This is a genomic window from Myxococcus guangdongensis (assembly GCF_024198255.1).
Classification (GTDB): domain Bacteria; phylum Myxococcota; class Myxococcia; order Myxococcales; family Myxococcaceae; genus Myxococcus; species Myxococcus guangdongensis.
The window spans coordinates 346,027-672,412 of sequence record NZ_JAJVKW010000006.1 but is presented as its reverse complement, the minus strand read 5'-3'; the positions used below and the strand labels follow the sequence as shown (position 1 = coordinate 672,412).

Genomic DNA, 326,386 nt, shown 5'->3' with positions numbered 1-326,386 from the left:
CATCCTCCCCGTCCCTCGCACCGGGCCGCTCCCGCTCTCCTTCGCCCAGCAGCGCCTCTGGTTCATCGACCAGCTCCAGCCCGGCTCCGCCACCTACAACATGCCTTCCTTCGTGCGCCTCTCCGGCCTGCTCGATGCGAAGGCCCTCCAGCTCAGCTTCGACGCCCTCGTCTCCCGTCACGAGGCGCTGCGCACGACCTTCTTCGAGCACGACGGTCAGCCCTTCCAGCGCGTCAGTCCGAATGGAGAGCTACCGCTGACACAGGTCGACCTGCGCGGACTCGACGAAGAGTCCTCGCGCACGGAGATCCAGCGGAGGTTGCGCGAGGAGTACCAGCGGCCCTTCGACCTCTCCACGGGTCCGCTCATCCGCGCTCAGCTCCTGGAGCTCAGCGACACCGAGCACGTCCTCGCCCTCAACATGCACCACATCGTCTCCGACGGTTGGTCCATGGGGGTCCTCATCCAGGAGGTCGCTGCCCTCTACGACGCCTTCTCACACGGCAGGCCGTCCCCCCTCGCCCCTCTCTCCATCCAGTACGCCGACTTCTCCGTCTGGCAGCGCTCCTGGCTCCAGGGCCCTGTCCTCGACGCTCAAATCGACTACTGGCGCCGCCAGCTCACGGGCATCCAGCCCCTGGCGATGCCCATCGACAAGGCCCGGCCTCCGCTCCAGACCTTCCGAGGCACCACGCTCCCGGTCTTCATTCCGCAGGCCGTCACCGCGAAGCTCAAGGCGCTCTGCCAGCGTGAAGGCTCCACGCCCTTCATGGCGCTGCTCGCGGCGTGGCAGTTGCTGCTCTCGCGGCACAGCGGACAGGACGACATCGCCGTCGGCTCACCCATCGCCGGTCGTCATCGCTCCGAGGTCGAAGGCCTCATCGGCTTCTTCGTCAACACGCTCGTCTTCCGTGCCCGCATCGCTCCGCGCGCTTCCTTCGTCGAGCTGTTGCGTCAGGTGCGTGAAACCGCGCTCGGCGCCTACGCGCACCAGGACATCCCCTTCGAGCGGCTCGTCGAGGAGCTGCATCCCGCGCGCGATTTGAGCCGCAGCCCCCTGTTCCAGGCCCTCTTCGTCCTCCAGAACACCCCCGAGTCCTCCATCCAGAAGACCGAGCTGACGCTGAGCCCTGTCGACGTGGGCTCCGTGGTCGCCACCGCCAAGTTCGAGCTCCAGCTGAACCTGACGGAGACCCCGGACGGCGTCTTCGGAGGACTCGGCTACAACACGGACCTGTTCGAGCGCGCCACCATCGAGCGACTGGCCCGGCACTTCGAGCAGCTCGTCGAAGCCATCACCCAGAGCCCCGAGACCGCGCTCTCCGAGCACGTCATGCTCACGGAGGACGAGCGCCGCGACGTCCTCGGCACCTGGGCCCTGGCGCCCGCGCGAGTGTCCACGGACTCCACGCTCCCGGAGGTCTTCGCCCGCGTCGTGGCACGGACTCCCGACGCCGCCGCGCTCATCCACGGCGACACGAGCCTCACCTACCGACAGCTCGACGAGCGCTCGAACCAGCTCGCCCGACACCTGCGCTCGCTCGGAATCTCCACGGACTCCCGCGTCGCGCTCGCCCTCGAGCGTTCGCCCGAGCTCGTCATCACCCTGGTCGCCATCCTCAAGGCCGGCGCCGCCTACGTCCCGCTCGACACGTCCTATCCGCGTGAGCGCCTGGTCTCCATGCTCGAGGACTCGCGGCCCGGAGTCCTCGTCACCACAAAGACGCTGCTCTCCCACCTGCCGATGGAGGGCCTCACCACGGTCCTCCTGGATGAGGTCTCGCTGGCGGCCCAGTCCACCGAGCCCGTGCCACACGCCGCCCTCCCGGAGTCGCTCGCGTACGTCGACTTCACCTCCGGCTCCACGGGCAGGCCCAAGGGCGTCGGCAGCACCCATCGCAACGTCATCCGCACGCTCATCGGCACCGACTACACGCGGTTCGGTCCCGAGCAGACACACCTGCTGCTCGCCCCCATCTCCTTCGACGCCTCGACGTTCGAAATCTGGGGCGCGCTCCTCCACGGCGCGCGACTGGTCATCCTCCCGCCACAGGCGCCCTCGCTCGACGAGCTCTTCCAGACCATCGCTCGCCACGGCGTCACGACGCTCTGGGCCACCAGCGGTCTGTTCTCGCAGCTCGTTGAGGCCCGCCTGCCCGCGCCCGCGTCGCTCCAGCGCGTCCTCACGGGCGGCGACGTCGTCTCGCCCCTCCACGTCCGCCGCGCGCTGACGGAGTGGGGCGTGCCCGTGGGCCACGCCTACGGCCCCACGGAGACGACGGTCTTCGCCACCGTGTTCACCGTCCAGGGTGTGGGGGACATCGGGTCCACGTTGCCCATCGGCCGCCCCATCGCCGGCACACACGTCCGGGTCCTGGATGCGACCCTCCAGCCTGTCCCCGTCGGTGTCACGGGCGAGCTGTTCATCGGCGGTGACGGCCTCGCTCGGGGCTACGTCGGCCAGCCTTCGCTCACCGCGGAGCGCTTCATCCCCGACCCGTTCTCTTCCGAGCCCGGCGCGCGCCTCTACCGCACCGGCGACCTCGTCCGCTGGCGGCACGACGGCCTGCTGGACTTCGTCGGCCGCGCGGATGCGCAGGTCAAGGTCCGAGGCTTCCGCATCGAGCTGTCCGAGGTCGAGTCCGCGCTGCTCGCGCATCCCGCCATTCGGGAGGCCGTGGCCATCGCCCGCGAGGACGTCCCTGGTGACAAGCGCCTCGTCGGCTACTTCGTCGGCGATGACGTGGACACGACGTCGCTGCGCGCATTCCTCAAGCAGCGGCTGCCCGAGTTCATGGTGCCGTCGTCCCTGCTGCGGCTCGACGCGCTCCCGCTCACCGCGAACGCGAAGCTGGACCGCAAGGCGCTGCCGGCTCCCGAGTCCGTCCTCGGCGCTCCGTCCGAGACGTACGTCGCGCCGCGCACGCCCACCGAGGAGCTGCTCGCGTCCATCTGGGCGGACGTCCTCCGAGTCCCCCAGGTCGGCATCTCGGATGACTTCTTCGAGCTGGGTGGTCACTCCCTGCTCGCCATCCGCCTGATGGCGCGGATTCGCGAGCGGACGGGCATCGCGCTTCCCGTCACGGCGCTCTTCCAGGGCTCCAGCATCGAGCGACTGGCCTCCGTGCTCGAGCAGCAGCAGGCCGGCGTGCGCGCCCTGCCGAACCTCGTGCGACTCGACGCGGGCACGTCCACCGAGCGCCCCCTGTTCCTCGTCCACGGCGGCGGCGGCAGCGCGCTGGGCTACACGGAGCTGGTGCGCAGGCTCACGCCGAGCCGTCCCATCCATGGCTTCTCCGCCAGCGGGCTCGACGGCGGAGAGCTGCCTCCGGCCTCGGTCGAGGTCCTCGCGCGCGACTACCTGTCGCAGCTTCGCGTCGTGCAGCCCAAGGGGCCGTACCTGCTCGCGGGCTGGTCCTTCGGCGGGCTCGTCGCGCACGAGATGGCGCGGCGACTCCAGGCGCAGGGTGAGCAGGTGGAGATGTTGGTCCTGGTCGACAGCCACGCGCCTCGGCCGGAGCCGCGCCCCGCACCCGAGGCGCTCACGCAGCTGGTCTCCTTCGCGCACATCCTGGGACTGCCGTGGCGGGAGCTGTCCGTGGACTGGGAGCGGCTGACGCGGCTCGAGGGGCGTGAGCGACTGGCGTACCTGCTGGAGCAGGCGCGCATCGTGGCACCGGGCCTGGACCTGGACGTCGACACGGCGGAGCGGCTCTTCGCCCTCTATCAGCGGATGAGCGCCGCGCAGCGGGCCTACGTCCCCACGGGCGCGCCGTACGAAGGGCCCAGCGTGCTCATCCGGGCCAGCACGCCGCCCGAGGGCGTCACGGCGACACCGGACCTCGGCTGGGGTGCGTGGCTCGCGACGGCGCCCACGGTGCACGAAGTCCCAGGAGACCACTACACGATGCTGCGCGCGCCGCATGTCGACACGCTCGCCGCGTTGTTCGCGCAGCTGCTCGCCGCGCTGAAGCGGGACGCGGCCTGACGTCTCCGGTCAGGGATGACACGGCGGAATAAGCGCGGCGTATCTGGGTTTCCAGGTCCGCCGCGCGAACACACCCGCCACCCTGTCACGGAGCCCGCGTGAAGCTGTCTCTCCTGCTGCTCTCCTGTCTCGTGTCCCTGTCCGCCTTCGCGCAAGCAACGGCCAAGGACACCACCGCTGCCCGTCAGCAGATCACCGCCGTGGTCGACGACTTCCGCGACGCCATCCTCCAGAAGGACAAGAAGAAGTTCCTCGGCTTGTTCCTGCGCGAGGACATCACCTGGCAGTCCGTCGACGGCGACGAGCTCATGAAGCGCCGTCTCCAGAAGAACCCCAAGGCGACCCGAATCAATCCGACGGAACGCGAGACTCCGACGCAGTTCATCAACGGAATCGTGGCGAACAAGGGGCGGAGCGAGGAGAAGTTCATGAACGTCCGCATCGATACGGACGGCACCATCGCCTCGGTCACCTTCGAGTTCACCTTCCACTCCGATGACCGCGTCATCAACCGAGGCCAGGAGAGCTGGCACCTGGTGAACACGGACTCGGGCTGGAAGATCGCCTCCGTCATCTGGTCCAACAACTAGGATGGCGGACACACCCTATGTCGCCTGAGCCTGGAGACACCCAACCCTGCATCCTCTGCGAGAGCATGGACGCACTCCGCCCGTCCGTGATGATGAGCCAATTGCCGTTCCCTTATCCCAAGGAGGGAGAGTTCACGCGCTTCCGCGAAGCGCGCATGCACCTCGACTGTCTGGAGCGATGGGAGGACCGAGTTCACTTCTCGCGAGCCTGCTATGACCTCGCCCAAGTGGGAACCCGGGGCATTACTCGCCTCCGGCTGATGGAGGGTGGAGACTGGCTCATCCACCCCTACTTCTGTCGGCGGCAGAAGACCTTCTTCGTCGTGATGCAGCTCGCGGACTGGCCGATACATCGACGCTATCCATGGGGCACCTGGCCCGAGGAGCTCATCCACGATACGTGGCAGGATTTCGAGGGTGAAGCAGGTGTCACGCTGAAGCGGGTGATCGCCGAGGTCCTCCACCGAGCGCCCGACCTGAAGGCTTTGGAGGAGATCCAGCGCGAAGTTGCTCGACGTTTTGTCGTGGACGGCTGCTACCAGGTGGCTCGAGACCTTCGAAACGACGAGCGATACCCCTTCCTGACAGCCCTCTCCGAGGACGAGCAGCACATCCTGGATGAGTATCTCGCCTTGCGGCTTGCCCGCGGACGCGCTCACTCGGTCGAGCTTCTGCTGGTGAGCTGGATGCGATTCTCGGCAACCATTGGCAGCACCCGGTGCATCCCCGAAGAATTCGCCGAGTACCTGTACCGGCGCGACGCATTGGAAGAAGCCGTGCAAGAGCTCCCTTCGCCCCTCGCGAAGAAACTCGAGACCGTCCTCTCGGAAGCAGACGAGCAGTACCGGAGCGCCACCATCGATGATGGAGGACGCACCTTCAACAAGTCGGGCCTCGTGGACGCCGATTGGTGGTGGCGACGGCGCCCTACCTCAGGCCCCCTCAGTGACATGATCGACAAGAGGCTCCGACATCAGGAAGCCCCTGAAGAGCAAGAGTGACAGGAAGCCTCCCGGCAGCGGCACCTCACCACGTCCAACGCGTCCTCCCGCCTCGGGGCTGCTATCCTCTCGCACGTCGTCGGATTCGCGGGAGCCCGCATCGTGAATGTCAGCATCGAGGACCTGCGTCAGCGCGCGCGGCGGCGGCTGCCCCGGACCGTCTTCGACTACGTCGAGGGCGCCTCGGACGACGGCTTCACCGCCGACGCGAATCGACGGAGCTTCGAGCGCTACCTCTTCCGCGCGCGCTCGCTCGTGGACGTGAGCGTCATCGACCACTCCGTCTCGCTCCTGGGAGAGCGGCTCGCCACACCCATCATCCTCGGCCCCACGGGGCTCGCGGGCCTGCTCGCGCCACGAGGAGAAGAGCTGGCCGCCCGGGCCGCCGCGAGCAGAGGCGCCGTCTTCACGCTCAGCACCATGTCCATCGGGACGATTGAAGAGGTCGCCGCCGCGTCCTCCGCGCCCCTCTGGTTCCAGCTCTATGTCTGGAAGGACCGGGGCGTCACCCGCGCCCTCGTGGACCGCGCGAAGGCCGCGGGCTACCGCGCGCTGTGCCTCACCGTGGACGTGCCCGTCATGGGCAACCGCGAGCAGGACCGCCGCAACGGCTTCACCGTCCCTCCGCGCCTGCACTTCTCCAACGTGATGGACGTGCTGCGCCACTTGGGCTGGGTGCTGCGCATGACGTCCAGCCCGCGCGCCACCTTCGGCAACTTCGTGGACCACCCCGCGCTCACCCAGGCGAACGCCGTGGGCGTCGCGCGCTTCACCAACAGCCAGTTCGACCCCGCGGTGACGTGGAAGGACGTCGAGTGGCTGCGCTCCATCTGGCCCGGCCCCCTGGTGCTCAAGGGCATCTCGTGCGCGGAGGACGCGCGCAAGGCCGTGTCGCACGGAGTCGAGGCGCTCGTCGTGTCGAACCACGGCGGACGACAGCTCGACTTCCTCCCCGCCGCCATCGACGTACTGCCCGAAGTGGTGGACGCCGTGGAGGGGCGCTCCGAGGTCATCCTCGATGGCGGCATCCGCCGGGGCTCGGACATCGTGAAGGCCGTCGCCCTGGGGGCACGCGCCTGCATGGTGGGCCGCCCCTTCCTCTACGGCCTGGCCGCGAAGGGACAAGCCGGCGTGGAGCAGGCGTTGGACATCCTCACCTCCGAGGTCGACCGCACGCTCGCGCTGCTGGGTCGCCCGCAGCTCTCGGAGCTGGACCGCTCGGCGCTGCGACTCGATGCCCCCGCGTCCCTGGAACGCGCAACGACGTCCCCCCACCTGGGGCCACATGCCCTCCCGCGACGCGCGGGCGGGGCTCACGAGTCGTGAGTCGGACCACGGGTTGACGGCTCGCGGTATCAACCGTTAGCTTGCGCTTCGTGCTGATGCCTTCCACCTCGATGGCCGCGCCGTTCCGCCGCTGCTGTCAGGGGTGTGCCTGTCGTGCCCGCTCGGGCCTGGGCTGTTGAAGCGCGCGCCGGACGCTCCCTGAGTCCCCGCCGTGCCTCGCCCAGCGCCACCTCGTCTCCGAGGTCCGACGCTCTCTCGCTCCGCTCACCGCCCCACCCTCTTCGTCGCTCCTCCATGCGCCTCGCCTTCCTCCAGTCCCTCGCGATGCCGCCGGCCCTCCATCGGGCCCCTGCATGCGCGGGCGCTGACGTGAAGGCCGCCTGTCGCTGTCTGGCGTGTGCGTGCGTGGTGTGTCCGCCTCCGGGCGGCCCACGAGCCTCGAGGAGTGGATAGCCGTTCCATCCCCCTCACCTGCTCGCGCGGCCCGCCCTCGAAAGAGGCGCGGGCCTTTTGTTTTCTCCCCTGGAGTCCACCGTGTCTTCCGTGCAGTCCACCTCACCCGAAGTCCCCACGCTGCTCTCGGAGGCGACCGCCCTCGAGGCCGCCTCCGCGCAGACGCTGCTCGAATGGGTGGAGCAGCGGCTCGGCTCCCGCGCCGCCATCGCCTCCAGCTTCGGCGCCGAGGACATGGTCCTCATCGACCTGGCGCGCAGGCACGCGCCGGGTGTGCGCGTCTTCACGCTCGACACCGGGCGGCTTCCTCCCGAGACGTACGAGCTCATCGAGGTCGTCCGCAAGCGCTACGGCCTCCAGGTGGAGACGTACTTCCCCGAGCGCGCCCAGGTGGAGGCGCTCGAGTCCGCGCGCGGCTACTTCTCCTTCCGCCAGGACCTCGCCGCGCGCAAGGAGTGCTGCGCCATCCGCAAGGTCGCGCCCCTGCGTCGCGCGCTGGATGGCCGGGCGGCGTGGTTGACGGGGCTGCGCCGGGAGCAATCCCTCAACCGCACGGAGGTCTCCGTCGTCGAGTTCGACGCGACGCACGGCGGACTGCTCAAGCTCAACCCCCTGGCGGCGTGGAGCCGGCAGCAGGTCTGGGCCTACATCCAGGCGAACGGCGTTCCCTACAACGCGCTCCATGACCGGGGCTACCCCTCCATCGGCTGCGCGCCCTGCACCCGCGCCGTGAAGCCGTACGAAGACGAGCGCGCGGGCCGCTGGTGGTGGGAGGCGCGCGAGCACAGCGAATGCGGCCTCCACCCCGTCCGATGAACCGAGGCCACACCATGACGACCGCCATCCCTGTCGACTATCCCATCTGCCTCCGCTTGGAGGGCCGCCGCGTCCTGCTCGTCGGAGGTGGCCCCGTCGCCGAGGGCCGCGCCCTGGCCCTCCTCGATGCAGGCGCACACCTCCAGCTCATCGCCCCCACCCTCACGGACACGCTCGCGAAGCTGGCCAAGGAAGGCCGGCTGGACTGGGTGTCTCGCGCCTATCAAGACGGAGACACCCAGGGCCACGTGCTGGTGCTGACGGCCACCGATGACGCCTCGGTGAACCAGCGCATCGCCACCGAGGCGCGAGCGCGAGGGCTCTGGGTCAACACCGCGGACGAGCCGGAGCTGTGTGACTTCACGCTGCCCTCGGTGGAGCGCCGCGGCCCCATCACCGTGGCCGTCTCCACCGCGGGTCAGGCCCCCGCGCTGGCGAGGCACCTGCGCCGCGCGCTCGCCTCGCACATCGCGCCCCACCACGTGTTGCTCGCGAGGCTGAGCGGGTGGCTGAGGCGACAGCTGCCCAGGGGTCCTCGTCGCCAGCGGTTGCTCAAGCGACTGGCGGAGGGCGACCTGGGCGTGTTGCTCGCGCGGGGTGAGCAGGCGAGGGCCTTCGCCCGGCTGCGCACGGAATTGGAGTACTGGAAGTCCTCGGGGGAACCCACATGAAAGAGTCGTCGAGAGGTCGCGTGTACCTGGTGGGCGCGGGCCCAGGAGACCCGGAGCTGCTCACGCTGCGTGCCGCGCGCCTGCTGCGGGAGGCGGACACGGTGGTGCATGACCGGCTCATCCACCCGGGCGTCCTGGAGCACGCGCGGCCACATGCGCGGCTCATCTACGTGGGCAAGGAGGGCGGAGGCGACTCCGTCCAACAGGAGGACATCCACGCGGTGCTCATCGCACAGGCCCGGCTGGGTCGCACCGTGGTGCGGCTCAAGGGCGGAGACCCGTTCGTCTTCGGGCGAGGCGCGGAGGAGGCGCTCGCGCTAGAGGCCGCGGGCATCCCCTACGAGGTGGTGCCCGGCCTCTCCGCGGGCATCGCCGTCCCCGCCTCCGCGGCCATCCCCGTCACCCATCGGGACCTGTCCGGGGAGGTGACGTTCGCCACCGCCTTCCGCGCGGGGGGGGCTCCGGATTGGTCCTTCCTCGCGCGGGCCCAGACGCTGGTGCTGTTCATGGCCGGGCAGCGCGTGGAGGAGACGACGGCGGCGCTCATCTCCGCGGGGCGCGCGGCGACGACTCCCGCCGCGATGGTGGAGGCAGGCACCTGGGAGCACCAGCGCGTGGTGGAGGGCACGCTGGGTGACGTGGGCCGACAGGCTCGGCAAGCGGGCCTCGGCTCCCCGGCGCTCCTGGTCGTGGGCGAGGTGGTGTCGCTGCGCGCGCGGCTGGCCTCGCTCACCGCGCGCCGGGATTCGACACCAGAGCAGCCCCTTCCTCGTAGAGCGGAGGCCGGACATGACTGACACGACACACGCTCGCGCCACACACCTGGAGGAGCTGGAGGCCGAGAGCATCCACATCCTCCGGGAGACGGTGGCCGAGTTCGCCAACCCGGTGATGCTCTACAGCATCGGCAAGGACTCGCAGGTGTTGCTGCACCTGGCGCGCAAGGCCTTCCATCCCGCGCCCCTGCCCTTCCCCCTGCTGCACGTGGACACCACGTGGAAGTTCCGGGACATGTACACGTTCCGGGACAGCTTCGTGGCGCGGCACGGGCTGAAGCTCCTGGTGCACCAGAACCGCAAGGCGCTCGCCGAGGGCATCAACCCGTTCGACCACGGCAGTCAGAAGTACACGCACGCGATGAAGACGCAGGCGCTGCTGGAGGCGCTCGCGCAGCACGGCTTCGATGCGGCCTTCGGTGGAGCGCGCCGCGACGAGGAGAAGTCCCGCGCCAAGGAGCGCGTGTTCTCGTTCCGGGACAAGCATGGCCAGTGGGACCCGCGCCGTCAGCGGCCGGAGCTGTGGAACCTCTTCAACGGCCGCGTCGACGCGGGCGAGAGCATGCGCGTCTTCCCCCTGTCCAACTGGACGGAGCTGGACGTGTGGCACTACGTCCTGCGCGAGCGGATCCCCGTGGTGCCGCTCTACTTCGCCGCCGAGCGGCCCGTCATCGAGCGCAACGGCACCCTGCTGATGGTGGACGACGAGCGCATGCGCCTGCGTCCCGGCGAGAAGCCCACGCCGCGCAAGGTGCGCTTCAGGACGCTCGGTTGCTACCCGCTCAGCGGCGCCATCGAGTCCTCCGCCACCACCGTGGAGGCCGTCATCCACGAGATGGTCCACGCCCGACAGTCCGAGCGCCAGGGCCGGCTCATCGACCACGACGAAGAAGGCTCCATGGAGCTGAAGAAGCGCGAGGGGTACTTCTGATGGACACCGCACTCCAGGCTCCACTCCAACCCGACCTCCAGCGTCTGCTCGACGAGCACGCCCACCGTTCCCTGCTGCGACTCGCGGTGGTGGGCTCGGTGGATGATGGGAAGTCCACGCTCATCGGCCGGCTCTTGTATGAGTGCGATGGGCTGTTCGAGGACCAGATCTCCGCCGTGCGCAAGGCCAGCGCGAAGCGGGCCGCGGCCGCGCGCACCGAGGCTTTGGCCCAGGGTCTCAAGGCCGCCGCCGGCGGGGGCGAGGAGGAGGAGCTGGACTTCTCCCTCTTCACCGATGGCCTGCGCGCCGAGCGTGAGCAGGGCATCACCATCGACGTCGCCTACCGCTACCTGTCCACGGCGCGTCGGAAGATCATCATTGCGGACACGCCGGGACACCTGCAGTACACGCGCAACATGGCCACGGGGGCCTCCACCGCGGACGCGGGGGTCATCCTGGTGGACGCGCGCCTGGGCGTGCTGCCGCAGACGCGGCGTCATGCGTACATCGCCTCGCTCCTGGGCATCCCCTACCTCGCGGTGGCGGTGAACAAGATGGACCTGGTGGGCTACGAGCGCGCCACCTTCGAGCGCATCGGCAGCGAGCTGGCGGACTTCGCGCGCACGCTGGGTTTCGAGGGGGTAAGACTGTTCCCCGTCAGCGCGAGCCGGGGCGACAACATCACCCGCCCCAGCGCGCACACGCCCTGGCACGAGGGCGGCACGCTGCTGAGCTGGCTGGAGTCCCTGCCCCATCAGCGCCGGTTGGATGGCGCGCCGTTCCGCTTCCCCGTGCAGTACGTGATTCGACCGCACCAGGACTATCGGGGGCTGGCGGGTCAGGTCGCCTCGGGCACGGTGCGCGTGGGCGACGAGGTGCAGGTGCTCCCCTCGGGGCGCAGGACACGGGTGGAGGCCATCGACACGTTCGATGGTCCACGGGCGGAAGCCTCTGCGACCGCGTCCATCACGCTGCGCCTCTCGGACGACGTGGACGCGAGCCGGGGTGACGTGCTCTCCCACGTGGACCAGCCGCCGCTCTCCCTGCAGCACCTGGACGCCATGCTGGTGTGGTTCGGCGAGCAGCCGCTGGATGCGACGCGCCGCTACCTGGTGAAGCAGGGCACCCGCACCACGCCCGTGCAGGTCGAGCGCGTGCTGTGGCGCAAGGAGTTGGAGGACCTGTCGGAGGCCCCCGCGGAGACGCTCGCGCTCAACGACATCGGCCGCGTGCGACTGGTGTGCCGCCGCCCGCTCCTGTGCGACGCGTACCAGGAGAACCGCCGCACGGGCGCCTTCATCGTCATCGACGCCCTCACCCACGACACGGTGGGCGCGGGGATGGTGCTGGGACGGGCCGAGTCCGCGTCTCGCACGGACACGTCGCTCGTGTCCCAAGGCGAGCGTGAACAGCGACTGGGGCAGGCTGGCGCCATCGTCCTGCTCCCCGCGACACCGGCGGCCGTCGAGCGCGCCTTCGCGCTGGAGCGCAGGCTGTTCGACCTCGGGCGCGTGGTGGCGACCGTCGCGGGTGACGTGGAGGTCGCGCTCGCCCTGTCACGCGCGGGGCTGGTGGCGCTGGTCCACGCGGACGCGCCCCTGCTTCGCCGTGCGCTGCGCGAGGAGGCCCTGGAGGCACGGACCCGGTGGTGGGAGTTGGACGACACCGAGACACTGGAGCAATGGGTGGCGAACCTGACGTCGGAGGCCGGGACATGAGCGTCTCGTCTCCAGAGAGCCTGACTTCGACACCGCCCTTCCTCGACGCGCTGCTCGGCGCGGAGCGGGGCACGCAGCTGCTCCAGCTGGTGGAGGGCCTGGATGCCTCGGCCCTTCATTGGTTGAGTGGTTACGCGGCGGGGCTCGCGACACGTGCGGCCAGCGTGCAGCCCGTGACATCCGTGGCGCCGCCGGCGGAGACCTCCGCCACACCGCTCACCATCGTCTATGGGACGCAGACGGGGAACAGCCGCCTGCTCGCCGAGCGCTTCAAGCAGCAGACAGAGCGCGCCGGGTTGCCGGTGCGGCTCGTGAGAGCCAGCGAGTATCCGGTGCGAGAGCTCGCCCGCGAGAAGTGGCTCGTCGTGGTCATCAGCACGCAAGGCGACGGAGATCCGCCCGACGACGCGCGTGGATTCTGCGAGCACCTGCTGGGCAAGCGGGCGCCCCGGCTGGAAGGGCTGCGCTACGCGGTGCTCGGGCTGGGTGACTCCAGCTACCCGAAGTTCTGCGAGGTGGGGCGACAGCTCGACGAGCGACTGGCGGAGCTGGGCGCATCACGACTGGTGGCGCGCGCGGACTGCGACCTGGACTTCGAGCCCGTGGCCTCCGGCTGGCTGGACCAGACCCTGGAACGCGCGCGGGAAGCGCTGGAGCCCCGTACGCCCGTCGTCGCCACCATCGTCCCCTTGCGAGGTGTGCCGACCGCCCCCGTCGTCGTCAGCAAGCAGACCCCGTTCACCGCGCCGGTGCTGGCCAACCAGCGAATCACGGGGAGTGGCGCGCTCAAGGACGTCCGCCACGTGGAGCTGTCACTGGAGGGCTCGGGGCTCGAGTACACACCGGGCGACGCGCTCGGCGTGTGGGCCGCCAATCCTCCCGAGTTGGTGGAGACGGTGCTGTCCACGCTGCGCCTCGACGCCTCCGAGCCGGTGACGCGTGACGGGAAGACCCAGCCGCTCGGCCACTGGCTGACGGAGGAGCTGGAGCTGACGCGGCTGAGCCGTCCGTTCCTGGAGCGGCAGGCCGCCCTCGGTGGCAGCGAGGGGCTCATCGCAGTGTTGTCCCCGGGAGGCGCGGAGTCCTTCCGCGCGCTGCTCCGCTCGCACCAGGTCATCGATGTGCTCCGTCAGCACCCCGCCCCCTGGAGCGCGACGGAGCTGGTGCTCGCGCTGAGGAAGCAGACGCCCCGGCTCTACTCGATTGCGTCGAGTCCCAAGCGCGTGGGCGCGGAGGCGCACCTGACGGTGGCGGTGGTCGACTACACGGCCTTCGGCTCGCGGCATCTCGGCACCGCGTCCCACCATCTGGCCACGCGTGTGGCCGGGACGGACTCGGTCCGCGTCTTCGTCGAGCGCAACGAGCGCTTCCGGCTCCCGGAGGACGGTGCGCGGGATGTGGTGATGATTGGCCCGGGCACGGGGGTGGCGCCGTTCCGGGGCTTCGTGCAGGAGCGCGCGGAGACCGGCGCGAAGGGCCGCAACTGGCTCTTCTTCGGCGAGCAGCACTTCCGCACCCAGTTCCTGTACCAGACGGAGTGGCTGGAGGCGTTGAAGAAGAAGACGCTGCACCGGTTGTCCGTCGCCTTCTCGCGTGACACCACGGAGAAGGTCTACGTGCAACAGCGCCTGCGCGAGTCGGGCAAGGAGCTCTACGCCTGGCTGGAGGGAGGCGCGGCCCTCTACGTGTGCGGCGATGCCCAGCGCATGGCGCCGGATGTCCATCAGGCGCTCGTGGACATCGTCGTCGAGCACGGCGCTCGCAGCCGCGAGGACGCCGAGGATTGGTTGAAAACCCTGCGGGACGAGCGGCGCTACCTGCGTGACGTCTACTGAAACCCGATTGCGAGCGAAGACATGAGCCCTCAGCCCAAGCCCCTCTCCGAGGTGGAGCACATCAAGGCGAGCAGCCGTCTGTTGCGCGGCACGCTGGCGGAGAGCCTGGCCGACCCGGTGACGGGCGCCATCGCCCCCGCCGACACCAGCCTCATCAAGTTCCACGGCAGCTACCAGCAGGACGACCGGGACGCTCGGGAGGAGCGTCGGCAGCAGAAGCTGGAGCCGGACTACAGCTTCATGTTGCGCACCCGGCTGCCCGGCGGCGTGTGCACGGCCGCGCAGTGGTTGGTGATGGACGGGCTCGCCCGTGAGCACGCCAACGGGACGCTGCGCATCACCACCCGGCAGGCCTTCCAACTACACGGCATCCTCAAGGGAGACCTCAAGCCGACCATCGCGCGCATCAACGCGGCCCTCATCGACACGCTGGCCGCTTGTGGCGACGTCAACCGCAACGTGCTGTGCAATCCCAACCCGGTGGACACCCGGGTGCACGCGGTCGTCTACGACTGGGCGGTGCGCCTGTCCGAGCACCTGCTGCCCAGGACGCGCGCGTACTACGAGCTCTGGTTGGGTGAGGAGAAGGTGGCCGGTGGCGAGGAGGAGCCGCTCTACGGCGCGACGTATCTGCCGAGGAAGTTCAAGGCGGCCGTGGCGGTGCCCCCGGAGAACGACGTGGACCTCTTCGCCCACGACCTGGGCTACATCGCCATCCTCGAGGATGGCGTCCTGAAGGGCTTCAACGTCACGGTGGGCGGAGGGTTGGGGGCCACGCATGGAGACGCGAGCACCTTCCCTCGGCTCGCGGATGTCATTGGCTTCGTGGCGCCGGAGCAGATGCTGCTCGTGGCCGAGGAGGTGCTGAAGATCCACCGAGACTTCGGGGACCGGGGCAATCGCAAGCGCGCGCGGCTCAAGTACGTACTGGAGGACAAGGGCGTCGCGTGGTTCACGCAGGAGCTGGAGCGCAGGCTGGGATTCACGCTGGAGCCCGCGCGGCCCTTCACCTTCGAGCACAACGGAGATCGCTTCGGCTGGCGCGAGGGCCATGATGGGCGCTGGCACCTGACGCTTCATCTGGACAGCGGGCGCGTGGCGGACAGACCCGGGGCGCCGCACCTCACGGGTCTGCGGGAGATCGCGCGCATCCACGCGGGGGACTTCCGGCTGACGCCGAACCAGAACCTCATCATCGCGGGCATTCCCCCGGAGTCACGGGAGCGCATCGAAGCGCTCGTGCGGGCACATGGGCTGGAGAGCTTCCGGACGGCGAGCCCGCTGAGACGCAACGCGCTCGCGTGCGTGGCGCTGCCCACGTGTGGCCTGGCGATGGCGGAGGCCGAGCGCTACCTGCCGACGTTCGTGGAGCGGGTGGAGGAGCGGTTGAAGACGCACGGCCTCCAGGACGCGAACATCCTGCTGCGAATCACGGGCTGCCCGAACGGTTGCGCGCGGCCGTATCTCGCGGAGGTGGGGCTCGTGGGGAAGGCACCGGGTCGGTACAACCTGCACCTGGGTGGAGACAGTCGAGGGCAGCGGCTCAATCGGCTGTACCGGGAGAACATCGACGAGGCGACCATCCTCGACACGCTCGAACCGCTGTTCGCCGCGTATGCGCGCGAGCGGCGGTCCGGAGAGGGCTTCGGAGACTACGTGGTGCGGGCGGGACATGTGCCCGCACCCACGCCGCCGCGCGCCCCGCCCGGGTGAGGATGCCTCAGGCGCCGAACAAGCCGCGCTGGCGCGCATCCTCCAGCCGGCCTTCCAGGTAGCTCCACAGGGCGGGACACCCCGCCTGGATGGGCGGTGCGATGCGGGCCACCACGCGGGCATGACTGATGCCGTTCTCCCGCCAGCTCTGTCCTTCGTTGGACAGGTTGAGCAACACCGGCATGGCCCGGTCCACCGCGTTCGCGAAGCGGGCCGCCAGCGTCTCCCCCTGCTCGAACTCGCGCCACAGCGCGAGGAAGCGAGCACCCTGGGGCTCGGGAAGCAGGCCGAAGATCCTCTCCACGGCCCGCAACTCCGCCGCCTTGCGCTCCTTCCACCCGCCCTCCACGAAAGCGAGGGTGTCACCGGTATCGATTTCACCCACATCGTGCACGAGCAGCATCCGCACGACGTGGTCCATTTCGATTCCCGCCGGTGCGTAGGCAGACAGCGAGAGCGCCAACAAGGCCAATTGCCAACTGTGCTCCGCTGAGTTCTCGTAACGCGACAGTCCCAGCGGTTTGATCTTGCGAGTCACCCCCTTGAGCTTGTCCAGCTCCAGGATGAAGTCGATGACTCGCTGCAAGTCACCGGTTGGTGATGTCACGGAATTGTCGCTCACCCTCAATCCTCCCATGTATTCGGGGCGCTCCGAGCGCTCCACTATGTCAGCCAGATTCGCCCCCCCGCAAGCAACAGTTCCAGCGGGGACGCATCCGCTCGAAGCCCGATTGAACCCAGACATGCACGACTCCGCCACGCCTGGAATCCATGGCGAGGAGCCGAGCGTGCCCGCCCGCTCCAGGACCGTCGGAGCGCCTCGCTCGGCCGCCCCCCATTCCCTCCTGGTCCCCGAGGCTCCACCTTCGTGCGCAATCCAACGCATCCACACCCGCTCCCGCACCGTAGCTTTCCGCTATCACAACCACACCCGCATCACCTCCACGACAAAACAGACACAAACAAGCAAACACGCCCACCTCCACTTGTGAACCCGCACGAGAACCCGCCACACCCCGCAAAACAAACACAATACGAATTGACGCACCATGCCGCGCCTGTTAACCAAGACATCCCGCATTCAGCACCCGGGACCCTCCCGAGAGGACTCAATCACTACCAGTCACAAGGTCTCCCCTCGCGCCTCGCACGCGGGGACGCCACGCGCGGGCCAGGCTCGCGACATCCTTGAAAGAGAACGATGATGAGCGACATCACGATCCGACTGCCTCGCGCCCACGATGTGGCGCGGGCGCAGGCAGCGCTGCGACTCCTGGAAGGAGAGGGGCGACTGCCCACCCAGGGCGACGGCAAGGCCTCTCACGCGTGGGTGCCCCTCCCCTCGCGAGCGCAGACCTCCACCGAGGGCAACGGAGGTCTGGACGCATCCGCCGAAACCTCCCTGATCGCGCTGCTCGAGGGCCTGGACGCGCCCACCCGGGCAGTCCGGCTGCTGACGTTGTTCCCGGGAGGGCCCTCGGTCCTTCCCGCCGACGAAGCACTGGAAGAGGGCTGGCTCCGGCTGCATCTGCCCTTGCGCGTACCGCCGGGGGCGGACGTGCTCATCGACGGTCTGCGCTGCGACTGGAAGGAGGGAGCGCTGTGCCATGGAGGGCCAGCACGGCCACTCGTCTCCCATCACCAGGGGAGCGTCCCGCGTGTGCACCTGGTGTTCGAGGTGCGCGCCGAGACCGCGCTCGCGCCAAGGGTGGAGGAAGAGGCGTGCCTGCCGGATCTCCTGCTGGAGCAGGCGCGCCACCAGCCCGACGACGCCGTCGCGGTGGTGTACGGACACGAGCAGCTCACCTTCCAGGCCCTGGTGGAGCGCGCGACCGGGCTGGCGGCGCGCCTCGGCCACGCTGGCGTGGGGCCGGATGACTGCGTGGGGCTGTTCGTGGAGCCCTCGGTCGAGCTGATGGTGGGCGCGTGGGGAATCCTGTTCGCGGGCGCGGCGTATCTGCCGCTCGCCCCCGAGTATCCCGAGGAGCGGCTGCGCTTCATGCTGGAGCACAGCCGCGCCCAGGTCGTCTTCACCCAGCCACACCTCACCGCCCGGCTCGCCGAGCTGGCGCCACACGGCACCCGCATCCTCACCCTCCAGCAGGGCGCGGAGGCGCCCACACCGCGCGCCGGGCCCTCGACCAGCGCGGTGCGCCCTCCTGGGCTTGGGCCCCACCACCTGGCCTACGTCATCTACACGTCGGGCAGCACGGGAAGACCCAAGGGCGTGATGATCGAACAGCGCAGCATCGTCAGCCAGATGCGCTGGCTGTCGAGCGCGCATGGGCTGGGCGCCGACAAGGTCGTCCTCCAGAAGACCCCCATGAGCTTCGACGCTGCCCAATGGGAGCTGCTCGCCCCCTGCCGCGGCGCGCGGGTGGTCATGGGCGGGCCCGGCGTGTACCGGGAGCCCGAGCGGCTGCTGGAGCTCATCTCCACCCACCAGGTGACGACGCTCCAGTGCGTGCCCACGCTGCTGCAGGCCCTCATCGACACGGAGGGGCTCCACCGCTGCGCATCCCTCACACAGGTGTTCAGCGGCGGGGAGGCGCTCTCCAAGGGGCTGGCGCACCAGTGCCTCACCGCGCTCCCCCGATGCACGCTCGTCAACCTGTACGGCCCCACCGAGTGCACGATCAACTCATCGTCCTTCACCGTCGACCCGGCGACGCTCCAGGCGGGGCCCAACACGCTCAGCATCGGCGCGCCCGTGCACGGCACGCGCTACCACATCCTCGACGCGGGGCTTTCGCCGGTGGGCCCAGGCGAGCAGGGCGAGCTCTACATCGGCGGCATCCAGCTGGCCCGAGGCTACCTCCACCAGCCGGACCTCACCGCCCAGCGCTTCGTCGACGACCCCTTCCCTTCCGAGGAGGGCCGGGCGCGGCTCTACCGCACCGGCGACCTGGCCACCTGGAACCCGGATGGCACCGTCCAGTTCGCCGGGCGCGCGGACAACCAGGTGAAGCTCCGCGGCTTCCGCGTGGAGCTGGACGAGATCCGCCTGGCCATCGAGACCCACGACTGGGTCAAGCACGCGGCCGTCATCATCAAGGACAACCCGCACACCGGCTTCCAGAACCTCATCGCGTACCTCGAGCTCAACCCGAAGGAGGCCGCGCTGATGGACCAGGGCAACCACGGCGCCCACCATCAGTCCAAGCAGAGCAAGCTCCAGGTCAAGGCCCAGCTGTCGAACCCGGGCTGCCGTGAGCCCCGGGAGTTGTTGGGCAGACCCGTCGTCGAGCTGCCCGGCCGGGAGCCCACCGAGCGTCAGCGGCGGGAGGTCTTCGCGCGCAAGACCTACCGCTTCTTCGAGGGCGGCGCGGTCAGCGAGGCGGATGTCCTGCGGCTGCTCGGCGGGCGCGCGCCCCCGGCGCCGTCACGCGCCGTCGAGTCGCTGGACCTGCGGGCGCTGGGGGAGCTGCTGCGGTACTTCGGCCAGTTCCCCAGCGAGGAGCGGCTGCTGCCGAAGTATGCCTATGCCTCGCCCGGCGCCCTGTACGCGACCCAGCTCTACCTGGAGCTGTCTGGCTTCGGAGAGCTGCCCCCCGGCTGCTACTACTACCACCCGCTGCACCACCAGCTCGTCCTCGTCCGGCAGCGGCCCGCGTCCGACGCGCCGCGGGTGTCGCTGCACTGGCTGGGGAAGCAGCGCGCCATCGAGCCGACGTACAAGAACAACATCCAGGAGGTGCTCGAAATCGAGGCGGGCCACATGGTGGGCCTGCTCGAGGAGGTCCTCCCCCGCCACGGCCTGGGGCTGCGGGAGCTGCCCTTCACGCCAGGGACGCGCACCCTGCTCGACTGCGCCGACTCGGATGTCTACCTGGGGAGCTTCGAGCTGGTCAGCGCCGCGGACGGAGGACTCGAGGAGGCGGTCGACCTCTACGTGCAGCCGCACCCGGGCAAGGTGATGGGGCTGCCGCCAGGGCAGTACCACTACCAGCAGGGGATGCTGAAGAAGGTCTCCGACGAGCTCATCCAGAAGCGTCACGTCATCGCCATCAACCAGCAGGTGTACGAGCGGGCGAGCCTGGGCATCACCGTCGTGAGCCGGACCCAGCGGACCTGGCGTCAGTACATCGACCTGGGGCGCAAGCTGCACCAGCTGCAGGCCAACGAGCATCACCTGGGCTTCATGTCGTCGGGCTACAGCTCCCACAGCGGCCACGACCTGCCCTCCGCCCGGAGGATGGACGCACTGCTGCGCGGGCTGGGACACCCGACGGGGCCGTCGTACTTCTTCGTCGGCGGCCGGGTCAGCGAGGAGCAGCGGCTCAGCGAGGGCATGAAGGAGGACGTCGTCCACATGCAGGGGCCGGCGGAGATGATTCGCGAGGACCTGCTGCGCACCCTTCCCGACTACATGATGCCCAACCGGGTCATCGTGCTGGACGCGCTGCCGCTCACCGCCAACGGGAAGCTGGACCTCAAGGCCCTGGAGCGACGCGACGTGGAGCTCGTCGAGCGGCCCTTCGTGGCGCCCCGCACGCCGACGGAGGAGCGCGTCGCCGGGCTCTGGCGCCAGGAGATGAAGCGGGAGGCCATCTCCGTCCAGGACGACTTCTTCGAGCTGGGCGGCAACTCCCTGCTGGCCGTGGGCATCATCAACAAGCTCAACCGGCTGTTCCAGACGACGCTGCCGCTCCAGGTCCTCTTCGAGGCCTCCACCGTGGAGCAGCTCGCGCGCAAGGTCGAGGCGCGCGACGCCCAGCCCGCGTCCCGGCTGGTCCACCTGCGCGAGCGGCGCCAGCGCCGCCCCATCTACTGCTGGCCGGGGCTGGGCGGCTACACCATGAACCTCCAGCTGCTCGCCAGCCGCATGGGCACGGAGCGGCTCTTCTACGGCGTGCAGGCCCACGGCATCAACCCGGGCGAGACGCCCTACGCCACGCTCGCGCGCATGGCGCAGGAGGACCTCACCGCCATCCGCCGCATCCAGCCCCGCGGGCCCTACACGCTCTGGGGATACTCCTTCGGCGCGCGCGTCGCCTTCGAGGCGGCCTGGCAACTGGAGCAGGCCGGGGAGCAGGTGGAGCACCTGTTCCTCATCGCCCCAGGCTCCCCCAGGGTCCGCGCCAGGGACACCGCCGCCCACGGCAGCGAGCCGGGCTTCGCCAACCCCGCCTACGTGAGCATCCTGTTCTCCGTGTTCGCCGGGAGCATCACCGACCCCGCGTTGACCGAATGCCTGGAGGTCTCCCGGGACGAGGACTCCTTCGTGGGCTTCATCTGCGGCAGGCTCACCCGACTGGAGCCGGACCTGGTGCGGAGAATCATCCGCATCGTGCAGCAGACCTTCGAATTCCAGTACAGCTTCCGCGAGCTGCTGGACCGCAAGCTCCAGGCCGCCGTCACCCTCTTCAAGGCGCAGGGGGATGACTACTCCTTCATCGAGAACAGCAGCGGCTACTCCGCGCGCCCGCCCACCGTCGTCCAGTTGGAGGCGGACCACTACAGCCTGCTGCGCGAGCCGGACATCGACGAGCTGGTGCGCAGGCTCCACCACCGCCTGTGGCTCGACGAGCAGTTGGAGCACCACGCCGCCTGACGTCCACCCGCTTCCGCACGGAGCCACCATGCCTCACGTCAACATCAAGCACTTCCCCATCCCCCTCGGTCCGGCGCGCGAGGCCGAGCTGGTGGCCGCCATCACCCTGGCGGTCCAGGCCGCCTTCCGCTGCGAGCCGGGCGTCATCTCCATCGCCTTGGAGCCGGTGGAGAGGGACGTCTGGAACGAGCGCGTCTACGTCCCCGAAATCGTCCAGCGCAAGGAGCTCTTGCGCAAGGCCCCCAACTACTGACGCGGAGTCCACCATGTCATCCCTTGTCCCCAGGTCGGAGGTCCCCCTGCGCGTCAGCGAGGAGGTGCGGACCGCGCTCGAAGAAGGCCGCGCCGTGGTCGCCCTGGAATCGAACGTCATCACCCACGGGCTCGAGTACCCGCACAACGTGGCCACCGCCCATCAGGTGGAGGACGCCGTCCGGGAGGGCGGCGCCGTCCCCGCGACGATAGGCGTCGAGGACGGGCAGCTCCTGGTGGGCATGTCGGCGGCGGACATCGAGCGGTTCGGCACCACGCCCGGCATCCCCAAGGTCAGCAGCCGCGACCTGCCCATCATCCTGGCGCACGGCGGCCGGGGCGCGACCACCGTGGCGTCCTCGCTGGTGGCCGCGGAGCTCGCCGGCCTGCGCTTCTTCGCCTCGGCGGGAATCGGCGGCGTGCACCGGGGCGCGGAGAGCTCCATGGACATCTCCTCGGACCTCATCCAGTTCACCCGCTCGAAGGTCGCCGTCGTCTGCGCGGGAGCCAAGAGCATCCTCGACCTGCCCCTGACGCTCGAGTTCCTGGAGACCCACTGCGTCCCGGTCATCTCCTTCAGGTCCGACGACTTCCCCGCCTTCTATTGTGTCTCCAGCGGGCTGCCGAGCCCCCACCGCATGGACGACGAGGCGACGATTGCCCGCGCCATCGAACAGCACTGGGCGCTGGGCGGTCCGGGAGGGCTGCTCGTCACCCAGCCCATCCGCGCCGAGGACGCCATCGACGCGCGCGAGGTGGACGCGGTGGTGACGCGCGCGATGCTCGGCGCACAGAAGGAAGGCATCCGGGGCAACGCGCTCACCAAGTACCTGATGCGCGCGGTGGACAAGGCGACCGAGGGGCGCTCGGCGAAGGCGAACATGTCCGTGCTCATCGGCACGGCGCGGCTGGCGGGGCGCCTGGCCACGGCGCACGCCCGCCACCGTCGCGAGCGCATCCCCCACTGAAGGAGCCATGATGACATCCCTTGCCATCTTCGACCTGGATGGGACGCTCGTCGACACGCCGCGCGCCATCGTGGAGACCTTTTGCGAGGCCTTCGCCGCCCTGGGGCTCGCCCCCCGGGACACAGCGCGCATCCGGGCCACCATCGGCCTGCCGCTCGAGCAGGCTTTCAGCAGACTGATGGAGGTGCCGCTCGACGACGCGCTCGTCGCGCGCGCAATCCGCCAGTACCAGGGCGCGTTCAGGGAGCAGGTCCTCCCGCGCGCCGAACAGCTGCTCTTCCCCGACGTGGAACGAGGGCTCGCCGCGCTGCGGGCCCGAGGAGTGCGGCTGGCGGTGGCGACGAGCAAGTTCCACTCCAGCGCCGACGCGCTGCTCACCGCCGCCACGCTGAGGGGCTTCTTCGACGTCGTCGTCGGCGCGGACCAGGTGACGCGGCCCAAGCCCGCGCCGGAGATGGGGCTGCGCATCCTGCGCGAGCTGTCGGTGGCCCCCGAGCACGCGGTGATGGTGGGAGACACGACGCATGACCTGCACATGGCGCGGGCCGCGGGGCTGCGCTCCATCGCGGTGACCTACGGTGTGCACGGATTGGACGAGCTGAAGACAGCCGAGCCCACCTGGATTGCCCATTCCTTCAGGGAGGTGCTGGACTATCTTTCGACGGGACCCCGACAGGACTGACAGGCGGCGACGCTCATGACTGGACGTTCCACGGACTGGCTTCTGGCAATCGCGGGGGGAGCGCTGCTCGCCCTGATGATCCACTTCAACAGCCTGCTGGCCCGACACACGACCCCCGTCGTGGCGTCCTGGGTGGCGCATGGCCTGGGCGCGGCGGCGGCCCTGCTGCTCGTGGCCGTCTATTCCAGACGCGCGACGCCCGCGCTGACCGGCGCCCGCTCGGCGGACAGGCCGCCCTGGTGGTTCTACCTGGGGGGCGTGCCCGGGACCTTCACGGTCATCCTCGCCGCCATCACCGTCAACAGCCGTCTGTCATTGGCGGGGACCATCGCCTTCATGCTGGTGGGGCAGGTGCTCTTCGGCATCGTGTCGGACCACTTCGGCCTGTTCCGCACGCCGAAGCGGCGCATCGCCCTGGCCGACTTCGGCGTCGCCCTGATGGTGCTGACGGGCAGCGCGCTCATCATCTTCGACCGGGTGTGAACATGGCGCCCTACATCCTCCTCGCGCTGCTGAATGGGCTGTTCATCGGGACCAGTCGCGCCATCAATGGCAAGCTCAGCACCCGGCTGGGGCCGTTCAAGGCCTCGCTGTGGAACCACGGGGTCGGCTTCCTGTTCCTCACGCTGCTGCTCGTCGCGATGGGGGGCTGGAGGCTGGACGGCGCGTCCACGCCCCCCTGGTCCGCGTACCTCGGCGGGTTCTTCGGCGCGCTCTTCGTCGCGGTCAACAGCCATGTCTTCACCCGACTGGGAGCAATGAACGCGGTGCTCCTGGTCATCGGCGGGCAGATGATCGCCGCCGTCCTGCTCGATGCCCAGCGCCTGCAGCTCGCCCCCTCGCCCGTGCGGTGCCTGGGGGTGGGAATCGTCCTGCTGGGAATCCACCTGACCCGGGTGTCCAACGCACCCCGAACCCAGGCCAAGACGCATGACACTCCCCCGATGGGTCGATGAGCTGCTGGATGACCGGCGTTATCACATCGAGTTCAATGGCCACCTCACCAACCACGTCAAACACGCCGTGGTGGCGCTCGTGGGGCTGGGCGCCTCCGAGCAGCGCGTGCGCGCCTACTACGAGCAGTACGCCCGGCTGACTCCGTATGGGTATGGGCTGGAGCCGCCCCGGGCGCCCCGCCACGTCATCACCGAGGCCAGCTGGGCGGAGCACCTGGGCCGGCGCACCAGCTATGCGTCCTATTGCGAGCTGATGGAGCGGCTCATCCAGGAGCGAGGGATGGACGCGGTGCTGGCCCGGTACCTGCCGCGGTTGCTGCCCGGCTGGGTGGGCGCGTTCACCCACGCCACCATCCACCTGGGCTGGGCGCTGGACATCGACCATCCGTGGATGGCGGTGGAGGGCTTGGCGTACATGGCCTTCTCCTTCGTGTCCTGCCATCCGGAGCGAATCGCCCCGCCACCGCCGGAGCGCCCCCGTGAGGGGCGGGCCCTGGATTCGTTGCTGCGCATCGCCGGCCGCTGGGAAGACCCCGGCGTGGGGCTGCGGCGCTGGGTGGAGGAGGCCATCGGAGACCCCGAGACGTGGGTGGCGACGGGCACCCACCCGGAGCTGGCGCGCTCGGGCCTCCAGTATCGGATTGCCCGGATGCTCGAGGTGGGTCACCCCTTGATGTACGAGACCCCGGCGTGGCTGGACACCGACGAGCTCCCCGCGGTCTGGGAGCAGCTCTACCACGCCGTCACCCTGCTCTACCTGGCGCAGCCGGGGGACTTCGTGTTGCTGCACCTCATCACGTCCCTGCACGCGATGGAGCAGATCGCCCAGAGGCTGCCACCCGAGCAGCACCGGTCCGTCGCGCGGCTCTTCTGGCTGGGCATGCTGGGCATCGTCTTCTCGCGCGCGGACTTCCCCCAGCGCGCCACGCTCGCCGCGCTGGGCGACAGCTTCCAGGACGCCGTCGACATCGGCGGCCCGCCGCGACAGGGCCAGGATTGGGAGCACATCGTCGCGCGCGCCTTCGAGGAGGCCGAGGAGCACAACCCGAAGCTGGTCTACGTGCTGCATCGGGTCTGGAAGCGCAGCGGCTGCCGCGCCCTCTACCGCGTGGCGGCCGGGTGTTTCACGTCGACGCCGGAGCTCCCGAAGAGCTTCGAGCACCCACCCACCGAAGAATAACCCGAGCGCTGGGAGTCATCCGCCATGTCCACCGCCACGCCCCTGTCGCCCCAGGCGACGTATCCCGACACCCTCCACCTCCTGCCGCAGACGAACCAGCTGCGCGCGCTGCACACGCTCATCCGCGACCGGACCGCCAGCCGGGAGGACTTCGTCTTCTACTCCGGACGCATCATCCGCATGCTCATCGAGGCGGGGCTGGATTTGCTGCCCTTCGAGCGCCACGACGTGCAGACCCCCGTGGGCCGGACCTACCCCGGGCTGCGCTTCGCCTCGGAGATCTGCGGCGTCTCCATCGCCCGGGCGGGAGAGAGCATGGAGGCGGCCCTGCGCGCCGTGTGCACGTCGATTCGCATCGGGAAGATCCTCATCCAGCGTGACAAGGTCACCAAGCTGCCGCACCTGTACTACTCGGCGCTCCCTCCCGACATCGCGAAGCGGCACGTGCTGCTGCTCGACCCGATGCTGGCCACGGGAGGGACGGCGCTCGCCGCCATCCAGGTGCTACTCGACAAGGGCGTGGCGGAGGAGAACATCATCTTCATCACGCTCATCACCGTGCCACACGGCATCGCCGCCGTCACCCAGCGCTACCCGCGCGTGAAGCTCGTCACCTCCTCCATCGAGGAGCGGCTCAACGAGCACGCGTACATGATGCCGGGCATCGGCGACTTCGGAGACCGCTACTTCGGCACGGACAGGTAGCGGCCCTGCCTTCAGGGGATGACCCTGGCGCGCCGAAGCTCGTCGAAGAGGCGGAAGAACATGGCCTCGGTGTCGACGAACTCGTGGAAGCCGAAGCGGCGCGCCTTCGTCCCGTCGGCGAACATGTCGTAGTCCCACGAGAAGACGAAGTCACCGAAACGCCACGACGACACGTCCTGGTACGAGTGCCCCGCCAGTCCGTGCTTCGCCGTCATCGCGTCCCAGAGCGGCCCCTTGTCCGCCATCACCCCGTCCAGTGACATGGGCAGCCCTGGCGCCACCTCCAACCCGAAGTAGCGCGCGATGCGCGGCCACAGCTCGCTCCACCGGAACAGGTCTCCGTTGTTGATGTTGAACGCCTGATTCGCACACCCCGGCTCCGTCGCCGCCCACACCGTGGCCTTCGCGAGCAGCCCGGCGTCCGTCATCTCCAACAGCGCATGGTACGCCCCCGGCTTCCCAGGAAACCTCAAGGGCAGCCCCAGCTCCTTCGAGATGGACGCATACACCGCGATGACCAACGCCAGGTTCATCGGGTTGCCCAGCGCCACGCCCCCCACCACCGACGGGCGGATGGCGGACCATGTCCACGCCTTGCCTCGCTGTCGCTGCTCCAGGAAGCGCTGCTGGTCCACGTTGAACTCCGGAGGCATGTGCTCCGGGTCCGTCTCCCGCGCCGGCGTCTTGAACGGCCCCAGGTGCGCGCCATACACCTTGTAGCCCTGCATCAGGCTGACATGACGCAGCCCCCGAGCCACGGGTTCAATCGCCTCCACCACGTTCACGAGCATCGCCAGGTTCGGCGCCACCAGCTCCGCCCACGTCGGCCGGTCCTGGTACGCGGCGTAGAAAATGTGCGTCACCCGCCCCAGGCCCGCCAGCTTCGCCCGGCAGTCCTCCGCGTCGAGCAGGTCCACCTTCACGTGCCGCACCCGCCCCGCCGACTCGCCTCCTCGGCGCGACAGGCCGATGACCTCCCAGTCGCCCAGCGACGCCAGGTGCTCGATGAGGTTCTTCCCGATGACGCCCTGCGCTCCCACCACGAGCGCGACCTTGTCCTGTGCATTCATGGCAGGCTCCCGTGCAGCGTTCGAGGTGACGCCGCGCCGGAACGCGGCTCACGCGACTCCAACCACAGCGCCACGAGCACGACGAGGATGGCAGACACCGGCACCAGCGCTGACACCCAGGTGATGGAACCCAACCCCGGTCCATCGTCGATGACGACCCCTCCGAACCACGCCCCCAGCGCATTGCCCAGATTGAACGCGCCGATGTTGAGGCTCGACGCGAGGCTCTGCCCCGCCCCCTGCGCCTTCTCCAGCACCCACATCTGAAGCGGTGGCACCGTGGCGAACGCCGCCGCGCCGAACAGCCCCACCCCGACGACGGTGAGGACCCGGTCCCGCCAGATGTACGTCATCGCGAACAGCACCACCGCCTGCACCGCGAGCGTGCCCACGATGGCTGGCACCAACCGCCGGTCCGCCAGCTTCCCGCCCACCAGATTCCCCACCACCAACCCGCCCCCGAAGACCAACAGGATGGGCGACACCGCCGACGCGGAGAAGCCGCTCAGCCGCGTCAGCAACGGCGCGATGAAGGTGAACACGGCGAACACCCCGGCGAAGCCGAGCACCGTCGTCAACAACCCCAGCAACACCGGCCGCCGCCCCAAGGCTCGCAGGTCCGCGCGCCAATCCCCCTGCTCCTCCGGCGCGCCATCCCGTGGCACGAACACCGCAATCACCGCCACCGCGACGAGCCCGATGAGCGCCACCGCCCAGAACGTCGCGCGCCAGCCATACGACTGCCCCAGCCACGTCCCCAGCGGCACCCCGAGGATGTTCGCCACCGTCAGGCCCGTGAACATGATGGCGATGGCCGACGCGCGCCGGTCCACCGGCACCAAGCCCGTCGCCACGACGGAGCCCACGCCGAAGAACGTCCCATGCGACAGCGCCGTCAGCACCCGGGCCAGCATCAGCGTTCCGTACGTGGGCGCCAGCGCGCAGAGCACGTTGCCCACCGTGAAGATGACCATCAACCCCAGCAGCACGCGCTTGCGGGACCAGCGCCCCGTCAGCACCGTGAGCACGGGAGCCCCCGCCACGACGCCCAGCGCGTAGCCGGAGATGAGCAGACCCGCCGTGGAGATGGAGACGCCCAGGTCGGCGCCCACCTCCATCAACAAGCCCATGATGACGAACTCCGTGACGCCGATTCCAAAGGCGCCCGCGGTCAATGCGAACAAGGCCAGCGGCATGGCTTCGTGGCCCTCCGTTGAAGAAGATGGATGGGCCCTTGTATGGACGGCACGAATTCCGTGCGGTAGAGCGCCGTGCGGAACAGGACTTGTGACTTCGGCTCACCATGGCTCGACTCGACGTCAATCGCTTCGGAGAGATGGAGGTCTTCGTGAAGGTGGTGGAGCTCGGCGGCTTCTCCGCCGCGGCCCGCGCCTTCCGGATGACGCCCTCGGCGGTGAGCAAGCTGGTGGCCCGGCTGGAGCAGCGACTGGGAGCCCGGCTGGTCAACCGCTCCACCCGCGCGCTCCAGCTCACCCCGGAGGGCTGCGGCTTCTACGAGCGCAGCGTGCGCATCCTCGCCGAGCTGGACGAAGCCGAGCGCGGCGCCGCCACGGGCGACGAGCCCCGGGGCCGCCTGCGCGTCAACACCAACGCCGCCTTCGGCCGTGTGCTGCTCATCCCCCTGCTGCCGGGGTTCCTCGCCCGTCACCCCGGCGTGTCGGTGGAGTTGATCCTGACGGACCTGCTCATCGACCTGCTCGACGAGCGCACCGACGTGGCCATCCGCCATGGCCAGCTCAAGAGCTCCCAGCTCACCTCCCGCCGCCTGGGCGAGACGCGGATGGTCATCGTCGCCTCACCGGACTACGTGAAGCGTCACGGCCTGCCCCGGTCGCCCGAGGAGCTCGGCGCCCACAACCGGCTGGGCTTCAGCTACGCGCGCGCCATCGAGGGTTGGCCCCTTGACCAGGCGGACACACAGCTCGCCGTGCCTCCCATCGGCAACGTCCAGGCGAGTGACGGCGAGGCGCTGCGACAGCTCGCGCTGGCCGGCGTCGGACTCGCGCGGCTGGCGCGCTTCCAGGTGAAGGAGGATTTGGACAAGGGACACCTCGTGCCCGTGCTCGAGGAGCACAACCCCGGTGACACCGAGGCCATCCACGTCCTCTTCATGAGCCAGGGAGGCCACCTGCCCTCGCGCGTGCGCGCCTTCGTGGACTACCTCACCGCCCACGTGCGCATCCCCTGACGCGCGACTCAGGCCCGCGTCAGTCGCCGGGCGAGCCGGGGCAACACGTCCCCCGCGCTCGCCTCGACACACAGGTCCGCCAGCTCCACGCCACGACACTCACCCAGGTTGAGGATGGCGATGGGCACCTGTCGCTCCGAGGCGCGCACGAGGAAGCGATAGCCGGAGTAGATGGCCAGCGACGAGCCCACCACCAGCAGCGCGTCCCCCTCTTCCAGCAGCGAGAAGGCGTCCGCCACCGTGGGCGCGGGCACGTTGTCTCCGAAGAACACCACGTCCGGCTTCAGCGTCCCGCCACAGCCCAGGCACGCGGGAACCTGGAAGGACTGGAGTGCCTCCGAGCTCAGCTCCGCGTCACCGTCCGGCCGCAGCTCCAGCACCTGGTGGGTGAAGTCCGGGTTGAGCGACAAGAGGCGCTCCTGCAGGCCGCCGCGCGCCTCCTGCGCGCCGCAGTCCAGACAGCGCACGCGGGCCAGGGCCCCGTGCAGTTCGATGATGCGTGAGCTTCCCGCCGCGTGGTGCAGCCGGTCCACGTTCTGCGTGATGAGCCCTCGGACATGGCCGCCCTGCTCCAGCGCGGCCAGCGCCTGGTGCGCGGCGTTGGGGCGGGCGGCGGCGAAGCGGGGCCAGCCGAGCAGGCTGCGCGCCCAGTAGCGGGCTCGCACCTCGGGGCGCTGGAGGAACTCGCGGTGCTGGATGGGGTTGCGCGCGCGGGCGCGAGTCCCTGGGCCACGATAGTCGGGGATGCCCGACTCGGTGCTGCACCCGGCGCCGGTGAGCACCACCGTGCGCCGTCCTCGCAGCAACGAGGCCAGCGCCTCCACGTCCTCGGCGGCTCCTGGCACGGGTGACGTCAGCGGCGATGGGCTCATGGCGGCCTACGTATAATGGCCACCCCGCCAACTTGCCCAGCCTCCCTGTCCGCCCTCCCCTCCCCAGGAGCGCGACAGCGCCCCGTGGGACAGGCTGGCGAGCGGGCCGTCGCCCGGCAACGTCCGGTCGTACACACGGCCAAACTCCGCTCCACGGGAGCCAGCCGTGATAGACGCCCGCCCATGCCCAGCTGGCAATGGAAGGCGTTCGCGGAGCTGACGCTCGAGGAGCTGTACGCGGTGCTCGCGCTGCGACAGGAGGTCTTCGTGGTGGAGCAGCGCTCCATCTACCAGGACGTCGATGGCCTGGACCCGAGCTCCCTGCACCTGCTGGCCCACGAGGGCGAGGGCCCGGAGCGCTTCCTCTCCGCGTACCTGCGCATCCTCCCGCCCGACCTGAAGTTCCCCGGCGCCGCGAGCCTGGGCCGCGTGGTCACCTCGCCTCGCGCCCGAGGACGCGGACTGGGGAGGGAGCTGACCGAGCGCGGCATCGCCCGGCTCGAGGCCCTGTACCCCGACGCCCCCCTCCGCATCTCCGCGCAGGACTACCTGCGGGCCTTCTACACGAGCCTCGGCTTCGTCGCGGAGGGTGAGGTCTACGACGAGGACGGCATCCCGCACATCGAGATGACCCGCCGTCCCCGTCGCTGAGCCCCGCGCGGGCTAGTTGTTGAAGTACGGCGAGGTCGCCTGGCGAAGCAGCGCGGCCAGGTCCTCCGCCTCGAGCAGCTGCCTGCCGGAGAGGCCGGGCAGCTGCGCCTCCACCGCGAGCCGCGCCTCCCGGAGGATGGCGTAGGCCTCGAAGGTCTGCAGCTGCTTGAGAATCCGCACCATCACCTTCCGCGTGGCGAAGGTGCGCACGCCATCCACGTCGAGCAGGTTGGCGCGCAGCTGCGCGAGAATCAGGGGCGTCAGCACCGCATCCGGGCGGGGGTCGCTCCTCAGCAGGCCACGCAGCGACGGCGCGTCCAGGTAGAGGCGCTGGAACACGACGCGGGTCATGACGTCCGCCCTCGCGCCGTAGCCCGGGGTCGCCGCCAGCACCTCCGGAGCGATGGGCGCCTCCAGCCCCTGCATGACGAAGTCCCAGGCCCGGACGCGCTGCGCGGAGGTGCGCGCCGCCCGCAGGTACTGCAGGACGCCATTGAGCTGGGTGTCACCGGGACGCGGGCTGGCGGTGGCCAGGTGCTCCACCAGTGCCTGTCGATAGGCGGGGCCGAAGAAGAGCTCCAGCGGCGCGGGCGTCGCGTCGAACCGGGTGCAGTCCGGGTCCGTGAAAGAGTCCGAGTCCATGCAGAACGGCTCCGTGGGCGGAGCGGAGGACAGCCCATACAGGTAGCGGACGGCGGCGACGTCATAGGGGCCGACCGCGCCGCCCTGCAGCTCCTGCTCCGGCGCGTACGTGTACTCCATCACCGAGTTGGACGGCTTCGCGAACGAGCCCTTGAAGTTGTGCCGCAGCCCCAGCGTGTGCCCCACCTCGTGCATCACCACGACGGTGAAGAAGCGCTCCACCCGCTTCTCCAGCGAGAGCACGGGGAGCTCGTCGCGCGAGGGGACCCGCGCCTGGAGGGAGTCGGAGAAGCTCGCCGCCACGTCCGACAGGTGCATCTCGCACAGGTGGGAGGCCGTCATTCCGTTCCAGGAGAGCTGGAGGGCCTGCTGCGGACGGGGCGCCACGGCCACCGCGGGCGCGGCCCCGGTCTGCAACGAGCCGATGACCTCGATGGCGTAGTCCAGCCACGAGATGCTGAGGTACACGCTGGCCCCCAGCGTCTCGCCTGTATTCGGATTCGTGCGCCAGTCCGCGAACGCCCCCGAGTAGGACGGGTCCGGGTCGAAGAGGATGAAGTTCTTGTCGTCGTCCCCGAAGGACTCCCCGGGCTCCGCCAGCCGGGCCGTGAACACGGTGAAGCCGAAGGCCTGGTTCCACTGCTCCACGCCCTTCTTCACCGCGCCGATGATGTCGTAGGCCTGGTAGCGGGGGTCCGCCTGGGTCGTGCGCAGCGTGTCGCTCAGCACCCAGGTGATGGGCTTCATGCCGGGGCGGATGTTCCACTTGCCCACCAGCTCCTCGGAGAGCCCTCTGGAGTTCGGGACGATGCGGGAGGCGCTGCCGAAGAAGTGCTCCGGCGTCGGGGGCATCCGCATGGGGGTGAAGCCCTGGCCTTCCTGGTAGCGACGCAGCGCGACGCCCACCGTCGCGGTGACGCGGAACGCGTCGTCGGGAATCCCCTCGATGCCGAAGGCGAAGTTCGCATGGCCGGTGATGACCTTCTGGAAGGAGACCCCATCCTTCAGCGCACGGAAGCGCTGCGCGAACGCCAGCTCCACCGCGAACTGCGGCCCGTAGTACGTGCGGGTGAACGCATCCATGCCCATCACCCGGTCCAGCCCCGCGGCCGGGTCGAAGAGCACGTACTGCTCCGAGCCGCGCAGGCGCGAGAAGCCCGGGTGGTCCTCGATGACGGGCCACGCCTCGACGATCTCCTCGGGCTTGAAGAGCGTGCTGCGCACCTGGGTGTCATCCGCGTCGAACGCATACAGCTTGCCGTTCTGCTCCTTGAAGGACACCACGCGCACGCCCACGGATTTGGCGCTGGAGCCCAAGAGGCTCTCCGGGGCGTGCTGCTCCAGATAGACAGACATGAACCAGCGCTTGCCCAGCTCACTTTTGCGCAGCGCCAGGTAGAACGTGCCGGGCGAGTCGTCCTGAAGGCCCGTGGCCGCCGAGCCCAGCCCCGAGCGAAGCCGCTCGATGGAGCCGGGCTCCAGCGTCCTCGGAATGGCGACGATGGGCCCTTCCAACGCCACCTGGGGCACCTCGGGGTGGACCGCATCGGAGCATCCGGACGACACCATCCAGAGCGCGCACACCCAACCCATCAGCCCGCGGCCGCGGACCTGTGTTCGAGTCGTCATGTCGCCTTCCTTTTCGGGAGACCTTCGAGGAAACGCGGGCAATCCCCACGCATATCGAAGCGCGCTACGCTGTCGGGACTTCAACCTCAGTCCGACGAGTGTGTGTCTTCGTGTACGAGCGCTTGAGATGGACCCTGCTGATGCTGGCGCTGTGGCTCGGCGCACCGGGCTGCGTCATCGGCCCGCGCTTCACGCGTTGCCCCGGCGAGGGCGGGCGCGGCTGGGTGGAGTTGGACAGTGAGCACTACACGCTGCGAACGGACCTGCCGCCCGAGCAGGCCCGCGAGGCGATGGGGGAGCTGGAGCGCACGCGGATGGTGCTGCTCGCGGGCATGTGGCCCTCCGCGCTCCGACAGCCGATGGCGAAGTTGTCCGTCTACGTCCTCTCGGACTGGACGGAGTTCAAGGGCCTCTACCCGCGCCGCGTGCAGGCGCTCTACCACCGCTCCGAGACCGAGGCGCTCATCGTCCTGTCCGGACCGCCCTCGGCGTGGTCGCGTCGCTACTCCGCCTTCACCCCCGACGCCTCCTCGCGGCTCAACCACGAGCTCACGCACTACCTGAGCTCCTACGTCCTGCTGCGCCAGCCGCTCTGGCTCTCGGAGGGGCTCGCCGAGTATCTGGAGACCGCGCAGCTCACGCAGGACGGCAGGAGCGCCGTGCTGGGCGTCCCCAACAATGAAGCCATCTACATCGCGGCCCGGCTGCTGCACGACTCGGTGAACAGCGTGCGGGGCGGCGGGGTGATTCCCGGCGTCCTCGCCTGGGAGCCGGGGCTGAACTTCGAGGAGCAGGACCGCGAGCTGTCCTCCATGTACGCGGTGAGCTGGGTGCTGGTGCACTGGCTCATCCACGAGCGCGCCGAGCCGTTCGCCGAGTTCCAGGCGCTGGTGTCCCAGGGGATGGCGCCCGACGAGGCCCTCCGGAGGGCGCTCCCGGAACTGGAGCGGGGCAAGATGGACGCGACGCTCTGGGAATACGTCCGGGAGCGCTCTCCTCCGCCGCGACAGGTGGTGGTGCCGCCCACGGACCTGGCCTTCGTCGAGAGACCGCTCGAGGACGCGGAGGTGCACGCCACGCGCGCGAAGCTGGCGGCGCTGGGGGCGTCCATGGCCCGCCAGCAAGCGCTCGTGAAGAATCGACAGGTGCTGGCCCGGAAGGAGCTGGACGAGGCCCTGCGCCTCGACCCCGAGGGGCTCCCGGCCCTGACGGTGAAGTCCACCGAGGCCTCACGCGAGGAGAAGCTCACGCTCGCGAGGACAGCGGTGCGGGCCCACCCCGATGACAGTGACGCCTGGCGGCTCCTGGGCGCGGCGCTGGAGTCGGACGAGGCGGCCCAGGAGGAGCGCGAGGCCGCCTACAAGAAGGCCCTCTCGCTGGAGCCGAAGAACATCCCCGCCACGAAGGGGCTGGCGTGGCTGTACGTCACCCAGGGACGCTTCGCGGAGGCGCTGCCCCTGGCCCAGTGGGCCGTGTCGCTGGCGCCGTGGAGCCCCTCCGCGCTGGACACCCTGGCGCTGGCGCTCGCGGGACAGGGGCGCTGCGAGGAGGCCATCCAGCTGGAGCACCGCGCGCTGGGACACCTGCGCGAGCAGCGCAGCACGGAGCAGGAGCACGTGTTGCGCGAGCGCCTGGGGAAGCTCGCCGACGGCTCGCTGTGCAAGCCCGTGGCGCCGTGAGGGCTACAGCTTGCGCAGCCGCACGCGCTTGACCTTGTGGTCCGGCCCCTTGAGCAGGATGAGCCGGGCCCGCGAGCGCGTGGGCGCGATGTTCTGCGCCAGGTTGGGGCCGTTGATGTCGCCCCAGATGTTCTCCGCCATGGCCGTCGCCTGCTCGGGCGTCAGGTCCGAGAAGCGCCGGAAGTAGCTGCGCTCGTCGCGGAAGGCCGTCTGCTGCAGGCGCAGGAAGCGGTCCACGTACCAGCGGCGGATGTCCTGCTCGCTGGCGTCCACGTAGATGGAGAAGTCGAAGAAGTCCGACAGGAAGGTGTGGGGGATGCGCTGCCCGGTGGCCCCGGACTGCAGGACGTTGAGGCCCTCCAGGATGAGGATGTCGGGCTGGCGGATGACCTTCGCCTCGTCGGGCACCACGTCGTAGACGAGGTGCGAGTACACCGGCGCGGACACCTCCGCGCGCCCCGCCTTGAGCTCCGCGAGCAGCCGCACCAGCGCGCGCCGGTCATAGCTCTCCGGGAAGCCCTTGCGCGTCATCAGCCCGCGCTCGGTGAGGATGCGGTTGGGGAAGAGGAAGCCGTCCGTGGTGACGAGCTCCACGCGGGGGTGGTCCGGCCAGCGCGCGAGCAGCGCCTGGAGGATGCGGGCCGTGGTGCTCTTGCCCACCGCGACGCTGCCGGCGATGGCGATGATGAACGGCACCTTGCGCGTGGTGCCGCCCAGGAAGGCCTGCTGCTCGGCCCACAGCCGCTGCGCGGCCAGCACCTGGAGGTTGAGCAGCCGGGACAGGGGCAGGTAGACGTCCGCCACCTCTTCCAGGTCCAGGTGCTCGCCCAGCCCTCGCAGCCCGTCCAGGTCCTCCGTCGTGAGCGTCAGCGGCGTGGAGGCGCGCAATGCACGCCACGCCTCGCGCTCCAGCTCGACGAACATGGACACCGAGGGCACGGCGGCTGCGGTCATGGAGAGGCTCTTTTCCGGAGGCTGCTGGATACCGCGCCTACCACAGCGCGGTGCTCGGTGCGCGGGCTCAAGTGCCGGAGGCGGGATCCCACCCGTAGAAACGCTTCAGCTCTTCATACAGGTCAGGGGTCTTCTGGCGCATCCGCTCGGGGCGCTCGAAGAAGTTCTCGCTGGCGACGGCGAAGAACTCCGCCTCGTTGAGGGCGCCGTAGTCATCCAGCACCTGGCGCTCCCGGGAGCGGCCCTGCTGGAGCGCGTGGAAGTGCTCGCTCATCACCGCGGCCCAGGTGCGGTAGTGCGAATAGCTGCGCAGCTTCGGCGTGCCGTCGAAGGCCCCGTCGGCGCGATCCAACACGTGGGCGAACTCGTGGGTGGCGGTGTCGTGGCCGTCGTCGGGGTTGCGCAGCCCGCCGAGCACCGCGGCCCAGGAGAGGATGACCGAGCCCCAGTTCTTCGCCTCGCCCAGCACCACGCCGGTGCGGTCCGGCAGCAGGAAGGCGTCCGGGTACACGATGACTTCGCGCAGCCGGTCGTAATACGACAGGTCCAGGTGCACCACGAGCTGCACGGCGGTGGCGGCCACGACGACGCGAATCTCGTCGGTGATGTCCAGGCCCCCCGCGCCGATGAACTCCTTCTCCCAGACGAAGACCTTCAGCTTCGCGAGGAAGTCCTCGCGCAAGGCGGGCGACAGTCGGGAGAAGAACGGGACATGGGCCTCCAGGTGGCCCAGCCACTCGGAGGGGAACGGCCGCCGCAGCAGACGTCGGCGTCGGAGCTGGCGAAACAGACCGGTCATCGGGACACGACCCCGGGGACGTCCCGGAGCTTCCTGGGGGGCAGGCATAGCAAATGTTTCACTGTCGTGCCTTCCCGTCACTCTCAATCCCGATGGACCGGCGGTGGCGGTAGGGTGGGGTCCGGAGGGCCCAGGCCGGTAGCCCCGACGCAGTCATGGATGTGCGACGAGTCATGAGCGGACGAGCGGTGAAGTGGTGCGCGGTGCTGGGACTCGCCCTCGGGGCGGGGCGGGCGGGCGCGCAGGAGCCGGGACAGGTGGTGGACGAGGTGGTGGTGCGCGGGCCGGAGAAGACGCGCCCGGAGACGGTGCAGGCGTACTCGCGCATCGACGCGGGGGACGAAATCTCCTTCGAGCAGCTGGACAAGGTGGAGCGACGGCTGCTCGCCACCGGACTGTTCCAGGAGGTGAAGGTGAGCACCGAGCCCACGGGCGCGGGCCGCGTCCGCCTCATCCTGGAGGTGGAGGAGAAGGCCTCGTGGGTGGTGGCGCCCACCTTCGCGCTGTCCTCGGACAACGTGGGCGGCGGCGTGCTGTACGCGGAGAACAACCTGTGGGGCCGCAGCAAGAAGTTCGCGACCGCCGCGCAGGTGAGCACCGCGGAGAGCGGCCTGTTCGTCGGCTACCTGGACCAGAACCTCTTTGGACTGCCGCAGCTGCGCTTCAGTCTGGAGGGCCAGCTGCGAAGCGACCGCATGGACGAGTACAAGCCCGGCGCGGGCCAGGAGGACCCGGAGGTGGTGCGTCGCACGCGCCTCAACTCGGCCTCGCTCGCCGGTGAGTTCGGCGTGATGCTCTTCGAGCGCGTGCGCGCCGCGGTGAAGTACCGGCTGATGAGCATCGACGCGAAGTCGCCGGACGCGAAGGAGGAGGTCACCACGCCCGCGTTCTCCACGGGGCCCGCGCAGCAGGACGCGTCGGTGCGGCTGATGGTGGGAATCGACACGCGGCAGAACCTCCACGCGGTGATGGAGGGCATCAACCTGGAGGCCTCCTACGAGGTGTCCAATCCCGAGGTGGGCAGCGACTTCCGCTACCGGCGCTTCGGGCTGTTGTACCGCCACGGCCTGCGCCTGTTCGAGGAGCACAACGTGGTGCTGCGCGGCGAGGCGGCCGCGGGCGTGGACCTGCCCTTCCACCAGGAGCTGGTGATGGGCGGCAACTCGCTGCGGGGCTTCGTGCACCGGCAGTTCCGCGGCGACACGCGCCTGTCCTTCACCGCCGAGTACCACTTCCCGCTCTTCACCATCCGGCAGCTGTCCTTCCGGGGCGTGGGCTTCTCCGACACGGGGCTGATGGTGTGGCGGGACCTGCCCGCGGACGGCGAGCTGCGGGACGTGAAGGGGCGCGTGGTGCGCGGCTACCTGCCCGACAGCAAGAGCGGGCTGAAGGGCTCCACCTTCGCGCAGGGCGTGGGCGCGGGCCTGCGGCTGTACCTGCGCAACATCGTCCTGCCGCTGGTGGGCGTGGACGCGGCCTACGGCGTCAACTCGGGCGAGTTCCGCTTCTACCTGGTGGCGGGCGTCAGTCCGTCCTGAAGCGGACTGTCAGCCGGGTGAGGCCCGCGTCGTCCGGTGCGGCGCGCGGGACGTCCCCCATGGAGCGGTCCGCACGACTACGCTCGAGGGAAGCCAGCGGCTCGCCGTCCTTCCTCTTCTCCCCGTGGGTGCTCACCATGTCCCAGGAACGCTTCACGACGAGCCGAGAGGTGTACCACCGCATCCGGTGGGACCCTCGACTGGAGGCCCGTGAGTTCGTCATCGGCTACGACACCCACGGCGAGCGCATGGAGGAGATGCCGTTCGAGGCCTTCGTGCCAGACGGCGAAATCCCCTGGCACCGCGTCTGGTACTTCAAGCGCGGACGCGAGGTGGTGTGGGACCGCAAGGAGCGCATCGACCGGCTGAATCACCTCGTCGAGCCGTCCGACGAGCCCCCCGCCCCCACTCCACCCCGTCCTCGCGAGGTCCCCGGCTTCGCGCGCCTGCACGTCCATCGCTACGACGCGCGGGCCGGGGATTGGATGAAGGCGCCATCCTCTCCGCCGGGTGACACACGCCCGGCGCCGGAGCGACTCACCCTCGCCACCTTCAACGTCCTCTTCGACCTGTATGACAGGGAGAAGCTCGCCACCGAGCACCGGACGCCCGCCGCCCTGGCGCTGCTGCGCGAGACGGACGCGGACGTCATCGTCCTCCAGGAAGTCACCGCGCCCTTCCTTCGCGCCCTGCTCGCCGAGAGCTGGGTGCGCGAGCACTACCAGGTGTCGGACGGTCCCGAGGCGAACACCGTCGTCCCCTACGGACAGGTGCTCTTGTCTCGCGAACCCCTCGCGTCGGTGTGGCAGCGGGTCTTCTCGCGCGACAAGCGCCTCATCGTGGGCGAGCTGCGGCTGCCAGGCGGGCCGCTGTGGGTGGCCACGCCGCACCTGACGAGCAACCGCGAGGCCACCGGCGCCGCGGCCCGGGCGGTCCAGGTCCAAGCGCTGCTGGAGGGACTTCCCTCGCTCACCGCCGCCGAGGACGCGGGCGTGCCCGACGTCGTGCTGGCCGGTGACTTCAACTTCGGTGACGGCGACGCAGGGGCCGAGTCCTTCAGTCGCGCGGGCTTCGTGGATGCATGGCCCACGCTGCGTCCGTCCGAACAGGGCGAGACGTACAATCCGCGCCTCAACTCGCTCGCCGCCATCACCACCGTGTCCGGACGGCTCCAGCGGTTGGACCGGGTGCTGGTGGCCTCGCCCTCGGGTCGACTCTCGCCGGAGTCCATCGAGCTCTTCGGTGAGGCTCCGCTGCGCGGCGTGCGCGCGCCCTCCGGAGAGCCCCTGTTCGCGTCGGACCACTTCGGCGTGCGCTGCGTCCTGCGCCGCGACACCCGCGCGGTCTCCGTGACGGGAGCGGCGGCGGCGAGGCTCGTCCATCACACGGCGGTGGTGCTCATCCCCCCCGAGTCCGTGTGGCCGCCCATCCAGGCGCTTCGCAAGAAGCACGACGCGAAGTTCGAGCGGTGGATGCCCCACGTCACCCTGCTCTACCCCTTCCTCCCCGAGGAGGACTTCGACACGGTGGCGGCGCTGCTCTCCGAGTCCGCGCGGAGCATCGAGCCCTTCCAGGTGACGCTCTCCGACTTCGACCACTTCGACCACCGCGCCAGCGCGACGGCCTGGTTGAGGCCCGAGGACGCGCCCCCGGGAGCCCTGACGCGACTGCACGCGAAGCTCGTCTCGGTGGTGCCCGAGTGCGCGCCCCCGGCCCATGGGTTCCATCCGCATCTGTCCGTGGGACAGGTGCCCCACTCGGACGACGTGGACGTGGAGCGCACCGTCGCCACGTGGGCGCGCGGCTGGCGTCCGCTGAGCTTCGAGGTCCGCGAGGTCTGCATCATCCGCCGGCAGGGCAACACGCCGTTCGAGGTCGTCCGACGCATCCCGCTCGGCGGTCCTGGAGTCGTTCGCGCGGAGGCCCCGGCGTCGGGCTCGGGTGACGACGCGCTGCGCTCCGCGCTCGAGAACATGGGCGCCGTCGAGATGGCTCCCGAGACCCGGGCGAAGCGCGATGAGGCCGTGGAGCGGCTGCGGGTGCTGTGCGCTCGCGTGGGCGCCACGCTTCACCCGTATGGCTCCTATCTGCTCGGGGCCGATGGCGCGGGCAGTGACGTGGACGCGGTGGCGCTCGGCGCCCCGGGCCCGTCACGAGAGGACTTCGCACGGGCGCTCTTGGGCGAGCTGGAGAAGTCGGAGCCCGAGAGCCGCGCGGCCTCGCGCTTCGTCGCCGATGCGGCCATCCCACTGGTGAAGGTGGTGCTGGGCGGCGTGAGCTTCGAGGTGTCCCATGCGAGTCGGCCCGAGGGCACCGAAGCCGTCGAGCCCCTGGAGCTGCTCGCGCGACACGCGGACGCGTTCGACCCCGCGGGCCTGCGCTCGGTGCTGGGGCTCGCGGACATGATGGGCGTGCTGGACGCGCTCGGTCCGGACGAGGGCACGCGCGCGAGGTTCCGTCGACTGCTGCGCGCCGTGAAGGCCTGGGCCCGAGCACGAGGGCTCTACTCACATGCACTCGGCTATCTCGGAGGCCTGTCGTGGACGGTGCTCGCGGCCTGGGCCACCACGCGCGCGGCGCCCGAGGCGGTGAAGTCCGACTTGGACCTGCTCGCGCACTTCTTCGACACCTTCGCCCACTGGCCCTGGCCCCAACCGGTGGCCCTGACGATGGAGACCGCGAGGTACCGGCCGGATGGCAAGCGGGACCTGTTGCCCATCATCGCCCCCGTGGCGCCGCTGAGGAACACCGCGCGCAACGTGTCCCGCTCCACGTCCCGCATCCTCCGCGAGGAGTGGGCGCGCGCCCGGGAGCTCGTGGCCCAGGCGCGCGGGACCGGGACGCCCGGAGCGTGGTCCCTGTTGTTCGAGCCGCTCGATTCGACCCAACCACCGTCGACCCGACTGCGGCTGAGCGCCGACGCGAAGACCCCCGAGGGGCGCGAGGTCGCCCAGGGGTGGCTGCTCGGACACATCACGGCCCTGGCGTACCGCCTGGAGAGTGATCGCCGCCTGACGGTGCGCCCCCTCCAGTCGCCGGGCGCCGGGGGCTCCCTGCTCATCGGACTGGAAGCCCGGGATACGAGCGCGCTCGCGTGGCGGCCAGGCACGCCGCTCGTCGAGGCGGTGGAGTCCTTCCGGGCGTCGTTCCTGGAATGGGCCCACCGTCCCGAAGGGGCCACCCTCCAGGTCGAGCTGTCACGCGCCAGCGCCTCGGGCCTCCCCGGAGAAACAGACCCGTAAGGACAGACACGCCGCGCCAGCCCTCCAGCGTCCCATGAAATATCCTCCGACAGTGAGATAGACTTCACGCAAAGTCATCCACTTCGGAGGCCGCACCGTGCCCGAGACCTATCGCGTCGCGAAGCTCCCCATCCGTATGCGGGGCTTCGTCCAGCCCGACACCCAGTCCCAGTTCGAGGGCTACGTCGAGGCGGGCACCTACTTCGTGCTCGACGAGAAGCCAGGCAGCCCGACGCCGGACACGGACTTCGTGCGCTTGGAGGTCCCCACGATGGGCGCGCTGGACACCTGGGTCTGCACGCGCTGGCGCACGCAGCACTACGTGAGCGTGACGAACCAGGCCAAGCCTCCGCCCGCCGTGCGGCTGCCCTTCGATGATGATCCGCTGGCCATCGCCGAGAGCCAGTTCGTCACCCTGCTCCAGGGGATGAAGGACTTCCGTTACGACTTGGACCAGGCGTACTACCCCTGGGACCTCCCAGGCATCCGCGTCCCTCGCGCGCCGCCCTCGTTCAACAACTGCTGCACCTTCGTCGAGGCGCTCACGGTGAAGGCCTTCGCGGACGCCCACGGCGCGAGCTTCGAGTGGGACTCCCGGCGCCACCGGCAGATGATGATTGCCTCCACGGAGGACTTCTTCTCCCCCGTCACCGCCGCGGTCGAGAGCGGCATGGCCATCCCCGCGCCCTCGGCCGATGCCCACCCGCACCCGTGGACGCTCATCCAGGGCTGGCGCAACCAGTGGCGCTCCGGCCACACCTTCCTCGTGGTGGACCACCACCCCGCCACCGACAAGGTCCTGGTGCTGGAGTCCAACTGCGCCAACGGGCTCGACGGCGTCGGCTACCGGGGTATCGGCAACCTGAGGGGCGTGGGCCTCAAGCCGCCGGATGGATGGTGGAAGCTGCCGGACGTGTGGACGTGGCGGAAGCTCTGCTCCACGTACCTCTTCCGCCAGCAGGCCTGGCTCAAGGTCAAGGACCGCTCCTTGTCCCGGCTGTCCTCGACCTCGCCCTGAACCAGCGGCTCAGAAGCGCCGGCGCCGCAGCTCCAGCATCCAGGCCTCCAGCGCGTCCACGGCCTTGGAGGGCGGCGCCTCGGGCAGCACCGACGCCGCCAGCGCCGCGTCGAGCACCTCGAACGAGCGGGCCACCCGGACGCGCCACGCTTCACTCAGCGCCTCCGGCAGCTCGCTCTTCTCCCCGCGCCGCTTCTGCTCCACCAGCTCACGGGCCTCGGGGAAGCCGTGGGCGTCCAGCAGCTCCGTGACGTCCGTCTCCACGACGCCGGTGCGCAGCAGGTGCGTGCCCGTCAGCGTGGTGCGCAGCACGTAGAGCAGCTTCTTCGCGGAGCGAAAGCCGCTCTTCTCCCACTCGCGGAGCTGGCCGTGGGCAAAGCCGTTGTAGTGACGGAACACCCGCCGCGACAGCACCTCGCGCGCCAGCGGCTGGAGCGACTCCAGGTCCGGCGAGGCCCGCAGGGTGATGGCGCCCAGGATGCGCTCCAGGTAGTTGCCATTGCCCTGCAACAGTCCCTGGAGAACGGATGCGAGCTCGTTGGACGAGTAGTCCACCTCCACGCCGTCCACGACTTCCAGTCGCTCGGCGTTGAGCTGCCGAGGGCTGAGCCCCAGGAGCATGCCCGTGGGCGCCACGTGGATGGACTTCAGGTCCAGGTCGCTGTCGGGCGAGGGGAACCCGTAGGCATGCGCCCCCGTCAGCGACACCACCAGGTGCTCGCGCCGCGCGGACTCCTCGTCGAGCACGCGGTCCGCCACCGTCTTCTCGTGCGCTGTCAGCGTGCCCTTCATTCCGAATCCCTCCACTCCATCCGCGGGGCCTCGGGCGCCTCGCGTCCCCAGGGCCCCGCCACCTTCGTCACCCAGCGCTGGGCCACTTCATCCCCCACCCGCCGCAACAGCCGGTCCGCGCGCGCGTAGTCGGGCTGCTCCGGCAGGCGGCTCTCCTGTCGCGCCGCCTCCAGCTCCGGCGCCATCGCCTCGGCGTCGCGCAGCACGTCCTCCAGCGGGACCTGCCCCGCCTTGATGTCCAACAGCCGCGCCTTCAGGGTCCCCGTCGCCTCGAAGACGGGCTCGCCGTGGCGCAGCCAGCCCGTGGCCGTGGCAATCAACCGCAGCAGGTTGTACGCGTTCTTCGGCCGCAGCTCCCGCGCCGACGGTGGACGCTGGCCGCCTCCGCGCGCATAGGCGGTGAGCGCCGCGAAGTCGTTGGCCGCCAGCAGGCCCTGGTCCCACAGCGAGCGATAGAGCTGCTTCACGTAGGTCTTCGCCGCCAGCAGCGCGTCCTCCTGGGTGGGCGCGCCGCGCGGGGAGATGTCCGCCAAGCGACGGGCCACCTCGTCCAGGCCCGGCGTGGGCTCCTCGCACAGCCACTCCAGCAGCAAGTCCCGGTGCTCGGCGAGCCGCTGGCTGCGCGTGAGCTTGTCGAGCTGGCTCATCGCATAGCGACCGAAGCTGCCGAAGATGGACTGCGAGACGAAGGCCTCGCGCTCCGCGAGGAACCACTCCCCCAGCTCATCCAGCGCCCGGGCGCCCGGGACGAACAGCGTCTCCAGCGTGTTCGGGTCCGCGCGCAGGGCCTGCTCCACCGTCTTGCGCGCCTCCCAGTAGGTCGTGCTGCCGTCGGCGCTCACCAGGTCCTGGGGCGCTTCCACCAGGCCGAAGGTCCACGAGAGCGGCAGCGCGAACACCCCTCGCACGTCCACGTCCGACTGCGCGTTCGCCAGGCCCCACGCATGGCTGCCCACGCGCGTCTCCAGCACCACGCACGGCCCCAGCGCGTTCCAGGCGGCCTCGCGCCGCTGGGCGAACTGGACCTGTCCCGGACGCCGGGGCACCAGCTCGTCGCGCGCGAACCACACCTCGCCCACGCCCACAATCTGGATGTCGAGCCCGCCATCCTTGGCCCGCACGACGCGCCCCACCACGCCCTGGGGGATGCGCCGCCCGCCGGAGGTCAGCCGCTCCACGCGCGTCGTCACCTCGGTGCCATGTGGCAGCGGCACCGAGAGGCGGTCCACCTGCTCCAGGCCCCGGATGCGCGCGGCGCCCGGGTGGGAGGAATCCTTGGGAGAGTCACTCATCGTTCACCTCGAAGTCCGCGGCCGCGCGAGGGACGCCCCAGCCCCCGGAGGGCTGACCGGGACTTCAGCCGCGCGCCGTCGGCAGGGCGATGCTCTCACGAAGGCGGGACAGCAGTCCGCGCGTCGTGGAGAGCTCCGCCCGGCACCGGTCCAGCCGCTCGCGCAGGGAGTCGACGTCATCGCCCGCGTCCGCGCGCAGCTCCAGCTCCCGGCTCAGCGTCTCCAGCGCCGACGCGCCGAACCAGGCCGCGTTGGACTTGAGCGTGTGCGCCGCGCGGCTGAGGTCGTCGAGCAGCCCCTGCCCCAGCGCCGTGTACGCGTCGTCGAGCAGCGCGGGCATGCTCTGCAGCGCGGTGTCGATGAGCTCCGGGAGGATGTTCACCGCCTGCGAGCCCAGCTCCCGCCACAGCCGCGCCAGCGCCGCGGGCTGCAGGCCAGGGATGCGCGCGGCCTCGGGCACCAGGTCCTCGGAGAGCCCCTGCTCCGCGATGACGACGCGCTCCGGACGCGTGCGGGTCCCCCCGACGGGACGCGGCGTCTGGCAGCGCACCAGCGCGGCGGTGAGCGCCTCCACGCGGATGGGCTTGGACAGGAAGTCGTCCATCCCGGCCTCGAAGCACTGCTCCCGGTCGGAGTCCATCGCGTTGGCCGTCATCGCGATGACCCATGGCTGCACCGTGGGCGGCAGCTCCTGGCGGATGCGCCGCGTGGCCTCCAGGCCGTCCATCTCCGGCATCTGCAGGTCCATGAAGACGACGTCGAAGCGCTGGCGCATGGACCACTCCAGCGCCTCGCGCCCGTTGGACGCCGCCTGCACCTGATAGCCGAGCCGGTCCAACATCAGGCTGGCCAGCCGCTGGTTGGTGGGGTTGTCCTCCACCAGCAGGATGCGCAAGGGGACGCGGTCTCCGGGCCTGTCACGGGGCGGGGGCGCACCCGTCGGCGCGGGCTCCACGCGCACCCGGGGCACGTCCTTGGAGAAGCAGGACATCAGCGTGTCGTGGAGCTGGGAGGCCTTCATCGGGCGCGACAGCACTCCGGAGAACAGGCCCGGCGGAGGCGCGGCGCGACGTCCGGGCGAGGTCAGCAGGAACAGCGGCAGCGCCCGCAGGTCGACGCGCTCGCGAATCCGCGCCGCCAGCGAGGGGCCATCCAGCCCTGGCATCTGGTGGTCGATGAGCGCCAGGTCGAACCCCGAGCCGCCCGGCTGGAGCTTCGAGAGCGCCTCCATGCCGGAGCCCGCCTCCACCGGCTCGGCGCCCCACGCCTGGAGCTGCCGTCCCAGGAGGCGACGGTTGATGGCGTTGTCGTCGACGATGAGCACGCGCCGGCCGCGCAAGAGCGGCTCGTCCGAGCGCAGGTAGCCCGCCGTCGTCTGCGGCGCGGCCTGCACGGTGAGCGCGAAGAAGAACGTGGTGCCGCGGCCGGGCACACCCTCGCTCTCCACCCAGATGCGCCCGCCCATCGCCTCCACCAGGCGCTTGGAGATGGCGAGCCCCAGGCCCGTGCCGCCGAAGCGCCGCGCCACCGACACGTCGAGCTGGTTGAACGGTTGGAACAGCCCCTGCCGCTTCTCCTCGGGGATGCCCGGCCCCGTGTCCTGCACGGAGAAGGTGAGCTCCCACGGGGCGTCGGTCGCCTCGGCGCGGCGGGCACCATCCACGGACACGACGGCGCCACCGGACTCGGTGAACTTCAGCGCGTTGCCCACCAGGTTGAGCAGCACCTGACGCAGCCGCGACGCGTCCCCCATCACCACCTGGGGCACGTCCGGCGAGATGTCCGCGCCCAAGTCCAGGCCCTTCTCGCTGGCGCGCACCGCGAGCAGGTCCAACACCGACTCCACGCACTGACGCAGGTCGAACGGGTGGCGGTCCGTCTCGAAGCGGCCGGCTTCGATCTTGGAGAAGTCCAGCACGTCGTTGAGCAGCGTGAGCAGCGCCTCGCTGCTCTGGCGGATGGTGGAGATGAACTCGCGCTGCTCGCCGCTCAGGTGCGTGTCCAGCATCAGCCCCGTCATGCCGATGATGGCGTTCATCGGCGTGCGAATCTCGTGGCTCATCGTCGCCAGGAACAGGCTCTTGGCCTGGTTGGCGGACTCGGCCGCCTGGCGCGCGCGCTGGAGGTCGGTGATGTCGTGGTAGATGGCGATGAAGCCCAGCTGCCGGCCACCCACCGACACCGGCAGCGCCAACAGCTCCACATCCACCATCGTGTGGTCCTTGCGCAGCCGCCGCGTGACGGAGTGCACGCGCCCGCGCTGGGTGACGTCGCGCTGCGCCTTCTTCGCCTCGGGCAGGACGCTGTCCTCGGTGGCGACCAGGTCGAAGATGTGTTTGCCCAGCGCCTCCTGCGGCGTGTACCCGAAGAGCCGCTCGGCGGCGGGGTTCCACGACAGGACGATGAACTGGCGGGTGATGGTGACGATGGCGACGGGGCTGTTGCGCACCACCGCCTCGAAGAACTCCTTCTGCTGACGGATGGAGGCCTCGACCTCCAGGCTGCCGCGCATGTCCTGGAGCTGGAGCACCCAGCCCAGCGCGTTTCCGGCCGCGTCGACCTGCGCCAGCGTCTGCACGCGCAGGTAGTACGCGGGCCCGGCGCCGCCCGGCCGCTGTCCGGCCAGCTCCGTCTCGTGCGGCGTCTCCGGCGAGCCGCGCCCGTCCGGCGGACGCCACCCCGACAGCAGGCGCGTCACCGCCATGCCCACCAGCTCACCCCGCGGGCCGAAGATGCGTTCGGCGGCGCGATTGACCTCCTGGATGATTTGGGCAGCGTCGAGCACGAGCACCGCGTCGCGCGCGTGCTCGAAGACGGTGGTATGGGCTCTGGACGCCAGGTCGGACACCACTCCCCCTACCCTCCCGAGTGTAGGTCAGCTCGGCCCCCGCTCCTATTTTCGAGGCGGCGCGAGCAGACCCGGGCCCAGGCGCCCGCCCACGACTGGGACGGGCCCATGCTCAGCGTGCTGGTGGCGCGCCTTTCAGCGGCTGCGCCACCACGCCTTGAACGCCATCCAGGAAATCTTCCCCGTGCGGTCCGCGTCGACGATGTCGACGGCGATCTCCAGCTCTTCGTCCGTGACGTCCTGCCCCAGCGCCTCCAGGAGCCGCGCGAACTCGGCGCGCTCGATGGCGCCGGTGCGGTTGCGGTCATAGCGCTGGAAGATGTCGAGCAGCTCGTTGCCGGAGCTGGTGAGCTCGTCCACCGCCGCGTGCTCGGGCGCCAGCGGGAGGATGCCGGCGGACGACGTCTCCACCTGCTCCACGAAGGCGAGCCCTGGAGCGGTGGGCTCCTCCAGGACGGCGGGGGGCGGCGTCTGGGCCACGTCCCGGGAGACGACCAGCCGCGGAGACAGGGGCGCGGTGGCCGGCGCGGACTTCCTGCCCCCACTCGGGGCCTTCCGGGTCGCCGCCTTCCTGGCGGCGCTCTTCTTCGTGGCCGCCTTCTTCGCGGCGCGCTTCTTCGTGGCAGCCTTCTTCGCGGTGCTCTTTCGAGCCGCGCCCTTCTTCGCGGCGCTCTTCTTCGCGGTGGCCTTCCGGGCCGTGGGCTTCTTCGTCGCGGCCTTCTTCGTCGTGGAGGCGCGCCGGGATGACTTCTTCGCAGCACTCGACTTGCGCTTCTTCGTCGCCATGGGTGAGCCCCTCCTGGGCGGCGCGCATCGTAGCGCTCTCTGGGTGCGGGTCGGCAGTCCCCTGGGTGCCGGTCCGAGCCCGGCACCTCTCCGGTGGAGCTGGCCAGTGGCCCCTCCGCTCGCCCGCACGCCGAGTGTCGACTCGCCGGTCCTCGGTCCCTTTTCAGCCCTCCAGTCCAGCGCTCGCCTGGATGCTCGGAGGCCGGTGGTCCGTCATCCGGACTTTTCCCCAGGGATTCCAAGGTCTTGGTCAACTTTGACCCAGCCGAGGAGAGCGCATCGATGGCCTGGAACCCTGGCGGACAAACTGTTAGCAGGCCGGGCGTTGGTTCACCTGATTGCTCCTGGCGTCATGCTGGTAGCAAGAGGGGCCCGCGAGATGTTCACATGCCGCCGCGCGCTGCGAGCAGGGCCGCCCCGCGCATTGGAAAGCACCCGCCCGAACCCCATTGGACTTCCGCCTCTGAATGAATGACTCGCTAGAGACCCTCCTCGCCGATGGAATCATCGAGGCCGTTCTCGGCCAACTGAAGACGGGCAAGGAGGCGGAGGTGTGGCTGGTCCAGCACGCCGGGCAGGTGGTGGCGGCCAAGCTGTACAAGGAGCGCCACGAGCGTAACTTCCGCAACAACGTGGGCTACCGGGAGGGGCGTGAGGTGCGCAATTCGCGCACGCGTCGCGCCATGGAGAAGGGCAGCAAGTTCGGACAGGCCGCCGCCGAGGAGGCCTGGAAGAGCGCGGAGTCGGACTCGCTCTACAAGCTGCACGCGCAGGGCGTCCGAGTGCCCACGCCGGTGTTGTTCTACGAGGGCATCCTCCTGATGGAGGTGGTCATCGACGCGCAGGGTCATCCGGCCCCGCGACTGGTCGAGGCGCCGCCGGCCACGCCGGAGGAGGCGCTGGCGATGTACCTGGACCTGCGGGCCCAGGTCATCAGCATGCTGTGCGCGGACCTCATCCACGGCGACCTGTCGCCGTACAACATCCTGATGGGCTACGCGGGGCCGGTCATCATCGACTTCCCGCAGACCATCGCCGCGGCGCGCAACAACCGCGCGGAGTTCTACTTCCGGCGCGACCTGGACAACGTGCGCGAGTTCCTCGCGACGTACGGTCCGGCGATGTACGGCATGGCGGGGGACACGGGCGAAATCTGGAGCGCCTATGTGCGGCGCGAGCTCACGCCGGACTTCGTTCCTTCGGGAGGCTCCCGTGAGGGGGCTCGCCGTGGGGGCCAGGGCAAGGGCCGTCCGGACGCGCGGTTCGCGGGCGGCAATCCCCGCCTGGAGCAGCGGACGCCGCAGGTCGAGGTCGCGCCCGCTCCGCCCAAGCCGGCGATGACGCCCGAGGAGGCCGCCGAGGCGGAGCTGCTCGAGTTGGAGGCGCTGGTGCTGCGGCAGGGAGGTGGCGAGCGAGGCAAGCCGCCCGCCGCCCCGGCGCAGCGTGGAGGCCGCAGGGGTCCGGGGCGAGGACCGCCGCGCTCGGGCAACAATCGTCCGAGTTCGCCCGCGTCGCAGCAGGCGCGTCCGTCGGGAGGTGGTGGTGCTCGTCCGCCGCAGGCGAATGGGGCGCGGCCTCCGCAGGCGGAGCAGCGCAATGGAGGTCCGCGGGGCGTCCAGGGCGGCGCGCACAACGGAAACAGCGAGGCACCGCGTCACGGTGACTCACGCAACGGCGCACACCGGCCGCAGGGCGGCGCGGGAGACTCGCGCGGGGGGCCTGGTGGCTTCCAGGGCGAAGCAGCTCGAGGCGCTGGGGACTCGCGTGGCGGTCCTCGCGGCGTCCCGGGTGAGCGCCGCAACGGCAATGCGGCGCAAGGCGCGGGAGATTCGCGCGGGGGTCCGCGTGGATTCCAGGGCGAGCGGCGCAACGGCGATGCGGCCCAAGGCGCCGGAGCCTCGCGTGGCGGTCCTCGTGGCTTCTCGGGCGAGGGTGCGCAGGGCGCGGGAGATTCGCGCGGGGGTCCTCGCGTCTTCCAGGGCGAGCGTCGCGACGCGGCGGCACAGGGCTCCGGCGACTCACGTGGCCGTGGCCCTCGCGGGGCCCCGGGCGAGCGTCGCAATGGAGGCCCCAGGGGCTTCCAGGGTGAGGCTCGCAACGGCCAGGACGCGCATGCGTCCGATTCCCCTGGGTTCCAGGGCGAGGCTCGCAACGGTGAGGACTCGCGTGGCGCGGACGCTTCGCGCAACGGGGGGCCGCGCGGCTCGGGCGACTTCCGCAACGGCAACCGCCGAGGCGAACCCTCCGAGCCTCGCAACGGCCACGCCAACTCGCGTCCCCCGATGAACGGACGCGGCAACCGCGACGAGCGCCAGCCCGTGGTCGAGCACCGGGGTCAGGGCAACGAGGTCCAGGCCGGCGCGAGCAACACCTTCGCCGGCAATGACTCGCGGCCTCCACGTGGCGAGCGTCGCGGAGGCCCCAACCGGCCCTCGCAGCCCACCGTGGAGACCCGTCCGCCCACCAGCCCGGGTGGCAACACGCTCCGCGAGCCCCGCCAGCAGCGCCCCAACTCGAACCGGGGCAACGCACCTCGCGGTCCACGAGGCGGTCCCCAGGTGAGCTACGTCGCGCGGAACAACAACCCGTCCGACTCGGGCCCCACCGAAACCGGCTCCTGAGCCCCCAGGGCCCGGTGGACGCCAGTCGTCACCGGGCCCGTCCCCCACCTCGGTGAGTCGTCACGTCATCCCACGCGGATGACGACCTTGCCGAAGTGGGCCCCGCTCTTCAGGTGATGGAACGCCGCCACCGCCTCGTCGAAGGGGAACACGCGGTCCACCACCGGGCGGACGGCATGCTGCGAGAACGCACGCAGCAGCGCCTCGAAGCTCTGCCGATGTCCGACGAGGATGCCCTGTACCCGCAGGTTCTGCATCAGGATGGACGTCAGCGGCACCGCCCCCGCGACGCCGCTCAGCACGCCGATGACGGACACCGTGCCGCCAGGCCGCACCGCGCGCAGCGACTTCTCGAACGTCCCCGCCCCGCCCACCTCCACCACATGGTCCACGCCCGCGTTGCCCGTGAGCGCACGCGCCGCCTTGTCCCAGTCCGGAGTCGTCACGTAGTTGATGCCCTCGTGCGCCCCCAGCCCCCGCGCTCGCTCCAGCTTCTCGTCGCGGCTGGAGGTGATGATGACGCGCGCGCCCATCAACCGCGCGATCTGCAGCGCGAAGAGGGAGACGCCTCCCGTACCCTGCAGCAACACCACGTCCCCCGCCTTGAGCGCGCCATGCGTCACCAACGCGCTCCACGCCGTGAGCGCCGCGCACGGCAGCGTGGCGGCCTCCTCGTCGGAGAGATGATCCGGCGTGGGCACCACCCCGTCCTCGCGCAGCACCATCGTGTCCGCGAGCGCGCCATCCAGCGGCCCGCCCAACGTGGACTGCTGGACCAGACGCGTCGGCTCCCCGGCGGACCACGCCTGCGCGAAGAGACCGATGACCCGGTCCCCCACCTTCACCCGCGTGACACCCGGCCCCACCGCGTCCACCACCCCCGCGCCATCCGAGTTGGGCACCAGCGGTAGCTTCTGCCTCGGGTTGTAGCGCCCCTCCACCATCATCAGGTCGCGGTAGTTCAGGCTCGTCGCCTTCACCCGCACGCGCACCTGGAACGGGCCCGGCGTGGGGTCCGGCCGCTCGCACGACACCAGCTTCTCCAACCCGAATCCGTCCCGAATCTCGTAGGCCTTCATGGGTCCGGTTCTACCGCTCCCGCCGGCCCGGGGGGAGGTGCGGCCGCGAGTCCCATGCGAATACACTCCGCGTTGAACAGTGAACGCGCTCCTCCTCCTCACCTGCTCGCTCCTCGCCTCCGCGCCGAGTGCCCGCTTCCCGCAGGGAACCGCGCGCATGGAGGTGGGTCCCGCGCCGCACGGCCTGCCGGACTGGAGCATCCAGCGCTGCGCCGAGTGCCACGCGCCCGAGGTCGACGCGTGGAGGAACAGCGGCCATGCCTCGGCGCGCACGGATGACGTCTTCCAGGTCGCCATCACCGAGGACCGTCCGGGCTGGTGCGTCCAATGCCACGCGCCCCTCGCGCGCAACCTGGAGCGCGGCCCGCTGCCCGCGAACAGTCCTCCCGAGGAGCACGGCGTCACCTGCGCGGCCTGTCACGCGCGCATCGACAAGGCCCAGGCCACGACGCCGGGCATGCCCTGCGCGGGCTGTCACCAGTTCGGCTTCCCGGTCCTGAACACCGACGGCCAGCGCGTCCGCCTCTCCAAGACGGAGTGGCAACAGGACACGGTGGGCGAGTGGACCCTCTGGCGCAAAGCCACCGGAGACACGCGCCACTGCACCGACTGCCACATGCCTCGGGGTGACCACGGACTGGGCGGCACCCGGCGCACCGAGGCGCTCAAGGCGGCGCTCGTCGTGGAGCCGCACGATGGAGCGCTCGTGCTGTCCACGCGCGAGGTCGGCCATGGCTTCCCCTCCGGCGACGTCATGCGCTGGGTGAGCGTGGAGGTCGCCGACAATCCCCTCTTCGAGTCCGCCACCACCGTGGCCACGCTGGGCCGCCGCCTGGAGGTGCGCCAGTGGGCCCCGGAGCCGCTGGCCCACCTGGGCGCCATCGAGGACACCCGCCTCGTCCCAGGCCGTCCCCTGCGCGTCCGGCTCCCCACCACGGCCCGCTACGCGCGCGTCGTCTACCACCTGGTGTCCCGCGAGCAGGAAGACTCGGGACTCTATCCCGCGGGCCTCTCACGACTGGTGCTGTGGGCCGCCCCCCTTCCGCCACCCCGCCACACCCCGGAGCGCAAGCCATGATCCTCCTGTCGCTCATCCTCGCCGCCGCCCCACCCATCCTGCTCGAGCCTGACGCGGGCAGCGCGCACCGACTGCATCCGCGCCGCGTGACGGCGTCCACCTTCCTGGAGAACGGTTGGAACAAACACGCGCAGAACTATCTGCCGCTCTATGTCGCGGACGACGACCCGGCCACCGCGTGGGTGGAGGGCGCGAAGGGACGCGGCGAGGGCGAGGCCCTGGAGTGGTGGGGGCCGTCCCTCACGCGCGCCAAGGTGTTCCGCGTCTTCGTGCGCAACGGCTACCAGAAGTCCGAGAAGCTCTACCGCGCGAACGCGCGCCCCCGGAAGGTGAAGCTGGAGCCGCTGGTCCAGGGCGAGACGGGCCCGCAGACGACGGGCACGCCGGTGGAGGCGGAGCTGCGCGACGTGCTCGGCTGGCAGGAGGTCCGCGTGCCCGTGCCGGCGCGCGTGGGCGGCGTGCGACTCACCCTCGTGACCACCTATCCGGGCGCGACGTATGACGACACGTGCCTGAGCGACCTGCGCGTGTACGTGGAGGGCGAGGACCCGTACAAGGCCGAGGCGGAGACGGCGGCGTTCGAGCAGGTGCGCACCTACGCGTACGAGCGGAAGATGGCGGCCGCGCGCAACGACACGAAGGCGAAGGTGGAGTGGGCGCCGCGCTACAAGGTGGAGACCCTGTTCGAGAAGGAGTTCACGGAGGATGAGATGCTCGCGCGTCCCGGTGGACCCGACGGCACGCGGGCCGTGGACTTCATGGCCACCGTCCCGGAGAAGCCCGCGTACAAGGCGGCGCTCGCCCGCGCCCGGGAGCTGGCCGAGGCGTTCGACCGCGTCGACCTGAACCGCACGGGCACCGACTCCGAGGCCCGCGCGAATTGGACCCGCGTGAAGCCCGCGCAGCTGCGCCCCCAGAAGGCCGCGGCGAGCGCGGCGCTGTCCGCGATGGAGGACCCGGGCCTGGTGCGCGTGGCCGGGCTGCTCCACCTGGCGGACACCACGTTCTTCGAGGCCGACACGGCCCAGGCGCAGATCAAGGCGCGAATCCAGAAGGCGCGCGCCCAGGAAGGTCGCGAGCTCGTCGCGTGTGAGAAGCGCTGCCAGGTCGAGCGCCGCGAGGCGTCCCGCCCGGCGGATGCCCATGACTTCACCTGCGAGGAGGAATGCTCGGGCGTCTTCACCGACTCCTCGGGCTCCAAGAGCGAGCTGCTGGAGCACAAAGCCGCGGGCGGCGAGTTCCTCCAGGGCCCGCTCGACAAGCCCACCGCGTTCCTGCGCGGCACCTCCGAGGAGTCAGGGAGCCGCGAGGTGTGGCTCACCTTCCGCCAGACGCTCATCACCTACAAGGACCAGCGGGCCGACACCCTCGTCGTGTACGGCAACACGCACGGCTCTCGCGAGCCCGTCTACTTCTACGTGCTCGAGTGGAGCGAGAAGGCGGGCAAGTCCCGCCTGGAGAGCATCACCGCCTTCGTGGTGAACGCCGACAACGCGCGCGTGCTGCGCTACCGCCCCGCGTCCAACGCCTGAGCGGTCAGTCGCGCCACCGCCTGCCGGGGCGTGAGGATGAGGAAGGGCATCCCGTGCCGGTCCGCCATGGACAGCACGCGCTTGTCCTTGCTCACCAGCCACGACACCCCGGCACGCGCGGCCAGGACGAGGAACTTCTGGTCGTCGCGGTCCCTGCACCGGGGGAGATCGAGCGCGGTGCTCCCCTCCCCCGCCGGCAACACCCGCGCGTGCTCGCGGTAGCGGGAGAGCGCCGTGCTCCGCGCGTCCTGGGCCCGGCCCGGGAGGAAGTGGCGCGAGGCGAGCACATACCCCAGCTCCGCCAGCGTCGCCTCCTCGGCCCAGGCCACCAGGCGTCCATCCTTCAGGGCCTGATGGAGCTCGCGCAGGGCCGGGTCCTCGAACACATAGAGGTCCAGGACGACATTGGTGTCGAGCACCACGGGCAGCACGGGGGCAACGGGAGTCATTCTGGGTTTCCGGTGGGCACGGTATGCTGCCCCCGCATCGCATGAGGGGGTCGGATGGAACTACAACTTCTGAAGTGTCCGGGCTGCGGCGCGAACCTACCGCCCCCCGCCTCGGCGAATGGCATCCTCACCTGCGCCTACTGCGGCGCGATGGTGTCCGCCAAGGGCGTGGCCGTCTGGCCCAAGCCCGCGCGTCCGGCCGATGACCCGCCGTTCGCCCCGGACCGACCTCGCGTCACCGTGGCGGGCACGCGCTACGTGCTGCTCGGCCGCCTGGGCCAGGGGGACAGCTGCGACGTGTTCCTCGCGCGGCGCGACGCGCGCATCACGGAGATGGTGGTGCTGAAGGTCGCCCGCGCGCTGTGGGATGCGGACCTGGTCGCCCGGGAGTACGAAATCCTCGAGGAGTTCCAGGGCTCCAGCGCCCAGGGCGCCGAGCACTTCACGCGGCTGCTCCCCCAGCCCGTGGCCCGGGGCAAGGTGAAGGACCCGGTGGGCACGTCTCGCGCGGCGGCCGTCTATCGCTGGTCGAGCGGCTTCCAGCACTCGCTGACGGAGCTGCGTCAGGTGTATCCGGAGGGCATCGACCCGCGCGCGGCCGTGTGGATGTGGAAGCGCGCGCTGGAGGTGCTCGGCTTCGTGCATCGCGCTGGCTACGCCCACGGCGCGGTGCTGCCGCCCCACCTGCTCGTCCACCCCAGGGACCATGGCGTGATGCTGGTGGGCTGGGCTGGCGCGGTGCAGTACCGCACGTACCTGCCCGTGGCCTCCGCCAGCAAGTCCCACGCGGACTTCTATCCAGAGGACATCCTGGATGGCGCCACGCCCACGCCCGCCACGGACCTGGTCATGCTCGCGCGCACGCTCGCCTGGGTGCTCGGGGGAACGGCGGCGACGGGGCTGGCGCCATCGCGGGTGCCGGAGCCGCTCTTCGTGCTGCTGCGCGACCAGGCCCGGCTCGAGCGCGGCGCCGTCGTCGATGCGTGGAGCGTGAAGGAAGACGTGTCACGGGCGGCGCTCGAGGCCTTCGGTCCTCCGCGCTTCGTTCCCTTCACCCTGCCCGGGTGGCGCTGAGCGCGGATTGACGCCTCGCGCGGAAGGAGAGTCGAGCAATGGGTTACGGGAGCTACAGCAGCCAGGCACACGAGGCGCTCATCCAGGCCCGGGGGACCCTGTCCCGGCAGGTCCTCTTCCGGCAGGAGCGCTGCCATCCGTTGATGGACCCGCGCGGGGTGAACTGGCGCGAGAGCCGCGACAGCGAGGTGCATCCGACCTCGTTGGGAATCATCTTCGCGCTCGACGTCACGGGCTCCATGGGAGACATCCCGGAGCTGCTGGCGCGGCGCGGCTTGCCCAGCTTCATGCGGGCGCTCCTGGACGCGGGCGTGACGGACTCGCAGGTGCTCTTCATGGCGGTGGGCGACGCGAACAGCGACCGCGCGCCGCTGCAGGTGGGCCAGTTCGAGTCCAACGAGCGGCAGATGGACCAGTGGCTGACGTCGTCCTTTCTGGAGGGCGGCGGCGGCACGCCGGGCCACGAGTCGTATGAGCTGGCGATGTACTTCGCCGCGCGCCACACGGACCTGGACTGCTTCCGCAAGCGCGACCGCCGGGGCTACTTCTTCATGACGGGTGACGAGCGTCCCTACCCGTTCGTCTCGCACGCGCAGGTGGCCGCGCTCATGGGGGACGGGCTGGAGAAGGACCTGCCCGTGCAGCAGGTGGTGGACGAGCTCCAGCGCGCCTTCGAGCCCTTCTTCCTCATCCCCGACCTGGCCCGCCGCCGCAACTGCGAGCGGTACTGGCGGGAGCTGCTCGGGGACCGCGTCATCTGCCTGGAGGAACCTGGAGACTGCGTGGACGTGACCTCCAGTCTCGTGGGCCTGTGCGAGGGCGCCATCGCCGACATCGACGCGCTGGCCCGACACCTGGAGCGCGAGGGTCGGGACCGCTCCCGTCGCGGCGCCGTCATCCGCGCGCTCACGCCCTTCGCCGCCACGCTGGGGCGCGACGGCACGCCTCGGCCCCGGCTGGAGGACGAGCACCTGCCCATCGACGACGCCACCTCCGGCCACCAGCGCCTGGCGCCTCGCGACGGGCGATGAGCGCCTCGCGCGCGGCGCACATCGTCGTCGACCTGGGCTTCGGCGACGCGGGCAAGGGCACCCTCACGGACTGGCTGACGCGTCGGCATGACGCGCGGCTCGTGGTGCGCTTCAACGGCGGCGCGCAGGCGGGACACAACGTCGTCACCGAGGACGGTCGACACCACACCTTCTCCCAGTTCGGCGCGGGCACCTTCGTCCCCGGCGTGTGGACGCACCTGGCGCGCTCCACCGTCTTCCATCCGCTGGCCCTGCGCGTGGAGGCGCGCTACCTGGCCGAGCGCGGTGTGCCGGAGGCCCTGTCCCGCGTGACGGTGAGCGAGCGGGCCCGCGTCATCACGCCGTTCCATCAAGCGGCCGGGAGGCTGCGGGAGCTGGCTCGGGGCGATGCGCGACACGGCACCTGCGGCGTGGGCGTGGGCGAGACGGTGCGCGACGCGCTCGCGCATCCCGGGGACACCGTGCTCGCGGGGGACCTGCGCGACGCGGGCGGACTCGTGCGAAAGGCCCGCGCGGCGCAGGAGCGACTGCGGGGAGAGCTGGAGGAAGTGTTGCGCGTCACCGGGAGCCTCCCCGACGCCGCGCCGGAGCGGGCGATGTTCGAGGACTCCGGCGTGAGTGCTCGCTGGGTCGAGGCCGTGGGGACCATTGAGCCTCTTCATCGCGTGGTGGCCGACGAATGGCTCGGTCCTCGACTGCGAGCGGGCACCACGCTCTTCGAGGGCGCGCAGGGTGTGCTGCTGGACGAGTGGCGCGGCTTCCACCCCCACACCACGTGGAGCACCTGCACCTTCGAACCCGCGCTGTCATTGCTGCGCGAGCACGGCTTCGACGGAGAGGTGCACCGCCTGGGCGTGCTGCGCGCCCATGCCACGCGCCACGGCGAGGGCCCGTTCCCCACCGAGGACGCGAGCCTCGCGCCCTCTCTCCCCGAGCCCCACAACGGCGCCGACGGATGGCAGGGGGGCTTTCGCGTGGGCGCGTTCGACGCGGTGCTCGGCCGCTATGCGCTCGATGTCTCCGGCGGTGTGGATGCGCTCGCGGTGACCCACCTGGACCGGCTGAGCTCGCGCTGGCCGGTGTGTGACGCGTATCGCGCCGCGCTCGGCCACGAGGATTCGCCCCTGGTCCGAGAGGCGCCTGGCTCCGAGCGCATCACCGCGCTGCGCCCCAGCACCTCCGAGCGGGACCTCGACTGGCAGGCGCGTCTGACCCGGGCCCTGGCCCGCTGCGTGCCCGAGCGGAGGACATTGGAGTTGGGTGAGGACCCGGACGTCCGCGTCGAGCGCTTCCTCGGCTGGGTGGAAGCCGCCCTGGGGGCGCGTGTCACCGTGGCGTCCCGGGGACCGACGGCCGGGGACAAGCAGTCCCGAGGCTGACGACCCCCGGGGCTCCGCGCTAGCGTCCGGGGGAAACGAGACATCGTTCGTGGTGTCACGACCGAGGGGGTCAATCCATCATGGGGTACGGGTCCTACAGTCACGAAGCGCACAGGGCGATGACGGAGGCTCGCAGCGAGCTGCCGCCGCAAGAGGTGTTCAAGCAGCGCGCCTGTCATCCCAGGATGGACCCGTTCGGGGTGAAGTTCCGCGAGAGCCGGGACAGCGCGGCCCACCCCAACTCGCTCGCCGTCGTCATGTCGCTCGACGTGACGGGCTCCATGGGCAACATCCCCGAAATCCTGGCGCGAAAGACGTTCCCCTCGTTCATGAAGGACCTGATGGAAGCGGGCATCGCGGACCCGCAGGTGCTCTTCATGGCCGTGGGTGACGCGGACTACGACCAGGCCCCGCTCCAGGTCGGCCAGTTCGAGTCCTCCGAGCAGCAGCTGGACCAGTGGCTCACGTGGATGTTCCTGGAGCGCGGTGGCGGTCCGAATCCCTCCGAGTCCTATGAGCTGGGCATGTACTTCGCCGCCGAGCACACGGCGATGGACTGCTTCGAGAAGCGCGGCAAGAAGGGCTACTTCTTCATGACGGGCGACGAGCCGCCCTTCGAGGAGGTGGCCAGCCGCCACGTGACGAAGCTCATCGGCGATTCGATGCAGGACAACCAGCCCATCTACCAGACGGTGAAGCGGCTGGAGCGGACGTTCCATCCGTTCTTCCTCATCCCGGACCAGCGCCGCCGCGGCTATTGCGAGGAGACCTGGCGCATCGTCCTGGACGACAGGGTCATCTGCATGGACGACGCCGCGGACACCTGCGACGTGGCCGCGGCCCTGGTCGCCCTCACCGAGCGCGCCGTGCCGCACCTGGACGCGCTGGGCAAGCGGCTGAGGGACGCCGGCAAGCCCGCCGATCGGGTGAAGAGCGTCCTGCGGGCCGTGGAGCCCTGGGCCCAGAAGCTGCGCGACACGCCATAGGACAGTGCCGGCGTCAGGCCCTTTCCCACGGGGCCCGACGCCGTGATACCCCCAGGCCGTGAGTGACTCCTTCGAACGGCTCGGGTTGTCCCCGGACACGCTCGGCGCGCTGCGCCGGGTGCGCTTCACCCAGCCCACCCCCATCCAGGTCCAGGCCATCCCTCCCGCGCTCGCGGGCAAGGACGTCATCGGCTGCGCGGCCACGGGCACCGGCAAGACGGCCGCCTATGTGCTCCCCCTCGTCGAGCGCTTCGCGGGCAGGAAGGGCACGCTGGGGCTGGTGCTCGCGCCCACGCGGGAGCTGGTGCGGCAGATCGCCGAACCGCTGGGCGTCTTCGCCGAGGCGCGCGGGCTGACGCACACCGTGGTCATCGGCGGCGAGGACATGTCCGCGCAGGTGGAGGCCTTGAAGGCCCACCCCACCTTCGTGCTCGCCACGCCGGGCCGGCTCGTCGACCTGCTGGAGACGGGCTCGGTGAGCCTGTACCGGATGGAGGGGCTGGTGCTCGACGAGGCGGACCGGATGCTCGACATGGGCTTCCTGCCCCAGTTGGAGCGTATCCTCGCCGAGCTGCCTCGCAAGCGGCAGACGCTGTTGTTCTCCGCGACGCTCGGACCGGACGTGGGGAGGTTCGCGCGGGAGCGGCTGTACAAGCCGGTGCGCGTGGAGGTGACCCGCAGCGGGACTCCCGCCGCGCGCGCCGAGCAGCGGCTCTACATCGTGAAGCCGGAGGAGAAGTCGGCGCTCCTGCTCTCGTTGCTCGCGGAGAGTGACTCGACGGCGCTCGTCTTCGCCAAGTCGAAGGAGCGCGCGGACAAGGTGCTGCGGCTGCTCCAGCGCGAGGGACACAAGAGCGCGGTGCTGCACGCGGACCGGACGCAGAACCAGCGGCGTCAGGCGCTCGAGGGCTTCCGCGAGGGGACCTACCGGTGTCTGGTGGCGACGGACATCGCCGCGCGCGGACTGGACGTGGAGGACGTGGGACAGGTCATCAACTACGACCTGCCGCACTCGCCCGAGGACTACGTGCACCGCATCGGCCGCACGGCGCGCGCGCAGGCCAGCGGCGTCGCGTCCACCTTCGCCACGTCGCGCGACAAGAACGTGGTGGCGGAGATCGAGCGCATCATGCGCGGACAGATTCCCCGCGTCGCCGTGCCGCGCGAGGACCCCGTGTTCCAGGAGGCGTGGACGCGCTTCCTCGCGTCCCAGAAGGACCCCGGTCCTCCGCAGAAGGATTCGGAGTCGGCACCTGGCAAGGCGCAGGGTCGACACGCCCGGACCCACGGCAAGCGCCGACCGCGCTGACGTCTCAGGGCGCGGAGGCCTGCTCGCGCGCCAGCTCCGCGCGAAAGAACGCGCTGCCCTCGGCCAGCGTGCGCATGTAGCCGCGCACGTCCTCGCGCGCCTCGGGTGACAGCTTGAAGAACGGCGTCACGTGCTCATCCGGCACGTAGCGGAACGTCAGGTTGATGCGGCGCGTGCGGAAGTCCGGCAGCTTCGGCGCCAGGTCATGCCCCGCCCGCGTGTCCACGCGCTGCACCCGGTGGAACGTCTCCTCCTTCCACCGCGTCCCGCCGAACAGCTCCAGCGCGCCGTCATCCAGCCACTGCTCCAGCACCACCGCGTCGCGCTCACCGGGCCGCGAGGACGTCACGAACTGGATGAGCGCCCGCTCGCCGAAGGACAGCGACGCCACCGGGCCGGGCTCGAAGTCCTTGTGCTCGCCCACCCGCGCCGTGTCCACCCAGCGGTCCTCCTCCAGCCGGTTGCCGTAGAAGTTCACCAGGCACGTGTTGAGGTGCCAGCCCTTGGGCATGTCCGGCCCCCGGAACATGCGCCGCGCCAGCTCCTCGATCTTCGTCACCTGCCGCTGGAGCACCTCCGGGAACGGCTCCGCCTTCACGCACCGGTTCCAGAGCCCCTTGGGCGGCCGGTAGTAGTCCAGGCACGCGAACTGCCAGTTTCCCAGCCAGTACACGGGCCGGAGCAGACGCCGCTGCTGCTGGCCCGGCGGCGGCGGGAAGTGCTTCGAGAAGCGCTCCTCCCACAGCGGGTGCAGCCCTCCCAGCCAGGTCAGGATGGCCTCCTTGTCCGCGGCGGACAGGAAGCTCGCGTTGTAGTGGTGGCCGGGTGTGCGCTGGCGGGCCTTGTGCGCCAGCGAGGGGCCTCGACGGGGGGGGAGGGCCATGGGCGACCCCGTGGTACCACACCGGCCGCGTCCGGAGGGGGCCTTGCGCAATCCGCCCACCCCCGGTGTTGGTAAGGGGGCCGGAACGCGAAAACACCATGTCCGAAGACCGTCTCCACACGCTGTACCGCACCTACGGGCCCTCCCTGTACGCCCGCTGTCGCCAGATTCTGGGCGATGACGCCGCCGCGGCCGACGCGGCCCAGGAGACCTTCCTCCGGCTGCACCGCCAGCTGGACCGCGCCCCGGATGCCCAGCACGCCCTCGCGTGGATCTACCGCGTGGCCACCAACTACTGCCTCAACCAGGCCCGAGACAGGCGCCGCCGCGCGGTGCCCGTGGAGGAGCTGCCCGACGTGCCCGGCGTCGACAGCGAGCGCCTGCTGGAGGACCGGGACCTCGCCCGCCGCCTCATCACCACCGCGCCCCCCAAGGTGGCCGAGGTCGCCTGGCTCCACCTCGCCGACGGCATGACGCAGGAAGAGGTGGCCCAGCTCCTCGGAATCTCCCGTCGCACCGTCGTCAACCGGCTCGCAGACTTCCACCGGCATGCGCACGCGCTCGCCGGGAGGCCCCCCTCATGAACGCCCCCCCTCACGTCTCCAGCCTCAAGCTGGAGGCCCTCGCGATGGGCGCGCTCCCCCCTCCGGAGCGCGCCACCACCCAGGCCCACCTGGACACCTGCCTTGCCTGCCGCGCCCGCTCCGAGGAGCTCGCCTCCCATCGCCGGCACTTCACCGCCCACGTGCTCCCCCGCGCCCAGCTCCCCTCCCCGCGCGTGGCCCCGTGGGGTGACTGGCGCTGGTGGGCCCCCGCGCTCGCGCTGGCCTCGGCGGTGGTGCTGCTGTTCGCGCTGGTCGCGGTGCCCTCGCCCCAGGAGCCGGAGCTGGCGGTGAAGGGCGGCGCGATGCTCCAGCTCTTCGCCCACCGGGGCGAGCGGACGTGGAAGGTGGAGGAAGGCGAGGCGCTGGCGCCCGGTGACCAGGTGCGCTTCGTCGTGGAGGGACTGGGCCTGCCCTACGTGCTGGTGGTGTCGGTGGATGGCGCCGGACAGGTGAACACGTACTACCCCTTCGGCGGACACGAGAGCGTGCAGGTGCCGTCGCGGGGACTGCCGGTGGAGATTCCGGGGAGCGTGGTGCTCGACAACGCCCCGGGACCCGAGCGACTGTTCGCGCTGTTCTCCCGCCAGCCGTTGTCGTTCGAGTCGGTGGCACCAGCGCTGCGGGAGCTCTCCACCGGGGGGGCGGAAGTCATCCGGGACCGCAGGCGGTTGCCCGTCGCCGCGGGAGCACAAGCCACCTTCCTCTTCGAGAAGACCCAGCCGTGATGACCTCTCTGCGCTGCCTCGTCGTCGCCGCGGTGCTGTGCGCGTCCCTGCCCGTCGAGGCGGGGACCCGACGCATCGCCGTGTTGGTGGGCCACAACGTAGGCAGCGGTGAGCGTCCACCCCTGCGCTACGCGGAGGCCGACGCCACGAAGCTCGCGGGCGTGCTGTCGGAGCTGGGGGACGTGGCGCCCTCGGACCTCATCATCCTGCAGGGCCAGGGGCTGGCGCCGGTGCGGTCCGCGCTGGACGAGGCGGCTCGCAAGGTCGAGGCCTTGCGGCGTCAGGCGGACACGCGCGTGGTGTTGCTGTTCTATTTCTCCGGGCACTCGGACGGCGTGGCGTTGGAGCTGGGCACGGAGCGGCTGCTGTATTCGGAGCTGCGGCGCTGGCTGGACGCGACGCGCGCGGACGTGCGGCTGGCCATCGTCGACAGTTGCCGCAGCGGCGCCCTGCTGCGCTTCAAGGGTGGCCGTCCGGGTCCTTCGTTCGAGCTGCGGCTGACGGATGAGGTGCACAGCACCGGGCACGCGCTGCTGACGTCCAGCGCGGAGGATGAGCTGGCGTTGGAGTCGCGGGAGGTGGGCGGCTCGCTCTTCACGCACCATCTGGTGTCGGGGCTTCGCGGCGCGGCGGACTCGTCTGGAGATGGACTGGTGACGTTGGCGGAGGCGTATCAATACGCGTATGCGCACACCGTCTCGTCCACCGCGGACGTGCTGACGGGCGCGCAGCATCCGGCGTACGACTACCGGCTGACGGGCAAGGGGGAGCTGGTGCTCACGCAGCTTCCGAGCCCGGGCACGGCGTTGGAGTTGCCGTCGGACTTCGAGCGCGCGCTGCTGTTGAAGCCGGGGCGAGGGCAGGTGCTCGCCGAGCTGGGGCCGGGCGCGGTGCCTCGGCTGGCCGTGCCTCCGGGCGAGTACGAGCTGCGAGCGTGGCGCGCGGGACGACAGCATGTGGGCGCGGTGAACGCGGCGGCCGGACAGGTGAGCCGCGTGCGCTGGGAGGACCTGAAGCTGGCGCCGCCCTCGCCCACCGTCGCGGGCATCAAGGGGAGCACTCCGGTGCCCATCTCCCGGAAGGTGGCCATCGCGTCACCGGAGGAGTGGCAGTGGCTCGAGTCGACCGCGGAGGAGTCCCAGGCCCCAGCCGAGACACCGCCTCCAGAGCCGGACACATCCCAGGAGCCGAGACCCTGGGCCTCGGTGGAGCGACGTGTCGCCGCCACCCCGCTGGCCGAGAACCAGAACGCCCCCGAGCCCCTCGTGGCCCGCGCTCCCGAGCCGGTCACCGAGGGGCGCTCGCGTGATTCGGCCCGCGCGGCTCCGCCGCTCGAGATTTCGCCGTATGTGCCCGTGACGCCCGGGGACCGGGAGCTGACGTTGACGGCGGGGATGCGCCACACGGTGGTGGACCCCGCCGGCGCGCTGCTGGCGTTCCGCGCGGAGCTGTCCAAGGCGCTCCAGGGCATGACGTTCGCGCTGGAGGTGGGCCAGGGACCGCACGAGGAGAACCGCGAGTTCACCACGGGCCTGACGGTGGGCTACGCGCTCAAGAAGCGCTACCGGTACACGGAGCTGGCGCTGGGCCTCGAGGCGGGATTGCAGATCGTGGTGCAGACGGGAGATGGAGACTCGGCCTGGACGATCGGCCCGTCGGCCGCGCCCGTGGCGTCGTTCGCGCTGTACGTGGTGCCGCAGATGGCGGTCACCCTCGGCGGGCGATTGCCGGTGGCGGTCGTCCGGCTGGACGAGAAGACCCAGTGGAAGTTCATCCCCACCGCGGACCTGGGGTTGAGGATTCCGTTCTAGGGATGCGCGGGGGCTGCCACGCCACGGCGCCTCGTCATCGCGCGCGGGCCGGGCTGCCTGCATCACGCCCGAGCGCTGACGCCTCGTCGGGCGTCGAGACGGCGCCATCCATCGAGCGATGACGCGACGGTGAAAGCCCGTGGAGCCCACGGCCTCGCCATGTTGAGGAGTTCCGTGGCTCCCGCCCTCAGTGATTGAAGAGGGCGGGCCTGGGGCGATTCGAGCCACGGCGAACCCGCGGAGGCAGGCCTTCAGCGTCCGTGCGTGATTCCCACGGAGGCGCCTTCGGACGGCTCGCGCGCGGACGCGGGCATCACCGTCGGCTTCGGCGCGGCCGCGCCCGCCGGAGCCACCACGGCCCGAGCCGGCTCGACCGAGGCCTCGGAGGCCACGTTCATCGGAGTGACATTCGCCTGCACCGCGGCGGCGCTGCTCACGGACGCAGCACCCGCCTGCACCGCGGCGTTCACCGCCTGGCCGACGCCGCTGTTCACCGGCGTGCCCACCACCTGCACGGCGGGGGCGCTGTTCATGGACTCATCACCCGCCTGCACCGCGGCGTTCACCGCCTGGCCGGCGCCGCTGTTCACCGGCGTGCCCACCACCTGCACGGCGGGGGCGCTGTTCACGGACGCAGCACCCGCCTGCACTGCGGCGGCGCTGTTCACGGACGCAGCACCCGCTTGCACCGCGGCGGCGCTGTTCACGGACGCAGCACCGGCCTGCACCCCGGCGGCCGCATGCACCGACGCGGCGGCGGGCTGCGCGGACTCGGTGGACTTCGCCACCTGCGTACCCGGCGCCGGCGCGGGTACGGGCTTCGCGCAATCCGACACCGCCTCCGTCGCCGCCACCGCGCCCACCGAGGCGACCAACGGGGCCTTCGGCTCGGGCGGAAGCGTGCGCGGCGGCAACACGAAGGGCGGCGGCACGGGGCAGTGCGTGCACGGCCCTCGCAGCGGCACCGCCAGGCGCTGACCCGCGCGCAGGAAGTTGTTCTTCATCCGGTTCGCCTTGCGAATCAGCGCCACCGTCGAGTTGTAGCGAAGCGCGATGCCACCCAACGTGTCACCCGAGCGGATCCGGTGCGTCGTCACGTTGTGCTCGGGCTGGAGCGACAGCAACGGCTGCACCCGGCGCCCCAGCTCCTGCGCCTTCGGGTTGTGGAAGCGCAGGTGGAAGTGGTCCCGGTGCCGACGCGCGTGCCGGATGATGCCCGCCGGGTGGAACAACGAATCCAGCCACACCTTGTCCTCCCCCGCCGACAGCGCGTAGTCGTACAGGACCTTCTGCACGCGCTTGTCCACGAGGATGAGCTGGATGTCCGTCTTCGTCACCACCGCGCGGATGAACGCCCAGTTGAGCGGCACGTTGATGTACTTCTCGCGCTCCCGCTCACGGATGGGGTCCACCGTCGGGTAGTAGAAGCCCACGTCCACGTCACGGCCGTTCTGGTGGCTCTTGTGGGGGCGCTTGTAACCGCCCTCCTTGTTGCTGATGCCGTTGACGCGGATGGGCGGCGCCTCCGGGAAGCGCGCGCGCACCTCGCGAATCGCCGCGATGAGATAGTCGATGCTCTCCTGCGTGCCCCACGCAATCTCGGGCTGCACCACGAGCCAGTCGGCGCCCTCCCCCTTGGGGAACTGCACCGAGTTCACCAGCCGGCCGCTGTGCGCGAAGCCCACCGCCATGGACCCCAGCGACGCGGTGTCGTCCTTCCAGCGTCGCGCCAGCTCCTCGTCGGAGAGGTCCGCCGTGTAGAGCGGCCCCGTGGGCACCTCACCGCCCACCACCGGCGTCTCACCCTCGCCGTCGTCGCCCTCGCCCTCGCTGGCCTCCGCCGTCTCGTCCTCGCCCTCCAGGTCCTCCTCGGACAGCGCACAACCCTCGGCCGGAGCCTCGGCGGCGACGGGCGCGGCGGCCGTCTCGATGGAGGCCGGCGACGGCGCTGCCACCGGCGGCGCCTCCTGACTCCCCTGCGTCAGTCCTTCTGAACGCACGGAGGCCAGGGCGGACTCGCCGCCAGAGTGGGGAACCACGCGCCCGGCACAGCCGGCGCAGACCAGAAGGAGCCAAAGGGGGTAACGCACCGGGGCGAAGGATGGCCCGAGATTCGTTCGAGCACAAAGCCCCTCCCCGGTTTTTTTGGCGCCCTCCCGACCCAGGGGGCCACCTGGAGTGGCCCGGGACACACTGACCGAGCAGGAAGGGAGGCGTCAGGGGGCCGGCTGCGGCACCTTGAGCGCGACGTCGAGCGCCAGTTCGATCATCTCGTCGAACGTCGTCTGCCGGTCCTGGGGCGACAGGTGCTCGCCGGTCTGCAGGTGGTCCGACACCGTCAGGAGCCCCAGCGCGCGCGCGCCGAACTCGGCCGCCACGCCGTACAGGCCCGCGACCTCCATCTCGATGGCGAGCACGCCCATGCGCACCAGCGCGGCGTTGAGCTGCTCCTGCGGGTGGTAGAACAGGTCGGAGGTGAAGACGGAGCCCGCCCGCACGGACTTGTTGCGCCGCTCGGCCGCTTCCACGGCCCAGCGAGCGAGCTCGAAGTCCGCCACGGCCGCGAAGTCATGGTCCAGCAGCCGCATCCGGTTCACCTTGGAGTCGGTGCCCGCGCCGGTGGCCACGATGACGTCGCGCAGCTTCACGTCGGGACGCAGCGCGCCGCAGCTGCCCACGCGGATGAGCGTGCGGGCGCCGTACACCTTGATGAGCTCCGTGGCGTAGATGGAGATGGAGGGCACCCCCATGCCGTGCCCCATCACCGACAGGCGACGGCCCTGATAGGTGCCGGTGAAGCCGAACATGTTGCGCACGGAGGTGACGCCCCGGGCGTCCTCCAGGAAGCGCTCGGAGATGTAACGAGCCCGGAGGGGGTCACCGGGCATCAGCACCACGTCGGCGAAGTCGCCGGGTGCGGCGGAGATATGAGGGGTTGCCATGGGCGCGCACCATAGCCCGGTATGACCGACTCGGGCTCCGTATTCCGGACTCGCGGCCCCGTACTACCAACTCGAGCTGCCGAAGCCCGAGCCGCTCCCAGAAGAGCCGCCTCCGTAGGAAGAGCTGGAGAAGCCGGAGTCGCTGCTCGACGAGGAGGACGACGAGGACGAGGACCACGAAGACGAGGAGGACGAGGACGAGGACCACGACGATTCGCGGGAGCGCGCCTCCTCACGGCGACGCTCCGCCTCGGCCTCCTCGATGGCATCGGAGGCGGCTCGCGAGGCCATGCCCGCGGCGCGCTCGGCCTCCAGGTACTGACCGCGGTCGAGCGAGCGTCGGGCCTCCTCGAGCGAGGAGCCGCCGGGCCGCCCATGCCACGAGCCCGCTTCGCGCACGAGCCGGGCGGCGGCGTCGATGGCGTTGGCCGCCTGCTCGGCGGAGCGCAGCTCTCCCCGCAGGTCCGCCGTCCTGCGGGCCGCGTCGGAGGCGATGCGCCCCGCCAGCGAGTCGAGCGTCACCCAATCACCATGGGGCCTGCCGAGTTCCTCCTGGGCCTTCGACAAATCCGAGCCCAGGGCCAGCAGGGCGTTGACCGCCACCACCGTGGCGCGGCTGTCGGCGATGCCGTCATTGGCGGCCTGGCGAATCCAGACGTCCGCGGAGGACACGGCCCGCTGCGCCGACGCGACGCTGTCCTGGGCCTGCGCGTGCTGGGCCCTGTCCCGGGCGACGGACTGGCGCACCTGCTCCAATGCCAGACACGCCGCGGTGAGCTTCTCTCCGGCGGCGAACGGATCCGCGGGCCGCGCCTCCGTGAGCTGCGCGGCCGCCTGGAGGAGCCCCTGGGCCGCGTCCCGTGCCTTCACAGTGGGCCGCATCACCCGGACGTCCGAGACATCGGCGGTGCAGGCCGCGAGCAGCCCCCGGGCGGCCTGGAGGACGCCGGTGTTGTGCTCCTCCGCGACCTGGAGCCGCCGCGACTTCTCCTCGACCTCCAGGAGGCGGGCCTCGATGAGCGCATGGAGCCGCTCCACCTGGCCCAGCAGGTCCGCGGACGCGAGCAGCCGCGCCTCGGTGAAGGCGAGCTCCGCCGCCTTGAGCTTGTTCGCGGCGTCGAGGCGGTGACGGCCGACCTCCGTCAGGTTGTCCTGGACGGTGCCGTTGGCCTCGGGGTGCACGGGGTCCTCCGGCCGCAGGAGCAGCGCGGAGGGGCGGTAGCGCTTCCGCAGGGACTCGAGCAGGACGGTGCCATCGGCCACCCGCGACTCCAGCCGCCGGGCCACCTCCCGACAGGCGTCCCTCCGGGAGGCGAAGGTCTTCTGGGCCTCACGACTGCGCTCGATGATGCCACGCACCTCTTCCACACGGGCCAACACGGCCTCCAGCGCTTCGCGCGCCGTCTCCAGTCGTCCCTCCGCGAGCGCCTCGCGCGCGGTGGCCAGCATCTGCGTGCCGACCGAGTGCCGGTCCGTCGGATTCGACTCCTGCTCGTTCAGCAGCGCGGACGCGGGCATGTCGAGCTCGCGCCCCAGCGCCTCACGCGCCGACGTCGTCTCACTCCGCGCGCGCCCCAGCGCGTCCTGTGCGCGAGCGGCGAGCGCCACCAGGTCGGCCGTCTCCGCCGCCTGCGTGGCCAGGGCCGAGCACGACTGTTCCAACGAGGAGACAGCGTCCCCCACGGGGGCCTCGAGCAACGCCTTCGCCACCTTCTCCGTCGCCTCGCCTCGGGCCGCGAGCGCGTCCTCCAACCACCGACGCGACAAGCCCGCCTTCATCAACGCCGCACCCGCGCGCTCCACCGAGGGAGCCACCTGCCCCACGGCCGACGTCATCACCACCACGAGCGCCCCTGCGTCCTCCAAGCGCCGCCCCCCCTCCGTCAGCGGGCCCTCCACCGCGGCCATCGGGTCCTTGGCCAGCAACGGACGCGCGGCGGCCACGAGCGACTCCAACGAAGGCACCACGAGGGCGACCACCCGCTTCACCCGGAGCACCTCCGCCCCGGGCGTCAGCGAGCGCAGCCGGGCACAGAACGCCTCCAGCCCGGCCACCCCGTCCAGCGCGACCTGCGCAACACGCTCCAACGCCTCCACGAGCAGCAGCGCCCGCTGCGCGCGGACGTTGAATGCCTCCAGCAGGTCCAGGAACGAGAGCGAGAACGGCTGATAGCTCTTCACGTCCCCGATGAGGCGTTGAGCATGCGAGCGCGGCCCGCGCAGGACACCCTCCACGCCTTCATCCGGGTGGAAGACGATGGGCGCGTCGCGCAGCAGCTCGGTGACCTTCTCGTAGCGAGAGGTGCCCAGGTGAGCGCCCAGGGCGTTCAGCGGGCCCGTGCCCGCGAGCAGTTCCTCGGCCCGGTGCAGCACGCGCGCGGCGGCCGTCACCAGCAGGAAGAGCTCGTCCACGTCGGAGGCGAGCTGCTGTCCTCGCTCGCGCGTGAGGCCCTCGAATCGCCGCGCGATGTCGTCGCGGGACTTGCCGGCGACCAGGTGCGTGCGCTCCAGCAAATCGAACAGCGCCTGCGTCTTCTCGTCGACGACGGTGCGGAAGCGCTCATGCTCCTCGCTGGCCTTGCGCCGGCTCGCGTTGCGCCGACGACGGGCGAGCACGCCCGCCAGCAGCAGCCCCGCGCCGCCCGCCGTGGCCCCGGTGTCACGCATCCGCCGGTGCTCCTCCGCCCGCTGCATCGCCGCCGTCACCCGCCGCAGCGCCTCCTCGCCGTCATCCACCGCGAAGCGACGCCGGGGCGAGCGGGTGTCGAAGGCCTCACGCGCCGTCTGCTGCGCCGCCCTCGCCGCCGCGAGCTCGCCCTGGACGGACTCGGCGGTCGGCATCGCCTCGAGGACCTTCAGCCCCTCGTCCATCGCCTTCAGGCGTCGCTCGTCCTTCTCCGCCGACGACAGGACCTCGCCCAGCCTCACGCGAGCGGACTCGGCGGCGATGAGCGCGTCACGGTGCGACGGCGACATGTCCCGGACCGCGGCGTTGGCGTTCTCCACGGCGATGTCCAGCGCCTCGAGCTGCGGCTTCGCGAAGCCCGCGAAGCGGTGTCCGGGCAGGCTCTCCAGCGCCGCCTCCAGGACCTTCAATCGGTCGCTCGCGAGCCGACGGGACTCCATCGCCGCGCGCAGTCCGTCCAGGTCCGCGCGCAGCCCGTCATACAAGGCCTTCGCCTTGGGGAAGTCCGCCTTCTGCGGTGGCGCCAGCAGCGCGAGCGCCTGGCGGAGGGTCAGGCCCGCGACCTCGAGGTCCAGGGAGGCCTCGGGCAATCGGGGCGGAATCGCCGACCCGAAGACGGAGAGGCGTCGCTCCTCGAGCCCGGGGAGCTCCTTCTGGAGCGCCAGCAGTCCACTCCGCAGGGCCTCGATGCGGCGGGCCTGCTCGAACTCCTCCTTGTCCAGGGCGGCGCGCAGTTGGGTTTCGATGAAGTCGACGGTGTTCGTCACCGCGTCGACGAGGCGGCCCCCGTTGCGCATGGCGTCGACTGCGCGGACGTCCAGCGAGCCCGCCCAGCGGTCCTCGCCCAGGCCGCGCCGGTCCTTCGCATCCGCGGCGAAGTACGACAAGCGGCGCTCCGCCAGGGAGATGAGGAGCACGGTGCCGTCCGACTCTCCGGTCCGGGGATTCTTCAGCGCGCCGAAGTTCGTCCGGTTCGACAACCCCTTGCCCAGGGCGTGCAGCGCGGCGTCGATGTCGCGGAAGGCCGTTCCCTCCGCGTCGACGTAGCGCTCACCGTTCGCGTCCGTCATCAACACCACGGTCCAGCGGGGCGCTTGCTGGGTGAGCCACGCCTCGAGCCACTCGAGCTGGGCGTCGGTGGCGCCGACGTCACCCTTCACATAGAGGTGCTGGGACTCCTTCCAGACGCCGATGATGCTCGTCACACTCGCGACGCGGCGGGGCTCGCGGGCGGCCTCGACGGGCGGGGCGGCCAGCAGGAACAGGACGACCAGGAACGCGAAGCGCGGCAACCCGTGGGTCATCGATGGCTCCGAGGCGGTGCGACGAGGCCGGAGGTTCAAGGCGAGGCGGTCCACTCGACGTGGAAGTGGGCATCCAACGTTGGCAGTACATAGTCCGCCGGCAGCGGCGCGAAAGGCGCGGCCTTCTGAACGGCAGACAACGCGGCGGCGTCCCAGGCTTTTGAGCCGGACTCCACACCCACCACCGCGGAGACGAGCTTGCCGTCCCGCCCAATCACCGCCTGGACCACCGCCTTGCGTCCCACTGCGGGCAAGCCCTTGCGCCCGGGCTGCTTCCACTTGCCGGCGACCTGCGAGTAGGCCTTCTGCTGATAGGCGACGTTGGTGAGGTCGGGCTGGAAGAAGGCCTGCAACCGGGGCCCCGCGGCGGCGAGCGCCAAGGGCGCGACGACCAGCGTGAGCAGGGCCACCAGAGACAGCGAGCGGGAACGGAGCATGGCGGCCCATCGTAGTCGCCACCGAGTGGCGCCGCACAGGGGCGTTCTCCTGAACCTCCGCGACTCACTCGGGGCGAAGCCGGTGCGTCAGCGCCAACGCTTCAAGGTGAGCGCGGTGAGCATGAGCGCGCCGCCCGCCCCCGCCGCGACGGCGAACGGCCGACGCAAGCGCTCCGACAACGCGGAGAGCACGCCCAGCGTCACGTCCCGGCTCGCGGTCCGCAGCGCGGAGCCCGAATGCGCGTCCCGCACCACCCTGCCCTGCCGCCGCAGCTCCTCCGACGCGCCCCTCACCGTCGCCGCCGCCGTGCGCTCGGCCATCGCCGCCACGGCTCCGCCCAGGTCCGTCCCCTCCCGTCGGGCCTTCAGCTCCAGCTCCAACTGCTCCACCACCGAGTGCACGAACCGCCGCCCCGCCCGCTCCAGCACCTCGTCGAGCCGCTCGGACCGCGCCTCCAACGCACGGCTCAGCCCCTCGATGAGCCCCTGCCCCGCGCGTGACGCCAGCTGCGCGGCCATGGGCGCCACCAGGTCCATGTCATGCTCCAGCTCCTTCACCGCGCCCCGCACCGCCCCCGTCGCCATCGTCCGGGCCCGGGCTCCAGGCTTGCGCAGCTCCTGGCGGCGGAGGGCCTCCGTCTCCGCCGTGCGCTCGAGCCACCCATTCATCCGCTCCACCAGCTCGCGCGACATCAGGTCCACGCCGGGCATCGAGCGGCGCAGCTCCTCCACCGCCCCGCGGACGGCGCTCTCCGCGAGCGTGTGCGTCCAGGCCCCAGGCGCATGCTCGTTCGCCTCGTGCACCGTGCGAGCCAGCAGGAGCACCGTGTCCTGGATGAGCTCCTTCAGCGTGCCCTCCAGCGCCGGCAGCTCTTCCTGCAGCCCCTCCGTGGCGCCGCTCACCGCGCCGCTCGCGAGCCCGTGCGCGGCCAGCCGCTCCAATGACAACGCGAGGCGCCGCATCCGCTCGACTGGCGACAACCATCCCCCGTTGCGCATCGCTCGCTCTCCCGCTGGCCGCGCCATCTGCCACGTGCCTGGGAACGATTGCGACGCGCGCCGCCGCCCAACACCCCGAGCAGGCGACGAGGGCGGCGCACGGAGGTCCCCTCCCACCGCACATCACCGGCAGGTGGGCAGACAGGCATCCCGGAGACATGTGCACTCGGGTTGCGCGCACCACCCCGCTCCGGAACAGTACCGCGGGGGTAGGACGATGCTGGGCTATCAGGCGAATGCACAATGGCGGGACATGTCTGACTTCGTGGTGCACTTCACGAAGCCGGGCGCGCCCTTCCATGACGCCTACCAGAACATGATGAACATCCTGGGCACGCGCACGCTCATCCCCGGAGCCCAGGGCTTCGGGCTCGCGCGCAAGGAGCCCCAGGTCGCGGAGCGTCATCGCGCGGTCTGCTTCAGCGAAATCCCCCTGGACCAGCTCGCCCGGCTCGTCCAGCGACGCAGCCTGTATGGCATCGGCTTCCGCAAGAGCTTCATCCTCTCCCAGGGCGGCGGCCCCGTCTGGTACGTCCAGTACGCGTCACCGGCCCACCTGTCGCTCAAGCACCAGGTGGACCAGGCCCTGGCAGCGCCTGACTCCAGGGCCCATCCCCTGTGGTCCATGACGCCCTTCGTGGACATCCAGGGCGACGCCCACAATGCGCCCTACAACTACCGCTTCGACTGGGAGCGGGAGTGGCGTGTCCCAGGCCTGTTGCGCTTCACCGAGTACGACGTGGCGGTGCTCTTCCTCCCGGAGGAACTGCACGCGACGGCGCGCGGCTTCTTCGAGTGGGCCGTGCGCGAGAAGGCGGGCCCGGGCTACTTCTGCCCGTGCCTGGACCCGCTGTGGAACGCGCCTCGAATCGCCGAGGCGCTGGAGAAGCACGCGGAGGACTCCGCGCGCCTGCGGGCGGGCTAGTCGAACACGGACAGCTCACCCAAGGCCCGTATCTCGCCAGCGACCTGCGCCTCACCGGCATGGTCGAAGCTCACCGGTCGCAGCCGGACGTGGCGCACCGGGCCGACCGACTCCAAGGGGCCTTCCAGGAAGTGCGGCCCGTGGGCCCAGGAGAACCTCCCATCGAAGGGGCTGTCCCACTGCGTCTGTTCGTTGTAGGCGCGAGGCCCCCTGCGATTCAGGGGCGGCGGGACATAGTCCTTCGCGAAGTTGCGCAGCACGCCCAGTCGCGTCCATTGCTCGGCGTCCAGGCTCCCCTCCACCACGAAACCCGAGAAGCTCCCCTCCGCGCCGCGCACCACCACGTGACGCAGGCTCCGAGGCTCTTCGAGCGTGAGCGTCAATCCATCCACCGGCTTGAGGCCCAGCGCGACACGCTCCAGCTTCCCATCCGTCCAGGGGCACGCGCCCCTCGGAGGCGAGGGCTCGCAACTGGCACCCCGGCTCACCGGCCGAAGCCCCGCGGGAGGCAGTGGCACCTCCTCTGTCCGCCAGTCCACCCGGAAGACCAACGGGCTGTGCTTGCCCCCCAGCGGGAAGAACATGAACGCGCCCAGGGAGTGGGCCCGCAGCATGATGGCGGGCCGGGCGAAGTCCTCCAGCACGAAGCGATTGGCGACCCACCCGGACGACGCGGCCCACACCCGGAACAGCGGTTGGTCACCCTCGACGATGAAGAGCGCGGGCTCCGGCGTGGTGGGAAGGTCCGGGATGACGTTCTGCTGGTCATCCGACGTCATCGCGTACTCGCCGGTGAGGGGCGGCACCGGCAACGGAGGAACCGCGCCGAAACTCACCACGGAGCCCTCCGCGCCCGGTGTGACCACGAGCTGTGAGTCCCAGATGCGCAACGTGGGCAGTTCCACGTCGTCTTGGAAGATGAAGGACGCGAAGACGCCCGCGCCTGTCTCGTCCCGCCACTGTGCCCGGAAGCGGAAGGGCTGGTGCAGATCTGGATCCGGCGAGTTGGCCGACTGCACATCGCCGTAACGCGTCTCCAGGAAGAAGTCGCCGTAGCCGTCCGTGACGCTCTCTCCGGAGTGGATGAACTCCGGCATGACGTACTCGACGTTCGTCTCGCCGCGCGGCTCGAAGTGGGCCGTCCTCGCATAGGGCACCACGCCGTCGGTGACGGACGAGCCGTCGCGCCGCTCGAGTCGGCCATACACGAAGACGAGGTCGTCCTGGAGCCGCTCACACCCCGACGTGAGCAGCAGCGCGGCGGACAATCCCAGACTCGGAAGAGATGGGCGCATCTTCAGTAGCTCCCCTTCAGACCGAACATCGGCAGGATGACGGGCAACCCCATCGCGTCGCGTTTCAGCTTGCCGGCCTTCCGCTTGTACTCGTAGGCGAACACCTCCTGCTGGAGCGAGAGGTTGAGGATGTCCAGGTACGCCTCGACGTTGAACTCCTCGTAGGACCAGGCCTTGGCGACGCGGAAGTCCACGCGGAAGAACGGCGGCAGTCGCTCCACGCGATCTCCGTCCTGACGCACCCACAGTCGGTAGCCATCGTGCGAGCGTGACTCGCGCTGGGTGACGGAGGAGACCTCACCGGACTCGGGCCTGCCGGTGTTGAAGTGCAGCACCGAGCCCACCGTCCAGTTGTCGCCGAACTTGTAGCTGACGGCGGCGTTGAAGACGTGGGCCTGCTCGAAGGCGAAGGGCAGCTCGCCCTCCGCTATCTCCCGGATGCTGTTGTCGTCGTTGTAGCGGGCGAAGCGGCGGTGACGCTTGCTCTGCAGGAAGCTGTACGACACCCAGCCGAACCAATCGCGGCCCAGCGGATGGCGGACCATCAGGTCCAGTCCATACGCGTACCCTCGGGCCTTCGGGTCCGAGTGCGCCTGTCCCCGGCGCTTGCGGTTCTCGAGGACGTCCATCACCTCGAACTCCACGGTGCGGAACAGCGGGTTGAAGTAGACGTCGCCCGACAGCTCCAGGCCCGAGCCGAGCTTCCACTCCGCGCCCACGTCGAACTGGGCGCCCTCCTGGACGCCGTGGTTCAGGCCCGACACGTCCATCGCCGGCAGGTGGAGCAGCACGGTGGGCGGCTGGTGGTAGAGCCCGGCGCCGCCCTTGAGCGTGAGCGTGGACGTCAGCGTGTGACGCACCGCCAGGCGCGGCTCGACGACGACGTGCTGGATGCCGGGGACCAGGTGATAGCCATCCACGCGCAGGCCGGGTGACACCAGCCACTTCTCCGCGGGACGCCACGTTGCGCCGGCGAACACGCCCGTGAAGGTGGCGAGCGCCGAGGGTTGCTTCAATGGATGGGCATCATCCTGGGGACGCCAGCCCGGGGGCCGCGCGGAGCCGGTGATGCCAGTGGCCACTCGGCGGTGCTCCACGTCGGCGCCCACGTGGACCGAGAGGGTCTTGGACAGCTCGCGCTTCCAGCCGGTGCGCGCGGAGAACGTGAGCTGGTCCAATCCATAGCGACCGGCGAGGACCTCCTCCGGCCCACGCTCCTCACGGAGGACGAGGCGCCGGTAGCCGAGCAGGGCCACTTCGTCGAGGCCCACCGTGAAGCCGAGCTCCGCTTCACCGCCCGCGAGGGGATGGGTTCCGCGCAGGTCCACGCGGTGGAAGCGCGAGACGATGGTGGCGCCCATGCTGTCCTCGTAGGTGGCGGTGGCCTCGCCCGCGTCGTCGGAGCTGCCCAGCGCGAGCAGGCGCAGCCGTCCGGCGCCGACCTTCTGTTCGATGCGGGCCTGGTAGTCCCAGAAGGCCGCGTGGATGGGGTTGTCCTCCTCGTCGTTGAAGAGGGCGTAGGCCAGGGGGATGAGCAGCCCGGTGTAGCTGTAGCGGCCCGACACGGTGAGGGAGGTGCCGGTGCTGTCGAAGGGGACCTCGACGAAGCCTCCCGCGTTGAGGAGGTCCGCGTACGCGGCGAAGTGCGGACGGTCCTCGCGTGGCCGGCTCAGTCGGCCCTCCACCGCGCCACCGAGGAGCCGTCCGTACTGGACGGGCGGTGTGCCGGGATGGAAGTCGATGGTGTCGATGAACTCCGGGTGCACCACCGCGGGGCCCAACAGCAGGTGGTACAGCATGGGCACTCGCACGCCGTCGATGTAGTAGCCGGTGGCCGCGGGCTGGCCGCCTCGCACCACGGGGTAGCCGAGGCCCGAGGCGACGCTGGCAACCCCCGGCATGAGCATGATGACCTTGAACGGGTCGCCTTGAGTGCCGGGCACCTCGCGCAGCTCCTGCTCCTGCAAGGTGATGCGAGACACCTCGGTGCGCGGGCGCGTGTCGCGGACCACGGTCTCGTAGGGGCTCACGCGGGTGGGCTGGAGGCGGTAGATGACGTCGAGCGTCTGTCCCGAGGTGAGTGACTCCTCGAAGGTGCCGAGCTGATGGCCCGGGGCGCGCACGCGGAGCGAGTGGGTGCCCGGGGGCAGCTCGAGCGCGAAGCGTCCTTCCAGGTCGGTGATGGCGACGGGCGCTTCGCCGTCCGAGAGGAACAGGGCGGCGTCCACGAGGGGAGCGCGGGTGCCTCGGGCGCGGACCTCGCCGCGCAGGCGGGACTGGGTGAAGAGGAGCGGGGCCGGGGGCTCGAAGTGATAGGCGTACGGCAGGCGCACGGACACAGCGCGGTCGCCGAGCCTCGCCGGGGTGAAGCGCAGGCCGCGCGCGGCCTGGACGGCGGCCTCGTTGAGCTCCGGGTGCATGGCGGGCCTCTCCACGGTGACCTCCGCCACGGCGCCCTGTTCGTCGATGCGCAGGAGCAGGCCGACGTCGCTGGGGGCGCCATGCAGTCCCTCGGGCCAGGAGACCGGGGAGTCGGTCACGAGGCGGGGCGTCAGCAGGGAGACGGCGCCGCCATCGGGAACCAGGCCCAGGCGCGTGGCGTCCTCGGCGGCGATGGTGGTCCCCGCGTCCGTGGCCTGGACGTCGACCTCGACGGCGCGGGCCTCGCCACCGGCGGTCGGGAGCGATTGGGCCCAGGAGGGCAGCGGCACCCAGAGGACCCAGAGCAGCAGGGCGAGAGGGGGACGGGGGGAGTCCTTCATGGGAGGGATACGTGGACAGCCCCGTGCCCTGGCTGGAAGATTTCCACGCCGCGGCACATTCATGCCCCGGTGAAACTGTCCACTCCGTGCCGCTGTCCGAAGCAGAGACTGGACCAAGACGCAAGCATCTCCAGGCGCTCCTGAGGATGGCTTGACTTTCGATTGCACGATTCCTCGACCACCGCCCGAATCATTCCTGTATGGTTTTGGCAGTGGGCCGGACACAACCGTTGTTGGAGAGGTGAATCCTCTCCGCGGAGACAGCCCCTTGTCCCCATCATCACGAAGCTTCTTGCCATGGCTCGGCGCCTTGTTCCTTGCTGCTTGTGGAAGCGATTCCGTCGAGCCGCTCTCGAGCCCCCCGGACCTGGTCTCCAGCCAGCACTCCCGCTTGTACGAGGATGACCATGGAGACGCCCCGAGCGAGGCCACCCCGGTCCTCCCAAATACCCTCATCACAGGCACCCTGGACTTCCGCGCCGACGAGGATGTCTTCTCCTTCACCGCGCAGGCGCAGCGCTACTACCGGTTCGACTGCGTCGTCGATTCACCCGCCACGGGGTGGATCTTCTACTATTACAACGCACAGCATGAGCGGAGCGGCACCGCCGTGGTCTTCGACCCTCCGGGGTATGGGTTGTATTTCAAGGCGAGGGCCACGGAGACCGCCTATGTCAGCGTGCGCTCCCCCATGCCCGAAATCGTCGGTCCCTACTCCTGTCAGATCACCGAACTGGGAATGGACGACCATGCGGATACCGCGACCTCGGCTTCGTCCTGGGCTCCTGGAAACGTGGCCACGGGGACCATCGAGTACGGCATCGACACCGACGTCTTCGCGCTTCCCTTGCAACGCGGAGCCTTCTACCGGGTGCGCTGCGAGTCGGCGGCGCCCAACGAATGCCAGGTGAAGGTCATCAGTCCGGTGGGGGCCCTCACCCCGCCGGGCATGCCCACCCAGACCGCATCCTTCAATGCCATCCATTCGGGGACGTACCTCGTGGAGGTCACCATGAACTGGACGAGCACCCCGGTGCTCCAGAGCTCCTTCACACTCCACCTGGACCTGCTGGAGACCGATGACCATGCGGACACGCTGGAGCACGCCACGGCGCTGACGCCCTCTCCCACCTCCTTCACGGGAAGGCTGTCGGGGGCCTTGGACCAGGATGTCTTCACCTTCACCGCGACGCAGGGGCGCGTGTACCGCTTCGCCTGCGACGTGCTCCAGGGCGGGTCATCGGGGCCCACGCTCCTGATGCGAAACGATGCTGGCGTCATCGTCGACGGCTCCAGCTACAACCAGGGCCGGGGCACCACGGTCTCCATCGAGACGCCCGTCACGGGCGGCTACTTCGTCGAGCTCTCCCATGGCAGCTACGCTGGCCCCTATTCCTGTGCCCTCGAGGACCTGGGGTTCGATGACCATGGCGACTCGTCGGTGGTGGCGACCCCGGTGTCTCTCACCACGGTGCTCACGGGCCACCTGGAGACGCGCACGGACGTGGATGCATTCTCCTTCGCGGTCCAGGCGGGTCGCATCTACCGCTTCGAGCGGACGAGCGGCACGGCCAGCTCCCTCCTCCAACTCAGGAATGCCCAGGGGCAGCTCGTCCAGAGCGTGGGCTTCGGGGCGCTGACCTACGAGGCTCCCGACAGCGCGGTGTACACGTTCGAGGTGCGACTCGACGGTTCCAGTCGCGAACCCGGCACGTTCGTCATCCAGGCCGTCGACAGGGGACCCGATGACCATGGAAACACGCCCGCCTCCGCGACCCTCCTGGTCCCCGGACAACCTGTCTCCGGCTGGCGGCATCGCAGCGAGGACAAGGATGTCTTCGTCTTCCAGGCCCAGGAGCAGACGCTCTACCACCTGTACTGCACCGGGTGCGAAGTCACCTTGGAGTCCCCCACGGGGTGGGTGCGCCGTCTCCATCTCGCAGATCCCGCTCGCATCTTCATCGACCCTCTCTCCACGGGCCCCATCTACGTCACCGTCAATCAGGGCTTCACCTATGAGGTCCTCCTTGAGGTTGTCGGCATCGATGACCATGGGGATGACGTGGGGCATGCCACGCCCATCACCTATCCCCTGCGGCTCATGGGCGTGCTGGAGTCGCTCTACGACGTGGACGTCTTCGCGGTCGATCTCCCCGCGGGCCAGCCGCGTCGGACGAATGCACCAGGCTCCCCGCAGGCCATCCAGGTCCTGGCCCCCACGGGCCAGCCAGTTCCCGTCGACGTCAGCGGTGGCTTCACGCCCCAGGTCTCGGGGGTCCATCATCTCCTGATGAGGAAGGATGGAGGTCCCTCCATGTCCCTCCCCTATCAGCTGATTCTCGACTGACGACCGGCCACCTCGACCCTCATCGAGCCACCTCCGGCCCGATTCCCACCGGGCCGGAGATGAGGCCCCCGTCCACCGGACGACACACGTCCGTGACAGGGGGCCTGTCAGCGCTCCTCCGGATGCCTATTCCTTCGAGCCCAACGGGGTTGGCGGGAGGCGGAGGAGCAACACGGTGGCCCGGAAAAGCGTGTCGAGCGTCGTACTGGCGTGTGTCGTGAGTCTGATGGTGGCCTGCGGGGGCGGCAGTCCCCCCGGTCCCGAGGATCAACCGCCCGACCGGGCTCCCTCCGGAGACCCCGACGCGGGTCCCTCCACGGGAGAGCCCGGACCGGACGCGGGCATCCCCGACGCCGGCGGACCTCCACCTGCCGACGCGGGCACTCCCGACGCCGGCCCCGCGCCCACCGTCTGCGCCCCCACCGCGGGCGAGGCGCAGTGGGTCACCGAGGGCCAGCCAGTGTCCGCCACCGTGACGTGCTCCACCGGTCACACCGGTCCCGCGGTGCGCTTCACCGTGGACAACCTGCCCACCGGCGCCACCTTCGATGAGACCACCGCCACGCTGCGCTGGACGACCGGCAGGGACCAGGCGGCCGTGTGGAACCTCGTGCTGCGCGAGCGCTCCACCAACGAGACAGGCACCCTCAAGGTCGGCGTCGCCGAAAACAACGGCGGCCCGGGCAACGTGGCCATCGTCGACCCCTCGAAGTACACCGAGGAGTACGGCCTGCCCGTCTTCCACCTCACCTATGAGCCGCCCCTCACCTCGGGCAGCTACAAGGGCGCCAAGCTCGTCTACCGGGGCCGCACCTACCAGGTGGAGGCCAAGTACCGCGGCGCCACCTCCGGCGCCTTCCCCAAGCGCAGCTTCACCTTCAAGTTCTCCGACGACGACCTCTTCGACGAAACCGTCTACGGCGACGGCTTCCTCGACAAGAAGCGCGTCGCCCTCGTCACCACGTTCAATGACAACTCGTACGTGCGCACCCGGCTCGCGTTCGACCTGTGGAGCCGCATCTCTCCCGACAACATCCGCGTGCGCACCTACAGCGCCGTGCTGTACGCCAACAACCGCTACCTCGGCCTCTACACCGTGGCGGACCTGCCTCACAAACGGCTGATGGCCGACCACGGCATGGACAAGGACTCCGACTTGTTCAAGGCCGTGGAGAACGACGCCAACTTCTCCCGCACCCGCCGCGACGGCACGCCCAAGGCCTCACTGCGCGAGGGCTTCGAGAAGAAGGTCGGCGAGCCCGAGATGGGCCAGCCCCACGCCTGGGACACCCTGGAGGCCTTCATCGGCTTCGTCGCGGACTCGGATGACACCACCTTCCGCACCCAGTTCCCCCAGCGCGCCAGCCTGAAGGACTACGAGAACTGGTGGATCTTCAACACGCTCATCCACGGCACCGACTCGCACTCGAAGAACGCCTATCACGCGTATGACCCGAACACGAAGGGCCCCTGGCGCTTCATCCCGTGGGACCTGGACGCGAGCTTCGGCCAGAACTTCGACACCACGCGCACCTCGCCGACGACGCGCTCCAACTTCGCCAACACCAATCGCATCTTCGCGCGCCTGCTCGCGGACCCGACGTTCTCCGGGCCCATGCACGAGCGCTACCGCTCGCTGCTGAAGAACGAGGTGAAGCTGGAGACGGTGCTCGCCCTCATCGACGTCTACGAGCGCGAGACGTCCGCCGTGGCGAAGCGCGACTGGGCGAAGTGGGAGCTGGAGTACCGCGCCCTGGGCGCCCCCGGCAGCGTGGGCGCCGGCAACTTCCCCAACTGGTACCAGCGCACCGACTTCAACACCTACGAGCAGGAGCTGGAGTACGTGCGCCAGTGGGTCCGCACCCGCTGGCCCGCGCTCCAGTCCCAGCTGCCGTGAGTGGAAACGGTGGGCGGAGCGACTCCGCCCACCGGAGACACGCCCGCGCCTAGAACTGCGCCGAGCCCGGCACGCGCGGGTACGGAATGGCGTCGCGGATGTTCTGCAGGCCGCACATGTAGACGATGAGCCGCTCGAACCCGAGCCCGAAGCCCGCGTGCGGCACCGTGCCGTAGCGACGCAGGTCGCGGTACCACTCGTAATGCGACGGCTCCAGGCCGAAGCGCTTCATGCGCTCATCCAGCACATCCAGCCGCTCCTCGCGCTGGCTGCCGCCGATGATTTCGCCGATGCCCGGGGCCAGCACGTCCATGGCCGCCACCGTCTTCCCGTCCTCGTTGATGCGCATGTAGAAGGCCTTGATGGCCTCCGGGTAGTTCATCACGACGACGGGCCGGCCCACGTGCTCCTCGGACAGGTAGCGCTCGTGCTCCGTCTGCAAATCCTTGCCCCACTCCGGCGCGTACTCGAACTTCTTCTTCGCCTTCTTGAGGATTTCAATCGCATCCGTGTAGTCGATGCGCTCGAAGCTCGAGTGGATGAACTTCTCCAGCCGCTCCGTGACGCCCTTCTGCACGCGCTCCTCGAAGAACTTGAAGTCGGGGCCGCAGTCCTCCAGCACCGCCTTGAAGACATACTTGAGGAAGCGCTCGGCCAGGTCCGCGTCCGCGTTGAGGTCCGCGAAGGCGATCTCCGGCTCAATCATCCAGAACTCAGCCAGGTGGCGCGTGGTGTTGGAGTTCTCCGCGCGGAACGTGGGGCCGAAGGTGTACACCTTCGACATGGCCATGGCGTAGGCCTCCACGTTGAGCTGGCCGGAGACGGTGAGGTACGCCTCCTTGCCGAAGAAGTCCTTGTGCCAGTCAATCTTGCCCTCGGGCGTGCGCGGCGGATTGACCGCGTCCAGCGTGGACACGCGGAACATCTGCCCGGCGCCCTCCGCGTCGCTCGCGGTGATGATGGGCGTGTTGACCCAGAAGAACCCCTCCTGGTCGAAGAAGCGGTGCACCGCCTGCGCCGCGCGGTGGCGCACGCGCGTAATCGAGCTGAACGTGTTGGTGCGCACGCGCAGGTGCGCCACGTCGCGCAGGAACTCCAGCGTGTGCTGCTTGGGCTGGATGGGATAGGTGTCCGGGTCGTCCACCAGGCCCAGCACCTGGACCTCGTCCGCCTGGACCTCGAAGGCCTGCCCCTTGCCCTGGGACTTCACCAGCGTGCCGCGGCAGACGACAGAGGCGCCCGCGGTGAGGCGGAGGATCTCCTTCTCGTAGTTGGGCAGCGAGTTGGGGGCGACCACCTGGAGGGGGTCGAACACCGAGCCATCGCTCACATTGACGAAGCTGATGCCCGCCTTCGAGTCGCGCCGGGTGCGCACCCAGCCACGGACCTCCACCTTCGTCCCTGCCTCCACCGCGCCGGCGAGGACCTGCTTCACACTGACGACCTGCATTGACGCTCTCCCTTGAGCGGAGTCTGGGCCGGGAGTTAGCCGCCCCCCGGCCCCGAGGACAAGCCCGGCGTGGCTTCTTGGGGCTCCCAGGAGCCCTTTCCCGGCCCCCGGAGGCACGCCTGGAACCCAGCCAACCGTGTCAGACCCTCCAGGTACTCTTTTCACATGGTCGCCCGAGAAGGGGACCACGAATCCCACGAAACCCTCACGCCATTCGCGAGCCAACGCGGCCCGCCTGGCCGTGCCCTACCTGGAGAGTCACATGGCTTCCACCAAGTCCAAGTCCCGCAAGTCCGTCTCCCGCAACCGCTCCTCGGAGTCCACCAAGGCGGCCTTCGAGGACCTGGCTCGCAAGGCGCGCAACAAGCCCGTCGTCCCGGCCAAGGAGCAGGAGGCCCGTGACGCGCACGCGCGCGACGTGCTCGCGGACGTGTCCAACCTGTCGGCCGAGTCCGCGGTGAAGAAGGTCACCGAGGCGGGGCTCACCATCGGCAAGACGCTGGCGGGCATCAACGAGCAGGTCATCGCGCTGGTGGAGGAGATGAAGCAGCTGGACGAGGCCATCCGCCTGAAGACGGAGGAGCTGACGGAGCTGCATGGCAAGGACGTGGCGGCCAGCGCCGTGGACGTGCTGGTGGCGGAGTACGACGTGCGCAAGGCCCAGCTCCAGGAGGAGATGGAGCTGCTCCAGAAGGACATCGAGGAGACGCGTGAGCGGGCGGCCTCGGAGGCGGCCACGGAGAAGGCGGCGGCGGCGCTGGCTCGCGCGCGCGCCGAGGAGCAGTACGCCTACGACGTGACGGTGCAGCGCAAGAAGGAGCAGGACGCGTTCGCCGAAGGGCTGCGCGTGCAGGCGGCCACGGAGAGAGACCGCAAGGAGAAGCTGGAGAAGGACTGGGCCGGCCGCGAGGAGCAGCTGAAGTCGAGGGAGAAGGAGCTGGAGGATTTGCGCAAGCAGGTGTCCGAGTTCCCCGCGCAGCTGAAGAAGGAGGCCGACACGGCCGCGGCCATCGTGGGCAATCGCGTCAAGGCGGACTGGGAGCTGAAGCTGACGCTCGCCAACAAGGACGCGGAGACGGCGCAGAAGGTGGCCAGCATGGAGATTGCCTCGCTCAAGGAGACCAGCACGAAGCAGGCCCAGGCCCTCCAGGTGCTCCAGACGGAGCTGGCCGAGGCCAAGCGCCAGGTGCAGGCCATCGCGGAGAAGGCGCTCGAGTCCGCCTCCGGCGCTCGCGCCCTCGCCGAGGTGCAGGGTGTCATCGCCAGCCGCGAGTTCGGCAAGGCGAAGTAGTCCCCTCCCACTCGCACGTCCCACCCGGCCCGCTCGCGATGGACTCACGCGAGCGGGCCGTCGTCCGTGTGGGCCGCTACCAGACCTGCACGGGCGCCACGCGGAAGCCCACCATGCCGGTGCCCAGCTGGCCCTGGATGCTGTTGCCCCAGGCCCAGACGCCGCGGTCCGAGAGCACGGCGAGCGAGTGCTCCCCGCCGCCCGACACCGCCACCGCGCCGGTGAGCCCGGGCACCTGCACGGGCAGCTTCTGCCAGTTGGACTTCACCCCGTTGCCCACCTGGGCGTGCTGGTTGCGGCCCCAGCCCCAGACCTTGCCTCCGGTGGTCACCGCGAGGCTGTGATGCTCACCGGCGCTCAACGTGGTGACGCCCGCCAGGGTGTTCACCAGGACGGGCGCGAGCCTCCGCGTCTGGGTGTTGTCTCCCAACTCGCCATAGGTGTTGGAGCCCCACGCCCAGAGCGTCGCGTCCCCCTTGAGCGCGAGCGCATGCGTGCGCCCGGCCGCCACCGCCGTGACGCCCGTGAGGCCGGCAACCGCCACCGGCTCCAGCCTGCGCTGGGTGGAGTTGTCGCCGAGCTGTCCCAGGGAGTTGCCGCCCCAGGACCACACCGTGCCGTCGTGCTTGAGCGCCAGCGAGAAGCCATCTCCCGCGGCGATGGCCGCCACGCCCGACAGGTTCAGCACGCGCACGGGGGCCCTCCGGGACACCGTCGTCCCGTCGCCCAACTGCCCCTGGAGGTTCGCGCCCCAGGCCACCACGGTGCCGTCGCCCTGCAGCGCCAGCGAGTGACGGCTGCCCACCGCGATGGACAACACGCCCGCGAGCGTCGGCAACTGCGTGGCCTGCGTCCGGGGCGTCGTCGTGCCATCCCCCAGCTCGCCCTCCAGGTTCGCGCCCCAGGAGTAGACGCGGCCATCCGTCTTCAGGGCGAGCGTGTGCCCGGGGCCTCCGGCGACGGCGCGAATCTCCGTCAGCCCCGTCACGGCCACCGGGTCCGCGCGCGTCACCAGGCTGCCGTCACCCAACTGCCCGGAGTCGTTGGCCCCCGTGCCCTGCACGCTGCCGTCCAGCGCGACGACGAGCGAGTGCCGGGACGCGGCGGCCACGCCTCGCGAGGCCACGAGGCCCGAGCGGGTCGGCGTCAGCTGCCAGTCCACCGCGCCGATGCCCAGCTGCCCATCGCCATTGCCGCCCCAGGCCCAGAGCGTGCCGTCCTCCTTGAGCGCCAGCGTGTGCGTGGCCCCCGAGGACAGCGACCTCACGCCCGTCAGCGCGGGCACCAGCGCGGGCGCCAGGCGCGGGGCGGACAGGCCCGCCCCCAGCTGGCCCAGGGGATTGCTCCCCCACCCCCACACACCGCCATCCTGCTTGAGCACCAGGGCCTGGCGCGGGCCCACGGAGAGGGACACCACGCCGGTGAGCCCCGTCACCTGGGCGGGCGTCATCCGCGCGGTGAGGCCCCCATCCCCCAGCTGTCCCTGGTCATTGCTTCCCCAGGCCCAGACGGTGCCATCCGCGCGCAGGGCCATCGAATGACAGAGCCCCGCGCCCACCGCCACCACGTCCGTCAACCCCGGCACCTGGCGCGGCGTGCGCACCGCCACCGCCTCGCCCCCCACGTCCTCGCACGTGTCCTGTCGGCCCCACACCCAGACGGTGCCGTCCGCCTTCAAGGCGAGCGAGTGCTCCAGGCCCGCGGCCACGGAGACGACGCGGTCCAGGTCCGGCACCCGGGTGGGCGTGGTCTGCGTGGGCGTGACGTCGCTCCCGTCGCCCAGCTGCCCCACGCTGTTGTCCCCCCACGCGAAGACGGTCCCATCCACGCCCAGCGCCAGCGAATGGTACGCCCCCACCGCCACCGCCGAGGCCACCAGGGTGCCCTGCCCCACCCGCACCGGTTGCGTGCGATTGACCAGGCTCCCGTCCCCGACGGCGCCCCAGCCGTTCGCGCCCCAGCCGAACACCGCGCCGTCCTCCTTCAGCGCCAGTGAGTGGAACGCCCCGGAGGCGACCGACGCCACCTGCGTGAGCGTCCCCACCCGCACCGGCAACCGACGCGACACATTCGTGCCGTCGCCGAGCTGGGACTGGGCGTTCATCCCCCACCCCCACGCGGTGCCGTCCTCCTTGATGGCCAGCGAGGAGCCCTCCCCCGCGGACGCCCCCGCGCGCTCCAGCAGGCCGCGCGTCAGCGTGGGCACCAGCTTCATCAAGTACGTCCCGTCGCCACATTGGCCGTCGGAGTTGGAGCCCCACGTCCACACCTCGCCGCTCGCCTTCACCGCCACCGAGTGCTGCCCGCCTCCCGCGGACACGCCCAGCACGCCCGTCAGGCCCGGCACCTGGAACGGCGCCAGCCGCTGCGTCTGTGTCCCGTCGCCCAGTTGCGCGCGGATGTTGCTGCCCCACGCCCACACCGTGCCGTCCGCCTTCAGCGCCACCGAGTGCTGCCCGCCCCCCACCACCGCCGCGACGCTCGTGAGACCCGGCACCTGCACCGGCACCAGGCTCGCGGTGGTGTTGCCCAGGCCCAGCTGGCCATCATCGTTCTTCCCCCAGACCCACACGGTGCCGTCCGTCTTCAGCACCATCGAGTGCGAGCCTCCGCCCGACAGCGCGGACACGTTCGTCATGCCCACCAACGCGCCCGGGAGCGAGCGGTGCGTCTGGTTGCCGGTGCCGAGCTGACCATCGGCGTTGCTCCCCCAGGTCAACAGTCGCCCATCCGTCGTCAGCGCCAACGAGTGCGAGTTGCCCGCGGCGATGGCCGCCGCGCTCGTCAGCCCCTGCACCTGCACGGGGACGAGCCTGCGCGTCGTCGTTCCATCGCCGAGCTGTCCCGTCGCGTTCAGGCCCCACGCCCAGACGGTGCCGTCCGACTTGAGCACCATCGAGTGGGTGAATCCGGCGGCGATGGCGATCACGTTCGTCAGGTTCGGGATTCGCGTGGGCACCGAGCGGGACGTCGTCGTCCCGTCGCCCAGCTGCCCGTTGTTGTTCCAACCCCACGCCCACACCGTGCCGTCCCCGCCCAGCGCGAGCGAGTGCTGCTCCCCCACGCCAATCGCGCGGATGCTCGACAGGCGCCAGACGCGCGTGGGCATCGGGTTGGGGCGGGTCGAGTTGTTGCCGAGCTGGCCGAAGGTGTTGCCGCCCCACGCCCACACGGTGCCATCCGACCTCAGCACCAGCGTGTGGTGCCGCCCCGCCAGCACCGAGCCCTGCCGGGACGCGCCCTCCCTGGCGCGCAGGGTGCCGAGCTCGCCGGAGAAGGAGGACGCACCGGGCTCGGCACAGCCCGCCCACCACAACAGGCACAGCAGGACTCCAGACACACGCCTCGCGACACGTTCCATGGGACACCCCCGGTTCAGACTGCCCGACGACGTACTCGCTGCATCCGGGCCCACCCGGGCGCGGAGTTCTCGTGAGAGGGCGCAAGTCGCCCTCCCGTGTCGCGTGAGGCGCGGCGCGCTACCAGACCTTCACGGGCGAGGCCCGAATCGTCGACAGCCCCGTGCCCAGCTGTCCTGACGCGCTGTCACCCCAGGCCCACACACTTCCCGCCCGCAGCGAATGCGCGTGCCCTGCCCCCGCGGCCACGGCCGACGCGGCAATCATGGGGACGTTCACCGGCAACGTCCGCTGCGCCACCGTGCTCCCATCCCCCAGCTGGCCGAAGTCGTTGCGTCCCCAGGACCAGACCGAGCCTCCCGCGAGCACCGCGACGCTGAAGTTCCTGCCCGCCGCCACCGTCACCGCGGCCGCCTGCGTCCGCACCATCACGGGCCACTCGTTGTAGCCACCCACGGAGCCCGTCCCCGCCTCGCCGAAGGTGTTGGTGCCCCAGGAGTGCACCGCGCCATCCGTCCGCACCGCCAGCGCATGCGTGTCCCCCGCCGCGATGCGCGTGACCATGTAGAGCTCCTGGACGTAGTCGGCGTAGTTGCGGTGGGAGATGGAACCGTCCCCGAGCTGCCCCCACGAATTGTTCCCCCACGCGTACACCATCCCGTAGACATCCAGCGCGAGCGAGAAGTCCGCGCCGGCCGCGATGGCGACCGCGTCCGTCACGCCCGACACCTGCACCGGCGACGCGCGGTGGACGAAGCTGCCGTCACCCAGCTGTCCCGAGCCGTTCGCCCCCCACGCCCACACCGTCCCGTCCCCCTGGAGGGACAACGAGTGGTTCTTGCCCGCCGCCACGGCCAGCATGCCGCCCAGCCCCGGCACCTGGACGGGCGCGAGCCGCGACGTCGTCGTGCCATCGCCGAGCTTGCCGAAGCTGTTTCCTCCCCAGGCCCACACCGTCCCTTCGGACTTCACCGCCAACGAGTGGCCCTCGCCCGCGGCGACGCCCGTGACCCCCGTGAAGGCCGACAGGAGGACAGGCACGGGCCGGGACGCCGTCGTGCCATCACCGAGCTGCCCGGCGCCATTGGCGCCCCAGGCCTTGACCCGCCCGTCCAGCGTCACGCTCAGCGAGTGGTACGCGCCCGCCGAAATCGCGCGCGAATCACTGACGGTGGAGCGCGCGGGCAGGAGCGACCGGTTCATGTTCCCGTCGCCAATCTGCCCCGTGAGGTTGGTGCCCCAGGCCCACGCGGTGCCGTCGTCCTTGATGGCCAGCGTGTGGCTGCCGCCCATGGCCAGCGCGCGCGCGGCGGTGAGCCCCGCGACGAACAAGGGCCCCGTCTGCGGCCCCGAGCGCCCCCCTCCGAGCTGACCTCCATTGTTGGCGCCCCAGAGCCGCGCGACGCCGTCCGCGAACAGCACGCCCGACTGCATCCCCCCGCCGCCCAGCGCCACGACGCCCGACAGCGCCGGCACCTGCGCCGCCGTCAGCCGCCCCGTGAAGGAGCCATCGCCGAGCTGGCCCGCGTCGTTGTTCCCCCACGCCCAGACGGTGCCATCGGCCTTCAGCGCCACCGAGTGACAGAGCCCCGCCGCCAGCGCCACGATGTCCGACAGGCCCGCCACCTGCGTGGGCACCAGCAGCTCCGTGCCGGTGACGTCGTCCAGCTCACGCGTGTCGTTGTAACCCCACTGCCAGACGGTGCCGTCGGCCTTCAGCGCGAGCGTGTGCGCGGTGCCCGCGACGACGGCCACCACGTTCTCCACGCCGTCCACCCGCACCGGCGAGGTGCGCGTCAGCTGGGTCCCATCCCCCAACTGACCGAAGGCGTTGTCCCCCCAGGCCCACACGGTGCCGTCCGTCTTCACCGCCACCGAGTGACCGCCCCCCGCCGCCACGGACCAGGCCAGCAGGGAGCCTGGCACCACGCCGGGCGTGCTCCGGGGCGTCGTCGTCCCCGTCCCCAGCGAGCCCTGCCCGTTGGCGCCCCAGGACCACACCTGGCCGTTCTCCTTCAGCGCCAGGGTGTGCGTGTAGCCCGCGGCGAGCGCGCCCACCTGCGTCAGCCCCACCGCCTGCACCGGCGCCCACCGGGGCGTCGTCGTGCCGTCCCCCAGCTGACTGGTGCCGTTGTCCCCCCAGCCCCACACCGTGCCGTCCGCCTTCGTCGCCAGCGAGTGGCTGAAGTGCGCGGAGACCTCCGTGCGCTCCAGCAGCGCGCGCGCCAGCGTGGGCACCAGCTTCATCAAGTACGTCCCGTCGCCGCATTGGCCGTCGGTGTTGGAGCCCCACGTCCACACCTCGCCGCTCGCCTTCACCGCCACCGAGTGCTGCCCGCCTCCCGCCGAGACACCTCGCACCTGCGTCAGGCCCGGCACCTGGAACGGCGACAGCCGCTGCGTCTGCGTCCCGTCGCCCAGCTGCGCGCGGATGTTGCTGCCCCACGCCCACACCGTGCCGTCCACCTTCAACGCCACCGAGTGCTGGCCTCCCCCCACCACCGCCGCCACGCCCGTCAGGCCGGGCACCTGCGACGGTGAGAGGCTCGTGGTGGTGTTCCCCAGGCCCAGCTGGCCCTCGTCGTTCTTCCCCCACGCCCACACGGTGCCGTCCGTCTTCAGCACCACCGAGTGCGAGCCTCCGCCCGACAGCGCGGACACGCCGGCCATGCCCGACAGCGCGCCCGGGAGCGAGCGCCCCACGAGCGTCCCCGTGCCGAGCTGCCCGTCCGCGTTGCCGCCCCACGTCCACAGCCGCCCATCCGCCGTCAGCGCCAGCGAGTGCACGTTGCCCGCGGCGATGGCCACCGCGCCCGTCAGCCCCTGCACCTGCACGGGCGTGAGCCTGCGCACCGTCGTCCCGTCGCCGAGCTGCCCCGTCGCGTTCAGCCCCCACGCCCACACGGTGCCATCCGACTTGAGCACCATCGAGTGCGAGAAGCCCGCCGCGATGGCCACCACGTTCGTCAGGCCGGTGATTTGCGCGGGCACCGAGCGCGACGTCGTCGTCCCATCGCCGAGCTGGCCGTTGTTGTTCCAACCCCACGCCCACACCGTGCCGTCCGCCTTCAGCGCGAGCGAGTGCTGCTCACCGGCGCCAATCGCGCTGATGCTGGACAGCCGCCACACCCGCACGGGCGTCGACCGCGCGCGCGTGGTGCCGTTGCCGAGTTGGCCGAAGGTGTTCCCACCCCACGCCCACACCGTGCCGTCCGAGCGCATCGCCAGCGTGTGATGCCGCCCCGCCAGCACCGTCCCCTGTCGGGCGACCCCTTCCACGGCCTGAGCGCTGGCGCCCAGGCGCCCCTCCGCGTTCGCCGCGCCCCGCTCGGTGCAGGCGCCCAGGAGCGCCACGCACAGCAAGGCACACCCCGCCATCCAGCTCGACACACTTCTCCCGATGTGTTGCATGACTCCCCCTGTCGCAGACGACGTCTCACGCAATGCCTGTCATGGGCCCCGTCCCGACACGGACGTGCCCCGCCAGGACAAGACGGCCTCGGCGGAAACCCGTGGCGCACGGTGCATGTCTTCCCCCCCTCGGAACGACGCGGGCCCCAGAGAATCACCAGACACGCATGCGGAACAAGCCATTGCCCAGGACACCCTCGTCCCGGCCACCCTCCCAGGTTGTCATTCCCAGGACGGGCGCCCCGACCAGGACTGTCTCCAGGTCACCGTGGACCTCCCCGGTGGGAGGCGCGCCGCGGCGTGGACGGCATACGATGGCGGCATGACGCGCAGGCCTCCGTCCCCGGCGACTCGACGTGTTCCCGCTCCCGGCCTCTGGCTGGAGGGCTTCGGCCTGACGCCTGTCGCCGGCGGCGCGCTGCTCACCGGTGGACAGGGTTGGCATGCGCAGGGGGGCGGCTCCACGCCCAGGACGTCGGCGAGCGCCTTCCTCTGGGACGCCGTCCGCGAGGAGTGGCGGGAGACGGCGCCCCTGCCGGAGCCCCGTCATGACCACGCGGCGGTGGCGCTGCCGGACGGGCGCGTGCTGCTCGTGGGCGGCCGAGACAACGCACAGCCGGACCTGGCCAGCACCGTGTTCTGGGAGCCGGCTTCGCTGCGCTTCGTCCCCGGCCCTCCCATGCGGGCTTCGCGCTCACATCCCGTCGCGCTGGTGCTGGAGGACGGAGCGGTGCTGGTGCTGGGCTCGGACCATGACGATGACATCGAGCGGGGCACGCGCGCGGAGCTGCTGCGGCCCGGCGCGTCCGAGTGGGAGCCCGCGGGCCAGACGGTCCGCATCTTCCACCTCGGCCCGGTCTGCGTGAGCCGGGGCCGCGTCGTCATCGCCGGGGGACGCGACAACGGCTTCGGCTTCGCCATCATCGAGGGCCAGCACCTGGCCCCGCCGCTCGACATGAGCACCGAGGTCTACGAGCCGGCCACCCGCACGTGGAGGGCCGCGCCCCATCCGCTCACCGCGTCGCGCGACGATGCCGCCGGTGTCACGCTCGCCGATGGCGGAATCCTCGTCGTGGGCGGCTGGCACCAGGGCACGCTGCTCACGAGCGCCGAGCGCTTCGACCCCGCCACCGAGCAGTGGAGCGCCACCGCGCCGCTCGCCCTGGGCCGCTCCAGCTTCGCGCTCACGGCGCTTTGGGACGGGCGCGCCGCCGTGTCTGGAGGCCTGGAGTCCACGACGTACGGGGCCACCACCGACGTGGAGCTCTGGGACCCGGCCACGGGCCTGTGGAGCCCCGGTCCCCCGCTGGCGCACGGCCGCGCGGGCCACCGCGTCGTGCCCCTGGGCGACGACGCGTACCTGGTGGTGGGCACCACGCGCGCCGCGCCGGACAGCCTGCCGGAGACGACCTCCGAGGTCTGGCGCCCCTGAGACATCCGCAACCCCATACCTCACGAGGAGCGAGCGAAGGATGGACAACCAGGAGCTGACCCGCATCCCGGGCGTCAACCCCCACGTGCCCGACGCGGCCCGCATCTACGACTACACGCTGGGCGGCACCCACCACTTCGAAGTGGACCGACAGGCCGCCGAGTTCATGTTCTCGCTGGTGCCCTCCACCCGGAAGTGGCTGCGCATGCTCCGAAGCTGCCTGCGCACCGCCGCGCTGCGCCTGTCCGCCGACGGCTTCGACCACTGGGTGGACTTCGCCTCCGGACTGCCGACGAGCGACCACATCCACTCGGTGCTGCCCAACGCCAAGGTGCTCTACACCGACATCAACCCGCTCACCATCGCCACCGGCAAGCACCTGCTCGGCGACAATCCGCGCACGCGCTACATGGAATGCGACATCCGCTCCGCGGGCGACTTCCTGCGACGGCCCGACGTGCGCGCGTTCCTGGACGGCGAGCGGCGCGTGGCCTTCGGCGCCAATGCCATCACCGTGTTCCTCTCCTCGGAGGAGAACCGGAAGTTCTTCAAGGATTTGTATGACTGGGCCGCGCCCGGCTCGAAGCTCTTCGCCACCTTCGAGACGAAGGCCCCCGGGCTGAGCACGCCGAAGTGGGAGCAGTTCGTCGGCATGTTCCAGAAGATGGGCGAGTCCTTCCAGCTCTACTCCCTGCGCGAGTACCTGGACCTGTGCGGCCCCTGGTCACCCGGCCCTGGCGGGGTGATGACGGTGAGGGAGTTCCTGGGCCTGCCCGTGGGCCACATCACCGAGGAGGACCGCGAGGGCGTGGGCATCGAGTTCTACGCCGTCATCCTCGAGAAGCACTGAGCAGGCGGGCGCACGAGCCGCCCTCCTCCACGCCCGTCCCCCGAGCGGGCGCGTCAAGCGTGGCGTCGAGTGTCGCACCCTGCCTCCTGCCTCGCCGTCGCCGAGTGCCTACCGTGTCGAGCAAGCGACGATACGCACGGTCAGGAGGAATCATGTTCCAGTCGACGAGGAAGCATCGGGTGTTGGCGGGTGTGGTGCTGGGAGCGGCCCTGGTGCTCGGCGGGTGCAGCTCATCCAAGTCCGCGAAGAAGCAGGTGGACGAGTCCTGGCTGGCGCGCGTCCCCGAGAGCCAGCTCGGCGAGGTCCGCAACGCCCAGTCCGAGCGCGTCAAGGCGCAGGACGAAGTCACCCGCGCGGACGTGGCGGTGAAGGACGCCGAGCGCGCGGTGGAGGTCTCCAAGCGCAACGAGGAGGCGGCCAAGCTCTCCCACGAGGCGAACCAGACGGCGCTCGAGGCCGCCCGCGCCACCGGTCAGCAATCCAACATCACCCAGGCCCAGAAGGACCTGCGGACCACCGATTCGAAGTACCAGGCGGCCCGCGCCCAGACGGCGTGGCGCCAGCGCGCCGTGGAGACGCAGAAGGCCCGCAAGGACTTGCGCCAGGCGGAGCTCCAGCTGTCCGAGGCGCACCTGCGCCAGGCGGAGCTGCAGGCGCTGAAGAACAGCGATGACGTGCGCGCCAAGGAGATGTCCGACGCCGAGTTCACCAGCGCGGTGGCCGAGGCCCAGCGCAAGACGGAGGAGGCCCAGCGCCTGGTGGACGTGCGCCTGGGTGAGGAGCGTCAGGCCCGCGCCGACTTCGAGAAGGCCCGCGGCTCCTCCCAGGGCTACGGCGGCAGCGGCGCGAATCACGACGACTCGAAGTGAGTGACGCCCTGATTCCAGCCACGTCTTCCGGCGGCTACTTCGGCGGCCGGAAGACGTACTGGAAGATGGGCTCGTCCTTCGCGGGCGGGTACTGCGCGTCCAGGAAGGCGAAGTACGCGTGGCCGGCGACGAGCGGGTCCTCCAGGCTGTCGTAGAGGACCTTCACCTGCGTGGCCTTGCCCGTCTCGTCCACCTGCACCTGGAGCTTCAGGTTGCCCTTGAGCTCCGGCGCCTCCTTGAGCCGCTCCATGTAGATGGCGACCAGGCCCAGGGACACGCGGGCGTAGATCTTGTCCGGCACCCCCTTGGCGGGCGTCGCGGGCAGCCGGAAGCGCCGCACCAGCTCCGCCGTCTCCGCCTCCGCCTCGGGCACCTTGCGCTCCGGCGCGGCGAGCGCGGCGCGGTAGGACACCAGGGCCTCCCGCCAGCGCTCCTGCTTGAGACACAGCCGCGCGCGGCGCACGTGGATGTCCGAGCGCGCCGGCGCGCGCTCCGAGGCGCCCACCAGGAAGGCCTCGCTCGCGGCCGCGTCGCCTCGCGCCTCGGTCAGCTCGGACAGGCGCAGCAGGGGCTCGGGGTCCTTGAGCTCCACCTCGATGAGCCGCGCGAGCGCCTTCTCCTCGTCCGCCGCGCGCCCCAGCTCCGCGTAGAGGCGCGCGCGCAGCGCCAGGGGCACCGGGTCCGCGCCGCCCAGCTCCACGTAGCGCTCCAGCGAGCGCGCGGCCTTGTCCTTCTCCGACGCGGACAGCCACAGCTCCGCCTGGAGCCGGTGCGCCTCGCGGTCCGCGGGCTTGAGCGCGACCAGCTTCTCCCCCGCCGTCGCCGCGGCGCGCACGTCCTTGGCCGCCTGGGCCAGCGAGGCGAGCTTGCGCAGGGCCTCGGGCTGCTCCGGCCACGCCTCCACCGAGCGCGTCAGCTCCGCGCGGGCCTCGGCCTCCCGGCCCGGGCTCGACGCGAGCAAGAGCCCCAGCGCCGTGCGCGCCTGGGGGGCGTCCAGCTTGGAGAGGGACTCGCGCAGCCGGGCCTCGGCCTCCGCGGACTTGCCCTCCGCCTGCAGGAGCAACCCCTCACCCCACAGGGCGGGCGCGAAGTCGGGGGACACGCGCCGGGCGGTGGCCAGCGGACCGCGCGCCTCCGACAGGAGCCCCCAGCGGATGTAGATGAGCCCCATGCCCAGGTGCGGCCAGGGGTTCTCTGGCTCCAACGAGGACAGGGCCTTGAGTTCGTTCCAGCTGGTGTCCGCGGGGAACGCGAGCCAGGCGCGGTACACGCGCGGCATCACGCTTTGGGGCTGGGCGCGCGTCAGCTCCTCGAACTCGCTGTCGAGCACGCGCAGCGTCCCACGCACCCGCGCCGTCTCCACCCGCCGCAGCATGCCCATCACCTCGTCGGCGGGGGGCGGCGTGCTCCGCGTGCTCGCGGCCCCGGCCGGGACGGCCAGCACCAGCGACAGCATCAGCAACAGACGGGGGAGGACGGAGGGCGCCATGAAGTCGGGCGCGAAGATACCAGACGGCCTCGCGTGAGCATCCCACTTGGGAGCACGGGCCTGCCTGCTTCCCCACCGGGCGGCGCGGTCATCCCGGCCCCAGGGGCTCAGGACGGCGCACACCCTGCGTCGGGGGCCTCGCGGGAGCTTCCGCGAGGCCGGTGAGCCGCTCCGGGGCAGTCACGCCCGGAGCGGCCCGTCACGCCGGACGACTCAGCCGATCTCCGCCTTGCACGTGGAGCTGCAGCCGTCGTTGTCCACCGTGTTGCCGTCGTCGCACTCCTCGTTCGCCGGAGGCTCCGTCTGGGTCTTCCCGTCGCCGCAGCGCGGGCCCCAGACGCAGCCGGGCGCGCACTTGCCGTAGCCACCGGCGTTGACGAAGTCGTCGCACTCCTCGCCCTCGTCCACCACGCCGTTGCCGCACGTGGCGTTGCACACCGTGCGACGGGTCTCGAAGTTGTTGAGCGTCAGCCGGTACGACGAGCCCGAGGTGTGACGCTCGGCCTGGAACACCACGGCCTCGTAGATGCCACCCACCGTCAGGCCCAGGGCGGCGGCCTGCTGGGACACCGTCACGGTGCCGTTCTCCGGACCGTGGACGCCGCCCAGGTCCAGCGCGAGCTTGCCGTTGATGAACACCCAGACGTCGTCGTCACCGCGGAACAGCAGCACCTCGGTGCCCTTGTACTGGAACCAGTACCGGACCTCGCTGGTGAAGCTGAAGTTGTGCTGCTGGGACGGGTTGCCGTTGTCGCCACGCAGCGGCTCCTTGCCCGCGGCCACCCAGCTGTCCGGGTGGTTCGTCAGCGGGAAGAACCGGTCGCTGTCGAACACGTACGAGCCATTGGACTGGCGGTTGAGCTTGAGCGTCCCGACGATGGTCTTGTTGATGTTCGCGTGGTCCGTGTACCACTGGTGGAAGGCCGCCGCGCCGTGGGTGGTGGCGGAGGACTGACCCGTCTTCGCGTACTCGGGCTTGCCGCCCGGGAACGTCTTGCCCGGAATGCCGTCCAGCGTCTTGGCCAGCTGCGACTTCACGATGCCGCGCTCGCCCGCGTTGCCGTTCTCGAAGTCGATGTGACCGCGCGGCAGCGCGCCGTCCGCCTGCAGGTCCCACCCGCGGAAGTCGCGGAAGACGGCCGACAGGTCGAGCGCGGCCGGAGGATCCGTCTGGACCACCTGGCACACGTAGCCCGGCTCCAGCTTGCAGGTGGCGGAGCAGCCGTCGCCCGAGCGGGCGTTGCCGTCGTCGCACTCCTCGGAGGTGTCGTTGGGCAGGATGATGCCGTCGCCGCACGTCGCCTGGCACTGGCCATTCTCGCAGCGCGGCTCGCGCTTGCACGCCGCCGAGCAGCCATCGCCCATGTCCTTGTTGCCGTCGTCGCACTCCTCGGTGCCCTCGACGATGCCGTCACCACACGTGGTCTTCGTGCAGGCCGCGCCCACCGTCGGGCACTTCCAGCCCTCCTCCAGGCGGCACTCCGCGGAGCAACCATCCCCGTTGGTGGTGTTGCCGTCCTCGCACTCCTCATCGCCCACCTTGATGCCGTCGTTGCACTGCGCGGCGAAGCAGCGGCCACCCGCCGACGGGCAGTTCCAACCCGGCTCCACGGTGCACGTCGCGCTGCAGCCGTCGCCGTTGGAGACGTTGCGATCATCACACTGCTCGCCCGCCTCGACCCGGCCGTTGCCGCAACCGACCACCTTCACGCACGGCTCGCCCGGCGTGTTGCATTGCCAGCCTTCCTCGACGAGGCACGTGGCCGAGCACCCATCGGCGCTCACCTTGTTGCCGTCGTCGCACGTCTCTCCGGACTGGAGCGTGCCGTTGCCGCAGTTGTCGACGGGGCACGTACCGCCATCACACTGACTGATGGGACCGCCATCGCCCTCACCGCCGCCGCCGCCACCATCCGGCTTGCCGTTACCATCACCACCGCCTCCACATGAGGATGCGATCAACGAGAAGAGAAGAGAGGCGAGTACGAGACTCGCGAGCCGCTTTCCAGCAGAGGGGACGGTCGCCATGACCCCCGATGCTGGAAGTGCGCGCGGTGCGTGTCAACGCAGTTGCGATTTCTCGCTCCCGCACACCGCGTGAAAATGCAGGAATTGCGCAGATGTGAAGGAAGAGCGGACTGAATCGCCTGATTTCGTGTCTCGGACACACATCCGCGTCCATGTGGCGATACAGGCCTCCACCGGGGGCGGGACCTGTCTCAGCCATGTCTCAGCGCGCGGCGTTGCGGAGGTATTGCGCGTAGAAGCGCACGGCCTGGGCATGCGCCGCCACGGCGATGCGCTCGTCCTTGCCATGCACGCGCGCCAGGTCCTCGGCGCGCAGGTGCACGGGGAAGAAGCGGAAGACGTTGTCGCTCAAGCCCACGTAGTGGCGTGAGTCGGTGGCGGCGACGTTGAGGTAGGAGGACACCACCACCTCCGGGAACACCTGCCGCAGCGCGCGCTCCAGGTGGCCGAAGGCCTCTGTGTCCGTGCGCGACACGGGGGACGGCTCGCTCTGGAACGACAGCGTGCCCAGCTCCACGCGCGAGTCATCCACCACCGAGCGCACGTGCGCGAGCACGCCGTCCACGCTGTCGCCGGGGAGGATGCGGAAGTTCACCACCGCGCGGGCGCTGGTGGGCAGCACGTTGTCGCGCACGCCGCCCTGGAACATCGTCACCGCGGTGGTGGTGCGCACCGCCGCGTTGGTGCTGGGCTTCGCGGAGAGCTGGCGCACCACGAGCGGCTCGGTGAGCCACAGGTTGGCGAAGAGCAGCCGCATGCCGAAGGGCATCTCCGGCCCCACGCGCAGGAACAGCTCGCGGCTGCCGCCCTCGAGCCGGGTGGGCATGGGCGAGTCCTCCACCTTCGCCACCGCGCGGGCCAGCACGCCCACGGCGCTGTGCGGCGGCGGCATGGACGAGTGCCCACCCTCCCCCTTCACCTTCAGCTCCACGCTGGCGAAGCCCTTCTCGGACGTGCCCACCAGCGCCACCGGGGCGCTCACCCCGGGCACGGTGCCGGACATGATGACGCCGCCCTCGTCGAGCACGGACTCCAGCCGCACGCCGCGCTCCTTCAGGCGCTGCGCGATGGCCACCGCCCCCGTCAGCCCTCCCACCTCCTCGTCCCCGCCGAAGGCCAGCATCACCGTGCGCCGGGGCTTCTCCCCCGCGGCGAGCAGCGCCTCCACCGCCTCCAGCTGCGCCAGCACGCTGCTCTTGTCATCCAGCGCGCCGCGCCCCCACACGAACCCGTCCGCCACCACGCCGGCGAACGGCGGATGCACCCAGGACGCCTCCGTCCCCGGCGCCACCGGCACCACGTCCAGGTGCCCCACGAGCAGCATGGGCGGAAGCGACGCGTCCGTCCCCGGCCACGTGTAGAGCAGCGAGTGCGGCCCCACCGCCTCGCGCTTCAGCGCCGCGTGCACGCGCGGGAAGTGCTCCGACAGGTAGGCATGCAGCCCCGCGAAGGCGGCGTCCTCCGCGGGCGCGCCCTCCGAGGCCGCCACCGTCTTGAGTCTCAGCGCCCCCGCCAGCCGCGCCGCCGCGGCGTCCGCGTCCACCGTCAGGGGTTCCATCGCCGCCGGCGCCACCTGCCGCGAGGTGAAGGACAACGTCCGGACCACCAACACCAGGACGAGGACACTGGCCCCGAGGGCCATGGACAGGAGCAGTCGTTTCATGGATGGAAGCGGCCACCGTAGCAAAGGCCGCCTCCGCCGACGCGGGGACGGCCCACCCCTATCGTTTTCCCAGAACCCAAGACAAACGTGGCGGCCTTGTCGCGCGCCAAGCAGATGCAGTACTGCCACATTCTTTCAACAAAGGGATGTCAGACTTCCCCGTATTATCTGTGCCAGTTCGAAGAGGTGCGCAGGTGAAGACTCGACTCGTGACGCAGTGGTGGTGCCTGCTGGTAGCGGGGGTGCTGCTCGGGGGATGCGGAAAGGGTGAGGAGGGGCCGGGGCTTCCCGGGGCGCCCTCGAGCGTGGAGGCGCAGGCGGCGGACGCCCAGGCGCTGGTGACGTGGACGCCGCCGACGAGCGATGGCGGCCACCCCTTGCTGTACTACGTGGTGCGGTGCGACCCGGCGTGCGGCGGCGCCATCGTCAGCGCGAGCGAGCGCCAGGCCACGGTGCTGGGGCTCAACAACGGCCTCAAGTACCTGTTCAAGGTCTCTGGGGTGAACTCGCGCGGCGAGGGGGACGCCTCGCTGCCGTCCGTGCCGGTGGTGCCGCAGCCGGGCCTGTCCATCCCCAACCCCACGACGCCGGGGCAGCCGCGCGCGGTGAGGGCCACGCCGGGCAACGGCGCGGTGTTCGTCAGCTGGCTGGCGCCGGCGAGCTTCGGCGGACGCGCGCTCAAGCACTTCATCGTCACCGCCGAGCCCGGCGGCCACTCGGTGATGGTGGACGTGAAGGCCGGGAGCGCGACCGTCCCGGGCCTGGCCAACGGCAAGCCGCACACCCTCACGGTGAGGGCCGTCAACGACGTGGGCGAGGGCCCGTCCGCGCACATCGGCCCGGTGACGCCCAAGCCCGGCGGCGCGCCGGCGAGCTGGGTGTCCGGCTACTACGTGGGCTACCAGCACCGCTACTACCCGCCCGAGACGGTGGACTTCTCGGGCATGACGCACATCATGGTGGGCCGCGTGCGCCCCCGCTTCGACGGGACGCTGTTCACGGACTTCGACGTCTCCGACCTCGAGGGCCCGGCCATCGCCAAGACGCTGTCGTCGCGGGCGAAGGCCGCGGGGAAGATTCCCCTGCTGATGATTGGCGGCTTCGGCGAGCACGACGGCTTCGTGCTCGCGTCCACGGGGGAGAGCCGCATCGTCTTCGTGCGGGAGCTGCTCAAGACGATGGACGAGCTGGGCTACGTGGGGCTCGACCTGGACTGGGAGCCCATCAACCTGCCGCCCGCGGGCAACGACGGGGAGCTGTTGCTGGCGCTCATCGACGAGCTGCGCGCGGCCCGTCCGGACATCATCCTCACGGTGCCGGTGAACTGGCTCAACTCCAACTTCGGGATGCCCGAGCACGAGGCGAAGTTCATGAAGGAGCTGGGCTCGCGCGTCGACCAGCTCAACATCATGTCCTACAAGATGAGCGGCCACTGGGGAGGCTGGGAGAGCTGGCACTCCAGCCCCCTGCGGGACGAGGCGCAGAACCGCCCCAGCTCCGTCGCCAACTCCGTGGCGGGCTACATCCGGGCGGGCGTGCCGCGCGGGCGGCTGGGAGTGGGCATCGGCTTCTTCGGCACGTGCTGGCAGGGCGTGACGGAGCCGCGCATCCCCCTGGACGGCCGGCCCGACGTCAACGAGGGCCAGAGCGACAACGCCATGAGCTACGCCAACATCATGGACAAGTACCTCCAGGACCCGCTGATGAAGCGGCACTGGGACGAGCGCGCGGCCGCGACCTACCTGTCCGCCTCCGACGTCACCGGCGCGGGCCACTGCAACTACGTCTCGTACGAGGACGGGCAGTCCGTCGCGGTGAAGGGCCAGTGGGCGCGCGACGAGGAGCTGGGCGGCACCATCATCTGGACCATCAACCAGGGCCACCGCCCCAACCAGCCCGCGGGCAAGAAGGACGAGCTGCTGCTCGAGGTGAAGCGCGCCTTCCTGGACCCGTGAAGCCCCAGGTGCGCGAGGAGTCGTCCCCTCGCGCACCCGGACGTCACCCGCCGGTTACGGCGTGGACTTGGACTGCCTGGCCTGCGCGGGCACCGGGAAGCCCCGCTTGCGCATCAGCGCGTTGATGCCGGCGTCGCGGCCGCGGAAGGCGCGGTAGCCGTCGGCCGGGTCCACGGTGTTGCCCACGGAGAACACGCTCTTGCGCAGCTTCTCCGCCACGGCCTTGTCGTAGGCGCCCTTGCCCTCGGTGAAGGTCTCGTACGCGTCCGCCGTGAGCGTGTCGGACCACAGGTAGCTGTAGTAGCCCGCCGAGTAGCCGTCGCCCGCGAACACGTGGCCGAACTGCGGCGTGCGGTGGCGCATGACGATTTCCTTCGGCATGCCCAGCGCCTGGAGCGTGTCGCGCTCGAACGCGTCCGCGTCGATGCTCGTGTCGCCGGCCAGGTGCAGCTTCATGTCGATGAGCGCGGAGGACAGGTACTCCACCGTGGCGAAGCCCTGGTTGAACGTCGCCGCCTTCTCGATGCGCGCCAGCAGCGCCGGGGGGATGGGCTTGCCCGTCTGGTAGTGCAGCGCGAAGGTGTTGAGCACCTCGGGCGTGGACAGCCAGTGCTCGAGCAGCTGCGACGGGAACTCCACGTAGTCCCGCGCCACGCTGGTGCCCGCCAGCGACGGGTACGACACCGACGAGCTCAGGCCGTGCAGCGCGTGGCCGAACTCGTGGAACAGCGTGCTCGCGTCCTCCCACGAGATGAGCACCGCCTCGCCGGGCGCCGCCTTCACGAAGTTGGAGTTGTTGGAGACGATGGTCGTCACCTCGCCCCGGAAGCGCTCCTGGCCCCGGTACGCGTTCATCCACGCGCCCGAGCGCTTGCCCTTGCGCGCGTACGGGTCGAAGTACCACAGGCCCACGTGCTTGCCGCTCGTCTTGTCCTTCACCTCCCACACGCGCACATCGGCGTGGAAGACGGGCACGTCCGTCACCGGCTCGAAGCTGAAGCCGAACAGCTCGCCGGCCACCCAGAACATGCCCTCGCGCAGCTTCTCCAGCTGCAGGTAGGGCTTCACCTCGTTCTGGTCCAGGTCGTACTTCGCCTTGCGGACCTTCTCCGCGTAGAAGCGGTAGTCCCAGGGTTCAATCTTCAGCTTCGCGCGCTCCTTGTCGGCCACCTTCTGCATGTCCGCGACCTCCTCGCGGACGCGGGCCACGGCGGGCTTCCACACCGCCTCCATCAGCTCCATCGCGCGCTCGGGCGTGCGGGCCATGGCGTTCTCCAGCCGCCAGTGCGCGTGCGTGGCGTAGCCCAACAGCTTCGCGCGCTCGGCGCGCAGCTTGAGCACCTCCGAGATGATGGCGTTGTTGTCGCGCTCGTCGCCGTTGTCGCCGCGGTTGACGTAGTTGCGCCAGACCTTCTCGCGCAAGTCGCGCCGGGACGAGTACGTGAGGAACGGCTCCATGGAGGAGCGCGTGTTGGTGATGACCCACTTGCCCTTCTGGCCCCGGGCCTCGGCCGCGGCGGCGGCGCCCGCGCGCACGGAGTCCGGCAGGCCCGCCAGGTCCGCCTCGGACTCCAGGACGACGGTGTAGCCCTCCTCGTCGCCGAGCACGTGCTGGCTGAATGACGTGTAGAGCGAGGCCAGGCGCTGGTTGATGGCGCCCAGGCGCTGCTTGGCGGCGCCGTCCAGCTTGGCGCCGGAGCGCACGAAGCGCGTGTGGTGCAGCCACGCGAGCCGCTGCTGCTCGGGCGTCAGCTTCGCCTTGTCGGGCGAGTTGTAGACGGCCTCGATGCGGCGGAAGAGGGCCTCGTTCTGGAAGATTTCATCCTCGAACGCGGCGAACTTCGGCGCGAGCTCGCGCTCCACGGCCTGGTACTCGGGGCTGCTGAGGGACGAGCCCCAGATGCCGTAGAGCGTCTCCACGTTGCTCAAGCCGCGGCCCGCGTCCTCCAGCGCGGCGAGCGTGTTCTCGAAGGTGGGCGCCTCCGGGTTCGACGCGATGGTCGCCAGCTCCTTGCGGAAGGTGTCCATGGCCGCCTCGATGGCGGGCTTGAACAGCTCCACCTTCACCTGGTCGAACGGGGGCACGCCGCCGTGGGGGCCGCTCCACTTCGCCAGCAGGGGGTTGGCGGGAGCCACGGGAGCCTCGGGAGCAGGGGCGGCCGGGGCCGCGGTGGAGGTGGCGTCCTCGGGACGGGCGTCCTTGGAGGTCGCGCATCCGGTGGAGGCGAGCGCGGCCACGCCGGCGCTGACGATGAGGAGGTTGCGCATGAAAGTGTAGGTCTCCCGAGGATGGGGTGGGTTGTGCACCAAAGCACGGAATCGCGGCGCCCAACACGCTCACCCGTCCACCTGTTCCCTTCTCCCGGACAAACGCCCGGCGGGTCGGATGAGGGCGGGCCCCGGGCCGGCTAGAGGAGGCGTCCGGGCCTCGCTCCTCGAGGCCCATCGTCAGGAGACACCCGCCGGATGCGAACCGTCCTCGACCCGTCCAGGGGCCGTGCCCCGCGGGGTGTCGCGCTGGCGCTCCTGCTCGCGGCGAGCGGAGCCCGGGCGGACTGGAAGGTGGAGTACGACTCCCCCGCGCCGCTCTTCCTGGACCGCAGCTACATCTTCGGCTCGCCCAATCGCATCCGCCGCCAGGGGGACCCCGACTCCCCGGCGCCGCTCCTGTTCGAGACGCAGATCGCGCCCCACCTCTTCCTGCCCCAGCTGCACTCGGGCCACTTCCGGAGCAAGCACGGCGAGTGGTTCCTCACCGCGCTGCTCACGCCGTACATCCGGCTGCGGATGTTGAACACGGACAGCAGCCCCGTCATCCCGCCCTCGTACGTCCCGAAGATCACCCTCCAGGTGGCGCACCTGCGCGTGCTGCCGGGCTCGCGGGGCGAAGAGCAGCCGATGCGCGGGCTCGCGCTCGCGGCGAACCTCACGGTGGGCCACTACTCCAATGGCCAGGACGGCTGCTTCTTCGCGAACCAGGAGGGCACGGACCCCGACTGCACGCCGGCCCAGGGCGAGCTGCCGCTCAACGAGCTGACGGGCAGCTTCTCCACCAACTTCGCGCGCGGGGAGCTGCACGTGCGCGTGGCCTTCGGCGTGGACCCGGGCCTGGACAGCGCATGGCTCGTGGGAGGCGGCTCGTTCCTGGAGCTGAACACGGCCATTGGCCCGGGCGGCATCACCGAGGAGCAGCGGCGGGTCTATGGCAAGGGCAACTGGGGCGTGAGCCTGCTGGGCGAGCGCGTCTGGCATCAACACCGCTTCCGGCTGGAGGGGACGGTGACCGCGCCCTTCGGGGAGACGCCCCACCGGCGCGCCACCGTGAGCGGGGAGTTCGCGGCGCTGCCCTACTGGGGCGCGGGCTTCGGCGTGTTCACGCGCTACGTGTACGGCCAGGACTCGTACAACATCCTCTTCCTGGAGCGGCTGAGCCAGTGGCAGTTCGGGCTCGTCTTCGAGGTGTCGCCCGGCGCGCGGCTCAAGGCCGAGGAGGCCCCCGGGGACAGCGGGAAGCGGCGGCCGCCGGGCTTTCTCTAGCGGAGCTGATGGATGGCAGGACACGGGGCGAACAGCGGGGCGTGCGTCGTGCTCCGCCCCGGGCGCGGGGTGTGACATCTTCGGCGCGGACACGCCGCCTTCCGCGGGGGTTCCCCACTTGAACATGACCGCTCCGAGCACGCTGAAGGACCGCATCCAGAACGCCGACCTCCTGGCCCGGGTCGTCCCCGTCGAGGAGGCCGTGAAGCACGTCACCGATGGGAACACGGTGGCCATCAGCGGCTTCACCAAGTCGGGCGAGCCCAAGACGTTCTTCCCCGCGCTGGCCTTCCACCTGGCGCGCACGGCGCCCCAGACGCAGCTCACGCTGTTGTCGGGGGCCTCGCTGTCGGAGGACGTGGAGGGCCCCATGGCGCCCTTCATCCGCAAGCGCGGGCCGTACATGTCCTCGTCGGCGTCGCGGCGGCGCATCCACGCGGGGGAGATGGACTTCACGGACGTGCACCTGTCCGCCTTCGCGCGCAACCTGATGTACGGGTTCTACGGCGACATCGACGTGGCGGTGGTGGAGGTGTCGCGCATCCGCCCCAACGGCAGCGTCATCCTGACGTCCTCGGTGGGCATCAGCGCGGAGGCGTTGGCGAAGGCGAAGAAGATCATCCTCGAGGTGAACACGTCCTCGCCGGACTACACGGGCTTCCACGACATCGTCGTGCCCACGGTGCATCCGCACGTGGGGTGGCCGTTGCCGCTGTTGAACGTGAGGGACCGCATCGGCACGCCGTACGTGGAGTTCGACCTGGGCAAGGTGGTGGCGGTGGTGGAGTCGAGGACGCCGGACCACCCGGTGCCCTTCAAGGCCGCGGACGACACGGACAAGCGCATCGCGCGCAACGTGGTGGACTTCCTGTTGAGCTGCCGCGAGGAGTTCGGATGGGGCAAGCGGCTGCCGCCCATCCAGTCCGGCGTGGGAAACGTGGCCAACGCCATCATCGGCGAGCTGTACGAGTCGCCGTTCCAGAAGATTCGATTCTGGACCGAGGTGTTCCAGGACGGGATGCTGCGCTACGTGGAGGACGACGCGAAGTTCGAGTACGCGTCCGCCACGGCGGTGTCCTTCTCGGCCGAGGGGCGTCAGCGGTTCCAGCAGATGTTCGAGCGGTGCAAGGAGCGGCTGGTGCTGCGGCCGATGTGGCTGTCGAACAGCCCTGAAATCATCTCGCGGCTGTTCGTCATCGCGATGAACACGCCCATCGAGGTGGACATCTACGGACACGTGAATTCGACGCACATCGACGGCTCGCGAATCGTCAACGGGCTGGGTGGCTCGGGGGATTTCTTCCGCAACGCGTACCTGAGCATCGTGCACACGCCGTCGGTGAGGAAGCTCAAGGACGGGCGGACGGTGAGCTGCGTGATGCCATACGTGCGGCACATCGACCACACGGAGCACGACATCAAGTGCGTCGTGACCGAGCACGGCTACGCGCGCAACATGGACATCCGCTCGCCCCGGCGCCGGGCCACGGACATCATCGACCAGTGCGCCCACCCCTACTTCCGGCCGCTCTTGCACGCGTACCTGGACATGGCGGGCCCGGGTGACGAGCCGCGCGCCACGGACATGAAGGTGCTCGAGGCGTGGTGGCGCGACTACGACGCCGCCTGCCGCACCTTCCCCCAGGGAGGCTGAGCGAGGCCATGGCGGGGCGGGACGACAGAGCAGGCGCGCTCGGGGCCGAGAGCCCCGCGACGACGCGAACCGCCTCCGACGGGCACGCCTCCGGCATGAAGGCAGAGCCTGCGACGACGCGAACCGCCTCCGAGGAGCACGCCGCCAGCGTGAACGCGGAGCCCGCAACGAGGCGCGACGCGGGGAGTTCGGCGCGAACCGGAGGCACCACGAGGAACGGGCGAGAGCCTTGCCCTCCCGAAGTGGCGGAGCAGCTCCGCCAGGTCGACCGGCTGCGCAGGACGGGCCGGTACACGTCCGCGCTCGCACAGGTGCGCGCGCTCGCCGAGGCGCATCCGAGACTGGGCATCGTCCTGATGGAGCTGGCGATGACGCTCGGCATCTGGGGCGGTGCTCCGGTTGAGGCGCTCCCCTGGTTCGAGCGCGTCCTGGAGCTGGCTCCGGGACACCGGACGACGCGGCTGCACCGCGCGCTGTGCCTCGCCCGACTGGGTCGCCATGCGGAGGCCGTGGCGGACTTCGACGCGCTGGTGGACGGCGGCTATCGCAAGGCGCTGGTGCTGCACATGAAGCGCGCCGAGTCCCTGGAGGCGCTCGGGCAGGATGCGCGGGCGGAGCAGGACTGGACGCTCGCGCTGGCCGAGGACCAGGACAACCCCTGGCTGCTCCAGCAGCGTGCCGCCGCGCGCGCCCGTCTGGGAATGCACGCGGAGGCCCTGGAGGACTTGTCCACCGCACTCGCCCTGCAACAGGGCGCGGACATCGACCCCGAACTGCTCCATGAGCGCGGCCAGCTCCGCGTACGGCTCGGCGATGTCGACGGCGCGCGCGCGGACTTCCAGGCGGGCCTCGCCGCCTTGCGCCGGGGAGACCCGGACGCATTGCCGGACGCACTGAGCGCGGCGCTCCGAGCGCTCGACGCGACCTGAAACACTTTTCATCCTGCGGGTATTCACATACGCCCCGCACCCGAGCCCGCAGGACGACGGCGCCTCGCTCCGGGGACAATGGCAGTGGCGCGGAATCAACACCTCCGCCCACCCAATCACAGACCAGGGACTGGCTCGAATGCAGTCAAATGGACCCTGCTTACATTCCGCATCCAAAGCACACGACTTCAGAGGTCACACATGCTCGAGGCGGAGCTGCACCCAAGGCTGAGCCGAATCACAGTCCCGGAGTACCGTCAGGCGGCGGAGGACGCGGTCCGCTCCGGGGCCTTGCGCAAACTGATACGGCCGATCGGCCCCATCCCAGGAGACCCGACCGAGCAGGACCTCCCCACCTTCGAGCCGACGTTCGACCGGTCGGCGGTCGACCACGAAGCCCGCATCGTCCGCGAGGAAGCCGTGGCCCGAGGCGTCGACGTCCCGGAGGCCGCCACCCAGACCATCGCGTTCATGCGCCACATCATGATTCCCGTCGAGCGCCCCGAATTGGGACTGGCCATCACTCGCATCTGGAGCATCATCCTGGCGAGCGAGCCCCACTCCGACTACGAGCAGGCCACCAGCCTCCTCACCCTCAAGCATGGCCATGGCGTCGCCCATCCCCCTTCCCCGCTGACGCAGTACATCGACCATGCCTTCGAAGAGGTGGGCCGATTCTGCAGCGCGGAGTTCCTGGCCATCTACAAGAGCTTGTTCTACCGCAACGCCATCGGGACCCTCTTCGAGGTCCTGGTGGCTCAGCACCAGGCCCAACGGACCTCACCCAGCGTCCGCTACATCCGCGACAACAATGGGTTCTTCGAGTTCTGGCACATCTCGCTCCAATTCCTCGACGAGCGCCTGAGCTTCTCGCGCAACCCGATGTTCTGGGTGAACACCATGGAGGCCTCGAACGCATTCATCAACCTGGGCAATGACGCCTTCTCTTTCTACAAAGAGGCCCTGGACGGAGCCGACTTCGAGAGCAGCTACATCTTCAGGCGGGCGATGACGACGAAGCGCCCCTACCCGGAGGTCTTCCTGGAGACGGTCGACGAGGTGCTCAAGAGCTACCACTCCATCCAGGCGGCCGCGTCCTCCCTGCCCGACGAGCTGCGGACCCAGGTCGACCGCTCCTTGAAGAGCTATCTCTACTGGCACTTCCGGAACAGCCGCTACCAACTGCGCGATGTCTACCCCGAGCTGTCCTACTGGGACGACGCCCCCGCCCCGCGTGCTCCCAAGATGGTGGGCTGACACCCGGCCTCCGCCACATTTAATCGCGCTTAATCCTGGTTAATCAGGGAGGAACGTAGGGTGGCCGCCACTCGCCGACGGGAAGGTCCCGGCCACGGCGGGCTGACAATCCAAGAGGTCAATCCATGTTGAAGCAAGTCATGCGGCCGTTGTTCGTGGGAGCGCTGTGCGTGGGCGCCATCGCCTGTGGTGGCGCGCCGCTGGACGAGGCGGCCCCGGAGACGGAGAACCTGGACCAGGTGGAGCAGAACGTGTGCAGCGTCGGGACGTTCCAGGGCTCGTGTCGCGACTACGGCAGCGGCGGGTGGCTGGATGGGAGCTGCCCGGCCGGGACGCCGTACAAGTGGAGCTTCTGGAACTGCTCCCAGTACATGGCCGGCTCCGGGCCGACGGCCCAGTACTACCGCCAGTACTGTTATGACCTCCAGCTCTACACCTGCCACAGCAGCATCAGCACGCCGCCCGCTGGCAGCCCGCCGCCCGTCGGCCCGCCGCCGCCCTGCAAGCAGAACTGCTGAGCCTCGCTTGAGCTGAACCGTGGTCGCGCTACTTGCTCGCGCGACCACGGCCCTCACGGGCGCGGAGTCGAGCCCCACGGCTCCGCTCCAGGACAGGGCTCGTGCACGGCGCCGGTTGCGCTTGTCTGTCCGTGGCGGACGCAGCAGGCTCCCCGCCCCACCCTTTGGACGAGGACATCCATGCAGCGGGGTTCCTGTTTGTGCGGCGCGGTCCGCTTCACCGTGGAGGGCGAGCTGCGCGCGCCCGACGCCTGCCATTGCACCAAGTGCCGCAAGCACTCGGGACACTACTTCGTGTCGACCGACGTCCCCCGCTCGGCCCTCACCGTCGAGGGCGAGGACCAGGTCCGCTGGTTCCAGTCCTCGGAGAAGGTGCGCCGCGGGTTCTGCTCGGTCTGCGGCTCGTCGCTGTTCTGGGAGCCGCTCCAGCGCGACTGGATTGGAATCGCCATGGGCGCGTTCGACACGCCCACGCAGACGCGCGTGGCGCTCCACATCTACATGGCCAACAAGGGCGACTATTACGACATCGAGGAGGGGACGCCCCGGTTCGACACCGTTCCTCCCAAGCCTCACTGAGGACGGAACCACCGCCCAGGCACCCAGTTCGGGGTGCCCGGGCGGGAGCGACTCACGCCGCCGTGAGCCGGCCTGAGGTCACTCCTCGACCAGATCGGTGAGCGCCGGGCAGTAGGTGGCATACCCATGCCCGGTGAAGGCGCCGTCCTCCATGACAGCCTCCACGTCGAACGCCACGAAGTGCGACGCGGGGAACTCGCCGGTCTTGGCGCAGGTGGCACAGAGGGAGGCCGCCACGGGCGTGAAGGTCATGCTCGTGCTGTGGTCGAACCAGTTGACGCTGAGCGAGCCATCGAAGTCGACCAGGGTCGTTCGCGGCTCACCCTCAATGGTGGTACCGCTCTGCGGCGTCGCGTCCACCGGCACCTTCACGTCGTAGACGTTGACGAGCTGAGCCGGCACCGACGAATCCGGCGACGGGCACTCGCCCGGAGTCCCATTGTTCAGCTCGATCCACACCGTCCACGCCCCGTCCGGGCTCTCGGGCTCCGTGTAGCCGAAGTACGCATTGGTCAGGACGCGCGAGTTGTCACCCATGCGGATGGTGGTCGAGGTCTCACGGCAGGCCCCCTCGCAAATGGTGAACGGGTCAGGTGTCACGCCCGCGTCGGGCGTCGTGCCCGCGTCAGGCTCAATTCCGGCGTCGGGCTCGGTTCCGGCGTCGGGCACCGCGCCCGCGTCGGGTTCCGCGCCGGAATCGGGCACGGCGCCGGCGTCCGGCTGGGTCCCCGCGTCGTCACCCACCTCGGGTGTCGACGGCTTGTCATCAGAATCACAGGCGGAGAGTGCGCAGACAGCAACGAGGGAGACAACCATCAGGGAGAGAATCGAGCGTTGCAGGGTCATGTCTCAGGAATGTTACGGCCCTCACAGAGAGAAGCGAGCAAACTCGACGCTCCGCGTCACAATGTTTCTGTTTCACCCCGAGCCGCCCCATCGAGCGTCCCGATTCCACCGGGACTGGACAGTCTTTGCGCAGAACCCGACGAATTCGGGAATGAAACATGTATCACTGCGGGAACCACCTATTCGACTTTGACGGTTGCATCCGCGCAGCTCCCGCCATAGCTTCGACGAAACCACTGAAGCTGATTCAGCGGTTTCCACCTGCAGCCCGGGAGCGCCCATGTCATCGCCCATCGCCGTCGTCGCCGTGCCCTCCGGTCTGGGCCTGAGTCGTCCGGACGGACGGATTCCCCGCGTGGACCTGCTCCCCACGGCCCTGATGGAGGCCGGATTGGGGCTCCGGCTCCAGGCGCAGGTGGAGCACACCGTGACGCCCCGGGACTACGTGCTGGAGCGAGACGCCCAGACGCGCATCCTCAACCCCCACGGCATCGCCGAGCTGAGCCTCCAGCTCGCGGACGCCGTCGAGGCCATCGTGCGCGCCCAGCGCTTCCCGCTCGTCCTGGGCGGCGACTGCAGCATCCTGCTCGGCTGCCTGTTGGGGCTGAAGCGCACCGGCGCGCACTCGGGGCTCGCCTTCATGGATGGACACACCGACTTCTGGCCGCCCGAGGCCTCCGAGCTCGGCGGCGCCGCGGGCATGGACCTCTGGCTCTCCACCGGCCGGGGCCCCGCCCTGCTGTCGAACCTGGAGAACCGCGGCCCGCTCGTGCTCGACGCGGACGTGGCCGTGCTCGGGGTCAGGGACCCGGAACGCCAAGGCGCGAAGGTCGGCGCCGAGGACGCTCGCGACACCGCCATGGCCTGGCTGGACCTGGACGTCCTGCGAGAGGAGGGAATCGCCGCGGGAGCAAAGCGCGTTCTCACCCGCTTCAAGGAGCGCGGCGTGCGCGGCTTCTGGATGCACCTGGACGCGGACGTCCTGGACGACGCGGTGATGCCCGCCGTCGACTCGCGTCAACCCGACGGCCTCCGCGTGGCGGAGCTCGGCGACCTGGTCGCCCGGCTCGTCGACTCGGGGCTGGCGGTGGGCATGGACGTCACCATCTATGACCCGAGCCTGGACCCCCGGCGCGATGCGGCCCGCGCGCTGGTGGAGGCACTCACCCACGGACTGGGGGCCCTGGTGCCCACGCGCAGGACACGATAGGCCCACCGCATGGCCGATGCGCGCAGCCCCGGACTCCCCACGGACGTCGTCCTGCTCCTCGAGTTCGTCAACACGCTCGACGTGGAGAAGCTCGTCGATGCCGTGCCCACGCCGGGCGCGCTCGACACCTGGTGCCGCGCACGGGGCCTCGTGTCGTCCTCGGACACCTTCACCCCGGACGCCTTCCGCGCCGCCATCGAGGCCCGCGAGGCCCTGCGCGCCGTGCTCCTCTCCCACACCGGCGAGCCCCTGGCCCCCGCTGATTTGAAGACGCTGGAGCGCGTCGCCTCCTCCAGCCCCCTCACCGTGAGCTTCAGCCAGGACGGCGTGGCGCTGCGCCCCTCGGCCACTGGCGGCTGGAAGGCCCTGGGCGCGCTGTTCGCCGCCATCGTCTCCACCCAGCGCGACGGCCACTGGCCCCGGATGAAGGTGTGCGCCGCGGGCGCGTGCCAGGAGGCCTTCTACGACACCTCCAAGAACCGCTCCGGTCGGTGGTGCTCCATGGCCGTGTGCGGCAACCGCACCAAGCTCCAGCGCTTCCGAGCCACCCCGCCCCGGCGCTGAAGCCCCCACATCCATACGAGATGAGCGCCGGGGCTTCACTCCCGGGCCGGATTCGGAGGAGACACCGGGAATTTTCTCACCTTCCGCAACCCGGCGCGTCGACTCCCGAGAATTGGGAATCTCGTTCGACAGCTAGGAGCCCACACCCCATGGGAGCTGGACGCGTTGGTGATGGTGGAGCAGCAGAGGCGGCACGCAGGGCAGCGGAGGCGGCGCGCAGGGCGGCGGAGGCGGCTCGTCAGGCAGCTGCCGCGGCCGCGAAGAAGGCCGCGGAGGCCGCCAAGAAGCTGGCCGCGCAGAAGAAGGACGTGTCCACCTTCGAGCCCGCGGGCGCGAAGAACCAGCTGAAGCTGGATGGCCAGGGCGCCCCGTCGACGTCGCTCTTCACGGAGAACAGCAAGGACGCCAAGGTCAACTGCCTGGACAAGGCCGCGGACTTCATCAACAAGTCCTCGCCCGAGCTGCAGGGCCGCTCGGATCTGGTGTTCCTGAAGGACTCGCGCGCGGGCGCCGAGGGCCAGTCGGGCCACGTCGTCGTGCGCCAGGGCGAGCGCGTGCTGGACCCCAGCAACGGCCAGAGCTGGGACGACATGAAGTCCTACCTCCAGGGCAACTCGCACTACAGCGAGGCGGGCTCCATCCCCGGCACCACGGCGGCCAAGGTGTTCGGCACCGAGGCGGGCACGCCCGAGCGCGCCCAGGCGCTGGCGGACGCGAACGTGTCCCCCGAGCTGCAGCAGATGATGGTGGCCGACTACCCGGCGGACGTGGGCAGCGTGCCGGACGCGGCCAACGTGCAGCCGCACGAGACGACCATCCCGGGCCAGGCGGGCCCCGTGTCCGTCGAGTTCAGCGACTCGCTCGAGAAGGACGTGAAGAAGGAGGACGGCTTCGTCACCGTGTCCATCAGCGCGGAGACGTCGGTGTCCGCGTCGGGCTCGGTGGAGTTCAAGAAGGCCAAGGTCGGCGTGGGCGCGTCCGTGGAGGGCAGCGTCGAGGCCGGCAAGAGCATGACGTACGAAGTGAAGATGACGGAGGCGGACTTCGAGAAGCTCAAGCGCGGTGAAATCGCGCCGCCGCATCCGCTCAACCCGGAGACGATTCCGGACGGCACGTCCATCAAGATGGAGCAGAGCCAGTTCGCCGGCTACGGGCTGGATGTGGGCCTGTCCTATCACGCGGTGGAGCTGGGCATCTCCGGCGACGTCAAGAGTGGCAAGGGCATGTCCATCGAGGTGAGCCGCACGGGCGACAAGCTGTCGATGACGACGGGCCCCACGGAGTTCATCGAGAACAACGGCAAGGTGACGCTGGGCGCGGGCCCCGTGTCCGTGAGCATGGGCCGCGAGGACACGCTCAAGGAGTACAAGCTGCGCACGGCCGAGTTCGACCTGGGCAACCCCGAGGGCCAGAAGGCCTTCGAGGCCTTCGCCAAGGACGGCCGGATGCCGGAGAAGGAAGGCCCGGGCGTGGCCAACACGCTGCGCTTCGACAAGATCAACTACGAGTCGACGGGCGGCAAGATTGGCATCGACGTGGGGCCGTTCAGCATCGAGACCGACGGCACCACCAACACCGGCGACTACCTCATCACGCACCACCCGGACGGGACGAAGTCGCTGACGTCCGACATCACCTACGGTGGTGACCACCCGGACATCACCCTCGAGCAGAAGTACGGCAAGGACGGCAAGCTCGTCCCCGGCTCCGAGAAGTTCGCGATGAAGTTCGACACGAAGGACGACAACGCGCGCGAGCTGCTCGTGTACTCGTTCACCGGTGACGCGGACAAGGCGAAGGCCGCGCGCGAGCACGACCGGCCCATCACCCTCAACCTGACGGCCGACGACATCGAGGAGATGCAGCGCCGCTCCGGCGTCCAGGCGCAGAACGGCGGGCACATGGGCATCAACGTCCTGCTCACCGACTACGACGGCAAGCCGAATGATCCGCTGATGGCGGTGCGCAACATGGCGTGCTCGCCGGCGTACAACGAGTACAGGCTGGCGGAGAGCTACTTCGGGCTCTTCATGGACGAGGGCAAGAAGCCCCTGTCGGGCGAACTCGTCATCGGCTGAGCCAGCACGGTTTCACCCCCGCGAGCCCGGGTCCTCGAGGTGAGGGCCCGGGCTTCGTCGTCTCTGTCGTCGACGCGAGGGACGAAGTGCTTCGGGCCCTCAGGCCGCCACGACGGCGTCGGGCTCGCGGCGCACCTTGGCGAGCGCGGCCACCACCACTTCGGGTCCCGCTCCGGGCTTGTGCGCGTTCTCGCTCAGGTGCCGCCGCCACGCGCGCGCGCCGGGCAGGCCCTGGAACAATCCCAGCATGTGCCGCGTCACCGCGCTCAGCGGCGCGCCCCGCTGACGGCTGCGCTCGATGTACGGCAGCATCGCCTCCACGACCTCGTGGCGCTCGCGCGGCGCCTCCGTCGCCCCGAAGAAGCGGCGGTCCGCCTCCGCCAGGAGGTACGGGTTCTCGTAGACGGCGCGGCCAATCATCACCCCGTCCACGTGCTTCAGGTGCTCGGCCGCCGCGTCCAGCGTCTTGATGCCGCCGTTGATGCTGATGTCCAGGTGCGGCAGCTCCTGCTTGAGCCGGTGCACCAGGTCGTAACGCAGGGGCGGCACGTCGCGGTTCTCCTTGGGGCTCAGCCCCTGGAGCCACGCCTTGCGCGCATGCACGATGAAGCGCGTGCAGCCCTCGGCCGCAATCAGCCGCACGAAGCGCTCCAGCGTGGGCCACTCCTCCAGTTCGTCGATGGCGATGCGCGACTTCACCGTCACCGGGATGCTCACCGCCGAGCGCATCGCGCCCACCAGCCGCGCCACCAGCTCCGGCTCCGCCATCAGACACGCGCCGAAGCGGCCCGACTGCACCCTGTCGCTGGGGCAGCCGACGTTGAGGTTCACCTCGTCGTAGCCCCACGACTCGGCGATGCGCGCCGACTCCGCCAACGCCTCCGGCTCCGAACCACCCAACTGGATGGCCACCGGATGCTCGGCCGCCTCGTAGCCCAACAGCCGCTCGCGGTCGCCGTGCAGCACGGCGCCCGTGGTCAACATCTCCGTGTACAGGAGCGTGTGCCGACTGATTTGACGGTGGAAGTACCGGCAGTTCCGGTCCGTCCAATCCATCATCGGCGCGACACACAACGGCATGGGGCTCAAGGGCATCATGGGCGGGACCTGGGAAACGCCCTGCATCTACCCGGCTTTTCCTCCCCTGCCCACCCCCCAGTGACGCCCGGAGGCCCAAAGAGCAAGGAGCCGGACGACCTCCCCGGCTAGGCTCCACCCCCGTGCCACCGAGCCCACCCCTCCTGGATGACATGCTGCTCTTCACGGAGGTGGTCACCTCCGGAGGGCTCACCGCCGCCGCCCAGCGGCTGGGCCTGCGCAAGTCCACCGTGAGCCGCCGGCTCTCCGCGCTCGAGGAGCGGCTCGGGGTCCGCCTGCTGGAGCGCAACGCGCGCCACCTGCGCCTCACCGAGGCGGGGCGCGACTACCATGCCCACTGCGCGCGGCTGGTCTCCGAGGCCCGCGAGGTGAACCGCGCCCTGGGCGAGTCCCGCGCCACGCCCCAAGGCACCCTGCGCATCGCCACCCTGTCGCTCCTGGGCGAGCTGCTCACCCCGCTCATCGCGGAGCTGCTCCTGCACCACCCGCTGCTGCGCGTGGAACTCGCGCTCGCCGAGGCCCACGTCGACCTCATCGCCGAGGAGTACGACGTGGCCCTGCGCACCGGCCCGCTCGCCGATTCGTCGCTGGTGGCCCGGAAGCTCGGGCGCCTGCGCACCGGCTACTACGCCAGCCCCGCGTACCTCTCCCGCCAGGGCACCCCGCGCACCCCCGCCGACCTCCAGGGCCATGCCTGCGTCGTGCTCGCCGAGCCCGGCACCGACGAGGTCTGGTTCTTCGGCGAGGGACGCGACGCGCTCAGCCACCCCGTCACCGGCCGTCTCCGTGTCCCCAGCGTGCGCGCGGGCCAGGCCGCCGCCCGCGCGGGCCTGGGCGTGGTCCGACTGCCCGCCTCCCTCGTCGTCGACGACGTGAGGAGCGGACTGCTCGTCCCCGTGCTGGAGGCCGCGACGCCCCCGGGCATCCCCGTGTTCGCCGTCTACCCGAGCAGCCGCCAGCTCCCACCCAAGCTGCGCGCCTTCCTCACGCTGCTCTCGGAGCGCGGCGCCTCGCTGCCCTGGGAGGCGGAGACATCCCTCCCCCGGAGACGTTGAGGGCTCTTCACGCAACCTCGCGTTCCGCCAGGGACGCTCGTCCCCGGGCGCCCCGGCCACTACATGTCCTCCTCGAACCGAGGCACGGCCCCGACGCCGCGCCTCCACCCAGGAGCACAGGACATGGCCACCGACGTCATCGAGTTGGGCGACACGCGGTTCCACCAGGAGGTGCTGGAGTCGAAGGAACCGGTGCTGGTGGACTTCACCGCCACCTGGTGCCCGCCGTGCCGCGCCATCGCCCCCACCCTGGCCGCGCTCGCCACCGAATACCGGGGCCGCCTCAAGGTGGCGAAGCTCGACGTGGACGCGAACCAGGTGACGGCCCAGCGCTACAACATCCGCTCCGTCCCCGCCCTGCTGCTCTTCAAGGACGGCCAGGTCGTCCAGCAGCTCCTGGGCGCGATGCCCCGGGCGAAGCTGGAACAGGCGCTGCTTCCCCACCTGTAGACACCAAGGCCCCTCCTCGCTGGCGGCCTAATGGCTCGAGACAGCGAGACCCGGGGCCCCGGAGCCCGGAATTCCGTTGCAAGTCAAAAAGGAAGGCTGGTGATTCTCCCCAGGTGAGGTAGTCACGGGCGCGCCACGGCCGTGTCACGCGGAGGTGACACCCGAGGCATGCCCCCATCCGGGAGGGAGCAATGCTCGAAAGGCTGATGCCCAAGTCGGACGAGTTCTTCGACGACTTCGACAAACAGTGCGCCGCCACAGTGCAGGGCGCGAAGATGCTTCACGAACTGCTCAGCGACTACACGGACGTGCCCAGGCGGGTCCAGGCGCTCAAGGACGTGGAGCACCAGGGTGACGAGGTCACCCACACCGCCTTCAACCGTCTGCACAAGCAGTTCATCACCCCGTTCGACCGGACGCAGATCCACTCGCTGCTGTCGCGCATCGACGACGTGCTGGACCTGGCGAACGCGGCCGCGTCACGGCTGCACTACTACGAAATCCAGAGCAGCCTGCCGGACGCGACGGAGCTGGCGCGCCTGCTGGTGCTGTCCGCCCAGAAGGTGCAGGAGGTGGTGGCGGCGCTGCGGCTCATCAAGAAGCCGGAGCAGATCCTCGCCGGCTGCAAGGAGATCAAACGCCTGGAGACGCAGGCGGACGAAGTGCTTCGCTCGGGCCTGGGCCGGCTGTTCAAGAGCGGGGTCGACACTCTGACCATCATCAAGTGGAAGGAGATCTACGACCTCATCGAGACCGCCACGGACAAGTGCCAGGGTGTGGCGAACGTCATCGAGGGCGTGGTGCTGGAGCACTCCTGAGATGCTACTCGCGGCCGTCATCCTCATCGTCGGAGTGGCGCTCATCTTCGATTTCATCAACGGCTTCCACGACGCGGCGAACTCCATCGCCACCGTGGTGTCCACCCGGGTGTTGTCACCGAACCTGGCCGTGGCGTGGGCCGCCTTCTTCAACTTCGTCGCCGCCTTCGGTGGCGGTGTCCATGTCGCCAACACCATGGGCAAGGGCATCATCAACTTCGAGATGCTGCGCGCCACGGGCCCCACCGCGGTGCTGTCGGTCATCTTCGCGGCGCTGATGGGCGCCATCGCCTGGAACCTGCTCACGTGGTGGTGGGGGCTGCCGTCGTCGTCCTCGCACGCGCTGGCGGGCGGCATGATTGGCGCGACGCTGCCGGTGTTGGGGCTGAAGGGCTTGATGGGCGCGGGCATCGCGAAGATCGCCGCCTTCATCGTGCTCTCGCCGCTCATCGGCACCACGCTGGGCATGACGCTGATGCTGGTGAGCACGTGGGTGGTGCACAAGCAGACGCCGCGCGTGGTGGACGTCTGGTTCCGCCGGCTCCAGCTCGTCTCGTCCGCCATCTTCTCCTACAGCCACGGCACCAACGACGCGCAGAAGGTGATGGGCATCATCGCCGTGGTGCTCTTCGGCACCATCTGGGCGGACCGTCCGTTCCACATCGACTGGTGGATGATCATCTCCTGTCACGCGGCCATCGCGATGGGGACGTTCTTCGGCGGCTGGCGCATCATCCGCACCATGGGCCACAGCCTGACGAAGCTGGCGCCCATCGGCGGGTTCAGCGCGGAGACGGGCGGCGGCGTCACCATCATCGCGCTGGCGGAGCTGGGCATCCCCGTGTCCACCACCCACACCATCACCGGCGCCATCGTCGGCGTGGGCTCCACGCGCGGCTGGCGCGCGGTGAAGTGGGGCGTGGCGGGCCGCATCATCTGGGCCTGGGTGTTCACCATCCCCGCCTCCGCGCTGATGGCGCTGCTCATCTACGGCATGACTCAGCTCGTCGTCCGCATGGTGGGCTGAGTGCCCACCACCCTCCCCGCCCGCGCCGGCCACTTCCTTCGAGAGGCCCGCGGGCGGGTGTAGCATCCCGGGCGCCATGCGCCTCATCCTCAACCCCGGGCGGGAGGGCGAGCAGGAGCTGCTGCTCCCCGAAGGCGTCACCACCATCGGCAGGACGGAGGAGAGCTCCGTCTGCGTGCTCCACAAGAGCCTGTCGCGAAGGCACGCGCGCCTGGAGCGCGACGGCTCGCGCGTGGTGCTGGTGGACCAGGGCAGCAAGAACGGCACCTTCGTCCGCGAGCTGCGCGTGGAGCGCCACGAGCTCTCCGCGGGGGACACGTTCCGCTGCGGCGAGGTGGGGTTCCAGCTCCTCGCGGGGGACCCCGACGCGGACACCGGGCTGAGCCCGCTGCACACGCGCACCCTGGACACGCGCTTCTCCCCCGCGCCCGGAGCGCTGTCCCTGGATGCGCCGCGCCTCAGGGTGCGCCCGGAGCCGGAGGGCGACGCGACGCGCGAGCGGCTCCAGGTGTTGCTCGCGGTGGCGCAGCTGTTGTCGTCGCCCGGCTCGCTCGACTCGCTCCTGGAGCGCATCCTCCAGCTCGTCTTCCGCGTGCTCGGCGTGGACCGGGCCGCGCTGCTGCTCGTGGACGAGGCCACCGGAGAGCTGCGTCCCCGCGTGGCGCGCGCCGCCGCCGGCGAGCCCCCGCCGGAGCGCTTCTACAGCCAGCGCATCGTCGACTCCGTGCGCAAGAGCGGGCTGGCGGCGCTCTTCGCCCACGCCCAAGAGGACGTGCGGCTGGACAGCTCCGTCTCCATCCGCGCGCAGTCCATCCACTCCGCCATGTGCGTGCCGCTCAAGCCCCGGGACACGTGGCTGGGCGTGCTGTACGTGGACAACCGCTCGCACGGGGGCCTGTTCACGGAGGCCGACCTGGAGTTCCTCACCGCCTTCGCCAACCAGGCGGCGGTGGCGCTCGACAACGCGCGGCTGACGCGGCGGCTGGAGGAGGAGGCGGTGCTGCGCAACACGTACCTGCGCTTCTTCCCGCCCGCCGTCGTGCGAAGGCTGCACGCCTCGCCCGGCACCGCGCTGGAGGTGGTGGAGACGGAGGTGACGGTGCTCTTCGCGGACATCTCCGACTTCACGCCCCTGTCCTCCTCGCGCGGTCCCCGGGACGTGGTGGACATGCTCAACGCGTACTTCCCGGTGATGGCGGACGTGGTCTTCCGTCACGAGGGGACGCTGGAGAAGTACATCGGCGACGCGCTGATGGCGGTGTGGGGCGCGCCCTTCTCGCGCGAGGACGACGCGGACCGGGCCGTGCGCGCGGCGGTGGACATGCAGCGCGAGCTGGAGGGCCTCAACGCGCGCTTCCGCGCCCGGGGACAGCCGGAGCTGCGCATCCACGTGGGCCTCAACAGCGGCCCGGCCGCCGCCGGCAACATCGGCTCCGAGCACTACCTCCAGTACGCCACGCTCGGGGACGTCACCAACGTGGCCAGCCGGGTGTGCGGCGTGGCGAAGGCGGGCCAGGTGGTGCTGTCCGAGGCCACGCGCGCGCGGCTGCGCGAGTCGCGCTGGGCGTTGACGCCGCTGCCCCCCACCCACGTGAAGGGCAAGCAGGAGGCGCTGACGCTGCACCGCGTGGAGTGGGACGTGGCGGGTGGGTGAGCCGTCGCCCTCCTGTCCGGGAGGGCGGCTTGACTCGCACCGGGCTCATCGGTCAGCGTTCGGGTTCGTGAACGGCATCGGCCTCGACATCGCGTGGACCTCGGGATGGACGTCCCGGACCTCCGCGCGCGCGGCGACCTTCACCTCGACGACGACGACGACGCACACGACGACCCGCGGAGCGCGGGAGGTCTAGCTCGGAATCGCTGTCCTTCCGACCTGGCCCCGCGCTCCCCGGCGCGGGGCTTTTTTCGTTTCCCCCACCCACCAGGAACCCCATGCAGACCCAGACCCCGACGACGACGCCCCGCCCGCCCGTGTCCCTCGGCCGCCTGCTCCAGCGCGAGGTGCCGTCATGCGGGTGATGAAATTCGGCGGAACCAGCGTGGGCGGCACCGCGCAGATGCGGCGCGTGGTGGACCTGGTCGCCCGGGCACGACAGGAGACGCGGGTGTGCGTGGTGGCCTCGGCCGTCTCCGGCATCACCAACCTCCTGGTGGACACGGCCCGGCTCGCGCAGGAGGGGCACTCGGTGGAGGAGTCCCTGTCGCGCTTCGAGCAGACGCACCTGGGCATCGCCCGGGAGCTGGGCGGGGAGCTGGAGGCGCTGGCCCCGCTGGAGCTGGGGCTCGCCGCCATCTCCACCGAGCTGCGCGGGCTCTTGCAGGGCGTGGGGCTCCTGCGCGAGTGCTCGCCCTCGGTGCTCGCGCACCTGTCGGGCCTGGGCGAGCGCGCGTCGTGCCTGGTGCTGGAGGCGCTCCTGTCCGGGCGCAAGCTGTCGCCGCACCTGGTGGACCCACGGCAGGCGCTCATCTGCTCGGGAGACCCGCTCCAGGCCACGCCGCGCATGGACGAGATTCGCGCCAGGTTCGCGCCGCTGCGCGACGCGGCGGGGCCGGGGCTCCTGCTGATGCCGGGCTTCTTCGGCGGTGACGAGCGCGGCAAGACGATGTCGCTGGGACGCGGCGGCTCGGACTACTCGGCGGCGCTGGCGGCGGCGGCGCTGGACGCGGCGCTGCTGGAAATCTGGACGGACGTGGACGGCATCTACAGCGCCGACCCGCGCCTGGTCCCCGAGGCCTTCCCGCTGTCGGAGGTGAGCTTCGAGGAGGCGATGGAGCTGGCGTACTTCGGCGCCAAGGTGCTGCACCCGAAGACGATTGCCCCGGCGCGCGAGCGCGGCATCCCCGTGCGCGTGTGCAACAGCTTCAAGCCCGAGCACCCCGGCACCCTCGTCACCGACAGGGCCGCGCCGCCCGAGCATCCGGTGCGCGGGCTGTCGTTCCTCAAGGACGTGGCGCTGGTCAACATCGCCGGCGCGGGGCTCAAGGGGGTGCCCGGCACCGCCGCGCGCGTCTTCGAGGCCATGGCCCGCACGGGCATCTCCGTGGTGCTCATCACCCAGGGCTCCAGCGAGTGCTCCATCAGCTTCTGCGTGCAGCAGTCGGAGGCGGACTCCGCCGTGCGCGCGCTGGAGTCCGAGTTCGAGGTGGAGCGCGAGGCTGGCAAGGTCGACACCATCGAGCGCCAGGGCCAGCTGGCCGTGCTCAGCATCGTCGGCGACGGCATGCGCCACCGCGTGGGCGTGGCGGGCACCTTCTTCAGCGGGCTGGCCGACGTGGGCTGCAGCATCGCCGCGATTGCCCAGGGCTCCAGCGAGCGGAGCATCTCCGCCGTCATCACCGAAGCCGACGGCCCCCGCGCCATGGCGCACGTGCACCACCGCTACTTCGGCACCACGGAGGTGGTGGAGCTGTTCGTCGCGGGCGTGGGCAGCGTGGGCGGAGAGCTGATGCGGCAGATTCGTCAGCAGGCCCCGCACCTGCGCGCGCAGGGCGTGGACCTGCGGGTGTGCGCCATCGCCAACAGCCGGCACGCGCTCATCGAGCCGGGCGGCGTCCCCCTGGGCGAGTGGAAGGAGCGGCTGGAGGCGAGCCGCGCCCCCGCGTCGCTGGAGTCCTTCCGGGAGCAGGTGCGGGCGAAGCGGCCCGGCCGGCCCATCTTCGTGGACTGCACCAGCAGCGAGGACGTGGCGCTCGCCTACCCGTCCCTCCTGGCCGCGGGGCTGCACGTCGTCACCGCGAACAAGAAGGCCAACGCGGGGCGCATGGCCCACCACCGCGCCATCCGCGAGACGGCGTCGCGTCACCAGCGCCGCTTCCTGTACGAAACGAACGTGGGCGCCGCCCTGCCCGTCATCGACACGCTCAAGAACATGCTGCGCACCGGCGACCAGGTGCACCGCATCGAAGGCATCCTCTCCGGCTCGCTGTCGTACATCCTGGGCCTGCTGGAGGAAGGCGTGCCGCTGTCGCGCGCGGTGGGCTCCGCCATGGAGAAGCGCTTCACGGAGCCGGACCCGCGCGACGACGTGCAGGGCACGGACGTGGCGCGCAAGGTGCTCATCCTCGCGCGCGAGCTGGGCCGCCCGGTGGAGCTGGAGGAGGTCGCGCTCCAGTCGCTCCTGCCCGAGGACTTCGACGCGTCCGGTCCGCTCGACGCGTTCCTCGCGCGGCTGCCGTCGCTCGACGAGGGCCTCCAGCGCCGCGTGGAGGCGCTGCGCGCCGAGGGACAGGTGCTGCGGTACGTGGGCAGCGTCGGCCCCGAGGGCTGCTCGGTGGGGCTCAAGGCCGTGCCGCTCGCCAACCCCCTGGCCGCGGTGAAGGGCGGAGAGAACGCGCTGAGCTTCCTGTCGGAGCGCTACAGCCCCACGCCGCTGGTCATCCGGGGCTACGGCGCGGGCGCGGCGGTGACGGCGTCCGGCGTGTTGGCGGACGTGCTGCGGCTGGTGGAGGGCCCGCTGACTTGAGTCCAGCGGGGCAGCTCGACGACGAAGCGGGCGCCCCGCCCCGGCTCGCTCTCCACCCACACCTCTCCGCCATGGGCCTGGGCGATTTGACGGGTGATGAAGAGGCCCAGGCCCAGGCCGCCGTAGTTGGGTGAGGCGGCGCGCTCGAAGCGCTCGAAGATGCGCCCCTGCGACTCGCGGGGGATGCCCATCCCGTGGTCCTCCACGCTCAGCCACACCCGCTCGTCGTGGTGGGCGGACAGCCCCAGCCGGATGGGCTGGCCCGCGCCGTACTTCACCGCGTTCGTCAGCAGGTTCATCAACACCTGCTCCAGCCGCAGCCGGTCCCACCGGCCCGGCAGGGACTCGGGGATGTCCAGCTCCAGCGCGCAGCCCGCCTTCTCCAGCTGCTCGCGCAGGTGGCCCACCACGTCGCGCGTGACGGCGGACAGGTCCATGTCCTCCAGACGCAGCGACAGCCGCGACTCGTGGATGCGCGAGACGTCCAGCAGGTGCTCCACCAGCCGGGACAGCCGCGACAGCTGGCTCTCGCACACCGTCAGCATGCCGGACAGCTTCGCGCGCAGGCTCGAGTCCGTCCGGGGCCGCGACAGCAGGGCGCTCATCTGCTGCATGCGCAGCTTCATGGACGTCAGCGGCGTCTTCAGTTCGTGCGAGGCGATGGAGAGGAACTCGTCGCGCACGCGGATGGCCTCCTGGGACTTGCGGTAGAGCTGCGCGTTGTCGATGGCGTACCCGGCGCGCCGCCCGAGCTCCTCCGCCAGCGCCACCTCGTCCGCGCCGAAGGCCCGCCCGGACTGCCGGGACACGAGCGTCAGCACGCCCAGGCCGCGCCCGCGCGCCTGCAGGGGCACGCTGAGCGACGGCTTGCCGCCCCACGCGCGCACCTGGCGCCAGCGCGGTGAGCCCAGCCCTCCGTCGCGCAGGATTCCGTGGGGCACCGGCGAACACTCCGAGCGCCCCGACGCCATGACCCCCACCGGGCCGTACGTCACGTCGGGGAGGAGCGGATGGGTCTCGAGCAGCTCCCGCACCTCACGCGCCATCTCGGGCGAGCGGGCCGCCACCGCCACCGGGTGCAGCCCGTGGCTGCCGTCGGGCATGAAGACGATGCACACGTCCCCCAAGCGGGGCACCGTCAGCTCCGCGACGCGCTGGAGCGTCGTCTCGTAGTCGAGCGACGTGCCCAGCTCCCGCCCCGCCTCCGCGAGGAAACGCTGGGACTCCTCCAGGCGCTTGCGCTCGGTGATGTCGGTGGAGATGCCGCAGACGGCGTAGGGCACGCCCGACGCGTCCAGCAGCGGGAACTTCTGGGTGATGTGCGTGTGGACGCCGTCCTCCCTCGGGACGCGCTCCTCGCGGACGACGGGCAGGCGCTGCTCCAGCACCTGCCTGTTCAGCGCCTGGAACTCCCGCGCGGTGTCCTCCGGGAAGATGGTGCGCGCCGTCTTGCCGGCGACCTCCTCGCGCGTGAGGTGGAACATCCGCTCCCACTGCCGGTTCACGAAGATGTAGCGCCCTTGGGTGTCGAGCAGGAAGAAGACGGAGGTGGCGTTGTCCAGGATGGCGCGCAGCTGCTGCTCGCTCTGCTGCAGCGCCTCCTGCGCGCGCTTTCGCTCGGTGACGTCCAACAGCACCGCCAGGGAGCGCACGCAGGCGCCCGTGGTGTCACGCTCCATGATGGCGGACAGCAGCACGTCCAGCCGCGTCCCGTCCTTCTTCACCACCTGGTAGGGCACGTCCTTGCAGAAGCCCGTTCTGAGGAAGTCCGGCAGCACGTCCTCACGCGCCCTGCGGGCCGACTCCGCGGTGAGGAACTCCGTGGAGTCGTGGCCGAGGACCTCCTCGCGCGTGTAGCCCAGCGTGGCCAGCCAGCAGTCGCTAACACTCACCAGCCGGCCCTCCCGGTCGATGGAGTGCATCATCACCGGCGTGTTGTTGTAGAGCGTGCGGTACTTCTCCTCGCTCTCGCGCAGGGCCCGCTCGACGCCGGTGAGGTCCTGGGACGCCTCGGGAGGGGAAGACGCGCTGTCGGTCGGGTGGGGCATGGCGAGGAGGCGATGGGCCGTGGGGTCGCCCGCCCTCCGCGCGTGACGCCCCCCTCAATGATTGGCGCGCTCCAGGGCCTCGCCAACCCGACCTCCGCGCCACCCCCAGGTCGGCCAACCCACCAAGCCCCGGAAGACGGGCACGCCCGCCCGGACGCTGTCCCGCACACGGGCCCACGACAAGCAAGCCTCATCCCACGCCTTCTCCGGGTCCTCCGTGTTTGAAGTTCCCGGACGACCCGTCGAGAATGACGCGCCACCCATCTCAGGCGACGAAAGGAAGGGGGAGGACGGAATGTACGTATCTCGCAAATCAGCGTGGGCCCGCACAGGCGCGACGCTGGCACTCGCGCTCGGTCTCACCGTGCTCGGTTGTTCCGACAAGGAGGGTGACGGCGACCAGGACGAGGGGACGCCCGTCACGGCCACCCTCACGGGTCGGGTGACGTTCGACTCCGTCCCGGCCGTCTACACGCCGACGACGCGCCAGGGCTCGCTCGCCTTCAACCAGGTGAGCATCAAGCCCGTGCGCAACGCCACGGTGCAGGTGCTCCGGGGCAGCAACGTGCTCGCCGCGGCGACCACCGACGAGGACGGCCGCTACCAGCTCACCTTCACCGCGGGCGACCAGGCCAACGTGACGCTGGCCACGCTCGCCAAGACGACCACCCCCGCCATCCAGGTGGAGGACAACACCGACGGCAACGCCATCTGGGCGGTGGTGACGCAAATCAAGGGCGGCACCACGAGCAAGGACCTGCACGCGGGCCACGGTTGGAACGGCGCGGGCTACACCGCCAACCAGCGCGTCGCGGCGCCCTTCGCCATCCTGGACGCCATGTACACCGCGTCGCACGCCTTCCTGGCGGAGCGGCCCGTGCCCTTCCCGGCGCTCAAGGTGAACTGGAGCCCGGACAACGCCCCGCAGAGCGGCGACAAGGCGCGGGGCCAGATTGGCACCTCGCACTTCTCTCCCACCGAGAACGAGGTCTACGTGCTGGGCCTCGCGGGCGCGGACACCGACGAGTTCGACAGCCACGTCATCGTCCACGAGTGGGGGCACTTCTTCGAGGCCAACCTGTCGCGCGCCGACAACCCCGGTGGCCCGCACTCCGCCGGTGACGTGCTGGACCCGCGCATCGCCTTCGGCGAGGGCTACGGCAACGCGCTGTCCGGCATCCTCCTGCCCAGCTCCATCTACGTGGACACGCTCTGGAGCGGCACCCGCCTGGGCGCGTTCGGCTTCGACCTGGAGACGCCGCCCGCGTCCACGGACGACCCGAACCCGGGCGTCTTCTCCGAGTTCAGCATCATGCGCTTCCTCTACGACCTGCACGACGAGTCGACGCTGGCGGAGGCCTCGTTCGACCAGGTGTCCCTCAGCCTCGGGACTCTCTACGACGTGCTGGTGGGGCCGCAGCGCACCACGCCGGCGCTGACCACCGTCGGCTCGTTCATCACCGGCCTCAAGGCCCAGCCGGGTGTCGACGCCGCGGCGGTGGACCGGCTCGCGGCGCACTACAACATCGGCTCCATCCGCTCCGAGTGGGGCGAGGGGGACTCGGGGTTGTACGGCATGTACAACTTCGTGACGGTGCCCTTCACGGACAACGCCACCTTCACCCGGGGAGAGCCCTTCAACCAGCGGCAGCAGAACCGGTACTACGTCTTCACCGGCACCGGCCGCAGGATGACCATCTCCGCCAACTCCGCCGAGGACGTGAGCATCCTCGCCCTGCAACAGGGCGCCACCGCGGGCGAGGCCGACCGCCTCATCACGGGCACGGAGACCTTCGACTTCAACAGCCAGAGCGACCGCCGCTATGTCCTCATCGTGACGGGCTGGGACGACGAGGGCTCGGGCACCTACAGCTACAGCGTCTCCATCACCAGCCAATGAGCGGACCTCGTCTTCCTCCCTCGTTCCCAGGAGCACTCATGAATCGCATTGCCCCCGCGGTCCTCTCCGGCCTCCTGGCGCTGCTGGCGCCCGTGGCCTGCACCTCTCCGGCGAAGACCAGCCCCTCCAGCACCACCCCGGCGGACACCGCCAAGCTCAGCGCGCCCGTGGACGTGGGCGCGAAGGTGTCCGACACCACGGCCACCGTCTCGCTGCGCTTCCAGGTCCCCGGCGAGGATGTCCGGGTGGAGGTCTCCGGCGCCGACGGGCTGCAGGTGACCAGCAGCCCCTCGCCCGTGACGGGCGTCAGCGTGGAGAAGTCGGCCCTGACGAACCTGGACGTGGCCTTCACGCCGGGCGCCGGACGCTCGCACCTGGTCGTGACGGTGAGCGGCATCTTCCAGGGCGTGCCCCTGACGAAGGTGGCCAGCTTCGCCGTCGGTCAGCCCACCGAGCAGCAGAAGGCCCAGGGCTCCGTGGTGACGGATGACCAGGGCCAGCGCATCAAGATGATGCCCTCGTCGGACTCGAAGTAGTCCACGACGCGGGCGGGTCCGAAGGACCCTGAAAAGAACCGCGGGGAGCGCGCCCCCTCGACGCGCTCCCCGCCGTATGAAGGACTGCGAGAATTCGTACTTCCGGTCCAGCGTGAGCGCGCCCCTCGGCGCACCCTCCGGAAGCCACGCCCCTCCCCAGGGGCGCCCCCTCAAAGGTCCGAGACGAGCCCCCCGGCGCGCCTCTTCCCCCTCGAACGTCGAACGTTCGAAAACCTGAGTGCCGGTGATTCCCCCGGACACTCCCCCCACCCACCTGCCCGGACGCTCAGCGCCCGAGGCCCGCGGACATCCAGGCTCTGCCCGGGTGTCCCTACCTTTCGAAATATCCAAACGCGGCCCGTCGGAATCCTTGAGTGGAGGATTTACGGCGAATTTTCGGTCCGGCTTTCAGTCCCGCCGGCGCTTGGCCCGAGTGGTCTCCCAACCCTGCAGGGAGCGGCTCTTCTCGAAGCGCCGTTGGTCTTTCTGCAGCGCGGCATTGGACTGGCGCGCCTGGAAGGCCTTCTCCTTCTGGAGCTTCTCGAAGCTCGAGAGGCGCTCCTCGGAGAGGGCCCCGGACTGGACGGCGACGCGCACGGCGCAGCCCGGCTCACGCTGGTGGGTGCAGTCGCGGAAGCGGCAGCCCTCGGCGAGCTCGAGGATGTCGGCGAAGGTCTGCTCGATGGCCTTCTCCTCCTCGCCCAGGAGCCCCAGCTCGCGCATGCCGGGGCCGTCGATGAGCAGGCCGCCGTGGGGGAGGCGGAACAGCTCGCGGTGGGTGGTGGTGTGGCGGCCCCGGTCGTCGTCGAAGCGCACCTCCTGCGTGGCCAGGCGCGCCTCACCCAGCAGGCGGTTGACGAGGGTGGACTTGCCCACGCCGGAGGAGCCCAGCAGGGCGCCGGTGCGGTGCTCGGGGATGAGGGCCCGCACGGCGTCCAGCCCCTCGCCCGTCTTGGAGCTCAGGGCGAGCACGGGGACGCCGGGGGCCAGCGCGGAGACCTCCTCGACGACGGCGTCCGCGTCGTCATGGAGGTCCGCCTTGGTGAGCAGCACCGCCGGGGAGGCGCCGCTCGTCCAGGCCAGGGTGAGGGCGCGCTCGATGCGGCGGGGGTTGAAGTTCCCGTCCAGCCCGGCGACGAGCAGCACCACGTCCAGGTTGGCGGCGATGAGCTGCCCCTCCCGCTCCCGTCCCGCATCGCGGCGCACGAGGAGGCTCTTGCGGGGGAGCACCGCGTGGAGCATCCCCTCCCCCTGGCCCGGGGGCAGTTGGAGCGTCACCCAGTCTCCGACGGTGGGCAGGGACTCGGCGGTGGCGGACTGGTGGAGCAGCCGGCCGGCGGTGCGCGCCAGCAGGGTGCGCTCCGCGGCCTGAACGGTGAGGAGCCCTCGGGCCTGGCGCACCACGCGGCCGGGGACGAGGGGAAGTGGGGAGGATTCGACGACGCGGGAGAAAGCCTGGGCCAGCTCGGGGCCCCAACCAAAAGTTTCGAGAGACACGGGGAAAGACTCCGGACAGAGCGGTGCCTGCGGCGCACCTGGATTCGTCAGGGCACCCGGAGCGAGGACCGCGCTGTGACGGACCTTCACGTCGACCTGCTCAGGCCGACGTCCTCCGGGGGAACGGGACTCCCACCGCGGCAAGATGATTGTCGGCGTTCATGGTGCCTCCGAGGAGCTGCGGGGCGGCGGCCATCGCCGTCCGGCGCTCCCTGCATATCAATCCAGCCCGGTGCCTGCACGGGATGTCGTCGGGAGGGGGGTGGTAGAACCCTCCCGCACGGCGTTCCGGCAGGGCCCGGACGTACGCGCGCCCGAGGAACGGCGATGCGCGAGGACGACGAGGCGGAGCTGCGAGCGGTGCTCCTCGAGGGCCTGCTGGCCGACGAGGAGGTGGAGGCCCTGCGGGCGGCCGTCGAGCGCGAGCGGCGAGGCCCCCTGGAGCTCCTCCACGCCCGGGGGCGACTGTCCGAGGCCACCCTCGCCTCCCTCCGGAGCGCGTCCCGGGCGGCCCTGGAGGGAGCGCTCGTGGGCCCGCCCACGGTCCAAGTCGGAGCGCCCCGCCCGCTGGAGCCCGAGGCCCCCGAGGCCGAGCCCGCCTTCCCGGTCCCTGGGTGGGAGCGCTACGCGCCCATCCGCTTCCTGGGCCAGGGCGGCATGGGGCGCGTCTTCCTGGTCCAGGACCTGGTGCTGCGGCGGCACGTGGCGCTCAAGTTCGTGAAGGACGACGAGCCCGGGCGCGTGAGGCACTTCGTGGCGGAGGCGCAGGCCCAGGCGCGCGTGGAGCACGAGCGCGTGTGCAAGGTCTACGAGGTGGGCCAGGTCCAGGGGCGCGCTTACATCGCGATGCAGTACGTGGACGGGCAGCCGCTCCACGAGCTCGCGGGGCGGCTCTCCGTCGAGCAGAAGGCGCTGCTGCTGGCGCAGGCCGCCGAGGGCGTGCACGCGGCCCACCGTGCCGGCCTCATCCACCGCGACCTCAAGCCCTCCAACATCCTGGTGGAGCGCACGGCCGACGGACAGTGGAAGCCCTACGTCATGGACTTCGGGCTGGCGCGGGCGCCGGGCGAAGGTGTCACCGCCACCGGGTCCATCCTGGGCACGCCGCACTACATGGCGCCCGAGCAGGCGCGCGGCGAGGTGAGCCGGCTGGACCGGCGCGTGGATGTGTACGCGTTGGGCGCCACGCTCTACGCGCTCCTGGTGGGGCAACCTCCGGTGCCGGGGAGCAACGCGCTGGAGGTGCTCAGCCGCATCCCCACGGAGGAGCCCCGGCCTCCGCGCGCGCTCTCGCCCGAGGTGCCCGCGGACCTGGAGGCCATCGTCCTCAAGTGCCTGGAGAAGGAGCGCGGTGCCCGGTACGACTCGGCGCGGGCGCTGGGGGAGGACCTGCGGCGCTTCCTCGATGGGGCGCCGGTGCTCGCGCGCTCGACGGGGACGGGGTACCGGCTGGCGCGGCTGGCGCGCAGGCACTGGCGGGGGCTGACGCTGGCGGCGGTGGTGGGGATGGTGGTGCTGCTCGCGGGTGTGCAGGCGGTGCTCGCCCGTCGCGAGGCGGACGTGCGCGAGCACCTGGCGCGGCGCTTCTCCGAGCTCGCCGAGCACGTGGAGGCCCGCGCCCGGTACACCGCCCTGGCGCGGCTGCACGACACGCGGGAGGAGCGGCGCACGCTGGAGACGCGCCTGGAGGACATCGCCCGCGAGATGCGCGCGGGAGGCGAGCACGCGCTGGGGCCGGGCCACGAGGCGCTGGGGCGGGGCTGGTTGGCGATGGGGGAGCCTGGGCGCGCGAAGGACGCGCTGGAGGCCGCGTGGCGCCACGGGACGCGGACGCCGCGTGTCGCGTGCGCGCTGGCGCTCGCGTTGGGGCAGCTCTACCAGGAGCAGCTGCGCGCGTCCGAGCACCTGCCCGCGCTGGAGCGACAGGGGCGACGCAAGGAGCTGGTGGCGCAGTACCGGGAGCCGGCGCTGGAGTGGTTGAGGAAGGGCGGCGACGTGGACCTGCCCCCGGCCGAGTACGTCGCGGCGCTGCTCGCGTACCACGAGGAGCGTTACGAGGACGCGCTCGAGCGGCTGGACGCGTTGGGTGAGCGGCTGCCCTGGTTCTTCGAGGCGCCGCTGCTGCGGGGGGATGTGCTGGTGGCGCGCGCCACGAGCCATTGGGATGCGGGTCGTCGCGAGTCCGCGCAGGAGGACCTGGACGCGGCGCGACGGGCGCATGCGCGGGCCGCGTCGCTCGCGGAGAGTCTGCCGGAGGCGCACCTGGCGCTCGCGGGCGTGGAGCAGGTGGCGCTGCGCATGGGGATGTATGGCCAGGGGGACGTGACGCCCCATCTGGAGCGGGCGTTGGAGGCGCTGGAGCGGGGGCTCACCGCCTCGCCTCGGCACGTGCCCTCGCTGGTCCGCAAGGCCCTGCTGCATCGCAGGCTCGCGGAGTATCGCGGCAGGCAGGGTGGGGATGCGCGGGCGCCACTGGAGGCCGCGCTGAAGGCGGCGCGCGCGGCGCTCGAGGTGGAGCCGAATCGCAGCGAGGCGCGGCAGGCGCTCGGGTTGGTGCTCTGGCAGGAGGCGCGGCTGCGGCAGGCGCGCAGCGAGGACCCTCGCGCGCTGCTGCGTCAGTCCATCGAGGCGTTCGAAGGGGTGGCGCCGCGGGAGCGCGGCTACGACTATCACGCCAACCTGGGGCTCATCTTCAAGGTCTGGGCGGACCACGAGGATGCGGTGGGCGAGGACTCGCTCGGCAACCGGCAGCGCGCCATCGAGGCGTACCGCACCGCCATCGACATCGACGAGTCATTGCCGGACGCGTGGATCAACCTGGGCAGTGCCTGGTTCAAGCGCGCGTCGAATCCGCGCAGCACCACGGCGGAGGAGGATTTGGAGCGCGCGCGGGAGGCGCTGGAGAAGGCGCGGAGCCTCAACCCGCGCAACCTGGTCAGCCACTTCTACGAGGCGCAGGTGCACGCGCTCCGGGCGGCGCGCTCGCGTGACTCGGGAGGAGATGCACGGTCCGCGCTGGACGCGGCGCTCGGTTCGTATCGAAGCGCGCTCGCGCTCAACACCGAGGTGCCGCAGCTCCACGGTGGCGTGGGACTGGTGCACCTGGAGCGTGCGCGCGATGCGTGGCAGCGAGGAGCGTCCCCCTTCCCCGCCGTCGACGAGGCCCGTGAGGCCTTCGTCCGGGCTCGCGCGCTCGCGCCGAAACAAGGGCTGACGTACAGCAACCTGTCGGAGGCGCTGGCGGCGCGCGCGGCGTATCGGCTGGAGCTCGGGGAGGACCCGCGCGAGGACGCCCAGGCCGCGAAGCGCGAGGCCCAGGCGGCGCTCGCGCTCCAGCCGGAGCTGTCGACGGCTTGGGCCAACCTGGGCCACGCGGAGCTGCTGCTCGCGACGTACGCATGGGAGCGCGGGACGGGTGTCGGCCACGCACGCGAGGCTGCCGCGCGCGACGCGGCACGACGCAATCCGAGCGATGACCTCGAGGTGAATCGCTCACCCGAGGCTGCCGCGCGCGACGCGGCACAACGCAATCCGAGCGATGACCTCGAGGTGAATCGCTCACCCGCGGCTGCCGCGCGCGACGCGGCACGGCGCAGTCCGCGGGCTGCGCTTGCGGTGGTCCTCACGCTCGAGGCCGCCGAACGTGCGCTGCGCGAAGCGGTGACGCGCAACCCCCGGGATGAGGAGGCCCTGCGCTATGTGGCGAAGGCACGACGCCTGAATGCGCTCACATGGCAAGGGACACGAGGCCCCCGTGTCGTCACCGCGGCCCTCCCGCCGGAGCAAGAGGCCGCCTTCACCGAGGCGGCGCAGGCTCACGAAGCCATGCTCGCTCTCAGCGCGCGGCCCCATGACGACCGGCTCGCGCTGGCGCGGCTCCTCATGGACCACGCCCTCGCCCGCCATCTCGCGGAGGTCTCCCCTGGCGACGCGTTGGAGCGAGGCCTCGCGCACGCGTCCACGGTGCTGAAGACACGCCCCGACGACCTCGAGGCGCGCGCACTGCACGCGGCCCTGGAACTCCTGCGCGCACGCGCCTACCCCACGCAGCTCCCGCTCGAGCAGGAGCAGGCCCGCGAGGCCCTGGAGCGCGCGCTCGTGGCACGCCCTCGGCTCGGACGGACCTGGGCCCCCCTGCTCACGGCATCACCGCGCTGAGCGAGCAGTCCTCAGTCCTCCGGATCGCCTGGATCCCTCACCACCTCCAGCTCTCCAGGCTGCCCCTGGCCCGTATCCGAGGACACGCTGAAGGGATAGCCCTTCCGCCCCGCGGTGCCCGAGACCCTCCCGTACCACACAGGCATCCCCCAGTGGTCCAGCTTGACGCGGTCCGTCGGGTCCCCTTCGAAGAGGATGCCCGAGGGGTCACCGTCGAAGTGGATGATGGCGTAGGACACGTCCGGGTCCAGCCGGATCTTGAGCCACTGCTTCCGCCGGATGCAGGACCTGGCGGGCGACACGGGCTCCGCCCCCATGCCGATGGTGATGGTGCACACCTCGTCCAGCGCGACCTTCGAACACCGTCCCTCCTCCAGGGTACAGGGCACCTCCCTCATCTTGGACATGTCGACATCCTGTCCTTGCGCGCCCGTCTCGAGGACCTCCTGCGGCGGGGCCTGCTCCGGAGCACACCCCGCGCCCAGACACATCACGACTCCCAGCCAACGCATTCCGTGCCACTGCATCACGCGAGCCTCCTCACGTCGTTCGACTGAATGGAGCGTGGTCGCGAGAGGCCGCCACGCCGGATGACGCCATCACTCGGCGGGCCCGAGCCCCAGCTCACGGACCCGCCGTTGGAGCGCGCGCCGGGAGACCTCCAGCCGGCGCACCATCGCGTCCAGATCTCCCGAACACTCGTGGAAGCAGCGCGCTATCTCCTCCGCGCTCACGTCCTTCACCGTGCGGATGTGCGGACTGCGGTCCACCAGGTTGTAGAGCGACGCCCGGGTGATGCCGAGCCGCTCCGCCGTGCCCTTCAAGTCCCACGAGCACTCTCGCAGCACCTCCAGCAGCTCCCGCTCCGACACCTCCGCCGGCTTGCGACGCGTCAGCGCCACGGGCTCCTCGCGCCTGCCGGAGCCCAGCTCCGCCTCCAGGGACGCATCCACCTGGAGCCGAGCCTGCCCCCGACTGCTGATGACCAGCTGCCGGACCACGTTGCGAAGCTGGCGCACGTTGCCGGGCCAGTCGAAGTCCAACAGACGCGTCGCCAGCGACGCGGGCAACCACGGCTCCGCGTAGGGGTCCTCGGGCTCCAGCCGCCACGCCTCGCCCAGCGCCTCCAGCTCCTGTCGCGCGAAGTGATGGAAGAGCAGCGCGATGTCCTCACGCCGCTCCCGCAGCGCGGGCATCTGAAGGGTGTAACCGGAGAGCCGATGCAACAGCGGTGCGCGAAACCGCCCCTGCTCGATGAGCTCCTCCAAGGGCGCGTCCGTCGCGGCCACCAGCCGCACGTCCGTGACGACGGGCGTATGTGAGCCCACCGGGAACACCTCCCCCGTCTCCAGCACGCGCAAGAGCGCCACCTGCACCTCCGGCGGAGCCTCACCCACCTCGTCCAGGAAGAGCGTGCCGCCATGGGCCGCGCGGAAGAACCCCTCGCGACTCTGCGACGCGCCCGTGTAGGCCCCGCGCTGCGCGCCGAACAGCTCCGAGGCCGCCAGTTCGCGAGCCAGCGTGCCCACGTTGACGCTGATGAAGGGCCCCCTGCGCCGAGGACTCCGCTGATGGAGCGCCCGGGCGACCAGCTCCTTCCCCGAGCCCGTCTCCCCTCGCACGAGCACCGGCACCTCCAGGTCCGCCACCTGCCGCACGCGGGTGCGCACGCGGCCCAAAGCCAGGCTCTGCCCCACCATGCCCAGGGTGTCCGCGGAGCGCTCCGCGTCCAGCGCCACGCGGTGCAGCAGCAGCACCACACGCCCGCCCAGCTCCAGCGTCACCCCCGCCTCGAGCACCTGCGGCCGGAAATCCCACGCACCACCGGGCACACCTCCGACCACCACGGAAGTGCCCCCCACGTCCACCTCCAGCCGGAGTCCGCCCTCCGGACGCGGCAGGAAACGCAGCGGACGTCGGCTCAGGAACGGGTCCGCCAGCGGTCGCCCCACGCCCTCCCCCACGCGCGTGAAGAGCGGCTCGTTGCGCGACAGGGCCACCTCGCGCCCCGCGAGCAGGGCCTCCATCACGTAGCGCTCCCCCACCCTCGACGCGAGCGGATGGGAGACCAGCGTCAGCGCTGGCGCGAGGGGCGCGGACTGGGAGTCACCGCCACGCCGAGGGGGGCTGGCGGTGGAGACATCGTCGAGGATTCGCTGCGACATGAGGGGGACGCTCGGCGCCGGAGCCGGGGTTCTCCTCCAGGCTACACCGACGAGGCATGGGTCGAGGCTGACGCCACCCTCCCCGGGCCTTCGGCTGACATGTCAGCGCATCCCGCTGACATGCCAGTCCATGCCTCCGGGCGCCGCCGTCCGTGGGACACGCCTGGGCATACCCGTTGCTCAAGGGGGCCTCACACGCAGGGGTGAGCCCACGGTGAAGACTCTCAACGAAACGACGTCGACCCGCTTCTGGGAGCTGTGGCGGCAGCACCAACCGAGGCTCCTCGCCAGGAGCGTGCGCCAGCTCGGAGGCAACCACGCCGACGCGGAGGACGCGCTGGGCGCCGCGATGCTCCGGGCCGCGGAGGCCTGGCCCCGCGAGTCCCCTCACCTGCGAAACCCCGAGGCGTGGCTGGCCCGCATCCTCCACAACACCTGCGTGGACCAGCACCGCGCACGGGCCCGGCGCGCGGACGACCTCACCGACGACACGTGCCCCGAGGCCATCATGGACGTCATCCACGCCCCCTCCCCCGAACACCTCCTGCTCGAGCGCGAGCAGGCCCGGCTCCTGTGGCGCCACGTCGCCCGCCTCCCCGAGCCGCTGCGACAGGCCTGCGTGCTGCGCTTCGAGCGGGAGCTGGACGGGCGCAGCATGGCCGTGCAGCTCGGCCTCACCCACGTCAACACGCGGCGGCGCCTGATGCGCGCCTGTCAGGTGTTGCGCGTGGCCTTGACGGCAAGCGCCGACCGAAGCACGCAGCGGGAGCCAGCCCCCCGGGCCCCCACGGCGCGCGCGCGGCTCGAACCGACTACGCGCTGGCCGAGTGCGCGTGGGCGTCCGCCCCTTCTCGCCCACCGGAGATCCGGCGGATGAGCCGACGGCGCACCACCTCGATGTGCTCCCGGAAGAAGTAGAGGTTCTCCGCGTACGCCAGCGGCATGGGGATGCGATTGACCTCCCGCTCCGCCTCCTCCAGCCGCTTGAGCATGTCCTCGAGCATCTCCCGCCCGGGGTTCTCGTCGAGCTGGATTTCAATCTCCTTCAAGCGCGCATACCAACGGACGATGCGCGAGCGCATGCGCCACTGGTACACCGCGGGCACCGCCCGGAACAGCGGCACCACCACCGCGATGATGGGCACCAGCATCACCCACAGCCGGTCCACCAGGTTGGCGGCCCAGAACGGCAGGTAGCGCTGCAGGAGGGGGACACCCGCCTCGTAATAGCGCTTCGCCTCGTCGCTGAGCGGGAAGCCCGTCTCCCGCGGCGCGGGGAACTCCGACGCGCCGTCGAGCAGGCCCGCGTTGCCGTGGACCTCGCTCGCCGCGCGCATCAACAGATACGCCAGCGCCGGGTGCAGCGAGTCGCGCGCCACCAGGTTCGCCGTGGGCGCAATCACCACCACGTCCTCGGCCGGGATGTCCGAGGCCAGGTTGAACACGCCCCGGGGAAGCACCAGCCGCGACAGATAGGGGAAGCGCCGCGCGTACGCCGAGCCCCGCGTGAAGCTCAAGAGCCGGATGCCCGGCACCGCCGCCAGCCGGTGGATGGCGGGCGACTCCGCCGGAGAGATGAGGAAGATGGCATCCACCTGCCCCTGCTTGAGCTGCTCGATGGCCGCGTCGCGCTCCAGCGGCAACAGCTCCGTGGGCGCCTCGTCGATGCCATTGGCCTTCAAGAGCGTGACGGCGAGCGCGCGCGTGCCGCTGCCCTCGGGCCCCACCGCCACCTTGCGCCCCTTGAGCTGGCGCACGTCCTCCAACGGCTCGCCCCGGTAGAAGACCCACACGGGCACGTAGGACAGACTGCCCAACGACACCACGTTCCCCGCGGACTCACCCGGCACCGTGCCGCTCTGCACGAACGCCACGTCGACGCCCGAGGACTCGTCCGCCAGCAGCGCCACGTTCTCGATGGAGCCCTTCGTCGAGCGCAGCTCCAGCTTGACGTCGTGCTTGGCGAGGAAGTCCTGGTACTTCCGGGCGTAGTAGCGGAAGCCGCCCTCGTCCTGGGACATGGCCAGCACCAGCGTCTTGGGCGGCGCGGGCTTGATGAAGTGGAACGCGGCGGCGAAGGCGACGCCGATGAGGAGCAGCGCGGGAGTGAGCGTCAGCCACAAATCCCGCCGGAGCGTGCGCCGGAGGTGCTGCTTGAGGGAGTCCGCCGTCATGGTGGGCGCGGAGTATAGACCTCCCCCCGCGCCCGTACCCCCGCCTCGTGTGCCCTTCCGGTTACGGGCAGTCAGCCGGGCAGACGGTGGTCGTCTCCCACGGCTGGCACACCGCATCCCCGCACGAGGCGTTCAGGAACGTCTCCAGCACCGCCTTGCGGTGGGGCAGGAAGACGTTGGTGAGCGCCGGGGAGATGCGGTAGCGCGGGCCGAACGTCCCCGAAAGCGGGTCGAACTGCTCGCCCACGTGGACGAAGCCGCCCGACGGAGGCCAGACGAGCCCGCCGCCCAGGTTGGCGCCGTTGCTGTTCTCGTGACACCCGGCGCACGACAGCGCCATGGAGCGCGCCACCACCTGCTGCGGCGTCAGCGTGCTGCCCGCCGCGACAATCGCCGCCTGGACGTTGGTGTGGAAGGGGCTGGGGCCCGGGCCGAACTGCGCGACGTACTGGTTCTCGAACACGCCCACGTGGCTCTGCCCGCTGTTGAAGGTGTCCGGGATGGTGTTGTTGAACAGGTTGATGTCATTCACGGTCAGCGCGGGCACCTGCCCCGGGAACAGCGAGCCCTGGAACGTCGCCGCCAGCGGGTGTCCGGAGGCCGGGTTGAACAGCGTCCCACCCGGGTTGACCTTCACCGTCACCGGCGTGAAGCGCAGCTGGCAGGGGGTGCCGCCGCACATCGTCCGCCGCACGCTGAACTCACGCAGCGTCCACGGCCGCCCGATGAACTGGTTGGTGCGCACCTGCCCCGTCGCCACGGCCCCGGCGCGGTTGCCGTAGTTGTCCATGTGGACCACCGGCATGAAGCCCGCGCCCGGCAGACCGTTGAAGTAGAAGCCCGTCAGCGCGGAGACCCGGGCCGACAGGGCGGTCATCCCCGTCAGGGAGGCCCAGAAGTTGGCCACCGGCTGACAGCCATTGAGGCCCGCGGCGGGGTTGGGATTGGGCAGCACCGCCTCGAAGATGAGCAGGTTGCGATTGCCCCCGCCCGGGATGCCCGAGCGCTTGCCGAAGACGATGCGGTACTCACCACAGTCACTGCCCGACACGGGCGCCAGGTCGAAGCGGTTGACCAGCGCCAGCGGGATGTACTCGTCGGGGTTGGTGCCCGGGTTGATGAAGGGATTGACCAGCGCCTGGTTCGACTCCGGCCGCGGACACTCATAGGGGAAGGTGTTGAAGACGGGCAGACAGCCCGGAGGCGCCTGCGTGCTCCACCAGTCCTGGAAGAGCGCCAGCGGCGTCAGGCCCGGGACCCCGGACTGCGTCACCAGCTGCGTCATCACCCGCAGCAGCGTGAAGTTCTTCACGATGGCGTCCTCGGTGACGATGAGCGACGCGCGAGGGTCCACCGTGATGGCCATCGCCGACGGCCCGCTCGGCGGCAAAGGCAACATCCCGATGCCACGACGCTCCGGATGACGCGCCGGGTCCGCGCTCACCACCTCGGGCTCCGGTGACTCGGGCTCCACCACCGCATCACCACACGCCGAGCCCAAGGCCCACAGCGCGCACACCACTCCCATGCGCCAGCTGCCCTGGCGCTTTTCAAACATGCGTTGCATTCGCGTTCTCACACCCGCGCGGACGGCCGCGCCCCCTGCCAGGGATGAGCAACTCCGGCACCGCCGGAATCATGGCTTGGCAAGATATGCCGTGATTACACGTTTATACATTGTTCATTGGCATAAATCCACGCAAACCCGCACACGGGGTGACTTGGACGCAGTGCCACTCCGAAGACGTGAAACACCTCCAGCGTGGGACGGCCGACAGCTGCGCGGGCGCGCCGTGCGGGCCCTGGGCGGGGAGATGCGCAGCATGATGCGGGGTGCTGGTGACACCAGCACTCGCGCGGGTGCTGGACGGCCGCGCCTGCGTCATCGAGGGGGGAACATCCAGGGACCCGCGCGTGCAATGGGCCTATCAGGATGACTACCTGGGTGGACCTGACACCTTCGGGAGCGCTGGCCAGCAGCCTGCTCAGTCATGGGACGGTGTTCGTGCCCATGCTGCGCCCGGGGACACACGCACCCGTCCTGGGTCTGGATGGAACACCGCTGCGCTACACATGGGGTGTCACGTTCGTCTCACCGCGCCGCGCCATCACCGCGGCCCATTGCGTGGACTCCACCCAGGTGTGGTCGCCCGCGAACCAGCTGCTCGAGGTGCGCATGTATGACCCCATGCGCACCGAGGAGGTGGACTGGGAGACCACGGCCCGGAGCCTGTCGGGCACCTTCCCGCGCTATCGCAAGACACCGCTGGGGCCGGGCTACAGCACGACGTCCTATGGCTGCCGCGTGGTGGCGCGCTGCTCGACTGCGGAGACTCGAGCCCTGGCTGTCGTCATGACTCCCTGGGCGTGGCCGAGTCGGAGGGCGAGTCGGTCCCCGTCTCGATGTCCTGGACGCACGAGGTCTACACCATCCCCGGGGACCGGGGCTCGGACCTCTGGCGCCATTACACGCGCTACGCTGGCTACGAGCCCACGCTCAACTTCCACGACTACGACGCCCACCAAACGGTGCCGCTGCGCTCCACGCCGTGGTCCTCTGGCCGCCCCGCGTCTCGCTGGGCCTGACGGCCACGGGCACGGACGCGCGCCTCACCGAGCTGCATGGCTGTCACGGCTCGTCGGGCTCCGGCATCACCCGGCGCAACGCGGCGCTGGGCACGCAGGAGCTGCTGGGCCCCGTGGCCGTCTGGGCCCCGTGGGTGTTCCCGGCGCACGACTACGACTTCCTCTGCGAGGACCCCGAGCGCACCGCGCGCGGTCCGGGAGACGCGGGGCTGGGCTGCGCGCGCCTGGCCTTCACACGGAAGCTGGTGGAGCCGAGGAGCGCCTCGGACGTCTGCGATGCCCAATCGCCCGGCCTGTTCGCCAACCTCCACCTGTGGCTCGAGCACGATGTCTGGCTATTGCGGCGCGCCCCGCTCGCCCGCCAGGCCTTTCCCAGGCCCTGGCCCTGCGTCGCCGACAGCTGCTCCGAGTGGGAGCGCGTGCGCTTCCCCAACGAGCCGCTGGTGCCACTCGGGAAGAGCCGTCCCCTCACGCTGCCGCCCGCGAAGAGGGTCTCCGGCATGAGCTATCGCGTGTCGGTCCGCGTCCGCGCGCTGGAGGCCACGGCGCCGCGAGTCACCCTCACCCCGGGCGGCCAGACACTCCTGCGAGGGGCCAGGCCCCAGAGCCGCCCGGGAGAGGCCGCGGGGCTCGTCGCCACCACGTTCGTCTCGAACAGCGGAGGCACGCAGGCGCTGAAGCTCTCGCTGGAGGCGGACTCCAGCGACGCCGCGGTGACGGAGCTCGTCGTCGTCTCCGACACGCTGACCCAGGGCTTCGAGCACCGCTCGCAGCGCGTGGGGGTGGGCATCCTGGAGCCCGGAGCGTCCGCGCCCGCGCCGGCCACGTGGACCCGGGGCGAGTCCTCGCGCTTCGCGGCGCTGCTGCGCGGAGGGCAGCGGTGGGTGGTGACGCGGCAGGCGCTCGTTCCGGGGCGCGCCTGGGCGGTGGGCTTCGACACCTCGCGCGCCACCCGGGGGATGATGTGCGGCTTCATCACCGCCGATGGGCGGGAGCCGCGCACGCAGTGTGACGCGGTGGCGAAGCGGGTGCGCGCCAACTTCCAGCTGGGCACCGAGCAGCCCGTCGCGTTCTTCGTCGACCTGCCCGAGGGGCACGCAGAGGTGGCCCTGGACAACCTGCGTCTGCAGTCACGCTGAGCCGCGCGTGACGCCCCCGCCCGGACGAGGGATGACACCAGGCGGAGGCGCTCGCGCGGTGGCTCAGTGGCTCACGTCGCAGGTGCCGTCCTCGGACAGCAGCCCGCCGACGCGGACGTGGTAGAGCTCACCGGGGACGAACGGCTCGTACTGGTGGCGCACGAAGTAGAGCGTGCGGCGGTCCGGCGAGAGCGTCGGGTGGTACTCGTCCAGGTCCGTGTTCACCGTCGGCCCCAGGTTGCGCGCCGGCTGCCAGCCGCGCCACGTCTTGTTCGCGACGTAGAGGTCCCCATAGCCATGGCCATCCGGACGGGCGATGGACGCGAACAGGAGCGTCTTGCCGTCCGCGAGGACGTTCGGGTTGAACTCCCAGTACTCCGTGTTGATGGCGGGCCCCAGGTTCTCCGCGGGGCCGTAGGTGCCGTCGTGACGCGGGCGCGAGCGGTAGATGTCCCAGCCGCCGTAGCCCCCCTCGCGGTCCGAGCCGAAGTACAGCGTGCCCTCCGCGTCCACGCTCGGGTAGAGCTCGTCGGCGGTGCTGTGGACCGCGGCGCCCAGGTGGCGCGGCTCGCCCCAGCCGCCGTCTCGGCGACGCTCCACCACCCACATCTCCACGTCCGCGCGCGGCTGGCCGTGGACGGGGCGGATGGAGGAGAAGAAGAGGCGGCGCCCGTCGGGGGAGACGAACGGGTCGATGTCCGAGTGCACGCCGGAGAAGGGCGCCGGGCGGGGCTGCGTCCAGCGGCCGTTGCGCCACTCGGAGAAGACGATGGTGGCCTGACGCGTCTCGGGGAAGAAGCCCGCGCTCACGCCCCAGAACGCGGTGCGGCCGTCCGGCGTGAAGGCGATGCGCCACTCCTCCTGCTCGGGCAGCGAGATGAAGCCGGGGGCGAGCACCTCCGGCGTGACAGGCGCGGAGGCGGAGGCGGACGTCGCGACGGACAGCGCGAGCGCCGCGAGCAGCGTGGGGATGCGACGGGACGACGACATGGTGGGCTCCTCTCGGGTGTGGCGGGAGGAGTCGGGCTCGCTCTCGCCATGGGCTGAGAGGTACGCGGTGCCCGCTCGCCTGTCCGGGAAGCGGGGATGAAGCGAGGGGGGCGCGGGATGGATGGCGCGCTGTCGGGGACGGCGACGTCAGCGGGTGCTGTCGCCGCCCAGGCCCAGCGCGGCCTCGACGCGCGCGCGGTGACTGCGGCCGGTGCGCACGGCGGTGCCGCTCGAGCCGAGCACCAGCAGGTATTCGCCCTGGGACAGCGGCTCCGCCTCGCGCACCTGGTCCAGGTTCACGAGCACGGAGCGGTGCACGCGCAGGAAGCGCCGCGTGTCCAGGCGCTCCTCCAGGTGCGTCAGCGTCTCGCGCAGCACGTGTTGCGCTCCGCCCACGTGCACGCGCACGTAGTTGGCCTCGGACTCGACGTGGGAGATGGCGGAGCACTCGACGAAGCGGATGCGCCCGTCCACCTTGACGGGCAGCCGCCGCAGCGGCGCCTCCGACAACGCGAGCCCGGACAGGAGCGCCTCCTGGCGCGCCACCGCCTCGCCCCGACGCACCAGGCGCACCTGCTGGCGCGCGCGGGCGAGCGCGGCGCGGAAGCGCTCCTTGTCATAGGGCTTGAGCAGGAAGTCCAACGCCTGGGCCTCGAAGGCCCGCACGGCGTGCTGCTGCCACGCGGTGACGAAGACGACCACGGGCAGCGACTCGGGCGGCAGCGCGCGGAGGACCTCGAAGCCATCGCCCGCCGGCATCTCGACGTCCAGCAGCAGCACGTCCGGGGAGGACTGGAGCACGCCGCGCACGGCCTCCGCCCCACTGGCGGCCTCGGAGACGAGCTCGACGTGCGGCTCCGCCGCGAGCAGCGCGCGCAATCGAGAACGGGCGAGCGGCTCGTCATCCGCGAGCGCCACGCGAAGCACGGACGGTTCCACGACCTCACCACCCCCCATCATCACTCGCCCCTCCCAGGCACCTGGCCCGCCCTGGCGCCGCCAGGGGCCCGCGGCCCCGATTCAATCCCGCGCGCGCGGCCCTCACGCAGCCGCCCGCGCGCCATCGAGCGGAACCCGCAGCTCCACCACCGCGCCGCGAGGAACCCCCGCGCGCAGCTCCAGCGCGGCCCGGGGCCCGTACAACGTCGCCAGCCGGGCGCGCAGGTTCGACAGCCCCACGCCGCCGCCTCTCGGAGGGCCGCTCGCGGGAGGCCCCATCCCGTCGTCGCTCACCCGCAGGCGCAGCACGTCGCCCTCCCGCTCGGCGGAGATTTCGATGCGCCCGGGCTCCGCGCGCGGCGCCAGTCCATGGCGGATGGCGTTCTCCACCAACGGCTGCAGCGCCAGATAGGGCACGCGCGCGTCCAGCACGTCGGGGCCCAGCTTCCAGGCGACCTCCAACCGGGGCCCGAAGCGCGTCTGCTCGATGTCCAGATAGGGCGCGAGCGCCGCCTGCTCCTCGCGCAGCGTCACCTCCTGCCGCGCATGGGACTCCAGGCTGTGGCGCAGCAAATCCCCCAGGCGCGCCAGCATCTTCTCGGCGGCGTCCGGGTCCGCGTGGACCAGCGAGGCCACGGCGTTGAGCGCGTTGAAGAGGAAGTGGGGGCGAAGCTGCGACGCCAGGGCCTGGAGCCGCGCCTGCGCCAGCTGCGCCTGGAGCTGGTCCGCCCGACGCTGACGCACGTGCGCCCTGCGCGCCAGGCCCAGCGCATGGGCGCCCGCCGTCAGCAACACGAAGGGCAGCAGGTTGTTCACGACGCTCTGCGCCAGCACGTCCAGCACCTGGGGCGTCCGCTCGTACCAGCCGATGAGGTCCTGGGTGAGCACGACGAAGGTCGCTCGCCCCAGCACGACGACGAGCAGCGCGCCCCCGTGGAAGCCCAGCGCCCGGCGCAGGTGTCCTCGCGCCAGGGGCACCCGCTCGGACAGCCGCAAGCACATCACGGTGATGGGCACCCACAGCAGGGAGCTGGCGAGGGACATCCGCCACAGCGCCCCTTCCACCCCCTTCAGCTCGCCAATGCGGACCAGCAATTGCGTCTGGCTGACGGAGATGAGCGCGTCCGCGAGCCACCACCCCAACGCCCCGAGCCACACGGCCCAGGACGGCAGGGGCTCCACCTCATCCACTCGGGGATGGACCGGCTCCGCGTCGCGCATGCGCGCAGAGGCTAACCATCTCCCGGGAGGGCTTCCACGTGCGCTGGGATGAACCGCTCCGCGTCAGGGATGAACGGCGCTCCCCATCATGCGAGCACTCCAGCGTCGCGGTGACGTTGCCGTCCGGGTGGACCCCGACCGACGTCAGGGCCCCTTCCGCGTCACTCCGCCTTCTTCGGCGCGGGGGCGGGGCTCACCACGCGGTGCACGGGGTAGTACCCGCCCACCTCCAGCAAGGTGTCCAGGAACTGCCACCGGCAGAAGCCGTCATCGGAGTGCGGCTCCAGCAGGTAGACGGCCAGCGTGCCCGCGCGCTGCGCCGTCGGGACGCGGAGCGTGCCCTGGGCGAACTCGCGCTCGCCGCGCTCGGGAGAGACCGTCAGCACCGTCTCGAAGCGCACGGGCTTGGGCTTCTGGCTCAGCGGCACCTCCGCCTGTCCGGGCGGCGGCACGTTGGCGGCCACGTCCGGGCTGAAGGTCTCCTCGCGCCGGGCGATGCGGTAGCTGTCCACCAGGAAGCGCTGCGCCTTGGGGAGCACCTCGAAGCGGATGCCCTGCGACTCCAGCCGGGGCGCCAGCGCCGCGGGCACCAGGTACGCCTCCGGCGTGCTCACCGCTTGCGTCGGGATGAACGTGCGGTGGTGCGGCACGCGGTAGACCTTGCGCTTCTTGCCCGGGAAGCGCCGCTCCGCGACGCTCTTCTCGTCGAAGGCCTGGATGCGCGCCAGGTCGCCGGGCTTCACGTAGGCCGGGTAGTCGAACGTCAGCTTCCCCTCCCCGTCCCGCGTGGCGACGCCGTAGTTGATGCCCACCAGCGTCTGCAAATCGGGCGTGGTGCCCCGGGCGATGATGGCCTCCTCCTGCGCCTGGGTGAGCGCGCGGAGCGTCTTCGCGCTCCGGGCAGCCTCGCGAATCAGCTCCAGCAGCCACGCGTACATCACCGCGCAGCGGCGCGGGAAGTCGATGTAGCTGTACGTCTCCAGCAGCACGTCCAGCCGGCCGAGCAGTCCCCGGTAGTGACTGCCGAAGCGCGGCAGCGCCGGGTACGTGTGCCAGCCCGAGGTGGGCACGCCCTCCTCGCGGTAGTTGCCGTACCAGAAGCTGTCGAAGCCGTGGCGCTTCTGCACCGCCTGGGAGACGCGGTCCAGCATCTGCCGGTTGTAGTCGCGCAGCCCCTGGAACAGCGGCTCGTTGGAGTGCGACGTGTCGTAGGTCAAATCGAAGTCGTGGATGCTGCCGTCGGTGGTGTGGCAGTCGATGAACAGCTCCGGCCACCACGTCTGGTGCAGCTTCGCCATGGCGCGCGTCTCCGGCGCCTCCTGCTTGGTGCTGTCGCGGTTGAGGTTCCAGCCCTCGCCCGTGTAGCGCGTGCCCACGCCGCCCGCCGGGTTGACCTGCCCCTCCAGGTCCTGGAGGTTCAACTTGCGGTTGTTGGGACTGATGCGGTCATTGCCGTCCGGGTTGAAGTTGGGGACGAGCACCAGCACCACCTTGTCGAGCAGCTTCTGGCCCAGCCTGGTGAGCGTCAAATCCCGCGCGAGCGCGAGCACCGACTCCTTGCCCTCCACCTCGCCGGCGTGGATGTTGGCCTCCACCATCACCACGACCTTCTTCTGCTTGCGCGCCAGCTCCGGCGTGAAGCCGTTGCGGTCGCTCACCACCAGCGACACCAGGGGCTGGCCCTCGCCGCTGGTGCCGAAGTCCACCCGGCGGGCGAGCTTCGTGCGGCGGCAGAGCTCGTCGATGAAGGCGAGCACGTCGGAATGACGCGAGGTTTCGGCGTGATTCGAGGCTTCGGCGCGGGTGAGCAGCTGGGACATGGGCGCGCATCCGAGCGCCGCGCCTGGACATCGTCAAGGACTTCATCTTCGCGCCTGTCCACGCCAGGATGTGCGCGCCATGCGAATCTGGGTCGACGCCGATGCCTGCCCCACGCCCGTCCGCGACATCCTCCTGCGCGCCTCGCAGCGCCTGAAGGTGCCGCTCGTCTTCGTGGCCAACAAGGCCCTGTCCCTGCCCCGCTCGGAGCTCGTCTCCACGGTGCAGGTGGGCGCGGGGCTGGACGTGGCGGACCAGCACATCGCCACCTCCGCCCAGAAGGGAGACCTGGCCGTCACCCAGGACATCCCCCTGGCGGCGCTGCTGGTGCCGCGCGGCGTCGTGACCCTGGACCCGCGCGGCGAGCTGTTCACCGAGGAGAACATCGACGAGCGACTCTCCGTGCGGAACTTCATGCAGGAGCTGCGCGAGAGCGGCGTGACGACGGGCGGTCCCAGCGGCTTCAATGCCCAGGACCGCCAGCGCTTCGCCGCGACGCTGGACCGCGAGCTGGCCCGGCTCCTGCCCAAGCGAGGCTGAGCGCGGCCCGTCAGGTACCGTCGATGAGGCGGATGGCCAGGTCGGGGCTGAACGTGCCCGCGGGGGTGTTCGGCGCGATGCCGCAGTTGCCGTCCGAGTCACCCGGCACCTTCACCCACAGGAGCAACTCCGCCCCGCCGCCCACCTGGGAGGTCACGCCCAGCCTGCGGCCACCGGGGTTGCACCACTCGCCGTTGTGTCCGTTGCCGTTGCGGCTGGTGTCCACGACGAAGGGCTTCGTGTAGCCGTAGCGCGAGTTGAGCGCGGTGTTCACGTTGCCGCCGTACGTCGTCGACTGCGCCGTCGTGTAGAAGTTCGACACGTTGAGCGCGAAGCCCCGGATGTTGCGCACGCCCGCGGACTCCAGCCGCTGCGCCATGGTGTCCGCGCCAATCCAATTCGCGTTGCCGCCGTCCAGGTAGGCCCAGGTGTTGGGCGCCCTGTCCCGGAGCTGCTCCGTCGCGTAGCGCAACAGCCCCAGGCGCGTCTGGCGCTCGGTGTCGTTGGGCAGACAGTCGAGCTGCGCGACGGCGTCCGGCTCGATGATGACGATGGCGGGACGGCTGCCCAGGCCGGTGACGAAGGCGGAGATCCACGCGCGATAAGCCTCCGGGCTGCCCGCGCCACCGCCGGAGTGGCTGCCACAGTCACGCCCGGGGATGTTGTAGGCCACGAGCACCGGCAGCTTGTCGGCCGTGTCCGCCGCGCCGACGAAGCTGGACACCGCGGCCGTGATGTCGCCGCTCCAGTTGCCGAACCAACGCGCGCCCGGCTTGCTCGCGATGGACGTCTGGATGCGCGAGGCGCGCGAGTCCCCACCGTTGTTGCGCACCCAGGTGGCGGGGTTGGAGTTGGGGTCCACGTAGAAGCCGCTCGTCATCGCCACCGGTCCACCGCCGCCCGGATTGCCGCCCCCCGACGTGGTGAGGGAGATGTCGTCCAGGAACAGCGAGAACGCGCCCCGCCCGCCCACCTGGAACGTCACCTGCCCCGCCGCCGTCGCGAGGTTGGACGTGAAGGGAAAGCTGAAGGTGCGCGCCGTGCCATCCAGCGTGATGTTCTGGTCCAACGGCGCGGTGTACGGCGCCGTGCCCAACTGCACCGTGGCCCGCACCGTCACGTTCGCCGTCGCGGAGGCGGTGAACGTCAACGTATAGGCCTGCCCGTTCGCCAGCGCGATGTTGTCCTGCCCCATGGGCGCGTCCCACGGATTCGCCGTGCCTCCGGTGACGTTGACGCGCAGCCGGCCGTTCTCCACCACGGACTGTGTGTTGGGCCCGTTCCACCAGGGCGCCGTCTGTCCACTGTTGAAGTTCCCGTTGACCACCAGCTCCGCCAACGGCGCGGTCTGCGATCCTGCCGTCTCCGGCGCGGGCCCCTGCGCCTCCGACGAGGACGGACCACACGCCGCCACCAGCGACGCCGCGAGGACGAACGGCACCCAACCCACCTGCTGACGCAGTTGCATGAAACAATTCCTCCTGCCCGGAACCGGATGCCAGGAATTGACGTCCAGCGAGTCACGGGCCTTTGGCGGCCCCGAGAGTCCACGCCGCGCGCCGAGGGAATACTGGCAGGTCTTTCTGGCTTTGCCAGTGTGAATACACACAAGCCCATGAGGAACCATGGGCTTGGCAAATTTCAGGCTGTCTTTGAATCGCGTTCAGCGCAGGGCGGTGACGTGCACGGTGGGCGTGCGCGCCGTGGTGGAGCGCTCCACCACGCGGCCCAGGCGCAATAGCAGATGCTCCTCGTAGGGGCGGCCCATGAGCTGCAGTCCCACGGGCAGGCCCGCGCTGTCGTGGCCCGCGGGGACGGACAGGGCCGGGAAGCCCGTCAGGTTCCCCTCGCGCACGAAGCGCATCAGCGCGTCCACCACGGGCAGGTTCGACTCGCCATCGGGCAGCGTGCCCTCGGGGATGAGGGGCGCGGTGGTGGCCGTCGACGGGGTGACGAGGACATCCACGCCCACCATGACGGCGAGCAGCTCGCGTGTCAGCCGGTGGCGGTGTCGCAGGGCGTGCACCAGGTCCGTGGCGCGGAAGTGTCGGCCGATGGCCAGGTTGGTGCGCGAGTCGAGCCCGAAGTCCGAGGCGTGCTCGCGAGAGTGCGGCAGCATCGACTCCGCCATCTCGCTGAGGATGATGCAGCTGTGTGTCCAGAGCACGGTGTTCAGGTCCGGCGCGGGCACCTCCACCACGGTGGCGCCCGCGTCCGTCAGCGCGCGCACCGCCTCCTTGCAACGCGCCACCACGTCCGGTGACGCATCCTCGAAGTAAGGCCAGCAGATGCCCAGCCGCACGCCCGTCAAATCCGCGCGCTCGTAACCGGACAGGTGATGCGAGGGCTGCCCCTGGGAGACCAGGTCCTTGCCGTCGGGGCCGGCCAGCAGCGCATACGCCGCCGCGACGTCGTCCACGGTGAGGCCCATGGGCCCCACGTGCCCCACGTTCCAGCACAGGGGCGGTACGCCCGTCTCCGGGATTCGACCCCACGTCGCCTTGAGCCCGACGATGCCGCACAGGGCCGCGGGGATGCGGATGGAGCCGCCGCCGTCCGCGCCGATGCTCAGCGGACACAACCCCGCGGCGACGACGGCGGCCGAGCCGCTGGAGCTGCCTCCGGTGATGTGGCCCCGGTTCCACGGGTTGCGCGCGGCGCCGTGGTGCGGATTCAACCCGATGGGGTTGATGCCAATCTCGTTCATGTTGGCCTTGCCCAGGATGAGCGCGCCCGCGGCCTTGAGGCGCGCGGCCACCGTCGAGTCCACCGAGGCCACCTGGTCGCGGAAGCGCGTGCCCAGCGTGGTGGGGAAGCCCGCCAGGTCCACCTCGTCCTTGAGCACCACCGGCACGCCGTCCAGCACGCTCAGCGCCCGGCCCTCGCGAAGACGCTCGGCGGAGGCCTCCGCGGCGCGCAGCACCTCGTCGGGCTTGCGCGCGATGAACCACCCCATGCGCGCCTCGCCGCGCTCCAACCGGTCGATGGCCTCGTTCAGCCGCCGGGCCACGGAGACCGGGTCCGAGCCACCCTCGCGGTAGGCCCGCACGTACGCGCCCACCGTCTCGCGCCCCGGCGTCGCGGGCTGGGCGGAGATGGCCCGCGCGGCCTGCTCCGTGGGGGACTGGGGCTCGGTGGCGGGCGCGCCCGGCGGCAGCGGATATTGGAGCGGAGGCGCATCGCCGGCGGACAGCTCCCGCCACCGGTCGATGCCGCTGTCGCGCACCAGCTTCTCCAGCACGGGCGAGCCGACGGCGCTCTCCAGGGTGTTGACGAACGCCTTGAGCGCCAGCCCCGACACGCGAGGCGCCTTCACCGGGTTGCGTTGGTAGGACATGCCCGGAGCCTACCCCCAGCCCGGGCTATTCCAATCCCTGGGCCCTGGCGAGGGCGCGCAGCCGCTCGACGAGCGCATCCCGGTCCTCGTAGCGCAGCCCTTGCGTGGGGATGGCGGGCAGCAGCTCCACGCGCACCCTCCTCGGCCGGACGCGCCACTCCCCGAAGGGCAGCACGTCCCGCGCGCCGTGGAACACCAGGGGGACCAGGGTGGCGCCGGAGTGGATGGCGAGCACCGCCGCGCCCTTGCGGTAGGGGTTGAGCCGCCCGTCCTCGCTGCGCCGGCCCTCGATGGACATGTAGTAGCTGGCGCCCGCGCGCAGGGCCTCCGCGGCGCGGTCCACGGCGCGACGCGCCTGCGCGCTCCACTGGCGCACCACCACCGTGGAGCCCTGGGCCCAGGGCACCCAGCCAGCGAAGGGCAGCGCCGCATACTCGATGTTCATGAAGATGCGCACCGGCCGAGGCAGCGCCGGGGGCGTCACGAACGTCTCGCTCAAGCTCGTCTGGTTCAGCTGCAGGAACAGATACGAGGAAGCGTCGTAGCGGCCCTGGTTGTGGTCCACCACCTCCACGTCCACGCCGAAGACGCGCCGGGCCCACAGACACCACAGCCGCATCAGCGCGTCCGAGGCCCCGGGGCTGACGGGGCCCAGCAGCAGCGCGGGCGTGAGCAGGGGGGGCATCGCCGCGCACGCCACCCCCCAGCGCAGCAGGCTCGACAGCAGGCCCGGGCGGGTAGGGAGCGAGGGAGGGACGTCCATGCGCTTGCCTATACCAGGGTGTATGCATGAGGACAGGGTGGAAGTGGACCTCTCGCGCCTGTCCGTGAGGACATGGCAGGCTGGGAGGCGCGAAAGGCAGGCAGGGGGGCATCATGGGAAGTCCACGCGTCAACGCGCTCGAGGAATACAAGACGCTGCTGGAGCGGCAGCGCACCCAACCGCTCGGCCCCGATGAGGCGCAGCGTCTGGAATTGCTCCGGGACGTGCTGCTGGAATTGGGGGCGCTGCCACCCGAAGGCAGTCCGTTGCCCGCGCGCCCCGCTCGCGCGGACGCGGTGCTGGAGCTGACGTTCGCCACCCAGGACGACGTGGTGCGCGCGTACAGCAGGAACATCGGCACGGGAGGGCTCGCCATCCGTACGACGCGCGCGCTTCCGGTGGGCAGCACGCTGGAGCTGCGCATCACCCTGCCCGACTCGGGCCAGGCGCTGCGGGCCTTCGGCCAGGTGGCGTGGTCGCGCGAGGACGGCATGGGCGTGGCCTTCACGCAGCTGGCGTCCGACGGTGAGCAGCGATTGAAGGCGTTCGTGGCCCAGGACGCCTCGCTGCTCCAGCGCGTGCGGGGCGTGTTGAAGACGGACGTGATGGAGCTCTTGAAGAAGGACGTGCGGGAGCTGGGCAAGGGGCCCGCGCCCCAGGCCGCCAACGCGGTGGAGCTGGACACGCGGGTGCCGGTGCTGGTGCGCCTGTCGGACGCGCGCTTGATGGCGCTCATCACCGAGCTGTTCGAGCAGAAGGGCCTGCGCGTGGTGACGGACAGCGACAAGCCCGCGCGCATCATCATCGTGGACACGGGCTCCGCGCTGGATGTGCTCAGCACGGCGGCGCGCCCCGGCTCGCGCATCGTGATGGTGAACGTGAGCGGGCCGGACTCGCTGATGGGCCGGCTGTCGAACCTCAGCCCCGCGGCCTTCGTCAAGGGCCCGGCCAGCGCGGCCTCCGTGCTCGTCGCGGTGGAGAAGCTCCTGGCGGCGACGAAGTCCTCCTGAGCCGGGGAAGGAACCGCTACGCTCGGCCCGATGAGACCTGGGTCGTGGCGACTCCTCGTGGGACTCCTGTGGGGCTGCGCCTCCACGCCGCCGGTCCTCCCGACGCCTCCCCCCCGCATCGAGCCACCTCCCGCGGTGCTCACCGCCTACCGCGTGCTCCCGGGAGGAGGGCTCGAGCGCTGGCGCCCCCTGACGACGGACGCCACCGGCTTCCAGCCTCCCGCCGAGGGCGCGTGGTGCGCGGAGCCGCTCGGCGCGCTCGTGACGGAGGAGGAGGCACGCCAGCGGGCCATCGCGTCGAAGGCGCATCGGGTGCCCGAGCTCTGCTTCGACTCGGCGGCCCTCCCCGCTCCGTCGCTCCTCGCGACGCTGCTGCGCGACTCGGGCGTGGTGGGCCTGCGCGCCTCCGGCACCTCGCTGGGCGACGCGCACCTGGAGGCGCTGAAGGAGCACACCTCCCTGGAGGCCCTGCACCTGGACGGCACGCGGGTGACGGACGCGGGGCTCGCGCACGTGACGGGGATGCGGAGACTGGCCGTCGTCCGTCTGGACGAGACGGCCATCTCCGACGCGGGCCTCGGCTTCCTCTCCGGGCTGACGACGCTGCGACGCCTCACCCTCGCGGGCACGGCCATCAGCCCGAAGGCGCTGTCCGCGCTCGCCTCCCAGTCGGAGCTCGAGTGGCTGGACCTCTCCGACACCGCGGTGGACGACAGCGTCCTCGCCTGGGTCACGGGCGCGCGCCTGCACACGTTGGTGCTGAGCGGAACCCACGTGACGGACGCGGGCCTCGCGCGGCTGCGGCAGCTGCCCGGCCTGACGTGGCTGGGGCTCGCGCGCACCGGGCTCACCGACGCGGGCCTCGCGCACCTCGGCACGCTGCGGAACCTGGAGGCGCTGCACCTGGGCCACACCCGCCTCACCGACCCGGGCCTCGTCCACCTCTCCGGCCTGAAGACGCTGCGAGCCCTGGTCCTCACCAGGACCCATCTGCGGGGCCCGGGGCTCCGGCACCTCGCGACGCTGAGCGCGCTGGAGCTGCTGCACCTCGATGACACCCGCGTGGACGACGAGGCCCTGGGCCACGTGCGCGGGCTGGTGGCCCTGCGGGAGCTGGACCTGTCGAGGACCGCCATCACCGCCCGGGGGCTCGACGTTCTCGCGGGCTTCGTCGCGATGGAGCGGCTGGGCCTGTCCGGACTGGCCGTGACGGATGACTCGCTCGCCGCGCTTCGAGGGATGGAGCGACTGACTCGGCTGGACCTGAGCGCCACGCCGGTGGGTCCTCGGGCCCTGGGGCATCTGGCCGCGGGCCTGAGAGAGCTGGACGTGAGCCGGACCGCCTTCAACGACGAGTGGCTCGCCGCGCTGCGCGCCCTGCCCCACCTCCAGTCCCTGCGCGCCGAGCGCACCCTGCTCACCGACCTGGGGCTGGGCCAGCTGGGCGAGCTGTCGGGCCTGGAGTCGATTCACGTCGCGGGCACGCCCATCAGCGGCTCGGGACTGGTGGCCCTCCAGCGGCTGCCGCGCCTCACGCGACTGGACCTGGGCGCCACCTGGCTCCACGACGAGAGCCTCCAGCCCCTGCGAAGCTTCCCCCAGCTCACCTGGCTCAGCCTCGCCCGGGCGCGCGTCGGGGACGCGGCCCTAAGCCATCTGCCCAGGACGCTGCACACGCTCCACCTGACCCGCACGGGCGTCACCGACGCGGGGCTGAGCTCGCTGCGCGCCCTCCCCTCGCTGCGCGTGCTGGATGTCCGAGGGACCCAGGTCTCGGACGCGGCCCGCGGGGCGCTCGTCCGGGAGCGGGGGCTGCGGCTCGTCACCGCGCCCTGACCGTGTCCACGCCCTCACGTCGAAGCTCCACCTGACGCGTCAGGCCGCCCCGCTGACGCGTCCGAAGCCCCCGCGCCGCCTCCGACCCGGCGCGCCACGGGTCGCGCGTTCGCGGACTTACGTGAGGCCCCCGGGCTGGCCCGTGCCCTGCACACGCGGCCGGAACGAAGCAGGCGCGCCACGACCGTGGACTCTCGGCCGCTTCAGGAGCGTCATGGAAGCGGTCATCGAACAGTTGAAGACGTTGGCTCTCGCGGAGGCGTTCCCGTTCCTGCTCAAGGCGGTGGGCGCGCTCGTGTTGTGGTTCGTGGGTCGCGCCGTCATCGGCACCTTCCGGCGCGTGTTGAACCTGACGCTGCAGAAGCGGCAGTTCGACGCCACGCTCATCCGGTACATCGAGTCGCTCTTCGCCGGCTCCCTCACCATCCTGCTGCTGCTCGGCATCCTGGGGATGATGGGGTTCGAGACCACCTCGTTCGCCGCGCTGCTCGCCGCCGCGGGCATCGCCATCGGCACCGCGTGGTCCGGGCTGCTCTCCAACTTCGCCGCGGGCATCTTCCTCCTGGTGCTGCGGCCCTTCCGCGTGGGCGACGAAATCTCCGCCGCCGGCGTCACGGGCGTGGTGCAGGAGATTGGCCTGTTCGCCACCACTATCGACACGGGCGACAACCTGCGCAACTCCGTCGGCAACAACCGCCTCTTCAGCGACAACATCGTCAACTACAGCCACCACCCGCACCGCCGCGTCGTGGTGAAGGTGCCGCTGACGCACGGCGGGGACATCCACGGGCTGATGAAGGCCTTCCGCGAGCGCGCCGTGGTGGTGCCCGGCGTCCAGGCCGCGCCCGTGCCCAGCGTCGAGGTGGCGGAGTTCACCGCCCAGGGCCCCGTCATCGCCATCGGCGTGCACTGCAAGCCCACCCAGGCCGGCGCCGTGCAGGCCGCCGTCTCGCTCGCCGTGGAGGAGACGCTCATCGCCTCCGGCTACGTCGTCCTCGCGCCGTCGACCCCGCCGCAGCTCGCCAGGGTCGGCTGAGGCAGCGCGTCCTCCCGAGCCTCTCCAGGGAGCAAGAGACACCCGCGCCCGGGACAGGGCGCAAGGAGGAGCGCCTCGAGCGAGGGACGCGCGCTCGCCGAGGCGTCGACCCCGCCCGCGGTGGGGCGAGGCCCCGGCGACGCTCGCCCCCAGGCGGCCTCAGCGAGCGTTCACCGCCGCGTTGGTGGCGGCGATGGCCGCGTCGGCCCAGCGCTTGCCGACGGCCGCGTACCCCGGCTCCACGACGAACGGCGGGAGCATGTCCTCCGACGTGCGCTCGTTGTGCATGTTGAGCGGCCAGATGTCCTGGGCGGCGCAGGCCAGCCGGACGGCCCTCCAGGACAGCCCCGCCGCCTCCATCACCCGCAGGTAGTCGTCCCGCTCCAGGCTCCTGGCCGCGTTCTCGAAGATTTGGGGCCGCATGGCGCGCGTCGCCGGCTGCACGGGCCACCAGTCCTTGCTGCGCCGGCGGTACTCCTTCACGTCCGCCTCCCGCCGGGCCGCCAGTCGCGTCTGGAAGCCCGCCTCCGTGTCCGTCAGCAGCTCCAGCGCCTTCTGCCCCATGGCCGCGTAGAACACGTCGCTCGAGTGGTCCTTGCGTGCCTGGGACCCGACGAAGGCGACGTACTCCCGAGTCGCCGCGAGCAGCTCCCGCTCCGCGTCCTCCACCGAGGGCGCCGCCGCCGAGCGCGTCTCCTCCACCTCGCGAAAGCCGTCCTCCTGCGGCACGGCCGACTGGGGATTGGGGCCCGGCCACGGGAAGAAGTAGCGGTACCAGACCACCCGGTCCGGGAACACCAGCGCCAGCTCCGGCAACCGGGGCGGGGAATCGGGCGGGTCGTACAGAAACCAGATCGAAGGGTCGGAGATCCGAAGCGCGCGGATGGCCAAGAGCCCCCGCGCCTTCATCCGCTCGAACCACGGGTCGAACGACGGCTCGAAGCCTCCATCCACCTCGAAGCCCCGGAAGAGCTCCGGGCTCCGCGCGAAGGCGCCCGCCCACGGGTCCTCGAGCATCAGCGCGCGCGCCGGGCGACCCTCGAGCCGCGCGTTGCCGACGATGGCCGCCTGCCAGGCGTACACATGAACCGGGTTGATCATCCCAGGGACTCTAGCGCGCCCTCCCCACGACAGGGATTCGCGCGAGCCGCACCGGGCCCCGCAATGACAGCCGCCAGAGGGCGTGGAACTCCGCCCCCTGGCGACTCGCGTCTTAGACAGGCACCTTAGGCGCCCGAACAAGGACTACAGCGCGTAGGCAGCGTCCAGCACGGGCTGCGTGGGCAGCGGGAGAGAGCCACCACAGCCACGGGGACCACCACGAACCTTGGTCTTGATCTGCATGACGAGCTCCTATCGAGAACAGCGTGGGTCGAAGTCAGTCGGGAAGACTGACGACTACGGGATCTGCGTGATGACGCCGCCCGTGGTGCGCACGGGAATCGCAACACCACCGCCACAGCCACGGGGACCGCCACGAACCTTGGTCTTGATCTGCATGATGGACTCCTCGGAATCAGGTGTGAGTGAAGTCAGCTCGGGAATGCTGACGAACGACTACGGCAGCTGCGCGCGAACCTGGTTGGTCAGCACGCCACCACCGCAACCACGGGGACCGCCACGAACCTTGGTCTTGATCTGCATGGTGTTCTCCTTGTGGATTCCCGGAGGGGAACCCGGGTGGACTACGGGATGCGGACGTTCTGGTTCAGCACGGGCAGGGACACGCCACCACCGCAACCACGGGGACCGCCACGAACCTTGGTCTTGATCTGCATGATGAGCTCCTGGTGAGGATGACTCCATCGCTGGAGTCGGATGGATGAGACGGTGCTGCCAGTCGACTACGGAAGCTGGGTGCGGACCTGGCCGGCCAGCACGACGCCGCCGCCGCAGCCACGGGGACCGCCACGAACCTTGGTCTTGATCTGCATGATGTCTGCTCCTGGTGAAAGACCGCGTTGGATGAACAGCCGAGTCAACCGGTACGACGGACGACGACTACGGCAGCTGGGTGCGGACCTGGCCGGCCAGCACGACGCCACCACCGCAACCACGGGGACCGCCACGAACCTTGGTCTTGATCTGCATGGTACGCTCCTGGATGTACTGCGTTGACACCAGACACCCAACCCATGGGATTGGATGGCTGGAAGGCGTTGACAGAAACTCACGAGTCTACGAACGACGACACCTTCTGGTTCTTCGGTGCCCGCGAATCTATACACACCCCTCTGACACGCGGGTCTCCAAGGTCACCCGCTGTCCCGCCTCCCCCGCGGCCGGATTTCTCCGAGCCACCTCCACAACCCGCGCTGCCCGCCGCTATTCCCTGTCCACCCAGCCATTACGCGGCTCCCGATTCGCCATTGCGTGCGATTCACCGTTTCCGGTTCGCATCGGAAGTGGAATCATTAAAGGCGGGTGTAATCGGCCAGTCAAGTCACCACGCAAAGAATGCGGCGAAAGTCTTTGTAACCTCTCAGGCCACAGCCAATCTCAGACTTCGCGAATCGGAAGAAAATACAGCCGGCTTCGTGAAGGCATAAAAAATCGCCAGCGAGCGATGCTCCGCTCACTGGCGATTTCGAGTCTCGTCCGAGCGAATCAACGCCCGGGGACGAAACTACGGGAGCTGCTGGGCGACGTCGAGGTCGTACCAGATGCTGATGCCGCCGGGGCCGCAACCACGGGGACCGCCACGAACCTTGGTCTTGATCTTCATGTGTCTGCTCCTGGTGATTGAGTCACTACGGTGAAACAACGACAGCAGGCACGACTACGCCAGAACGGTGTCGTACCAGATGCTGATGCCACCCGGGCCACAGCCACGGGGACCGCCACGAACCTTGGTCTTGATCTTCATGATGTCGCTCCTGGTTGAACCACGGTCGCTCCAGCCGGCACGGTTGCCCATGCACACCCGGAGTAGAATCATTAAAAATCGATGAAAATTCGGAGTCAAGCCTTCAACGGAAAAACCCGTCATCCGGAATAGATCCGCGGACTTGGAGAAACGGCCCAATTTATCGAATCCTGAGAGACCCCTGGGTCATGAATCCACCTGAACCCGCTGCCGCGATGCGCAAACCGGTTACAGCGGCCCATCCTGGAGCGCCACAGAGGGGCGCCTCCTCGGCGCTACGGGGTGCCCGCATCACGCCTCGCGTCGCAATCGCCTGAAAACATGTTTTAGCGATTTTATAAGCCCTATCTCCGAGACAGGTCTGACCTGGACAACCCTTGACAGACCCGCGACGCGAGCCGGGACGGGTGCGTGGCTTCGCGCCTGGATGGATTGTCCATTCACGACCCCGCGCGGAAGACCCTCGCGGACCGGGCCCCGAGCCATGACGGGGCGCGCAAGGCGTCCGCGGGTGGCCCCGTGGCTTTGCCGCGCGTCAGTCCGGCGGGCGAGGATGGGCGCCGACCTCCGGGAGCGTCCCGGGTGGAAGGTCTGGCGGGGAGTCCGTCTGTTCCACGGTGATGAGGTAGGCTTCGCTCATGAGAGTTGGTGAAGGAATGTTCCCGCGCACCGTGCGCGCGCTGCTGCGGGGACGAGGGCGCTCGGCGCTCTGGTTGTTGCCGGTGGGGTTGTTCGCCGTCTGGGGCGTGTGGTTCCTGCGAGCGAGCATCACCGTCTACGAGCCCAGCGTGCAGGCGCGGCTGGAGGTCCACCGCGAGGTGTATGCGGTGGATGCGCCGGTGGACGGGCGGCTGGTGAAGACGCGGGTGGAGCTGCACCGGCAGGTGCGCGCGGGCGAGGTGCTCTTCGAGCTCGCGCACGAGCAGGAGGCGCGGCAGCTGGCGGAGGCGGAGGCCCAGCTTCGGGGCCTGGGGCCGCAGCTGACGGCGGCGCGCGCGGAGCTCGAGGTGGAGCAGGGCGCGCTCGTGGCCCAGCAGGAGCGCGGCGCGGCGGGCGTGGAGGAGGCCAAGGCCCGGCTGGTGGAGGCCGAGGCGCTGGCGCGCCGGGCGCTCGAGGAGAAGTCGAGCGCGGAGCAGCTGCACTCGCGCCAGTTGATCAGCGAGTCCGAGTGGAGCCGCGTGCGCACCGAGCTGGAGCGTGCCCAGGCGTCCGAGCAGGCCTCCCGCGCGGCGCTCGCGCGCGTGAAGATGGATGGGACCATGCTGGCCACCGAGCGGCGCATCCGGGCCGCGGCGCTCAAGCGGGACATCGCGGAGCTGGAGGCCGCCGAGAGCGTGTCGCAGGCCACCGTGGAGCGGCTGCGCGAGGAGCTGGAGCGGCGCGTGGTGAAGGCGCCCGCCGACGGCATCCTGGGCGAGACGAGCCCGGTGCGCGTGGGCACGCAGGTGAGGGCCGGAGACCGCATGGCCACCGTCGTCGCGGGCGGCGACGTGCGCATCGTCGCGCAGCTGTCCCCCGCCACGGCGCTGGGCCGGGTGCGCGCGGGCCAGCCGGCGCGCATGAAGCTGGAGGGCTTCGCCTGGACGGAGTTCGGCATGGTGCGCGCCACGGTGGTCGCGGTGGCGAGCGAGGCGCGCGACGGCCTGGTGCGCGTGGAGCTGTCCGTGGACGAGATGCCGGTGGGCATCCCCCTGGAGCACGGCCTGCCGGGCACGGTGGACATCGCCGTGGAGGACTCCACGCCGCTCAGGCTGGTGCTGCGCTCGCTGGGGCGGGGGCTGGAGGCGCCGGCGCGCTCGCGCCCGCTGCCGCCGCGCTCGTCGGGGGAGCTGGAGATGTCGCGGGGTGGGAGCTGAGCCATGGCGGGCACACGAAGGCTGCTCATCCCCGAAGTCATCCAGACCTCCGCCATGGACTGCGGTCCGGCGGCCCTCAAGGCGCTCTTCGACGGCTTCGGCGTGTCGGTCAGCTACGGCCGCCTGCGCGAGGCCTGCCAGACGGACATCGACGGGACGTCCGTGGACGTGCTGGAGGAGCTGGCCGGCAAGCTGGGCCTGGACGCCACCCAGGTCGTCCTGCCTCGCGACCAGGTGCTGATGCCTGAGACGAAGACGCTGCCGGCCATCATGGTGGTGCGTCTGGCGGACAGCAACCTGCACTTCGTCGTCGTCTGGCGCCGCATCGGCGACCGGGTGCAGATCATGGACCCCGCGCTGGGACGGCGCTGGGTGTCCGTGGCGGAGCTGATGGACCGGCTGTACGTCCACGCCCTGCCCGTCCCGGCCGAGGCCTTCCGCGACTGGGCCGGCACGGACGAGTTCCTCGCCGGGATGCGCCTGAGGCTGCAGGCGCTCGTGGACACGTCGCTCGCCGCGAAGCTGCTCGACGAGGCCCTGGCCGACGCGAGCTGGAAGGGCGTGGCGTGCCTGGACGCGACGACGCGGATGGTCCAGACGCTGGTGGACGGCGGCGGCGTGGAGCACGGCGAGCCGTCCGCGCGCTTCCTGGAGCAGTTGCTCAGCGAGGTGCGCGTGGCCCTGGAGGAGGGCCGCGCCGAGCAGGTCATCCCCGCCACCTACTGGACGGCGGTGGGCGCCGCGGACGGTGAAGAGGTGACGTTGCGCGGCGTGGTCTGCATCCTCGCCCGGGGCCTGCGTCAGACGCGCGACGAGGACGAGGAGCCCCTGTCCGCGGACCTCAAGGCGGCGCTGCTGGAGCCCCCCACCCGCCCCCTGCGCGAGCTCGTCGGGCTGATGCGCCGGGACGGCCTGCTCGCGCCCTCCATCCTCGCGGCCATCGCCCTGACGGCCGCGGTGGGCGGCTTCCTGGAGGCGCTGCTCCTGCGCGGCATCATCGACGCGGGCCGCTACCTCACCACCCAGGAGCAGCGGCTGGCGGGCATCGTGACGCTGCTGGTGCTGATGGGCGTGCTGTTCACGCTGGAGCTGCCCCTGGCCATGGGGACGCTGAAGCTGGGGCGCCGCCTGGAGGTCCGGCTGCGGCTGGCGTTCCTCGACAAGATTCCAAGGCTGGGGGACCGCTACTTCAAGAGCCGGCTCGTCTCCGACATGGCGCAGCGCTGCCACGGCATCCACCAGGTGCGCAGCGTGCCCACGCTGGGGGTGGGCGTGCTGCGCGCCACCTCGGAGATGCTGGTGACGCTGGGGGGATTGGTGTGGCTGGCCCCCGGCAGCGCGCCGCTCATCGTGCTGGGCGGGGCCATGGCGCTCGCGGTGCCGCTGCTGGCGCAGCGCTCGCTGCTGGAAGCGGACCGGCGCATGCGCGACTTCGACGGCGTGCTGTCGCGCTTCTACCTGGACGCCATGCGGGGCGCCGTGGCGCTGCGCGCGCACCGCGCGGAGTTGACGCTGCGGCGCGCGCACGAGGAGCCCCTGCACGAGTACGTGGGCGCCGCGCGCACGCTGTTGGGCCGGGGCATCCTCACCGACACCCTCTCCATGCTGGCGGCCACCGGAGGCTCGGTGGCCATCGTCCTGCACGCCGTGTCCCAGGGCATCCAGCCCGGAGCGGTGCTGCTGCTGGTGTACTGGGCCCTGGCGCTGGCCACGGTGGGCAAGCAGCTGGCGGACGCGCTCCGGCAGTACCCCGCCGCGTCGTCGCTCACGGGCCGCCTGATGGAGCCGCTGCTCGCGCCCGACGAGGTGGGCGCGGGGCTGGAGACGGTGGAGGAGCCCTCCCCCGCGGCGCTCGCCTCGCAGCCCCAGGGCGTGGGCTTCACGTTGGAGCAGGTGGAGGTCAAGGCCGCGGGCTTCACGGTGCTGCAGGGCATCGACATGGCGGTGCGGCCCGGTGAGCACGTGGCCATCGTCGGCCCGTCGGGCGCGGGCAAGTCGTCGCTGGTGGGCATCCTCCTGGGCTGGCACCGCCCGTCCTCCGGCCAGGTGAAGGTGGACGGCGAGCCGCTCCAGGGCCAGACGCTGGCGCGCCTGCGCCGGCAGACGGCGTGGGTGGAGCCCGAGGTGACGCTGTGGAACAAGTCGCTGGTGGACAACCTGGCCTACGGCGTGGAGACGAGCGAGGTGCTGCCGCGCGTGGGGCAGGCGCTCCGGTCCGCGGACCTCATCGAGTTCCTGGACAAGCTGCCCCAGGGGCTCCAGACGCGCCTGGGCGAGGGCGGCAGCCTCCTGTCCGGAGGCCAGGGACAGCGCGTGCGCCTGGGTCGGGCGCTGCTCAGGCCCGGGGTGCGGCTGGCCATCTTCGACGAGCCCTTCCGCGGCCTGGAGCGGGACCGGCGCGCCGCGCTGCTGGAGCGCTCCCGGCAGGAGCTGGAGGGCGCCACGCTGCTGTGCATCATGCATGACATCGCGGAGACGCTGACGTTCGACCGGGTGCTGGTCATCAAGGGCGGCCAGCTGGTGGAGGACGCCAACCCGCGCGAGCTCGCCAAGCAGGAGGACTCCGTGTACCGCTCGCTGTTGGACGAGGAGGAGCAGATGCGGCGGGCCCTGTCGGGCCAGGGCGGCTGGAGGCGGATGATGCTGGACCAGGGACAGCTCGCCGAGCAGCCCTCGGAGACGAAGCGGGGGGCGGCATGACGCGCGCTTCGGACGCGAAGGTGTCCAGGCCCGCCGAGCCGCTCGCGGGGCTGGTGTGGCCCATGGAGCGCGGCGCGGAGGCGCTGGAGTCGCTGGCGCGGGCGGCGGGACTGCCGCTGCCCCGGACGCGGGCGAACGTCGTCGGCGCGGCGCCCACGGACCCGAACCGGCTGGGCGAGTGGCTGGACGCCGCCGCCCAGGCGCAGGGGCTGGAGCTGGACCTGGCGTACACGCGCCACGGCGAGGTGGAGAAGGCGCTCCTGCGCGCCTCCCCTGCCCTGCTGGACGTCGTCACCCACGAGGGCGTCCAGGTGGCGGCGCTCCTGAGCGTGTCCGCCTCCGGCCGCACCGCGCGCGTCATCGCGCCGGACGAGACCGAGCGCGACGTGCCCATCGAGCTGCTCACGTCCGGGGTGCAGGCCCTGGTGGAGGGCACCCAGGCCCCCACGGTGGACCGGGTGCTGTCGCGCGCGGCGATGCCGGAGGCGCAGCGGCTGCTCGCGCGGCGAGCGCTGTTGGGCGCGCAGCTGGCCAACACGCACCTGGTGGCGTCGCGCACGCTGCGGCTGCCGCCGGGCGCCCGGCTGGTCCACCACCTCAAGGCCCTGTCCACCGCGCCGCGCCTGGCGCTGGTGCTGGTGCTGGCGGTGCTCATCCAGGTGTGCGTGCTCAGCGCGTGGTGGCTGATTGGCCGCGGCGCGTTCGAGGGGCAGCTGGACCACGGCTGGCTGTGGGCGTGGGCGTTGATGGGGCTGACGGCGGTGCCGCTGCAGGCGGCGCTGGCGTGGACGCAGGGCTCGCTGGCGTTGGACCTGTCCGCGCTGCTCCGGCGCAGGCTGTTGGCGGGCGCGCTGGCCATGCCGGTGGACGAGGCGAAGCGCGGCGGCATCGGCGAGTACGTGGGGAGGACCTTCGAGAGCGCGGGCATGGAGCAGATGGCGCTCGCCGGCAGCTTCACCAGCCTGCTCGCCGTGGTGGACCTGTCCCTGGCCGGCAGCGTCACGCTGTCGGGCCCCGCCGGCATGCTGGGGCTCGCGGCGCTGGGCGGGTACTGCGTCCTGTTGGGCGTGCTGGTGGCGCGCCAGTCGCTGCTGTTCCGGGGCTGGACGGAGGCGCGCGTGGTGATGACCCACGCGCTCATCGAGCGGATGCTCGGCCACCGCACGCGGCTGGCGCAGGAGCAGCCCTCGCGCTGGCACGAGGAGGAGGACCAGGAGCTGGCGCGCTACTCGGACGCTTCCGAGCGTTGGGACGCGGGCACCGCGCGGGTGACGACGCTCGCGCGCCGGGGCCTGCTGCCCGTGGCCATCATCACCCTTCTCCCCGGCGTGCTGGCCGGGGCGAGCACGGCGAGCATCGCGGTGGGCGTGGGCGCGGCCCTCCTGGGGGCCCGCGCGGTGATGTCGCTGGCGGTGGGCGCGCTGGCGCTCATCGGCTCGCGGGTGCTGTTCTCCGCGGTGCGCCCCATGCTCGACGCGGCCCGGCTCTCCGGCGCCGTGGGCGGCGGCAAGGACGACGAGGATGCCGCGCCCCAGGTGACGCCGCTGGCGGCCACCGAGGCGCCGTCCAAGAGCCAGGCGCTGCTCGAGGTGCGTGACCTGTACTTCAAGCACCCCGCCTCGCCGCGCGCGGTGCTCGAGGGCGCCTCCGTGGTCATCCATCCCGGAGAGCGCGTGCTGCTGGAGGGCGCGTCCGGCTCCGGCAAGTCCACGCTCGCCTCCATCCTCACGGGCCTGCGGCGCCAGGGCTCCGGCGTGGTGCTGCTGCGCGGCCTGGACATGTCCACCTGGACGCAGGAGGGCTGGGGCGCGCAGATAGCGGGCGCGCCGCAGTTCCACGAGAACCACATCATCTCCGGCACCCTGGCGATGAACCTGCTGCTGGGCCGCGCCTGGCCTCACACCCAGGACGACGTGAAGCTGGCGCGCGAGCTGTGCGAGGAGCTGGGCCTGGGGGATTTGCTGCAGCGCATGCCCGCCGGAATCCTGCAGATGGTGGGCGAGCGCGGCTGGCAACTGTCCCACGGCGAGCAGAGCCGCATCTTCGTCGCGCGCGCCCTGCTCCAGCGCGTCCAGGTCGTCGTGCTCGACGAGGCCTTCGGCGCGTTGGACCCGGTGACCATGCGCAAGGTGATGGCGTGCGTCGAGGAGCGCGCGCCCACGCTCATCGTCATCGCCCATCCCTGACGGGACTCGGGGGGAACGCCGCCCGCGCGCCAGAGGTCACCGCGCGCGGGCCGGTAACCCCACGGGCGGGACTTCGCGCCCAGGGCGGACGCTGGAAACACGACGGCCGCCAGCGGGGGGAAGCCCACTGACGGCCGAAGGACTGGCGACGGGTCTGAATCAGACTTCTTCGTACCAGATGCTGATGCCACCCGGACCACAACCACGGGGACCGCCACGAACCTTGGTCTTGATCTTCATGGTGTTAGCTCCTGAGGTGCGAGGCTGGAATCACAGCTCGTAGTAGATGGAGATGCCGCCGGGACCACAACCGCGGGGACCGCCACGAACCTTGGTCTTGATCTTCATGGTGTTGGCTCCTGAGGTGCGAGGCTGGAATTACAGCTCGTAGTAGATGGAGATGCCGCCGGGACCACAACCGCGGGGACCGCCACGAACCTTGGTCTTGATCTTCATGGTGCTTGCTCCTGGTGTGTGATGCGTGAACGACGACTCCGAGCGACGACTACTCCAGCACTTCGTAGCTGATGCCACCGGGGCCACAGCCGCGAGGACCACCACGAACCTTGGTCTTGATCTTCATCGGATTTCTCCTGGTGAAAAGTGGGAACGGGGTTCAGCGGTTCAGCAACAACACAGCTCAGACAGCAATCACGCCGCCACAGCCACGGGGACCGCCACGGACCTTGGTCTTGATCTGCATGTGCTTGCTCCTGGTGAGAGGTTGCGGACCTCAACTACGGGACAGCTCAGACAGCCTTGACCACGACACCGCCGCCACAGCCGCGGGGACCGCCACGAACCTTGGTCTTGATCTGCATGTGCTTGCTCCAGGACTTCGAGGCATCAGCACCAATCGCGACAGTTCAGCTAACTGACGTTTTTGGCTTCTCCGATATAAGTCGGTGAAACATGTGAGTCAAGCTTCCCGGGCCTGAAACATTCCATCATGGCTCCAGGCCCGGGAGTGAAACACCGCGTCATCTCACGCGGCCACGGCGCGGGGGTTGCCGGGGGTGATGGTGACGGACGCGACGTCGTCCTGGATGACCAACCCGAGCTCCTCGCGGAACACCTCCATCAGGTAGGGCAGCACGCCGATGGTGGCGAACCGCAGCCGGTGGTGGATGGAGAGGTCCAGGTTGGTGAAGTGGCGCTGGGGGTGCTCGCGCTTGAGCAGCGTGTTGACCTCACGCTGCACGGTGTCCAGGGTGCCCACGGCGGAGCGCTCGATGGTGATGTAGTCGGCGAGCACGTCCGCCAGCCGGTCCGTCAGCTCGGGGTCGGCGCCCTCGGGCGCGGGGGCCCGCTCGCGGAACAGCGTGCGCAGCTGCTGGCGCGCCTGCTCGTGCACGGCGTCCTTGGCCGGCGCGAACACGTCCGAGATGTGCTGCAGCTTCTCCTCGGAGAAACCGCGCAGGCCGCGCTGGGCGCGGTCGAACATCTCCACGTAGCGCGCCTTGGCCCAGGCGCGCTGGACCTCGGTGTGCTGGCGCGTGGGCTGGATGGTCTTCCAGTCCTTCTCCAGCCGCTCGCGCAGCCGGCCCCAGCCGGTCGTCTTCGGGGCCTCGGCCTGGAGGATGATGTCGCGCAGCCGCTCGTAGGTGTGACACATGTGCGCCCAGAGCGTGAACTGGAGCGAGTACAGCTGCAGGCCGCGCAGGCCATAGTCGAACGCGGCGGGAATCTCCTCCAGCCACGTCGGTTGGGGCAGCGGCTCGCCCGCCATGGGCTTGCCGTCCAGCATGGTCGCGAAGAACTCCTCGACCATGTGCGGCGGGCCGGCGCACACGCCGCGCGTGGACAGGAAGTGGTTGTCGCGCTCCGTCAGGTGCAGCAGCGACGCCGGGTTGATGGGCGTCTCGTACGGCATGGGCTGCTCGGGCAGGAACATCAGGTAGATGCTCACCATGCGCACGCCGTCGGTGACGCGGAACACCGACGACAGCAGCGGGTCCAACGTCCCGTTGGGGACGGGGTCCTCCCCGCGCAGCAGCATCATCGACGGCAGCGCGAGCACCGCGCAGCTGAACGCGTGCAAGTCACCGATGCGCCACTGGCCGTCCGGCAGCAGTGGGTAGCGCTTGAGGAACTCGTCGCGCAGGATGAGCATCGCCTGCAGCGCGGGCTTCCAGACCTTGGTCATGGACTTGAGCGCCGTGACGTTCATCAGCGCGTCGTCGCGGAAGCGGCTGCCCGGGTACGGGCACATGCGCCACTCGGTCTCCATGCGCATGCGCATCGAGTCCGGGAAGACGTTGTTCTCACCGATGTGGCGGCCCTCGGCGTCCAGCGCCGCGTGCGCCGCGCGGTGCACCGGCAGCATCGCCTCCAGGAAGCCGAACTCCATGGGCCGGCCCACCAGCTGCTTGAGCACGCCCTCGGTGTCGGGGTTCCACCACATGGGGGAGTCGGGCGCGGGGCGCTTGGCCTCCGCCGCCATGATCATCTTGTGGTAGTCGGTGTCCGCGGCGAGCTTGGGCGCCTCGCGCGACAGGATGTTCTCCGAGAGCAGGTGCGCGAGCAGCCCCTGCACCCGCTCCCACGGCAGCGGCTCACCGGTGGACCAGCGCGTGGCCATGCCCGCCATGAAGCTGTCCTGCTTGAGCAGGTTCTCGCCGAAGGCGTACAGCTCGGGCTCCTCGATGCTGATCTCCTTGAGCCCGTAGTAGATGCGCAGCTCGTTCGTGCCCTCCTCCGTCTGCACGTACTCACTCATGAACCGGCGCCGCATGGGCAGATACAGCGTCTCATGCGGGTCGATGGGCACGGCTTCCTGACTCATGCGACTGCTCCTGGGGAGAAACCCGTTGTTCAGACCTGACGCAAAGGTCAGGAACTCTTCCACGAGGCCCCCGGAGCATCAAGCGAGCCCCGGGAGTCGAGACAGCGCCCATTTTGACATGAGCCCTGACATCCGCGCTCCAGCCGGGTAGCCAGGGCTTCCCGCGCAAACCTTGCGTCCGGGAGTGCCAGAAAGGGCGAGGCCACCCAGGGGACAGGAGTCTCCCGTGGGTGGCCTGGCGTGCTTGCGAGCGCGGCGACCTGCGTCAGTTGCAGGCGCCGATGCCGAAGCGGCCGGTGACGGGCAGCGTCTCGCGGTTGGGGAACGTCAGCTCCGGGTGGTCGAACGGCGCGCGGTAGGTCTTGACGCGGCAGTCCGTGAGGGCGTTGCGAAGGAAGTCCACCAGCGCGGAGCGCTCGCTCGCGGTGAAGACGCGCGGGACGATGTCCAGCGACTTCTCCGGGTTGGCGAAGTCACCGCCGCGCTCGTAGAAGTCCACCACGTCCTCGAGCGTGGGGTAGCCGCCGTTGTGGAAGTAAGGCGGGTTGAGGCCCACGTTGCGCAGGGTGGGCGTCTTGAACGCGCCCATGTCGAACGAGGAGAGGCTGATGGAGTTGGGCACGCCGCCGAAGACCCCCAGGTCACCGCGCGCCAGGTCGTCGTCGGTGGGACGCACGCCGATGTTGTGGAAGCCCGTGTCGCCGCCGTCGCGGTTGAGCGGGCCGGCGATCTCATACCAGGACACCGTGGCGTCGGTCAGCATGGCGCCGGTGTGGCAGTTGATGCACTCGCCCTTGCCCACGAACACGGACAGGCCCTTGAGCTGCTTGGGCGTGAGCGCCGCGAGGTTGCCACCCAGGAAGCGGTCGAACGGCGTCTGGTCCGGGATGAGCGAGGCCTGGTAGGCCTGGAGCGCCTCGCCCCAGAAGAGCGAGAAGGCGTTCTCGCCGATGTTCGCCAGCGCGTCGCCGAACGCGTCGCGAATCATCCGGTCGTACGTGCAGGGCGCGCCGTTGCAGAGCAGGCCCGGGCCGTCCGGGTTCGCCATGGCGCCCAGCACGCTGTCGTTGATGGACACGCGCTGGTGGCGCAGCGGCTGACGCGGGATGAGCTTGGTGCCCAGGCTGTCGGGGCCGAGGATCTGACGGCCCGAGCAGGTCTGCTCGCTGAAGTTCCCCACCGGGCCGGTGGCCTGCGACGCCAGCGAGGCGCCCTCGATGCGCACCAGGAAGCCCTGGCCGTTGTTGCCCGAGTCACCCCAGATGTTCACGCCGTTGAAGAGGACGTTCGCCTCGCCGCCCCAGAACTGGTTGCGGTAGAAGCCGGAGCCCACCACGGTCGGCGTGTGGCGCGGGCCCACCAACTGGAACTCGTTGAACGGCTCGGCCGGCACCACCACGCACTGGTCCGCCGGGTTGTCCAGGTTGGCCATGTCCAGGTCGAGGAACGCGGCGCGGAACGGGCCCATGGAGCCCACGCGGTCGTCGCTGGTGATCTTCGCCAGCGTGAAGTCCTGGCCGGGCCCCGAGATGCTGTCGAACGTGTTGTCGAAGCCCGGGTGGATGGTGTTGTTCTTGCGGTCGTCCGCGCCGGCGGCGAAGTGACAGCTCGCGCACGCCGTCACGCCGTCACCGCTCGACTGGATGTCCCAGAAGAAGGCCTTGCCCAGCCGGATGGCCGCGGCCTTGTTGATGATGCGGCTGCCCACGGGCTGCGGCACCGGCTCATGAGACAGCGGACGCAACGAGAACACGGCCATGCTGTCCAGCAGGGCCTTCGCATCCACCGCCACTTCCTCATTCTCGGCGGGGGAGGGCTTGGGAGGCTCGACCTGTCCAGCCGGCTCACACGCCGACAAGGAAACCGCCAGAGCAGACGAGAAAAGGCCGCGGTTCAACCAACCACTCACTCCGCGGGACCACGACGAACGAGCCATAGAGAATGCCCCCTTCTCAGAGCGTCAGGACTTGTATGAGGTTGGCGGAATCACCAGTGTCTCCAGTCTGACGGACAGTTTTATACCGGTTCCGCATTATTCCTGTCCAGGCGGCCCTGACCCAGGGTGCACTTCCAGTCTCAGCATAAAATCTGGGTAGTGAATGCTGGCGGATTGGAACGACCTCACTGGGTGGGCGCACTAAACCCGATGACGCGTCCTGTCCAGGGAACCCGGGCCCACGCCCCTGGCAGCCATTCTAGGAATGCGAGCCATTCGCATGACCAGACATGGAGCGAATGCGCATCACCCTGGGTGAATGCCTCCTCCGGTGAGAGTCGTGGGCGTGTAGCAAGGCGCGATACATGCCGCCGTTGCCTGTGACGGTGGGCGCTACAGACGGGGGGCCGCGAGCGGTGCAAAGGCTTGCTGATACAGAGGAGGTGATACACGCCCGAGGCCGTTGGCGTGCGGGGTGCAGTGGACTGGAGCGCCGCCGGATGGTGGGCATTCGGGCAGGGCCGGCACCGGATGCAGCAAGCCTCTGGCGGAGCAACGCCTTCCCCCTATTGAAGAGGTAGGTCATTCCATGCAGCTGAAGATGATGAGCCGTCTGATGGCGGCCGCGCTCCTGAGTGTTTTGTCGGGCTGCCAGGGCGAGGAGCCCACGTCCACCGAGGGTGATGTCGCCGCCCAGGAGGCCGGTGCGAAGACGCAGTGCGTGACGCGTTTCGACGGAATCACCAGCTGCGCGCTGGGCAATGCGCAGCTGTCCGCGACGGACAAGGGCCTGAACGTGACGGGCCTGCGCAGCGCGCGCACGGACGGCGTGTCGAGCACCTTCGGCCGCGCGGCCCGGTGGTCGCAGACGACGTCGGTGGCGCTGGGCTCCAGCGGCCAGCTGCAGCTCGAGGCGCGCTCGGGTGACCAGGTGGTCAGCACGCTGCGCGTGACGCCGGGCCGCGACGTGGACTCGGCCTTCGTGACGCCGACGTTCACCGGTTCGCCGGGCGGCTCGAACTTCCGCATGAACATCTACCGCGACGGTGTGCTGCAGGGCACGTCCACCCACACCCCGAACGCGATGATCGTCTTCACCAACTGGCGGGACTTCTTCCGCTGGCTGGTGGCGGTCGCCGACTTCTACGAGCTGGACATCATCTGGACCAAGACGGGCGAGGCCACGGCCGCGAGCAACGTCGGCGCCTGCGGCTGGCAGATGACCACGCCGGGCAACACGTTCTCCGTGACGCTGGCGGACGGCAAGGTGGTCACCGGTGACTCCTTCGAGTTCGTCGAGGAGATTGGCGACGGCCACTACCCGTACAACGGCTTCACGGGCATGGACGTGAAGGCGACGGGCAAGGGCCTCAGCATCCTGAGCGAGTCGTTCGTCCCGGCCGCGAAGTAGTCCCGAGTCCCATGCCGTGAAGGCATGGGTCTGGCGCCGGGCGGCGCGTGGCAGCACCTTCGCCGCCCGGCGTCTTCATCGATGGTCCTGGAGCGCGCGCGATGAGACGGCGGCTGTACCTTCTGGGCATCCCCCTTGGAGCGATGGTGCTCACGGCCGTGTGGGCCCGGGCTGGCCGGCCTCCACCGCCCCCTCCCCTCGTGCTCGGCGAGCTGCCGCTCCTGTCGGTGCCCGGCGAGGAGCTGTCCGGCGGTGACGCGACGGTGAAGGACACGGGGCGCAACGCCTTCGGTCGCTCGCCGCCGAACCTGGACCGCTCGCGCTGGCCGCAGTTCCACATCGGAAAGCGGGTGTTCGACCGCGACTGGAGCGACCCCGCGCACGGCCCCGGGCTGGGCCCGCTCTTCAGCGCCAACTCCTGCATGACGTGTCACGTGAAGGACGGGCGCGGACGTCCCCCCGAGTCCCCTTCCGAGCCCGTCGTCTCCATCGCGTTCCAGTTGGGCTCGCCCCATGGGCCGGGGCCACATCCCGTGTATGGGGAGCAGCTCGACCTGCACCGGCTCGGTGGGCTGCGGGGCGAGGGCACCGTGGTGGTGCGCCACGAGGAGCTCTCCGGCCGCTTCTCCTCCGGCGAGCCCTACGTGCTCGCGCGCCCCGTCTATCAGTTCGAGCACCTGGCCCACGGGCCGCTCGGCGAAGGCACGCCCTTCTCACCTCGCGTGGCGCCGGCGAACTTCGGACTGGGGCTCCTGGAGGCCATCCCCGAGGCGACGCTGTTGGCCCGGGAGGACGCCGAGGACCGCGACCAGGATGGCATCTCCGGACGCGCCAACCGGGTCGAGGATGTGAAGACGCGCGGCACGCGCCTGGGGCGGTTCGGGTGGAAGGCGAATCAGCCCACCCTGCTCCAGCAGGTGACACACGCGTTGGTGGCGGACATGGGGCTGACGAACGAGCTCTATCCGCGCGCGCAGGAGGCAGAGCCCGGGGCGGCGCCGGATGCCGTCGACGTGAAGGCCTATGACCTGGAGCAGTTGGTGTTCTACACGCGCCTGCTCGCGGTGCCGAAGCGCCGGGACTGGGATGCGCCCGCGGTGCTGCGCGGCAAGGCGGTGTTCCGCGCCATCGGGTGTGCCGCGTGTCATGTCGACACGGCGATGGAGACGGGGGACGTGCCGGGCTTCCCGGAGCTGTCGCGGCAGGTCATCTACCCGTACTCGGACCTGCTGCTGCACGACATGGGCGAGGCGCTGGCGGATGGACGGCCAGACGGCCTCGCCACCGGCCAGGAGTGGCGCACGCCGCCCCTGTGGGGCATCGGCCTGACGGCGACGGTGAACGGCCACACGCGCTTCCTGCATGACGGGCGTGCGCGGAACCTCGAGGAGGCCGTGCTGTGGCATGGCGGCGAGGCGGCCCCCGCGCAGACGCGCTACACGCGGCTGCCCCGTGAGGACCGTGAAGCGCTGCTCGCGTTCCTCGGCTCACTCTGAACGGGGTGACTCGCGCAGCGCTTGCGCCCCAGCCAGTACGAGACGCCCAGCGCCGGCAACGCGAGCAGGTCCGTCACGTCCATCGTGTGCGCAACTGGCGCGACAGACGGCACCGCGCGACTGGAGACCACGGCCCACGCCGCGCGCACGGGCCACTGCAGTCCCCCGAGCCCCCAGCGCCAGGCGTCGGCCGCGGGCTCCAGGACCTTGATGGCGGTGAACACCAGCCCCGTCAGCACCACGCACGTCGTCAGCACCGCGAGCGACGGCTGGAAGTCGTCCCGCGCGCTGCGTCCCCGCGCCTGCTCCCAGAGGCCCTGCAGGAGCAGCGGGAACATCGCGAGCCCCGCCACGTCCGACAGCTTGCCCGTCCACCAGGACGGCCAACGCACCTTGAACACATGGTCGTTCAGCACGAGCACCAACACCGCGCAGAACACCAGCGGATGCAGCAGCGTGTCACCCGGCACGCACGCGGTGGCACGCGAGGCCCTCACGCGTCAGCGGGTCCCCACGTTGAACTCGAGCCCCTGGGGCTCATCGTCCACCGTCTCATCGAAGCTCACCTCGCCCACCATCCGCCAATCCACCTCCACCACGCCGGGGACGGGCGAGCCCGCCGCGATGGCCACGTCGAGCGTCGCCTCCCACTCGCACGGCTTCTGGAGCCGGCAGACATCCCCATCCGAGTGTGCATCGAACGTCACCGCCGTCCCCTCCGACACCCCCAGCGCCTGCGTCACCGGCTTGAGCGCATGCGGCCCGAAGCGCAGCGTCGCGGTGATGCTCGGCTCCGCCCTCGAGCCCCCCTCGTCGTGCGTCCACCGGGCGGAGAGCGGCGCGCGCATCGTCACCCACACCGTCTGCGTGGAGCCGTTCGGAACCCCCAGCCGCACCGGCAACAGCACGCTGGCCGAGGGCGCGTCCGCCGACAGCCGCAGCACGCCCGGCGCCGACTCCTCGACGCGTGCGGCCGGCGCGCTGCGCGACGTGGCCACCGAGGCGGCCGCCGCCACCAGCAGCGCGAGCCTGGCGGCCCAGGTCCTGCCGCGCGAGGAGAGGGGCCTGGAGTCGCTCGGGGAGGACTTGAAGTGCTCGGTCGACATGGTGGTGTGGATGGCTTTCCCTCGGGTACCAGCGCTCCCGCCCGAGCCCTCGCGGCAGGAGCAAGCCACGTACCACGCTCACGCCTCCAAGTGAGGAAGACTCGGGCTCGTGGTGGAATCACGACTTTCATGTCAGCCCGAGGACGCCCCTGCCGCGAGTCATCCTGGCCGCCCCGCCCCGAGGCCGCCTAGGGTGCGCCGCATGAAGAGCCACGCCACGGTCGTCTTCGCCGACGGAGCCTGCTCCGGCAATCCGGGCCCCGGGGGCTGGGGCGTCATCATCGCCACGCCGGACGGACAGGTGACGGAGCTGGGTGGCCACGAGCGCGAGACGACCAACAACCGGATGGAGATGACCGCCGTGGGCATGGCGCTGCGCCACCTGGAGGCCACGCCCGGCCCGCTGCGCATCCACACCGACTCCACCTATGTGATTCAGGGCATCACCAAGTGGGCGTTCGGCTGGAGCAAGCGCGGCTGGAAGACGGCCGAGGGCAAGGAGGTCGCCAACACGCCCTATTGGAAGCGGCTGATGGCGCTGCTCGCCCAACGCAAGCAGACCCACTCCGGCGAGGCCGCCGCGGTCGAGTGGCACTACGTGCGCGGACACGTGGGGGTGCCCGGCAACGAGCGGGTGGATGAAATCGCCGTGGGCTATTCGCGCGGCAAGGGCGTGCGGCTCTACTCGGGCGCGCTGTCCACGTACGAGGTGGACGTCCACGACATCCCCGAGGACACCTCGCTCCCGGAGGAGAAGCCTCGTCAGCCCGCGGTCAAGGCGCACTCGTACCTGAGCCAGGTGGGCCGCAGCGTGAAGCGCCACGCCACGTGGGCCGCGTGCGAGCGCCGCGTCAAGGGCGTCTCCGACGCGCGCTTCAAGAAGACCAAGAGCCCCGAGGACGAGGCCCAGGTGCTCGCGGACTGGGGCGTCCAACCCGGCGACGTTCAGTCGGAGGACTGAGCCCCACCGCGCACCGCCGTGAGCAGCAGGTCGTACTTCCCACCGAGGAACGTGCGGAAGCCGTGCTGGTGCAGGTAGCGGCGGTAGAACGACAAGTCCTTCACGAGCAGCGACAGGTCCGACTCGCGCAGGTTGCGCACGCGGGCACCGTAGACGACCTCGCCGTCGCGGAAGCGCGAGTTGGGGAAGCCGAGCACGAGCGTCGATTCGGACTCCAGATGCTCCTGCACCAGCGTCCGCAACAACGCGTGGTCATCCACACCGGGGCTCTGCAACGTGCCCACCGACACCACCAGGTGGAAGCGCCCCAGCGCGGCGGGCAGCGCGTTGAGGTCCGCCACATGGAAGGCATGACGCGAGTCGGGGAAGCGGGCGCGCGCCTGGGCAATCGCGGTGGCGCTGTGGTCCACGCCCACGAAGGAGACGTCAGGCACCGTCTCCAACCAGGAGAACGCGTCCAGTTCGTCCCCACGGTTGACGCCCAGGTCCAGCACCCTCGCGACCGCGGGCAACCGCACGCGCCCCAGCGCCTCCAACCACGGCAACAGAAAGCCCGCGTCCTCCAGCTTGCGCACGCGCGCGAAGGCGGAGTCCGCCCCATACCGCTCCTCCGCGGGCACCTCCACCTCCGGCCTCGCGCTCCCCGCGTGCCAGGACGCCTCGGCCCCCAAGGCCTCGAAGGTCAGCGCCACATGCGTGGCCTCCACGACGCGCGGCGTGAGCAGCCGGCAGCCCAGCCCCTCCGCCAGGTCACACCAGTGGCGCAGGGGACGGTGCACCAGGCCCTCCTCCGGGCCCACCCGCTCGCCCGGATAACGCCCGGCGCCCAGGTCCGGGTCCGGCACCTCGATGCGCACCCGGCCCGCCTGCGCGAGCCCCGCCTTCAGGTGGCGGAGGATGAGGATGAGCGGCTCGTCGTGGAAGCGGCGCGGCGAGGGCAAGGCGTCGGGGAGGCGGGACATCGCGCCGGCAGCGTACCTCGACGCCGCGCCCCAGGACGCGGTGCGTTGGCGCGCTCGCGGCATGCGCCCCTTTGACCAGGGCTCAACATCCCCCGCTCGCCCACCGGCCGCTCGTCGACGCCCGCGTTGACGGCTCCGGGCTCAACGCTTTCTCATATTAATCATGAAAATCACGACCATCTCGATTGCGTCCCTGAGCCTGCTCGTCACCGCGTGCGGAGGGGGCCTCAAGCCCGACGACGGCGCGCTCCAGACGCGGGAGCAGGCGGCCTTCTCGGGCGTCAACGGCGAGTACTGCCTGGTGAGCGCGTACAACTGCAAGCTGCAGGTGAGCGGCGGCAACCGCGTCCCCACGAACGACCCGGCGGACGACAACTGGGGGCTGGTGACGGGCGTGTCCATCCGCGACGGCAACGGCACCGTGGTGGGCACCAACACACGCACGAGCGCCGCCTTCAACCATGGCCAGACGCGCACGTTCGCCGGGGAGCTGCACGCCTTCGCCGTCTCCACGTCCAACTCGAGCGCGGGGTGGCTGCCCATCTCCAGCATCCTGGGGCGCACGTCCTTCGAGCAGAAGGTGGGCCATGTCTCCGCCCTGGGCGCGGGGCTGGCGAAGCTGGGCTGCTACGCCGTGCGCAACTCGCATGACCCGGTGCTCGAGCTCAAGAAGGTCGTCTACGACAGCGACGCCACCCACGAGCGCGCCGGAGACTACCTGCCGCTGGTGCGCGCCAACGGCCAGCGCTCCGTCAACCTGGTCTTCAACGTGCCCGGCATGGCGCTGGGCGGCCCCGCGGTGGACCACTTCCCCGCGGGCACCAAGTTCCAGCGCCTGGACGTGCCCACCGAGCACGGCGTCCCCTCCATCGACATCCCCCTCTGGGTCCAGGACAGCGCGGGCCGCTACCGCCAGCAGTCGGGGGAGATGAAGTTCCTCTACGGCTACGTCATCGCGGCCACCGGCACCAAGCGCAACGGCTGGATGGCCTACGACGCGCTCCAGGTCAGCTCCGGCTGTCCATGAGCCTTCGCTCGGCGGTCCGCGCGCGCTCACGCGGACTGCCGCTGGCCCAAGGCGACGCTGCCCAGGATGAGCGAGCCGGCGACGGCCATGGACAGCGTCAGGGGCTCGCCGAGCAGCAGCCACGCCCAGGCCACGCCGAACAGGGGCACCAGGTACGTGACGGTGACGGCACGGGACGCGCCGACGCGCTGGATGAGCCGGTAGTACAGCGCGTAGCCCAGCCCGGTGCAGAGCATCCCGAGCGTCGCGGCCGAGAACCAGGACACGCTCCGGATGGGCTGCGCCGGCCAGCTCGCGATGGCGAAGGGCAGCGTCAGGAGCGCCGCGCACCCCAGCGTGGCCGCCGCGACGGCGCCCGCGGGCACCCCTTGCATGTGCCTGCGCACCAGGTTCGCGGAGATGCCGTAGAAGAACGCGGCCGTCACCGCGGCGGCCACGCCCAGGCCGGGGCTTGCGCCCTCGATCTTCCCGCTGGCGAGCACCACCACGCCCGCGAAGCCCACCACGAGCGCCACCCCACGGCGCGGGCCGATGCGCTCGCCGTAGAAGAGGAAGGCCACCAGCGCGGTGAAGAGCACCGTCATGCTGTTGCCGATGGCGCTGATGCCCGCGGGCACACGCTGCGCCGCCCAGGCGAAGAGCACGAAGGGCACCGCCGCGTTGAGCGTCCCCACCAGCGCCAGCTTGGGCCAGTGCGATGGGGTGATGGCCGCGCGGGCGCGCCACAACAAGGGCAGGAGCACCATCGCGCCCAGCACCAGTCGCACCGCGACGAGCGGCACGGGCCCGAAGTCCGGCGCCGCGATGCGCATGAACATGAAGGACGAGCCCCAGAGCGCCCCCAGGAAACCCATCTCCAGGAGGGTCAGCCAGGCACCGGACAGCGTCGGGACGACGGGACGAACAAGCGAAGGGGTGGTCATGGGCGGTTCACCAGGTGGACCAAGGCACGAATCTGACTCCGGTCTCTCCCCTTCTGCGCCCCGACCCGCGCTGAAGCAATCGCATGGTTTTGAGGTCAGCCACGCGTATGATTTGAGGCTCCCATGACGCTTCCCACGGCATGGCTGCCGGCCCTGGCGGCCTTCGAGGCGGCCGCGCGACACCAGAACTTCGCCCGCGCCGGCCAGGAGCTGCACCTGACGGCCAGCGCCGTCAGCCACCACGTGCGCAAGCTGGAGGGGATGCTCGGCGTCACCCTCTTCCAGCGCCATGCGCGCGGCGTGGAGCTCACCGTGGAGGGCCGCCAACTGGCCGACGCGGCCAGCGGCGCGCTGACGGACATCCATGACGTGGTGCGGGAGCTGTCGGATGCCCGCAGCGAGCGACACCTCGTCCGCGTCACCACGATGCACTCCCTGGCGCACACGTGGCTGGTGCCCCGGCTGGCGGAGTTCAACGCCCAGCACCCACGGCTGCGCGTGCGCGTCGACTCCGACATGACGCTGTCCCGTTTCGACGAGGGCGGCCCGGACCTGGGCATCCGCTATGGGATGGGCCACTGGCCCGGCATGACGACCCATGCGCTGATGCCAGACGCCATGTTCCCGGTGGCCTCCCCTCGCCTGCCCGGCGTCGAGCACATCCTCACCCCCGCGGACATCCCCCGGCTTCCGCTCATCGAGGACCTGGCGCGGCAGACGTGGCCGGACTGGCTGCGCGCCGCGGACGTCCACGGGGCCGCGCTGGACGTGCGCCACACCTTCAGCGACACGACCAACGCGATGCAGGCCGCCGTGTGGGGCCTGGGCGCGGCGCTCGCCCGGGAGCGCGTCTGCGAGACCTTCCTCGCCGACGGCAGCCTCCTGCGACTGCCCGGCCCCGCGCTGCCCACGCGCTACTCCTACTTCGTGGTGTACCCCTCCCACCGCCGACTGCGCACCGCGGCACGCGCCTTCACGGACTGGCTGCTGACCCAGCCTGAACGCCCCGCCCCGACGCGGGTCGCAACGAAGGCCCCGACGTTGTAAGCACCCCAACGCCATGCTCCATCCCATTCTCGACGCGCTCGGCCTCGGCGAGCACAACCCCGGCAGCTACCTCGGCAACGGCGAGTGGGCGGACTCCCGCTCCGAGCCCCTGCTGGAGGTCTTCAACCCCTCCAACGGAGCGAAGCTCGCCACCGTGTCGTCGGCGACGGCGGACGAGTACGAGCGGCTGATGCACGCGGCCGCCCAGGCCTTCGTCGCGTGGAGGGCGCTGCCCGCGCCGCGCCGGGGCGAGGCCATCCGCCTGTGCGGCGAGGCGCTGCGTCGCCACAAGGACGCGCTCGGCTCGCTCGTGTCGCTGGAGATGGGCAAGGTGAAGGCGGAGGGCGACGGCGAGGTGCAGGAGATGATCGACATCGCCGACTTCGCCGTCGGCCAGTCGCGCATGCTCTACGGCCTGACGATGCACTCCGAGCGCCCCGGCCACCGCATGTACGAGCAGTGGCACCCGCTGGGCCTCGTCGGCATCATCAGCGCGTTCAACTTCCCGGTGGCCGTCTGGTCCTGGAACGCGTTCATCGCCGCGGTGTGCGGCGACGTGTCCATCTGGAAGCCCTCGCCCAAGACGCCGCTGACGTCCATCGCCGCCACGCGCATCTGCAACGCGGCGCTGAAGGCCGGCGGCTTCCCGGAGGTGTTCTTCCTGCTCAACGCCGCGGGCACCGCGCGCGCCGAGCGGCTGGTGGACGACGCGCGCGTCGCGCTGGTGAGCTTCACCGGCTCGTCCGCCGTCGGCCGCCAGGTGGGCGTGCGCGTGGCGCAGCGGCTGGGCCGCAGCCTGCTGGAGCTCGGCGGCAACAACGCCATCATCGTGGACGCCACCGCGGACCTGAAGCTGGCCATCCCCGCCATCGTCTTCGGCGCGGTGGGCACCGCGGGCCAGCGCTGCACCACCACGCGCCGGCTCATCGTCCACGCGTCCATCCTCGACGACGTGCTGGGCAAGCTCGCCAGCGCCTACGCCCAGGTGGAGAAGCGCATCGGAGACCCGCTGGAGGCCGGCACGCTGATGGGCCCGCTCATCGACCGGGCCGCGGTGAAGCGCTTCGAGGCCACGCTCGACCAGGCGCGCGCCGCGGGGGCCCGCGTGGTGAGCGGCGGCAAGGCGCTGGAGCGCCCCGGCCACTACGTGCAGCCCACGCTCGTCACCGACGTGAAGCCCACCGACGCGTGGGTCCAGGAGGAGACCTTCGCGCCCATCCTCTACGTGCTGCCCTACCGCACGCTCGAGGAGGCCATCGTCATCCAGAACGGCGTGCCCCAGGGCTTGTCCTCGTCGGTGTTCACCAAGGACTTGCAGGTCGCCGAGCGCTTCCTGTCCGCCTCCGGCTCCGACTGCGGCATCGCCAACGTCAACATCGGCACGTCCGGCGCGGAGATTGGCGGCGCCTTCGGGGGTGAAAAGGACACCGGCGGCGGCCGCGAGTCCGGCTCCGACGCGTGGAAGGCGTATATGCGGCGGCAGACCAACACGCTGAACTACTCGGACGCGCTGCCCCTGGCGCAGGGGATTCGCTTCGACCTGTGAGGGGCTCTCCCCTATGCTCCCGCCGGGCCTTGGGGGCCCGGCGGTACACACAGGGAGACACAGCATGTTCGGGAAGCTCGCCGCGGACGCACTCGGCCTCAGTGACGTCGGCTCGGTCATCGCTCCGGCCGACTACGACAAGGTCGACTCGGACGACTATGTGAATCACGAGGACCAGGAGAAGATCTTCTTCCTCATCAAGTCCAAGTCCGACGAGTACTGCTTCACGAACAGGGCGCTCATCCACCTGGACGGCACCAGCGCCGCCAGCAAGAAGCGCATGCTGCGCCGCTTCACGTACGCCGCCAATCCCATCTCCAACGTCATGCTGGAGACGGCCGGCACCATCGACATGGACGTGGAGATCAAGTTCCGTCTGGGCAACCGGGACTACTCCATCGACGTGCACAAGAAGCAGCTGGAGCAGGTGAAGGACCTCTACAAGGCCCTGTTCCGCATCGCGGAGATGCAGCACGAGAACGAGCTGTCGCTCGCCCATGCCAAGACGAGCCTGGATGTCGCCTCCACCACGCTCGGCCGCGGCGCGGCCAGCGGCGCGCCCGTCGTCGAGTCCTTCAAGGAGCTCAACCAGGCCGCCTTCGCCTGGCTCACCGGCGCCCAGCAGAAGTACTGGGTGAAGGACTTCGGCGCAGTGTTCGAGCGCTACATCAAGGCCTGACACCCGCCTGACGCCCGCCGCCGGCGCACCTGTTCGCCCGGCGGCCGGGCAGGCTGCACGCCCGGTCTCCGGCCCCTACACCTGTCGTCTCGACAAAGACAGGGGCTCCCGGAATTCCTTGCGGAACGAGTATCAATCGACGTGATGGGCAGACGGGCCTCTCGTATGTCTTGAGAAATCGCTCTAGCGTGGGCCTCCCCAACAGGAGCGTTCGCGATTCTGAACCCGTCCTCCCAGACCGCCCCCGCCGGCTGGCACGACATTCTCGTGCGTCACCTCGAACCCCTGCTCGGAGGCTTCACCGCCAAGATGGCCATCCACACGGCCGCGTTGCGCGCCCTCAAGCGTCCGCCCGAGCAGGTCACCCCCCAGGACCTGCCGCAACTGCTCGAAGGCCTCAAGCCGATGCTCAACACGTTCATTGGCGCGCTGCACGCCAAGGTCATCCTGGCGGAGATCGCCACGTCGCTGGAGAAGGCGCGATGACGGCGTCCTCGCGTTCCTCGTCCGTGGCGCCCTGGTTCGGCGCCGTCGTGGTGCTCCAGGCCGCGCACCTGTTCGCGGTGGCGAGCTCCGAGCCGGCGAAGCTGGGGCTGGTGCACGACGTGGCCGGGTGGTTGAGCGGGCTGCTCGCGGTGGGCGGCACGCTCGCGGCGGCCAGCGCGTTCGTCTCCGGGGACTACCTGCGCAAGGTCTGGGGCGGGCTCACGGCGGGTGCCGCGCTGTCGCTGGTGAGCGCGGCGCTGCGCAGCTACTGGCTGCACACCGTGCCGGACGTGCCCTTCACGGCATCGCCGCTGTTGCCGTACCGGATGGTCGTCGTCGTGCTGGCCAACATCGCCACCACGTACGCGCTCGTCCTGCTGGCCATGACCTATCAGCAGTCCGGTCTGCAGCCTCCGTCCAGCCCGCGCTCGCGCGCGCTGTGGGCGGTGACGGCGCTGGCGGCGCTGGCCGTCGGGGTGCCGTCACTGGTCACCGAGGTGCGCAACCTGGTGTCCGGCCAGAGCCTGGCGCCGTCGGCCATCATCAGCCTGGCCTCCACGCTGGCGGACATGACGACCATCTTCCTGGTCGCCCCCATCCTGCGCGTCGCGTACATGCTGCGCGGCGGCAAGCTCGCCTGGGTGTGGTGGGCCATGGGCCTGTCGGGCGCCACGTGGCTGCTCTACGACGCGCGCGTGTGGCTGGCGGCGCTCCTGCCGGGTGACGAGGCGCTGGGGGCGGAGCTGCTGCGCACGCTGCGCACCTCCGGACTCGTGCTGCTCGGGCTCGCCGGTTGGTTCCAGCGCTCCGCCCTGGGGCCGCAGAAGTTCGACGCTCCGGAGCCCTCGCTCCAGGCATCCACCGGGACGCCCTGACGTCCGCCGGGGGCACGGACGAGCACCGTGCCCCCCGAGGACCTCCTCCGCTACGGCTGGGGACGTGAGCCCGCCGAGGGCGCCTCCGGCACCGCGGGCCAGCCGTTGGGCCAGGTGATGGCGTCCACCAGCATGACCCGCGCGGTGTGGGCCGCGTTCCAGGCGTGGTAGACCATGTACGTGTCTCCGCCCGGCCCGTTGACCACCGAGTTGTGGCCCGGTCCCACCCAGCCTCCCCCCGTCGCCAGAATCGGCGCGCCCGCCTTGGTGTACGGCCCCAGGGGGCTCGTCGCGCGGGCCACTCCCACGGCATAGGTGCTGTTGTAGTACGCGTTACCACTGTAGAAGAGGTAGTAGTAACCGCCGCGGGCGACGACCCACGGCGCCTCCACCACGCCGCCCTCCCAGCCCAGGTCGTTGGTGATGAGCGTGCGGCGCGTGCCGACCAGCGACAGACCATCCGCGGAGAGCGCCTGCCCGTAGATGGGCGTGGGCTGGCCCACCGCGTTGCCGTCCGCCTTCCACACCAGGTAGCCCGTGCCCGCGGCGTCCGCGAAGAACGTCGCGTCGATCATCCCCATGCCGGCGTCCAGGATGAGGGGCCGGCCCAAGTCGGTGAAGGGACCGAGCGCGCTCGAGGCCGTGGCCGCGCCGATGGCCAGCTTCCCGCTCGAGTGTCGCGCCGTGTAGTACGCGATGAAGCGGCCGCCCACGCGGTGGATTTCGGGCGCCCAGAAGTCACCGGTGGCCCAGGACGGACGCGTGCCCGAGGGGAAGATGGAACCCGCGCTCGTCCACGTCACCAAATCGGTGGAGACGCGCAGCGGGAAGGCGCTGGCCGCGCCGCCGGAGGTGCACGCCGCCACGTAGCGCGTGCCGTCGTGGATGACGCCCGGATCCGCGCAGTCCGTGGGGACGACGGGGTTCTGGTAGAGCCCGCCGCAGCCCGTGTAGCGCAAGGAGATGCCGCAGGCGTTGGCGCCGGTGAAGTACGGCCCCCACCCGTTCGACAGCACCGCGTAGGAGTTGGGCGGCGCATTCACACACGCGCGATCCCAGAACACGCGCCCGCCGGTGTCGTCGTGCTGCGCGGGGTGGTTCGCCGGGTGGATCCACGCCGCGCCGTAGGTGACGCGCGTCGCGCACGCGGAGGCCCCGGGACAGTCCGTGTCCAGCGCGAGCACACAGGCGTTGTTGCCGGTGAAGTACGGCTTCCAGCCGTTGGAGAGCACCGCGTAGGAGTTGGTGCCCTCGTTGACGCAGACGCCATCCCACGTCACCAGGTCCGAGGCCACGTCGTACGGGTTCGGGTGGTTGGCGGGATGAATCCAGCGGTCGCCGTAGGTGATGCGCGTGGAGCACGCCAGGGCCGCGGTGGATTGCTCCGGGGCCTGGGTGTCCTGGGGGGCTTCGGCGCCACAGCCCGCGCCGAAGGACAGGACGGAGGAGAGACAGCCAACGACGGACCACCACGGGGACCGCTTCATCGGACGACCTCCAGGGCACGACGGGCCACCTCGGCACCGCGCGCCGTGTGTGCACTGCGTGGGAACAGTCGGTCAGCGCGTCGGGGCGCCCGGGGCCTCAGCCCGCGTCGGCGGCCTTCTTGTAGCGCAGGCGCTTGAGTGCCTCGAACCGCACCCTGTCTCTCGGCGGTGTCGTGGCCACCAGCCCGTCCAGCATCCGCTTCGAGCTCTGGTAGATCTCCTCGACGGCGACGTCGAACGCGTCCGTGTTCTGCTTCGACGGCTTGCGAGTCCCGGCGATCTTCCGGACGAATTGGAGCGCCGCCGCGCGGATGTCGTCATCCGTGGAGGGCGGGGTGAAGTTGAAGAGGGGCTTGATGTTCCGGCACATGCGCGCAGGGTAGACCATCCCGGCACAGGTCCACCCCGCACGCGTGCACCAGGCCCGCGGTGCCCCCTCCCCGCGAGCACGGACGCTCGCTGGTCGACGCTTGCGCTGCATGGAGCGCGGAAGATTCCCGCGGGACTGGCTCCGCCCGTTCACGCCCTGCCGCGGGTGCAGTCCTGGGCGCGCTCGAGGAGCAGCGCCTGCTCGCGGGCGTTCCGGGTGAGCGAGGCCGCCCGCTCGAACTCCTTGCGCGCCTCGTCGAAGCGCCCCAGCTTGCGCAGCAAATCCCCGCGCACGCTCGGCAGCAGGTGGTAGTGCGCGAGCGTGGGCTCCGACGTGAGCGTGTCCACCACCGCCAGCCCCGCCGCGGGGCCATAGGCCATGGACAGCGCCACCGCGCGGTTGAGCTCCACCACGGGCGAGGGCGACAGCCGCACCAGCACGCCATACAGCGACGCGATGCGCGCCCAGTCGGTCTCCTCCGCCTTGCGCGCCCGCGCGTGACAGGCGGCGAGCGCGGCCTGCAGCGCGTAGGGCCCCTGCGCCCCGCCCAGCTTCTCCGCGCGCTCCAGCGCCGCGAGCCCTCGGCGAATCAGCAACGGGTCCCACAGGCCCCGGTTCTGCTCGAGCAGCAGCACCGGCTCCCCGGAAGGACCCACGCGCGCCCGCGAGCGCGACGCTTGAATCTCCATCAGCGCGACCAGGCCGTGCACCTCCGGCTCCAGGGGCGCGAGCTCGGCGAGGATGCGCCCCAGCCGCAGCGCGTCCGCGCACAGCTCCGGCCGCATCCAGTCATCGCCCGCCGTCGCGGAGTAACCCTCGTTGAAGACGAGGTAGATGACCTCCAGCACCGACGACAGCCGCGCCGCGAGTTCCTCGCCATGAGGCAGCTCGAAGGGCACCTTCTCCTCGGCCAGCGTGCGCTTGGCGCGGACGATGCGCTGCGCGACGGTGGGACCGGGCACCAGGAACGCGCGGGCAATCTCCTCCGTCGTCAGTCCACCGAGCAGCCGGAGCGTGAGCGCGACGCGCGCCTCCGTGGAGAGGATGGGATGGCAGGCGATGAACATCAGCCGCAGCAGGTCATCGCCCACGTCGTTGTCGAGCGCCGTGTCCAGGTCCGGTTGCCCGTGGGCCTGGTCCGACTCCAGCTCGTGCCCCAGCTCCTCGTGCTTGCGCTCGACGCGCTTGCCCCGACGCAGCTCGTCGATGGCGCGGCGCTTGGCGGTCGCCATCAACCAAGCGCCCGGGTTGTCCGGGATGCCGCTGTCGGGCCAGCGCTCCATCGCCGCGACCAGGGCGTCCTGCGCCAGCTCCTCCGCGAGCCCGACGTCGCGCACCATGCGCGTCAGGCCGGCGATGAGTCGCGCGGATTCAATCCGCCACACGGCTTCGATGGCGCGGTGTTTCTCGGGGGACGTCACGGCGCGGACTAGAGCACCCTCGCTTCACGATGCAAGGTCGACCCGCGAGTCGCGTGTCGGTGGACGACGAGGATGTCGCCGGGCTAGCTTTCCCAAGACTTCTGCAACCACGCAGCCGGCCTCGCCCCCCGGTCCCAACGCGGCGTCCGACGTGGTTTCCGTTCCCACCGTGGTGTGGTCCTCGCGCGAGAGCCTCTGCGCGCAGCTCGTCTGCCTCCTCCAGTCCTCGCCCCGCGCCGACACGTGGCTGCGCGCCCGCGCGGTCCACCTGCTCGGCCAGCTCGACACCTCGGGACGCCATGCGGGCGACCTGCGTGAGCTGCTGCTGGACGCTCGCGAGCCCTACGAAGCGCGGGAGGCCGTCCCCCTGGCCGGCCGATGGCGCCCGCCCTGGTTGAAGTTGTCCACCGAGGCGCTGTCCCGGCTCACGGGGAGGACGCCCCCCGAGCCACCCCACCCCACCTTCCCCCTGACGTGCGTGCTCTTCGAAGCGGGGCTCGACGAGGACGCGGAGACGCTCGCGAGGGAGGTCCTGAGCGCCGAGCCGCCGGAGCGTCGCGCCTCCCTCCTCCGGAACCTGCGCCCGGGTGCCCTCACGCCCCGGCTCCAGGAGTGGCTGTTCCAGCGATGGTGGGACGAGGACCGCCACGTCCTCGCCACCCAGGGGGACCGAAGCGCGGAGGAGAACGGGCTCGTCTCGCTCGTCCATCGGCATCGGCCGGGAGTGTGGGACGTCCTCGCCGCGTGGGCCCGTCACTGGCCGACGAACAACCTGAAGTGGCACGTGCTTCCGGAGCTGTCGCCCGACGAGCAGGTGCGGCTCCTGACGTCCTCCCCCGAGCTGCGGCGCCGCGCCGTGGAGGCGCTGCTGCTCCCCGCGGAGGCCCTGGTGGCGGAGCTCGGCGAGGACGGCCTGTCGCGCGTGCTGCGCGAGGTCATCCGCGTGGACAGCCTGTCCTGCACGGCGGGCCGGCTCATCGTCGAGCCTCCCGTGAACCACGCGGAGGCCGTGGCGCTGCTGGGCACCTGGAAGAAGGCGCGACCCCTGCTGTACTCGATGCTCTGCTCGTTCGAGCTGCACGTCGAGGCGCGACTCCCGCTCCTCGCGGCGCTCTTCGACGCGGACCGCGAGGTCGCCAGCCGGTGGACCCTCGCGGCCTCGCACCATGTGGAGAACCTGCCCCTCTCACGGGAGGGACTGCGCCGGGCGTCGCTGCGCCCCATCCCCGAGGACCGCGCGCTGTTCCTGCGCTGGCTGCGCGACGAGGACCCTCGCGGGCAGGCCCATGCCCTGGAGGGGCTCCTCGGCCTGGGTGAGTCCGGCGCGGGCTGGAGGGACAGGCTCGAGTCCCTCGCGCGCTCGGACCGGCCGGAGGTGAGGCTGCGCGCGGCGGCGGGGCTCGTGCGCGAAGGTGCCACCGGGTGGCTGGAGTCACTGCGTCACACGGCGCTGGATGCCGAGGCACCGGAGCGCGACACCGCCGTGCGATGGCTCGGCGTGGTCGACGCCGAGGGGAGCCGCGAGGCGCTGTACCAGGCCCTGCGGACGCCTCCCATCTCCCAGGAGGATGACGGGTACGTGGCGCCCACGCCGCGCCCCGAGGCGACCGAGGCCGCGTGGGCGCTCAATCGCCTGGGCACTCCCGAGGACCTCTCGCGACTGACGGACGCGTGGCTGAGCGGGCGGTGCGACTACTGGCTCGTCGATGAACTGGAGAGACACGTCCTCCGACAGGAGGGACATCCCCAGCCCGCGCCGCCGTGGCCCTGGGAGCGTGTGGGTGACAGGGAGCACCACCTCGCGAGGCGGCGCCGGGTCCAGCGACGCGAGGGCTGAGAGCTACTCGCCCTTGCTCGCCTTGTCCTCGCGCCACCAGTGCGTCATTCGCTCATGGACCTCCGCCTCGTAGCCTTCCTTGCTCGGGCGATAGAAGACGGAGCGCTCCAGCGGCGGCGGCAGGTACGTCTGCCCTGGCGCGTAGTGGTCCTTGAAGTCCCACGGCGGCTGGTAGCCCTTGCCGTGCCCCAGCTCCTTGAGCAAATCCGTGGGCGCGTTGCGCAGGTTCAGCGGAGGCCCCACGTTGGGGTTCGCCTCCAGCGCCTCCATGGCCGCGTTCATGGCGGCATAGGCGCGGTTGCTCTTGCGCGCCGTGGCCAGGGTGATGACGGCGTGCGCGACGAACAGCCGCCCCTCCGGCATGCCCGTGGAGTGGAAGCCCTCCTCGCACGCGCGGACGATGGTGATGGCCTCCGGCATGGCCATGCCCACGTCCTCCACCGCGATGACCTTGAGCCTGCGCCACAGCGACACCACGTCGCCGGTCTGCAGCAGCTTCGCCGCCCAGAAGATGGCGCCCTGCGCGTTGGAGCCCCGGCAGGACTTCTGCAGCGCGCTGAGCAAATCGAAGTGCTGGTCCCCATCCTTGTCGTGGCGGGACAGGCCCACGCCCACCGACTCGCGCGCGACGTCCACGGTGATTTCACCGCCGTCCGCCGTCAGCCCCGCCGCCATCTCCAGCGCGCCCAGCGCCTTGCGCACGTCCCCCGCGCCGCCCCGGGCGAGCAGCGACAGCGCCTCCTCCCCCACCGTCAGCTGACGCTTTCCCAGCCCGCGCTTCTCATCGGTGAGCGCCCGACGCAGCGCGCCCTGGATGTCCGCGAGCGTCAGTTCCTGGAGCTGGAAGACGCGACACCGGCTGACGAGCGCGGGCCGCACCTCGAAGCTGACGTTCTCCGTCGTGGCGCCCAGCAGGATGAACAGCCCGCTCTCCACGTGGGGCAGCGCCTGCTCCTGGACGTTCTTCGCCCAGCGGTGGATTTCGTCCACGAAGAGCACCGTGCGACGCGAGTACTGGTTGCGCGCGCGCTCGGCCTCCGCCACCACCTCGCGGATGCGCGGGATTCCGTCCGACACCGCCGACAGGATGACCAGCTCCGCGTCCACGTTGGACGCCAGCATCCGCGCCAGCGTCGTCTTGCCCACGCCGGGCGGGCCCCAGAAGAGCGAGGACACCAGCTGCTTGCGCTCCATCAGCCCACGCAGCGGACCTCCGGGGCCCAACAGGTGCGCCTGCCCGATGAAGTCGTCGGGCGTGCGCGGCCGCATCCGCTCTGCGAGCGGCGCGAAGCGGTTCACATCCACGGAGGCGGAGAACAAGTCGGGGCCGGCGCTCATCGCACCGCAAGCTCCCCTCTCCGACTCGCGCGGTCAACCCTTACCCACGGTGCGGAGCGCATTCCACACCCGTCGGAAAGCGGACACGCAACACGCGCGCGTCCGTCCGCGCGGAAATCACACCGTGGCGTTGGTTCGCGAGCGACCAGGACCGAGCAACTCGCACCCACGTCCCCTCGACGACGTGTCACGGCCACGTCGTAGTATCGCCGTCCCAAAAAGGAGGGAGCGCGATGTCTTTCATGCTGCTGATGATGGAGGCTCCAGGGAAGCGACAGGAACGGCCGCTCGAGGAGGGCCAGAAGGCCTACGCACGGATGATGGCCTTCCAGAAGACGCTCCAGGACAAGGGCGTGCTCGTCGCCGGAGAGGCCCTCAAGCCGGATGACAACGCCATCCGCATCGAGAGCATCGAGGGGCGGCGGAAGGTGAGCGATGGCCCCTTCACCGAGTCGAAGGAGATCATCGGCGGCTTCTTCCTGCTCAACTGCAAGAGCCGCGACGAGGCGCTCGAATATGCCCACATGTGTCCCATGAGCGACTGGGGCATCGTGGAGCTGCGCGAAATCGCGAACAGCTGTTTCGAGTAGCCCCGCGTCCTCGGCGGCGGGAGCACGCTCCCACGCCCCACACCCACGGGAGCGCTCGTCACCCCGCTCCCCTGGGTTGTCCCCCGCTGTCACTCCGCCCACCTTTGGGCCCATGAGCTCTCTCACCGTGGCGGAAGCGCTCGTTCGTGTGCTCATCGAGGCGGGGGCCGAGCGCATCTACGGCGTCGTGGGCGACAGCCTCAACCCCATCACCGATGCCGTGCGCCGCAGCGACGGGAAGCTGCGCTGGGTCCACGTGCGCCACGAAGAAGCAGGGGCCTTCGCCGCGTCCGCCGAGGCCCAGCTGAGCGGCAAGCTGGCGGTGTGCGCGGGCAGCTGCGGCCCCGGCCACCTGCACCTCATCAATGGCCTCTACGACGCGCACCGCAGCTACGCGCCCGTGCTCGCGCTCGTCTCGCACATCCCCAGCGAGCAGATTGGCACGTCCTACTTCCAGGAGACGCACCCGGAGCTGCTCTTCCGCGAGTGCAGCCACTTCTGCGAGATGGTGGCCAACCCCAAGCAGGCCCCGCGCCTGTTCCGGCTCGCCGCGCAGACAGCGCTCGCGAAGGGCGGCGTGTCCGCGGTGGTGGTGCCCGGGGACGTGGCCGCGCTCGAGGCCGGCGAGGACGTGCCCTCCACCTTCGCCACCGAGCGCCCCGTGGTGCGCCCGGCCGACGCGGAGCTGGACCGGCTCGCCCAGCTGCTCAACTCCGCCTCGCGCGTGACGGTGTTCTGCGGCAGCGGCTGCCGGGGCGCCCACGCGGAGGTGCTGGCGCTGGCGAAGCGGCTCCAGTCGCCCGTGGGCCACGCGTACCGGGGCAAGGAGTGGGTGTCCTACGACAACCCCTATGACGTCGGCATGACGGGCCTGCTCGGCTTCGGCGCCGCGTACGAGGCCATGCACGCCTGCGACGTCCTGCTGCTCTTGGGCACGGACTTCCCCTACGACGCGTTCATGCCCGTCAAACCGCAGATTGCCCAGGTCGACGTGCGGCCGGAGCACCTGGGGCGTCGCTCGCGGTTGGACCTGGGCGTCTGCGGCGACGTGCGCGAGACGCTGCGCGCGCTGCTGCCCCGCGTGGAGCAGAAGGAGGACCGGCGGCACCTGGAGAGCGCGCTGGAGGAGCTGGCCAAGGCGCGGCGCAAGCTGGACACGCACGTGCGCAACGTCGGCTCGCACCGCCCGCTGCATCCGGAGCTGGTGGCGTCGGTGCTGGACGAGGTGGCCGCCGAGGACGCCGTCTTCACCGTGGACACGGGCATGTGCAACGTGTGGTCGGCCCGCTACCTCCACGCGACGGCCGAGCGGCGCATCATCGGCTCCTTCACCCACGGCTCCATGGCCAACGCGCTGCCCCAGGCCATCGGCGCGCAGCTCCTGTACCCGGGCCGACAGGTCATCTCCATGTCCGGCGACGGCGGCTTCGCGATGTTGATGGGGGACTTCCTCACGCTGGCCCAGTACGAGCTGCCCGTGAAGGTCGTCATCTTCAACAACAGCTCGCTGGGCATGGTGAAGCTGGAGATGCAGGTGTCGGGCTACCCGGACACGCAGACGGACCTGGTGAACCCCAACTTCGCGAAGCTGGCGGAGGCGGTGGGCGTCATGGGCCAGCGCGTGGAGGCGCCCGAGGACATCCGGGGCGCCTTCGAGCGCGCGCTCGCGCACCCGGGCCCCGCGCTGGTCGACGTGGTGACGGACCCGCACGCGCTCTCGCTCCCGCCTCGCGTCACCGTCAAGCAGGCGGCGGGCTTCGCGCTGGCCATGACGAAGCTCGTCCTCAACGGCGAGGGCGATGAGGTGGTGGACACGGTGCAGGCCCACCTGCGGCACTGAAGGGCCGCGTCGTCACTCCAGGGTGGCCAGGAACTCCTGGCCGTTCGCCTCGCACCACTGGCGGTAGAACTCCAGCCGGTCCGCGGGCATGACGCGCCGGGAGACCTGGCCGTCCGCCGTCAGGTACTCGATTCCGCCGCGCGTGTTGATGAGCAGCACGAGCGGCTCGGTGCCCGTCACCCGCCAGGTGTCGACGTTGCCGGCCGGCTCGTAGACGTAGCCGCCCGGGCCAATCACCTCCCCCGTGTCCATCAACTCGCGGGAGCCGGAGAGGTTGTAGGCGTGCGCCTCGCCGGTGTGGCGGTGCAGGGGGATGACGGTGCCGGGCTCCAGGCGGAAGAGGTACATCCAGCCCGCGCCGTCCTTGTAGAAGCGCAGCGGCTTGAAGGAGAGGCCCGGGGAGGTCATGGGAATCCAGGGCATGCGCTCGGCATGGACCGGCTGCGAGGCGTACGAGGAAGAGGGCGTGGGGCTCATGAGGTCTCCTTGAGGAAGTGCCGACAGGGTGCTCCTTCCCTGGCCCTTCCACGGGGCCAGGATTGACGAATCTCATTGGGCCAATCCGTGGTAGGTCCGGGCCATGGACCTGCATGTCGACCTGACGGAGCGCAGGGACCTGGCGGGGCAGGTCTACCGGGGCCTGCGCGCGCGGGTCCTCGACGGACGGCTGCGAGACGGCGAGCAGGTGCCTCCCTCGCGGGAGCTGGCCCGGCGGTTGGGCATCTCCCGCAACACGGTGAGCGTGGCCTACGAGTGGTTGATGGCCGAGGGCCTGCTCGTGAGCCGGGGCCGCGCGGGCAGCTTCATCCAGAACACCCCTCGGGAGCGTGGCGGCGCCCGTGCGAGGGCGACTCCAGGCGTGAAGCCGCGGCCTCGCGCGGTCTGGAGCGAACTGCCCGCGCCCCCCGTGCCCGTGCCCCAGACGCCGTATGACTTCCGGGTGGGCTACCCGGATGCGTCGCTGTTCCCCTTCGACGCCTGGCGCCGGCTGATGGCCCGGCAGTGGCGCGCCTCCGCGGTGAGCCCCGCGTACGCGGACCCGGCCGGGCATCCCGAGCTGCGTGAGGCGGTGGCCCGGCACCTGGGTGTCTCGCGAGGCGTGAGCGCGGAGGCGTCCGACGTGCTCATCACCCACGGCGCGCAGCAGGCCCTGGACCTGGTCGGCCGGGTGCTGCTGGCGCCGGGAGATGGCGTCGCCATGGAGGAGCCGGGGTATCCACCCGCGCGTGCGTTGTTCCAGTCGCTCGGGGCGAAGGTGGTGCCGGTGCCCGTGGACGCGGAGGGGCTCGACGTGAGCCGCCTGCCGGACGACGCGCGCGCCGTCTATGTCACCCCGTCCCACCAGTTCCCGCTGGGCATCGTCATGTCGCCAGCGCGTCGAAAGGCGCTGCTCGACTGGGCGCGACGCCGCGACGCGGTGGTCATCGAGGACGACTACGACAGCGAGTTCCGTTTCGGAGGCAGGCCGCTGGAGACGCTCCACGGACTGGACCGCTCGGGCCGCGTGCTCTACGTCGGCTCGTTCTCCAAGGTGCTGTTGCCCGCGCTGCGGCTGGGCTTCCTCGTCGCGCCACCGTCACTCCAGCGGGAGCTGCGGCTGGCCAAGCAGGTGACGGACTGGCACAGCCAGCTGCCCGCGCAGGGCGCCCTGGCGCGCTTCATCGACACGGGCGCGCTGGCCCGACACGTGCGCAAGACGCGGCGCGAGTACGAGCAGCGTCACACCCGACTGTCCGAGGGCCTCGCGCGCCACTTCGCGGACACGCTCGAGCTGCTCCCCTCCGTCGCCGGCCTGCACCTGTGCGCCACCTTCACGCGGGGCGGCGCGAGGCTGGAGAAGGAGCTCACCCAGAAGGCGCACGCGGCGGGCGTCGGCGTGGAGTCACTCTCGCGCTACTTCATGGGCGCGCCCACCCGTCATGGCTGGGTGCTGGGCTACGGCGGCGTGACGGTGGAGCGCATCGACGAGGGGCTCCGGCGCCTCCGGTCGCGGCTCCACGAAGGTCGCTAGTCCGCCTCACGTCCAGACGGTCGGCGGCGGCCCCACGTCCGGGTTCTTCATCCTCACGATGCAGAAGCGCTGTCCGGTGGGCGCCTCCATCACCCACCAGCGCCGAACCCACGCGATGCGCTTCGCCCCCAGGGCCTCCAGCCGAGCGGCCTCCGCGTCCTGGTCATCCGCCTCGATGTCCAGGTGGACACGGGAGGGGTGCGTGACTTGCTGCACCTCCACGTGCGGCCCTCCCGGGACGTGGCCCATGTCCACGTAGCGGGCCCCCTCGTCCGTGTAGGGCGTGCCCTGGGGCAACCCCAGGGCCTTGCCCCAGAAGGTCGCCGCGGCATCCAGGTCCCCGGTCTCACAATCGATGACGATGCCCATCAAGCGGCTGCGGTGCGCCATGACGTCCTCACTCCCAGACGGTCGGCGGCGGGCCTTCGTCCGGCTTGTCCATCTTCACGATGCAGAAGCGATGGCCCGTGGGCGCCTCCATGACCCACCAGCGCTTCACCCAGCCAATGCGCTTCGCCCCCAGGGCCTCCAGGCGCGCGGCCTCCGCGTCCTGGTCGTCCGCCTCGATGTCCAGGTGGACACGGGAGGGGTGCGTGACGCGCTGCAGCCCGACGTTCAACCCCGCCGGGGTGCCCTCGAGACCCACGTACTCGGAGGTGTCCGAGACTTCGTGCGCCCCCACGGTGAGCCCCAGCGCCTGACTCCAGAAGGTGGCGGCGGAGAGCAAGTCCCCCGTCTCACAATCGATGAGGAGGCCCGAGAGACGACTGCGGTGCGACATGACGCCCTCCGCTCCAATGAGACTCCCCGGAATCTGACAACGCCCCACGCACCGGGCTACCCCCACCGGCTTTCATCGGGAGCGCCGCCGCCTTGATAGTCCCGGAATGGCCCCGTGGATCCTCCTCAGCGCGCTGCTCGTCGTGGTCCTCGGCGTCCTGCCGCCCTTCTGGTTCGCGCGGCACAGGGCCGGCTACAGCCATGTGAAGAACACCCTCAGCGAGCTGGGCGAGACGGGGGCTCCGGGGGCCGCCCGCGTGAGTTGGCTCGGCTTCGCGCCCGCGGGCCTGGCCGTCCTGGTGTTCTGCGCCCTGCTCCACGCGCACCTCACCGCCCAGGGCGAGGGGGCGACGGGGGCCGTGCTGCTGTCGCTGCTGGGCGTCAGCTACGTGGGCGCGGCCGTGTTCCCCTGCGACGCGGGCGCGCCGTTCTGGGGCACGTGGAAGAACCAGATGCACAACCTGGTGGCGGGCCTGGGCTACTTCGGCGCGGGCGGCGGCCTCATCGAGCTGGAGCGCGTGTTCGAGGACGTGCCCGCGCTCTCGTCCCTCGCCACGGTGTCGGGCGTGCTGGGCAAGCTGGTGCTGCTCGGCATGGTGGGCCTGTCCTTCGAGTCGCCGGTGCGGGGGCTCATCCAGCGCACCGTGGAGGCGCTCGTGTTCGGATGGATGGTGTGCGTGGGCGTGTGGCTGATGCTCGCCCACTGAGCAGGGCCATCGCCCCGCGAGGAGGGGCAGGCGGCGGACGCGCGGGCTCACGTCCTTCCCCACGCTGTCCTCTGCTGGACCCGCCCCGGGCGCAAAGGAGGGCTGCCCTGCCCAACCGCCTGAATCGTCACCAGTTCCCATGGTGATGGATGGGTGGAGCCACAGGGGGGGGCATGGGAGAAGTCAACGACGAGTCGGTGCAGGTGCCATCGGCGACGCGGTCTTCTCGCCTGCCGGGCTTCCACCAACGCAGCATGGAGGAGCGCTGGCGCGAGCTGGCGCTGCGCGGAGACCTCACGCCCGAGGAGCTGCGCGTGCTGTGCGCGATGGACGCGCCGCACCTCGACGTCGTCAACCAGATGATCGAGAACGCCGTGGGCGTGTTCGCCCTGCCCCTGGGCCTGGGGCTGAACCTCACCGTCAACGGGCGCGACCACCTGGTGCCCATGGTCGTGGAGGAGCCGTCCGTCATCGCCGCGGTGTCCCTCGCCTCCAAGCTGGTGCGTGAGGCGGGCGGGTTCCTCGCCGAGGCGGGCACCTCGATGATGATTGGCCAGGTGCAGCTCACCGGCTACGGCGACCCCGAGCTCGCCCGCGCCCGGCTGCTGTCGGGCAGGGAGCAGCTGCTCGCGCTCGCCAACAGCTTCCACCCCTCGCTGGAGAAGCGCGGCGGTGGCGCGTGTGACCTGCAGGTCCGCATCCTCCCCGCGCCCGAGGGGCCCCACGCGGAGCCGCTCCTCATCGTCCACCTGCTGGTGGACACCCAGGAGGCCATGGGCGCCAACCTCATCAACACCATGGCCGAGGGCATCGCGCCGCTCGTCGAGCAGCTCACGGGGGGACGCGTGTATCTGCGCATCCTCTCCAACCTCGCCGACCAGCGACTGGCGCGGGCCTCCTGCCGCATCCCCGTGACGTCGCTCGCGGGGCTGGGCATGTCCGGCGAGGACATCGCGGAGGGCATCCTCCAGGCGGGCCGCTTCGCCCGGGCCGACCCCTACCGCGCCGCGACGCACAACAAGGGCGTGATGAACGGCATCGACGCGGTGGCCATCGCCACGGGGCAGGACTGGCGCGCGATTGAAGCCGGCGCGCACGCCTACGCGTGTCGGGACGGCCGCTACGGCCCGTTGACGACCTGGACGCGGGAGGACGGGCACCTGCTGGGCCGCATCGAGCTGCCGCTGGCGCTGGGCATGGTGGGAGGCCCCATCAAGGTGCACCCCGGCGCGCAGCTGGGGCTGAAGCTCCTGGGCGTCAACACCGTGCGCGAGCTGGCCATGGTGTTCGCGGCGGTGGGGCTGGCGCAGAACCTGGCGGCGGTGCGCGCGCTGGGCTCGGTGGGCATCCAGAAGGGCCACATGGCGATGCACGCCCGGTGCGTCGCGGTGACAGCGGGCGCTCGCGGCGCGGACGTGGAGAAGGTGGTCCGGCTGCTGATGGAGCGCGGCAACATCAAGGTGGAGGCGGCGCGCGAAATCCTCGCCTCGCTCCAGGCCCTCTCGCCCCCATGAGCGAAGCGACGGCGTCCCCTTCCCTGTTCGCCCGGCTCGCCCTGGGCGTGCATCGGCACCGGCGGTGGGTGCTGGTGGGGGCCGTCGTGTTCCTGCTCGGGGCCATCGGCGTGCTGCGCCAAGGCGGGCACCTCACCACCGGCACCATCGACGGCATCGAGGCCGCGCGCGCCGAGGCCCTGGCCCGGCCCGCCACCGCGGGCTCCACCGACCAGACGCTGGCGGTCATCTTCCACCACGACACCTGGACCGCGAGCGAGCCGCGCTTCACCCAGGCGATGACGGACGTCCTCGAGCGCGTGCGGCGACTGCCCGAGGTGGAGTCGGTGGTGTCCCCGGCGGGCGCGTCCGAAGAGCTGGGCGCGCGCTTCGTGTCGGCCACGGGGCACGACGTGCTGGCGCTGGTGCGCTTGAAGGGCGGCGAGCGCGAGGCGGTGGCCGCGTTCCCCACCGTGCGCGCGGCCTTGGACGACTCGCGACTGGAGACGACGCTGACGGGCAAGGTGGCCTTCCTCGCCGCGCTCAACCAGCTGCTGGAGCATGACCTGCTGCGCGCGGAGCTCATCTCGTTCCCGCTGGCGCTGCTGGTGCTCCTGTGGGTGTTCCGCACGGTGGTGGCCGCGACGCTGCCGCTGGTGGTGGGCGGGCTCGCGGTGCTCTGCGGCGTGGCGGGGGTGCTGCTGCTCTCGCGCGTCACGAACATGGCGCAGTACACGCTCAACGTGGTGTCGCTCATCGGGTTGGGCGTGGCCATCGACTACTCGCTCTTCATCGTGAGCCGCTTCCGGGGAGAGCTCGCCGAGGGGCTGTCGACGGAGGCCGCGCTGGCGCGCACGCTGGACACGGCGGGGCGCGCGGTGGCGTTCTCGGGCCTGGCCGTCACGGTGGGCCTGGCGGGGCTGCTCTTCTTCCACGGCTCGTACCTGAGCGCCATGGGCCTGGGCGGCGCGCTCGTCGTCGCCTTCGCGGTGCTCTTCGCGCTCACCGTGCTGCCCGCGCTGCTGTCCTGGCTGGGGCCCCGGGTGGACAAGGGGCGGCTGCCCTTCGGACGCGGCACGGGGCGCGTCGGCGTGTGGCACGCGCTGGCCACGTGGGTGATGAAGCATCCGTGGCTCGTGCTGTTGCCCACGCTCGCGGTGCTGCTCGCCATGGGGCTGCCGTTCCGTCGCCTGGAGCTGGCCGCCACGGACATCACCGCGCTGCCTGCCGACACCGAGGCCCGCCGGGGCGCGCAGACGCTCGCGCGGCTGTTCCCGCGCGAGGCCGCCACGCGGGTGCTGGTGGCGGTGGAGTTCCCTTCCGGCGATGCGCTCACGCCCGAGCGGGTCTCCGCCCTCTTCGACGCGAGCCGGCGCATGGCGGCGCTGCCCGGCGTGGTGGGCGTGGAGAGCGCGGTGGACCTCTCGCCCGGCCTGGAGAAGAGCACGTATCAGCAGATCGCCGCCGCGCCCCCGGAGCTGCTGCCGCCCGAGGTGCGCGCCGCGCGCGACGCGTACCGCACGGGCAACGTCGCGGTGCTGCAGGTGCTCACCTCCTCACCGCCCAGCAGCCACGAGGCGCGGGCGCTGGTGCGCGCGCTGCGACAGGAGCGCGCGGTGGGCGATGGGACGCTCGTCGTGGGCGGGCAGACGGCCACGGACGTGGACGCGACGGGGTTCCTCAAGGAGAACACCCCGGCCGCGGTGGGCTTCGTGATGGGGATGACGTGCATCGTGCTCTTCGTGCTGCTGCGCTCCGTGGTGCTGCCGCTCAAGGCGCTGCTGATGAACCTGCTGTCACTGGCGGGCTCGTTCGGCGCGCTGGTGTGGATATTCCAGGAGGGGCACCTGCACCGGCTGCTGCGCTTCGAGCCCGGGCCCATCGAGCCATCGCTGCCCATCCTGTTGTTCTGCGCCTTGTTCGGGCTGTCCATGGACTACGAGGTGCTGCTGCTCAGCCGCATCCGCGAGGAGTGGCTGCGCACGGGTGACAACACCCACGCGGTGGCCGAGGGGCTGGAGCGCACCGGAGGGCTCATCACCAGCGCGGCGGCCATCATGGTGGCCGTCTTCGCGGCCTTCGCGCTGGCCTCGGTGGTGGTGGTGAAGGCGATGGGGTTGGGCATGGCCATCGCCGTGGCGCTGGATGCCACGCTGGTCCGGGTGCTCATCGTCCCCGCGATGATGCGGCTGATGGGGCACTGGAACTGGTGGGCGCCCGGAGCCAGGGGACGGGGGGCGGGTCGATGAGTGCACGGGACATCGCATGGGGGGCGGCGGGCGCGGCGGCGCTGGGCGTGCTGGCCCACGGACACCGGGGACTGATGGCGGGGGTGCGACGGCGCCGCGCGCCCTCCACGAACCCCTTCGAGCCACCGTCGGTGACGCTCATCCGTCCCATCCGGGGACTGGATGTGGAGGCGCGGGAGAACGTCCGCGCGCTGCTGGACCTGGACTACCCCGGTGAGTGGGAGGTGCTCTTCGTCTTCGACAGCGCCGAGGACCCCGCCTTCGCCGTCACCCAGGACGAGCTGGGTCGTCACCCGACGCGCGCCAGGCGGGTGGAGCTGCTCGTGGCGGGAGAGCCGCCGCCCGGGCTGACGGGGAAGCTCAACGCCATGCAGCTGGGCGTGTCACGCGCCCGGGGCACGCTGCTGGCCTTCAGCGACTCCGACACGCGGCCCGAGCCAGGGGTGCTCACGGCGCTGGTGGGCGCGCTGCTGGAGGACCCACGGACGGGCGCGACGTTCGCTCCCGTGTACGCCGCGGCGGGCAGGCCCCTCGCCGGAGACGTGGGCTATGGGCTCCTGGTGAATGCCTGGTACGGCGCGTCCGTGGCGCGCGCGGCGGAGCCTGACGGCGCCCTGCCCTTCATCATGGGCCAGCTGATGGTGTTCCGTCGGGAGGCGCTCCAGGACATCGGCGGCGTGGGCGCGGCCGCCGGTCAGTTCGTGGATGACATGTACCTGGGGCGCAGGCTCCACGCGGTGGGGTGGAAGAACCGCGTCGTCCACGTGCCCCTGCGCATCGTCACGGGGAACCTGGAGCTGAAGGCCTTCCTGCGCATCTTCCGGCGCTGGGTGCTCTTCTCGGAGGCGGGCCTCCCCTGGAGCTTCGCGCGCCCCAACTGGGTGCGAGGGGTGATGGGGTGGCTGGCGTGGGGCGGACTGGTGACGGCCGTCAGCCGGCGGGCCTGGGGACACGCGGCCGTGGCGGCGCTGCCCATCGGCTTCTCCGTGTGGAGCCAGCTGCGGCTCCAGCGGGCCTGTCATGGGCCGCGCGTCTCCCCCCGACACTTCTGGGTGCCGGCGGTGCTGCCGCTGCTCGGCGCGGGCGTGGCGCTGTCGGCGCGGGTGTCACGCGACGTGGACTGGCGCGGCCGGAGCTACCGGTTGGATGCGCGGGCGGCCCTCGGCGGTGGCGCGCTGCCCGAGCGGACGGGCGCGTAGTCGCAGATGGCGGACGCGGCGATGGCACCAACCTTCCACCTGCTCCAGCGTGCTCGCCAGGGCGCCCCTCAACGGCGGCACGGTGGAGCGCAGGAGCGGCACGGCGGTGCGCGCGCGGCCCTCGAGCGACGGACCGGAGCGCAGCATCGCCAGCGAATGGCCGACGACGCACAGGTACTCGCGCGCCAGCACCCGGATGCGCGCCTCCTCGGAGGAGAGCAGGGACATGGAGACGCGGGCGCCTCGCGGACTGTGCTCCCAGTAGCGCCAGAGCCCCAGCCGCAGGGCGCGCATGCCCGCATCCTGTCCGGAGCAGGCGTCATAGAGCGACGAGGCGAGCGCGACGCGGGTGCGCTGGGCCGGACGCCGCACGCAGGCGTATTGCTCCAGCGCGCGCGGGACGTCGTCCGGGTGGCGGCGCAGCGCCTCCTGGAGCGCCCGTGCGTCATGGAAGCACGACGTCATCCCGCTGCCGGTGAGCGGGTGACAGCAGGAGGCGGCGTCGCCCACCAGCACGGCGCTCTGCTTCCACACCGTCTGCGCGAGCCGGTCATCGTTGGAGGCCATGCGCGGTGTCGCCGTCACCTCCAGCGCCCGGCGGACCTCGGCGTTGAGCGCGGGGGGCAGCGCGGACAGCAGCTCCGGGCGCTCCCTCAACGTCCGGGCGGTGCTGCCCAGGGGAAGGTCCACCATCACCCGCGCCACATCCGGCTGGATGGCATAGGCCAGCGCGTACAGCGGACCTCCGACGAACTGATGGCCATGCTCGGGGCGCGGCAGACAGGCGCTGTCCACCGTCAGCCCCAGCATGGTGGAGATGCGCGTGAAGCGCTCGGAGATGCCCAGCATCCGCCGCACGGGCGACGCGCGTCCGTCCGCGGCCACCAGCAGGCGCGCGCTCACCGCGTGCTCGGCGCCTTCGTGGAGGAAGCGCAGGCGCACGCCGCGGGCGTCGTTGCGCTCCACGGCCGTCACCCGGGCCTGGGTCTGGACGGTGACGCCCGGCTTGCGGGCCACGGCCTCCAGCAACGGCAGGGTGAGGGTGGCGTGCTCCAGCGACAGGCCCGTGACGCCTCGCGCATAGGGCAACACGACGGTGTGGTCGGGCGCGGAGAAGAAGACCGCGAAGCCACGCACCGGGCACGCCGTCCAGGCGTCGATGACATCACCGAAGCCCAGCTCGCGCAGCGCGAGCACGCCAGTGGGGTGCAGCAGCTCCCCCGACAGTTGCTTGTGGCGGTCCACGCCCGCGTCCACCAACAAGACGGACTGCCCCAGCTCGGCGAGCGACGCCGCCGCCGCGCATCCCGCGGGGCCGCCCCCCGCTATCACCACATCGAAGTCCCTCGGACCTTCCATGACGCAACAACTGCGCATGACCCGGGTCCGATGCAGCGGAGGAACCATGGTCGCCCATGACGAGTCGTTCTGCCGAGCGATGCTCCCCCGGGTCTCCCGGACGTTCGCGCTGAACATCCCCTTGTTGCCCGCCCCCCTGGACCTGGTCGTCACGGTGGCCTACCTGGTCACCCGCATCTCGGACACGCTGGAGGACGAACTCCACCCGGCCCGACAAGCGGAGCTGTTCGGCGCGCTGGCGGAGCTGGTGAGGCTGAAGCCAGGCTGGGAGGCTCGCGCCCGGGACTTCGTCCGCCTGGCGGGAAGCGAGTTCCGGGCCGGCGCGCCCGAAGCGGAGGTGGAGCTGGTCGCGGGGACGGTCACGGTGCTGAGGACCCTGGCCTCGCTCCCCTCCTGGGCCCATCCCCCCATCGCTCGCTGCGTGCGCATCATGGCCGGTGGGATGAACCAGATTCAGCGAAGGCACCGCGATGACCGACCTGTCCTGGGGCTGCCCGACCTCCAGACGATGCTCGCCTACTGCTACTTCGTGGCGGGCGTGGTCGGCGAGATGCTGACGGAGCTCTTCATCGCGCACAGCCCCTCCATCGACGAGGCCCGGCGCGCACGGCTGCGGACCCGGTCCATCGTCTTCGGCGAGGCCCTGCAGCTCACCAACATCCTCAAGGACGTGCGCGAGGACCTGGACCAGGGACGCTGCTGGATGCCGCTGGACCGGATGGCGCTGCATGGCCTGGAGCACGCGACGCTGGCGCTCCCCAGCCACCGCGAGAGGGCCATGGCGCTGCACTCGGAGCTGGTGGTGGTGGCGCGGCGCGCGCTGGACGAGGCGCTCGACTACACGCTGACGATTCCCACCGATGAGCCCGGCATCCGGCTGTTCTGTCTCTACCCCCTGTTCTTCGCGGTGAAGACGCTCCAGCTCGTGGACGGGAACCCCGCGGTGTTCGACCCCGCGCCCGTGAAGCTCGGCCGCGAGGAGGTGATGCGGCTCATGCGGCTCACACAGGAGCGGGTGGCCTCGGACGCGGCGCTGCGGGCGCTCTTCGCGGAGTGCTCGCGCGAGCCCTCGGAGGTGGAGGCGAGGAGATGACAGGACAGGCTCGTGAGGTGCTGATGCGGACCCAGGAGGCGGATGGCTCCTGGAAGGGCGACTACAGCGGCCCGCTCTTCGGGCCCCCGCTGTATGTCATCGGGCTGTATGTGCTGGAGCGGGCCCCGGACGCGCCCGTGCGGGACGGGCTGCTCTCCTATCTGCGAGCCCATCAGAACGAGGACGGTGGCTGGGGGCTCTCGCCCGAGTCACCGAGCAGCGTCTTCACGACGGTGCTCAACTACGTGGCGCAGCGACTGCTCGGAGTCGAGGCGCACGACCCGGGCCTCGTCCGCGCGCGGGCCTGGTTCCTGCCCCGGGGCGGACCGCTGGGCAGCGGCTCCTGGGGCAAGGCCATCCTCGCGCTGCTGGGCCTCTACGAGTACGAGGGGCTCACCCCGACCCCACCGGAGCTGTGGCTGCTGCCGAAGGCGCTGCCGTTCCATCCATCCAGGATGTGGTGCCACTGCCGCATGGTGTACCTGCCCATGGGCTGGCTCTATGGACGCAAGGCACGCGTGCCCCAGACGCCCCTGCTGACCGCGCTGAGGCGCGAGCTGTATCCCGAGCCCTATGCGTCGGTGGACTGGAAGGCGGCGCGCCAGCGGGTGGCCGACACCGATGCGTACACCCCGCGGAGTGTCTGGCTGCGCGCGGCGAGCCGGGTGCTGGGACTCTACGAGCGACTGCACTCCAAGCGCCTGCGGGCCCGTGCATTGGAGGAATCGCTCGAGCAGATTCGCGGAGAGGACGAGGCCACGCATTTCATCTGCCTCGGTCCCATCAACAAGGTGCTCGACGCCGTGGTCTGGCATCTGGCGCGGCCCGACGGTCCCGAGGTCCGCGCCCATCTGGAGCGGCTGCCGGACTATCTGCAGCGCACTCCCGAGGGCGTGACGTTCAACGGCTACAACTCCTCCCAGCTCTGGGACACCGCGTTCGCCATCCAGGCGCTGGTGGCCTCCGGCGCGGACCCTGTCCGGGACACGCTCGCGCGCGCGAGCCGCTTCGTGGCGTCGCAGCAGTTGCTGGAGGACTCTCCCCGGCCCGAGCGCTTCCATCGCCACCCGAGCCGGGGCGCCTGGCCTTTCAGTACCCGCGAGCACGGCTGGCCCATCAGCGACTGCACCGCGGAGGCCGTGAAGGCGTGTCTGCTGCTGGAGCCGCTGGGGCTCAACCACGTGCCGCGCGAGCGACTGGCCCAGGCCGTGGAGTTCATCCTCTCGATGCAGAACCGGGACGGAGGCTGGGCCACCTATGAGCCGACGCGGGCACCGCGCTGGCTCGAGCGCCTCAATGCCTCCGACGTGTTCGCCAACACGATGGTGGACATCAGCTACGTCGAGTGCACCTCCGCCTGCGTCCAGGCCCTCATCGCCTGGAGGAAGGCACAGCCCGGGGCCCCGGTGGTCCCCGCCATCACCCGGGGCCTGGCGTACCTGCGGCGCACGCAGCGCGAGGACGGGAGCTGGGAGGGCTCGTGGGGCGTGTGCTTCAGCTACGGCACGTGGTTCGCCGTGTCGGGCCTGGTGGCCGGCGGAGTCACGCCGGAGGACCCGGCGCTGCGCCGGGCCGTGCGCTTCCTCGAGGAGCACCAGCGCGAGGACGGCTCCTGGAGTGAGACGATTCAAAGCTGCCGCGAGCGGCGCTGGGTGGACGGCCCCACCGGACACGCGGTGACGACGTCGTGGGCGCTGCTGACGCTCTTCGCCTGCGGCGAGGCCGATTCGAGGGCCGCCCGCCGGGGCGTGGCGTGGCTGCGCGGACGACAGGGCGCCGATGGCCGCTGGCCTCCGGAGCCGATGGCGGGCATCTACAACCGCACCGGCGGCATCCACTACGACACCTACCTGCGCACCTTCCCGCTGTGGGCCCTGTCGCTCGCGGCGCGGACGCAGCGCCGCGCCTTCCCACCCATCCAGGTGCTCACGCTGCCGCCCCTGGAGACGGGGGCCCTGACGCCCTAGCTCACAGCGGCTGGGCTTCGATGCCGGAGTCGTTCATCGAGTGGACGACGAAGAGCGTCAGGCCCGGGTTGAGGAACAGGTTGCGGAACTCGTCGGACGACAGCGAGTGCACGGCCCAGCGCACGGCGGACTCGGCATACCCGAGCGCCTGCGGCGAGGGGACGAACCGGAGCGCCTCGGTCGCCGTCTCCCGCGTCTGGAACACGGGGATGCCGCCCTTGGGCCCGGTCATCCACAGCCCGGCGCGCTCCCCCGCTTCATTCTGCGCCTCGAGGACATGGTACGCCTGCCCTTCGGGAGGCAGGACGGACTCCACTCGCTTGAGCCGGTCCACGACGGTCTCGGGGGCTTGCTTCTTCGGCGCATCGGCGGACATGGCGTCTCCTCCTCACGGAATCCATCGAGGCGGGACTGTCGGCCTCGGCGACCAGGAACCCTACACCACCTGGAGGACGGCCGTGGACGCCACCTGCCCGCTCAGATGTTGATGCGGGAGCTGACGGTGCGGATGTCCAGGCCCAGCGCGGCGAACTCGGCGGCGTGCGCGCGCAACAGCTCCACGAAGCGCGGGTGCACGTCCGCCTCCTCGTTCGCCAGCAGGTAGCCGTAGCTCGTCCTGGACAACATCCACGAAATCCACAGCATCTCCGTGGCCTCCTCCGGAGGCGGCGCCACGTCATGGTCCGCCTCCGTCGACAGCGCGCCGTCCTTGCCCCAGCGCAGCCCCAGGCACGCGTAGAGCACCTCGCCCGCGTCGTCCCACTGCAGGTTGTTGGCCCACGCGTGGCGGAAGGTCGCGAAGAAGATGACGTAGCGGCACAGCTGCTGGAGCGCCTCCCACTCCCCGGGTTGGGGCGTGTCCGCGCACGTCACCGGGCTGACCGCCTTCGCCGCGGACTGGGAGACCTTCGCGTCCAGGTCCATGCGCTCGGAGCGCACGAACCACGGTGCGGGCTTGCCCGGCACCATCGCGCGCAGATAGCGGCACACGAAGGCGGGGGCCGCGTGCGCCACCAGGTCGTCCGAGAAGCGCCGCACCTCGAGCCACTCGGCCGCGAGCGCCTGGGCGTGCTCCGCGAAGAACGTGCTCACGTGCTCGCCCAACAAGCGCCAGAACAGGTTCGCCGCGCGGGCGTAGCGGTGCGACTCGCAGATGGGCGGCGCGGGCGTGAAGCCCTTCCAGTCATAGCTGCCCATCAGGTGGAGCAGCCGCGCCTCCACGCTCCGCTCGGTGAGCGCGCTGGCGCGGGTGATGTAGCCCCGGGGCCCCACGAGGAAGCCGCTGGCGGAGTGGTTGATGAGCACCACCTCGCGCAGGTGCGGCATCAAGAGCCAGCGCAACGGACTGCGCCGCAGGTTGCGATGCGCGGCGATGGCGTACTGCTCCACGTTGAAGTGGCACTGGCCCAGGTGGTTGCCCAGCTCCGTCTCCAGCGTCGCGCTCACCCGCGCCATCCGCTTGGCGGCCTCCCAGCCCTGGCCATCCGCGGGCGTGTAGCTCCGACGCGTCACCGGCGCTCCGGCCTGCTTCACGCCCGGCTCGCGCAGGCCCAGGATGATGCGCGTGGGCAGGAGCCGCCCCTCCGTCAATCGCAGACGCACATCCACGTCCGGCAGACAGTGGTCGCCATCCTGCTCGTACGCATTCCATGGGAAGTACAGCCGGAAGGCCGCCGTGTCCCCCGGCGCCTCCGGGTCTCCATCCATGAGCGTGGAGAACATGCCGTTGAGCAATCGCTCACCGAAGAAGGCATCCGTGCGCGTGGAGCCCGGTGACTCGCGCTCCATCCGCACCGTCATCGCCTCCGGGTAGTCCGCCTGAATCCTGTCCAACCCCGGCGCCTGTCCCAGCTTCCCCTGCAACAGGTGGCGCCGCTTGACGAGCTCGATGGGCGCCACCGCCTTCAACATCGCCAGCGCGCGGCCCGGCGCGTACGCCGTGGGAGGCGTGCCCTCCTCCGTGACGAGCAGGCGCGCCAGCGGCGTGGAGGTGTCGTATTCCCAGTACGGCAGCTTCAGCGTGCCGAAGTCGTGGTGGAGCCCGCCATGGTCATCCGGCCCCTTCTCCGAGCCGATGCGCCGCCACGTCTCCACCACCTGGCCGTCCGGACGGAAGCTGTGCTGGGGCTCGAAGAAGCGCACCTCCAGGTCCGGCAGGTCGCCTTCGCCCGCGTCGGCCGGGTCATAACGCACACGGAAATACCCCTCCGGGTCCGTGAAGCCCTCGCCCAGGAAGTCATCCGGCGAGCCGAAGTCCCGGTCCCACAACTCCACCTTGATGTGGTGCAAGGCCCTGGGGCCACCGGGCCCCTCCTGCTCGAAGACCAGACGTCCCACCGCCACCGCTGGCAGCGTGGCCGAATCCCTTTGCGGACGCCTCGCGCGCACGCGCGGCCCCAGCTCCCGGCTGATGGCCAGACGCTCCTCGAGCGCCAGCCCCGCGTACCACCGGGACAACTCCTGTGCGTCGAGCACCTCGTTGCTTGCGCTCTCGCGTCCTTTGAACCCGAGAGAACCCATCCATCGGCGCAGTGCCGCGAACATCATCCCCGTCCCCATGTCGCGGGCCCATCCGGCCACACGTCTGTCATCAGCCAAACCCCTCCCGGGGTCGCTCGCACTCACGCTCGCCGGAAAACCCAGGCATCCGTGTGGTGCGCGACGCCGGTTTCCTTCTCCAGGGAGGGTACCACCGCTTGAGCTCTAGCTTTCCACGGCCTACGGTCCTGGCGGCTCCATAGAGGATTTCATGACTGTCGAGTACAAGCTCAGGATTCGCACGAGCGCGAAGCTCGGTGCGGGAACGGATGCGAACATCTCCGTCGTCCTGGTGGGCACGCGAGGCGAGAGCGGCCCGCACCTGCTGGACAAGCCCTTCCACAACGACTTCGAGGCGGGCTCGGACGAGGTCTATCCCGTGCAGTCGGCGGACGACGTGGGGGAGCTCTTGCTCCTGCGGTTCGGCAACACGGGCGGCGTGGCGGCGGACTGGCTCCTGGACCAGGCGTGGGTGACGGCCGGGGAGAAGCAGTGGAGCTTCCCGCTCTTCCGCTGGGTGCGGGGCGGCGCCACGGTGGACGTGCTCGAGGGCACCGCGAAGCTCGCGCGGCATGCGGGCTGTGAGCGGGAGAGCACAGCGAGACGCGAGCTGCTGGAGGCGCGACGGCGCATGTACCCGTGGCGTCCGGCGGAGGCGACCGAGGGGCTCCCGGGCGCGCTCGACCTCAGCGAGGCGCGGCCGTTGCCGAAGGACGAGCTGTACCGGGGGCTGACGGAGGGCAGCTACGAGGTGGTCATCGCCAAGACGCTGGCGTCCATCAAGCTGCACCTGCCCCTGCTGTCCAAGGCGTGGAACGGGCTGGTGGACATCTTCGACTTCTTCAAGGGCCTGGAGGTGCCCAGGCTCGCGCCGCGCTGGCAGGACGACCTGGAGTTCGCGCGTCAGGCCGTCCAGGGCATCAACCCGCTCCACATCACCCTCATCCCCAGCCTGCCGCAGGGCATGCCGCTGACGGACGAGGACGTGAAGGGCATCCTGGCCCCCGACACCACGCTGGCCCGGGCGCTGGATGCCAAGCGCATCTTCCTGCTCGACTTCGGCATCCTCGAGGACATCCCGATGTACCGGAAGGTCGGCGAGGACGGCCTCGAGGAGCGCCGGTGGGCCCCCGCGGCGCGCTGCCTGTTGTACCTGGATGGACTGAACCAGCTCAGGCCCCTGGCCATCCAGTTGGGACGCGACGCGGGGAAGGACCCCGTGTTCACGCCGAACGACGACACGTACGACTGGCTCGCCGCGAAGATCTACCTGCGCTGCAGCGAGGGCAACACGCACCAGATGGTGGCGCACGCGTTGCGCACGCACTTCGTGGCGGAGCCCTTCGTGATGGCGACGATGCGCAACCTCCCGGACCCGCACCCCGTCTACAAGCTGCTGCGCCGGCACTTCCGTTACACGCTCGCCATCAACGAGGGCGCGCGCAAGGGACTGCTCGCCGCGGGCGGGGTGTTCGACGACTTCATCGCCACGGGTGGACCCGACAAGGGACACCTCCAGCTGGGCAAGAAGGGCTACCAGCGCTGGAAGCTCACGGACAACCAGCCCCGGCAGGACTTCGAGCGGCGGGGCGTGCTGGACCCCGCGGTGCTCCCCTACTACCCCTACCGCGACGACGCGCTGCCCTTGTGGGATGCTCTCGAGGAATACGTCGGTGGGGTCCTGCGGTACTTCTACCCGACCGACGCCGACCTCGAGGGCGACACCGAGATGCAGCACTGGTGGAAGGACCTCACCGAGCACGGGCTGCCGGTGGACAAGCTGCCGTGCCGGGAGCTGTCGCGTGTCGACGACCTGGTCGACATCCTCACCACCGTCGTCTTCACCGTCAGCGTGCAGCACGCCGCGGTGAACTACCTGCAATACGAGCACTACGCCTTCGTACCCAACGCGCCCCTGTGCATGCGCAGGGAGCCGCCCCGGCGGAAGGGGACGCTCTGCGCCGAGGACCTCCCCGAGATGATTCCCTCCAAGTCCCAGACACTCTGGCAGGTCGCCATCGGCCGGGCGCTGTCCAGCTTCGGTGACGACGAGGAGTACCTGCTCAACGAGGGCGGCTGGCGCGAGGAGTACTTCCAGGAGCCCGGGCCGCGGGCCCTGCGCGAGCGGTTCGAGCAGCGGCTGCGCGCCCAGCGCGACGAGGTGGCGGCGCGCAACGCGGGCGCCCAGGTGCCCTACACCGTGCTGAGCCCCGACCGGATTCCCTGCGGCATCACCGTCTGACCCCTGGAGACGCGCGTGCCCAACCTGCTCTCCCGAGGCCTCTTCAACCTGTTCTTCGGCGGCCGCCGCGCGCCCCTGGCGAGCCTGCCCGGGCCGACGCCGGGCCTGCTGGGCAACCTGGGTGACTTCCTCGGCACCCAACCCTGGGACGTCTGCGCCCGCTACGCGCGGGAGTACGGCCCCGTCACGGTGGCGTGGCTGGGGCCCTCCCCCGCGCTCGTGCTCAACGACGCGGACGTCATCCACGAGGTGCTGGAGACGCGGCGGCTGGAGTTCGAGAAGGGCAACATCGGCGAGCAGATCCGCCACTCCGTCACGGACGACACGCCCTTCATCGCGGAGCAGGGGGACGACTGGTCGCGCAAGCGCGCCATGGACCCGCTGGCGCAGCCCTGGACGCCCGCGTGGCAGGCGGCCCAGGTGGAGCCGCTGCGCCGGGCGCTGCTCGAGTCCGTGGAGGCCGTGTTCGCGCACCCGTCCGTCGACCTGACGCCCACGCTGCGCAAGATGACGTTCGACGCGTTCTGCGTGGTGACGGTGGGCGAGAAGCTCCCGGCGTCGTCCTACGACGACTTCATGCTCCTGGCGGCGGGCGCGGACGCGCGCATCCAGGCGAAGCTGCCGCTGCGGTTCGTGTCCGCCCCCAAGGGCTTCGAGGCCGCGAAGGAGCGCTTCTACGGCGTCTTCGCCCGCAAGATTCACGAGGCGCGCCAGGCGCGCTCCTCCACCGCCGTGGACCTGATGTCGTGGACCCTGCGGGAGATGCCCCGACTCGACGACCAGGTGCACGCCCACCTGCTCGGCGGGTTCTTCTTCGGGGGTGTGTTCTCCTCGAGCACGACGCTCGTGGGTGCCTTCCATCAACTCAACAAGTACCCCGCCACCCTGGAACGGCTGGCGCTGGAGTCCGACGCGCTGGCGCGAGGGCCCTTGAGCCTGTCGCGGCTGGTGGCCGAGGCCCCGTGGGGCGAGGCCGTGGCGTACGAGACCCTGCGCCTCCTCCCCGCGGTGCGCGTCTTCATGCGCCGCTCGCCGCTCGCGCCCTCCCGGTTGGCCGGCGTCACGCTGGCGCCAGGCACCACGCTCATGGTGTCCAACCAGCACCTGCACCGCGACCCGAGCCACTGGACGAGCCCCGAGACGTTCGACCCGGAGCGTTGGCTCAACGGGGGCGCGGCGAGAGACCCGCTCGGCAGCGGGCACTTCTTCCCCTTCGGCCGGGGCCCCCGGGCCTGCGTGGCCGGAGACTTCGCCATGGTGTACCTGCGCACGGCGCTGGCCACCTTGAGCGCCCGTGCGCGCATCCTCGTCGACTCGACGGAGCCCTTCGAGGAAGGTTTCTTCTTCGGCGTGGTGCGTCCCCAGGGCGTCACGGGCAGAATCACCCCGCGCGAGCAGCGGTCCACCCTTCACCCTCCTTCCCTGGAAGCCCCCCTCCCCCCGGCAGTGGAATCCGCATGACCTTGTTCCGACATCCCCGAGACCGCATCCCCGTTCTGCTGTTCACCCTGATGTTCGCCCTGGACCTGACGGTCTTCTTCACGGCGACGAGCTGGTGGCTGCCCATCCTCTGGCTCGGCCTCGGAATCATCCCCAAGGGGTGGATCAGCGCCTGGAACCACCACCACCAGCACGTGACGATGTTCCGCCACGCGCTCCCCAACCGGCTCCTGGAAATCATGTTCGGCTTCCAGACGGGCGTGACGTCCCACGCGTGGTTCCTGCATCACGTGGTGGGCCACCACCGCAACTACCTGGACCAGACCAAGGACGAGGCCGGGTGGAAGCGCGCCGACGGCACCACCATGGGCGAGATGGAGTTCTCCGTCCTCAACTGGCTCATGGCGTATCCGCGCGCATACCGCGTGGGCCTGTCCCACCCGAAGGCGCTGCGCGTGTTCCTGGGCATGGGCGCGCTGCAGGTGGCGCTGCTGGGCGTGCTGTTCTGGCACAACTGGTACAACGCCCTCTTCGTGTTCCTGCTGCCGATGGCGGCGTCGCTCTACGTCACCGTCTGGGCCACCTACTTCCACCACGTGGGGCTGGACGTCACGGAGCACTCGCAGGCCTCGTACAACATCCTCCACAAGGGCTACAACCTGATGACCGGCAACCTGGGCTACCACACCGCGCACCACACCAAGCACGGGTTGCACTGGTCCCAGCTGCCCGAGCTCCACGCGCAGCTCGCCAAGGACATCCCGGCCACGCTCTACCGCCAGCCGGGCATCCCGTTCGTGTGGAGCGGCACCGAGGCGAAGATCGACCCGGCGGAGTCGGAGTCGTCCCTGGGCGCCATCGCCCAGTGACGTGCCGGTCCTCGGGCGAGCACCCGAGCCCCCCAGCGCCCGCTCCCTCGACCGGGGGCGGGCGTTTCCATGTGAGGGGTCCGGCATCGCGACGGCTTGCGGCTGCCGCGCCCGGGGCTTCTGCCTGGGCCGCCGCGCACCTTGACCGCCCCACCCCATATCCCTGATACCGGCTCCGGCGCTCTTTGAGATTGCGTCGCAGAACCAACTTGTCCGGGATTGCGGATGTTCTTGCCGGTCACCCCTCTCGCGCTGTTGCTCTCGGTGGCCACCCCGCCCCCGGCCTCTCCTGCCTCGTCGGAACAGGTGCCCGCGGGTGCCCAGGCGCCCACGGCGCCGGAGGGTGGGGCATCCGGCATCGCGGCGCCCGAGGCCCACACGGCTCACGGCCTCGGCGCTGGTGCCGCGACGTCCAGGGACCACGGGCCAGGCGCTGGTGCCTCGACGTCCAAGGACCACGGGCCAGGCGCCGGTGCCTCAACGCCCGAGCCCGGCGCCGCCAGCCCCCCGCCGACCAGCGCGGCCGACGCGCCGTCGCCCCAGGCGGCGCCCACGAACGAGGAGGTCCAGGTCCCCCGCCGCATCGACAGCGTGGTGGTGCCCTATCCCGAGGCGGAGCAGGCGGCCCGGCGCGAGGGGGAGGTGGTGCTGCGGCTGACGCTGGATGAAACGGGCGTCGTCACCGACTCCGAGGTCGTCCGCTCGGCGGGCCCCGCCTTCGACGAGGCCGTGCGCACCGCGAGCCTCTCCTTCCGCTTCGAGCCCGCGCGCGTGCGTGGCGAGCCCGTGGCCTGCCAGATTGAGCTGGTCCACACCTTCCAGCTCGACGCGCCGCCGCAGCAGCCCGTGGCCAGCCCGGAGGCGCCGACGGAGGAGCCCGCCGCGACGCCGGAGGCCACCGCCACCGCGCCCGAGGAGAAGAAGCTGGAGACCACCGTGTCCGGACGCTCGGACGCGGAGAAGCAGCGTCAATCCGCCGAGGCCGTGAAGGTCGTGAGCGTGCAGCGCGCCCGCGCCCGCTCGGTGGACATGGGACAGGTGCTGGCCGCGCAGGAGGGCGTCGAGGTGCGCCGCACGGGCGGGCTCGGCAGCTCCGCCTCCTTCACGCTCAACGGCCTCACCGACGACCAGGTCCGCTTCTTCCTCGACGGCGTGCCGCTGGACCTCTCCGGCTTTCCGTTCGGCATCGCCAACGTGCCCGTCAACCTGGTGGACTCCCTCCAGCTCTACCGGGGCGTCGTCCCCATCCGCTACGGCGCGGACGCGCTGGGCGGCGCGGTGAACCTCACCTCCACGCCGTTGGAGGTCGGCGCACACGGCGCGGTGTCCCTGCAGGGCGGCGCCTTCGGGACGTTCCGTCTCACGCTGGGCGGCGGCTACAAGCCCGCGCCGACGGGCTTCTACGCCCGCGCGCACTTCTTCGCCGACACCACGAAGAACAACTACGCCATCGACGTCGAGGCCGCGGATGACCGGGGCAACCTCCGCCCCGTCACCATCAAGCGCTTCCATGACGGCTACAGCGCGCTCGGCGGCGGCGTCGAGGTGGGCTTCACCGAGCTGTCCTGGGCGGACCGCGTCGTCCTGCGCGCCTTCGGCTCCCGCAACGACAAGGAGCTGCAGCACAACATGGTGATGGCCGCGCCGTACGGTGAGGCGACGTACGACGCCGACTCCCTGGGCGCGCAGCTGCTCTACGCGAAGACGCTCTCGCCCGCCGTGCGCCTGGACGCGCTGGCGGGCTATGCGTGGCAGGCCACCCGCCTGGTCGACGTCGCCGAGTGGGGTTACGACTGGTTCGGCAACCGCACCTTCCCCCGCCAGCTCCCGGGCGAGATTGGCGGCGGCGCCATCGACCAGACCGTCTGGCAGCAGACGGCCTACAGCCGCGTCAACCTGGGCTGGGACGTGGCGCCTTCGCACACGCTGCGGCTCGCGCTCGCGCCCACCGTCACGACGCGCACGGGCGAGGAGCGGCGCCGGGCCAGCCCCAGCGACCTGGACAGCCTGGCGCCCCGACGCACCCAGCTCACCTTCGTCACGGGGCTCGAGTACCAGGTCGACCTGCTCGACGACGCGCTGGAGGTCATCGTCTTCGGCAAGGACTACGTCTACCAGGGACGCGCCCGGCAGCCCCTGGCCGTGGGCGGCTGGCAGGACAAGGACAAGCGCCTGCACCAGCTGGGCGGTGGCGCGTCGATGCGCCTGCGCCTGGGCACCCCGCTCTACCTCAAGGCGAGCTACGAGCGCGCCACCCGGCTGCCGCGCGCGGACGAGGTCTTCGGCAACGGCGTGCTCGTGCTCGAGAACCTGGACCTGGAGCCCGAGCACAGCCACAACCTCAACCTGAGCCTGTCCACCGTGCCGCTGCGCACGCGCGCGGGCAGCTTCCGGGGCGAGGTCAACGGCTTCGCGCGCTTCGCCGACAACCTCATCCTGCTCACCGGGAGGGACCGCGACTGGAGCTACCAGAACGTGTACGGCGCCCGCATCCTCGGCGTCGAGCTGTCCGCGGGCTGGACGTCACCGGGCGGCCTCTTCAGCGTGGACGCCAACGCCACCGCGCAGGACCCGCGCAACGCGTCCAGCCAGGGGACGTTCGGCGACTTCGACGGCCGGCGCCTGCCGAACAGGCCCTGGCTCTTCGCCAACGCCACGGCCCGCATGTCGCTGCGCGGGCTGGCGCTCGCGGAGGACGAGCTGTCGCCCTTCTGGAGCACGCGCTACGTGCACGGCTTCTTCCGCAACTGGGAGGGCCTGGGGGCGGTGTCCACGAAGGACAACCTCGACGCGCAGTTCGTCCAGGCGGCGGGCGTCGGCTACCGCGTGCGTCGGGGCGAGCTCACCGTGGGGCTGACGGCGGAGCTGGAGAACCTCACCGACGCGAAGGTGTTCGACTACTACGGCGTCGAGCGTCCCGGCCGCGCGGGCTGGCTCAAGGGCACGCTCGAGTACTGAGGGAGCCCCCCCTCGCGCCCGGCATGAACCCGGGCGCGAGGAGGAAGCGACGCTTCAGCGCACCTGGAGGAACTGGTACGCCCAGCCCTGCACCTCGAAGCGCTTCACCGGGGTGCCGCTGACGCCCAGCTCCCAGATGGCCGTGCGGGCGTAGTCGGCGGTGGGCAGCAGCAGGAAGGTGCGGCCCTCGAGGGTGAAGGCGTAGTAGCCGCCCGCGATGAAGCCCAGCTCGTCGATGGGCGCCGCGGAGTTGGTCGCCAGGTTCACGCGCCAGAGCTTCCAGTGCAGGCCGCCGGAGATGACGGTGGGCGCCGTCGTCGGGGTGATGTCCACGTTCTCGTCGTGGAAGACGGCGACCACGCCCACGTCGTTGCCCAGGTAGCGGAACGCCGCCGTCTGACGGCCGCCCACCAGCGAGGACAGCGAGCGCGTCCACGCGGTGTCGATCTCCGTCTCACCCGCCTTGATGCGCACCACGCACGTGTCGGGCGCGCCTTCCTTGAGCAGGGGGGCCGCGCTGCTGAACACCCAGTTGCTGAAGTAGAGGTTGCCGGCCTCGTCCTGCGTCGCCACGTCGAGCCCCGGGCAGGGCGCGTCCAGGAGCTTCACCAGGCTGTCGTTCGTCTTCGAGTAGACGGCGATCTGCGAGGTGGGCAGGAAGTCGAAGTAGTTGCCGTCGGTCCAGTAGAACGCCTGGAACACGTCGTTGCCACGCGTGACGCGGGCGCGGTCGAAGCCCGTCTTCACCACCAGGCCCTCGCGCTCACGCACCAGGCCCGGCGCCTCGGCGGTGCCGGAGATCTGCATCGTCGTGGGGTTCCACACCACGCGGCGCGACTCCTCCAGCGACATGTACGCGCGCGTCGAGTCGACGAACTGATTCAGGTAGAGCGGCGCCGAGGCCGTGAAGCCATAGTTGGCGAAGCTGATGCGGCCCGCGGCCACCAGCGAGCCGTCATCGCCCACGGTGTAGCGGGAGATCTCCGGCTTCTCGCCGTCGCCGACGAAGAGCTGGCCCTCGACGGCGCCGATGGTGGCGTAGCCGGAGTGCTCGCTGGCCTTGGTGAGGTCCAGGCTGGTGACGTCCAGCGAGTCGAAGAGGCTCACGTACGTGACGGCGCCGCCCGTCTGGGAGACGGTCGTGGCCAGGCTGTAGGCGGGCTTCTCCGTGGGCGTCGGGTCCGGCTTCTTCTCGTCGTCGTCACCGCAGCCCACCAGGGTGGTGGAGAGCAGCAGCGAGGTGGCGGCGGAAGCCGTGGCGAAACGGCGGAACGGACTCATGGGGGCAACTCCATCTTCAGGGGGGAGGGGTGAAGCTCAGGTCGGCACGGGGGCGGGGGCCTCCGGGTCGACCGGTACAGTGGAGGGAAGGACCGGGGGGCGCTGGAGGCGGCGGATGACGCCCGCGGCCCCCACGAGCACCAGGACCAGGGCGAACAGACCCAGCTCCGTCGCCAGCAGGTGCGAGGAGCCGGAGGCGAAGGGCAGCCGCCCGGTCCGCGCCGCGTCGACGAGGGGCACGAGGAACAGCAGCACGCTCGCGCCCCAGAGCAGCCGGCGCGCGTGCCTCGCGGGCGAGGCGTCCAGCCAGGCGCCGCCGATGGACAGGGCCCAGGTGGCGAGGAACACGGTGTGCTCCCAGAAGGGCCGCTGGGGCAGCTGCGCGGGCAACAGCTGGTTGGCCATGAACACGCCGCCCACCGCGAGCGCGAGCCCCGCGCAGAAGCCCGAGGTGAGCTTCGCGAGCACCGTGTCGAAGCGGCTCTGCCCCTTCGCGCGCCGGCGCTCCAGCCACAGCAGGTTGCCCGCGAGGATGCCGAACGCGGAGACGAAGGCCAGCAGGGCGTAGAGCACCTTGGCGGGGAAGCTGGCCCAGGTGGCGAAGTGCAGGCCATACAGCGGGTCCATCACCCGCGAGAACACCGTCCCGCCGCCCGTCTCACGGGCCCACAGCAGCTCCCCCGTGCGAGACACCCGCACGTGGGTGAAGGCATGGAGCGTGCCCTCGCGCTCCCCTGGCAGGTGGACGGTGCCGTTCTCGTCCCCCAGGTGGTCGAAGAAGAAGTGGCTGTGTTCGGATTGAGGGAAGCGCTGCTTCGCCATCGCCAGCGCGTGCGCCAGGTCCGGCGCGCCGGCGTCGCGTCCCGCGGCGGCGGGCGCCGAGGGCCAGTCCACGATGCGCTCATGCGCCTTCGGGTCGCCATTCAGCGACGTCTTCACCACGGCGGGGTCGAACCAGTCGTCCAGCCAGAGGATGCCGCCGGTCAACGCGAAGACGAGCAGGAAGGGCGCGGTGATGACGCCAATCACCTTGTGCGCGTCGGACCAGATGACCCGCCGCGAGGCCTTGGGGCGGAACTGCACGAGCTCGCGCACCATGCGGCCCAGTTGGAGCAGCAGCCCGGTGCCGATGAGCAGCACCAGCACCCCGGAGGCGATGCCCGTCAGGTGCGCGCCGCCGGGGATGGGCTCCAGGAAGTGCATCGCGTTGAGGAACTCGCCCAGGTCACTGCGCTCTCCGAGCTGACGCCCGGACACCGGGTCCACCCAGAGCGGCTTGATGGCCCCGTCCGGAGTCATGCGCCAAAGCCGCAGCCAGGGCTCCTCGGACGTGGGCAGGGAGATGCCGAACCAGACCGGGTGCGCCGCGGTCTCCGCCTCGGCCAGTTGCTGCGCGAGCTCCACGGCTCGCGCCTCCGACACGGCCACGGGCGCTCGGAACGTGGGCTCCTGCCAGGGGGACAGCTCCTCCGCGAACAGCGCGAACGCGCCCAGGAAGAACGTCACGAACAGAACCAGCGACGACAACACGCCCGCCCAGGCGTGCGCGTCCCAGAGGATCTCGTAGGCGCGAGGCGACAGCTTCACGTGAGCACCAACACGAGCGACGACAGCGCACAGACCAGCGCGCAGCCACCCCACGCGCGCGCGCCGCTTCGGGAGAGCAACGCCAGACACACGCCAGTGGCCACCGCGGGGAGGACGATGAGCAGCGCGAGCAACAACCGGACATCCCCCGCCACGGGCAACACCGCGGGCAGCGCCAGGCTCACCAGCACGGCCGAGGCGGGGGCGGCGGTGAGGGCGGCGCAGATGCGCGCGGCTCCGTGCTGATGCGCCATCCTCAGGCGCCTCCCAGCCACAGGCCCGCGAGCCCCAGCGCGCACACCGGCCACACGAAGCGCGTCGCCCGGGGCCACAGCGGCACCACCAGCGCCAGCACCGGCGTCACCAGCATGGCCAGCACCACCGCGCACGTCAGCCCCACGCCCCACCCCTGCGCCCGCACCGCGAACACCACCGACGCCGCCACGCACAGCGCGCCCAGCGCCCTGACCCATCCTCGGTGACGATTCAGTCCGTCCGGAAGCGCGACGCCACGGAGCACGGCGAGGCCCAGCACCATCAGCAGGGTCGATGTCGCCATGTCCTCCTCGGGGGGCTCGCGGAAACTTGAGAATGATTCGCAGTTGCGAATCGCGCGCAGTTCAACTTCACCCGTGAAGGGATGTCAAGGCGCGTCGGGGAGCGGTCCTGGAGGGTCTCGGTCTATGCCTGGAACACTGGTTTCCAGCGCCCCGGATTGGAGTCCGGACGCATGGAATCCAGGGTCATCCGGGCAGCGGAGCAGGCGAGCCTGTCCCCCAGGTCCAGGGTGACACTGGCGACCTGCAGGCGCTGCCGCGAAGCGCTGCGACGTCGCGAGGGTTGGGCTTGGAGCGGCTTCAACAGGCCCGCCTCGTCGAGCAACTCACGCACCCGCTCGGCCAGCGCCACGTGCTCCGGATTGCGGACCGTGAAGCGCTCGGGCGTGAGGACGATGAGGGTTCCCTTGTCGTCCACCGGCTCGACGCGCACGGGCGCTGGGAGTGGCGGCACGGCGCCTCCGCGGCGAGACAGGTACATGATCCACCCCACGAATGTTCCCGCCTTCGGGGTCGTCGTCACCGAATCCCTGTGGCTGGAGGACGTGGCGATGGCCCCAGCGTCACGTCCTTCGCCAGCAGTGTCTTCAGGAGCCGGGAGGCATGCCTGGGCGTCAGCGAACTCCCCGCGACCGGCAGCGCGCCCCTCGCACCAGGGCGGAACCCTCACGAGCCTCCCGCCACGCGTCTCCCACCACCCCAGCACGTTGCTGGAGTGTGCGCCCCCGCGAGAGAACGCGTCGCCCCCGGCACAGCCCGTGACGACGAGGACGACGCCAAGGAGCCAAGGACCCGGACGCATTCCACACCTCCACGCCCTCCAAGACGGAAGGCCCGCGGCGGGAATGCTGTCATTGGACGCTGACGCGCGTCAGGGCGCGTTGAAGAGGCTCGGGTCGCTCTGGCGGGAGCGGAACAGGTCGACGATGTAGTTCATGCGCTGGTCGAACTTCGACCAGTCATTGGCCGACGAGCCCTTGAGGGAGTTGGGCGTCTTGTCGTACTGGCCCAGCAGCCGGTTGAGCTCCCCGCTCTCAATCGTACGCAGGTGCTCGGGGAAGGCGCCCTGGTTGCCCGGGGTGATGTCGTCGCCCAGGCTGAGCGAGCCATTGGGCAGGCCAATCTTCATCATGTGCTCGGTCGCGAACTGGCGGAACTGACCGGCCAGCGCATCCACCACGCCGTCGAGGGCCTTGTCCACCAGGCCCGTCGCCTCCGCACCCTTGTAGGCGAGGTTGCCGGGGAACGGCAGCGCGTTGCCGAAGCCATCCACGATGCCCTCGGCGATGGGGCGGAAGGTCTCCTTGAGCGGCGCGTTGAGCGCGCGGTCCACCTCGCCCTGGATGAGCGACTGCTCGTGCACGCCCACCCGGTTGTTGGCGGCCAGCATCAGCTCCGCCTTCTTGTTCGGGTCGCTCTCGAACATCGCCTTGGCGTAGTCGGAGAAGGCCGCCTTGAGGTTCTCCTTCCCGGGCGGGAAGTCCGCCAGGTACTTCTCCACCTTGGCCGCGTCGTACTTCGTGTCGCCCTTGAAGGTCTCCGTGAAGCGCTGGAACTCCGGGGCGATGTCCTGGAACAGCTTCTTGTTGCCGTCCGCGATGGCGTCACTGACGCGGTTGAGCGCGTCCCGGATGGGGACCTTCAGCCCCTCCACCAACAGCGGCGCCACCGGACTGAGCACCGACAGCGCGCCGGCCGTCAGGCCACTGGCCCAGGCGTTGCTATTCTTGAGCTGGTCCATGAAGACCTTGGGCAGGTCCTCCTGGCGGATGCTCACCCCGGCCTGCTTGGAAGCCCAGACACCGAAGGTGGCCCAGTTGGCGTTCTCCTTGCCGAGCAGCCCCGCCATGTCATTGGACAGCTGGTAATAGCCATCCGTGATGGCCTTGTTGCGCGCCACCGGGTCCGTCATGTTGGAGATGGCCTGGATGTCCAGCCGGCCGCCCTTGGGGGGCGTCGCGGGGCTCTCGGCCAACGTCACCTGGGGATTCAACTCCAGGCGCGGCTTCGCCCCCGGCTTCTCGAACAGGGAGTCGTCTCGCAGCAGGCGGTTCGGCGTGGCCGGCTTCGCCTGAGCGGGAGTCTTCTCCGGCGGCGGCTCGGGCGGACGGACGACGGGCTGGCGACGACGGTTCAGTTCGTTGATGGGGCTCATGCATGGATTATCGGAAGTCGCGAATCCGGGTTGCCCATGAACCGTCTTTCACGACCCACCACCACAATGACTAGCGGAAAGCCCTGACACGGAATCAGCCGACCGTGAGCTTCTCCACCGCGCCGTGGAGGATTTCCAGCTGGCGCGGCACCCGCTCCACCAGCTTCCCCGACACCGGGTCATTCGCGATGCGGCGCAGAGGCAGCTCGGGCATCGGCGGGGGCGTCTCGCCCTTGCGCAGCGAGTCCGCCAGCGCATCCAGCGTGCCGCTCGCCTTGTGCGCGACCACGTCCAGCACCTCCGAGGAGGCAATCACGCCCTTCTGCTCCCCCAGCGCCGTCACCGAGGCTGCCAGCCTGCGCGAGTACGTCAACAACGCCATGGCGGGCTCCAGCCGGTGCGCGGGGCCCCGATACTCGGCCATCAGCCGCTCGAAGGACGCCTCCGCGTCGAGCAGCGCCAGGCCCAAGTCCCTGCGCGCCGCGCTCACCCGGGGCTCGCGTCCATCCCGGCTCGCCGCCACCTGGCGGAAGTAGTTCCCATCCGCGAGCAGCACCGTCGCCGCCGCGTCCGGGAAGCGCCGCCGCTCCGGGTAGGGCCACAACAGCCACACCCCCGCCAAGGCCAGCACACACGCCAGCAGCACGCCCAGGGCCCGGTTCTCCGCCACCGTCCAGTCCCCCGCGCTCAGCGTCGCCAGCAGGAGGAAGTCCGGGGTGAGCAGAATCTGGAAGGCGCCGAAGTTGAGGGGCAGCAACGACACGGAGGTCGCCGTCAGCACGCCAATCACCACGATGAGCACCAGCGGCGAGCCCACCCGCGTGGCAATCACCGCCGCGAGCGTCCCCCCCAGCAGCGTGCCCGTGACGCGCTGGAGCGCGCGCTCCTCCGTGTTCGCCGAGTAGGGCTGCAGGATTCCGATGGTGGAGAGCACCACCCAGTACGCCTCCCCCAACCCCAACGCGCGCGTGAGCACCAGCGCCACCGCGGCCACCGTCCCCGCGCGCAGCGCATGGCGCAGCACCACCGAGCGCGAGTGCAGGTTCGCGCGCAAGGGCTGCAGCAGCGGCCGGCGCGCGTCGGAGGGGAGCAACGCCTGGGCGTTCTCCAGCGACACCGGGTCCCCACGCCGCATGGCCATGGCCGCCCGCTGCGCCGCCACGCAATGGCCGCGCAGGCGCGTGAGCAACTCCGTCACCGAGACGGGGACCACCCGCAGCCAGGAGCCGTGTCGCCCCAGTTCCTCGCCGTTGGTGGGGAACAAGGGCCAGTAGACGGCCGCCGCCTCCGGGGAGAGCGACACCGTGGCCACCCGCTCCGAGAGGTCCGCGGACCAATCACACACCCGCGCCACCTCCTCGCGCACCGGACCGAGCCCGCGCTCGGGGCTGGCCACCTCCATCGCCTGCTCCAGGGCGAACAGCACACCGAGCAGCTGCTCGCTCAGCTCCAACAGCACCAGCAGGTGCTCGCCGCGCAGCGTCTCGTCCGCGCGCCCCACCCGCGTGGTCGCCAGCGTCTGGCGCGCCTTCTCGATTTTCGCGCGCAGGGGCAGATGCCGCGCCGTCGCCACCGCCCACGTCTCCGCCGAGGCGCCCTCACGCGACAGCGTCGCCAGGTCCCTCGCGCCCGCCGCCAGCGACAGGTACACGTCCGCGATGGCCCGGCGCGAGGGGCGATAGGGATGCACCGGCCAGAGCACCAGCGACTGGAGCATCGCCCAGCCTCCGCCCAACAGCAGCGCGCCTCCGCGCGTCAGCGCCGCGTCCACCTCCACCGCGTGCGCCCCCAGCGACGCCACGAAGATGACCGCGAGCTTCTCCCCCACCGAGCCCGCCGTGTCGCCGTAGCACCGCGCGAAGGTCATCACGAAGACGCCCACCAGTATCAACGTGGCATCCAGCCACAGCCGCCCTCCCGCCAGCGCCGCGACGGTGCCCACCAGCGCGCCGAGCATCGCCACGGCCCCCATCACCCTCGCCCGCCCCCGGTACGCGCCGCCCGGGTTCGCCAGCGTCACGAGCAATCCCGTGAGCCCCGTCCATCCAGCGTCCTTGAAGCCCAGCAGCGTGGCGAGCGAGTACGGAATCGTGACGGCCAGCGCCGCGCGAATCCCCAACGCCCAGGCGGGTCGGCCCGGCTGGAGACGAAAGAATCTCCGGAGGTGACGCCACAGACGGTGCATCCCCACGACCTCCCCAGTCAGCGGTGAATGTCCTCATGTGGTCATGACTCGCCGCGTCGGTAAGCGTCGCGGGCTCACCGAGACGCTCGGCAGGCGGCAGGCGCCCGGGATGCCCAGGGGCGACCTCATGCCTCCTCGTACGCCGTCTCGGAAGGCGCCTCAGTACCCCACGTGCAGGCGCCCTGGGGGCAGCGCGGCCTCCAGTCGGCGCACCTCGGACTCGGGCGCCTTGTCCATGCCCAGCTTGAACTGCTTGAGGCGGGCGAGCGGCGACAGGTCCTCCGGCAGCTGGCTCAGCTCGCCTTGCAGGAACCCGGCGTGGGTGAGCTTGGGCATGCGGCCCATGCCCTCGACCAGGGCCCGCAGCTTCTCCGGCGGCGTGTTGAAGAAGCGCCACCACCAGAGCTTCTTGAGCTTCGGCAGCCGGGTGAGCACCTCGGGGAAGGTCTCCAGCCCCTTCGCGTCGAGGTACAGCTCCTCCAGCGACTCCAGTCCGGCGAACGACTCCGGCAGGCGCGTGAGGTTCTTGCAGTAGCGCAGGCTCAGCTTCTTGAGGGCGGACAGCTGGCCCAGCTCCTCGGGAAGGGACGTCACCGGCAGGTCCTCGAGGCTGAGCGAGCGCAGCGCCTTGAGCTCACCGATGCGCGGTGGCACGGCCTCGATGGGGTTGAAGTCCAGCGTGAGCCCCTCGAGCGTGGCGAGGGAGAAGACCTCGTCGGGAATCACCTTCAGCTTCTTCTGCGCGAGCGAGAGCCTGGGAGCCTTCTCCCCGCGCGCCACCTTCTCCCGCGCGGCCGCGAGCGCCTTCTCCACCGGGCCGAGCTTCGTGTCCGCCAGCACGGGCTTGCCCGCGCGCAACATCGCCCGCAGGCCCCGGGTGTCCAGCGTGGAGTCGGTGACGTTGCCGTCGTCATCCTCGTCCTCGCCGGTCCACGCGCCCGGCAGCAGCGCTTCATGCGGCTCCAGTCGCTTGCGCGGCTCGCCCTTGCCCGTGAGCTTGCTTCCGACGAGGACCTCCACGTCGAGCGCGCCCTCCGCGCGGAGGTGGTGGTGCTGCTCGACGAGCGCCCTCGCCTTCAGCCCTCCGCCGACACAGAAGACATCGTCCCCGAGCGAGTCGCCGAAGAGCAGTCCGCGAATCCGCGCGTCCCCCGCGACGAACATGGCTGACACCGTGGCGACGTTCTCCACGTCCAGGCTCCCGAGCACGACCAGGAGCGTGTGGTCCGCCTGGTGCCCGTCCGTCAGCAGCCCCGCGAGCCGGACATCGCCGGAGACCACCAGCGGCCTGGGGCCGACGTCCAGCGCGTCCGCCACCAGGTCGCCCTCGTGGAAGAGGACCGTGTCCTCGGTCAGGTCCTTCCAGTAGGCGGACAGACGCTCACGCCACGCGGGCGTCGCCACCGCCTCCACCCTCGACCAGACCTCCTTCGCGGAGGTCTGCTTCCCCCACTGCGTCACCGTCGTCTGCGTCGTCATGGACCCGTGGTGCTCCTGCTTCGTCGGATGCGGGGTCCTGGCTACCACGAGTGATGCCAGGGCGCAGCGCGCCTTTCGGTGGCGAGCGCGGAGGTGTCTCAGTCGGGGGGACGAGATGAGCGGCGGCAGGCTCCGCGGCTTGAAGGGCTGAAAACCGGTGAGAACGCCCGCGAACAGGATGGCGGCCCCGGCGATGGCACTGCCACCTCCGAACAGCTGAAGCAGCCCCATGCCCCCATCGATGACACACAGAATCCAGCCCACCGCGGCGCCGCGTGCCCTGGCCACCAGCAGGGTCAGCGCAATGAAAGGCGACATCAAACACAGGCCGTCCAACAGCATCTCGACAGGGCGGGTCACCCGCTCGAGGAGGATGCTGGCCAGCACCTGGACGGGCGCGGGCGCATCACGCCCCGAGAGGCTCGCGGAGAGCTTCGCCTGCGCCACCACGCGCGGCGATGGGTTGAGGCGGGCCGCCCTGCGTTGGAGCGCGGCCACCCTTGGGGACGGCGCCACGGCGACAGGGCGATAGGAGCCCCTGTCTTTTCGGAGGGGGAGCACCGCGCGGCGCGACTCGAAGCTCTTCATGAAGCACTCCTCGCGTCAGGCCTCGGAGCGTGGCAACCGGCCCCGACAGGGCCCGCGCGTCCGACCTGGCGCGAGGAGTGACTGCGTTTTGTGAGCCTACGGCTGGGATTGCGGCGCGAAGCACGCGTCGTTCAGCTGCGTGGACCAGAGCTGGCCCGCCTCGGTGTCGTCATACGCGCTGAAGTACACCCGCGAGCCCAGCTGGAAGAACTCACGAGGGTAGGACGAGGCCGTGGGCGGCGTGACGCCGACGTCCCGCAGCTTGCGCGTCCCGGACGGCGAGCCGTTGCTCACCCACGGCTCGATGCCACCGCCGTCGGCCTCGTAGGCGCTGAAGAAGACCAGGTCGTCCGACACGGCATACACGGGCGAGGCGTACTCGTCCGAGAGGCTCAGCGGCCGGCGCAGCCGCACCGTTCCCCCAGCGGTGCCGTCCGTCACCCAGAGCTGCGAGTCGCGCGGCGCGGGACCATTGCTGCCGATGATGACGGAGAAGAACAGCTTCGAGCCTCCCGGGGGAATGCTGACGCTGTCGATGACGGGGAACGCCTCGCCCAGCGAGGTGTAGTCATTGGGCAGGCTGACGACAGACATCGGGTTGCCGCCCGCGAGAGGCACCTGGTAGAGGACCATGTACTGCGTCGTCAGGGACGTCGTGGTCACATAGACGGTCGACCCCAGCGCGCCCAGCAGGCGCACGTCCCGGGCGGCGCCGAAGGACGCCAGGCGCAGCGTGCCGCCGGCCGTGCCATCCGTCTTCCACAGCTCCTGGAGCCCGGAGTCCTGACGCAGGAGGAAGAGCGTGAGCCCATCGGTGGTCCGCGCGTCCTTGATGAAGGCATTGGGACCCGACGTGAGCCGCTTGACCTGGACGGTGCCCGCCGACGTGCCATCCGTCTTCCAGAGGCTGGTGGCCCCCGCCAGGTCGCGCACGAAGAAGCGCAGCGTGTCGTTGGCGGCTCCGGACAGGTAGCTCACCTCCGCGTCCGGACCGAAGTCACGCACCCGTGACGTGCCGCCCGCCGAGCCATCCGACGCCCACAGCTCGTACCGGGTGCGCGCGGAGCCCGTCTCGTAGCGCTCCAGGAAGAACACCACCGAGCCGCGGCCCGTGGCCGTCATGTGTGTCGGATACGAGCTGTCCGTGCCCGGCGTCAGGTCCCCCACCATGCGGGTGCCACCCGAGGTGCCATCGCTCACCCACAGCTCCGTGCCATGCGCGACGTCCGCCGCCTGGAAGAACAGCAGGGACGCGGTGGGCGTGAGCCGGTCGAGCGGCGGCGTGAAGTTCCCCTCCGTGGCGGGGAGGCTCTTGATTTCGGTGGTCCCGGCCGCGGTGCCGTTGCTGCGCCACAGCGCCCGCTTGCCATCCTCGTAGTTCACCGCGAAGTGCAGCTGGCCCTTGAAGTTCACGAAGTCATCGGGGCTCGACGCGTAGCGCGGAATCCCGATGTCCGAGGGCGGGAGGATGGTCTTCACACGCTGGGTGGAATCCTCCGTCGGCAGGCAATACGAAGCATCCAACCGCTCCTCTGCCTCCTCGGCGGGGGCTGACACCTCCTCCCCGGGAAGTGCGCCTCCACAACCCGCCCCCATCACCACCAACGACGACACCATCCACCCACCGCGCCACGACATGCTGCCCCCTGCTGAAGAGACTGGGAGGGAGGGTGTGTCGTGTCATTCCCGGTGCAAAGTGCCCCCAAGACCTACCTTGCTCGCCTGCCTGGACCGACAAGGCGTGTGGTGGGACATGTGCACCATTGGGACCTCGTGAGATGTGCCAGGGCGTTCAGCGCGCCCCGAAGGCTCTCTAAGCTCGCGGCTCCTCCCCGGGAGCGTGATGCCCATGAATGTCCACGAGCGGCCGCGCAGCACCATGCATCACGCCGAGGCACGCGAGCCCCGCGCCACCGCTGGCGACAGCCTGGAGTCTGCCTCGGGCGCCCGCCAACACACGCTGCAGCGGATGTTGAACCAGCGGCCCGCGGTCCAGTCACTGCTCCAGCGACAGCGCGACGCGGACCAGGGCTCGCGAGCAAGGAACTCGACCGCGCGGGCCGGCGGCGTCGTCCAGCGCTTCACCGAGGAGGGGGGCTATCGCATCTCCGCGAACCGCGCGTTCGCGCTGCCCTCGGAGAACGAGACGCAGCGGTTCTTCGCCACGCCCGCCCTCATCGAGCGCTCCAACCGCATCCTCGAGGCGATGGGCTCGCGCGTGAGACTCCACGCCGGAGACGACGCCCCTGAAGCGCTTGCGGGAATGAAGGCCGTGACGCCGAGAGCGGTCGACCCCGAGCAGCCCCTCTTGGACGTCAACGAGTGCATCGACGTGGCGGACCGCGTGACGAATTCGGGACAGACGCACGCCCTCTATCAAGGCCCTGATGATGACGCCCCGACCTCGCGGCGGCAGAGCACCTACACCCTCAGCGAGCTCAATGCCATCGCCGGGCAGTTGGCGGACAACGCCGATGTCACGCCCCAGTCCATCATCACCGCGCAGGACGAGCTCACGGAAGAAGACGCGGAGGCCTCGACGTTCCAGTTCAACTTCCGGGATGTCGCGGTCGACACCGACAACAGGCAACAGGCATCCACCGCGCTGGCGCAGGTGATTCCCATCCCACGGCTGCGCATCGCGCTGCTCCGGGAGATCTTCGGAGGCACCTACGAGAAGCAGCCCGTCGTCCAGCAGCAGCTCGCGAACCTGCTCGGTCCGTTCCTGGACGCGCACCTGGAGGACGGGGAGCGGGACGTCGACGAGTGGCAGGAGCTGCTCGAGGCGCACTTCGCCACCGGCCAGCGCCAGGCCCGGGCGGAGGCGACAGACCGCTACCTCCAGCACGACACGGAGCAACTGAGCGCACGAAGCCGTCGGGTGGGCGTCAACGCCTCCGCACGTCCCGAGGTGGGAGAGTCCTACGCCATCGTGGGCACCCGCGAGCGCACTGACGACGAGAGGCTCTGGAGCTTCCACTTCGCGGCGGTCATCGCACGCGATGGTGAGGACAGCCTCACGCTCGAGAACTACAACCGGGAGAAGGGCAGCGAAGGCAACCCGGAGTGGTACTTCGACATGCAGGGCCCCGAGGCCCAGTCCTTCCACGCCAAGCACCGCGCCACCGTCGCGGGCGCGCTCACGCTGCGGATGGGCGCCCCGGCGACCGAGGAGCTCCGAACGCAGACACGGGCCAGGCTGCCCCAGGGCGTCTCCGAGGAGGTCCTCGCGCGAATCGAGCAGGCCCGGACGCGCGCCGGACTCGCCGCCCTCCTCGCGGACGCGACAGGTACAGCGGATTCGGACACCACCGACGCGCAGTAGGAAGACATCCCCACGCGTCGGGCTCCAGCTCGAAACGAGTTTCGAAGGAATTTCCCCGCCGCCGTTCGTACAGCGAGGGTCCTGTGCGAAGCCGTGTAACACACCGCATCCAATGTCTTGGATTGTCCCGGGTCACCCGACCCATGACACATCCAATCACCATAAGTAGAAACCACTACGACGGGCTGAAATGACTTTCCGTCGTGTTTCTGGCAGAGTCTTGAGACGCAGCTGAAAAAGTCAGCACGGATTCCGAGACCAGGGGGGGGTCGCGCGGTTTTCACGCGATAGGAATTGCCACGACGGCATGGATTGCCGCCCTCCTCTCCAGATGAATGTGTCACCCGACGTGCGGGGCGCTCCGTGAGCCAGGGAGCACGCCGCGCGGAGCAGGGCTCTTGCCTCGTGAGTCGGGGCGGAGTCGACGAACCCGCAGAGGGAGGAGTCGTCCATGCCGGCAGCTCTCAGTTATCCGGGCGTCTATATCGAGGAGATTCCCAGTGGGGTCCGCACCATCACCGGGGTGCCCACGTCGATTACCGCCTTCGTCGGACGCGCGCTGCGCGGACCGGTGAACGAGCCGGTGGTCTGCAACGGCTATGGTGACTTCGAGCGGAGCTTCGGAGGTCTGTGGGGGGACGGAGCGATGAGCTTCGCCGTCCGCGACTTCTTCCTCAATGGAGGCGGCCAGGCCGTCGTGGTCCGGCTGGACAATGGCTCGGAGACGGCGGACCTGAGCATCACCACCACCGGGGGCGCCCTGGTGCTCGAGGCCTCGAGCCCCGGCGCCTGGGGCGGCAAGCTCAGCGTGACGGTGGACCACAACACCAAGAAGACCGGCGTGTCGGCCGTCGACGACCTGCTCTTCAATCTGACGGTCACCGACACGGGCACCCAGGTGACGGAGAAGTTCATCAACCTCTCCATCGACGCGGCCAGCGCGCGCTACTACCCGACGGTGCTCGCGCAGGGCTCCACGCTCCTGCGGGTGAGGACCTTGCCCGCCACCGCGGCCCGGCCCCCGGCGGGCACCTCCACGCCCCTCACGGCGGACGCCGGCACCAACGGCAACGCGCTCACGCGCACCCAGTTCACCACCGCCGCGGGCCTGCGCGCCGACAAGAAGGGCCTGTTCGCGCTGGAGAAGGTGGATGTCTTCAACCTGCTGTGCATCGCGCCCCACACGCTGGGCGGCGACATCGAGGCGGACCTGGCCACGGACGCGGCGGCCTACTGCGAGGAGCGCCGCGCCATCTTCATCGCGGACCCGCCGGCGGCCTGGGACAGCGTGGCGGACGCCGTCGCTGGCTTCAACAGCAGCAGCCTGCGCAGCAAGAACGCGGCGCTCTACTTCCCCCGGCTGGTGCAGGCCAACCCCCTGCGGGAGAACCAGCTGGACACCTTCGCGCCCTGCGGCGCGGTGGCGGGCGTCATCGCGCGCACGGACACCCAGCGCGGCGTGTGGAAGGCGCCCGCGGGCCTGGACGCGCTGCTCACCGGCGTGCCCAAGCTGAGCGTGCCGCTCACGGACCAGGAGAACGGCCAGCTCAACCCGCTGGGCGTCAACTGCCTGCGCTCGCTGCCGGCCGCGGGCCGGGTGGTGTGGGGCGCGCGCACCACGCGCGGCAACGACTTGCTCGCCGACGAGTGGAAGTACCTGCCGGTGCGCCGGCTGGCGCTCAACATCGAGGAGAGCCTCTTCCGGGGCATCCAGTGGGTGGTGTTCGAGCCCAACGACGAGCCGTTGTGGGCGCAGATCCGCCTCAACGTGGGCGCCTTCATGCAGAACCTCTTCCGGCAGGGCGCCTTCCAGGGTCAGACGCCGCGCGACGCGTACTTCGTCAAGTGCGACCGGGAGACGACGACGCAGAACGACATCAACCTCGGCGTGGTGAACATCGTCGTGGGCTTCGCGCCGCTCAAGCCGGCCGAGTTCGTGGTCCTCAAGCTCCAGCAGATGGCCGGCCAGGTCGCGGCGTAAAGGGAGACCCATTCCATGGCTCAGTTCAGCGTCAACGCGCAGCGTTTCGACCCGTACAAGAACTTCAAGTTCCGGGTGAAGTGGGATGGCCGCTACGTGGCGGGCATCAGCAAGGTGGGCGCGCTCAAGCGCACCACGGAGGTGGTCAAGCACCGCGAGGGCGGCGACCCCAGCAGCAGCCGCAAGTCCCCGGGCCGCAGCGAGTACGAGGCGATTACGTTGGAGCGCGGCGTCACCCACGACACCGAGTTCGAGCGCTGGGCCAACAAGGTCTGGAACCATGGCTCCGGCCTGGGCGCCGAGGTGTCCCTCAAGGACTTCAGGAAGGACATCATCCTGGAGGTCTACAACGAGGCCGGACAGCTGGCCATCGCCTACAAGCTCTACCGCTGCTGGGTGTCCGAGTACCAGGCGATGCCGGACCTGGACGCCAACGCCAACGCGGTGGCCATCCAGACGCTGAAGCTGGAGAACGAGGGCTGGGAGCGTGACTACGACGTCACCGAGCCCTCCGAGCCCAGCTTCAACGAGCCCAATCCCTGACGCACCGAGGCCCCATGCGCTCGCTGACGGCTTCGGAGCTGCTGGGCGCGTGGGAGGCGGGATACCCGCACACGTCCGCGGGGCGCGCGCTCGCGCTGTTGGGCGCCGCGTTCCCGGAGCGGAGCCTGGGAGAGCTGGCGCGGCTGCCGGTGGGTGCCCGGGACTCGCTGCTCCTGTCGTTGCGGGAGGGGACGTTCGGTGGGGCCATCGGGGGGCTCGTGGCGTGTCCGCGGTGTGGGGAGCAGGTGGAGCTGGCGTTCGAGGTGGGGGACATCCGCGTCCCCACCGGGGCGGCGGCTCCGGAGGTGCTGGAGGTGGAGCGGGCGGGTCATGCCGTGCGGTTCCGGCTGCCGGACAGTCGGGACCTGGCGGCGCTGGCGTCGGGGCGGGAGCCGACGGGGCCCGGGCAGATGCTGGCGCGGTGTGTGGTGGAGGCACGTCGAGAGGGGGCGCACGTGGAGGCGCGGGAGCTGCCGGAGGACGTCGTGGGCGCCATCAGCTCGGCGATGGAGGCCGCGGATCCGCAGGCCCGCGTGGAGCTGGCCACGACGTGTCCCGGGTGCGGCCATGGGTGGGCGGCGGGGTTCGACATCGCGGAGTTCCTGTGGCGCGAGGTGGAGGCGTGGGCGCAGCGGCTGCTGCGTGACGTGCACACGCTGGCGAGCGTGTATGGCTGGTCCGAGGAGCACATCCTCGCGATGAGCCCCTGGAAGCGGCAGCGCTACCTGGAGCTGGTGGGGCGATGAGCGACTACTTGAGCCATCTGGTGGCCCGGCAGGTCCGCCCCACGGAGGGCGTCCGGCCGCGGACGGCGTCGTACTTCGCGCCCGAGTCGCGAGGCGTGGCGGGGGCGTTCGAGGACACAGTCGGTGAAGCATCGCGTGCCCCGCTCGGCCAGGTCCGGCCTCACCGCGAACCTTGGAGCGCGGTGGGTCAGGTGCTCTCCGGGCCCGTGGGCACGCAGGCCCCCAGGTCCGGAGAGGCTCGGGACGGGGTGGGTCCGCTGCTCGGCGAGCCTCGGAGCCGTGGAGGCCCCGGCGTCGGTGAGGGGCACTTCGGACGCACGCCCGACTCGGCGCAGGGTGCGTCGAGGGGCGAGCGCTCCCGTGAGCGCGCGGAGGCCCTGGTGGGAGAGGGCCCCGCGCGACACCCCGATTCGCGCGTGTCGACGGCTTCGGCGCCAGGCCCGCGCGCGGATGAGGGACGGGCTTCGAGGTCGAGGGGCAGCGGCACCGCGTCGGGCCTCGGACAGTCGTCACGAGGCGCGGTGGGCGTGGCGCCACGCGAGCTGGGCACGTCACACGAGGGGCGCACAGACGAGGCTCGGCATGAGCCCGGCGCGGCGTGGAACAGCGCGACGGGTGTCTTCACTCGCGCACCTCGCGCGAGGACGGCGGGCGCTGACGAGAGCGTCTTCGCACAGGCGAGGACCTCAGGGGACGCGGGCGTCGCGCCTCGTGTGAGTGCGTCTGGGGATGAGGGCGCTGCTTCGCGTACGAGGGCCTCGGCGGATGCGCGCGTCGCCTCGCGCACGAGGTTGGCGCCGGGCGCGAACGAGACCGGCGCCGAGTCACCGCTCTCCCGCGCGACGGAGCGTCCCGATGGTTCGGTGGCGGCCTCGCCGCATGACGCACGGAGCGCTGGGGGGCTCGCGCCGCGCACGGAGCACGCGTCCTCACGCAGTGAGGGGCACTTCATTCCGAGGGGCATCGTGCCTCGGGATGAGCCACTTCGCACGGCATCCGACGCCAACGAGGCGACTCGCGGGGACGTCACGCCCCTGGGGTTGTCGCTCGCGCTGGAGGCGGGGCGGTCCGCGATGACGTGGGGCATGGCGCGCGACGCACTCGCCGAGGAGCAAGACCTCCCGATGCGCCCCGCCTCGCGCGCTCGTCAGGCGCGCGACGCGCTCGCCGAGGAGCAAGACCTCCCGATGCACCCCGCCTCGCCCGCTCGTCAGGCGCGCGCTCTCGCCGCGGCGCTCGAATCAGGTGAGGGCGACAAGGTACGAAGCGGACAGGAGTCTCGCGCCACGCCGCTCTCCGTGACGCATGCACCGGAGGCCCCGGTCATCAACGTCACCATCGGCCGCATCGAGGTGCGCGCGGTGGCGCCCGCCACTCCGCCCCGGAGCGTGCCCGCGCGTCCCTCGGCGTCTCCGTCGCTCGAGGATTACCTCGCGCGCCGCAATGGAGGTGGCCGATGAACCACCTCCCTCGCCGGACGATGGCCGCGCGCCACGCCTTGTGTCTCGCGCCGCGACGGACGACCACGCGCTCCGCGCACCCGACCTCATTGACGCGTCACGTGTCGCGCCTGTCGTCCAGGCAGACGAGGAGTCATCTCCTCCGGCCCGAGATGGCCGCACGCCATGCATCCCGCCTCGCGCCTCGACTGGGAGGTGGCCGATGAGTCCCCCCGCTCGGCCGGTGCAAGGCACGCGTCGCGCCTCGCGTGGGAGGCGCACAATGAGCCTCCTCCGTCGCCCGATGACGGGCCCGTGCCACGCCTCGTGCCTTCTGGGAGGCGGACGATGAGCCATCGCCCTCTCTCCGCCGCTGCCTCCCTCAGCGCCGCACACCTTGCTCCGCGCCGGCGAGGTGGCCGATGAGCAACTCGCTCTCCATCGCGACGGTGACGGCGACGCTGCGCACGCTCCTGTTCAACCACCTTCAGGTGGACACCCCCGACGTCACCGTCACCACGCTGCCTCCGGACAAGGCCCGTGCCCGGGACGCGACGCACCATCAACTCAACATCTTCCTCTTCCAGGTCGGTCACGACGCCGCGCTCCGCAACACGACCTTCCCTCCCCACGTGAAGCCCGGCGAGTCCGGCCTCCCGCCCCTCGCCCTGCGACTCACGTACCTGCTCACGCCCTACGCCCCGTCCGACGACGACGTGGAGAGCCACAAGCTGCTCGGCAAGGCGATGAACGTCCTCCACGACCACCCGCTGCTCGGGTCCGAGGAGCTCCGCGTCGCCGTCCCCGGCAACGACCTCCACCGACAAGCCGAGCGCGTGCGCATCACCTCGGAGCCGCTCTCCCTGGAGGAGCTCTCCAAGCTCTGGACCATGTTCCAGACGCAGTACCGCGTCTCCGTCGTCTACCAGGTCTCCGTCGTCCTCATCGAGAGCACCCGCCCGCGCGCCACGCCGCTCCCCGTGCTGCGCGCCGCCCTCTCCGTCCAGCCGGACATCCTGCCCCCCTTCCCCCTCCTGGAGGCCATCACGCCCCCACAGCGGCAGGTCAGCGCGCGACTGGGTGACGTGCTCGTCCTCACCGGCCAGCACCTCGCGGGCAACACCGTGGGCGTGCGCTTCCAGCATCCGCTCTGGACCACACCGGCGACACGCCCCGCCGCCGACAGCACCGCCACGCGGCTCACCACCTCCATCCCGAATGACGCGGCCAACTGGCCCGCGGGCACCTACGCCGTGTCCGTCATCGTCACCGACACGAACGGCGTCGAGCACGCCTCCCCCGCCCTCCCGCTCACGCTCGCCCCGCGCATCCTCACGCTCGCGCCCTCCCCCGTGCCGCGCGGCCCCGATGGCGAAGTCACGCTCACCGCCACCTTCAGCCCCCACGTCCGTCCCGACCAGCGCGTGGCCCTGCTCCTCGGCGACAGGGAGCTCCCCGCACCCGAGCGCGTCGCCGCCGTGGACAACCTCACCTTCACCGGACGCGGCTTCACCGCGGGCGACCATTACGTCCGGCTGCGCGTGGACGGCGTGGACTCGCTCCTCATCGACCGGAGCCAGACGCCGCCCGTGTTCGACCCCACCCAGCGGGTGAGCGTCACATGAGCTCCTCCCCGCCGACCTCCTGGCAGGACGCCAACCAGCGTCAGCTCACCGCGGCGCTCGCGGTGGTGCGCGCGCGGCTGCTCCAGCAGGTGCTCGCGACGGGCGAGGAGCCCCTCCCCTCCGGAGGACCCGACGTCGACGCCGCCCTCGCCGCGCTCGCGCAAGCAGGCTCCGCCATGCCGGCCCCGTCCGCGCTGGAGAACCTGTGCGAGACCTTCCAGCTCTCCCCCTTCGAGCGCGACTGCCTGTTGTGCTGCGCGAGCGTGGAGCTGGGCACCGGCTTCGGCGCGCTGTTCGCCACCGTGAATCGGGACCCGCGACGTCCCTGGCCCACCTTCGGTCTGGCCCTGGCGATGTTGCCGGACGCGCACTGGAGCGCGCTCACGCCCGTGGCCGCCCTGCGCCGCTGGGAGCTGCTCACCCTCGCTCCCGGCGAGAGCCTCACCACCAGCCCGCTGCGCATCGACGAGCGCATCCTCCACTACCTCACCGGCCTGTCGTACCTGGACCGCCGTCTCCAGGAGCTCGTCTCCCCAGTCCCCGCGCAAGCCACTCCGCCGCCCTCCCACCAGGAGCTCGCCGAGCGGATGTGTCGACTCTGGGAGCGCGAGACGAGCGCCGCGACCGTCCAGCTGTGTGGCGTGGAGCCCGACGGCGCGCGCGCCATCGCCAGCACGGCCTGCGCCGCCCTGGGACTCCAGCTCCACGTCACGCGCGCGAGCCAGCTTCCCCTCGTCGCCGAGGAGCGAGGGATGCTCGCCCGGCTCTGGGAGCGCGAGGCCCTGCTGATTGGCAGCGGCCTGCTCATCGAGTGTGACGACGGCACCAGCGCCGAGTCGCTCCGCGCCGCGACCGCCTTCGCCGAGCAGGTCCAGGGCATGGTCATCCTCACCGCGCGCGAGCCCGTGCGCCTGAGGGGCCGCGCGTCGCTCCCGCTCGAGGTGAAGCGCCCCACGCGGGGCGAGCAGCAGGCGCTGTGGACCGGAGCGCTCGGACCCGAGGGTGTCCCGCGCAACGGCGCGCTGGAGAAGATCACCCAGCAGTTCGACCTGCCCCTGCACGCCATCCGCGCCGCCAGCCTGGAGGTGCGCGAGCGAGGCCCCTTCGACGACGAGGGCGCGCTGGGCTCGGCCCTCTGGAACGCCTGTCGCGTGCAGTCGCGCCCCCGCCTGGAGGACCTGGCGCGCAGGCTGGAGCCGACCGCGGGTTGGGAGGACCTGGTGCTCCCCCCGGACAAGAAGGCCATCCTCAAGGAGATCGCCGCCGCCGTGCGCCAACGCACGCGCGTGTACGAGACCTGGGGCTTCGCCTCCAAGGGCGCGCGCGGCCTGGGCATCAGCGCCCTGTTCGCTGGCGCCAGCGGCACGGGCAAGACGATGGCCGCGGAGGTGCTCGCGCTGGAGCTGGGCCTGGACGTCTACCGCATCGACCTGAGCCAGGTGGTCAGCAAGTACATCGGCGAGACGGAGAAGAACCTGCGCCGCGTGTTCGACGCCGCGCAGGAGGGCGGCGCCATCCTCCTGTTCGACGAGGCCGACGCCCTGTTCGGCAAGCGCTCCGAGGTCCGCGACAGCCACGACCGCTACGCCAACATCGAGGTGAGCTACCTGCTCCAGCAGATGGAGTCGTACGGGGGCCTGGCCATCCTCACCACCAACATGAAGGACGCGCTGGACACGGCCTTCCTGCGCCGGCTGCGCTTCGTGTTGCAGTTCCCCTTCCCGGACGCCGCCCAGCGCGCGGACATCTGGCGGCGCATGTTCCCCGCCGCCACGCCCACCGAGGGCCTGGACGTCGCGCGCCTGGCCCGGCTCAGCGTCACCGGCGGCAACATCCGCACCATCGCCCTCAACGCCGCCTTCCTCGCCGCCGACGCCAACGAGCCGGTGCGGATGGCGCACCTCCAGCGCGCGGTGCGCTCGGAGTTCAGCAAGCTCGACAAGCCCTTGGCCGAGGCCGAGGTCTCGGGGTGGACATGACGCCACGACACATCTCGCTGCACATCGACGAGCTGGTCCTCCACGGCGTCCCCGCCTCCCAACGGGAGCAGGTGGGCGAGGCCGTGCGCGTGGAGCTGACGCGCCTGCTCACCGAACAGGGCCTGCCCCAGGGCCTGTCCGGCGCCGCGCCACGCGTGGACGCGGGCACCGTCCACACCCGGCCCCACGCCGCGCCCCAGTCCCTGGGCGTCCAGGTGGCGCAAGCCGTGTACGCGGGCCTGGGACAGGGAGGACCCAAGCGATGAGCTCGTTCCCACGCACCCCGCGCACGCAGCGCGGCGCCATCGTCGGGTTGGACCCGTTCAACCCCGTCGCGAGCCTGGTGGTGTTCCAATACAACCCGGACACCATGACGCGCACGCTGACGCCCCAGATGTCGGGCGAAGGCGGGGACCGCACGGAGGCGCTCCGGCTCAAGGGCGCGCCCGTGGAGAACATCCGCGTGGAGGTCGAAATCGACGCCACGGACCAGCTCGCCCAGGGCGACGCGCTGGCTGGCAGCGTGGGCATCTATCCGCAGCTGTCGTCGCTGGAGATGCTCGTCTACCCGAAGACCGCGCAGGTCATCCTCAACGCGGTGCTGATGCAGGTGGGCACGCTGGAAGTCGTCCCCGCCACCGCGCCGCTGACGCTCTTCGTCTGGGGCCCCAAGCGCGTGCTGCCGGTGAAGCTCACCGAGTTCACCATCACCGAGGAAGCGTTCGACCCGAACCTCAACCCCATCCGCGCCAAGGTGTCCCTGGGGCTGCGCGTCCTCTCGTACAACGACTTGCCGCTCACGCACCCCGGCTACGCCCTCTTCCTCACGCACCAGGTCGTCAAGGAGGCCATGGCCGTCGTCGGGAGCATCTCCGGCGTGGCCAACGCCTCGCTGCCTCGCTGAAGCCTCTTTCGCCTCCGGGAGCCACCATGCTCGACCCCACCAGTCGCTACGCGAACCTCGAGACCGCCACCCTCACGCTGCCCGACGGGCGCGTGGCGGCCTACAAGCGCCGCCGCTTCATCCCCGCCGGCAACGCGCTCAAGGTCCTGGCCGAGGTCACCGTCACCGAGGGCGACCGGTTGGACCTGCTCACCCACCGCACGCTGGGAGACCCGGAGCACTTCTGGCGCGTCTGCGACGCCAACGACACGCTCAACCCCTTCGAGCTGATGCGGGAGACGGGCTCCGTGGTGCGTATCGCCATGCCGGAGTTCTGAGCGCGACATGAGCCTGCTGGGAATCCATCTCACCTTGCTGGTGGGCCCCACGGTGGCGGTGCCCGCGCCCGCGTCGTTCATGGAAGCCCTCCAGAACGTGGAGGTCACCCACAACGACGAGGGACGCTCGGGCTTCCAGCTCACCTTCGGCGTGGGCCGCGCGGGGGCCATGGACCTGCTCGACTACGGGCTGGTGGGCCACCCGCTGCTCAGGCCCATGAACCGGGTGGTGCTGCTGGTGACGTTCAACGTGGTGCCGCAGGTGCTCTTCGACGGCATCATCACCCACCGCACGCTCACGCCCTCCCATCAGCCGGGCGCCTCCACGCTCACCCTCACCGGCGAGGACATCAGCGTGGCCATGGACCTGGAGCAGAAGGTCCACGAGCACCCCGCGCAGGTGGAGCCCATCATCATCGCGCAGCTGGTGCTGAGCTACGCGCAGTACGGCCTCGTCCCCGTCATCATCCCGCCGCCCACGCTGGACGTGCCGCTGCCCATCTACCGCACGCCCGTCTTCCGCGGCACCGACTACGCCTACCTGCAGGAGATGGCCCGCCGCTACGGCTACGTCTTCCACGTCACCCCCGGCCCCGCGCCGCTGATGAACACCGCGTACTGGGGCCCACCCAACCGGCTGGGCATTCCGCAGCGGGCCCTGTCGGTGAACCTGGGCGCGCAAACCAACGTGGACTCGCTCGACTTCCAGTACGACGCGCTGGCGCCCACCACGGTGAAGGGCCAGGCCATCGTCTTCGGCCGCGCGCTGCCGGTGCAGACCTTCGCGAGCCTGCGCGTGCCTCCGCTGGCGAGCCAGCCCGCGCTGCTCACCCAGTCCAGCGTGCGCACGTCGCTGCTGGAGGACGTGCCGGACGGCGCGGGCTACCTCGCCGCGTTCGCCCGGGCGCAGGGGCAGACGGACAGCTCCACGGACACGGTGCTCACCGGCTCCGGGGAGCTGGACGCCACGCGCTACGGCGACGTGCTGCGCCCCCGGGGCCTCGTCGGCGTGCGCGGCGCGGGCTTCCAACACGACGGCTTCTTCTACGTGCGCAACGTCACCCACTCCATCCGCCCCGGTGAGTACAAGCAGCGCTTCACCCTCACGCGCGAGGGTGTCGGGGCGCTCACTCCGGTGGTGCCGCCATGAGCTCCTACTTCGGGAAGTACCGCGGCGAGGTCATCAACAACATCGACCCGCTGATGATGGGCCGCGTGCAGGTGAAGGTGCCCACCGTCCTGGGCGACAGCCAGCTGGGCTGGGCCATGCCGTGCATGCCCTACGGTGGCAGCGGCAAGGGCTTCTTCGCGGTGCCCGCGGTGGGCGCCAAGGTCTGGGTGGAGTTCGAGCGCGGGGACCTCAACTACCCCATCGTCGCCGGCTGCTTCTGGGGCGAGGGCGAGGCGCCCGCCACGCCGGGCCTGCCCACCACCAAGGTGTGGAAGACGGACGCCGTCACCGTGAAGCTCGATGACCTGCCGGGCGCGGGGGGCTTGAGCATCGAGGTGAGCCCGCCCGCGGTGCCCATGCCGCTGAAGGCGACCTTCACCGCGGCCGGCATCGAAATCAACCACGGGGGCACGGCCAAGGTGGTGCTCAGCGCCACCGGCATCGAGCTGTCGTTCGGCGCCGCCAACATCAAGCTCGGCCCCACGGGCGTCAACGTCAACAACGGCGCGCTGGAGGTCATCTAGCCATGGGAGCCTTCGTCGTCCACGTCGGAGCCACGGTGATGTGCCCGCATGGGGGCCAGGTGCAGACGATGCCCGGCAACCCGCGCGTGAAGGTGGGCGGCCAGTTCGTCGCCACCATGGCGGACCAGTACCTGGTGTCCGGCTGCACCTTCCCCCCGCAGGGCGGAGGGCCGTGCGTGCAGGTGAAATGGATGGTGCCCTCGGTGCGCGTGCGCGTGGGAGGCCAGTTCGTCATCCTGCAGAACAGCGTGGGGCTGTCCATGGGAGCCGCGCCGTTGGGGCCTCCGCAGGTGGTGATGACGCAGGTCCGCGTGAGGGGGACCTGAGCCATGCACATCGCCTTCCCCTATCGCCTGGATGGACGGGGCCGCACGGCGGACGCGGACCTGGACACGCACGTGCGGCACCTCATCGAGCAGGTGCTCTTCACCTCGCCCGGTGAGCGCGTCAATCGGCCCACCTTCGGCACGGGCCTGGGGCAGCTCGTCTTCGCGCCCAACAGCTCCGAGCTGGCCACCGCCACGCAGTTCCTGGTGCAGGGCGCGCTCCAGCAGTGGCTGGGCGACCTCATCCAGGTGGAGGCGGTGGAGACGCGCAGCGAGGAGGCCTCCCTCCACGTGACGGTGCGCTACGTGGTGCGCCGCACCCAGCAGCGCCAGACGGCGCAGTTCTCACGGGAGCTCTGACATGGGCGCGCGCTACGTCTGCCAGAGCGAACAGCGACGCCGGTTGGTGGAGGCCCACCCCACCTTCAACGGCATCGACTACCTGGAGGTCCTGGACGAGGAGGCCGCCGAGCTCGAGTTGGAGCGCCAGCGCACGCTGTGGGTGCGCTGCTACAAGCCGCTGCCGGCCACCCTCAGCGCGGACAACGTGGGAATCACCGGGGGCGTGCGCCTGAAGGACATCGGCGTCGCGCTCGCGTTCCGCATGGACCAGCCGCCACCCGAGCCTCGCACCACCGAAGCCGAGCGTGAGGAGTATGCGCGGCGCGTGGCGCTGGACGTCGAGAACGGCACCACCGAGACGCAGCAGACGCTGGTGGTGCGCACCACGTCCTCCGGCGACTTCTCCACGTACACGCTCGCGCTCCTGCGCGGGTTCCTGGACACGGTGCCACTGGAGGGCTTCGACGCCCTGCTGTCACGCGTGGACTTCACCTTCAAGGTGGAGTGCCCGAGCGAGTTCGACTGCGCCCCGCCGAAGTCCACCGTCACGCCGGACGGCGTGGACCCGACGCTCGACTACCTCACGCGCGACTACGCCAGCTTCCGGCGGCTCCTGCTCGACCGGTTGTCGGAGGTCGCGCCGCAGTGGAAGGAGCGCAACCCCGCGGACCTGGGCGTGACGCTGGTGGAGTTGATGGCCTACTCCGCCGACTACCTCAGCTACTACCAGGACGCGGTGGCCACCGAGGCGTACCTGGGCACCGCGCGCAAGCGCACCTCGGTGCGTCGTCACGCGCGACTGCTCGACTACCCCATGCACGACGGCGGCAACGCCCGCGCGTGGGTGACGGTGAGCCTCACGCCCGACGCGGAGGGCACGCCCCTGGCCGGGCCCACCGAGGTGACGGCCGGCACGGTGTTCATCACCACCGTGGACGCGCCCCGCGTGGTGGACGCCCGGCAGTTGCAGGCCGCCATCGTCTCCGGCGCGGAGGTGTTCGAGTCGCTCCACCCCACCACGCTCTCCTCGGGCCACGGCCGCATCACCTTCCACACCTGGGGCGAGGACCGCTGCTGCCTGCCCCGGGGCGCCACGGCGGCCACGCTGCTCAACCCGCCCTCGCCCGCGGACCCGACGAAGAAGACCTTCACGGCGGAGAACTTCTCCGAGGGCAAGGTGCTCATCCTCGAGGAGGCGCGCGGCGCCTCGACGGGGCGCGCCGTGGACGCGGACCCGTCCCGCCGCCACGCGGTGCGGCTGACGCAGGTGGGCTTCGGCGAGGACCCGCTGCTCGGCGTGGACGTGGTGGAGGTGTCCTGGCACACCGAGGACGCGCTGCCCTTCGAGCTGTGCCTGTGGACCGTCACCGTCCCGCATGACTCCACCGGAGAGAAGGAGGACGTGCCCGGACAGCCCGCGCCGGTGAGCGTGGCGCGCGGCAACGTGGTGCTGGTGGACCATGGGCGCACGCTGACGGAGGAGCTTCCCGCCGTGCCCGCGACGGGGAGCTACCGTCCCCGCCTGTCGAGGGGGCCCCTCACCCAGGTGTCACGGGCGGAGGGTGGCCGCGCGGTGGACCCCACGGCGTCCGCCACCGCGGCGCTGCGCTCGGCGCCGGAGGAGGCCCTGCCCGCGCTCTGGCTGCGCGAGGCGGAGAGCGGCCGCGTCTGGGTGCCGCGCCGCACGCTGCTCAACAGCGGCCGCTTCAGCCGGGAGCTGGTGGCCGAGGCGGAGGACGACGGACGGGCGCGCCTGCGCTTCGGCGACAACGTGCTCGGCGAGCGCCCCGGGGCGGGCGTGGGGATGACGGCCACGTACCGCATCGGCAACGGCGGCGCGGGCAACGTGGGCGCGGAGTCCATCACCCATGTGTTCTCGCCCGTGGGGGGCGCGTGGCGCGACGGCATCCTCCGCGTGCGAAACCCGCTGCCGGCCCAGGGAGGCGTGGAGCCGGAGACCGTGGAGCGCGTGCGCATCGACGCGCCGGAGGCCTTCCGCATCCAGCAGCGCGCGGTCACGGAGGAGGACTACGCGGAGGTGGCGCAGCGCCACCCCGAGGTGCAGCGCGCGGTGGGCAGCCTGCGGTGGACGGGGAGCTGGCACACCATGTTCATCACCGTGGACCGGCGCGGCGGCTTCCCGGTGGACGTGGACTTCTCCGAGCGGCTCACCACCTTCCTGGAGCGCTTCCGGCTGGCGGGGTACGATTTGCGCGTCGACGCGCCGCTCTTCGTGCCGTTGGACATCGCGATGACGGTCTGCGTGCTGCCGGGCTACCTGGCCGCCAACGTGAAGGCCGCGCTGCTGGAGGTCTTCGGCAACGGGGAGCTGCCCGATGGCCGGCGCGCCTTCTTCCACCCGGACAACTTCACCTTCGGCGAGCCGGTGTACCTGAGCCAGCTGGTGGCCACGGCGATGAAGGTCCCCGGCGTGGCGTGGGTGGAGACGGAGGACGCGCCGGGCAAGGCGCAGCGCTTCCGGCGCTTCGGCCAGGTGCCTCGCGACGAGTGGAAGAACGGGCTCATCGCCATGGACCGGCTGGAGATTGCCCGGCTCGACAATGACCCGAGCCAACCGGAGAACGGCAAGCTCGACTTCTACATGCAGGGGGGCCTGTGAGCACGTCCATCAAGGGCTCGGGGGACTGCGACGCGTGCGAGAGCCAGGGCGCGCAGGAGGCGGCGCCGCTGTACAACCGCCCCGGCCAGCCCGCGCTCGCGTACCGCATCGGCACGCACTCCAGCTTCTTCCAGCGCATGCTCTCGCGCCTGCCGCGTGAGTTCCTGCCGGAGGGTGAGTTCGCCGGCACCCGACCACTGGCGGCGCTGTCCACGCGCGGCACCGAGGACTTGTCCATCGCGATGCTGGACGCGTGGGCCACGGCCGCCGACGTGCTGACCTTCTACCAGGAGCGCATCGCCAACGAGGGCTTCCTGCGCACCGCCACGGAGCGGCGCTCGGTGTTGGAGCTGGCGCGGCAGCTCGGCTACGAGCTCAAGCCCGGCGTCGCCGCGAGCACGTACCTGGTCTTCACCGTGGAGACCGCGCCCGGCGCGCCCTCGCGCGTCCAGGTCCCGGTGGGCGTGCAGGTGCTCAGCATCCCGGGTCAGGACGCGCGGCCACAGACCTTCGAGACCACCGAGGCGCTGGAGGCCCGCGCGGAGTGGAACCTGCTCCGCGTGCCGAGGACGCAGCCCCAGCCGCTGATGCGCGGGGAGAACACGCTGTACCTGCGCGGGCTCCAACCCGGCCTCCAGCCCGGCGACGCGCTGCTGCTCGTGGGCGAGGAGCGCGAGCGCCAGCCCGGCAGCGAGCAATGGGATTTGCGTTGGGTCAAGACAGTCACCCAGGTGTCGAACCCGAAGGAGCCCGAGCTCAACCACACCGTGGTGACGTGGGAGCCGGGGCTGGGCAGCGAGTCGCCGCGCGTGGACCCGGCCGACCATCCTCGCGCCTTCGTGCTGCGGCTGCGCGGCAACCTGTTCGGCTACAACGCGCCGTCCTTCAAGGCGATGCCGGACGACGTCAAGAAGCGCTACAACCCGGACTTCCGGCCCGGCGACGCGCGCTTCACCCAGTGGCCCCAGTTCGAGAACGCCACCGCGGTGCAGGGAATCGTGGACCTGGACCGCGAGTACCCCACGCTGGTGCACGGCAGCTGGGTGGCGCTCTGGAAGTCGCGCTACGTCGAGCTCTACCGCATCACCGACATCCAGCCCTGGGCGCGTGAAGACTTCACGATGACCGCCAAGGTGACGCGGCTCACGTTCGACACCAACGAGCACCTGTCCTACTTCCCGCTGCGCAGCACCGTCGTGCTCGCGCAGAGCGAGGAACTGCCCATCGGCGAGATGCCGCGGACAGACCCGGTGAAGGGCGACGCCATCGAGTTGGACCGCGCGGTGGCGGGGCTGGAGCCCAAGCACGTGCTGCTCGTCGAGGGCAGGCAGCTCGTGGAGGGGCAGCCGGGCGAATGGCTGCGTCAGGTGGTCGCGCTGGACCGCGCGGAGCTGCTGCCGGACGGCTGCACGCGGCTGGTGCTCGAGGAGCCCCTGGCCGCGCCGCTCGTGCGCGACACGGTGCGCATCCACGGCAACGTGGCCCCCTCCACGCACGGAGAGACGGTGCGCGAGGTGCTGGGCGGCGGCGACGGCTCGCGCACGCACCAGCGCTTCGTGCTGCGCAAGCCGCCGCTCACCTACGTGGCCGCGCCCACCGACACGGGCGGGGAGAGCACGCTGGAGGTTCGCGTCAACGGCGTGCTGTGGAAGGAGGTGCCCACGCTCTTCGGCCAGGACGAGCGCGCCGAGGTCTACATGGTGCGCCTCCAGGACGACGGCACCGTGGTGGTGACCTTCGGTGACGGCGTGTCCGGCGCGCGCCTGCCCACGGGCCAGGAGAACATCACCGCGGTGTATCGCTCCGGCATCGGCCCGGAGGGCGAGGTGGACTCCGGGCAGCTCGCGCTCCTCAAGGTGCGCCCGCTGGGCATCCGCGAGGTGGGCAACCCGCTGCCCGCCACCGGGGCCGCCGCGCCCGAGTCACGGGACGAGGCGCGCGACAACGCCCCCGCGTCGGTGCTGACGCTGCGCCGCGTGGTGTCGCTGCAGGACTACGAGGACTTCGCCTCCACCTTCGCCGGCATCGGCAAGGCCCAGGCCGCAGACCTCACCAACGGCGAGCGCATCCTCGTGCACGTCACCGTGGCCGCGAACGACGGCGAGCCGGTGGAGCCGGGCACCCTGCTCCACGAGAGCCTGGAGGAGGCCCTGCGCACGCACCACGACCCGGTGCGCCAGTTCGCGCTCTCCTCCTACGAGCGGCTCTACTTCGCCATGGAGGCCCGCCTGCGGCTGGACGCGCGCTACCTGCCCGAGGACGTGCTCGCCCGGGCGGAGGCCGCGCTGCGCCAGGCGTTCTCCTTCGAGCGACGCCAGTTCGCCCAGGCGGTGAGCGGCGCGGAGGTCATCCGCGTCCTCCAGGACGTGCCGGGCGTGGTGATGGTGGACCTGGAGCGCCTGCACCCGACGACGCCCTCCATCCCGGAGCAGAAGCTGTTCTCGGTGATTCGCGCGCGCGGCGCCCGGTGGGAGCGCACGCTCCTGAGGCCCGCGCAGCTGCTCCTGTTGGACCCGTCGCTCCAGGGTGAGCGGCGGGGCGTGACGCTGGTGCACGACCTGGAGGTGAGCCCGTGACGCCCTCGCCCAGGGACCGGCTGTACAAGCTGCTGCCCGCCATCCACCGCGCCAAGGACACGCTGCAGGGCGAGCCCTTGCGCGCGCTGCTGGCCATCATGGAGCACGAGCTGCTGGCGCTCGAGGAGGACATCGGCCAGCTGCACGACAACTGGTTCATCGAGACGTGCCAGGAGTGGGTGGTGCCGTACATCGGCGACCTGCTCAAGGTGCGCGACCTGGTGCCCGTGGACCCGGGCCTCTTCAGCCAGCGCGCCTACGTGGCCAACACCCTGGCGTACCGGCGCCGCAAGGGCACCGCCGCCATGTTGGAGCAGCTCGCGCGCGACGTGACGGGCTGGCCCGCGCGCGCCGTGGAGTTCTTCCAGCGCGTGGGCACGACGCAGTACCTCAACCACCCGCGCCTGACGAGCCTGCGCACCCCGGACCTGCGCGACGCCAACGCGATGGAGCTGGTGGGCACGCCCTTCGAGGACGCCACGCGCACCGTGGACGTGCGCCACATCGACAACCAGCGCGGCCAGCACAACCTGCCCAACGTGGGCCTCTTCCTGTGGCGGCTGGAGTCCTATCCCGTCGTGCTCGCGCCCGCGTACCGGGTGCTGCCAGCGTCCGAGCCCGGCGCCACGGACGAGGGGCTCTTCCGCTTCGACGCGCTCGGCTGCGACACGCACCTGTTCAACCTGCCGCAGTCGGAGACCACGCTCAGCTCGCTGGCCGGGGAGCTCAACGTGCCGACGCCGCTGCGCCGCCGGCCGCTGTACGACGAGCTGGAGGCCCGCCGCGCCGCGCTCGCCCGGGGCCAGACGCCCGAGCAGCGCTCCTTCGGCGCCACCCCGCCCTTCACCCTCCACCTGGACGCGGGGCCGGGCACGTTCGAGGCCATCTCCCCGGACGAGGTCCTCATCTGTGACCTGTCCACCTGGCACCGTCCTCCCGCCACGCTGCCCTACCCGCCGTTGGACCCGAGCCTGCCGCCGGTGAATCGGAGCATTCGCGTCGCGGTGGACCCGGTGAACGGGCGGCTCGCCTTCGCCGAGGGACGGCCCGTGCCCACCGCGCTGTCGGTCAGCTACGCGTACGGCTTCAGCAGCGAGGTGGGCGGCGGCTTCTATGACCGTCAGGAGACGCTGCTCCCCCTGGAGCAGCGCGGCGAGTACCGCGTCGACACGCGCGCGGGCCCGTACCCCACGCTCGCCTCGGCCCTGAGCGCGAGCAGCGCCAGTGGGGACGCGCTGGTGGAGGTGCTCGACAGCGAGCGCCATCCGCTGGCCACGCTGGACGTGGCGGCGGGCTCGCGACTGGAGCTGCGGGCCGCCAACCTCCAGCGCCCCGTCATCGACCTGCAGGGTGGCCGGGGGCTGGTGCGCCTGGGTCAGGGCGCCACGCTGGTGCTCAGCGGGCTGCTCGTGCGCGGCGGCGTGCTGGAGGTGCAGGCCGCGGACAACGCCACCTTGGACCTGCGCCACTGCACGCTCGTGCCCGGACAGGACCTGCTGCCGGATGGCCAGCCGCGCACCACCGAGCCGAGCCTGGTGGTGAAGGGCGAGAAGGACGGTGACTGCACCGTGCTCCTCCACCGATGCATCACGGGCCCCGTGCGCACGGGCCGCGCCACCGTGCTCCGACTGGAGGACTGCATCGTGGACGGGCTGGGAGGTCCCGCGCTCCAAGGGCTGCCCACGCCGCCCGGGCCGCTGCTCCCTTCGGAAGAGGACCTGGAGGCCGAGGGCCTCACGGGCACGCTCCACGTGCTCGCCAGCACGGTGCTCGGGAGCGTGGAGACCACGGTGCTGGAGCTGGGCAGCGACAGCCTCTTCACGGGCCGGGTGAACGTGGTGCAGCGGCAGAAGGGCTGCATGCGCTTCTGCTACGTGCCACCCGGCTCGCACGTGCCCCAGCGCTTCCGCTGCCAGCCCGCGTACGCGGAAGGGACACCCGAGGACGTGCGGCTGGAGATCGAGCGGCGCGTGAAGCCCGTCTTCACCTCGGACCGCTACCTGGAGCCCGGCTACTGCCAGCTCCGCGACGACACCGATTCGGGCATCCGCCGGGGTGCCAGTGACGAGGGGGAGATGGGCGTGTTCCATCACCTCCAACAACCGCAGCGCGAGGCCAACCTGCGCGCGAGCCTGACCGACTACCTGCGCTTCGGACTCGAGGCCGGGTTCTTCTTCGTGACCTGAGGAGACGCCATGAAGGGCGATTTCAGCCGGAACACCTTCCGGCCCGCGAAGCACTACTCCACCGTGCGGATGCAGCAGGGCCGCGTCCAGCTGGACGCCGACTGGAACGAGCACGTCGACCTCCAGCAGTACCTGGACCAGACGACGCGCCGGGACGTCATCGGCCACAGCGGGACCCCCCAGGAGCCCGGCACGCCCGCCGACCAGACGGGATTCGCCCTCTTCACGCAGGGCACCCGCCCCTTCGTGCGCGCCGGGCGCTACTACGTGGAAGGCGTCCTCTGCCAGAACGAGCAGGCGGTGGCGCTGGATGCGCAGCCAGACCTCCCCGGCTTCACGCTGCCGGTGGCGAACGGGCGCTACCTGGCGTTCCTCGACGTGTGGCAACGACACGTCACCGCGCTCGAGGACCCGGAGCTGCGCGAGGTGGCGTTGGGCGGCCCGGACTCCGCCACGCGCACCCGCACGGTGTGGCAGGTGCGCCTGCTCCGGCTCACGGGCACGAACGCCTCGGGCCCCATCGAGGGCGTGCCGTGCCACACCTTCGGCACCCGGGAGTGGCTGCCCGACGAGCTGACCAGCACCGGCACGCTCGCGGCGCGCGGCGAGCCCGAGCAGGCCAGCGACAACCCCTGCATCGTCGCGGCCGAGGCGGGCTACCGCCGCCTGGAGAACCAGCTCTACCGGGTGGAGGTCCACCGCGGCAACACGGGCGGCGGCACGGCCACCTTCAAGTGGTCGCGCGACAACGGCATCCTCTTCACCCAGGTGGAGTCGGTGGATGTCCTCAACCGGCGCATGGTGGTGACGGAGCCGGGCAAGGACAGCTACCGGCGCTTCCAGCCCAACCAGTGGCTGGAGCTGACCACCGAGGAGCGCGTGCTGCGCGGCGAGCCCGGAGAGCTCATCCGCGTGGAGGCGATGACGGGCAACCGCATCACCATCGACGCGGCGACGTGGCCAGCCACGCTGCCCTCCGGCGCGCTCACCGTGCGCGGCTGGGACCACGTGGGCCCCGCGGGCGCGCTGGACATCGTCCCCGGCCCGGCGAATGACCCGTCGTTGGGGTGGACCTCGTTGGAGAGCGGCGTGCAGGTGCGCTTCACCTCGGGCCGCTACCGCACGGGCGACCACTGGCTCATCCCCGCACGCACCGTGACGCGCAACGTGCTGTGGCCCCAGGAAGGAGGACTGCCGGTCTCCGAGCCCGCCCACGGCATCCGTCACCACTACTGCGCGCTGGCCGTGCTGGAGCGCAACTCCGACGGCTGGCACGTGCACGACTGCCGCCACCTGTTTCCCCCGCTCACCGGGCACAAGACGCTGGTGTACGCGGGCGGCGACGGCCAGGAGGTGTTGCCCGCCCGTCCGCCCGCGCCGCCCAGCCGGCTCGCGAGGCCCCTGCGCGCGGGCGTGTTCAACGGGCGGATTCCCGTGGTGGGCGCGCGCGTCCAGTTCAGCGTGGTGCTGTCCGAGGGCCAGGGCACGGTGGCGGACGTGCATCTGCCGGACGACCCGGAGACCACGATGGTCGTCTACACCGACGCCAGCGGCATCGCGGAGGTCTTCTGGACGCCGGCCATCGACGGCTGGCAGACGGTGAATGACCCGCGGCACAGCCAGGTGGTGGAGGCCCGGCTGCTGGACCACGGGAACGAGGCGGTCCACGCGCCGCTGCGCTACTTCGCGAGCCTCAGCGTCGCGTCCAAGGTGGCGTACGACCCGGACGACGCGCAGGAGATCCTCAACGACACGCACACCGTCCAGCAGGCGCTGGACACGCTGAGCCGGCAGCTGGTGCTCACGTATGAGGGCGGTGACGGCCAGGAGGTGCTCCCCGGGGAGCGGCTCCCGCACCCGTTGCGCGTGGGCGTGGCCCGTCATCAGCGCCGCGCGGCGAACCAGTCGGTCCGCTTCCGCGTGCTGAGCGGCGGCAGCGGGCAGTTCAGCGGCGTGCGGCTGGCCGGCTCGAACAACCCGTGGACGGAGAGCATCGTCGTCACCACGGGCAACGACGGCATCGCCCTGGTGGAGTGGCTGCCCAACCCCAACGACGCCACCCAGCAGGTGGAGGCGCGGCTCCTGGTGTCCGAGGGCGGGCCGCTCGTCGAGGTCCACCTGCCCCTGGTGTTCACCGCGCGCCTGAGCCTGGCGAGCCGGGTGGCCTACCAGTCCGGCGGGTGCCAGACGCTGCTGAACGCGGACACGGTGCAGGAGGCGCTGGACACGCTGTGCGGCCAACGCACGTTCCTGTACCTGGGCGGAGACGGCCAGGAGGGCGCGCCCCTCCAGGAACTGCCCACGCCGCTGATGGTCGCGGTGGTGCAGGGGGAGAACCCGGTCGCCAACGCGCTCGTGCACTTCCGCACCCTCCAGGCCGAGGACGGCTCCAGGCTCCGCCCCGCGGAGGGCCCGGGCACGCCCAGCGCGTCGCTGCTGGTGCGCACCAACGCGCAAGGCATCGCCGGTGCGCTGTGGACGCTCTCGAACCTGGGGACGCAGCGGGTGTCGGCCCAGCTGGTGGAGGACGCGCAGACGCCCACGCGGCTGCCGCCCATCCTGTTCAACGCGCGCTCCACCGTCTCCGTCTCGGCCGAGCCCGCGGTCAAGGTCGCGCGCGTGGAGATGGCCAGCAACTCCGAGCTCGTCATCGAGAACGACGGCGTCGTGGAGTTCGACCCCTTCGTCGTGCTGAGCCAGGGCATCCGCATCATCTGCACCGAGGAGCTGGCGCCGCACATGGCCCCCACGGGCGCGCCGCTGCCACTCCCCCGCCCCGTCGTGTCGTTGTCGGTGGAGGTCAACTACCCGCTGACCACCCACGACTCCACCTGGTGGCGGGACCAGATGGGCCGGCTGCCGGGCATCGTCGGACATCAGACCTACGAGCTGCGCGGCGAGGCGCGCATCTTCGGCACGGACATCGTCTGGATTCCCGCGCTGGAGTCCTACCGGTGGCTGGGCCAGCTGCGCGTCTATGACACCGAGGACCGCGCCAATCCCCGCCTGCTCGTGAAGCTGCGCATCCGCGGCGGCTACATCCACTCGCGCGACGGCAGTCGCGTCCTGGACGGCGAGGTGATTTCCCGCTCGCTGGCGAAGCGCTTCGCCGCCGGACTCCCCAACCGGGGCGACGGCCGACAGGGTGGTGACTTCGAGCTGTGGTTCTGGATTCGCAGCTTCACCTTCTCACCGCCGGGAATCGCTCCGGGGACGCTGGGCCCGCGCACGCTCACCGCGTCCAGCACCGTGGCCTCCACGCTGGAGCAGCCCTGGGGGCTGGCGCGGGACGCGAAGCGGCAGGAGCTGCTCGTGGCCGACACCGGCGCCAACGCCGTGGCGCGCCTGAGCCTGGAGAGCCACACGGCGGTGGGGACGCTCGAGGAGGGACTGGAGCAGCCCACGGCCCTGGCCATGGACGCGCGGCGCGACGAGCTCTACATCGCCAACGCGGGCGGCGACTCGGTGGCCGTCTTCCGACGTGACGACCAGGGAGGCCTCCAGCCCGCGCGCGTGCTCGCCGGGAAGAAGACGGGGCTGAGCGGGCCCTTGGGCCTGGCGCTCGACGCGGAGCACCAGCGCCTCTTCGTTGCGGGCTCGGGCAAGGGCCAGGCGACGGGGCTGACGGCCGGGCCCAGGACGGGACGCGGCGCGTACCTCGCCCTCTTCGACGCGCAGGCCCAGGGCGACACGGCGCCACGCGCGCGGTGGACGGGCGAGCAGCTCAAGCTCAACCGGGCCGCGGGGCTCGCGTGGGACGCGGTCCACCAGGAGCTCTACGTCGCGGACTACGGCGCGGACGCCGTCGCCGTGTACGCGCTGGCGTCGCTCCTGGAGGCCAAGGCGGCCACCGTGAAGCCGGTGCGCATCCTCCAGGGCAAGGCGACGGGGCTGTCGCAGCCCACGGGCGTCTCGCTGGATGCCTCGGGCGAGGAGCTGTGGGTGGCCAACGCGCGCACGAACAGCGTCACCGTGTACGCGCGGGACGCGGCGGGGAACACGGCGCCGCTGCGCACCGTGGAGGCGCCCTCCGAGTCGGGCAAGGGCCTGCGGGCCGTGCTGCCCTGAACACGCGAAGGGCCCGGCGCCATGCATCGGCCCGGGCCCTCGTCGACGCAAGGCGCGTCGCCTCAGCGCGCGCGGGGCATCGCCGCCTTCAGCTCGGCCACGCTGCGGCGCAGCTCCGCCAGCTCCGCCTTCAGCGCGTCGACCTCCACGTCGCGCTCACGGAGCTGACGGGTGCGCCGCTCCAGCGCCTGGATGGCGACCATGTTGACGCCGTCGATGTCGAGCATGCCGATGCTGGTGTCATCCGTGCCCAGGCCGAACGCGGCGCGGAAGTCCTGCGCCACCGGCCCCACGTGACGCACGCCACGCGACTCCTCCTTGTAGCGCCAGCTCTCCACAGGCAGCCGCGCCACCTTCTCCAGGAGCAGCTCGCCGTCCACCGTCCGGAAGTCCTCCTTCTGGTTCCGGTCCGACGTGCAGGAGAACACGCCGGAGCCCGCCGGCAGGTTGCACCCCGTGGTCGCCGTGGCGTTGGTGCGCAGCTGGATGCCACCGGAGGCGCGCACCAGGAACTGGTGGTCGGCGGTGTTGGAGATGACGTTGGTGGACGACTGGTCCGCCCAGATGAACGAGCCCTTGAAGCCTCCCGACGAGGCCCGCTGTCCCATGGCCGTGCTGTAGTCCGCGTTCGCGTCGACGCGGTACCCCAGCGCGATGGAGCCCTGCCCCGTCGCGCTGTTGGTGTAGCCCATCGCCACCGAGGTGAAGCCGCTCGCCGTGCTCGCCACGCCGCTGGCGAAGCTCGCCGAGCCCGTCGACTGGTTCGACGAGCCGAAGCACGTCGCGACCACACCGGAGGCGACACACGCATCACCGAACGAGAAGGAGCCATACGCGCTCGCGCGGCTGTTGGCCCCGCCCGCCCAGGAGTACACCCCCACGTTGCTCTCGTCCCACTCCGCGGCGGTCACGGTGCCCGCGCGGAACGCGCCCTTCGAGGGAACCCACATCAGCCGCAGGCCCCCGCCGCTCATGGGGACCACGCCCTGCCCCAACTCCCCCCGCGCCACCAGCCCACCGGCCGAGTCGACGGAGAGCAGCGGCAACGCGGTCCAGGCCGGCGTGGTGCTCGTGTTCGTCACGCGCAGCAGCGGCACGGGCGCGGCGACAGCGGCCGTCGCGTCGACGAAGTGTCCCGCCGTCGTGGTGGCGCTGCCCGTCAGCGACAGCGAGGCCTGCTGCGGCTGCGTCCCGTTCTGGATGTAGCTCGCGCTCCCGGCCAGGGGCGCTCGCGCGTCCGTGAGCCGCGAGTCATTGCCCTCCACCACCGTGCCCGGCCCCGAGCCGTACACCACGCTGACGACGTCGCCGTCGTCCAGCCGCAACCCCGAGCCCACCTCCCAGCTCTTCGCGGCAGGCGCATCGTCCCCACACCCCTGGGCTCCCAGCGCCAGCAATCCCAGCGTGGCACACAGCACTCGCGTCTTCATGATGTCGTCTCCTGGCTCACGGCGGCCGGCCGGCGGCTGAACGCGCTCGGCTCGAAGCCTTCGCCAGGGTGTCACTTTTTCACGGCGTGCTCACCGGGCGACCGGGCGCACCGGAGGCACGCAGCGGTTCACGCTGTACGGCCGGACCCACGCGCACCACCGCGGCTGCCCTGATGAATCCCAGGAAATATCGAGGTCCGATGAATCGCCGTTTTCAATCTCACCTGCCCAGGTATCCAGGAGCTTCGAGCCTTCCTTCGGGCTCCATTGATACAGCTCGATGGGCGCCTCGCCGCGCGTCCCGGACACGATGAACGCCAGCGAGTCCCCGGGGCCGCAGGACATCCTGGGCACGGCCCGGAGCCCCCGGTGCAGCACGGCGCGCTGGGGGGCCGCGTCCTTGGCGAACCCAAAGACCTCCAGCGTGGTGCCCAGGAACCCCTGGGAGCTTCCGAAGTCCGCCAGGGGTGAGGACACCACCAGCCGCGAATCGCCGCACCACGCGCGCGTCGAGGTGTGCGGCGAGAAGCGGAGCAGCGTGTCCCCGGTGCGCAGGTCCACGAGCGAACTGGCCCCGCGCAACTGCCCGACGAGGGCCCGCGTCTTGCCCGGGCTCGCGTCGACGAAGGTGACCTGCTCGAAGCGGACCTCGCCCGCGCGCAGCACGGAGTCCGCCCGACAGGAGTTGTTCTCCCAGTCGAGCCACTCACAGGAGCGCTGGTGGGTGAGCTCCGCGGGCCCCACCTTCTCGATGCGTGGGGTTTCCTTTCGTCGGCAGCCCCCCACCGTCAGCAGCAACATCACGAACACCGCGTGGCGCATGCGACCTCGAGTCCCCGGAAGGCGGTGAAGCCTATCAGGACCGCCGCCACCAAGGATGACGACAGACGCACGTGGAGTATAAGACGCCGGATGGACGGCCTCCCGTCTCCCACCACGCGCGACCTCATCGACCCCTGGCGTCTCCCCTTCTCCTGCCTGGCCGCCGCCGTGGTGCTGGCGCTGACGCTCCAGCTCAGCAACGGCACGCTGCTGGAGGCGGCCCTGCGAGGCCTCACGCTGACGCTGGGCCTGTGCCTGTTGGCCGTGGCGGGCCCCGGCCTCTCGCGGCCGTGGGCGTGGGGTGAAGTGGCGCTCGCGCTGGGACTGGGCCTGGGGTTGCTCCTGCAGCTCCAGGTCCTCCTCACCGACTACCCGTCGTCCGCGCTCAGGCTCCAGGGGCCCTGGCCCTTCGCCCAGTTCCACGAGCGGCTGGCGGCCGCGGCGCTCATCGCTGGCGCGCTGCTGGCGGGCCCGGACTGGCTGCGCAAAATCGGCGTGCCCGCGCTCCTCGGGGTGTACCTGCTCCTGGGGCTCTGGATTCTGCGCCACGCGCCCTCGCCGCACATCGACGTGCTCGTGTTCCAGGCCCAAGGCGCGGACGCGCTGCTGCGCGGCCAGAACCCGTACGCCATGACGTTCCCCAACATCTACGGCCATGGGCACTGGTACGGCGAGGGGCTCGTGAAGGATGGGCGCCTGCTGTTCGGCTTCCCCTACCCGCCCCTGAGCCTGATGTTCGCCACCCTCGGCCGCGCGCTGGCGACGGACCCGCGCTTCGCCCAGCTCCTGGCCACCGCGCTCGCCGCCGGACTCATGGCCTGGACCCGTGGCGGTCGGCTGGGCGCGGGCGCCGCGGCGCTGTACCTGCTCACGCCGCGCGGCTTCTTCGTGCTGGAGCAGTCCTGGACGGAGCCCTTCCTGGTGCTGCTGTTGTCGGCGACGGTCTTCTGCGCCGTGCGCTTGCCTCGCGCGCTGCCGTACGTCTTCGGGCTGACGCTCGCCATCAAGCAGCACACGGTGTTCCTGCTGCCGCTGGCGCTGCTGCTCCTGCCCGAGCCCCGCCAGCAGCTCTGGGGCTTTTTGTGGCGCGCGGGCGCCACCGCGCTGGCCGTCAGCCTCCCCCTCGCGCTGCTGGACCCGAAGGCGTTCTTCCACAGCGTGGTGGCGCTGCACGTCCACCAGCCGTTCCGCGTCGACTCGCTGAGCTATCTGGCCGCCTGGGTGGCCAAGGGGCACGCTCCCCCGCCCCTCTGGATTCCGTTCGCCGCCGTGGCCGCCGTGCTGGGCCTGGGCCTGTGGCGCGCGCCCCGCACCCCCGCGGGCTTCGCCGCCGCCACCGGGCTCACCTACGCCACCTTCTTCGCCTTCAACAAACAGGCGTTCTGCAACTACTACTACTTCGTCGTGGCCACCCTGTGCCTGGCGGTGGCCGCCTCGCGCCTGCCCTCGGCGCCCACACCCGCCCGGTGACAGTTTCCCCCGCGGCCGGTGTTCCAGGTCCCGGACGCGGGCACCTGCCCGGGGGAGACACGAACATGTGGATGCGCGCGGCGGCGGTGCTGCTCACGGTGGGCGGGGTGACGGGGTGTGACGTCTACGAGCGCGGCAACGGCGACACCGTGACGGAGGCCCGGGGCGTGGAGGGCTTCGAGTCCGTGGCGTACGAGGGCAACCTGGACGTGCGCGTGCGAGAGGGCGCCACCCCCGCCGTGGAGGTGACGCTGGACTCCAACCTCCAGGACAACGTGCGCGCCTTCGTCCAGTCCGACGGGACGCTGCGCATCGAGACGGACGGCAACCTGGACCCCCAAGGCCCCGCGCACGTGGACGTCACCCTGCCGCGCCTCACCGGCGCCTCGCTCTCCGGCTCGGGCCAGGTGCGGGTGGACGGCTTCCTCGGCCAGCAGGCCGAGCACGTGCGCCTCCGCGCCGAGGGCTCCGGGAGGCTCAGCTACTGCGGCGCGGCCCGCGTGCTGGAGGCCCACCTGGAGGGCTCCGGGGAGCTGAAGGTGTGCATGCCGGAGTCGATGGTCGCCCAGGCGGTGGCGCTGCACCTGTCCGGCTCCGGCGAGGTGTCCTGGTCGGGCGCCGCCGACGCCGTGCGGGTGACGAGCGACGGCTCCGGGACGACGCGGCTCGCGGGCCGGGCCGAGCGGCTGGACACCCGCCTGTCGGGCAGCGGCGACCTGGAGGCCCGGCCCCTCGAGGCCGTCCACCTGGACGTGCGGGTGGAGGGCTCCGGGGACGTGGCAGCGAGCGTCGCGGGGGGCAGCGTGAAGGTCTCCATCGAGGGCTCGGGGGACGTGGAGCTCTGGGGGAGCGCCGCCCTGCGGGACATCGACGTGGACGGCGGCGGCCGGGTCATCTGGCACTGACGCCCGGCCGTCCCCCCTCCTTCCAGGGAGGGCCCGCGAGCGGTCCTTTCTTCGAGGCCCCCTGCCGGGATATGCACCGACGGCCATGAAGGACGCTGAGACAACCTCGCCCGCGCTCGACGCCGCCCCGCCCCCCGAAGCCCCCGCCTCGCTCGACGAGGTCCGTCGGTGCACCCGCCTCCTCGAGGCCATGGCGGACGACCGCATCCTCCTCGCCAAGCTGCCCGAGGAGGACAAGCGCGCCCTGCTCATCGCCGCCGGCCGCATCGTCATGCCGGACCGCACCGCGAAGTCCCGCCTGGAGAAGGCCCTGCGGCGCGAGAAGCGCCACGACAAGCAGGCCAAGGACCGGGAGGTGCGCGCCAGCACCCGCATCCGCACGATGCGCCGCGCCCCCATCTTCAACGCGCCCCTGCTGCCCGCCGGCGAACTCCCCGTCGAGGAGGGGCCCGAGCGGCTGCTGGAGGTGCCGCGCAAGTGCTACGTGTGCAAGGCGGAGTACCGCAAGCTGCACTTCTTCTACGACGCGATGTGCATCGAGTGCGCGGACTTCAACTACGCCAAGCGCACCCAGCGCGCGCCCTTGTCCGGCAAGGTCGCGCTCATCACCGGCGCGCGGGTGAAGATTGGCTTCCAGGCGTCGCTGATGCTGCTGCGCTCGGGCGCCACCGTCATCGCCACCACGCGCTTCCCCCAGGACTCGGCGCGGCGCTACATGCTGGAGCCGGACTTCGCCGAGTGGTCCCACCGGCTGCACATCCACGGGTTGGACCTGCGCCACGCGCCCAGCGTGGAGATCTTCGCCCGGCACATCGAGCAGACGCACGCGCGGCTGGACATCCTCATCAACAACGCGGCGCAGACGGTGCGTCGGCCCCCCGGCTTCTACGCCCACCTGCTCGAGGGGGAGCTGCGCCGATTCGAGGAGCTGCCCGAGGCGGCCCGCCCGCTGCTCGCCAGCCACCGGGCCTGCCTCACCGAGCTCAACCCCCTTCTCGGCGCGGGTGGCACGGAGCCCTCCGCGATGACCACCTCGTGGCGAAGCAGCGACCCCGCGCTGGGCATCCACTCGTCCGCCGCGCTGTCGCTCCTGCCGTACGCGCTGGAGAACGAGGGTGACACCAGCGCCCTGTTCCCCCAGGGCCGGCTGGACGCGGACGAGCAGCAGGTGGACCTGCGCGACATGAACTCGTGGCGGATGAAGCTCGCGGACGTGTCCACGGCGGAGATGCTGGAGGTGCACCTGGTGAACGCGGTGGCGCCCTTCATCCTCTGCGGCAAGCTCAAGCCGCTGATGACGCGCAACCGCACCACGCCGGGCCACATCGTCAACGTGTCCGCCATGGAGGGCAGCTTCTCGCGCGGGACGAAGACGGACCGCCACCCGCACACCAACATGGCCAAGGCCGCGCTGAACATGATGACGCTGACGTCCGCGGCGGACTACGCCAAGGACCGCATCTACATGAACGCGGTGGACACCGGCTGGGTCACCGACGAGGACCCCGCCGTGTTCTCGCAGCGCAAGGTGGAGGACCTGGACTTCCAGCCGCCCCTGGACATCATCGACGGCGCGGCGCGCATCATCGACCCCGTCACCACCGCCGAGAACACCGGCGACTACTCCTGGGGCAACTTCTTCAAGGACTACCGCCTCACCAACTGGTGAGGTGCGCCCTCAGGGCAGCGCGCGGCGGTACATCAGGTCCGTGCGCAGCACGTACTTGAGGCCGCCCGTCACCGTCGCGCCCTCGTGGTACAGGTGGTGGTTGAAGACGAGCGCCATCCCCCTGCGGGGCGCCACCGAGCGCCCCAGGTCGAGGAAGTTCGTCGCGCCGCCCTCGGCCCCGTCGTTCAGGTACACCAGGTACGTGAGCAGGCTGCGCTCGTTCCTGTCCCGAACGAAGGCGCCGTCGTAGTGCGGCGCGAAGTACTCCCCCGCCTCGTAGCGGTAGCAGCGCAGCCGCTCGTTGGCGCCGCACAGCTCCCAGGTGCGCTCCAGCCTGCGGGGCACGTGGGTGAGGATGCGCTGGTGCAGCAGGTCCGCCAGCTCCGGGTCATCGAACATCACCCGGGAGTTGTTGCGGATGTCGGGGCGCATCACCATGCCCTGCGACGTGGTGACGGGCGCGGCCGAGGGCCCCAGCGCCTCGATTCGCTCCACCAGCTCCTGACACTCCTGCTCGTTGAGCAGGTCATCGAGCGTGATGACCAGCGGGTTGGCTTCGTTCAGCGCGCGGTCCGGGTCCGGCAGCAGCAAGGACATGCGCGTCATCCAAGCGTCCTTTCCACCGGCAGGCCAGGGAAACGAGGCCGGGACGACGCCGCCCGCGGAGGAGCCACACTCCCCAGGATGGCTCCTCCGCGAGCGTCCCTACAACCCTCCGCTGACGTAGCTGGAGGGCGCGTCCACGTGGAAGACGAGCTCCAAGGTCCTCGTCTCCGCGGGCGCGAGCGCCACCTGCCAGGTGGCGATGCCTTCGTCCTTCGTCAGTGAGAGGCCCGCCGTCGACTCCGGCGCCACCTCCACCTTCACGTCATCCAGCTCGGAGACGGGGATGTGCTCGGACAGCACCACCTTCTCCTCGCCCTTGCGCAGGTTGGTGAGCTGGAAGCGGTAGGCGTAGCGGAAGCGCTGCTTGCCCCCGAAGAGCCCCTGGGGACGCTTCAACTCCTCCACCGTCGTGCGCGTCACGCGCAGGGCCTCCTCGATGCCGAAGGAGAGCTCGAAGGGCAGCCCGCTCGCCACGCGCTCCAGTCGCTGACGTCCCAGAAAGCCCGTGCCCCGGAAGAGGCTGACGTCCCCCGGCAGGAGCGGGAAGGACGTGGTGTTGGCCAGCCGCGCCACGCGGAAGACCACCGGGTGCAGCTTGGGCGCCGTGCGCCACGAGAACTCCGCGGGCAGGCGGTGACGCCCCAGCACCACGCGCACCGCCACGCCATCCCCGGGCACCCGCGCCGCCTCCTCCGCCTCCCATTGCACGGACACGCCTTGTGACACCGCGCGCGGGCCCTCACCGGAGGACGTCGCCCCCTCGACGCCGCCCTCCACGTGCTGGCGCTCCTCCTGACGCGCCGTCAGCACCTGTCGCTCCTTGGGCTGCTTCAGCGCCCGGACGAGCAGCGGCGCCATCTCCGGCGGCGTCGCGTTCTTGCGCGGCAGCGCCGTGGACAGCAGGAGCTTCGCGCCCGACCAGTCCTCGCCCGTCTGCTGCCGCACCGTGGCCAGCGCCGTCAACTCCACCGTCCCCGAGGCCTCGTCCGCGCGCGCCTCGTAGCTCGGCTCCCAGGAGCTGCCGCCCACCAGATAGGTCAGCGACACCTGGGTCTTCTTCCCCTCGGGACACGACAAGCGCACCTCCACGCGGTACTCGGCGCGTGAGGCCTCCGCGTTCAGCTGGGAGAGCCGTGCGGCGACCTCGTCGCGGCGCTGCTTCAGCCCACGGCGCTTCTCCGCCAGCTCCCACGACTCCTTCACCGCGCGCATCCGCACCGACAACGCCGCGTCGAACGCCGAGGCCCACGCGCGCGTGTCCGGCTTGCGCCCCGTGAGCTCTCGCGTGACGTGGTCCACGGCCACGCTCGTGTAGCCCTCCGACAGACGCTCCAGCTCCTTCACCCGCTCGGAGGCCGCGCTCAGCGCGAGCTCCTCCTGCCCCAGCGCCTCCCACCGCGTCTTCCACTCGCGGCGCTCCGCGGAGAGCTGCTGCTCGAGCGTCTGGCGCTCGGCGGTGAGGCCCTCCAGGTCCGCGCCAGGGGCCCGCGCGCGGAAGCTCTCGCGCGAGGCGGCCTCCGGCACATGCTCGAAGACAGCGGTGGTGGCGCCACGGCACGCCACGTCCTGGGTGCGCGTGACGTGGGCCCGGTCGGGATAGACGACGACGGAGGACACCTGGGGCGCGGCGGCGAGCACCAACAGGGACAAGGGGAACAAGGTCATGGGGGCTCCTCGCGGCTACTGGATGAGCTTCCAGTTCTGGGGGCGCTTCAGGCGGTACTCGAAGGTGAGCGTCTTCTTGCTGGAGGCGGGAATCACCACGTCCCAGCGCAGCACCCCCGTCTTGGGGTCCTGGCGCGCCATGGGCTCGGTGCGCACGAGCGTGGACTCCACGTCGCCGCCCCAGCCCAGGGGCCACTGGTCCACCACCTGTGTCTGCATCGCGAAGGGATAGGGATTGGAGACCTCCAGCGTGACTTCGTACGTGTTGAGGTCGTCCTTGGAGATGAAGCCCTGCTTCGACTGCACCAGTCGCACGTCGCGCGCGGTGCGCACGGCGGGGTCCACGCCCAAGGGCAGCGTGAAGGGCTCGCCCGGGACGATGAGCGGGAGCGACGCGGTGCCGGACGGGTCGTCTCCGACGAAGAGCGTGGCGGTGCCTCCGGGCAGCGCGCTTCGCGACGGGCTCTTCAACCGCGCCACCAGGTACGCCTCCGACGCCAGCGCCGGGAAGACGCGGCGCTCCACCTGCACGGGCCACGACTCGAGGAGCAGCGGGATGGTGCGCTCGCCCTGCCCGCTGGGCACCGTCTCCGCGCGCGGCGCGGTGAAGGCCAGGTCATGTCCTCCCGCGAGCGACGCGGGCAGCTGCGAGTCCAGCGCCGGACGACTCCAGCCCGGAGGCGGCGCCAGCCCCACGTAGCGGTCCACGACGGGCTCCGGCCGCCAATTGGAGATGGGCGCCCCATGCAGCGAGAAGCCCACCCCGGTGTTCGTGCTGCCCACGTCGATGGTGGGGGGCGTGCCCACGATTTCGACGACCTCGCCCAGGCTCTCCGGGAGCAGCTCCACGTTCACCCGGAGGGTGCGCTGCATCCGCACCTGGATGTCCGAGCGGGCGTAGGGCTTGTATTGCTCCTTCTCGAACCGGAGGGTGTAGACGCCGGGCGGCAAGGGCGGGAGCCGATAGATTCCCTGTGCGTCCGTCACGGTGACCTCCTCTCCCGGCAGGCTCGGCGAGGTGGCGGTGACGACGACGTCGCTCACCGGACCTCGCGACTGGGCATCGATGACGCCGCCGAGGACGAAGGCATCACTGCCCGGCACCACCCTCGCGCTCGACGAAGGGCGGGGAGACTCCGGCGCCGAGGCCGGCTCCGTCGGCGTCGAAGCTGACCTCGGCGCCCGGGCCACCTTCTCCGGGCGGCGCGGCGGGAACTTCTCCTGGGCTCGCGTCTGGAGCTCGCGGCGCAGGTCCGCCACCACGTCCTGAGAGGCCGCGGGCATGGGCAGCGGCGGCGGCTCGCTCGGGAGCTCGTCGGTCCGCCGCGCCGTGGGGATGAAGCGCTCGACGGTGCCCAGCTTCCACGTCGTCAGCTTCGGCAGCGCGGTGAAGGTGGAGGGCAGCGCGGTGCTGAGCGTGAGGCGGGCCCGGGTCCAATCCTCGCCCGTCTCCTGGCTGACGAGGCCGGCGAAGGCCACCTGCACCCGCTGCTGCGCCGGATTCAACTGCAGCTCGTAGCGCGGGTACCAGCGCGCCTGCTGGAGCACCAGATAGGACAGGCGCACCTTCGCGGCGCCCGAGCCGGTGAGGGCCACCCGCACCTCGAAGCCGCGTGGCGAGGGCAGCTCGCCCAGACGGTTCGCGTCCACCAGGCGCTCCTCGCGCTCGTCCCGCAAAGCCTGCATGCGGGCCTCGAGCTCACGCATCCGCGCCTCGCGCTTCGTGCTCAGCTCGACGAGGAAGGCGGCGGACGCGCTCCAGCCTCCGGGCGCCAGCGCACCGCTCGCGCCGTCGGAGTCCTCCCCCGCCGCCTTCGGCTGGATGCGGCCGAGCGCGGCGACCTGCCGCTGATGCGCCTGGTGCTCGGCGGTGACGCGGGCGAGCTCGTCCCCCAGCCGGTCCAGCGTCGCGAGCAACAGCGTGGCCTCCTCCACGGGGAACGGCGGCGGCTGGGCGGGGCGCACCTCCACGGAGGCGACGCGGGCCCCTTCCGCCTCCACCTGGATGGAGCTCGGGTCCACGGCCTCCGGCAACAGGGGCAGCTCCAGGCGCTCCGCCCCCGAGAGCTGGAGCGAGGCGGTCCGCACCACCCGCGCCCGGTCGCTGTAGACGGTGACGTCGGTGATGGGCGCCTCGGTGGAGGCGTGCAGCAGGTGACTGACGGCCCAACCCAGTCCAAGAAGGAGCATGGCGCCAAGGTACGTGCCCGACTGTGCTCACATCTTCACGAAGTCATCATGACGCCCGCACGATTGCTTCAGCCCCGGACGCGCCGGATGGCACGCTGCGTCCGGACCAGGGCCTCATCGAAAGGGCGTCATGCAGCTCATCACCAGCGCGAGTCAGGGAGCCAAGGTGCGGTTGGAGAAGATCTCCACCACGCCTCCGAAGAACGAACAGAAGACCGACGCGAAGGCGGAGTTCGAGTCCCTGGGCGAGGAGATGTTCGACCTCCAGGACCTGATGTGGGGCTCGCGGCTCAACTCGGTGCTCATCGTCCTGCAGGGCCGCGACACCGCGGGCAAGGACGGCACCATCAAGCACGTGGTGGGAAGCCTCAACCCCCGGGGTGTCTCCGTCGCGTCGTTCGCGGCCCCCACGCTCGAGGAGCGCGAGCACGACTTCCTCTGGCGCATCCACCGCCACACCCCGCGCCTGGGTGAGTTCTCCATCTTCAACCGCTCCCACTACGAGGACGTGCTCGCCGTGCGCGTGCACCAGCTGGCGCCCCAGGCCCTCTGGAAGGAGCGCTACGGCCACATCCAGGACTTCGAGGAGATGCTCGTCGAGCACGGCACCATCGTCCTGAAGTTCTTCCTCCACATCAGCCGCGAGGAGCAGGAGCAGCGCCTGCTGGACCGGGAGAAGGAGCCGCGCAAGGCGTGGAAGATCAGCGCCGGGGACTGGGAGGACCGCAAGCACTGGGCGGACTACACCCGGGCCTATCAGGACGTCTTCGCGCGCACCGCCACGAAGCAGGCCCCGTGGACCATCGTCCCCTCCGACTCGAAGTGGTACCGCAACCTCGTCGTGGCCCGCGCCGTGGTCGCCGCGCTCCGGCCTCACCGGGAGCGCTGGCAGGAGCGGCTGGACCAGCTGGGCGCGGAGAAGAAGGCCGAGCTCAAGGCGTGGCACCGCAAGCGGTAGCCCTCCCCCCCGCCGGGAGGCCCGCACGCAGACGCGCTCCACGCTGCCTCCGAGGACCTCCCGGATGTCTTCCCCAACGCGCCCCCGCGACACTCAACGACACCCGTGTCGGTTGGTGTACGAGTCCGGGTCACCAAGGCCCCCCTGCTCCAGGCACGAAGACGTCGTCGTGCCTTCCATGCGCTCCGACGGCTTCCGCTCCGGGGACATCCCCCGGGAAGCCCGTCGGTGAGCGATTGGAATGGAGCGAGACATGGAGTTCAGTCGAAGGGCCACGACGTGGCGCATGCTGGGCGCGGTGTTGCTGTGCACCGTCCTCGGTGCTTGTGGTGCGAATCCGCAAGAGGAAGAGAAGCTGGAGGGCGAGTCCGAGGCCCCGCTCGAGGACGCCCAGTCCGAGGAGAGCGCCACGCTGGCGGTGGTGGACCCGTACGCGGACGCGGCCATCCCCAGCGGCCTCAACGTGGTCATCAACCCCAACAACGCCGTGGGCGCCCCTGACGGCCAGCCCGCCACCGTCCTCTCCGTGCTCGGCGGCTCGCTGCTCCTGGACATGGGCCAGGGCGAGGAAGGCCGTGGCAACCTTCGCATCCACTACGGGGGCCTGAACCTGGCCGTGCTGTTCACCGTGGACTTCCTGAGCGCCGACCGGACGGTCATCGCCAGCGGACAGGCGAACCTCATCCAGCTGGGCGTGGGCTTCTTCTCCGTGGATGTCCCCTACTCCAACGCCGCGCCCTACCGCTACGTGAGGCTCAACCGCGCCATCCTCGGCCTCTACGCCATCGACGCCGTGGAGACGCTGGGGCCCTTGTGCGGCGATGGCCGCGTGAGCACCGGCGAGTCATGTGACGACGGCAACCGCACGGCGAACGACGGCTGTAGCACCACCTGCCAGGTGGAGCCCGGCTACACCTGTCAGGGCAGCCCCAGCGTCTGCACCGACGTCAACGAGTGCACCAACGGCACCGCCCAGTGCTCCGTCAACGCCACCTGCGCCAACACCCAGGGCGGCTACACCTGCACGTGCAAGGCGGGCTACTCCGGCAACGGCCGCACCTGCAACGACATCAACGAGTGCACCAACGGCACCTCGCAGTGCTCCCCCAACGCCACCTGCACCAACACGACGGGCAGCTACACCTGCGCGTGCAAGGCGGGCTACACGGGCAACGGCCGCACCTGCAACGACGTCAACGAGTGCACCAACGGCACCGCCCAGTGCTCCACCAACGCCACCTGCTCCAACACCCAGGGCAGCTACACCTGCGCGTGCAAGGCGGGCTACTCCGGCGACGGCCGCACCTGCAACGACATCAACGAGTGCACCAACGGCACGTCGCAGTGCTCGGTCAACGCCACCTGCACCAACACGGCGGGCAGCTACACCTGCGCGTGCAAGACGGGCTACACGGGCAACGGCCGCACCTGCAACGACGTCAACGAGTGCACCAACGGCACCTCGCAGTGCTCCGCCAACGCCACCTGCTCCAACACCCAGGGCAGCTACAACTGCACCTGCAAGGCGGGCTACTCCGGCAACGGCCGCACCTGCAACGACATCAACGAGTGCACCGCGGGCACGCACACGTGCACGCCCGGGCAGCGGTGCGTGAACCAGCCGGGAGGCTTCGACTGCGTGCCGGGCAGCTGCCCGCCGCCGCAGGTGAAGTGCGGCGCCTCGTGCGTGAACGCCAACACCGACCCCGCCAACTGCGGCTGCTGCGGCAACCGGTGCGGCACGGGGAAGACGTGCGCCAACGGCGTCTGCGGGGCCCGCGCGCTCCCGGGCGCCCCCCTGGACGTCACCGCGAGCTGGGAGCGGGCGCAGGACCAGGACCTCATCGTCCGCACGCCCAACGGTGAGCTGCTCGCGTACGGGCCCGCCAAGGCCGGCGCGCTGGCGCCGTCCGGCCCGGACGGCACGCCTCCCAGCGGCACGTACTTCATCTGCCTGAAGAGCACGAGCTTCGAGGCGTCGCCCGCCGACGACACGCCCGTGCCCTACTCGCTCACGGTGAAGCGCCAGGGCCAGGCGGACCACGTGCTGCGCGGGGTGTTCCTCGGCGCGGACGCGGACTCCCTGTGCGGCGCGGACCACCCGTCCCTCATCGAGGCCATCACCTACCCCTGAGGCAGCGCGGGGAGGACCTCCGGGCGCGCGGGCCGTCATCGCGCCGCGCGTCCGGAGTTTGAAGGCCCGTCACCCGACGTGACGGGAAAGCGCGGGCGCCCGGTGGCTCATCGCCGCCGGGCCTCGCGGAACACCTCGGTGAGGCGCAGCATCTCCGCCTCCACCGCCGGGGTGGTGGCATCCCCGAGCCGGGGCGTGGTGACGAGGAACAGACCCTTGCCGCCGTCCACCCACTCCACCCGCTCCGGCGGCAGTCGCGCGAGCACCGCGCGGTCGAACTGCTCCACGTGCCCCTTGCCCAGGAAGCACGCCCAGTAGACGCCGGCGAACATGGGCCCGAGCGTCACAGCGGGGTGGAATTCGCCCGTCTCCAACGCCTCGTAGCGCGCCAGGGGATGGATGGCGGCGAACTCCGTGGTGTCGGGCGCGTGGGCCGCGTGGAACGCGGCGAGCAGGAGCGCGGAGCCCGCCTCGTCCTCGTAGGGCGCCCCGTCGAACTGGAAGACGAAGGTGTTGAGCCCCGCCACCCGCCCCTCGTCGGCGACGAAGCGGGAGATGCCCACCGACAGCGTCCACGGCGAAGGCGTGCCCCCCCAGGCCTTGAGGAACGGGTGCTTCTCCTTCTTGGGAATCTCCGCCATCAGCCTCGCGCCCACGCCCGGCCCCTGGAGCTTCACCGCGCGCCGAGTGGCGTCCTCGTCCCAGCCGCACACCCCCTCCACCGTCCCCACCAACCCCGCCTCGGAGAGCGCGTCGATGAAGGCAGCCGGGGCGCGCCGATCATTCCAGTCGTGGTGCTGCGAGCTGGCGGTCCACTTCACCTGGGCCATGGCGCGTCCTCGCTAGAGCTTCGTCAGCACGTTGGGCTGCTTCACATACCAGACGGTGATGCCGCGCGCCTTGAGCGCCGAGTTCAGCTTCGCGGCCTCCTCCGAGGGGAACAGGTAGTTCAGCGACTTCACCTCCGCCTTCGTGGTGTTGCCCGTGGTGCCGAGGAAGGAGAGGTAGTCGTCCACCTGGCCCGGCGGCACCTTGTCGGTGAGCTGGTGCTTGACCTCCCACAGCTCGCCCTTGTCCGCGAAGAAGCGGTCCGCGGTGCGGCGCGTGCCGCCGGGGACGTTGAACGTCTCGCGCGTGAAGGCCTTGCCGGCGAACTCCTGCAGGTGCGTGCGCGCGAAGGCCTCGAACATGGGGCCCTTGAGGGCGGCGCCCTGGCGCGGGTCCGCCTTCACCACCGCCTCGACGATTTTGTTGAACGCGTCGATGTCCCCCCCCGTCTTCGACGGCACCACCAGGGTGAGGTAGCGGGTGAAGGTCTGGTACGCCGTCTTGGGGTTGGCCTTGTCCGCGGCGGTGAGGAAGTCGGCCATCTTCGCCAGGTCCAGGTCCGTGAGGTCCGCCTTGCGGATGAGCTCCATCAGGGCCGGGTACTCGTCGAGGTACTGTTTTATCTTCCCGATGTTCAAATCCTTGGGCAGCGCGGCGAGCACGCTCTCGGGGGTGCTGAGCTTCTTCGCGCCGGTGGCGCCCTTGGCGGCCAGCTCCGCCAGGTACTTCTGGATGGCATCCAGGTCCACCTTGCACGGCGAGGCGCAGCCCAGCACGCGCGCCTTGGCCACGTCGCTCAGCTCGCGGAAGCGCTCGATGGCCCACTGGGGCAGGCGCTTGAGCCGCTCGAGCGCCTCGGCGGAGAGGTTCTGCAGGAGGTGGCCGGGCACCTTGAGCACGCGCACGGCCCAGTCGCGCGCCGTGGTGAGCGCCTTCATGCCCTTGCGCAGGGACTCGGCCTCCTTGAGCCCCTTGGCGGCCTCGGCGGCCTTCTCCAGGAACTTCGCCGCGCGCGGCATCTTGGCGAGGAACTGGGCGAACTTGCCCGCCTTGCCCGCGCTCTTGAGCGCCGTGAGCGCGCCGCCGCTGAAGAACAGCATCACGATTTCCGCCAGCGCGTAGCCGGTAATCCATCCCCGGAAGTGCCAGCGCTTGAGAAGGCTCGGGTCGTTCCACTTCTTGTCCAGCGCGTCGAGCCCCGCGTCCAGCAGCTGCTTGAAGTCGAGCTTGGACAAGTCCTTGAAGAAGCCCCGGAGGTCGGACAGCAGGCTGCCCGTGACGAGGCTCCACACCAGCTTGCCCGCGAGCTTCGCCAGGTCCACCAGCCCCACCAGCGTGTCCCAGAGCGACTCGAGCACGCCGTGCAGCAGCCCCGCCACGAAGGCGATGGAGCCGGCCAGGAACTCACCGATGGCGGTGATGACGTTCTTGACCGTCTGGTAGGCCTCGTAGGTGATGGAGCCCGAGGAGACCTGGCCCTTGAGCGCCTTGGCGAACTCGACGCCCGGTATCCAGATTTGCGAGCCCGCGTGCGTCTGGGTGGTGTCCCAGCCCGCCTTCGGGTCCGGCTTGAAGATGCCCTTGCGTCCGCGCTCCGCGTTGACGAACACCAGCACGTTGACGAAGAAGCGCTCGTCCTGGCCCCACGTCGTCGCGTCCGACTTGTAGAAGCGCTTGACGATGTCGAGCGCCGTCTCCCCCGGGGCGATGCGGTACAACTTCGCCTCCGGGTCCGGCATGTCCACCGTGACGTGGGACTTCGCCACGTAGCCGAAGCGGCCATCCACCAGCATCACGAAGTACCAGCCGCCGGACTGCTCGCGGCTGACGAACATGCGGGTGTTCTGCGGGAGCCGCTCGAGCGGCGCGGCCCCGGTGTCCGGTGAGGCGCGGAGGTTGACGCCCTCCTCGGCGGCGACGAGCCCGTTCTTGTTGACGGGGGTGCCCGACTGCGTCGGCGGCACGTCCGACGTCGTCTTGAGGGGCGGCGGCGGCGTGGGCGGCGCCGGCGGTGAGGGCACCGTGTACTTGGACGCGGGGGCCGGGGAGAAGTCCCGGGCCACGCCCAGGCGGTGGCGCCCTGGCTCGCGCGTCGCGCCGTCCGCCATCACCGCGTCCGCCATGGACTCGGCCTCGCGCTCGGAGGCGTCCCCCGGTGAGGACACCGCCAGCCCACCCGTGGCGAAGCGGGCCAGCCGGGCGCCGGAGGTCGCGCGGCCTCCGGTCTGCTGCAGCACGTGCGTCAACTCATGCGCGAGCAGTCGACGTCCCGCGTGGGTGGCTGGTGAGTACGCGCCCTCCTGGAAGGCGATGTCACTGCCCACCGTGTACGCGCGAGCCTGGAGCGCGCGAGCCGAGTCCGCCGCCTTCGCGTCGGTGTGGATGCGCACGCCGCCCAGGTACTGGCCGAAGCGCGGCTCGAAGAAGGCACGCGCGGAGGACTCCAGGGGTTGCCCGGAGCCCAGGCCACGGGCGACGTGCGCGGAGACGCTCTCGGAAGGACTCGCGCCGGAGGCACCGGGCTGTGCTGCCCGGGCCACCTCCTCCTTCTTCTTCTCGCAGGATGAGCACCCGCAGGAGCCCCCCGCGCACGCGACACGCCGCACGCTGGGGGTGAGCGGGAGCCGGCTGAAGTCGAACCGGACGCCCGGCGAGACAGGGCCCGGCTCGCCCGCGACAGCCCGCGCCGGAACCGACGCGAGCGGCCGCGCCGAGGGCGTGGAGCCCCGCGCCTCGGATGAATGACTCGCATGAACCCGAGCCCCGCTGCGTCGCATCGCGCGCCCCCTTGCTCGAAGACACAGTGTACGCCTGGCCGCGTCACGTTGCCGAGGGAGACAGTGGGCTACATCGACACCTGCTCGGCGCGGGGCGTCGAGAATGTTCGCGACGTCTACATTCACACACGGTGTGTCTATTTTATGAAAGCTGGCGCGGGTTCGTGGTCGGCTCGCGCGCGCAAACCTCATGCAAGGAGTGGTTGACCATGAAGCGAATCCTGACGTGGGTGCTCTCCGTCTTCGTGCTGGGGTGCGCGGGGGCCGAACCGTCGGAGCTCGAGGAGTTGGGCCAACTGTCGAGCGAGCTGGCCGCGGGCTACGTCACCGCGACACCCTCCACGGTGCGCATCAACCTGAACCAGACGAACACCGGCACGACGACCGTCTGCTGGAGCACGACGGGCACCTCCACCGCGGAGGTGTGGCTGAGCCTGAACGGCCAGCCCGAGACGCTCTTCACCCGAGGCGGCAGCGGCTGTGCCGACGCGACCTGGATCACCGCGGGCAATACCTTCGAGTTCCGGCTCTACGCCGAGACGACCCACACCACGAGGCTGGGCTTCGCCACCGTCGTCGGCGAGGGTTACCGCCAGCCGCCCCCTGGCTGTCCTCCGAGCTGTTTCCCGAACTACCACTGCTGCCCTGGCTGGCGGTCCTGCCGGCCCATCACCGAAGCGTGTGAATGAGGTCGGCCGCGGAGCACGCGGCAACCCCAGTCATCGCGGCCTCAAGGCCCCCGGCGGCGCGGCAGCCACACCTTGAAGCAGGTGCCGCGCTCGTCGGAGGACACCTCGATGCTGCCTCCATGTCCCAGGACGATCTGCCGGGAGATGTAGAGGCCCAGGCCGATGCTGCCCTGGCCGGAGCGCGCCTCCGGCCCGCGGCGATAGGGCTCGAACAACGTGGGCAGCAGCGCGGCCGCGATGGGAGTCCCCACGTTGTGGACCTCCAGGATCACGCCGTCCCCGGCCTCGCGCAGGTGGACGCGGACACGCGAGTCCGGCGCGCTGTGCTGGAGCGCGTTGCCCACCAGGTTGGAGACCACCTGGGCCAGCCGGTCCGCGTCCGCCTCCAACCTCCCATCTCCCTGGATCTCCACCTGGATGTCGCGCCGCGGGTGCGCGAGCAGCACCTCGTCCACCACCTTGCGCGCCAGCGCGTGCAGGTCCATGGCGCACGGCCGGATGGGGATGCGCTCTCCCGCGCGCGCCTGGGTGAAGTCCAGCAGGTCTCGAATCAGGCGAGAGGCCCGCTGCGTCGCCTCCATGATGCGCTCCAGGCCCTTCACACCGCCCTCCGGCAGGGTGCCCTTGCGCAACAACGACGTCGCGGTCAGCTGGATGGCATGCAGGGGGTTGCGCAGGTCATGGCTGACGATGGCCACCACGTCCTCGCGCACGCGCACGGCGTCGCGGGCCTCCCGGTACAGCCGCGCGTTCTCGATGGCCACCGCCGCGCGGTCCGCCACGCCCCGGGCCAGCTCCACCAGGGCCTCCATCTCCAGCGAGTCTTGAGGCTGCGTCCACACCAGGTGGATGAGCCCGAGCGCGCGCCCGCGCGACACCACCGGCACGAGCGCCGCGGAGCGCGGCTCCAGCGCCTCCAGCACCGCCCGGTGCGCCGCGTCGCGGGACACCGAGTCGAGCGACCGGGAGGTCACCTCCGGCACGACGATGGGCTGCGCCAACGTCAGCGCTCGCGCCAGCGGACTGTCCCCCTCCATCTGAGGAGCGAAGGCCAGGAGCTGGCGGATGAGGTCCTGCCGCGCGGGCTCCCTCGCGGCCGCCTCCAGTCGGACGAGCCTGCCGCTCGCCTCCAGCAGGTCCACCACGCAGTAGTCGGAGATGTGCTTCACAACCAGGCCCGCGAAGGCGCCCAGCGTGGTCTCCAAATCCAAAGAGCCCGCGAGCACCCGCCCCGCCTCCAACAGGAAGTCCCTCGCCGTCTCGCTGCGCTTCTTCGCGGTGATGTCGCGCGCCACGTTGGCGAACCCGCGCAGACGGCCCGCCTCGTCGCGCACGGCCGCGATGTCCAGGTCCGCCCAGAAGCACGTGCCGTCCCGCCGCTTCCGTCGCAGCTCGCCCCGGAAGTGCCCGCCGTCGGCCACTTCGCGCAGGAGCCGCTGGGGTTCGCCCTGGGCCACCTGCTCCTCGGGCGCGAACAGCGCGTAGTGCCGACCGAGCACCTCCTGCTCCTTCCAGCCGGTGAGCCGCTCGGCGCCCACGTTCCAGCTCACCACGCGTCCCTCCGGGTCCAGCAGGAGGATGGCGTAGTCCTCCACCGCGTCCATCAACAGGCGGAAGCGCTCCTCGCTCTCCCGCAGCGCCTCGTGGGTGCGGCGCGCGTCGGTGATGTCCGTGGAGATGCCGCAGATGAGGGGCCCCTTGGCGCCCACGCTGGGCAGCGGGAACTTCATGGCAAACCAGGTGCGCATGCCCTTGACGCCGGGGATGTCCTCATCCTCCGTCAAGGGCCGCAGCGTCTGTCGCACGCGCTCGTCGTTCTCCTGGTTGCGTCGCGCCACGGCGGCGGGGAGCACTTCGAAGTCCGTCTTGCCGAGCACGCTCGAGCGCGGCATCCCCATCGCCGCCTCGAAGCTCCGGTTGACCAGCACGAAGCGCCCCTGCGCGTCCTTGGCGAAGATGACGGGAGGTGCATGGTCGATGATGGCCTGCAGCCAGCCCTCGCTCCTCGATGCGTCCAGGCTCGACGACAAGCGCCCCACCGCGTCCGTGCTGGCCTCGGTGAAGACCGCCGCCAGGATGCGCAGCTGTCGCGACGTCGCCGTCACGCCCGCCTCCTCCATCAACTCGAGCAGGCAGTCGTGCAGCAGGCCGTACTCCTGGACGAGCAGGCGGGGCTCCAGGCCCGGGCGGGCATGCCAGCGCTCCGCCTGCCCGACGCGCAAGTCCCTGAGCACCTCGGGCAAGGGAGGCAGCGCGCCGTCATCGAGCGCCCGGACGAGCGCCTCCAGGAGCACGGGCAGCGCATCCTCCAGTCCGCTGCGGCCGAGCCCGGACTGCTCCAGCCGGAGCCCATGGCGCGTCCGCAGGACGGGCCCCCACCGCGCCAGCAAGCCTCCCAACGAGGGGGAGACATCCTCCTCGAGCGCCAAGGCTCGACTCCTTTCCGGCCGACGGACGCGGACGGTGACGCCCCGGGCCGCCGCATGACCTGCCGCGTGCCCCACGCCTTCGTCACGCGCGACGTTCTCGTCAGCGGCCCCTCGCCCCGCTCACGCGCCCCCACGTCGCGTCTCCCGGTTTGACGGTGGGGCTCGTCCCGGGTCCGCGCATGGGCGGCGAGGTACTCCTCCCGGGTGGGTCGACTGGCCGGTCCCACTGCCGGTTCCGGACGTCCGGCGCGGCCACGGGAAGAGGTGCCAGGAGGGAGGACCCTCGTTAAGAAGGCCGCCATGACGCCACTCGCCGACCTCTTCCCGACCGAAGCGCAGCTCCCCTCCAGCGTGCGGCTCCCGACCTATCTCGAGCAGCGCGAGTACCTGGTGGGTGGCGAGCTCAAGCGCTGGGAGGGAGACCTCAGCCCCGTGCGCAGCCCCGTCTTCCTCCGCACGCCCGAGGGGCTCCAGCAGCGCGTGCTCGGAGCCACGCCGCAGCTCACCTCGAAGGAGTCGCTCGCGGCGCTCGCCGCGGCGGTGAAGGCGTACGACTCGGGCCGGGGCGTCTGGCCGACGATGAAGGTGGCGGAGCGAATCGAAGCGGTGGAGCGCTTCCTCGTGGCCATGCGCGCCCAGCGCTCCACGGTGGTCAACCTGTTGATGTGGGAGATTGGCAAGACGCAGCCGGACTCGGAGAAGGAGTTCGACCGCACCGTCGACCTCATCGTGGAGACGGTGCGCGCGCTGAAGGAGCTGGACCGCACCTCGTCCCGCTTCGTGCAGGAGCAGGGCATCATGGCGCAGATTCGCCGGGCCCCCATGGGGGTGGCGCTGTGCATGGGGCCCTACAACTACCCGCTCAACGAGACGTTCAGCACGCTGTTCCCCGCGCTGCTGATGGGCAACACGGTGGTCTTCAAGCCGGCGAAGTTCGGCGTGCTGCTCATCCGGCCGCTGCTGGAGGCCTTCCGCGACTGCTTCCCGCCGGGCGTCATCAACATCATCTACGGCAAGGGCCGGGAGACGGTGGGCGCGCTGATGGAGAGCGGGCAGGTGGACTTGTTCGCCTTCATCGGCACCAACCGGGGCGCCAGCGAGCTCAAGCGGATGCACCCGCGGCCGCATCGACTCAAGTCGGTGCTCGGGCTGGACGCGAAGAACCCGGCCATCATCCTGGAGGACGCGGACCTGGAGAACGCGGTGAAGGAGTGCATCACCGGCGCGCTCTCCTTCAACGGCCAGCGCTGCACGGCGCTCAAGCTGCTCGTGGTGCACCGGAGCATCGCGGACGTGTTCCTGAAGAAGCTCACCGCCGCGGTGGACGCGCTGAAGCCCGGCATGCCGTGGGAGCCGGGCGTGGCCATCACGCCCCTGCCGGAGCCCGGCAAGGCGGACTACCTGCGGGGCCTGGTGGACGACGCCGTGTCCAAGGGCGCCAGCGTGGTGAACGCCACCGGGGGCCAGTCCTCGCACTCGTTCTTCACGCCCGCGGTGGTGTACCCGGTGACGAAGGACATGCGGCTGTCGAGCGAGGAGCAGTTCGGGCCGGTGGTGCCGGTGATGGTGTTCGACCGGGACGAGGAGGTCATCCAGCTGGTGGTGGAGTCCCAGTTCGGCCAGCAGCTCAGCCTGTTCGGGCAGGACCCGGCGCGCATCGGCCGGTTCATCGACGCGTTCGCGAACCAGGTGGGCCGCATCAACCTCAACTGCCAGTGCCAGCGCGGGCCCGACACGTTCCCCTTCAACGGCCGCAAGGACTCCGCCGAGGGCACGCTGTCCGTCGCGGACGCGCTGCGCGTGTTCTCCATCCGCACGCTCGTCGCCACGAAGACCACGCCGGCCAATACCACGCTCGTCCAGTCCATCCTCACCCGGCGGGAGTCGGACTTCCTGACGACGGACTTCCTCTTCTGAAGTCCGTCGTCCCGGCGCCTCCTTCAGTGGACGAAGGAGGTGCCCCGCCCAGGCCGCCCAGGGGTACGCCCCGCGACGACCCCTGGGCCCCGCTCGCACGCAGGTCCAGCAGGTCGCTCACGTCCTGGACCTCACGGAGTGAGCCCAGCGTGTACGGCTGGGTCCGAGTCCCACCCTTCGTCAGCAGACGGGAGCGCAGGCCCGGATTCCCGCCGGCCACACAGCCAAAACAGACAAGCCCGCAATGTCAAACCACGCCCAAACCCTCACGAAGATTCAGGCACTGGCGCGGCCTCCGCACCTGGGGCAGCGTCGACCGCGTCCTGTAGCGCGTCCCGGCTGAACGCTCCCACAGGCCATTGCGTCCCTCGTGCACGCTGCCGAGGGGCCCATTCAGGCGAGCCCGTCGGACTGTCGCGTGGCGCATTGCTTGCACCCACGCGCTCAATCTGCGAACGAAAGGGGTGCGCCGGTGGCCGACGTGTGGGACCCATTGAAGCTCGATGTGAAGATCGCGGAGAACCCGACGCTCTGGGCCTCGCTCGACAATCAGTGGCGGACCGGGGTGGCGAGCACCCTGCTGGCCAACCGGGAGCTGCGCAAGCTGAACCGCATCAGTGGTCGGCTCAAGCGGGGCGAGGTGGCGCAGTTCCCGAATGCCACCGCCATCGCCGCATCGATCGACCAGACCATCCTCGGGTGCTTCTCGCTGTTGAGTCAGTGGTGTAGCGCGACGAAGCCCAATGAGCAGCAGTTCTATCTCAACAATCAAATCTACACGGCGCTGAGCGCGGCCCATCCGGACGATGACATCACCCAGCGGCTCGGTGACAGCCTCACCGCGCAGTGGAAGAAGCGCAACCTGCGCTCCAAGGTCGTCGTCATCGCGCACCGAGGAGACGGGGCGACCTTCGAGAAGGTCCGCAAGGTCTTCGAGCGGCAGGCCTTCGACAGCGTCTTCTACTACCAGCACGAGAACGAGAACAGCGAGGCCGCGCTCGTGAAAGCGCTCGATGCCTGGAGGAACAAGGAGCTGAGCGGCGTCGAGTGTGATGTCTGGTTCAGTCAGGACGCGATTCCCATCGTCACGCACACCCAGAACATCGAAGCCCTGCTCAATCAGGAGCAGACCCGGAACGTGGCTCCGCCCCTGAGTGGCGTGAAGGTCAAGGACGTGCACTCAGGCAACCTGCCGCCCCGGCTCCTGACCCTCGACCGCTGGCTCCAGATTGTCGAGGCGTACCTCGCGCACCACTCGCTGAACCTGGGCGGAGAGCGACAGCTCCGGCTGGAGATCGAGATGAAGGACACGAACCTCGCCTTCAATCCCAACACCCTTCAGCTCGAGAAGGACCAGGTGCTGGAGCGCTGGAGGGCCGTCGAGCGGGTCGTCAGCCGATTCCTGAAGTCGTGCCAGCGGCCCAGCATCTACCAGGTGGCCCTCTTCAACGGCTCGGCCGCGCCCAAGGATGCGTACGACAAGGCCTGGAACGAGAACAAGACCCTGCTCTCGAGCGTCGTCTATGGCGGGAGCCCGGACTCCCCCGATACGTCCGAGCTGCTGGAGGTCCGCTACGGCCTGCATTTCCCGGGACTCCTCCAGATGATGTACAGCGGGAAGTTGGCGGGGAAGATTGTCACGCTCGCGCCGGGCGTCGAAGCCTATCCGCAGGACATGCCCATCCAGCTCGACACGCTCGGAGAATGGATTGAGACACGACAGGCCTTGACCGTCGAGCAGTCCATCCAGTGCGCGAGGCTGCGAAGGCTCCTATGGCTCTTCGATGAGATGCAGGCCGGGCGGCTGCCCAAGGAACGAAAGCCGTTGCGCATCCAGGTCCTGACGGACTTCTGTGGCGTCGGCGCCAAGTTCATCGTCTCGAAGCAGGCGACGCCCATCGGCCCCCGTGGCCTGTTCGACCAACCGTTCAACGAGCAGAACCTGGATTGCGTCTGGCGCAAGTACAACCTCACCGGACAGCCGCTGGACCTCAAGCGGCAGATCTGTCAGCGCTTGAATGACTGCGGGACGGACCAGGCCAAGTTCATCGAGTTCGGGATGCTGTTCCTCCAACAAATCGGCGACTGGTACCACTGAAACACTCCACACCCCGAGGTGATTCATGCGCGTCGTGTCTGCCTTCGCTGGGAAGCTGCTCGCGGGCGGTGTGCTGGCCTGCGCTGCCATCATCGCCTGTGCGACCTCCTCCCCCAATCCGGGCCCCATCGGGTCCACGGATGCCCCGCCGCTGCCCCAGGCGTGCAACCCGGACCCGACGTGTCCCGGCTCGACGTGCGCCACGGCCATCACCCCCGCGCTCGCCGTCGTCCCCGCCAACGCGTGTCCCCGCTTCGGTGAGTTCCAGTCCGACGTGGATGTCTATTCGTGGAACACCTTCATCGCGCTCAACTGGCCCGCGAATCCGTCCTCGTGCACGGCCAATACGCAGAGCAGCATCCTCAGCGGACAGGGGCCCACCGTCTGGGAGACCTACCCGGATGACCTGGACATGTTCGTGCCTCCTGGGAGCAAGCCCGGCGCGTGGTGCAGCTTCAACACGCCCGCGGCCTTCGAGACGAAGCTGCGCCAGCGCACGAAGCTGCCGGAGACAGGGCGCCTCCAGGCGCTGAACACCGGCGTGCACAAGCTGCTGCTCAGCACCTCCAAGGCGTCGGCCGCCATCGGGGAGAAGCTCCCGGACATCGAGCAGGCCGTCGGAGGCCCGCTGACGGACCAGAACGGCCGCTTCGTGCGCTACGAGAAGCGCCTCAATCAGGACGAGTACAACTACCTCATCACCAACAACCTCTGGAACGCCGCGGGCCAGAAGGGCGTCACCATCTCCTTCCCCACCGGCGCCAGCCAGAACCCGGGCCCATGCAACGGCAAGCCGTGCGGCCCGGTGGGCGCCATGGAGGTCAAGGCGTCGTGGAAGGTGCTCTCCCCGCAGGAGATTTCTGGCAAGCGCTTCTTCATGCGACAGGGGTGGGTCTTCAACGATGACGCCGGAGACCCGAGCCCCGGTGCCAACCCCGTCACCGTGGGCCTGGTCGGCCTGCACATCATCCACAAGACGGACACGCAGCAGACCTGGTTCTGGTCCACCTTCGAGCACGTGGACAACACGACGTCTTCGTTCTTCAACCCGCACTGCACGGGGGACTGCACGCCCAATACCCAGACGGCGAAGGAGCCCTACACGGAGCTGGCGCCCGATGGCGGCCCGCTCAACGCCCCGGTCCAGGTGACGCGCACCACGCCCATCCAGGCGGACTCCGGTCTCAACGCGTATTACCGCGCGCTGCTCAAGGGCTCCGTCTGGGAGAACTACCAGCTCATCAGCACCCAGTGGGCCACCGGAGGCGCGCCGCAGGGCACTCCGCCCGTGCTCGCCAACACGACGATGGAGACCTATATCCAATCCACCGCGAGCTGCCTGGGCTGTCACGGCCAGGCGCCCAAGGCCAGCGGTGACGGCTCCGCGGACTTCAGCTTCCTGTTGATGGAGGCGCAATAGCGCGCTCATTCCCAGAGGAGCCCAGGGCTCGACGATCTCGTCCATCGAGCCCTGGGTCAGGCGCACAGCCGCCGGACATGCTTGGATGCCATTCACTTCCAGGAACTGGAGCCACACATGGGTCTCTCGTCGGGTGTCGCGCGTCGTGTCTTTTCAGGGATGAAGTGGGCCTTGCTGCTGGGAGGGGCTGGCTGCGGGGCTCCCTTGGAGCCTGGGGTTGAGGATTCGATGGAGACCCAGTCGCGGCCCCTGACCTATCCCAGCGGCGGGGCGCGGACGGTGGTGTCCCGGCGTGTCGTCTACAAGAATGGCTCGGGCGCCTATCTGGCGGCGGCGGGCTTCGAGCAGTTCCGCGCGGCGGGCGCCCCTGACTCCGTGCTTCACAACATCCGCATCGCGGAGGTAGATGCCCCCGGTCCGCGCGAGGCGCTGGTGGTCATGTCGGCGGGACAGAAGATCTCGAGCAGCGGGCACTCGAGTGGTGTCACGGGGCAGTCGTCCAACTGGGACGCATCCTGTAACAGCGTCTCGTGCCCCAACGTCACGCTGGATGGCCGCTCGCTGGCGATGAAGCTGGACACCCTGGGGTGGTTTCCTCGGGGCAAGACGTACCTGTCCGTGGTCAACGACAACAACTTCGACCACTTGTTCGACAGCGACACGAAGCAGCGGATCGTCAATGGCTTCTCAGGCTGGCTCCAGGCGCAGGTCCGTCCGGAGACACGCGCCATCTACCTGGCGGGCAGTTCGCGAGGCGGCTGCCTGATGATGCGGCTGGCCCAGGCGCTTCGCGCCAACGGGGCGCTGGATGGAATCGACCTCTACGTGTCCTCGTTCGACGGCGTGTGCCGCAACAGCCAGGGGGAGCTGGGCACCTACGACACCAAGATAGACAATCCCGTGCGGCCCTGGGGCACGTTCTATGGCGCGTGGGCCACGGACCTGAATGCCCAGTTCCCCCGGCGGCAGCGGCTCCATCTCTTCCAGGTGGTGGGCGGCCAGGAGGTGGCACCGGCCACGGGCATCCGCGCGTTCTCTGGCTACGCGGGGGCCTCGCCACCCTCCACGGGGACGAATCTCGACTGGGGTTGGTACAAGCAGACGTGGGTGAAGTGGAAGCACAAGGAGATTGGAAATCCATACACCGACCCCAGCGCCTCCGAGCAGGCGCAGGCCGTGGCGGACACCCTCGACGCACACCTGACGTGGCTCGACGCCCGCCTCCCCTGATTCACGCCGCGGCATGGGCGCGATGCGCGGAACGGGCGATGCAGAGCTGCGCGGCCCAGTACGTCAGCATGATGACGTAACTGCCCCCGTTCACCGGCGTCACGAAGAGCTTCACCGCGAGCACTCCGTCGCTGAGAGCGAACAGCAACGCCCCCGCGAACGCGAACCCCTGCTCCCTGCGCGTCAACCCAGGCGCGCCCAGCATCGCCGCCGCGCGCCAGGTCATCGTGCAGATGACCACGACGTAGGCCGTCACCGGCACGGCCATGGCGCCCAGGTGAGGCCCCAACACGACACCCGCGCCCACCGCCAACAGCAGGAACGGCAGCGCCCTCCCCCACCGGAGTTCACGTGTCACGCTGAGGTACGCGGCCGTGTAGCTCACATGGGCCAGCAGGAAGGCCCCCAGGCCCGGAAGGAACAGCGCCTTGCTCGCGTCCAACAGCACGTCTCCGAGCAGCGACAGCCCGAGCCCCGCGAGAATCCACCGCGCATAGCGCTCCCGGGCCGGCCATCGCCACAGGAGCAGGCACAGCATGGGCAACGACTTGGTCACCAGCCGGACCTCGACCGGGCCCGTGTCCAGGCTCAGGAGGAACCCCACCACCCCCAGAACACCGACTCCCGCGAGAATCCTCGTCCCCACCGTCGAAGCACCACGCATGAGGCCACCTTACCCTGGCGGCCTCATCGTCGACGCCTGTCGTCGCCTCAAGCCGTGGCGGGTGGAGCCAGTCGCTGCTCCATCCGGTACCACCGGTATCCGTACCCCTCCAACGTCACGCGGTGGCGCCCCGTCTTGCCGGGCGCGGAGTGGTCCTCCGAGAGCAGATGCACGAGCCGCGCGGGCGGCCCTCCCGGGGAGAAGCTCACCTCGCAGGCCTTGCCGGACAGGTTGTGCAGCGTCACCAGCGTCTCGCCCTTCCAGTCGTACCTGAGCGCGAGCACATTCTTGTTCCTCACGCTCAACAACCGCCACGCGCCCCACCCCAGCTCCGGGCACTCCTTGCGCATGCGCACCATGCGCTCCATCCAGTTGAGCAGCGAGCCCGGGTCCCTGCGCTGGTGCTCGACGTTCACCTGCCGGTAGCCATGGGGCGCCCGCTCCACCACGGGACGGAAGGGCGCGTCGGCGCGGGTGAAGCCACCGTGCGGCTCGTCGGCCCATTGCATCGGGGTGCGCACGCTCTGGCGCTCATGCAGCGACAAGTCCTCGCCCATGCCCAGCTCGTCGCCGTACCAGAGCACCGGCGTCCCCGGCAGCGACAGCATCAGGCTGAACGACACATCCAACCGCCGCCTGTCTCCCGCCAGCATGGGCGCGAGCCTCCGGCGCAGGCCGCGCTCGTACAGCTGCATCCTCGGCTCCGGGCCCAGCTCCGCGAAGACGCGCTTGCGAGCCCTCGCGGGCAGCCGCCCCAGGTCCAGTTCGTCGTGGTTGCGCAGGAAGTTCGCCCACTGCGCCAGGTGCGGCAGCCTGGGGGCCGAGCGCAATGACTCGACGAGCGGCGTCGCGTCCTCCGTCACCAGCGAAAGGAAATAGCGCTGGTTCGCGGCGAAGTTGAAGACCATCTGCATCCGGTCCCCCTCCTTGCCGAAGAAGTTCATCACCTCATCCATGGTGACGTTGGCCTCGGCCAGGAGGATGGCGTCTCCGCTCCGCCACGAGAGGAACTCGCGCATCCTGTCGAGCAGCGCGTACGGGTCCTCGATGCCGTGGCTGCGCAGGCCCTTGAGCTCCACCAGGAAGGGCACCGCGTCCACCCGGAAGCCGGACACGCCCAGTTGCAACCAGTACCCCATCACCTTGAGCAGCTCCTCGCGCACCTCGGGGTGGGCGATGTTCAGCTCGGGCTGGAAGGGGAAGAAGCGGTGGAAGTACCAGCGCTTCACGGCGGGCGCGTACGTCCACGTCGTGTGCTGTGAGCCCGGGAACACCATGCCCTTGTGCGCGTCCTTGGGCTTCTTGTCGGACCACACGTAGAAGTCGTGGAAGCGGCTGTCCCGGTCCTTGCTCGCGGCCTGGAACCAGGGGTGCTTGTCGCTCGTGTGGTTGACGACCAGGTCGATGATGACGCGCAGACCGCGCTGCTTCGCCTGGTGGGTGAACTCCACGAAGTCCCCCAGGCTTCCCAGCCTCGGGTCCACACCGTAGTGGTCCGTGATGTCGTACCCGTTGTCGCGATTGGGCGAAGGATGGAAGGGCGTCAACCACAGGCACGTCACGCCCAGGCCCGCCAGGTAGTCGAGCCGGCGTTGGAGCCCGGCGAAGTCACCCACGCCATCGCCGTTGCCGTCCATGAACGTCTCGACGTCCAGGCAGTAGATGACCGCGTTCTTGTACCAGAGGTCCTGAATCATCCGTGTCCCCTGAAGCGAAGGTGGCGATGCCAGACGCGGGACGCACCGGGGGGCGCGCCTTGCGTGCGACAGCACACAGTCATGAGCACGAGGGGCTCGCGACGGCGCGCGGGCGCCCCCAACGTGCGCGCGCATGCTCACGCTCGGTTATCACGCCTCCCATGAGCAGTTTCCTCCCAGTGAGTTGTTGCGCCTGGTGCGCCGGGCCGACGCCGCGGGCTTCACGGCCGCGCTCAACTCGGACCACTTCCACCCCTGGAGCGAATCGCAGGGACACAGCGGCTTCGCCTGGAGCTGGATGGGCGCGGCGCTCGCCACCACGCGACTGTCCAGCCTGGGCGTGGTGAACGCTCCCGGACAGCGTTATCACCCGGCCCTCATCGCGCAAGCCCTGGGCACGCTCGCGGAGATGTTCCCGGGCCGCGCCTGGGCCGCCCTGGGCAGCGGGCAGTTCGTCAACGAGGGCATCACCGGAGAGCCCTGGCCCCCGAAGGACGTGCGCAACGCGCGCCTGCGCGAGTGCGTGGACATCATGCGCGCGCTCTTCCGGGGCGAGACGGTGACGCACCGGGGCCTCGTCCGTGTCGAGGAGGCGAAGCTCTACTCCCGGCCCGCCCAGGCGCCCTTGCTGGTGGGCGCGGCGATTACGCCCCAGACGGCGGAGTGGGTGGGCGGCTGGGCGGACGCGCTCATCACCGTGAGCAAGCCCCCGGACGAGCTGCGGAAGATGGTGGAGTCCTTCCACCGAGGAGGCGGCGAGGGCAAGCCGATGTTCCTCAAGGTCCAGCTCTCCTGGGCGGAGGACGAGCAGGCCGCGCTCCAGGGCGCGATGGAGCAGTGGGCCACCAACATCTTCGCCAGCTCCGTGCTCACGGACCTGCGTGCTCCCGCGCAGTTCCAGGAGCTGGCGCGCACCGTCCAACCCAAGGACCTGGAGGGACACGTGCGGGTGTCCTCCAGCCTCCAGCGCCACGTGGACTGGCTCGCCGAGGACGTGAAGCTCGGCTTCAGCCACCTGTACCTGCACAACGTCAACCGCGGGCAGGAGCGCTTCATCGACGCCTTCGGAGCGCATGTGCTGCCAGCCCTGCGCACCGCGCGCTGAAGCGGGAGCCTCGCGAGGGGATGACAGTCCTGTCATCCCCTCCACTGCGTGAAGACACGGTTCGCGACAGGCCTGTCAGCCACCCCTCGGAAATCGGGGCCGCTCACGCGAGCCGGACACTCACCAGTTCAGCCGCCAGCCGATGCCCAGGCTGAGGTAGTCCGCTTTCCTATCGGTCTCGTAGGTGTAGTTGTAGAGGTTCTTGTGGAGCCGGCCCTCCAGGGCGAGCGGCAGCCACGGCGTGGGCCGGAACTCCAGCTCCGCGCCCACCGAGTAACCCAGGTTGCTGACGGTGCCCTTGTTCCAGCCCGCGCCGAAGAGCACCGCGGGTCGGACGGGGCCCAGGTCCACCCCCAGCCGTGCCACGCCTCCGAGTTGGAAGAGCGCCCGGTTCTTCGTGTCGTAGTAGTGCTGCCCGCCCTCGAAGGTGACGTCGGTCCGGGAGCCCGCCCCCGCGTAGACCGCGACCTCCGGTCCGATGGAGAAGAAGCGCCCGAGGTGCTTGAGCAGATGCAGGCGGACACCGGGCCCGCCATGCTTCTCACTCTCCCTGTCCTCGCCCTGGGCGTATCCCACGCCCACGCCCAACTCCGCCCCCGTGAGACGGGCTTCGTCCTGTGCCCAGGCGCCCGTCGACAGCAACAACGCTCCCGCGACCACTGCCTTCATATCCAGACCTTCCGAGTGTTCCGGCCCCCGACGACTGTCTGGTTTTCAAGATTCGGGCCCACCGAAGTCTCGCCCACCAAGGCCACCGCGGAGGTGGCTGGAGCGACGTTCGATGACGCGGCTCGACGTCAGCGCCGCGAGCAGGTCCGCTCCGGTGGGGCGAGTGCGCCCGCCTCCGTCTGACTCGAGGCTGCCCGGCATGCCGCGCGGCGCCTCCCACGTCACCGGGGCCCATGAGGCCCCGAGCGCCGTGAGGCGGAGCTCCCGCCTCAATCCGATTTGGGCGTCCCCTGCGCGCCGCGAGGCTCCGGGCCGTCGCGACGAGGAACCGGGTGCGCGGACGGGCCATGCGTGCCCGCCTTGTCCGGGGCCATCGCGGGCGCCTTCCCGCGTCGTCGGCGCCGCCTTCGCTTCGACGCGGCCCCCTGGGGTGCTCCCCCCAGCTCGCGCAGCACCAGGGCCCGCGTACCGCCCTCCAGGCGCAGCTCTCGCATCAACTCCTGCACCTGGGGAGCACCGCGAGGATGGCGCAGCGCCTCACCCAGGCGCTCGACGAGGTCGATTCGCAGCGCCACCGGCCCCAACAGCTCGTAACCGAAGGCTCGCGCCTCACGCACATTCCATCCGGCCGCGTCGAGCACCGGCTCACGGGGCACACCCCTCGGTGCGGGCTTCTGGAGGAACAGCGCCGTCAACATGCACCTGCGCTCCAGCGCCTGCGGAGAGAGCGCCTCGGCCACGTACATGAAGCGGCGTCCCTCGCGCACACCCACGGCCTTGAGCCGCTCGCGTGACTCCTCGTCCAGCAGCGCCCACTGCTCGCGGGCCTCGCTCACGGTGATCAGCCCGACCCCCTCGGCCAGCCGGTACGCCAGCCCGCGCGTCGGCGCCGAGCGTCCCGCGCCCGTGAGCGACTCCGCCGGAAACCCGCCCATCGCCTCGGTGACCAGGTCCCTGGCCAGCGCATGGAGCCGCCGCTCCAACCGCCGCCTCGCCCCGCCCGTCCACACCTCCGGCTCCGCGAGCGCCACCTGCGGCGAGCGCCGGTCCGTGCCGCGCACCAGCCGCCCCAGGGGCTGGCTCTCGAAGGAGATGTTGCCGGACGGCTCCACCTCGAAGACCTCGTGCGTCGCGTCCACCACGCGCTGCACGAACTGCTCCTCGGTCATCAGGCCCTCCGCGGAGCCGCTCTCGCCCAACAGCGCGCCGAGCTTCGCGAACGGGTTGTCCGAGCTCGCCGCGGGCGTGGCGGAGGCCCGCACGAAGCGCCGGGCGCTCCTGCGCGCGGCCCGCTGGACGAAGCGCTCCACCAGCCGCTCATGCAGCGCGTCCCCCAACGCGTCCTCGATGAGTCGCGTGCGCTCCTGCCACTGCTCCGCGTCGCGCAGCCAGCTCGAGCGATGGCTGATGTACGTCCAGATGCGGATGGCGGCCAGCCGGTCCATCAGCGTGTGGATGTCCCCGGAGACGTCGTCGAGCGGCGACACCTGCTTGGACAGCCACGTCGCGTCCAGCACGCCGTCCCCCGCGGTGAGCTGGAGGAACGTCTCGCGCAGCAGGCTGACGTGCTGGCCGAACAACCCCTTGCGGAAGTCCGGAATCTGGCAGACCTGCCACAGCAGCTCCACGCCCGCGCGGTCCGTGACGACGTCGCGGACGGCCGGGATGTGCGAGAGGTCCTTCAGCGCGTCGAAGTCATCGGCGCGCTCCACCCGGACGAAGGCGTTGTGGCGCGGGGCCCGCGACAGCGAGTCCAGCAGCGCCTCGGGGCTCGCGAAGTCGAGCTCCGCGTTGCGCCAGATGAGGCTGCGCACCGCGGGGAAGCGGTGGGTCTCGATGGCGGTGACGACCCGAGGCGGCAGCTCATCCAGCGTGTTCAGCGTGCCGAACGTCCCGTCGTTCAGGTGACGCCCCGCGCGGCCGGCGATCTGCGCCAGCTCGTCCGGGAACAACTCCCGCTGCTCGGCGCCGTCGAACTTGGAGAGCGACGCGAAGGCCACGTGGCCCAGGTCCAGGTTCAACCCCATGCCGATGGCATCGGTCGCCACCAGGTACTGCACCTCTCCGGACTGGTACATCGCCACCTGGGCGTTGCGCGTCCGGGGCGACAGCGCGCCCAGCACCACCGCGACGCCGCCGCGCAGCCGGCGCAGTGACTCGGCGAGCTCATAGACGCGGTCCGCGGAGAACGCGACCACCGCGGAGCGCGGCGGGAGGCTCTTCAACGAGCGCCGGCCCGCGTAGCGAAGCTGGGACAGGCGCGTGGCCCGCTTGAGCGAGACGTGCGGGATGAGCGACTGCACCATCGGCCGCATCGTCTCCGCGCCCAGGAACCAGGTCTCCTTGCGCCCTCGCGCGTGGAGCAGCCGGTCCGTGAAGACATGCCCCCGCTCGCGATGCGCGGCGAGCTGGATTTCGTCCACCGCCAGGAAGTCGACGGCGCGGTCCAGCGGCATCGCCTCCACGGTGCATATCCAGTAGTCGGGACGCGGCGGCAGGCGCTTCTCCTCGCCCGTCATCAGCGCCACGCGTCCCTCGCCCACCCGGGCGGTCACCCGGTCGTAGACCTCGCGGGCGAGCAGGCGCAGCGGCAGCCCCATCATGCCCGTGTCGTGCTCGAGCATCCGCTCGATGGCCCGGTGGGTCTTTCCAGTGTTCGTGGGCCCCAGCTCCGCCACGACGACGGACGAACGGCCGGATGCGCTGGAGTTCATTGCGGAGAGTCTAACCTCGCGCCCGGTCACGCGCCCTGCGACGGACTTCCAACCCATCCTCGGCTGCCTCCTGGGCTCGCCACGCACGCACGGGCGCGCCGCGTCCTGACCCGGGCACCGCGGAATGGACGCCCCGGGCAAAGCCCCCTAGCGTCGCGCCCCATGGCGAACCCTGTCCGAGACACGCTCCTGGGCCAGCTCGACATCGCGTGGGCCCTCACGAACTACCACCTGGAGGGGCTCACCACGGAGGACTGCCTGCGCCGCCCCGCCTCGGTGGGGCTGCACGTGACGCGGGACGCACAGGGCCACTGGCGCGCCCAATGGCCCGAGCACGAGGGCTATGACCTGGGCCCCGCGAGTGTGGCCTGGCTGACGTGGCACCTGGGCTTCTGGTGGTCCATGGTGCACAACCACTCGTTCGGGGACGCCACCCTGACGCGGGAGGCCGTCCTCTGGCCCGGCTCCGCGGACGCGGTGCGCGCGTGGATTGTCGGCCTGCACGCCACGTGGCGCGAGGCCATCACCCGCCTCACCGACGAAGACCTGCAATCGAGCGCGCGCACGCGCTGGCCGCTGGAGGGCAAGCCCTTCGGCGACATCGTCGCCTGGGCCAACGTGGAGCTGATGAAGAACGCGGCGGAGCTGGGCTACGCGCGCTTCGTGCTGGCCGTGCCGCCTACTTGAGCGCCGGTGCGTTCGCGTCCCGCCGCAGCACGAAGAAGTACGGCGACGGCATGCCGCGCGCGTCCATGAGGCCCAGGAGCGTGTTCTCGTCGGCCTTGCGGAACACGTCGAGCGTGGGCCAGTCGTCGTAGATCATCGTCGCGCTGAGCTGCCCCCGGTACTCCACCTTGCGCAGGCGCGCCTTGAACTTCGCCGTCTCCACATCGGCGCGATGCGGCCCCACCGGGCCGCGAATCGTCGGTGACGGCCACTTCCGCGGGTCCACCGGGAACACCGACGCGCGGTCCTCCGTGTAGAACAGCAGCGGGTGCACGCTCTCGACGTCGAGGAACTGCTTGCCGTACCACCCCGTGGCCCCGAGCAACCCGTCCATCGGATGGCCCGTGCGCAGCTCACTGCCCTTCCACGTGCCGAACAGCGACGCGAGCTCGACCGGCGCCAGGCTGTCGAACAGCGCGAGCGCCTCCTGCTGGCTCAGCGTCCCCGTCTTCACCGCCTCGTCGAAGCTCATCGTGCCGCTCCTGTGTGCATGCGCAGCACGGGCTTGATGGCCGTGCGCGACTCCATGTCGTGGACCGCGTCGTTGATGGCCTCGAAGTCGTAGGGGCGCAGGAGCTTCTCCAGCGGGAAGCGCCCCTCCGCGTGCAACGACACCAACCGGGGGATGAAGCGCTTCGGGTCGGCGTCGCCCTCGAGCATCCCCACCAGCCGCTTGCCGAAGAGCAGCGCCGTCATCGGGATGGAGACCTGCGCGTCCGCGCTCGGCAGGCCGAGCAATCCGCACGTCCCCAACGGGCGCGTCACGTCGAACGCCTGTCGCAGCACCTTCGGCGAGCCGACACACTCCAGCGCGAAGTCCACCCCACCCCGCGTCTTCTTGAGCACCGTGCGCGTCAGCTCCGGCTCATCCGCGAGGAAGGTGTCGGTGGCGCCCAGCTCCCGCGCGAGCTCCAGCCGCCTGGCGTCCAGGTCCACCGCGAAGATGCTCGCCGCGCCCGCCACGCGCGCCGCCATCACCGCCGCCAGGCCCACCGCGCCCACGCCGAAGACGGCGAGCCGCTGTCCCGGCTGCATCCGGAACGACTCCAGCACCGCGCCCGCGCCCGTCTGGAAGCCGCAGCCCAGGGGCGCCAGCAACTCCAGCGGCGCGTCTCTCGCCACCTTCACCGCGTTGTGCTGGTGCGCCAGCACGTGCGTGGCGAAGGACGACTGGTGGAAGAACCCCGAGCGGATGGGCTCGCCGCGCCAGCGCATCGGGAACGTCCCATCCGGCCGCGCCCCCGAGAAGTTCCCCGCGTAGCCCTGCTCGCAGTACGCGGGCTGCCCTCGCGCACAGGTGCCGCACGCGCGACAGGAGTAGTAGCTGAGCACCACGGCGTCCCCCGGCTCGAAGCCCGTGACGCCCTCTCCCACCGACTCCACCACCCCCGCGCCCTCGTGCCCCAGCACCGCGGGGAACGCGAAGCGCCCCTGGCCCGCGCGGTAGCTCAGGTCCGTGTGACAGATGCCACTGGCATGCACCCGGACCCGGAGCTCCCCCTGACGGGGCGCGTCCAGGTCCACCTCCTCCAGGACGAAGGGTGCATTCACCTCCCGCAGCACCGCGGCACGGACCGGAAGCGTCATGCCCCGAATTATTGGCAGACCGCCAACAAAAGCAACAGGGCTCCGCGGGCAGGTCAGAACGCGTCGCCGGGTCCCAGCTTGAGCAGGAACGTGTCGGTGGCGTCGGGGACGAGGGTGCCGGTCCCGAAGTCCTCGGTGTGGGAGAAGTGACCGAACAGCAGCGTGTTGCCGTTCTCCTCGCCGGAGGGCGCGGCGCTCACCACCTGCTCGGCGAAGAGGTTGGACGGGCCGCCGGAGCGCAGGAAGAAGCGGTTCCACAGCTCGCGGCCCTCGAGGTCGAAGCGGCGCGCGAAGAGCTGCGGGTTCTGCGCGGAATCGCTCGCGCCTGGCGCGGGGTGCGGAAAGTCGCGAGACAGGCCGCTCACCACCACGCGGCCCGCGGGCTCCACGGCGATGACGACCTTCTCGGAGCGGCCCAGGCTCTTCACCCAGCGCGGCGTGCCCGTGGCCTCCGCCACCAGGAGGAAGGCGAGCCTGTCTCGGAGCGACTCGGAGCCCCACCGGAGCGCTCCGCCCTCCATGCTCCCCGCCGCCACCAGCGTGCCCTTCGCGGTGGCGCCGATGCTCGTCACCCAGCCATTGGCGCTGGGGAAGGCGTTGAACCAGGTCATCTGTCCCGCCGCGGAGAACGTGGCCAGGAAGGGGGATTGCCCCTGGGCGGTGAAGGTCCCCTTCGCCGTCCGGACGGTGCCGAAGTAGGAGCCGCCCAGGGCCACGCCGCCGTCGGGCAGCACCGCGAGGCTCACCGCCTCCGCGCGGTAGTTGCCGCACTCCGGCTCGGAGACGCGCTGACGCCACAGGACGGCGCCCGAGGCGCTGATGCGATAGAGCGCGTTCTCCGTCGGCGAGCACCGCAGCGCCTCCGAGTACGGATGCGATGCGCGCACGCTCACGTAGGCGCCATCGTCCCGGCTGGCCACGAGCGCGAGGCCCACCTCGTTGAGCCCCTGCAGCGGAAGGGACCACTCCCCGCGTCCCTCCGCGTTGAACCGGGACAGGGCCAGGCCGCTGAGGGGTTTGCTCGGCGTGTCCATCGACACGGTGCCCCGGCGGACATCGGTCATCAGATAGAGCCGGCCCGTGGACGACACGCTCATGGCGACCGTGCCCGAGACATCCAGGGGGGATTCGCCCTCGAACGGATGCAGCGAGAAGGAGCGCGTCCACACGCGGGCGCCATGGGGCGTGTAGCGCTTCACCTCGAAATGGGACGAGGCGCCGTCGGCGCGACCGAACGAGGTCGACGAGCCTTGGATGGAGGCCGTGTAGATGGACGACCCATCCCACGGAGTACCGACGCTCGCGGCCAGGTCGTGCAGGGGCTGGCGCTCGTGATTCAGCCAGAGCGTCTTGCCAGGTGTGGCGGGCTGCGGCGAGGTGCCACCGTCCTCCGGGGGGACGGAGCCGCCATCGGGCTCACCGGGAGCGCCGCCCCCATCGGGAATCTCGCCGCCATCGGGAGTCCCCGCGTCCGGAACGCCCGCATCCGGCGCGCCCGCGTCAGGAGGGATTCCGGGAGCAGGCTCGCAGGAGGCTGAGGCCTCACAGGACGCGACGGGAGGAGGTGAATCATCGCCATCACAACCGGCCATCCCCAGACACAACACCAGCCATGCGGCCAAGCCACGCCAGTCAGCCACTGTCTCCCCCTCCCGAAACACACCCGGGCGACAGGTTGCGCACGGGGCGCGGGGCCGCCAAGACACGAGGCTCCAGGCTGCCTCCCTCCTCTCCATGCGTGCGGCGAGGAGCAGCCCCGGACCCACCACGGCCGGTGCCACGAGGTCGAAGTCCCGCGCGCCCGGGGACACGGAGCGCGAGGCGTTCAGCCGCCGGGGCGCGAGTGCTTCCGGATGTGCTCCCACGCCTCGATGATGCGGCGCGTCTCCTCTTGCGCCAGCGCCTGGAGCTTCGGTCCGAGCTGCGCCACCTTGTCGGGGTGGTACTGGGCGACCAGCGCGAGGTAGGCGCGCTTCACGTCCGCCAGCGGTGTTCCCCGGACGACACCCAATATCTCCCACGGCGACGAAGGGGCCGCCTGGGGTCGCGGCGCGGGCTCCTCCTCACGCCGGGGCGCCTCCGCCTCCTCCTCATCGTCGTCAGCGGGCGCCGCGTCCTCCTCCGCATCGGAGGGCTCCGAGTCAGCCTCCTCGGTCGCGCGCGTGTCGGCCACGGGCTCGGCGCCCTCGCCACAGGTCGAGCACAAGAGCCGCTCCTGCGCCTCCCCTCCCGGCGCGGCGACGGCGACGACGTCACAGCACTCACCGCACACCACGTGCTGGCACTGCTCACAGCGCGCGGCGGACGCCGCTTCGTCCAGACCCACGCCACACCGGGGACACGCGTCGGGGAGCGGCGCCTCCTCGCCGCACCGCACGCAGAACGCCCAGCCCCGGTCCACCTGGACCTCGCAGGCCTCACACTCCAGCCCCCCGGCATGCTCCCAGTGCTTCTCCTCGCCGCACCACGGGCAGAAGGGCATCAGCCACGCGAGCTTCCCGGCGCAGTCATCCGCGTCACAGTCGAACTCGAGCCGGTACCCGCGCGCGACGGACTGGGGAACATTCTGCTCGTCGAACGACTCCCCGCAGTTCCAGCAGCCGTTGAAGAACCGATGTGACGGCGCGCCACAGGCCTCGCACGCGGGGTTGCCATGCTCGCTCTTCCAGACCACCTCGTCGCCGCAGGTGGGGCAGAAACCCATGCAGGCCTTCACCTCGGCATGCGTACAGGTCTCCCGCGCGGCGCGGCGGGCGCGCTCACGTTGCCCACGGGGTGCGGCGAAGGAAGGTGTGCGGCCCTCCTCCACCAGCGCCTCCCACAGGCACGAGCGGCACACCCGCCCCTTCACCTTCTTGGAGCCCGACGCCGAGGCACCCGCGCGCTTCTGGAACACCCCCGCCGCGAGCGACTCGACGCTCAGGCACGACTGGCAGACGGCGTCACCACACGCCTCGCAGTGGCCCGCGAGGCGCCGGCTCCCGAAGCCCAGCAGACCTGGCGTCAGCGTCTCCAGGCAGCACGGACAGGCTCGCATGCACTTCCTTCGCCGGGTGGGGTCGCCGGAGCGAATCCCCGAGGTGGAGCCCTCCGGCATGCCCGACTCCCACCCGGAGGTCCAGAAACCCACCGCACGTCACGATTCGGTGTCATCCACCGTGCTCGGGCCCCGGGGTGGTGACACTTTTCTCGTCATCACAAAATTTCATCTGTCTCACGGATTGCCCGCTACCCGAGGGCCTGGGGTAAGGGAGCACCTCCCTCGCTGTCCCCATGAGGTGTCCTCGATGCGTCGTCTCGGCTCAGCCCTTCTCTCCATGAGTCTGCTGGTTGGCTGTGGTCCCACCGAATCCGCTCCGCCGGCCGAGCCCGCCGCTCCGGCCGACGCCGTCCAGAACGAGCAGGCGCCGCTCACCACGACGGACGTCGACGTGGCGCCGGAGTGTGAAGGCATCCTGCAGTTCGCGAACACGGCGAGCTTCAACAAGCTGGACCGGTATCTGCCCAGCGACGCCGCCAGCAACATCATCGGCGCGCGCACGGCGGCGCTCTTCACGTCGCTGGCGCAGCTCTCGGCCGTCTCCGAGATGGGCCCGGTGCGCCTGAAGCAGCTCGAGCACGGAGCTCGCGCCGAGGAGTACATCGACCAGAGCTGTCTGGGCATCTACGACGAGCTGGCGCTGTCGCAGTCCGACGCCGCCGCCATCGTCACGATGGTGAACACGACGAGCACGAACACGCTCTACGCCATCCTGCCGTATGCGTGGAACGGGGCGACCAGCCTCATCAACCTGCGTCCGTTCACGAACGTGCAGGGCATCTCGAACGCGTCCGGCATCGGCGCGGTGAGCATGCGCAACCTGCGCAACGCGGCGACCATCGGCTACTCGCTGGAGATGCTCGCGACCGCGGTGAACGCGCTGCCCGAGGACGACTGGACGGTGAAGCTGAGCACGGCGTTCAACATCCAGACCATCATGGACGGGGCCTACGGCACGGACCGGCTCGCCGCGGCGGACTGCTTCGGCATCGACCTCACCGGCCGCTCGGGTCAGTGGGAGGACCGGGGCTACCTGGCGGACGCCACGGAGGTGCGCAACTACGTCCACAGCGCGGTGAGCACGGCCAACCGCTACAACGCGATTGACGCGGACATCGTCACGGACGGCAAGGCGGACCTGGCGGCGCGCACGGCGGGCCGCACGTTCAAGGGCTGCCACATGCACTACGAGGACGGCCCGTGGGCCGGCGTGCAGGTGCACTTCTTCGTCGACACCGCGTCGGACTTCCGCGTCCTGACGGTCCAGCACTGGGTGGAGTGATTCACGGTTGAGACGCACCGACGGCGGCGACTTCCTTCGGGAGGTCGCCGCCGTTTCATTTGCGGTAACCGTCCGACGAGCGACGTGGCGGGAGGCATTGCCGGGGTAGCAGGCGTGGAGGACCCTGGCAGGAATGACGAAGCCGGTTGAGAAGCAGGAGTGGTTCCAGGTCGCCGAAGCCTTCGAGGCGAGCAGCCTGACGCAGAGGGAATTCTCCGCGCGGCGAGGGTTGAGCTTGAGCACACTGCAGTCACGGGTGTGCCGGCGCCGGCGTCAGCGCGCTAGGGAGACTCCAGCAGTTCGCCTGCTGCCGGTGGAGATGTCTACCGTTGCGCAGGTAAGTCCTGTGCCACTCGAGGTGGTGCTGGCGAGCGGAGCCAGGCTGCGTTTCCCCGTGGGCGCCGACGTCGACTACGTGGCTCAGCTCGTCACGGCGCTGGGCAGGTGAGCGGGTGTTCACGCTGCCAGCGTCGGTGAGCGTGGTGCTGGCCACCGAGGCGGTGGACAGGCGCAAGTCGATTGATGGCCTCATGGCGCTGGTGAAGTCCGCGTGGGGCGAGGACGTCTACTCCGGCCACCTCTTCGCCTTCGTCTCGAGGCGAGGCGACCGCCTCAAGGTGCTGACGTGGAGTCGAGGAGGCTTCGTGCTGCTGTACAAGCGGTTGAAGACGGGCCGCTTTTCAGGGGACCTTCATTGGCCGGTTTTGGGTGACCACTGAGGCCTAGGCCCACGCTACCTAATGGGACAGATCCAGAGTCCATTGCACACGCAAGATCTCGTGGCACCGGTGGCAGAGCAGCAGGAGGTGAAGTTGCTGCGAGGGGGGCACTCCGTCTGGTGGAGAGAGCTGCACAAGGGCAAGTCTGAGCACGTCGGCGCTGAAGGACAGGCATAGAAAGTGCCGTCGCATGCCACACCCGAGCCATTCGTCGCGGTGCAGGTCGTTGCCGTCACCGGGCAACTGACCGACCCCGTTGCGCAGGCGGCAGTACACGCCGACAACGCCTCCGACGAAGAGAGCAGTGCCTCGCCCTCGTCGACCACGTCAGCGGCCGCTCCACCGCACCCGGCGATGAGCGCGACCGTGCAGGCCAACAGCCACAGCTTCAAGCTCTTCATGGCGAATCCCCTGTCGTGAAGGTGTGCGAGCGAGAGGAAGACCGGGCCGGGGGCATTGTCTGGGAAACTGGCACCAGTGCCAAGTCATGGCCTCGCGTCGGCCCCCTGACGCCGTCCCCGCCCGGCCACAGGCTGTGTCGAGGCCCCGTGCAGGCCGCGCCACAAGACGCCCACGACGCCCCCCTCCCGTCGTGAGGCGCCGCCCCCCCTCCCCGGAGTGCACGGCTACGGGGAGGGGGGCCTTTCTCCGAGGTCCGCATGTCCTGCCCGTCCCAAGAGCTCACCCTCGGCGACGTCGTCGTCCAGCAGGACGCCCACGGTCGCTACAGCTTCAACGACCTGCACCGGGCGGCAGGCGGTGAGCCGCGCCACCAGCCCTCGAACTTCCTCCGCGTGGTGTTGTTCCCGTGAAAATTCCTGTGAGAGTGCGCAAAGCGATTCGAGCAAGGGCAGCCACTCCGGCGAGCTCTCCCAATCCTTCGCACCCTCCATGCCCGTTGCTTGAAGCGCCTATACAACTCACCAGACCTGCACGGGAACGGCCCTGACCAGAGACAGCCCGGTGCCGAGCTGTCCATTGCTACTCCCACCCCAGGACCACAGGCTCCGGTCCGCGAGGATGGCGTGGGAGTGGTCCCCTCCCGCCGCAACCGACACGGCGGCCCCCAGCGAGCTCACCCGCGCGGGCTGCAGCGTCGACGTGGACGGGACGCCGTCTCCGAGCTGCCCCCGCTCATCACGCCCCCAGGCCCAGACCAGCCCACCCACCGTGATGGCGAGGTTGTGATTCACCCCCGCGGCCATCGACATCACGCCCGTCAGCACCTTCGTCTGAACGGGCACGAGCTTGTTGACCGTGGTGTTATCCCCCACCTCTCCGTAGAAGTTGGAGCCCCACGCCCAGACCGTCCCATCGGACTTCAATGCCAGCCCATGGCCGTTCCCCGCCGCCACGGCGGTGATGCCCGTGAGCCCCGACACCAGCCCTGGCACCGAGCGCGACGCCGTCGAGTTGTTCCCCAGTCGGCCACTCGTGTTGCTCCCCCAGGACCACACCGTGCCGTTCGCCCTCAAGGCCAGCGAGAACGAGTTCCCCGCGGAGATGGCAATCACCTGCGTCAGCCCCTGCGCCTGAACGGGCAGCGTGCGCAGGGTCTGCGTCCCATCCCCGAGCTCTCCATGGCCGTTCCCGCCCCAGGCCCACACCGTCCCATCCTCCGCCAGCCCCAGGCTGTGCGAGGAGCCCGTGGAGACAGCCTGGAATCGGAGGGTGGACGCGACCTGCACGGGATTGAAACGCTGGGTCCGCGTCCCGTCTCCCAGCTCGCCCCCGGAGTTGGACCCCCAGCTCCACACCGTCCCATCTGACTTCAGCGCCAGCGCATGGCTGTACGCCATGGACACAGACATCATCCCCGTCAGCCCCGGCACCTCGATGGGCTCCGGCCGGGTGAGGCGGGTTCCGTCACCCAGCTGCCCCCACGTGTTCACGCCCCAGGTCCAGACCTTGCCGTCCGGAGTCACGCTCATCGAGACATTGGAAGATGAGCCCACCGCACGCACACGCGGCAGCAGCGCTGCAACGGGAAGCGCCACCAGGTCCGTCACCCCATCACCAATCTGGCCGTAATAGTTGTGCCCCCAGGACCACAGCGTCCCGTCATCCTTGACCGCCAGGGCGTGCCACTGCCCCGCCACCAGGGCGCGGACATTGGAGAGGCTCGCGACCTGGGCAGGCAGCAGCCGCGACGGGGTGATTCCCCCACCCAGTTGCCCCAGGGAGTTCAAGCCCCACGTCCACACCGTCCCATCCGCCTTCAGCGCGCTGGAGTACTGGCCGTTCGCGGCCACGGCGACCACGCCCGACAGCCCCACCACCTGCGCCGGCGTCATCCGCCCCGTGAAGGTGCCGTCTCCCAACTGTCCCGAATCGTTGTTGCCCCAGGCCCAGACCGTTCCGTCCGACTTGAGCGCCAGCGAGTGGCTGTTGCCGCCCGCCACGCCCACCACCTCCGAGAGCCCCGGCATCTGCAGCGGAGACAGGAGCCCCGGAGGCCCCGGCTCCTCGGGGTCCAACTCCATCCAGAACGGGCTGTGGTACCCCCACGTCCACACCGTGCCGTCGGACTTCACGGCCAACGAATGCCCCTCACCGGCGGCCACCGAGACCACGGCCGTGAGCCCCGGGACGCGGGTGGGCACGACACGATCGAGCCCCGTCCCATCCCCCAGTTGTCCGATGGAGTTCGAGCCCCACGCCCACACCGTCCCATCCGCCTTCAACGCCAGCGAATGCCGGATTCCGGCGGCGACAGCCGTGGCCACCAACGCCCCCTGCGCCTGGACCGGCTGCAACCGCGAGGTCGTCGTCCCATCTCCGACGGAGCCGTAGCCGTTGTAGCCCCAGGCCCACACCGTGCCATCTTCCCGGAGGACCACCGAGTGCACGCCTCCGGCGGCGACCGAGGCCACCGGGGATGCACCCGGCAGCGTGATTCTGAGCGGGCTCCAGGTCGGCGTCGTCGACCCATTGCCCAACTGCCCGTCCCGGTTGTTGCCCCAAGCCCAGAGCGCGCCGTCCGCCTTCACCGCCAGGGAGTGCACCAGCCCCGCCGAAGCCTCGGCTCGCTCGAACCACGCGCGCGTCGCCACGGGCATCGACTTCATCAGATACGACCCGTCACCCACCTGGCCGTCGCTGTTGGAGCCCCAGGCCCAGACCTCGCCGCTCGCCTTCACCGCCACCGAGTGCTGTCCGCCGCCCGCCGACACACCCCGCACCTGCGTGAGTCCCGGCACCTGCACGGGCGACAACCGCTGGAGCAGCGTCCCGTCTCCCAGTTGAGATCTCGCGTTGCTTCCCCACGCCCACACCGTCCCATCGCCCTTCAGCGCCACGGTGTGCTGCCCGCCGCCGACCACCGCCTCCACGCCGCTGAACGACGGAATCTGCGTGGGGACCAGCGTCACGGCCGTGGAGCCCAGACCGAGCTGTCCGTCATCGTTCTTGCCCCAGGACCACACCGTGCCATCCACGCGCAGCGCCACCGTGTGAGAGCCACCGCCCGAGACCGACGTCAGGCCCGTCAAGCCTGGGAGCACGGCGGGGAGCGTGCGGCCCGTGAGGTCTCCCGTCCCCAACTGCCCGTCCGCGTTGCCGCCCCAGGACCACACCCGTCCATCCGCCGTCAGCGCCAGCGAGTGGACGTTGCCCGCGGAGATGGCCATGACGCCGGAGAGCCCCTGCACCTGGACAGGAGACACCCGACGCGTCGTCGTCCCGTCTCCGAGCTGCCCCGCCGCGTTGTTGCCCCACGCCCACACCGTTCCATCCGACTTCAGGACCAGCGAGTGCGAGAAGCCCGCGGCGATGGCCACGCCATTCGCCAGGCCGGGCACCAGGACGGGGACCGGGCGCGACGTCGTGCTCCCATCCCCGAGCTGTCCATTCAGGTTGTTGCCCCAGGCCCACACCGTGCCGTCCGACTTCAGCGCCAGCGAATGCAGCTCGCCCGCACCCAGTGCCCGGATGTCGAACAAGCGCCACACCCGGCCGGGGAGCGGACGCGAGCGCGTCGTGCCATTGCCCAGCTGTCCGAAGGTATTGCCTCCCCAGGACCACACCGTCCCGTCCGAACGCAGCGCCAGGGAGTGATTGCGCCCCGCCAGCACCGTCCCCTGTCGGGCGTACCCCTCCGCGGCGCGGGAGGTGCCGAGCTCGGGTGTCGCCTCCTCGGGAGCGCTCCCCGAGCAGCCCCCCATCCACAACAGCGCACACAACAGCCCGCACCACGCCGCGATGCCAGACATCCGCCTCGAGCCACGATTCATGAGTGAGTCCCCCCTCTTCAAACAAGCCGGGAACCAAGCACTCGCCAGGACAAAGAACAAGACCCTGGATGTCTTTCACCCGTGAATCATTGGGGCCCCGCCATCACGCCTTCGTCAGCGACCCGATGTGTGCCTGCAACAGGGAGAACGACGCGCCAGCGTTCACGAGCAGGTGCGCCGCCTCCTTCGGGCCCCTCAGCGCGAACCAGCACATCGCGAGGCTCCACGGCGTGCGAGCGTCCCCCCGTCAAGAATGAGCGACGCCTCGAACAGCGCGCGCGCCGAAACGAACTCGCCCAGCCGGAACAAGCACGCCGCGAAGGCGAAGGCCAGGACCCGGTCCTCATCGCTCTGGAAGGAGTTCGCCCACGCACGGTGGTCCGCGCGGGTGACCTCGCCCCCCTGTGAAGGAACCCCTGCTGGAAGGCGTGGCGGTTCACGGGCACCGAGACGCTCCCGTGCACCGTCACTTGCGGTTCCAACTTCCGGGCGAGCGAGGCCACGTCGAGGTGCCCCTTGTCGGCGGAGTGGGAGACGTGGGGCGTTCGCCTGGGGTCCCCCAGTTCAAACAATGGTCCACATGCGCGCGGCCCCCATTGCCATGCCTGACGCGGTAGGCCACATGGATGCGCAGAAGTTCACCGCATCGTGACGGGCCCTCAGGTGATATTCCGCCGCGGCCCCGGTCGCGTCAGTGACACCTACAGGGAGGATTCACCATGCACATCAAGAAGGCCGTCGAGGAGCTGCTCGCCGTCGGAAACCATGTGAAGGCGCATCCCGATTTCGAAGTCATCTTCGAAGCCTTTCCCATCATGCGCGCGAGCGATATGGATGATTGGCAGGAGGTGATTCGAGAAGAAGCCCCGTCGTTCGGTGAGTACGTTCTCCCGGCCAGCTTGAAGGAAGTCTATGGCGCGACGGGCGCGCTGCGGCTCCACTGGGTCTCCAAGAAATCGAGGGACCTCATCGGCGTGACGAAGATCGTGGGAATCGTGGGGCTCTTCCAGACCGATGAGGAGTCCTCGAAGGGAATGACGATCGAGGATTGCTGCAAGCAGCTTCGTCCATTCGATGTGATTGATGAGCGCCGGTTCGTTGGCATGAGGCTGCCCCAGCAGGGCGATGAAGTGGACCTCGTCTACGTCGACAAGAAACAGCGCCTGGAGGTGGAGCTGTCCTTGAATCCCGTCCAGTACATCGTCGAGCTGTCCCGATACAAAGGACTCGTGGGGTGGCAGAAGCGGTTCTTCAAGGGCGCCAAGGCGGGCGTCGAGGACGCGTCCGCCGTCGAGCGGATGAGGCAACTGTTCCCCTTCCTGGGCTGACGTCCCGCTGGCTGGGAGCCCGAAGCGTCGCGAGTGCGCGGCTCGGGCTCCCATGGATGCCGCGAGTTCAGGGCGCGGGAGCCGCCGACTGATTCACCCCCACGTCGTGGAAGTACGCATTCACATACGCCAGCGGGCTGGGGCTGCCTCTCATGCAGGTGGGCACCGCATGCGTCACCACCAGCTCCTTGTTGGCGACGCCCGGAGCCTGGGTGTCCGTGACGGAGTAGGCGCCATACACCTCCGGCTCGCTGTCGCGCTGGAACACGAAGCGGTCATTCGCCGCGTCCCACTGGACCCGCAGCCGGGTCTGCTCGCCCTGGTGCACCTGTCCCAGGTCCGCCGTGAAGAGCGAGCCGCGCGCCGTGCACGATGCGTCCTGGCACCGCTCGACGTGCGCCTCCACCCTCAAGTCCTGTGAGCCTCGCGGGTCCGTGGACCGGGAGACGACGCGGATGGACGCGGTGACGTCATCCTTCGCGCTGGCACGCAGGGGCGTGGCCGCGTTGAAGAAGTGGCCGGACAGCTCCGCCGTCCCCTGGGTGACGCCGCCCTGCGGCAGCTCACACCCCGTGCTCCGGGCGTTGTTCACCCGGACCTTCGCCTCGATGGCCGTCACGGCCGACGGCTGGATGAAGCGCAAGCCGTAGCGCCCCGCCCCCGTGTTGGCCCGGCTCTGCAGCCGAAGGCGCGTGAAGGCCAGCTCCCGCAGCGCCTGTTGCCGGCTCCCCGTCTGCACGTCGGCCCAGCGCGCCGGGTCGATGCCCCGCACCTTCGTCGCGCGAGGTGGGTTGGACTCCGAGGGGTTGAAGTTGTCGTAGGGCACCATCGGCTCGATGGCTTGGGCCGTCCCTGCGAGGAGCAACGCGAGCACCGCCGACGTCCGAATCATTGCGCTCATGGGGCCTCCAGCTCCTTGAGTTGGATGAAGTGCCGCACCCGGGCGTTGTCACCCGAGTCCTGGTCCGTCCCCTCCGTCTCCAGGGACATGCCGTTCTCGTAGCCGTTCAGGAAGCTCCCCATCAGCTCGAGCCCGGTGAGCCAATCATTGGCGCTCGACTCCCCCTTCACCCGGCGCACCAGGCCCGAGGACGCGAAGAAGCTGAAGTGGCCGTCCCGGTCATCCACCGCCAGACTCGCGCCCCCTTCAGGGATGGAGTCGTAGTGGTCATTGGGGCCGACATCCTCCTCCCAGATGGCGGACGTCATGTTCACCACCCCCGTGAAGTTGGCCGGCAGGTCCGGGAACTGCGTGGGATTGCCCGGCCCGGTCTGCACGCGCCAGTTCGGGTAGATGGTCTGGTCCTCGACGACGTCCAGGAAGGCGTTCTCCCGGAAGAAGCCATTCGCCGTCATGTGCACGCGGGGCGTGAACCAATCCGCGCAGCAGCCACTCTCCGTCTCCAAGTCCGTCACCTGCTTCACCGCGTATTCAATCCGGTGCGGCTTGGCGGGGTTGTACTTCACCACGTCCTTCACCTTCGTCAGGGACACATTCACATCCACCATCGCGTGGTCCGACAGGCATTGCTGGAAGAACTGCTGCGCGCCCCCCACCTCCAGGGAGATGCCGGAGTCGGGGTCGAAGTGGGGCTCGACGCTCGCCGTGGGCTCCTTGAGCAACGCGTAGGCGGGGAACTCCAAGGTGTTCGCGGCCGGGAACACCAGCACGTAGTCGAGCCGGTCGAAGCCAGCCAGCTGGTCCGGCACCAGGTCCGTGCACTGACTGCTCAGCCACGTCCCGGTTGCCATCGGGTCCGAGCCGGACGAGGTGCGCGCCAGGTCTCGGGACTCGGAGAAGAAGCTGTTGGCCTCCTCGAACTCGGTGCGCTGAAGGATGTTCAGGAACTGGGGACCCACCATGTCCTGATACGCGGAGAAGTTGGCGTCAGCCTCGGTGGCCTTGGGCCCCAGCGTGTTCAAGTCCCCCAGCAGGAAGGCGGGGCGGTCCATGCCGCTCGGCCAGGTGCCCTGCGGGAAGATGTCATCGTCGCCGAGCAGGTACGGGAAGGAGTTGGCGTTCAGGGGCCCGCCCTGCCTCACCTGCTGGACGTAGGCCTTGATGTCGAAGAACTGGTCCTCGCGCGCATCGGTGTCCGGCCCCGGCGAGTTCTCGCCTGCGTTGACATGGGTGCAGAACACGTCGACGAACTCGCCGTAGTCCGTGGCGGAGGAGAGCCTGGGCAGGCCGAGGTCATCCATGACGGTGACGGGCACGGTGGCCGCCGGCGTGGCGATGCGCGCCCAGATGACGCCCTTGTCCTGCATGCAGTCGGCGCCGGTGCACATGTTGGACGGGAAGTGGTGGACGCCTCCCTCGAGAATCTGGCGTGACGACAGCAGCACCAGGCCCGTCGACTCGGTGGGCGGCCGGAGGATGTCGTCGTTCAGCTCCGTCACGGCCTGCATGGGCGGCAGCGACTGGGCGGCGCGCAGCTCGTTGACCTTCTCGATGAGCTCTCCTCGCTCGTGGGACATCCAGATTTCGGAGATGCAGACGACCTCCTTCTGGAAGATCTTCGCGGCGACGGTGTCGATCTCCCCCGAGCCCCCGTCCGGGACCCAGAACGTCATGTCGGGCATCTGCCCCACGTTCCACATCGTGAAGCTCAGCGGGATGGGGATGTGCTCACGCAGCTCGAGCGTCTCCCAGGTGGCCGTCAACGTCTCGGACGGGGGCTGGTTCTTCGCGTTGGGGAAGATGCCGCCCCCCACGCGCTGAGTGGCGCCCCCCATCATGGCGGGCGTGCTCTGCAGGGCGAGCCCCAGCTTCCGGACCGCCGAGGACAAGGGCTCGCTGCCGACGATGGGCGGCACGCTGCTGCGCAGCTTCACCGAGAACTCGATGTGCACGCGGGTGGGGTCCGCGCTCGGCGTCGTCACCACCGCGGTGGTGGCCCAGGCCTGGTTGGGGGCCGACAACGCCACCCAGCCGTTCGCGTTGTTGCCCATCCGCTGCGTCAACGAGGTGTTTCCATTCGGGCCGGTGGAGTAGCGCAGCCGCAGGTGCCGGTCCTCGGAGCGGGGGCCGCTCGCGCCGGGAACCAGGTTGATGGTGGCGTCGCGCTGGGCGTCGAGCCAGACATCGATGATGCCCCCCGCCTCCAGGATGTTCCCGTTGGCGTCCTTGGGCCGGGGCAGCCGCATGCCGATGAACAATGTCTGCGAGAGACAAGGGTTGGTCTGGACCGAGGGAATCCCGCCGGCCTCGGGCATCCCGAAGTTGCACTCCTCGGAGGTGTACTCGCCGTTGTCACTGACCAGCAGATACAGCTCGCCGTTGGGCCCGCCATTCACATAGTCCTGCAACGGGAACTTCTTGCCGTCCGCGTACTCCATCTGCGCGACCCAACCGTCCGTGGTGGGCTGCGTGCACTTCTCGCCGGGACTGCAATGGATGGCCGCGTTCTGGGGAGGAAGCCTCGTGACGTGAGGCGCCGCCACCGCCCAGGTGGGGAAGAGACTGGCTAAAGCCAACAGGATTGCACCGCGATGCATGAGACCTCCGGGTTGTGCTCCAGGGGAACGAAGGCACTCGTGGATCTTCCCGCCCTGGTCACTTCCCACTCATGCGGGAGTCACACACAACCCACCGGGTGATTCCGATACACATTCAATCCTTCCACTAAACCCTAGACTCACACACTCTCCCAGTGTCATATGCGACAACACCCGGAGCGCTGTTCCGGGTGCTCATCAGAGGGGGAGTTCCAACATGACGAAGTACAATGAGACGAGGCAGGCGCCAGCATTGCGGGGCGGTCCTGCCAGGCTGCGCATGCGGTTGGGTTTGGGGACGCTTTGCGCGGGGTTGGCGTTGCTACCGGGAGTCGCCATGGCGGCGGCGCCCATGGGCGCGGTGCAGGCGGTGTCCTCGGATGGGTATGTGAGGGGTTGGGCCTATGCGCCCAACCTCCCCTCCGGCTCCGTCGAGATGCGCTTCCACCTGGACAGCCCCACCGGGCCGCTGCTGGGCACGGCGGTGGCCAACGAGTACAGCGCCGCCGCGCAGGCGGCGGGCATCGCCGGCAACCGGGGTTTCAGCTTCCAGCTTCCGCTGCAGGACCGGGACGGGCTGACGCACACCGTCTACACCGTGGCCTCGGACCCGTCGTTCGACGAGGCCGGCCTGAACATGAACACCGCGTGCGCCATCCGAAACGGCGCCGGCTCCGAAGCGCGGGCCGGCGGCTCCGACGACGCGCACTCGTGGGGGTGCGTGCGCAGGGGGCCCGACACGAACATCGGCGGGCCGGACCTGTGGGGCTACTGCGGCACGAAAGGCACCGGCTTCGAGCCCCACCTCAAGGGAGCGCAGGTCGCGACGAACGCGGCGTACAACTGGGTCTGCCGCAAGCCGCAGGTGTACACGCTCGACATGAACGTCGGGTGCAGCAAGAACTTCGGCTCGGGTGTCTCGGCACGCGCCACCAACGCCAACGACGCCTACACCTGGGGCTGCTTCCGGACGACCTACACGCCTGAGACGCGGGTGAATGATCCGGACCTGAATGGCTATTGCTCGCAGCGGGTGGGCTCCGGCTACGTCCCCTACCTGAACGGGCCCGTCATCGGCTCCTACGCCTCGTACAACTGGGTCTGCCGCAGGTCGGGATACTCCGACCAGCCCCTCATCATGAACACCGCCTGCCAGATCCGGAACGGCAGCACCGCCTTCGCCCGCGTCGGTGACGTCAACAACGCGTACACCTGGGGCTGCTACACCCCCGCCGGCAACACGGAGACGCGCCTCGGCAGCCCCAACCTCGAGGGCGCCTGCCTCGACCGGCACCCGACCGCGACGCCCTTCCTCGATGGCCCCGTGACGGGCCCGAACGCGGCGAGCCAGTGGAAGTGCCGCGCCTCGCTCAACGAGTCCCCGCTGGTGATGCAGACCGCCTGTGAGCGGCGCGACCCCACCGCCCAGGCCCGCGTGGCGAACGTCAATGACGCGTACACCTGGTCGTGCTCGGTCCCGAGCACCGTCTACACGAAAGAGAACGGGCCCGACCTTGGCGGCTACTGCTCGAGCAACGTGGGCGCGGGCTACGAGCCTCGGCTGGCCGGCGCGCCCCAGGGCATCAACGCCTCCTCGCTCTGGCGCTGCCGCAAGCCCCGCACCACCGAGCAGACCCAGCTCGGCGCGCTCACGTACAACCTGAGCCTGCCCGCCACCCAGTCGGAGACGCTCCACTATGTCTCCATGCACCTGCCCTCGCCGGGGGCGACGCGCGCCAGCGGCTACTTCTACCCGTGGCCCGGCCGCAAGGTCGCCATCCAGACGCCGCGGGCCAACGGGCACTACAACTCCTCATCCTCCGCGGACAACAACCCCGCGGTGATGGCCAAGATCGTCGAGGTCCTGGATGCCGCGTACGACTGGTACAAGTCGGCCACGGGGAACCGCACCCCCTCCGCCGCGAACCTCTACCAGGGCCGCCTCACCTTCACCGTCATCGAGCCCAACTGCGGCGGGGCCTGCGGGCGCCTGGGCAGCACCGGCATCGAGCTGTCCAACGCGACGTACGAGGCCCTCTACAAGTCGGTCCGCGACTCCATCGCGAACCCGACGACCTACCCCCGGCCCGCCTTCGACCAGGCCGTCTTCTATGAGCTGGGTCGCAACTTCTGGCTCTTCGAGCACGCCCTCGCCTACAAGGACAGGCTCCCCAACCCCGACGGCACGACGCGGGGCAACGGCGGCAGCGTCGTCACCGGCTACGCGGTCGCCATGCGCTTCTACGCCATGGACGCGGCGGGCGTGGACGGAGCCCCCTTCGACGGCCAGCCCTTCTCCAACCTCAGGGCGTCGGTCTACGGCCTGGTGGACACGTACCTGTTGAACACCAGCCTGAACTGGAACAACACCCTGGCCCAGGACCTGGGCATCCCGGGTGTCCGCAGCGGCCCGGACCTGTTCGCCTCCTTCGTGATGCGGCTGGCCGCCGCCCACCCAGACCGGAACTTCATCGAGCAGGTGTGGCAGTACGCGGCCAACCGGACCCAGCCCGGCAGCCCCACCACGCAGGACGCGGTGGACACGTTCATCGTCGCGGCCAGCTTCGCGGCGAACACCAACCTGACGCCCGTGTTCAGCGGGTGGCGCTGGCCCGCGCCCAGCACCGCCGCCTACCAGCAGATCCGCAACCTGAACGCGCCGGACCTGTCGAAGTACGGCCTCTAGTCGCGCCTTCGTGACCCAGCCCATGCTCCCAGGGGGACACGCTGCCCCTGGGAGCGCGGGCGAGGGTTGACGCCCGCCGCCCGGTGATTGAAGACGGGGGGATGATCGAACTCCCCCCCGGCGCCTCGATGAAGGACTACCAGCGCTACATCCACGAGCTGGAAGCGATGCATGGCTGGCTGAAGCTGGACCTGGTCCACAACTGCTTCCTCATGGGCGAGGAGGTCGGCGAGGTGTTCAAGGCCGTCCGCCGCCACGAGAAGCTCTACGACGAGGGCAAGGGCACGCCGACCGAGGCGGCGCGCGCCCAGGTCGGCGAGGAGCTGGTCGATGTCTTCAACTACCTCGTCGCCATCGCCAACCGCGTGGGCGTGGACCTGGAGGAGGCCTTCCGCCAGAAGAACGAGCGCAACCAGCAACGCACCTGGACCTGAGGGCACGCCCCCCTCCCCGCCCCCCCCAGGCCCAGGACGCGTCAGGGCTTGCCCAGGTTCGTCCAGGTGTTCGACACCGGGTCGTACCGCTCGATGGTGTCGTCCAGGTTCTGCGCGAGCAGGTAGCCGTTCGAGCTGAAGATCCTGCTCGCCGAGCCATGGATGGAGTTCCACACCGTGACGGCGTACTTCATGATGAAGGAGCCATCCGGACGCAGGCCGTACACGTCATTGCCCACGGCCACGTAGCTGCGCCCCGAGTAGCCGATGCTCGTCCACGTCGAGCCTCCGTCGTGGCGCTGGATGAGGCCCTTGTCGTTGGTGAGCCGGTACATCTTCGTCCCGCCGCCCACCAGCTCGCTGGCGCCGCCGCCCACCACGCTCCACGAGCTGCCCGCGCCGCTGTAGAGCGCCGTGTAGTCGTCCTGCCACGGCCCCAGGCCGAACACCTGCGTCGTCGTGGCCGCGAAGCGCGAGCCGGGCCCGCCGATGGTCGTCCACGTCGCCGTCGCCGCGTTGTACCGGGCCACGTTGCCAGTCACCTTGTCCGTGGCGCACAGTGCCCCCGCACACGCGAAGATCTGCCCCGCGTTTCCGCCGATGCCCACCCAGCTCGAGCCCAGGAACTGCACGGGATAGCCGCCGCCCGGCGTCTGGCCATAGAGCGTGTTGCCCACCGCGACGAACGCCTGCCCAGGGCCGCCCACCAACGTCCACACGAGCGCGTCGCGCCGGTAGAGGTCGCCCGTCGAGCGCTTGCGCGCGTACACCGTGCCGCTGGACGTGCTCAGCACGTTGGTCGGCGCCTCGTAGAGTGCCTGCGAGCCCTCCACGTCCCGCTGCGAGATGAAGTTCAGCGTGCGCGACGGGTCCAACCAGCCCGGCATCGACGGGTAGTGCATGGCACCCCGGCCGTCGTAGCACGTCAGCGGCCGGTAGCTGCCCGTCATCACCATGCCGCAGCCGGAGGCCGTGTCGTGCTCGTGCACGAAGCCCAGCGCGTGGCCGAACTCGTGCGTCAGCACGGCGATGAGCTCCGCATCCGTCCACGTCGACGTGGGGCCCAGCTCCAGGAAGCGCGTGGGCCGCGAATACGTGGGGAACCCCATGCCCGCCGACAGGCCCGTGAAGGTGAAGTTGCGCTCGACGTTGTACTTCACCAGGTTGTTGCTGCGATTGCAGGTGGCCGAGTCCAGCGCCTTCAGGTGCACGAACTTCACGTTGGCCGCCCCCTCCCAGCCGGAGGCGGCGCGGTGCATGAACTCCACCACGCGGTCGTAGTCCGCGCCGAAGTCCGTGGGACGGATGCAATAGGTGATGGCCTCGCGGTCCGCGCGGCTCCAGGCCGCGTCCGCCCCGCCCACCCGGAAGACAGACAGCGCGTTGGGGTTGCTCGTGAAGCTCTCCCAGTAGCGGCGGACCTCCACCAGGTCCAGCATCCGCATGTCCCCCTCCACCAGGAAGTGGCCCTCCTCGGTCGCGACGACGTTCTTCGCGCGCCACGCCTCGAAGGCCGCCGTCGTCGCCGCCCCCGTGTCGGTGAGCGTGTCCTCCTGGGGCACGGTGGCCTCGGGCCCGCAGGCCCCCAGCAACAGCGCCATCGTCGTCACGGCGAGCGGAGTCATCCGCCAACCTCGGCGGGTGTGAGTCATTGTCTGCATGAGGATTCCCTTGCACCCGGGGCCGGCCCCCAGGCGTGATGTGAGCTGCGCTTGCGTTGGAACCGCGAGCCATCAACGAACCGCTCGCGAGTTCTTCCCGCCGGCGTCACGAATCACCGCGCATTGCCCACGGCAGGGCGAAGTCCTACTATTCAAGAATTACCTTCTTGAAAAGGAAAAGCCGTGAAGCCATTCCCTGGCAATCTCGTCGCGGTGTTCCTCGTGGTGGGGGCCGCGCTGCCGGCGTGGGCCGTCGAGCCGCCGCCCGAGTTCGGCACGGACTGGGACGACCCGCGCACCGCGGCGCCCACGGTGGAGCGGCCGACGACGCCGTCCTGCACGGTCCGCATCGTCGATGAGAAGTTCGACGACTTCACCCCCTTCACCGGCCCCTTCGCGCCGCCCGCGGAGTGCCCGGGCCCGTGGAGCAAGGTGGTGCTGCGGATGGAGGGCAAGGTGCAGGGCGTCCAGTACGACCGGCTGGGCCACCTGGAGGTCGGCGGCGTGACGATCTTCAAGACGTCCACGCCCGAGCCCTCGCGCGACGGCATCTCCTGGTCGGTGGAGAAGGACGTCACCGCCTACGCGTCGCTGCTCGCGAAGCCCCAGCCGGTGTGGATGTTGATCGGCAACGTGGTCAACGACACGTACACGGGCGTGCTGGACGTGCAGGTGTACCTGACGTTCTACCCAGCCCGGGGAGGCCACGCGCCGGCCGCGAACCTGGCCAGCGACGTGCTCCCGCTCAGCCAGCCGCGCCGCGAGGGCAGCGCGCTCGTCGGCGAGGTGACGGTGCCGCGCAACACCGCGCGCCTCGTCGCCGAGGTCTACGCCACGGGCTCCGGCGGCGGGTGCGAGGAGTTCTGGTACATCACCGCGCCCATCGTCGTGCCCTACTCGTGCCCCGCCGACGACGGCCCCTACCGCGAGGTCGTCATCGAGGTGGATGGCCGGGTGGCCGGCGTCGCCATGCCCTTCCCCCACGTGTACACCGGCGGCTGGTCCAACCCCTTCGTCTGGTACGTGCTCCCCGCGCCCCGCGCCTTCAACATCCGCCCCATCCAGTACGACCTCACCCCGTTCGTGGGCCTGCTGACGAACGGCCAGCCGCACCAGCTCACGGTGCGCGTGCTGGGCGTGCCCGAGGGGCGGCCGGGGTGGGATTTGCCCACCAACGTGCTCGCGTGGCGGGACGCGGGCACCTCCCGCGTCACCGGCGGGCTCCTCCAGCACCAGCTGGGGACGCTGTCGAACGACTCGACGTACGCGCGGGTGGACGGCTGGCACCAGGTGGACACACAGGGCGGCCACCACCTGCGGGTGTCCGGCTACCTGCGCACCTCGCGCGGCTGGGAGCTGACCACGGTGGAGCAGGACGTCTCCAACACCAGCATGCACCGCTGGGTGGGGGACATGGAGAACCCGGACGAGCTGGTCGCCACGTGGCGGGACACGAGCACCGTCACCGTCGTCGGCCGGGACGTGTTCCCCTCGGTGAGCCGCTCCGACAAGCAGTTCGTGCTGGACGGGCGCATCGGCGTGACGCCGGAGAACCGGCTGACCACCACCATCACCGTGCGCGACGCGGAGAAGGCGCTGGGCCTCAAGGGGCTCCAGACGTGGGAGCGCCGTGAGCTCGACGACGTCTTCACGGGCGAGGCCGCGTACAACCTGGGCGTGCCCCGCGCGCAGCGCAACGCGGTGGGGACCTCCACCCACCACTACCGGCTCGAGGGCCACCCCGGGGTGTGCCACGACCGGCGCATCTCCACCCGGAACGGCTTCGTCACCGAGGACGTCCAGGGCTGCGACTGAAAATACGCGGCCCCCTGGACACCATGCGTGAGCGGAGGGCAGCATCCGACACTGGCCTCCAACCCCCGAAGGGGACTTCATGCCGTCGAAGAACGCTGGTGCCGCTCTGAAGGAAATCAACGAAAACATCCGGAAGGCCTTTGCGCGGCGTGAGCGCTGGGCGCAGCTGTCCTCCCAGGTCTCCGACGCCCTGAAGGGCGCCGTGCAGAAGGCGAACGGCGACGCCGGCCCCGCGTCCGAGGGCAGCCTGTCCCTGGCCCTGGACCAGGTGCCGCACTGGGATGACTCGCGCGCGTTCGAGGTCCGCTTCTCCGGCAAGGACATCGGCCTGGTGAAGAGCAACGGCGTGCCCGCGGGCCCCGTGCACGCGCACGGCGCCTCGCTGCGCATCGCCCCCCTGGTCAACGGCCTGGTGGGCGCCAGCTACACGCCCGGCTGGCTGACGCTGGGCGAGGAGCAGTACGGCGAGAAGCCGGAGCTGGCGCTGCTCGGCGTCTTCGAGCCCGACGACATCGCCAAGGCGGACCTGCTCGAGGACCTGCTCGCGCAGACCCTCACGCGCGCCGCCGCGGACCACTGGGCCAGCGGTGGCTCGGTGCGCGCCTCGGGCAAGTAGTCCCTTTCGAGCGCGCGGGTGGCGTCGCCAGGAGCGCGGCGCCACCCCGCCCGGCCGCGGGGAAGGGCTCCCACCGCGGGCCACCCTGTAGGCTCGGTGTCAGCTGGAGCCCGCACGCATGCCCTCCGGGGCGGCAACTTCCCTTTGAAATTCGCCGGGCCTTCTCGTAGTTTGCCCCGGACTTCGAGGAGTGTTGCGAGGCCCCTGGCCCCAGGCTCGAAGGGAATGACCCAACGGCACTCACCTGTACGCGTGGCTTGCGAGGGTGGGTCCGTTTCCAGCGGCTCGGGCAGGACCTCGCCAACACACGCGACGCAACCTGAACCAGGAGACACGCCATGACCGCCGCCACGCAGAACCAGAAGCAGGACTACGCCATCGCCGACCTCGGCCTGGCCGGATGGGGCCGCCGGGAGATCAAGATCGCCGAGAGCGAGATGCCCGCGCTGATGGCCATCCGCGAGGAGTACGCCAGACAGCAGCCGCTCAAGGGCGCCCGCGTCACCGGCTCGTTGCACATGACCATCCAGACGGCCGTGCTGGTGGAGACGCTCCAGGCGCTGGGTGCCGAGGTGCGTTGGGCGTCGTGCAACATCTTCTCCACGCAGGACCACGCCGCCGCCGCGCTGGTGGCCGCGGGCACGCCGGTGTTCGCGCACAAGGGCGAGTCCCTGAAGGAGTACTGGGACTTCACCCACCGCATCTTCGACTTCGGCCCCGCGGGCAGCGACCACGAGGGTCCGAACATGATCCTGGACGACGGTGGTGACGCGACGCTGCTGATGCACCTGGGCAAGCGCGCGGAGAAGGACGCCAGCGTCCTGGCCAATCCCCAGAGCGAGGAGGAGCGGGAGCTGTACGCGTCCATCAAGGCGAAGCTGGCCCAGGACGCGACGTGGTACTCGCGCAAGGCGGCCAAGATCATGGGCGTCACCGAGGAGACCACCACGGGCGTGCACCGCCTGCAGGAGATGTCCGCCAAGGGCACGCTGCTGTTCCGCGCCATCAACGTCAACGACAGCGTCACCAAGAGCAAGTTCGACAACCTGTACGGCTGCCGCGAGTCGTTGGTGGACGGCATCAAGCGCGCGACGGACGTGATGGTGGCGGGCAAGATCGCCGTCGTGGCGGGCTATGGCGATGTGGGCAAGGGCTCCGCGCAGGCGCTGCGCGCGCTGTCGGCCCAGGTGTGGGTGACGGAGATCGACCCCATCTGCGCGCTGCAGGCGGCGATGGAGGGCTACCGCGTCGTCACCATGGATTACGCGGCGGACAAGGCGGACATCTTCGTCACGGCCACGGGCAACAAGAGCGTCATCACCCACGACCACATGGCGAAGATGAAGGACCAGGCCATCGTGTGCAACATCGGCCACTTCGACAATGAGATCGAGGTCGCCTCCCTGGAGAAGTACCAGTGGGAGGAGATCAAGCCGCAGGTGGACCACATCATCTTCCCGGACGGCAAGCGCATCATCATGCTGGCCAAGGGCCGGTTGGTGAACCTGGGCTGCGGCACGGGCCACCCCAGCTACGTGATGTCCAGCTCGTTCGCGAACCAGACCATCGCGCAGATCGAGCTGTACTCGCACAGCGACAAGTACCAGGTGGGCAAGGTGTACGTGCTGCCCAAGCACCTGGATGAGAAGGTCGCCCGGCTGCAGCTCAAGAAGCTCAACGCGCAGCTCACCGAGCTGACCCCGGACCAGGCCTCGTACATCGGCGTCACGGTGAACGGCCCGTTCAAGCAGGACACCTACCGCTACTAGTTCCCGGTCAGGTCGATGCCCGCGGGCGGCCATGTCTGGCCCCCGCGGGCGTCCCGACCCGCAGTGCTCAGGGCACCCAGTCCACCATCGTCCCCACGGTGAACGCGTCCGCCAGCGTCCCGTTGGTGGCCCGGGCCGTCAGCTTGCAGAGGGCGGTGGGCATCGGCGTGGTCCACGTGTAGCGCACCGAGCAGGACGTGGGCGTGGGGCTCGCCGCGCAGGTGTCCGCGCCGCGCACCAGCGTGCCGCACGCCACCCCCGACACCAGCTCCAGCGTCGCCGTCCTGGTGCCGCGGCTCGTGCCGTAGTCCACGAAGACGTCCACCTGGAAGGTCCGGTTCGGCCCGACGATGGGGAAGCGCGTCACCGCGTCCTCGCGCAGGAAGCGCTGCAGCGGCAGGCCCTGTCCCTGGGCGTGGATGGCCGAGACGCGCGGGCGCGGGGTGTAGGTCCCCTCCACGTCCACCTCCCCGGTCGTCGGCGTCAGCGAATACACGTTCACGCTGGTGCTGCGCGACACCGTCTGCCCTCGCGCGGTGGCGCGCACTTCAATCCTGCACGTACCGGGCACCGTGTTGTACCACTCCGTGTAGGACGCGTTCGGCCGGGTGAACACGCTCGTCGCGCAGTTGCTCGTCCACTGGTAGGTGATGGGGTCTGCGTCCAGGTCGATGACATCCACGCTGAACGCCGTCAACGTGAGGGGAGGAATGTTCACCGACCCGGAGGTGCTCGAGCGGATGAACGGCGCGATGTCCGGCTGCGGCGCGGGCGGTGTCACGTCCTGGAGGCCCAGGAAGACGCCCACCGTCACACCCGCGACCACGTTCACCGTCGCGGAGCCCGTGGCGCTCAGCACCGGTGTCCCCGCGCCGTCGTCCACGAACCCCTCGGCCGTCAGCGTCTGCGCGCCCTCGGGCAGCACGAGCGTCCCCTCGAAGCTGTCCGTCGTCGCCGAATAGGTCAGGGCTTGTGAGACATTGGCCGGCTGCGCGGTGACCACCAGCCTGTCGAGCAACTGGGTCGTCAGCCCCTCCACGGACAACCGCATCTCACCCGAAGGGCCCTCGGGGCCCCCCTCCCCTCCTCCAGCACATGCCAGCAATTGCACGACGAGGATGCTCGCGACGATGTTCCACGGCTTCGACATGGGTGGCTCCTTGGGGGTGAAGACAAACCAAGACAAGCCTATTCGCCCCCAGAACACACTCCCAGTGATGCGGGAGCGACCCAGGTGTCTGGCGTGAGCCCTCGTCATGGCGATGGGTTGTTCATCGCGGACGTGGTCATCCTCGACCCCGCGCGCGGTGAGCTGCCTTCACGGTGTGGCGGGCCACCGCGCCCCATCCTTCGCCGGGGGCCCCTGACACGGCGCCCACCGCCGGCCTCCGCGCGCCGTGTCCGGGAAGCAACACGTCCCGACACGGAAGCTTGCTGCACCCGGGGCGACCCGGGTCTACGGTCGCCGGATGGGTTCAGCCGTTCCCGGCACGCCGGGCAGTGTTTCATCCGACTGCGTCACCTCCTCCCCGCACCCTTCCCGCGCCGCCACGGCGCTCGTCCTCGCCGGGCTGTGCCTGCTCCTCGGCGCGCCCGCGAAGGCCCAGCCGATTCCCCTGGATGAGTCGGGCGTGCCCGCCACCGCCGTCTCGCTCACCGTCAGCGGCGGCGTGTCGCTGGGCGTCTATGAGGCGGGCTTCCTGTACTACGCGCTCGCCTCGGCCCAGGGCAGCCAGCAGGTGGACCTGCGGCTGTTGACGGGGGCCTCGGCCGGGAGCCTGAACTCGCTGCTCGCGGTGCTGGCGGCCTGCGGACCGGAGCTGCCGCCCCCGGACCAATCCCTGTTCTGGCGGACGTGGGTGCCCGTCGGCTTCAACCAGCTCTTCATCCCCGCGTCGACGTCCCCGCTCGGCGTCTTCTCACGGGAGTGGCTGGAGCGCGGCGCCGCCGACATCGAGAAGGCCTGGAACCAGGGGCTGAGCACGTCCTGTGACGTGGTGCTCGGCGTCTCCACCACGCGCGTGGAGCCCCGCGTCCTCATGGCCGCGAACGGCCGCATGCCCCTGCCCCGCATCGAGGAGAAGTTCGCCATCCGCATCCGGGGACGTGGCCCGGGCAAGCCCCCCTCCGCCACCAACTACACCACGCCCGGCAGCCGGCGCATGGAGCCGCTGCTCGTCACCGATGAGCACGGCGAAATCTCCTTCCAGGCGCTGCGCGACCTCATCCTCGCGTCGATGTCCTTCCCCGTGGCCTTCCCGCCGCACGAGCTGTCCACGTGCATGGCCAAGGAGTCCCAGTCCCCCGCCGTGTGTCTGCCCAGGGAGTCCCGGGCCGAGCGCTACATCGACGGAGGCATCTTCGACAACGCGCCCTTGCGCCTCGCGGTGGGGCTCGCCCGCGACGGCCTCCATCTGGTCGACGGCAAGCTGCAGTGGCGCGACGTCCCGACTCCGGGCGTGCGCCAGACCCCCCGAGGCATCGCCTTCGCCTTCGTGGACCCGGACGCCACCGAGTACCCCGTCCTCCCCCCCGTCCAGGCCCGCTCCACCTCGCGCTCCCTGCCCACCGAGCTGGGCGGCATCATCGCAGCGCTCGTCGACACCGCGCGCTCCAAGGAGCTGTCGCTGCTGCTGGAAGAGGAGCCCGACATCGCCCGGCGGCTCGTGCTGCCCCGGCGTCACTTCCCCGCCGCCAGCGCGCCGCTCTTCGCGTTCCTGGGCTTCTTCGAGACGGAGTTCCGCACGTTCGACTTCTACCTGGGCATGTACGACGCCCGGCGGATGCTGCTCGATGTGACCCGGGGCGAGGACCCGTTCGCCAGGCCCCGCAACGAGCCCACCCAGGACCCCGGGAGCTGGGCGCCCTTCATCTGCATGCGCGCGGTGTACGACGGCGCCGCGGAAGCGGCACAGGTCTGCGAGGGCGAGGCCCTGTCCGACTTCCGCGCGCTGCTCCAGGTGTCGCTCGACCAGCTCTACGACGCCTGCGCCAGCGCGGGCACCGGCAACATGGAGGCCTCCTGGCGCAACCTGCACTGCGAGCGCGCCATGGCCGGAGAGCCACCTCCGCACGTCCCCGGTGTCGCGCCCCAGAAGTGGCCCCACTGGAAGAAGAGCCCCAAGGAGCCGGAGCTCGACTACTCGATGCGCCTGTTGGGCGCGTATGGGTTCAGCTTCCGGGATCTGGGCGTGCCACGCGGCCGGGGTGACCTGGCCATCGTCCGCATCCGCCAGTCCCTGGGCGAAGCGGTGAAGCGCCTCACCGAGGTCCAGTCGGGCGATGACCGGCAGATGGTCAGCTTCGCGGGCAAGCTCGCCGCGGACACGGTGGCGTTCGCCGCGCCAGGCACGGTGCTGCACGTCACCATGGGGCCGGTGCAGAGCGAGGTGGGCGTGAGCATCTCCGCGTTCGAGGAGCAGCTGCCCACGGGGTTCCGCTTCACCGCGGCCCTCGACTTTCGCGGGCTCGAGGACGTGCTCTCCTCCGGGACGGAGGAGTCCTTCGCGCTGGCGCCCGTCGGAGGGCTGGAGTTCCGACCGAACACCGACCAGTCCTTCCTCGCGCAGAGCCGCTTCAGCCTGCGCGCCGGTTGGATGTTCAGCGCGAATGACCGCTACAGCACCCAGGCCTGCGAGGGCCGCGGCGCCAGCCGGGTGACGGCGTGCTCCCGCGCCGTCGTGCAGGCCCTGGTGGGCGTGGCCATCCTGGAGCGCTTCCGCGTCCAGCTCGTCGGTGAGTGGTACCCCGGCTCCCGCTCGCGCGCGACGCTGTGGTCCATCGCCCCGGGCATCGGCGTGGAGATAGGACTCTGAACGGAGCGCGCCGTCACGAAGCCGTGAGCCCGTGGCCTCGCAACTTGTCCGGCGTGGTCCCCGTCATCCTGCGGAACATGGCGATGAAGGCGGACGCGGTGCTGTAGCCCAGCTCCAGCGCGACGACCTCCACGGCGCACCCCTCCTCCAGCATCGCGAGCGCCTTCACCACCCGGAGGCGCTGGCGCCACTCGCTGAAGGACAACCCCAGGTGCTGCTGGCACCGACGCTCCAGCGTCCGCTCCGTGGTGTGCACCTGGTGCGCCCACTCCGCCAGTGAGCGCCCGTCCGCCGGCGCCTTCACCAGCGCCCGCAGCACCTCGCCCAGCAACGGGTCCTCGGACATGGGCAGGTAGCTGCCCTGCGGCGGCGCGAGCGACAGCTGGTCGATGAGCACCCGCATCAACCGCCGCTCCGCGCTCGTGCGCGGGTACGCCACCTGGTGCTCGCGCAGGTGCTCCAACAGCGACTTCACCAACGGGCTCACCGCCAGCGCGCACGTCGTCTTCGGCAGCCCGCGACACAGCGCCTTCGTGAGGTACAGCGAGCAGTGGCTCGCCTCCGAGCGGTTCATCCCCCGGTGCTCCACGTCCGGAGGCAGCCAGATTCCATACTGCGGGGGCGCCAGGTAGTGGCTGCCCGCCAGCTCCAGCTCCATCACCCCGGTGAAGGCGTAGACGAACTCACCCCAGGGATGGTGATGCCGCGGGTACGACGCCGCCGTGCGCAGCCGCGCCGTGCGGAAGTACACGGGGTGCGGAAGCTTGGTGGAGAAAGGAACCTGGAGCTGCTCGGCCATGGCGGCTTCTCTGCATGGGTTGTCGGGTTCAAGCTATATGAATCAAGCCCGCCACACGCCATATGAAGGGCATGAGCTCGCTTCGCAGACCCGTCGATGGCTTCGCGCTCGCCACGATGCTCCTGCTGTGCTCCCTCTGGGGCCTGCAACAGGTGGCCATCAAGCTGGCCGCGTCCGACATCCCACCCCTGGTACAGATGGCGCTGCGCTCGGGGCTCGCCGCCCTGCTCGTGGGGCTGCTGTGCCTGCTGCGCGGCGAGCGGATGGACCTGCGAGACGGCACCTGGCGTCCCGGGCTGCTATCGGGCGTGCTCTTCGGCGCCGAGTTCCTCTTCATCGGCGAGGGCCTGCGTCACACGCACGCGTCCCACATCGCCGTCTTCCTCTACACCGCGCCCGTCTTCACCGCGCTGGGCCTGCACTGGCGCATCCCCTCGGAGCGGCTGCGCCGGGTGCAGTGGGTGGGAATCGGGGTCGCCTTCGCGGGCATCATGCTCGCCTTCGGCGGAGGCTGGCTCCAGGGAGGAATCACGCCTCGGATGCTCTGGGGCGACACGCTGGGGCTGCTCGCCGGGCTGTCCTGGAGCGCGACCACGGTGGTGGTGCGCGGCTCGTCGCTCTCCGAGGCGCGCCCCACCCACACCCTGCTCTACCAGCTGCTCGGGGGCTTCGCGCTCCTGCTGCCCATCGCCCTCTTCACCGGCCAGGCAGGTCACATCTCCATGACGGGCACCGCGTGGGCGAGCCTGCTCTTCCAGGGCGTCATCGTGTCCTTCGCCAGCTACCTCGTCTGGTTCTGGCTGTTGCGCCGCTACCTCGCCTCCGGCCTGTCCGTGTTCTCGTTCATGACGCCCGTGTTCGGCGTCACCGCGGGCTGGCTGGTGTTGAAGGAGCCCGTGGGTCTGTTCTTCATCCTGGGCGCCGCGCTGGTGCTCGCGGGCATCCTCATCGTCAGCGCGCCGGGGCTCCTGCGCGCCGCCTCGCCTTCCACGGGCCTCCGGCCGGGCCGGCTCGTTCCGTAATCCAGGTTCAACAGCACCCTGGATACACCCCCAGCGGATTCACTCCCCGCGCGGCCCCGGGCCGCACCGGAGGCCCGCACACGGGCTTGCGACATTTCACGCGATTTCCCGTTCATCGGATGTGCGAGCCGGGCCGGCGTCGTTCCGACCGCAGCGTATGACCCGCGAACCCAGAATCGGGACGGTGTCGTAGCGGCCTTCTGGCTCCACACAACCGTGAGCACCAGGTGCTTCCTGGTCGACCGCTTCGCGCGGTTCCTCGTGATGGGAGAATCCAAGATGAAGTTCATGAATGGTGGTTGGTGGGGCGCGCTGCTGGTGTCGGGGCTGGTCGGCTGTGGCCAGGAGGCCCTGGACCCGGCGCCGACGCCCGCGCCCTCGCAGGACGCAATCCTCACCGCCCAGCAGGAGGCGCGCTTCCTCACGCCGCCCGCGGGCTGTACGGAGGTGACGCTCGGTGAGACGTTCAATGGCATCCAGCTGACGCCGGTGCAGTACGAGCGGCAGCCCACGTTCCGCGGCGACCTGACGAACCTGGGCGCCACCGCGCGCGACGAGCTGCGCATCCGCCTGGACATGAACACGGCGCCGGGCCTCTACAACCTGGCCGCGGGCGGCGCGAACACCTTCACCTGCGAGCAGTGTGTCTTCGGCTACCAGGACCTGGGCACCACCACGCAGAAGCTGTTCGTCGCGGACTCGGGCGCGCTGCTGCTCGCGCTCCAGCTGTCGCCGCAGCAGACGCTGGGCGCGCTGTCCAACGTGGTGCTGCGCGAGTCCGTGCTCGCCGCGCCCCGCTCCGGCCCCTACACGGGCTCCGCCGTGGTGGAGGGTGGCGAGTGCCGGTGGATCCGCTTCGCGACGTGGAACACCCTGCGCCCCGGCGGGTGTGATCCGCGCGAGGGCTCGCTGACGAGCCACCTGCCCGACACGGCCTGCGTCGCGGACGACTACGCGGCCACGGACGGCACGCTGGAGCGCGCGCTCGGCACCAAGACGCAGGGCGAGCTGTGCACGCGCACGGCCGCGGCGAGCGAGTACGAGCTGGCCACCACCGACTGCGAGCAGGGCTTCGCGTGCACGGACCTGCTCACCGACGACACGCAGTGCCTCAAGACATGTGACTTCATGTCGCCCAACCCCGGCTGCCCCTCGGGCACCATCTGCGGCGTCTACGGCCTGTGCACCGAGCAGGCCGTGCTGGAGGGTTACGACTTCGCGTTCGACCCGGCGCTCATCGGCCAGCCGTGCGCCGGTGGCTTCACCGAGTTCTGCGGCGTCGAGGGCGCCCGGGGCAGCTGCTCCGACGCGGACGGCGCCGGCCCCGCGGTCGTGACGTGCCACCCCTACACCCGCGCCCGCTCCGACTGCGCTCCGGGTGAGGAGCTGGGCTACGTCTACTACCCGCTCGCGGGTGGCGGCATCGACCGCACCTACAGCTACTGCTACCCCACCGGCCTCTGATTCACCCCGGCGCCTCGCCCGTTCCCCCTCCGGGCGAGGTGCCACCCTCGAAGCGCCTCGCGCGTACCGCGGGGACGCGGGCCGCGTCGCACGGTACGCACGCCCCGCGCCCAGGCCACCCCGCACGTCCTCCCCGTCGCACGGTGCTCGCACGCGATGTCGGGTTGAGCATGACGACGCCGGGCGACTTCCTGCTTCTCCCAGGAAGAAGGATGCGGTGGTTCCAGGCACACCGGCTGCACTGGTGCCCCCGTACGGCTGCCCCCCTCGTCCAGCCCGAACGCGAGCCCCGATGTTGATTCAATGCCGCAGGTGTCACCGCAAGGTCTTCGTCTTCCAGTTCGAGAGCAAGACGCTCTGCAAGAGCTGTCAGACGCACGTCTCCAAGCCCCACCCCCTCCGCAAGAAGCCCACGTACGCGGAGCTGAAGAAGTCGCCCCACGACGCGCGCATCCGGAAGACCTTCAAGTCGATGAAGCAGTCCCGCATCGACCAGGTCCGGCTTCGTCGGACGGCGTCGGGCAGCTCACTGAGCGCCCTGCTGGACCCGGTGCGCGAGTCCTCGCCGCCCCCGTCGCGGATGATGACCTTGGATGACACGGCGAGCATCCCCGCGCCCAGCGTGATGACGCTGCAGTGCATGACGCTGTTCATCCCCTTCGACGCGGGCAAGAAGTTCTACAAGGACAACTCGAAGCAGGGCACCTTCCAGGGGAACCTCGTCCCCACGGGCGGCTTCAACTTCGCGCCGCTGCAGAACGTGGGCGGCTTCCAGCCGCTCGCCGCGTTCAACACCAAGCCGTACCCGCACCACACGCCCTTCGAGAAGAAGTCGGGGTTCCTGGAGGAGGAGGACGTGCTCGCCCACTACGACGCCATCGTCCTCAAGCACATCCAGGAGGCCACCCACGTGCTGGAGTGGAAGCGGCTCCACGCCAGGCGGCCCTACGATTTGCACCAGCAGCTCACGAAGCTGGTGCCCGAGGTCATCTTCCTGTCGGAGGAGCTCAAGGGCGCGCCCTTCCCGGACGAGCTGCGCCCGTGCCCGGAGCTGACCTACCGGCGGATTGGCAGCATCCGCACGCTGATGGACCCGAACGTGGACCCCAAGAACGAAATCTCCGCGTACGTCCTGCGCGACGAGATGTTCTCCTCACAAGTCCTGTACGAGGCCCGAGGCCTCATCCGCCAGGGCGTCAACCACCCCGAGAAGTGGCTCTGCGTGCAGAAGATCGTCCCCGAGTACCGCGTGTACTTCGAGGTCGCGGGCGTGCACCTGGACGCGGGCTACACCGGCCACACGAAGGAGGAGAAGAAGCACAAGGCGCTGGAGGAGGTGGCCGGGTTCGCCCACGACAACGACATCGACGTGCTGCTGGGCGACCTGAACATGGACTCGTTCGAGCTGGGCGGAGGCTTCTTCCCGAACAAGTTCTCCTTCCAGAAGGGCTCCGACGACAACATCCACGCCACGTATACCGTCTCCCATTCCAACACCAACGCGAAGAACAACTACATGGGAGGCATCATCGTCAACCAGGCGCAGGTGGACACCGAGTCCATCAACCTCCTGGGGGAGGACACCCGCTCCTTGTCGCGGACACTGAACGACAACTTCTACTCGGACCACCCCGCCATCATGGCGAACTACGTGAAGTCCTTCCGCTGAAGCGACAGGAGCGCCCCCATGCTTCGCCTCACTCCCGCCGTGCTGCTGCTCACCGGCCTGTCGGCGTGCGCCACCCCGCACGCCGACGCGGAGGCCACCGCGAAGGAGTCCTGCCCCACCGCGAAGCTCGCCTTCACCCGCGAGGACGGCTGTCGCAACGACGGCGCGGTGGAGCTGTGTCTTCCCGCGGGTGACGCCGAGCTCCTCGCCCGCGTCCAGGCGCTGGCCCCCGGCGCGCGCGCCCTGTCCTCGCGAGGCCGCGCCGCGTGCGACACGGCCTCGGAGGTCCTGGTGGTGCTGCCTTTGGAGGAGCAGGACTGCGAGGCCCGGCACGGCGCGCTCAGGCCCGCCGCGTGGGAGAGGCTGTGCCGCGTCGCCGCGCTGCCCCAGGTGCGCGCGCTCGTGCCCACCTGGTACGAGTGACGCGGCGCCGTCGACCGCGCGCGGGGTTGCGCAGCCTCGCTGACGCGGTCGACACGGAGCGTCAGGTCGACTTGGATGCATGAAGACAGCAGTTTTCGCCCAGCGGTGCAGCGCGCCAGGGGTCTGTGACACCCCATGTCTTCGCGGGTTTCTGAGACCCCAGGGCGGATGACTGATTCATAGACACCACTGTCCGAAAACCGGGCGGCCCTCTGTGAAATCAAAAAGCGCTGCCAAGACGGTGCTTTAACCTCATCCGTGTCACGCCTCTTTACACCCGGGCGCCCGCAACCTGGAGCGCGGACACTCCAGGTTAATCACGGATTGAGAGCTTCTCCTCTCTTGTCGGCCGAGTGGCCCGCGAGTTGCTCAGGGACCGACCGCGTCGTCCGCGGCTGATGGGAAGGTCAGGCGGCGGCGCGTCCCCCCGAATCATCAGAGGAAAAGCATCATGTTCAAGAGAGCGGCAGTCCTCGTGGTGAGCTGTGGCGTGCTCGCGGCTTGTGGTACCGAGACCAGCGACGCGCAGATCGAGAATGAGGAGATCAAGGCCAACCTGGTCGAGGCCGGCTTCCCGGCGGACGACATCATGGAGGTCGATGGCGCGGTGTACGTCGGCCGCGACGCCCACGTGACGCTCGAGGCCTCGCGTGAGATGCTCCTGCCCGTGCAGAGCCCGGAGCAGTATCGTACGACCAACCTGGTCGCCAGCAACATCACGAAGATCTGCATCAACCCCACCACCGCCTTCAACAGCTACTCCCGGCTGAAGGCGGGCCTGACGGCCGCCGTCGCGAACTACAACGCGCTCGGCCTGAGCTTCACGATGGCCGTGGGCCCGACGACGGGCTGCAGCGCGAACATCACCGCGACGACGATGTCGGGCGCGGGTGGCTCGGCGGGCTTCCCCACCGGCGGCCGCCCGTACGGCACCATCAACATCGGCACGGGCCTGCAGAGCTACAGCGCGGGCGTCAACGAGCACGTCATCACGCACGAGCTCGGCCACGCGGTCGGCTTCCGTCACTCCGACTACTACAACCGCGCCATCAGCTGCGGCTCCGGTGGTAACGAGGGCACGGCGGGCGTCGGCGCCATCCTCATCCCCGGCACGTCCGGCACGGCCACGGTGGGCGGCTCCATCATGAACTCCTGCTTCCGCTCGACGGAGACGGGTAACTTCACGAGCAGCGACCGCACGGCGCTGACCACGCTGTACTAAGCACATGACGCGACCCCTCGGTTCCATCCTGAAACCCTGGGGTTCGCGCCTCGCGGGCACCGTGTTCCTGGGCCTCTCGGCCTGTGGGAGCCCGGTGCCCGCACCCTATGAATTGAAGGTCTGCGAGGAGCCGCCGCCGGTTGCGGGCGTCACCGCCTTCACGCAGTGTGGTCCGTCGCTCGACTTCACGCCCATCAATCGCTACCAGGGCCCGCTCCCGAGCATCCAGGAGCGCGAGGACGCCGTCGTCCTCATCAACGGCAGCTGCACCGGCACGCTGATTGCCGCGAGCGCGGGGCCGGTGGTGCTCACCGCGGGCCACTGTGTCGGGCTCGGGGACCGCTCCTTCGTGGTGTTCAACTTCGAGACCGATCCCGACGGCGACCCCTTGATGACGGAGGGCACGGTCATCGAGCAATCGGCCGCGCCGGACTACGCCCTCATCCTGCTCGACACGCTCCCCACCGCCGCGCCCGTCCCGCTGACGACGCTGGCCACCGAGCGGCTGGCCGTCATCCAGCATCCGCGCGGCTCCCCCAAGGTCATCGCCGAGGGGCGCTTCGCCGACTCGTGCAACCAGCTCGTCTACTACACGGACCTGGACACCCTGGTGGGCAGCTCCGGGGCCGCGGTGCTCAACGAGCAGGGTTACGTGCTGGGCATCCACACCGACGGCGACTGTGAAGCGTCGGGGCGCGGCGCCAACCGGGGCTGGACGGCGAGCTCCATCGTCGAGGCCTCCGAGTACCTCCAGGCCAGCGACATCGCCGAGCGCTGAAGCCCTTCACGACACCGAAGGCAAACAACCATCGTGACGCTGTAATTACCGCATTGCAGAAGTAATCGCGCGCGTCCGGAGTCACCAATCCGTGACATTGGCTTGTCATTGAGCCCGCATGCGAGTCTCACGGGTGCAATCCCAGTCCAGTCACCCGAGAGCACTCCATGCGAATCCCCCCTCGACTCCGCGACCTCCTCGTCGTCATGTCCTTGTCGGTGCTGGCCGGGTGCGGTCCGGCACCGGCGCCGCAGACGGATGCCCCCGCGTCCGAAGTCCAATCCCTGGCACCCGCCAACTTCCTCTACCGTCAGGGCAAGCAGCTCTACCTCAACGGCGCGCCCTATCAGATGGTGGGGGTGAACTCGTTCCCGCTGACGGGGTGTGGCGCGGCGCCCACCGACGCCCAGCTGGACACCTTCTTCGCCACGCTGCGCCCCAACAGCCTCACCCGGACATGGGCCTTCAGGCCCTTCGGGCTGGCGCGCATCGAGAAGGTGGTGCTCGCCGCCGAGAAGTACAACCAGAAGCTCATCCTCACGCTCGCCGACGGGCGCAGCTACTGCGGCGAGTGGGACGGCTACAACGGCTCCGACGGCAGCGGCAAGCAGCCCTCCTGGTACTCCACCGGCTACCAGGCGAACTACCTCCCCTGGGTCCGGCAGCTCGTCACGCGCTTCAAGGACTCCGCGTCCATCGGCATGTGGGAGCTCATCAACGAGCCGGGCGACGCGGACACCGCCACCATCAAGGCCTTCTTCAACGTCGCCAGCACCACCATCAAGAACATCGACCCCAACCACCTGGTCAGCTCGGGCTCCTGGGCGCCCTGGGCCTACGGCGGCGAGGCGGGCTTCCAGTCGCTGCATGACCTGCCCAACATCGACGTGGGCAGCCTCCACGAGTACGACTACGACTACAACAACGGCAACACCATCGTCTCGCCGCACTTCGCGCCCTCCGTGCGGGCGATGAACGCGCTGAACAAGCCGCTCATCATCGGCGAGACGGGCATCAACGCCGCGGACAGCAACTGCCGCACCAATCGCAACACGCGCCGCGACGCCATGCGGGCGAAGTTCCAGCAGTACCTGGCCGGCGGCGCGTCGGTCGTCCTCATCTGGAACGCCCAGTCCAACAACTCCACGGCATGCGAGCACACCTTCGGCCCCAATGACCCCCTGGTGCCGATGATCAAGGACTTCCCCCTGCCGGAGGTCCCCACCGAGCCGCCCCCGGGCGGCACCGTGCAGCTCAATGACGCCACCACGGGGAGCGGGCTCGGTCAGTTCGAGTACCTGGGCACGTGGGAGGCCGGCACCGGCACCGGCAAGTTCCAGCAGGACGACCACTTCTCCAACACCACCAACGCCTCGTTCGTCGTGCGCTTCAGCGGCACCCAGGCGAAGCTGTACGGCTCGGCCGCGTCCCACCACGGCATCGCCACCGTCTCCGTCGACAGCGGCGCGCCCGTGGACGTGGACTTCTACGCCGCCACCCGCCAGGACCAGAAGCTCCTGTGGACCAGCGCCGTGCTGAGCGCGGGCAACCACACCCTCACCGTCACCGTGTCCGGACGGAAGAACACGGCCTCCTCCGGCTTCGTCATCAACGCGGACCGCGTGGACGTGACGACGGCGCAGGGCGACACCACGCCGCCCACCGTGAGCATCACCCAGCCGTCCGCGGGGACGCTGCCGGTGGGCAACGTGACGGTGGACGTGGCGGCGAGCGACGCGGGCGGCGTGGCCCGGGTGGAGCTGTGGGTGGACGGCGTGAAGCTGGCCGAGGACCCGTCCTCGCCCTACGCCTTCACCTGGAGCGCCACGGCGGGAGCGCACTCGCTGGTGGCCCGGGCGGTGGACACCGCCGGCAACGTGGGCACCAGCGCGAGCGTCGCCGTCACCGTGGTGGGCCAGCAGCTCGTCGAGGTGCAGGTGAACGACGCGGTGGAGGGCACGGGCCTGGAGCAGTTCCAGTACACGGGCACGTGGCAGGCGGGCACCGGCACCGGCAAGTACCTGGAGGATGACCACTACGCGTCGGCCACGGGGGCCTCGTACACGGTGCGCTTCAACGGCACCCAGGCCAAGCTGTACGGCTCGGCCGCGTCCCACCACGGCATCGCCACCGTCTCCCTCGACAATGGCACGCCCGTGGACGTGGACTTCTACGCCGCCTCCCGCCAGGAGCAGAAGCTCCTGTGGACCGGCCCCGTGCTGACCGCGGGCAACCACACCCTCACCGTCACCGTGTCCGGCCGGAAGAACACGGCCTCCTCCGGCTTCGTCATCAACGCGGACCGCGTCGCGTTGACCGTGCTGCGCTGACCAAAGGCCTGTCGCTCCCGGGAGCAGGGTCGAGGGCTCCTGGGAGCTTGGGGACCGTGATTGCCCGCATCCCGGGCTTACCGGGCGACATCCCGAGCAGGCCGGCGTGCGGCGGACGGGCGAACTTTGCTAAGGGGGTGGGCATGTCTACCGCCCTCCAAAACCGCCCCGCCAGCCACCTGGCTCCCGGCCGCTTCGGCCAGTCGTCCTACATGATTCGCCGGCAGTTCTTCAAACTGTTCGGCGGCGCGTTCCACATCTACGACGCCGCGGGCAACCTCGCGTTCTATTCCAAGATGAAGGCCTTCAAGCTGAAGGAGGACCTGCGCATCTACGGCGACGAGGAGATGCGCGAGGAGCTGCTCAGCATCAAGGCGCGCGGCATCCTCGACTTCGGGATGACGTACGACGTGACGGACGCGTCCACGGGCCAGCGCGTGGGCGCGCTGCGCCGCAAGGGCCTGCGCTCCATCCTCCGCGACGAGTGGCTGGTGCTGGACACGAACGACCAGGAGATCGGCAAGATTGAAGAGGACAGCATGATGCTGGCGCTGGTGCGCCGCTTCCTCACCAACCTGCTCCCCCAGACCTTCACGGGCACGGTGGGCGGCACGCAGGTGCTCGCCTTCAAGCAGCGCTTCAATCCCTTCATCCAGAAGATCGACCTGGACTTCGGCATGGACCTCCAGGGCCGCCTGGACCGCCGGCTCGGCATCGCGGCGGCGGTGCTCATGTGCGCCATCGAGGGCCGCCAGCAGTAGCCCCAGCCCCGAGGGGTCCGGGAGCGCTCACCGGGCCCCTCGTTCGCGCGGCGCGGGCACGGGCAGTCGAGCCACCCACGGCAACGACGCCTTATCGCCATCATGATTCAGCTGTAACCCTGGAACGGGTATTCCCGGGACACATGGCGGCCCCGGGAGGCCTCCCGCCGGTTTGGGGCGGTGAGGCGCCGCGCCGGCTGTTATCGACGGGCCCCGAGCGCCCACCCCACCCCGACAGGGAAGCAGCCGTCCGCCGTATCGCTCGGAGGCGCGGCCTTCCCGCTCGAGTGAACGCGATGACAGCACCCGCCACGACGTCCACCGCCCTGCCCTCCGTCGAGCCCTCGGTGACGAGCGCCGCGGTGACGAAGGGCCGGAGAATCATCGGCATCGACGCCTTGCGGGGACTGGTGATGGCGCTGATGCTGGTGGACCACGTGCGCGAGAGCTTCTATCTCCACGCGCAGGTCAGCGACCCGGTGGTGCTGGCGACCACGCCGACCGGGCTGTTCTTCACCCGGCTGGCCGCGCACCTGTGCGCGCCCGTCTTCGTCATCCTCACGGGCGTGGCGGCCTGGCTCTACGGTCAGCGGCACGGAGGTCGTCGCGCCGCGTCCGGCTTCTTGTTCAAGCGGGGCCTGTTCCTGCTCGTGCTGGAGTTCACCGTCATCAGCTTCGCGTGGACCTTCCAGTTGCTCCCGCCGACGTTCTACTTCCAGGTCATCGGAGCGATTGGCCTGTCGATGGTGGCGCTGTCCGCCCTGCTCCACCTGCCCCGGCCCGCGCTGCTGGGCTTCGCGCTGCTCGTGATTTTCGGCCACAACCTGCTGGACCCCATCCACTTCGAGGTGGGCGAGCCGGGGCGCGCCTTGTGGGCGCTGCTGCACGACCGGGGCTTCATCGACCTGCCTTGGGGCGCGCGGCTCAGGACGTCCTATCCCGTGCTGCCGTGGATGGGCGTCATCGCGCTGGGCTACGCGGTGGGGCCGTGGTTCTCGTCCCAGGTCCAGGCGACGACGCGGCGTCGGTGGCTGCTCCTGGCGTCCGCGGGCGCGCTCGCCCTCTTCATCGTGCTGCGGTGGGTGAATGTCTACGGCGAGCCGCCGCCGTGGTCCGTCGGCGCGACGCCGGTGGAGACGGTGATGTCGTTCCTCAACCTGACCAAGTACCCACCGTCGCTCGACTTCCTGCTGCTGACCCTGGGCGTGGGCGCGGCGTTGCTGGCGCTGCTGGACCTGGCACCGGAGGGGGTGAGCACGACGCTGGCGGTGTTCGGCGCGGCGCCGCTGTTCTTCTACGTCGTCCACCTCTACCTGCTCAACGCGCTGAACCGGCTCGCGCTCGGAGCCTTCGGTCCCAACCAGGGGACGCTGTTCAGCCTCCCGAACGTCGGCTCGCTCTGGTTGCTGGCGCTGGTGACCACCGTGCCCATGTGGTTCGCCTGCCGTGCCTTCGCACGAGTCAAGGCGCGCTCACGCAGTCCCTGGATGAGCTACCTCTGAGGCCTGGGGCACGGCCCCTCCAGGCTGGACCTGGAGGGACGCGGGTGCACGCCCAGGCTACTTCTTGATGAACGCGGCGAAGCGCTTGTCGAGCGTGGGCGCCGCCTTGTCGACGGCGTCCCAGGTGTCGTCGGTCAGCTTCGGCGCGTCGTGGCC

At 70.4% G+C, this 326,386-nt stretch carries 238 protein-coding genes and 1 riboswitch (1 of these 239 cut by a window edge); of the genes, 146 read left to right on the top strand and 92 right to left on the bottom strand.

Annotation, left to right across the window (positions count from 1 at the left end; genetic code table 11):
* The 11 genes from LXT21_RS22000 to cysI form a co-directional block, all read left to right on the top strand.
* Window positions 1–3,988 (top strand): non-ribosomal peptide synthetase (locus LXT21_RS22000; protein WP_254040113.1); only part of this gene is annotated, 3,988 nt, incomplete at its 5' end.
* Window positions 3,989–4,086: 98 nt separating this feature from the next.
* Window positions 4,087–4,578: a nuclear transport factor 2 family protein gene (locus tag LXT21_RS21995; RefSeq protein WP_254040112.1), complete on the top strand. Its 492-nt coding sequence runs from the start codon at window positions 4,087–4,089 to the stop codon at window positions 4,576–4,578.
* 65 nt (window positions 4,579–4,643) lie between these two features.
* Window positions 4,644–5,579 (top strand): hypothetical protein, encoded by a 936-nt coding sequence (locus LXT21_RS21990; protein ID WP_254040111.1) that lies wholly within the window; start codon window positions 4,644–4,646, stop codon window positions 5,577–5,579.
* Window positions 5,580–5,681: 102 nt separating this feature from the next.
* Window positions 5,682–6,905, top strand: coding sequence for an alpha-hydroxy acid oxidase (locus LXT21_RS21985; protein ID WP_254040110.1), 1,224 nt, complete (start codon window positions 5,682–5,684; stop codon window positions 6,903–6,905).
* Window positions 6,906–7,409: 504 nt separating this feature from the next.
* The gene (locus LXT21_RS21980) at window positions 7,410–8,135 is read left to right on the top strand and encodes a phosphoadenylyl-sulfate reductase (protein ID WP_254040133.1); all 726 of its coding nucleotides are present in this window, start codon (window positions 7,410–7,412) and stop codon (window positions 8,133–8,135) included.
* A 14-nt stretch (window positions 8,136–8,149) separates the two neighbouring features.
* Window positions 8,150–8,806 (top strand): precorrin-2 dehydrogenase/sirohydrochlorin ferrochelatase family protein, encoded by a 657-nt coding sequence (locus LXT21_RS21975; RefSeq protein WP_254040109.1) that lies wholly within the window; start codon window positions 8,150–8,152, stop codon window positions 8,804–8,806.
* Window positions 8,803–9,603, top strand: a complete 801-nt coding sequence (gene cobA / locus LXT21_RS21970; protein ID WP_254040108.1) for a uroporphyrinogen-III C-methyltransferase — start codon at window positions 8,803–8,805, stop codon at window positions 9,601–9,603. Before LXT21_RS21975 ends, cobA begins: the two co-directional genes overlap by 4 nt.
* The gene (gene cysD, locus LXT21_RS21965) at window positions 9,596–10,513 is read left to right on the top strand and encodes a sulfate adenylyltransferase subunit CysD (RefSeq protein WP_254040107.1); all 918 of its coding nucleotides are present in this window, start codon (window positions 9,596–9,598) and stop codon (window positions 10,511–10,513) included. The genes cobA and cysD overlap by 8 nt, the downstream gene beginning before the upstream one ends.
* Window positions 10,513–12,231 carry a GTP-binding protein gene (locus tag LXT21_RS21960; protein WP_254040106.1) on the top strand — a complete coding sequence of 573 codons (1,719 nt, stop codon included), beginning with the start codon at window positions 10,513–10,515 and terminating at the stop codon, window positions 12,229–12,231. The genes cysD and LXT21_RS21960 overlap by 1 nt, the downstream gene beginning before the upstream one ends.
* Window positions 12,228–14,066: an assimilatory sulfite reductase (NADPH) flavoprotein subunit gene (locus tag LXT21_RS21955; protein ID WP_254040105.1), complete on the top strand. Its 1,839-nt coding sequence runs from the start codon at window positions 12,228–12,230 to the stop codon at window positions 14,064–14,066. The genes LXT21_RS21960 and LXT21_RS21955 overlap by 4 nt, the downstream gene beginning before the upstream one ends.
* Before the next feature lie 21 nt (window positions 14,067–14,087).
* On the top strand, window positions 14,088–15,779 hold the full coding sequence (gene cysI, locus LXT21_RS21950) for an assimilatory sulfite reductase (NADPH) hemoprotein subunit (RefSeq protein ID WP_254040104.1): 1,692 nt from the start codon (window positions 14,088–14,090) through the stop codon (window positions 15,777–15,779).
* 7 nt (window positions 15,780–15,786) lie between these two features.
* On the opposite strand, the gene LXT21_RS21945 is transcribed toward cysI, so the two are convergent.
* Complete coding sequence (locus LXT21_RS21945) at window positions 15,787–16,401, bottom strand: HD domain-containing protein (protein WP_254040103.1); 615 nt, start codon at window positions 16,399–16,401, stop codon at window positions 15,787–15,789.
* 582 nt (window positions 16,402–16,983) lie between these two features.
* On the opposite strand from LXT21_RS21945, the gene LXT21_RS21940 reads away from it, so the two are divergent.
* The 8 genes from LXT21_RS21940 to upp are packed head-to-tail and all read left to right on the top strand — an operon-like array spanning window position 16,984 to window position 26,076.
* A complete protein-coding gene (locus LXT21_RS21940) occupies window positions 16,984–21,333 on the top strand; it encodes an amino acid adenylation domain-containing protein (protein ID WP_254040102.1) in 4,350 nt (1,449 codons plus the stop codon).
* Between the two features lie 28 nt (window positions 21,334–21,361).
* Window positions 21,362–21,586 (top strand): tautomerase family protein, encoded by a 225-nt coding sequence (locus tag LXT21_RS21935; RefSeq protein WP_254040101.1) that lies wholly within the window; start codon window positions 21,362–21,364, stop codon window positions 21,584–21,586.
* Between the two features lie 13 nt (window positions 21,587–21,599).
* Complete coding sequence (locus tag LXT21_RS21930) at window positions 21,600–22,553, top strand: pseudouridine-5'-phosphate glycosidase (RefSeq protein WP_254040100.1); 954 nt, start codon at window positions 21,600–21,602, stop codon at window positions 22,551–22,553.
* 7 nt (window positions 22,554–22,560) lie between these two features.
* On the top strand, window positions 22,561–23,235 hold the full coding sequence (locus LXT21_RS21925) for an HAD family hydrolase (RefSeq protein ID WP_254040099.1): 675 nt from the start codon (window positions 22,561–22,563) through the stop codon (window positions 23,233–23,235).
* A gap of 15 nt (window positions 23,236–23,250) precedes the next feature.
* The gene (locus LXT21_RS21920; RefSeq protein WP_254040098.1) at window positions 23,251–23,718 is read left to right on the top strand and encodes a DMT family transporter; all 468 of its coding nucleotides are present in this window, start codon (window positions 23,251–23,253) and stop codon (window positions 23,716–23,718) included.
* Between the two features lie 2 nt (window positions 23,719–23,720).
* The gene (locus LXT21_RS21915; protein WP_254040097.1) at window positions 23,721–24,191 is read left to right on the top strand and encodes a DMT family transporter; all 471 of its coding nucleotides are present in this window, start codon (window positions 23,721–23,723) and stop codon (window positions 24,189–24,191) included.
* A complete protein-coding gene (locus LXT21_RS21910) occupies window positions 24,166–25,371 on the top strand; it encodes a questin oxidase family protein (RefSeq protein WP_254040096.1) in 1,206 nt (401 codons plus the stop codon). Before LXT21_RS21915 ends, LXT21_RS21910 begins: the two co-directional genes overlap by 26 nt.
* Before the next feature lie 24 nt (window positions 25,372–25,395).
* On the top strand, window positions 25,396–26,076 hold the full coding sequence (gene upp, locus LXT21_RS21905) for a uracil phosphoribosyltransferase (protein ID WP_254040095.1): 681 nt from the start codon (window positions 25,396–25,398) through the stop codon (window positions 26,074–26,076).
* A gap of 11 nt (window positions 26,077–26,087) precedes the next feature.
* Here upp and LXT21_RS21900 read toward each other — a convergent pair whose 3' ends face one another.
* Both LXT21_RS21900 and LXT21_RS21895 read right to left on the bottom strand, forming a co-directional pair.
* Window positions 26,088–27,146 (bottom strand): SDR family oxidoreductase, encoded by a 1,059-nt coding sequence (locus LXT21_RS21900; RefSeq protein ID WP_254040094.1) that lies wholly within the window; start codon window positions 27,144–27,146, stop codon window positions 26,088–26,090.
* A complete protein-coding gene (locus LXT21_RS21895; RefSeq protein ID WP_254040093.1) occupies window positions 27,143–28,342 on the bottom strand; it encodes an MFS transporter in 1,200 nt (399 codons plus the stop codon). The genes LXT21_RS21900 and LXT21_RS21895 overlap by 4 nt, the downstream gene beginning before the upstream one ends.
* A gap of 107 nt (window positions 28,343–28,449) precedes the next feature.
* On the opposite strand from LXT21_RS21895, the gene LXT21_RS21890 reads away from it, so the two are divergent.
* Window positions 28,450–29,355 carry a LysR family transcriptional regulator gene (locus tag LXT21_RS21890; RefSeq protein WP_254040092.1) on the top strand — a complete coding sequence of 302 codons (906 nt, stop codon included), beginning with the start codon at window positions 28,450–28,452 and terminating at the stop codon, window positions 29,353–29,355.
* An 8-nt stretch (window positions 29,356–29,363) separates the two neighbouring features.
* Here LXT21_RS21890 and LXT21_RS21885 read toward each other — a convergent pair whose 3' ends face one another.
* Window positions 29,364–30,227 (bottom strand): NAD-dependent protein deacetylase, encoded by an 864-nt coding sequence (locus LXT21_RS21885; protein ID WP_254040091.1) that lies wholly within the window; start codon window positions 30,225–30,227, stop codon window positions 29,364–29,366.
* 183 nt (window positions 30,228–30,410) lie between these two features.
* On the opposite strand from LXT21_RS21885, the gene LXT21_RS21880 reads away from it, so the two are divergent.
* A complete protein-coding gene (locus LXT21_RS21880) occupies window positions 30,411–30,878 on the top strand; it encodes a GNAT family N-acetyltransferase (protein WP_254040090.1) in 468 nt (155 codons plus the stop codon).
* Between the two features lie 12 nt (window positions 30,879–30,890).
* On the opposite strand, the gene LXT21_RS21875 is transcribed toward LXT21_RS21880, so the two are convergent.
* Entirely contained in the window at window positions 30,891–33,149 is a 2,259-nt protein-coding gene (locus LXT21_RS21875) for a zinc-dependent metalloprotease (protein ID WP_254040089.1), read from the bottom strand.
* Between the two features lie 122 nt (window positions 33,150–33,271).
* On the opposite strand from LXT21_RS21875, the gene LXT21_RS21870 reads away from it, so the two are divergent.
* Window positions 33,272–34,828: a tetratricopeptide repeat protein gene (locus LXT21_RS21870; protein ID WP_254040088.1), complete on the top strand. Its 1,557-nt coding sequence runs from the start codon at window positions 33,272–33,274 to the stop codon at window positions 34,826–34,828.
* Between the two features lie 3 nt (window positions 34,829–34,831).
* On the opposite strand, the gene coaA is transcribed toward LXT21_RS21870, so the two are convergent.
* Window positions 34,832–35,782: a type I pantothenate kinase gene (gene coaA, locus LXT21_RS21865; RefSeq protein ID WP_254040087.1), complete on the bottom strand. Its 951-nt coding sequence runs from the start codon at window positions 35,780–35,782 to the stop codon at window positions 34,832–34,834.
* Window positions 35,783–35,849: 67 nt separating this feature from the next.
* Window positions 35,850–36,581, bottom strand: a complete 732-nt coding sequence (locus LXT21_RS21860) for a M90 family metallopeptidase (RefSeq protein ID WP_254040086.1) — start codon at window positions 36,579–36,581, stop codon at window positions 35,850–35,852.
* Between the two features lie 173 nt (window positions 36,582–36,754).
* Here LXT21_RS21860 and LXT21_RS21855 point away from each other — a divergent pair, with 173 nt between their 5' ends.
* The 3 genes from LXT21_RS21855 to LXT21_RS21845 all read left to right on the top strand — a co-directional run bounded on the left by LXT21_RS21855 (window position 36,755) and on the right by LXT21_RS21845 (window position 42,379).
* Window positions 36,755–38,119 carry a BamA/TamA family outer membrane protein gene (locus LXT21_RS21855; RefSeq protein WP_254040085.1) on the top strand — a complete coding sequence of 455 codons (1,365 nt, stop codon included), beginning with the start codon at window positions 36,755–36,757 and terminating at the stop codon, window positions 38,117–38,119.
* Between the two features lie 137 nt (window positions 38,120–38,256).
* Window positions 38,257–41,361: a poly(A) polymerase gene (locus LXT21_RS21850; RefSeq protein ID WP_254040084.1), complete on the top strand. Its 3,105-nt coding sequence runs from the start codon at window positions 38,257–38,259 to the stop codon at window positions 41,359–41,361.
* 97 nt (window positions 41,362–41,458) lie between these two features.
* Window positions 41,459–42,379 carry a hypothetical protein gene (locus tag LXT21_RS21845; protein ID WP_254040083.1) on the top strand — a complete coding sequence of 307 codons (921 nt, stop codon included), beginning with the start codon at window positions 41,459–41,461 and terminating at the stop codon, window positions 42,377–42,379.
* 9 nt (window positions 42,380–42,388) lie between these two features.
* Here the strand turns inward: LXT21_RS21845 and LXT21_RS21840 are convergent, their stop codons facing one another.
* The 4 genes from LXT21_RS21840 to LXT21_RS21825 form a co-directional block, all read right to left on the bottom strand.
* Window positions 42,389–43,171 carry a nucleotidyltransferase domain-containing protein gene (locus LXT21_RS21840; RefSeq protein WP_254040082.1) on the bottom strand — a complete coding sequence of 261 codons (783 nt, stop codon included), beginning with the start codon at window positions 43,169–43,171 and terminating at the stop codon, window positions 42,389–42,391.
* The gene (locus tag LXT21_RS21835) at window positions 43,168–44,463 is read right to left on the bottom strand and encodes a DNA polymerase beta superfamily protein (protein WP_254040081.1); all 1,296 of its coding nucleotides are present in this window, start codon (window positions 44,461–44,463) and stop codon (window positions 43,168–43,170) included. Before LXT21_RS21835 ends, LXT21_RS21840 begins: the two co-directional genes overlap by 4 nt.
* 64 nt (window positions 44,464–44,527) lie before the next feature.
* Entirely contained in the window at window positions 44,528–47,311 is a 2,784-nt protein-coding gene (locus LXT21_RS21830; RefSeq protein ID WP_407667011.1) for a response regulator, read from the bottom strand.
* A 135-nt stretch (window positions 47,312–47,446) separates the two neighbouring features.
* Window positions 47,447–48,097, bottom strand: coding sequence for an EF-hand domain-containing protein (locus LXT21_RS21825; RefSeq protein ID WP_254040079.1), 651 nt, complete (start codon window positions 48,095–48,097; stop codon window positions 47,447–47,449).
* A 467-nt stretch (window positions 48,098–48,564) separates the two neighbouring features.
* On the opposite strand from LXT21_RS21825, the gene LXT21_RS21820 reads away from it, so the two are divergent.
* Window positions 48,565–50,718 carry an RIO1 family regulatory kinase/ATPase domain-containing protein gene (locus tag LXT21_RS21820; protein WP_254040078.1) on the top strand — a complete coding sequence of 718 codons (2,154 nt, stop codon included), beginning with the start codon at window positions 48,565–48,567 and terminating at the stop codon, window positions 50,716–50,718.
* A gap of 65 nt (window positions 50,719–50,783) precedes the next feature.
* On the opposite strand, the gene LXT21_RS21815 is transcribed toward LXT21_RS21820, so the two are convergent.
* Window positions 50,784–51,797 (bottom strand): zinc-dependent alcohol dehydrogenase family protein, encoded by a 1,014-nt coding sequence (locus LXT21_RS21815; protein WP_254040077.1) that lies wholly within the window; start codon window positions 51,795–51,797, stop codon window positions 50,784–50,786.
* Window positions 51,798–51,954: 157 nt separating this feature from the next.
* Between LXT21_RS21815 and LXT21_RS21810 the strand changes: the two genes are divergently transcribed.
* Both LXT21_RS21810 and LXT21_RS21805 read left to right on the top strand, forming a co-directional pair.
* Window positions 51,955–52,875 carry a cytochrome c family protein gene (locus LXT21_RS21810; RefSeq protein WP_254040076.1) on the top strand — a complete coding sequence of 307 codons (921 nt, stop codon included), beginning with the start codon at window positions 51,955–51,957 and terminating at the stop codon, window positions 52,873–52,875.
* Window positions 52,872–54,407, top strand: a complete 1,536-nt coding sequence (locus LXT21_RS21805) for an NADase-type glycan-binding domain-containing protein (protein ID WP_254040075.1) — start codon at window positions 52,872–52,874, stop codon at window positions 54,405–54,407. The genes LXT21_RS21810 and LXT21_RS21805 overlap by 4 nt, the downstream gene beginning before the upstream one ends.
* On the opposite strand, the gene LXT21_RS21800 is transcribed toward LXT21_RS21805, so the two are convergent.
* On the bottom strand, window positions 54,383–54,856 hold the full coding sequence (locus LXT21_RS21800; protein WP_254040074.1) for a PIN domain-containing protein: 474 nt from the start codon (window positions 54,854–54,856) through the stop codon (window positions 54,383–54,385). The two genes, LXT21_RS21805 and LXT21_RS21800, sit on opposite strands and share 25 nt — an antisense overlap.
* 54 nt (window positions 54,857–54,910) lie before the next feature.
* Here LXT21_RS21800 and LXT21_RS21795 point away from each other — a divergent pair, with 54 nt between their 5' ends.
* The 5 genes from LXT21_RS21795 (at window position 54,911) to LXT21_RS21775 (ending at window position 60,635) form a co-directional block, all read left to right on the top strand.
* The gene (locus LXT21_RS21795) at window positions 54,911–55,930 is read left to right on the top strand and encodes a protein kinase family protein (RefSeq protein WP_254040073.1); all 1,020 of its coding nucleotides are present in this window, start codon (window positions 54,911–54,913) and stop codon (window positions 55,928–55,930) included.
* 38 nt (window positions 55,931–55,968) lie between these two features.
* Window positions 55,969–56,961: a vWA domain-containing protein gene (locus LXT21_RS21790; RefSeq protein WP_254040072.1), complete on the top strand. Its 993-nt coding sequence runs from the start codon at window positions 55,969–55,971 to the stop codon at window positions 56,959–56,961.
* Complete coding sequence (locus tag LXT21_RS21785; RefSeq protein WP_254040071.1) at window positions 56,958–58,340, top strand: adenylosuccinate synthetase; 1,383 nt, start codon at window positions 56,958–56,960, stop codon at window positions 58,338–58,340. The genes LXT21_RS21790 and LXT21_RS21785 overlap by 4 nt, the downstream gene beginning before the upstream one ends.
* 119 nt (window positions 58,341–58,459) lie before the next feature.
* Window positions 58,460–59,326: a VWA domain-containing protein gene (locus LXT21_RS21780; RefSeq protein ID WP_254040070.1), complete on the top strand. Its 867-nt coding sequence runs from the start codon at window positions 58,460–58,462 to the stop codon at window positions 59,324–59,326.
* Window positions 59,327–59,384: 58 nt separating this feature from the next.
* Entirely contained in the window at window positions 59,385–60,635 is a 1,251-nt protein-coding gene (locus LXT21_RS21775; protein ID WP_254040069.1) for a DEAD/DEAH box helicase, read from the top strand.
* Window positions 60,636–60,639: 4 nt separating this feature from the next.
* On the opposite strand, the gene LXT21_RS21770 is transcribed toward LXT21_RS21775, so the two are convergent.
* On the bottom strand, window positions 60,640–61,518 hold the full coding sequence (locus tag LXT21_RS21770) for an alpha-ketoglutarate-dependent dioxygenase AlkB (protein ID WP_254040068.1): 879 nt from the start codon (window positions 61,516–61,518) through the stop codon (window positions 60,640–60,642).
* 98 nt (window positions 61,519–61,616) lie between these two features.
* Between LXT21_RS21770 and LXT21_RS21765 the strand changes: the two genes are divergently transcribed.
* Genes LXT21_RS21765 through LXT21_RS21755 form a run of 3 tightly spaced genes read left to right on the top strand, consistent with a single transcriptional unit; the run spans window position 61,617 to window position 64,659 of the window.
* The gene (locus LXT21_RS21765) at window positions 61,617–62,102 is read left to right on the top strand and encodes an RNA polymerase sigma factor (RefSeq protein ID WP_141328153.1); all 486 of its coding nucleotides are present in this window, start codon (window positions 61,617–61,619) and stop codon (window positions 62,100–62,102) included.
* Complete coding sequence (locus LXT21_RS45220; protein ID WP_267145419.1) at window positions 62,099–62,848, top strand: DUF4384 domain-containing protein; 750 nt, start codon at window positions 62,099–62,101, stop codon at window positions 62,846–62,848. The genes LXT21_RS21765 and LXT21_RS45220 overlap by 4 nt, the downstream gene beginning before the upstream one ends.
* On the top strand, window positions 62,848–64,659 hold the full coding sequence (locus tag LXT21_RS21755) for a caspase family protein (RefSeq protein ID WP_254040131.1): 1,812 nt from the start codon (window positions 62,848–62,850) through the stop codon (window positions 64,657–64,659). Before LXT21_RS45220 ends, LXT21_RS21755 begins: the two co-directional genes overlap by 1 nt.
* A gap of 251 nt (window positions 64,660–64,910) precedes the next feature.
* Here the strand turns inward: LXT21_RS21755 and LXT21_RS21750 are convergent, their stop codons facing one another.
* The 5 genes from LXT21_RS21750 to LXT21_RS21730 form a co-directional block, all read right to left on the bottom strand.
* Window positions 64,911–66,614 (bottom strand): LysM peptidoglycan-binding domain-containing protein, encoded by a 1,704-nt coding sequence (locus tag LXT21_RS21750; protein ID WP_254040067.1) that lies wholly within the window; start codon window positions 66,612–66,614, stop codon window positions 64,911–64,913.
* Window positions 66,615–66,875: 261 nt separating this feature from the next.
* A complete protein-coding gene (gene deoD, locus LXT21_RS21745) occupies window positions 66,876–67,601 on the bottom strand; it encodes a purine-nucleoside phosphorylase (protein WP_254040066.1) in 726 nt (241 codons plus the stop codon).
* Window positions 67,602–67,664: 63 nt separating this feature from the next.
* Entirely contained in the window at window positions 67,665–71,591 is a 3,927-nt protein-coding gene (locus LXT21_RS21740) for a hypothetical protein (protein ID WP_254040065.1), read from the bottom strand.
* Window positions 71,592–71,626: 35 nt separating this feature from the next.
* Window positions 71,627–72,028, bottom strand: a complete 402-nt coding sequence (locus tag LXT21_RS21735) for a TonB family protein (protein WP_254040064.1) — start codon at window positions 72,026–72,028, stop codon at window positions 71,627–71,629.
* Window positions 72,029–72,115: 87 nt separating this feature from the next.
* Complete coding sequence (locus LXT21_RS21730) at window positions 72,116–73,027, bottom strand: hypothetical protein (protein ID WP_254040135.1); 912 nt, start codon at window positions 73,025–73,027, stop codon at window positions 72,116–72,118.
* A gap of 253 nt (window positions 73,028–73,280) precedes the next feature.
* Here LXT21_RS21730 and LXT21_RS21725 point away from each other — a divergent pair, with 253 nt between their 5' ends.
* Window positions 73,281–73,952, top strand: a complete 672-nt coding sequence (locus tag LXT21_RS21725; RefSeq protein ID WP_254040063.1) for an abortive infection system antitoxin AbiGi family protein — start codon at window positions 73,281–73,283, stop codon at window positions 73,950–73,952.
* Here LXT21_RS21725 and LXT21_RS21720 read toward each other — a convergent pair.
* The gene (locus LXT21_RS21720; RefSeq protein ID WP_254040062.1) at window positions 73,949–75,247 is read right to left on the bottom strand and encodes a hypothetical protein; all 1,299 of its coding nucleotides are present in this window, start codon (window positions 75,245–75,247) and stop codon (window positions 73,949–73,951) included. The genes LXT21_RS21725 and LXT21_RS21720 overlap by 4 nt on opposite strands.
* A 2-nt stretch (window positions 75,248–75,249) precedes the next feature.
* Complete coding sequence (locus LXT21_RS21715; protein ID WP_254040061.1) at window positions 75,250–78,009, bottom strand: TonB-dependent receptor domain-containing protein; 2,760 nt, start codon at window positions 78,007–78,009, stop codon at window positions 75,250–75,252.
* A 292-nt stretch (window positions 78,010–78,301) separates the two neighbouring features.
* On the opposite strand from LXT21_RS21715, the gene LXT21_RS21710 reads away from it, so the two are divergent.
* A complete protein-coding gene (locus LXT21_RS21710; RefSeq protein ID WP_254040060.1) occupies window positions 78,302–80,356 on the top strand; it encodes a hypothetical protein in 2,055 nt (684 codons plus the stop codon).
* Between the two features lie 226 nt (window positions 80,357–80,582).
* Window positions 80,583–82,253 carry a CotH kinase family protein gene (locus tag LXT21_RS21705; protein WP_254040130.1) on the top strand — a complete coding sequence of 557 codons (1,671 nt, stop codon included), beginning with the start codon at window positions 80,583–80,585 and terminating at the stop codon, window positions 82,251–82,253.
* A 49-nt stretch (window positions 82,254–82,302) separates the two neighbouring features.
* Here LXT21_RS21705 and asnS read toward each other — a convergent pair whose 3' ends face one another.
* Window positions 82,303–83,703 (bottom strand): asparagine--tRNA ligase, encoded by a 1,401-nt coding sequence (asnS, locus tag LXT21_RS21700; protein WP_254040059.1) that lies wholly within the window; start codon window positions 83,701–83,703, stop codon window positions 82,303–82,305.
* 262 nt (window positions 83,704–83,965) lie between these two features.
* On the opposite strand from asnS, the gene LXT21_RS21695 reads away from it, so the two are divergent.
* A complete protein-coding gene (locus LXT21_RS21695) occupies window positions 83,966–84,994 on the top strand; it encodes a coiled-coil domain-containing protein (protein WP_254040058.1) in 1,029 nt (342 codons plus the stop codon).
* Between the two features lie 76 nt (window positions 84,995–85,070).
* Here the strand turns inward: LXT21_RS21695 and LXT21_RS21690 are convergent, their stop codons facing one another.
* Both LXT21_RS21690 and LXT21_RS21685 read right to left on the bottom strand, forming a co-directional pair.
* The gene (locus tag LXT21_RS21690) at window positions 85,071–88,334 is read right to left on the bottom strand and encodes an RCC1 domain-containing protein (protein ID WP_254040057.1); all 3,264 of its coding nucleotides are present in this window, start codon (window positions 88,332–88,334) and stop codon (window positions 85,071–85,073) included.
* A 139-nt stretch (window positions 88,335–88,473) separates the two neighbouring features.
* Window positions 88,474–91,731 carry an RCC1 domain-containing protein gene (locus LXT21_RS21685; protein ID WP_254040056.1) on the bottom strand — a complete coding sequence of 1,086 codons (3,258 nt, stop codon included), beginning with the start codon at window positions 91,729–91,731 and terminating at the stop codon, window positions 88,474–88,476.
* Window positions 91,732–92,086: 355 nt separating this feature from the next.
* On the opposite strand from LXT21_RS21685, the gene LXT21_RS21680 reads away from it, so the two are divergent.
* The 3 genes from LXT21_RS21680 (at window position 92,087) to LXT21_RS21670 (ending at window position 94,915) form a co-directional block, all read left to right on the top strand.
* Window positions 92,087–93,196, top strand: coding sequence for a Kelch repeat-containing protein (locus tag LXT21_RS21680; RefSeq protein ID WP_254040055.1), 1,110 nt, complete (start codon window positions 92,087–92,089; stop codon window positions 93,194–93,196).
* Between the two features lie 40 nt (window positions 93,197–93,236).
* Window positions 93,237–94,046 carry an SAM-dependent methyltransferase gene (locus LXT21_RS21675; RefSeq protein WP_254040054.1) on the top strand — a complete coding sequence of 270 codons (810 nt, stop codon included), beginning with the start codon at window positions 93,237–93,239 and terminating at the stop codon, window positions 94,044–94,046.
* Between the two features lie 152 nt (window positions 94,047–94,198).
* Window positions 94,199–94,915: a hypothetical protein gene (locus LXT21_RS21670; protein WP_254040053.1), complete on the top strand. Its 717-nt coding sequence runs from the start codon at window positions 94,199–94,201 to the stop codon at window positions 94,913–94,915.
* A gap of 34 nt (window positions 94,916–94,949) precedes the next feature.
* On the opposite strand, the gene LXT21_RS21665 is transcribed toward LXT21_RS21670, so the two are convergent.
* From LXT21_RS21665 to LXT21_RS21655, 3 genes are all read right to left on the bottom strand, one after another.
* Complete coding sequence (locus tag LXT21_RS21665) at window positions 94,950–96,404, bottom strand: hypothetical protein (protein WP_254040052.1); 1,455 nt, start codon at window positions 96,402–96,404, stop codon at window positions 94,950–94,952.
* Between the two features lie 213 nt (window positions 96,405–96,617).
* Window positions 96,618–98,432, bottom strand: coding sequence for a DUF4215 domain-containing protein (locus LXT21_RS21660; protein WP_254040051.1), 1,815 nt, complete (start codon window positions 98,430–98,432; stop codon window positions 96,618–96,620).
* Between the two features lie 202 nt (window positions 98,433–98,634).
* The gene (locus tag LXT21_RS21655) at window positions 98,635–100,095 is read right to left on the bottom strand and encodes a M20 family peptidase (RefSeq protein ID WP_254040050.1); all 1,461 of its coding nucleotides are present in this window, start codon (window positions 100,093–100,095) and stop codon (window positions 98,635–98,637) included.
* A gap of 194 nt (window positions 100,096–100,289) precedes the next feature.
* On the opposite strand from LXT21_RS21655, the gene LXT21_RS21650 reads away from it, so the two are divergent.
* On the top strand, window positions 100,290–102,050 hold the full coding sequence (locus LXT21_RS21650; protein ID WP_254040049.1) for a glycosyl hydrolase family 18 protein: 1,761 nt from the start codon (window positions 100,290–100,292) through the stop codon (window positions 102,048–102,050).
* Window positions 102,051–102,104: 54 nt separating this feature from the next.
* Here LXT21_RS21650 and LXT21_RS21645 read toward each other — a convergent pair whose 3' ends face one another.
* Complete coding sequence (locus LXT21_RS21645; RefSeq protein ID WP_254040048.1) at window positions 102,105–104,318, bottom strand: M3 family metallopeptidase; 2,214 nt, start codon at window positions 104,316–104,318, stop codon at window positions 102,105–102,107.
* Window positions 104,319–104,516: 198 nt separating this feature from the next.
* On the opposite strand from LXT21_RS21645, the gene LXT21_RS21640 reads away from it, so the two are divergent.
* From LXT21_RS21640 to LXT21_RS21615, 6 genes are all read left to right on the top strand, one after another.
* On the top strand, window positions 104,517–105,587 hold the full coding sequence (locus tag LXT21_RS21640) for a hypothetical protein (RefSeq protein WP_254040047.1): 1,071 nt from the start codon (window positions 104,517–104,519) through the stop codon (window positions 105,585–105,587).
* 124 nt (window positions 105,588–105,711) lie between these two features.
* Window positions 105,712–107,241 carry an acetyl-CoA hydrolase/transferase C-terminal domain-containing protein gene (locus LXT21_RS21635; RefSeq protein ID WP_254040046.1) on the top strand — a complete coding sequence of 510 codons (1,530 nt, stop codon included), beginning with the start codon at window positions 105,712–105,714 and terminating at the stop codon, window positions 107,239–107,241.
* Between the two features lie 242 nt (window positions 107,242–107,483).
* The gene (locus LXT21_RS21630; protein ID WP_254040045.1) at window positions 107,484–108,170 is read left to right on the top strand and encodes a tetratricopeptide repeat protein; all 687 of its coding nucleotides are present in this window, start codon (window positions 107,484–107,486) and stop codon (window positions 108,168–108,170) included.
* Window positions 108,171–108,371: 201 nt separating this feature from the next.
* The gene (locus LXT21_RS21625) at window positions 108,372–109,427 is read left to right on the top strand and encodes a hypothetical protein (RefSeq protein WP_254040044.1); all 1,056 of its coding nucleotides are present in this window, start codon (window positions 108,372–108,374) and stop codon (window positions 109,425–109,427) included.
* 125 nt (window positions 109,428–109,552) lie between these two features.
* On the top strand, window positions 109,553–109,945 hold the full coding sequence (locus tag LXT21_RS21620) for a hypothetical protein (RefSeq protein ID WP_254040043.1): 393 nt from the start codon (window positions 109,553–109,555) through the stop codon (window positions 109,943–109,945).
* A 180-nt stretch (window positions 109,946–110,125) separates the two neighbouring features.
* A complete protein-coding gene (locus LXT21_RS21615) occupies window positions 110,126–110,524 on the top strand; it encodes a GFA family protein (RefSeq protein ID WP_254040042.1) in 399 nt (132 codons plus the stop codon).
* A gap of 78 nt (window positions 110,525–110,602) precedes the next feature.
* Here the strand turns inward: LXT21_RS21615 and LXT21_RS21610 are convergent, their stop codons facing one another.
* On the bottom strand, window positions 110,603–111,268 hold the full coding sequence (locus LXT21_RS21610) for a hypothetical protein (RefSeq protein WP_254040041.1): 666 nt from the start codon (window positions 111,266–111,268) through the stop codon (window positions 110,603–110,605).
* 382 nt (window positions 111,269–111,650) lie between these two features.
* Between LXT21_RS21610 and LXT21_RS21605 the strand changes: the two genes are divergently transcribed.
* From LXT21_RS21605 to LXT21_RS21595, 3 genes are all read left to right on the top strand, one after another.
* Window positions 111,651–112,580, top strand: a complete 930-nt coding sequence (locus LXT21_RS21605; RefSeq protein ID WP_254040040.1) for an arginase family protein — start codon at window positions 111,651–111,653, stop codon at window positions 112,578–112,580.
* 9 nt (window positions 112,581–112,589) lie between these two features.
* Complete coding sequence (locus LXT21_RS21600) at window positions 112,590–113,144, top strand: CGNR zinc finger domain-containing protein (protein WP_254040039.1); 555 nt, start codon at window positions 112,590–112,592, stop codon at window positions 113,142–113,144.
* A 149-nt stretch (window positions 113,145–113,293) separates the two neighbouring features.
* Window positions 113,294–115,222 (top strand): hypothetical protein, encoded by a 1,929-nt coding sequence (locus LXT21_RS21595; protein WP_254040038.1) that lies wholly within the window; start codon window positions 113,294–113,296, stop codon window positions 115,220–115,222.
* Between the two features lie 99 nt (window positions 115,223–115,321).
* Here the strand turns inward: LXT21_RS21595 and dusA are convergent, their stop codons facing one another.
* Window positions 115,322–116,320 carry a tRNA dihydrouridine(20/20a) synthase DusA gene (dusA, locus tag LXT21_RS21590; RefSeq protein WP_254040037.1) on the bottom strand — a complete coding sequence of 333 codons (999 nt, stop codon included), beginning with the start codon at window positions 116,318–116,320 and terminating at the stop codon, window positions 115,322–115,324.
* Between the two features lie 152 nt (window positions 116,321–116,472).
* Between dusA and LXT21_RS21585 the strand changes: the two genes are divergently transcribed.
* The 6 genes from LXT21_RS21585 (at window position 116,473) to thrA (ending at window position 124,133) form a co-directional block, all read left to right on the top strand.
* Window positions 116,473–117,375 (top strand): LysR family transcriptional regulator, encoded by a 903-nt coding sequence (locus LXT21_RS21585; RefSeq protein WP_254040036.1) that lies wholly within the window; start codon window positions 116,473–116,475, stop codon window positions 117,373–117,375.
* Between the two features lie 123 nt (window positions 117,376–117,498).
* Complete coding sequence (trxA, locus tag LXT21_RS21580; RefSeq protein WP_254040035.1) at window positions 117,499–117,825, top strand: thioredoxin; 327 nt, start codon at window positions 117,499–117,501, stop codon at window positions 117,823–117,825.
* A gap of 191 nt (window positions 117,826–118,016) precedes the next feature.
* Complete coding sequence (locus tag LXT21_RS21575; RefSeq protein ID WP_074957809.1) at window positions 118,017–118,643, top strand: DUF47 domain-containing protein; 627 nt, start codon at window positions 118,017–118,019, stop codon at window positions 118,641–118,643.
* Window position 118,644: 1 nt separating this feature from the next.
* Window positions 118,645–119,670: an inorganic phosphate transporter gene (locus tag LXT21_RS21570; protein ID WP_254040034.1), complete on the top strand. Its 1,026-nt coding sequence runs from the start codon at window positions 118,645–118,647 to the stop codon at window positions 119,668–119,670.
* 76 nt (window positions 119,671–119,746) lie between these two features.
* Window positions 119,747–121,324 (top strand): adenylate/guanylate cyclase domain-containing protein, encoded by a 1,578-nt coding sequence (locus LXT21_RS21565; RefSeq protein ID WP_254040033.1) that lies wholly within the window; start codon window positions 119,747–119,749, stop codon window positions 121,322–121,324.
* 355 nt (window positions 121,325–121,679) lie between these two features.
* On the top strand, window positions 121,680–124,133 hold the full coding sequence (thrA, locus tag LXT21_RS21560; protein WP_254040032.1) for a bifunctional aspartate kinase/homoserine dehydrogenase I: 2,454 nt from the start codon (window positions 121,680–121,682) through the stop codon (window positions 124,131–124,133).
* On the opposite strand, the gene LXT21_RS21555 is transcribed toward thrA, so the two are convergent.
* Window positions 124,055–126,181 carry a sensor histidine kinase gene (locus tag LXT21_RS21555; protein ID WP_254040031.1) on the bottom strand — a complete coding sequence of 709 codons (2,127 nt, stop codon included), beginning with the start codon at window positions 126,179–126,181 and terminating at the stop codon, window positions 124,055–124,057. The genes thrA and LXT21_RS21555 overlap by 79 nt on opposite strands.
* A 295-nt stretch (window positions 126,182–126,476) precedes the next feature.
* Here LXT21_RS21555 and LXT21_RS21550 point away from each other — a divergent pair, with 295 nt between their 5' ends.
* Both LXT21_RS21550 and LXT21_RS21545 read left to right on the top strand, forming a co-directional pair.
* Window positions 126,477–128,081, top strand: coding sequence for a hypothetical protein (locus LXT21_RS21550; RefSeq protein ID WP_254040030.1), 1,605 nt, complete (start codon window positions 126,477–126,479; stop codon window positions 128,079–128,081).
* A gap of 38 nt (window positions 128,082–128,119) precedes the next feature.
* Window positions 128,120–128,617 carry a hypothetical protein gene (locus LXT21_RS21545; protein ID WP_254040029.1) on the top strand — a complete coding sequence of 166 codons (498 nt, stop codon included), beginning with the start codon at window positions 128,120–128,122 and terminating at the stop codon, window positions 128,615–128,617.
* Window positions 128,618–129,025: 408 nt separating this feature from the next.
* Here the strand turns inward: LXT21_RS21545 and rsgA are convergent, their stop codons facing one another.
* Complete coding sequence (gene rsgA, locus LXT21_RS21540) at window positions 129,026–130,114, bottom strand: ribosome small subunit-dependent GTPase A (RefSeq protein WP_254040028.1); 1,089 nt, start codon at window positions 130,112–130,114, stop codon at window positions 129,026–129,028.
* A gap of 327 nt (window positions 130,115–130,441) precedes the next feature.
* On the opposite strand from rsgA, the gene LXT21_RS21535 reads away from it, so the two are divergent.
* Entirely contained in the window at window positions 130,442–134,272 is a 3,831-nt protein-coding gene (locus tag LXT21_RS21535; RefSeq protein WP_254040027.1) for a protein kinase domain-containing protein, read from the top strand.
* Window positions 134,273–134,283: 11 nt separating this feature from the next.
* Here the strand turns inward: LXT21_RS21535 and LXT21_RS21530 are convergent, their stop codons facing one another.
* Both LXT21_RS21530 and LXT21_RS21525 read right to left on the bottom strand, forming a co-directional pair.
* Entirely contained in the window at window positions 134,284–134,679 is a 396-nt protein-coding gene (locus tag LXT21_RS21530) for a hypothetical protein (protein WP_254040026.1), read from the bottom strand.
* Between the two features lie 192 nt (window positions 134,680–134,871).
* On the bottom strand, window positions 134,872–136,437 hold the full coding sequence (locus LXT21_RS21525) for a sigma 54-interacting transcriptional regulator (protein ID WP_254040025.1): 1,566 nt from the start codon (window positions 136,435–136,437) through the stop codon (window positions 134,872–134,874).
* Between the two features lie 214 nt (window positions 136,438–136,651).
* Between LXT21_RS21525 and LXT21_RS21520 the strand changes: the two genes are divergently transcribed.
* Window positions 136,652–137,314, top strand: a complete 663-nt coding sequence (locus LXT21_RS21520) for an RNA polymerase sigma factor (RefSeq protein ID WP_254040024.1) — start codon at window positions 136,652–136,654, stop codon at window positions 137,312–137,314.
* Here the strand turns inward: LXT21_RS21520 and LXT21_RS21515 are convergent.
* Together LXT21_RS21515 and LXT21_RS21510 are read right to left on the bottom strand one after the other, a co-directional pair.
* Window positions 137,250–138,611, bottom strand: a complete 1,362-nt coding sequence (locus tag LXT21_RS21515) for a TAXI family TRAP transporter solute-binding subunit (RefSeq protein ID WP_254040023.1) — start codon at window positions 138,609–138,611, stop codon at window positions 137,250–137,252. The genes LXT21_RS21520 and LXT21_RS21515 overlap by 65 nt on opposite strands.
* A 61-nt stretch (window positions 138,612–138,672) precedes the next feature.
* Window positions 138,673–140,169 carry a hypothetical protein gene (locus LXT21_RS21510; RefSeq protein ID WP_254040022.1) on the bottom strand — a complete coding sequence of 499 codons (1,497 nt, stop codon included), beginning with the start codon at window positions 140,167–140,169 and terminating at the stop codon, window positions 138,673–138,675.
* Between the two features lie 809 nt (window positions 140,170–140,978).
* Here LXT21_RS21510 and LXT21_RS21505 point away from each other — a divergent pair.
* Entirely contained in the window at window positions 140,979–141,197 is a 219-nt protein-coding gene (locus LXT21_RS21505; RefSeq protein WP_254040021.1) for a hypothetical protein, read from the top strand.
* A complete protein-coding gene (locus tag LXT21_RS21500) occupies window positions 141,161–142,336 on the top strand; it encodes a hypothetical protein (RefSeq protein ID WP_254040020.1) in 1,176 nt (391 codons plus the stop codon). Before LXT21_RS21505 ends, LXT21_RS21500 begins: the two co-directional genes overlap by 37 nt.
* Window positions 142,337–142,399: 63 nt before the next feature.
* Here LXT21_RS21500 and LXT21_RS21495 read toward each other — a convergent pair whose 3' ends face one another.
* From LXT21_RS21495 to LXT21_RS21480, 4 genes are all read right to left on the bottom strand, one after another.
* Complete coding sequence (locus LXT21_RS21495; RefSeq protein WP_254040019.1) at window positions 142,400–143,326, bottom strand: TolB family protein; 927 nt, start codon at window positions 143,324–143,326, stop codon at window positions 142,400–142,402.
* A 147-nt stretch (window positions 143,327–143,473) separates the two neighbouring features.
* The gene (locus LXT21_RS21490; protein ID WP_254040018.1) at window positions 143,474–144,265 is read right to left on the bottom strand and encodes a LytR/AlgR family response regulator transcription factor; all 792 of its coding nucleotides are present in this window, start codon (window positions 144,263–144,265) and stop codon (window positions 143,474–143,476) included.
* A 102-nt stretch (window positions 144,266–144,367) separates the two neighbouring features.
* Window positions 144,368–145,486, bottom strand: coding sequence for a sensor histidine kinase (locus tag LXT21_RS21485; RefSeq protein WP_254040017.1), 1,119 nt, complete (start codon window positions 145,484–145,486; stop codon window positions 144,368–144,370).
* Window positions 145,487–145,647: 161 nt separating this feature from the next.
* On the bottom strand, window positions 145,648–147,306 hold the full coding sequence (locus tag LXT21_RS21480; protein ID WP_254040016.1) for a M14 family zinc carboxypeptidase: 1,659 nt from the start codon (window positions 147,304–147,306) through the stop codon (window positions 145,648–145,650).
* A gap of 79 nt (window positions 147,307–147,385) precedes the next feature.
* Here LXT21_RS21480 and LXT21_RS21475 point away from each other — a divergent pair, with 79 nt between their 5' ends.
* A complete protein-coding gene (locus LXT21_RS21475) occupies window positions 147,386–147,844 on the top strand; it encodes a YaiI/YqxD family protein (protein WP_254040015.1) in 459 nt (152 codons plus the stop codon).
* 10 nt (window positions 147,845–147,854) lie between these two features.
* Here LXT21_RS21475 and LXT21_RS21470 read toward each other — a convergent pair whose 3' ends face one another.
* The 3 genes from LXT21_RS21470 to LXT21_RS21460 all read right to left on the bottom strand — a co-directional run bounded on the left by LXT21_RS21470 (window position 147,855) and on the right by LXT21_RS21460 (window position 151,944).
* Window positions 147,855–149,312 (bottom strand): glycoside hydrolase family 6 protein, encoded by a 1,458-nt coding sequence (locus LXT21_RS21470; RefSeq protein WP_254040014.1) that lies wholly within the window; start codon window positions 149,310–149,312, stop codon window positions 147,855–147,857.
* Window positions 149,313–149,507: 195 nt separating this feature from the next.
* A complete protein-coding gene (locus LXT21_RS21465; RefSeq protein ID WP_254040013.1) occupies window positions 149,508–151,181 on the bottom strand; it encodes an amidase in 1,674 nt (557 codons plus the stop codon).
* A gap of 25 nt (window positions 151,182–151,206) precedes the next feature.
* A complete protein-coding gene (locus tag LXT21_RS21460; RefSeq protein WP_254040012.1) occupies window positions 151,207–151,944 on the bottom strand; it encodes a lysophospholipid acyltransferase family protein in 738 nt (245 codons plus the stop codon).
* 113 nt (window positions 151,945–152,057) lie between these two features.
* Here LXT21_RS21460 and LXT21_RS21455 point away from each other — a divergent pair, with 113 nt between their 5' ends.
* From LXT21_RS21455 to LXT21_RS21445, 3 genes are all read left to right on the top strand, one after another.
* Window positions 152,058–152,954 carry a PilZ domain-containing protein gene (locus tag LXT21_RS21455; protein ID WP_254040011.1) on the top strand — a complete coding sequence of 299 codons (897 nt, stop codon included), beginning with the start codon at window positions 152,058–152,060 and terminating at the stop codon, window positions 152,952–152,954.
* A 57-nt stretch (window positions 152,955–153,011) separates the two neighbouring features.
* Window positions 153,012–154,790: a leucine-rich repeat domain-containing protein gene (locus tag LXT21_RS21450; RefSeq protein WP_254040010.1), complete on the top strand. Its 1,779-nt coding sequence runs from the start codon at window positions 153,012–153,014 to the stop codon at window positions 154,788–154,790.
* Between the two features lie 214 nt (window positions 154,791–155,004).
* A complete protein-coding gene (locus tag LXT21_RS21445; protein ID WP_254040009.1) occupies window positions 155,005–155,826 on the top strand; it encodes a mechanosensitive ion channel family protein in 822 nt (273 codons plus the stop codon).
* Between the two features lie 159 nt (window positions 155,827–155,985).
* On the opposite strand, the gene LXT21_RS21440 is transcribed toward LXT21_RS21445, so the two are convergent.
* The gene (locus LXT21_RS21440; RefSeq protein ID WP_254040008.1) at window positions 155,986–156,927 is read right to left on the bottom strand and encodes a hypothetical protein; all 942 of its coding nucleotides are present in this window, start codon (window positions 156,925–156,927) and stop codon (window positions 155,986–155,988) included.
* Window positions 156,928–159,348: 2,421 nt separating this feature from the next.
* Here LXT21_RS21440 and LXT21_RS21435 point away from each other — a divergent pair.
* Genes LXT21_RS21435 through LXT21_RS21425 form a run of 3 tightly spaced genes read left to right on the top strand, consistent with a single transcriptional unit; the run spans window position 159,349 to window position 165,434 of the window.
* Window positions 159,349–160,548 carry an HlyD family secretion protein gene (locus tag LXT21_RS21435; protein ID WP_254040007.1) on the top strand — a complete coding sequence of 400 codons (1,200 nt, stop codon included), beginning with the start codon at window positions 159,349–159,351 and terminating at the stop codon, window positions 160,546–160,548.
* A 3-nt stretch (window positions 160,549–160,551) separates the two neighbouring features.
* Window positions 160,552–163,248, top strand: coding sequence for an ATP-binding cassette domain-containing protein (locus LXT21_RS21430; protein WP_254040006.1), 2,697 nt, complete (start codon window positions 160,552–160,554; stop codon window positions 163,246–163,248).
* Window positions 163,245–165,434, top strand: coding sequence for an ATP-binding cassette domain-containing protein (locus LXT21_RS21425; protein WP_254040005.1), 2,190 nt, complete (start codon window positions 163,245–163,247; stop codon window positions 165,432–165,434). The genes LXT21_RS21430 and LXT21_RS21425 overlap by 4 nt, the downstream gene beginning before the upstream one ends.
* Window positions 165,435–166,419: 985 nt before the next feature.
* Here the strand turns inward: LXT21_RS21425 and LXT21_RS21420 are convergent.
* Together LXT21_RS21420 and LXT21_RS21415 are read right to left on the bottom strand one after the other, a co-directional pair.
* Complete coding sequence (locus LXT21_RS21420; RefSeq protein ID WP_254040004.1) at window positions 166,420–168,219, bottom strand: hypothetical protein; 1,800 nt, start codon at window positions 168,217–168,219, stop codon at window positions 166,420–166,422.
* Window positions 168,220–168,484: 265 nt separating this feature from the next.
* Window positions 168,485–170,005 carry a cytochrome-c peroxidase gene (locus tag LXT21_RS21415; RefSeq protein WP_254040003.1) on the bottom strand — a complete coding sequence of 507 codons (1,521 nt, stop codon included), beginning with the start codon at window positions 170,003–170,005 and terminating at the stop codon, window positions 168,485–168,487.
* 739 nt (window positions 170,006–170,744) lie between these two features.
* Here LXT21_RS21415 and LXT21_RS21410 point away from each other — a divergent pair.
* Entirely contained in the window at window positions 170,745–171,566 is an 822-nt protein-coding gene (locus LXT21_RS21410) for a hypothetical protein (RefSeq protein WP_254040002.1), read from the top strand.
* Window positions 171,567–171,667: 101 nt separating this feature from the next.
* Window positions 171,668–173,062, top strand: a complete 1,395-nt coding sequence (locus LXT21_RS21405) for a di-heme oxidoreductase family protein (protein ID WP_254040001.1) — start codon at window positions 171,668–171,670, stop codon at window positions 173,060–173,062.
* On the opposite strand, the gene LXT21_RS21400 is transcribed toward LXT21_RS21405, so the two are convergent.
* A complete protein-coding gene (locus tag LXT21_RS21400) occupies window positions 173,002–173,559 on the bottom strand; it encodes a hypothetical protein (RefSeq protein ID WP_254040000.1) in 558 nt (185 codons plus the stop codon). The two genes, LXT21_RS21405 and LXT21_RS21400, sit on opposite strands and share 61 nt — an antisense overlap.
* Window positions 173,560–173,562: 3 nt before the next feature.
* Window positions 173,563–174,168, bottom strand: a complete 606-nt coding sequence (locus tag LXT21_RS21395; protein WP_254039999.1) for a hypothetical protein — start codon at window positions 174,166–174,168, stop codon at window positions 173,563–173,565.
* A 202-nt stretch (window positions 174,169–174,370) separates the two neighbouring features.
* Here LXT21_RS21395 and LXT21_RS21390 point away from each other — a divergent pair, with 202 nt between their 5' ends.
* Window positions 174,371–175,129, top strand: coding sequence for an RNase H family protein (locus tag LXT21_RS21390; protein ID WP_254039998.1), 759 nt, complete (start codon window positions 174,371–174,373; stop codon window positions 175,127–175,129).
* On the opposite strand, the gene LXT21_RS21385 is transcribed toward LXT21_RS21390, so the two are convergent.
* Window positions 175,114–176,091, bottom strand: a complete 978-nt coding sequence (locus LXT21_RS21385; protein WP_254039997.1) for a class I SAM-dependent methyltransferase — start codon at window positions 176,089–176,091, stop codon at window positions 175,114–175,116. The genes LXT21_RS21390 and LXT21_RS21385 overlap by 16 nt on opposite strands.
* A 163-nt stretch (window positions 176,092–176,254) precedes the next feature.
* Here LXT21_RS21385 and LXT21_RS21380 point away from each other — a divergent pair, with 163 nt between their 5' ends.
* Window positions 176,255–177,118, top strand: a complete 864-nt coding sequence (locus LXT21_RS21380) for a hypothetical protein (protein ID WP_254039996.1) — start codon at window positions 176,255–176,257, stop codon at window positions 177,116–177,118.
* 26 nt (window positions 177,119–177,144) lie between these two features.
* Here LXT21_RS21380 and LXT21_RS21375 read toward each other — a convergent pair whose 3' ends face one another.
* A complete protein-coding gene (locus LXT21_RS21375; RefSeq protein WP_254039995.1) occupies window positions 177,145–178,041 on the bottom strand; it encodes a DMT family transporter in 897 nt (298 codons plus the stop codon).
* Window positions 178,042–178,164: 123 nt separating this feature from the next.
* Between LXT21_RS21375 and LXT21_RS21370 the strand changes: the two genes are divergently transcribed.
* From LXT21_RS21370 to LXT21_RS21350, 5 genes are all read left to right on the top strand, one after another.
* A complete protein-coding gene (locus LXT21_RS21370) occupies window positions 178,165–179,088 on the top strand; it encodes a LysR substrate-binding domain-containing protein (RefSeq protein ID WP_254039994.1) in 924 nt (307 codons plus the stop codon).
* Between the two features lie 13 nt (window positions 179,089–179,101).
* Window positions 179,102–180,634: an L-piperidine-6-carboxylate dehydrogenase gene (amaB, locus tag LXT21_RS21365; RefSeq protein ID WP_254039993.1), complete on the top strand. Its 1,533-nt coding sequence runs from the start codon at window positions 179,102–179,104 to the stop codon at window positions 180,632–180,634.
* Between the two features lie 64 nt (window positions 180,635–180,698).
* The gene (locus tag LXT21_RS21360; protein WP_254039992.1) at window positions 180,699–181,313 is read left to right on the top strand and encodes a PH domain-containing protein; all 615 of its coding nucleotides are present in this window, start codon (window positions 180,699–180,701) and stop codon (window positions 181,311–181,313) included.
* A gap of 267 nt (window positions 181,314–181,580) precedes the next feature.
* A complete protein-coding gene (locus LXT21_RS21355; RefSeq protein ID WP_141331497.1) occupies window positions 181,581–181,799 on the top strand; it encodes a hypothetical protein in 219 nt (72 codons plus the stop codon).
* On the top strand, window positions 181,796–182,674 hold the full coding sequence (locus LXT21_RS21350; protein ID WP_254039991.1) for a hypothetical protein: 879 nt from the start codon (window positions 181,796–181,798) through the stop codon (window positions 182,672–182,674). Before LXT21_RS21355 ends, LXT21_RS21350 begins: the two co-directional genes overlap by 4 nt.
* Window positions 182,675–182,724: 50 nt before the next feature.
* Here LXT21_RS21350 and LXT21_RS21345 read toward each other — a convergent pair whose 3' ends face one another.
* From LXT21_RS21345 to LXT21_RS21335, 3 genes are all read right to left on the bottom strand, one after another.
* On the bottom strand, window positions 182,725–184,161 hold the full coding sequence (locus tag LXT21_RS21345) for a glycoside hydrolase family 43 protein (RefSeq protein WP_254039990.1): 1,437 nt from the start codon (window positions 184,159–184,161) through the stop codon (window positions 182,725–182,727).
* A 97-nt stretch (window positions 184,162–184,258) separates the two neighbouring features.
* Complete coding sequence (locus LXT21_RS21340; protein WP_254040129.1) at window positions 184,259–184,531, bottom strand: DUF2277 domain-containing protein; 273 nt, start codon at window positions 184,529–184,531, stop codon at window positions 184,259–184,261.
* 149 nt (window positions 184,532–184,680) lie between these two features.
* Window positions 184,681–185,952: an RNA polymerase sigma factor gene (locus LXT21_RS21335; protein ID WP_254039989.1), complete on the bottom strand. Its 1,272-nt coding sequence runs from the start codon at window positions 185,950–185,952 to the stop codon at window positions 184,681–184,683.
* 151 nt (window positions 185,953–186,103) lie between these two features.
* Here LXT21_RS21335 and LXT21_RS21330 point away from each other — a divergent pair, with 151 nt between their 5' ends.
* Window positions 186,104–187,789 (top strand): hypothetical protein, encoded by a 1,686-nt coding sequence (locus LXT21_RS21330; RefSeq protein ID WP_254039988.1) that lies wholly within the window; start codon window positions 186,104–186,106, stop codon window positions 187,787–187,789.
* A 3-nt stretch (window positions 187,790–187,792) separates the two neighbouring features.
* On the opposite strand, the gene LXT21_RS21325 is transcribed toward LXT21_RS21330, so the two are convergent.
* Window positions 187,793–189,127, bottom strand: coding sequence for a replication-associated recombination protein A (locus LXT21_RS21325; RefSeq protein ID WP_254039987.1), 1,335 nt, complete (start codon window positions 189,125–189,127; stop codon window positions 187,793–187,795).
* Window positions 189,128–189,360: 233 nt separating this feature from the next.
* Between LXT21_RS21325 and LXT21_RS21320 the strand changes: the two genes are divergently transcribed.
* Both LXT21_RS21320 and LXT21_RS21315 read left to right on the top strand, forming a co-directional pair.
* Window positions 189,361–189,717 carry a YciI family protein gene (locus LXT21_RS21320; RefSeq protein ID WP_254039986.1) on the top strand — a complete coding sequence of 119 codons (357 nt, stop codon included), beginning with the start codon at window positions 189,361–189,363 and terminating at the stop codon, window positions 189,715–189,717.
* Window positions 189,718–189,829: 112 nt separating this feature from the next.
* On the top strand, window positions 189,830–191,557 hold the full coding sequence (locus tag LXT21_RS21315; protein ID WP_254039985.1) for a pyruvate dehydrogenase: 1,728 nt from the start codon (window positions 189,830–189,832) through the stop codon (window positions 191,555–191,557).
* A 12-nt stretch (window positions 191,558–191,569) separates the two neighbouring features.
* Here the strand turns inward: LXT21_RS21315 and LXT21_RS21310 are convergent, their stop codons facing one another.
* Window positions 191,570–192,034 carry a cupin domain-containing protein gene (locus LXT21_RS21310; protein ID WP_254039984.1) on the bottom strand — a complete coding sequence of 155 codons (465 nt, stop codon included), beginning with the start codon at window positions 192,032–192,034 and terminating at the stop codon, window positions 191,570–191,572.
* Between the two features lie 103 nt (window positions 192,035–192,137).
* Here LXT21_RS21310 and pdxR point away from each other — a divergent pair, with 103 nt between their 5' ends.
* Window positions 192,138–193,568 (top strand): MocR-like pyridoxine biosynthesis transcription factor PdxR, encoded by a 1,431-nt coding sequence (pdxR, locus tag LXT21_RS21305; RefSeq protein WP_254039983.1) that lies wholly within the window; start codon window positions 192,138–192,140, stop codon window positions 193,566–193,568.
* A gap of 6 nt (window positions 193,569–193,574) precedes the next feature.
* On the opposite strand, the gene LXT21_RS21300 is transcribed toward pdxR, so the two are convergent.
* Complete coding sequence (locus tag LXT21_RS21300; protein ID WP_254039982.1) at window positions 193,575–193,958, bottom strand: VOC family protein; 384 nt, start codon at window positions 193,956–193,958, stop codon at window positions 193,575–193,577.
* Between the two features lie 7 nt (window positions 193,959–193,965).
* Window positions 193,966–194,349: a VOC family protein gene (locus tag LXT21_RS21295; RefSeq protein WP_254039981.1), complete on the bottom strand. Its 384-nt coding sequence runs from the start codon at window positions 194,347–194,349 to the stop codon at window positions 193,966–193,968.
* Between the two features lie 106 nt (window positions 194,350–194,455).
* Here LXT21_RS21295 and LXT21_RS21290 point away from each other — a divergent pair, with 106 nt between their 5' ends.
* The 4 genes from LXT21_RS21290 (at window position 194,456) to LXT21_RS21275 (ending at window position 199,996) form a co-directional block, all read left to right on the top strand.
* Window positions 194,456–195,055, top strand: a complete 600-nt coding sequence (locus tag LXT21_RS21290) for a DUF998 domain-containing protein (RefSeq protein WP_254039980.1) — start codon at window positions 194,456–194,458, stop codon at window positions 195,053–195,055.
* Window positions 195,056–195,228: 173 nt separating this feature from the next.
* Window positions 195,229–196,569 carry a hydroxymethylglutaryl-CoA reductase, degradative gene (locus tag LXT21_RS21285; RefSeq protein ID WP_254039979.1) on the top strand — a complete coding sequence of 447 codons (1,341 nt, stop codon included), beginning with the start codon at window positions 195,229–195,231 and terminating at the stop codon, window positions 196,567–196,569.
* Window positions 196,566–198,797, top strand: coding sequence for an MMPL family transporter (locus LXT21_RS21280; RefSeq protein WP_254039978.1), 2,232 nt, complete (start codon window positions 196,566–196,568; stop codon window positions 198,795–198,797). Before LXT21_RS21285 ends, LXT21_RS21280 begins: the two co-directional genes overlap by 4 nt.
* Window positions 198,794–199,996 (top strand): glycosyltransferase, encoded by a 1,203-nt coding sequence (locus LXT21_RS21275; protein ID WP_254039977.1) that lies wholly within the window; start codon window positions 198,794–198,796, stop codon window positions 199,994–199,996. The genes LXT21_RS21280 and LXT21_RS21275 overlap by 4 nt, the downstream gene beginning before the upstream one ends.
* On the opposite strand, the gene LXT21_RS21270 is transcribed toward LXT21_RS21275, so the two are convergent.
* Window positions 199,904–201,355: an FAD-dependent monooxygenase gene (locus tag LXT21_RS21270; RefSeq protein ID WP_254039976.1), complete on the bottom strand. Its 1,452-nt coding sequence runs from the start codon at window positions 201,353–201,355 to the stop codon at window positions 199,904–199,906. The two genes, LXT21_RS21275 and LXT21_RS21270, sit on opposite strands and share 93 nt — an antisense overlap.
* Window positions 201,356–201,401: 46 nt before the next feature.
* Between LXT21_RS21270 and LXT21_RS21265 the strand changes: the two genes are divergently transcribed.
* Together LXT21_RS21265 and LXT21_RS21260 are read left to right on the top strand one after the other, a co-directional pair.
* Window positions 201,402–202,448: a phytoene/squalene synthase family protein gene (locus tag LXT21_RS21265; protein WP_254039975.1), complete on the top strand. Its 1,047-nt coding sequence runs from the start codon at window positions 201,402–201,404 to the stop codon at window positions 202,446–202,448.
* The gene (locus LXT21_RS21260; RefSeq protein ID WP_254039974.1) at window positions 202,445–204,415 is read left to right on the top strand and encodes a 2,3-oxidosqualene cyclase; all 1,971 of its coding nucleotides are present in this window, start codon (window positions 202,445–202,447) and stop codon (window positions 204,413–204,415) included. The genes LXT21_RS21265 and LXT21_RS21260 overlap by 4 nt, the downstream gene beginning before the upstream one ends.
* A gap of 1 nt (window position 204,416) precedes the next feature.
* On the opposite strand, the gene LXT21_RS21255 is transcribed toward LXT21_RS21260, so the two are convergent.
* The gene (locus LXT21_RS21255; protein ID WP_254039973.1) at window positions 204,417–204,791 is read right to left on the bottom strand and encodes a hypothetical protein; all 375 of its coding nucleotides are present in this window, start codon (window positions 204,789–204,791) and stop codon (window positions 204,417–204,419) included.
* 101 nt (window positions 204,792–204,892) lie between these two features.
* Window positions 204,893–206,962 carry a transthyretin-like family protein gene (locus tag LXT21_RS21250; RefSeq protein WP_254039972.1) on the bottom strand — a complete coding sequence of 690 codons (2,070 nt, stop codon included), beginning with the start codon at window positions 206,960–206,962 and terminating at the stop codon, window positions 204,893–204,895.
* A 202-nt stretch (window positions 206,963–207,164) separates the two neighbouring features.
* On the opposite strand from LXT21_RS21250, the gene LXT21_RS21245 reads away from it, so the two are divergent.
* The 4 genes from LXT21_RS21245 to mxcH all read left to right on the top strand — a co-directional run bounded on the left by LXT21_RS21245 (window position 207,165) and on the right by mxcH (window position 214,462).
* The gene (locus LXT21_RS21245) at window positions 207,165–209,195 is read left to right on the top strand and encodes a lipoxygenase family protein (protein ID WP_254039971.1); all 2,031 of its coding nucleotides are present in this window, start codon (window positions 207,165–207,167) and stop codon (window positions 209,193–209,195) included.
* 15 nt (window positions 209,196–209,210) lie between these two features.
* Window positions 209,211–210,656, top strand: a complete 1,446-nt coding sequence (locus LXT21_RS21240; RefSeq protein WP_254039970.1) for a cytochrome P450 — start codon at window positions 209,211–209,213, stop codon at window positions 210,654–210,656.
* Window positions 210,653–211,504, top strand: coding sequence for a fatty acid desaturase family protein (locus LXT21_RS21235; RefSeq protein ID WP_254039969.1), 852 nt, complete (start codon window positions 210,653–210,655; stop codon window positions 211,502–211,504). Before LXT21_RS21240 ends, LXT21_RS21235 begins: the two co-directional genes overlap by 4 nt.
* Before the next feature lie 225 nt (window positions 211,505–211,729).
* On the top strand, window positions 211,730–214,462 hold the full coding sequence (gene mxcH / locus LXT21_RS21230; RefSeq protein WP_254039968.1) for a TonB-dependent siderophore myxochelin receptor MxcH: 2,733 nt from the start codon (window positions 211,730–211,732) through the stop codon (window positions 214,460–214,462).
* Window positions 214,463–214,516: 54 nt separating this feature from the next.
* On the opposite strand, the gene LXT21_RS21225 is transcribed toward mxcH, so the two are convergent.
* The 9 genes from LXT21_RS21225 to LXT21_RS21185 form a co-directional block, all read right to left on the bottom strand.
* Entirely contained in the window at window positions 214,517–215,743 is a 1,227-nt protein-coding gene (locus LXT21_RS21225; protein ID WP_254039967.1) for an MxcI, read from the bottom strand.
* Between the two features lie 36 nt (window positions 215,744–215,779).
* Complete coding sequence (locus LXT21_RS21220) at window positions 215,780–217,330, bottom strand: PepSY-associated TM helix domain-containing protein (RefSeq protein ID WP_254039966.1); 1,551 nt, start codon at window positions 217,328–217,330, stop codon at window positions 215,780–215,782.
* Window positions 217,327–217,584, bottom strand: coding sequence for a hypothetical protein (locus LXT21_RS21215; protein WP_254039965.1), 258 nt, complete (start codon window positions 217,582–217,584; stop codon window positions 217,327–217,329). The genes LXT21_RS21220 and LXT21_RS21215 overlap by 4 nt, the downstream gene beginning before the upstream one ends.
* A 2-nt stretch (window positions 217,585–217,586) precedes the next feature.
* The gene (locus LXT21_RS21210; protein ID WP_254039964.1) at window positions 217,587–217,889 is read right to left on the bottom strand and encodes a DUF3325 family protein; all 303 of its coding nucleotides are present in this window, start codon (window positions 217,887–217,889) and stop codon (window positions 217,587–217,589) included.
* Between the two features lie 122 nt (window positions 217,890–218,011).
* Entirely contained in the window at window positions 218,012–218,689 is a 678-nt protein-coding gene (locus LXT21_RS45410; RefSeq protein ID WP_323394761.1) for an immunity 52 family protein, read from the bottom strand.
* A 69-nt stretch (window positions 218,690–218,758) separates the two neighbouring features.
* On the bottom strand, window positions 218,759–220,042 hold the full coding sequence (locus LXT21_RS21200; RefSeq protein WP_254039963.1) for a DUF2515 family protein: 1,284 nt from the start codon (window positions 220,040–220,042) through the stop codon (window positions 218,759–218,761).
* 94 nt (window positions 220,043–220,136) lie between these two features.
* The gene (locus LXT21_RS21195) at window positions 220,137–222,227 is read right to left on the bottom strand and encodes an FUSC family protein (RefSeq protein ID WP_254039962.1); all 2,091 of its coding nucleotides are present in this window, start codon (window positions 222,225–222,227) and stop codon (window positions 220,137–220,139) included.
* Between the two features lie 159 nt (window positions 222,228–222,386).
* Window positions 222,387–224,294, bottom strand: a complete 1,908-nt coding sequence (locus LXT21_RS21190; protein WP_254039961.1) for a leucine-rich repeat domain-containing protein — start codon at window positions 224,292–224,294, stop codon at window positions 222,387–222,389.
* A 96-nt stretch (window positions 224,295–224,390) separates the two neighbouring features.
* Window positions 224,391–225,773, bottom strand: a complete 1,383-nt coding sequence (locus LXT21_RS21185; RefSeq protein ID WP_254039960.1) for an ELWxxDGT repeat protein — start codon at window positions 225,771–225,773, stop codon at window positions 224,391–224,393.
* Window positions 225,774–226,143: 370 nt separating this feature from the next.
* Here LXT21_RS21185 and LXT21_RS21180 point away from each other — a divergent pair, with 370 nt between their 5' ends.
* The 18 genes from LXT21_RS21180 to LXT21_RS21095 all read left to right on the top strand — a co-directional run bounded on the left by LXT21_RS21180 (window position 226,144) and on the right by LXT21_RS21095 (window position 250,966).
* Complete coding sequence (locus LXT21_RS21180) at window positions 226,144–227,619, top strand: hypothetical protein (RefSeq protein WP_254039959.1); 1,476 nt, start codon at window positions 226,144–226,146, stop codon at window positions 227,617–227,619.
* 451 nt (window positions 227,620–228,070) lie between these two features.
* A complete protein-coding gene (locus tag LXT21_RS21175; protein WP_254039958.1) occupies window positions 228,071–229,600 on the top strand; it encodes a phage tail sheath family protein in 1,530 nt (509 codons plus the stop codon).
* 15 nt (window positions 229,601–229,615) lie between these two features.
* Window positions 229,616–230,143: a phage tail protein gene (locus LXT21_RS21170; protein ID WP_254039957.1), complete on the top strand. Its 528-nt coding sequence runs from the start codon at window positions 229,616–229,618 to the stop codon at window positions 230,141–230,143.
* A gap of 14 nt (window positions 230,144–230,157) precedes the next feature.
* A complete protein-coding gene (locus tag LXT21_RS21165; RefSeq protein ID WP_254039956.1) occupies window positions 230,158–230,889 on the top strand; it encodes a T4 family baseplate hub assembly chaperone in 732 nt (243 codons plus the stop codon).
* A complete protein-coding gene (locus LXT21_RS21160; protein ID WP_254039955.1) occupies window positions 230,886–232,349 on the top strand; it encodes a hypothetical protein in 1,464 nt (487 codons plus the stop codon). The genes LXT21_RS21165 and LXT21_RS21160 overlap by 4 nt, the downstream gene beginning before the upstream one ends.
* A 401-nt stretch (window positions 232,350–232,750) precedes the next feature.
* Window positions 232,751–233,953 (top strand): DUF4255 domain-containing protein, encoded by a 1,203-nt coding sequence (locus LXT21_RS21155; protein WP_254039954.1) that lies wholly within the window; start codon window positions 232,751–232,753, stop codon window positions 233,951–233,953.
* Window positions 233,950–235,932, top strand: coding sequence for an ATP-binding protein (locus LXT21_RS21150; RefSeq protein ID WP_254039953.1), 1,983 nt, complete (start codon window positions 233,950–233,952; stop codon window positions 235,930–235,932). Before LXT21_RS21155 ends, LXT21_RS21150 begins: the two co-directional genes overlap by 4 nt.
* Window positions 235,929–236,198, top strand: a complete 270-nt coding sequence (locus tag LXT21_RS21145; protein ID WP_254039952.1) for a hypothetical protein — start codon at window positions 235,929–235,931, stop codon at window positions 236,196–236,198. Before LXT21_RS21150 ends, LXT21_RS21145 begins: the two co-directional genes overlap by 4 nt.
* Window positions 236,195–236,836, top strand: coding sequence for a hypothetical protein (locus LXT21_RS21140; protein ID WP_254039951.1), 642 nt, complete (start codon window positions 236,195–236,197; stop codon window positions 236,834–236,836). The genes LXT21_RS21145 and LXT21_RS21140 overlap by 4 nt, the downstream gene beginning before the upstream one ends.
* Before the next feature lie 26 nt (window positions 236,837–236,862).
* Window positions 236,863–237,153 carry a hypothetical protein gene (locus LXT21_RS21135; protein WP_046712450.1) on the top strand — a complete coding sequence of 97 codons (291 nt, stop codon included), beginning with the start codon at window positions 236,863–236,865 and terminating at the stop codon, window positions 237,151–237,153.
* 7 nt (window positions 237,154–237,160) lie between these two features.
* A complete protein-coding gene (locus LXT21_RS21130; RefSeq protein ID WP_254039950.1) occupies window positions 237,161–238,303 on the top strand; it encodes a hypothetical protein in 1,143 nt (380 codons plus the stop codon).
* Window positions 238,300–238,848 carry a phage baseplate assembly protein V gene (locus LXT21_RS21125; protein ID WP_254039949.1) on the top strand — a complete coding sequence of 183 codons (549 nt, stop codon included), beginning with the start codon at window positions 238,300–238,302 and terminating at the stop codon, window positions 238,846–238,848. The genes LXT21_RS21130 and LXT21_RS21125 overlap by 4 nt, the downstream gene beginning before the upstream one ends.
* A 2-nt stretch (window positions 238,849–238,850) precedes the next feature.
* Entirely contained in the window at window positions 238,851–239,174 is a 324-nt protein-coding gene (locus tag LXT21_RS21120) for a hypothetical protein (RefSeq protein ID WP_254039948.1), read from the top strand.
* Window positions 239,175–239,177: 3 nt separating this feature from the next.
* Window positions 239,178–239,534 carry a GPW/gp25 family protein gene (locus LXT21_RS21115; protein WP_254039947.1) on the top strand — a complete coding sequence of 119 codons (357 nt, stop codon included), beginning with the start codon at window positions 239,178–239,180 and terminating at the stop codon, window positions 239,532–239,534.
* 1 nt (window position 239,535) lies between these two features.
* Window positions 239,536–242,136: a putative baseplate assembly protein gene (locus tag LXT21_RS21110; RefSeq protein ID WP_254039946.1), complete on the top strand. Its 2,601-nt coding sequence runs from the start codon at window positions 239,536–239,538 to the stop codon at window positions 242,134–242,136.
* On the top strand, window positions 242,133–244,712 hold the full coding sequence (locus tag LXT21_RS45405) for a putative baseplate assembly protein (RefSeq protein WP_254039945.1): 2,580 nt from the start codon (window positions 242,133–242,135) through the stop codon (window positions 244,710–244,712). Before LXT21_RS21110 ends, LXT21_RS45405 begins: the two co-directional genes overlap by 4 nt.
* A complete protein-coding gene (locus LXT21_RS21100) occupies window positions 244,709–246,898 on the top strand; it encodes a hypothetical protein (protein WP_254039944.1) in 2,190 nt (729 codons plus the stop codon). Before LXT21_RS45405 ends, LXT21_RS21100 begins: the two co-directional genes overlap by 4 nt.
* 9 nt (window positions 246,899–246,907) lie before the next feature.
* Window positions 246,908–250,966 carry a DUF6519 domain-containing protein gene (locus LXT21_RS21095; protein WP_254039943.1) on the top strand — a complete coding sequence of 1,353 codons (4,059 nt, stop codon included), beginning with the start codon at window positions 246,908–246,910 and terminating at the stop codon, window positions 250,964–250,966.
* 62 nt (window positions 250,967–251,028) lie between these two features.
* On the opposite strand, the gene LXT21_RS21090 is transcribed toward LXT21_RS21095, so the two are convergent.
* Window positions 251,029–252,396, bottom strand: a complete 1,368-nt coding sequence (locus LXT21_RS21090; RefSeq protein WP_254039942.1) for a tail fiber domain-containing protein — start codon at window positions 252,394–252,396, stop codon at window positions 251,029–251,031.
* 90 nt (window positions 252,397–252,486) lie between these two features.
* Window positions 252,487–253,218 carry a hypothetical protein gene (locus LXT21_RS21085; protein WP_254039941.1) on the bottom strand — a complete coding sequence of 244 codons (732 nt, stop codon included), beginning with the start codon at window positions 253,216–253,218 and terminating at the stop codon, window positions 252,487–252,489.
* Window positions 253,219–253,308: 90 nt separating this feature from the next.
* On the opposite strand from LXT21_RS21085, the gene LXT21_RS21080 reads away from it, so the two are divergent.
* From LXT21_RS21080 to LXT21_RS21070, 3 genes are all read left to right on the top strand, one after another.
* On the top strand, window positions 253,309–254,688 hold the full coding sequence (locus tag LXT21_RS21080; protein ID WP_254039940.1) for a hypothetical protein: 1,380 nt from the start codon (window positions 253,309–253,311) through the stop codon (window positions 254,686–254,688).
* Between the two features lie 65 nt (window positions 254,689–254,753).
* Complete coding sequence (locus LXT21_RS21075) at window positions 254,754–255,593, top strand: head GIN domain-containing protein (RefSeq protein WP_254039939.1); 840 nt, start codon at window positions 254,754–254,756, stop codon at window positions 255,591–255,593.
* 85 nt (window positions 255,594–255,678) lie between these two features.
* Window positions 255,679–257,262 carry an SDR family NAD(P)-dependent oxidoreductase gene (locus LXT21_RS21070; protein ID WP_254039938.1) on the top strand — a complete coding sequence of 528 codons (1,584 nt, stop codon included), beginning with the start codon at window positions 255,679–255,681 and terminating at the stop codon, window positions 257,260–257,262.
* Window positions 257,263–257,271: 9 nt separating this feature from the next.
* Here the strand turns inward: LXT21_RS21070 and LXT21_RS21065 are convergent, their stop codons facing one another.
* The 3 genes from LXT21_RS21065 to LXT21_RS21055 all read right to left on the bottom strand — a co-directional run bounded on the left by LXT21_RS21065 (window position 257,272) and on the right by LXT21_RS21055 (window position 261,723).
* Window positions 257,272–257,868, bottom strand: coding sequence for a prolyl hydroxylase family protein (locus tag LXT21_RS21065; protein ID WP_254039937.1), 597 nt, complete (start codon window positions 257,866–257,868; stop codon window positions 257,272–257,274).
* Window positions 257,869–257,967: 99 nt separating this feature from the next.
* Entirely contained in the window at window positions 257,968–259,533 is a 1,566-nt protein-coding gene (locus tag LXT21_RS21060; protein WP_254039936.1) for a mucoidy inhibitor MuiA family protein, read from the bottom strand.
* Between the two features lie 15 nt (window positions 259,534–259,548).
* On the bottom strand, window positions 259,549–261,723 hold the full coding sequence (locus tag LXT21_RS21055; RefSeq protein WP_254039935.1) for a mucoidy inhibitor MuiA family protein: 2,175 nt from the start codon (window positions 261,721–261,723) through the stop codon (window positions 259,549–259,551).
* Between the two features lie 130 nt (window positions 261,724–261,853).
* Here LXT21_RS21055 and LXT21_RS21050 point away from each other — a divergent pair, with 130 nt between their 5' ends.
* Window positions 261,854–262,681, top strand: a complete 828-nt coding sequence (locus tag LXT21_RS21050) for a polyphosphate kinase 2 family protein (RefSeq protein ID WP_254039934.1) — start codon at window positions 261,854–261,856, stop codon at window positions 262,679–262,681.
* Window positions 262,682–262,934: 253 nt separating this feature from the next.
* A complete protein-coding gene (locus LXT21_RS21045) occupies window positions 262,935–264,815 on the top strand; it encodes an EGF domain-containing protein (protein ID WP_254039933.1) in 1,881 nt (626 codons plus the stop codon).
* A gap of 107 nt (window positions 264,816–264,922) precedes the next feature.
* Here the strand turns inward: LXT21_RS21045 and LXT21_RS21040 are convergent, their stop codons facing one another.
* Window positions 264,923–265,645: a hypothetical protein gene (locus LXT21_RS21040; RefSeq protein ID WP_254039932.1), complete on the bottom strand. Its 723-nt coding sequence runs from the start codon at window positions 265,643–265,645 to the stop codon at window positions 264,923–264,925.
* A 12-nt stretch (window positions 265,646–265,657) separates the two neighbouring features.
* A complete protein-coding gene (locus LXT21_RS21035; protein ID WP_254039931.1) occupies window positions 265,658–268,420 on the bottom strand; it encodes an eCIS core domain-containing protein in 2,763 nt (920 codons plus the stop codon).
* Between the two features lie 209 nt (window positions 268,421–268,629).
* Here LXT21_RS21035 and LXT21_RS21030 point away from each other — a divergent pair, with 209 nt between their 5' ends.
* The gene (locus tag LXT21_RS21030) at window positions 268,630–269,109 is read left to right on the top strand and encodes a hypothetical protein (protein ID WP_254039930.1); all 480 of its coding nucleotides are present in this window, start codon (window positions 268,630–268,632) and stop codon (window positions 269,107–269,109) included.
* Window positions 269,110–269,150: 41 nt separating this feature from the next.
* Here LXT21_RS21030 and LXT21_RS21025 read toward each other — a convergent pair whose 3' ends face one another.
* Window positions 269,151–271,538, bottom strand: coding sequence for a PAS domain-containing sensor histidine kinase (locus tag LXT21_RS21025; RefSeq protein WP_254039929.1), 2,388 nt, complete (start codon window positions 271,536–271,538; stop codon window positions 269,151–269,153).
* A 300-nt stretch (window positions 271,539–271,838) separates the two neighbouring features.
* Here LXT21_RS21025 and LXT21_RS21020 point away from each other — a divergent pair, with 300 nt between their 5' ends.
* The 4 genes from LXT21_RS21020 to LXT21_RS21005 all read left to right on the top strand — a co-directional run bounded on the left by LXT21_RS21020 (window position 271,839) and on the right by LXT21_RS21005 (window position 278,203).
* A complete protein-coding gene (locus LXT21_RS21020) occupies window positions 271,839–273,455 on the top strand; it encodes an NADP-dependent glyceraldehyde-3-phosphate dehydrogenase (protein WP_254039928.1) in 1,617 nt (538 codons plus the stop codon).
* Between the two features lie 472 nt (window positions 273,456–273,927).
* Entirely contained in the window at window positions 273,928–275,553 is a 1,626-nt protein-coding gene (locus tag LXT21_RS21015; RefSeq protein WP_254039927.1) for a PI-PLC domain-containing protein, read from the top strand.
* A 25-nt stretch (window positions 275,554–275,578) separates the two neighbouring features.
* Window positions 275,579–276,973 carry a hypothetical protein gene (locus LXT21_RS21010; protein WP_254039926.1) on the top strand — a complete coding sequence of 465 codons (1,395 nt, stop codon included), beginning with the start codon at window positions 275,579–275,581 and terminating at the stop codon, window positions 276,971–276,973.
* 228 nt (window positions 276,974–277,201) lie between these two features.
* A complete protein-coding gene (locus tag LXT21_RS21005; RefSeq protein ID WP_254039925.1) occupies window positions 277,202–278,203 on the top strand; it encodes a hypothetical protein in 1,002 nt (333 codons plus the stop codon).
* A 1-nt stretch (window position 278,204) separates the two neighbouring features.
* Here LXT21_RS21005 and LXT21_RS21000 read toward each other — a convergent pair whose 3' ends face one another.
* Both LXT21_RS21000 and LXT21_RS20995 read right to left on the bottom strand, forming a co-directional pair.
* Window positions 278,205–278,867 (bottom strand): lysoplasmalogenase, encoded by a 663-nt coding sequence (locus LXT21_RS21000; RefSeq protein WP_254039924.1) that lies wholly within the window; start codon window positions 278,865–278,867, stop codon window positions 278,205–278,207.
* Window positions 278,868–278,914: 47 nt separating this feature from the next.
* A complete protein-coding gene (locus tag LXT21_RS20995) occupies window positions 278,915–280,564 on the bottom strand; it encodes an alpha-amylase family protein (RefSeq protein ID WP_254039923.1) in 1,650 nt (549 codons plus the stop codon).
* A 133-nt stretch (window positions 280,565–280,697) separates the two neighbouring features.
* Between LXT21_RS20995 and LXT21_RS20990 the strand changes: the two genes are divergently transcribed.
* Window positions 280,698–281,669, top strand: coding sequence for a TIGR03885 family FMN-dependent LLM class oxidoreductase (locus LXT21_RS20990; protein WP_254039922.1), 972 nt, complete (start codon window positions 280,698–280,700; stop codon window positions 281,667–281,669).
* Window positions 281,670–281,789: 120 nt separating this feature from the next.
* On the opposite strand, the gene LXT21_RS20985 is transcribed toward LXT21_RS20990, so the two are convergent.
* Together LXT21_RS20985 and LXT21_RS20980 are read right to left on the bottom strand one after the other, a co-directional pair.
* The gene (locus tag LXT21_RS20985; RefSeq protein ID WP_254039921.1) at window positions 281,790–282,338 is read right to left on the bottom strand and encodes an outer membrane beta-barrel protein; all 549 of its coding nucleotides are present in this window, start codon (window positions 282,336–282,338) and stop codon (window positions 281,790–281,792) included.
* 269 nt (window positions 282,339–282,607) lie between these two features.
* A complete protein-coding gene (locus LXT21_RS20980; protein ID WP_254039920.1) occupies window positions 282,608–285,052 on the bottom strand; it encodes a helicase-related protein in 2,445 nt (814 codons plus the stop codon).
* Window positions 285,053–285,214: 162 nt separating this feature from the next.
* Here LXT21_RS20980 and LXT21_RS20975 point away from each other — a divergent pair, with 162 nt between their 5' ends.
* The gene (locus tag LXT21_RS20975; RefSeq protein ID WP_254039919.1) at window positions 285,215–285,739 is read left to right on the top strand and encodes a DinB family protein; all 525 of its coding nucleotides are present in this window, start codon (window positions 285,215–285,217) and stop codon (window positions 285,737–285,739) included.
* On the opposite strand, the gene LXT21_RS20970 is transcribed toward LXT21_RS20975, so the two are convergent.
* The 4 genes from LXT21_RS20970 to LXT21_RS20955 form a co-directional block, all read right to left on the bottom strand.
* The gene (locus LXT21_RS20970) at window positions 285,732–286,250 is read right to left on the bottom strand and encodes a DUF4334 domain-containing protein (protein ID WP_254039918.1); all 519 of its coding nucleotides are present in this window, start codon (window positions 286,248–286,250) and stop codon (window positions 285,732–285,734) included. The two genes, LXT21_RS20975 and LXT21_RS20970, sit on opposite strands and share 8 nt — an antisense overlap.
* The gene (locus tag LXT21_RS20965; RefSeq protein ID WP_254039917.1) at window positions 286,247–287,365 is read right to left on the bottom strand and encodes an NAD(P)-dependent alcohol dehydrogenase; all 1,119 of its coding nucleotides are present in this window, start codon (window positions 287,363–287,365) and stop codon (window positions 286,247–286,249) included. The genes LXT21_RS20970 and LXT21_RS20965 overlap by 4 nt, the downstream gene beginning before the upstream one ends.
* Window positions 287,366–287,418: 53 nt before the next feature.
* Window positions 287,419–289,005 (bottom strand): hypothetical protein, encoded by a 1,587-nt coding sequence (locus LXT21_RS20960; protein WP_254039916.1) that lies wholly within the window; start codon window positions 289,003–289,005, stop codon window positions 287,419–287,421.
* 185 nt (window positions 289,006–289,190) lie between these two features.
* Window positions 289,191–290,402, bottom strand: a complete 1,212-nt coding sequence (locus LXT21_RS20955) for a J domain-containing protein (RefSeq protein WP_254039915.1) — start codon at window positions 290,400–290,402, stop codon at window positions 289,191–289,193.
* Window positions 290,403–290,682: 280 nt separating this feature from the next.
* Here LXT21_RS20955 and LXT21_RS20950 point away from each other — a divergent pair, with 280 nt between their 5' ends.
* The 5 genes from LXT21_RS20950 to LXT21_RS20930 all read left to right on the top strand — a co-directional run bounded on the left by LXT21_RS20950 (window position 290,683) and on the right by LXT21_RS20930 (window position 293,218).
* On the top strand, window positions 290,683–291,687 hold the full coding sequence (locus tag LXT21_RS20950; RefSeq protein ID WP_254039914.1) for a hypothetical protein: 1,005 nt from the start codon (window positions 290,683–290,685) through the stop codon (window positions 291,685–291,687).
* Between the two features lie 133 nt (window positions 291,688–291,820).
* Window positions 291,821–292,135, top strand: a complete 315-nt coding sequence (gene tnpA, locus LXT21_RS20945) for an IS66 family insertion sequence element accessory protein TnpA (RefSeq protein ID WP_254039913.1) — start codon at window positions 291,821–291,823, stop codon at window positions 292,133–292,135.
* 4 nt (window positions 292,136–292,139) lie between these two features.
* Entirely contained in the window at window positions 292,140–292,406 is a 267-nt protein-coding gene (gene tnpB, locus LXT21_RS20940) for an IS66 family insertion sequence element accessory protein TnpB (protein ID WP_254039912.1), read from the top strand.
* Window positions 292,407–292,586: 180 nt separating this feature from the next.
* Window positions 292,587–292,826 (top strand): hypothetical protein, encoded by a 240-nt coding sequence (locus tag LXT21_RS20935; protein WP_254039911.1) that lies wholly within the window; start codon window positions 292,587–292,589, stop codon window positions 292,824–292,826.
* A gap of 239 nt (window positions 292,827–293,065) precedes the next feature.
* Window positions 293,066–293,218 carry a hypothetical protein gene (locus tag LXT21_RS20930; protein ID WP_254039910.1) on the top strand — a complete coding sequence of 51 codons (153 nt, stop codon included), beginning with the start codon at window positions 293,066–293,068 and terminating at the stop codon, window positions 293,216–293,218.
* Window positions 293,219–293,326: 108 nt separating this feature from the next.
* Here the strand turns inward: LXT21_RS20930 and LXT21_RS20925 are convergent, their stop codons facing one another.
* Window positions 293,327–296,638, bottom strand: coding sequence for an RCC1 domain-containing protein (locus tag LXT21_RS20925; RefSeq protein ID WP_254039909.1), 3,312 nt, complete (start codon window positions 296,636–296,638; stop codon window positions 293,327–293,329).
* A gap of 719 nt (window positions 296,639–297,357) precedes the next feature.
* On the opposite strand from LXT21_RS20925, the gene LXT21_RS20920 reads away from it, so the two are divergent.
* On the top strand, window positions 297,358–297,966 hold the full coding sequence (locus LXT21_RS20920; protein ID WP_254039908.1) for a hypothetical protein: 609 nt from the start codon (window positions 297,358–297,360) through the stop codon (window positions 297,964–297,966).
* Between the two features lie 67 nt (window positions 297,967–298,033).
* Here LXT21_RS20920 and LXT21_RS20915 read toward each other — a convergent pair whose 3' ends face one another.
* The gene (locus LXT21_RS20915; protein ID WP_254039907.1) at window positions 298,034–298,867 is read right to left on the bottom strand and encodes a hypothetical protein; all 834 of its coding nucleotides are present in this window, start codon (window positions 298,865–298,867) and stop codon (window positions 298,034–298,036) included.
* The gene (locus LXT21_RS20910; protein ID WP_254039906.1) at window positions 298,864–301,464 is read right to left on the bottom strand and encodes an exonuclease/endonuclease/phosphatase family protein; all 2,601 of its coding nucleotides are present in this window, start codon (window positions 301,462–301,464) and stop codon (window positions 298,864–298,866) included. Before LXT21_RS20910 ends, LXT21_RS20915 begins: the two co-directional genes overlap by 4 nt.
* Window positions 301,465–301,681: 217 nt before the next feature.
* On the opposite strand from LXT21_RS20910, the gene LXT21_RS20905 reads away from it, so the two are divergent.
* Both LXT21_RS20905 and LXT21_RS20900 read left to right on the top strand, forming a co-directional pair.
* Window positions 301,682–304,150, top strand: coding sequence for a hypothetical protein (locus LXT21_RS20905; protein WP_254039905.1), 2,469 nt, complete (start codon window positions 301,682–301,684; stop codon window positions 304,148–304,150).
* 101 nt (window positions 304,151–304,251) lie between these two features.
* Complete coding sequence (locus LXT21_RS20900) at window positions 304,252–304,584, top strand: MazG nucleotide pyrophosphohydrolase domain-containing protein (protein ID WP_046712414.1); 333 nt, start codon at window positions 304,252–304,254, stop codon at window positions 304,582–304,584.
* 41 nt (window positions 304,585–304,625) lie between these two features.
* Here the strand turns inward: LXT21_RS20900 and LXT21_RS20895 are convergent, their stop codons facing one another.
* The gene (locus LXT21_RS20895) at window positions 304,626–306,209 is read right to left on the bottom strand and encodes a M57 family metalloprotease (protein ID WP_254039904.1); all 1,584 of its coding nucleotides are present in this window, start codon (window positions 306,207–306,209) and stop codon (window positions 304,626–304,628) included.
* A 219-nt stretch (window positions 306,210–306,428) separates the two neighbouring features.
* On the opposite strand from LXT21_RS20895, the gene LXT21_RS20890 reads away from it, so the two are divergent.
* The 3 genes from LXT21_RS20890 (at window position 306,429) to ahcY (ending at window position 310,445) form a co-directional block, all read left to right on the top strand.
* Complete coding sequence (locus LXT21_RS20890; protein ID WP_254039903.1) at window positions 306,429–308,060, top strand: peptide-N4-asparagine amidase; 1,632 nt, start codon at window positions 306,429–306,431, stop codon at window positions 308,058–308,060.
* Window positions 308,061–308,139: 79 nt separating this feature from the next.
* A complete protein-coding gene (locus LXT21_RS20885) occupies window positions 308,140–308,676 on the top strand; it encodes a hypothetical protein (protein WP_254039902.1) in 537 nt (178 codons plus the stop codon).
* A gap of 181 nt (window positions 308,677–308,857) precedes the next feature.
* Window positions 308,858–308,925: riboswitch (S-adenosyl-L-homocysteine riboswitch) on the top strand.
* Between the two features lie 89 nt (window positions 308,926–309,014).
* Complete coding sequence (gene ahcY / locus LXT21_RS20880) at window positions 309,015–310,445, top strand: adenosylhomocysteinase (protein ID WP_254039901.1); 1,431 nt, start codon at window positions 309,015–309,017, stop codon at window positions 310,443–310,445.
* A gap of 67 nt (window positions 310,446–310,512) precedes the next feature.
* Here the strand turns inward: ahcY and LXT21_RS20875 are convergent, their stop codons facing one another.
* The gene (locus tag LXT21_RS20875; RefSeq protein WP_254039900.1) at window positions 310,513–311,595 is read right to left on the bottom strand and encodes a hypothetical protein; all 1,083 of its coding nucleotides are present in this window, start codon (window positions 311,593–311,595) and stop codon (window positions 310,513–310,515) included.
* Window positions 311,596–311,914: 319 nt separating this feature from the next.
* Between LXT21_RS20875 and LXT21_RS20870 the strand changes: the two genes are divergently transcribed.
* A complete protein-coding gene (locus tag LXT21_RS20870) occupies window positions 311,915–314,260 on the top strand; it encodes a patatin-like phospholipase family protein (RefSeq protein ID WP_254039899.1) in 2,346 nt (781 codons plus the stop codon).
* 13 nt (window positions 314,261–314,273) lie between these two features.
* Here LXT21_RS20870 and LXT21_RS20865 read toward each other — a convergent pair whose 3' ends face one another.
* Window positions 314,274–315,059 carry an AraC family transcriptional regulator gene (locus LXT21_RS20865; protein ID WP_254039898.1) on the bottom strand — a complete coding sequence of 262 codons (786 nt, stop codon included), beginning with the start codon at window positions 315,057–315,059 and terminating at the stop codon, window positions 314,274–314,276.
* Between the two features lie 71 nt (window positions 315,060–315,130).
* On the opposite strand from LXT21_RS20865, the gene LXT21_RS20860 reads away from it, so the two are divergent.
* The 9 genes from LXT21_RS20860 (at window position 315,131) to LXT21_RS20820 (ending at window position 326,230) form a co-directional block, all read left to right on the top strand.
* Window positions 315,131–316,081, top strand: a complete 951-nt coding sequence (locus LXT21_RS20860; protein WP_254039897.1) for a DMT family transporter — start codon at window positions 315,131–315,133, stop codon at window positions 316,079–316,081.
* 279 nt (window positions 316,082–316,360) lie between these two features.
* Complete coding sequence (locus LXT21_RS20855) at window positions 316,361–317,545, top strand: hypothetical protein (RefSeq protein WP_407667008.1); 1,185 nt, start codon at window positions 316,361–316,363, stop codon at window positions 317,543–317,545.
* 292 nt (window positions 317,546–317,837) lie between these two features.
* On the top strand, window positions 317,838–319,214 hold the full coding sequence (locus LXT21_RS20850) for an exonuclease/endonuclease/phosphatase family protein (protein WP_254039896.1): 1,377 nt from the start codon (window positions 317,838–317,840) through the stop codon (window positions 319,212–319,214).
* An 18-nt stretch (window positions 319,215–319,232) separates the two neighbouring features.
* Window positions 319,233–319,637, top strand: coding sequence for a hypothetical protein (locus LXT21_RS20845; protein WP_254039895.1), 405 nt, complete (start codon window positions 319,233–319,235; stop codon window positions 319,635–319,637).
* 451 nt (window positions 319,638–320,088) lie between these two features.
* Window positions 320,089–320,859, top strand: a complete 771-nt coding sequence (locus LXT21_RS20840) for a zinc-dependent metalloprotease (protein ID WP_254039894.1) — start codon at window positions 320,089–320,091, stop codon at window positions 320,857–320,859.
* A 4-nt stretch (window positions 320,860–320,863) separates the two neighbouring features.
* Window positions 320,864–321,637: a trypsin-like serine peptidase gene (locus tag LXT21_RS20835; protein WP_254039893.1), complete on the top strand. Its 774-nt coding sequence runs from the start codon at window positions 320,864–320,866 to the stop codon at window positions 321,635–321,637.
* A gap of 167 nt (window positions 321,638–321,804) precedes the next feature.
* Window positions 321,805–323,967 carry an Ig-like domain-containing protein gene (locus LXT21_RS20830; RefSeq protein WP_254039892.1) on the top strand — a complete coding sequence of 721 codons (2,163 nt, stop codon included), beginning with the start codon at window positions 321,805–321,807 and terminating at the stop codon, window positions 323,965–323,967.
* 143 nt (window positions 323,968–324,110) lie between these two features.
* Window positions 324,111–324,728, top strand: coding sequence for an LURP-one-related/scramblase family protein (locus LXT21_RS20825; RefSeq protein ID WP_254039891.1), 618 nt, complete (start codon window positions 324,111–324,113; stop codon window positions 324,726–324,728).
* Window positions 324,729–325,024: 296 nt separating this feature from the next.
* Window positions 325,025–326,230, top strand: coding sequence for a DUF1624 domain-containing protein (locus LXT21_RS20820; protein WP_254039890.1), 1,206 nt, complete (start codon window positions 325,025–325,027; stop codon window positions 326,228–326,230).
* 57 nt (window positions 326,231–326,287) lie between these two features.
* On the opposite strand, the gene LXT21_RS20815 is transcribed toward LXT21_RS20820, so the two are convergent.
* Window positions 326,288–326,386, bottom strand: partial view of a hypothetical protein gene (locus tag LXT21_RS20815; RefSeq protein WP_254039889.1) — the 3' end only. The gene runs 1,326 nt beyond the window's last position; 99 of the gene's 1,425 nt are visible here — the last part of the coding sequence; its start codon lies off the right edge, out of view — the gene reads right to left on this strand; it ends in the stop codon at window positions 326,288–326,290.

Coding starts and splice junctions, on each gene's coding strand:
- LXT21_RS21990 (WP_254040111.1), top strand. CDS start 4,644: ATGGACGCACTCCGCCCGTCCGTGATGATGAGCCAATTGCCGTTCCCT.
- LXT21_RS21975 (WP_254040109.1), top strand. CDS start 8,150: ATGACGACCGCCATCCCTGTCGACTATCCCATCTGCCTCCGCTTGGAG.
- cobA (WP_254040108.1), top strand. CDS start 8,803: ATGAAAGAGTCGTCGAGAGGTCGCGTGTACCTGGTGGGCGCGGGCCCA.
- cysD (WP_254040107.1), top strand. CDS start 9,596: ATGACTGACACGACACACGCTCGCGCCACACACCTGGAGGAGCTGGAG.
- LXT21_RS21960 (WP_254040106.1), top strand. CDS start 10,513: ATGGACACCGCACTCCAGGCTCCACTCCAACCCGACCTCCAGCGTCTG.
- LXT21_RS21955 (WP_254040105.1), top strand. CDS start 12,228: ATGAGCGTCTCGTCTCCAGAGAGCCTGACTTCGACACCGCCCTTCCTC.
- cysI (WP_254040104.1), top strand. CDS start 14,088: ATGAGCCCTCAGCCCAAGCCCCTCTCCGAGGTGGAGCACATCAAGGCG.
- LXT21_RS21940 (WP_254040102.1), top strand. CDS start 16,984: ATGAGCGACATCACGATCCGACTGCCTCGCGCCCACGATGTGGCGCGG.
- LXT21_RS21935 (WP_254040101.1), top strand. CDS start 21,362: ATGCCTCACGTCAACATCAAGCACTTCCCCATCCCCCTCGGTCCGGCG.
- LXT21_RS21930 (WP_254040100.1), top strand. CDS start 21,600: ATGTCATCCCTTGTCCCCAGGTCGGAGGTCCCCCTGCGCGTCAGCGAG.
- LXT21_RS21925 (WP_254040099.1), top strand. CDS start 22,561: ATGATGACATCCCTTGCCATCTTCGACCTGGATGGGACGCTCGTCGAC.
- LXT21_RS21920 (WP_254040098.1), top strand. CDS start 23,251: ATGACTGGACGTTCCACGGACTGGCTTCTGGCAATCGCGGGGGGAGCG.
- LXT21_RS21915 (WP_254040097.1), top strand. CDS start 23,721: ATGGCGCCCTACATCCTCCTCGCGCTGCTGAATGGGCTGTTCATCGGG.
- LXT21_RS21910 (WP_254040096.1), top strand. CDS start 24,166: ATGACACTCCCCCGATGGGTCGATGAGCTGCTGGATGACCGGCGTTAT.
- upp (WP_254040095.1), top strand. CDS start 25,396: ATGTCCACCGCCACGCCCCTGTCGCCCCAGGCGACGTATCCCGACACC.
- LXT21_RS21900 (WP_254040094.1), bottom strand. CDS start 27,146: ATGAATGCACAGGACAAGGTCGCGCTCGTGGTGGGAGCGCAGGGCGTC.
- LXT21_RS21895 (WP_254040093.1), bottom strand. CDS start 28,342: ATGCCGCTGGCCTTGTTCGCATTGACCGCGGGCGCCTTTGGAATCGGC.
- LXT21_RS21890 (WP_254040092.1), top strand. CDS start 28,450: ATGGCTCGACTCGACGTCAATCGCTTCGGAGAGATGGAGGTCTTCGTG.
- LXT21_RS21885 (WP_254040091.1), bottom strand. CDS start 30,227: ATGAGCCCATCGCCGCTGACGTCACCCGTGCCAGGAGCCGCCGAGGAC.
- LXT21_RS21880 (WP_254040090.1), top strand. CDS start 30,411: ATGCCCAGCTGGCAATGGAAGGCGTTCGCGGAGCTGACGCTCGAGGAG.
- LXT21_RS21875 (WP_254040089.1), bottom strand. CDS start 33,149: ATGACGACTCGAACACAGGTCCGCGGCCGCGGGCTGATGGGTTGGGTG.
- coaA (WP_254040087.1), bottom strand. CDS start 35,782: ATGACCGCAGCCGCCGTGCCCTCGGTGTCCATGTTCGTCGAGCTGGAG.
- LXT21_RS21860 (WP_254040086.1), bottom strand. CDS start 36,581: ATGACCGGTCTGTTTCGCCAGCTCCGACGCCGACGTCTGCTGCGGCGG.
- LXT21_RS21855 (WP_254040085.1), top strand. CDS start 36,755: ATGAGCGGACGAGCGGTGAAGTGGTGCGCGGTGCTGGGACTCGCCCTC.
- LXT21_RS21850 (WP_254040084.1), top strand. CDS start 38,257: ATGTCCCAGGAACGCTTCACGACGAGCCGAGAGGTGTACCACCGCATC.
- LXT21_RS21840 (WP_254040082.1), bottom strand. CDS start 43,171: ATGAAGGGCACGCTGACAGCGCACGAGAAGACGGTGGCGGACCGCGTG.
- LXT21_RS21835 (WP_254040081.1), bottom strand. CDS start 44,463: ATGAGTGACTCTCCCAAGGATTCCTCCCACCCGGGCGCCGCGCGCATC.
- LXT21_RS21825 (WP_254040079.1), bottom strand. CDS start 48,097: ATGGCGACGAAGAAGCGCAAGTCGAGTGCTGCGAAGAAGTCATCCCGG.
- LXT21_RS21820 (WP_254040078.1), top strand. CDS start 48,565: ATGAATGACTCGCTAGAGACCCTCCTCGCCGATGGAATCATCGAGGCC.
- LXT21_RS21815 (WP_254040077.1), bottom strand. CDS start 51,797: ATGAAGGCCTACGAGATTCGGGACGGATTCGGGTTGGAGAAGCTGGTG.
- LXT21_RS21810 (WP_254040076.1), top strand. CDS start 51,955: ATGGAGGTGGGTCCCGCGCCGCACGGCCTGCCGGACTGGAGCATCCAG.
- LXT21_RS21805 (WP_254040075.1), top strand. CDS start 52,872: ATGATCCTCCTGTCGCTCATCCTCGCCGCCGCCCCACCCATCCTGCTC.
- LXT21_RS21800 (WP_254040074.1), bottom strand. CDS start 54,856: ATGACTCCCGTTGCCCCCGTGCTGCCCGTGGTGCTCGACACCAATGTC.
- LXT21_RS21795 (WP_254040073.1), top strand. CDS start 54,911: ATGGAACTACAACTTCTGAAGTGTCCGGGCTGCGGCGCGAACCTACCG.
- LXT21_RS21790 (WP_254040072.1), top strand. CDS start 55,969: ATGGGTTACGGGAGCTACAGCAGCCAGGCACACGAGGCGCTCATCCAG.
- LXT21_RS21785 (WP_254040071.1), top strand. CDS start 56,958: ATGAGCGCCTCGCGCGCGGCGCACATCGTCGTCGACCTGGGCTTCGGC.
- LXT21_RS21780 (WP_254040070.1), top strand. CDS start 58,460: ATGACGGAGGCTCGCAGCGAGCTGCCGCCGCAAGAGGTGTTCAAGCAG.
- LXT21_RS21770 (WP_254040068.1), bottom strand. CDS start 61,518: ATGGCCCTCCCCCCCCGTCGAGGCCCCTCGCTGGCGCACAAGGCCCGC.
- LXT21_RS21765 (WP_141328153.1), top strand. CDS start 61,617: ATGTCCGAAGACCGTCTCCACACGCTGTACCGCACCTACGGGCCCTCC.
- LXT21_RS45220 (WP_267145419.1), top strand. CDS start 62,099: ATGAACGCCCCCCCTCACGTCTCCAGCCTCAAGCTGGAGGCCCTCGCG.
- LXT21_RS21755 (WP_254040131.1), top strand. CDS start 62,848: ATGACCTCTCTGCGCTGCCTCGTCGTCGCCGCGGTGCTGTGCGCGTCC.
- deoD (WP_254040066.1), bottom strand. CDS start 67,601: ATGGCAACCCCTCATATCTCCGCCGCACCCGGCGACTTCGCCGACGTG.
- LXT21_RS21740 (WP_254040065.1), bottom strand. CDS start 71,591: ATGACCCACGGGTTGCCGCGCTTCGCGTTCCTGGTCGTCCTGTTCCTG.
- LXT21_RS21735 (WP_254040064.1), bottom strand. CDS start 72,028: ATGCTCCGTTCCCGCTCGCTGTCTCTGGTGGCCCTGCTCACGCTGGTC.
- LXT21_RS21730 (WP_254040135.1), bottom strand. CDS start 73,027: ATGCGCAACGGGGGATGGTTGTCGCCAGTCGAGCGGATGCGGCGCCTC.
- LXT21_RS21725 (WP_254040063.1), top strand. CDS start 73,281: ATGTCTGACTTCGTGGTGCACTTCACGAAGCCGGGCGCGCCCTTCCAT.
- LXT21_RS21720 (WP_254040062.1), bottom strand. CDS start 75,247: ATGCGCCCATCTCTTCCGAGTCTGGGATTGTCCGCCGCGCTGCTGCTC.
- LXT21_RS21715 (WP_254040061.1), bottom strand. CDS start 78,009: ATGAAGGACTCCCCCCGTCCCCCTCTCGCCCTGCTGCTCTGGGTCCTC.
- LXT21_RS21705 (WP_254040130.1), top strand. CDS start 80,583: ATGGTGGCCTGCGGGGGCGGCAGTCCCCCCGGTCCCGAGGATCAACCG.
- asnS (WP_254040059.1), bottom strand. CDS start 83,703: ATGCAGGTCGTCAGTGTGAAGCAGGTCCTCGCCGGCGCGGTGGAGGCA.
- LXT21_RS21695 (WP_254040058.1), top strand. CDS start 83,966: ATGGCTTCCACCAAGTCCAAGTCCCGCAAGTCCGTCTCCCGCAACCGC.
- LXT21_RS21685 (WP_254040056.1), bottom strand. CDS start 91,731: ATGGCGGGGTGTGCCTTGCTGTGCGTGGCGCTCCTGGGCGCCTGCACC.
- LXT21_RS21680 (WP_254040055.1), top strand. CDS start 92,087: ATGACGCGCAGGCCTCCGTCCCCGGCGACTCGACGTGTTCCCGCTCCC.
- LXT21_RS21675 (WP_254040054.1), top strand. CDS start 93,237: ATGGACAACCAGGAGCTGACCCGCATCCCGGGCGTCAACCCCCACGTG.
- LXT21_RS21670 (WP_254040053.1), top strand. CDS start 94,199: ATGTTCCAGTCGACGAGGAAGCATCGGGTGTTGGCGGGTGTGGTGCTG.
- LXT21_RS21665 (WP_254040052.1), bottom strand. CDS start 96,404: ATGGCGCCCTCCGTCCTCCCCCGTCTGTTGCTGATGCTGTCGCTGGTG.
- LXT21_RS21660 (WP_254040051.1), bottom strand. CDS start 98,432: ATGGCGACCGTCCCCTCTGCTGGAAAGCGGCTCGCGAGTCTCGTACTC.
- LXT21_RS21655 (WP_254040050.1), bottom strand. CDS start 100,095: ATGAAACGACTGCTCCTGTCCATGGCCCTCGGGGCCAGTGTCCTCGTC.
- LXT21_RS21645 (WP_254040048.1), bottom strand. CDS start 104,318: ATGCGCAACCTCCTCATCGTCAGCGCCGGCGTGGCCGCGCTCGCCTCC.
- LXT21_RS21640 (WP_254040047.1), top strand. CDS start 104,517: ATGCGAACCGTCCTCGACCCGTCCAGGGGCCGTGCCCCGCGGGGTGTC.
- LXT21_RS21635 (WP_254040046.1), top strand. CDS start 105,712: ATGACCGCTCCGAGCACGCTGAAGGACCGCATCCAGAACGCCGACCTC.
- LXT21_RS21625 (WP_254040044.1), top strand. CDS start 108,372: ATGCTCGAGGCGGAGCTGCACCCAAGGCTGAGCCGAATCACAGTCCCG.
- LXT21_RS21620 (WP_254040043.1), top strand. CDS start 109,553: ATGTTGAAGCAAGTCATGCGGCCGTTGTTCGTGGGAGCGCTGTGCGTG.
- LXT21_RS21615 (WP_254040042.1), top strand. CDS start 110,126: ATGCAGCGGGGTTCCTGTTTGTGCGGCGCGGTCCGCTTCACCGTGGAG.
- LXT21_RS21605 (WP_254040040.1), top strand. CDS start 111,651: ATGTCATCGCCCATCGCCGTCGTCGCCGTGCCCTCCGGTCTGGGCCTG.
- LXT21_RS21600 (WP_254040039.1), top strand. CDS start 112,590: ATGGCCGATGCGCGCAGCCCCGGACTCCCCACGGACGTCGTCCTGCTC.
- LXT21_RS21595 (WP_254040038.1), top strand. CDS start 113,294: ATGGGAGCTGGACGCGTTGGTGATGGTGGAGCAGCAGAGGCGGCACGC.
- dusA (WP_254040037.1), bottom strand. CDS start 116,320: ATGATGCCCTTGAGCCCCATGCCGTTGTGTGTCGCGCCGATGATGGAT.
- LXT21_RS21585 (WP_254040036.1), top strand. CDS start 116,473: ATGCTGCTCTTCACGGAGGTGGTCACCTCCGGAGGGCTCACCGCCGCC.
- trxA (WP_254040035.1), top strand. CDS start 117,499: ATGGCCACCGACGTCATCGAGTTGGGCGACACGCGGTTCCACCAGGAG.
- LXT21_RS21575 (WP_074957809.1), top strand. CDS start 118,017: ATGCTCGAAAGGCTGATGCCCAAGTCGGACGAGTTCTTCGACGACTTC.
- LXT21_RS21570 (WP_254040034.1), top strand. CDS start 118,645: ATGCTACTCGCGGCCGTCATCCTCATCGTCGGAGTGGCGCTCATCTTC.
- LXT21_RS21565 (WP_254040033.1), top strand. CDS start 119,747: ATGCGCCTCATCCTCAACCCCGGGCGGGAGGGCGAGCAGGAGCTGCTG.
- thrA (WP_254040032.1), top strand. CDS start 121,680: ATGCGGGTGATGAAATTCGGCGGAACCAGCGTGGGCGGCACCGCGCAG.
- LXT21_RS21555 (WP_254040031.1), bottom strand. CDS start 126,181: ATGCCCCACCCGACCGACAGCGCGTCTTCCCCTCCCGAGGCGTCCCAG.
- LXT21_RS21550 (WP_254040030.1), top strand. CDS start 126,477: ATGTACGTATCTCGCAAATCAGCGTGGGCCCGCACAGGCGCGACGCTG.
- LXT21_RS21545 (WP_254040029.1), top strand. CDS start 128,120: ATGAATCGCATTGCCCCCGCGGTCCTCTCCGGCCTCCTGGCGCTGCTG.
- LXT21_RS21535 (WP_254040027.1), top strand. CDS start 130,442: ATGCGCGAGGACGACGAGGCGGAGCTGCGAGCGGTGCTCCTCGAGGGC.
- LXT21_RS21530 (WP_254040026.1), bottom strand. CDS start 134,679: ATGTCCAAGATGAGGGAGGTGCCCTGTACCCTGGAGGAGGGACGGTGT.
- LXT21_RS21525 (WP_254040025.1), bottom strand. CDS start 136,437: ATGTCGCAGCGAATCCTCGACGATGTCTCCACCGCCAGCCCCCCTCGG.
- LXT21_RS21515 (WP_254040023.1), bottom strand. CDS start 138,611: ATGACGGCGGACTCCCTCAAGCAGCACCTCCGGCGCACGCTCCGGCGG.
- LXT21_RS21510 (WP_254040022.1), bottom strand. CDS start 140,169: ATGTTTGAAAAGCGCCAGGGCAGCTGGCGCATGGGAGTGGTGTGCGCG.
- LXT21_RS21495 (WP_254040019.1), bottom strand. CDS start 143,326: ATGTCGTCGTCCCGTCGCATCCCCACGCTGCTCGCGGCGCTCGCGCTG.
- LXT21_RS21485 (WP_254040017.1), bottom strand. CDS start 145,486: ATGCGCGACGCGGAGCCGGTCCATCCCCGAGTGGATGAGGTGGAGCCC.
- LXT21_RS21480 (WP_254040016.1), bottom strand. CDS start 147,306: ATGTCCCAGCTGCTCACCCGCGCCGAAGCCTCGAATCACGCCGAAACC.
- LXT21_RS21475 (WP_254040015.1), top strand. CDS start 147,386: ATGCGAATCTGGGTCGACGCCGATGCCTGCCCCACGCCCGTCCGCGAC.
- LXT21_RS21470 (WP_254040014.1), bottom strand. CDS start 149,312: ATGCAACTGCGTCAGCAGGTGGGTTGGGTGCCGTTCGTCCTCGCGGCG.
- LXT21_RS21465 (WP_254040013.1), bottom strand. CDS start 151,181: ATGTCCTACCAACGCAACCCGGTGAAGGCGCCTCGCGTGTCGGGGCTG.
- LXT21_RS21460 (WP_254040012.1), bottom strand. CDS start 151,944: ATGGACGTCCCTCCCTCGCTCCCTACCCGCCCGGGCCTGCTGTCGAGC.
- LXT21_RS21455 (WP_254040011.1), top strand. CDS start 152,058: ATGGGAAGTCCACGCGTCAACGCGCTCGAGGAATACAAGACGCTGCTG.
- LXT21_RS21445 (WP_254040009.1), top strand. CDS start 155,005: ATGGAAGCGGTCATCGAACAGTTGAAGACGTTGGCTCTCGCGGAGGCG.
- LXT21_RS21440 (WP_254040008.1), bottom strand. CDS start 156,927: ATGATCAACCCGGTTCATGTGTACGCCTGGCAGGCGGCCATCGTCGGC.
- LXT21_RS21435 (WP_254040007.1), top strand. CDS start 159,349: ATGTTCCCGCGCACCGTGCGCGCGCTGCTGCGGGGACGAGGGCGCTCG.
- LXT21_RS21430 (WP_254040006.1), top strand. CDS start 160,552: ATGGCGGGCACACGAAGGCTGCTCATCCCCGAAGTCATCCAGACCTCC.
- LXT21_RS21425 (WP_254040005.1), top strand. CDS start 163,245: ATGACGCGCGCTTCGGACGCGAAGGTGTCCAGGCCCGCCGAGCCGCTC.
- LXT21_RS21420 (WP_254040004.1), bottom strand. CDS start 168,219: ATGAGTCAGGAAGCCGTGCCCATCGACCCGCATGAGACGCTGTATCTG.
- LXT21_RS21410 (WP_254040002.1), top strand. CDS start 170,745: ATGCAGCTGAAGATGATGAGCCGTCTGATGGCGGCCGCGCTCCTGAGT.
- LXT21_RS21405 (WP_254040001.1), top strand. CDS start 171,668: ATGAGACGGCGGCTGTACCTTCTGGGCATCCCCCTTGGAGCGATGGTG.
- LXT21_RS21395 (WP_254039999.1), bottom strand. CDS start 174,168: ATGTCGACCGAGCACTTCAAGTCCTCCCCGAGCGACTCCAGGCCCCTC.
- LXT21_RS21390 (WP_254039998.1), top strand. CDS start 174,371: ATGAAGAGCCACGCCACGGTCGTCTTCGCCGACGGAGCCTGCTCCGGC.
- LXT21_RS21385 (WP_254039997.1), bottom strand. CDS start 176,091: ATGTCCCGCCTCCCCGACGCCTTGCCCTCGCCGCGCCGCTTCCACGAC.
- LXT21_RS21380 (WP_254039996.1), top strand. CDS start 176,255: ATGAAAATCACGACCATCTCGATTGCGTCCCTGAGCCTGCTCGTCACC.
- LXT21_RS21375 (WP_254039995.1), bottom strand. CDS start 178,041: ATGACCACCCCTTCGCTTGTTCGTCCCGTCGTCCCGACGCTGTCCGGT.
- LXT21_RS21370 (WP_254039994.1), top strand. CDS start 178,165: ATGACGCTTCCCACGGCATGGCTGCCGGCCCTGGCGGCCTTCGAGGCG.
- amaB (WP_254039993.1), top strand. CDS start 179,102: ATGCTCCATCCCATTCTCGACGCGCTCGGCCTCGGCGAGCACAACCCC.
- LXT21_RS21360 (WP_254039992.1), top strand. CDS start 180,699: ATGTTCGGGAAGCTCGCCGCGGACGCACTCGGCCTCAGTGACGTCGGC.
- LXT21_RS21350 (WP_254039991.1), top strand. CDS start 181,796: ATGACGGCGTCCTCGCGTTCCTCGTCCGTGGCGCCCTGGTTCGGCGCC.
- LXT21_RS21345 (WP_254039990.1), bottom strand. CDS start 184,161: ATGAAGCGGTCCCCGTGGTGGTCCGTCGTTGGCTGTCTCTCCTCCGTC.
- LXT21_RS21340 (WP_254040129.1), bottom strand. CDS start 184,531: ATGTGCCGGAACATCAAGCCCCTCTTCAACTTCACCCCGCCCTCCACG.
- LXT21_RS21325 (WP_254039987.1), bottom strand. CDS start 189,127: ATGAGCGCCGGCCCCGACTTGTTCTCCGCCTCCGTGGATGTGAACCGC.
- LXT21_RS21320 (WP_254039986.1), top strand. CDS start 189,361: ATGTCTTTCATGCTGCTGATGATGGAGGCTCCAGGGAAGCGACAGGAA.
- LXT21_RS21315 (WP_254039985.1), top strand. CDS start 189,830: ATGAGCTCTCTCACCGTGGCGGAAGCGCTCGTTCGTGTGCTCATCGAG.
- LXT21_RS21310 (WP_254039984.1), bottom strand. CDS start 192,034: ATGAGCCCCACGCCCTCTTCCTCGTACGCCTCGCAGCCGGTCCATGCC.
- pdxR (WP_254039983.1), top strand. CDS start 192,138: ATGGACCTGCATGTCGACCTGACGGAGCGCAGGGACCTGGCGGGGCAG.
- LXT21_RS21300 (WP_254039982.1), bottom strand. CDS start 193,958: ATGGCGCACCGCAGCCGCTTGATGGGCATCGTCATCGATTGTGAGACC.
- LXT21_RS21295 (WP_254039981.1), bottom strand. CDS start 194,349: ATGTCGCACCGCAGTCGTCTCTCGGGCCTCCTCATCGATTGTGAGACG.
- LXT21_RS21290 (WP_254039980.1), top strand. CDS start 194,456: ATGGCCCCGTGGATCCTCCTCAGCGCGCTGCTCGTCGTGGTCCTCGGC.
- LXT21_RS21285 (WP_254039979.1), top strand. CDS start 195,229: ATGGGAGAAGTCAACGACGAGTCGGTGCAGGTGCCATCGGCGACGCGG.
- LXT21_RS21280 (WP_254039978.1), top strand. CDS start 196,566: ATGAGCGAAGCGACGGCGTCCCCTTCCCTGTTCGCCCGGCTCGCCCTG.
- LXT21_RS21275 (WP_254039977.1), top strand. CDS start 198,794: ATGAGTGCACGGGACATCGCATGGGGGGCGGCGGGCGCGGCGGCGCTG.
- LXT21_RS21270 (WP_254039976.1), bottom strand. CDS start 201,355: ATGGAAGGTCCGAGGGACTTCGATGTGGTGATAGCGGGGGGCGGCCCC.
- LXT21_RS21265 (WP_254039975.1), top strand. CDS start 201,402: ATGGTCGCCCATGACGAGTCGTTCTGCCGAGCGATGCTCCCCCGGGTC.
- LXT21_RS21260 (WP_254039974.1), top strand. CDS start 202,445: ATGACAGGACAGGCTCGTGAGGTGCTGATGCGGACCCAGGAGGCGGAT.
- LXT21_RS21255 (WP_254039973.1), bottom strand. CDS start 204,791: ATGTCCGCCGATGCGCCGAAGAAGCAAGCCCCCGAGACCGTCGTGGAC.
- LXT21_RS21250 (WP_254039972.1), bottom strand. CDS start 206,962: ATGATGTTCGCGGCACTGCGCCGATGGATGGGTTCTCTCGGGTTCAAA.
- LXT21_RS21245 (WP_254039971.1), top strand. CDS start 207,165: ATGACTGTCGAGTACAAGCTCAGGATTCGCACGAGCGCGAAGCTCGGT.
- LXT21_RS21235 (WP_254039969.1), top strand. CDS start 210,653: ATGACCTTGTTCCGACATCCCCGAGACCGCATCCCCGTTCTGCTGTTC.
- mxcH (WP_254039968.1), top strand. CDS start 211,730: ATGTTCTTGCCGGTCACCCCTCTCGCGCTGTTGCTCTCGGTGGCCACC.
- LXT21_RS21225 (WP_254039967.1), bottom strand. CDS start 215,743: ATGAGTCCGTTCCGCCGTTTCGCCACGGCTTCCGCCGCCACCTCGCTG.
- LXT21_RS21215 (WP_254039965.1), bottom strand. CDS start 217,584: ATGGCGCATCAGCACGGAGCCGCGCGCATCTGCGCCGCCCTCACCGCC.
- LXT21_RS21210 (WP_254039964.1), bottom strand. CDS start 217,889: ATGGCGACATCGACCCTGCTGATGGTGCTGGGCCTCGCCGTGCTCCGT.
- LXT21_RS45410 (WP_323394761.1), bottom strand. CDS start 218,689: ATGCGTCCGGGTCCTTGGCTCCTTGGCGTCGTCCTCGTCGTCACGGGC.
- LXT21_RS21200 (WP_254039963.1), bottom strand. CDS start 220,042: ATGAGCCCCATCAACGAACTGAACCGTCGTCGCCAGCCCGTCGTCCGT.
- LXT21_RS21195 (WP_254039962.1), bottom strand. CDS start 222,227: ATGCACCGTCTGTGGCGTCACCTCCGGAGATTCTTTCGTCTCCAGCCG.
- LXT21_RS21190 (WP_254039961.1), bottom strand. CDS start 224,294: ATGAAGAGCTTCGAGTCGCGCCGCGCGGTGCTCCCCCTCCGAAAAGAC.
- LXT21_RS21180 (WP_254039959.1), top strand. CDS start 226,144: ATGAATGTCCACGAGCGGCCGCGCAGCACCATGCATCACGCCGAGGCA.
- LXT21_RS21175 (WP_254039958.1), top strand. CDS start 228,071: ATGCCGGCAGCTCTCAGTTATCCGGGCGTCTATATCGAGGAGATTCCC.
- LXT21_RS21170 (WP_254039957.1), top strand. CDS start 229,616: ATGGCTCAGTTCAGCGTCAACGCGCAGCGTTTCGACCCGTACAAGAAC.
- LXT21_RS21165 (WP_254039956.1), top strand. CDS start 230,158: ATGCGCTCGCTGACGGCTTCGGAGCTGCTGGGCGCGTGGGAGGCGGGA.
- LXT21_RS21160 (WP_254039955.1), top strand. CDS start 230,886: ATGAGCGACTACTTGAGCCATCTGGTGGCCCGGCAGGTCCGCCCCACG.
- LXT21_RS21155 (WP_254039954.1), top strand. CDS start 232,751: ATGAGCAACTCGCTCTCCATCGCGACGGTGACGGCGACGCTGCGCACG.
- LXT21_RS21150 (WP_254039953.1), top strand. CDS start 233,950: ATGAGCTCCTCCCCGCCGACCTCCTGGCAGGACGCCAACCAGCGTCAG.
- LXT21_RS21145 (WP_254039952.1), top strand. CDS start 235,929: ATGACGCCACGACACATCTCGCTGCACATCGACGAGCTGGTCCTCCAC.
- LXT21_RS21140 (WP_254039951.1), top strand. CDS start 236,195: ATGAGCTCGTTCCCACGCACCCCGCGCACGCAGCGCGGCGCCATCGTC.
- LXT21_RS21135 (WP_046712450.1), top strand. CDS start 236,863: ATGCTCGACCCCACCAGTCGCTACGCGAACCTCGAGACCGCCACCCTC.
- LXT21_RS21130 (WP_254039950.1), top strand. CDS start 237,161: ATGAGCCTGCTGGGAATCCATCTCACCTTGCTGGTGGGCCCCACGGTG.
- LXT21_RS21125 (WP_254039949.1), top strand. CDS start 238,300: ATGAGCTCCTACTTCGGGAAGTACCGCGGCGAGGTCATCAACAACATC.
- LXT21_RS21120 (WP_254039948.1), top strand. CDS start 238,851: ATGGGAGCCTTCGTCGTCCACGTCGGAGCCACGGTGATGTGCCCGCAT.
- LXT21_RS21115 (WP_254039947.1), top strand. CDS start 239,178: ATGCACATCGCCTTCCCCTATCGCCTGGATGGACGGGGCCGCACGGCG.
- LXT21_RS21110 (WP_254039946.1), top strand. CDS start 239,536: ATGGGCGCGCGCTACGTCTGCCAGAGCGAACAGCGACGCCGGTTGGTG.
- LXT21_RS21095 (WP_254039943.1), top strand. CDS start 246,908: ATGAAGGGCGATTTCAGCCGGAACACCTTCCGGCCCGCGAAGCACTAC.
- LXT21_RS21090 (WP_254039942.1), bottom strand. CDS start 252,396: ATGAAGACGCGAGTGCTGTGTGCCACGCTGGGATTGCTGGCGCTGGGA.
- LXT21_RS21085 (WP_254039941.1), bottom strand. CDS start 253,218: ATGCGCCACGCGGTGTTCGTGATGTTGCTGCTGACGGTGGGGGGCTGC.
- LXT21_RS21080 (WP_254039940.1), top strand. CDS start 253,309: ATGGACGGCCTCCCGTCTCCCACCACGCGCGACCTCATCGACCCCTGG.
- LXT21_RS21075 (WP_254039939.1), top strand. CDS start 254,754: ATGTGGATGCGCGCGGCGGCGGTGCTGCTCACGGTGGGCGGGGTGACG.
- LXT21_RS21070 (WP_254039938.1), top strand. CDS start 255,679: ATGAAGGACGCTGAGACAACCTCGCCCGCGCTCGACGCCGCCCCGCCC.
- LXT21_RS21065 (WP_254039937.1), bottom strand. CDS start 257,868: ATGACGCGCATGTCCTTGCTGCTGCCGGACCCGGACCGCGCGCTGAAC.
- LXT21_RS21060 (WP_254039936.1), bottom strand. CDS start 259,533: ATGACCTTGTTCCCCTTGTCCCTGTTGGTGCTCGCCGCCGCGCCCCAG.
- LXT21_RS21055 (WP_254039935.1), bottom strand. CDS start 261,723: ATGCTCCTTCTTGGACTGGGTTGGGCCGTCAGTCACCTGCTGCACGCC.
- LXT21_RS21050 (WP_254039934.1), top strand. CDS start 261,854: ATGCAGCTCATCACCAGCGCGAGTCAGGGAGCCAAGGTGCGGTTGGAG.
- LXT21_RS21045 (WP_254039933.1), top strand. CDS start 262,935: ATGGAGTTCAGTCGAAGGGCCACGACGTGGCGCATGCTGGGCGCGGTG.
- LXT21_RS21040 (WP_254039932.1), bottom strand. CDS start 265,645: ATGGCCCAGGTGAAGTGGACCGCCAGCTCGCAGCACCACGACTGGAAT.
- LXT21_RS21035 (WP_254039931.1), bottom strand. CDS start 268,420: ATGCGACGCAGCGGGGCTCGGGTTCATGCGAGTCATTCATCCGAGGCG.
- LXT21_RS21030 (WP_254039930.1), top strand. CDS start 268,630: ATGAAGCGAATCCTGACGTGGGTGCTCTCCGTCTTCGTGCTGGGGTGC.
- LXT21_RS21020 (WP_254039928.1), top strand. CDS start 271,839: ATGACGCCACTCGCCGACCTCTTCCCGACCGAAGCGCAGCTCCCCTCC.
- LXT21_RS21010 (WP_254039926.1), top strand. CDS start 275,579: ATGCGCGTCGTGTCTGCCTTCGCTGGGAAGCTGCTCGCGGGCGGTGTG.
- LXT21_RS21005 (WP_254039925.1), top strand. CDS start 277,202: ATGGAGACCCAGTCGCGGCCCCTGACCTATCCCAGCGGCGGGGCGCGG.
- LXT21_RS21000 (WP_254039924.1), bottom strand. CDS start 278,867: ATGCGTGGTGCTTCGACGGTGGGGACGAGGATTCTCGCGGGAGTCGGT.
- LXT21_RS20995 (WP_254039923.1), bottom strand. CDS start 280,564: ATGATTCAGGACCTCTGGTACAAGAACGCGGTCATCTACTGCCTGGAC.
- LXT21_RS20990 (WP_254039922.1), top strand. CDS start 280,698: ATGCTCACGCTCGGTTATCACGCCTCCCATGAGCAGTTTCCTCCCAGT.
- LXT21_RS20985 (WP_254039921.1), bottom strand. CDS start 282,338: ATGAAGGCAGTGGTCGCGGGAGCGTTGTTGCTGTCGACGGGCGCCTGG.
- LXT21_RS20980 (WP_254039920.1), bottom strand. CDS start 285,052: ATGAACTCCAGCGCATCCGGCCGTTCGTCCGTCGTCGTGGCGGAGCTG.
- LXT21_RS20975 (WP_254039919.1), top strand. CDS start 285,215: ATGGCGAACCCTGTCCGAGACACGCTCCTGGGCCAGCTCGACATCGCG.
- LXT21_RS20970 (WP_254039918.1), bottom strand. CDS start 286,250: ATGAGCTTCGACGAGGCGGTGAAGACGGGGACGCTGAGCCAGCAGGAG.
- LXT21_RS20965 (WP_254039917.1), bottom strand. CDS start 287,365: ATGACGCTTCCGGTCCGTGCCGCGGTGCTGCGGGAGGTGAATGCACCC.
- LXT21_RS20955 (WP_254039915.1), bottom strand. CDS start 290,402: ATGCGAGCCTGTCCGTGCTGCCTGGAGACGCTGACGCCAGGTCTGCTG.
- LXT21_RS20950 (WP_254039914.1), top strand. CDS start 290,683: ATGAGTCTGCTGGTTGGCTGTGGTCCCACCGAATCCGCTCCGCCGGCC.
- tnpA (WP_254039913.1), top strand. CDS start 291,821: ATGACGAAGCCGGTTGAGAAGCAGGAGTGGTTCCAGGTCGCCGAAGCC.
- LXT21_RS20930 (WP_254039910.1), top strand. CDS start 293,066: ATGTCCTGCCCGTCCCAAGAGCTCACCCTCGGCGACGTCGTCGTCCAG.
- LXT21_RS20925 (WP_254039909.1), bottom strand. CDS start 296,638: ATGAATCGTGGCTCGAGGCGGATGTCTGGCATCGCGGCGTGGTGCGGG.
- LXT21_RS20920 (WP_254039908.1), top strand. CDS start 297,358: ATGCACATCAAGAAGGCCGTCGAGGAGCTGCTCGCCGTCGGAAACCAT.
- LXT21_RS20915 (WP_254039907.1), bottom strand. CDS start 298,867: ATGAGCGCAATGATTCGGACGTCGGCGGTGCTCGCGTTGCTCCTCGCA.
- LXT21_RS20910 (WP_254039906.1), bottom strand. CDS start 301,464: ATGCATCGCGGTGCAATCCTGTTGGCTTTAGCCAGTCTCTTCCCCACC.
- LXT21_RS20905 (WP_254039905.1), top strand. CDS start 301,682: ATGACGAAGTACAATGAGACGAGGCAGGCGCCAGCATTGCGGGGCGGT.
- LXT21_RS20900 (WP_046712414.1), top strand. CDS start 304,252: ATGATCGAACTCCCCCCCGGCGCCTCGATGAAGGACTACCAGCGCTAC.
- LXT21_RS20895 (WP_254039904.1), bottom strand. CDS start 306,209: ATGACTCCGCTCGCCGTGACGACGATGGCGCTGTTGCTGGGGGCCTGC.
- LXT21_RS20885 (WP_254039902.1), top strand. CDS start 308,140: ATGCCGTCGAAGAACGCTGGTGCCGCTCTGAAGGAAATCAACGAAAAC.
- ahcY (WP_254039901.1), top strand. CDS start 309,015: ATGACCGCCGCCACGCAGAACCAGAAGCAGGACTACGCCATCGCCGAC.
- LXT21_RS20875 (WP_254039900.1), bottom strand. CDS start 311,595: ATGTCGAAGCCGTGGAACATCGTCGCGAGCATCCTCGTCGTGCAATTG.
- LXT21_RS20870 (WP_254039899.1), top strand. CDS start 311,915: ATGGGTTCAGCCGTTCCCGGCACGCCGGGCAGTGTTTCATCCGACTGC.
- LXT21_RS20865 (WP_254039898.1), bottom strand. CDS start 315,059: ATGGCCGAGCAGCTCCAGGTTCCTTTCTCCACCAAGCTTCCGCACCCC.
- LXT21_RS20860 (WP_254039897.1), top strand. CDS start 315,131: ATGAGCTCGCTTCGCAGACCCGTCGATGGCTTCGCGCTCGCCACGATG.
- LXT21_RS20855 (WP_407667008.1), top strand. CDS start 316,361: ATGAAGTTCATGAATGGTGGTTGGTGGGGCGCGCTGCTGGTGTCGGGG.
- LXT21_RS20850 (WP_254039896.1), top strand. CDS start 317,838: ATGTTGATTCAATGCCGCAGGTGTCACCGCAAGGTCTTCGTCTTCCAG.
- LXT21_RS20845 (WP_254039895.1), top strand. CDS start 319,233: ATGCTTCGCCTCACTCCCGCCGTGCTGCTGCTCACCGGCCTGTCGGCG.
- LXT21_RS20840 (WP_254039894.1), top strand. CDS start 320,089: ATGTTCAAGAGAGCGGCAGTCCTCGTGGTGAGCTGTGGCGTGCTCGCG.
- LXT21_RS20835 (WP_254039893.1), top strand. CDS start 320,864: ATGACGCGACCCCTCGGTTCCATCCTGAAACCCTGGGGTTCGCGCCTC.
- LXT21_RS20830 (WP_254039892.1), top strand. CDS start 321,805: ATGCGAATCCCCCCTCGACTCCGCGACCTCCTCGTCGTCATGTCCTTG.
- LXT21_RS20825 (WP_254039891.1), top strand. CDS start 324,111: ATGTCTACCGCCCTCCAAAACCGCCCCGCCAGCCACCTGGCTCCCGGC.
- LXT21_RS20820 (WP_254039890.1), top strand. CDS start 325,025: ATGACAGCACCCGCCACGACGTCCACCGCCCTGCCCTCCGTCGAGCCC.